Raw genomic sequence first — 450,246 nt, forward strand, 5'->3', positions numbered from 1 at the left:
GCGCCCGCCTGATCGGCCCCGTGACCGCCCCCATGATCACCCCTGGGGCCGGCATCATGCGCCCCTTCCTCCTTCGGCGCGGCCTCCGCATGGCCGCCACCGGAGGCGCCGCCGAGCAGGCCGGAGAACCACGCCCCCGCGCCGCCCGCCAGCAGCACCGCCGGCACGGCCAGGAGCAGGAGCTTCCTGCGGCCGCCCGCGCCCTTCGCTTCCACGGGTTTCTCGGTCTTCGCCATGCGCCGTCCTGGCTGCCTCCATCCGGGGGATGCGCGGCTCGCGCCGCCTGCTGCGCCGCGGAAGATGCGGCTCCAACCCTTAAGGAAGGCTTTCCCCCGGCAGGGATTCGCCGGCACCCGGCAAATTCTGCCGGGGCGGCGGCAGTTTCCGGCCCGCATCCGCCCTTCCGCGGCGCGCCGGTCCTGGCACGCGGGTTGCGGAACACCCTCCGTCGGCGCCAGGGCGCGCCGCATCCGCATGGAGGCCAGGATGGACAATGCCGGCTATATCGCGCTTTCCCGCCTGATGGCGCAGGCGCGCACCACGGCGATGCTGGCCAACAACATGGCCAATGCGGACACGCCCGGCTTCCGTGCCGCGCGGCCGGTCTTCGCGCAGTATCTCGACCGGCAGCACGAGGTGGACGAGCCCCGCGGGGGCGGCGAGCTGGCCTTCACCTGGGACCGCGCCTCCTGGCGCGACACCGCGCCCGGTCCGGTGCAGACCACCGGCAACCCGCTGGACGTCGCTATTTCCGGCGAGGGCATGTTCGTCCTCCGCACGGAAAAGGGCGAGCGCTACACGCGCGCCGGCCGCTTCACCCTGGGCGCCGATGGCACGGTGGTGGACCCGGACGGCAACGCCCTGCTCGGCACGGGCGGGGAGCCGATCCAGCTCGGCCTGAACGACACCCGCATCGCCATCTCCGGCGAGGGCGTGGTGTCGAGCGAGAATGGGGAACTGGGCCGCATCCGCATCGTGCGCTTCGCCGACGGACAGAAGCCGCAGGCGGAGGGCGACCGCCTCTTCGCCAGCGACACGCCGCCCGAGGCGGTGGACCGCCCGACGCTGGTCCAGGGCGCGGTGGAGGGCAGCAATGTCCGCCCCATCCTGGAGATGACCCGCATGACCGAGGAACTGCGCGAGTTCCAGTTCACCGCGCAGTTCGCAGAGCGCGAGGATGAACGGATCCGCAACGCTCTCGACCGCATCCTGAAAAAGCGTTGAGCGGGAGCGATTCCTTGAACCGATCCTGGAAACGACCGAACAGCAAGACCGTCCGCGCCCGTGCGGCGAAAGGGAACTGACCGATGCGTTCGCTCTGGACCGCCGGCACGGGCATGATGGCCCAGCAGACCAATGTCGAGGTCATCTCCAACAACATCGCGAACATGAGCACCACCGGCTACAAGCGCCGGCGGGCCGAGTTCCAGGACCTCATCTACCAGAATGTCCGCCGCGTCGGCTCGCAGAGCTCCGACACGGGCACCAGCCTGCCGCAGGGCGCGCAGGTTGGCCTCGGCGTGCGCACCGCCGCGATCTACCGCATCCACGAACAGGGCAACCTGAACCAGACGGACAACAAGTTCGACCTGGCGATCAAGGGCAACGGCTTCTTCCAGGTGCAGCTTCCCTCGGGGGAGACCGCCTATACCCGCGACGGCACCTTCGGCCTCGCCGCCGACGGCACCATGGTCACGGCGGAGGGCTTCACCGTCCTTCCCGGCATCCAGGTCCCGGCCAATGCCACCGACGTCACCATCAATGCGACCGGCGAGGTGCTGGCCAAGGTCGCGGGGCAGGAGCAGCCGCAGAATGTCGGCCAGGTCCAGCTTGCCGTCTTCGCCAACGAGGCGGGGCTGGAAGCGATGGGCGACAACCTGCTGATGGCCACCCCGGCCTCCGGCGCGGCGCAGGCCGCGGCCGCCGGGCAGCCCGGCTACGGCAACGTCATGCAGGGCTTCGTGGAAACCTCCAACGTCAACGTGGTGCAGGAGATCACCAGCCTGATCACCGCCCAGCGCGCCTATGAGATGAACTCCAAGGTCATCACGGCGAGCGACGACATGCTCTCCACCCTGACGCGGCTGAAGTGATGCGCGCCGCCCGCCCGCCCCTGCTCGCGCTGCTGCTGCTCGCGGGCCTGCCCGGCCTCGCATGGGCCGACCTCGCCAGCCTCCGCCCGCATGTGGTGGTGGAGGACGAGGTGGTGCGGCTGGGCGACGTCTTCGCCGATCTCGGCCCGGAGGGGACGCGCGTGCTCGGCCCGGCGCCCCCGCCGGGGCAGCGGATCATCGTGGAAACGCCGCAGCTCCTCGCCATCGCGCGCGGCGCCGGCATCTCCTGGCGCCCTTTCGCCAGCGACGAGCGCGTGGTGATCGAGCGGGCCGGCCGCGCCCTGGCACGGGAGGAGTGGCTGGAGCCGCTGCGGGAGGCACTGTCGGCTCAGGGCCTCGACCCGGCGATGGAGCTGGAGATCCCCGGCTTCACCACCCCCATGGTGCCGCTTTCCGGCCTGGTGCGGGTGGAGGTGGCGCAGCCCTGGCTCGACGGCCGGCGCTTCGGCGCCACGCTGGTCCTCGCGGCGGAAGGGATGCCGACCCAGCGCCTGCGCATCGCCGGGCGCGGCCATGCCACCGCGCCGGTCGCCATCGCCACGCGGCGCCTCGCGCTGGGCGAGGTGGTGCGCGCCGGCGATGTGCAGGTGCAGCGCCTGCGCACCGACCGGCTCCGCCCCGGCCTCGCCGAGGATGCCTCGCTCGTGGTCGGCCAGCAGCTCCGCCGCCCGGTCATGGAGGGCGCGCCCTTCGTCCTGCGCGATCTCGGCGCCCCGGTGATGATCGAGAAGAACACGACGGTGACGATGGTGGTGGAACGCGGCGGGCTGCTGCTGACCGCCCAGGGCCGCGCGCTGGAGGCCGCGCCGCGCGACGGGGCGGTGAACGTGATGAACCTGTCCTCGCGCCAGGTCGTGGAGGCGCAGGCCATCGGGCCCGGGCGCGTCCGCGTCGGACCGCCGGCCCGGTGAAGGAGAACAAACCCATGCGGCGCGTCCTGCTCCTCCTCCTGCCGCTGGCGCTCGCGGCCTGCGGCTCCACCGAGCGCCTGGCCCGGCTTGGCCGCGCGCCGGACCTGGCCGATATCGCCGACCCGACGCGCGATCCGGACTGGAAGCCCGTGACCATGCCGACACCCGCCCCCGCCGATCCCCGCCAGCTCGGCTCCAACAGCCTTTGGCGTCCGGGCAGCCGCACCTTCCTGCGGGATTCCAAGGCCGCCTCGGTGGGCGATCTCGTGACGGTGCTGGTTTCGATCTCCGACAAGGCCTCGCTGGCCAACGACACGGAGCGCAGCCGCGACAATTCGGAGGATATGGGCATCCCGCGCCTGCTGGGCCTGGATGCCTCCTACCTGCGTTTCTTCCCGAATGGCTTCGACCCGACCAAGATGATCTCGGCCAGCTCCGCCAATTCCAGCGAGGGCAAGGGGACGGTGAAGCGCAACGAGGAGATCACGCTTCGCGTCGCCGCGACGGTCACGCAGGTCCTGCCCAACGGCAACATGGTGCTCGCGGGGCGGCAGCAGGTGCGGGTGAACCACGAGTTACGCGACCTGACGCTCGCCGGAATCATCCGGCCGCAGGACATCGCCTCCGACAACACGGTGAAGCACGACCGGCTGGCGGAGGCCCGCATCTCCTACGGCGGGCGCGGCACGCTCAGCGACGTGCAGAAGCCGCGCTACGGGCAGGAGCTGCTGGACTCCGTCCTGCCCTTCTGAACATGGAAAAGGGCGGCGCAGCCCATGCCGCGCCGCCCTTTCCGGGAGTTTTATGCCCTCAGGACTTGTCGGTCACTTCACGGGCCTTGTCCTTGATGCCGCCGGCGGCATTCTGGACCTTGCCCTCGGCGCGGTCGGCCTTGCCCTCGGCTTCCATCTTCTTGTCGCCAACCAGGGAACCGACGTTCTCCTTGACGGCGCCCTTGGCCTGCTTCAGCGAACCTTCGATGCGGTCCTTGTCCATGTGACAGTCTCCTCTGTCGTGTACGGTCTGCCTGAAGAACGTGGCGGACCATGGGCTGGTTGCAGGGCCCGGGCGACACCAGATCCCCGGGCATGTGCGGACGCTATTACCTCGAAGCCAGCCCGGCGAAGCTGGAGAAGCAGTTCAACCCGACGAACCCGCTTCCCAACCATCCGGCCAACTACAACGTCGCCCCGACGCAGGAGAGCCTCGTGGTGCGCTTCAACCCCGCCACGGGTCAGCGCAGCCTCGACCCCTTGCGCTGGGGGCTGGTGCCGCGCTGGGCGAAGGATGCCAGCGGCGCGGCGAAGCTGATGAATGCGCGGTCGGAGGGGGTGGCGGAGAAACCGTCCTTCCGCGACGCCTTCGCGAAACGGCGCTGCCTCGTGCCGGCCGACGGCTTCTACGAATGGCGGCAGGAAGGGCCTGGGCCGAAGCAGCCCTATGCCATCGCGCTGCGTTCCGGCGAGACCATGGCCCTGGCGGGCCTCTGGGAAGGCTGGAAGCAGCCGGATGGAAGCTGGCTGCGCACCTATACGATCGTGACCACCGAGGCGGTGGGCAAGATCACCGCCCTGCACCACCGCACCCCCGTCATCCTGCCGCCGGAGCACTGGGACGCTTGGCTGGGGGAGCGGGAAAGCGGGACGGAGGAGCTTCTCGGCCTGATGCAGGCGCTGGACGCGGAGAAGCTGCGGGTCTGGCCGGTCGGCAAGCGGGTGAACAAGTTCAGCGAGAACGGCTCCTCGCTGCTCGCCCCCGTGGACGATGCCGACCCGCCAGAGGGGCTGAACGAGCCGCCACCCCAGGCCGTCGCGGCCGCTCAGGAGCCGCGATAGGTGCTGTAGCTCCAGGGCGAGCAGAGCAGCGGCACATGGTAGTGCCCGCCCTCCGCCGTCAGCCCGACGCGGATCGCCACCCAGTCGAGATAGTCCGGATCACTCCCCTGTTCGGCGAAATAGTCGCCCACGCCGAAGCGCAGCTCGTAGCGTCCCGGCAGGAAATCCTGCGGCGAGAGCAACGGCGCGTCGGTGCGGCCATCGGCATTGGTCACCGTTTCGACCAGCAGCGCCGGGGCCGGCGCATCCACGCGCCAGAGCTGCACCGCCATGCCGGCGGCGGGGCGGCCGGCGGTGGTATCGAGCACATGGGTGGTGAGGGCGGAGGGCTTCACTCCGCCGCCTCCAGCTCCTGCGGGATCTCGCTCACCAGCTCCTCCAGGTCGAAGGCGAGCAGGGCGTTCATGTGCATCTCCGCATCGTCCAGCCAGAGGCTCCGGCAGATCCCGTCCACCAGCCGCGGCACGCCGTATTTCATGCCACTGATCGAGGCGCCGGACAGGCCCATCGACGGCGTGGCGCCATAGCCCATGAAGTGGATATGGCGCAGGAAGGGTGCCTCGCCCGGCACCTTCTCGCGGAAGGCGAAGCCGGGGGTCAGATAGGGGCAGGCGGCAAGGTTGGGGAATTCCTGCCCCGCCGGCGGCGTGTAGACGTCGCTCCACAGCAGGATATGCGGCGCGATCGCCGCCAGTTCCGGCCGCAGGGCGAGGTTGAAGGCCGTGCCGGTGCCGACGATCACGTGGTCCGCGCGGTGTTCGCCGCGCGGCGTCTCCAGCACCACCTCCTCGCCCTCCATGCGCGCGCCCTGGACCGAGCTGCCCATGTGAAGCGTGAAGCGCGGGTCATGCGCCACGCGGTCCCAGCTTTCCTGCGGCGGCGGCTGGTTGAGATCGAAGATGTGCCGCATCATCCGCCACTTCAGCGGGTCCGGCATGGCGTGGAACTGGCCGAGGAAGCCCGCCTGCTCCATCCAGCGGAAGGGGTTGACGCGCGGCATCCGGCGCCGGCGCACCAGCATCGTGCCCTGCGCCGCCCCGGCTTCCAGCGCCGTGGCGAGGTTGTCGAAGGCGCTGGCGCCCGCCCCCACCACCAGGATGCGCTGGCCCTTCAGCGCCTCGAAATCGACATGGCCGGAGGTGTGCGACACGCGCTCCCCCGGCAGGCCGTCGAAGGGCGCCGGGATCGACCAGGCGCCGGTGCCGTCCATGCCGGTGGCCAGCACCATCTTGCGCGCCTTGACCACGCGCTCGCCCTCCGGCGTGCGGAAGCGCAGCAGCAGCAGGTCGGCCTCCGGATCGTGGCCGATGGAGAGGAGCTCGTGCTCGTGCCGGACCGGCAGGGCCAGCACCTGCGCGTACCAGTCGAGGTAGCGCTGCCAGTCCACGCGGCCGATCTTGTGCAGGTCCTCCCAGGCCTGGAGCCCGTCCCGCGCCTCGAAGAAGGCCCGCGGCGTCAGTGCCGCCATGCCCAGGTCGGGGCCGCTGACATGCTTGGGCGTGCGCAGCGTGCGCATCCGGGCGAAGACCGTCCAGCAGCCGGTGGCACCCGGCTCGGCCCGGTCGAAGATCGCGACGTTCCCGACCTTCTCCCGCCGCAGCCCGAAGGCGGCGGCGAGGCCGGTCTGCCCGGCGCCGATGATGGCCACGTCCAGCGCGCCATCCGTGCGTTCGGGAACCCAGGGGCGCTTCGGGTAGTCGAGGAGGTCGAGCTGCCGGCGGACCTCGGACTCCAGCGCGGTCAGGGTATTGGCCATCACGGACATCGCATCTCCTTGCGACGCAGCATGACGAGCGGCGGGGCCGGCAGCAAGGGGCAAGCGTAACGATGCCGCATCGTGGCTGCCACCGGCCGGGCCTCACCCGTACTCCTCACCCATACTGGGGCACGCGCTCCAGGCGTTGCAGCACCTCGGCGGCGGTCAGCGGACCGTCGAAATGGAAGCCCTGCCCTTCCGTATAGCCGGCTTCGAGGGCGAGCCTGACCAGTTCCTCGTTCTCCAGCCCCTCCACCATGGTCGCCATGCCCAGGCGCCGCGCCAGATCCGCCATGGTGCGCACGATGGCGAGGCATTCCGGCCGCGTGGCCATGCCGTGCACGAAGGATCGGTCGATCTTGATCTTCTCGAAGCGGAAGCGGCGCAGGTAGTCGAAGGAGGAGTAGGCTATCCCGAAATCGTCGAGCGCGATGCCGATCCCGAGTTCGCGCAGCTCCGCCAGCGTGGCCAGCACGCCGGCATCGTCGTCCAGCAGCAGGGATTCCGTGACCTCCAGCTCCAGCCGCCGTGCCGAGATGCCGGAGGCCGCCAGGGCCCGCGCCACGGCGATCAGCAGCCCGCCATCGGCGAACTGCCGCGGCGACAGGTTCACCGCCAACCGGATCTCCTCCGGCCATTGCACCGCATCGGTGCAGGCCTGCCGCAGCACCCAGTTGCCGATGGGCACGATCAGCCCGCTCTGCTCGGCGACGGGAATGAAGCTCTGCGGCCCGATCAGTCCCAGCCGTGGGTGCCGCCAGCGCAGTAGCGCCTCCAGCCCGGTGATCCGCCCGTCCGCCAGATGCACCTGCGGCTGGTAGTGCACCTCGAACTGCCCCTCGTGCAGCGCCACCGCGAGGTCGGATTGCAGCCGCTGCCGCTCCTCCGCCGCCTGCAGCAGCCGTTCCTCGAAGAAGCGGCAGGTGTTCCGCCCTTCCCCCTTGGCCTCATAGAGCGCGAGGTCGGCATGGCGCATCAGCGTGACCGCGTCGCCCTGCCCGGGCGCGAGGTCGGCGATGCCGATGCTCACCCCGGGCATGATCATGCGCCCTTCCAGCTCCAGCGGCCGGTTGACGACCCGGCCCAGCCGCATGGCCAGCTCCGACAGCGCCTCCCGCTTCAGCCCCGGCGGCGGCAGCACGGCGAACTCGTCGCCGCCCAGGCGCGCCACCATGTATTCCCCCATCCCCTTCCCCGGGCCTTCCCCCGGCACGCTGCCGCGCAGCCGCGCGGCGATCTCCCGCAGCATCCCGTCGCCCGCGACATGGCCCAGCGTGTCGTTGACGTCCTTGAAGGAGTCGAGGTCCAGCAGCAGCATCGGCACCCGGGGCGGCGGGCGGCCGGTGCCCCGCCGGGCCGGCGGCGCCAGCAGCTCCGCCAGCCGGTCCAGCAGCGCGCGCCGGTTCGGCAGGCCGGTCAGCGGGTCCTCCAGCGCGATGCGCCGGATCTGGCGGTTCTGTTGGACCAGCAGCAGCGACAGCCCCGCCCCGGCGGCGATCATGGCCAGCAGCACCGCGATGAAGGCGACGTAGAGGCCGCGCAGCTCGCCCTGGTCCTCGCCGACGAGGTTGCTGCCCTCCATATGCGTGGAGGCGGCGAGGCGGATCATCGGCACGTTCAGCTCGCCCAGCAGGAGGAGCATCTCCCGGCTGTTCTCCTCGGAGGCCGGCCGGTCGAGCAGGGCCTGCACCCGTTCGATCGTCTCGCCGAGCCGGTCCAGCAGCCCGGCATTCTCCGGGTTGCGGCGGATCAGCATCCGCACCTCGCCCTGCCGCAGCACGGAGAGCCTGTTGCGCAGGACATCGAGGCGAAGCTGCACATCCGCGTGCTCTACCGGCATGTTCGGCAGGGCATAGGCCGCGACCTCGGTCTGCAGCCGCATGAATTCCACCGCGCCGAGGGTGGTCTCGAACATGCTGTTGTAGCGGGTGAGTGCCTCGAAGAGGTTCTGTTGCCGGACGGTGAGCGCCGCGATGAAGCCCGCCGCCCCGGCCAGGCCGCCCATCAGCACGATCAGCGATACGCGCAGCCAGCGCTGGATGCCGCCCTCGGCCCCCGGCAGGCGCCTGCGTCGTCCCACGGGTATCACCTGCTCCGTCACACGAGGATGGCTTCCGGCGGGGGCCGGATGCCGAGCTATTCCCTCCCGCGATGCTTTCCGTCAAGGCAAGACACAGGGGCGGATGGACGCTTCGCGCGAAACTCCGCAGCGGAGGCGCGCCTTCTCCACCGTGAATGTCCGGTGCCCCGCGGACATGCCTCCGGCCCGGGCATCCGCCGCCAACAGTTCCACCGGAACGGCTCCGCTGCTCCGGGGCGGCCCCTTCCCCCGTCCCGCCCCGGCCCTTGATCCCGCGGGCGGTCGCTCCCAAAACGGCGGGGCAACAGCCCAAGCGGGAACAGGCGAGACGATGAGCGACACGGCGCCCCCCAACCTGATCGCGGCAGTGGACCAGAACCGGCACTGGGACCGGCTGATGCAAATGGCGAGGATCGGCGCCATTCCCGGCGACGGCGTGAATCGCCCCTGCCTCTCGCCGCTGGACCGCGAGGCGCGCCGCCTGCTGATCGGCTGGGCCACGGAGCTGGGCCTGACCGTCTCGGTCGATCCGATGGGCAACCTGTTCCTGCGGCACGAGGGCACGGACCCGGAGGCCGCGCCGGTGCTGACCGGCAGCCACATGGACAGCCAGCCCATGGGCGGCCGCTTCGACGGCATCTGGGGCGTGCTCGCCGGGCTGGAGGCGGTGCAGGCGATCCGCGACAGCGGCGCCGCCACGCGGCACCCGATCGAGGTCGTGGCCTGGACCAACGAGGAAGGCGGCCGCTTCGCTCCCGGCTGCATGGGCTCCATGGCCTGGGCCGGGCATTCGCCGGCCGACACCTGGGACGCGACCGTGGATTCCGAGGGCGTCACCTTCGCCCGGGCGCTGGCCGGGCAGCGCGAGGCCGAGGCCGACCTGCCGCAGCGCCCGCTCGGCCCCGGCACGCAGCCGGTCGCCTATCTGGAGGCGCATATCGAGCAGGGCCCGCGCCTGGAGGCCGAAGGCTATGACATCGGCGTCGTCACCGGCATCCAGGGCAGCCGCTGGTTCCTGGTGGAGCTGCGCGGCGAATCCGCCCATGCCGGCACCGCGCCGCTCGGCCTGCGCAAGGACGCGGTGCAGGACATGGTGCGCGCCATCAACGCGCTGAACGCGCTGATGACCGATCCCGAGGACATCCTGCGCTTCACCGTCGCCCGCATCGAGGTCACGCCGAACACCTCGAACTCGGTGGCCGAGCTGGTGCGCTTCACCATCGACTTCCGGCACCCCGACAAGGACGTGCTGCTGATGAACGGCGACGCGATCGACAACACGATCCGCTCCGCCGTGAAGAACTGCGAGGTCACAGTCACGGAACGCTTCCACGCCCTGCCGGTGGATTTCGACACCGGCGTGCTGGACACGGTGGAGGCCGCCGCCCAGGCCCAGGGGCTGCGCGCGCTGCGCATGCCCTCCGGCGCCTTCCACGACGCGCAGTTCATGGTGCCGGTCTGCCCCACAGGCATGATCTTCGTGCCCAGCCACAAGGGCATCAGCCACAACCCGGCGGAATATTCCTCGCCGGAACAGCTCGCCGCCGGGGTGCGCGTGCTGGCCGCCTCGCTGCTCCGGCTCGCTCAAGGACAAGCGTCAGGGGGTTAGGCGGAAAGGATATAGGAGAGGCAGCGCCTCTCCCACGGACAGCGCGGCGCCGGGGCGGCTCAGACGCTGGCGAGCAGCCCGGCCAGGAGCCTCGCCCGCGGCACCAGGCTGTCCACCAGCAGGTGCTCGCCCAGCGTATGGTGGCCCGCGCTCATCACGCCCAGCCCGTCCAGTGTCGGGATGCCCAGCGCCCCGGTGAAGTTGCCGTCCGAGCCGCCGCCGGCGCTGCCATGGCCGATCTCGCCGCCCAGGCGCTGGCCGATGGCATGGGCCTTCGCGTGCAGGCCCAGATCCGCCACGGAAGGCTCCCAGACCGGGCGGGTGACGCCGCGCCGCACCTCCAGCGCCACATCCGGGGCGGAGGCGCGCAGGCCCAGCATCCGCTCCACCGCCGCGTCGAGGTCCTGCTGCCGCTTGGCCATGGTCAGTGCCTCGGCATCGCAATGCGTGGCGACGCAGTTCACCCATTGCCCGCCCCGCACGACGCCGACCGAGAAGGTACAGGCCTCGGTGGTCATGGCCTCGATGGCCAGCACCTGCCGGCACATCTCGCGGATCGCGCTCCGTCCCTCCCCCAGCGAGGCGCCGGCATGGCTGGGCCGGCCGGTGGTCCGCAGGTTGAAGCGGGCGATGGCATAGCGGCCGGTCACCACATCGCCCAGGACGGCGCTGCTGCCCGGGCGCCCGGGCTCCGGCACCAGCACCACGGCATGGCGCCGCGCCTCCGCCTCGATCAGGTCGCGGGTGGAGAGGCTGCCGATCTCCTCGTCCGGCGTCAGCAGCACCGTCACGGGGCGGGAGGCCGGGATGCCGGCCCGGATCATCTGCCGGATCGCCTCCAGCGCCAGGAAGGTGCCGCCCTTCATGTCGCCGATCCCCGGCCCGTAGCAGCGCCCGCCGTCGCGGCGGAAGGGCAGCGCCGCCAGCGTGCCGACGGGATGCACCGTGTCGAGATGCGCCAGCACCAGGATGCCCGGCGCCTCCCCGTCCGGATGCGGAAAGCGCGCCCGCACGCAGCCGCCCAGCATCGCGCCGGTCGGCCCCGGGCGGCCGGGAATGCGCTCGATCCGCGCCCCGGCCAAAGCGAGGTCGCGGGCGGCGAGGTCCATCATCCGGTTGACGGCCCCGGCATCGAAGGTGGGGCTCTCGCACTCCACCCAGGGCCGCAGCCCCTCCAGGATGGCATCGGCCTCGAAGGGCAGGGTAAGGGCGGCGGCGAGGGGGGCGGAAAACGAGTCCATGCCCCGCATGCTTTCCCAGCCGACCCGCCCGGACAAGGCTGCAATCGGGCCGTCGTATCGCCTGATTGCTGCGCCGCACGGCTGGGATTCGCGCGATGCGGCGCGGCAGGCTAGATTCTTCCGCAATGAACGATACATCGCGACCCTTCCTCCGAAGGATCATGCCCCAGCTTGGCCCCATGGGCTGGGAAGGGGCGGAGCTGTCCGCCAGCGAATACATGCTGCCGCTGGGGGCGGAACAGCGGGCCGAGATCGAGGCCGGGCCCGAAGCCCCGGGCCCCTGCATCGAGGCCCTGGCCGGGGCGATGCGCCCCCGGCTGGACCATGGCCAGGGCTTCATGCTGCTGCGCGGGCTGCCGCAGGACCTGCCGGCCGCAGCGGTGCTCCGGGCGCTGGGCCGGCATCTCGGCACCGCCCTGCCGGTGGAGGCCGACCCGAATTTCTGCGACATCCTGCTGCTGCGGCCGGACGCGCCGGCGCGCGTCACCCTGCTGTCCGCCGCCTCCGTCCACAATGCCCTGCTGCTGCGGGACAAGCCGCTGCTGACCTCCCTTTACGCCGCCAACCCGGCCCTCGGCGACGGCATCGCCTTCCAGGTCTCCGGCGGCGTCTTCGCGGGCTATCGCGGGCCGTCCATGCCGGATGCGGCGGCGCCCGAGGCCCTGCGGGCGGCGCTGGAGGCGCCGGGCCTGTCGCTCTCGATGCAGAGCGGCGACGTGCTGGTGCTGAACCCCTTCCTGGTCTGGCTGCGCGACCGGCCCGAAGCCTCCCATCTGGCGCTCCGGGCGTCGCAGACGCGGATGGACTTCCCGGAATGGGCACCGCCGATGCAGAGCCTGGCCGCCGCGAGCTGATGCGCATCCTCCTGGCGAATGCCAACACCACGGAGGCGATCACCGCCCTCTGCGCCACGGCAGCGCGCGCCGCGGCCTCGCCGGGCACGGAGATCCTCCCCGCCACGCCGCGCTTCGGCCCGGCGGTGATTTCCACCCGCGCCGAGAACGCCATCGCCTCCCATGCCGTGCTGGACCTCCTGGCCGGCCACGCCACGGGCGAGGACCGGGTCGATGCGGTGGTGCTCGCCGTGTCCCACGACACAGCGCTGGAGGCGGCGCGGCAGCTCATGCCCTGCCCCGTGCTGGGCATGACCGAGGCCGCCTGCCTGACCGCCTGCATGCTCGGCGCCCGCTTCGGCCTCGTCACGCTGGGCGGGGTGGAGATGTACCGGGAACTGCTGGCCCGGCACGGCCTCGCCACCCGCTGCGCCGGGCTGGAAGGGGTGGACGCCACCCCGCCCCAGGCGCTGGAGGACCCGGAAGGCGTGGCCGCCAAGGTCGGTGCCGCGATCGCCCGCCTCGTGGCCCAGGGCGCCGATTCCGTGGTGCTCGGCGGGGCCGCCCTGGCGGGGATGGAGGAACGGCTGCGGCGCGACGCCCCCGTGCCGCTGCTGGAGGGCGTCGCCTGCGGCGTCCGGCTGGCGGAGATGCTGGTGCGCATGGCCCCGGGCAAGCCGGCGACGGGCGCCATGGCCGCCCCGCGCGGCCGGGGCAGCATCGGCCTCTCCCCCGCCCTGGCGGCGCTGCTGCAAGGCCCGGCCGCCTAGGACCTCCCTGCCGGCGATCCCGCCCGTGGGCGGGCGACCATGCTGCGGCCATGATCCGCCGCCATCATCCTGCGCCATCATCCTCCGGCCGGGCAACCGCCCGGTCCGGGTGACGTTGCCGGCTACGGAACGAGGAGGGACAGATGCGGCTCGATGGCCCCGAAAGCGAGAATGTCGAGGACCGGCGCGGCCAGGGTGGCGGCTTCGGGGGCGGCGGTCTCGGCGGGGGTGGCTTCCGCATCCCCGGCGGCCGCATCGGCGGTGGCATCGGCACCATCGCCATCCTGCTGATCGCCGCCTTTCTCGGCGTGGACCTCACCGGCATCGTCGGGGACGATCCCGGCCAGCCGGCCCCGCAGGAACGCCGCCTCGACCCGGGCCAGGCCGGGAACGGCCAGCAGGCCGGGCGCGAGGATGCCGGGCGGCGCTTCGTGGCGCAGGTGCTGGGCGAGACCGAGCGCGTCTGGACCGAGCAGTTCTCGCAGATGGGCCGCACCTATCACGACCCTACCCTGGTCCTGTTCTCCGGCGTCACCCGCTCAGGCTGCGGCACGGCGCAGTCGGAAACCGGCCCCTTCTACTGCCCGAACGACCAGAAGGTTTATATCGACCTCGACTTCATGCAGCAGTTGCAGAACCGCCTGGGCGCGCGTGGCGACTTCGCGGCCGCCTACATCATCGCGCATGAGGTCGGCCACCATGTGCAGAACGAGCTGGGCGTGCTGGAGCGCGCGCACCAGTTCCAGGCGCGCTACGGCGGCAACAGCCCGGAAGCCAACCAGATCCAGGTCCGGGTCGAGTTGCAGGCCGACTGCTTCGCGGGCGTCTGGGCCAATCTGGCGAACCGCGAGCGCCATATCCTGGAAGACGGCGACATCGAGCAGGGCCTGAACGCCGCCGCCGCCGTGGGCGACGACCGTCTGCAAAGGCAGATGCGCGGCACGGTCCAGCCCGAGACCTTCACCCATGGCTCCTCGGCGCAGCGCGTGCGCTGGTTCCGGCGCGGGCTGGAGAGCGGCAACATCCGGGCCTGCGACACCTTCGGCACGCAGCAGCTCTGACCGCGGCCCGGAGCGGTACGCCCGCTCCGGAGCCCTGCCAACGGGCAGGACGGCCATGCCCCCCGCCCTGCCCTTTTCCGGAACGTCCCCCGGCGCGTATTCCCCATCCCATTGCACAATCGTTGCGATCCGCCCGGCGCGGGGGCAGTCTTCTTCCGGGGGAACGCGGCGCGAGAAGCCGCGGCCCCGGGGAAAGGAAGCACCATGACGGGTTCCAGGAAGCGCGGGGCCGCCCTTCTGTTCGCGACTCTGCTGACGGCGGCCATGCCAACGCCGCGAACGGAGGTCCGGGCGCAGCCCGCACCGCCGCCCGGCGGGGACGCCGTGCAGAAGCTGCAGGAATTCCGCGGCACGGGCGCCAGCCGCGACATGGAGACGGTGCCGCAGACCGGCCGCCGCGCCGACCAGATCCGCCGCAACCTGGAACGCATCCGCCTGCCGGACGGCTTCCGCATCAGCCTCTATGCCCTGGTGCCCGATGCGCGGCACATGGCGGTGGGCCCCTCCTCCGGCGTGGTCTTCGTCGGTACGCGCAAGAACCGGATCTGGGCCGTCACCGACCGCGACCGCGACCGCGTGGCGGACGAGGTGAAGGTCTTCGCGCCCTCCGTCGCCTTCGCCATCCCCAATGGCCTCTGCTTCAGCCCGGACGGCATTCTCTATACGGTGGAGCAGAACCGCGTGCTGGCCTTCCCGGCGGCGGAGTTCTTCTACGAGGGACCGGACGTGGCCGCCGCGACGGTGGTGCCGCAGGGGCAGCTCATCCCGGCCGCCGAGGAGAGCTTCAACCACACCGCCCGCGTCTGCCGCATCGGGCCGGACAACAAGCTCTATATCGCCCTCGGCCAGCCCTTCAACGTACCGCCCCCGGCGAAGCGGGCGCTCTATGACCAGCAGGGCATCGGCGGCATCATCCGCATGGACCGCGACGGCCAGAACCGCGAGGTCTTCGCGCGCGGCATCCGCAACTCCGTCGGCATCGCCTTCCGCCCCGGCACCAGCGAACTCTGGTTCACCGACAACCAGGTGGACGGCATGGGCGACGACACCCCGCCCGGCGAGATCAACCGCGCCACGAAGGCGGGTCTGAACTTCGGCTTCCCCTGGTATGGCGGCGGCACGGTCCGCACCGCCGAATACGCCAAGGATACGGTGCCCGCCGACGTGGTCCCGCCCGCGGTCGAGATGGCGCCCCATGCGGCGGATCTGGGCATGACTTTCTACACCGGCCGCATGTTCCCCGAGAGCTATCGCGGCGCCATCTTCGACGCGCAGCACGGTTCCTGGAACCGCAGCCAGGCGGTCGGGGCACGGGTGATGGTCACCTTCCTGAACGCCGATGGCAGCGTGAAGGAAAGCAAGCCCTTCGCGGAGGGCTGGCTGGACGAGGAGACCAACGAGTATTCCGGCCGCCCGGTGGACGTGGCGCAACTGGCGGATGGCTCGCTGCTGGTCTCCGACGACGCGGCGGGGGCGATCTACCGCATCTCCTATGGGGACCGGAATTGACGGGAGGCGCCACGACCCGGCGCCTCCGCCTGCTGGCCGGCCTGCTTTCCCTCGGCGTCCTGGCGCCGGGGGGATGGACGGCGCCGGCATGGGGGGCCGAGGGCGATGCGCGGGCCGGGCGCCGGCTGGCCGGCGGGCAATGCGCCGGCTGCCACGGCAATGACGGGCTGGCGGTGGTGCCGGGCGCGCCCAACCTCGCCGGGCAGGTCGCGGATTATCTCGGCACCCAGTTGGCCGCCTTCCGTTCCGGTTCCCGGCAGCAGGAGCAGATGAACCTCGCGGCCCGGGAACTGACCGACGCGCAGATCGCGGACCTCGCCGCCTGGTACGCCTCGATCCGCGTCGAGGTGGAGATCCCGGGGCGCTGACGCCAGCGGCGCCGGCCCGGGAGGGATAACGGGGGGGGGGAACGCGGCGGGAAGCCGGCCTCAGGACGTCTGCGCCTGGGGACCCCGCCTGTCATGGCCCAGCCGTTCCAGGCTGGCCGGCGCGGCGGCCGCCATCTCCCTCCGGTCCCGCAGGTGGCGGCGCAGCAGCAGCAGCAGCGCGGCCGTGGTGAAGAGCACGCCCAGCATCGGCAGCTTCGGGATGTCGAAGAGGAACCGGGTGTAGCTCAGCACGGCCGCCGCCTGCATGCACAGCGCGGCCGGCCAGAGGCCCGGGCGGATCAGGGCGAGGACATAGGTGAAGACCCCTGCCGCGATGAAGTAGCGCTCGTGCATCCGCGGCGCGAAATAGGGAACCAGCAGCGCCGCCAGGGCCAGCATGGTCACCAGTTGCGCCGCCCCCGGCTGGCCACGGCAGGTCAGGAAGGACAGGAGCAGCGCGCCGCAGGCCAGCAGCGCGACGACCACGCCCGCGAGGATCATCCCGTCATGCTGCGGCAGGACGCCCTGCAGCCAGAGGAAGGCATCGGGGGCCAGGCGCGACAGCAGGGGCGGCTCGCGGAAATCCACCGGATAGGCGACGAGCTGCTGGACGATCAGCCAGGGATTGGGCGCCGCCATCGAGAGCAGCGGGTGCTCGCCATACTGATTGGCATAGAAGGTGAACAGCTCCCGCAAGGGCCGCCCCGCCAGCACCGCCGGCAGCATCATCGCCGCATAGGTCAGCGGCACCAGCATGGCGTCGCGCAGCGCCCGCGCGGCACGCCCCGGCACCGGCAGGTCGCGCAGCAGCAGATAGGCGACGAAGGGCGCGACCACCGCGGCCAGCGGCTTGAAGGCCAGGGCGATGCCGAACATCACCATGGCCCGGCCACGCCACCCCCGGAGCAGGGCGTGCAGGAAGGCCAGCAGGAAGGAGACGTAGACCACGTCCGACTGGCCCCAGACGATGCTGTTGAGGCTGAGCTCCGGCAGCGTGGCGAAGATCACCGCCGCCAGCAGGGAGAATTCCCGCGACCGGCCCACCGCGCGGCAGATGCCATGAACCTGCGTCGCCCCGAACAGCGTCCAGAGCAGGGAGCAGAGCTTCACCGCCACGACCGGTTTGAGCCACCCGTCGGCCAGTGTGCAAAGGACGAGGAGGTAGATGTAGGGCGGGGTGTAGTCGGAGAAGCCGCCATGCAGGGCCGCCAGCCGGCCCTCTGACAGGATGGCCCGGTACCAAGGGAGAAGGAACACCTCGAAATCGGTGTTGGAGCGGGTGATCCAGAACCCGGCCATCGTCAGGGCAGCCAGGGAAAGGGCCAGTGCCAGGCCACGCATCACCGCGAGGGTACGCGCCGATTCCGGCGAAACCGTCTCGATTTTCTGGAACGGTGCCATGCGCCTTGCTTTTTCTCTACCCGGGCACGGCAATAGCAAAAGAAAGCGAAGTTGACACATGAAAGATACGATTGCCATGCGGTTTTCGCTCTTTCGGGACTGCGGCGCCGCATGGCAGAGGCACTCGGAAGCGGTATGTCGTTACAATCCAGGGCGGCAGCCCGAAGGCGTCCGTGATGTCAGGGCCGGGCAGGTCCGCAGCGGCGTGGCCACCTCGCGTTCTCCGTGACGAAAGGGGTGCTGTCCCCAGGACCGGCAGCGCGCTGAACCTTCCGCCGCGGCGGAACATCATGGTGTTGCCCCGGATGCATTGACGCCCATCGCGGCCCGGTCGAGCCTATGCAGGTGCAGCATCGGATTTGCAACCATAAGTTGCCGATCTTTCGGCACCAACGGAATGCGGCACGGTCATCGCCCGGAGGGGAAAGCGGCATGCGGATTCGATTCGACGGCATCACCGTGGCGGTAACCGGCGCGGGGCATGGCTTCGGGCGCCGCATCGCCCGCGACTTCGAGGGGCTGGGCGCGCGGGTCTTCGCCTGCGACCTCTCGGCGGAGGAGCTGGCGGAAACCGCCGCGGGCACCGGCATCGCGACCGAGGCCTTCGACCTCACCGCCCCCGGCGCCGCGCGCGGCTGGATCGCCCGGGTCGAGGAAGCGAGCGGCGGGCCGGTCGGCGTGCTGGTCTGCAATGCCGGGGGCGTGCGAGGCCAGGTGATGCACCCGCTGGAAGAGGTGCCGGAGGCGGACTGGCACGCGCTGTTCGACATAAACCTGCACGCCGCCTTCAACCTTTGCGCCGCCGTGGCACCCGGCATGAAGCGCGCCGGCACGGGACGGATCGTCACCGTCAGCAGCAGCGCGGGGCTGCGCGCCTCGCTCACCGGCATCCAGGCCTATTGCGCCGCCAAGCACGGGCTGGTCGGGCTGACCCGGCAGCTCTGCCACGAACTCGGCCCGCATGGCATCACCGTGAACTCCGTGGCGCCCGGCTTCGCCCCCACCAATCCCGCCAGCATCGCGCAGTTCGAGAGCTATGGCCCCGAGGGCCAGAAGGCGCTGCTGGAGGGCATCGCCCTGCGTCGCCTCGGCACGGCGCAGGACATCGCCAACGCGGTGCTGTTCTTCGCAAGTCCCCTCGCCTCCTGGATCAGCGGCGAGGTGCTGAGCGTGAATGGCGGGCGCTGAACCCGCACCGCAATGGCGCGACCGTGACCGACCTCACCCCTGGCCCAACCCGTGCCCGCGCGGCAGTTTGACGCGGTGCGACCCATGACCCCGAGGGGAATCCGTCCCGTGACCCGCTTCACCATCCCGGCCCGCCTGCTGGCCCTGGCCGGCTTCCTCGCCCTGGCCGGACAGGCCCTTGCGCAGCCCGCCCCGCCGGCGCCCGCCGCGCCTCCCGCGCCGGAGGCCGGCCGGCACGAGACGAAGTTCGAGTATATCGACCAGTCGCTGGAGACCCTGCTGAAGGACGGCTTCGAGGTCCGCACCTCGATCGGGCCGATGCTCTTCCTGTCCAAGCCCGGAGCGCTCGGCGCCGCCCGCACGGCGGCCTGCACCATCGGCCTGACCAACAGCATGATGGCCCGGCCGACGGAGATGAAGCAGGCGCCCACGACCTGCTTCTCGCTGAACTAGACACGCATCGCCGAAGGGCGGCCCCGTCCGGAGGCGCGAACCCGCGCCTCCGGAACGCCCCTCGGAACGCCCCCGGGACCGGGCGGGATTGGCGGAACGGCGGCTTTGTGCCAGTTTTGTTCTCGTCCTCCCCGCCATCCCTGCCGATGGGCCGCCACAGCACATGAGCAATCGCGAAGCCCGCCGCCACCTGTCCCGCGACCCTGTCCTGGCCCCGGTGATCGCCCAGGTCGGCGCCTGCCGCCTGAAGCCCGTCGGCGGGCGCGAACCCTACGAGGCCCTGGTCCGGGCCATCGCGCACCAGCAGGTGCATGGCCGCGCCGCCGAGGCGATGCTGAACCGCCTGATCGCCCTGGCGCCCGACCATCCCTTCCCGCCCCCGGCCGGCATCCTGGCCCTGCCCGAGGGCGCGCTGCGGTCCTGCGGCTTTTCCGGCGCCAAGCAGGCCGCGATCCTGGACATCGCCCATAAATCCGCCGCCGGCTGGGTGCCCACCCGCCGCGCCGCCACCCGCATGACGGACGAGGCGCTGATCGAGCGCCTGGTGGCGCTGCGCGGCGTCGGCCGCTGGACGGTGGAGATGCTGCTGATCTTCACCCTGGGACGCGCCGACATCCTGCCGGTGGACGATTTCGGAGTGCGCGAGGGCTATCGCCTCGCCGCCGGGCTGGAAAGCCAGCCCCGGCCGCGCGACCTCGCCACGATCGGCGAGGCCTGGGCTCCCTTCCGCTCGGCCGCCTCCTGGTATCTCTGGCGCGCGGCGGACCTCCACAAGGCCGGGCAGTTCCGGATGCCTCAGGCAATCTGAAGCCGGCCATCCGAGGTCGGCGGGCGGCTTCCGGTCCGCGGCGTGACGCTTTCTCCATCCCGCCCCGCCCGCCATGGACGCCGCGGGAAGCCCCGTGCCAGAAGCGGGCATGCCTTTGCTGACCCGCCGGAACCTGCTGGCCGCTGGCGCCACGCTCCTGGCCACCGGCGCTTCCGGTTCCGCCTATGCGATGGTGGTGGAACCCGGCTTCCGCCTCATCGTGCAGGAATACCGGATTCCCATGGCCAACTGGGGAAACCGGCCGGAACTCCTGATCTGCGCCACCGCCGACCTGCACAGCGGCGATCCCTGGATGCCGCTCAGCCGCGTGGAGCGCATCGTGGACCTGGCGAACCGGCTGCAGCCCGACCTGCATGTGGTGCTGGGCGACCTGCCGGGCGCGCTGCGCGGGCGCTTCCGCCGCGCCTTCCCCGCCCCGCCGCCGGAGGAGACCGCCTGGCGCCTCGGCCGGCTGGAGGCGCCGCTGGGCGTCTTCGCGGTGACGGGCAACCACGACTGGTGGGACGACCGGGAGGCCGTGCTGAACCGGCAGGGCCCGCCCCGCTCCGCCCGCGCCATGGCCGAGGCGGGGCTGCGCCTCCTGTCCAACGAGGCGACGCGCCTGCCGCTCGGCCCCCCGGGGCGCGGCGGCGGCGTCTGGCTCAGCGGCATCGACAGCCAGCAGGCCTACTGGCCGTTGATGCACATGGAGGGGGCGGACGACCTGCCTGCCGCCCTGGCCCCTCTGGCGCTGGACGACGCCCCGGCCATCCTGCTGGCGCACGAGCCCGATATCTTCCCGCGCGCCCCCGCCCGGGTCGGCCTGACCCTGTCCGGCCATACCCATGGCGGGCAGATCCGCATCCTGGGCTATTCCCCGATCGTGCCCTCGCGCTACGGGCGCCGCTATGCCTATGGGCTGGTCGAGGAGGAAGGGCGGCGGCTGGTCGTCTCGGGCGGGCTGGGCTGCAGCCGCTACCCGATCCGCTTCGGCGTGCCGCCGGAGCTCACCCTGGTCAGGCTCGGTCCTCCAGGAAAGGCGTGAGCGCCTCCAGGAAGCCGGCCGGATTCTCGGCATGCAGCCAGTGCCCCGCCTTCGCCACCGTGGCGAAGCGCGCCCGGGGAAACAGCGCGCGGATGCCGTCCTCATCCCGCGGGCGGATATAGTCGCTGCTCTCGCCGCGCAGGATCAGCACCGGCCCGTCATAGCGCGAGCCCGCCGGCAGGTCCGGCCAGCCGACGATGCCGTCCATCGCCGCCGCGATCTCCTCCAGCCCGATCCGCCAGCGCGGCGGCTCGGCGGCAAGGTCCAGGTTCTGCAGCAGGAAGGCCCGCACCCCCGCCTCCGGCACCGCTTCCACCAGCGCGGCATCGGCCTCCTTGCGCGTCAGCCCCGGCCGCAAGGGGATGGCCCGCATGGCCGCCGCATAGGCGCCGAAGGTGGGGCGATAGCCGCGCGGCGCGATATCGGCCACCACCAGCCGCGACACGGCGCCCGGATCGGCGAGCGCCAGCATCATCGCCACCTTGCCCCCCATGGAATGGCCCAGCACCGCCGCCGGCCGTGCCTCCGCCGCCCGCAGCGTCTCCGCCACGTCCCCCGCCATGGCCGGGTAGTCCATGCGGGCCTCGTGCGGGCTGTCGCCATGGTTGCGGAGGTCGAGCGCCAGGACGCGATGCCGCTCCGAGAGGTTCCGCTGCACGAGGCCGAAATTCCGCCCCTGGCCGAACAGCCCGTGCAGCAGGGCGACGGGTTCCCCCGCCCCGGATTCGAGCATCTTCAGGCGCATCGGCTCTCCCCATCCAGGCAGTGGTGCTGGTTCGCAGGCCGTGGCACCGCCGTCAAACCCCGGGGGCACCGGAAGCGGAGGCACCGGAGGCGGGCGCGGCGGTCAGGCCGCCACCTCCAGCATGATCTTGCCGATATGGGCGCTGCTCTCCATCAGCGCATGCGCCTCGGCCGCCTTCTCCAGCGGGAAGCGGGCATGGATGCGCGGCGCGCAGCGCCCGGCGGCAAGCAGCGGCCAGACCTGCCCTTCCAGCGCCTGGGCGATGGCACCCTTCTCCGCCGCCGTGCGGGGCCGCAGCGTGGAGCCGGTGACGGTCAGCCGCCGGACCATGATCGGCCGCAGATCCACCTCGGCAGCCTTGGGGCCCTCCAGGAAGGCGATCATCACCAGCCGCCCGTCCTGCCCCAGGCAGCGCAGGTTCCGGGGGAAATAGGAGCCTCCGACCATGTCCAGGATCGCGTCGATCCCCTTGCCGCCGGTCAGGCGCTTCACCTCCTCGACGAAATCCTGCTCCCTGTAGTTCCAGGCCTCCGCCGCGCCGAATTCGCGGCAGGCCGCCACCTTCCCGGCGCTGCCGGCGGTGGCCAGCATCCGCGCGCCGAAGGCCTCGCCGAGCTGGATCGCGGTGATGCCGATGCCGGAGGTGCCGCCATGCACCAGCGCCGTCTCGCCCGCCTTCAGCCGCCCGAGGCCGAACAGGTTCGCCCAGACGGTGAAGAAGTTCTCCGGCAGCGCCGCCGCCCGCAGCGCGTCATAGTTGTCCGGCCAGGGCAGGCACTGGGTTTCCGGCGCCGTCACGTATTCCGCATAGGCGCCGCCATTGGTCAGGGCGCAGACCCGGTCACCCACGCGCCAGCGGCCGACATTGGCGCCGCAGGCCACCACCTCGCCGGCCGCCTCCAACCCCAGCACCGGGCTGGCGCCGGGCGGCGGCGGATAGCTGCCCTGGCGCTGCGCCACGTCGGGCCGGTTCACCCCCGCGACCAGCACGCGGATCAGGATCTCCTCCGGCTTCGGCTGCGGCAGAGGCCCCTGGGCGATCCGCATCACCTCGGGCGCACCGCCCTCGCCGTGCTCGATGAAGCGCATGCTGTCCGGCAGTGCCATGGCGGCCTCCTCCTCTGTGGGTCGGCGCCGGCCATGCCCCGCGGCGGGCGGCACGGCCCAGGGCACCGGCGAGCCTCCAGGGTCGGGACGGGAGGCCGAAGCGTCAAGGTCGGGGGAAAAGGGGCGCCGGAAGCGGGGTACCGGAAGCGGGGTGCCGGTGCGGGAGGCGGAGCCCCTCCCCCAGTGGGCGGCTACCGGGACGCACGCCCCCCCGGGGTTGCGCAGGCGGGGCGCTTCCGCTTGCATGACCGTTGGATTTCTCATCAGCCGAGCCAGATTCCCCCACCGATGCCTCCTGCCGCGCGCCGCCCCCTGCTGGCGGGCCTCGCCGCCCTCCTTTTGCCCGTTGCCCGGCCTGCCCTGGGGCAGGCCCCGGGCATGGGCGGCGGCGCAGGCGGGGCCCCGACCGGAACGGGCCAGGCCTTGCCGCCCGCCGCCACGCCGGGGGAATGGCGCCTTGGAGCCCTCTTCCCCTTCACCGGCCCCTTCGCCCTGATGGGCGACGAGGCCTATCGCGGGCTGGAAATGGCGGCGGACGAGCGCAACGAGGCCGGCGGCCTCGCCGGCCGCCAGATCCGCCTGCTGCGTGGGGATGCCTCGGACCAGACCCAGGCGGTGAGCGAGGTCCGACGCCTGACCTCCGGGGAGGGCCGGGTCGCCTGCGTCTTCGGCACCGCCGTCTCCGCCCTGGCCCTGACCGCCTCCCAGGTCACCGAGGCACTGGGCACGCCCTATTTCGAGCTCGGCGCCATCGCCGATGCGCTGACCGGGCGCGGCGCCCGCTATGTCTTCCGCAGCTGCCCGCGCGCCACGGATTTCGGCCGCCTCTCGGTGGATGCCGTGGCCGACCATCTCGCCCCCGCCTGGAAGGCCGATCCCAGGGCCCTGCGCATCACCATCCTGGCGGAGGACGGCCCCTATGGGCAGAGCGTCGCCGCCGCCCAGGAGGACCGGCTGCGCGCGCGGGGCATCCCGCTCGCCGCCCGCCTGGCCTTTCCGTCCCGCACCACGGATCTCGGCACGCTGCTCGGCCAGCTCCGCGCGGCGCGGGCCGAGGTGGTGCTGCACAGCGCCTATCCCGGCGATGTCGTCCCCTTCTTCCGGGCCATGCGGGAGGCGCGCTGGCAGCCGCGCATGGTGATCGGCGCCGGCGGGGCCTACAGCCTCAGCGATACCGCCCGCAGCCTGGGGAACGAGATCGAGGGGGTGATGAACGTCGATGTCACCCCCTTCGCCACGGAGGAGGCGGCCGCCCCCGGCGCCGGCCTCTTCGCCGAGGCCTACAAGCGCAAATACGGGGCCGAGCCGCGCTCCGGCCACAGCCTTGCCACCTATGCCGGCGCCGCGATCTTCCTGGAGGCGCTGGGCCGCGCCAGCAGCGCCGAGAAGGAGCGCCTCCGCGCCGCGGTGCTGGCCACCGACCTGCCGGAGGGCAAGGCCGTCACCGGCTGGGGCGCCCGCTTCGACGAGAGCGGCCAGAACACCCGCGCCCGCCCGCTGCTGGCGCAATGGCAGGATGGCCGGCTGGTGACGGTGGCCCCGGCCGTGGCGGCGGCAGGCAAGCTGCGGGGCGGTTTCGGCGCGGTGCGGACCGCGCCACCCTGACGGCAGGCGCCGTGAGGGCGGAGACCGCCCCCACGCACGAACGGGAAATCCCTTATCCGGCCGTGATCCCGGCTTCCTTGATGATCGGCTCCCACTTGGCGATCTCGGTCTTCAGGAAATCGCCGGTGGCCTCGGGCGTGAAGTTGGAACGGGTTTCCATGGTCAGGTCCGACAGGCGCTTCTGCACGGATTCCATGGCCATGACCTTGTTGGTCGCCTCGTTCATCGCCTGGACGATCGCGGGCGGCGTGCCGGCGGGGGCGAAGATCATGTGCCAGGTATAGGCCTCGTAGCCCGGCACCCCGGCCTCGGAGAAGGTCGGCAGGTCGGGGAGCTGGGGCAGCCGCTTGGAGGAGGAGACCGCCAGGCCGCGCACCTCGCCCCGCTGCACGAAGGGCAGCGCGTTGTTGGCCACGTCCAGCATCATCACCACGGTGCCGCTCAGCAGGTCCGGCATCGCGGCCGCGGAGCCACGATAAGGCACGTGGTTCACCTTCAGCCCGCCGGCCTGCTTCAGGAACAGCTCGCTCGCCAGGTGCAGCGCCGCCCCGGCGCCGGTGCTGGCATAGTCGAACTTGCCCGGATTGGCCTTCGCCAGGGCGATGAACTCCTGCAGCGTCTTCGCCGGCAGGTCCTTGTTCACCATCATCAGCATCGGGATCACGCCGGTCATGGTGACGGGCGTGAAATCCGCGATCGGGTCGAAGGGCAGCTTGGCGAAGATCGCCCGCAACGTGGCATGGGCGATGGTGGTGTAGAGGAAGACCGAGCCGTCCTTCGGCGCCTTGGCCACCACGTCGGAGCCCACGACCACACCGGCCCCGGTGCGGTTCTCCACCACCACCCGCTGCGGCAACTGCTTCGACAGCTCGTCCGCGATCAGCCGGGCCGGGATGTCGGTCGGCCCGCCGGCGGCGAAGGGCACCACGAGGCGGATCGGCTGGTTCGGCCAACTGCCCTGGGCGCGCAGCACGGCGGGCGCGGCAACGGTCGCGAGGGCAGCCCCGGTCAGGGTACGACGCCTCATTCGTTCCTCCAGAATATCGTCCGTCCCGGCTCCGGGCGCGGGACCCATGCCGGAGGATTACGCGTCAATCATGAAGAAGCGTCAATCTGGCCGGCAGAAGCAGTGCCGCGCCGGTCAGTCCTTTCACGGCTTGGCAAAGGGTTCGCCGGTGCCGAAGGCCAGGACGCGGCTTCCGGCATCGAGGCCCAGGGCTGCCCGCGCCGCCGGATCGCGCGCCGCCAGCAGCAGCCCCGCCATCACCGCCTCGCCACGCTCCCCGGCCCGGTCTGCCCCCGCACGCCCGGCAGGCGGGCTCCGCCCCGCCCCGGCCACCGCCTCCGATGGGACGGCGAGGCAGGCAAAGGCAGCCCGTTCCAGCTCCCCCCAGGCCAGCAGCGATACGTCCCCTTCCGCCTCGCCTTGCCCGGCCCCTGTCCAGGCGGCGGCGGCGGCCCGCATCAGCTCCCCACCCTCCGCCTCCACCACGACCAGCCGTGGCGCATCCCCGCCCAGGCGGCGCGACTGCACCGCGACCGCCGCGGCCAGGGCACCGCTGCCGCCGGGGACGAAGACATGGCTGGGCGGCGCGGGAAGAGCGGAGAAGGCTTCCTCCGCCGCGAGGCGGCATCCCTGCATCACGTCGCGCGCCACCTCGGTCTGGCCCGGCCAGGAATGGTCCGACAGGAAGATCCAGCCCTCCGCCTCCGCACGCCGGGCCGCGTCCCGCACCGTGCACCCCGATCCAGCCGGCCCGGCCGGGCATTCCAGGACCTCCGCCCCCTGGTGCACGAGCGCCTCGCGCCAGGCGGGCAGGCTATCCGGCGGCAGCAACGCCACGCAGCGGGCATGGAAGCGCCGTGCCCCCCAGGCCACGGCCAGGGCGAAGCCGGCATCCGGACCGCTCGCCAGGGTGATACCCCGCGTCGCCTCCGCCAGCCGCCCGGATTCGAGCTCCGGTGCCTCCGCCGCCCGCGCCACGCCGCGCCGCGCCAGCTCCGCCGACAGCAGGCGCTGCACCGCATAGGCGGCGCCCAGGACCTCGGCTCCCCGGACTTCGCCGCCCGGGCCGGCGTGCCGTCCCGCCTCCTTCCAGTGCAGGGCCGCGAGCCCCAGCGCAGCCGCCGGTTCGGGAAGGTCGATCGGCGGCGCCGGCGCATGGCCGGGCCAGGCCATGATGGCGGCCCGGGCCCGCCGCCAGCCCCCTTCGGGCAGGGTCACGAGGCCGGGTATGCCGGGACGGGGATTGACGAGGCAGCGAAGGGAAGCGGGCGCGCTCATGCCGCCAGCCTAGCCGGCGCCCGCCCGGGGCGCATCGCCCGCCCGAACGATGCCCTGCCGCCTCGCGCCCCGGGCCGGGCTTGGCACTCCACCCCAGGCTGTGGGCTCTCCGGGAGCACGGCCACGCGAGGGCTATCCCCCCGCGCCGCTTCCCGGCACCATCCTTTCCCGTGGCACCCTGTCTGGCGCAGATCTGCGCCAGATGGACGTCTGCCATGGCGGCGGAAGCCAGGGCACGGGTTGATGCGGCACCGTCGAGACAGCATTTGTTGCACTGTGCCAAGCTTCGTTCACAAGTGGGCGACTGTCTTGCGTTTCGTCGTCGGACACGCCGATGCTGCGTCGCACAAATACGATCCCCGAAGACAAGGGGCACGGAAGCCCTGGGTGAAGGGGCTGGAACGTCGGAGACAACGCGGACATGACGCAGATTTCCCATGCGGGCGGGGAGGCCCTGACCGACCACAGGCCCGCCGCCCCCGTGGCGGATGCCCCCGTGGTCCGGGCCCTGGCCCATCCGGTGGACCAGGACACCTTTCCGGGGGCGCGCTGGAGCCCGCGGCAGGGGCCGCCGGATACCCCGGCCGGGGCGCCCGCCCTTCCCTCCCTGCTGACGGCGATGGGGCGCGGGCTCCGGAACCGCTGCCCGGTCTGTGGCGAGGGCCGCGTCTTCCAGGGCTTCCTGGCCGTGGCGCCGGCCTGCGAGCATTGCGGCACGCCGCTGGGGCGCATCCACGCGGACGACGCTCCGCCCTATTTCACCATCTTCATCGTCGGCCATCTGCTGCTGCCGCCGGTCTTCTGGGTGGAGAAGGCCTACCAGCCGCCGATGTGGTTCCACATGGCGCTCTGGCTGCCGCTCTTCGCCCTGGTGACGACGCTGCTGTTGCGGCCGGTGAAGGGGGCCACGGTGGGGCTGATGCTCAAGCTCGGCTTCGGGGGAGCCGAAGACATTCCCCTGGAGAACCAGGACCATATCCGAGGTGGACGGCATGATGTCTGACGGCGGCGCCCCGATGGGCCATGTCACCGAGGCGTCGCAGGCCGAGAGCCAGCGCCTGGTCCGCATCGAGCTGCCGGAGGGCTTGACGCCGCACAGCCCCTATGCCGAGGCCGACCGTGCCCAGGCGGTGGCCGACCTGCTGGCCGGGAACCGCTTCGACCCGCCCGGACTGCCGCCCGGCCCCTATGGCCTGCACCTGGACCTGCGGGAAAACCGGCTCTGGCTGGACATCCGCGGCCCCAGCGGCGCGCCCCTGCACGGCTTCGCCCTGTCGCTCAGCCCCTTCCGGCGGCTGATCAAGGACTACCTGATGGTCGTCCAGGCGCATGAGGAGGCGGTGACCCAGGACAGCCACGATGCCCGCATCCAGGTCATCGACATGGGCCGGCGCGGGCTGCACGACGAGGGTGCCGGCCTGTTGCGGGAAAGGCTGGAGGGCAAGGTCGCGGTGGACCTCGTCACGGCGCGCCTGCTCTTCACCCTGGTCTGCGCCCTGCACAGCCGCGTGTAGCCGAAATTTCATGGGTCCCGGCGCGATCATGGGCCATATGCCGCCCTCATGAAGATCGCCGGTGTTCCCTATCGCAGCATCTGGGTGGATGAGGATGGCTGGTCCGTCCGCATCTTCGACCAGACCAAGCTCCCCTGGGCGGTGGAGACCCTCCGCCTGACCGATGAGGAGCAGGTGGCCCAGGCCATCCGCTCCATGCAGACGCGCGGCGCGCCGCTGATCGGCGCCACCGCCGCCTATGGGCTCGCCCTGGCGCTGCGCCGCGACCCCTCCACGGAGAACCTGGAGCGGGTGGCCGCCATGCTGGGCGAGACCCGCCCCACGGCGATCAACCTGCGCTGGGCGCTGGAGCGGATGCTGGAGGCGCTGCGCAACCAGCCGCCGGAGCGCCGCGCCGAGGCCGCCTATGCCGAAGCCAAGGCTATCTGCGACGACGATGTGGAGACCAACCGCCGCATCGGCGGGCATGGGCTGGAGCTGCTGCGCGACATCGCCGCCCGCAAGCAGGCCGAGGGCCGGGGCGGCGAGCCGGTGAACGTGCTCACCCACTGCAATGCCGGCTGGATCGCCACGGTGGATTACGGCACCGCCCTGTCGCCGATCTACCAGGCGCATGACGAGGGCATGAAGGTCCATGTCTGGGTGGACGAGACCCGCCCGCGCAACCAGGGCGCCGCGCTGACCGCCTGGGAGCTGGGCGCCCATGGCGTGCCGCACACGGTGGTTTCCGACAATGCCGGCGGACACCTGATGCAGCACGGGCAGGTCGATATCGTCATCGTCGGCACCGACCGCGTCACCCGCAACGGCGACGTGGCCAACAAGATCGGCACCTATCTCAAGGCGTTGGCCGCGAAGGACAACGGCGTGCCCTTCTGGGTCGCCCTGCCGCATTCGACCTATGACCCGCGCGTGGCCGATGGCGTGAAGGAGATCCCGATCGAGGAACGCTCCGCCGCCGAGGTCACCGACATCACCGGCCGCGCCCCGGACGGATCGCTGGTCACGGTGCGCGTCGCCGCCGAGGGCAGCGGTGCCGCCAACCCGGCCTTCGACGTGACGCCCGCGCGCCTCGTCACCGGCCTCATCACCGAGCGCGGCCGCTGCGACGCCAGCGCCGAGGGTCTGGCCGGGCTCTATCCCGAGCGCGGCTGATCCCGCCGGCCCCGGACCTGCCCCCAGGCTGGGGCGGGTCCGGGGCCAGTCGGAGGGGGGGGGCTAGTCGGGGGGCCAGTCGGGGGCCGGTATTCCCTTCCGCCGCCTCAGCGGGCCCGTCCGCCCTCCCCCGCCATCATCCCGTCCGGCACGGCCATCAGGCCCTGCATCGCGCGGGCGGCCAGCACGGCCAGGGCCTGGGACGGGAAGGCCATGCCGTCGAAGCCCGCCGCATCGACCGTCCGCACCGGCTCCTCCAGCACCGCCGCCAGGGCCCGCCGCAGGGCGGCATTGACCCTGCCGCGCCCGGCCAGCAGCCATTGCCGGGGCGGGGCGGGCAGGTGGCGCGCGGCCTCGGCGACGCAGAGTGCGGAACAGGCCACCACCACCGCCGCGCCATCGGCCGGCGGCAGCGCCATGGCCCCGGCACGCCGCAGGGCCCGTTCGAAGCCGATCCGGTCGAAGCGGGCGTGCCCGGGTCCGGCGTGCTTCCGTCCGGCATACCCAGGTCCGGCTTGCCCGGCCTCGTCCCGTCCAGGTCCATCCCACTCCGGCGAGCCGGCCGGCCCCTTCCACAGCCAGGGATGCGCGATCAGCCTCGCCAGCACCGCGCCATCGGCCCGCCCCGCCATGGCGAGCCGCCCGCTCATGTCCTCGCCCGAGGCTTCCAGCGACTAGCCCGCCCAGCCCTCGGCGGGGCCGCCCGCCGGCCCGGCCTCGAAATGCAGCGCCTTGGCGCCCCACCGGTCGCCCGCGCCGAGCCAGGTCACGCGCGCCACGCCATCCAGGTCCAGGATCGCCAGAGGCCGCGGCAGCCCCGCCGTCAGGGCAGGATAGGCCGATGGCAGGATCACCCGCCCATCCTCCCCCGCCGCCAGCCCGCCGCCGAAGCCGCTGGCCACCGGCAGGCCGAGGCGGCGGGCCAGGAAGCCGCCCTCCAGCAGCGGCACGGGCACTCCGTCCCGCCCGCATCCGGCCAGCCCCGGCCCGTCGAGGCCCACCGCCATCACGCCGCCGGCCGCCATGCCATCGGACCCCGCCAACGCCGCCACGGCCTCGGCACAGCGCTCCACCAGCCGCTCCACCGCCGGGCTGAGCCCGCCCCAGGCCTCCTCCGGCCCGGCCTCCAGCGCCGCGCGCAGCGCCCGTTGCAGGGCCGGCGGATGCGGCAGCAGGCGGAAGGGGCCGGCCCGGGTCACCGCCACCCCGTCGGTTTCGAGCAGGGCGGCCTCCACCCCTTCGAGCGAGGCAGGGCAGCGCAGCCCGATGGTTCGCAACCCCATTCTTCGCACCATGCCGTCACTGTGCTAACGCCCGGCCCACTGACAAGCACACTTCACTGCGGAACCCCGCCAGATGGACGATTTCCTGCATGCGGCGCGCGAGCGCGGCTTCATCCACCAGGTCACCGACGAGGACGCCCTCGCCGCGCGGCTGAAGGCTGGGCCGCTGCCGACCTATGCGGGCTTCGACCTGACGGCGGACAGCCTGCATGTCGGCCACCTGCTGCCGATCATGCTGATGCGCCTGTTGCAGCGTTGCGGCCACAAGCCCGTCGTGCTGATGGGCGGCGGCACCACGCGCATCGGCGATCCGTCCGGCAAGGACGAGGCACGGCAGCTCCTGTCCGACGAGGTCATCGCGCACAACAAGGCCGGCATCCGCCGTGTCTTCGAGAGCTTCCTCGCCTTCGGCGACGGCCCGGCCGACGCCATCGAGCTCGACAACAACGAGTGGCTCGGCAAGCTGGAATACATCCCCTTCCTGCGCGACGTGGGGCGGCACTTCTCGGTCAACCGCATGCTGACCATGGACAGCGTGAAGCTGCGCCTGGACCGCGACCAGCCGCTCACCTTCCTCGAATTCAACTACATGCTGCTCCAGAGCTACGACTTCCTGGAGCTGAACCGCCGCTACGGCGTCGGCCTGCAGCTCGGCGGGCGCGACCAGTGGGGCAACATCATCATGGGCACCGACCTCGTCCGCCGCGTGGCGGGCAAGGAAGCCTTCGGCCTGACCACGATCCTGCTCACCACCGCCTCCGGCGCGAAGATGGGCAAGACCGCCGCCGGCGCCGTCTGGCTGAATGCCGACCGGCTCTCGCCCTATGACTACTGGCAGTTCTGGCGCAACACCGAGGATGCCGACGTGGCGCGCTTCCTGGCCCTCTTCACCGACCTGCCGATGTCGGAGGTCCGCCGCCTCGGCGTGCTGGAAGGCGCGGAGGTGAACGAGGCCAAGAAGGTCCTCGCCACCGAGGCCACCGCGATCCTGCACGGCCGCGCGGCGGCCGAGGCGGCGGCCGAGACCGCGCGCGCCACCTTCGAGGCCGGCACCCTGGCCGAGGACCTGCCCACGGTCGCCGCCCCGCTGCCCGCCACGGTGCTGGACCTGCTGGTCGCCGCCGGCTTCGTCGCCAGCAAGGGCGAGGCCCGCCGCCTGGTGCGCGGCGGCGGCATCCGCCTGAACGACGAGCCGGTGGGCGACGAGACCCGCCAGGTCACCGAGGCCGACCTGCGCGACGGCACCGCCAAGCTCTCCGCCGGACGCAAGAAGCACGCGCTGGTGCGGGCGGGCTGACCGGGGCTGGTGCCGGGAAAGGCGATCGCCTCAGCGACCGCGAAGATACAGCCCGGTCAGGGAAACCGCGGCCAGTCCCAGCACCGGCAGGCTGATGAGCAGGATCTCGATCCAGTTCATTCCCTCAGATCCTTCATCTGGCGTCGTGCCTGGAAATGTAGGCCGATCCCCGAGAACAGAAAGAGGACGCCACCCAGGACGGCCAGGATGCCACCCTTCGGAGTGGCCGTACCGTAGAGCATGGCCACCGCTGGTGCCACGATCCCGACCAGCACGGTGCCGCTGGCGATGGAATTCATCCATGTGGCGGTGAGCCTGACCCGCTCGTTATGGGCCAGGTTGCTGGGTCCGGGTGGTGTATCCATGCCGTCGCCCCGTTTGGAGGCAACATACGCTTCCGCTCGTTTCGGGCGAACCCGCTCCTATCGGCCATGCAGGGCGGCGACTCAAGCAGGCCCCTGCCCGGATCAGCGCTCCCGCGACGGAGTCCGGGGAGGCGCGTCGCTGCCGAACAGGTTCCGCAGCACCCCCGGCGCCAGCATGGCGAGCGGGTTCACGGCGATCTGCGGGTCGCCCAGCGTGCCGGTGGCGGTGAAGGTCGCGGCCAGCAGGCCGCCGCCCGGCTCGGCGCTGAACAGCCGCCCGACCAGGGGCAGACGCCCCGGCAGGCTGTTCAGGAGGTAGGAGGGCACGATCGTCCCCTCCAGCTCCAGCCGCCCGTCCCGGCGCATCACCCGCCCCTTGGCGGTGGCGCCGAGCGAGGCGGAGCTGAGCCGCACGTCCTCCAGCCCCAGCGCCTCCCGCGTCAGGGCGAAGGGCGCGTGCAGGCTGCTCACGCGCAGCCCCGGCCCGGTCAGCGCCTCCGGGATGCCGTAGAGCGACAGCGCCTGCAGCAGCTTGCCCAGCCGCGCCCGGCCGCGCAGGCCGAAATTCTCCAGCTCCGCCTCCCCCAGCAGGGGCGAGGCCGGCGTATCGGCGGCCCAGTGCCCCTGGACCCGCAGCCGGCCGTCCTGCACGTCGCCCGTGGTGCCGGTGAGCCGCAGCAGCCGCCCCAGATCCGCCACCCGCACCGACAGATCCCGCCCGCCGCCGGCACGCGGCGTGATGGCGGCGGCGAAGGCCTCCTGTCCGCCGAAGCGGCCGGAGGCCTGCAACTGCCGCAGCACGCCCTGCGCGTCGTGCCGGATGCGGGCCTCGACCCGCTCGAAGGGGCCATCCGTGGTCAGCACCTGCCCCAGCGCGATATCCGCGTCGAAGCCCGGCAGGGCGCTGCGCTCCGCCGGCCCCTTCTCCTCCGGCGCGCTCAGGAAGTCCGGATCGGCGCCGCGCAGGTCCAGCACCGGGCCGCGCGCCACGATCCGCCAGAACCCGTCCGGCCCCTCGGGGAAACCCAGCTCGCCGCTCACGCGCGAGGCGCCGGCACGCCCTTCCGCCAGGGTCAGCCGGGTGATCCGGGAACCGGGAGCGAATTCGGCCGCGCCGCGCAGCAGCAGGTCCGGCGCCTCGATGCGCAGGCCGTCGATGCCGCGCAACGCCCCATCCCGCAGGCGCATCGACATCTCCGCCCGCGCCGCCGGGCCGGGGGCCTTGCGCCAGTTGAGCGGCGCCAGGGAAAGCCGCGCCTGGGCCAGGTCCGCCCCGGCCTCCACCCGGGTTTCGGCGCCGCGGTGCTGCTCGAAGCGGGCGCTGACGGCGGCCTGGCCGCCGATCCGGTCGCCCAGGATGTCGAGCCGCGTGCCGCGCAGCGCCGCCAGCTCCGCCGGTCCCTCGACCTGCCCCTTCACCACCAGCTGCCCCGGCGGGCCGTCGCGGAAATCCACCTGCATGCCCACCCGTGCCGCGCGCAGCGGCCCGAGATCGGCAGTGCCGTCGAGGCGCATCCCCGCCTCGGTCAGATCCAGCGAGGCCCGGCCCCGGCGCACCGACTGGTCCAGCACCAGGTCCGGCAGGGCCGCATCCGTTACCTGCGCCTTCACCGCCACGGCGATGCGCTCTGCCGGCAGGTCGGCCAGCAGCGGGAAGGCGAGATGCACCGTGGCATTCGCCTTGCCGCTCGCGCGCGACAGGTCCACCGGAACGGTCTGCAGCAGGTGCAGGCGCGGATGGTCCACCACCCGGAGCATGTCGTTCAGCGGGCCGGCGACACGCCCCGAGATCTCCGTCTTCTCCTGGCCGATATCGAGGTCGTAGAGCCGGACCCGCACTTCCTGGGCGGCGAGCGCCGTGCCCTGCTGCCGTCCGCCCTGCCCTTCGACCAGGATTTCCGCCGGGGACAGGAAGCGTATCGTGCCGCTCACATGCTCCACGGGCGGGACGGGGCGCAGCCAGTGCACCGTCGCATCCTCCACCGTCAGCAGGCCGGTCATCGTTTCCAGCTTCGGCGTGCCGCCATTCGCCGGTAGCAACCCGCCGAACTCCCAGTGCCCGTCGCGCGCCGTGCCGGCGGTCAGGTTCTCCACGATCCAGGAACGGCCGCCCGGCGCCACCGAGGCGGGCCAGTAGAGCGCCAGGTCCGGCAGGAAGGTCCGGTCCACCCCCAGGCCGAGGCGCCAGCGCCAGCCCTCGGCGCGGCGCAGCGCCTCGCCCTGCGCCGTGGCGACCGGCGCGGTGCCGCGCGCCCCGGCGCCTTCGGCCAGGGCCAGGCGGAGCCGTTGCAGCGTCGCGCGGTCCGGACCGGTCTCCACCGCCGCCTCGATGCCGCGGAAGCCGATGCGCGTGCCGTCCGGCTGCGCCACCTGCCCGCTGCCCAGGCGCAGGTCCAGCCCGGCGCGGGGCATGTTCCATTGCAGCAGGTCCAGGCCGGAAAAGCGCAGCGCGATCCGGCTTTCCGCACCGGCCGCCGAGGCCGGGGGAGCGGGCGAAGGAGATCCAGCGCCACCACTGGGCCTCGCGCCCTGGTCCGGAGCCCTGTTCCCCACCGCACCGGAACGCGCCGCACCCGGAGCGGCCCGGCCGGAGGGCGGGGATGTCGCCGTGCCGAAGGACACCCGCTCCCCGGTCGCGGCACTCACGGCCACGCGCCCCAGCGTCACCTCGGCCTCCCCCGCGGATCGCCCGCCTGCGTCCGGCTCCCCGAGGCTGGCCGAGAGCCGCAGCGCCGGCAGCGCAGCGGAGGCCCCTCCCGCTTCCGGGGCAGCGGAGGCCGGGGCCGCCGCCGCACTTCCGGCCGTCCCCGTCCCGGGCATGGCGCCGCCCACCCGCACGCTCCCCAGGCCCGGCATCTCCAGCTCGCCCTGCCGGAGCCCGATCTCCACATGGCCCCAGGGGCGGCGCTGCGCGTCCACGCCGTCGAGCCGCAGGGACAGGCTCGCCGCATCCGGCCCGCCGCCGATCACCGCCCTGCCGCCATCCGGCAGGGCGAGCACACCGGCCCCCGCCCGCATGTCGAGCTGCCCCTGGACCCCCTCGCGGCTGTAGCGGAGCCGTGCCTCCAGCGCGACCGGCGCGTCCAGCCCGGCCAGCGGCGCCAGCACCGGCAGTTCCGCCGCGATCTCGGCCGGGCGCATCGCGGGCAGCGAGACGCGCAGGTTCAGCGTCGCGGGTTCCGCCCCGATATGCCCCAGGAAACGCAGCGTGCCCTCGGCGGCGCCGACCCGCAGGCTCCCGCCGCCCTGGAATCCCATGTTCTCGCCCTGGCGGTCGCGGCGCAGCAGGAGGTCCCCTCCCTGCATCACCGCGCGCACCGCGCCGTCATGGTCGCGCACCTCCAGCCGCGCCGCGTTCACCCGCACCTCGTGCAGCGCCGCCAGCCGGTCGCGCGCGCCGCTCCGGCGCAGCAGGTATTGCAGCGGGTTCTCGTCCGGCAGGGGCCGCGCCGGCCCGCGTGAGCCATCCCCGGCCGCCGAGCCGCGGCCATCCCGCCCGCCGTTCGCCCGGGGCAGGTCCGGCAACCCGTCCGGTCCCACCTCCAGCACCAGCAGCGGCCCGTCCACGGTCAGCGTCTCGGGCACATAGGCGCCCCGGAGCAGCAGGTTCCGCGCCGGGAGTTGCGCCGCGATCTCCGGCAGCTCCAGCCGCGCCTTGCCCGAGGCATCCGGCAGTTGCAGCCCGTAGAGCCGCAGCGACAGGGCTGGCGACCCGGCCGAATCGGCCGGGGGCAGCCAGCTCAGGGCGGCGGCGCCGATCCGCAGGTTCATCCCGTCGCCCGAGGCCAGTTGCTCCAGCGCCGCGGCCAGCATCGGCACGGGCAGCGGCCCCGCCTGCAGCCGCCAGAGCAGCGCGCAGGCCACCAGCCCCGCCGCCGCCGCCAGCGTCATCGCCGCATGGGTCAGCGACACCAGCGCCGGCAGGAGACCGCGCCGGAACAGCCGTCCCAGGGCGCGGCGCATCCGGCGCCCCGGGCCGGGGCCGGGCATCTCCGCCCGCGCCGCGGGGTCGGCCGCATCGCCCGCTGGAACCGTCGTGACTTGACCGTCCCGCCGCGTCACGGGACGAAAGGCCGATGACAGCGCCCGGGATGAAACGCCCCCCCGCCCCCTTCGATCCGGCGGCGGCGGAACGGCTGATCGCCAGCTTCGCGGAACGCGGGGCGGCGGAACGCGCCTATGCCACCGGCGAGGGGCAGGCCCTGCTCGCCGCGCTCGGCGGCAACAGCCCCTTTCTCTCCGATCTCGCACTGCGGGAGGCGCAGACCCTGTTGCGCATGGCCGAGCGCGGACCGGAGGCGGCGCTGGCCACGGCGCTCGACCCGGTGGGCCGGGTGCTGCCCGATGCCGGGCGCGCCCAGCTCGGCGCCGCGCTGCGCCGGGCCAAGCGGCAGGGCGCGCTGATCGTGGCCGCCGCCGACCTCGCCGGGCTCTGGGGACTCGACCAGGTGACGGAGGCGCTCTCCCGCCTCGCCGATACGACGCTGGAGGCGGCGACCAACCAGCTTCTGCGCGAGGGCGCGGCGCGGGGCGAGCTGCGCCCCGCCCGCAACGGGCGCGGCGCCGGCATCACCGTGCTGGGCATGGGCAAGCTGGGCGCGCGGGAGCTGAACTACTCCTCCGACGTGGACCTGATGATCCTCTTCGACCCGGAGGCGATGCCCGACCCGGACCGCGCCCAGTCCACCGCCGTGCGCTTCGCCCGCGACCTGGTGAAGCTGATGGAGGAGCGCACCGAGGAGGGCTACGTCTTCCGCACCGACCTGCGGCTGCGCCCCGACGGCGCCGCGCAGCCGCTCGCGGTCAGCATCCCGGCCTCCGTCTCCTACTACGGCAGCATGGGGCAGAACTGGGAGCGTGCGGCGATGACCAAGGCCCGCCCGGTGGCCGGGGACAAGGTGCTGGGTCAGAGCTTCCTGGATGAGATCCGTCCCTTCGTGTGGCGGCGGCACCTGGATTTCGCGATGATCGCGGACATCCATTCCATCAAGCGGCAGATCCACGCGACGCATGGCCATCGTGGCGCGGGGACGGAGATAGCGGTCGCGGGCCATGACGTGAAGCTCGGCCGTGGCGGCATCCGCGAGATCGAGTTCACGGTGCAGGTGCTGGAGCTGATCTGGGGCGGCCGCGACCCCAGCCTGCGCGACCCGACCACCCTGGGCGCCCTGGCCGCGCTGGCCGGGGCCGGACGGCTCGAACGCCGCGCGGCGGCGGACCTGGCCGATGCCTATACCTTCCTGCGCACCATCGAGCACCGGCTGCAGATGGTGGCCGACCGCCAGACGCACCGGCTGCCGGAGGACGAGGACGGGCTGCGCCGCATCGCCGCCTTCAGCGGCTTCGACAGCCTGGATGCCTTCTCCGCCGCCCTGACGGCCTGCTTCAACCGCGTGGCGCATCACTACGGCCGCCTGTTCGAGAGCGCGCCCGACCTGAGCGGCGAGGGCGGCAACCTCGTCTTCACCGGCACGGAGGACGATCCGGAGACCACGCGCACGCTGCGCGAGATGGGCTTCACCAACCCGGCCGGCATCTCCGCCATGATCCGCGGCTGGCACCACGGCCACCGCCGCGCCACCCGCAGCGAGCGGGCGCGCGAGCTGCTGACGCTCCTCATGCCGAATCTCCTGGCCGCCTTCGCGCGGCAGCGCGAGCCCGATGCGGCGCTGGCCCGCTTCGATACGCTGCTGGAAAAGCTGCCGACGGGCGTGCAGTTGCTCAGCCTCTTCCTGCGAAACACGCATCTGCTGGAACGCGTGGCCGGAATCCTGGGCGCCGCCCCGGCACTGGCCGACCATCTCGCCCGCCATCCCTCGGCGCTGGAGGGATTGCTGGCCGGGGGCGCCGGATCGGCGGCCGCCGCCCTGCCCGCCCTGGTGGGCGCCGCGCGGCACTACGAGGAAGCGCTGGAGGGTGCCCGCCGCCTCGTGACCGAGGGGCGCTTCGAGATCGACGCCGATGCGCTGGAAGGGCTGATCGACGCCGATGCCGCGGGACAGGCGCGCTCCGACCTCGCCGATGCCGCCATCGGCGCGCTGCTGCCGGAGGTGATGCGCGAATTCTCGGCCCGCTTCGGCCGGGTCAGGGGCGGCTCCATGGCCGTGGTCGCCATGGGCAAGCTCGGCGGGCGGGAGATGCAGCCGGGCTCGGACCTGGACCTGATCCTGATCTACGACCACCCGCCCGAGGTGCAGGACAGCAGCGGCGGGACGCGCAGCCTGCCGGCGCCCACCTGGTTCGCCCGCCTCGCCGCGCAGTTCATCGCCGCGCTTACCGCCCCGGGGGCGGAGGGGCGGCTCTACGAGGTGGACATGCGGCTGCGCCCCTCCGGCAACAAGGGCCCCATGGCCACCGGCCTCGCAGGCTTCGAGCGCTATCACGCCGAGGGAGCCTGGAGCTGGGAACGCATGGCCCTCACCCGCGCCCGCCCGCTGGCCGGGCCGCCGGCACTGCGCCGGCGCATCGCCGCCGCCGTGCGCCAGGCCCTGGCCCTGCATGCCGGGCCGAAGGTCCTCTCGGACGCGCGCGACATGCGGGCCCGGATGCTGCGCGACCTGCCGCCCGAGGGGCCGTGGGACGTGAAGGCCATGCGCGGCGGGCTGGTGGAGGTGGAGTTCATCGCCCAGGCCCTGCAATGCGCCCATGCCGCCAGCCATCCGCGCATCCTGGCGACGACGACGCGCGAGGCCCTGGCCCGACTGGCCAAGGCGCGGCTGCTGCCGCCCGAGGATGCCGCCGCCCTGATCCGCGCCGACCGCTTCTGGCGCAGCATCCAGGCCATGCTGCGCCTCACCGTCGGGCGGCCGCGCACCGAGGCCCTGCCCGCCGCCGCCGGCACGGCGCTGCTGCGCGTCTGCGCGCCCTTCATGACGGATGGCACGGCCGACTCCGCCGCCCCGGTTGACCTGGGCGCCCTGCGCGGGGAGATGCAGGCAACCGCCGAGACGGTCCGGACTCTCTTCGAGCGCCATCTCGGCCCCCTCCCCCAGACGGGCGGAGGCGCATCCTATCGGGAAAGGATCACGCCGTGATCGAAGCGGGCATGAACGCGCCGCCCTTCACCATGCCGGCCAGCGGCGGCCGCACGGTCAGCAAGGCGGCGCTCGGCGGGAAGCCCTTCCTGCTCTACTTCTATCCCAAGGCCGACACCTCCGGCTGCACCCAGCAGGCCTGCGGCATCCAGGAGGCGCTGCCCGCCCTGGGCAAGCTCGGGCTGACGGTGATCGGCGTTTCCCCCGACCCGATGAAGGCGATCGAGAAGTTCGCCGCGAAGTACAGCCTCACCTTCCCGCTCGCCTCGGATGCCGAGCATGCGGTGGCCGAGAGCTATGGGGTCTGGGTCGAGAAATCGATGTACGGGCGCAAGTACATGGGCATGGAGCGCACGAGCTTCCTGGTCGGCCCGGACGGCAAGGTGCTCCAGGTCTGGCGCAAGGTGAAGCCGGCCGAGCATGCGGCGCTGGTGCGCCAGGCCGTCGAGGCGCTGTGAAGCGCTCGCCGGGGGGCGGCGCGGGCCGCCCCGCCCGGCCTCCGGCTCAGATGTAGCGCAGCGCCAGCACGCCACCGACGATCGCCAGCGCCGTCGCGCCCGCGATCAGGTTCAGCCGCTTCTCGATGAACTCCCGCGCCGGCGGGCCATAGGCGCGCAGCAGCCAGGCCAGCATGTAGAAGCGCGCGCCCCGTGTGATGACGCTGCACACGAAGAAGATCGGCAGCGAGAAATGCGCCGCGCCGGCGGCGATGGTGACGATCTTGTAGGGGATCGGCGTCAGCCCCTTGATCAGGATCACCGCCGCGCCCCAGCGCTCGAACCAGGAGCCGAAGGTCTGCAACGCGTCGGCATGGCCATAGGCGGCCAGCACCGGCAGCGCCACCGCCTCGAAGAGATAGGCGCCGATGGCATAGCCCAGCAGCCCGCCGATCACCGAGGTGACCGTGCAGATGAAGGCATAGTGATAGGCCCGGTCGGGCCGCGCCAGGCACATCGGGATGAGCATGGCGTCGGGCGGGATGGGAAAGAAGCTGCTTTCCGCGAAGGACACCGCCCCCAGGGCCGCCGGGGCCCGGGGATGCGCGGAAAGGGCGATGATCCAGTTGTAGAGGGCGCGGAGCATGATCCGCCGCATCCCATGCCGCGATGCAACAAGCAAGTTACAAATCGCAGATTCATCTTAAAAAATGGACGGCGCTCTCAGAAAGCATAACGGATGCGGCAATAGGGCATCACCTCGCCCAGGATGGCGGTGAAGCGCTGGAGGAGCTTCCCCTTCACCCCGTGCCGGTAGCGCAGGTTGCGCGCCCCGTTCTGGCTCATCTTCTCCTCCTGCCAGCGCGGCTGCCAGAGCAGTTCCTCGGCCCTGGGATGCCAGGCGAGGTTCACCTCGTGCAGCCCGGCGCTGTGGGTCAGCATGATCACCTCCGCCGCCAGTCCCTGCTTCGCCGCCTCCGGCAAGCGGCTGTCGATCTGCCGGAACAGCTCGCGCCACTCGGCCTCCCAGCCCTCGTGCACCACCACCGGGGAGAAGTTCAGGTGCAGCTCGTAGCCGGCGCGGAAGACCTCGCCCGCGAAGCCGATCCGCTCCGCCACGGGCGAGGTCCGCACGTCCAGCAGCCGCGCCCGGGCCTCTGGCATCAGCGAGACCCGCACCCGCGTCCGGCCGCGCGGGTCGTAGTCCAGGATCGCCGGATTCGCGAATTTCGTGGCGAAGGAGCCCTTGGCGTTCGGCAGGCCGCGGAACAGGGCCACGAGGTCGCGGACATTGCCGGAGATGGCGGCATCCACCGACAGGTCGCCATTCTCCCCGATGTCATAGACCCAGTCCCGCGCGTCCACCTGGTTGGGCTCCAGCTTCATGCCCTGGCGCGCCGCGTGGCGGGCGATGAAGCCGGTGATGGCGTCGATGTTGGTGAAGACGGTCACCGGGTTCGCATGGCCCTTGCGCCGCGCCACGTAGCAATAGGCGCAGGCCATGGCGCAGCCATTGGACACCGAGGGCGCGATGAAATCCGCGCTGCGCCCGTTCGGCCGACAGGCCAGCGTCTTCTTGACCCCCAGCACCAGGACGTCGCGCTTGGCCGCCAGCCAGTCCTCCGCCGCCCCTTCCCGCAGTTCCGGGATGGACCAATGCGAGGCCACCTCCACCTGCCGCGCCTCCGGGAAGCGCGCCAGGATCTCGCGCCCCCTTTCCCCGTCGCGCACGGCGGGTTCCAGGAAGATGGTCCGGGGATCGAGCAGGTGAGCGGGCAGCATGCCATTCCACGCCATGGGCCCCCGCAGGTGGCGACGCACCGCCGCCCTGCAAGCGGTGCTGGAACGTTACGCCGATGGCTAGCCCCGGGCGGAGGCTCCGCCTCCCCCGGTCCCCCTCCACTGGGGACATGGCATGTCCCCAGACCCCGCCCTTCGTTGGCACTGACTGATAGGGTCAGCCCGCGACCCGATTCCGGAGAGCAGGCGGATCAGCAGGCCCCCAGAAGAAGGAAATCGCCCTGTCCGCGCTGGTGGCACCGGCGGTCGCCGGAGAGCATGGCTCTCCGGCGCGATCCGGCATCAGCACGAGCCAACGAACCGGGTCCAGGGCCCGCAGGGTCCTGGCGGAGTGGGGGTCCCGGGGGCGAGGCGGAGCCTTGCCCCCGGAGAGCGACGCTCACCCACCTCAGACCGGCAGGGTCACCACCGCGCGCAGGCCGCCCTCGGGGAGGTTCTCCAGCGTCACGTCGCCGCCATGGGCGCGGAGGATGTTGCGCGCGATGGGCAGGCCGAGCCCGGTGCCGCCGGTCTCGCGGTTGCGGCTGGTTTCCAGCCGGCGGAAGGGCTGGAACACCGCCTCCTGCGATTCTTCCGGCACGCCCGGCCCGTCATCCTCGATGAAGAGCCGCACCACCGGGTTCTGCCGGCCGCTGGGCGGCTCCAGCCGGATGCGGGCCGCCTGACCGTATTTCAGCGCGTTGCCGACGAGGTTCATCAGCGCCCGCTTGAGCGCGATGGGCCGGCCCCGCACCGTCAGCCGCAGCGGCCCGGTATAGGTCAGCGCGTCCTCCGCTTCCGGCCTTGCATCCGCCTCCTCGTCCAGCACGGTGCGGCAGAGCGCTGCGAGGTCGAGGGGCACTGAAGGCTCGTCCGCCGCGTCGTCGCGGGCGAAGGCCAGGGTGGCGTTCACCATGGCCTCCATCTCGTCGAGGTCGGACAGCATCCGCCGCCGCTGCTCGTCATCCTCCAGGAACTCGGCGCGCAGGCGCAGCCGGGTGATCGGCGTGCGCAGGTCGTGGCCGATCGCCGCCAGCATCTGCGTGCGGTCGCCGACGAAGCGGCGGATGCGCTCGGCCATGGTGTTGAAGGCATGGGCGGCGGTGGCGACCTCCAGCGGCCCGGTCTCTGGCAGGGGCGGCGCGTTCACGTCGCGCCCCAGCGCTTCGGCGGCCCGCGCCAGGTCGCGCACCGGCCGGATCAGCCGCCGCGTCGCCGCCACGATCAGCAGCGCCGCCGCCACCGTCATCACCCCGAAGGCGATCAAAAAGGTGGGCGAGTGCCAGGGCCGCGGCGGCGGCACGCGCAGGCGCAGGTTCAGCCAGAGGTCGCCATTGGGCAGGCGCAGGGAGACCAGCAGCGCCTGGCCCTTGCCGGTCCCCACCACCATCTCCCGCGGCTGCAGGCGTGGTGGCAGGGCCAGGATGGCCTCGGGCGGCAGCAGGCTGAGCACGTCCTCGCCGGGCTTGGCGAGGCTGTTCCGGGCGGTGGGCGCGTCGTCCAGGCTGGCGGTGAGGCCTTCGGGCAGGTCCACCTCGTTCACGATCATGTCGCGCCGGTCGGGCGGTGCGATGATCAGCGTGCGCCACAGCCCCATGGCACGGCCGGAAATCTCCCGCCGCTCCACGAAGCGCTGCAGGTCCACCCGGTCCAGCGCATGGATCAGCAGGCCCGCCGCCTGCACCAGCATCAGCGCCAGCAGCAGGAAGATCGCCGTGCGCGCCGCGAGCGAGCGCGGCAGCCAGCCGATGCGCCAGACGCCCCGCCCCGGCGCCGGGGCGCTGGAAGGGGTGCCGGCGCCGGGCCTGCCGGGAGCCGGCAGCGCGGAAGGCGGTACGGGCGCGGGGACCGGCGGCGCGGCGGCCGGGCCGGGGCTCACCGCCGGGGCCTCATGCCGCGCGCTCGACGCTCGCCGCCAGCACGTAGCCGCCGCCGCGCACGGTCTTGATCAGCGTGGGGTTGCGCCCGTCATCCTCCAGCTTGCGCCGCAGGCGGGACACCGCCACGTCGATCGCGCGGTCGAAGGGCCCGGCCTGCCGCCCGCGCAGCAGGTCCATCAGCATATCCCGGGTCAGCACCCGGTTCGGCCGCTCCACCAGCACGGTCAGCAGCTCGTACTCGCCGCCGGTCAGCGAGACCTCGGTGCCGGAGGGATCGAGCAAGCGGCGCCGGGCGGGCTCCAGCGTCCAGCCGGCGAAGCGAACCGCCTTGGGCGGGGGGTCCTTGGGCGCCGCCCCCTCGCCCGAGGCGCGGCGCAGCACGGCGCGGATGCGGGCCAGCAGCTCGCGGGGGTTGAAGGGCTTGGCGACATAATCGTCCGCCCCCAGTTCCAGCCCCACGATGCGGTCCGTCTCCTCGCCCATGGCGGTGAGCATCACGATCGGGACATCGGACTGGCTGCGCAGCCAGCGCGCGAAATCCAGCCCGGATTCCCCCGGCAGCATCAGGTCCAGGATCACCAGATGATAGCGGCCGAGCGGCCAGACGCGCCGCGCCTCCCGCGCCTCCCGCGCAGCGGTGACGCGAAGTCCTTGTTTCTCCAGGAAACGGGACAAGAGATCGCGGATTTCTCGATCGTCGTCGACGATCAGGATGTGAGGGGCAGGCTCCATGGCTGTTACATAAGCCGGGTTACGGGGATTCGTCCGCATCTCTTGCAACGATCTGTTGCGATGCGCCGGCCCGTTGCCAGCCGTTGCACTTTCGCATGCATCATGACTTGGGTTCCGGGCCCGCAACGCCCATCTTCGGAACACGCCGCTGCCCTTCCCCCCCTCACGGGGCAGTGGCGATAGCAGGCGGCGGGAGAGCCGCACTATCCCCCTCAGGCTCCCCGCCGCCTCTTCTCTGTTCCCTGTTCTCCCCATCGGGCATATGCGTTCGCAGATCCGATACGGGTCCGTCCGTGGCGTGACCCTCCAAGGGCTCTCCATGGCGGATGTTCCGGAACAGGACAGACAGCCCTGACGCCTCCCTCTCCCATCGTTCCGCCACCGGTTTCGCCCCTGCCACCCTCCGAGCAGTTCGATGCCGACGCTCCGCCCGGGCTCGACGCGGCGCGCCGCCTGCTGCTGCTGGCCGATCCGGCCCTGTCGCGGGTCGAGGAGGTTGCCGGCCCGCTGCCCTGGCGCACCCGACCGCGCGGCTTTCCGGGCCTGCTCCGGGCGATCTGCGGTCAGATGATCAGCGACCGCGCGGCCACCGCCATCTGGCTGCGCCTCGCCGCGCTGCCCGGCGCGCTGACGCCGGAAGGGCTGCTGCGCCTCGACGATGCCGCGCTCTGCGGCACCGCCGGCCTGTCGCGCCCCAAGGCGGCCCATGCGCGCGCCCTGGCTCTGGCCGTGGTGGAAAGGCGGCTCCGCCCCGAAGAACTGCCCGGCATGAGCGATGCCGAGGCGCTGGCGCACCTGACCGCCATCCCCGGCCTGGGGCGCTGGACCGCCCAGGTGCATCTGCTCTTCGCTGAGGGGCGGGAGGACATCTTCCCGGAGGGCGACCTCGCCCTGGCCGCCGGCCTCGCCCATTTCCGCGGCCTGCCGGCCCGCCCGCCGCCACGGGAGCTCGTCCGGCTCGCCGAGGCCTGGGCCCCGCACCGCTCCCTGGCCGCCCGGCTCCTCTGGCACTGGTGGCGCCATGCCAGCTATCCGCCGGCCCTGCTCCGGCCGCCCGGCTGAACCCTTGCCGCGTGGGCCTGCCGGGCGGGCCGCGACGGGCCGATCCCCGCGCCAGGGGTGCAGCAGGGGCAGCCACCACACGAGCCGCCAACCATGCGTCACAGGCCACTCGCCATGAACCCCGGGCCATGAGAAGGGATGGAGCCATGTCCGCCGCCACCGCCCTGCCCCCGACCCTGCCTCTTTCGGCCCGCCTGCGCGCCACCGCCGCCCCACCCATCCCCGCCGCGCGGCGCTGGGCGGCCGCCTATGACGGCGGGGCCGGGCCGCTGCTGGACCTGACCCAGGCGGTGCCGGGCTATCCGCCCCCGCCCGCGCTGCTGGCGCGGCTGGCCGAGGCGGCGGGGGAGGCCTCCAGCGCCACTTATGGCCCGATCGAAGGGGACGAAGCGCTGCGGGAGGCCCTGGCCGCTGATGTCGCCGCGACCTATGCGGCGGCGGTGACGGCGGAGGATGTGGTGATCACCGCCGGCTGCAACCTCGCCTTCTCGCTGGCCATGCCGGTGATGGCGGGCAGCGGCGAGGCGGTGATGCTGCCCACCCCCTGGTACTTCAACCACCGCATGGCGCTGGAGATCGCCGGGATCGGCGCGGTGCCCCTGCCCTGCGCGGCCGCGGACGGCTTCGTGCCCGATCCGGACCGCGCCGCCGCGCTGCTGGAGGCCAACCCGCAGGTCCGCGCCCTGGTGCTGATCACGCCCAACAACCCCACCGGCGCGATCATCCCGCCGGAGACCCTGGCACGCTTCGCCGCCCTTTGCCGCGCGCGCGGCGTCTGGCTGGTGCTGGACGAGACCTATCGCGACTTCCTGCCGGGTCGGGAAGCGCCGCACGGGCTCTTCGCCGACCCATCCTGGCGGGACGGCATCGTGCAGCTCTACTCCTTCTCCAAGTCCTATTGCGTGCCGGGCCACCGGCTGGGCGCCATCCTGGCGGGGCCCGGCTTCCGGGCGGAGCTCGCCAAATCCGTGGACACGCTGCAGATCTGCCCGCCCCGCGCGGCGCAGAAGGCCGTCGCCTGGGCAGTGCCGGCGCTGCGCGAGTGGCGTGAGGGCAACCGCGACCTGATGGGCCGCCGCGCCAGCGCCTTCGCCCGGCTGATGACCCCGATCGGCCACCGCTGGCATGTGGATGCGCTGGGTGGCTACTTCGCCTATCTGCGCCTGCCGGACGGCGCGCCGGATGCGCTGGAGGCCGCGGAGATCCTGGCCTCCCGCCACGGGCTGCTCACCCTCCCCGGCCCCTTCTTCGGCCCAGGTCAGGAGCGCCATCTGCGGCTCGCCTTCGCCAATGCGCCCGAGGAAGCCCTGGCCGACCTGCCGGCCCGGCTTTCCGGCCTGGGCTGAGGCGGCACGGCCCCGGGCGGGGCGGTTCCGGGCTCTCCCGCCGCTCCCCGCCCCGGCGCCATCCCCGTGGCCGGAACCCGCGCCCCTATCGCGGCAGGGCGAAGGCCATCACCTCGTCGCCGTTGCGCGAGCGCAGGCCGCCATGCCCGCCCGCCGCGATCACCACATACTGCCGCCCGTCCTGGCCGGTATAGGTGAGCGGCGTGGCATTGCCGCCGGCGGGCAGGTGGGTTTCCCAGAGGGTGCGGCCGGTGCGGCCATCCAGGGCACGGAAGGCCTGGTCCGTGGTCGCGCCGATGAAGACCAGCCCGCTGCGCGTCGCCACGCTGCCGCCCATGCTGAAGATCCCGAAGGGCAGGCCGACGGGCGCGCGCAGCCCGGCCGGGCCCATGTCCCGCGTCGTGCCGATCGGACGCTGCCAGACCACCTTGCGGGTCAGCAGGTCGATCGCCTGCATCTGCCCCCAGGGCGGCCGGACGCAGGGGATGCCGGCCGGGTTCAGCCAGGGCTCCACCACGATGGACCAGGGCGTGCCGTGCTGCGGGTTGTTGGCGAAGGGCGGCTGCGGATAAGGATGCCCCCAGCCCGCCCAGGGCTTCACCAGGCCCTGCCGCACCGCCTCCTCATAAGGCAGCATCCGCAGCTTGAAGGGCATGAAGGTGGTGTTGATGTAGAGCAGCTTGCGCCCGGGATCGATGGTCGCGCCGTACCAGTCGGCCACGCCGTCGAAGGCCGGCCAGCCGATCGTCGGCCGCTGGCCCGGCGGGGTGAAGAGGCCGTCGTCGCGCATCCGGTGGAACTCGATGCGGCAAAGCAGCTGGTCGATCGGCGTGGCGCCCCAGATATCCGCCTCCCGCAGCTTCGGCGGGTTCAGCTGCGGCATGCCCACCGAGAAGGGCTGCGTCGGCGCGTAGCGCTCGCCCGGGATGGTGCCGCCCGGCACGGGCTGCTCCCGCACCTCCGCGAGCGGCTTGCCGTCCCGCCGGTCCAGCAGGAAGAGCTGCCCCTGCTTGGTGGTCTGCACCAAGGCAGGGATGGTCGCCCCGTCCGGTCCCGGCAGGTCCACCAGCGAGGGTCCGATCGGCAGGTCGAAATCCCACAGATCGTGATGGACGGTCTGGAAGTGCCAGCGCTCCTCGCCCGTGCTCATGTCGAGCGCGACGAGGGAGCTCGAATAGCGTTCGTCGAAGGGCCGCCGCTCCGCCCCGTAATAGTCGGGCGTGGCATTGCCCAGCGGCACATAGACGAGGTTCAGCGCCGGATCGGCGGTATAGACGCCCCAGCCGTTCGGCGTGCCGCGGGTATAGACCTCCCCCGGCGCCAGCGGCTTCGTCGCCGGCTCGCGCCCCATGTCCCAGGCCCAGGAAAGCTGCCCCGTCACCGCGTCGAAGGCGCGGATCACGCCCGAGGGCTCGCCGACGCTCTGGTTGTCGTAGACCCAGCCGCTCAGCATGATCCGCCCGTTCATCACCAGCGGCGGGGACGAGATGAAATGGAAGCCTGGCGGCACCGGGCCCATATCCTGCCGCAGGTCCACGAAGCCGCCCTCCCCGAAGCCCTGGCAGGGCTGGCCGGTCTCGGCATCGAGCGCGAAGAGGCGCGGCAGGTCGGAGGCGGTGGAGACGATCCGGTGCGGGCAGGCCGTGCCCGGCGGCGCATCGAAATAGGAGACGCCACGGCAGGCCTGGTACACGTTGTGGCTCATGTCGCCGCCGGGCGTGAAGCGCCAGCGCAGTGCGCCGGTGGTCGCATCCAACGCGATCACCTCGCGATGCGGCGTGCAGAAATAGAGGCCGTTCCCGACCTTGATCGGCGTCGCCTCGAAGGAGAATTCGTGCCCGTTGCTGTTCTCCCCCTGCCGCGGCATGTCGCCGGTGGAGAAGGACCAGGCCTGCTTCAGCCCCGCGACATTCTCCGGCGTGATCTGCGTCAGCGGCGAGAAGCGGTCACCGGCCGGGGTGCGGCCATAGAAGCGCCAGTCGTCACTGGCGGCCGCCGCTTCCGTTCCGGCGCCGGCCTGCTGCCAGCCCGTGGGATCACCGAAGGTCAGGTGGCGCTCCGCCGTGGTGCGGTAGCCCGCCGCGAAGACCAGCCCGATCAGCACGGAGCAGGCGGCCATGCCGCCCCAGGCATGGCGGCGGGCGGCGCGGGACTCCATCCCGGCGGCCCGGTGCAGGCGCCCCGCGACCCAGGGACTGCAGATCCATAGCCCCAGCACGGCGGGCGCGACGAGGCGAGGGATCAGCGCCCAGCCGTCGAGCCCGACCTCCCACAAGGCCCAGAGGGTGGTCCCCACGAGCAGCAGCACATAGAGCCAGAGACCGGCGACGCGGGCGGTGGCGATCAGCATGCCGCTCAGCAGCATCGCCAGCCCGGCCACGAGGTAATAAGGGGAGCCGCCCAGCACGAGCAGCCATCCGCCCAGGCCACCGATCCCCAGGCCCAGCAGGCCGAGGACAATGCCGGTGACGGTCAGCAGGGCCGTACCGCGCCGGGGCGTATCGGACCTCATCGGCCAGCCTTCCCACCGGCTTCCCCGGCGAGACAGCGGAGAGCGTTCCGCCACAATCCGGGCCGGAACGATGGGATGGGAGGCTGGTGCATGGGAAGGTCCTGGGGTGGAGCCGGAGCGCGGGCCGGCCGTCCGGGGGCGGTAACGGCGTAAGGACAGGTCGCGCCCATGGTTTCCGGATGGACCAAATGTATGGTTGCGGGTGCCGGGCCGGGCGAAACCGCTTCGCGGCCCCTCCCTCAGCGCAGCCGCACGCCCTCGCCGCCCGCCGCGTCGCGTTCCAGGATGACGATCCCCGCTTCCTCCAGCGCCCGGCGGATGGCCGTGCCGGTGGAACGCTGGAGTTCGTGCTGCCCGCCCTCGAAGCCGCGCACGGTGCTGCGGCTGACCTCCGCCCTTTCGGCGAGGTCATCCTGCGTCCAGTCCAGCAGGGCGCGCGCGGCACGGCATTGCCCGGAGGTCAGTGTCATCCCAACTTGTAGATGGGATGCGGATTTACCGCGTCAATATCACCCAAAAAGGTTGAAACGGCTTACAATCACTCCATCTTGTGACCGTCCATAGCATACAACCGGAAGGGGGAGAGCCGTGCCGCACCACACGCCGCTCATCGCGACGATCAGTGTCGGCCTCGTGCTGGCCTTCGCCTTCGGCCTCCTGGCCCACCGGCTGAAGATCTCTCCGCTGGTGGGCTATCTCCTGGCCGGTGTCGCCGTCGGCCCCTTCACCCCCGGCTTCGTCGCCGATGCCGAACTCGCCGCGGAACTCGCCGAGATCGGCGTTATCCTGCTGATGTTCGCGGTGGGACTGCATTTCTCGCTCAAGGACCTGATGTCGGTCCGCAAGATCGCCGTTCCCGGCGCGGTGGTGCAGATCGCCGTCGCCACGCTGATGGGCATGGCGCTGGCCTGGGCCCTGGGCTGGAACGTGCAGGCCGGCATGGTCTTCGGCCTCGCCCTGTCCGTCGCCAGCACCGTGGTGCTGACCCGTGCCCTGGGCGAGCGGCGGCTGCTGGAAACCGAACGCGGGCGGATCGCGGTCGGCTGGCTGGTGGTGGAAGACCTGGTGATGGTGGTGGCGCTGGTGCTGCTGCCGGTGGTCGGCCAGATCTCCGCCGGCGGCAGCGTCTCGGCCGGCGAGGTGGCCACGATCCTGGGCATCACCCTGGCGAAGGTCTCGGCCTTCGTCGCGGTGATGCTGCTGGTGGGCCGCCGGGTCATCCCGATGATCATGCACTACGTCGCCCATACCGGCTCGCGCGAGTTGTTCCGGCTCGCGGTCTATGCGCTGGCGCTCGGCGTGGCGGCGGGCGCGGCCTCGCTCTTCGAGGTCTCCTTCGCCCTCGGCGCCTTCTTCGCCGGCATGGTGATGGCGGAAAGCCAACTTTCCCAGCGCGCGACGGAGGAGGCGCTGCCGCTGCGCGACGCCTTCGCGGTGCTGTTCTTCGTTTCGGTCGGCATGCTGTTCGACCCGAGGGTGCTGGTGGAAGCGCCCTGGGCGGTGCTGGGCACCATCGCCATCATCGTACTGGGCAAGTCCGCCGCCGCTTGGCTGATCGTGCGTGCCTTCGGCCATCCCAACGGCACCGCCGTCACCATCTCCGCCAGCCTGGCGCAGATCGGTGAGTTCTCCTTCATCCTGGCCGGCCTCGGCGTCGGCATGAAGCTGCTGCCGGAGGAAGGGCGCGACCTGATCCTGGCCGGCGCCATCCTCTCGATCTTCCTGAACCCCTTCATCTTCGCCCTGGCCGAGCGCCGCCCCGCCCGCCGCTATCCCAAGGAGGAGGCGGCCGCTGCCGCCGCCGCCGACGCCGCGGCGATGGAGAAGGCGCAGGAGGAGATCCCCGGCCCCGGCGAGCAGACGGCGACCACGCTGGCCGACCACGACGTGCTGATCGGCTATGGCCGCGTCGGCCGGATCGTTGGCGACGGGCTGCTGGAGGCGGGCCGGCCGGTCCTGGTCTTCGACGACCGCGAGGATTCGCTGGAGCGCGCCCGCGCCGCCGGGGCGGAGGTGATCGAGGGCAATGCCGCCGACCCGCAGGTGCTGGCCCTGGGCAACCTCACCGGCGCCCGGCGCCTCTTCGTCACCGTGCCGGAAGCCTTCGAGGCCGGGCAGGTGGTGGAACAGGCCCGGGCGCTGAACCCGGATCTGGAGATCGTGGCCCGGGCGCATTCCGATGCCACGGTGGAGCACCTGTCCCGGCTGGGCGCGAACCTGACGGTGATGGGCGAGCGCGAGATCGCGCGGCGCATGCTGGAAGCCGCCCTGCCGGAGGATGCCGAACTCGCCGCCGCCGAGCGGGCGGCCGGGCTGCTGCCCGCACCGCGCCAGGAGGTGGCCCGGACACTGGATCAGGCGCTGGACCCAACCCCGGATAGGGCCCCGGACCGGACCGCGAGCCAGACGGCCGGATGACGCGGCGCGGGGCTTACATCCGCTCCTTGATGCCGCGCCGGATCAGCCACCAGTTCACCGGATAGGTGGTGGCGAAGCCCAGCACCATGGCGCCCTGCATCACCAGCCAATAGGCCCAGCTCGCGGGTTCCAGCCCCGGCAGGGCCCGGGCGGCCAGCGCCATCGCGGCGAACATCCCGGCCTGATAGGCCAGCAGGGAGAGCGTATCGATCTTCACCGCCGCCACCAGCCCGTCCCATAGCCCGAGCCCGCGCATCGGCGCGACGGCGAGGTACTGGAACAGGATGCCGAAGAGATAGGCGAGCAGGAAGGCGAGGCCGAGTCGGCCGAACAGGACAGAGCCGAACAGGACAGAGCCGAACAGGGTCAGCGCCATGGTGGCGGCCAGGCCTTCCGCGAGGATGTCGCCCAGGGCGCAGCCCGCGCCGCAATGCGTGGCTCCCTTGAACACCGCCTGCCACATCGGCCCCCGGGATTCTCCCTGGCCGCCATGCCCCATCCGGTGACCGCCCGCCCCATGCTGCATGGCGCCCGCCCCGTCCGCATGATGTCCGCCGCCATGGTGCTGATGCGCGGCGGCGTTCCGGCCCCGCGGCGCCGTCCGGCCGAACCAGCCGTAGAAGACCAGCCCGAGCGGTCCCCAGTAGAGCATGGTGAGCGGCCAGACCGCCTCCATCACCGCCATGGGCTGCCGCCGGCCGAGGAGCAGGATGTCCAGCAGCACCGCCAGCGCGGCCAGCAGCGACAGGCCGATATGGATCGCGGCAAGAGTGTTCAGCCAGTCCGGGACCACAATGCCTCCTCGGCGCGTCAGGATCTCGGCTCTTAGCTCCTCCCCCAGCGGGAGGGTTGCGGGGAAGAATCGCATGGGCTGGCCGGCCCGGAATGCGCCGGTCTGCCCATGAAATGACCGATCTGGCCATGCCGGCGGCGTGCAACCGGCTGGGGAGGCGTCCGGAGGGGCGTTCAGTAGCCCTGGACCAGCAGGGCCAGTTCCGCCAGTCCCCAGGAGGCCAGCAGGCCAAGCAGCCCGGCCATGGTGGCCTCCCGGAACACGATCGGCAGGGGACGGCGGCGCGTCGCCGAGACACAGGAAGGAAGGGGCTGGGTCATGCCCCGATCATGCACGAACAAAACGTGAACACAACGGAAAAATGCCGGACCTTCCGCCCCACCCCGCGCCGCCGGTGCGCCGGCCTGGCCGATGACGATGCGAAATATCGTCCGTCCCCCCAGGAACCCGCACCGTCCCACTTTTCCGGCACGTGCCTTGCTGTACGCTCATACCATGGTCGCCAAAGCCTTCGACGAAATGAACGCTGACGGGGAGATCAGGCCGCCCTATGCGGGCCTGGCTCGCTACCTCGACAAGCATGGGCTCGCAGCCCTGGACGCCAAGAGACGGGAAGCCGAGGTGCTGTTCCGCCGGATCGGCGTCACCTTCGCCGTCTATTCGGACGGCGGCGACCCCGAGCGGCTGATCCCCTTCGACGTCCTGCCGCGCATCCTCGCCCGTGCCGAATGGGACCGGCTCGCGGCCGGGCTGGAGCAGCGGGTGAAGGCGCTGAACGCCTTCCTGCAGGATGTCTACAACGGGCAGCGCATCCTGGAGGAAGGGGTGATCCCCTCCGCGCTGGTGCTGGAGAACGAGGGCTACCGGAAGGAGATGACGGGATTCACCCCGCCCGCCGGGGTCTGGACGGTGATCTCGGGCATCGACCTCGTGCGCACCGGGCCCGATGCCTTCTTCGTGCTGGAGGACAACTGCCGCATCCCCTCCGGCGTCTCCTACATGCTGGAGAACCGGGAGGCGATGATGCGCCTCCTGCCGCAGCTCTGCGCCGCGCACCGCATCGCGCCGGTGAGCCATTACCCCGAGGAACTGCTGGAAACGCTCAAGGCCATCGCCCCGGAGGGAGCCGGCGACAGCCCGACCGTGGTGGTGCTCACCCCCGGCCCCTACAACAGCGCCTATTACGAGCACTCCTTCCTGGCCGACGAGATGGGCGTGGAGCTGGTCGAGGGCCACGACCTCTTCGTGAAGGACGACACGGTCTTCATGCGCACCACCGCCGGGCCGCAGCGGGTGGACGTGATCTACCGCCGCGTGGACGACGAGTGGATCGACCCGGAGGTCTTCCGCCCCGACAGCGCGCTGGGCGTGCCGGGGCTGATGCGTGCCTACCGCGCCGGCACGGTGGCGCTGGCCAATGCCCCCGGCGCCGGGGTCGCCGATGACAAGGCCGTCTATCCCTATGTGCCGGAGATGATCCGCTTCTACCTGAACGAGGAGCCGATCCTGCAGAACGTGCAGACCTTCATGTGCTCCCGCGACGATGACCGCGCGCATGTGCTGACCAACCTGGACAAGCTGGTGGTCAAGCTCGCCCGCGGCTCCGGCGGCTATGGCATGCTGGTCGGCCCGCATGCGACCGAGGCGGAGCGCGAGGACTTCGCCGCGCGAATCCGCGCCCGGCCCGAGGACTACATCGCCCAGCCGACGCTCGCCCTTTCCACCGTTCCGACGGTGACGGAGGATGGCCAGCTCGCCCCCCGCCATGTCGATCTCCGCCCCTTCGTCCTGATGGGCAGGGAGGTCCGCATGGTGCCCGGCGGCCTGACCCGCGTGGCACTGCGCGAGGGCTCGCTGGTGGTCAATTCCTCCCAGGGCGGGGGCACCAAGGACACCTGGGTGGTCGAGGACCGCATGGTCCAGCAGATGGGGCCGCGCGGCATGACCCAGTCGATGGGTGGCCCGGGGGGCGGGATGACGCAGTCCATGGCGCCGATGCCGCCGCTTTCGCCACCGCCCGCGCCTCAGCCCCCTCCTCCGGGCGCGACGGAGGACCAGGCCTGATGCTCGCCCGCACCGCCGACAGCCTCTTCTGGCTCGCCCGCTACAACGAGCGCGCCGGCAACCTCGCCCGGGCGCTCGCCTCCAGCCTGCGCATGGCCTCGCTCACCACCATGGACGGGGAGGACGGCGAATGGCGGCACCTCCTCGTCGCCTCCGGCACCGACACCAGCTTCCGCGGCCGCTACGAGGAATGCTCCGGCCGCGCCGCGGTGGAGTGGCTCACCCTCGACACCGGCAACCCCTCCTCCATCGCCTCCTGCCTGGAAGCCGCGCGGCGCAACGCCCGCACCGTGCGCACGGCGCTGACCGTGGACATGTGGGAGGCGGTGAACGACACCTGGATCGCGCTGCACCGCCTGGGCTCCGACGCGGTGCAGGACGACCAGCTCCCGGGCTTCCTGGACTGGGTGAAGTCCCGCACCCTGGCCTTCAACGGCGCCGCGGCGGACACCATGCTGCGCGACGATGCCTGGCGCTTCACCCATCTCGGCACCATGCTGGAACGCGCCGACAACACCGCGCGGCTGCTGGACACGCGCCATATCCTCTTCGGCCCGCAGCATCCGGAGTACCACCTGCAATGCCAGGCGGTACTGCGCTCCCTTTCCGCGCTGCGCGCCTACCAGTACATGTACCGCTCGCGGATCGAGCCCTCCCGCGTCGCCGAGCTCCTGCTGCTGCGGCGGGAGATGCCGCGCTCGCTGCGCTTCTGCTACATGCGGCTCGACCGCACGCTGGCGGATATCGAGGCGGAGGAGACGCTGATCTGCGGCGATTGCCGCACCATCTCCTCGGGCCTGCTCGCGCGGGTCAGCGGCCGGCCGGTCGCCGACATCCTGACCCCCGGCCTGCACGGCTTCCTGACCGCGGCGATCAACGAGCACACCCGCCTCGGCGCCGAGATCAGCCGCTGCTTCCTCAACGGCTGATCCAGGGAGGGGTGGGAGCATGACCTATTGCGTCGGGCTTTTCCTCCGCCAGGGGCTGGTCATGCTCTCGGACACCCGCACCAATGCGGGCGTCGATAACATCGCCACCTTCTGCAAGAACTACGCGGTCAGCGTGCCGGGGGAGCGCGTGCTCTGCCTGCTGTCCTCCGGCAACCTCGCCATCACCCAGGCGGTCTGGAACCGGCTGCAGGAAGGCGTCTTCCTGGAGGGCCAGCGCCAGACCCTGCTCACCGTCTCCTCCATGTTCCAGGCGGTGCAGCTCGTCGGCGCCGCCGTCCGCGCCATCTATGCGACCGACGGGCCGAGCCTGTCGGCGCACCGGGTCGGCTTCTCCGTCTCCCTGATGCTGGGCGGTCAGATCGCGGGCGGGCCGATGCGGCTCTACCTCGTCTATGCCGCCGGCAACTTCGTCGAGGCCACGCCCGACACGCCCTTCCTTCAGATCGGCGAAACCAAGTACGGCAAGCCGATGCTGGACCGGGTGCTGACCCACGAGACGGGGCTGGTGGATGGCATCAAGCTGACCCTGATCAGCATGGACGACACGCTGCGCTCCAACCTCACCGTCGGCCTGCCGCTGGACCTCCTGGTCTATACGGAGGGCAGCCTGCGGATCGGGCTGCAACGCCGGATCACCGAGGACGACCCCTATTTCCGCGCCCTGCGCGAGAACTGGTCCAACCGGCTGCGCGACACCTATGCCAGCCTGCCGGTGCCGGACTGGCTTCCGACCGGCGAGCCGCCGCCCATCCCGGTCTGAGGCGCCGCCTGGACGGCGCCGGGCGGGTGGCATCTTTTCTTCTTTGTTTCGCAACCTCTGGCTGCTAGGGCGGAAGGTGATGACGCCCGCGAGCAGCCAGCCGACGCCTCCGCGCCGGCGACGAGACGCGGCGTTCCCGAGCGGTATGCCGCGGAGCGCCCATCACGCCAGGATCAAGGGACGATCCCTGGCCCCACGATGCAGCGGCCTGACAGCCCGCGGCGCGCTGATGCTCGCCAGCGGATTGCTGTTGGCCATGCCGGCTGCCCAGGCCAGGCCGGCGGAGACCAGGCACACGCGCCCGGCACGGGCGGAGGCCGAGGAGCGTTCGGAAGGCAGCCCGCGCGCCGCCTGCCTCTCGGCGGCGCGGGCGGCGGAGGCCCGGAACGGCCTCCCCGAAGGGCTGCTGGTGGCGGTGGCGCTGGCGGAATCCGGGCTGCACGCCTATGCGCTGAACATCGGCGGCCGTTCCTATTTTCCCGACACCTCGGAGGCTGCCCGGCGCCTCGTGGCCGGCGCCCGCCCCAGCCAGTCCATCATGGCCGGCTGCGTGCAGGTGAATGCCCGGGTCCATGCCGCGCGCTCCGACTGGCCGCTCGACCCGGCCCGCGCCACCGACTGGGCGGCCCGCCACCTGCGGGCCAAGTATGACGGAACCGGCGACTGGGGCGATGCGATCCGGGCCTGGAACGGCGGCAGCCCCCGCACCCGGGACGAGCTGGTCTGCCGCGTCCAGGCGAAGCTGCAGGTGGCCAACCCGGCCTCCCGCCTGCTGGAGCGGGAGCAGTGCGGCACGCGTTTCGCCCGGGACCGCCGCAGCGGCGCGGCGCTGCTGGAGGTGGCCGAGGCAGGGGATCGCTGAACCCCCCGGCCGCCTTGCGGGAAGATTACGAAAACCACCAAGGATTTTCCCGCATAAAGTGTTAATCATGCCCTTCCAGACAACCTGGAATGGGCAAGATACCCGAATGCATGATTCCAGTTGGATCCTGTCGCTCTTCGGCGCCTTCGTGCTCGGCTGGCTGGCGCTGCTGGGTTTGCGGATCCGCCGCCCGATCACGCTGAAAGCCGATGGCCAGGGCGGCATGGTCTCCGGTGGCCGCCTGCGCGCGACCGCGACGCCTTTCGACGATTCCGAGCCCCAGGGCACGCTTCTGGCCGACCATCTCGAACTGCCCGTGGTGCTGCACTATGCGCGCCCCTCCGGGGCCGTGGATGTGGTGGAAGCGCGGATAGGGCGGCTCTTCGGCCATCACGACAACAAGGGCCTCCGGATCGGCAGCCTGCAGACCCTGCCCGACCAGCCGAAGGGCTTCCGCCGCAACCTGCAGTTCTACCGGCTGCGAGGGCTGGAGGACCCGGCCACCGGGGTGGTGATGGTCGGCGATGCCGACAAGGCGCACTGGCTGGCGCAGAAGGCGGGGCTGCTGACCCCCGTCCGGGAGGCGGCGACGGTCCGGCCGGGATAGGGCCGCCTTCGCGCATCGCGGCCTCGTTCCGGCCTCCCGCCGGACGCGACCGCGCCCCGGCCCTCCCTTCCTCCTGGCATCGCCCGGCCCGCTGTGGCGTTGTCCCCTCTCTGCCAGGACGGGCCGCCGCGTGAATTCCCCACCCCACCCCGAAAGCTGGATGCGCGTCACCCCGCTGGGCCTCTATTGCGAGCCCGGCGATTTCCATATCGACCCGTCACGCCCCGTCCCCCGCGCGGTGGTCAGCCACGGCCATGCCGACCATGCGCGCCCCGGCCATGGTGCCGTGCTTGCCACGCCGGAAACCCTGGCGATCATGGAATCCCGCTTCGGCGAGGGGAATGCGGGACGCGAGCAGCAGGCGCTGGGCTATGGCGAGTCCCTGACCCATCGCGGCGTGCGCGTCACCCTGGTCCCGGCCGGTCATGTGCTGGGCTCGGCGCAGATCGTGCTGGAATGGCGGGGCAGCCGCATCGTCGTCTCCGGCGACTACAAGCGCCGCCACGATCCGACCTGCGCGGGCTTCGAGCCGGTGACCTGCGACGTCTTCGTCACCGAGGCCACCTTCGCCCTGCCGGTCTTCCGCCATCCGGACGCCTCGCACGAGATCGCCCGGCTGCTGAAGAGCCTCGCCCTTTTCCCGGAACGCGCCCATGTCGTCGGCGCCTATGCGCTGGGCAAGACGCAGCGGATCATCGCCCTGCTGCGGCAGGCGGGCTACGACCGGCCCATCCACCTGCATGGCGCGCTGTGGAACCTCTGCGCCCTCTACGAGCGCCTGGGCATCCCGCTCGGCCCGCTGGAGCCGGTGCCCAAGGGGCTCAAGCGCGGCCATCCGCCGATCCTGGCCGGCGAGATCGTGCTGGCACCCCCTTCGGCCGAGGCCACGCCCTGGTCGCGCCGCATGGCCGATCCGGTGACCTGCGCCGCCTCGGGCTGGATGACGGTGCGCCAGCGCGCCCGGCTGCGCGGCGTGGAGCTGCCGTTGATCGTCAGCGACCATGCCGACTGGGACGAGCTGCTGGCCACCTGCACGGAGGTCCAGGCCCCCGAGGTCTGGGTCACCCATGGGCGGGACGACGCGCTGATCCACGCCCTGTCGCTGCGCGGCGTGCGGGGCCGCGCCCTGCACCTGATCGGCCGCGAGGAGGATGACGACGCTCCGGAGGCCGCCCCGCCGGAGGACGGCACGCCGTTGGAAGGCACCCCGGAAGCGGTCCCGCCGGAGACAGCTCCACTGCCCGCGGGTGGCGGCTTCGGCGCGGATGCCTCGCCCGGGGATGTGGCCCGATGAGCCTGCCTGCCTTCGCGGAACTGCTGGAGCGCCTGGTCTTCACCCCCGGCCGCCTCGCCAAGCTCGCCCTGATCCGCCGCTGGTTCGACGAGCAGCCCGATCCCGAGCGCGGCGTCGGCCTCGCCGCCCTGACCGGGGAACTGGTCTTCAGCGCCGCCAAGCCCTCGGTGATCCGCGCCCTGGTGGCGGAGCGCACCGATCCCGTGCTCCTTGCCTTGTCGCAGGACTATGTCGGCGATTTCGCGGAGACGGTCGCGCTGATCTGGCCGGAGAAGGCCGGCACCAACGCGCCGCCGCCGATGCTGAGCGAGGTGGTGGAGGGGCTGGAACTCGCCACCCGCGCCGAGGTGCCGCGCCTCATCGAGACCTGGCTCGACAGCCTCGACAGCAACGGTCGCTTCGCCCTGATCAAGCTCGTCACGGGCGCCCTGCGGGTCGGCGTCAGCGCCCGCCTCGCCCGCGTGGCGCTGGCCGAATGGGCCGGCAGGGGCGTGGAGGAGATCGAAGAGGTCTGGCACGGCGTCGCCCCGCCCTACATCCCGATCTTCCGCTGGCTGGAAGGGCGCGAGCCGAGGCCGGACCCTCGGGACGCCCCGGTCTTCCGCCCGCTGATGCTCGCCCATCCGCTGGAGGAAGCCGATCTCGGCGCCATCGAGGCCGCGCCGGAGGACTGGCGCGCCGAATGGAAATGGGACGGCATCCGCGTGCAGCTCGCCGCCAGCCCGGGCGGCGTGCGGCTCTGGTCGCGCACCGGCGAGGATGTCTCGGGTGCCTTTCCGGAACTGCTGGAGAACCTCCCTTTCCACGCCACGCTGGATGGCGAGCTTCTGGTGGTGCGCGACGGCACCGTCGCCCCCTTCGCCGACCTGCAACAGCGGCTGAACCGCAAGGTGATCACGCCGAAGATGCAGCGCGACTTCCCGGTCGCCATACGGCTCTACGACCTGCTCGTGGATGGCGAGGAGGACCTGCGCCCCCTGCCCTTCGGCACCCGGCGCGACCGGCTGGAGCAATGGTTCACGCGGCACCGGCCGCCGGGCATGGATCTTTCGCCGCTGGTTGCCTTCTCCTCCCTGCGCCATCTGGCCGAACTGCGCGAGGGCGCGCGCGCCGCCTCGATCGAGGGGCTGATGCTCAAGCGTGCCGACAGCCCCTATGTCGCCGGCCGCGTGAAGGGGCTGTGGTGGAAGTGGAAGCGCGCGCCGCTCACCGTGGATGCCGTGCTGATGTATGCCCAGCGCGGGCATGGCAAGCGGTCGAGCTACTACTCGGATTACACGTTCGGCCTCTGGCGCGTCGCGGAGGACGGGACGGAGGAGCTGGTGCCCGTCGGCAAGGCCTATTCCGGCTACACGGACCAGGAGCTGGTCTGGCTCGACCGCTGGATCCGCGAGCACACCACCGGCCGCTTCGGCCCGGTGCGGGAGGTGGAGAAGGCGCTCGTCCTGGAGGTCATCTTCGACGCCGCACAGCTTTCGGGGCGGCACCGCTCCGGCGTCGCCATGCGCTTCCCCCGCATCGCCCGCATCCGGCGGGACAAGCCGGCCGTGGAGGCGGACCGGCTGGAAACGCTGCTGGCCATGGTGGAGAACCGGGCCGAGGCGGTGGACTGATCCACGCCCCGCCCGGGCGTATCCGGAGCGTGCCGGGGCCCCCGGCACGCGGCCCCGTGGATGCGTATCAGCGCAGCCCGCTCTTCTTTTCCACCACCAGCGGCACGCGCGTTCCGGTCAGCGGGTTCAGTGCCGCCGTTCCCTCGATATCCTCGTCCTCGCGGCCTTCGCGTCCCGTGGGTGCACCCAGGTCGGCCGGGTCCGGCGTTCCAGCGGTGGCGGCAGCCAGGGCCGCCATCTCTGCCGGCGAGAGCCCGCCCGTCTCGCCCTGCGGCACGTAGTCCTGCCAGCCCGCGCCACGCCATTCGCGGCGGCGGTCCTCCAGGTCCGCCGCGCCATGGTCGCGCAACACCGCCATGGCATGGTCGGCCTCCGCATCCTCCAGCTCGGCGGTGAGCACGATGCCGCCACGGCGGATTCCTTCCGAATAGGCGTGGCGTTCCTCGTCCGGCATGAAGAGATGGCGCAGCGAGGCCCAGAAGCCTTCCTCCTCCGCCGCATCCGCCCCGTCGGCGGCGTGCACGGCGATGCGGCGGCGGTCCACCCCGTCCTGCTGCACCAGATGCTCGATGACCAGTTCGACATCCTCACGCCGGTCGAACAATCCCGACACGATACGGGCCATGCTGGTGTCTCCCCTGGGTCATTTCCCGGCGGTCCGGGCGTTTCCGGCCGGGGCGGCGGATGGTGTCCCGCGCGGCCCCTGCCACATGCCGGGGGAAACGGCCGGCCCGCGCCGTCAGTTTCGGCCCATGGTCATGGCATGGCGGCCGGATGACGGGACCGCCTGCCATATCCGCGAACGGCGCCTGCCATATCCCATGGGGGCCTTGCCCCGGGGCGGACCCGATGCGAATGTCCGCGCCACCCTCCCGCCCCCCGGCAGGCCGCGGCCCCGTGCCGTGCCCCGCCCCAGGGCGGCCCGAACCCGCTGCCGGAGAGGATCCGCAATGGCCAAGATCAAGGTGAAGAACCCCGTCGTCGAGCTCGACGGGGATGAGATGACCCGCATCATCTGGGGGTTCATCAAGGACCGCCTGATCCTCCCCTATCTCGACATCGACCTGAAGTACTACGACCTCGGCATCGAGTACCGCGACCAGACCGATGACCAGGTGACGGTGGATGCCGCCAACGCCATCAAGCAGTACGGCGTGGGCGTGAAGTGCGCGACCATCACCCCGGACGAGGCGCGGGTGAAGGAGTTCGGCCTGAAGAAGATGTGGCGCTCCCCGAACGGGACCATCCGCAACATCCTCGACGGCACCATCTTCCGCGAGCCGATCATCTGCCAGAACGTGCCCCGCCTGGTGCCGCACTGGAGCAAGCCGATCGTGGTCGGCCGCCATGCCTATGGCGACATCTACCGCGCCGTCGAGATGAAGGTGCCCGGCCCCGGCAAGGTCACCATGACCTACACGCCCGAGGGCGGCGAGCCGCAGGAGATCGGCGACTTCCCGTTCAAGGGAACGGGCGTCGCGATGATGCAGCACAACCTCGGCTCCTCGATCGAGGGCTTCGCCCGCGCCTCCTTCAACTACGGCCTGGCGCGCAACTTCCCGGTCTATCTCTCGACCAAGAACACGATCCTGAAGGCCTATGACGGCACCTTCAAGGACACGTTCCAGTCGATCTTCGAGAACGAGTTCAAGGCCGAGTTCGACAAGCGCGGCCTGACCTACGAGCACCGCCTGATCGACGACATGGTCGCCGCCGCGCTGAAGTGGGAAGGCGGCTATGTCTGGGCCTGCAAGAACTACGACGGCGACGTGGAGTCCGACATCGTGGCGCAGGGCTTCGGCTCGCTCGGCCTGATGACCTCGGTGCTGCTGGCGCCGGACGGCAACACCGTGGAGTCCGAGGCCGCGCACGGCACGGTGACGCGCCATTTCCGCGAGCACCAGAAGGGCCGCGACACCTCCACCAACCCGATCGCCTCGATCTTCGCCTGGACGCGCGGCCTCGCCTATCGCGGCCGCTTCGACGGCACGCAGGACCTGGTGGACTTCGCCAACGCGCTGGAGCAGGTCTGCGTCGAGACGGTGGAATCCGGCTACATGACCAAGGACCTCGCCATCCTGATCGGCAAGGACCAGCCCTGGCTGAACACCCAGGCCTTCCTCGCCAAGCTGGACGAGAACCTGCAGAAGAAGATGGGCTGATCCGGCCCACTTCGCCGGAACAGGAAGGGCGGGCGCCTCCGGGCGTCCGCCCTTTTTCCGTTCCGGGGCAGGTTGCCGGACGGGATCGCGGCCCGCGCCTCACAATCGGGTCAGAATCGCTCCCCTTTCCCGCCTTCGCCCGATCCCGCGGCAACAGGGCGGGCCGCCGGCCGTTCATGCCCCGACGGCGCGGCCGCCCCATCGGGCCCGCAGCAGGCTCCCCCTGCCAGCCAGGGCCGGCCCGCGCCCCTTCCGGAAAAGGACGACCCGCTCATGAGCCAGGACGGCAACGATCCCTACGCGATGCGCGACCCGCGCCAGCAGTATCCCCGCCCGCCCTTCCCGCGGCAGCCGCAGGACGCGCCCGGCGAGGTCCGCCGCATGGAGCCGATGCCCGACCATGGCGAGAACAGCTATCGCGGCAGCGGCCGCCTGCCGGACCGCAAGGCGCTGATCACCGGCGCCGATTCCGGCATCGGCCGTGCCGCCGCCATCGCCTTCGCGCGGGAGGGCGCCGATGTCGCACTCGGCTACCTGCCCAGCGAGGAGGCGGATGCGCGCGAGGTGGCGAAGCAGATCGAGGCCGCCGGCCGCAAGGCCGTGCTCCTGCCGGGCGACGTATCGGATGAGGCGTTCTGCGGGAAGCTGGTTTCCGACGCGGTCGCGCAGCTCGGCGGGCTGGACATCCTCGTGAACAACGCGGGCAAGCAGACCGCGGTGAAGGCCATCGCCGACCTGACGACCGAGCAGTTCGACGCCACCTTCCGCACCAACGTCTATGCGATGTTCTGGATCACCAAGGCCGCGCTGCCGCACATGCCGCCCGGGGCCGCCATCATCAACACGACCTCGATCCAGGCGATGAACCCCTCTTCCTCGCTGCTGGACTATGCCCCCACCAAGGCCGCGATCATGAACTTCACCAAGGCCCTGGCGAAGCAGGTGGCGGAGAAGGGCATCCGCGTGAACGCCGTGGCCCCCGGCCCCTTCTGGACGCCGCTGCAGCCCTCCGGCGGCCAGCCGCAGGAGAAGATCGAGGAGTTCGGCGGCCAGACCGCCTTCGGCCGCCCCGGCCAGCCGGCCGAGCTCGCCGCCGCCTATGTGCTGCTGGCCTCGCAGGAAGGCAGCTACATGACCGGCGAGGTGATCGGCGCCACGGGCGGCAGCACGCCTTTCTGACCCGGGCCGCCCCAAAGGGCCACCCCGGAGGGCCGCCGCCGGTCGCGGCAGCCCTCCGGAGGCATCGCCGCCGCCGTCGCGCTCTCCCGGATGCAGCCGGCGCCGTCGCCACCGGGGAAGAACCGCCGCCCCGCCCCCTTTCCTCCCTGTCAAAGCGTGGCACTGTGCGCGTCCTGCGCCGCCCGGCCGGGCGGCCCTTCCGAGCCCAGGATGATTGCCCCATGAAGCGCCGCGACCTCGCTTCCGCCTCCCTTGCCCTTCTGGGTTCCCCGCTCCTCGCCCGCCACGCCCTGGCCCAAGGAGGCGCCTCGGGCGCCGCCCCCGGCGAGGGCAAGCCGCTGGTCATCGCCATCGGCGGCGCGATCAACTCGATCGACCCGCATTTCTTCTCCGCGACGCCGAACCACACCGTCGCGAACCACATCTTCAGCCGCCTGATGGAACGCGACCGCCAGGGCAACCCGATCCCCGGCCTGGCCCTGTCCTGGGCGCCGGTCTCGGAGACCGAGTGGGAGTTCAAGCTCCGCCCCGGTGTGAAGTGGCATGACGGGCGGGATTTCACGGCCGACGACGCGATCTTCACCTTCGCCCGCGCCCGGGACGTGCCCAACAGCCCCGGCGGCCTGGGGCCCTACCTCTCCTCCATCGCCGAGGCGAAGGCACCCGACCCGCTGACGCTGCGCGTCACCACCAAGGGCCCGGCGCCGCTGCTGCCGCGCCAGTTGCTGCAGGTCCATATCGTTTCCCGCCATGTCGGCGAGGGCGCGACCACGGACCAGTACAACAGCGGCAAGGCGGCCATCGGCACCGGCCCCTACAAGTTCGTCCGCTACGTGCCCGGAGACCGGCTGGAGATGGTCCGCAACGAGGAATACTGGGGCCAGAAGCCGGAATGGACCCAGGTGACCCTGCGGCAGATCACCAATCCCGGCGCCCGCGTCGCGGCGCTGCTGTCCGGCGATGTCGGCATCATCGACACGCCGCCGGCCGGCGACCTGCCGCGCCTGCGCAGCTCGCCCCAGGTGACGGTGGAGACGGCGCCCGGCCTGCGCCTGATCTACCTGGGCCCCGACTTCTCGCACGCCACCAACCCGCCCGAGGTGACGACCAAGGACGGCAAGCCCTTCGACAAGAGCCCGCTCCTCGACCTGCGGGTGCGCCGGGCGCTGAACATCGCCATCAACCGCCAGGCCCTGGCCGAGCGGGTGATGCAGGGCATGGCCACCCCCACCGGCCAGTGGATGCCGCAGGGCAGCTTCGGCTATGCCCCCGAGGTGAAGGTGCCGCCCTATGCGCCGGACGAGGCGCGGAAGCTCCTGACGGAGGCCGGCTTTCCCGAGGGTTTCCGCATCACCCTCCGCACGCCCAACGACCGCTATCCGAACGATTCCGAGACAGCGCAGGCGGTGGCGCAGATGTGGACGCGGATCGGGGTGCAGACCCGCGTCGAGGCCATGCCCTGGAGCGCCTATGTTCCCCGCGCCACGCGGCAGGAATACTCCATGTGCCTTTGGGGCTGGTCCAGCAGCACCGGCGAGGGCAGCAACGTCATGAACAGTGTGCTCAGCACCTACAACAGGGAGCAGGGCCGTGGTTCCTCCAATGATGGCCGCTATTCCAACCCGGAACTCGACGCCCTGACCGTCGCGGCGCTGTCCACCATCGACGACGCGAAGCGCGAGGCCCTGATCCAGAAGGGCGTGGCCATGGCGATGGGCGACGTGGCGCTGATCCCGCTCTTCATCCTCACCAACGCCTGGGCGACGCGGAAGGGCCTGACCTATGCGGCCGGGGCCAGCGAGATGACCCTGGCCATGGACGTGCGCTCCGCCTGACCGCCGGGGAGGGGCCGTTCCGGCTCCTCCCCTGGTGCCGGCTTTTCGATTGCAAATCATCGCAAGTATACAACTCTAGATTTATTTCATCGCAGTTTGTTGGCCGATCCCTCGTTCATTTCCTCTTTTTGATCCGGTCTTGTAAAATAAAGCCAGCATCGTAACATCGGCGGCGGGGGAAGGATCAAAAGCATGAATTCTTCGTTGTTGCTGGTCGCCGTCCATTTCCTGCCTGAGATTTCCCGCGCCGTGGCACATGGCCAGGGAAGCGAGACAGCCCGGCAGGTGTCACGCACGGTCCGCACCGTCGCCGGCACCGGCAACCCCTTCCTGGCACTGCGTCGGATCGAAGCCGATATGGGCCGCGCCGCCGCCCTCCGGATCCGCCTCGCCTCGATCGCCTGCGACTGCGAGATCACGCTCGCCGAGAGGCGTCATCGCGCCCGGACGGGACGGGAGGGTGCCACCCTCCCCTTCCCGGGCCGCGCCCATGCCGTCGGCCTGACCATGACCCTCTGCGCCGGCTTCCTGTCGCTCTTCGCCCTCGGCCTGCGGCGGAGCCAGGCGGGGCACGCATCGCCACGCCTGGCCAGCCCCTTCGCCAGCAGCGTGATCCTCGCCGCCATGCTGGTCGCCGCCCTGGGGATCACGACCCATCCCGACGAGGCGGAGGAAATCGCGGTGCTGGCCCCGGCCTCGCAGCCCGCCGAGATGCTGATCCTGCATTCCGAGCCGGTGCCGCAGGTCCCCGACATCACGCGCCCTGCCTGACCGGGCGCGGTCAGCCGCCCAACAGGAAATAGGCGTAGTTCGTGTTGCCGTTGAGCGGCTCGCTCGGTACGAGCCTGACCGCCAGCGGCACGAAGCCCCTCGCCTCCGCCTCCATCCAGAAGACATCGACCGGATAGGTGGTCATGTTCGCGACGTGGCGCCGATAGGCGAAGCGCTTCGCCCGCGACGTCCAGGAATGCCGGCTGTAGCGGATCTGGATCATGGCGATGCCGCCGGGCCGCAGGAGCTGCCGCGCGACCGCCAGGACCCGCAGCCCGTAATCGGCGGAGGGCAGCAACTCGAACACATAGGTGCACAGGAACAGGTCGCAGGGTTCGGGCACCTTCCCCGGAACGGATTCCGGGGCTGCCGGATCGGCGAGCACGGGGTGGAAGCCGCCATGGCCCATCGCCGCGAGCTGCCGGCCGCACTCGTCCAGGCTCTCGGGCACGATGTCCACGCCGATATAAGTGGCGCCGAGCGGCGCGAAATGCACCGCGTTGGCGCCGCCTCCGCAGCCCCATTCCAGGATCCGCCGCGGCGGTCCGGTCCCGGCCATCCGCGCGAACTGCTGGTACAGGGCCAGATTCTGCCGCCCGAGCGCCAGCCAGCGTTCGTCATCCGCGAAGACCCCGACGCCGCGCCAGTGCGAGTACTGTTCCCGGTTCACCGTGTCCGGCGAGTTCCAGAAGGCATTCGCCTCGCCCACCAGCGCCGCCTCGCTCGCGGCCGGGCGGAGGTGGAACTCCGCCCAGCGATAGAGTCGCCGCAGCTTGCGCAGCGGATGATCGCGCAGTTCCCGCCAGTGCCGGGCCAGGCTGTCCTGCCCAGGTCCATCCTGGCTTGGTCCATCCTGGCTTGGCCCATCCTGTCCTGGCGACGCATGAGACGCCATGATGGCCCGGTCCCTCCTGCCGGCGGGCCTGGGCATTCCGTCTCACGGGCGTTCACCGCGAATGTCCTGCCCCTGCGCAGGGGAAACGGCTCCACGCTCCCGGACGATGCCCTCCCACGGCGGCACACCCCAGGTTACCGTCATCGGCATCGCCGCTCACCAAGTTTGTTTCGCTCCGTATCAAGGGATGGACCGAGGCGGTATCCTCCGCGCAAGGGCGGCTTCCACCCATTTAGGGCCCCGCCGCCGGGCCATCCGGATCGTGGAGTACCGCTATGCGCGTGATCGTCGTCGGGGCTGGCATCCTGGGCTCCAGCCTGGCCTATCACGCGGCGCGGGAGGGTGCCGAAGTGGTCCTCCTCGACCCCATGGTGGAGGGCCGCGCCACCGCGGCGGGCGCCGGCATCATCTGCCCCTGGGCCTCCCGCGTCACCGATCCGGACTGGTACCGGCTCTCGGGCGGCGGGGCGCGCTACTATCCCACGCTGGTGGAGCGGCTGGCCGAGGACGGCGAGACCCAGCTCAGCTACCGCCGCGTCGGCGCACTCTGCGTGCCCGGCGACGAGGGCGACCTGGACGAGACCGAGGCCCGCACCCGCATCCGCGCCGAGGAGGCCCCCGAGGCCGGGGAGGTCACGCGCCTGATGCCGGAGGAAGCGCGCGCCCTCTTCCCGCCGCTGCGCCCCGGCCTCGCCGCCCTGCATGTCGGGGGCGCGGCCCGGGTGGATGGGCGGCTGCTCGCCACCGCCATGCTGCGCGCCGCGGAGCGGCATGGGGCGCAGGTCCACCGCTTTCCCGTGGCGGCGCTGCAGGCCCGGGACGGCGCCGTGCGCGGCGTGACGCTGGAGAACGGCATGGTGCTTGAGGCGGACGAGGTCGTGCTCGCCGCCGGGGCCTGGGCGCCGCCGCTGCTGGCTCCGCTGGGGCTGGAACTCGCGGTGCAGCCGCAGCGCGGCCAGATCCTGCACCTGCGCCTGCCGGGAGTGGACACGCGCCACTGGCCGGTGCTGCTGCCGATGAGCAGCCATTACCTGCTGGCCTTCGACGACAGCCGCGTCGTGGTCGGCGCGACGCGCGAGACCGGCTCGGGCTTCGACCACCGCTTCACCGCCGCCGGCATCCGGCAGGTGCTGGACAACGCGCTGGGCGTCGCCCCCGGCCTCGCCGACGCCACCTTGCATGAGATGCGGATCGGCTTCCGCCCCATGGGGCCGGATATCCGGCCCCTGCTCGGCCGGGTGCCGGGGCTGGAGGGCCTCGTCATCGCCAACGGGCTCGGCGCGGGCGGGCTGACCATGGGCCCCTATGCCGGCGCCCTGCTGGCACAGCTCATCCTGACCGGCCGGACCGAGATCCCGCTGGACCCCTACGATCCGCTGCGCCGCTGATCCTCCCTGCCGAGTCGCCGCGGGGAAACCCGTCTCGCCGCCCCTGCGTTTCCCGGGCTGGAAGGTTGGGAGAACCCGCAGATGATCGACGAGAAGTTCGCCAACCGTGAGGACCGCCCCTTCCCCACGGACGACCCGATCCAGCAGGACCCGACGATCCGCCGGCAGGCCCATGGCCGCAAGGCCAAGGACCGGGGCGACGATCCCGCCGCCGGAACCGCCGCGGAGCCGGTTTCGCCGGGCGAGTACCAGGCCGGGGATAGCAGCGAGTTGGCCCAGGCCCTCGGCGGTCCGGTAGATATCTCCCCCATCCGTGGCCGGCGGATGATCGAGCGCGAGGAGGAGTAGGCGCCTACAGCCCCTGCTCCGCCCGCCAGAGCAGCCAGGGCGTGAGTTCCGGCACCCGCTTCGGCGCGGCGTCCGGGCCGGCCAGCCTTAGCCGTACCTCCGGTCCGTCCGGGATGCGGAGGCTCAGGCCCAGGTCCAGCATCCGCCGCGTCAGGTCGATCTCGCCCCCCAGGCCGAGCAGCAGATCCGCGGCTGTGATCTCGCCCGAGGTGATCCGGGCGCGTCCGTCCTGTAGCTGCAAGGCCATGGTCAGGCGATCGAAAGGTGTCTCGCCCCCGGACAGCGCCTGACGCAGCCTCGCCTCCGCCTGGGTGCCCGGCATGCGTGCCGCCGCGAGTGCCGCCGCGCCGTCGATCCCCAGCAACACACCCTGGCGCCATTCCAGGCTGCCTTCGCCGCCCAGCGTGGCCAGCATCGCCGAGGGGCTGCGGCCCTGGGCGGACAGGCGTAAGACCGCGTCCCCCTCCCCGTCACGCAAGTCGAGTGGCCAACCCGTCAGCGCCCCCTCCAGCGCGCCGCCGGCGATGCGCCCCTGGAGTTCCAGCCGTGGAACGTCCTCCGCCGCCCGCAGCGTCAGGCGCCCCGAGGCGTCGCCGCCCCGCAGCCGGCCGCGCACGACATCCACTTCCAACAGGCCGTCCAGCAGCCGCACCGTGCTTTCGCTGTCCTCCAGCAGGGGGCCGCCCCAGGGGCCGATCCGGCCGGCGGCCACGGCCACATCCAGGTCCAGCAGCCGCAGCGGGTCCAGCGGCAGAGGGCGCGCATCGAGCACCGGCGCCGGCAGGGGCAGGTCCTCCGCCATGAGGCGGCCGGTCAGGCGCGGGCGCGCGGCCCCCGCCTCGCTGCCCGCGAAAGCCAGGGAAAGCTGACCGCCCGTGCGCAGCGTGCCCGCCACCAGGTCGAAGCGGTCGCTGGACACGCCGCGCGGCCCGGCGGTCACATTCGCGATCAGCGACATGGAGCCCTGGCCCAGCCAGCCCTCTGCGCCTTCCCAGCCGGTGAGGTCACGCACCAGCCGCGGCACCCCCGGATGCCGCAGGGTCACGTTCCCGGCCAGCTTCCGTTCCGGCAGGTCCAGCACCCCGCTGCTGTCGAGCCGCAGGTCGGACCAGTCGCCCTCCAGCCGCAGGCCCAGCGCATCCAGCGGGCCGCCGCCGGAAAGGCGCAGCGTCAGCGGCGCCCCGGCCAGCCGCGTCCCATCCGGCCAGTTGCCGGGCAGCGCCGCGAAGAGCGGGCGCGGGTCCGGTGCCGCCACCTCCAGCATCAGGTCCGACAGGCGCGGCTGCGCGCCCAGCATCGCCACGCCGGAAGCCGTGACATCCGCCCCCGCCACCCGGCCGGTGAACTGGCGCAGGGTCAGCCGCCCGGCCTCCAGCGCCGCGTCGAGCCCGGCGCGTTCCGCCGTCACCCCGCGCAGCCGCACCCGGTCGGCGGCCAGGCGCAGATTGGCGTCGAAGCCGCCCAGCTCGGCGGACAGCGCCTCCCAGCTCCGCCCCGGTGCCAGGAGCCCGTCCAGGTCGAGACGGTCCAGCGTCACCCCGAGACCGAAGGAAGGCCGCTGCGTGCCCACCGCCTGGACCACGCCGCCGGCGGGTGTCACCGCGGCCCCCGTCCCCGGAGTGGCGGTGGCCGTGGTGGGTGCGGCCTGTCCGGTCCCTGCCTGGACGCCGGCAGCCGGGGTCCCGGCCGGCTGGGGCGCGGTGGCCGTGGGCGCATTCGCCTGGGTCTGTGTTCCGCCACCCGGCCCCGCGCCCGCTCCCTGACCTACCCCCTGGCCCACACCGCTTCTGCCGCCCGCTCCCCCCTGGGGAGCACCTTGGGGAGCCCCCTGGGAGCCTCCGGCCGTGCCGCCCGCGGTCTGGCCTCCCCCACCCGGGCCGCTCCCGGGCTGGGCCGCCCCGTCCTGGCCGGCGGTGGCGCCCGGCCCCGGCGGCGATGCCAGCCCCTGGCGGAACACGCCCGCGCCGGAAAGGCGCGTGCCGTCCACCGTGGCGCTCAGCTCCGGAACCGCCACCTGCCCGTCCTCGATCACCAGCCGGGCACGGCCATCCGCATGTTGCAGCCGGTCCGGCGCCAGGCTCGGCAACGGCCAGCCCAGCGCCGCCAGCGTCGCCCGCAGTTCCTCACTGCGAAAATCCAGCAGCGCTTCCAGCCGCCTGCCGGCGGTGGCACCGTTCATCGTCACCTGCGTCTCGCCCGGCAGGACGGCGGAGGCATCGGTCAGACTCAGCCGGTCCCCCTCGCGGAAGACGGAGGCGCGCAGGCGCCGCAGCGGCACGCCGCGCAGGGTCGCCGCCTCCACCGAGAAATCCAGGCCGAAGGGCAGGCCGCCGCCGGCGCGCAGGCTGTTCTGCCAGGGATCGAGGTTCAGCCGCCCGGCCGCCAGCGACAGGTCCAGCCGGGGCTGCGGCCGCAGCCGCAGCGTCATCGCGCCGCGCGCCGGGTTGCCGTTGAAGTCGAGATCCAGCCCGTCCGCGATGATCAGGTCGGCTGAGGCGGAAAGCCGCCCCTGCGCCCGGAAGGGCCCCGGCGGCCCCGGCAGCATCAGCGAGAGATCCGGCCCGGAGGCCTCGATGCGCCCCTCCAGCCCGCCCTCGGGCGGCAGGGCGCCGCGCGTCGCGAGCGTGGTGCCGCCGGAGGACAGCGTCAGGTCCAGCGGCATGGTGCCGTCGAAGCCCGCCCGGCCCAGCGTGGCATCGAAGCGCACCTCCCGCCCGGCCCAGACCTCCATGGGCACGAAGCTGCCGGTGGCGCGCATCGCCTCGGCATAGGAGCCGGCGGAGAGCTTCGCCCGCACCCGCTCGAAGACCATGCTGCCGATGGTGAGGCGGCTGTCCACCACCTCCGCCTGGAAGGAGGCCAGCGAGGCGGAGAAGGCGAAGCTCGGCACCGGCGGCCAGGGCAGGCGGATATCCGCCCCGACCAGGGTGAGTTCGCGCGGCGCCATGCGCCCCGCCAGCAGGGACCAGCCATCCAGCTTCAGGTTCAGCGCCCGCGCGCCGAAGCCGAGCGAGGCTTCCGGCAGGCCGACCGTGACGCCCTCGGCCTCCAGCATCGGCTCCGGCAGCAGGGTCAGGTGCACCGGCCCGGACAGCGTCACCGCCATGCCCAGCCGCTGCGCCGCCAGGCTGGCGAGCTGGCCACGCCAGGCGGTCCAGTCCAGCAGGCGCGGCGCGAACCACAGGCCGGCCAGCACCAGGGCGAGCAGCACCGCCGCCGCCGCGCCGAGGCGGCGCGGGGCGGTCATCGCGGCAGGTCCTCCCGTCCCGTCAGGGCTCAGCCCCTCCCCTTCCCGTCACCCCAGCCACCACCGCCCGGCGTTTCAAGCCCGAGGATATCGCCGGCCTCCAGCGCCGCGCGGTCGCAGCCGCGCATCGGCTCGACCCGGCCGTCCCGGCGCTCCACCCATTGCCGGCCGGGCGCGCCCGGGGCGCCGCCCTCCATCCCGTGCGGCGCGACCTCGCGGCGGGAGGCGACGATCACCGCCTCCATCGGCTCCAGGAAACGGATGCGCCGGCGCGAACCGTCGCCGCCATGCCACCGCCCGGCGCCGCCCGAGCCGCGCCGGATGGAGAATTCCTCCAGCCGCACCGGGTAGCGCATCTCCAGGATCTCCGGATCCGTCATGCGCGTGTTGGTCATATGCGTCTGCACCGCGCTCGCCCCATCGAAGCCCGGACCCGCGCCGACTCCGCCGCAGACCGTCTCGTAGTACTGGTAGCGCGCATTGCCGAACAGAAGGTTGTTCATCGTCGCCTGAGCGCAGGCACAGGCCCGCAGCGCGCCAAGCAGCGCATTGGCCACGGCCTGCGACACCTCGGTGTTCCCGGCCACGACGGCGGCCCCCGGATAGGGCGAGAGGAAACTGCCCTCCGGCACCACGATCCCGATGGGCACGAGGCAACCGTCGTTGAGCGGAATCTCCTCCCCCACCAGGCAGCGGAAGCAATACAGCACCACCGCCCGCGTCACCGCCGGCGGCGCGTTGAAGTTGTCGCCGCGCTGCCGCCCCGTGCCGGTGAAGTCCACCACCGCGCGCCGCGCCGCCCGGTCCACCCGCACCGCGACGCGCAGCGGCGAGCCGTCATCCATCGTATAGGCGAACTCGCCGTCGCCCAACCGGTCGAGCACGCGGCGCACGCTCTCCTCGGCATTGTCCATCACGTGGCGCATATAGGCGCGCACCGTGTCCAGCCCGTGCTCGCGCACGGCGCGGCGCAGCTCCTGCACCCCGGTCTCGTTGGCCGCGACCTGCGCCTTGATGTCGGCGACGTTCACGTCCGGCGAGCGCGCGGGGTATTTCGCGCCCGACAGCAGCGCGCGGAACTCCGCCTCGCGGAAGCGCCCCTGCTCGACGAGGAGGAAGTCGTCGATCACCACCCCCTCCTCCTCCAGCGTCGCGGAGTCCGGCGGCGTGGAGCCCGGTGTCAGCCCGCCGATATCCGCGTGGTGCCCGCGCGAGCCGACGAAGAACAGGATCTCGCCGGCCGTTCCATCCGTGGCCTCACCGAAGACCGGCGTGATCACCGTGACGTCGGGCAGGTGCGTGCCGCCGTTGTACGGGTTGTTCAGCGCCACCACATCGCCGGGGCGCAGCGTGGCGCCGCGCGAGCGGATCACCGTCCGCACGCTCTCCCCCATCGCACCCAGATGCACCGGCACATGCGGCGCATTGGCCACCAGCCGCCCCTCGGCATCGAAGATGGCGCAGGAGAAGTCGAGCCGCTCCTTGATGTTCACCGAGAGCGAGGTGTTCTGCAGCACCGTGCCGGTCTGCTCGGCGATGCTCATGAACAGCGCGCCGAACAGCTCCAGCATCACCGGATCGGGCCGGCCCGTATCCGCCAGCACCGCATTCGCCCGCGGCTCGACGCGGCGGATGACCATGTGGTTCAGCGCCGTCACCTCGGCCTGCCAGCCGGGCTCCACCACCGTGGTCGCGTTCGCTTCGCGGATCAGCGCCGGCCCGCGCACCGTGTCGCCGGCCAGCAGCGCCTCGCGGTCCAGCACCGGGGCACGGTGCTCCCGCCCGCCCGTCCAGAGCGACACCTCGTCGATCACCGGCACCGCCTCCCCGGCGGCACGGGCGGCGAGCCTCGGCTCCTCGACCTGCTCGCCCGCCGCGATCGCCTCGGCGATGCAGGCCTCCACGATCACCTCCCGCTCGGGCGAGGCGAAGCCGAAGCGGCGGCGATGCGCCTCGGTGAAGCCGGCCAGCACCGCCCCGTATTCCCCGAACTCCACCGGCAGGAAGGCATCCGTCCCGGCATAGCGCAGGTGCAGGCGCCGCTGCACCGACAGGCGCCCCACCTCGTTGCCCTGGCGCAGCAGCTCCGCCCGCCCTTCCTCCGCCAGCGCGTCGAGCCGCTCCGCCAGCGCCGCCATGGTCTCCGGCGCCAGCGGCCTCTCCACCGCCGCCTCGCGGATCACGCTGGCATCCGCCAGCCCCATGCCATAGGCCGAGAGCACGCCGGCGAAGGGATGCACGAAGACCGTCTCCATCCCCAGTTCGTCCGCCACCAGGCAGGCATGCTGCCCGCCCGCGCCGCCGAAGCACTGCAGCGCATAGCGCGCGGCGTCGTGCCCCTTCTGGATGCTCACCTGCCGGATCGCATGCGCCATGTTGGCCACCGCGATGCGCAGGAAGCCCTCAGCCACGGCGCGCGGGTCCATCACGGGCTCACCCGTGGCCGCCGCGATCTCCGCCGCCAGCGCCGAGAACTTCTCCCGCACCACCGCATCGTCCAGCGGCTGGTCGCCCGCCGGCCCGAAGATCGCCGGGAAGTGCCGCGGCTGCACCTTGCCGGTCATGACATTCGCATCGGTCACGGTGAGCGGCCCGCCGCGCCGGTAGCAGGCCGGCCCCGGCACCGCCCCCGCGCTTTCCGGCCCGACGCGGAAGCGCGCGCCGTCGAAGCCCAGCCGCGAGCCGCCGCCCGCCGCCACGGTGTTGATCGCCATCATCGGCGCGCGCATCCGCACGCCCGCCACCTCGGTCTCGAAGGCGCGCTCGAACTGCCCCGCATAGAGCGCGACATCCGTGCTGGTGCCGCCCATGTCGAAGCCGATGATGCGGTCGAAGCCCGCCATGGCGGCGGTGCGCGCCGCGCCGACGATGCCGCCCGCCGGGCCGGACAGGATCGCGTCCTTGCCCTCGAAGGCCGCCGCGTCGGCCAGCCCGCCGGAGGAGCGCATGAAGGAGAGCCGGGTGCGGTCCCGCTCCGCCCGCCCGTCCGGGTTCAGCTCTCCCGCCACCTGGGCCACGTAGCGGCGCAGGATCGGCGAGAGATAGGCATCCACCACCGCCGTGTCGGCGCGCGGCACGAGGCGCGGCAGCGGCGAGGCCCGGTGCGACAGAGAGACCTGGGCGAAGCCCTCCTCGCGCGCCAGGGCGCCGATGCGCTCCTCGTGCTCCGGGCTGGCCCAGGCATGCAGCAGCGCCACCGCCACGGCGGGGATGCCGTCCGCCCTCGCCGCCCGCAGCGCCGCCCGCGCCGCATCCTCGTCCAGCGGCTCGATCTCCCGCCCCTCGGCGTCGAGCCTGCCGCCGATCTCGGCCACGCGCTCATGCAGCAGCGAGGGCAGGCGCACATCCAGGTCGAAGAGGCGCGGCCGCGCCTGGTTGCCGATGCGCGGCAGGTCGGCGAAGCCCCGGTTCAGGATCAGCAGCACACGCTCGCCCTTGCGCTCCAGCAGCGCGTTGGTGGCGACGGTGGTGCCCATCTTCACCGCCTCGACCGCGCCGGGCGGCAGCGCCTCGCCAGGTGCCAGCCCGAGGATCGCGCGGATGCCCGCCACCGCCGCGTCCCGGTAGGCCTCCGGGTTTTCCGAGAGCAGCTTGCGCGTGCTCAGCCGCCCTTCCGGGTCGCGCGCCACGATGTCGGTGAAGGTCCCGCCGCGATCCACCCAGAACTGCCAGCCCGCCATCGCCAGATCCCTATCCCGCCGGGGCCAGACCCCGGATCAACCCATGGCGCACGATGCGCAGCGCCCCGCCACGCGGCAACCCGGCCCGCCCGCCGGAAAGGGCCGGAAGCGGCAGCGCATGCCGTGCGTTTGCCTCCCATGCAAGCTCAGGAGCACCGCATGGCCCAGCAAACCGCCTACGAACTGTTCTACTGGCCCGGCCTGCCTGGGCGCGGCGAGTTCGTCCGCCTGGCGCTGGAGGCGGCCGGGGCACCCTATACCGACCATGCCCGGCACCCCAACGGCCTGGCGGCGATGCAGGCGCTGCTGGATGCCGCGAACCAGCCATGCCCACCCTTCGCACCGCCCTTCCTGCGCGACGGCCCGCTGCTGATCGGCCAGACCGCGGCCATCCTGCTGCATCTGGGCCGCCGGCACGGGCTGGCACCGGCGGCGGAGGCGGACCGTCTCTGGTGCCACCAGATCCAGCTCACCATCGCCGACCTGGTGACGGAGGCGCACGACACCCACCACCCGGTCTCCGCCTCCCTCTACTACGAGGAGCAGAAGCCCGAGGCCGCCCGGCGCGCGCAGGACTTCCGCGACAACCGGATGCCGAAATTCCTCGGCTGGTTCGAGCGCATCCTGGCCGCCAACCCCGCCGGCTCCAGCCATCTGGTGGACCAGGCGCCGAGCTACGCCGACCTGTCGCTGTTCCAGGCCGTGGAAGGGCTGCGCTACGCCTTCCCACACGCCAGCGCGCGTGCCCTGCGAAAGGCCCCGCATGTCGCGGCCCTGGCCGCCTCGGTGGCGGGATGGCCGCGCATCGCCGCCTACCTCGCCAGCCCGCGCCGCCAGCCCTTCAACCAGAACGGCATCTTCCGCCACTACCCGGAGCTGGACGCGTAGCGCGGGCATCCCGTTGCCCATCCGGATCGAGACGGCCGGCGGCGGATTGCCGTGCAAGGCACGTCGCCCAGGCCCTCGCCCCGTGCTATGTGTCATGTGAGAGCTGGGATCGCGCGGGTCGTCGGATTTGGGTTTCTGGGGCAAGATCATCGGCAGTGCGCTCGGCTTCGCGGTCGGCGGCCCCTTTGGCGCCATGCTCGGCGCCTCGCTGGGCCATGCCGCGGACGAGGGCGCGCTGCGCGGCGCCCTGCCGGGCGGCGCCAACCTCGCGGGGATGCTCGGGTCGCGCGAGACGGTCTTCGCCATTTCCGTCGTGGTGCTGTCCGCCAAGCTCGCCAAGTGCGACGGCCCGGTGCGGCGTGCCGAGATCGACGCCTTCAAGACGCAGTTCCGCATCCCGCCCGAGAACATGAAGGAAGTGGGCGAGCTCTTCGACCGTGCCCGCGACAGTGCCGAGGGCTACGAACCCTATGCCCAGAAGCTCGCCGAGGCCTTTGCCGGCGAGAAGGGCATGCTGGAGGACGTGCTGGCGGCCCTGTTCCGCATCGCCACGGCGGACGCGCCGCTGAACCAGGCGGAATACCGCTTCCTCGGCAATGTCCACCGCCTCCTCGCCCTCGACCTTCCGGCCTGGGAGCGCGCCAGCCAGGGCCGCCCGCGCCATTTCGGTCCGGAAGGCGCCCGCCAGGGCGGCGGCCATGCCCCGGCGGTGAGCGAGGGGCCCGACCCCTATGCCACGCTGGGCCTGGCGCCCGGGGCCAGCAACGAGGCGGTGCGCGCCGCCTGGCGCGGCCTGATCCGCGAGAACCACCCGGATGCCCTCACCGCCCGCGGCATGTCCGCGGAGCTGGTGCGGCGCGCCACCGGGCGCATGGCCGAGATCAACGCGGCCTGGGACCGGATCAAGCGGGAGCGCGGCCTATGAGCATCAGCCAGATCACCGTCGCGGACCTGCCGAGCCCCAACCAGGACGACCGGCCGGATGGCATGCCGGTGGACATGCTGATCCTCCATTACACGGACATGGAAAGCGGCGCGGCCGCCATCGCGCGGCTGCGCGACCCGGAGGCCAGGGTCTCCTCCCACTACGTGGTGGAGGAGGACGGGAGCATCTTCCGCCTGGTGCCGGAGCACCGCCGCGCCTTCCATGCCGGCATCTCCCACTGGCGCGGGCACGACACGCTGAACGGGCGCTCGATCGGCATCGAGGTGGTCAATCCCGGCCATTCCTGCGGCTACCGCCCCTTCCCCGCCCTGCAGATGGCCGCGCTCTGCGACCTCTGCCTGGAGATCCTGTCCCGCTGGCCCATCCCGGCGCGCAACGTGGTCGGCCATTCCGACGTGGCGCCGGACCGCAAGATCGACCCGGGCGAACTCTTCGACTGGCAGGGCCTCGCCGCCAACGGCGTCGGCCTCTGGCCGGCCGGCGTGTCCGGCCATTCCACCCGGCCGCTCCAGGACGGCACGGCCCGCGCCCTGCCGCTGCTCCAGGCCATCGGCTATCCGGTGGACCCGGCGCGTCCGGAGATCGTGCTCTCCGCCTTCCAGCGCCATTGGCGGCAGGAAACCGTTTCGGGAGAGGCCGACTCGGGCACGCTCGCCCGCATCGAGGCCGTCGCCGCACTCTGCGGCATCGCGCCGGAGGACTGACGGGCGGCCCGGGGCCTTCCGCCCCGCTTGCTTCGATTCGCCGGAAGCCCCATACCCCGCCCCGCCAGATGGTCGGACGGCCGCGCTTCGGGCTCAGCCCGAATCGAGGAAAGTCCGGGCTCCACGGAAAAGCGGTGCCGGCTAACGGCCGGCGGGGGTCAAACCCCAGGGAAAGTGCCACAGAAAACAGACCGCCCGGCCGGACCGGCGCCCTCGTGGTGCCGCAACCCTGCCGGGTAAGGGTGAAAAGGTGCGGCAAGAGCGCACCGCGCCCCCGGCAACGGGGGCGGCACGGTAAACCCCACCGGGAGCAAGACCGAATAGGGGCGGCCGGCGAGCGCGGCGGATTCGTCCGTTCCGCGCCGGCGCAGGGGTTTTTCCGCCTCGCCGCCCGGGTTGGTCGCGTGAGGCGCGCCGCGAGGCGCGTCCCAGAGGAATGGTCGTCCATCGTCCGAGAGGGCGGTGACAGAACCCGGCTTACAGACCATCTGGCGCCTCCCCTTTACGAAACACCCGCATAAGTTGTTGTTTCGCTGGGTCGCCGCTTGAAGCAAGCGCCGCAAACCCCTGTTTTTTCATGTGTCACACCGGCAACACTGATCCGTAACCACGCACCATCTCGTGCAGGGCTCGTCTTCGTCCTTGGCGGGGCTCCATCGCCCATGATATCCCGTGTCATCCCGTGAGGCTCAGATCCTGAGGGGGGCTGAGGGGCCTGCGGGTGGTCGGGCGAGCCGGTGGGATCGGGGGGTCCCGCCGGCCGCTGTCCCGACCGGATCAGGGGAATGGCCGGTCCGCGCCTGCGCCGTTCCTGGAACCCTTGGGGGAGGGGGATGATCGACGCGCATGTCCCTCTTCCTGGGCACCATCACCAACAAGCTGGACAAGAAGGGGCGCGTCTCCATTCCGGCCCCGTACCGCTCGCTGATGGCCCGTCTGGGCGTCGAGGAGCTGATCCTGCGTCCCTATCACCTGGACCCCTGTGTGGAGGGGTGGCCGCAGAGCGCCTTCGAGCAGTACTCCGCCGATGCGCAGCCGGCCGATCCCTTCGAGGACCCGCAGGACGACCTGTTGCTGACCCTCTTCTCCCAGGCCGAGAGCATCCGCCCCGATTCCGAGGGCCGCGTGGTGCTGAGCGAGGCGCTGATCGCCTATGCCAACCTCACCGAGAGCGTGGCCTTCGCCGGGCTGGGCAAGAAGTTCCAGATCTGGGAACCCAATACGCTGAAGGAACGCCAGGCCGCCGCCATGAAGGCGCGGCAGGAGAAGCAGCGCGCCCGCGAGGCCCTGCAGACCGCCCTGGGCATCGACGGCCGCCGCGGCGGCAGGGACGAGGCATGAGCGACGGCCTCGGCTTCACCCGCCGCCAGGGCCATGCCCCGGTGATGCTGCGGGAGGTGCTGGACAGCCTCGCCCCGCGCGATGGCGGCCACTATCTCGACGGCACCTTCGGCGGCGGCGGCTACACCGCCGCGATCCTGGAGGCCGCGGACTGCACCGTCTGGGCAGTGGACCGCGACCCGGACGCGATCGCCCGCGGCGCTGCCCTGGCGGAGCGCTTCGCCGGCCGCCTGCACCTCGTCCCCGGCCGCTTCGGCGACCTCGCCACGCTGGCCGCCGGGCACGGCATCCCGCCGCTGGACGGCGTCGTCTTCGACCTCGGCGTTTCCTCCTTCCAGCTCGACCAGGCCGAGCGCGGCTTCTCCTTCCGCGCCGAAGGGCCGCTCGACATGCGGATGGAACGCGATGGCCCCTCGGCGGCCGATCTCGTGAACACCCTGCCGGAGCGCGAGCTGGCCGACATCCTCTGGCAGCTCGGCGAGGAGCGGCATTCCCGCCGCGTCGCGCGCGCCATCCTCGCCGCCCGGGCCGAGGCGCCGATCACCACCACGCTGCGCCTGGCCGAGATCGTGCGCGGCGCCGTGCCACGCGATCCGTCCGGCATCGACGGCGCCACCCGCTCCTTCCAGGCGCTGCGCCTGAAGGTGAACGACGAGCTGGGCGAGGTGGAGCGCGGCCTCGCTGCCGGTGCCGAGGCCCTGGCCCCCGGCGGCCGCCTCGTCGTCGTGGCCTTCCACTCGCTGGAAGACCGGATCGTGAAGCGCTTCCTGCGCGATGCCAGCGGCCGCACGCCCGCCGCCTCCCGGCACGACCCGGCCGCCCTCCGCCCCCGGACGGAGGCCCAGCGCTTCCGGCTGCTGACCAATTCCGCCCTCCGCCCCGAGGCGGAGGAGACCCGTTCCAACCCGCGCGCGCGCTCCGCGAGGCTGCGCGCCATGGAGAGGCTTGCCCCATGATACGCCCGCTGACGCTGCTCACTCTTCTCGCCGCCAGCGGGGCGGGGCTGCATCTGTACAAGGTGAAGCACGAGGTCGCCCTGCTGGACCGCGAGCTGGCCCAGATCCAGGGGCAGACCGAGGCCGCCAAGGCGCGCACCGGCATCCTGAAGGCGGAGTGGCAGCTCCTGAACGAACCGGAGCGGCTGCGCCGGAACGTCGAGCAGTACCTGCCGCTCGACACCATGCAGCCGAACCAGTTCATCCGCGCCGCCGATATCGACAAGCGCCTGCCGCAGGCGGTGGCCTTCGCCGGGCCGCGCAACCTCTTCGCCGTGCCGGCGGACACCGCGGTGGCCGCCGCCGAGGCGCCCGCGCAGGACGAGGCGGCTCCGGCCTCCGCCGCGCCGGTCGCTCTGGCCTCCGCCGCGATCGCGGCCGCCCCGGCGGTGCGCGCCGCCGAGGCCGCGTCCGCCGTCCGGAACAGCGAGCCCGCCTCGCCGGTCAAGACGGCCGAGAGCCCGGCCCGCGCCAGCCCCCGCAAGACCGAGACGGCCGAACGCCCCGCGCGCCGCGAGCCGGAGCCCGTGCGCCGCGAGCTGGCGCGCCATGCCGAGCCCGCGCCGCGCGTGCTGGAGGCCGTGGAGCGGCGTGAGCAGACGCCGCGCGCCGTGCCGGTGGCCGCCCGGCCCGCCCCGGTCCCGCCGCCCCGCCCGGTGGCGCCGCAGATCGCCGAGGCCGCCCCGATCCCGAGCCAGGGCCGCCCGCTCTACCGCCCCGCCATGGCCACGCCGCCCTCGGCGCCCGTTCCCACGGCTTCCGCTTTGGGTGGCGTGCGCAGCATGCTCGCCCCGCCGGTGCCGCTGGCACCGCCCGTGCCCGTCGCCTCCGCCGCCACGCGATGACCCCGCCCCGCGCCCCGAAGGCCGACGACGCCCCGCCGCTGCTCCGCGCCCGCGCGCGGGTGGAGGGCCGGCAGCCTGGCACGGCCGGCCGCGGGCGCGGCTCGCAGCCCGACCTCGCCCGCCGCGCCGCGCTGGAACGCTCGCGCGGCCGGCTGGTGATCACCGCGCTGGGCTTCGGCCTGCTCTTCGCCGCGGTGGGCGCGAAGCTCACCCTGGCCACGCTGATCGACCCGCGCGAGCCGCGGCGGATCGCCATGCGTCCGAACACCGGCGCGCCCGTCGCCACCGCCGCCTCGCGCGCCCCGATCACCGACCGCAACGGGGAGATCCTGGCCGTCTCGCTGCCGGTGACGGAGCTGGTGGCCAATCCGAAGGTGATCGACAACCCGGCCGATGTCGCCGGCAAGCTGGTCAGGATCCTGCCGCAGATGGACCGCGACAAGCTGGTCGCGCGGCTGTCGGGCGACCGCCAGTTCGTCTACATCGCCCGCGCCCTGACGCCGCGGCAGACCCAGGCGGTGAACGATCTCGGCGTGGCCGGGCTGGAATTCCACACCTCCGAGCGCCGCTACTATCCGCAGGGACGCGCCGCCGTGCATGTGCTCGGCAACGTGGACGTGGACAACGAGGGCGTTTCCGGCGTCGAGCGCTTCTTCAACGAGCGGCTGCGCCTGAAGCCCGAGGAGGAGCTGCGCCTTTCCCTCGACGTGCGCGCCCAGGTGGCGATGCGCGATTCGCTACAGCAGGCGATCAACGACTTCAACGGCATCGGCGGCACCGCGATCCTGGAGGACGTCCGCACCGGCGAGATCATCACCATGATCTCGCTGCCGGACTACGATGCGGGCGACATCGGCGGCGCCACGCCGGAACAGCGCTTCAACCGCGCGACCGTCGGCACCTACGAGCCCGGCTCGACCTTCAAGCTGCTCACCGCCTCGATGGCGCTGGAAAGCGGCACGAGCAACATCTACAGCAGCTTCGACGCCAGGAACCCGCTGCGCATCGGCCGCTTCACGATCCGGGACTTCCAGGGCAAGAACCGCGTCCTCGCCTTCCCCGAGGTCCTCGCCTATTCCTCGAATCTCGGCGCCGCCCGCATGGCCTGGGCCGCCGGGCCGCAGCGGCAGCGCGACTTCCTGCTGCGCATGAACATGCTCTCGAAGCTGCATCTGGAGCTGCCCGAGCTGGCCACGCCGCTGGCGCCCCCGGCCTCGCTGTGGAAGGAGGCGAGCACCTACACCATCGCCTTCGGCCAGGGCATCAGCGTCACGCCGCTGCACGTGGTCAACGCCATTTCCACCATCGCCAATGGCGGCATCCTGCGGCAGCCGACCCTGGTGGCGCAGCCGCCGGGGGTGGAGCGCCCGGGCACGCGCGTGATCTCGGAAGCCACCACCGCCATCGTGCGCAAGCTCATGCGCCTCGTGGTCACGGACGGCTTCGGCAAGACCGCCGAGGTTCCCGGCTATTTCCCCGGCGGCAAGACCGGCACGGCGCAGAAGGCCGGCGCGCATGGCGGCTACGTCCAGGGCAAGCGCATCGCCGCCTTCGTCGCCGCCTTCCCGATGCAGGCGCCGCGCTACACGATCTACATGATGATCGACGAGCCGAAGCCGAACGCGAAGAGCTACGGCTACGCCACCGCCGGCTGGGTCGCCGCCCCCGCCGCCGGCCGCGCCATAGCCCGCGTCGCGCCGATCCTGGGCATGGTGCCGGACGATCCCAAGGACCCGGCGATCAACCAGGCGCTCTACATCCCGCTGCAGCCCGGCCGCGGCCCGGCACCCTCCGCGCCGCCGGCCAGCAAGCCCGCCCAGGCCTCGGTGCCCGCCACCACCCGCCCGGCCTCGACCCCGATGCGCGCCACGCCGCCGGCCACCACCACGCCGCCCGGCACGCCGGAACATCCCGCGCGCGGGCCGCTGCGCGTCACCGATGCCGGCGAATGGCGCAACGCGGAGGCCCTGCCGCCCCGATGACGACCGCGACCGCCCCAGGCCATGGGGATGCCGCGATCGCTCTCGACCAGCTCGCGCGGACCATCGGCCTTCCCCTGCCGCAAGGCCTCTCCGGGGCCACCGCCCGCATCGCCGGGATGACCGCCGACAGCCGCGCCGTCGCGCCGGGCTTTCTTTTCGCTGCCCTGCCCGGCTCGCGCACCGACGGGCGCGCCCATATCGGCGACGCGGTGGCGCGCGGCGCCGTTGCCGTGCTGGCGCCGGAGGGCACCGCATGGCCGGAGGGCGTGCCCGCCCGCCCGCTCCTCGCCGCGCCGGATGCCCGCCGCGCCCTGTCGCTGGCCGCCGCCGCCTTCCATGGCGCGCAGCCGGAGGTGCTGGTCGCCGTCACCGGCACCAACGGCAAGACCAGCACGGTCGATTTCCTCCGCCAGATCTGGGCCCTGGCCGGCCACCGCGCCGCGTCGCTCGGCACGCTGGGCCTGCGGGCCGAGGGCTTCGCGCCCGGCCCCTCGCTCACCACGCCGGACCCGGTGACGCTGCATGCCATGCTGGCGGAACTCGCCCGGGCCGGCGTCACCCATGCGGCGATGGAGGCCTCCTCGCACGGGCTGGACCAGCGGCGCCTCGACGGGGTCCGCCTCGCCGCCGCGGGCTTTTCCAACCTGACGCGCGACCATCTCGACTACCATGGCGGCATGGCGGACTACCGCGCCGCCAAGCTGCGCCTCTTCGGGACCGTCCTGCCGCCCGGCGCCCCGGCCGTGGCCAATGCGGACATGGAGCCGGAAACGCTGGCGGCCCTGCGCGGCATCGCCCGCGACCGGGGCCTGCGCTTCCTGACCGTGGGCGAGGCGGGCCAGGACATCCGCCTGCTGCGCCACAGCCCGCTGCCCGAGGGCCAGGCGCTGGAGCTCGACGCCTTCGGCCGCCGCGCCAGCCTCACCCTGCCGCTGCCGGGCCGCTATCAGGCGGACAACCTGCTGATGGCCCTCGCCCTCGCCGTGGCCACCGGCCTTGACGCCGAGCAGGCCCTGCCGCTGCTGGAACGCCTGCGCGGCGTGCCCGGCCGCATGGAGCTGGCCGCCCGCCTCGCCAACGGCGCCGCCGTCTATGTGGACTACGCCCATACCCCGGACGCGCTGGAGCGCCTGCTCGCCGCGCTGCGCCCGCATGTCGGGCCGGGCGGGCGGCTGCATGTGGTCTTCGGCGCCGGCGGCGACCGCGATCCGGGCAAGCGCCCGCTGATGGGCGCGGCCTGCGCCCGCTTCGCCGACCGCTGCTGGGTGACTGACGACAACCCCCGCTCCGAGGACCCGGCCGCCATCCGCGCCGCCGTGCTCGCCGCCTGTCCCGGCGGGACCGACGCGGGGGACCGCGCCGCGGCCATCGCCGCCGCCCTGGACGACCTGCGCCCCGGCGACGTGCTGGCCGTGGCCGGCAAGGGGCACGAGAGCGGCCAGACCATCGCGGGCGTGACCACCCCCTTCGACGATGCCGAGGTGGTGCGCCGCCTCCTTGGCCGGAACCGGGCGGGACAGATGCCATGACCGCCGCCCCGCTCTGGAGCAGCGATGAGCTGCGCGCGGCCACCGGCGGCACGATGCCAGGGGGCATCGCCGTCACCGGCCTGTCGATCGACACCCGCACCCTGCAGCCCGGCGACCTCTTCATCGCGCTCCGCGACCAGCGCGACGGGCATGACTTCGTGGCGCAGGCGCTGGATTCCGGCGCCGCCGCCGCGATGGTGGACCGCCTGCCGCCCGGGGTGCCGGAACAGGCGCCGCTGCTGCGCGTCGCGGACACGCTCGCCGGCCTCGCCGCCCTGGGCGCCGCCGCGCGGGCGCGCTCCGATGCCCGCTTCGCCGCCGTGACCGGCAGCGTCGGCAAGACCACCACCAAGGAGATGCTGCGCCAGGGCCTCGCCGCCCTGGCCCCGACCCATGCGGCGGTGGCCAGCTACAACAACCACTGGGGCGTGCCGCTCACCCTGGCCCGCCAGCCGCGCGACGCCGCCTATGCGGTGATCGAGATCGGCATGAACAACCGGGGCGAGATCGCCCCCCTCGCCCGCCTCGCCCGGCCGGACGTGGCGGTGATCACCATCGTCGCCGCCGCCCATGTCGGCCATCTGGGCTCCGAGGCCGAGATCACCGAGGAGAAGGCCGACATCCTCGCCGGCCTCGCCCCCGGCGGCACCGCCGTCTTCCCCGCCGACGGCCCGCATGCCGCGCGGCTGGCGGAGCGCGCGCGGGAGGCCGGCGCCCGGCTGGTCCGCTTCGGCGAGGCGGAGGGGGCCGATATCCGCCTGCTCGACTGGCAGGGCACGGCCACGGGCTCCCGCGCCCATCTGTCGCTGCACGGCATGCGGCTCGGCCTGACGCTGCCGGTCCCCGGGCGCCACATGGCGCTGAACGCCCTGGCCGCGCTGGGCGCCGCCGAGGCGCTGGGGGCCGATCCGGTGCGCTTCCTCGCCGCGCTGGAGGGCTTCTCCCCCACCGCCGGGCGGGGCCAGCGCCAGGCGATCCCGCTGGAGGACGGCGGCGAGTTCCTCCTCCTGGACGAGAGCTACAACGCCAACACCGCCTCGGTCGCCGCCGCCCTGGCCGTGCTGGCCGCCCAGCCCACCCACCCCCCGGGGCGCCGCATCGCCGTGCTCGGCGACATGCTGGAACTCGGAGAACACGGGCCAGACCTGCACAGATCCCTTGCCCCGGCGGCGGCGGCGGCGGCCGACCTCGTGTATTGCTGCGGCCCGCTGATGCGCGGGCTTTTCGAGGCCCTCCCCCCGGGGAAGCGCGGCGCGCATGCCCCGGATTCCGCGAGCCTGGCTCCGGTTCTGGCCAGCGCGGTGCGCGGCGGCGATGCGGTGATGGTGAAAGGTTCGCTCGGCAGCCGCATGGCGACAGTGGTCGCGGCGCTGAAGGGCAGACGGAAGGACTCTCCTGCGTGATCTACAATCTCGTCGCTCCCTTCGGCGAGCAGTTCATCCTGTTCAACCTCCTGCGTTACACGACCTTCCGCGCCGGCGCCGCCTGCCTGACGGCGCTGCTGGTCTCCATGGTCTTCGGCCCGGCGGTGATCCGCTGGCTGCGCACCTTCCAGCGCGGTGGCCAGCCGATCCGCGCCGATGGGCCGGAGCGCCATCTGGTGGAGAAGAAGGGCACGCCCACCATGGGCGGCGTGCTGATCCTGATGAGCCTGGGCATCGCCACCCTGCTCTGGGCCGACCTGCGCTCCGGCATCGTCTGGGCGGTGCTGCTGGTCACCATGGGCTACGGGCTGCTGGGCTTCTGGGACGACTGGCTGAAGGTCACCAAGCGCAACACCAAGGGCGTGTCCGGCCGCATGAAGCTCGTGGTGCAGGGCGGGCTCGGCCTCGTCGCCGCGGTCTGGATCACCTGGCTGATGCCCTACAACCTCCAGGGCGCGCTCGCCGTGCCGTTCCTGAAGGACGTGCTGCTCCAGCTCGGCCTGTTCTTTCCCATCGTGGGCATGCTGGTGATGATGGGCGCTTCCAACGCGGTGAACCTCACCGACGGGCTGGACGGTCTCGCCATCGTGCCGGTGATGATCGCGGCCGGCGTCTTCGCCCTGATCACCTACCTCGTCGGCAACCGCATCTTCGCCGACTACTTGCAGCTCAACTTCGTGCCCGGCACGGGGGAGCTGGCGATCTTCCTGGCCGGGCTGATCGGCGCCGGGCTCGGCTTCCTCTGGTTCAACGCTCCGCCCGCCGCGGTCTTCATGGGCGACACCGGCTCGCTCGCCCTGGGCGGCGCGCTGGGGGGCGTGGCGGTGGCCACCAAGCACGAGATCGTGCTGGCCATCGTCGGCGGCGTCTTCGTGGTGGAGACGGTGAGCGTCATCATCCAGGTCTTCTGGTACAAGCGCACCGGGCGCCGCGTCTTCCTCATGGCCCCCCTGCACCATCACTTCGAGAAGAAGGGCTGGGCCGAGCCTACGATCGTCATCCGCTTCTGGATCGCCGCCATGGTCCTCGCCCTGGTCGGCCTTTCCACCCTGAAGATCCGGTGACAGCCATGGCCCGCGACCTCACCTCGCCCGACATCTCCCGCGACCGGGAGCCGCCGCGCCGCGTCTCCGACACGCTGCCGGAAGGCTACGACTTCAAGCCCTTCGCCAATCGCCGCATCGCGGTGGTCGGGCTGGGCAAGGCCGGCCTGCCCGCCGCCTACCGGCTGCGGGACTGGGGGGCGGAAATCGTGGTCTGGGACGACAACCCCGCCCAGCGCGAGGCCGCCGAGGCCGCCGGCTTCACCGTGGCGGACGTGACCGCCGTGCCCTTCGCCCAGGACACGCTGCTGCTCTCCCCCGGCATCCCGCACCGCCTGCCGCGCACCCACCCGGCCGCGGCCCGGGCGCTGGCGGCGGGGGCACCGATCCTCTGCGACGCGGAGTTCCTCTTCCTCGCCGCCCGCGCCGCCGGCTCCAGGGCGCAGTTCGTCGGCATCACCGGCACCAACGGCAAATCCACCACCACCGCCCTGCTGCGCCACATCCTGAAGGGTGCCGGGATGCCGGTGGCCGCCGGGGCCAATCTCGGCCCCGCCGCCACCGCCCTGCCCCTGCTCGCGCGCGGCGCCTATGTGCTGGAGATGTCGTCCTACATGCTGGAGCGCCTGGACGCGCTCCACTTCGACATGGCGGCGGTGCTGAACCTCAGCCCGGACCACTTGGACCGCCATGGCGGCATGCCGGGCTACACCGAGGCCAAGGCGCGCATCCTCACCGGCAACCGGGTCTCGGTGCTGGGCATGGACGACGGCGACTCCCGCGCCCTGGCCTCGCGCATCCGGGGCCGGCTCGTGCCGGTCTCCGGCACCACGCCGCAGCCCGGCGGCGTCTGGGCCGAGGGGCGCCTGCTGCGCGACGCGGAAGGCCCGATCCTCGATCTCGACGAGGCCGCCGCCCTGCCGGGCACGCACAACGCCCAGAACGCCGCCGCCGCCGCCGCCCTGGCGCTCGCCCTCGGCATCACCCGGGCGCAACTGGCCGAGGGGCTGCGGAGCTATCCCGGCCTGCCGCACCGGCAGGAGCGCGTGGCGGAACAGGACGGCGTCCTCTACGTCAACGACAGCAAGGCGACCAACGCGGACAGCACCGCCTGGGCGCTCGGCACCTATCCGCGCGTGATCTGGATCGCCGGCGGCGTGCCTAAGGAGGGCGGGATCGAGCCCCTGGTCCCCTTCTTCCCGCGCGTCGCCCATGCCGTGCTGATCGGCCGCTGCGCCGAGGAATTCGCCGCCACCCTCGCCGCCCACGGCGTTGCGCACGAGATCGCCGGCACGCTGGAGGCCGCCCTGCCCGCCGCCCGCGACGCCGCGCGGCGCCTGGACGCACCGGTGGTCCTGCTGAGCCCCGCCGCCGCCTCCTTCGACCAGTACAGCGGCTTCGAGGCGCGCGGCGAGCATTTCCGCACCCTGGTGCAATCCCTGGAAAAGACGGCCTGACGCATGTCCTTCTCGCGCGCGGATTCCTCGGTCCTGGGACGCTGGTGGTGGACGGTGGACCGCTGGACCCTGGCGGCCATCTTCATCCTGGTGGGCTTCGGCTATGTGATGATGCTGGCCGCCTCCCCGGCGGTGGCGGAACGCATCGGGGCATCCTCGCGCGATTTCTTCATCTGGCGGCAGGTCGGCTACCTCGCCCTCTCCATCGCCCTGATGATCACGGTCTCCCTGCTCTCGCCCCGGCAGGTGCGGCGGCTGGCCATCCTGGGTTTCGGGGTGGGCCTCCTGCTCACCGCCGCGACCCTGGTGGTGGGCGTGGAGATCAAGGGCGGCCGCCGCTGGCTGCCGATCCCCGGCCTGTCGCTGCAGCCCTCGGAATTCCTCAAGCCCTGCTTCGCCATCGTCGCCGCCTGGCTGCTGGCGGAGGTGCGCGGCCCCGGCCCCATCTCCCGCTGGGCCGGCTGGCTGATCGCCGGCGGCTGCTGGGCGATGATCGCCTTCCTGCTCAAGAGCCAGCCGGATATCGGCATGCTCCTGGTGGTGACCTCGGTCTTCTTCACCCAGCTCTTCATCGCCGGCCTGCCGGTGCTGCTGGTCGGCGCGCTGGGCGGGCTCGGCGTGCTGGGCGGCGTCGGCGCCTACCTGACCCTGCCGCATGTGCGCTCGCGCGTGGAACGCTTCCTCGACCCCTCCACCGGCGACAACTACCAGGTGAACGTGGCGCTGGAGGCCTTCGGCAATGGCGGGCTGATGGGCACCGGCCCCGGCGAGGGCCGCATCAAGAACGTGCTGCCCGACGCCCATGCCGACTTCGTCTTCGCCGTGATGGGGGAGGAGTTCGGGATGATCGTCTGCGCCCTGCTGATCGCGGTCTTCATGTTCATCGTGGTGCGCGGGATGCTGCGCCTGCTGGCAGAGACCGACCTCTTCGTCATCCTGGCCGCGACCGGGCTGCTGACCCAGTTCGGGCTGCAGGCCTTCATCAACATGGGCTCCACCCTGCACCTGATCCCGACCAAGGGCATGACCCTGCCCTTCGTCTCCTATGGCGGCTCCTCCTCGCTCGCCATCGCGCTGGGGCTGGGCTTCCTGCTGGCGCTCACCCGCCGCCGCAGTGGGCGGGCCATGGAGGAGAACCTGTGAGAGGCCCGGCCGTCCGCAGCTTCGTCGTCGCCGCCGGGGGCACCGGCGGCCATGTCTTCCCAGCCGAGGCCCTGGCCGCGGAGCTCGCCGCGCGCGGCGAGCGCGTGGTGCTGATGACCGATGCCCGCTCCGGCGCGCTGATGGAGAAGGGCGGCACCCGCTTCGAGGGGATGGACCGCTTCATCCTGCCCGGCGCCGGGCTGGCCGGGCGCGGCCCCCGCCGCGCCGCCGCCGGGGCGCTGGCCCTGGCGCGCGGCACGATCCAGGCGCGGCAGCTCCTCGCCACGCTGAACCCGGCGGCGGTGGTCGGCTTCGGCGGCTACCCCTCCGTGCCACCCCTCCTGGCGGCCCGGCTGCTGCCCGCCGCCCGCCGTCCCGTGATGGTGCTGCACGAACAGAACGCCGTGCTGGGCCGGGCCAACCGCTTCCTGTCGCGCGGCGCGGACCTGCTGGCCCTGGTCTTCGAGGACACCGCCCGCATCCCGGCGGGCGTGGCCACCGAGGTGGTCGGCAACCCCGTCCGCCCGGCGATCCGTGCCCTGGCCGGGCAGGGCTTCCTGTCCCCCGCCGCCGAGGCGCCCTTCCACCTGCTGGTCCTGGGCGGCAGCCTGGGCGCCCGGGTCTTCGCCGATGTGGTGCCGGAGGCCATCGCCCGCCTGGCGCCGGAGCACCGTGCCCGGCTGCGCGTCACCCAGCAGTGCCGGGCCGAGGATCTGGAGCGCACCCGCGACGCCTATGCCGCGGCCGGGGTGGCGGCGGAACTCGCCCCCTTCTTCCCCGATGTCGCGGCCCTGTACCGGAACGCGCATCTGGTGATCTCCCGCGCCGGCGCCTCCTCGGTGGCGGAGCTGGCCTGCGCCGGCCGCCCCGCCATCCTGGTCCCGCTCCCCGGCGCCATCGACGACCACCAGAGCGCCAATGCCCGCGCCATGGCCGCCCCCGGCGCCGCCGAGGTGATGTTGCAGGCGGGAAACCAGGCCGGGAATCCGGACGGTTTCACGCCCGCGGCCCTCGCTTCGGCGTTGACCGCCCGGCTGGAAGACCCTACCCGCCTCATTCCGGCCGCCGCCGCCGCGGCCGGGCTCGCCCGCCCCGATGCCGCCGCCCTGCTCGCCGACCGCGTGCAGGCCCTGGCGCATTCGCACACGACCCGCTGAGAGGGAGCCCGCCCTATGCGCGCCCTGCCGCTCAATATCGGCCCTATCCATTTCGTCGGCATCGGCGGCATCGGCATGTCGGGCATCGCCCAGGTGCTGCACAACCTCGGCTACCAGGTGCAGGGCTCCGACGTGGCGGAGGGCTACAACATCGCCCGCCTGCGCGAGGCCGGGATGCAGGTCCATATCGGCCATGACGCCGCCAATCTGGGCGAGGCTGCCGTGGTCGTCGTCTCCTCCGCCATCAAGCGCGACAACCCGGAGCTCCAGGCGGCGCGGGAGCGCATGATCCCGGTCGTCCGCCGGGCCGAGATGCTGGCCGAGCTGATGCGCCTGAAATGGTCCATCGCCATCGGCGGCACCCATGGCAAGACCACCACCACCTCGCTGGTCGCCACGGTGCTGGAGGCCGCGCGCCTCGACCCGACCGTGATCAACGGCGGCATCATCAACGCCTATGGCAACAACACCCGCCTGGGCGAGGGCGACTGGATGGTGGTGGAGGCCGACGAGAGCGACGGCTCCTTCCTCAAGCTGCCCGCCGTGGTCGCCGTGGTCACCAACATGGACCCGGAGCACCTGGACCACTGGGGCACCGCCGAGGCGATGAAGGAAGGCTATGCCCAGTTCGTGGGCAACATCCCCTTCTACGGCTTCGCGGTCCTCTGCGCCGACCATCCGGGGGTGCAGGCGATGATCCCGCGCCTGTCCGACCGCCGCATCGTCACCTACGGCTTCTCCCCCCAGGCCGACGTGCGCGCCGAGCGCGTGATCACCGACCGCATGGGCGCCACCTTCGAGGTCGTGGTGCAGGACCGGCTGAACAAGCGGACCCGCCACCTCAAGCCCTTCCGCCTGCCGATGCTGGGCCAGCACAACGTCCAGAACGCGCTCGCCGCCATCGCCGTCGGCGTGGAGATGGAGGTGCCGGAGGAGACGATCCGCACCGCGCTGGTGGGCTTCAAGGGCGTCAAGCGCCGCTTCACCCGCGTCGGCGACGCCGGCGGCATCACCGTCATCGACGATTACGGCCATCACCCGGTGGAGATCGCGGCGGTGCTCAAGGCCGCCCGCCAGGCCGGCGCCCGCGACGTGGTCGCGGTGGTGCAGCCGCACCGCTATTCCCGCCTGCAGACCCTTTTCGAGGAATTCTGCAAGTGCATGAACGACGCCGGCACGGTGATCGTGGCCGATGTCTATCCGGCCGGCGAGGCGCCAATCGAGGGCGTGGACAAGGACGCGCTGGTGGAGGGGCTGCGCGCCCATGGCCACCGCAGCGTCGTCCCCCTGCCCGGCCCGGATTCCCTGGCCGAGATGGTGCATGCCATCGCCCGGCCGGGCGACTACGTGGTCTGCCTCGGGGCCGGCAACATCACCGGCTGGGCCCATGCCCTGCCGGAACAGCTCGGCGAGTTGCAGGCCCGCTCCGGCCCGCGCGACGCCTTCGGCGCCCCGTCCCGCCGCGCCATCGCCAGCGCGCCCTGAGCCGGACGGACCGATGAGCGCCGCCGCCCCGACCACGCCGGACCTTTCCATTTCCCTACCGGAATGGATGGCCGGGCTGCGCGGGCGGGTGCAGGCCGGCGCGGTGCTGGGGCCGCAGAGCTGGTTCCGCGTCGGCGGCCCGGCGGAATTCCTGGTCCGCCCGGCGGATGCGGAGGACCTGCTGGCCCTGCTGCGCGCCAGGCCCGCCGGCATGCCGCTCACCACGATCGGCGCCGCCTCCAACCTCATCCTCCGCGATGGCGGGCTGCGCGGCGTGGTGCTGCGCCTCGCCCGCGGCTTCTCCGAGGTGTCGGTGGAACCGGACGGCATCACCGCCGGGGCCGCCGTCCTCGATGTCACCCTGGCGGAGCACGCCGCCGCCGCCGGCCTTGCCGGGCTGGAATTCCTGTGCGGCATCCCGGGCAGCGTCGGCGGCGCCGTGGCGATGAACGCCGGCGCCTATGGGGCCGAGGTGAAGGACGTCCTCGACTGGGCCGAGATCGCCACGCCGGAGGGCATCCGGCGCCTTCCCGCCGTGGAACTCGGCTTCCGCTATCGACGCTCCGCCCTGCCGCCCGGCGGCATCGTCACGCGCGCGAGATTCCGCGCCACGCCGGGCGAGCGGTCTGCTATTGCCTCCCGCATGGGGGAGATCCGCGAGAGCCGGGAGGCCAGCCAGCCCGTGCGGGCCCGCACCGGGGGAAGCACCTTCAAGAACCCGCCGGGGCACAAGGCCTGGGCCCTGATCGACGCGGCCGGCTGCCGCGGCCTGCGCCATGGGGCGGCGCAGGTCAGCGAGAAGCACTGCAATTTCCTGCTGAACCTCGGCGGCGCCACCGCCGCCGAGATCGAGGCGCTGGGCGAGATGGTGCGCGCCCGGGTTTTGGCCCATTCCGGCGTGGGGCTGGAATGGGAGATCAAGCGAATGGGGGAGTTCGCTCTATGACGCGCGTCGCCGTCCTTCTGGGGGGAATCTCGGCGGAGCGGGAGGTCTCTCTGTCCTCCGGCACGCAATGCGCCGCCGCGCTGGAAAAGGCCGGGCATGAGGTCACCCGCATCGAGGTGGGCCAGGACCCCGCCGCGCTGATCCAGGCGCTGCGGGACGCCAAGCCCGATGTGGTGTTCAACGCCCTGCACGGCCGCTTCGGCGAGGATGGCTGCGTCCAGGGCATCCTGGACTGGCTCGGCATCCCCTACACGCATTCGGGGGTGCGCGCCTCGTCGCTGGCGATGAACAAGGCCGCCGCCAAGGCCGCCTTCACCGCCGCCGGCCTGCCCGTCGCGCCGCACCGGCTGATCGAGGCGGCGGAGCTGGAGGAGGCCGACCCCCTCCCCACGCCCTATGTCATCAAGCCGGTGGAGGAAGGCTCCTCGGTCGGCGTGCACATCATCAAGGGCGGCGACAACCGCCGCGCCGAGATCGCCCGCTCCTGGCGCTACGGCACCATCATGGCCGAGCCCTATATCCCGGGGCGCGAGCTGACCGTCGCGGTGATGGGCGACCGGGCGCTGGAAGTCACCGAGATCAACGCCGAGGCGGGCGAGTTCTACGACTACGATTCCAAATACGCCGATGGCGGCTCCCGCCACACCCTTCCCGCCCCGGTGCCGCCGGCGATCCGCGCCCGGGCGCTGGAGGTGGCGCTGGACGCCCACCGCGCCCTCGGCTGCCGCGGCGTCTCGCGCTCCGACTTCCGCTACGACGACACCGGCGAGGGCGAGGGCCGGCTCGTGCTGCTGGAGGTCAACACCCAGCCCGGCATGACGCCCACCTCGCTGGTGCCGGAACAGGCGGCGCATCTCGGCATCGCCTTCCCCGATCTCTGCGACTGGATCGTCTCCCAGGCCCGCCATGACGGGCTGCGCCCCGATGCGCTACGCCATGCCGCGTGAGCCACAGCGGCCCTCCGGGCTGCGCCTCTGGCTGCGGCGCCGGCGGGGCCTGGTCCGTCCGGCGCTCCGCATCGGCGTCGCCATGGCGCTGCTCGGCGTGGTGGTGACGGGCGTCTCCGCCTTTGCCCCGGCGGGCGGGCTGCTGCAGTTCGGCTCGGGCTTCACCTCCGCCGCGCGCGATGCGGGGCTGAAGATCACCGAGATCCGGATCGAGGGCGCCGAGAACATGCCGGAGCCGCGCATCCGCGCCGCGCTCGGCGTGAAGACCGGCGACCCGACCCTCGCCTTCTCCCCCGACGCCGCGCGCCAGGCGCTGGAGGCCCTGCCCTGGATCGCGCAGGCCGAGGTGGAGCGCCGCCTGCCCGGCACGGTGGTGGTGCGCGTGAGCGAGCGCCGCCCCTTCGCCATCTGGCAGAACCAGGGCCGCTTCTCGGTGGTGGACCGCTCCGGCAAGGTGGTGGCGACCGACCGGCTCGACGCCTTCGGCCCGCTGCCGCTGATCGTCGGCGCGGGCGCGGAGAAATACGCCGCCGCCCTCTATGACCAGCTTCGCGAGGCCCCCGACGTGCTGGCCCGCACCCAGGCGCTGGTGCGCGTCGGCGAGCGGCGCTGGAACCTGCACCTTTCCAACGGCATGGACGTGCTGCTGCCGGAGGGCGAGGAGAAGGCCGCGATCCGCCGCCTCGCGGAACTGCAGAAGCGCAACGCGCTGCTCGACCGCCCACTCGTTTCCGTGGACATGCGCCTGCCCGACCGGCTGGTGGTGCGCCAGGCGAATGCCCCCGCCCCGCCTGCCGAGGCCAAGCGCGGGAGCGGCAAAGGGTGAACGAACTGACGCGCATCCCGCCCCAGCTCGAACCCGTCGCCCGGCCGCGCCGCCGGCCCCGCGCGCGCTCGGGCATCTATGGCGTGCTCGACATCGGCAGCACCAAGACCGCCTGCATGATCGCGCGCGTCGATCCCGACGGCCAGCCGCGGGTGCTCGGCTACAGCTGGAAGCGCGCCGGTGGCATGAAGGGCGGCAATGTCGTCGATCTCGCCGAGGCCGAGCGCGCCGTGCGCGACGCGGTGGCCGAGGCGGAGACGAAGGCCGACCACAAGCTCTCGGGCGTGATCTGCAACCTGTCCTGCGGCCAGCCGGAAAGCCGCGTGCAGAACCTGCACTGGACCATCGGCGGCCGCGCCGTCACCGAGGCCGACCTGCGCGCCCTGCTCTATGACGGCCGCCGCCGCGCCGCCGAGGAAGGGCGCGAGAGCGTGCACGCCATCCCGCTCGGCTTCACCATCGACGCGACGCCCGGCGTGGACGATCCGCGCAAGATGATCTGCGACGTGCTGGGCGCGAAGCTGCACCTCGTCAGCGCCTCCTCCGCCTCGTTGCGCAACCTCGGCGCCACCCTCGCCGCGCTGGACCTGGAGATCGAGGAGCTGGTCTCCGCCCCCTTCGCCGCCGCGCTCGCCGTGCTGGTGGAGGACGAGAAGGAGCTCGGCGCCACGGTGGTGGACATGGGGGGCGGCTGCACCAGCCTCTCGGTGATCCAGGACCATCATCTCCTCTACACGGCGCAGGTCCCGGTCGGCGGCTGGCAGGTGACCAATGACCTCGCGCGCGGCCTCGCCACGCCGATCGCGCAGGCGGAGCGCATCAAGACGCTGTATGGCGGCGTCACCGCCACCGCCGAGGACGAGAAGGAGATGCTGGTCATTCCGCAGGTGGGCGAGGACGACGACCACATCGCCCGCGTGCCGCGCGCCATGGTGATGAACATCGTGCGCCCGCGCCTGGAGGAGACGCTGGAGCTGGTGCGCGACCGCATCGAGGCGGCGGGGCTCGGCCCCGAGATCGGCTCGCGCGTCGTGCTCACCGGCGGCGCCAGCCAGATCGTGGGCATACGCGAGCTCGCGGTGCGAATCCTCGACCGGCAGGTGCGTCTCGCGAAGCCGCATCCGGTGCGCGGGTTGCCAGAAAATATGCAAACCGCAGATTTCGCGACAACGCTGGGCCTTCTCTCATGGGGTGCGGGGGACGGGCGCCCGGCGCTCGACCTCGACATGGGCGGAATCGCGCCGCGCGGCAAATTTGCGCGCTTCGTGAACTGGCTAAGGGATCGTGTCTGAGGCAAACTGCCGGCGGGGACAGTTCTTTTCCGGATTCACGTCCGGATTCATGCGTTGCCAAGGGGGGCTACGCCGATGACTCTCAACCTGACGATGCCTCGTCAGCAGCATACCGATTTCTCGCCGCGGATCACCGTGGTCGGCGTCGGCGGTGCGGGCTGCAATGCCGTCAACAACATGATTGCCATGGGACTCGATGGGGTCGAGTTCCTGGTGACCAACACCGACGCGCAGGCGCTGCTGAACAGCCGCGCGGAGCGCCGCGTGCAGCTCGGCCCGCATCTGACGCAGGGCCTGGGCGCGGGTGCGAAGCCCGAGATCGGCCGCGCCGCGGCGGAAGAGGCGACCGAGGATCTCGCGCGCCATCTCGAAGGCGTGCACATGGTGTTCATCACCGCCGGCATGGGCGGCGGCACCGGCACGGGCGCGGCCCCGGTGATCGCGCGCATGGCGCGTGAGCGCGGCGTGCTGACCGTCGGCGTGGTGACCAAGCCCTTCGACTTCGAGGGCCCCAAGCGCCGCCGCGCGGCCGATATGGGCCTCGACGAGCTGCAGCAGTATGTCGATACGCTGATCGTCATCCCGAACCAGAACCTGTTCAGGAAGGCCAACGAGCGCACCACCTTCGCCGAGGCCTTCAAGATGGCCGACGACGTCCTCTACATGGGCGTGCGCGGCGTGACCGACCTGATGGTCAACCCGGGCCTGGTGAACCTCGACTTCGCCGACATCCGCACCGTGATGGCGGAGATGGGCAAGGCCATGATGGGCACCGGCGAGGCCGAGGGCGACGACCGCGCGGTGAAGGCGGCCGAGGCCGCGATCAGCAACCCGCTGCTGGAGGACACCTCCATGCGCGGCGCCCGCGGCGTGCTGATCAACATCACCGGCGGCTGGGACATGACCCTGTTCGAGGTGGACGAAGCCGCGAACCGCATCCGCAAGGAAGTGGACGAGGAAGCCAACATCATCTTCGGCTCCTCGGTGGACGAGGAGATGAACGGCCGCCTGCGCGTTTCCGTGGTGGCGACGGGCATCGACGCCGAGGTCGAGGAAGCCCTGGCCGAGGCGCCGAAGCTGGTCGCCATCGGCGGCGGCGCGGTGCATGCGGTGGCCGGCGCGAGCCTGCCCGGCGCCAACCCGTACGGCGCGCATCCGGCCCCGGGCGCGCCGATGGCGCGGGCCGGTGGCCCGGGTGCGCCCGCCCGTCCCGCGACGACCGCGGGTGCGCCCTCGGGGCACACCGTCGCCCCGGCGCCGGTCTCGATGACGCCGCCCTCGCTGCGCACCGCCGTGTCGCCCAGCACGGCGCCGGGTCCGCGCCTCGCCGTGAACCGGCAGGCGGAGCCGCAGGCGCCGGCCGCCGAGGCCCATCACGAGGCCGAGCCCGGCCCGCAGCCGACCGCCGAGCCCGTGCTGCGTGGCCCGATGGCCGCCCCGCTGGCTCCGCCGCGCCCGCCGGCCTCCGCCGTCCCGGCGCCCGGCGCCGCCCCGGGCGGGCTGAACCGGCTGTTCCGCCAGGCAACCGGGCTGATGAAGCGCAGCCTGCCGGAGGAGTCCCCGGCCCCTGCGCAGCAGCCGCAGCGCGCGGAGGAGGCCCATCGCGCCCCGCCGCAGGCCGAGACCGGGCTGGACATCCCCGCCTTCCTGCGCCGCCAGAAGAACAACTGACGGCCGGGCCGGCGACGGCCCGACCGCCGATTGGCCGCCCTCGCAGGACGGCCAGCGAATCCGGAAACCCGCCCGAAGATTTCGGGCGGGTTTTTTCATGCGCAATAACTCAGGAAAATCAGACACTTAACGAGAAATATTGAGAAACAAGGCTTGAATGGCGCTTCCCAGCGCCCGGTGCCAGTTTCCAGTCGTGGCGGCAGCAAGGCCGTCGGCAGAAACAGGTTCCAAAACTTCTATGGACGGTTCCCTCCTTTCCGTGACCGGCGCTCGCAAGACCCTCAAGGCCTCCATCGGCTGCGTCGGGACTGGCCTGCACTCCGGTGACCGCGTCAGCCTCACGCTGCGCCCGGCCGAGGCGGGGACGGGGATCCTGTTCCGCCGCACTGACCTGGGCGTGGACATCCCGGCCCGCTACGACCTCGTCACCGACACCCGCCTCTGCACCGCGCTGACCTGCTCCACCCCCGCCGGCGAGGCCCGGATCGGCACGGTGGAGCATGTGCTGGCCGCCCTGGCCGGCTGCGGCGTGGACGACTGCATCATCGAGGTCGATGCCCCCGAGATCCCGATCCTGGACGGTTCGGCCGCGCCCTTCGTCTTCCTGATCGACTGCGCGGGCATCACGGCCTCCGCCCCCTACGCCCCGCGCGACACGATCGAGGTCCTGAAGCCCATCCGCGTCGAGGAAGGCTCCGCCTGGGCCGAGTTGCACCCGAACAGCCGCCGTGGCCTGGAGATCTCTCTCGCCGTCATCTACGAGGGCACGGCTGTCGGCCGGCAGGATCTGTCCCTGCCCGTGACGCCGGACTCCTTCCGCGAGATCCTGGCCGATGCCCGCACCTTCACCATGGCGGAGGACGTGGCCCGGCTGCGCGCTGTGGGCCTCGCTCGTGGCGGCTCGCTCGCCAATGCGGTGGTGGTGGACGGCCCGCTGGTGCTGAACCCGGGCGGGCTGCGCCATCCGCAGGAATTCGTGCGGCACAAGATGATGGATGTGGTGGGCGACCTTTTCCTGGCCGGTGCGCCGCTGCGGGCCAGCTTCCGGGGCCACAAGTCGGGCCACAGCCTGAACAACCGCCTGCTGCGCGCCCTCTTCGCCGATCCGACCGCCTGGCGCATCGAGTCCCAGGTCGCCGAGAATGCCAGCGCCGCGGCCAACACTCGCCTCCCCATGGCTGCCGCTCCCGCCTGAGCCCCCGGCGGGACGGAACGGCCCCTCGCCCCCCTCCCCGGTTGCGCCGGGCGCGGCTCCCGCCTCTCGGCGCAAAGGCCCCGGCCTCCCCCATGGCCGTACCGGGCACCTTCACCGTCCCGGCCCCGCCGCGAGGGCCCCTGAAAGGCAGGTGCCGGAACACGGCCAGGATTGCTTCCTCGAAGCCGCTCCCCTTGGCCCCATCGAGGAAGCAGCGCAGCAGGGTCCGCCCGGTCCCCCGACGGGCGGCCCCTCTGCGCACCCGCAGTCCCCGCGGAACCGCCACCGCGTCTTCCGGGTTCCCACGGGCGCGCGCCCGGAGGCGTGCCGTCCGCATCCCTTCGTCATCCACGCTGCTTTCGGCCCCTGCCGGCGCCTCGCAGCCGTGTTATAGGGCGCCCACCATGCGCATGATCGCCACGCTCCGCCGCTCCCCCTCGTGCCGCGCCAGCCACGCGCCGCACAGGGCTCCCCGCCGGGCCCCCTTCTGGGCGCTGCTGCTGCTGCCCCTGCTCCTGCCGGGCTGTGGCCTGATCGACCAGTGGGACGGCAAGTCCTCCACCCTGACCACCAAGCCCGACGGCTCCGCCATGGGCACGCCCGAGGAGCTCTATGCCGCCGGCATGGACGCGCTGAAGCAGGAAAAGCCTGCCCAGGCGGTGGAGCTCTTCGAGACGGTGGAGCGCGAGCACCCCTATTCCACCTGGGCCACCAATGCCCGGCTGATGACCGGCTACGCGGAATATTCCCGCAACCGCTACACCGAGGCGCTGACGGCGCTGGACCGCTTCATCCAGCTCCACCCGGCGCATCGCGACATCGCCTATGCCTATTACCTGCGGGGCCTCTGCTACTACGAGCAGATCAACGACGCACAGCGTGACCAGACCTCCAGCAACACGGCCATCGCCGCGCTGCAGGATGTGGTGAACCGCTTCCCGAACACGCCCTATGCCCGCGACGCGCGGCTGAAGATCGACCTCGCCCGCGACCACATCGCCGGGCATGAGATGTCGATCGGCCGCTTCTACCAGCAGCGCGGCCTCTACGCCGCCGCGATCGGCCGCTTCCGCAACGTGGTGGACAACTACCAGACCACCAACCACGTGCCGGAGGCGCTGCACCGCCTGACCGAGATCTACCTGGCGATGGGCCTCACGGAAGAGGCCCGCAAGACCGCCTCCGTGCTCGGCCACAACTATCCGGGCAATCCCTGGTACCAGGACAGCTACGCCATGCTGGTGGAGGGGGCGCCCCCCGCGCCGGGCGACGAGCGCCCGGGCTTCTTCCGGCGGGCCCTCAACACCATCTTCTGACCTCCCACGAACCTCCCGGGGCGGGCGCCGCGCGCGCCCTCCCCGTGTCTCCCGCGGAGCCCGCTTGCTCGCCTCCCTCTCGATCCGCGACGTGGTGCTCATCGAGCGCCTGGACCTGCGCTTCGGCCCCGGCCTGACGGTGCTGACCGGCGAGACCGGCGCCGGCAAGTCGATCCTGCTGGACAGCCTGGGCCTCGCCCTGGGCCAGCGGGCCGAATCCGGCATGGTCCGCACCGGACAGGCCCAGGCCAGCGTCACCGCCGTCTTCGCCCCCGCCCCCGACCACCCCGCCTTCGCGATGCTCGCCGAGCAGGGCATGGAGGGGGAGGAGGAGATCGTGGTCCGCCGGGTGGTGAACACCGACGGCCGCTCCCGCGCCTTCGTGAACGGGGAGCCGGTGGGCGTCGGGCTGCTGCGCCGCCTGGGCACCCTGCTGGTCGAGGTCCAGGGCCAGCACGACCAGGTGGGCCTCGCCGATCCCGGCAGCCATGGCGGGCTGCTGGATGCCTTCGGCGGGCTGGAACCCCGCCGCCGCAAGGCGGGGGACGCCTTCCGCGCCTGGAAATCCGCCAGCCGCGCCCTGCGCGAGGCGCAGGAGGCCATCGCCGCCGCCCAGCGCGACGAGGAATGGCTGCGCCACGCCGTGGGCGAACTGTCCGACCTCGCCCCGGAGGAAGGCGAGGAGGAGGCCCTGGCCAGCGAGCGCCAGCACATGCAGCAGGGCGAGCGCCGCGCCGAGGCCATCGCCTCCGCCCTGGCCGAGCTGCAGCCGCGCGACCGGCGTGGCGGCAGCGGCCCCGCCGCCGCGCTGCGCAACGCCGCCCGCGCCCTGGAACGCCTGCCCGCGCCGAACGAGGAAGCCGCCCCTGCTCTGGCCGCCCTGGCCGCCGCGCAGGACGCGCTGGCCGAGGCGGAATCCCTGCTGGAGCGCCTGAGCGCCGATTTCGGCCCCGACCCGCGCCGGCTGGAACAGCTGGAGGAACGCCTCTTCGCCCTGCGCGCCGCTGCCCGCAAGCACGCCGTGCCGGTGGTGGAACTGCCCGGCCTGCTGCTGCGCCTGAAGGAGCGCCTGGGCGCCCTGGATGCCGGCACCGGCCGCGTGGCGAAGCTGGAGGCCGAGGCCCGGTCCGCCCGCGACGCCTTCATCGCCGCCGGCGCCGACCTGACCGCCGCCCGCACCAAGGCGGCCCGCGAGCTGGAGAAGGCCACGGCACGCGAGCTCGCCCCTCTCAAGCTCGACCGCGCGCGGCTGCATATCGAGATCGTGGCCCGGGAGGAACCCGCCTGGGCCGCCGATGGCGTGGACCGGATCACCTTCCTCGTCTCCACCAATCCCGGCCAGACGCCCGGCCAGCTCGCGAAGATCGCCTCGGGCGGCGAGTTGTCGCGGCTGATGCTGGCGCTCAAGGTCGTCCTCGCCCGTGGCTCGCCGGTGCCCACCCTGGTCTTCGACGAGGTGGACAGCGGCATCGGCGGCGCCACCGCCGCCGCGGTGGGGGAACGCCTGTCGCGCGTCGCGGACCGGCTCCAGGTCCTGGTGGTGACCCATTCGCCCCAGGTGGCCGCCCGTGGCACCTCCCATCTCCGCGTGGCCAAGGGCGTGCGCGGCGACCGGGCCGAGACCCGCGTCGAACCCCTCGACCTCGGCGCCCGGCGCGAGGAGATCGCCCGCATGCTGGCGGGCGAGACCATCACCGAGGCCGCACGCGCCGCGGCCGACGACCTGCTGGCGGGGGCCGCCTGATACGGATCCCCGCCTGACCACCCGGTCCCGGCCCCTTTCCCCGCCGAGGGGATAGGACCGGGGCCGATCTTCCCTGGGGCAGGGCGCCGGCTCCTCCGGTGCCTGCGGGCCCTTGCCGCCACCTCGCCGGGCCGGTCCATGCCGCGTCCCCACCCATCCCGAGGCTGCGCGGCGCCCGTCCCGCCCCCTTTCCGATCGAGGACGCGATGAACCGACGCAGCCTGCTCGCCGCCGGCATGACCCTTCCCTTCCTGGCCGCCTGCGCCATGCCCATCCAGAACGGGCTGACCCCGGTGCTGGAATCCGACACGCCGATCCAGGGCGTCACCACCAGCCGCGACGGGCGCGTCTTCGTGGTCTTCGCCCGGCTGGACGGCGCCGAGGGGCCGCGCGTGGCCGAATGGGTGAACGGCCAGTACCGCCCCTATCCCGACGCCGCCTGGAACGCCTGGCGTCCCGGCACGGCACCGAACAACGCCTTCGTCCGCGCCAACGCGTTGCGCATCGGGCCGGAGGGCGACCTCTGGGTGGTGGATACCGGCAGCCCGGGCATCGGCAAGCCGGCCCTGTCCGGCGGGCCGAAGCTGGTGCAGATCGACCTCGCCACCAACAAGGCGAAGCGCATCTACCGGCTGGACGAGCTGACCGGCGAGCGCAGCTTCATCGACGACGTGCGTTTCAACGCGCGCCTCGCCTATGTCACCGATGCCGGCCAGCCCGCGATCATCGTGATGGACCTGGACCGCGGCGCCGGATGGCGCGTGCTGGAGGGCGATCCCTCCCTCACCGCCCGCCGCCCCCTGACGGCCGAGGGGCAGGAGCTGCGCGGCCTCGACGGCCGCCCGGTCCTCATCCATGCCGACCAGATCGAGGTTTCCCGGGACGGGCAGTGGCTCTACTACCAGTCCTGCTCCGGCCCGATGTCGCGCATCGCCACCCGCTACGTGGACGACCGCAACCTCGCCGACAGCGAGCGCGCCCGCCATGTGGAGCCCTGGGCCCAGACGGGCTCCACGGGCGGCACGGCCATCGACGCCGCCGGCAACATCTACGCCAGCGACACGGACAAGCTCGCCATCCTCCGCATCGCCCCCGACCGCACCGTCACCACCCTGGTGCAGGACCCGCGCCTGCTCTGGGTGGATGCGATGTGGATCGACGATGCCGGCGACCTCTGGCTGCCGGCGGCCCAGCTCAACCGCCTCCCCGCCTTCCAGGGCGGCACGTCGCGCGTGGTGCAGCCGGTCCGGGTCTTCAAGTTCACCCTCGGCGCGCCGCCGGTCCGGCGATAGGCCGACGGGCCGGAGCGCTTCGGGGCGCTCCCCTGGCCGGCCCCGGGGAAGGCTCCGCCTCCCCCGGCACCCCTCCGCTGGGGGGATGGTATCCCCCCAGACCCCGCCTTGAGTTGGCATCGGTGGCAAAGTCAGCCCACGGCCCGATCCCCGGAAGCAGGTGGATCGGCGGGCCTCCGAGAAAAGCACCTTGCCCACGTTGGCGGCGCCCGCAGTCGCCGGAGAGCATGGCTCTCCGGCGCGATCCGGCACCAGCAGGAACCAGCGAACCGGGTCCAGGGCGCGCAGCGTCCTGGCGGATGGGGGGTACGGGGGGAAAGGCAGCGCCTTCCCCCCGGGCCACAGCCCCTTCACCCGAACACCTTCCTGCCGCGTTGCTCCGCCATCACCCGGCGTTTCCGCTCCTACCCGATCTGCCCTAGGCCAGCCGCCATGTCCGACCGCATCGAATTGCAGCCCGTCGAGTCGCTCACCGAGGAGGAGGCCCGGGCCGAGCTTGCCCGCCTGGCCGGGCAGATCGCCGAGGCCGACCTCGCCTATCACCAGCAGGACGCGCCGATCCTGACGGACGCGGCCTATGACGCACTGCGCCGCCGCAACACGGCCATCGAGGAACGCTTCCCCGCCCTGAAGCGGGAGGACAGCCCGAGCGAGGCTTCGCCCGGCGCGGCCCCGGCGGCGGGCTTCAGCAAGAGCCGGCACGGCACGCCGATGCTGAGCCTGGACAATGTCTTCGGCCCCGGGGAATTCGCCGAATTCGCCGCCCGCATCCGCCGCTTCCTGGGCCTCTCGGCCGAGGAGGTGCTGCGCTTCGTGGGCGAGCCCAAGATCGACGGCCTCTCGGTGAACCTGCTCTACGAGGACGGGCGCTTCGTGCGCGGCGCCACGCGGGGCGACGGCACGGTGGGCGAGGACATCACCCGCAACCTGGAAACGCTGGACGAACTTCCCCGCCAGCTCCCCGCCCCCTGCCCCGCCCGCATCGAGATCCGGGGCGAGGTCTTCATGACCAAGCCCGACTTCCTGGCCTTCCATGCCGAGCAGACCCGGCTGAACGAGGAGCGCGAGGCCCGCCGCGCCGCGGGGGAGCCGGTGGGCCCGGCCATCCGCATCCCCGTCAACCCGCGCAACGCCGCCGCCGGTTCGCTGCGCCAGCTCGACCCCATGGTGACGGCCAGCCGCCCCCTGCGTCTCTTCGCCTATGCCCAGGGCGAGTCCAGCGAGCCGGTGGCGGAGACCCATTCCGGGTACCTGAAGCGGCTGGAGCAATGGGGCTTCCAGGTGAACCCCCTGTCCCGGCTCCTGCCCGACGAACATGCCGCCGAGGCCTTCCAGGCGGAGCTGGCGGAGAAACGCGCCGGCCTCGCCTATGACATCGACGGCGTGGTCTACAAGCTGGACCGGCTGGACTGGCAGAGCCGCCTGGGCTTCGTCGGCCGCGCCCCGCGCTGGGCTATCGCCTGGAAATTCCCGGCGGAACAGGCCACCACCACGCTGCTCGACATCCAGATCCAGGTCGGCCGCACCGGGGCACTGACGCCGCGCGCGGTGATGCAGCCGGTGAATGTGGGCGGCGTCATGGTGCAGCACGCGACGCTGCACAACGAGGACGAGATCGCCCGCAAGGATGTGCGCATCGGCGACACGGTGATCCTGCAACGCGCCGGCGACGTGATCCCGCAGATCACCGGCATCGTGCCGGAGAAGCGGCCGAAGGACAGCCAGCCCTTCGTCTTCCCCGACACCTGCCCCGCCTGCGGCTCCCATGCCGTGCGGCCGCCGGGCGAGGTGATCAAGCGTTGCACCGGCGGGCTGATCTGCCCGGCGCAGCAGGTGGAGCGGCTGATCCACTTCGCCTCCCGCAACGCGCTCGATATCGAGGGGCTGGGCATCGAGAACATCGAGCTCCTGCACCGCGAGGGCCTGGTGAACACCCCCGCCGACATCTTCCGCCTCAAGGCCCATACGGAGCGGATGCGCGGCTGGGAGGGCTGGGGCGGCCGCGGGGGGAAGAACCCTTCCGGCAAGGATTCGAGGAAGATCGCCAACCTCCTCGCCGCCATCGAGGCGCGGCGGGAGCCCTCGCTGGAACGCTTCCTCTTCGCCCTGGGCATCCGCCGCATCGGCGCGCAGAACGCCCGCCTTCTCGCCCGCCACTACGGCACGGTGGAACACTGGCGCCAGGCCATGCTCGATGCCCGCGTCATCGGCTCCGAGGCACGGGAGGATCTGGGCGGCATCCAGGGCATCGGCCCCGCCATCGCGCAGGAGCTGGTGGAGTTCTTCTCCGAGCCCCGCAACCTGGAGGCCCTGGACGACCTGCTGCGGGAGGTCCGTCCGCAGCCCGCCGAGGCGGTGGCGGAAGGCGCCCTTTCCGGCAAGAGCATCGTCTTCACCGGCTCCCTGGAAACCATGACGCGGCAGGAGGCCGAGGCCCGCGCCGAATCCCTCGGCGCCAAGGTGGTCAAGAGTGTCTCGAAGAAGACCGACCTCGTGGTGATCGGCGCCGATGCCGGCTCCAAGGCCAAGAAGGCGGCGGAGCTGGAGCTCCGCACCCTCACCGAAGCGGAATGGCGCGAACTGGCCGGAATGGGGGCCGGAACGGGCTGAGCGCGGTCCGCCCGCCCCCTAGCGGGAGCCCAGCTCGTAGAACTCGTCGGTCAACTCCCCGGTGCCGTCGCGCAGCAGCAGGCGCGGCGGGATGCCCTCCGGGCGCTTCTTGCCCTCCGGCAGCGGCGAGACATAGGGCCCGTCGCCCCGGCGCTTGCGGAAATCGGCCTTCGCCTGGGCACGAAGCTCCGGGTCGGTCATCAGGTCATAGCCGACCCCGGCCATGACGATGGCCGTGTTGATCGACCCCTTGTCGCCGATCGAGGTGCCGCCGCAGGCCGTGACCGGCCAGGTGTGCAGCCCCACCCCCGCCGGCATGGTCGCCCAGGCGAAAAGGCCGGTCGGCGTGTTGTAGCTGACATCGCCGACATCCGTGGAACCACCCGTCTGCATCTCCGGCAGGAGGGGCAGGAGGCTGGTGGCAAGGCCGGCCTCCGGCAGCTTCGACTCGCGCTGGCAGGCGCGGGCGAAATCCTGCTCCGCCGCGGTCCATTCGACGGGCACGGCCGACATGTGCTGGTGGATGCGGCGGACCAGCACCTCGTTCGGCAGCAGGTCGTGCAGGCCGAAGGGCTGCTCGATCTCCACCGCGGTCTGCGTCGCCCTGGCCACCCCTTCGGCGACCTCGCGGACCCAGCCGGTCACCTCCCCGACCTGCTTCCGGTTGGTGTCGCGGATCACGATGGCGACCGCGGCCCGGTCCGGCACGACGTTCGCCGCCTCGCCCCCATCGGTATAGACGTAGTGCAGCCGGGTGGTGGGGCGCAGGTGCTCCCGCATGAACTGGACGCCGATCCCGAACATCTCGGCCCCCTTCAGCGCGCTGCGCCCTTCCCAGGGATCGACCCCGGCATGGGCGCTGCGGCCCCGGAAGCGAACGCGCAGCAGGTTCATCGCGGCGGTCCGCAGCATGCCCGTGCCGGTCATCGGCGCCGGATGCCAGGCGAGGCAGGCATCCAGGTCGTCGAACAGCCCGTCGCGCGCCATATAGACCTTGGCACCCTCGGTCTCCTCCGCCGCGCAGCCATAGACGCGGATCGTCCCCGGATGGCCGCCGTCCATCATCATCTTCCGCAGCGCCATGGCGGCGCCGGTGCAGCCCGCGCCGAGCATGTTGTGCCCGCAGCCATGGCCGACCCCGACGCCCTTCGGCCCGGGCACCTGCCGGGGCTCGGCCGCGTTGCCCAGGCCCGGCAGCGCGTCGTATTCCGGCAGGAAACCGATCTTCGCACCGCCCTGGCCCTGGCTCCATTCCGCGACGAAGGCCGTCGGGATCCCCGAAGTCCCCTGGCTGGCGATGGTGAAGCCGGCGGCGCGCAGCTCGCGCAGGTGGATCTCCGAGGAAACCTCCTCATGCAGCGACAGCTCGGGGTTCGCCCAGACCTCGCGCGAGATGCGGAGGATGGCGTCGCGGCAGGCCTCCACTGCCCCACGCGCTGCTTTGGTGGAAGCCGGAGGAGCTGCCTTCCCGGCCTCCTGCGCGAGGGCCGTGCCCATCCCGGCCAGCGACCAGGAAACGGCCGTCGCGAGCGATCCAAGAATGACGGAGCGGCGGGATGCGGGCATGAGGCCTGGATGCTGGCGCATATCGTGGTCCTCCCAGGAAATCCGGAACAGGACTGCTAGGTGAGCCCCCTCCCCGGCGCAACAACAGGGTGCCCTGGAAGGCCGTGCGGGGTTCTGCCACCGGGGGGGGGCACCAACCGGTCCCGCCCACCACGATCGAGCCGGGCAGCTATCCAGGCGGCGCATGGCTCGTGACAAATCTGCTGTCCGGCCACCCAGTTTCCTGTAATTGATCGTCATTCTCAATAAGAAGGCATTCCCTCCCTTGTCCGGCTTCACCGCGACGGGCCGCTGGCAACGGGCTGGCTCTCCCAACTCCCGCACGGCCAGCGAACTGGCGCCAGCCTCCGGCCGGAAGGCCCTGCCGCGCAGGCCGGACGCCCAGCCTTCCCCCGGCCCACGGACCGGCAGCCGGTTCCTTCCGGACCGCCTGGTGCGCCATCTGCCGGATCTCGTGCTGCTCGCCTTCGTCGCGATCCAGCTCCAGCCCTTCCTGTCCGCCTTCCATCAGGCCGCCGACGACAATTTCTGGCAGTACGTCACCCTGACCGAGATGGATTCGCCCTGGGATCTCGTCGCCCGCCTTACCCGCATCGCGGAGGACCAGGGGCGCATCGGCATGTATCCCGCCATGCCGCTGGTTCTGCTGGGAACCATGCTGCCGGAATACGCCTGGGGCCGGCTTCTGGTGGTCCTTTGTTTCGGCCTGACGCTGCTGGCCTTCTGCCACCTCTTCGCCCGGCGCTTCCGGTTGCCGCTGACGCGCGCCGCCCTGCTGCTCACGGCCTGCATCCTGCCGATGGTGGCGCATCACCTGCCGCCCAATGCCTATCCGGTGATGCTCACCCTGCCGCTGCTGGCATTGCTGGCGATCCATCTCCGGCTGGCCCGCGCCGGAGAGCTTTCCGTGCCGGCCGCCCTGGCCGCCGGGCTGGGCCTCTTCGCCGCGACCATGCTGCTGGAATACGCGCTGGTGGAGGGGCTCGGGCTGGCCGTGCTGGCGCTGATGGCGGCCCGGGCGCGCCGGGGCCGGGAGATCCAGGTGCACGGGGCGGCGCTGCTGGCCTCGGCGACCCTCCATTTCGGCTACCGCCTGGTCTTCCCGAGCCACTACCCGGGCACGATCGCGGAGGCCCTGCCGCTGGCCGACATCCTCCGCCTGCAACTCCTGCACACCGTCAACGGCACCGTCTTCCCCCATCTCTCCCTGGCCATCCCGTCGCCGGAGGATTTCGCCCCCGCCCTCCTTCTGCTCGCCACGGGCGCCTGGCTGGCCGCGCGTCTGCTGCCGGCACTGGCCGCGCGCCTGGACGCCCGGCTGGCCGTGCGGGTCCTGCTCGCCTGCCTCGCCTGGGCTTGGCTCAACACGCTCGCCCATGCCTTCACCCAGAAGTACCAGGCATGGTGCCGGAACGGGGACTGCACCTATGTCGACTCCCGCCTTTCCGCGCTGAGCCTGGGCATCGCCGCGGCCATAGGCCTCGCCTTGCTGCTCCAGGGCGCGGCGCGGCATGGCCCAGCCCGGGCCCGGCAGGCAACGCTCCTCTGCGCGGCGTGCCTGGGCCTGCTCGGCAGCGCCACCTTCCTGCACAACCGCGCCTCCGCCCGGGTCATGGCGGAAAAGGAAGGCGCCTTCGACCTCCTCCGCGAGAGCTCCTGCCGGATGCCGGACCGGATGGGGCACGATCCGCTGGTGCTGCAGGCGCTGTCGCGCGCTGTCCTCTGGCCGACGGACCCGGGCGGCGCCAGCAGGGCGACCTATCTCGCGACCTACCGGGACGCGCTGCCCCGGCTGGGCCTCGCCTGCCAGCCCATCGCCTTCCGGCCCATGCCGCAGCGGGCCGAGCTGCTCGGCTGGTCCTTCCGCGAACGCGGGGGCCGCTGGTCCCTGGGCGAATCCGCGGTGATGCGCGTCCCCGTCAGGCCGGACACGCTGGGCGCGATCCTGACGCTCTCGGCCTATGTTCCGCCCGGCGGCGCGCCGCAGCGCGTCACCATCCGCGACGCGGGGGGCCGGGCCTGCCAGCTTTCCCTGGAATTCACGAAGGTCCAGCGGGTCTTCCTGCCCTGGCGCGATGCGGCCCCGGGCTCGATGCTGACGCTGCTGCTGGAAACGCCGGATGCCGTCAGCCCCCGTCAGGCCGGGGCGAGCGAGGATGGCCGCGTCCTGGGCGTCTTCCTGTCCGGGGTGAAGCCTGTCCCCGCCGCGCCGGGACGTGGCAGGGGTGGGGATGGCACGGGCGGGGCCGGCACGGGCGCGGCCCTCGATCTCGGCCGCTGCATGGACGAAGGCTGACCGCCCTCGCGGCGGGAAAGGCGAACCCGCCGCGTCGGATCGCCAGGGCCGGTGCCCCCCATGGCCCCGGCCCCATGCTGCGGCGGCGGCCGGGTCAGCCCGCCGTCTTCAACCCCTCGCGCAGCCTGCTCTCCTGCTCCGCCGTCAGGTTGGTCCGCAGCACCGTCCCGCCGAACTCGGCCATGGCCGGCAGGACCTTGTCCGCCGTGACCTTGCGCACCAGCACGCAGAGCGCCGCGCCGCCCGGCGGCAGCGCCTGGGTGGCATCCTTCAGGAAGTTGTCGTCGATGCCGACATCGGTGAAGTAGCCGCTCAGCGCCCCCGCCCCGGCGCCGACCGCGGTGCCCAGCAGCGGGTTCAGGAAGAGCATGCCGATCAGCGTGCCCCAGAGCGCGCCGGAGGCCGTGCCCGCCAGGGTGGTGTTCACCAGCTGGTTCAGCTTCACGTTCCCGTCCGGCTGGCGGACGGCGACCACGGCATCCCCGATCTCGATCAGGTACTCCTTCTGCAGGCTCAGCAGCTTCTGCCGCGCGGCCTCGGCCGTCTGCTCGTCGGGATAGGCAACGATCACCAGATCCGCCATGTCCAGGCTCCTCCATCTTCGATGGGCGGTCCCATGCCGGAGGTTCCGGCGGGACTCCGGGCATAGAAGGCGTCAGGAATCCCTGCGTTGCAATCCCGGCCGGGCCAGCGCCGGGGCGCAGACATGCGAAGGGCGGAACCCGCGGGTCCCGCCCATTCCTCCGCTCACCTCACCGCGGGCAGCCCCGCGGCGTCCGGGATCACTCCGCCGCGACGGGCGGAGCGTAAGGCGTGGCGCGCCGCATGCCGTTGGCCACCACCGCGACCAGGCCGATCACCGCCGCCAGGGCGACATAATGCGCCGGCCCCATCGCATCGAAGCCCGCCAGCGTACCCACTGCCATCGGTGTCAGCCCCCCGAAGATCGCGTAGGCCACGTTGTAGGAGAAGGACACGCCGGTGAAGCGCACCGCCCCCGGGAAGGCCCGCACCATCACATAGGGCACCACGTTGATGATCCCCACCGTGGCCCCGGCCAGCGCATAGAGCGGCACCAGGTTGTCCGGGTTCGCGGCGGTGCCGACATAGAGCGCATAGGTCGAGGCGATCAGCAGCACCGTCCCCACCAGCGCCACCGCCACCGTGCTGAAGCGGTCCAGCAGCACGCCCACCAGCACGGCACAGATCGTCAGCGTCAGCGTCGCGAGGCTGCTGCCGATCAGCGTCGTGGTCGGCGGAATGTCGTGCAGGCGCTGCATCAGCGAGGGCGTCAGCAGGATCACCACCACGATGGCCGCGGTCAGCATCCAGGTCACCGCCATGGAGATCACCACCGAGGCGCCATGGCCGCGCAGCACCTGCTTCAGCGGCATCTCCTGCACCACGGCCTTGCGGGCGCGCATCGCCTCGAAGACCGGCGTCTCGTGCAGCCAGCGGCGCAGGTACATGGCGATCAGGCCGAAGACGCCGCCCACCAGGAAGGGGATGCGCCAGGCGCCGCCCAAGATCTCGTCCGGGGTATAGGCGAAGTTGATCGCCGTCGCCATCAGCGAACCCAGCAGGATGCCGCCGGTCAGCCCGCCGGTCAGCAGGCCGCAGGCCAGGCCCACGCGGTTGGCCGGCACATGCTCCGCCACGAAGACCCAGGCGCCCGGCGCCTCGCCACCGATCGCGGCGCCCTGGAAGACCCGCATGACCAGCAGCAGCAGCGGCGCGGCATAGCCGATGCTGGCATAGGTCGGCATCAGGCCGATCAGCAGCGTCGGCACCGCCATCATCAGGATGGAAAGGGAGAACATGCGCTTGCGGCCGGTCTTGTCGCCGAAATGCGCCATGATGATGCCGCCCAGGGGCCGCGCCAGATAGCCGGCGGCGAAGATGCCGTAGGTTTGCAGGTCTCCCAGCCATGCCGACGTGCCGGCGGGGAAGAACAGCTTGCTGATCGTGACTGCGAAGAAGACATAGATGATGAAGTCATAGAATTCGAGAGCGCCGCCGAGCGAGGCAAGGGCGAGGGTCTTGGCGTCCTGGCGTGTCAGGTTTCGGTCTGTTGCGTTCTCGGTCATCATCAGGTGTCCATGGGCCCGGCACCCGCCCTCCGGCGGCAGAGGAAGACGTTTCCTTTCGCGGGTGCGTAGCGGCACGCAATATTGCATCGCATCATGCCTGTCACCAATGCCACTCCCTCCACTCGGCCCTGCCCCCAGGGCGGGGCTGATACGGCAGGCCGGCGGCGCCGGGGCAGCAGCGGCGCTGATGCCGGGGATCAGGATTATGCGTTGGACCGGCGCCGCCGCCCGGCGCAGAAAGCCACCGCCATGCCGCTCGATCCCGCCCTGCTCGCCGCCTATCTCCTGGCCTGCCTCGTCCTGGTGCTGACACCGGGGCCGGACATGATGTTCGTGCTGGGCCAGACCCTGTCCGGCGGCCCGCAGCGGGGCTGGGCGGCGGTGCTGGGCATCGTCTGCGGCGCCTTCTGCCATATCGCCGCCGCCGCGCTGGGCGTGGCCGCCATCCTGGCGGCGGAGCCCATGCTCTTCGCCCTGCTGCGCCTCGCTGGCGCCGCCTATCTGGTCTGGCTCGGCCTCGGGGCGCTGCGGGCCGCCTGGCGCGGCGAGGCGGGCATCGCCCCCGCCGCGCCCTCCGCCGGAGCGGCGCCCCGGTTTCAGGGAGGGCACCTCCGGGGCCAGGGCCGCATCGTGCTCCAGGGCATGCTGACCAACCTGCTCAACCCCAAGGTCGCGCTGTTCTTCCTGGCCTTCCTGCCGCAGTTCGTGGCGCCGGGCCTCGCCCCGGCCTGGCTCCAGATGCTGCTGCTGGGCCCGCTCCTGCCGCTGCTGGCCCTGCCGCTCTTCGCCATTCTGATCGCCGGTGCCGGCCGGACGGTCGGCCGCCTGAACCGTTCCGCCCGCGCCACCCGCTGGCTGAACGGCCTCGCCGGCACGATCTTCCTGGGGCTGGGACTGCGCCTGCTGCTCGACCGGCGATAGGCGCCGTCGTTCCGGGAGGCGGCATGCCCTGGCCCATGGACGCGCAAGGGTCCGGCCCCGGGGGAGAGGCTCCGCCTCTCGCCCCGGTCCCCCTCACCGCCAGGACGCTCCGCGCCCTGGACCCGATGGGCTGGCGCGCGCGGTAACCGTCAGCCCGAAGGTGTTCGATCCCCCCGCGCCCAACGCCCCTTGCTTCCCAGACCCAGCCCGGGCTATAGGAATATAGTCAACTCCACCCTCATGTCACCGTCCCCTGGAAGCGAGAATCCGAGCGGCATGCGCTCGCCATGCATGGGAGAGCCCGCACTCATCCGGACGGATAAAGGTCTAAAATCCTAAAATCTTAAAGCCCTAAAATCCGGGAGGGCGCATAGGGGGAAAGACCCTGGCCCGTGCGGGCGGGGGGGGGGGAGGAACGGACAGCGCCAGCGCCGGACCGTAACGCCCCTGGGGGTCATGCATCCCGCCCTTCGCCCTACATCTCCGCCGGGCCGAACCGCCCGTGCCGTTCCACCATCCCGGCGCTGGCCTCGTTCAGCCCGATCACCTCCACGCGCAGCCCGTGGCGCCGCATCTTGTTGACCACGCCCTCCAGCGCGCCGACGGCGGTGATGTCCCATAGATGCGCCCCGGTCAGGTCGATCACCACCTGCCGCGCCACCGCATCGCGCAGGTCGAAGGCATCGGCGAACATCTCGGCGGAGGCGAAGAAGACCTGCCCCTTCACCGTATAGGTCCGGATGCGGCTGGCCTCGTCGTACCGTTCCTCCACCTGCATCAGCCGCATGACCTTGAAGGCGAAGAAGACGCCGCTCAGCAGCACGCCGACGAAGACGCCCATCGCCAGGTTGTGCGTCACCACCACCACCGCGACGGTGGCCAGCATCACCAGGCTGGACAGGCGCGGATGCGCCGCGAGGTCGCGCAGCGAGGACCAGGAGAAGGTGCTGACCGAGACCATGATCATGATGGCCACCAACGCCGCCACCGGCACCTGCGCCACCCAGGGCCGCAGCAGCACCATCAGCACCAGCAGGAAGGCCCCCGCCACGAAGGTGGACAGCCGCCCCCGCCCGCCATAGCGCAGGTTGCCCACGGTCTGCCCGATCATGCCGCAGCCGGCGATGCCGCCGAAGGCCCCGACGGCGATGTTGGCGATGCCGAGCCCGGTGCATTCGGCGCGCTTGGAGCTGTTGGTCTCGGTCCAGTCGTCCACCACCCCGGCGGTCATCATGGATTCCAGCAGCCCGACCATCGCCATGGCCAGCGCATAGGGGAAGATGATCCGCAGCGTCTCCAGGTTCAGCGGCACCTGCGGCCAGACCAGGGCGGGCAGCGAGTCCGGCAGGCGCCCCAGATCCGCCACGGTGCGCAGCGGCATGTCCACGCCCATGGCGATGACGGTGAGAACCACGATGCAGATCAGCGGCGAGGGGATCGCCTCGCTGATGCGCGGCACGAGATAGATGATGGCCAGCCCCAGCGCGATCATCGCATAGGTGTGCCAGGTCACGTCCATCATCTGCGGCAACTGCGCCGAGAAGATCAGGATGGCCAGCGCGTTCACGAAGCCCGTCCGCACCGAGCGCGAGACGAAGCGCATCAGCACGTCGAGCTTGAGCAGGCCGAAGACCACCTGGATCGCCCCGCAGAGCAGCGTGGCCGCCAGCAGGTATTGCAGCCCGTGCGAGGAGACCAGCGCGGCCGCCACCAGCGCGACGGAGCCGGCGGCCCCCGAGATCATGGCGGGCCGGCCGCCGGTGAAGGCGATGACGATGCCGATCACGAAGGAGGCGAAGAGCCCCACCTCCGGATCGACGCCCGCGACGAAGGAGAAGGCGATCACCTCCGGGATCAGGGCGAAGGTGCCCACCATCCCGGCCAGGATTTCACGGTGAAGGCTGCCGCCGGTCCATTCGGCCCGGTAGCGTGCGAGGTCGAAGCTCATGCGAGGCTCATGGGGGAAACTACGGTCCCGGTTCCTTGGGCCGTGTCACGCGCGGGATGCGGAGGACGGCCGGGAACCATCCGCGCCCCTGGCCCGGACTTCCCCGCCGATCCCCGGCCTTCGCTCGCAACAGGCGATCATGGGCCGCCGCACCATGTGCGACGGGTCGAAGCATGTCGTTGTTGCGAGCGCAGCCTACATCGGCCTGGTGATCCCTCTGGCCTCATGCGGCAAGGACAGGCACGAAACATGCCGGAACCGGCCGGAGCCCGATTTTGCGGTGCAGCAGGGTTAGACCCTGCCGCCGGAGGGTGCAAGCCGCCCGGCGGCGTATCGCCGGGCCGGACGGCACGCCCTCCCCCGCTCAGAGCGGCGCGCAGGCCTGTCGCAGCCAGGCCGCCACCTCGGGCTCCAGGCCCGGCGCCACCTCCGACGCCACGCGGGCATGATAGACATCCACCCACTCCCGCTCCGCCGGGGTCAGCAGCGTGGGCAGGATCAGCCGCCGCTCATAAGGTGCCAGCGTCAGCGTCTCGAAGCCCAGCCAGGGCCGCCCGGAGACCCCCTGCCCGGCCGAACGCACCAGCAGCAGGTTCTCGATGCGGATGCCATAGGCTCCGGGCAGGTAGAAGCCCGGCTCGTCGGACAGGATCATCCCCTCCTCGACCGGCACGGGCTTCGCCGCCCGCGAGAAGGCGACCGGCCCCTCATGCACCGAAAGGAAGGAGCCCACGCCGTGCCCCGTGCCATGGTCGTAGTCCATCCCGGCATCCCAGAGCGGCCGCCGCGCGATGGCGTCGAGATGCGGCCCCGCCACCCCCTTGGGGAAGGTCAGCGTGGCCAGGGCGATATGGCCGCGCAGCACCCGCGTATAGCGCTCCCGCAACTCCGCCGGGGCCTCGCCCGGCCCGGTCCAGAGGGTGCGCGTCACATCCGTGGTGCCGTCCGGGAACTGCGCCCCGCTGTCGATCAGGTAGCATTCGTCCCGCCCGATCGCCCGGTCCGTCTCCGGCGTCACCCGGTAATGCACGATCGCCCCGTTCGGCCCGGCACCGGAGATGGCGGGAAAGGATTCCGCCCGGAACAGCGGCAGCGCCCGGCGGAATTCCAGCAGCTTCCCGGCCGCCGTGATCTCGGTCTGCCCGCCCCGCGGCGCCTCCCCGGCGAACCAGTGGAGGAAACGCGCCAGCGCCAGAGCGTCCCGCGCATGTGCCGCCCGGGCACCCGCCTGCTCCACCGCGTTCTTGCGCGCCCGCGGCAGGCGCACCGGATCCTCCCCCGTCACCACGGTCGCCCCCGCCTCGCGCAGCCGCATGGCGAACCAGGCCGGGGTCAGGTCGGGATCGACCCGCACCCGCTTGCCCGCCAGCGCACGCAGCGCCTCCGGCCATTCCTCCGGCATCCGCAGCGCCACGGCATTGCCGAGATGCCCGCGTAGCACCTCGTCCACCTTCGCCGGGGCGATGAACAGGTCCACCGTCCCGTCCGCCCGCAACAGGCCCTGGGACAGCGCCAGCGGCGTGTTCTCCAGATCGCCGCCCCGGATGTTCAGCAGCCAGGCGGTGCTGTGCGCGTCGGCCAGCACCGCCGCATCCTCGCCCGCAGCCCGCAGCGCCGCGGCAGCCGCCTCGCGCTTCTCCTCCGCGCCCTGGCCGGCATGCTCCGCCGCCTGCGGCACGGCCCGGGCCATCGGCGGCGCAGGGCGGTCGGCGCCCCAGGCGGCATCCAGCGGGTTGCCGTCCAGCGGCACCAGCTCGGCACCCGAGGCCGCCAGCTTCTCCACCGCCGATTCCGGCATCAGCCGGGGGTCGTAGCCGACGCGCCGGCCCTTCGCATGCTCCCGCAGCCAGTCCGCCGCCGGTTCCTCAGTGATGTGGCGCCGCTCCCAGAGCGCGGGGTCGGTCTGCGCCGCCACCTGGGTGGTGTAGCGCCCGTCGGTGAAGACCGCTGCCCGTTCCGGCAGGACGATGGCCAGCCCGGCGCTACCCGTGAAGCCGGTGAGCCAAGCCAAGCGCTCCGCCGAGCCCGGCACGTATTCGCCCAGATACTCGTCCGAGCGCGGCACCACGAAGCCCTCCACGCCGAGAGCGGCCAGGTTCCGGCGCAGGGCCTCCAGCCGGGCCGCCGGGAACGCCCCGGTGCCGGTGCCTGCGCTCACGAGACCGCGACCTTCGTAAACGACATGTTTCACTCCTATTTCATGACCTGAACGCATATCTCAGCAGCCAGATCCGCACGAGCAAAAGCGGCGGGCGCGCTTATGTTGCTTTGCATCAAGCGCGGCACGGCGAAGCGAGTCGAAGTCACAACGACCCACAGCCACGAACCGCGCCGCGAAAGGAACGCTAGTCATGAATACCCGGATCAACCAGACCGAAGCCGCCCTGATGATGCCGATGCCCGCCAACGCCCAGGCCGAGCGCATCCAGGCCCTTCGCCAGCAGGCCCTGCAGCAGAGCGACAGCGGGATCGGCCGCTGGTTCCGCAGCCTGACCCTGCGCCTCTCCGAGGGTCTGCAGCGCCGTCGCGCCATGGCCGAGCTGCAGGAGCTGACGGATCGCGAGCTGGCCGATATCGGCCTGACCCGCGCCGACATCCCGCACCTGTTCGACCGCATGTCGCAGCAGGAGCAGGTGGCTGCCCGCGCGCCCGTGTCGCGCCCGGCCAACGACTTCGGCGGCAAGCGCGCCGCGGCCTGAAGGCACGGAGCCGGCGGGTCTCCCGCCGATCACAGGCTTGCGTTTTCCACATGGAACTTCGCCAGCCATGGTGAAAAGGGACGGCTTGCCGTCCCTTTTTTTGTGCCTGCCCGCCAGCGCCAGAAAAATTCTGCCCTGCCCGTTGCGGCACAGGACGGGCCGCCCTCAGCGCTTCCGCAGAACCAGGGTGGACCACGCCCCGAGGTCGATCCGCCGCTCCAGCACCAGCCCGCAGCGGCGATGCGCCGCCAGCACCATCCGCACCTGGGTGCCGAGCAGCCCGGCCAGGATCGCCGTGCCCCCCGGCGCCAGATGCGTGGCGAGGTCGCGCGCCATGGCGCAGAGCGGCCGCGCCAGGATATTGGCGAAGACGAGGTCGTAGCGGCCGTTCCGCACCACCGGATCGCGCCAGCCATCCGCCAGCTCCGCCCGGAACAGCCCGCGCAGCCCGTTCATCACCCCGTTCTCGGCGGCGACGCGGACCGACCAGGGCTCGATATCCGTGGCCAGCACCTTCCGGTGCAGCAGCTTCGCCGCCGCCATGCCAAGAATGCCCGAGCCCGTGCCCAGGTCCAGGATGCGACGCGGCTTCCGGTGGGCGACGGCCTCGAAGGCCAGCAGGCAGCCGCGGGTGGATTCGTGCTCGCCCGAGCCGAAGGCCAGCCCCGCATCGAGCCGCAGCACCAGCCGGTCCCACTCCCGCGGATTCGGCAGGTGCGTGGGGCGGATCGTGAATCGCCGGCCGAGATCCTGTTCCGGAAAGGCCTCCACGGTGCGGGCCAGCCAGCCCTCCGCCTCGGTCGGGTGGCGCTCCGGCACGCCGGCGTCGAAGCCCGAGACCGCCGCCGCCAGGGCCAGCGCCGCGCTCAGCGCCGCCTCGTCGCCGTTCTGCTCCCAGACGCCTTCCAACCGCCAGGTCTCCTCCAGCGGCGGCTCGCGGAAATAGCCGACGGTGCGGCAGAGGCTTTCCAGCGCCGCCTCGTAATAGGGCACCGCCTCGTCCGGGATGCCGGTCAGCACCAGCGTTTCCAGCGGAATGGCCCAGCGCGTGTTGCCCTGGGTCGGCCAATGGCCGGGCTTCTGCTGGATGGCGGTCTCGCTGCTCATCAGGCGCGCTCCACGAAACGGTCCAGCACGCGCTTGCTGCCGGTCTTCTCGAAATCCACGTCCAGGCGGTCATCCTCCACCCGGGTCACGCGTCCGTAGCCGAATTTCTGGTGGAAGACGCGGGTGCCGACGGTCATGGCATCCTTGCGCGCCGGTCGCGCCTGCACCTCCCAGGCCCCCTTCTCGGAGAGCTTGGCCTCCATGATCCGTGGCCGTCCGGCGCTGATGGGACCATGCGCGAAGACGCTGGGCGCCGTCGCCATGCGCTGCCGCTGCATCGCCGAGGAACCCTCGACCTCCACCGCCTCGCGCGGCAACTCGTCCAGGAAGCGCGACGGGATGGCGGCCGACCAGTTGGCATAGATCCGGCGGTTCGCGGCATGGCTGATCACCGCGAGCTTCCGCGCCCGGGTAATGCCGACATAGGCGAGGCGCCGCTCCTCCTCCAGACCCTTGGTGCCGCCCTCGTCCAGCGCGCGCTGGTGCGGGAAGAGCCCCTCCTCCCAGCCCGGCAGGAAGACGAGGTCGAATTCCAGCCCCTTCGCCGCGTGCAGCGTCATCAGGGAGACCTTGGCCTCCGAGGCGTTCTCGTCGTTCTCGGTCACCAGCGCGACATGGTCCAGGAAACCCGCGAGGCTCTCGAACTCCCCGATCGCGCGCAGCAGCTCCTTCAGGTTCTCCAGCCGGCCCGGCGCCTCGGCCGACTTGTCCTGCTTCCACATCTCCGTGTAGCCGCTCTCGTCGAGCATGGTGGCCACCGTCACCACATGCCCCTCGCGCGCCAGCATCTCCCGCCAGCGGCTGAAGCCGTCGAACAGCTCGCGCAGCGCCGCGCGCGGCTTGGGGCGGAAGGCATCGGTGCGCGCGAGCTGCTCCGCTGCCACGGCGAGCGGGATGCCCTGCTCGCGCGCCGCCACATGCATGTGCTGCAGCCCGCTGTCGCCCACGCCCCGGCGCGGCGTGTTGACGATGCGCTCGAAGGCCAGGTCGTCGCTCGGCTGGTGCAGGATGCGCATATAGGCCATGGCGTCGCGCACCTCGGCCCGTTCGTAGAACTTCAGCCCGCCCACGACGCGGTAGGGCACGCCGAGCACGATCAGACGCTCCTCGAAAGCCCGCGTCTGGAAGCCGGCGCGCACAAGGATCGCCATCTCGCCCGCGCTGATCCCGTCGCGCTGCGCCTGCTCGATGCGCTCGCCGACCATGCGGGCCTCTTCCTCGGAGTCCCAGAGCGAGACGACACGGACCTTCTCGCCCTCCGCGTCGTTGCGGCCGGGGCGGAGCGTCTTGCCGAGCCGGCCCTCGTTCTTCGCGATCAGCCCGGCGGCGGCGGCCAGGATCGGCTTCGTGGAGCGGTAGTTGCTCTCCAGCCGCACGATCTTCGCACCGGGGAAGTCCTTCTCGAAGCGCAGGATGTTCTCCACCTCCGCGCCTCTCCACGAGTAGATCGACTGGTCGTCGTCGCCCACGCAGCAGATGTTCCGGTGCCCCTGCGCCAGCAGCCGCAGCCAGAGATACTGCACCGTGTTGGTGTCCTGGTACTCGTCCACCAGGATGTAGCGGAAGCTGCGGTGGTACTGCGCCAGCACGTCGGGCTGGGTGCGCAGGATCTCCGTCATGTGCAGCAGCAGGTCGCCGAAATCGACCGTGTTCAGGTCCCGCAGCCGGGACTGGTAGGCCTCGTAGAGCTGCCGCGCGCGGCCATTGGCGAAGTCGCTGTCCTCCGCCGGCGTCACTCGCTCCGGCGTCAGGCCGCGGTCCTTCCAGCGCTGGATCACCGCCATCAGCCCCTGGGCCGGCCAGCGCTTCTGGTCGATGCCGCCCGCCGCCTCCATCACCTGTTTCAGCAGGCGGAGCTGGTCGTCCGTGTCCAGGATGGTGAAGGAGGAGGTCAGGCGGACATATTCCGCGTGCCGCCGCAGCATCCGGGCGCAGAGCGCATGGAAGGTGCCGAGCCAGAGCCCCTCGGCCGGGCGGCCCAGGATATGGGAGACACGCTCCCGCATCTCCTTGGCCGCCTTGTTGGTGAAGGTCACCGCCAGGACCTGGTTGGGGAAGGCCTTCCGCGTCATCAGGATATGGGCGAAACGCGTGGTCAGCACGCGCGTCTTGCCCGTCCCCGCCCCGGCCAGCACCAGCAGCGGCCCGTCCACCGTCTCCACCGCCGCCCGCTGCTCCGGGTTCAGCTTGCCGAGATAGTCGGGCTCCGGCAGGTCCCGCAGCCCGCCACCCGCCATGGGCATCACGTCGCGGCTGTCGCTCATTGGCAGCGTCCCATCGATCCGGCCCCACAGATTCGCGTGCCATCGGTCCAGCGCGCCCCGTCCAGGATGGCGGAGGACAAGTCCGCCCCGTCCAGCACCGCGCCCGTCAGGTCCGCGCCGCTCAGATCGGCCCGGAAGAGCCGGGCGCCCCGCAGGTCTGCCCCGTTCAGCTTCGCGCCGTCCAGCATCGCCCGCGTGAAGTCGGCACGGCGCAGGTTGGCTCCGCCCAGATCCGCCTGGCTCAGCAGGGCCGAGCCGAAGCGGGCCTGCTGGCCGTCGATCCCCCGCAGCACCGCCCCCACCATGTTGGCGCGGGAAAAGCTGGCATCGCGCAGCACCGCCCCCGTCAGGTCGGCCTCCGGCAGGTCCCGGCCGTCCAGCAGGCAGCGCCGCCAGTCCACCCCGGGGGCGGGCAGATCATTGCAGGCGGCGCGGGCGGGTGCCGCGACGGCCAGGAGGAACAGGGCGAGGAGGAGCGGAAGGGCGGGGCGCACGCCACAGGATATAGAACGCCAGGGGAACGCGGTCGAGGAAGCCCCGCCCCCCTCGCCGCCCGCCCGGCCTATTTCGGGAAATACCCCGCGAGGTTCCGCCGCACCCGCGCCAGCACGTCCTCGCCCTGGGGCGGGAGCTGGAAGCGTTGTCCGGTGATCATCTCGAAGGCCCGGACATAGACGGCGGCGGTCTCCAGGATCACCTCCTGCGGGATCTCCGGGATCTCGTCCTTGTAGGGGTCGCAGCGCGCCACCACCCAGTTGCGCACGAAATCCTTGTCGAAGCTCTCCGGCTTCTCCCCCTTGCCGAACAGCGTCCGGTAGGAGCCGAGCAGCCAGTAGCGGCTGCTGTCCGGCGTGTGGATCTCGTCGGCCAGCACGATGTTGCCATCCGTGTCCGTGCCGAACTCGTATTTCGTGTCCGCCAGGATCAGCCCGCGCTCCCGCGCCAGCTCCTGCCCGCGGGCGAAGAGCTTCAGCGCATACTCGGTCAGCGTCTCCCACTGGCTCTTCGACAGCAGTCCGCGACCGACGATGTCCTCCGCCGTCAGCGGCTCGTCATGCCCGCCGTCGAAGGCCTTGCTGGTGGGCGTGATGATTGGCTCGGACAGCTTCTGGTTGTCGCGCATCCCGTCGGGCAGGACATGCCCGTACATGCGCCGCTGGCCCTTCTTGTAGAGCGTCAGGATCGAGGTCCCGGTCGTGCCGGCGAGATAGCCGCGCACCACCACCTCCACCGGCAGGATGGACAGCTTCCGCCCCACCACCACGTTCGGGTCCGGGTACTCGACGACATGGTTCGGGCAGATGTCGCGCGTCGCCTCGAACCAGTAGCGCGCCGTCTGCGTCAGCACCTGCCCCTTGAGGGGGATGGCGGCCAGGATGCGGTCGAAGGCGCTGATCCGGTCGGTCGCGATGATGATGCGCTTGCCGTCCGGCAGGTCGTAATTGTCCCGCACCTTGCCGCGATAGTGGTTCGGCAGTTCCGGAATGGTCGCATCGCGAAGGGTCTGCTGCGCGTGCGCGGCGAGTTCTGAGAGATCCATGCCTGGTCTCGTCCCCGGAGAGAGGGCCCCCCGCCGGCGGCAGGGGAAGTGATGTGCGGCTATGCCCCGGCGCCGGGCAGGAGGGCAATGCCCGTCATGACGGGTGCCACCCGCCCCGCCCGGCCCATGAGAGGGACCAGGGGAAGACCGACCTGACGATCCCGGCAGGATCTTCTCCATCCGGCCCGCCGGGCAGGATGGTTTTCACCGCATACGGTACTGGCGGGGATGCTTCGCCCTGCCGGTGACGTGGCCACCCCCCGGGGGGGGAGCCTGCCACGCGCGTCCCGTTCAGGCGCCCGCCTAGCCCACCTGTCGGCTGGCCGCTTCGGCCTTGCCTTCCTCTGCCACACCGGATTCGCTTGCCGGCTCGGCCGGCCGGGTTGGCCGCACGCCCAGGATATGGGCGATGGCATAGGTCAGGTCAGGCCGGTTCAGCGTGTAGAAGTGGAACTCGTCCACGCCATTGGCCTGCAGCAGCCGGACCTGCTCCGCCGCCACCACGGCCGCCACCATGCGGCGGGTCTCGATGTCGTCGTCCAGCCCCTCGAACAGCGCCGCCATCCAGTCCGGCACCGAGGCACCGATCCGGGCGGAGAAGTTGCGCATCTGGTTGAAGTTCGAGACCGGCATGATGCCCGGCACGATCGGCACGGAGATGCCCGCCGCCAGCGCCCGGTCGATGAAGCGCAGGAAGGTCTCGGTATCGAAGAAGTACTGGGTGATCGCCCGGGTCGCGCCCGCGTCGATCTTGCGCTTCAGGTTGTCCAGGTCCGCCTCGGCGGAGGATGCCGAAGGATGCGTCTCCGGATAGGCCGCCACCGAGATCTCGAAGGGCGCGATCCGGCGCAGCCCCTCCACCAGATCCGCCGCATAGGCATAGCCCTGCGGATGCGGCGCATAGTCGGAGGCCCCGGCCGGCGGGTCGCCGCGCAGCGCCACGATGTGCCGCACCCCGGCATCCCAGTACTGCCGCGCCACCTCGTCCACCTCGCCGCACGAGGCGCCGACGCAGGTCAGGTGCGCCGCCGGGGTCAGCGCGGTCTCCCGCACGATCCGCGACACGGTGGCATGGGTCCGCGCCTGGGTGGTGCCGCCCGCGCCATAGGTCACGGAGACGAATCGGGGCGCCAGGGGCTCCAGCCGGCGGATGCAGGCCCAGAGCTGGTTCTCCAGCGCCTCGGTCCGCGGCGGGAAGAACTCGAAGGACAGGGCCGGGGCGGGCAGCGCCGCCGGGGCCGGCAGCGCGCCGAAACGCGGCCCGGTCAGCCAGCGGCCCAGCGGATTGGCGCCTGGTTCAAGGCCTGGGCCGGCACCGGAGGCGCCGGCACCGGGGGTCGCGACATGGTTCATGCGCCCCTCATAGCCTGTCCGTTCCCGGGTGGCACCGTCTCCTTTTTGGTTCCGGCGGTTTTTCGGCGGGACAATCCTGGCCGGAACCACCAACCGGAACCACCACGCTGTCGCGATATCTTGTCCGGGATGCGCTTCGTCCTTTCGCCGCCCCGGTGATATGGCGGATGATCCATGATGCCCTATCGGAGTCTGTCCGCGACAATGCGTTCCTTCCGCCTTCTGGCTATCACGCTGGTTCTGGGCATGAGCGCCTGCGCCACGCGCCCCGATCCGTCCGACCCGGAGGCGGTCGCGGAGTTCCGGCAGACCAACGATCCGATCGAGCCCTTCAACCGCACCATGTTCGACGTCCACCAGGGCATCGACAAGTATGCTCTGCGCCCCGCCGCCCTGGGCTACCGCGCCGTGCTGCCGCAACCGGTGCGCAACGGGCTGCACAACGCCTTCGGCAACCTGAAATCGCCCGTCATCTTCATCAACGACGTGATCCAGGGTGAGGTCGGCCGCGCCCGCGACACGCTGACCCGCTTCATGCTGAACAGCACGGTCGGCATCGGCGGCATCTTCGACGTCGCCGCCAGCATGGGGCTTCCCGCGCACGAGGCCGATTTCGGCCTCACCGCCGGCAAGGCCGGGGTCGGCGAGGGGCCCTATCTCTTCATCCCGCTGCTCGGCCCCACCAATCCGCGCGACCTGACAGGCTTTGGCGCGGGCATCGCCGCCAATCCCTTCACCTACCTGACCTTCGGCTCGGACGGGCTGAACTATGCCTATGACTATGGCATCCCGGTTCTGTCCGGCCTCGATACGCGCGAGCGGCTGATGGACACGATCGATTCCGTCAACCGCACCAGCCTCGACCCCTATGCGACCTACCGCTCCGGCTATCGCCAGCAGCGCAACGCGGCGATTGCGTCCACCGGCGCCGCCCCGGCGCCGGGCCCGGCCAATCCGGGCGCGGCGAGCACCGGCTTCGGCGTGGGAACCCGCATCCCCGGCGCCGCGCCCAGCCTGGACAAGAGCGAGCCGGCCCCGCCCTCCCGCCTGCCCGCGAACTGAGGAAGGCTGAGGCCCGGACGCCATCCCTGGCTATCCCCCCGCGGCCATCCCTTGGGTCATGTCCGCCAGGGGGCTCCGGTGGGGCCTCTGGAAGAACATGCCAAGGGATGGCAAACCCTCGGTCCGATCACCGCTTTACCCACAGATCCGGGCAGGCGGCCCGGACCGCGTGGCCCCGTCGGGCCACAGGTCCGGCCCGCGAGGCCGTCCGGGACACCGGCGCCGGAACCCCGGGAACCAGCCCCTGGCCTGGAACCCCTCACCGGCCGACATAGAACCGCGGAAGACGATATGACGAGCCCCATGACCCGACGCCCGCTCCTCCTGGCCGCTCTGGCCCTGCCCGCGGCACTGGCGCTCCGCCACCCGGCGCTGGCCCAGTCCGTGGACCCGGGCCGCGCCACCGCCTTCATCCAGAGCACCGGTCAGGAGTTGGTGGCGGCGATCAACGCCAATGCCGCGGTGGCCCAGCGCCGCCAGCAGGTGGCCGCCATCCTGCGCCGCTCTGTGGACATCCAGGGCGTCGGCCGCTTCATCCTGGGCCGCTGGTGGCGCCAGGCCAGCCCGGCGGAGCAGCAGGAATACATGCGCCTCTTCGAGGAGACGCTGATCCGCAACCTGTCCGCCCGCTTCGGCGAGTACCAGGGCGTCCGCTTCTCGCTGGGCCGCGCGCAGCAGCGCACCGAGGACGACGTGCTGGTGAACACCATCATCGAGCGTCCCAACACCGCACCCTTCACCCTCGACTGGCGGGTGAGCGAGGTCGGCGGCCAGCCGAAGATCGTGGACGTGATCGCGGAGGGCGCCTCCCTGCGCCTGACGCAGCGTTCCGAGTATTCCTCGGTGATCAGCCGCAACGGTGGCCGCGTCGCCGCCCTGCTGGACGCCATGAAGCAGCAGATCGCCCAGCTCCAGGCCCAGGAAGGACGCTGAGGCAGGCCGTTTTCCGGTCGGGGAAGGCCATGGCCCTTCCCGACCGGGTCGGATCTTGCCGGAAAGGCTCGGTCTTCCGGGTGGAAGCCCGGTTCAGCGGATCGCGCCTGTCCCCGGCCCGCCGCGCGCCTGGGAGCCGCTGCTGCTGTCGTCACGCGGCGTGGCACCCGGCATGGCTTGCGTGGTCGGGTTGAAGTTGTTGTTCAGGCTGTCCCGCGGGGAGCGGTCGGCCTGCGGCATCGGGCGGTCGGGGCCGCTACAGGCAGCGAGCGAAATCAGGCAACCCGCGATCACCAAGGGCTTGTACATCCTCGTCTCCTAGGGGAGCAGGGGAATGCCGACCCCTGGGGCCGGCGCGTCGCTCCGTTCGCTAAGCGATCCGAACGGCATCTTCGCCATGTCACAAGCGCGTGTTCACGCGGCGCTGGGTGCTGCCGTCGCAGGTTTAGCCGGGCTTCTGCTCGTCCCCCCGGCGGCTCTCATAGACCATCATCCGGTGGCCCTTGTTCATGAAGCTGTCCACCGGGACCATGCCGATATCCGTCAGCACGGCGCGCGAGCCCTGGTTGGTTTCCCGCGCCACGGCGATGATCCGCTCCAGCCCCGCCCGGTGCCCGAAGGCCAGGGCAGCGGCACCGGCCTCCCGCGCATAGCCATGGCCGCGGCATTCCGGCCAGAGCGCGAAGCGCAGCGCCACGCCGCGTCCGTCCGGCCGCTCCATCAGCCCGGCGATGCCCAGGAAGGCCTCGTCCTCCTGCCGGTGGACGCACCAGGTGCCGTAGCCGCGCACGGTCCAGAAGTCGATGTCGTCCTCCATCTCCTCCCGCGTGCGCTCCGGGCTTCGCACCCCGTGCAGCATGATGGCGAAGACCCGCTCATCCGCCTTCAGGGCGGTCAGCTCGGGCAGGTTCTCCCAGCCCACGGGCAGCAGCAGGAGGCGCGGGGTCCGGACCAGCCGGGACAGCCGCAGGGAATCGGAGGAATGGAACATCGTCGTCGTGACACCATGGGGCCGGCCCCACCGCCCCGGCCCGGATGGGCGACGGGGCGGGGGGCTCGCCGGAAGGGGGACGGGAACCCGCCCCCACGCGCTCAGCGCGTGAGGGGCCGGTACTTGATCCGGTGCGGCTCGTCGGCCGCGGCGCCCATACGTCGCTTCTTGTCGGCCTCGTAGGCCTGGTAGTTGCCTTCGAACCACTCGACGTGGCTGTCGCCCTCGAAGGCCAGGATGTGGGTGGCCAGCCGGTCCAGGAACCAGCGGTCGTGCGAGATGATGACCGCGCAGCCCGCGAAGTCCTGCAGCGCCTCCTCCAGCGCGCGGAGCGTGTCCACGTCCAGGTCGTTGGTCGGCTCATCCAGCAGCAGCACGTTGTGCGGGTTCTTCAGCATCTTCGCCAGATGCACCCGGTTCCGCTCACCACCCGACAGCACGCCCACCGGCTTCTGCTGGTCGCCGCCCTTGAAGTTGAAGGCGGCGCAATAGGCGCGCGAAGGCACGGACCGCTTGCCCATGGTGATCATGTCCTGGCCTTCGGAGATCTCCTGCCAGACGGTCTTCTTGTCATCCAGGCTGTCGCGGCTCTGGTCCACGTAGCCGAGCTGCACGGACTCGCCGACGATCATCTTGCCAGAATCCGGCTGGTCCACGCCGGTGATCATCTTGAACAGCGTGGTCTTGCCAGCGCCGTTCGGGCCGATCACGCCGACGATGCCGCCGGGCGGCAGCTTGAAGCTCAGGTCGTCGATCAGCAGCCGGTTGCCGAAGCCCTTGCGGATCTCCTCGGCCACGATGACCGTGTTGCCCAGGCGCGGCGCGGGCGGGATCTGGATCTCGGTCGGGTCGGGCGCCTTGTCCTGGCTCCTGAGCAGCAGCTCCTCATAGGCCTGGATGCGCGCCTTGCTCTTGGCCTGGCGGGCGGAGGGGCTGCGCCCGATCCACTCCTGCTCCTCGGCGAGCTGCCGCTGGCGGGAGCTCTCCTCCTTCTCCTCCTGCTTCAGCCGCTTGCGCTTTGCTTCCAGATAGGAGGAGTAGTTGCCCTGGTACGGGATGCCGCGGCCGCGATCGACCTCCAGGATCCAGTTGGTCACGTTGTCGAGGAAGTAGCGGTCGTGGGTCACCACCAGCACCGCGCCCGGATATTCCCGCAGCGTCTTCTCCAGCCAGCTCACGCTCTCGGCGTCGAGGTGGTTGGTCGGCTCGTCGAGCAGCAGCAGCTCCGGCTTCTCCAGCAGCAGCTTGCACAGCGCCACGCGCCGCCGCTCGCCGCCCGAGAGGTTGGTCACGGGGCTGTCGAAGGGCGGGCAGCGCAGCGCGTCGAGCGCGATCTCGACGGTGCGGTCGATCTCCCAGCCATTGGCGGCGTCGATGCGCTCCTGCAGCTCGGCCTGCTCGGCCAGCAGGGTGTTCATCTCGTCGTCCGTCATCTCCTCGGCGAACTTCATCGAGATCTCGTTGAAGCGCGCGAGGTCGGCCTGCACCGCGGCGAAGGCGCCCATGACGTTCTCGCCCACGGTCTTGTCCGGATCGAGATGCGGCTCCTGGCTCAGATAGCCGACGCGGACGCCTTCGGCCGCCCAGGCCTCGCCGCCATATTCCTTGTCCTGCCCCGACATGATGCGCATCAGCGTGGACTTGCCGGCGCCGTTCGGGCCCAGCACGCCGATCTTGGCATCGGGCAGGAAGCTCAGCGTGATGCCCTTGAAGACCTCGCGCCCGCCCGGATAGGACTTGGTGAGATCCTTCATCACATAGACATACTGGTAGGCGGCCATGGCGCGGTCTTTCAGGCAGAACGTGGAAGGATTTGCGGCCGGTTCTACCGGCTCGGCCCCGCATCGTCGAGCATCGGCATCATCGGCGGGGATCGCGGATCGTCAGGCTTCAGCGCCGCCGCCCGCTGCGGCAGGGATCGCCCCTCCGGCCGGCACCCCGCGGGATGCGGGTGGGCGCGTGGAAATCCGGCGGCCGCCCCGCGATCCAGCGCAGGAAATCCGCCAGCCGCGCCTCGCCCCGCAGTGCTTCCGGATCGGAGAAGTGCCGCGCCAGCTCCGCCTCGCTGAAGCGGGCATGGATGGCGCTGTGACAGATCTGGTGCAGCCGCACCGTCCCCTTGTGCGTCCCGCCCTTGAGGCGCGGGATCAGGTGATGGCGGCTGGACCGCGCCTGGGCGGGGATCGGCCGCAGGCACAGGGCGCAGACGGGCTCCTCTCCCAGCGCTGGGCCGGGTGGCGGGTGCTGTCGCTCCGAGGGGTTGGCGCGTCGCGAACGGCGTGGCACCGGCGTCATATGGGGCGCCTGCCGCGCGCTGGAAGACGGCGCGTCATGTCCGGTCCGCGTGGCACGGTCCCGGCGTGGAGACCGGCTGCCCCGGAGAGGAGGCCTGTGCGCGCCGGCCTCATCGGCAGCCGCCGGGTAGTCATGCTTCCCGACCCGATCAGGCGGCAACGGACGCTGACGATAGGGAGTCCAGGGCGCGCAGCGTCCTGGCGAAGCGGAAGTTTAGGGGCGCGGCGGAGCGGGACCACGAGGCCCCGGGGATCGGCCGGAAGTCCCGGGGAGCACGCCTCCATGCCGCGCACCCGTGAGAAGGGGGAAGAGGATCGATATCCCCTCCCCCTAACCGGTCTGGGCCGGGAGGGCGCCTCAGCGGCTGTTGGTGGTGCCCAGCGCGCGGCTCGCCGCCGTGCCTGGCGGGTTACCCGGCGTGCCGTCCGACTGGGAGGGATAGGCACCCGAGGTGTTGGTCCCGGCGGCCCGGTCCACTGCCCTGCTGGCGGCAGTGCCCGGCGGGTTGCTGGAATGCCGCTTGGTGCTGGTGCCGGTGGTGTGGTGGCTGCCCCGCCGCGTCGTCGTGCCATCCGTGGCGCGCTTGGTGGCCCGGCTGGCCGCCGTGCCCGGGGGATTGCCCGGCGTGCCGTCGGACTGGGACGGATAGGCGCCCGAGGTGTTGGTCCCGGCGGCACGGTCCACCGCCCGGCTGGCGGCGGTGCCCGGCGGGTTGCCGGGGGTGCCATCCGCCGTCTGCGCGAAGGCCGGCACGGCCGCCGAGACCAGCCCGGCCGCGGCCAGACCCAGGATTGCGTTGCGCATGAACATGGCTGAACTCCCTCATCTCGCCGGCTTGTCGGGGCCGGTATCGCGACAGGAAGCTCTCACGCGGTGAGACAGTTTCGTGACGTCTCGGAAAGGTCGCGGAAAGATTGCCGCCACCCCGCGCCACCACCGTTCCCCGCCCGCGTAGGACACCGGGCGGGGCCGGCGGGGGTTCAGCCCAGCCCGGCGAGCACCTTCGCCGTGGCGCCGCTGATCTCGCCGAGCTTCTCGCCCGCCGCGACCCGCGCCTGGGTCTTCATCCCGCGCTCCTGCCGGGTGATCGCCTCGCGCGCCTCGGCCTCGGCCTCGGCGGGCGGCAGCACCAGCACGCCGGATTCGTCGCAGAGCACCGCATCGCCCGGCATCACCACCACGCCGCCGATGGCGACCGGCACGTTCAGCCGCCCGCCCAGGTCGTAGATCCGTGTGGTGATCGGCGCCTGTCCCCGGCACCACAGGGGAAAGTCGCTGGCCTCCACCTCCTCCAGGTCGGTGCAGGGCCCGTCCACCACGCCGGCCTTGGCGCCTGCGGCCTTGGCCGCCACGGTCACGCCGCCGCCCCAGCAGGCGTGGCGCACATCGCCCAGCCGGTCCACCACCAGGATGTCGCCGGGGCGCAGCAGGCCCAGCGCATGGTGCAGCAGGGTGGAATCCGGCCCCGGGATCTGCACCGTCACCGCCGTGCCGGCCACGCGCTTGTGGCGCAGCAGCGGCTGCACACCCCGGTCCACGAAGCCCCAGTGGCGCCAGTGGCCCACGGTCGCGGTCTCCGTCTGCTCCAGCAGCGCGATGACTTCGGCGCTGATCTGGGGCGCGCTCTTCTCCACGACGTATTTCGGCATTCTCATCTCACTCCTTCGCAAGCGCGCGCTGGAAACCCACCAGCCGCTCCACCAACAGGACCACCACGAGGGCCACGGCGATCAGCGCCATGGCCAGGGCCGCGACCAGCGGATCGGACCGCGTCTCGGCATACTGGAACATCACCACCGGCAGGGTCGTCAGGCGCGGCCCCACCAGGAACAGGCTGATCACCGTCTCGTCGAAGGAGACCAGGAAGGCCAGCGCTCCCGCCGCCACGGCCCCGGGCGCGGCGATCGGCAGCGTGACCCGGAGCGCCGCGCGCAGCGGCGTGGCGCCCAGAGTCCAGGCGGCCTCCTCCACCTCGCGCGGGACGGCGGCGAAGGCCTGCACCATGATCCGCACCGCGAAGGGGATGGCGACGAGGCTGTGGCCGAGCATCAGCCCCGGCCAGGTCGCCACCAGCCGCAGCGGCTGGAAGGCCAGCAGCAGGCCCAGCCCCAGCACCAGTGTCGGCAGCAGCAGCGGCGCCGCCAGCAGCCCGGCGACCACGCCCTTGCCCGGGAAATCCAGCCGCGCGATCGCATAGGCCGCCGGCCCGCCCAGAAGCAGCGCCAGCGCCGAGACGGCCAGGCCGAGCACGAGGCTGGTGCCGAGCGCCTGCATCAGCGGCCCGTTGGCGAACAGCGTGGCATACCAGCGCAGCGAGAGGCCGGGTGGCGGGAAGGTCAGGTATTCCCCGGCGCTGAAGGATACCACCAGCACCACCACCGCCGGGGCGAGCAGCACGGCATAGCCGCAGAACGCGAAGAGCCGCAGCAGCGGCCCGGGTTCCGTGACGCCCCTCATGCCCCGAGCTCTCACGCCCTGTCCTCCTGCCGCCGCGCCACGCCGGTCAGCACGCCGCGCAGCAGCATCACCACCAGCAGGGCCAGCAGCAGCAGCATCGCCAGCACCGAGGCCACCGGCCAGTCCACGGTCTTGAGCGCCTGATCGAAGATCTCGGTCGCCACGGTGAAGACGCGCCCGCCGCCCATCAGGTGCGGCGTGATGAAGGCGGAGATGCCCAGCACCAGCGCCAGCAGGAAGGCCCCGCCCAGCGCCGGCGCCGCGAGCGGCAGCGTCACCCGCAGGAAGGTGCGGATGCGCCCCGCCCCGAGCGTCGCCGCCGCTTCCTCCAGCCGTGGGTCGAGCCGCCCCAGGCCGGCGATCAGCACCAGCACGGCATAGGGCATCAGGCTCTCCACCAGCCCGATCCAGACCCCGGTCCAGTTGTTGATCAGCGGCACCGGGCCGCCGGTCAGGCCCAGCGCCCGCAGCGCCGTGTTGATCAGGCCGAGATCGCCCAGGATCGCCTGCCAGCCCACCACCCGCGCCGTGCCGGAAACCAGCAGCGGCGAGATCGCCATCAGCGCCAGCGGCGCCTGCCAGCGCGGCGTGGCGCGGCGGATCAGCAGCACCACCGGCAGGGCGAGCGCGGCGGCGATGGCGGCGGCGCCGGCCGAGAGCACCAGCGTGTCCCAGGCAAGGCCCCAGTAGTAGGGGTCCCCGGTCACCTTGGCATAGGTCTCGGTGGTGACGACCGCCTCCATCGCCCCGGTCTCGGCGGTACGGTTCAGACTGATGCGGAACAGGCCCAGCATCGGCCAGAGGAAGGCCAGCGCCAGCACCAGCAGGGCCGGCGCGCTCAGCAGCCAGCCGATCACGCCGGGAACACCCGCAGATCCTCCGGCCGCAGCGCGAGGCGCACCGCGTCGCCCACCCGCAATGCGGCCCCCGGATCATAGGCCGGCAGTTCCGCCTGCACCGGCCCGGCGGAGGTCTCGGCCTCCAGCCAGACGATCTCGCCGCTATAGGTCCGCCGCAGCACCTGCCCGTCCAGCAGCACCGTGCCCGCCGGCGCCGGGCCGTCCGGCACCACCCGCACCCGGTGCGGCCGCAGAAAGGCCTCCGCCGCCCCGGTGGCATGCATCCCCGCCACCGGCAGGGCAGTACCCCCGGTGCGGAACACCCCGCCCGGCTCCACCGTGCCGGAAAGGCGCGAGGCCCGCCCGACGAAGCCCGCCACGAAGCGCGTCGCCGGGTTCTCGAAGATCTCCTCGGGGCTGGCCATCTGCTCGATCCGCCCGTTGTTCATGACCGCCACGAGGTCGGCCATGGCCAGCGCCTCCCCCTGGTCGTGGGTGACGAAGACCGCGGTGGTGCCGAGCCGCTGCTGCAGGGCGCGGATCTCGTCGCGCACCTCCTCCCGCCGCTTGGCGTCCAGCGCCGAGAGCGGCTCGTCCAGCAGCAGCAGGTCGGGGCGGATCGCCAGCGCCCGGGCCAGGGCCACGCGCTGCTGCTGCCCGCCGGACATGGCGCGCGGCTTGCGGCCGGCCAGCGCCTCCAGCCCCACCATCTCCAGCGCCTCGCGCGCCCGCGCCAGCCGCTCCGCACGCCCGGTGCCCCGCATCTCCAGCCCGAAAGCGGCATTGGCCAGTGCGCTCATATGCGGGAAGAGCGCATAGGACTGGAACACCACCCCCATGTTCCGCTTGTGCGGCGGCAGCGCGGTAACGTCGCGCCCCGCCACCACGACGCGGCCGGAATCCGGCTGCTCCAACCCCGCGATCATGCGCAGCGTCGTGGTCTTGCCGCAGCCGGAGGGGCCGAGCAGCGCCAGCAGCGCCCCCTTGGGCAGCTCCAGCGACACCTCATCCACCGCCAGCGGGCCGCCCGCGCCGAAGCGGCGGGTCAGCCGCTCCAAGACCAAATGAGCGGGCACCAGATGGGCTGCCATCAGCGCGTGGCCGCCGTCATCACCTCGCGCCGCCAGCGCTGGTTCCAGTTGTCGCGCAGCTTCACCGCCTCCAGCCAGTCCACCGGCACGATGCGGCTGCGGTATTCCGGCGCCAGGGCGGTGCGGCCGATCGCCTTGGCGTCCTTCTGCGCCTGCGCGTTGGTCGGGCCATAGAACATGCGGTCGGTGAAGGCCGCCTGCGGCGCGGCGGAGAGAGCGTGGCTGACGAAGGCCATGGCCTGCTCCCGGTGCTTCGCCCCCTTCACGATGTTGATCGTGTTGATCTGGAAGGCCGTGCCCTCCTCGGGGATCACCGCGCCCAGCCTGCCGTTGCTCTGGTCGTGATAGAGCTGCGAGCGCGCGTTCCAGCCGGTGCCGTATTCGATCTGTCCGCTCAGCACCATGGAATAGGCATCCGGGCTCGGCTGGAAGGTCTGCACGTTCGGCACGATCTGCTTCAGCAGCGGGATGGCGGCGCCGATGTTCTTCCAGTCGCCCGAGGCGCTCTGCGCGAGGATGGCGGTCAGCGCCATGCCCTGGATGTCCGGCGGCGCGCTGAGCGAGGACTTGCCCTTCGCCTCCGGCCGGGCGAGGTCCATCCATCGCGTCGGGGCGGGCTTCACCTTGCCGGCATCGTAGATCAGCGTGAGATGGTCGTAGGTCACCGCCGGGCCGCAGCCATTGCCCGCCTTGCGGGCCTGCTCGTCCAGCTCGTTCAGCACCGGCAAGGCCTCCGGCGTCAGCGGCTCCACCAGACCCTCGGCGCAGGCCGCGGCGGCGGTGCTCGCATCCATGATCACCACATCCACCTGCGGGTCTGCTTTCTGCGCCCGCAAAGTGCCCAGCATCTGGGCGGAACCGCCCAGGCCGGGATCGGTATACTGAACCGCCACCCCGCTCGCCTGGGAGAAGGGCTGGATCACCACCTGGGAATAATTGTCCTTGAAGACTCCGGAATAGGCGAGGAGCACCATCTCGCCACCCGGCTTCGCGGTGCCCTGCGCCCGGGCCGCGGGGGAGACCGCCAGAGCCGACAGGCAGAGCGCGAGGGTCAGTCTGGAACTCGAACCGGGCAGGCGCATGGGCTTCTCCAGGGAATCCGCGTCGTGGTCTGCGGGGGACGCCTGCAAGCATCGGACCACGGGCGGGATGCGCAACCCCATCGTCTCGCAACTGCGTCGGTGCCGGTATACAGGGCGGCTATATAGGGCGACCGTTCCGGAGCGGCGCCCGCTATCCCCAGAGCGGCAGGCCGATCGCCGCCGCCAGGGCGATCAGCGCGAAGCAGATCCGCCGGAACAGGGTCTCGCTCGCCCGGCCGAACAGGCGGCTGCCGCACCACAAGCCCAGCGCGTAGCCCGGCGCCATCAGCGCCGCCAGCACCAGCACCTGCCCCGTCAGCAGCCCGGCGAACAGATAGACCATCATGCTGATCACCCCACTGGTGGCGAAGAAAAGCACGATGTTCGCCCGCACCTTCGCGGCGGGGATCGCACCGCCGAGCCAGTAGGCCACCACCGGCGGCCCGCCCATCTGCGCCAGGCCGGAGAAGAGCCCCGAGCCGGCACCGACCGCGAGCGAGAGCGGCAGGGCCGGGCGCCCGTGATAGCGCCAGCCGGAGGCCAGCAGCCCCAGCATCGCCACCGCCAAGGCGCACATGCCCCAGCGCATCGCCACCGGGTCCATCCGCAGCAGCAGCCAGGCCCCCACGGGAGTCCCGAGCAGCGCCCCGGCGGTCAGGCAGGCGACCTCCCGCCGCGCCGCCGCGCGCCAGGCGGCGGGGACCAGGGGGAAGGCCGTGGCATTGTCCACCAGCACCAGCAGCGGCGCGGCCAGCCTCGGCTCCAGCACCGCACTGGCCAGCGGGACGAAGATCAGCGCCGAGCCGAAGCCGGAGAAGCCGCGCGCCAGCCCGGCCAGCGCGGCGGCGAGGAGCGTGGCCACCAGGGGCAGGGCGGCAGGCAGGTCAGGCGTGATCAAAGGGCCATTCCAGTCCGGCCGGCGGTGTGGACACGGCGCGTTGGCGGAGAGCGGATGGGCCGGGCAGGAATCGAACCCGCAACCAAGCCGTTATGAGCGGCCAGCTCTAACCGTTGAGCTACCGGCCCTCCGCGGGGCCGGTTTAAGGGCCCCGCGGCGGCTCGGCAAGGAAGGCCCGGATCGCATCCGCTGCCTCGGGGATGCCCGCCAGCCACTCGCCATGCCCCTGTGGGCCACCGAGCGCCACCAGCCGCACCGGCCGGCCCAGCCCTTTCAGCACGCCCTCCAGCTCCCGCGCATACTCGATCGGGAAGAGCCGGTCCCGTTCCGCCGGCACCAGCAGCCAGGACGCCTTGCCCTGCGACAGCGCCGCCCGCGTGTCGGGGTATTCGTTCAGGAAGAGCTGCATCGCCCGGGTCAGGTAGAGAAAGGAGTTGGCGTCCGCGAGCTTCGCCCGCCCCGCGGCGATCTCGGTCAGGTAGGGATCGACCGCCACCGTGTCGGTCATCCTGCGCGCCGGGTCCTGCCCCTCCGCCGCCCGCCCGTCGAAGCGCGACAGCGCCGCCCGGTCCTGGGTCTGCAGCGTGATGATCCGCAGCGCGTCGGTCAGCCCGCGCATCGGCGGCTCCCGCCCCTGGGCGTAGTAGTCGCCGTTGCGCCAGTTGGGGTCGGCCCGGATCGGCGCCTCCCAGACCTCCATCCAGGCCTGCAGCCAGGCATCCATCCGGCCGACCGGCATCACGGGCATCACGCGGTCCACCAGGGCAGGATAGGCCGCCGCCCATTCGATAGCCTGCATCGCTCCCATCGAGGGCCCGGCCACCAGCGCCAGCCGCTTCACCCCCAGGCTGTCCAGAAGCCCCTTCTGCACCTCCACGAAGTCGCGGATCGACAGCACCGGGAAGCTCATCCCATAGGGCCGGCCGGTGGAGGGATCGACGCTGGCGGGCCCGGTGCTGGTGGTGCGGCTTTCCCGCACATAGAGATTGGCCGGCGTGTCGCTCGCCACCACGAAGAAGCGGTTGGTGTCGATCGGCTTTCCCGGCCCGATGATCGCGTCCCACCAGCCCAGCGGGCCGTTCGCGTCGTTGCGGCCAAAGGCCTGGCCATTGGCGACGAAGGGATGGGTGATCAGCACGGCATTGCCGCCCGCCGCATTCAGCGTGCCCGCGGTCTGGTAGCCGATGCGCATCCGCCCGACCGTGGCGCCGCCGCGCGTGGAAAAGCCTGAGATCTCGAAGGTCTTCTTCTCCACCAGCGCGAGCTCGCCCGCCGGGTCGGAGGGATTCTGGCCCGAACTCTGGCCCGAACTCTGGCCCGGATTCTGGCCCGAATTCTGGGCAGGCCCCTGAGCCTGGGCGGGCAGGATGCCGCGGAGCGAGGCGGCGAGACCGAGGAGAAGAGGGGGCAACATGCGGCGCGGCGTCATGACGATTCCTGGATCGCGCGTTCTGGGCGGCGATGCTGCCGCCGCCCCCTTCCCCGCGCAAGCCGCCCGCCGCCGCAATGCGGGTGGCTCGCCAGCCTGTGCGGTGGCGAAACCGGCCCATTGCTGCTAGGGGGGCGGAGACGGCGGGCCGGGATCATCCCAGGCCGCCTCTTGGCTCCATTCCTCGGCAGGACCCGCATGAACGCCAGCAAGATCCCGACCGGCAAGGCACCGCCGCACGACATCAACGTGGTGGTGGAGATCCCGCCGGGCTCGCAGGTGAAGTACGAGCTGGACAAGGACAGCGGCGCCATCGTGGTGGACCGCTTCCTGTTCACGCCCATGGCCTATCCGGCTGCCTATGGCTTCATCCCCGGCACCGTCGCCGATGACGGCGACCCGACCGACGTGCTGGTGCTGACCCCCGCCCCGGTGGTGCCCGGCGCCACCATCCGCGTGCGCCCGATCGGCGTGCTGCTGATGGAGGACGAGGCAGGCCAGGACGAGAAGCTGGTCGCCGTGCCGCACGACAAGATCACCACGCTCTTCACCGAAGTCCAGACGGTGGACGACCTGCCCGCCCTGCTGCGCCAGCAGATCGAGCACTTCTTCACCCGCTACAAGGACCTGGAGCCCGGCAAGTGGGTGAAGGTCACCGGCTGGGGCACCAAGGAGCAGGCCCTGGCGCTGGTCGAGCGCGGCATCGCCGCCGCCGGCGAGGGCAAGTAGCCCAGGCCTTCCGGCCCAAAATGGGGGAGAGGTTCGCTTCTCCCCCACAGGGACCGTCCGCTGGGCGCGGCGGCGACCCTCAGACCTCGCCGCGCGACATCCGGTTCGCCAGATGCTCCGCTTGGCGTATCGCCAGCGCCACGATGGTCAGCGACGGGTTGCAGGCCGCACCGCTGGCGAACTGGCTGCCATCCGAGACATACAGGTTCGGCAGGTCGTGCGCCTTGCCGTTCCGGTCCACCACGCCGTCGCGCGGCTTCTCGCTCATCCGGTTGGTGCCCATGTTGTGGGTGGAGGGATAGGCGGTGGTGTGGAACACCCGCGTCGCCCCCACCGCGTCATAGATCGCGCTGCCCTGGCGGTAGCCATGCTCGCGCATCGCGATGTCGTTGGCATGGTCGTCGAAGTTCACCCGCGCCACCGGCAGCCCGTGCCTGTCCTTTGCCTTGGGGTCCAGCGTGATGCGGTTGGTCTCCTGCGGCATGTCCTCCCCCACGATCCACATTCCCGCCATCCGGTCATAGCCGTCCAGCGCCGAGGTGAAGCCACGCCCCCAGCCGCCGGGGTCGAGGAAGGCCGCCATGAAGGGCACGCCGAGGGAGAGCGTCTCCATCTCGTAGCCGCCGACGAAGCCGCGCTCCGGCTTGTGGTGCGCCTCGTCGCGCACGATGCCGGCCATGGTGGTGCCGCGGTACATGTGCACCGGTTTCTCGAACATGCCGTAGACGCTGGCGGTCAGGTGCCGCATGTAGTTGCGCCCGACCTGGCCGGAGGAGGAATTGGCCATCCCGTCCGGGAACAGCGCGGACGCGCTGTTGAGCAGCAGGCGCGGGCTTTCGATCGAATTCCCCGCGACGCAGACCACGCGCGCCTTCTGGCGGTGGTGGTTGCCTTGGGCATCGGCATAGATCACGCCGGTCGCCCTGCCCTTCGCATCGTGCTCGATCTTCAGCACCATGCAGTCCGGCCGCACCTCCAGATTGCCCGTCGCCTCGCCCGCCGGGATCTCGGTGTAGAGGGTGGACCACTTGGCGCCCGACTTGCACCCCTGGAAGCAGAAGCCGATCTGCTGGCAGCTTCCCCGCCCAGCGCGCGGCTGGCTGTTGATCGCCATGTTGCCGGTATGCACTTCCTGGTAGCCGAGCTTCTTCGCCCCGGCCGCCAGCACCTTGAAGTTGTTGTTGCCGGGCAGGCGCGGGATGCCGTTGGTGCCGGTCACGCCCATCTTGTCCTCGGCCCGGGCGTAGTAGGGCTCCATCTCCGCCAGCGTGATCGGCCAGTCGATCAGGTTGGCGCCGTCCACCTTGCCGTAGGTCGTGCGAGCCTTGAACTCGTAGTCCTGGAAGCGCAGCGAGGCGCCCGCCCAATGCGTGGTGGTGCCGCCCACCGCCTTCACGATCCAGGCCGGCAGGTTCGGGAAGTCCCGCGCCACGCGCCAGGAGCCGGTGGTGGTGCGCATGTCCGTCCAGGCGAGCTGGGCGAAGCTCTCCCATTCGTCGTTGACGAAGTCCTGGATTTCGTAGCGGCTGCCTGCCTCCAGGATCACCACCTTCACGCCCTTCTGCGCCAGCTCGTTGCCGAGCGTGCCGCCGCCGGCGCCGGAGCCCACGATCACGACGAGGCTGTCGTCGTTCAGGTCGAAATTCGCCATCTCGAATCCTCCCCGCCGCTCAGGCCGACGGCAGCCAGTCGATGTCGTTGAAGCCCCGGTTGATGTAGCCGCCGTGTTCCGCGCTGGACCCCTCGTAGCCAAGCTTGGTCCAGACATCCTGCTGGTTGTAGAAGGCGACCACGAGATCGGCGCGCACCTTCTGGAAGAAGGGCGTCCGCTCGATCCCGTAGAGCAGAGGCAGGCGGTCGCGCTCCCAGTTCAGGCTGAGATAGTCGTTGCCCCCGTAGCGGATCCTGGAATCCGCATCGAGCCGGTCCACGCCCTCTTCCAGCAGCGTCCGCAGCGCCGCGTCCTTGCCCGCCTTGTCGTCATAGGGGAGCACGGCGCTGACATAGAGCCGGTCCGGGATGCGGTCGTGCGGGTAGATGTCGCGCGCCAGCTTCGCCAGCGCCACCAGCGTGCGCGGCCGGAGGTTCCGGGCCTCTGCCGCCCAGCTCGCCTCCGCCGTGAAGAGCGTGGCGGCCACGGCGGCCGCGGGAACCGCCGTGGCCGCGCCGCGCAGGAAAACCCGGCGCGTCGAACGCAGCCGCTTGTCCACTTCTCTCATTCTTGTTCTCCTCCCATCGTCGGGGGCTGTTGCCGCCCCTGCTCCTCGGACACTCACATCAGCGGAAGCGGCCTCCCCGCTGCAGCACCTCGATCCGGTAGCCGTCCGGGTCCTGGACGAAGAAGAACCGCGCCAGCGGCCTGCCCTCGTGCTTCAGCTCCTTCAGCGGCAGGGGCGACAGGTCCTCGCGCTCGAAGCGGGCGTGCTCCGCCTCCAGATCCTCCACCGAGACGGCGAGATGGCCGTAGCCGTCGCCGAGCTGGTAGGGCTCGGCGCGGCCGTCGTTGACCGTCAGCTCCAGCTCGAACTCGCTTTCCGGATTGCTCAGATAGATCAGCGTGAAGCCGTCGAAGGCCAGCCGCTCCGCCACCTCCAGCCCGAAGGCCCGGCGATAGAAGTCGAGCGAGCGCGCCTCGTCGCGCACCCGGATCATGCTGTGGATGGGCTTGGCCATCAGTTCCCCTCTTTCAGCCAGTCGATGATCGCCCCGCGGATGGCGGGGTTGGCCTGCCGGTACGGCATCACGGAGCCGGGGACGAGCTTCGCGCTGTCCGCCAGCCAGGCATCCAGCGTGGCGGCGTCCCATTGCAGGTCCGACGCCGCCAGGGCGGGGGAGTAGCGGAACCCCTCCAGCTTGCCGGCGGTGCGGCCGACCACGCCATGCAGGTTCGGCCCCTGCCGGTTCGGCTCGCCGGCCGCCGCCGTGTGGCAGACGCCGCACTGGCGCTTGAACAGCGTCGCCCCGTCCGGCGGTGTCTGGGCTTGGCCCGGCACGAGTCCGATAGCCATGGCGGCAGCGATCGAAAGGGCGCCCAGCGCCCGGAAAACCTTGAATCTCATCCCACCGGCGAGACTAGGCGCCGGCACCGGGGAACGGGTGGTATCAGGCTATAGCGTAGTCACGCCGGGGATTTTCCCGCGCTCCGTCCCGCTCCAGCCGCCGCTGGCGCAGCCAGAGGGTGCAGGTCACGCGCAGCAGCGAGGCGAAATTCCCGACCTCCCCGCGCCGCTCCATCACCTCGTCATGCAAGCTGGAAACAAAGCGGCCCACCGTGCTGCCCTCGGAAAGCGCGATCTCTTCCAGGATCTCCCAGAAGGCGGCCTCCAGACGGATGCTGGTGCAATGCCCGCTCAGCCGGACCGCCCGCGTTTCGCAGGCATAGGTTTCCGGCTCCTGGGATGCGTAGAGGTTGCACATGGACGCGGCTCTCCTGCTGGCCCGGGCCCGTTTCCGGCCCTTGGCCCTTCATCCTGCCGTGCCGCGTGGAGGATGCAACAAACGACATGGTGCAGCCGGGCGGGCGGGAGATGAGAAATTCGTCACCCCGCTCTCCGGACTGGTGCCGCCGGGGGGGGCGGTGGAGCCTTCAGCCCCGCCCGCGCAGCCAGGACGGCACGGAAAGCCCGGCGGAATCCGGCACGGGCCATTCCTCCCGCACCCGGCGCAGCGGCACGAAGCCCGCCGCGATGTAGTTCGGCAGGGCGCGCGGATGGTCGGCGGTGCAGGTGTTCACGGTCAGCAACTCGCAGCCCTCGCCCCAGGCCGTGTCCACCGCGTGGCGCAGGAAGGCCTTGCCCAGCCCCTGCCCAACCGCCTGCGGCATCAGCCCGAAATAGGCCAGGTTGATGCTGTGGTTCGCCCGCCGCTCCAGCTCGTAGAACCCGGCCGGCTCCCCATCCCGGTAGAGCACATGGATGGAGATGGCCGGGCTGGCCAGGATCTCCCGCAGGTGGCTGTCCGGCACGGTGCGCCGGAACCACCACAGGTATTCCCCGCCGACATTGTCGTAGAGGTAGCGGTAGAAGGGCACCGTGCAGCGCCCCGCCACCTCCACCCGCACATCCCCGGGCAGGGGACGCGCGGGAGTGGCGGGGGGCCGGTCCATGCGCAGGAAGGTGACCTCCACCGTCACCGGCGTGATACCGTGCGGCCCCAGCGCGCGGACCGACATGATCAGCTGTCCAGGAAGGAGCGCAGCTTCCGGCTCCGGCTCGGGTGCTTGAGCTTGCGCAGCGCCTTCGCCTCGATCTGCCGGATGCGCTCGCGCGTCACGTTGAACTGCTGCCCGACCTCCTCCAGCGTGTGGTCCGTGTTCATGCCGATGCCGAAGCGCATGCGCAACACGCGCTCCTCGCGCGGCGTCAGGCTGGACAGGACGCGGGTGGTGGCCTCGCGCAGGTTGGTCTGGATCGCGGCATCCAGCGGGATGATGGCCGCCTTGTCCTCGATGAAGTCGCCCAGGTGGCTGTCCTCCTCGTCGCCGATCGGCGTTTCGAGGGAGATCGGCTCCTTGGCGATCTTGAGGACCTTGCGGACCTTCTCCAGCGGCATGCCGAGCTTCTCGGCCAGCTCCTCCGGCTGCGGCTCCCGCCCGATCTCGTGCAGCATCTGGCGGCTGGTGCGGACCAGCTTGTTGATCGTCTCGATCATGTGCACGGGGATGCGGATGGTCCGCGCCTGGTCGGCGATGGAGCGGGTGATCGCCTGCCGGATCCACCAGGTGGCATAGGTGCTGAACTTGTAGCCGCGCCGGTACTCGAACTTGTCCACCGCCTTCATCAGGCCGATGTTGCCCTCCTGGATCAGGTCCAGGAACTGCAGGCCGCGGTTCGTGTACTTCTTGGCGATGGAGATCACGAGGCGCAGGTTGGCCTCGATCATCTCCTTCTTCGCCTGGGTCATGTCGCGCTCGCCACGGCTCACCGTGGAATAGACGCGCTTGAACTCGGCAACCGGCAGGCCGGTCTGATTGGCGGTCTTGCCGATCTCGGCGCGCACCGCCTCGACATCGTCGCGGCTCTTGGCGACGAAGGCCTTCCAGTACTTGCCCGGCAGGCTGTTCACCCGGTCCATCCAGCCCGGGTCCAGCTCGTTGCCGCTCCAGTGCTGCAGGAAGTCCTCGCGCTTGACCTTGGAGGCGAGCGCCATGCGCATCACCTGGCCCTCGAAGGTGGTCAGGCGCCGGTTCAGGCCCTTGAGCTGGTCCACCAGCTCCTCGATGCGGTTGTTGTGCAGCCGCACCTTCTCGATCAGCGCCACCAGCTCGACGCGCTGCTTCTCATAGGTCTTCTCGGAACGGCCGTTCAGGTCGTCGCCGGCGGTATAGGCCTCCATGCGCTTGCTCGACAGCTTGTCGAGCTTGCCCAGGGTTTCCTCGATGGCCTCGAAATTGGCCAGGACCTCGGGGCGCAGCTTCTCCTCCAGCGCGGAAAGCGACAGGCCGATGCCCTCGCCCTCCTCGCCTTCCTCGACCTCCTCGACCTCGGCCGGCGGCGGCGCGTCGCTGTCGCCGGCGGCGGTCGCCTCCAGGTCGATCACGTCGCGCAGCAGCATGCGCCCGGCCTTGATGTCCTCGTACCAGCCGAGGATGGCCTTGAAGGTGAGCGGGCTCTCGCAGAGCCCGCCGATCATCATGTCGCGCCCGGCCTCGATGCGCTTGGCGATGGCGATCTCGCCCTCGCGCGACAGCAGCTCGACGCTGCCCATCTCGCGCAGGTACATCCGCACCGGATCGTCGGTGCGGCCCATCGTCTCCTCGTTGACGTTGCCGCCGGCTTCCTCTTCCTCGGCCTCGGCACCCTCCTCGTCCTCGGAGGCGGCCTTCTTCTCGGCCACCTCCTCCTCGGCGCCGTCCTCGGCCTCGACAACGTTGATGCCTGCCTCGTTCAGCATGGCCATCGTGTCCTCGATCAGCTCGGAGGACACCTGGGTGGAGGGCAGCGCCTGGTTGAAGTCGTCGATGGTGATGTAGCCGCGCTCCTTGCCCCGGGCGATCAGCTTCTTCACCATCGAGGTCACGGCATCGAGGAGCACGCCCTCGACCTGCTCGTCGCGGTTCTCGGTCGTTTCCGTCCCGTTCGCGGTCTTCGTCGCCATTCCGAGCCTCCGAAAGGCGCGGGGCCCCGGCCCTGACCGCCGGGGACACCCACGCGAATTGCCTCTACCCTATAGGGCCCGCCCGCACCCCGGCCGCCGCGCGGCTCACGGGGGGATAGGTCCAATCCTCACAGCCCGTCCAGGCCGGTCTCCCCGCGCTGGACGGCGTCCAACGCCTCCTTCAAACGATAGGCCCGCCGCTCGGCCGCCGGATCGTTGGTCGCGATCCAGTCTTCCAGAGCCAGGCGCCGGTCCTCGATCAAGGCGTCCTTACCCCGCAGCAGGGCATAGAAGTGCCACCACGCGGCCAAAACCTCCGCCGGCTGGGCCTCCGGCCGCGCCGCCGCCGGCAATCCGGTCGCGCGCGCCGCCCAGGCATGGGCTTCCCCCAGCTCAGCCGCGTGCAGGTGGGCGAGCAGAGTCGCGCTGTCAAGCGTTCGTGAGCTGCCCGGGGAGGAGCCATGCCAGCCGAGCAGCCCCTGTCGCAACGATTGGCAGGGGCCGGGGGGCAGTTCCAGCAGGGCGCAGGCCTCCTCCACCTCGTCCAGCACCCAGGGATGAGCGAGGATGATCGCCAGCAGGCAGCGGGCCTGTTCCTGCCGCGCGGCATCGGCATCCACCGGCCGCCGCTCGATCCGCACCGGCGGCGGGCGGCCGAAGCGGGCACCGTTCCGCCCGCCACGCCACTCCCCTTCCTCGCCCCGTGCCCTGGGAGGGACACCACCGGGGGCGAAGCCCGGCCGGTTGCGCGAGCGGGTGGCGAAGAAGCGGTCCAACAGCGCGGAGCGGTATTCCGAGGCCAGGGCCTTGTCCGGGATCTTCGCCGCCGCGGCCGCGAGGTCGTTGCGCAGCGCCGCCCGCTGCTCCGGCGTGCCCGAGGAACGGCCGGCATCCAGGATGTCGTAGAGCGACTCGTGCAGCGGCCGCGCCTTGTCCAGCACCGCCTGGAAGGCGGCCGGGCCCTGCTTCAGCACCAGCGTGTCGGGGTCCTCCCCCGCCGGCAGGGTGGCGAAGCGCAGGGAGCGTTCGGGCGAGAGCAGGGGCAGGGCGATCTCGGCCGTGCGGGCCGCCGCGCGCGCCCCGGCCGCATCGCCATCGAAGCAGAGCACCGGTTCGGGGGACGCTCTCCACATCTCCCCCAGTTGGTCTTCCGTCAGCGCGGTTCCCAGGGGGGCCACGGCGCCGTCGAAGCCCGCCTGATGCAGGGCGATCACATCCATGTAACCCTCCACCGCCACGAGCACCCGGCCCCGGAACGCCGCCTCCCGCGCCAGATCGAAGCCGTAGAGGTTGCGCCGCTTCGAGAAGAGCTCGGTCTCCGGCCCGTTCAGGTATTTCGGCTGCCCTTCGCCCAGGATGCGGCCGCCGAAGGAGACGATCCGCCCCCGCCGGTCGCGGATCGGGAACATGACCCGGTTGAAGAAGAAGCCGCTGTATCCGCCGTCACGTTCGTTGGCCCGCAGCAGCCCGGTCTCGGCCAACCGCGCCGCCTCGACCCCTAGCTCCTTCATGGCCGCCGCCAGCGCCCCGCGCGAGGAGCCGGACCAGCCCAGGCCGAAGCGGTCGATCGTGTCCTCGCCCAGCCCCCGGCGGCGGAGGTAGTCCAGCGCCTCCCGCCCCTCGGCCTCGCGCAGCCAGCGGCGCATCACGCCGCAGGCCGCCTCCATGACCTCGTGCAGGTCGCGCGCCCGGGCCTCGCGCTCCACCTGGCGGGGGCTCTCCTTGGGCACCTCCAGCCCGGCCTCGCCCGCCAGCCGCTCCACCGCGTCGCGGAAGCTCGCCCCCTCCGTACCCATGACGAAGGACAGGGCATCGCCATGCGCGCCGCAGCCGAAGCAGTGGTAGTGGTCGTCATAGACATAGAAGGACGGCGTCTTCTCGTTGTGGAAGGGGCAGCATCCCTTCCACTGGCGCCCGTTGCGCGTGAGCTTGACGCGCCGCCCCACCAGCGAGGGCAGCGGCGTCCGGGCGCGGAGTTCTTCCAGGAAGGCGGGCGGGAGGGCTATCGCCTCCTCCTTTGCGGGTCGTCGTTGTGGGTCATCGTCCGCCGGAGCGGCATGCTGTCGTGTGGGCCGGATCTACCTCTATAGTAGGTTCCAACCTACGGGGCGCGACAAGGTTCAGACCCGCATGGGTTGCGCCACGGCCGCGCCGATATCCCCCGCGTCCCGGAAAACCGTCGCCGCGCTCCACCTTTCGGCCCGCTGCCGCGTTGTGAGCGGACGGCCGGGGCGCCCGCCCCGGCCCACGCCGCAAGAACGGAGACGCGACATGGCCCTGGAAATCCCCCACAACGCCCTGATCCTGGTGGCCGACGGCGCGAAGGCCCTGCTGTTCCGCAACACCGGCCGCAATGGCGAGATCACGCTGCGCGAGGAAAGCCGCCTTTCCCCCGATTTCGGCGCGCAGGGCCCGTCCGGCTCCCGCCCCGACGACCAGTCGCCCAAGGAGACCGGCGAGGCCACCTTCGCCAAGCAGATCGCCCAGACCCTCCAGGCCATGAAGCAGCAGAACGGCTTCGAGGCCCTGGTCGTGGCGGCCGACCCGCAGACCCTGGGCCAGCTCCGCGAGGCGATGCACAAGACGGTCGAGTCGAGTGTCGTGAAGTCGCTGGACAAGGACCTGACCAACCACACGCCGGAAGATATCGCCGCGGCGCTGCGCTGAACCCTCGGCCTTCCCCTGGGAAAAGGCGGCCCGCGCCGCCTTTTCCGCGGCGGGACTATCAGCCGCCCAGCTTCGCCTTCACGATCGGGCCGACCTTGGCCATGTCCAGCGTGGCGGCGTGCTTCGCCTTCAGCGCCGCCATGACCTTGCCCATCTCCTTGATGGAGCTGGCGCCGGTCTCGGCGATCGCCGCCTCCACCGCCGCCGTGGTCGCGGCCTCGTCCATCTGCTGCGGCAGGAAACCCTCGATCACCGCGATCTCGGCTTCTTCCTTCGCCGCCAGCTCGGGGCGGTTGCCCTGGCGGTACATCTCCACGCTCTCGCGCCGGCTCTTGGCCATGCCACGCAGCATGGCGACGATCTGCTCGTCCGGCACCTTGTCCACGCCCGAGGGACGGGCGGCGATGTCGGTGTCCTTCAGCTTCGCCATGATCATGCGCAGCGTGGAGGTGCGAGGCGCGTCGCCCGCACGCATGGAGGATTTCAGTTCCTCGGTGAATCGGCTGCGAAGGTCCATCTGGCCCTCTCCTTGCTCGCTCTTGCGTCGATGCCCGCCCCCAGCCCGGTACCCATCCGCTCGATGGAACTCGCGCCGGTCCAGGCGGAAACTTCATCCCGGCTTGACCCGGACGAAGGTTGGGAAATTTCTTCCCAGGCTCACGCGGGATTTCTTTGACTTGGGAAACTGCTTCCCAGATAACCCCACCATGCGTTCCGTGGAAGAGATCATCCGCCTCGCGGGCGGGGCGGAGGCCGTGGCCCAGCGCTGCGGCGTGGGCGGCGAGGCCGTCCGCAAATGGCGACAGGCCCGCGCCGTCCCGGCCAAGCACTGGCCCGCCCTGATCGCCGCCACCGGCCTGTCCTTCGAGGACATGCCTGGTGCTTCCGTCGCGACCCCGGCCGATCCTGCCACGCCTTCCCCCTCCCCCACCGCCGTGGAGCCCTCCATGCCCGAAGCCGCCGACACCCCGCCCGCCGGCGCGACCGCCTGCATCGTCCTGATGGACGGCACGGTCTTCTGGGGCCGAGGCTTCGGCGCCGCCGGCACCAGGGTCGGCGAGATCTGCTTCAACACCGGGCTGACGGGCTATCAGGAGACCCTGACCGACCCCTCCTATGCCGGGCAGATCATCACCTTCACCTTCCCGCATATCGGCAATGTCGGCGCCAATGCCGAGGATGTGGAGACCGTCACCCCCGCCGCCCTTGGCCTGATCACCAAGGCCGATGTCACCGAGCCCTCCAACTACCGTGCCCAGCGCCACCTGGACGACTGGCTGAAGAGCTTCGGCATCCCCGGCATCGCCGGAGTGGACACGCGGGCGCTCACCATCCGCATCCGCGACAGCGGCGCTCCCAACGGCGCGATCTGCCACGCGCCGGACGGCGTTTTCGACCTCGCCGCGCTGCGCGCCCAGGCCGCCGGCTGGCCGGGGCTGGAGGGCATGGACCTCGCGAAGGAGGTCTCCTGCCAGCAGTCCTACCGCTGGGAGGAAGGGCTCTGGCACTGGAACCAGGGCTATGACGCCAGCCCCGCCAAGCGCCACAAGGTCGTGGCCGTGGACTATGGCGCCAAGCGCAACATCCTGCGCTGCCTGGCCGATGCCGGCTGCGACGTCACCGTGGTGCCCGCCACCGCCACGGCGGAGGAGATCCTGCGCCACGGCCCCGACGGCGTCTTCCTGTCCAACGGCCCCGGGGACCCGGCGGCGACCGGCGAATACGCCGTGCCCGCCATCCGCGGCGTGCTGGAGCGGCAGGTTCCCGTCTTCGGCATCTGCCTCGGCCACCAGCTTCTGGCCCTGGCGCTCGGCGCCCGCACCTACAAGCTCGACCGCGGCCATCGCGGCGCCAACCAGCCGGTGAAGGACCTCGCCACCGGCAAGGTCGAGATCACCTCGCAGAACCACGGCTTCGCGGTGGACGACAAGAGCCTCCCCGACGGGGTGAAGGTCACCCATGTCTCGCTCTTCGACGGCTCCAACGAGGGCATCGCCTGCGAGGGCAAGCGCGCCTTCTCGGTGCAGTACCATCCCGAGGCCTCGCCCGGCCCCTCCGACAGCCACTACCTCTTCCACCGCTTCACCGCGCTGATCGAGAGCGTGAAGGGAGCCGCCGCCCAGGGGGCAGCCCAGGAGGCCGCCCAGGGGAACGTGGCATGAGCGCCCTCTTCGACCTCGCCGGCCGCACCGCCATCGTCACCGGCGGCAATGGCGGCATCGGCCTCGGCATGGCGCGTGGCCTCGTCGCCTGCGGCGCCCGCGTCGCCGTGGTGGGCCGCAACGCGGAGAAGAACGCTTCCGCCGTGGCTGCCCTGGGCGGGGAGGCCTTCGCCCTCCAGGCCGACCTTGCGGAGCCCGGCAGCGCCGACCGCGTGGTGGCCGAGGTGATGGCCCGCGCCGGCGGCCTCGCCATCCTGGTCAACAATGCCGGCACCAACATCCGCCGCCTGCCGCAGGACGTGTCGGACGAGGACTGGTACGCCGTCATGGACGCCAACCTCACCAGCGCCATGCGGATGAGCCGCGCCGCCTATCCGCATCTCAAGGCCTCCGGCCATGGGCGGGTGATCTCGATCGGCTCGATGATGTCGATCTTCGGCCTGCCGCTCTCCCCCGCCTATGGCGCCAGCAAGGGCGGCATCGTGCAGTACACCCGCTCCCTCGCCGTTGCCTGGGGCCCGGACGGCATCACCGCCAACGCCATCCTGCCCGGCTGGATCGAGACCGAGCTGACCGCCGGCGCCAAGCGCGACATCCCCGACCTGAACGACCGCGTCCTCGCCCGCACGCCGCAGAAGCGCTGGGGCCTGCCGGGCGACTTCGCCGGCATCGCCGCCTTCCTGGCCAGCGACGCCGCCGCCTTCGTCACCGGCACGGCCATCCCGGTGGATGGCGGGCTGTCGGTGCACGGCTGAGGCCGCGGGGGCAGACCGTCCGCCATGACGCTGCTCGCCATCCTCCTGCTGGCCTGCCTCGGCTGCATGGCGCTGAGCTACGGCCTCTGGCGCGCCTTCCTGCGCGCCGGGCGGCCGGGCCACCCGATGGCCATGGCGCTGATCGCCTCGCTGCTGGTCTCGGGCCTGCTGCTCTGGCTGTTCCGCGACCGCGCGCCGCCGAACCTGCCGGTGAACGGGCTGACCGAGGCGCTCTACATCGCCTGCCTGCTCAACATCCCCGCCGCCATCCTGCTGACCTGGCGCCGCTGACCGCGCGCCCCTCCCCCGAAACGCCAGACCTTCCGGACCAAGCCCCGCCCATGCCGAAGCGCACCGACCTCCACTCCATCATGATCATCGGCGCCGGTCCCATCGTGATCGGCCAGGCCTGCGAGTTCGACTATTCCGGCGCCCAGGCCTGCAAGGCGCTGCGCGCCGAGGGCTACCGGGTGATCCTGGTGAACTCCAACCCCGCCACGATCATGACCGACCCCGGGCTGGCGGACGCCACCTATATCGAGCCGATCACCGTCGAGGTGGTGGAGAAGATCATCGCCAAGGAGCGGCCGGACGCGATCCTGCCCACCATGGGCGGGCAGACCGCGCTGAACACGGCGCTGAAGCTGGCCGAGGCCGGGGTGCTGGAGAAGTACGGCTGCGAGCTGATCGGCGCCAAGGCGGAGGTGATCGACAAGGCCGAGGACCGGCTGAAGTTCCGCGACGCCATGACCAAGATCGGCATCGAGAGCCCGCGCTCCCACATCGCCCATACGATGGAGGAGGCGCGCGCCGGGCTGGAGATGGTCAAGCTGCCCTGCGTCATCCGCCCCTCCTTCACGCTCGGCGGCACGGGCGGCGGCATCGCCTACAACAAGGAGGAGTTCGAGCAGATCGTTTCCGCCGGCCTCGCCGCTTCCATGACCACCGAGGTGCTGATCGAGGAAAGCGTGCTCGGCTGGAAGGAATACGAGATGGAGGTGGTCCGCGACTCTGCGGATAACTGCATCATCGTCTGCTCCATCGAGAACCTCGACCCGATGGGCGTGCATACGGGCGATTCCGTGACCGTCGCCCCGGCGCTGACGCTGACCGACAAGGAATACCAGCGCATGCGCGATGCCTCCATCGCCTGCCTGCGCGAGATCGGCGTCGATACCGGCGGCTCCAACGTGCAGTTCGGCGTGAACCCCGCCGATGGGCGCATGGTGGTGATCGAGATGAACCCGCGCGTCTCGCGCTCCTCGGCGCTGGCGTCCAAGGCCACTGGCTTCCCGATCGCCAAGATCGCCGCCAAGCTCGCCGTCGGCTACACGCTGGACGAGCTGAAGAACGACATCACCATGGTGACGCCGGCCGCCTTCGAGCCGACCATCGACTATGTGGTGGTGAAGATCCCGCGCTTCACCTTCGAGAAGTTTCCCGGCACGCCGCCCACGCTCACCACCTCGATGAAGTCGGTGGGCGAGGCCATGGCCATCGGCCGCTCCTTCGGCGAGGCGTTGCAAAAGGGCCTGCGCTCGCTGGAGACCGGCATTTCCGGCCTGGACGAGATCGCCGCCCCGGGCGACGGCTCGAAGGAGGCCTATATCGCCGCCCTCTCCACCCCGACGCCGGACCGCTCGCTGACCGTCGCCCAGGCTTTCCGCGCCGGGCTGACCGTCGAGGAGATCCACCGCGCCTGCCGCTTCGACCCCTGGTTCCTGCGCGAGATCGAGCGCATCGTCCGCGCCGAGGAGGAGGTCCGCGCCAAGGGCCTGCCGCGCGAGGCCATGGCGCTCCGCCGCCTCAAGGCCATGGGCTTCTCCGACCGCCGCCTTGCCGACCTCACCGCCTCCAGCGAGGCCGCGGTGGCGCAGCAGCGCCTGGCACTCGGCGTCACCCCGGTCTTCAAGCGCATCGACACCTGCGCGGCAGAGTTCGCTTCCAACACCGCCTACATGTACTCGACCTATGAGGGCGGCTTCGGCACGCCGCATTGCGAGTCCGATCCCTCCGCCCGCCAGAAGATCGTGATCCTCGGCGGCGGCCCCAACCGCATCGGCCAGGGCATCGAGTTCGACTACTGCTGCGTCCACGCCGCCTATGCGCTGAAGGAAGCCGGGTTCGAGACCATCATGGTCAACTGCAACCCGGAAACCGTGTCCACCGACTACGACACCTCCGACCGCCTCTATTTCGAGCCGCTGACCGCCGAGGACGTCATCTCCCTGATCCGCAAGGAGCAGGAGAAGGGCGAGGTGCTGGGCTGCATCGTGCAGTATGGCGGCCAGACCCCGCTCAAGCTCTCCCAGGCGCTGAGCAAGGCCGGCATCCCCATCCTCGGCACCTCGGCCGAGGCCATCGACATCGCCGAGGACCGCGAGCGCTTCCAGCACCTGCTCCAGGGCCTGGGCCTCAAGCAGCCCTCCAACGGCACCGCCCGCACGCTGGAGGAAGCCGCCGCCGAGGCCGAGCGCATCGGCTACCCCGTCGTGGTCCGCCCCTCCTATGTGCTCGGCGGCCGCGCCATGGAGATCGCGCATGACCGCACGCAGCTGATGCGCTTCGGCGCGGAGGCGGTGAAGGTCTCGGGCGAGAACCCGATCCTGATCGACCAGTACCTCTCGGACGCCATCGAGGTGGACGTGGACTGCATCGCCGACGCCGAGGGCAATGTCTATGTCGCCGGCGTGATGGAGCATATCGAGGAGGCGGGCATCCATTCCGGCGACAGCGCCTGCTCGCTGCCGCCCTATTCCCTTTCCCCCGCCACCATCACCGAGCTCAAGGCCGAGACCGAGGCCATGGCCAAGGCACTCAAGGTGCGCGGGCTGATGAACGTGCAGTACGCGGTGAAGGGCAACGAGATCTACGTGCTGGAGGTCAACCCGCGCGCCTCCCGCACCGTGCCCTTCGTCGCCAAGGCCACGGGCGTGCCGGTCGCCAAGATCGGCGCCCGCGTCATGGCCGGGGCGAAGCTGTCGGAGTTCCGCCTCGACGACGACGCCATCTCCCGCCACGTCGCGGTCAAGGAAGCCGTCTTCCCCTTCTCGCGCTTCCCCAATGTGGACGTGATCCTGGGGCCGGAGATGAAGTCCACCGGCGAGGTGATGGGCCTCGACCATTCCTTCGAGCGCGCCTTCCTCAAGTCCCAGATGGGCGCCGGGGTGAAGCTGCCGGAAAGCGGCACCGCCTTCCTCTCGGTCCGAGACGGCGACAAGGCCGCCATGGTCTCGCTGGGCCGCCGCCTGGTGGAGATGGGCTTCGGCCTCGCCGCCACGAGCGGCACCGCCGCCCGGCTGCGCGAGGCCGGCCTGCCGGTCACCGAGGTCAAGAAGGTGCTGGAAGGCCGCCCGAACTGCGTGGACGCCATGAAGTCCGGCGAGATCCAGCTGGTGATCAACACCTCCGGCTCCGGCCAGGCGGTCTCGGACAGCTTCGACATCCGCCGCTCCGCCCTGACCCATGGCATCCCCCACTACACCACCGTGGCGGGTGCCCGGGCTGCCGTGCACGCCATCGCGGCGCTGCGTGCGGGAGTGCTTGATGTGGCTCCGTTGCAGTCCTATTTTGCAACTTCGTTCTGAGACATCGGGGCGGGTCTGGCTCACCGGCCAGGACCCGCCCCGCCTGTTTCGACCCGGCGCCGCTCCGGTCCCCCCGACTTCCTGGCGGGGACTGGCGCGGTCGCGTCGCGTTCTAGGGAAGGCTAAACGCCGTGCAGAAGTTCCCCATCACGGCCGAGGGACTGTCTCGGCTTGAGGAAGAGTTGAAGGTCCTGAAGTCCGAGGAGCGCCCGGCCGTGATCCGTGCGATCGCGGAAGCGCGCGCCCATGGCGACCTCTCCGAGAATGCCGAATACCACGCCGCGCGCGAGAAGCAGTCCTTCATCGAGGGCCGCATCGCGGAGCTGGAATCCGTCGTCCCCTCCTCCGAGGTGATCGACGTCTCCAAGATGGTCGGCGAGCAGGTGCGCTTCGGCGCCTATGTCACCATCGTCGATGAGGAATCCGAGGACGAGAAGACCTACCGCATCGTCGGCCAGTACGAGGCCGACATGAAGAAGGGCTCGATCTCCATCTCCTCCCCCCTCGCCCGGGCCCTGCTCGGCAAGAGCGCCGGCGACAGCGTCGAGGTGCCCGCCCCCGGCGGCGCCCGCTCCGTCGAGATCACTGCCGTCCGGTTCCGGTAGGGGGCCGCCCCATGCCGGAAGGGTCCGCCCTGCCCAGGCGGCACGTGGCGCTGTCCGATGTGCGCGCGGCCGCCGCGCGCATCGCCGGCACCGTGCTGCGCACGCCCTTGGTCGAGCCGCATGCCGTTTCCCGCGCCGCGGGCGCCCGGGTGCTGCTGAAGCTCGACAACCTCCATCCCACCGGCGCTTTCAAGGAGCGCGGCGCGGCCAACCGGCTCGCCCTGCTTTCGGCGCGGGAGCGCGAGGCCGGTGTGATCGCGATGAGCGCGGGTAACCACGCCCAGGCGGTCGCCCGCCACGCCCATCTGCTGGGTATCCGCGCCACCATCGTGATGCCCCGCTTCACCCCCTCCACCAAGGTGGTGCGGACGGAAAGCTGGGGCGCCCGGGTGGTGCTGCACGGCGAGACCCTGGCCGAGGCTGCTTCCCACGCCCATGCCCTGGCGCTGAGCGAGGGGCTGGTCTTCGTCCATCCCTATGACGACCCCGAGATCGTGGCCGGCCAGGGCACCATGGCGCTGGAGATTTTGGAGGACGCCCCCTCCGGCCTGCAATCCATGGTGATCCCCGTGGGCGGCGGCGGCCTCGTCGCCGGCTCCGCCGCGGTGGTGAAGGAGCTGCGCCCCGACATCGTCCTCTATGGCGTCGAGGTCGAGGGCTACCCCGCCATGGCCCAGCGCCTGGCGGGCGAGCCGGTGAAGGTCGGCGGCCCCACCATCGCCGAGGGCATCGCCGTGCGCGACGTGGGCGAGCTGCCCGCCGCCATGCTGGCCCGCCTCGGCATCGAGGTGCTGGTCGTTCCCGAACGCGCCGTGGAACGCGCCATCGCCCTGCTGGCCGAGGGCGCCAAGGTCGTGGCCGAGGGGGCTGGCGCCGCCGGCCTCGCCGCCATCCTGGCCTTCCCTGAGCGCTTCGCCGGCCACACCGTCGCCACCACCGTCTGCGGCGGCAACATCGACCCGCGCATCCTGGCCAATGTGCTGCTGCGCGAGATGCTGCGCGACGGCCGCATCCTGCGCCTGCACCTCGACATCCCGGACCGTCCGGGCGTCCTGGCCGACATCTCGACCCGCGTCGCGGCCGCCGGCGGCAATGTCATCGAGGTCAGCCACCAGCGCCTCTTCGCCGCCCCCTCGGTCCAGACTGCCGAGCTGGAGCTGATGATCGAGGTTCGCGACGCCAACCAGGGCGCCGCCATCGTCGCCGCGCTGGAAGCGGCGGACTACACCGTGCGGGTCGGCTGAAGCACCGCTCCCCGGGCCGTGGGCGGTGCTGCCGCCCACGGCCGGCAGAATGGCCTCAGCGCCGCTCCACCGGCACTCCTACCTCTTCCTTAGCGGTGCGGATCACCTGGAGGGTCTGCACCCGCATCACGTGGTCCGCCCCGGTGAGGCGGGAGGTCAGCGCGTTCTCGTGCGCCGTGTCGCGCGCCACCAGCCTCAGCAGGAAGTCCCCGCCGCCGCGGATCATGTGGCACTCCCGCACCTCCGGCCAGGCCGTGACCATCCGCTCGAAGGCCTCCAGTACCGAGAGCTTCTGCGTCTCCAGCCCGACCAGGGCGTAGAAGCCGACCTCCCAGCCCAGCGAACCGGGCTCCAGGTCGGCATGGTAGCCCCGGACCACGCCGAGTTCCTCCAGCCGCCGCACCCGGCGCAGGCAGGGTGGGGCCGAGAGGCCGACGCGGCGGGCGAGTTCCACATTCGTGATCCGCCCGTCCTGCTGGATCTCGTCGAGGATGGCCAGGTCGGTCGCGTCCAGTTCGGGCGCGTCATTCGGCATACTGTTCATTGCCCGTCTTGGCGATGCGGCGAAATATCCTTGCACGCTCCGCACGTCCAGACCATCCTTTCCGGAATGCCGGGTTGCGGTGGACGCAGGGCTGACCGATATGCTGCGCGTAACCCGCGACTCGCAGGAATCAGAAGTGCCCGAGACTCACCGAACCCGCCTCCTCGTTCTGGGTGCCGGACCGGCCGGATACACGGCGGCCATCTACGCGGCCCGCGCCGGATTGCAGCCGATCGTCGTCGCGGGCCTGCAACCGGGCGGACAGCTCACCATCACCACCGAGGTCGAGAACTATCCGGGCTTCGCCGAGGCCATCCAGGGCCCATGGCTCATGGAGCAGATGGCGAAGCAGGCGGAGCATGTCGGCGCCCGCCTGCAGATGGACACCATCACCGCCGTGGACCTGTCCCGCCGCCCCTTCCGCTGCGAGGGCGATTCCGGCGACGTCTACTTCGCCGACAGCCTGGTGATCGCCACCGGCGCCCAGGCCCGCTGGCTCGGTATCCCAGGCGAGAAGGAACTCTCGGGCTTCGGGGTCTCCGCCTGTGCCACCTGCGACGGATTCTTCTTCCGTGGGCGGGAGGTCGCGGTCATCGGCGGCGGCAACACCGCCATCGAGGAAGCCCTTTATCTTTCCGGCCTCGCCGCCCGGGTCACGCTGATCCACCGGCGCGACGCCTTCCGGGCCGAGCGCATCCTGCTCGACCGCCTTTTCGCCCGCCCCAACATCGTGGTGCTGCGCGATACGGTGGCCGAGGCCATCCTGGCGGACGAGAGCGGCCGCGCCCCGGTCGCCCGGGCCCTCGCGCTCCGCAACCTGAAGACCGGCGAGGCGTCCGAACTGTCCGTCCATGGCGTCTTCGTCGCCATCGGCCACGCGCCCGCCACCGCCCTCTTCCGGGGCCAGCTCGACATGGACGAGTCCGGCTACATCCGCACCGAACCCGGCCGCACCCAGACCTCCGTGGAGGGGGTCTTCGCGGCCGGGGACGTGCAGGACCACATCTACCGCCAGGCGATCACCGCGGCCGGCACCGGCTGCATGGCCGCGCTCGATGCCGAGAAGTGGCTCGCCGGCCTTCCCGAATCTGCCCCGGCCCCAGCGGCCTATCTCTGAGGCGAGGAAACACCGACCATGCCGCTCGATTGGGACAAGCTGCGGGTTTTCCACGCGGTTGCCGAGGCGGGGTCCTTCACCCATGCCGGCGAATCGCTGAACCTGAGCCAGTCCGCCGTCTCCCGCCAGATCCAGGCGCTGGAGGAGGCCCTGGCCGTGCCCCTCTTCCACCGCCACGCCCGTGGCCTGATCCTCACGGAGCAGGGCGAGACGCTGAACAAGACGGTGCGCGAGGTCTTCGCCAAGCTGGCGATGACCGAGGCCCTGCTGACCGAAAGCCGGGAGCGCGCCGCCGGCCGCCTCAAGGTGACGACGACCACCGGCTTCGGCTCGCTCTGGCTGGCGCCGCGCCTGCAGCGCTTCATCGAGAAGCACCCCGACGTCACCGTCACCCTGTTGCTGGACGACACGGAGCTGGACCTGGCGATGCGCGAGGCGGACGTGGCCATCCGCATGCACGCGCCGCGGCAGCCCGACCTGATCCAGCGCCATGTCGCCACCTTCGGCTGGAAGGTCGTGGCCTCGCCCGAATACGTGAAGCAGTACGGCGCCCCACAGCGGCCGGAGGATCTCGATAACCACCGGCTGATCACCTATGGCGACCACCGCCAGCCGATCGAGGACATCAACTGGATCGCCGAGGCCGGACGCCGCGCCGGCAGCCCGCGCCGCGCCGTGATGGAGGTGAACAGCCTCCCTGCCATGCTGCGCGCCGTGCGCAGCGGCCTCGGCATCACCGCCCTGCCCGACTATCTGGGCGACGATATCGCGGATCTCACGCCGATCCTGAGCGAGATGAAGACCCCGCGCTTCGAGTCCTACTTCGTCTATCCGGAGGAGATGCGGCACTCCAAGCGCGTCGCCGTCTTCCGCGACTTCCTGGTGTCGGAACTGTCCAAGAACCAGGGCTGACCGAACCGCCCGGGGCAGGCCGCGCCGACCTGCCCCGGGGATTCCGCTTCCGCACTAGGCGGGGTCAGCCCCCACGCGCCATCCGGGCCGCCAGCTCGGCGCTCACGCTGGCCACACCCTTCACCAGCGGCGCGGGCCAGGGGGAGCCGCGGGGCGGCACCTGACGGTCGAGCTCGCCATCCCGGATCAACAGCATCCAGAGCAGCCCGTTCTTCGGCTCGTGCCCGAGAAAGAGCCCATTCCGCGCGCAATCCCCGCCGTGGCAGCCCCAGGCCCAGGCGAAGCCGTCCTCGGCGCGGACATGGCTGCCGGGGGCACGCAGATGCTCGAAGATGACCTGTTGCCGGCCGCGCGCGACGTTGCGCAGCATCGGTGCCATGTCCTGCAGCGCGCCAAGCTGCTGGATGGTCTGGCCTTCCAGTTCCGAAGCATCGGCCACCACGCCATTATCCGCCCGTACCGGAGCAGGCAGGCAAAGCAGGCCCAGCAGAAACAGCAACGGGGCGAGTGGTTGCCCACCCGCCCCGTGCCGAAACGATCCGATCCGTCGCATCGATCGATGGATCAAGCCTGCGGCTGCTCGCCCTCGGCCTCGACGATCTCAGGCTGCTGGCCGCTGTCCAGGCCCTTGGCCGAGACATCGCGGTCCACCAACTCGATCACCGCCATGTCGGCGGCATCGCCGTAGCGCACGCCGGCCTTCAGCACGCGGCAATAGCCGCCCTGACGGGAGGCGTAGCGCTCCGCGATGGTGGTGAACAGCTTGGTCACCACCGCCTCGTCGCGGATCTGGGCCAGCGCCTGACGGCGGGCCGAAAGGTCGCCGCGCTTGCCGAGCGTGATGATCCGCTCGACATAGGGCCGCAGCTCCTTGGCCTTGGGCAGGGTGGTCGTGATCTGCTCGTGCTTCAGCAGCGAGGTCGCCATGTTCCGGAACATGGCGATCCGGTGGGAGGACGTAACATTGAGTTTCCGCCCGGACATCCCGTGACGCATTTCAGTCTCCTAGGCCCCGGGTTCAGAAGGGCTCTTCGACCCGGCGAGCCAGGTCCTCGATGTTCTCAGGCGGCCAGCCCGGCACGTTCATCCCGAGGCTGAGACCCATGGAGGCCAGAACCTCCTTGATCTCGTTCAGGGATTTGCGCCCGAAGTTCGGGGTGCGCAGCATCTCCTGCTCGGACTTCTGCACGAGGTCGCCGATATAGACGATGTTGTCGTTCTTCAGGCAGTTCGCGCTGCGGACCGACAGCTCCAGCTCATCGACCTTGCGAAGCAGGTTGCGGTTGAAGGGCAGGTCGTCCTGCACCTCCTGCACCTTGGCCTCGCGCGGCTCGTCGAAGTTGATGAAGAGCTGCAGCTGGTCCTGCAGGATGCGGGCGGCGAGCGCCACCGCGTCATCCGGCGCGACCGTGCCGTCTGTCTCCACCGTGAGCACGAGCTTGTCGTAATCCGTGCGCTGGCCGACACGGGTCGGCTGCACCTGGAAGGCGACGCGGCGGACGGGCGAGTAGATCGCGTCCACCGGGATCACGCCGATCTCCTGGTCCTCGGTCCGGTTCTCGGAGGCGGGGACATAGCCCTTGCCCGTCGAAACGGTGAGTTCCATGGAGAAGCGCGCCCCATCGTCGAGCGTGCAGATCACCAGCTCCGGGTTGGCGACCTCGATGTCGCCGGTCACCTGGATCTGGCCCGCCGTCACCTCGCCGGGGCCGGTGGCCTCCAGCGTCAGGCGCTTCGTGCCCTCGGAGGGCATGCGGATGGCCAGCTGCTTGATGTTCAGGATGATGTCGGTGACATCCTCCTGCACACCCTGCAGGCTGCTGAACTCATGCAGCGCGCCCTCGATCTTCACGGCCGTGACGGCCGCGCCCTGGAGCGAGGACAGCAGAACCCGCCGCAGCGCGTTGCCCAGAGTCTGACCGAAACCGCGCTCCAGCGGCTCGGCGACCACGGTGGCCACGCGCGCGGGGTCAGCACCCGGATCGACGTCCAGGCGCTCGGGCTTGATCAGGGAACGCCAATTGCGATCCAGCACTTGGGTATCTCCTGCGACGTTTCCCCGATCAGACGCGACGACGCTTGCGCGGACGGCAACCGTTGTGCGGGATCGGGGTCACGTCCTTGATGGCGGTGACATAGAAGCCGACGGCCTGGAGGGCACGCAGCGCGCTCTCGCGGCCCGAACCGGGACCGGAGACCATGATCTCCAGCGTCTCCATGCCGTGCTCGCGGGCCTTGCGGCCGGCATCCTCGGCCGCGACCTGCGCGGCGTACGGGGTGGACTTCCGGCTGCCCTTGAAGCCCTGCGACCCGGAGGACGACCAGGCGATGGCATTGCCCTGGCTGTCGGTGATCGTCACGATCGTGTTGTTGAAGGTCGCGAGCACATGCGCCACACCCGTGGCGATGTTCTTGCGCTCCTTCTTGCGGGGGCGGGAGCCCGCCTGCGGCTGACGCGCCATCTTACTTCGTCACCTTCTTCTTGCCGGCGATCGCCACGGCCTTGCCCTTGCGGGTGCGGGCGTTGGTGTGGGTGCGCTGGCCGCGCACCGGCAGGCCACGGCGGTGACGCAGGCCACGGTAGCAGGCCATGTCCATCAGCCGCTTGATGTTCATCGCCACTTCACGGCGGAGGTCACCCTCCACGCGATAGTCGCGGTCCAGCATCTCGCGGATCTTCAGGATCTCGTCGTCGGAGAGCTGGTTGACCCGGCGCTCCTCGGGGATGCCGAGCTTCTCGCAGATCTCAGCCGCGTTCTTCGGACCGATGCCATAGATGTAGCGCAGAGAAATCTGCACCCGCTTGTTGTCGGGGATGTTCACGCCGGCGATACGCGCCACGTTCGCTCTCCTGGAGCAACTGCTCCGATAGGGCCGGCGACGGCGGGCAGCCTGGGCCGGCGAGGTGATCATTGCCCGACTCCGGCGGCGGAACCGCCGAAGCACCGGCAAATGGCATGGGAAAACGCAGCGGGAGGGAGCCCGCCGCGAGGAAGGGGCGGGATAAACCTCCCCGCCCCTCAGGTCAAGCCCGACTCAACAGGGCTTCCAATTCGCGGGTCACGTCGTCGATATCGGCCATGCCGTCCACCGACTTCAGCTTCCCCTGCGCCTGGTAATAGGGCAGCAGCGGCTCCGTCTGCAGCCGGTAGGCCTCCAGCCGCGCCGCCACCGTCTCCGCCTTGTCGTCGGCCCGGCGGACGAACTCCGTGCCGCCACAGACGTCGCAGACCCCGGCCTGGATCGTCGGCTTGAAGGTGTCGTGATAGCCCGTGCCGCAGGCGGCGCAGGTGAATCGGCCAGCGATGCGCTCGACCAGCGCCGCCGGATCCACCTTCAGCTCGATCACGTGGTCGAGCGCCAAGCCCTTCTCCTTCAGCATCACATCCAGCGCCTCGGCCTGGGGCACGGTGCGCGGGAAGCCGTCCAGGATGAAGCCCTTGGCGCAGTCCGGCCGGGCAACCCGCAGGGCCAGCATGGCGGTGATGATCGCGTCGGGCACCAGCCCGCCGCTCTCCATGATCGCCTTGGCCTCGCGCCCGATCTCCGAGCCCGACTTGACCTCGGCCCGGAGCATGTCGCCGGTCGAGATCTGAGCGACCCCGAACTTCTCCTCCAGGCGCTTGGCCTGGGTTCCCTTTCCGGCCCCGGGAGGCCCCAGCAGGATCAGGTTCAACGACGTCTCCCAACAGTCGGACGGTTACCGTTCGGCAGGGACCGGCTTCCCCCCGCCCCCGGCGCCCCCAACCGGGCCTTTCGGATCAGGCCCTGGTACTGGTGCGCGAAGAGATGAGACTGCACCTGGGCCACCGTGTCCATCGTTACGGACACGATGATCAGCAGGGAGGTGCCTCCGAAGTAGAAGGGCACGCCGTACTGGCTGATCAGGAATTCCGGGATGAGGCAGACGATGCAGAGATAGATCGCGCCCACCAGCGTCAGCCGCGTCAGGACCCGGTCGAAATAATCCGCCGTCGCCTGCCCCGGACGGATGCCGGGCACGAAGCCGCCGTTCTTCTTCAGGTTCTCCGCCGTCTCCTGCGGGTTGAAGACCACCGCGGTGTAGAAGAAGGCGAAGAAGATGATCAGCGCGACGTAGAGAGCCATGTAGAGCGGCTGGCCATGCGCGAGCCACTGTGCCGCCCGGCTCAGCCAGGTGTCCTCCCCCTGCCCCGCGCCCGCGAAGCCAGCGAAGGTCGCCGGCAACAGCAGCAGCGAGGAGGCGAAGATCGGCGGGATCACGCCGGCCGTGTTCAGCTTCAGCGGCAGATGGGTCGAGTCGCCCCCGAACATCCGGTTGCCGACCTGCCGCTTGGGGTACTGCACCGGAATCCGGCGCTGCGCCCGCTCCATGAACACCACGAAGGCGATCACGGCGAGCGCGATCAACAGGAAGAAGATGATGAAGGGCGTGGACAGCGCCCCGGTCCGGCCCAGTTCCAGAGTCGAGACGAAGGCATGGGGCAGGTTCGCCACGATGCCCGCGAAGATGATCAGGCTGATGCCGTTGCCGATGCCCCGGGCAGTGATCTGCTCACCCAGCCACATCAGGAACATCGTGCCGCCCACCAGGGTGATCACCGCGGAAAGCCGGAAGAAGGCGCCCCCGGCATAGACCGGCGAGGCCCCCATGGCGCCCTGCATGCCCTCCAGCCCCACGGCGATGCCATAGGCCTGGAAGACGGCGATCAGCACCGTCAGGTAGCGCGTGTACTGGTTGAGCTTCTTCCGCCCGCTCTCGCCCTCCTTCTTGAGGGCCTCCCAGGCCGGGATCGCCGCCGTCATCAGCTGCACGATGATGGAGGCGGAAATGTAGGGCATGATGTTCAGCGCGAAGACCGTCATGCGCCCCAGCGCGCCGCCGGTGAACATGTCGAACATGCCCAGGACGCCGCCGCCATGCTGGCGCAGGATATCCGCCATCACCGACGCATCCACGCCGGGGACGGGGATATAGGTGCCGAGGCGATAGACGATCAGTGCCCCTAGTGTGAACCAGAGCCGCTTCTTCAGCTCGGTGGCGCGCGACAGCACCCCGAGGTTGAGATTGGCCGCGAGCTGCTCGGCGGCGGACGCCATGCGTACCCTCCATACGACTGCGGCGCCCGGGGGAGGTCCCCCGCGCGCCGCAGCGAAGACATCAGCTGTCAGGTAGCCCCCCAGGGAGGCCGAGATCAAGCGGCCGGAGCTTCTTCCGAAGCCTTCGGCGCCGTGACCGTCACCTTGCCGCCAGCCGCCTCGACCGCCGCGATCGCGGCCTGCGAGGCACCGGTGACGGTGATGTTCACCGCACGCTTGATCTCACCCTTGGCGAGCAGGCGGACACCGGCGCGCTTGCCGCTGACCCGCACCACGCCGGCCGCCTTCAGCATCGTCTCGTCCAGCGCCTGGTCGGCCGGCAGGCGGCCTTCCTCGATCGCCTTGTCGAGCAGGCCGATGTTCAGCGGCGCGTACTCGACGCGGAAGAGGTTCACGAAGCCCCGCTTCGGCAGACGCCGGTAGATCGGGAGCTGGCCGCCCTCGAACCCGTTCAGCGACACGCCGGTGCGGGCCTTCTGGCCCTTCACACCGCGGCCACCCGTCTTGCCCTTGCCGGAGCCGATGCCGCGGCCGATGCGCTTGAACTTCGGGCGGGCGCCCTCGTTGTCGCGCAGCTCGTTCAGCTTCACCATGCGATCAGTCCTCCACCTTGATGAGATGGGCGACCTTCCGGATCATGCCGCGCACGGAAGGGGTGTCCTCCAGCTCGCGGCTCCGGTGCATCTTGTTCAGCCCGAGCCCGATCAGCGTCTCGCGCTGGCCGGGCTTGCGGCCGATCGGCGACCCGGTCTGGGTCACCTTCACGGTCTTCTTGGCAGTCTCAGACACCGCCAGCCTCCTGAGCCGCCGGAGCGGCCTCATCCTTGCGCGGGCCGATCAGGTCGGAGACCTTCTTGCCGCGCCGCGCCGCCACGGCACGCGGGGAGGTCACCTTCCCCAGCGCCGCGAAGGTCGCCTTGACCATGTTGTGCGGGTTCGTCGTGCCGGTGCACTTGGCGACCACGTCGCCCATGCCCAGCGTCTCGAACACGGCGCGCATCGGACCGCCGGCGATGATGCCGGTGCCCGCCGGCGCCGCGCGCAGGATCACGCGACCTGCGCCGAACTCGCCGATCATGTCGTGATGCAGGGTGCGGCCCTCGCGCATCGGCACGCGGATCATCGTCCGCTTGGCGCGCTCAGTCGCCTTGCGGATCGCCTCCGGAACCTCGCGCGCCTTGCCGGCGCCCCAGCCCACGCGGCCCTTCTGGTCACCCACCACCACGAGCGCGGCGAAGGAGAAGCGACGGCCACCCTTCACCACCTTCGCGACGCGGTTGATGGTCACCAGCTTGTCGCGGAGCTCATCACCCTCGCTGTGGGCCTGCTGCTGATTGCGGTCGTTGTCGCGACGGCGGCCGCGGCCACGGCGCTCGCCGTCACCACCTTCGCCACCGCCACCGGACCTCGGTGCATATGCCATGCGTCAGACGCTCCTCAGAACGACAGCCCGCCCTCGCGGGCGCCGTCCGCCAGGGCCTTGACCCTGCCATGGTAGAGATAGGGGCCGCGGTCGAAGACCACCGCCGAGACACCGGCCGCGATGGCGCGCTCGGCCACCAGCTTGCCGATGGCGGTCGCCGCATCGACATCCGCCCCCGTACGGGCGCGCAGGTCCTTCTCGAGCGTCGAGGCGGCCGCCAGGGTGCGGCCCGCCTTGTCGTCGATCACCTGCGCATAGATGTGCCGGCCGGAGCGGTAGATCGACAGGCGCGGACGCCCACCGGCCTTCTGCCGCAGCTGGAAGCGGAGCCGGGACCGGCGCCGCGTCTGGAGTGCGAGCTTGCGCATCACTTCTTCTTACCCTCCTTCCGGAGGATGACCTCGTTGTCGTAGCGGACGCCCTTGCCCTTGTAGGGCTCGGGACCACGATAGGCGCGGATCTCGGCGGCCACCTGGCCGACCCGCTGCTTGTCCGCACCCTCGACCTTGATCGCCGTGGGGCGCTCGGTCGTGATCTTGATCCCTTCCGGGATCGCGTAGCGGATCTCGTGGCTGTAGCCGAGGTTCAGCACCAGATCCTTGCCCTGGACCGCCGCACGGTAACCCGTGCCGGTGATCTCCATGGACTTGGAGAAGCCGGTGGAGACGCCCGTCACCATCCCGTTGATCAGCGAACGCGTGGTGCCCCACAGCGTGCGCGACCGCCGGTCCTCGCCCTTGGGCGAGACAGTGACGGAACCATCCTCGATCTTCACTTCCACCGCATCCGTGACGACCGGCAGACGCAGCTCGCCGAGCTTGCCCTTGGCCACCACGACGCCGTCCTGCAGGGCGACGGTGACGCCGCTCGGGACGGTGACGGGATACTTGCCGACGCGTGACATGGGGTCGGCCTCCTCAGAACACGCGGCAGAGGACTTCGCCGCCAACATTGGCAGCGCGGGCCTCATTGTCGCTCATCACGCCGCGAGGCGTGGACAGGATGGAAACGCCGAAGCCGTTATAGACCTTCGGCAGCTCCTTGATCTTCGCGTAGACGCGGCGGCCCGGCTTGGACACCCGGTTGATCTCCTTGATCACCGGCTCGCCCTCCGAATACTTCAGCTCGATGTTGAGGATCTTCACGCCGGGGCGCACGTCCTCGGAGCTGTAGCCACGGATATAGCCTTCGCGCTTCAGGACATCCAGCACGTCGGCGCGCAGGCGCGACGCGGGAGACACGATGCGGCTCTGCCGCGCGCGCTGACCATTGCGGATGCGGGTGAGCATATCACCCAGCGGATCGGACAGGGACATCGATCCTCCGCCTTACCAGGAGGCCTTCACGAGCCCGGGAATCTGGCCAACGGAGGCCAGGTCACGGAGCGCGTTACGGCTCAGCTTGAACTTGCGGTAGTTCCCGCGGGGACGGCCAGTCAGCTCGCAGCGCAGGCGGACGCGCACCTTGGCGCCATTCCGCGGCAGCTGCGCGAGCTTCAGGGTGGCCTCGAAACGCTCCTCGACGGGCGCCTCGCGGTCCATCACCAGAGCCTTCAACGCCGCACGCTTCTCCGCGTGCAGCGCCGAAAGCTTGGCGCGCCGGTTGTTCTTCTCGACAGCCGAAGTCTTGGCCATGCGATCTTATCCTCCAGAACCTGGCCCCACCCGTCCCCCGCCAACCGGGAAGGGAACGGGCCGGGCCGGTTTTCCGAGATTAATTGGCGAAAGGCAGCTCGAAGGCCTTGAGAAGGGCCTTGGCCTCCTTGTCCGTCTTGGCCGTGGTCACGAACTGGATGTCCATGCCACGCACCGCCTCGACCTTGTCGTAGGCGATTTCCGGGAAGATGATCTGCTCCTTCAGGCCCATGGCGAAGTTGCCACGGCCGTCGAAGCCACGGTTGCCGGGCAGGCCGCGAAAATCGCGGACGCGCGGCAGCGCGATCGTCACCAGACGGTCCAGGAACTCGTACATCCGGGCACGGCGCAGCGTGACCTTGCAGCCGATTGCCTGCCCCTCACGGATCTTGAAGCCCGCGATCGCCTTCTTGGCACGGGTCTTGACCGGCTTCTGGCCAGCGATGGCCATCAGGTCGGCCACGGCAGCGTCCAGCTTCTTGCTGTCGCCGGCCGCTTCGCCAACACCCATGTTGATGACGATCTTGGAGAGCTTCGGCATCTCCATGACGTTCTGGTAGGCGAACTGCTCCTGCAGGGCCTTGCGCACCACTTCGTTGTAGTGGCGCTGCAGGCGCGGCAGCTCCTTCTGAGTGTCGCTCATGCGTCGAGCACCTCGCCGGAGGCCTTGGCCACCCGGACCTTCTTGCCGTCCACGTCCTTGAAGCCGACGCGGGTCGGCTTGTCGGACTTCGGATCGATCAGCGCCAGGTTGGAGAGGTGGATCGTCGCCTCCTTCTCCTGGATGCCACCCGGCTGGTTCATGCCCTGCGGCTTGAGGTGCCGCTTGACCATGTTCACGCCCTGGACGATCGCGCGGTTGTCCTCGGGGATCACGCGCAGCACTTCGCCGCGCTTGCCCTTGTCGGAACCGGTGATCACCTGGACGCGGTCACCCTTGCGGATCTTCGCGGCCATTACAGCACCTCCGGAGCCAGGGAGATGATCTTCATGTACCGGCGGGCGCGCAGCTCGCGCACCACCGGACCGAAGATACGCGTGCCGATCGGCTCGCCCTGCTTGTTGATCAGGACGGCCGCGTTGTTGTCGAAGCGGATGGCCGAGCCATCGCCACGCCGCACGGGATAGGCCGTGCGGACGATGACGGCGCGATGCACCTCGCCCTTCTTCACCTTGGCACGGGGAATGGCGTCCTTCACGGACACCACGATGATATCACCGACAGAAGCCGTCTTGCGCTTGGAACCGCCCAGCACCTTGATGCACTGGACCTTCCGCGCGCCGGAGTTGTCGGCGACGTCGAGGTTGGATTCAACCTGGATCATGCCGCAGCCGTCTCCGCCGTCGGGGCAGCCTCGAAGCCGGCGGGACGGGCGACGTCCTCACCGTTGCGCGCGACCACCAGCCAGCTCTTGCGCTTGCTGATGGGGCGGCACTCCTCGATCCGCACGGTATCGCCTTCCTTGCACAGGTTGGCGTCGTCGTGCGCCGCATAGCGGCCCGAGCGCTTGATGAACTTCTTGTAGAGCGGATGCATGACACGACGTTCGACGAGGACGGTAACCGTCTTATCGCCCTTGTCGCTCACGACCCGCCCGGTGAGGACTCGCTTCGGCATCGCCGGGGTCTCCTCGTCAGGCCTTCTTGTCCGCCTGGGCCGACTGGCCCAGCACGGTCTTCACGCGGGCGATGTCTCGCCGCACCGCGCGAATACGCGAAACCGCCTCCAGTTGTCCAGTGGCACGTTGGAAGCGGAGGTTAAACTGCTCTTTCCGGAGATCGAGCAGCATCGCCTTCAGCTCGTCCGGGCTCTTCGCCCGGACATCTGCGATCTTGGTCATGTCTTTACGCCTCGGCGCCCAGACGCGCCACGAACTTCGTCTTGATCGGCAGCTTCGCCGCGCCAAGGGTCAGCGCCTCGCGGGCCGTCTCCTGGCTGACGCCATCGATCTCGAACATGATGCGACCCGGCTTGATGCGGGCCACCCAGTACTCGGGCGCGCCCTTGCCGGAGCCCATGCGGACCTCGGCAGGCTTGGTCGAGACCGGAACATCCGGGAAGATCCGGATCCAGACGCGACCCTGGCGCTTCATGGCGCGGGTAATGGCGCGACGGGCCGCCTCGATCTGGCGGGCCGTCACTCGCTCCGGCTCCAGGGCCTTCAGGCCAAAGCCGCCAAAGGACAGGGTGAACCCGCCCTTCGCCAGACCATGGATGCGACCCTTATGGGCCTTGCGGAACTTCGTGCGCTTCGGTTGCAGCATGATTCATCCCGCCTCAGCGCTGAGGCGCCTGCTCCGCGGCGCGCTTGTCCTGCGCCATCGGATCATGAGCCAGAATTTCACCCTTGAAGATCCAGACCTTGACACCGCAGGTGCCGTAGTTGGTCTTCGCCGTCGCCGTGCCGAAGTCGATGTCGGCGCGGAGGGTATGCAGGGGCACGCGGCCCTCGCGGTACCATTCCATGCGCGCGATCTCGGCCCCGCCCAGGCGGCCGCCGCAGTTGATGCGGATGCCGCCGGCACCCAGGCGCATCGCGGACTGCACGGCGCGCTTCATGGCGCGCCGGAAGGCCACGCGGCGCTCCAGCTGCTGGGCGATGCTTTCGGCGACCAGGGTCGCGTCGATCTCGGGCTTGCGGATCTCCATGATGTTCAGGGAGACCTCGGCCCCAGCGAGCTTCGCCAGGTCCTTGCGCAGCACCTCGATGTCGGCGCCCTTCTTGCCGATCACCACGCCCGGACGGGCGGCATGGATCGTGACGCGCGGCTTCTTGGCCGGACGCTCGATCACGATGCGCGACACGCCGGCGCCCTTCAGGCGCTCCTTCAGCTTCGTGCGAAGCTTCAGGTCATCGTGCAGCATCTTGGAATAGCCCGCATCGGCGTACCAGCGGCTGTCCCAGGTGCGGTTGATGCCCAGCCGCAGCCCGATCGGGTTGACTTTGTGACCCATGTTACGCGGCCTCCTGCTGCGGCGCGGTATCGGCCACCTGCTGCTCCGCCACCACGATGGTGATGTGGCTGAACCACTTCTCGACGCGCGACGACCGGCCACGGCCACGCGCATGGAAGCGCTTCATGACAACAGCGCGGCCGACCTCGGCGCGGGACACCACCAGACGGTCAACGTCCAGCTGGTGGTTGTTCTCCGCGTTCGCGATCGCGCTCTCCAGCGTCTTCTTGACCGTGTCGGTGATCCGGAACTTGGAGAAGGTCAGGATCGCCACCGCGTCCTGCGCCTTCTTGCCACGGATCAGGCCGGCGGCCAGATTCAGCTTGCGCGGCGAGACCCGGATGTTCCGGGTGGTCGCCATGGCCTCGGTCTCACCGAGGCTCCGCTCATGCTTCGGCTTGCTCATCTCAGCCCCGCTTCGCCTTCTTGTCGGCCGAGTGGCCGGTGAAGGTCCGCGTCGGCGAGAATTCGCCGAACTTGTGGCCGACCATGTTCTCGTTGACCTGCACCGGGATGAACTTCTTCCCGTTGTAGACCCCGAAGGTCAGGCCGACGAACTGCGGAAGGATCGTGCTGCGGCGGCTCCAGATCTTGATGATCTCGTTCCGTCCCGACGCACGCGCCGCATCCGCCTTGTTGAGCAGGTAGCCGTCGACGAACGGCCCCTTCCAAACACTGCGAGCCATCTAATCAGCCCTTCGTCGCGTTGCGCCGGCGAACAATCAGATTGTTCGTCCGCTTGTTGGTGCGGGTCTTGTAACCCTTCGTCGGCTTGCCCCACGGGGTAACCGGGTGACGGCCGCCCGAGGTCCGGCCTTCGCCACCGCCGTGCGGATGGTCGACCGGGTTCATGACCACGCCGCGGTTGTGCGGGCGACGGCCAAGCCAGCGGGAGCGACCGGCCTTGCCGATCTGCTGGTTGCTGTTGTCGGGGTTGGACACGGCGCCGATCGAGGCCATGCACTCCGCCCGCACCAGCCGTAGCTCACCCGACATCAGCTTGATCTGGGCATAGCCCGAATCCTTGCCGACCAGCTGCGCGTAGGAACCCGCGGAGCGGGCCATCTTCGCGCCGGCGCCCGGCTTCAGCTCGATGCAGTGGATGATCGTGCCGACCGGAATGGCCGACAGCGGCATCGCATTGCCTGGCTTGATGTCGGCGCGCTGGTCGGAGACCACCGTGTCGCCGGCCTTCAGCCGCTGCGGCGCGATGATGTAGGCCAGCTCGCCGTCCTGGTACTTCAGCAGCGCGATCCAGGCGGTGCGGTTGGGATCGTATTCCAGCCGCTCGACCGTCGCGGGAACACCGAACTTGGTGTTTCGCTTGAAGTCCACATAGCGATAGGTCTGCTTGTGTCCGCCACCACGGAACCGAACAGTCGTACGGCCGTGATTGTTGCGGCCGCCCGACTTGCTCTTGCCCTCGGTGAGCTGCTTGACGGGCGCGCCCTTCCACAGCTCGGACCGGTCCACCAGCACCGTCCCGCGCAGGGACGGGGTGACCGGATTGAAGTTCTTCAATGCCATGGCTTACGCGAGCCCCGTCGTGAGGTCGATGGACTGGCCCTCGCCGAGCTTGACCATCGCCTTCTTCCAGTCCGAACGCACCCCGGGACGACCCTTGAAGCGCTTCGTCTTGCCCTTGACCACCACGGTGTTCACGGCCTTCACCGTCACACCGAACAGGCCCTCAACGGCGGCCTTGATCTCGGGCTTCGTCGCCTCGAGCGCCACCTTGAAGGTCACCTGGCCCTGCTCGTTCAGGGCGGTCGCCTTCTCCGTCACCAGCGGCGCCAGCACGACCTGGTACATCCGCTCGCGCCCGATCACCGGGCGCTTGGCCTTTTCCTGCGTCTCGCTCACGCCAGCCGCTCCTTCAGCGCCTCGACCCCAGCCCGCGTCACCGCGAGGATGTCGTGGTTGAGGATGTCGTACACGTTGGCGCCGACCGTCGGCATGACCTGGACCTTGGGCAGGTTGCGCGCGGCGCGCACGAAGCCCTCGGCCGGGGTCGCATCGACCACCAGCGCGCTCGCCCAGCCCAGCGCCTTGACCTGCTTGGCCAGCTGCGCGGTCTTGGCCGCTTCGGCCGGCACGTCGATCACGACGAGCTTGCCGTCACGGGCCTTCTGGCTCAGCGCCGAGATCAGGCCCAGGCGGCGGACCTTCTTGTTCAGGCTGTAGCCGTGGTCGCGGACGACCGGACCATGCACGACGCCACCGGTGCGGAACTGCGGCGCACGGAGCGAGCCCTGACGGGCATTGCCGGTCCCCTTCTGGCGATAGGGCTTCTTGGTGGTCCCGGAGACCTCCCCCATGCCCTTCACCTTGTGGGTACCCGCACGTCGCTTCGCGAGCTGCCAGTGCACCACGCGCGCCATGATGTCGGACCGCGGAGTGGCTCCGAAGAGCTCCTCCGGCAGCTCGATCTCGCCGGCTTGGCCGTTATCGAGAGTGATAACCTTCACTTGCATCGCTTCTATCTACCTTTACGCCGGATAGGGCGCGTCGGCGTGGCGCGCGCGCTTCACGGCGTCACGAACCATCACCCAGGCCCCCGCGGCGCCGGGCACGGAGCCCTTCACCAGCAGCAGCCCCTTCTCCGCATCGACACCCGCCACCACTAGGTTCTGGGTGGTGATGCGCTCGACACCGAGATGGCCGGCCATCTTCTTGTTCTTGAAGGTCTTGCCCGGATCCTGGCGGTTACCCGTGGAACCGTGCGAGCGGTGGCTGATCGATACGCCGTGCGACGCCTCGAGACCACGGAAGTTCCAGCGCTTCATCGCACCGGCGAAGCCCTTGCCCTTCGAGGTCGCGGTCACGTCGATGCGCTGACCGGCAACGAAGTGCGACGGCGTCAGCGAAGCGCCCGCCTCCAGCACCGCGTCGGCAGCGACGCGGAACTCCACCAGCTTGGCCGGCGCTTCCACGCCGGTCTTCGCGAAGTGGCCCTTGTTGGGCTTGGAGACGTTCTTCACCTTCGCCTTCCCGGCGCCGATCTGAAGGGCGACATAGCCGTCCTTCTCCTCGGTGCGGGTCGACACCACGCGCACATCGTCGACATGCAGCACGGTCACGGGGACGGTCGAGCCGTCCTCGTTGAACAGCCGGGTCATGCCCAGCTTCTTGGCGATCAGGCCGGTGCGGCCGTTAGTGGCGGCCATGGCAGCTCTCCTCCCGGCCTTAGATCTTGATCTCGACGTCCACGCCCGAGGCGAGGTCGAGCTTCATCAGCGCGTCCACGGTCTGCGGGGTGGGGTCGACGATGTCCAGAAGGCGGCGATGAGTCCGGATCTCGAACTGCTCGCGCGACTTCTTGTCCACGTGCGGGGAACGGTTCACGGTGAACCGCTCGATATGCGTGGGCAGGGGGATCGGGCCCCGCACCCGCGCGCCGGTCCGCTTCGCGGTGTTCACGATCTCCCGCGTGCTGCCATCCAGCACGCGGTGATCGAACGCCTTGAGGCGGATGCGGATGTTTTGCGCGTCAGCCACGATGCATCACTTCTCGATGGAGGCGACGACGCCGGCGCCGACGGTGCGGCCGCCCTCGCGGATGGCGAAGCGCAGGCCCTGGTCCATGGCGATCGGCGCGATCAGCTCGACGTCCATCGCCACGTTGTCGCCCGGCATCACCATCTCCACGCCTTCCGGCAGCTTCACCACGCCCGTCACGTCGGTCGTGCGGAAGTAGAACTGCGGACGGTAGTTCGTGAAGAACGGCGTGTGCCGGCCACCCTCTTCCTTGGTCAGGATATAGGCCTCGGCCTTGAAGCGCGTGTGCGGCGTGATCGAGCCGGGCTTGGCCAGCACCTGCCCGCGCTCCACGTCCTCACGCTTCGTGCCACGCAGCAGCGCCCCGATGTTGTCCCCCGCTTCGCCGCTGTCCAGCAGCTTGCGGAACATCTCCACACCCGTGACCGTCGTCTTGACCGTGTCCTTCAGGCCCACGATCTCGACTTCCTCGCCCACCTTCACGATGCCCCGCTCCACGCGGCCCGTCACCACCGTGCCGCGCCCCGAGATCGAGAACACGTCCTCGATCGGCATCAGGAACGGCAGGTCCTTCGGACGCTCCGGCTGCGGGATGTAGCGGTCCACTTCCGCCATCAGCTCCAGGATCGCCTGCTCGCCGATCTCGGGCGTCTTGTCTTCCAGCGCCGCCACCGCCGAGCCCTTGACGATCGGAATGTCGTCGCCCGGGAACTGGTAGGAGGACAGCAGCTCGCGCACCTCCATCTCCACCAGCTCCACCAGGTCAGGATCCGCCAGGTCCATCTTGTTCAGGAACACCACCAGCGCCGGCACGCCCACCTGCCGCGCCAGCAGGATGTGCTCGCGCGTCTGCGGCATCGGGCCATCGGCCGCCGACACCACCAGGATTGCGCCGTCCATCTGCGCCGCACCCGTGATCATGTTCTTCACGTAGTCGGCGTGGCCAGGGCAGTCCACGTGCGCGTAGTGACGGTTCGCCGTCTCGTACTCCACATGCGCCGTCGAGATCGTGATCCCGCGCGCACGCTCCTCCGGCGCCTTGTCGATCTGGTCGTACGCCGTGAACGACGCTCCACCAGACTTCGCCAGCACCTTCGTGATCGCCGCCGTCAGCGACGTCTTGCCGTGGTCAACGTGCCCGATCGTGCCGATGTTGCAGTGCGGCTTGTTCCGCTCGAACTTCGCCTTCGCCATGGTCGTGTCTCTCTAAAGATCGGGTGTGTGTTACCAGCGGTAGTGGCTGAAAGCCTTGTTGGCTTCGGCCATCCGGTGGGTGTCCTCACGCTTCTTCACGGCGGCGCCGCGGTTGTTGGCCGCGTCCATCAACTCGCCGGAGAGGCGCTCCTCCATCGTGCTCTCACCGCGCTTGCGCGCGGACTCGATCAGCCAGCGGATCGCCAGGGCCTGACGGCGCTCCGGACGAACCTCCACCGGCACCTGGTACGTGGCACCACCGACGCGGCGCGAACGCACCTCGACGGCCGGCTTCACGTTATCCATCGCCTCATGGAACACGCGCAGGGGGTCCGCATTGGCGCCAGCGCGGCGCTTCAGCGTGTCCATCGCCGCATAGACGATGCCCTCGGCGGTGCTCTTCTTACCATCATACATCAGCACGTTCATGAAACGGCTGAGGACGATGTCGCCGAACTTCGGGTCCGGCAGGACTTCGCGCTTTTCTGCGCTGTGACGACGAGACATCTCTCAGCCCCTTACTTCGGACGCTTCGCGCCGTAGAGCGAACGCCGCTGACGACGCTTCGCGATGCCCTGCGTGTCGAGCACGCCGCGCAGGATGTGGTAGCGCACGCCCGGAAGATCCTTCACGCGGCCGCCACGGATCAGGACCACGGAGTGCTCCTGCAGGTTGTGCCCCTCGCCGGGGATGTAGCTCACCACCTCGTAGCCGTTGGTCAGGCGAACCTTCGCCACCTTACGGAGCGCGGAGTTCGGCTTCTTCGGCGTGGTGGTGTAGACGCGAGTGCAAACACCCCGCTTCTGCGGGCAGCCCTGCAGCGCAGGAACCTTGTTGCGGCTCGGCTTCGGCTCGCGCCCCTGGGCGATGAGCTGGTTGATCGTCGGCATGACGCCCCTTCGTGAACCCGTCCCAGTGGCCGCCAGCCCCGCCATGCGAGCGGGCCCGACAGAGCGCGATCCTTCGCACCCCTCGGGCCACCATCCCACCCCCGAACTTCGCCCCCAGCACAGGGCAGCCTCGGCGGCGCAGAGCTGTCGTCCAAGAACAAAACCTTCGAGGCCCGTAAGCCCCGTCGAGGGGCGGAGACCTACCCCTCCCCCCCTCCAGAGTCAAGCAAGAACGCCCCGAAACGCACAGGGCCGGGACCCGAAGGTCCCGGCCCTGCCATGCATGGAACGCGGTTGCCCGGCTTTTACTCGGCCGCTTCCTGGCTCCCGCCCGTCAGGGCCGGAGTCGAGACCGGCAGGCGGCCCTTGTCCCGCTGCGCGGCGAGCGCCCGCAGCCGGTTCATCACCGAGCCCGTGCCCGCCGGGATCAGGCGGCCCACGATCACGTTCTCCTTCAGGCCCGCCAGGGTATCGACCTTGCCGGCCACCGCCGCCTCGGTCAGCACCCTCGTAGTCTCCTGGAAGGAGGCCGCGGAGATGAAGGAGTTGGTCTGCAGGCTCGCCTTGGTGATGCCCTGCAGCACCGGCTCGGCCCGGGCGGGCCGCTCCTTCGCCCGCAGGCGATGCTCGTTCTCGATGTCGAACTCGATCCGGTCCACCTGCTCCCCGATCAGGTAGGTGGTGTCGCCCGGCTCCAGGATCTCGACCTTCTGCAGCATCTGGCGAACGATCACCTCGATGTGCTTGTCGTTGATCTTCACGCCCTGGAGCCGATAGACGTCCTGGATCTCGTTCACGAGGTAGTTGGCCAGCGCCTCGACACCCAGCACCCGCAGGATGTCGTGGGGCACGCGGGGACCGTCCACCAGCGGATCGCCGGCCTTGACGTAGTCGCCCTCCTGCACCGAGACGTGCTTGCCCTTCGGCACCAGATACTCGCGCTCGATCGGAGCCTCCCCGTCGGGCACGTCCTGCTTCACGATGATCCGGCGCTTCGCCTTGTAATCCTTGCCGAATTCCACCCGGCCGTCGATGTCGCTGATGATTGCGGCATCCTTCGGCCGGCGGGCCTCGAACAGCTCTGCCACACGCGGCAGACCGCCGGTGATGTCGCGGGTCTTGGAGGATTCACGCGGCAGGCGGGCAATCACGTCGCCGGCATGCACCGTCGCGCCATTGTCCACCGACAGGATCGTATCGGGCGAAAGGAAGTACCGCGCCTCGGCCCCGTTCGGCAGCTTCACCACCCCGCCCTTCTCGTCCTTCAGGATGAGACGGGGGCGCAGATCGGCCTTGGAGGAGGCCTTGTAGTCCACCACCACCTTGGAGGAGAGGCCAGTCACCTCGTCCTGCCGCTCGACCAGGGTGATGCCCTCGATCAGGTCGGCATATTCGACGAAACCCGCCCGCTCGGTGATGATCGGCAGGGTGAACGGGTCCCACTCGGCCAGCTTCTGGCCGCGCTGGACCTGCGCCCCCTCCGCCACCAGGATGCGCGAGCCGTAGGGCACGCGGAACCGCGCGCGCTCCCGGTTCTGGCCGTCCACGAGCACGATTTCGCAGTTGCGGCTCATCACCACCGGCGCGCCCTGGCTGTTCTCCACCACCGCGAGGTTGGTGATCCGCACCGTGGCATCGGTCGTGGCCTCCACCGCCGACTGCTCCGCCCCACGCTGGGCGGCGCCGCCGATGTGGAAGGTGCGCATGGTCAGCTGCGTGCCCGGCTCGCCGATCGACTGGGCCGCGATCACGCCGACCGCCTCTCCCACGTTCACCGGCGTGCCGCGCGCCAAGTCACGGCCATAGCAGTGGCCGCAGACGCCGGAACGGCTGTCGCAGGTCAGGACGGAGCGGATATAGACCTCCTCCACCCCGGCCTTCTCGATCCGGTCGGCGAGCGCCTCCTCGACCAGCATGTTCCGCTCGGCCAGAACCTCGCCCGTGTCCGGGTGCACGATCTCGCGCTGCACCGTCCGACCCAGGATCCGCTCGGACAGGGAGGACACCACCTCGCCACCATCCATCACGGCCCGCACGGTGATGCCGCGCTCGGTGCCGCAATCGATGTCCACGATGATGCAGTCCTGCGCCACGTCCACCAGGCGGCGCGTCAGGTAGCCCGAGTTCGCGGTCTTCAGGGCGGTGTCGGCCAGGCCCTTGCGGGCGCCGTGGGTGGAGTTGAAGTACTCCAGCACCGACAGGCCTTCCTTGAAGTTCGCGATGATCGGCTGCTCGATGATCTCGCCCGAGGGCTTGGCCATCAGGCCCCGCATGCCGGCGAGCTGGCGCATCTGGGCCGGCGAACCGCGGGCACCGGAATGCGACATCATCCAGACCGAATTGGTCGGCGTGCCGGCCTCCTGCTTGGAGATCTCCTTCATCATGGCGCCCGCCACCTCCTCGGTGGCCCGCGACCAGGCGTCGACGACCTTGTTGTAGCGCTCACCCGCGGTGATCAGGCCGTCGAGGTACTGTTGCTCGAACTCCTTCACCTCGGCCTTGGTGCGGTCGATCATCTCCCCCTTGCTGTCGGGGATGACCATGTCGTCCTTGCCGAAGGAGATGCCCGCCTTGGCCGCGTTGCGGAAGCCCAGGCCCATCAGCCGGTCGGCGAAGATCACGCTCTCCTTCTGGCCACAGTGACGGTACACCGCGTCGATCACGTCGGAGACGTTCTTCTTCGTCAGCTGCCGGTTCACCAGCGAGTAGGGCAGGTTCGGATGCAGCGGCAGCAGCGCGCCGATCATCATCCGGCCCGGGGTGGTCACCACCCGCTCCTTCACCACCGACCCGTCCGGGCGCATCGTCTTGCGCCGCGCCAGGATCTTGGTGTGCAGCGTGATGCTGCCGGCCGCCAGGGCCTGCTCCAGCTCGCCCAGATCGGCGAAGACCGGCGGGCCGGCCTTCACCAGCCGCCCCTGCGCGTCATACTCGGCCTTGTCGGCCGAGGCGCGGAACTCCGGCGTCTCCAGGCTCAGATAGTAGATGCCGAGCACGATGTCCTGCGACGGCACGATGATCGGCTTGCCGTTCGCGGGGCTGAGGATGTTGTTGGTGGACATCATCAGCACGCGCGCTTCCAGCTGGGCCTCCAGGCTCAGCGGTACGTGCACGGCCATCTGGTCGCCGTCGAAGTCGGCGTTGAAGGCGGTGCAGACCAGCGGGTGCAGCTGGATCGCCTTGCCCTCGACCAGCGTCGGCTCGAAGGCCTGGATGCCCAGGCGATGCAGCGTCGGCGCCCGGTTCAGCATCACCGGGTGCTCGCGGATCACCTCCTCCAGGATGTCCCAAACCTCGGGACGCTCCTTCTCCACCATCCGCTTGGCGGCCTTGATGGTGGTGGCGTGGCCATACTTCTCCAGCTTCGAGTAGATGAAGGGCTTGAACAGCTCCAGCGCCATCTTCTTCGGCAGGCCGCACTGATGCAGCTTCAGCTCGGGACCGACCACGATCACCGAACGGCCGGAGTAGTCGACGCGCTTGCCCAGCAGGTTTTGCCGGAAGCGGCCCTGCTTGCCCTTCAGCATGTCAGAGAGCGACTTCAGCGGGCGCTTGTTGGCGCCCGTGATGGCACGGCCGCGGCGGCCGTTGTCGAACAGCGCATCCACCGCCTCCTGCAGCATGCGCTTCTCGTTGCGCACGATGATATCGGGCGCGCGCAGCTCGATCAGCCGCTTCAACCGGTTGTTGCGGTTGATGACGCGGCGGTACAGGTCATTCAGGTCGGAGGTCGCGAAGCGGCCACCATCCAGCGGCACCAGCGGGCGCAGCTCGGGCGGGATCACCGGGACGACGTCCAGGATCATCCATTCCGGACGCGCGCCGCCCTCGGCGAAGCTCTCGATCAGCTTCAGCCGCTTGACGTACTTCTTGCGCTTGGCCTCGGAGGTCGTCTCCTTCAGCTCGGCGCGCAGCGTCGCGCTTTCCTTGCCCAGGTCGATGCCGGTCAGCATCTGCTTGACCGCCTCAGCCCCGATGCCGACCGAGAAGGCGTCCTCGCCGAACTCGTCCATCTTGTTCTGGTACTGGTCCTCGGTGAGGAGCTGGTGCAGCTTGAGGTCGGTCAGACCCGGCTCCAGCACCACATAGGACTCGAAGTAGAGGACCTTCTCCAGCTCCTTCAGCGACATGTCGACCATCAGGCCGACGCGGCTGGGCAGCGACTTCATGAACCAGATATGCGCGACCGGGCTGGCCAGCTCGATATGGCCCATGCGCTCGCGGCGCACCTTGGCCAGCGTCACCTCGACGCCGCACTTCTCGCAGATGATGCCGCGGAACTTCATCCGCTTGTACTTGCCGCACAGGCACTCGTAGTCCTTGATCGGACCGAAAATGCGCGCGCAGAACAGCCCGTCCCGCTCGGGCTTGAAGGTGCGGTAGTTGATCGTCTCGGGCTTCTTGATCTCGCCATAGGACCAGGAGCGGATCTGCTCCGGCGACGCGATGGTGATCTTGATCTGGTCGAAGCTCACAGCCTGGCCGGTCTGGCCAAGGATCTTCATCAGCTCGTTCATGGGCCTTCCTTCTCGTCCAGCCTGCGGTGACGGGGGCACACCACCGCGAAATCAGCGACCGGCCCCGCTGGCGGGGGCCGGCGCGATCTTCTCAATGGCTCAGTTGCCGCGGTTCTCGAGATCCACGTTCAGGCCCAGGCTCTTCAGCTCCTTGGTCAGAACGTTGAAGCTCTCGGGGATACCGGCCTCGAAGCTGTCCTGGTCGCGGACGATCGCCTCATAGACCTTGGTGCGGCCGGACACGTCGTCCGACTTCACCGTCAGCATCTCCTGCAGGGTATAGGCGGCGCCATAGGCTTCCAGCGCCCAGACCTCCATCTCGCCGAAGCGCTGGCCGCCGAACTGCGCCTTGCCGCCCAGCGGCTGCTGGGTGACGAGCGAGTAGGGACCGATGGAACGGGCGTGGATCTTGTCGTCCACCAGGTGGTGCAGCTTCAGCATGTAGATGTAGCCGACCGTGGTCTTGCGCTCGAACGGCTCGCCCGAACGCCCGTCGATCAGCTGCATCTGCCCGGAGGTCGGCATCCCCGCCTTCACCAGCATCGTCTCGATGTCGGAGATGCGGGCGCCGTCGAAGACCGGCGTCGCGATCGGAATGCCCTTCGACAGGTTGTCGCCGAGCTCGATGAGCTGGTCCTCGGTCATCTCCGCGACCTGCTCGTCGACGATCTCGTCGCCATAGACCTCGCGTAGCTTGGCAACCAGCGCGTCACGCGCCGCACCCGCCCGACGGTAATCCTCCACCAGCTCGCCCACCTGCCGGCCGAGATTGGCGCAGGCCCAGCCCAGATGCGTCTCCAGGATCTGGCCGATGTTCATGCGCGACGGCACGCCCAGCGGGTTCAGCACCAGATCCACCGCGCGCCCATCCTCGAGGAACGGCATGTCCTCGATCGGCACGACGCGGGAGACCACGCCCTTGTTTCCGTGGCGGCCGGCCATCTTGTCGCCCGGCTGCAGCTTCCGCTTCACCGCGACGAAGACCTTGACCATCTTCATCACGCCGGGCGGCAGCTCGTCGCCGCGCTGCAGCTTCTCGACCTTGCTCTCGAAGCGCTTCTGCAGCCGCTCCACGGCGGCATCGAACTCGCGCTTCAGCGCCTCGATCTCCGCCATCACCGCGTCGTCGGCCACGCCGATCTGGCGCCAGGTCACCTTGGCAAACTCGTTCAGCACCTCGTCGGTGATGACCGTGCCCGCCTTGACACCCCGGAAACCGCCGGAGGCCTTGCGGTTCAGCAGCTTCTCGCGCAGTCGCGAATGGAACGAACGTTCCTGGATGGCCCGCTCGTCGTCGCGATCCTTCGCCAGACGCTCGATCTCGGCGCGCTCGATCGCCATGGCGCGCTCGTCCTTGTCCACGCCGCGGCGGGAAAAGACTCGCACGTCCACGATCGTGCCCGAGACCCCCGGCGGCAGGCGCAGCGAGGTGTCGCGGACGTCCGAGGCCTTCTCGCCGAAGATGGCGCGGAGGAGCTTCTCCTCCGGCGTCATCGGGCTCTCGCCCTTCGGCGTCACCTTGCCGACCAGGATGTCGCCCGGGTTCACCTCGGCGCCGACATAGACGATGCCCGCCTCGTCGAGGTTCCGGAGGGCTTCCTCGCCGACATTCGGGATGTCGCGGGTGATCTCCTCCTGGCCCAGCTTCGTGTCGCGGGCCATCACCTCGAACTCATCGATGTGGATCGACGTGAACACGTCGTCCCGCGCGATGCGCTCGGAGATCAGGATCGAGTCCTCGAAGTTGTAGCCGTTCCAGGGCATGAAGGCGCACATCACGTTGCGGCCCAGCGCCAGCTCGCCCAGCTCCGTGGACGGGCCGTCGGCGATGATGTCGCCCGCCTGCACCCGGTCGCCCACCTTCACCAGCGGACGCTGGTTGATGCAGGTGCTCTGGTTGGAACGCTGGAACTTCCGCAGGCGGTAGATATCCACGCCCTTGGTCGTGCCGTCCTCGGCCGTCGCCCGCACCACGATGCGCGCACCGTCGATGCTGTCGATGACGCCGTCACGCCGGGCCACGATGGTCGCGCCGGAATCCCGCGCCACCGCGGCCTCCATGCCCGTGCCTACCAGCGGCGCGTCGGACTTCACCAGCGGCACCGCCTGCCGCATCATGTTCGAGCCCATGAGCGCGCGGTTGGCGTCGTCGTTCTCCAGGAACGGGATCAGCGCCGCGGCCACCGAGACGAGCTGCTTCGGCGACACGTCGATCGCCGTCACCTCCTCGGGCTTCACCAGCCGGAAGTCGCCGCCCTGGCGCACGCTCACCAGCTCGGAGCGGAACTCGCCGCTCTCGCGGTCCACCTCGGCATCCGCCTGGGCGACGACGAGCTTCTCCTCTTCCATGGCGGAGAGGTAGCGCGGCTCGCCGACGATCTTGCCGTCCTGCACCATCTGATACGGCGTCTCGATGAAGCCGTACTTGTTCACCTTGGCGAAGGTGGCGAGGCTGTTGATCAAGCCGATGTTCGGGCCTTCCGGCGTCTCGATCGGGCAGATGCGGCCGTAATGCGTCGGGTGCACGTCGCGCACCTCGAAGCCCGCGCGCTCGCGCGTCAGGCCACCCGGGCCAAGCGCGCTCAGGCGGCGCTTGTGCGTCACCTCGGAGAGCGGGTTGGTCTGGTCCATGAACTGCGAGAGCTGCGAGGAGCCGAAGAACTCCCGCACCGCCGCCGCCGCCGGCTTCGCGTTGATCAGATCGTGCGGCATGACGGTGTCGATATCAACCGACCCCATGCGCTCCTTGATCGCGCGCTCCATGCGCAGCAGGCCGACGCGGTACTGGTTCTCCATCAGCTCGCCGACCGAACGCACCCGGCGGTTACCGAGGTTGTCGATGTCGTCGATCTGGCCCTTGCCGTCCTTCAGCTCCAGCAGGGTCTTCAGCGTGGCCAGGATGTCCTGCTTACGCAGCGTGCGCTGCGTATCGGGCACGTCCTGCAGGCTGAAGCCCAGGCGCATGTTCATCTTCACCCGGCCCACGGCCGAGAGATCGTAGCGCTCCGGATCGAAGAACAGGCCGCGGAACAGCGCCTCGGCCGTTTCCGGCGTCGGCGGCTCGCCCGGGCGCATGACGCGATAGATGTCCATCAGCGCCTCGTCGCGGTTGGTGGCCTTGTCCACCGCGAGCGTGTTGCGCATCCAGGGGCCGACCTGCTGGTCGATGGCAAGGGTGGGCAGGCTGTCATAGCCCGCGTCCTCGATGGCGGTCAGCTTCGCCTCGGTCAGCTCCTCGCCGGCCTCGCCATAGATCTCACCGGTGTTGAGGTCCACGAGGTCGTCGGACAGGAAACGGCCGATCAGGTCCACACGGCCGACCAGGACCTCCTTGGTCCCCTCCTCGGCGATCTTGCGGGCCAGGCGCGGCGTCATCTTGGTGTCGCGCGTCGCGACGGTCTTGCCGCTGTCGGCGTCGACCAGGTCCTCCAGCAGCTTCACGCCGCGGAAGCTCTCCGGCACGAAGGGACGCGACCAGCCCTTGGGGCCGCGCGTGAACATCACCTTGCCGTAGAAGGTGCTGAGGATCTCCTCGGCATCCATGCCACGGACCTCGGAGAGCTCGATCTCTCCGCCGCGCTCGGCGCGCAGCGCCGCGGTGGCGGCCGAATCCAACGCATAGAGCAGTGTCGAGGCCGGCAGCTTGCGCTTCCGGTCGATGCGGACATAGCAGATGTCCTTGGCGTCGAACTCGAAGTCGAGCCAGGAGCCGCGATAGGGAATCACACGCGCGGCGAAGAGGTACTTGCCGCTGGAATGCGTCTTGCCCTTGTCGTGGTCGAAGAAGACGCCCGGCGAGCGGTGCATCTGCGAGACGATGACGCGCTCGGTGCCATTGATGATGAAGGTGCCGTTGTCCGTCATGAGCGGCATGTCGCCCATGTAGACATCCTGCTCCTTGATGTCGCGGACGGAGCGGGAACCGGTGTCCTCGTCGATGTCCCAGACGATCAGGCGCAGGCGGACCTTCAGCGGCGCGGCGAAGGTCAGGCCACGCTGCATGCACTCCTCGACGTCGTATTTCGGCTCCTCGAGCTCGTACTGCACGAACTCCAGCCGGCCGCGCCCCGCGAAATCATCGATCGGGAACACGGACTTGAACACTTCCTGCAGCCCGGCCTGGCTCCGGACATCCGGATCCACGCCCATCTGGAGGAAGGCCTCATAGGAGGCCCGCTGCACGTCGATCAGGTTCGGCATCGGCGCCACCTCGGGCAGCCGCCCGAAGGATTTGCGGATGCGCTTCCGGCCAGTCAGCCCCTTGCCCCCGAACGACTTTGCGATAGCGTTCATGCGCGCCCTGCTTCCTTCTGTCTCCGGCCGGGGCCAAAGCGGCGTCCTCGGACGCCCCTTCCCCCCGGCCGGGGTGCACCTGTGTCGTGCCCCGCGTTTGCCAGGACCAGCCCGCCACGGGGACTAGTCCAGGGAAACGCAGGCAAGGGCGGGACTCCGAGTGTCTTCGGAATTCCGCCCCTACCGCTCAAATACTCAGTCCGCTGCCGGCAGCGTAGCCCCGGCAGCGTGCCGGTTGAAAGGTCTTACTTGACCTCAACCTTGGCACCGTTCTCCTCGAGCACCTTCTTGATCTTCTCGGCCTCGTCCTTGGACGCGGCCTCCTTGATCACCTTCGGCGCGCCCTCGACCAGGTCCTTGGCCTCCTTCAGGCCCAGACCGGTGATCGTACGGATCTCCTTGATCACGTTGATCTTCTTGTCGCCGGCGGAGGCCAGGGTCACGGTGAACTCGGTCTGCTCCTCGGCGGGGGCGGCAGCGGCGCCACCGGCGGCCGGGGCAGCAGCCACGGCAACCGGAGCGGCGGCGGAAACGCCCCACTTCTCTTCGAGCAGCTTGGAGAGCTCAGCGGCCTCGAGAACCGTGAGGGTCGACAGCTCGTCAACCAGCTTGGCGAGATCAGCCATATTCGTATATCCTTCGATCTAGTGGCTTGGCTTGGTCTTTGCAAGACCCGCCCGGCGCCCTTGCGGCAACCGGACAGGCCGGTACGCGTTAGGCGGCTTCCGCCTCGTCCTTCTTGGCATACGCCCCGAACACCCGCGCCAGCTGCCCGGCCGGAGCCTGCAGCACGCCCGCGATGCGCGTCGCCGGGGTCTGGATGAGACCCACGAGCTGCGCACGCAGCGTTTCCAGGGAGGGCAGCTCAGCCAGCGCCTTGACCCCGTCCAGGGCCAGGGTCTGCGTGCCGAGGGCACCACCCAGGATCACGAACTTATCGTTCGTCTTGGCGAATTCCACGGCGGTCTTCGCCACGGCCACCGGGTCCTTCGACCACGCGAGCGCGGTCGGACCCTTCAGCAGCGGCTGGATGCCCTGGAAGCGGGTTCCGTCGAGGGCGAGGCCGGCCAGGCGGTTCTTCGCGACCTTGTAGGTCGCGCCCGCACCGCGCATGCGACGCCGCAGCTCGCTCACCTCGGCCACGGTCATGCCCTTGTTCTGGGCGACCAGGACGAAGGAGGTCTCGGCGAACACGTCGGCGAGGGTCGCGACGAACTCGCGCTTCTCCGTACGGTCCAACTCCGTCTCCAAACGAAAGCCGGAAAGCCTTGTGGAGGGGCCCCGGCGGTTCACGCGAGGGAACGGCACCCGCCGCACCCTCTTCGCCTGCCAGTAAGCCGGAAAGCCAAGCCGAGCCTTGCCCGCTGCCCTCGGGCACCGGGAAACAGATCGATTTGACGCCCCGTCTACCGTTGGCGCGGCTAAGCCACATCAAGGCCCGGATGGGCCACCCACGGTTTCCGACAGGTTCCGGGCGGGTCCCGAGGGCCCCGCCCTGTCCACCCTCCGTTCGACGGGAAGGCGTATCCCGGAGCGGGGCCCGGAGGCCACCGCTCCAAACTTTCCTCAGGCGGAGGCCAGCGAGGCCACGTCCACCTTCAGGCCCGGGCCCATGGAGGAGCTCAGGGCGACCTTCTTCACATAGGTCCCCTTGGCACCCGTCGGGCGGGCCTTCTGGATCGCGTCGATGAAGGCGCGCGCGTTCTCCAGCAGCTTGCCCTCCTCGAAGGAAGCCTTGCCGATGCCGGCATGCACGATGCCGGCCTTCTCAGCGCGGAACTCCACCTGACCCGCCTTGGCCGCCGTCACGGCGCCCTTGACGTCCATGGTCACGGTGCCGAGCTTCGGGTTCGGCATCAGGCCGCGCGGGCCCAGGATCTTACCCAGGCGACCCACCAGGGCCATCATGTCCGGGGTCGCGATGCAGCGGTCGAAGTTGATGTTGCCCGCCTGCACCTGCTCGGCCAGGTCCTCGGCGCCCACCACGTCCGCACCGGCCGCCTGGGCCTCCTCGGCCTTGGGGCCGCGGGCGAAGACGCCCACGCGCACCGTCTTGCCGGTGCCGTTCGGCAGGCCGACCACGCCGCGGACCATCTGGTCGGCATGGCGCGGGTCGATGCCCAGGTTCATCGAGATCTCGACGGTCTCGTCGAACTTGGCGGTCGCATTCGCCTTGGCGAGGCGGATCGCCTCCTCCAGCGCGTAGGACTTCTCGAGGTCCAGACCCTCGACGAGCTTCTTCAGACGCTTGCCGGCCATCGGATCAGCCCTCCGCCACGATCATGCCCATGGAACGGGCGGAGCCGGCGAGCATGCTCACGGCGGCCTCCACGTCCTGGCAATTCATGTCCTTCATCTTCACCGCCGCGATCTCGCGCAGCTGCGACTTGGTCACGCGGCCCACCGCGCCACCCTTGCCGGGGGTCTGCGAGCCCTTGTCCAGCTTCGCCGCCTTCAGCAGGAAGTAGGTGTTGGGCGGGGTCTTCGTGATGAAGGAGAAGGTGCGGTCGGAATACGCGGTGATGACGACCGGCGTCGGGGTGCCGGGCTCCATCTGCTGCGTCGCCGCGTTGAACTCCTTGACGAACTGCATGATGTTCAGGCCGCGCTGACCCAGCGCGGGGCCGACCGGCGGCGACGGGTTCGCCTTGCCGGCCGGGATCTGCAGCTTGATGTAGCCGACGATCTTCTTAGCCATGATACTCCATCCCCAGGAACCGGGGGCGCGCGGTTCGGCGGCCCATGGCTGGGCCTCCCGCGTCCATCGGTGCGAGTGAGTGGCGGGCTCTACACCCCCCCGTGCTGCCTGTCCATCGGTGAATCGCCCACCGGACGCGCATCAGCCCCGCGCCGCGACGGGCACCCCGACCAGGAGCCTTCAGGCGGCATCTCCCCGGGCAGCAGCCTCGGCCGCCGCCCGGCGCAGCAGGATCCGCCTTGCCAGCAGCCAGGCCACGATCCCCACCGGGATGCCGATCACCAGCCCACCCATCAGCAGCTCTTCCAAGGCTGGCACGCCCAGGCTCAGCCAGTGGCTGAAACTCGCCCCGGGGGAGGCGTGATGGTGCATCTCATGCCCGAGGATCACGCGGCCGATCTCGTATTCCGTCGGGATCAGCAGCGCGTGGGTCAGCGGATTGCCGAGCAGGAGGCAGGTCGCCCCCGCTGCCGCGATGCTGCCCCGCAGCAGGAAAGCCAGGCCCGCTGCCAGGGCGATATGGAGCCCGAAGGCCGGCAGCATGGCCGAGAAGGCACCTGCCCCGATCCCCCGGGCCACCCGTTCCGGGCCCCCGGGCGAGGAAAGAATTCTCTCCCACCCCTCCCAGAGCCGCCGCCTCAGCTCCTCCAGGCGGCCTTCCGGCATCTCAGGCCGCTTCGCTGACCGGCGCGCCGGCCGCGAGCATCCCCTGGGTGCTCAGAAGATCACGATAGATGCCCGGCTGCCGTGCCAGGACGTCCGGCGCCCCCTGCTCGACCACCTTGCCCGCATCCACCACCACGATCCGGTCGAAGCCCTGCAGCGTGGCCAGCCGGTGCGCCACCGCGATCACCGTCCGTCCTTGCATCAGCCGCTCCAGCGCCGCCTGCACCGCCACCTCGGATTCGCTGTCCAGCGCCGAGGTCGCCTCGTCCAGCAGCAGGATCGGCGCGTCCTTCAACAGCGCCCGGGCGATCGCCAGCCGCTGCCGCTGCCCGCCGGAGAGCCGCACACCCCGCTGGCCGACCTCGGTGTCGAAGCCTTCCGGCAGCGCCTCGATGAAGTCCCGGCAATTGGCCGCCTCCGCAGCCGCCAGCACCTCCTCGTCCGTCGCCTCCGGCCGGCCGTAGCGGATGTTCTCCAGGATCGAGCGCTGGAACAGCGACACGTCCTGCGGCACCACGGCGATGGCGTCGGACAGGCTCTTCTGCGTCACCGCGCCGATCTCCTGCCCGTCGATCAGCACCTGTCCGCTCTGCGCCTTGGTGAAGCGTTGCAGCAGGGTCAGCACCGTGGACTTGCCGGCGCCCGAACGCCCAACCAGCCCGATCCGCTCGCCCGGCTGGATGGCGAGGTCGAAGCCCCGCAGCACCGGGCCGCGCCCCGGATAGGAGAAGCGGACGTCGTGGAAGTCGATCCGCCCGCCGCGCACCCGCAGCGGCCGCGCATCCTTGGCATCCGGCAGGGCATGCGGCACCAGCAGGGCGGACACCGCCTCGGCCAGCCGCGCCACATGCTGGGTCATCTCCACCAGCGCCACGGCGAGGTCGCGGGTCCCGTGCAGGATGGTGAAGCCTAGCGAGCAGATCATCACCACGTCGCCCGTGCTGGCCCGCCCGGTCTGCCAGAGGGTGATCGCCCAGAACAGCAGCCCGATGGTCAGCGCCGCGGTCATCACCGCATGGGCCAGCCGCAGCTTCTCGATATAGCGCAGGCTGCGCTTGCGGGCGTTCACCTCGCTCTGCACCTGCCGGGCGAAGCGCGCCCGCTCCCGCAGGACCGAGCCGAAGGCGCGCACGATGTTCATGTTCTGCACGACATCGACCAGCTCGCCATCCACGGCGGCAGCCTTCTCGGCATAGTCCATGTGCAGCGGCTTGCCCTTCGCGGCCAGCCGCGTCAGCAGATAGGCCATGCCGCCGGCGATGCTCACGATCACCAGCGCCATGAACACGTCCACACTGGCCAGCAGGGCGATCGAGAAGATCACCGCGATGGTCGGCGGCAGCGTGTTCCACGTGAAGGTGGAGATCACCGTCCAGGCAGCGTTCGAGGTCGCGCTGATCCGGCTGGCCAGCACGCCTGGCGACCGGTCCACGAAATAGTCCGGCGCATGGCCCGACAGGTGCCGGAACAGGTCGCTCCGCAGGTCCCCCGTCACCCCCGTGAAGGCGGTGGTGGAGATCCACCCCCCCACCCGCCACAGCAGGTTGTCGGCGGCGATCACCGCGCCCAGCACCGCCAGCGCCACCCAGACCGCGGCCATGGCGGAGGGGCCGCCCGACATCGCGTCCACCAGCCCCTTCATGGCGTATTGCGTGCCCACGGAACAGGCGACCGCCAGCACCACCGAGAGCAGCACGACGGCATGCGCCATCCCCCGCCGACGGATGTAGCGCAACAAGAAGCCCATGGGCCGGGACTGGTAGCGCAGCAGCGCCTCGGTCCCCTCGGCCTCGCCCTCCGGAAAGGAGCCCTGGGGCGCCTGCATGTTCTCGATGACTCGGAGATCGGCCATGACGCCTCCCTTCCCGAAACGGGTCACGACACCTTGCCTCGGACCCCGTCCTCCCTGCCCGCAGTTCGGAGCGCCCGGAGCAACGGGAATCCCGCCAGCGGATCGTGGTGTGAAACTATCAACGCTGAGTTCAGCCCTGGTTTCTGGCGGAGTTTTGGTACGGCTGCCCCATTCCGGTCACAGTTAAATCGTTGGTGGGGTCAGGTTCCTGTCAGGACGGATAGAGGGCTGGGACCGCCCGGGCGGTGGCCACCATGAAAGCCCCTCGAAAAACCCCCGAAATGGACACAAAGGGGGGCCAGTCCGGGATCGGGAAGGGAGGATGTCCCTGAAGCCACGAGAAGGAGAGCCCACCGGAATGCGTATCGCGCAGATCGCCCCGTTGTACGAAGCCGTTCCGCCGAAGCGCTATGGTGGCACGGAGCGTGTCGTCTCGTTCCTGACGGAGGAGCTGGTGGCCCTGGGCCATGACGTGACGCTCTTCGCCAGCGGCGATTCCCAGACCAGCGCCACGCTCGTCCCCGTGCGCCCCCAGGCGCTGCGGCTCGATCCCTCGGTCCGCGACCCCATGGCCCCCCATGCCCTGATGCTGGAACGGGTCCTGCGCCGCGCCCACGAGTTCGACCTGCTGCACTTCCACCTGGACTACCTGCCCTTCTCCCTGTTCAGCCGGCAGGAGGTGCCCTGGGTGACCACCCTGCATGGCCGCCTCGACCTGCCGGAGCTGGGACCGATCTTCGATGCCTTCCCGGATGCGCCAGTGGTCTCGATCTCCGATTCCCAGCGTGCCCCGCTGCCCCAGGCCGGCTGGGCCGCCACCATCCATCATGGCCTGCCGAAGGACCTGCTGACGCCGCGCGACGCGGAACCCGGCTACCTCGCCTTCCTCGGCCGCATCGCGCCGGAGAAGCGTCCTGACCGTGCCATCCGGATCGCCGCCGAGGCCGGCCTGCCGCTGAAGATCGCCGCCAAGGTCGATAAGGCCGACGCGGAATACTACGCCCGGCACATCGAGCCGCTGGTCGCCCAGGCGCATGTCGAGTTCATCGGTGAGATCTGCGACCGCGAGAAGCCGGACTTCCTGTCCGGCGCCCGCGCCCTCCTCGTTCCGATCGACTGGCCCGAGCCCTTCGGCCTGGTGATGATCGAGGCCATGGCCTGCGGCACCCCCGTGATCGCCTACAACCACGGCTCCGTGCCGGAGGTGATCGAGGACGGGCTGACCGGCTTCATCGTCCAGAACGAGGAAGAGGCCGTCGCCGCTGTCCGGCGCCTGCCGGAACTCTCCCGTGAGCGAATCCGCCGCCGCTTCGAGGAGCGCTTCACCGCCCGCCGCATGGCGGAGGATTATGTCAGCCTCTACCAGAGCCTGGCCCGCACCGCGCGCCCCCTGTTGCGCGTGGTCTGACCCGCTCCGGAACACCTTCCCTGTCGGGGAAGGTGTTCCCCGGAAGCATCACTCCTTCGTGACGGACGCCTGCCAAGCCATTTCCTTACCGCTTTCTATCAAAGCGTGTATTTCAAAGACACATCCCTTCATGGTTGTAATTCCAACATCACAACCAACCAGTGGCTTTGCCGCTGAAGGGAGCCTTCATGGCCTTCTGGCGACGTCTTCTATGCTCAACGCTCTTCCTGGCGCCCGCCGCCGCCCTGGCGCAGCCCGTTACCGGTCTTTATCTGGGCGGCGCCGCTGGCCTGAACTTCCGTGACCCCAACAGCGGCAAGGTCGGCGGCGCGGTCGGCCGCACCCTGGCGGAAAGCGGCCTGTCGCGCGAGATCCGCACGGATTTCAACCTGGGCTGGGCCGGGCTTGGCAGCGTCGGCTGGGGCTTCGGCAACGGGTTGCGGCTTGAGATCGAGGGCAACTACCGCTCCAACGACCTCGACCGCTACACCATCGCCGGATACCGCCTGCCCCGCGCCAAGGGCAGCGCCGAAACCTATGGCGTCATGGCGAATGCCTATTACGACTTCGACCTGAGCAGCTACGGCATCTCGTCCAGTGCCCTGATGCCCTATATCGGCGTCGGCGTCGGCTATGCGTGGAGCAGCCATCGCGGCCTCAGCGGCTCCATCAACGCCACGGCGCCCGCCGGGCTGGCGGACCGTGTCGTCAGCCGCGTCAACAGCGAGCTGGAGAGCCGTTTCCTCGCCAATCTGACGGCGGAACAGCGGGCGGAGTTGCCGGCCAACGCGATCCCGCAGATCAACCTCAACACCAGCAACCTGAACGCCAACGCCCAGGTCCGCAGCGACGATACGGATGGCGACTTCGCCTACCAGGCCATGGCGGGCGTGGCCTTCCCGATCCGCGCCGTCCCCGGCCTCGCCGTGACAGCCGAGTACCGCTTCTTCGGCACGCTCTCGAACAAGCTCTCCACCAGCGTCACCGCCAGCGCCGCCGGTTACTCGATCGATCGCACCTACGATATCAAGTACGACAACTTCAACCACTCGGCGATGCTGGGCCTGCGCTACGCGCTCTGGACCCCGCCGGCGCCCGTGGCCGCCGTAGCCCCCACGCCGGCACCAGCCCAGACGGCCGCCCGCACCTACCTCGTGTTCTTCGACTGGGACCGTTACAACCTGACGGACCGCGCCCGGCAGATCATCGCCGAGGCGGCGCAGAACGCGCGCAGCACGGGCTCGACCCGCATCGAGGTGGCCGGCCACGCCGACCGCTCCGGTACGCCGCAGTACAACATGGGCCTGTCGCGCCGCCGCGCCGACGCCGTGGCCGCCGAGCTGGTGCGCAATGGCGTGCAGCGTTCGGAGATCACGGTCGAGGCCTTCGGCGAGAGCCGTCCGCTGGTGCCGACCGCCGATGGCGTGCGCGAGCCGCAGAACCGCCGCGTGGAGATCGTCCTGCGCTGATCGCGCAGACGTTCCATACGTCGCTTCAGGAAAGGGGGCCGGTCCGCGAGGACCGGCCCCCCTTTTTCCTGTCCGCCACCCCCGGAAGGCCCGGAAAGCGGGCACGAAAAAGGGCGCCCGGAGGCGCCCTCGTGAAAGTCAGGAAAGGAGCCGGTCCTCAGACCTTCTCCACCTGTCCGTATTCCAGCTCCACCGGGGTGGCACGGCCGAAGATCGAGACCGAGACCTTCACCCGGCCACGCTCCTCGTCCACCTCCTCCACCACGCCGTTGAAGCTGGTGAAGGGACCATCCGCCACGCGCACCTGCTCGCCCACCTCGTAGACCACGGAGGGGCGGCGCGGCTTCTCCACATTCTCCTGCACCTGCTGCAGCATCCGCTGCGCCTCGGATTCGGGGATGGGGGCGGGCTTGTTGCGGGCGCCGAGGAAGCCGGTGACCTTGGGCGTGTCCTTGACCAGGTGCCACGCGTCGTCGGTCATCTCCATCTTCACCAGCACATAGCCGGGGAAGAACTTGCGCTCGGCATTCACCTTCTGGCCGCGGCGCACCTCGACCACTTCCTCGGACGGCACGAGCACCTCGCCGAAGAGGTGCTCCAGCCCCTTCTGCAAGGCCTGTTCCTTGATCGCCTGGGCGATCTTCTTCTCGAAGCCCGAATAGACGTGAACGACGTACCACTTCATGCCGGCCATGACCGAATCTCCCAATCCGCCTCAGCCGAACCCGAACAGCGCACTCATCCCCAACTGGATGACCTGATCCACCACCAGGAAGAACACGGCCGCCAGGGCCGACAGGGCCAGCACCAGCCCTGTGGTGATCAGGGTCTCCTTGCGGGTGGGCCAGGTGACGCGCGACACTTCCTGCCGCACGTCGCGCAGATACTGCACAGGGTTCACCTTGGCCAAGGGCCGGCCTCTCCAACACTTCGAGGGCGGTGCCGACGCCGGCATCGCCCGCCTCATCATGCATGGCGACGGTGGCAGGGGCGGAGGGTCTCGAACCCCCAACCTCCGGTTTTGGAGACCGGCGCTCTAGCCAATTGAGCTACGCCCCTGCACGCGGCATCGCCGTGAGGCCGGGTCTATAGGATAGACAAACTGTCCTGTCGAGATGGCCCTGCCAGGAAAACGGGGGGCGGGAAAACGAACCTGTCCCTGGCCCTGCCCGGAGGATGAACCGGAACAACCCCGGCGAAAATCCCGCCACCGCGACGAACTCCTGGCGCGCCCGCCAGGACGATTCATGGTGGGCGCGCCAAATGAAAAGGCGGCCCGCATCGCTGCGGACCGCCTTTCCGTACCGGTTCCTAGCCCCTGCCCCTGGCGCAGAGCCGGGGCGCCGGCCCCTTACTTCTCGATGGAGGCGACGACGCCGGCGCCGACGGTGCGGCCGCCCTCGCGGATGGCGAAGCGCAGGCCCTGGTCCATGGCGATCGGCGCGATCAGCTCGACGTCCATCGCCACGTTGTCGCCCGGCATCACCATCTCCACGCCTTCCGGCAGCTTCACCACGCCCGTCACGTCGGTCGTGCGGAAGTAGAACTGCGGACGGTAGTTCGTGAAGAACGGCGTGTGCCGGCCACCCTCTTCCTTGGTCAGGATATAGGCCTCGGCCTTGAAGCGCGTGTGCGGCGTGATCGAGCCGGGCTTGGCCAGCACCTGCCCGCGCTCCACGTCCTCACGCTTCGTGCCACGCAGCAGCGCCCCGATGTTGTCCCCCGCTTCGCCGCTGTCCAGCAGCTTGCGGAACATCTCCACACCCGTGACCGTCGTCTTGACCGTGTCCTTCAGGCCCACGATCTCGACTTCCTCGCCCACCTTCACGATGCCCCGCTCCACGCGGCCCGTCACCACCGTGCCGCGCCCCGAGATCGAGAACACGTCCTCGATCGGCATCAGGAACGGCAGGTCCTTCGGACGCTCCGGCTGCGGGATGTAGCGGTCCACTTCCGCCATCAGCTCCAGGATCGCCTGCTCGCCGATCTCGGGCGTCTTGTCTTCCAGCGCCGCCACCGCCGAGCCCTTGACGATCGGAATGTCGTCGCCCGGGAACTGGTAGGAGGACAGCAGCTCGCGCACCTCCATCTCCACCAGCTCCACCAGGTCAGGATCCGCCAGGTCCATCTTGTTCAGGAACACCACCAGCGCCGGCACGCCCACCTGCCGCGCCAGCAGGATGTGCTCGCGCGTCTGCGGCATCGGGCCATCGGCCGCCGACACCACCAGGATTGCGCCGTCCATCTGCGCCGCACCCGTGATCATGTTCTTCACGTAGTCGGCGTGGCCAGGGCAGTCCACGTGCGCGTAGTGACGGTTCGCCGTCTCGTACTCCACATGCGCCGTCGAGATCGTGATCCCGCGCGCACGCTCCTCCGGCGCCTTGTCGATCTGGTCGTACGCCGTGAACGACGCTCCACCAGACTTCGCCAGCACCTTCGTGATCGCCGCCGTCAGCGACGTCTTGCCGTGGTCAACGTGCCCGATCGTGCCGATGTTGCAGTGCGGCTTGTTCCGCTCGAACTTCGCCTTCGCCATGTCTGTCCTCGTGCCTGTCGTCCCGGGCCCCGTGTCGTGTGAGAACCGGTCCCGGAAAAGCCGACAGCAGTTGCATGATTGAAAGGTGACGGGAAGATGGAGCGGGTGACGGGAATCGAACCCGCACAACCAGCTTGGAAGGCTGGGGCTCTACCATTGAGCTACACCCGCGCCCCGCATGTACCGGGGTGAATATGGAGGGGGTTGGATTCGAACCAACGTAGGCGCTAGCCAACGGATTTACAGTCCGTCCCCTTTAGCCACTCGGGCACCCCTCCGCATGGCCGACCCAGCGGGAGCGGCGCCGAGGTATCGCGTTCCCGGGCAGGCTGTCAATTGCCCCCTCCGGAAGAATCCGATGCTTGGCCACGCTTGACCCCGGACACGGCTCCCGCTGCCCCACCGCCGGCTGGCCCGCGCGCAAAGCCCTTGTGGAGCGGGGCGCGATTTGCTGGATGCCGGAACATGCCCAAGCCCCGCCGTCCCGGCTCGCCCGCCAGCCCGTCCCGCCCCCGCAACCCCGGGCAGCCTTCCGGGGCATCCCATGGGGCATCCTCCGGGAAGCCCCCCGCGAAATTCACCGGCGCCCCCGGAAGGGCTGCCGGGAAAGCACCGGCCAAGGCCGCCGGCAACCTCCCCGGGAAGCCGTTCGGCAAGCCCCCCGGGAAGGCGGCGGCGCGCGGCCCGGCGCATCCGGACGCCCGCGGCCAGCGCGGCTTCCCGGCCGAGGCCGGTGGCGAGGCGCGCCCGGCCCTGGCCAAGGAGTTCCGCAAGGACCCTCGCCGCAACCCGCGCCAGCCCCGCCCGGATCAGGCGCCGGAAGCCCGTGCCGAGGCCCGCTTCCCCATGGAAGGAGGCACCCGCCCCCCGCGTGGCCGCGCCCCGGCCGATGCCCCGGCAGGCGCCCCCCGCACCGCCGAGCGTGACGACCCCGCCCGCGGCGGGCGCGGCGGCTTCCCCGAGCGCGTGTCGCACCACCACATCGAGGCGCCGCGCCCGGCCCAGCCCACCGAGCGCCCGGAGAACGGCACACTCTGGATCTACGGCCTGCATGCCGTCTCGGCGGCGCTGGCGAATCCGCGCCGCCAGCTCCGCCGCCTGCTGCTGACCCAGGAGGCCGAGGCCGCCCTGGCGGAGCGCCTGCCCAAACCCTGGCGCCTGCCCCTGGAGCGGGTCGAGGACCGCGCCCGCTTCAACACCTTCCTGCCCGAGGACGCGGTGCACCAGGGCGCCGCCCTGCTCGTCCACAACCTTCCCACCGCCCGGTTGGACGCCGCCCTCGCCGCCTCGGATGGCCCGGTCCTCCTGCTCGACCAGGTGACGGACCCGCGCAACGTGGGCGCCATCCTGCGCTCCGCCGCCGCCTTCGGCGCCGCTGCCGTGGTGATGCAGGACCGTCACGCCCCGCCGGAAACCGCTGCCCTCGCCCGCGCCGCCTCCGGCGCGCTGGAGACCGTGCCCGTGGTGCGCGAGGTGAACCTGTCGCGCGTCATCCAGACGCTCCAGGCCAAAGGCTTCTGGGTCATGGGCCTCGCAGGGGATGCCACGCGTACGCTGGCCGAGGCCGCGCCGCGCGACCGCCGCGTGGCCCTCGTGCTCGGTGCCGAGGACAGCGGCCTGCGCCGCCTGCAGCGCGAGAACTGCGACGAGCTGGTGCGCCTGCCGATCTCCTCCGCGATGGAAAGCCTGAACGTCTCCGCCGCCGCCACGGTCGCCCTCTACGAGATCGCGCGGGCGAAGCCGCCGGTCACGGAACCTTAACCGCCCCAGCGCCAGAATGCCGGCGCGGTCGTATCAAGAGGACACGCCGGCACTTCGAACGAAAGGGGGGCAAACCCCGTGGGACACCCTATTCCGGGCATGCCGGGCCTGAACGACGAACTGCATCTCGCCCTGTCGCGCGAGGCCCTGCGCCAGGCCTCCGAAACCCTCGCGCGGCAAGCCGAACTGCTGGCCGACGAGATGGCGCTGGGCAATCTCCTCGATCGCGGCGGGCCGGCGGCGCTGCGGCTCTTCGCCGCCGCGATCCGTTCCACCCGCCTGCCCGTCTCGCACCTGGTCGGCCATGCCTGACCGCGCGCCCGCCCGGCTTGAGACGGATCGCGCCACGGTCTAGTGTCCCGCCCGCCCAATCGCGCCCCACGCGGCGGATGGGGGCCGTGGGCGCGGCCCCGGGGCCACCGCCCAGGACCGCCGGGTTAGCACAGTGGTAGTGCAGCTGATTTGTAATCAGAAGGTCGGGGGTTCAAATCCCTCACCCGGCACCACACGCTCCTCCGTTCAGGGATCGTCCCCGAACAGGAAGGATAGCGCCGCCAGGACGAAGATCAGCACCACCAGGCTCCAGACCAGCAGTTCCACGGGCGGGCTATCCATTGGCCCCCCGCCACGCGCGATGGCGGTCCAGGGAGACGCGTTCCGGATCGGCGGCAGACCCCGTCGCTGACGGGGCCGGAGCCTCCGCGCGGTCACATATCGCGATACCGGAACGAAATCCAGCACGGAAGCCTTCCGCGTGTCGCCGTGCCCGCCCGGTTCCGACCGCGTCGCTGGACAGGCGGAACGGGCATCCCGCCTGCTCCGGCCATCGCCTTACCTCACGCGGCCGGTCTTGCTCTGACGCGGGGCTGGCATCGCCGCCGGCACACCACCATCCGGGCGATCCCCCGTGGCGGTCCCCATGCCCTCGCCCCCATCCAGGCTGGAACCGGGCAGCCATCGCTCGCGGTACGAATCCCATTCGGCCTTGCTGTCGCAGATCAGGCGCAGCAAATCCTGCGGCACCGACTTCGCGATGCCATCGCCGAAAACCCCGTCGCCGAACTGCTTTCTGAGGCTCTGCCGCAACCACAGATCGAAAGGGTCCGTGGGCCTCGGAGGCGGTGGCGGGCGGGAAGAATCTGCCGTCATGCCGGACCTCGCCGTGGAAAGGAACACCGCTTGAACGCCCGACGAGGCTCCGGGCTTCCCGCGATGCGGCGGGATCAGGGTTACCCTGCGCGCCGCCATGGCTGGGCGCGGCATCAAGGCACCCAGCATGGAAAGGCAGGCCGGGCGCTACTCCGGCAACCACGACCCGTGGGCGGCAGGGGACAGGCTCATGGTCCGGGGCGCCGCCGTCATCAGGGGGAACGGCGTCCCGCGGGGGCTGCTCCCCCGATCTGCGCGGGCAGGATGCGGAACCCTCCTCCTCCGCCACAAGCGACGCGCCTACGCGGCAGATCCCATGGCGCCTCATGTCCTGTAACATGACGCCCGGCGGCATACGGAACCCGCGCATCCGCCCCCTCATGGCCAGGCGCCACCCTCCGGCAGCGGCTTCCAGCCGATGGGCGCGATGCGCACCCCGCCCGGCGCGAACCAGGCGAATTCCCCCCGCCGCGCCTCCGTCGTCCCCGTGCTGCGCGGCAGCCAGCGGAACACCGCCGGCACCTCGCCCAGGATCACATCCAGCACCAGCACCGGCACGTTCTGGAGGCCGGGGAAATTGCCCATGCGCCGCCAGCCCCCCTGACGGATCGGCTCCCGCACCGTCCAGGGCAGATCGCCTGCCCCCCACCCGGCATCATTCGCCGGGATCCCGCCCCCGGGCCGGTTCATCGGCACACCCTGCGCCAGCACGCCCCGAATCGGTGCCTCCCGATCGTCGCCCCCGCCCTGCATCTGGCCGATCACGCGCACACCGCCTCGGCTGCCCGATCGGCAGCCATGTCCAGCGCGTCCTGCAGCACCGCCGCGTGAAAGGCAGCCGTCCCCCCATCGGGCAGGATCGGCCGCCCGGCCACCGCCACACCCCGCGCGAAGGGCAAGGGGATCAGCATCCGGTCCCAGGTGCCGATCCGGTGCATCGGCAGGGCATGCGCCGCGCAGGGGACCACCGGCACACCGGCCATGGCGGCCAGCCGCACCGCGCCCTCCGACACCCGCCGCCGCGGCCCGCGCGGCCCGTCCGGCACCACCACGGCGATCGAACCCTGGCGAAGCCCGTCCAGCAGCCGACGGGCCGCCACCGTGCCGCCACGCGAGGAACTGCCCGCCACGGCGCACAGGCCGAAGCGCTGCAGCATGCGCCCGATCATGCCACCGTCGCGGCTGCGCGAAACCAGCACCAGCCCCTGCTTGCGCGGCACCCCGGCCTGCGCCGACTGCCAGAAGGCACTCCAGGCCAGCGGCATCAGCGGCAGGCATTCATGCCAGAAGGCCAGCACGAAGCCCTGCTCCCGGTCCGTCAGTTCACGCAGATGCTCCGTGCCGCGCAGCTCCCAGCGGATCGTCCGCTGGCAGAGGGTCAGATAGCAGGAAGGAAGCCAGGTCACCGCCCGACTGCGCAGCAGGGCCTTCCCCAGCCGCCGCCATGGGCGCTTCCATCGCCGCCCCAATGCGCCTCCGGACGGCCGCTTCCGGAAGGCCTGCCACCGATTCGGCATACCGTCATGGTCAGACACGCCGCGTTTACTCCGTGGGAAAATTTCCCACAAACCATAGGTCCCGCGCTTCGTAACGGCCTCTCCGGACTCCGCGCGCCTGCCATGCGCCCCCGCTCGACCCCGCCACCCCTGCGGGCACACCATCCCGCCCCGTACCTGACCCTGGAAACCGCCGCGCCCCTGGGCCGCGAACCAGCTCTTCCTTCCTGACCCCCTTCACCCCTAACCTCGCCCCGTGCCGGTCCCGCGCGAGCGGGCGAAAAGGGAACGCCGTGCGCCCGCTCCATACGGGCAAGTCGGCGGCTGCCCCCGCAACTGTCAGCGGCGAGCTGGCGGCCTTTCCACCTCCGCCGAGGGGTGGGCCACTGGAAGCCCACGGGCTTCCGGGAAGGCAGGCCGCCCGCCAACGCGCCGCGAGCCAGGAGACCTGCCGGCACAGCGACACACCTTCATGGCCCCCGCGGGGCGCGGCGGCCGGAGACATCACGATGCACAACAGCCTGTCCCACCCCGCCGGCCTCGCCGCCCGACCCGCTTCCCGCCTCCTCGCCGTCCTGCTCAGCGCCGCACTGGGGGCCGTGCTGCTCTGGGGCGTCGGCTTCGCCCATGCCAATGCCCTGCACAATGCCGCGCATGACACGCGCCATTCGAATGGCTTCCCCTGCCACTGAGGCATGGTCATGCAGTTCTTCCCGAGAATCCTCCTCACCGCCCTGCTGGCCGGGCTGTTGTCCGGCGCGGTGGCCACGGTGCTGCACAATCTCGGCACCGTGCCGATCATCCTGCAGGCCGAAACCTACGAGCAGGCCGCCGAGGCTCCTGCCCACCACGCCACGACAGCCCCGTCTCAAGACCACGCCTCCGCGCCGCTCTCCCAGGAGGCCCATGCGCATGACGACGAGGGCTGGTCACCTGCCGATGGCGCGGAACGCATCGCCTACACCCTGCTGGCAGACCTGCTGACCGGGATCGGCTTCGCTCTCCTCCTGGTCTCGGGCTTCGCCCTACGCGCACCACCTGGTGGCGACCGTTCCATCGGCTGGCGCCAGGGCCTGTTCTGGGGCTTGGCCGGCTTCGCGGTCTTCACCCTGGCCCCGGGCCTCGGCCTACCGCCGGAACTTCCCGGCACCGAGGCCGCACCCCTGGCCGAGCGGCAGCTCTGGTGGCTGGCCACCGCCGCCCTGACCGCCATGGCACTGGCGCTGATCGCTTTCACCCGGAAGCCGGGCTGGGCCGCGCTGGCGATCCTCCTCCTGCTCCTGCCGCACCTCGTCGGTGCGCCGCAGCCGGCGGAACACGCCGCCCTCGCCCCACCGGACCTGGCGCGGCGCTTCCTGGTGACCGCCACGGCGACGAGCCTGCTCTTCTGGGCCGTCCTGGGCACCACCGCCGGCTGGCTCTATGGCCGGCCCGCCCGGCAGACGGCCTGACGCGGCCCGTGACAGCGGAAAGGCCGCCCCGCGCGGCCTTTCCCGCACCGCCCGCCTCCCGGCGGCACAGCATGGAACCCTCCCCCGGCTGCGGTGTTGTCCGGGAGACGGCGCCCGGCACGGCGCGAGCACCACCTCCGGACAAGGGGATCCAGACCATGGACCAGCCAGCCACCCAGCCCATGCCCTATGGCAACCAGCCCTATGACAGTCAGCTTCCTGCCCGCACCAACGGGGATGGCGATGCCACGCTCAGCCTGGGCCAGCGCGCCATCTATGTCGTGGCCGGCCTCGCGCTCGCCGCCGCCGGCGCGAAGCCCCGGCCCAACCCGCTGCTGAACATCCTGGCCCTGGGCGCCGGCTCCTATCTCGCCTGGCGCGGAGCCGAAGGCACCGATCCGGTCAAGGCCGCCTATCTGCGGCATTTCGGCTGACGCCACCGGGGGTCCTGGCCTTGCCCACGGCCCCCTTCCCCTCTCGAACGAGCCGGCGCATCCTTGGCAAGGGGAAGCGGACTTGGCTCCGACCGAAAGGGTCCGCGTCGTCAGAAGACTCGCTGCCAGGAGAGCGAAAGCCAAAGCGGTCGCAGGTGGCAGCCCCCATACCGGCCCCGACCGCAACAGGATAGGCTGGGAGCCATGACCGAAGACGCTGTCGCCAAGACCGAGACCCTGGCCCGCCACCTGCGGGAGCAGGATCACCATGCCGAGGCCGACCGCCTGCAGGCCGCGATACAGGAGCGAAAGGGCGGCAACGCCTTCCTGGAAGGGCTGCGCGAGGTCTGCCAGACCGTTCTCACCGCTCTGGAGGCGATCGACCCCAAGACCGAGCTCCTGGCTGAAGAACTGCGTCTGGAGATCGACCGGCGCCTCGGCCACAGCCCCACCCCGCCCCCGGTGGAGAAGGCCTGACCACAGCCCCCGCGAACGGGGCGGGCCGGTGGATGAACACCCTTCCATGAATGCCGGGCCAGACGGACTGCCCAAGGCCGTGACGTACGCCCGGTCCGTTGCGGCCCGTCTCACGCCAATCCACGGAAAACCCTGATTTTCCAGCGCAGGCCGTAACCTTCCGGCCTCCGGTTGCTCTTCGTTACTCTTCTTGAGGCACGATCCGGCTGCGGCCGCGAGCAGCATCCGCTCCATGGAAACGCTTCCGCTCGCAGCGGCGATCCGCTTCGGCCTCGGGCCACGGCCGGACCAGCCGCTTCCCGCCGATGCCCGTGCATGGCTCGACAGCCAGCTCGATGGCCCCGACACGCCGCCCCCGCCGCCGCCCGGCCAGGACCGCTACCGCACCGTGGCCGACGGCTTCCAGATCTGGCGTGACCTCGATGCCATGGGCCAGCCCGCCCCCGGCCAGAAGAACCCCATCGAGGAGAACTTCGTCGCCGAGGCCACCGCCCAGCTCGCCTGGCGCATCGACACGCCGCAGCCCTACCGCGAGCGCCTCGTCGATTTCTGGGCCAACCACTTCACCGTCAGCAAGCGCGCCGGCTACCCCGTCTCCACCACCATCGGCCCCTATCTGCGCGAAGCCATTCGCCCGCATGTCACCGGCCGCTTCACCGACATGCTGCTGGCCGTCTTCCGGCACCCGGCCATGCTGTACTACCTGGACCAGACCGCCTCGGTCGGTCCCAACAGCCCCTATGGCAAACGCAGCGGACGCGGACTGAACGAGAACCTCGCCCGTGAGATCATGGAGCTCCACACGGTCTCCCCCGCCAGCGGGTATGCCCAGGCCGATGTGACGGAATTCGCCCGCCTCCTCACCGGATGGGGCGTGGAGCGCAACAAGGACCCCTTCGGCACCCTCTTCCGCCCTTCGAACCATGAGCCCGGCTCCAAGACCGTGATGGGCGAGCGCTTCGAGGAAGGCTCGGATTCCGCCGAGCAGGCGCTGCGCTTCCTCGCTTCCCACCCCGCCACCCGGCGCCATGTCGCGCTCAAGCTCGCGCGCCATTTCGTGGCCGACGATCCGCCGCCCGACGTGGTGGCCCGCATCGCCGGCCGCTGGCGCGACACGGATGGCGATCTCGGCGCCGTCGCCCGCCTGCTGCCACGCCTGCCGGAAGCCTGGTCGCAGCCCTTCGGCAAGCTCCGCGCGCCGCAGGACTTCATCGCCGCCGCCTTCCGCGCCTGCGGCGCCAAGGGGCAGGACGTTGCCCGCATCGCCTATGGCGCCGGCTATACGCTCAACCAGCCGATCTGGACCGCGCTGCAGCCCAATGGATGGCCCGACCGCGCGCCCGACTGGCTCGGTCCCGAGCCGGTGATGCAGCGCCTCGACTGGTGCTTCGAGACCGCCGGCCGTTTCGGGCGCCTTGAACCGATGGCCGTGCTCGAAACCGCCCTCGGCCCCCTGGCCAGCGACGAGACCCGACAGGCCGTCGCCCGCGCGGGCTCCCCGCGCGAGGCCATCGCCCTCCTCCTCGCCAGCGCGGAGTTCCAGCGCCGATGAGCCGCCCCCACATCCCCGACACCCTCCATGGCGGGGAGCACCTCCCCCGCCTCGGCCGCCGTGGCCTGCTGCTGGGCCTTGCAGCCCTGGCGGTCACCGCCAATGCCCGCCTGGCCTTCGCCGACACGTCGGCGGTGGGACATGCCTCCGGCACCGCCCGCCCGCCGCAGCGCCTCGTCGTGGTGATCCTGCGCGGCGCCATGGACGGCATGGCCGCCCTCGCCCCTTATGGCGACGCAAGCTACCGGGAGCTGCGCGGCCCCATCGCCCTGCCCGAGCCCGGCCAGGAGAACGGCCTGCTCGACTGCGGCGGCTTCTTCGGCCTGAACCCGCGCCTTGCCAGCCTGCATGGCTTCTTCACCCAGGGCGAGTTGCTGCCCATCCACGCCGTCGCCGGCCCCTACCGCAACCGCAGCCATTTCGAGGCGCAGGACATGATGGAGAGCGGCGCCCCGGAGCGCCTGACCTCCGGCTGGCTGAACCGTGCCCTTTCCGGCATGCCCGAGCCCGGCCCCAGCGCGCCGGAACAGGGCATCGCCATCGGTCTCGACCTGCCGCTGCTGATGCGCGGGCCGCAGCATGTCGGCATGTGGGCCCCATCCCGCCCGGTGCGGCCGCCGCCGGACCTCTATGCCCGCATGGCGGAGCTCCTGCACGCCGACCCGGAGCTCGGCCCCGCCGTGGCGGACGGGCTGCGGGGCCGGGGCTATGCCGCCGGCGTCCTTGGCGGCGACGGCATGGGCGGGAACAATGGCGGCAGCGGCTTCACCCGTCTCGCCGCCACCGCCGGACGCCTGCTGGCGCGCGAAGACGGACCTCGCGTCGCCGCCATGGAGATCGGCGGCTGGGACACGCATGCCGACCAGACCCGCCGCCTGACCCCCGTGCTGGGCCAGCTCGACGACGGCATGGCGGCGCTGCGCGGCCAGCTCGGCGAGGCCTGGAGGCACACCGCCGTACTGGTGATGACGGAGTTCGGCCGTACCGCCCACGCCAACGGCAACAACGGCACCGACCACGGCACAGGCGGGGTCGCCTTCCTGATGGGCGGAGCCGTTTCCGGCGGCCGGGTCCTGGCCGACTGGCCCGGGCTCGCCGAGGCGCAACTCTTCGAGAAGCGCGACCTTGCCCCCACCCGCGACCTGCGTGCCATCGCCAAGGGCCTGTTGCGCGACCACCTGCGCCTGCCGCCCGAGGCCATCGCCCGCGCCTTTCCCGGCAGCGACACGCTGGCCGCCGAGAACGGGCTGCTCAGAACCTGACGGCACGGGGCGGGCACAAGCGTACCCACCCCCACTCCATCAGGCCGCGCGCACCTTCTCCACGAAGTCCAGCACCTGCTGCCGCAGCCGTTCCGACTGCTGCGACAGATCGCCCGCGGCGGTCAGGACATCCCCGGCGGACTGCCCGGTCTCCTGCGCGCTCTGGCTGACCGAGCCGATGCTCACCGTCACCACCTCGGTCGAATGCGCCGTCTGCTGCACCGTGCGGGCGATCTCCGCCGTCGCCGCGGTCTGCTCCTCCACCGCCGCCGCGATCGTCACCGTCGCCTCGCTGACCTCGCCGATGGTGCGGGTGATCTCCTCGATGGCGCCCACCGCGCCCTGGGCCGCCGCCTGCACCTGTGCGATCTGCTGGCCGATCTCCTCGGTCGCCCGCGCCGTCTGCGACGCCAGGTTCTTCACCTCCGACGCCACCACCGCGAAGCCCTTGCCGGCATCGCCCGCCCGCGCCGCCTCGATCGTGGCGTTCAGTGCCAGCAGGTTGGTCTGCCCGGCGATATCGGCGATCAGCCGCACCACGTCGCCGATCCGCCCGCTGCTCTCGGCCAGGGCGCGCATCGTCTCGTCCGTGCGGCGTGCCCCTTCCACGGCGCGCGAGGTCACCGCGCTCGCCTGCATCACCTGGCGGCTGATCTCCTGGATCGAGGCGCTCAGCTCCTCTGCTGCCGCCGCCACGGTCTGCACGCCCTGGCTGGCATCCCCGGCCGCGAGTGAGACGCGCGCCGCCTGGTCGTCCGTGCCCCGCGCCGTGGCGGACATGCCCTGGGCCGTCGCCTCCAGCTCGGTCGAGGCCGCCGAGAGCATCCCGACCATCTCGCTCACCTGCCCCTCGAAGCTGCGCACGACCTGCCCCAGCATCTCGGCCCGCCGCTGCTCCGCCTGGTGCGCCGCCTCCCGCTCCTCCTGAAGCCGCCGCGCCGTCACCATGCTTTCGCGGAACACCTCCAAGGCCCCGGCCATGCGGCCGATCTCGTCCTGCCGGCCCAAGCCGGGGATCTCCACCTCCAGCTCCCCGGCGGAAAGCCGCTGCATCGTCCCGGTCATCGCGCCGATCGGCGTGATCACCCGGCGCAGCACCAGGAACAGCCCGCCCAGCGTCACGGCGAGCGTCAGAAGCAGCAGCGCGATGCTGACGGCCAGCGTCACGCCGGCCTCGCCGGCCCGCGCCTCCGCCCGTGCCACCAGTTCCCGCAGCGCCACCAGCGCCACGCCGGACACGGCCGTCACGTCGTCGCCGCTGCGCTGCTGAAAGGTCGCCAGCGGCATGGCCGGGCGCCCCGCCGCGAGATTGCCATCGACCTCGCGCTGCCGGGCCAGGAAGCCGTCCGGGAAAGCCTCGCGCAGCGGCTGCAGGGCCTGCCGCACCGCCTCGGGCGTGCCGGGCTGGGCGGCGATGTCCAGCACCTGATCCCAGGCGCCGCGCACGCGGCCATGCCATTCAGCGATGTCGCCCGCTTCCTGCGGCGTGGGCGCCCGGCCCGCTGCAAGCAGCGTCTCGTTCAGCCCGCCGATCTGCCCGGCCGCGAGGCGCGCGCTCCAGATCGCCTGCTTCAGCGTCATCACCTGACCAAGTTCCGGCGATGCATCACGGATCATCGCCGCGATCTGGGAATCGGCGCGGCCGAGCGCCTCGGTATAGGCCAGGGTCGCCCGTGTCGCCTCCTGGATCGCGGCGGTGTCGCGCACCTCCTGGTTCAGGCTTGCATCGAACCGCGCCCGCAACGTGGCCATCGAATCACGGTTCTGCCGAAGCGCCTCGATCAGGCCCGCCGTGCCTTCCGCCCGCGCCAGACTGGCCAGCGCGGCCCCCAGGGCCTCCTCGCCGCTGGCCCGGCGTTCGGCGATCCGCCGCCGCGCCTCCGCATCCGCCTGCCCCGGCCGGATCATGGCCGCCAGAATGGTGGAGCGTTCCACCCGGGCCTCGTTCAGCGCACGGAACACCGCCGCATCCGCCCGCGACAGTTCGGCGACCTGGATGGCCCCATCGCGCCGGGTCCAGCCTCCCCAGACATTCTGGATGGATGTCCCGATCATCAGCACACCCAGGACACAGATCGTCCCGCCCAGGACGGATTTCACCGATAGACGCTGCAGCATGCCTTTCGCCCCTGTCAGTCTGGCGGCGGCATGTTGCGACAGGAAGACTACCGTCCCATGAATACGGAGGCTGAAACCCCACCTTCCGGCGGCGCTGCCACCCGGCCGGGTTCTGCTCTACGCCCCGCCCAGCCCGGCCCGGATCGCGGTCGTGAAGCTGCGGTCCAGCAGGTCCTTCGCCTCCACCGGCTTCCGCACCAGCCCGGCGCGGCGGTAGAGGTCGATGTTCCCCTGCTCGTCCCGCTCCACGGCATCGTCCACCGGCACGACCCGGGTCTTCGCCCGCGCGAACCAGTGCTCTGCCACCGGCGCCGGCACGTTCATCAGCCCCGACCAGGTCTGCGCATAGCCCGCGACATTCGCATTGGCCCATGCCCGCGCCTGGGCCAGCCGCCGCACGAATTCCGACAGGTCCTCCCGCCGCCGCGCGATGGCATCGTCGCGCGCCGCCTGGAAGCCGAGCCCCGGCGTGATGCCGCGACCGTCCGCTACGATCCGCGCACCGTTCAGGAGCTCCTCCTGCGACACATAGGGCTCCCAGGTCGCCCAGGCCTCCACCGCGCCGCGCGACCAGGCCGCCTTGGCATCCGCTGGCAGCAGGAAGACGAACTGCACCGCATCCAGCGGCAGCTTCGCGTTCTCCAGCGCCGCCAGCACCACCTGATGCCCGATCGAGCCCCGCCCGGTGGCGATGCGCTTGCCCACGAGGTCCTGGATGGACTTCACCGGGCTGTCCTTCGGCACGATGATGGCGAGGCCGCCCCGGTCCTCGCGCGTCGCGGCGATGGCCTTCGCGGGCACCCCCGCCGCCGCGCCGAAGGTGAAAGGCGCATCCCCCACCAGCCCGGTGTCGATGGCATCGGCGTTCAGCGCCTCTACCAGCGGCGCCGCGGCCGGGAACTCGCTCCAGGCGATCCGGTCCTCGAAGCCCTTCAGCGCGCCCGAGGCCTCCAGCACCGCCCGCGCATTGCCGCGCTGGTCGCCGACGCGCAGCGGCGTCCCCTGCGCGCGCAGGATGCGCGGCATCGCCAGCGGAAGGGCGATCCCCGCCCCCGCCAGCAGCAACCCTCGCCGGTTCGGACTCATTCCGCCGCCACCCGGTGTGCCGCCCGCTCGGCGATCCGCTGGGCCACCAGCCGCTTGGTCAGCGGCAGCAGCGTCCGCCCATACTCCGCCGCATCCTCCAGCGGGTCGAAGCCGCGGATCAGGAAGGTCGTCACGCCCAGGTCGTAGTATTCCAGGAAGGCCTCCGCCACCTGCTGCGGCGTGCCCACCAGGGCCGTGGTGTTCCCCCGCGCCCCGGTCTCGCGCGCGATCGCGGTATAGAGCCGCCCCTCCGGCCGGTCGCCCCGCTCCGCCGCCGCCAGCAGGCGCTGCGAGCCCGCATTGGCCGGCGCCTTGTTTGCCGGGCCCAGCGCCGCCTGCCCGCGCACCTCGCGCACCCGGCCCAGGATGCGCTCCGCCTTGGCCCAGGCCGCCTCCTCGGTCTCCGCCAGGATCGGGCGGAAGCTCAGCGAGAAGCGCACCTCGTGCTCGCGCCCGTACCGTGCCGCCTCCTCGCGCACCCGCCCCACGATCTCGCGCACCTGCGCCTGGGTCTCGCCCCACAGCGCATAGACATCCGCATGCTTGCCCGCGACCCGCAGCGCGGCCTCGGAGGCGCCGCCGAAATAGACCGGGATGCGCGGCTTCTGCACCGTCCGCACCTCGGGCGAGGCGCCCTTGATGCGATAGTAGGCGCCCTCATGGTCCACCGGCTTCGTGCCGGTCCAGATCGCCTTCAGGATATCGACATACTCGTCCGTCCGCGCATAGCGGTCGTCCTTGCCGAGCCAGTCGCCGTCCCGCGCCTGGTCCACGTCGTCGCCGCCGGAGATCACATGGATCGCGGCCCGCCCGTTCGAGAGCTGATCCAGCGTCGCATAGCTCCGCGCCGCTAGGCTAGGCGCCAGGAAGCCCGGCCGGTGCGCGACCAGGAAGCCCACGTGCTTCGTATGCGCCGCCGCGTCCGTGGCCAGCAGGAATCCGTCCGGCCCGTTGCTGTACCAGCCGATCAGCACACGATCGAAGCCGCCCTCGTCATGCACCCGCATGGACTCGCGAAAGTATCCGAGGTCGATCGCCTCACCGTGTGGCGGATGGATCTCCGACTGCTCGCGTGGCTGCACCATGCCGATGAACTCGACATCGTTCAGATGGGAACCCGGAACCGTCATCGGCTTTCTCCCTTCACTCGTCTCAATTCGCACCCAGCGCCCGGCACCCTGCGGCACCGTAGGCGCTGTCGGGCTGCGGCGTGTGGATGCGCGCGCAAAGCACGTCGCGCAGATGCCGCTCCAGCGGGTTGGACCGCGCCAGCGCATGGTTGCCGCAGAGCGCCACCGCCTCCTGCACCACGGCGATGGCGTTCTCCGCCGCCACGGTCTTGATCAGCCCGGCCTCGGCCGCCTCCAGCCCCGCGTCGCGCGCGCCGGAGGCGACGAGCCGGTCATTGGTCAGCAGCAGCGCCTCGATCCGCCCCACCGCCTCCTGCATGCGCGGCAGCGTGGCCAGCGGCCTGCCGAGATTGGCCGGCACGCGTGCCTTCAGGAAGCCGACCAGCCAGTCCCGGGCCGCCCGCGCCACGCCCGTGTAGAGCGCCGCGATCAGCAGCGTGTTCCAGGCCCCGTGCTGAGCGTTCGGACCGCCCCGCTCCTCGGGCAGCCGCAGGTCCACCGCCTGCTCCAGCGGCACCAGCGCATCCTCGAAGACCACGTCATGGCTGCAGGAGGCCCGTAGCCCGGCCTGGTCCCAGCTTTCCTCGATCCGCACGCCCGGCGTGCCCGCCCGCACCAGCAGGAACCCTGTGCGCGGCCGCTCCTCGTCGGTCCGCAGCCAGACCAGCATCCAGCGCAGCCCCGGCGCCCCGGTGGAGTAGATCTTGCGCCCGCTGACGCGCCATCCCTCCGGCGTGCGCCGCGCCACCGTGCCCGGCAGCCCGCCGCGCGCCGGCGTGCCCAGCTCCGGCTCCACGCGCAGCGCGTTCACCAGTGCCCCGCGCTCCACCGCCTCGCGTCCCACCAGCGCCTTGATGTGCTCCGGCACCTGCGCGTCAGCGACCAAGCCGCGGATCTGGATCAGCTGCATCGCCAGCACCAGCGCCGTGGCCGGGCAGCCTTCGGCCACCCGCCCCACCAGCGCGCAGGCCCGCTCCAGCCCGATCTCCTCGCCACCGTCCTCGCGCCGTGCCGTCAGGCCCAGCATCCCGGCCTCGTGCAGCGCCGCGAAATTCTCGTGCGGAAAGGAACCGTCCCGGTCATGCGCCGCGGCCCGCGACGCGAAATCCCGAACCAGATCGCCCAGGGGATCGGCTCGCACCAGCAACCCGTCCATCATGCCGCCAGCTCCAGTCCATGCCCGAAGTCACGATCCCAGAGCGGCGCCACGTCCACGCCCTTCGGCAGCAGGCCGAGCACGGCGAAATCCTCCGCCACCGCCTGATGCGAGGCGATGGCCGCCGCATCAGGCGCCACCAGCCGCCGTTTCTGGCTGACATTCTCCAGCAGGGAGCGGATCACCCCCTCCGGCACGTTCAGCAGCTTCGACTGCGCCGCGGCCAGTTCCGCGGTGTGGTCGTCGATCCAGCGATAGGCCCGCGACAGCCGCGCCAGATGATCGGCGATCGCCGCGCGCCGCGCCGGATCGGCCAGCGCATCGGGGCTGGCGAAGAACAGGTAGTTCCCCGACAGGATGCCGCGCGCGTTGCGCAGTTCCCGCGCCCCGGCCTCGCGCGCAATCGGCACGGAATAGCCGTAGATCGCCCAGGCATCGAGCGCCCCGTTCTGGAAGGCCGCGCGCCCATCGCTGGGCGTGAGGTTCACCGCCTGGATGTCGCGGAAGCTCAGCCCCGCCTCGGCCAGCATCCGGTTCAGATAGTAGTGCGTGGTGGTCGCCCGAACATAGCCGACGCGCTTGCCCTTGAGGTCGGCAATGCTTTGCACCGTGGAGCCTTTCGGCACCAGCACCACCTGCTCGTTCACATCGCCGCGGATTACCGCGATCACCTTGATCCGCGCGCCCGAGGCGGCGGCGAAGGCAGGCGGGATCTCGCTGCCATAGGCGAGGTCGATCGCCCCGGCATTCACCGCCTCGACCATCAGGTTGCCGCTGCCGAACTCGGACCACGCCACCTCGTAGGGCCGGTCGCGATCCTCACCGGAAAGGTTCAGCACCAGCGCGTCGCCCGCCTTGTACTGCGCCAGCCGCAGCGTCACGCCGGACGGTATGGCAGCCGCCCGCGCGCGTCCCGGCAGCAGCAGCGCCGGCGCCGCCAGCATCGCGCCTCCCACCAGGGCGCGCCGCCGTGTCAGCAGGCCGCTCATGCCGCGCGCCTCAGGTTTTCCTCGACGCCCAGCTCCGCCAGCAGCCGCTGCCGCAGCGCCACGAAGCCGGCCTCGCCATGGGCGCGCGGCCGCTCCATCGCCACGGGAATGTCCGCCGCGATCCGCCCCGCATCAAGCACCAGCACCCGGTCCGCCAGCAGGATCGCCTCGTCCACATCATGCGTGACGATCAGCGTGGTCGGCCCGTGCGCGCGCCACAGGTCCAGCACCAGCGCATGCATCCGGATGCGCGTCAGCGCGTCCAGCGCCGCGAAGGGCTCGTCCAGCAGCAGCAGCCTCGGCTCCCGCACCAGCGCCCGCGCCAGGGCGGAACGCTGCGCCTCGCCGCCCGACAGGGTCAGCGGCCAGGCATTCAGCCGGTGCGACAGGCCCACCTCGCCCAGCGCCCGCTCCGCCCGCTCGCGCGCCCCACTCCCGGGCAGGCCGAGGGTCACATTCTGCCAGACCTTTTTCCAGGGCAGCAGCCGCGGCTCCTGGAACACCGCCGCCACGCTCTCCGGAAGCCGCACCTCCGCATCCTCCGGCACCGGGTCGAGCCCGGCCAGGGTCCGCAGCAGCGTCGTCTTGCCCGAGCCCGACCGGCCCAGCAGCGCGGTGAAGGAGCCTGGCTCCAGCTCGATATCCAGGCCGTGCAGCACGGTGTTCTGGCCGAAGCGCCGGGTCAGGCCGCGCACCGAGACGGCGCGCGCGTTGTTCTGCTCGCTCATGGTTCCCGCTCCCCCGCTCACGCCTTGATCAGGCTCGGCCGCCAGGCCAGCGTCCGCCGCTCGACCAGGCGCATCAGCGCATCCGCCCCCAGCCCCAGCAGCGCATAGACGACGAGGCCCACGACGATGACGTCGGTGCGCAGGAAGTCCCGCGCGTCGTTGATCAGGTAGCCGATGCCCGAGGTCGCGTTGATCTGCTCGGCGATCACCAGGCTCAGCCAGGCCGTCCCGATCGCGTAGCGCAGCCCCACGATGCCCGAGGGCAGCGCGCCGGGCAGGATCACGTGCCGGATCATCCCCCGCTGGTCGAGGCCGAAGACCTTGCCCGCCTCCATCAGCTTGGGATCGACGCCCCGGATGCCGGCGAAGAGCGTCAGATAGACCGGAAAGCTCGTCCCCAGCGCCACCAGCGCAATCTTCGGCGTCTCGCCGATGCCGAACCACAGGATGAAGAGCGGCACCAGCGCCAGGAAGGGCAGTGTCCGCAGCATCTGCAGGGGCGCGTCCACGATCTCCTCGCCCAGCTTCGACAGGCCGGCGATGAGCGCGAAGGCGGTGCCCGCCGTCACGCCGATGGCCAGCCCCAGCGCCACCCGGCCCAACGAGACCAGCAGGTGGTGCGGCAGCTCGCCCGAAAGCGTCAGCTCCCAGGCCGAGGCGATCACCGTGCTCGGCGCCGCGAGGGTGCGTGGCGAGATCAGCCCGGCCATGGACGCCGCCTGCCACAACAGCACGATCACCAGTGGCGAGACGAAGCGCCGCGCCTTGCCGAGATTGAGACGGCCGGGCAGCAGCGCCCGTGCCGCCCGGGCAAGGCTGCGGTCGGAAAGGGAGGAAGAGGAGCGCCGGGTGGCGCCGATCACCTGGGTGTCGGACATGCTGGCTCCGTCTCGGCCACCGGCCCTGGGGCCGCGCGATCCGCGAAAAGGGGAGAGGTGGTGGAACCCGGCGGAAGGCCGGGCAGGGATGGCGCGGGCCTCAGCCCGGCAAGCCGGGAGCGGCCCGACCGGTGCGGACCCGGCAGCGACAACAGGCGCGGCACATCGGAACCGGACCCATCCGGTCCCCGATGCGCCCGCCGGACGCAGCCTCATGCCCAGGATTCCACGACATCTCGTTCATGGAGCAAAGGATAGGCAGTGGGTTATTCGCGATAAATAGTCGGGTTTATCGAAATTCAACGCGCCGGGAGGATGGCATTTCCTGGCCGGCCGATCAGGGGGGAGTTATTCCTCCGCCCCCTCCGTCGGCTGGCCCCGGTCGCGGAAGGCCGCCCGGTTCAGTGGGAAGGCGGTGGTGTGCTTGATCCGCTCCATGGCGAAGCGAGAGGTCACGTTGCGCATCGGCACCGTCCCGATCAGCCGCTTGTAGAACTGGTCGAACTCCGCCATGTCCGCTACCGAGACGTGGAGCATGTAGTCCACCTCTCCCGCCATGCGATAGGCCCCCATCACCTCCGGCATCGCCTCCACCGCCTGGGCGAAGCGTTCCAGCCAGTCCGGCGTATGGTCTCCCGCCTCCACCGCCACGAAGACGCTCAGCCCCACCCCCACCTTCTCCGGTGCCACCAGCGCCACCCGGCGGGTGATCACCCCGGCGGCCTCCAGCTTCTGCACCCGCTTCCAACAGGGCGTGGCGGAAAGCCCCACCCGGTCCGCCATCTGGGCGATGGAGAGCGTGGCATCCTGTTGCAGGATCGCGAGGAGCTTGCGGTCGATCTCGTCCATGAACACTCCGTCCGGTCGCCGTCCCGGTGCCTCGGGGGACATCCCCCAAGGGGGGACCTCAGGAGGCACCCCGGGCTTCCCCTCGGGAGCGGCTGACCCAGCCACCCGGCGTTTCCCCGGCCCCATAAGGGATCACGCGCCAGCCGCCGGGGGTCAAGGCCATCCCGGTCGCCCCGTCCCGCTGGCCTCCTCCGCTCATCCCCTTCCCCGCCCATGTCCGGGCCGCGCCCCAGCCTCGCCCCCCGATCCAGGCCACGTGACTGAACCTTTCCCGTGTTGCGGCGCTTATCCGTGAACAGGATGCAACGATGGGGGCAGGAGGACGGCATGTGCGATATACTCGTGGTGGATGACGACGAACTGGTGCGATCCACCCTCTCCTCGATCCTGGAGATGGAGGGCTGGTGCATCCGCGAGGCGGGCTCCCCCGACGAGGCCACGGTCGTCACGGAGAACGAGAACTGCCGCATGCTCGTCACCGACATCAATCTCGGCACCCCGCAGGACGGCTTCGATGTCACCGCGCAGCTCCGCAGCCGCAGCCCCGGCCTGCCCGTGGTCTATGTCAGCGGCCGTCCCTGGGTCTTCAATGGGCGTCATCTGAACGCCGAGGAGCGCACCCTGGCCAAGCCGTTCCGCGCCGAGGACCTCACCCGTATCGTGCGCGAACTTCTCGGCCTCGCCCACATGGATCACCCGGCACGCCAGGGCGCCTTCCTGAAGGGGCCGTGACCGGGGCTGCGGCGAGCATGGCGCCATCATCCTCCGACTGCCCTCTTGCCTGCGGCGAAGCGGTCACGGATGATGTCCCATGAAGCACCAAAGCCACGCGAACTTCTCGCGAGATCATCATCTGAACAGGGATTTGTGCCATCGGGCGGATCGGCCTGCCTCCGGATGGAGCCGGCGCCGATGAACGACTCAAGCTCCTCCACCGGCCTCCGGCTCGGCAGCCTTCCCGAAGTCCACCGCAGCGTCGGCATTCCCCGCACCGGCAGCACCTTCCGCCGCTTCCTCGCCTTTGCCGGCCCCGGCTATCTCGTCGCCACCGGCTACATGGACCCGGGCAACTGGGCCACGGCGATCGCCGGTGGCTCGGCCTTCGGCTACACGCTGCTTTCCGTCGCGCTGCTGTCCTCGCTGATGGCCATGCTGCTCCAGGCGATCTGCGCGCGCGTCGGCATCGCCACCGGCCGCGACCTCGCCCAGCTCTGCCGCGAGCGCCTGCCCCGCCCCCTCGCCGTACCGCTCTGGCTCCTGGCGGAAATGGCCATCTGCGCCACCGACCTCGCGGAGCTGATCGGCACCGCGGTCGCCCTGCAGCTCCTTTTCGGCATCCCGCTGCTGCTCGGCACCGTGCTCACCGCGCTCGACGCCCTGTTGATCCTCTGGCTGCAGCACAAGGGCATGCGCTGGCTGGAGGCGATGGTCGCCGGCTTCCTCGCGCTGATCTGCGCCTGCTTCGCCGTGCAGGTCGCACTCTCCGACCCGAACTGGGGCGAACTGCTGCGCGGCTACCTGCCCTCCGCCTCGATCGTCACCAACCAGACGCAGCTCTACATCGCCATCGGCATCATCGGCGCCACGGTGATGCCGCATAACCTCTACCTGCACACCGCCGCCGTGCAGTCTCGCGCCGTCGCACCGGACGATGCCAGCCGCAAGGAGGCCGTGCGCTTCGCCACCTGGGACAGCTGCACGGCGCTGACCATCGCCCTGCTGGTCAATTCCGCCATCCTGATCGTCGCCGCCGCCGCCTTCCACACCAGCGGCCATCACGAGGTCGCGGAACTTCAGGACGCGCACAGCCTCCTCGCCCCGCTGCTCGGCGCCGCCGCGCCCATCCTCTTCGCGGTGGCGCTGCTGCTCTCGGGCCTCAACTCCACCGTCACTGCCACGCTGGCCGGGCAGGTGGTGATGGAGGGCTTCATCCACTTCCGCCTGTCCCCGGTGGTCCGCCGTCTCGTCACCCGTGGCATCGCCATCGTCCCGGCGCTGGTCGTCACCTGGCTCTATGGCGAGAGTGGCACGGGAGAGCTCCTGATTCTCAGCCAGGTGGTCCTGTCGCTGCAGCTTCCCTTCGCGGTGATCCCGCTGATGCTCTTCGCCTCGGACCAGAAGCTGATGGGCAACCTCGTCACCCCCCGCTGGCAGCGCGTGGCCGGCTGGACCATCACCATCCTGATCGTGGTGCTGAACGTGAAGCTCATCGCGGACACGGTCATGGGCTGATGAAGACAGGGCGTGGGGCCCAGCCCCCCCGCCCCGTTCCGGTGTCAGTGGTTCAGCGTCCCCGCATTGATCACAGGCACCGGGTCCTTGTCCCCCACCAGCACCAGCAACAGGTTCGACACCATCGCCGCCCGCCGCTCGTTGTCGAGCGCAAGGCCCTTGCGCTCCAGCGCGGACAGCGCGTCCTCCACCATGTCCACCGCCCCGGCGACGATCTTGCGCCGCGCTGCCAGCACCGCCTCCGCCTGCTGCCGCCGCAGCATCGCCCCGGCGATCTCGGGCGCATAGGCGAGATGCGTGATCCGCGCCTCGCCGATGCGGATCCCCGCACGTCCGACCCGCTCCTGCAACTCCCGCACCAGCCCCTGCACCACCTCGTCGCCGCCATCCAGCAGCGTGACAGGGGCGCGCGCCGCCACCGCCGCCTCGGCCTCCGTGCCGCCCACGCCGCTGACGATGGCCACCTCCGTCGCATCATAGGCATGCGCCCCGGCGATCCGCCGCAGCGCCGTGTCGCTCTGCACCCGCACGAAAGCCTCGTAGTCGTCGATTTCCAGCAGGGCCGCCGCCGAATCCGACACCCACCACACCACCGCCGCGCCGATCTCGATCGGGTTGCCCACGGCATCGTTGACCTTCAGCGCCGCGATCTCGTGCGTCCGCAGCCGCCGCGATACCTTGTTGCGCGTGTAGAGTGGATTGGTGAAGCGCAGCCCCGCCACGCCATCCGTGGCGCGATAGGCACCGAAGAGCAGCAGCACCGCGCTCTCGTTCGGCGCCAGCACATAGAGCCCGCGCAGCAGGAACAGCCCCAGCGCCACCAGCAGCCCGGCCGGCACCACCCGCCCCGGATGCCCCGTCGCGGCGGAGACCAGGAACAGCAGCACCCCCGCCGCCACCAGCAGCAGGATCGCCCCCAGCGCCACATAGCCGCTCACCGCGAAGCCGCGCCGATCCCGCACCGCGCCGCCGCCATCCGCTTCCGTCATCGCCATCCTCCCTGCCCACGGGAACAACGCCACGGCTCGGATCCGTTTCGCCGCCCCCGGCTTGACTCCCGGCCCGCCCGCCGGACCAATGCCGCCCCGCGCCGTGCCGCCCATCCCGGGCACCGGCCCCGAAACCCTCCCCGGAGCCCCGCCGCATGACCGCGCGGAAAGTCATCTTCGACACCGATCCCGGCATCGACGATGCCTGCGCCCTGGCGTTGATCGCCGCCAGCCCGGCGCTGGAACTGGTCGGCATCACCAGCGTCTTCGGCAATGCCCCGGTCGAGACCACCACCCGCAACGCGCTCTATCTCCGCCGTCGCTACGGCCTCGCCGTCCCGGTCGCGCGTGGCGCCGCCCGGCCGCTCGCCTGTCCGCCGCGCGACTTCCCCGCCTTCATCCATGGCAGGAACGGCCTCGGCGACACCCATCTCCCCGGCCTGGAGGAAACCGGTCAGGACCCCGCCGACCGGCCACACGCGCTCGATGCCGCGCATTTCATCGTGGAACAGCTCCGCGCCGCGCCCGGCGAGATCACGCTGATCGCCGTCGGCCCGCTCACCAACCTCGCCATGGCGCTGGATCTCGACCCGGACATCACCGCCCTGGCCGCCGAGGTGGTGGTGATGGGCGGCGCCTTCGGCACGGCCGGCCGAGCGGGCAACGTCTCCCCGGTCGCCGAGGCCAATATCTACAACGACCCGCATGCTGCCGACCGCGTCCTCACCGCGCCCTGGCCGGTGCGCCTGGTCGGCCTCGACGTCACTACCCTCTGCGTGATGAGTGGCGCCTACATGGCCGCGCTGCGCGACCGCGCCCCCGGCATCGGCGGCTTCCTCTACGACATCACCCGCTTCTACGAGGGACTCTACCGCAGCCGTGACGGCATCGACGGCATCAACGCGCATGATGCCCTGGCCGTGGCCCGCGCCATCGACCCCACGCTCTTCACCGAGCGCCGCGGCCCCGTCCGCGCCGTCACCGAGGGCATCGCCATCGGCCAGACCATCCAGCAGGTGGAAGGCGTCCTCTACCCCCCCGGCCCCTGGGACAACCTGCCCTCCCAGTCCATCTGCCTTACCGCCGACAACGAGCGCTTCCTGCGCCTTTATGCCGACACGCTGGCGGCCTGGGAGGCCAAACGGGGCTGACACCGGCGCTGGCCCACTCCGCCCCCGGAAGGTCAGTCGGCCCGGATGCCGGCATCGCGGATCACCTCGCCCCAGCGCTGCCGGTCGGCGGCGATCGTCGCCCGGAAGGCCGCCGGCTCCTGGAAGAGCGGCTCCATCCCGTTCTCGGCCAGTTGGCGCCGGAAATCCTCCGCCGCCTCGACCTTTTGCAGCGCGGCGGTCCAGGTGGCGACCACCGGCTCGGGCAGGTGCGCGGGACCGGCGAGGCCGAGCCAGCTCGTCACAGTGAAGCCGGGCACCGTGTCCCGCACCAGCGGCGTGTCCGGAAACAACGGTGAGGGCCGCGCACTGCTGAAGGCCATCAGGCGCAGCCCGCCATCGCGGATCTGCCCGATGAGTTCGGGGAAGTTGCCGAACATCATGTCCACCCGCCCGGCGGTGATGTCCACGATGGCGTTCGACCCACCGCGATAGGGCACGTGCGTCAGCTGTGTCCCGGTCAGGCGCGCGAAGAGCTCCGCGGCCAGGTGCTGGCTGGTGCCGTTGCCCGTGGAGGCATAGGTCAGCCGCCCCGGATTGGCCTTGGCATGGGCAATCAGCTCCGCCACGGTGCGGAAGGGCGCGCGCGGCGTCACCACGAGCGAATTGAGGATGCCGGCGACGCTGGCCACCGGCGTCAAGTCCCGGTCCATGTCGATCGGCATGCGATAGCCCGGCAGTTGCGGCAGCACCGCATAGGCGCTCATCGCCACGAGGTTGATCATATGTCCGTCCGGCGGCGCCTGCGACACGGCCTGGGCGGCGATCAGCCCGGAGGCGCCGGAGCGGTTCTCCACCACCACGGTCTGGCCCAGGACCGGCCGCAGCGGCTCGGCGAGCAGCCGCGCCAGCAGATCCACCGTCCCGCCCGGCGAGAAGCCGACGAGCAGCCGCACATCCCGCTCCGGAAAAGCCGCCATGGCCCGACCCGCGGCGAGCGCCGCCAGTCCGGCAGCGAGCGCGCCGCGCCGTCCCATCACCATCGTCATTGCTGGTATTTTCCTCCCTGCATCCGCCACGCGGCGCGGCCGGCCCTCCCGGGCCGGTTCTTGGGGGATCATAAGCCCGACTTCGTGGCCCCGGCGACCCGAAGACGCCGCCCTGGACGCACCCCGCCGCCCGCCTCGCCTAGCGGAAGGCCCAGCGCAGCGTCCGTGCCACCCCACGCACCCCGCCCCGCACCAGCGGCGCGGCCAGCAGCGGCATTTCCAGCCCATGCATCCGCCGCGCCCAGAGCGGCAGCAGGTCCACCGCCGCCCGCCCCGCCAGCGCCCGCAGCGGCTCCGCCTTCCCCGTTCCGGGCGAGAGCACCAGCCCCGCCACCTCCCGCGTCCGCGCGTCGCAGCGCAGCCCGGGCCGCATCGCCTCGATCAGCCGCCGCGCCTCGCCCCGGCTGCGCGGCACCGGCGCCGCCCCCAGCGCCTCTCCGACCCAGGCCATCTCGGCGACATAGCGGTCCTGTTCCGCCGCGCTCAGCGCCAGGCCACCATAGCGCAGCCCCGCCTCCAGGAAGCTCACAACCTCGGTCACGTGCACCCAGGCCAGCAGCGCCGGATCATCCGCCGCATAGGGCGTCCCGTCCGGCAACCTCCCCCGGACCCGCGCATGGATGCTCCGCACCCGCGCCACCGCCGCCGCGGCCTCCTCCGGCCCGCCATAGGTGGTGAGCGCGATGAAGCGCGCGGTCCGCCGCAGCCGCCCGCCCATGTCGGCCCGGAAATCCGAATGGTCCCAGACCCCGGCCAGCACCGCCGGGTGCAGCATCTGCAACAGCAGGCCAGCGATGCCGCCCACCATCATCGCCGCCACGTCGCCATGCAGCCGCCACGCCACGGAATCCGGCCCGAACCAGCCATCCTCCCGCCGTGCCACCGGCCGCTCGCCACGGGAGGCATCGTTGAACATCCCGCGCACCTCCGCGACGATGGCACGCTTCAGCGGCCGCGCCAGCGGCGCCGGCAGCAGCGCGGCAAGGGGCGGTCCCGGACGGGGTGGCGAGGCATCGGACATGCCGTGCCATGTCGGCACGCCCGCCGGAAGCGGAAGGGGCACGCCCGCCGCCGGCCCGGTTCCCGTGCCCCCTACTGCCCCGGCGCCGGCACCGCTCCCTCCGCCGCCCCGTGGTGCGGGTCGCCGCAATGCCCGTGCCCGAAATCCGCCAGCGTCTCCAGCACCCGGCAATCCTCCGTCACCCCGCAATCCCCCGGCGCCGCCAGCCGCGACAGTTCGGCCCGCAGCGCCAGCAGCCGCGCGACCCGCCGGTCGATCTCCGCCATCTGCGCCCGGGCGATGCCGTGCGCCGCCGTGCAGTCCAGTCCCGGATGTTCCGCCAGGTGCAGCAGCTCGCGGATCGCCGGCATGGCGAAGCCCAGCTCCCGCGCATGGCGGATGAAGCCCAGCCGCCGCAGATGCGCCGCGCCGAAGACCCGGTGCCCGCCCTCGCTCCGCAAGGCCGGCGGCAACAGCCCCTCTGCCTCGTAGAAGCGGATCGTGGTGGCCTTCACCCCGGTCCGGCGCGACAGCTCGCCGATGGCCAGCATCCCGTCCTTCTCCGCCGTCCGCCGTTCCGCCATGCCAGCCTCCCGCACCAAAATTCCCCAGATCGCCTCTTGAACCTCCAGCCGCTGGAAGTCCCACCTTTCCGGTCGAACGAGCGGAAGATGGTGCGATGACCGGAGCCGATACAAGCGAGGAGCGCCTGTCCTGGCGGGTCGAGGGCATGGACTGCCCCTCCTGCGCCGCCAAGGTGGAGAAGGCCGTCGCCCGTCTGCCGGGCGTCCATTCCCCCCGGCTGAACTTCACCGCCGAGCGCCTCAGCCTCGCCCTCGCCGAAGGCACCCGGGCCGAGATCCTGGCCGGGCAGGTGGAAAGCAGCCTCGCCGCCCTGGGCTACCAGGCCCACCGCCTCCCGGCGCCCCGCCCCCGGCCCGGCCCGCAGGCCCACGATCCGGCTCCGGACCACCAGCACGGCCACGACCACGTCGGCGAGGCCACCTGCCGCGCACACGCCCCTGGTCACAGCCACACCGGCTGCGAGCACGCCGGCCATGATCACACCGGTCATAACCACACCGGCCATGATCACGTCGGCCATGACAAGGCAGGCACCGCACATCCGCCACACGGCCACGCGCACGATGATGCCCAGGCAGCAGGTGCCCACAACCATGGCGGCCTCGCCCACGCGCATTCGCACGACGATCCCGCCGAGGCCGGCCTGCCCCTCTGGCGCACCGCCAAGGCACGCCTGCTCGCCGGCATCGGCCTCGTCGCCCTGCTCGGCTGGCTCCTCGCCAACCTTTTCCCCGGCGCGGCGGAATGGATCTACGCCGCCGCCACGCTGATCGCGGTCTTTCCCTTCGCCCGCCGTGCCTTCGCCCTGGCGCTGGCTGGCAGCCCCTTCTCGATCGAGACGCTGATGGTCGTGGCCGCCCTCGGTGCCGCCGCCATCGGCGCGGCGGGCGAGGCCATGACGGTCGTCTTCCTCTTCGCCCTGGGCGAGCTGCTGGAAGGCGTCGCCGCCGGCCGTGCCCGCGCCGGCATCCAGTCCCTGGTCGCGCTGATGCCGCGCAGCGCCCTGCGCCTCGACGCCGCCGGCAATACCACCGAGATCCCGGCCGCCGATCTCGCAGAAGGCGACCGCGTGCTGGTCCGCCCCGGCGAGCGCGTGCCTGCCGACGGCATCATCGAGGAAGGCCGCTCCGCCCTCGACGAAAGCCCCGTCACCGGCGAGAGCATCCCCGTCCCGCGCGGCCCCGGCGAGCCGGTGGTGGCCGGCAGCATCGCCACCGACGGCGCGCTCCGCCTGCGCGTGACCCGCGCGGGGGAGGACAGCACCCTCGCCCGCATCGCCGCCCTGGTGGCCGAGGCCTCGGCCTCGCGCGGCCGCGCCCAGCGCTTCGTGGAACGCTTCGCCAACTGGTGGACGCCCGGCGCCATGGCGGTGGCCGCGCTGACCATCCTCGTCCCGCCCCTCTTGCTCGGCGGTGACTGGTCGGTCTGGCTCTACCGTGGCCTCGCCCTGCTGCTGGTCGCCTGCCCCTGCGCCCTGGTGATCTCGGTCCCTGCCGCCATGGCCTCCGGCCTGTCCGCCGGCGCCCGGCACGGCCTGCTGGTCAAGGGCGGCGCTGCCCTGGAGGCGATCGGCGGTGCCCGCACCATCGCCTTCGACAAGACCGGCACTCTCACCGAAGGCCGTCCGCGTCTCACCGACCTCGTCCCCGCCGGTACGGAGGCGGAGGACGATCTCCTGGCCCTGGCCGCCGCCGTGGAATCCGGCTCCGCCCACCCCCTGGCCCGCGCCATCACCGAGGCCGCCGCCACTCGCGGCCTCGCCATTCCCGAGGCCCGCGCCGCCGGCGCCATCCCCGGCAAGGCCGTCACCGCCCGGATCGGCACCCGGCAGGCCGGGATCGGCAGCATCGCCTGGGCCGAGGCCGAGACAGCTACCCTCCCCACCCCCCTGGCCACCCGCCGCGATGCCCTCCAGGCGGAAGGCAAGACCGTTTCCGCCCTGGTCGCCGACGGCCGCCTCCTGGCCCTGCTCGCCCTGCGCGACGAGCCCCGCGCCGATGCCGCCGAGGCCATCGCAACGCTGAAGCGCCAGGGCGTCGCCACGGTGATGCTGACCGGCGACAACCCTCGCACCGCCACCGCCATCGCCGCTCAGCTCGGCCTGGAAGCCCGCGCCGGACTGCTGCCGGAGGACAAGCTGCGCGAGATCGCCGCGCTGAAATCCGCCGGCCCCGTCGCCATGGTCGGAGACGGCATCAACGACGCCCCCGCCCTCGCCGCCGCCAGCACGGGCATCGCCATGGGTGGCGGCACGGAAGCCGCGCTGGAGGCTGCCGACGCCGCCCTGCTGCACGGCCGCGTCACGGGCGTCGCCGAGCTCGTCGCCCTGTCGCGCGACACGCTACGCAACATCCGCCAGAATGTCGGGATCGCGGTGGGGCTGAAGGCGCTCTTCCTGGTCACCACCCTGGCCGGCATCACCGGCCTCTGGCCCGCCATCCTGGCCGATACCGGCGCCACCGTGCTGGTCACGCTGAACGCCCTGCGCCTGCTGGCCTGGAAACCCGCCCGGGCCTGACCGCCCCCGCGCCATCCGGGGCGGGAGGCGGAGCCTCCCTCCCCAGGGCCGGCCAAGGGCGCGGTTGCCGCGGCCTCAGCGCATCGGCAGCGCGTAGAGCAGCCCGCCCCGCGTCCAGATCTCGTTCGGCCCGCGCGCCAGCCCGACCGGCGTCTTCGGCCCCATGTGGCGATCATACATCTCGCCGTAATTGCCGACCGCCTTCACCACCCGAACCACCCAGTCCGGGTCCAGCTTCAGCGACTGCCCCAGTTCCGGCGTCACCCCCAGCAGGCGGCGCGTGTCCGGGTTGGTCGTGCTCCGCTTCGTCTCCTCCGCATTGGCGGCGGTGACGCCGCTCTCCTCCGCCTGGATCACCGCGTTCACGTACCAGCGCACCACGTCGTACCACTCGTCATCGCCGCGGCGGACATAGGGGCCGTAGGGCTCCTTGGAGAAACGCTCTCCCAGGATCGTCCATTCAGCCGGATTGGGCATGGAGGACCGCACGGCGGCGAGCTGCGAGGCATCCGTGCCGAAGGCATCGCAGCGATTGGCCTGCAGTGCATCGGAGGCCTGGTCGTTGCGCTGGAACAGCACCGGGCTGAAGGTCAGGCCCTCACTGCGGAAATAATCCGCCGTCACCTGCTCGTTGGTGGTGCCCTGGATCAGGCAGATCGTGGCGCCGTTCAGCTCGGATGCCTTCGAGAGACCGGCATTGGCTCGGACCATGAAGCCGTGCCCGTCGTAGAAATACGGCGTGATCGCCCGCAGCCCGAGCGTCACGTCGCGCAGCATCGTTTCCGTGCTGGTGCGGAACAGAACGTCGATCTCGCCCGAGGCCAGCGCCGTGAAGCGGCTGGAGGATGGCAGCGGCGTGAAGCGCACCTTGCCGGCATCGTTGAACAGCGCCACGGCGAGGCCCCGGCACAGGTCCACGTCCAGCCCCTGCCACACGCCCCTGGAATCCGGCAGAGCGAAGCCCGCCACGCCGGTATGGATGCCGCAGACGAGCTGTCCCCGCGCGCGGATCGCGTCCAGCGTGGCCCCGGCCCGCGCGGCGCCGGGACCGGCCAGCAGCGCGGCCGCGGAAACAGCCAGGGCAAGAAAAAGGCGCTTCATCGTCACGACATCCCGGTTGTGATTCCGGAAAGAGTGCGAAGCCCGCCTCCGCCCCGTCAACACGCCCGCCCCGCCTTCGCGGCGACGGAATGCGCCGGCCCCTCCGGCTGCTGCCCGCGCCCCAGGCAATGCGGCACGGACACGCCCATCTCCGCGCCGCTTCCATCTCACGGGCCCGGATGCCGCCGGCCGGTGGTGCCCGTGCGGATCAGGCGCCCTTCGCATCCTGCCCGGCGGGCGCGGCAAGCCTGGCCCTCAATGCCCCCGGATGTAGTGCACGATGTCCACGAAGCCCTGGGCCGAGACCGGCAGGACCAGCAGCAGCACGGCAGTGATCAGAACGACCGTCACCCAGAAGCGTTCCTGCCCCGTGGAGCGCTCCGGCGGCGCCCCCCGCATCTGGAAACCCGAGCCATCGAAGGGCATGCGCAGCGCTCCAGCCTGGATGTGTCCCCCAGCCGGGGAAAGTCTATCGGCGCGCCGGCGGCGATCTCAAGCACGATCCGCCCCGCGCCGCCTGGAATCCGCCGCACCGCACACCGCCACCATCCGACGGCCGGAACGGCTTCACCCCACCCCGGTCGGCCCTTCCAGCGCCTGCCGCACCCGGCGCAGCAGTTCCGCCCGGCGATAGGGCTTGTTGATCAGCTCGAAGCCGCTGCTGCCGACATCCTGGCGCTCCATTCCCGCCTCGGCATAGCCGGTGGTCAGCAGCACCTTCAGATGCGGCCGTCGCCGCCGTGCCTCTCGCGCCAGGGCGACGCCGTTCATGCCGCCGGGCATGATCAGGTCGGTGAAGAGCAGGTCCACCCGGCCAGCCTGCTCCAGATGCGCCAACCCCTCCCGGGCATTGCCGGCCACCAGCACGCCATAGCCGGCATCCTCCAGCAGCAGCCGCGCCAGCTCCGCCACCTCGGCCCGGTCCTCGACCACCAGGATCGTCTCGCCATGTGCCCGATCCTCCCGCCGCGCCTGACGGGGGGCCGCGCCCGCCACCGCCTCCTGCTCCGCCACGGGAAACACCAGGCTCACCGTGGTGCCCTGGCCGGGCAGGCTGCGGATGCGGATCGCGCCGCCGGACTGCTTCATGAAGCCATAGACCATGGACAGGCCCAGCCCGCTGCCCTTGCCCTCCTCCTTCGTGGTGAAGAAGGGTTCCATCACCCGGCTCAGCACCTCCGGTGACATGCCCTCGCCGGTATCCGTCACGCTCAGCACCGCATAGCGCCCCGGCGAGAGCTCGCCGAACTCGCCCGTCCCTCCGGGGCGGCCTGCCTCCAGGTTCGCGGTGCGGATGGTCACCGTGCCGCTGCCGCGCATCGCGTCCCGCGCGTTGATCAGCACGTTCAGCAGCGCCATCTCCGCTTGCACCGGGTCCAGCCGCCCGGTCCAGAGCCCTGACAGCAGATCGTGGCGGATCTCCACCGCCTCCCCCAGCACCCGCTCCGCCATGCCGCTCAGCGTCTCGACGAGCTGGTTCAGGTTCACCGGCCGCCCATCGAGTTGCTGCTTGCGGGCGAAGGCCAGGAGCTGCTGTGTCAGCACCGCCCCGCGGCGGCTGGCTTCCTCGATCCGCGACACCGCGCGCAGGGACCGGGCGTCGCCACTCTCCCCGGCCACCCCACGCAGCACGTCCACGTAACCCAGCACGACCTGCAGCAGGTTGTTGAAATCATGCGCGATGCCGCCGGTAAGCTGGCCCAGGGCCTCCATCTTCTGCGCCTGCCGCAGTCCCTCCTCCGCATCCCGGCGGCGCGAGACGTCGAGCTGGCTGCCGAAGAAATAGACCAGCGATCCATCGGAATCGAAGACGGGGCTGACGAAGAGCGCGTTCCAGAAGGAGGAGCCGTCCTTACGGTAGTTCAGGATCTCCACCGCCACTTCCTCCCGCGCCGCGATCGCCTCCCGCAGCTCCGTCACGGTGTCGCGATCGGTCTCCGGCCCCTGCAGGAAGCGGCAGTTCCGCCCGACCAGCTCCTCTCGCGGATAGCCCGTCATCTGCACGAAGGCGTTATTGGCGAAGACGATCGGATTGTCCTGCTGGTGCGGATCGGTCACGATCATCGGCATCCGGGTGGTCTGGATGGCCGCGAAGAAGATGTCCCGCCCATCCGGCATCTGCCCCACCTCCCCGGTGGCCACCATCCCATGCTCCGCCTTGCTTTCCGGTGCGATAGGCTGCCGCCAGCCGATGGTCAGGGGCGGATCGTGGCGCGCGTCGTGGCCGTCCCTACGGGGCGGCTTCTCGGGGGAACTGGTCAGCTTGTTCATCAACACCCGGGCTTGCGGTTCGGGACCCCCCCTTTAACGTTCCGCATGGCAGGAGAAACGCCCCCGCCGTACTCTGCCCGATGAAAACCCCGTGTCCCCGCCCCAGATCAGGCCCCGCATGAACCTGATGTCCGCCCCCCCGCCGATGCTCTTCCAGCCGCCGCGGCGCCCAGCCACCGAGCCGCAGAAGCCGCTGCGGGTGGAGTCTCCCTACCAGCCCGCCGGCGACCAGCCCACCGCCATCGCCGACCTCGTGGCCGGCCTGCGACAGGGGGAGCGCGACCAGGTCCTGCTCGGCGTCACCGGCTCGGGCAAGACCTTCACCATGGCCAAGGTCATCGAGAGCGTGCAGCGCCCGACCCTGATCCTGGCGCCCAACAAGACGCTGGCGGCCCAGCTCTACGGCGAGATGAAGTCCTTCTTCCCCGACAACGCGGTGGAATACTTCGTCTCCTACTACGACTACTACCAGCCGGAAGCCTATGTCCCGCGCACGGACACCTATATCGAGAAGGATTCGGCGATCAACGAACAGATCGACCGCATGCGCCACAGCGCCACCCAGGCGCTGCTGGAACGCGGCGATGTCGTGATCGTCTCCTCCGTCTCCTGCATCTACGGCATCGGCTCGGTCGAGACCTACGGCAACATGACCGTGCGTCTCGAACAGGGTGGCCGCATCGCCCGCGACACGCTGCTCAAGGCCCTGGTGGAGCTGCAGTACCGCCGCAACGACGCCGCCTTCGCCCGCGGCACCTTCCGCGTGCGCGGGGAGACGGTGGATGTCTGGCCCTCCCACATGGAGGATCAGGCCTGGCGCATCTCCCTCTTCGGCGACGAGGTGGACGGGCTGCGCGAGTTCGACCCGCTGACCGGCGAGGTTTCCGGCGAGATGGAGCGCATCGCCATCTACGCCAACTCGCACTACGTCACCCCGCGCCCCACGCTCATCCAGGCGATCAAGCAGATCAAGCTGGAGCTCAAGCAGCGCCTCGCCGAGCTCAACGAGGCCGGTCGCCTGCTGGAGGCCCAGCGCCTGGAGCAGCGCACCACCTTCGACATCGAGATGCTGGAGACCACCGGCGTCTGCAAGGGCATCGAGAACTACAGCCGCTACCTCTCCGGCCGCGGCCCCGGCGAGCCGCCGCCCACCCTCTTCGAGTACCTGCCCGCCAACGCGCTCCTCGTCGTGGATGAGAGCCACGTCACCGTGCCGCAGATCGGCGGCATGTACCGGGGCGACTTCGCGCGGAAATCCATCCTGGCCGAGCATGGCTTCCGCCTGCCCTCCTGCATGGACAACCGCCCCCTGAAGTTCGAGGAATGGGACAACTACCGCCCCCCCAGCCTCTTCGTCTCCGCCACCCCCGGCCCCTGGGAGATGGAGCGCACCGCCGGCACCTTCGCCGAGCAGGTGATCCGCCCCACCGGCCTGATCGACCCGGTCTGCGAGATCCGCCCCGTGGAAGGCCAGGTGGACGACCTCCTCGCCGAATGCCGCATCATTCGCGACAAGGGCGGCCGCGTCCTCGTCACCACGCTCACCAAGCGCATGGCCGAGGATCTCACCGAGTACATGACCGAGACCGGCATCAAGTGCCGCTACCTGCACTCGGACGTGGACACGCTGGAGCGCATCGAGATCATCCGCGACCTGCGCAAGGGTGTCTTCGACGTGCTGATCGGCATCAACCTGCTGCGCGAGGGCCTGGACATCCCCGAATGTGCCCTCGTCGCGATCCTCGATGCCGACAAGGAAGGCTTTCTCCGCTCCACCACCTCGCTGATCCAGACCATCGGCCGTGCCGCCCGGAACGCGGATGGCCGCGTCATCCTCTACGCCGACCGGATGACCAACAGCCTGAACAACGCGCTGGGCGAGACCGAGCGGCGCCGCGCCAAGCAGATGGCCTACAACGAGGAACACGGCATCACGCCGCAGACCATCCGCCGTGACATCTCCGACGTGCTGCAATCGGTGTACGAGCAGGACTACGTCACGGTGGAAGCGGTCGAGGGTTCCGAGACCGCGGAATTCGTCGGCAAGGACCTCCGCGCCTCGATCGCCGAACTCGAACGCCGCATGCGCGCCGCCGCCGCCGACCTGGAATTCGAGACCGCCGCCCGCCTGCGCGACGAGATCAAGCGCCTCGAAGCCATGGAACTCGGCCTCGACGCCGGCCCCGTCACCCATGCGAAGGACATCCGCGCCAAGGGCGACTGGCGCCCCAAGCCCCTCGGCCCCGGTGGCGGTGGCTACGACCCCAAGAAGACCACCCGCGGCGGCCGTTCCCGCGGCCAGCGCGCCGCCGCCCGCAAGGGCTGACGCCCAGGTCCGACGTCGCGCCGTGGCCAGGGGAAAGGCTCTGCCTTTCCCCCGGCCCCCCTATCCGCCAGGACGCTGCGCGCCCTGGACCCCATTCGTTGGCTTCTGCCGACACCGGATCACGCCGGAGAGCCAGGCTCTCCGGCGACCACGGGCATCACAAGCACGGACAGGGTGTTTGTCTTTCTTCGGGAGCCCCACCGGGCCACCTGAGCCCAGGAATCGGTCGTCGGGCTGACGACCACCACGGGAACCAGCGAAAGCCCGGAGTCCGGGGACCGGCTTCGGTCCCCCATCATGGCCATGGGCGAAATGGGGGTCCCGGGGGCTGGCCGCGAGGCGCGACGCCTACCCCTTCACCGCCCCCTCCGGCCGCAGCAGCCTGTTGCGCAACAGCCCGAAGCCCAGAACACACAGCACCGAGACGCCCAGCAGCAGCGCGGCGAAGCCGAGCGGTGCGAAGGCATCGCCGGATAGGTCGCGGGCGCGCCCCGCCAGGGCCGGCAGCCCCGCCATGCCCAGTCCGTAGAGAGTGTAGAACACGCCGAGTCCCAGGGGGCGGCGCTCCGGCGGCAGGATCGTCGCGGGCAGCGATGCCATCGGTCCGCCCGCCAGCCCGCCCAGCAGCCCATAGAGCAGCAGCAGCGGCAGGGGCGCCTCCGGCAGGAACGCGACACTCGCCGCCATCAGCGCCGTCACCCCGGCCGAGAAGCGGAGCACCGAGCCCGCCCGCGCCGCCGCCCGGCCGCCGAAGGGCAGCAGCGGCACCGCTCCCCAGCCCGCCAGGCTCGCCACCCATCCCGCCCCGGCCATGCCATAGCCGCGCTCCGCCAGCCAGGCGGGGGCGAAGCCGAGCACGATCACCAGCGCGGCGTTGAACCCCGCCCAGCCCACCGACAGCACCAGCAGAGGCGCCCAGGCCCTGCGCTCCGGCCACAGCCCCGGCCGGGCCTGCCGCGCCGCCACCACACGCCCATAGCCCGTGCGCCAGATCGCCAGCAGCCCCGCCAGGGCCGGCAGCGTCGCCGCCAGCAGCGCGGCGCTCCACCCCGCTCCCATGGCCAGGGGCGGCAGCAGCACCAGTGACAGCGCGATCCCGACCGGCCAGGCGGCCAGCAGCCACCCCATCGCCACGGTCAGCTCCGCGCCGGAGAAACGGTCCATCACCCCCTTGGTCAGCACGAGGTTCACCAGCGACGCCCCCACCCCGGCCAACAGCCGCCCCGCCAGCGCCATCTCGAAACCGGGCGCCCGGGCCAGCACCGCCCCGCCCAGCACCATCAGCCCCAGCCCGCCCAGCAGCGCCCGCCGGTCGCCCAGCCATGCGGTCAGCCAGCCGCCCGGCAGCGCCACCGCCGCGCCGGGCAGTTGCGACAGACCGATCAGTATTCCCAGCGCGGCGAAATCCGCGACCACCGGCCCCACCAGCATCGCCCCAACGGAACCGACCGACTGGAACTGCACCCCCAGTGAAACGCGGACCCCGACCAGCATCGCCAGCACCGCCCAACGCCTGTCCACGCGCACCCCTCCAGCACCCGGAGGGTCACGCTAGCATCGCCTGGCCGGACGGCACGGATTCGCCCGCGCACCGCGCCGCTCGCGCACCTGGCGGGCGGCGGCAACCCTGCGCGGCGGGCTCGCGTTGCCCCTCCGCACGATCTTACAAGAACGAGAGCTCACAGGACGCCATCCATGGACCAGAAGATTTCCATCCAGCGCCCCGTCGAGGAGGTCTTCGCCTATGTCGCGGACACCGCGCATATCCCGCACTGGGTGCCGCAGCTACGGCGCGACGATGGCAACCTGCCGGGCTCCGGCCTGACGGTGGACGAGGGCGCCCGCACCATCCGCTGGGACTTCGACCCGCCGGGCGAATGGCGGGTCGCGGGCAAGGGCGAGAGCGCCGTGCTGCACCTGCATGTCGATGCCGCCGCCGCCCTGCCCTCCGACCCCACGGAGGAGGAAACCCCGCAGGAAGCGCTGGCCCATGGCATGGAGGCGGCCCTGCAAAGCCTGAAATCGCATCTCGAGGGCGCCGATGGCGGCGATCCGGAGGAACCCAGCAACGACGCCCCGAGCCGCCTCTACGGCCATAGCGCCACGCAGGACCCGAACCTCTGATGCCCTGAACCTCTGACGCCCTGGGCCCTCCCGCCTGGCACGGTGCTTGAACCATCCCCGGCGTGGCCCAAGGGGCCGCCGCCGGGGGTCGCTCCCCGGTGCCTCCCCAGCATGAGGGGTTCCCGGAGATGGTATCCGGTGTCAGCAGCGGCGCTTCCCGCGCCGATCTCGCGCAGCAGATGCAGGCAATGCGCGAGGCCATGTTCCAGAAGGCCGATACGGACGGCAGCGGGGGCCTCAGCCTCTCGGAGTTCGCGCTCGCCGGCCCTTCCGCCGGCACGGCAGGTTCTGCCGCTTCGGCGGCGGATACTGCCGGGACCCAGGCATCCACCGCCCCGCCGCCCCCGCCTCCGGGCCCTCCTCCAGGCGTCTCCTCCTCGGGCGGCAGCGGCTCCTCCACGGGCGCCGCGATGTCCAGTGACACGCTCGCAACCCTGCTTTCGGCCCAGGAAGATGACGGCACGGGCGCCACGGCGGCTGGCACGACCGGCAACACGACCGGTAGCACCGCGGCGGATCTCTTCGGCAGCCTCGACACGGATGGCGATGGCAGCCTGAGCGAGACGGAGCTGGAAGCCGGCCTCGCCAGTGCACCTCCGCCGCCACCGCCGGGCGCGGAGGGCGGCCTCGGCCCCATGCTCTCCGCGCAGGAGGACGCTTCCTCCTCCGATGCCAGCCAGCAGAACATCCAGGATCTCGCCCGGCAGTTCATCGCCGCCATCCAGAACGCCCTCGGCCAGCAATCCGCCACCAGCGCCGCCACGGCCTGATCCGTCCGGCACCGCATCCGGCAAAACGCCGGTGCGCCCGCCCCCAGCCCGGTCCGCGAGCCTCCCGAAGCGACGCACCAACGCCGTCTTCCCCGATACCGCGCGCGCCGATCCTGTTCTAAACCCGCTGCATGCTCGACATCCCCTCCGCCATCCCTGCCGCCATTCCCCGGGTGGCCCTGGTGACCGGCGGCGCGAAGCGGCTGGGCCGCGCCATGGCCCTCGCCCTGGCCGGCGCCGGCTTCGATATCGCCCTGCATCACGGGCACAGCCGGGCCGAGGCGGAAGCGACCGCGGAGGAGATCCGCGCCATGAGCCCGTCTGGAAGCCTCCCTGGAGGCCGCCGCGCCGTGACCCTCGCCGCCGACCTGTCACGGGAGGCCGAAGCCGCCCGCCTCCTGCCCGCCGCCACCGAGGCGCTGGGCCCCATCGGCCTGCTGGTGAACAACGCCTCCACCTTCGAGCGCGACGAATGGCACGACGCCACGCGGGAAAGCTGGGACCACCACCTGGAGCCCAATCTCCGCGCCCCCTTCGTTCTGGCCCAGGCCTTCGCCAGGGCGCTGCCTGAGGGCGCCGAGGGCGTGGTGGTGAACATGCTGGACGAGCGCGTCTGGTCCCTTACCCCGCATTTCACCAGCTATACCGTTTCCAAGGCCGGCCTCTGGGCCCTGACGCAGAGCCTGGCCCTGGCCCTGGCGCCCCGCATCCGCGTCGCCGGGATCGGCCCCGGCCCCGCTCTGCCCAGCCCACGCCAGAGCGAGGAGCAGTTCCGCGCCCAGTGCGAATCCACCCCCCTCCACCGCGGCACCTCGCCGGAGGAGGTCGCCCGCGCCCTGCTCGCCATCCTCTCCCTCCCCTCCTTCACCGGCCAGATGCTCGCCCTGGATGGCGGCCAGCACCTGCAATGGTCGCCCGCCCGCGGCGCGGCTCAGCCGGAGTGAGCCGCCCATGACCCAGAACCGCCCTGGCCCGATCGGGAGCATCCCGGGCAGTGCCTATCGCTCCGATGCCGTGCAGCGTCTGCGCCGTGTCTTCGTCCGGGGCCTGGAGGTCCGCGCCAGCCTCGGCGTCCTCCCCTATGAGCTGCACACCCGCCAACGCGTGATCATCGGCATCGAGCTGCTGGTGGAGGACGAATCCGCCCCCGCCTCGGTGGGCGAGGAGAAGCTGACCCGCGTTGTGGACTATGGCGCCGTCGCCGCCCGGGCGCGGGAGATCGCCACCACCGGCCATATCCGCCTCGCCGAAACCCTGGCGGAGCGAATTGCCGTCGCCGCGCTGGAAGACCGCCGCATCGTTTCCGCCATGGTGACGGTGGAGAAGCCCGACGTCCTGCCTGATGCCGCCGCCGTGGGCGTCACCGTGGAACGCCAGCGCCCCGCCGCGCCTCTCCCCCGGCAGGAAGGTCCGGGCGATTCGGCCGGGGCGCGATCGGCGGAAGCCTGAAGGATGTGGGGCCGGGACCCCGGCCGGCGCGCCGAGGTGGATGAGCCTGCATGGGCATGGGCGGCACGGGAACCCGGCCGGCCGTGCCGCCCATGCCCATCCGGCAGGCACCGAACGGGGGCCGGGAACGCCAGCCGGCGCCGTCCCATCCCGCCCCGCTCTCCCAATGGGCCAAGCGCGGCAAGCTAGGGCCTGCAGCCCCTGGCTAATGTAATGATTTGGTTACACAAGCATCCGGGGCTTCGCGGTCGCCGCAACGGGGTGGGATTTTCCCCAACCTGCAAACCACGCCCGCCGTCAACTGCCTCTTTCGTGCTTTTGTGCGCCGCAACCCGACCGTTTTCCTATTTAACGTGCAAAAACAAAGACCTGGATTCATGCCCAGAGATGAGGCAAAGGGCTGCAACCCAGGAATGACGTGGCTTTTCGGGCCATAGCCACCATTTCATCCACGGGGTTATCCACAGCTTCCGGGGATAACCCGAAACCACCGGACCAGTCGCGCGCCATGGCCTTTGCCCACGAAGAATCCGCCCCCCTCGCCCCCATGGAAGGCCGCGAGGTCATCGAGAAGGCCCTGGCTACCCTGCCGCTCTCGCCGGGCGTGTACCGCATGCTCGATGCCAAGGGCGATGCCCTCTATGTCGGCAAGGCCCGCCAGCTCCGCAAGCGCGTGTACAACTACACCCAGGTCGCCCGCCTCCCGGACCGGCTGAAGCGCATGGTCTTCGAGACCCGTTCCCTGGAGGTGATCACCACCGCCTCCGAGGCCGAGGCGCTGCTGCTCGAAGCCAACCTGATCAAGAGGCTCCGCCCGCGCTTCAATATCGTCCTGCGCGACGACAAGTCCTATCCCTGGCTCGTCATCACCGAGGATCACGCCTACCCGCAGATCGGCAAGCACCGGGGGGAGCGGCGCAAGGGCGCCTCCTACTGGGGACCCTTCGCCTCCGCCTGGGCGGTGAACCAGACACTGACCGCGCTGCAGCGCGTCTTCCTGCTCCGCTCCTGCCGCGACAGCGTCTTCGAGAACCGCGACCGCCCCTGCCTGCTCTACCAGATCCGCCGCTGCTCCGCCCCCTGCGTCGGGCGGATCAGCGAGGCCGACTACGCCGACCTCACCCGCCAGGCGAAGCAGTTCCTTTCTGGCGAAACCCCCTCTATCCAGAAGAAGCTGGCGCACGAGATGGAGGAGGCCGCCGAGGCCCTGGAATTCGAGCGCGCCGCCGCCATCCGCGACCGCATCCGCGGCCTGACGCATGTCCAGGGCCGCGACCGCATCAACATGGAGGGCGTGGGCGACGCCGACATCGTCGCCGTCCACCAGGCCGCCGGCCAGTGCTGCGTGCAGGTCTTCTTCTTCCGCGGCGGGCGCAACAACGGCAACCGAGCTTTCTTCCCCTCCCATGCCCGGCAGGACATCCCGCCCGGCGAGGTGCTGGAGGCCTTCCTGGCCCAGCTCTACGACGACCTGCCGCCCCCGCCGCTGGTGCTGCTGAGCCACGACATCCCCGAGCCCGCCCTGCTGGCCGAGGCCCTCACCCTCAAGGCCGGCCGCAAGGTCGAGATCCACCGCCCCCAGCGCGGCGACAAGCGTGCCGCCGTGGAACACGCCGCCACCAACGCGCGGGAGGCGCTGGAGCGCAAGCTGGCCGAGGGCACCGCCCAGACCGCCCTGCTGGAAGGCGTGGCGAAGATCTTCGACCTGTCTTCCATCCCGGAGCGCATCGAGATCTACGACAACAGCCATATCCAGGGCGCCAACGCCTATGGCGTGATGGTGGTCGCCGGCCCCGGCGGCTTCATCAAGCCCGCCTACCGCAAGTTCTCCATCAAGGGCCCCGTCACCCCGGGCGACGACTTCGCCATGATGCGGGAGGTCTTCGAGCGCCGTTTCGCCCGCGCCCTGAAGGAGGACCCGGAGCGCGAGCAGGGCTCCTGGCCCGACCTCGTGCTCATCGATGGCGGACTCGGCCAGCTCAATGCCGCCCGCGACATCCTGGCAGAGATGGGCGTGGACGACGTCCCCCTGGTCGCCGTGGCCAAGGGGCCCGACCGTGACGCCGGCCGCGAATGGTTCCACCGCACCGGGCATGCCCCCTTCCAGCTCCCGCCCCGTGACCCGGTGCTCTACTATCTCCAGCGCCTGCGCGACGAAGCGCACCGCTTCGCCATCACCACCCACCGCGCCGGCCGCTCCAAGGCCCTGGTGAAATCGGAGCTGGACGAGGTGCCCGGCGTCGGCACCGCGCTGAAGCGCCGCCTGCTCAACCATTTCGGCTCCGTCCGCGGCGTCCGCAACGCGGGACTCGAGGATCTGGAGAACGCCCCCGGCATCGGCCCCTCCATGGCGCGCCGCATCTACGAGCACTTCCATCCCGGCGCAGTGGCGTCCCGCGAGGCAGCCGGGTAGAAGATCCCCGACGCCATGCCGACGGACCTGCCCAACCTCCTGACGCTGTCGCGGATCGCGGCGGTGCCCCTGCTCGTCCTGCTCGCCTATGGCGGCGGCGGCTGGGGCGACGTGGCCGCCTGCGCGGTCTTCTCCATCGCTGCCATCACCGACTATTTCGACGGCAAGATCGCCCGCGACCGGCAGATGACCTCCGCCTTCGGCCGGATGCTGGACCCGATCGCCGACAAGCTGCTGGTCGGCGCCGCCCTGATGCTGCTGGCCGGACTCGGGCGCCTCAGCCTCCTCGGCCTGCTGCCCGCCATCGTCATCCTGCTGCGGGAGATCCTGGTCTCCGGCCTGCGCGAATACCTGGCCAGCCTGCGTGTCGGCATGCCCGTCACCCGACTCGCCAAGTGGAAGACCGGCTTCCAGATGGGCGCCCTCGGCGTCCTCCTGGCCGGCGACACCGGCGCCCGCGCCCTCGGCCTCGGCTTCCTCCCGCTGTCCCTGCTGGGGGAGCTCGGCCTCTGGGCGGCCGCCGTCCTGACCATGATCACCGGCTGGGACTACATGATCTCCGGCCTCCGCCATGCCGGGGCACAGGACGCCCAGGCCGCCGCCACCCTGCGGGGCCGCTCCTGATCACCTGCCCTTGAGCGCTTACCGACACCGGTGCATGTTGCGCCCGCTTCGTCCTGGGGGAGTCTTATGCGGCATTCCATGATCGCGCGGCCGGGTTCGTGCCTCCTGCTGGCGCTGGCGCTGGCGCTGGCCGGCTGCTCGGATGGCCTCGTCGCGCCCTTCGGCCGCCGCCCGGCCCTGGTGGCCCCGGAAAGCGCCACCGCCGAGCGTATCCGGGGGCAGGACCCCACGCTTGCGCCCCTGACGCCGGAGGCCGGCAATGTCTGGCCGGATGCCGAGCCCGAGCGCGCCACGCTGATGAACCCGGACCGCGACACCTTCCGCGAGGACGTCACCTCCCCGGCCCTGGAACGCGCCGCCCGCGAGCGCGGCCGCGCCCCGCAGCCCCGCCTGCCGGACCTGAGCGAGCCCGGCCCGGGCCTGCCGCCCTCCGCCGCGCCGAATCCGCGCAACCCGCCGCCGGGCACCACCCTGCCCTCGCGCCGCCCGAGCACCACCCCGCCCGACAATCTGAGCACCCCGCCGCTGCCCTATCAGCCCGGCCGGCTCAGCGTTCCCGCCCAACCCGGCGACCCCGCCACCCCGCCGGCGCCGCGCCAGGACGGGCGCACCATCTTCACCCCGGACGGCGTGCCCAACACCACCACCGGCGGCACCAGCGCCGTGCAGGGCATCACGCGCCCCGGCGGCGCCAGCGGCACCGCCACGCCGCTGGGCAATTCCACCGTGATCACCGTGCCGGGGCAGAGCCCGCAGATCGTCCCCGACCGGCAATGACGCAAGCCATGGCCTCCCGCCCGTGATCCGGGTCCTCTACTTCGCCTGGGTGCGCCAGCGCACCGGCCTGGCCACCGAGGAGGTCGAACCGCCGCCGGAGGTCGCCACCATCGGCGCCCTGATGCGCTGGCTTGCCGCCCGCTCGCCCGGCCATGCCGCCGCCTTTGCCCAGCCGAAGCAGGTCCGCGCCGCGGTGAACCAGGAATTCCGCGGCCCGGAGGACCCCGTCGCCCCCGGGGACGAGGTCGCCTTCTTCCCGCCCGTGACCGGCGGCTGACCGCGCCATGGCCAGCCCTTCCCCGCTCCCGGGCCGCGTCGTGGTCGGCGAGGCCTCCTTCGACATCGCCGCCGAGACTGCCCTGCTGACGGAAGGCCGCGCCGATATCGGCGGCCTCGCCTCCTTCGCCGGCCTCTGCCGCGCCGATTCCGGCCTCGCCGCCATGACGCTGGAGCATTATCCGGGCATGACCGAGGCCGCGATCGCCGCGATCCGCGAGGAAGCCGCCCGGCGCTGGCCCCTGCTCGGCGCCACGGTGATCCACCGCGTGGGCCGCCTCCTGCCCGGCGAGCCCATCGTCCTGGTCCTCACCGCCAGCGCCCATCGCCTGGCCGCGCTGGAATCCTGCGCCTTCCTGATCGACTGGCTGAAGACCCGCGCGCCCTTCTGGAAGAGCGAGGAATTCCCCGACGGCCGCACCCGCTGGGTCGAGGCCAAGGCCGAGGACGACGCCATGGCCGAACGCTGGAGCCGGCCGGACCCCCGCCCCTGAGCCCATCCCCGGCCCCGCCCGCCGCATCCCGGTCCGGTGGCCGGCCCAGTGGCTGGCTTCCGGCCCTCGCCGCCATCCTGGCCGGTGCCCTGCTTCTGGTCTGGCCCGCCTTCCTCAACGGCTACCCGATCCTCTTCAGCGATACCGGCGCCTTTCTCCACCAGACGCTCGGCCCGCTGATGATCTGGGACAAGCCCTGGATCTACGGCCCCCTCCTCCATCTCTTCCACCAGCGCCAGACCCTCTGGCTTCCCCTGCTTGCCCAGGGGCTGATGCTGTCCCACCTCCTCTGGCTCGCCGCCCGAGTCCTCGGCGCTGCCACCCCCGCCCGGCACCTCTTCCTCGCCGCCGCCCTGGCGCTGCTCACCAGTGCCCCCTGGGCCGCCGCCCTGCTGATGCCGGACATCCTCACCCCGGCCGCCCTGCTCGCCCTCTTCCTGCTAGGCTTCGCCCGCCCCGCCTTGTCCCGGGGAGAAGCCCTCTACCTCCTGCTCCTCGCCACCCTGGCCATCGCCGCGCACCTGTCGAACCTGCCCCTCGCCGCGGCCCTGGCCGTCCTCACCCTCCTCCTGCGGCGCCGCTTCCGCCCCGCCCTCCGCGTTGCCGCGCCCCTGCTCGCCGCCTGCGGCCTGTTGCTGCTCACCAACGCCATTGGCCATGGACGGTGGTCGCTTTCCCCCTATGGCAGCACCTTCCTGCTCGCCCGCCTCGTGGCCAACGGCCCCGCCGCCCGCACCATCGCGGCGGAATGCCCGGCACGTGGCTGGTATCTCTGCGCCTGGGCCGGCCGCCTCCCCACCGACAGCGACGTCTTCCTCTGGGAACCCGACAGCCCGGTGAACCGCGACGCGGAGGGCCATCCGCGCTTCCTGGGCGGCGTCCTGCTGGCCCCGGAGGCTCGGGAGATCATCGCCGAGACCCTGCGCCGGGAGCCCCTGGCCGTCCTGCGCGACGCCCTCCGTGACACGGCCCGGCAGCTCGTCACCGAGGGCATCGGCGATACCCTGCCGCGCGGCACCGTGGGGGATGGCCTCGCCCTGCGCATCGCCAGCGGCTTCCCCCCCGCCGAATTGCGCCGCTTCGAGGATTCCGCCCAGATGCGCGGCCTCCTGCCGGAGCGCGCCGCTCCCTTCCTCATCCTCCAGGCCCCCGCGCTCATCCTCGCCGCCCTGGCACTGCCCATCCTGCTTTGGCGCCAGCGCCATGATCCCCGGCGCCGCGCCCTGGCCCTTTGTGTGCTCCTGGGCCTCGCCGCCAATGCCTTTGCCACCGGCGCCCTCAGCAAGCCGCACCAGCGTTACGGCGCCCGCATTGCCTGGCTTCTTCCTGCCGCCGCACTGATCCTGGCACAGCCCCGGCGGGAGACGGCACCGCGCCCCTAACAGTCCGTTCCGTTGTGGAATCCGATTGCCGTTCCTGCTAAACTGCTATACGCAGTTAAGCATGACGGACACGCCGCTCACCGCCATTGCCTCCAGCAACGACCCGCCTTTGGCGGAACGCGCCTATCTGCGGCTGCGGGAAGCGATCGCCGACGGCACACTGGCCGCCGGCAGCAAGATCTCGGAGCGCGGCCTGGCCGCCGCGCTCGGCATCTCGCCGCAGCCGGTGCGCGAGGCCCTGCGCCGCCTGGAAGGCGAGGGCATGGTGGAAAGCCGCCCGCGCAGCGGCACCTTCGTCGCGGAGCTCACCCCCGCCCGCCTCGCCGAGATCGGCCATATCCGCGCTGCGCTGGAAGGCGCCGCCACCGGCATCGCCGCGCGCCGCGCCACCCCGGCCGACATCGCGGCGCTTCGCACCCGGCTCGCCGCCATCCGCGGCGCCACGGCACTGGGCGACGCCGCCGCCCTGGCGGAGGCCAATGACAGCTTCCACCGCACCCTGCACGCCATCACCGGCAACGCCTTCCTGATCCGCAGCCTGCAGGCCCTGCGCGCCTATTTCCATGTCGGCAGCCGCCGCGTCCTGGGCGGCGAGGAGCAGTTCCGGCAGGCGGAAGCCGAGCATGCCGCCATCGTCGAGGCCATCGCCGCCGGCGAGGCCGAGCACGCCGAGGCCCTCATGCAGGCCCATGCCATGCGCTCGCTCCGCGTCGCCTTCCCGGAGGAAGCGGCCTGACCCCTTCTTCCTGAACGCCTACCAGGCGTCTCGTGGCGCCGCAGGGATGGCCTCTTCGTGGCCAGGCCGGCGTCTACATCGCGGTTCCACCGCCCATCCACCAGATCCGCGATCCAGCGGGCATTCATCCAACAAGCCGGACCACCACCGGCCCATGACCCTGGGAGGTCGATCCGCATGTCCGAGACGATCGCAACAGCCCCCGCCGTGATGGCCGCGCGCAAGAGCCGCGTCCGCCACTGGCTGCTTGCCCTGATCCTTTTCCTGTCCACCGTCGCCTATGCCGACCGCTCCATCCTCTCGATGGCGGGCTCCGGCATCCGGCAGGAATTCGGCCTGTCCGCCGTCCAGCTCGGCTTCATCCTTTCCGCCTTCAGCTGGGCCTATGTGGTCGGCCAGATCCCCGGCGGGCTGCTGCTCGACCGCTTCGGTACCAAGACCGTCTACGGCGTCGCCCTGCTGCTCTGGTCGGCGGCCACCTTCGTGATCGGCTTCATCGGCGAGCTCGGCGTCAGCACCGCCACCGCCGTCGTGCTCTTCTTCACCCTGCGCTTCGCCCTGGGCTTCATCGAATCCCCCGCCTTCCCGGCCAATGGCCGCATCGCGGTGATGTGGTTCCCCAAGGACGAGCGCGGCCTTGCCACCTCGATCTTCGCCTCCGCCTCCTACTTCGCCGTCGCCATCTTCTCGCCCCTCGCCGGCTGGCTGGTCTCGCGCTACGGCTGGCCCTGGCCCTTCTTCGTGCTGGGCGCCATCGGCTTCCTCGCCTTCTTCGTGTGGCAGCACTTCATGCACGAGCCGCGCAAGCACCCGAAGGTGACGCAGGCCGAGCTCGACCACATCATCGCGGGCGGCGCCCTGGTCGATATCGACAGCCCGCAGCAGCGCCAGACCGCCGCCGGCAAGCCCGTCGCGGCCCGCCCCAGCGGCACCTTCCGCGCCCTGCTGACCAACCGCATGCTCTGGTGCGCCTATATCGGCCAGTACTGCACCATCGCGCTCAGCTACTTCTTCATCACCTGGTTCCCGATCTACCTGGTCCAGGCGCGTGGCATGGACATCCTGAACGCCGGCTTCGCCACCGTCGCGCCCTCCATCTTCGGCTTCCTCGGCGGCGTCTGCGGCGGCCTCATCTCCGACGCGCTGATCCGCGCCGGCTGGTCCGTCACCTGGGCCCGCAAGACACCCTACATCCTCGGCATGCTCGCCGCCGCCACCCTGGCGCTGGCCGCCACCTCCGACAGCAACGCCATGGTCATCGCCCTGATGTCCTTCGCCTTCTTCGGCAAGGGCGTGGCCGCCGGCGCCGGCACCTGGGCCGTGGTCAGCGACACCGCGCCGAAGGAGGCCGTCGGCCTCGCCGGCGCCGTCTTCAACTGCGTCGGCAACATCGCCGGCATCGTGACGCCGATCGTCTTCGGCTACATCGTCGCCACCACCGGCAGCTACGGCATCGGCCTCTACTTCGTCGCCGCCCACTGCATCGTCGCCGCCCTCGTCTTCCTGCTGCTCATGGGCCGCATCGAGCGCGTCGGCGGCGAAGGCAAGGCCACCGCCTGATGCTCCGTCCCCGGGAAAGGCGCCGCCTCTCCCGGACCCTCCCCGCCGGGGACCATGATGGGGGACCGAAGCCGGTCGCAGGGTCCTGGTGGAGTGGGGGTTTGGGGGCGAGGCGACGCCTTGCCCCCAGGGCGCCACGCCACCGGATTGACGCCCCGCCACGAAACCCGTCCCCTTCGGACCCAGACCGAAGGAGTCCCGCCGCATGACCTCCCCCCGCGAAGCCCTGGCCGCGCTGCAGCCCGAGATGACCGAATGGCGCCGGGACTTCCACGCGCACCCGGAAATCGGCTTCGAGGAGCACCGCACCAGCGAGATCGTGGCGCGGAAGCTGGAGGAATGGGGCATCGAGGTGCATCGCGGCATCGGCAAGACCGGCGTCGTCGGCGTGCTGCGCGGCCGCAATGCCGGCGCGGGCGGCAACCGCGCCATTGGCCTGCGCGCCGACATGGATGCCCTGCCGATGGAGGAAGCCAACGGCTTCGACCACCGCTCGCGGAATCCTGGCCGCATGCATGCCTGCGGCCATGACGGCCACACCACCATGCTGCTCGGCGCCGCGAAATACCTGGCCGAGACGGGCAACTTCTCCGGCACCGTCCACCTGATCTTCCAGCCCGCGGAGGAAGGGCTGGCCGGTGCCAAGGCCATGCTCGACGACGGCTTGCTGGAACGCTTCCCCTGCGACGCCGTCTACGGAATCCATAACAGCCCCGATCGGCCGCTCGGCACCGCCCAGGCCCTCACCGGCACGGCACTCGCCGCCATCGACTATTTCAGCGTCATGCTGCGTGGCCGCTCCGCCCATGGCGGGCACCCGCAGCAGGGCATCGACACCGTCGCTATGGCGGCACAGGTGATCAACGCGCTCAACGCCATCCCCTCACGGCAGGTGGACGCGCTGGAATCCGCCATCATCAGCATCGGCCAGATCCATGGCGGCACCTCCGATATCGTGCTGCCGGAAAGCATCGAGCTGCGCGGCTCCGTCCGCACGCTGAAGCCGGAGATCCGCGACCGCGTCGAGGCCCTCTTCCGCCGCGCCGTCAGCCTTACCGCCGAGGCACAAGGCGGCAAGGCGGAGATCAGCTACCGCCGCGCCTATCCGCCCACCATCAACACGCCCGGCGAGACCGACCGCGCCGCCCTGGCCGCTGCCGCCATCCTCGGCGAGGGCAAGGTCCATCGCGACGGCCATCCGCTCCTGGCCGGGGAGGATTTCGCCTTCCTGCTGGAACGCGTCCCCGGCGCCTACCTGATGTTCGGCCAGCGGGACGGCGAGCGCGGCGGCACGCCCGTCCACAACCCGCTCTACGACTTCAACGACGACCTGCTGCCCATCGGCGCCGGCTACCTCGCCGCACTGGTGGAACAGGAACTCGGCTGAACCCGGCGGGGCGGGGCGGCGCCATCCCTCGCGGCGCCCCGTCCTCTCGATCTCCTGGCCACCGGTTCAGCTCCCCGGCCGCAGCACATAGCCCCGGTGCCGCACCGTCTGCAGGAAGCGCGGCTCGCGCGGGTCCGGCTCGATCTTCCGCCGCAGCCGCGTCACCTGCACGTCCACCGCCCGCTCCCCGGCATCCGGCGTGCCCAGTGCCTCGGCGATCTCCTCGCGCGACAGCACCTCTCCGGCCCGCCCCGCCAGCGCGGTCAGCAGCGCCGCCTCCCCGCCGGTCAGCCGCATCACGCCGTCGGCCCCGCGCAACTCGCCCCGCTCCGGATCGAACCAGCGCGACCCGAGCTGCACCGGCGTCAGCGAATGCGCCACCGGCGCCGGGACGGCGACGCGCCGCAGGATGGCCTTCGCCCGCTGCACCAGTTCGCGCGGGTCGAAGGGCTTGGCGAGGTAGTCGTCCGCCCCGTGCTCAAACCCCGCCACGCGGTCATCCGGTGACCCGGCGGCGGTGAGCATCAGCACTGGCACCTCCTGGCCCTCACGGCGCAGCGATTCCACCAGTTCCAGCCCGGTCTCGCCCGGCATCATCACGTCCAGCACCAGCATATCGAAGGCCATGGCGCCCAGCGCCTGCCGCGCCGCCGCCGCATCCCCCGCCACCGAGACGCGGAAGCCCTGCTCGGCCAGGAAGCGCTGCAACAGGGAACGCAGGCGCGGATCGTCGTCCACCACCAGCAGGTGCGGCTGCTCGCTCATCGCCGCGTCCCCGGATGCTCCCCGGGCGCTATGCCAGGCGGCGCACCGGACAGCCCCCCGCCTGCCCCGCCGTGCAGAGCTCCGGACGGCCGGGCCGGGCCACCGGGCAGCGCCCCGCCATCGCCTGCAGGCCGCCCCGGGCTCCCCCCACGTGGCCCGGCCTGCCCCGATGCCTCGGCCGAGCCCGTGGCGACCCGCTCGACCAGACTGCGCGTGGCCGGAGCCATCAGCCCCTGCATGACACGGCGAAACCCGTCCACCGCGGCGGGCCCGGCCTCGCGATAGGCCCGGATCACCGTCTCCCGCTGCCGCTCGAAGAGTCGCCGTTCCAGTGCCCGTCCCGCTTCCGTCAGGCTCAGCAGCCGCTGCCGCCGGTCGGCCCGGCCCATCGCCTGCTCGACATAGCCGCCCTCTACCAGCGGGGTGAGGACGCGGCCCAGCGACTGCTTGGTGATGTCCAGGATGGTGAGCAGCTCGCCCACCGTCAGCCCGGGTCGTCGGCCGACGAAGTGCAGCACGCGGTGATGCGCGCGGCCCAGCCCGATCTCGGCCAGCATGGCATCGGCCCCCGCGGTGAAGTCGCGGTAGCCGAAGAACAGCAGGTCCTGCGCCGCGCGAAGCTCCTCCTCGCGCAGGAAGAGATGCTCACGGCCGGCGGAGACGGGTGTTTTCTCCTTCACGGCGGAATGTCCTCCCGGAAGCCCGTCAGGCATGGCGGGCATGACTCCCTGTTGGGTCAGGTTTGTTGACACAAAACGAAGCAAAGGTCTAGTTTTCGCCCTGTGAAGCAATTTTATTTCTTAAAACACGTCTAAGAGGTTCCAAACATGTCTCTTCTGCCTTTCGACGACCGCGACGGCTGGATCTGGATGGATGGTGAGTTCCTCCCCTGGCGCGAGGCGAAGCTGCATGTCCTGACCCACGGCCTGCATTATGCCTCCGGCATCTTCGAGGGCGAACGCTGCTATGCCGGAAACATCTTCAAGCTGCGCGAGCATACCGAACGCCTGATCCGGTCCGGACGCCTCCTCGGCTTCGAGATCCCCTTCACCGCCGACGAGATCGACGCCGCCTCGATCGAGACCGTGCGCCGCAACGGACATACCGAGGCCTATGTCCGCCCGGTCGCCTGGCGCGGTTCGGAGATGCTGGCCGTCTCCGCCCAGAAGACGAAGATCCATCTCGCCATCGCCTGCTGGGGCTGGCCGAACCTGTTCGGCGAGAACCGCATGAAAGGCGTCCGACTCGGCATGGCCAAATGGCGCCGCCCGGCCCCCGACACGGCCCCCACCGCCTCCAAGGCGTCCGGCCTCTACATGATCGGCACCCTGTCCAAGCATGCGGCGGAGGCCGAGGGCTTCGACGACGCCATGATGCTCGACTTCAAGGGCGACGTGGCCGAGGCGACCGGCGCCAACGCCTTCTTCGTCTTCGACGGAGAGCTGCACACCCCGACCCCTGTCTGCTTCCTGGATGGCATCACCCGCCGCACGGTGATGCGCCTCGCCCGGAACCGCCAGATCAAGGTGGTGGAGCGCACCATCCGGGCCGAGGAACTGCCCAGGGCCACCGAGGTCTTCCTGGCCGGCACCGCCGCCGAGGTGACACCGGTCCGCGCCATCGGCGAACACGCCTATACCCCGGGCCGGATCACCGAGACCCTGCTCGCCGACTACGAGAAGCTGGTGCGGATGTCGCCCGAGGAAGTGCACCGCGTCGCGGCCTGACGTGCCCACGGCGGGGCGGGCCATCCGCCCCAACGACACTTCGCCCCCCCAGGAGCACGATGATGCAGGCCACGACGAACGGATACAGGATTGCATGGGCGTTGCTCCTCCTGCTCGCGGTCGCGAACATCGCGGGCTATGCCTTCGATCTGTACCAGGCGTTCTGGTGGTTCGACCGCGTCCTGCATGCCTGCACCATCCTCGCCATCACCTTCTGGCTCGCCGTCATCGTCTTCGCCCCGGCTCTCAGGGCAGGGCCGCCGCATCCGCTCCTGGCCTTCCTCCTGATCGTCGGCATCGGGGTCGCGGTCGGCGCGCTTTGGGAAGTCGCGGAATGGAGCTTCGACCAGATCGCCCCCGGCAATGTCATCAAGGGCAAGCACGACACGATCCTGGACATCGTCATGGACACTCTCGGCGCCATGGTCGCGGGCCTCGCGGCCATGCGGTGCCTGCGGTCCCCCGCCCCCGCCGACCCGGCGCGCGGCACGAGGCTGGCACGCCAGGCACCGGAAAGCTGATCACCATGCACCCGCCACTAGCCCAGCAGGAAAACCCCTGATGTTCTTCGACAATTGGTTCGGCCTGCTCCGGGTCGTGGTGGTCGGGACCATCGCCTATCTTTCCTTGGTGATCCTGCTGCGCAGCTTCGGCAAGCGCACCCTGGCCAAGCTCAACGCCTTCGACCTGGTCGTCACCGTGGCGCTGGGCTCCATCCTGGCCACCGTCCTGCTGAGCAAGTCGGTCGCCCTGCTGGAAGGCCTGACCGCCTTCGTTCTTCTGGCGACGCTGCAATACGCCATCGCCTGGCTGTCGCTCAGGTCCGAATGGTTCCGTGACCTGGTGAAGTCCGAGCCGACCCTGCTGCTGCACCAGGGGCGTTACCTTCACGGCGCGATGCGCGAGCAACGCATCACGGAGCCGGAGATCCTGGCCGCCCTGCGCAATGCCGGTGCCGCCGATCCCCGGCAGGTCGCCGCCGTGGTGCTGGAAAGCGACGGCAGCCTCAGTGTCATCCAGGACGCCGCTCCGGACGGCGGCGGCAGCCTGGCGAACCTCCGCGGCAGCGGGCAGGAGACAGGCTGACCCCCTGGCCGTGACACCGGTCCGCGACACCGCTCCGGGCCGGCGCGGACGCGGCCCCAGGATGCGCACCGCCCCGCGCGCGCGCCCCTCGCCCGTGCTATCCTCCCCGCCTCGACCCATGGGCACCGCCTGCCCCTGAGCAGCGCCACCGACCCGCTTCGCGGAGGGACAGCAGACATGGCCGAGGCCTCCAAGCCAGGCTCCGCCCTTCCCGCCCACAGCGTCGGCCTGGCCGAGCTCCGCCGTGGGGAGCCCGACCCCGCCAGCCTCCCAGCCGCGCCGCCTGCCCCTCGCCGCGGCCGCGCCACCGCTGCCGGGAGGTTCCGCCGCTGGATGAACGTCCTGGTCCCGCGTGGCCTGCTCGGCCGCGCCCTGCTGATCGTGCTGGTGCCGATGCTGGTGCTCCAGGGAATCGCCCTGCAACTCTTCTACGGCAACCACCTCGACGTCATCTCCCGCCGCCTCGCCGCCGGCATGGCGGGCGAGATCGGCATGGTGGTCGAGATGATCCAGCACGCCCCGTCCGGCTCGGACACGAGCTGGATCTTCCGCGAGGCCGCCTGGCGCCTCGACCTCTCCATGGCCTTCGAGCCCGGCGCCATCCTGTCCAGCCGCGACCAGCCGCGCTCCGCCTCCCTGCCCCTGCTGCCGCTGGAGGAGGATCTGCAGAACGCCCTGCGCGAGCGCCTGCTGCTCCGCTTCGACGCCGACTGGCAGAGCGACCCGCGCAGCGTCATCGTGCGCGTCCAACTCCCCGACGGCGTGCTTCACGTGGAAGCGCCCCGCAAGCGCCTCTTCACCGGCACGCTCTACCTCTTCGTCATCTGGCTGGTCGGCGCCTCCGCCCTGCTCTTCCTGATCGCCGCCCTGTTCATGAAGAACCAGGTCCGCGCCCTGCGCCGCCTCGCCGCGGCGGCGGAGGCCTTCGGCATGGGCCGCGACCAGGGTCCGGTGAAGCCCGAGGGCGCCACCGAGGTCCGTCAGGCCGCCACCGCCTTCAACCGCATGCATGCCCGAATCCGACGCTTCGTCGCCCAGCGCACCGACATGCTGGCCGGCATCAGCCACGACCTGCGCACCCCCCTCACCCGCATGCGCCTCGCGCTCGCCATGCTGCCCGTTCCGCCGGACGATCCGGGCTTCGAGCAGGACATCGCCGACCTCACCCATGACGTGGAGGAGATGGAGCGCATGGTCGCCGGCTACCTCGCCTTCGCGCGCGGCGAGGTGGAGGGCAAGCCTGGCCCGGTGGACCTTGTTGATCTGGCGCAGCACGTCGCCGCCCGGGCCCGCCGCGACGGCGCCGCCGTTGCCCTGCACGCCCCGGAAACCCTGGTCCTGCCGGCGCGTGGCGACGCGCTGCGCCGCTGCCTCGCCAACCTCACCGACAATGCCCGCAAGCATGCCGGCCGCATCACGCTGACGGTGGAACGGGTGGACGAGCACTGGGCGCAGGTGATCGTGGACGACGATGGCCCCGGCATCCCCCCCGAACAGCGCGAGGAAGCCTTCAAGCCCTTCGCCACGCTCTCCGGCAACAGCACCGGCCTGGGCCTCGCCATCGCCCGCGACATCGCCCGCGCCCATGGCGGCGACGTGATCCTGGAGGACAGCCCCCTGGGCGGCCTCCGCGCCCGCATCCGCCTGCCGGCCTGACAAGACAGGACTGCTGAGCCGAGAGGATTCCACCCCGGCTCATAACCTTGTCCGGCTCGCCTTCCAGAGCGGCCCAGCCGATTAAGTGTTGCTAAATCGCATCGAAATCATTCAAGTTCCATCATTGAGGGATGGAGCCAAAAAAGAGATGCGGGCGTGGGGTTGGTGACGCACCTGTACGGTGTCGCGCAGCGACTGCTCCGGCGCCTGTTCCCCAGCCGCCTCGGAAAGATAGCACTCGCCATCGTTCCGGTCTGGTTCGCCTTCGGGCCTGATTACTTCGGCTCCGCTGACAACACCGAGCGCATGTCACGCCAGATGGTGGACCGCCTGCGGGCTTTCGATCCTCCGGCGACGCCATCGGATCGCATCTCGGTGGTGCTGGTGCGTCATGACACATTCCATGCGCCGGCTCTTGGCGACCGCCAGGAAAGCTGGCCGCCGAGCTTCGCCTTCTGGAGCGAATTGCTCGATTCCCTCTTTCAACGCAGCCCGCACGCAGTCTTTCTGGATGTGGTGCTCGGCGTCGACCGCCCGCCCTACCAGTACGAGGACTCCCCCGCGCTGAGTCTCAGGGAACTCGCGCAGACGCATGACGGTAACCTGGGCTCCCGCTTGGTGCTGGCGGAAGATGGCACGACCGCCATCGCGCGCTGGCAGGCTCATCTCCGCACCAGGAAGGCCGCAAGCCTGGATGCTCGGACCGCGGTGCAATCTTGCCAGGAAGCCGCCTCCACGCCCGGATGCCTCCGCACTTCGCTGTCCCCATCGCTGGCTGATGTCGTCCCGGTCGACCGCCGGGCCTTCATCAACTGGGACACCCGCCTGGAAGACCCGCGCCAATACCCGCTCTTCGAAACCTATGGAGAGAGCGGGCCGGACGGCCGAAAGCTCCCTCCACTTCTTGGTCGGATGCCCGCCACGGTGCTCGCATCCATGGCCTGTTCGTCCGGCGGCCCTTTATCCTCCGCACCGCCAAGCTGGTGCACTTCAGGAGAAGCCCCGTCGCAGTCCGGAGCAGGACCACTCGACTGGTTGCAGATCCCGAAGACAGCACAGGACCCGGAACAGCCGCCCCACCCCGCCCTTCTGCCACGCTGGTCCGTCTATGGCGAAGCGACGATCCCGGACACGGCACAGGATACGGACCTCACCACGGCCGCCTGCACACACTACCCAGCGGAGCAAGCAAATTCCTTCTTCCGCCGCACCTTCCGCAAGGTTGGCATCGCCTTGCTGTCCGCCCTCCCCGCGTTTGATGACCTGGGCACGAGACGCTTCTTCGATCTGCCCGCCTTTTCCCTGGATGGCCGACAGCGCGCCCGTCCCACGGACCTGCCCTGCTGGCCATTCCCGGTGATCTTCGCCACCGACCTGCTCCGGCCTGTCTCGGCAGCCGACGAGGAGGCTCTCGGGAATGCCCTGCGGAACCGGCTCGTCCTGGTGGGAACCGCGCTGGAAAACAGCGGCGACACCATCGTTTCCCCCCTGCACGGCACCGTGCCCGGCGTCTTCCTGCATGCCGTGGCACTGGACACGATGCTGGCCACAGGACGCCAGTTCCCCGCCCGGCCCGATGACAGGGCGAAGGGTTGGGCAGCCAACACGGAAAAGGTGGTGAAGAGCGGGATCGTCATTGCCTCCACCTTTGCCATCCTCTTCCCGGTCCTCTGGCCGTCCATGGTGGCTGCCCTGCTGCTGGCCCTCGGGGCCTTGCTCCTCCCCGCTCTGCTCAGCCCTGAGATCCTCGCCCCGCTGAATGTGGCCGACCTCATGCAGACCGCTCTGGTCGCCGCCGGCACCGTGATCATTGACGCGGCGAAGGATCGCCTCGTTGCCGCGAAGCGTGACGACACTGAACAAGGATTGTGAAAGGCATGACGACCCTGCGCCCTGTGCTCCTCGTGCTTCTGCTGCTGGCGATGCCTGGTTGGGTCCTCGCCGAGCAGGTCATGAGCGTCGTGGGGGATTCCCTCCGCGTCCAGTATGATGACACCTCCGGATGGGTTTCCGTTCCCAGATCCAGCCTCCGGTTGCCTCTTCCGGTCCTGTCGGGCACCGAGACCCGGCTCAAGGTTCGCATCGACGGCCGTGACGCCACCATCCTTCGCCGGGACGTCCATCTATCCGATTCGTCCACCGCTGCCGGCACCTGCGAGCAGCTCACCTCCCGCCCCCAGACGCGACCCGGCATCGCCGGCTCCAACACCGGCAGTTGCGTCTACCGCAGCCGCTGACCCCCCCCCGTCCGCGGAACGGGGCCACCTGACCGCGGCACCTCTCCCCCCGGACATGTCGAGAACTGCGATGCCTGTGCTTCTGTCCTCGATCCCGAAGGCACTCCCTTTGCTGCTTCTGTCAGCCGTGCTGCTGGCCGGCTGCGCCGCTCGGATCCCCGACCGCAGGGTGAGTGAGGACCCGGAGGTCCACGCCACCGCGCGCCAAGCGATGGCGAGCGCCGCACCTGCCGTCCAGGGGCGCTCCCTATCGGGGGCCCCCGTCGCACTGGCCGACCGCCCGGTGATCAACAGCCCCGCCCTGCAGCGCGCCCTGCACGACATCCTCGGCCGTGTCGTGGCAGGCTGGACCGAGACGTCGCCCAGCCCTCCCATCGAGATCTTCGTGCTGGCCGACCGCAGCTATGGCGCCAGCGCGATCCCCGGCAACCAGATCTTCGTGAATCTGGGCGTCCTCATCGCCGCGGAGTACGAGGACGAGATCGCCTTCGTGCTGGGCCATGAATCCGGCCATGTCCTCCTCGGCCACCTGATGGAACGACGCAGGTGGCAGGGAGGCGCCCAGCGGGCCATCGGTCTGGCCGCCGACGGCGTCTCCTACGGCACCATGCTGTCGAAAACGCGCGTCACCGCCAGCGCAGGCAGCGGCGTAAGGACCAGCACCAACCTGGATCAGGCCGACCGCGACGTCATCACCGCCGCGGCCAGCGGCATGCGTCTCGCCTCCACGCTGACCCAGGAGCTGGGCGATGCGCTGTTCAGCCGGGGGCAGGAAACCCAGGCTGATCAGTTCGGCCTCGATCGCGCCATCAAGGCAGGCTATTCGGCGGAAGGAGCTGCCTCCTTCTTCAAGGTCCTGGCCGCCTCCGAGAAGCAGCGGGAGCAGGAGGCCGCTGTGCTGCGCGGCAGCATGAACCAGAGCGTCCAGCTTGCCACGACGATCGCCACCCGCGGCGTGCGCGACCCGACAGGCGGACTCCTCGGCAAGGCTGTCCCGATCGTCTCCCTTGGTTTCGAGAAAGCCTTCTCGCAGGCCGTCAGTCCCCTGACGGAGCGCTACTTCTCTCTCGAAACCCGCCGCACGGCCTTGCATGACTACGAGGTCAAGCACTGGCCGCAGGCTGTGGAGACGGAGCCCCGCCCCTCACCCTTCCGTACGGGCAGCCTGGGACGGGAGGTGGCGGAACTCGCCAGGGGCGTGGCCGCCTACGACGAAGTGGATCTGTCCCTTTCCCGGCAGGATCTGCCCACCGCCGCACGCGCCGCCGAAACGCCCTCCCTCAACCGGCTGCCCGTGCTCCGCGCCATGGCCCGTGCCCATGTGGCCCAGGCGCGCGGCCAAACGGCCGAAGCCCTACGCGAGGCTGCGCGCGCCCGCACCGCGCCGGAAGCCACGCCGGGTGCCTACACGCTGGAGGCCGAGCTGCTCAACCAGATGGGACAGCACGGTCAGGCCATCCGGATCCTGGAGGAAGGCGAGACACGCTTCGGCACGCGGGAACCTTTCCTCGTCGCCCGTGCCGGTACCTTCGCGCTGGCCGGCAACACCACGGCGATGCAGCAGGCACAGCAGGAATGCGACGCCACGGGCGATGCCACGATCGGACGCGCCTGCTACGTCGCCTCGCGACATGGCAGCGAGGACAAGCCCCAACGCTTCGTGCCCCCATCGACATCCCCACCGAATCTGCTTTCCGACCCGATGAAGTCCCTGCGTCAGCTCTGGCGGTGAATCTGGCCTCCTGAACGTCACCATGCCTGCAACAAGGACGGCAGCGGGATGTTCAGGCGGAAGCCCGGGGCAGACACCGTGGCGCGTTTCCGGTCCACGAGCCGAAGATATGACCGGAGCCAGGGAGGAAGCAGAACACCATGAGCACGACCCATCCGTCATACCCCGGTGCCGCCAGATCCACCGTCACAGTCCCCCCACCTTCCGCCACCCCACCCCTGCCCGCCACCAGCGCCGAGTTCGTCAACACCCTGGCGCATTTCCACCGCGCCGAGATGGGCCGCATGGCCGGCTGGCGCGACCGCATCGACCGCACCACCAACTGGGCCATCACCGTGGTGGCCGGCATGCTCTCCGTCTCGCTCTCCACGCCGAGCGCGCATCACGGCGTGCTGCTCTTCGCCATGCTGCTGGTGCTGCTCCTTCTCGTCATCGAGGCCCGCCGCTACCGCTTCTTCGACGTCTACCGCGCCCGCGTCCGCCAGATGGAGCGGCACTACTTCGCCCAGGCCCTGTCCCCGGTGCCGGAACGCGATCCCGGCTGGGCCGCCCTCCTGGCCGAGGACCTGCGCCACCCGAACTTCCTGATCGGCCTGCCCGCCGCCTTCTCGCGCCGCCTCCGGCGCAACTACATCTGGATGTTCCTGGTCCTGCTGCTGGCCTGGATCATCAAGATCTCCACCGCCTCGCTGCAGCATGACGAGCTTGCCGCCGCGTCGCGCACCTCCCTGCCCGCCTGGCTCGGCAGCCTATCCCTCGGCCCCATCCCCGGCTGGGCCGTGCTGCTCGGCATCGCCACCTTCTATGCCTGGCTGATCTATGCCGCGCTCCGTCCACAACATCGTACCGGCGAGCTCGCCCATGGCGAGGTCCATGTCTGATGCCGTCCTGCGGGAGAAGCGATCCTCTCCCGCAGGACGGCACAAGCCTTTCCCGTGCGCCGAACCGCCCTCAGCGGAGCGGCGGCGAGAACTGCAGCCCGCCCTGGTCCCAGAGCCGGTTCAGCCCGCGCTCCAGACCCATCGGCCGGATGTCCCGCTCCCAGGCCTCGCCGTAATTGCCCACGGCCCGGATCGCCTTCGCCGCCCAGTCCTTGCCCAGCCCCATGGAAGGCCCGACCTCGCCCTCCACCCCCAGCAGCCGCCGCACATCCGGCGAGGCCGACTTCATCGCCTCGTCGATGTTGCGGCTCGACACGCCGAGCTGCTCCGCCGCCACCAGCGCGAACTGCGTCCAGCGCACGATGTCGAACCAACCCACATCGCCCTTGCGCACGAAGGCGCCCAGCGGCTCCATCGAGATCACCTCGGGCAGCACCACGAACTCACCGGGATTGCCCTGCCGCGCGCGGAAGCCGGAGAGACCCGTCATGTCGCGCGTATAGGCATCGCAGCGCCCGCTCAGGAAGGTCGCCTGGATCTGGTTCGGATCGTCGATGATCACCGGCCGGAAGGTGAGCCGGTTCTGCCGGAACCAGTCCTGCAGGATCAGCTCCGTGGTGGAACCCGGCGGCACGCAGATCGAGGCGCCGTCCAGTTCCTTCACATGCGACACGCTGAGCGACTTGCGCACCAGGAAGCCCTGCCCGCTGTAGTAGTTCGTCGCCGCGAAGCTCAGCCCCAGCGAGGTCTCGCGCGTCGTCACCCAGGTCGTGCTGCCGAACAGCACATCGACCTCGCCGCTCTGCAGGGCCGGGAAGCGCGTCATCCCCGTCACCACCCGGATCTGCGCCCTGTCCGGATCGCCCAGCACCGCCGCCGCCAGGGCACGGCAGGAGGTCACGTCCATCCCGTGCCACTCCCCCTTCCCGTCCGGCGCCGAGAAGGGCGGGTTATCGCCTTGCATGCCGCAGACCAGCACGCCGCGCGCCTTCACCGCCGCCAGCGTCGCCGAGGGTTCCGCCGCCCGTGCCGCCGACAGGCCGAGCGCGAGCCCCAGCACCGCCGCCCCGATCCGGCCCGTCAGCCGCGCGAGGAAAGGGACAAGATCGGCCATGAGAGAGCTCCGGATGCAGGAACCCGCGCCAGCCCCTCGCCGGCCGGGTCACGCAGCATCGTGAGCAAGCCGCGTACCAGAGGGCAGTCCCCCGGAAGAACCGCACCACGGCCCCCACCCGCCCCCACGCAAAGGGTGCAGGGCCCGCAGGGTCCTGCCGGATGGGGTCCGGGGAAGGTGGCGCCTTCCCCGGGAAACGGCCTCAGACGTTGAAGCGGAACAGCAGCACGTCGCCATCCTTGACGACGTATTCCTTGCCCTCGACCCGCATCTTGCCGGCCTCCTTCGCCCCCTGCTCGCCACCCAGCGCCACATAGTCCTCATAGGCGATGGTCTCGCAGGCGATGAAGCCGCGCTCGAAGTCGTTGTGGATCACCGCCGCCGCCTGCGGCGCCTTGGTGCCGCGCGTGATGGTCCAGGCGCGCGCTTCCTTGGGCCCGCAGGTGAAATAGGTGATCAGCCCCAGCAGCTCGTAGCCGGCGCGGATGATGCGGTCCAAGCCACTATCCTCCAGCCCCAGGCTCTCCAGGAACTCCGCCCGGTCGGCGGACGCCATCTGGCTGATCTCCGCCTCGATCGCGGCCGAGACCACCACTGCCTTGGCCCCCTCGGCGGCGGCCCGCTCGAAGACCCGCGCCGAATGCGCGTTGCCGGTGGCCGCCGAGCCTTCCTCGACATTGCAGACATAGAGCACCGGCTTGGTGGTCATCAGCTGCAGCCGCGCCGCCGCCTCTTCCTGCCCCTTCGGCACCGCCGTGCGCGCCGGCTGGCCTTCCGTCAGCGCCGCGACGATCGGCTCGGCCAGCGCCACGAAGGCCGCGCTCTCCTTGTCGCCGTTCTTCGCCTTCTTCTGCGCCGTCCCCAGCCGCTTCTCCAGGCTGTCGAGATCGGCCAGCATCAGCTCCGTCTCCACCGTCTCCGCGTCGCGGATCGGATCGACGCTGCCCTCGACATGGGTGATGTCCCCATCCTCGAAGCAGCGCAGCACATGCACGATGGCATCCACCTCGCGGATATTCGCCAGGAACTGGTTGCCCAGCCCCTCCCCGCGCGAGGCGCCGCGCACCAGCCCGGCGATGTCCACGAATTCCAGGCTGGTCGGCACCGTCTTCTGCGACTTGCCGACCCGCGTCAGCTCGTCCAGCCGCCGGTCCGGCACCGCCACGCGCCCGACATTCGGCTCGATGGTGCAGAAGGGATAGTTCGCCGCCTGCGCCGCCGCCGTCTGCGTCAGCGCGTTGAAGAGCGTGGACTTGCCCACATTCGGCAGCCCGACGATGCCGCAGTTGAAACCCATGATCCGTCTTTCTCAATCATCGCCCATGCGGGAGAGCTGCCGCAGCCCGCCCAGGGCCTGTCCCGTTCGGCCCCAGCCATTACGCCGCCCGCGCCCGCAGGGCCAGCCGTAAGGCCAGGGCGGGCCGCCGGCACGTCTCCGCGCCGGGGATATGTGGCAGCTCCTGGCAATGGAACCCCGGACGGGCCGAGCCGCCCCCGGGGGCATCCCGGGATGTGTCCCCGGCCGCCACGCCACACCTGCGCCGGAATGGAACCCGCGCCTCAGGCCCCTTCGCGCCGCCAGGCCAGGACGGCCACGCCCAGCACCATGGCCAGGGCCAGCCAGGGCGGCAGCAGGGCGGTCGCGGAGAGCCCCGTCACGGTGTGGTCCTCGTTGCGGCGCAGGCCGATCCAGCCCGGCCCGGCGGTGTCCCGCCCGGCGGCGACGCGACGGATATCCGGCAGTTGCGGCTCCGCCCCCGTGCCCAGCCAGCGCACCGCACCGCCCGTGGCGCGGGCCAGCGGCTCCACCGGCCCGGGATCGGCGCGCAGGTCGGCGATCTCCAGGGGGTTGGGCGCGGCGGCGGCGGCATAGGCGGTGCGCTGCCCGTCGCTCGCCTGCCAGACGCCCGGCTGCTCCGCCGGCATCTCCACCGTGGAACGGCCACCGCCCGCCGCGCGGGCCGGATGCCGCGTCACTGTGCCGTCCGGCGCGGTGACGGCGATCTCGGGCGGCGGCGCGTCCGCCACGCTGCGGCGGGTCACGGTCAGCCGCCCCTCGGACACGCTGGCGGTGAGGTCCTCCTCCTCCAGTTCCGGCTCGCGCATCGACCAGTGGGCGACACGGCGCAGCAGCTCCGCCTGCGGCCCGCCGCCGTCATGGCCACGCGCCCAGAGCCAGATATGGTCGGAGAGCAGCAGCGCCACCCGGCCCTCGCCCACCCGGTCCAGGATCATCAGCGGGCTGCCGCCCGGCGCGTCCATCACCGTGGTGCCGGAACGCGGCTCCGCCCGCAGGTAGCGATACCAGCGCCCCCAGCTCTGCGCCTGCGCGCCGGCATTGGCGCCGGGCAGGCCCTCGGTCACCGGATGGCGCTGGCCGGCATCGGTGACATGGGCGCGGAAGGGTCCGTCCACCTCGGCATCGTCGCCCCCGCGCGGGGCCGGGGCGAAGCCGAAACCCAGCCCGTTGCCGAAGCCCGCCCCGCCCCCGAGGGGAGGGCGCACCGGCAGGACCTGCCCCAGCGGCGTCAGCGCCAGGCTGGTCGGCCCGCTGAATTCCGGCCCCACCGCGAGCAGCAGCGCGCCGCCGCCGCGCACATAGTCGGCAATGTTGCGCAGGTACTGCGGCGGCAGGAAGCCGCGGTTGCTGAAGCGGTCGAAGACGATCAGGTCGAAGTCACGCAGCCGTTGTTGGAACAGCTCGCGCACCGGGAAGGCGATCAGCGCCAGCTCGTTCAGCGGCGTGTTGTCGTCCTTCTCCGGCGGGCGGAGGATGGTGAAGTGGACGAGGTCCACATTCGGGTCGGCCTTCAGCAGCCGCCGCCAGGTGCGCTCCCCGGCATGCGGCTCGCCCGAGACGAGGAGGACGCGCAGCCTTTCCCGCACCCCGTTGACCGTCACCACCGCGCGGTTGTTCAGGGTGGAAACCTCGCCCGGCCGCTCCTCGGCCGCGACCTCGACCACGGTCGGGCCGCCGCGCTCGATCGGCACGGTGATGCGGTGCTCGCGGCCCAGCGGCACGCTTTCCACGCGCGGCGCGGCGCCGTCGCGGCGGATGGTCAGGCGCACGGCGCCGCCATCGGCCGCCCCCCCGGGCGCGCCCAGATCCTCCGCGACCACGCGCAGCTCCACCGACCGGCCGACGATGCCGAAGCCCGGGGCCTCGATCACCCGCAGCCGCCGGTCCACCTCGCCGGGCCGCCCGGCCAGCAGGGCATGGAAGGGTGCGTCCAGGGCAGGGCCGCCGGCGGCGCCGGGCAGCGGGATGTCGTGCACCTGCCCATCGGTCAGGGCGACGATGCCGGCGAGGCGGGCGCGCGGGATCTCGGCCAGGGCGGTCTCGATGGCGCCGTAGAGCCGCGTGCCCCGGTTGCCGCCCTCCTCCACGGTGATGCCGCGGACCTCCAGGTCCGGGATGCGGCCGAGGCGCTGCTCCAGCACCTCCCGCGCCCGGGCGAGCTGCGCCTCGCGCCCGCCGATCCGCGTGCTGGCGCTGTGGTCCAGCACCACCAGGGCGATGTCGGGCCGGGTCTCGCGCGTCTCGGTGACGAGGCGGGGATTGGCCAGCGCACCCAGGATCAGGGCGAAGGCGGCGGCACGCCACCAGGCGCCGCGCGCCCGCCGCCAGAGCGCCAGCGCCGTGGCGAGGACGGCCAGCACCGCCAGCGTAGCCAGCAGCCAGACCGGCAGGATCGGGGCGAGGTCGATGCCCGAAAGGGTCTGCTGCATGCGCTACTGCCCCAGCCGTTCGAGGATGGCCGGGACATGCACCTGGTCGCCCTTGTAGTTGCCGGTGAGGGCGTAGATCACGAGGTTCACCCCGAAGCGGTAGGCGAGCGTGCGCTGCCGCGCCCCGCCGGGCACCACGGCATAGGGGTTGTTGCCGCGCGCATCGACCGCCCAGGCCGAGGCCCAGTCGGCGCCGCCGATGATGGCGGGGCTGACGCTGTCATTGGCACGGTCCACGTCGCGCGCCACCCAGACCGTGCCGCCGGCCCAGCGCCCCGGCACCTCGGCCAGCAGATAGAAGGCGCGGCGCAGCACATGGTCCTCCGGCAGCGGCGCGAGCGGCGGGATGTCCAGGTTCCGGGTCACCCGGCGCAGCGCCTCCTTGGCGCCGGGCGCCATGCCCTCGCCGGAGCCCTCGTCGCGCGTGTCGAAGAGCACGATGCCACCGTTGCGCATGAAGCCGTTCACCGCCTCCGCGGCCCGGTCGTCGAGGTCGCCCGCATCGGGCGAGACCGGCCAGTAGAGCAGCGGATAGAAGGAAAGGTCGTCCACACCCGGGCGCACCGCGGCGGGCTCGGCCAGCGTGGCGGCGGTCCGGCGGTTCACATAGTCCGACAGCCCCGCCAGTCCGGCGCGCGAGACCTCGTCCAGCGCCGCGTCGCCGGTGGCCACATAGGCGAGGCGGGTGGCCAGGGCCGGGGCATCCTCGGCGGGCATGGCCCTGTCGTTCCGCGACGGGGCCTGCGCCTGGGCGGGTCCGGCGAAGCCCAGCGGCAGGAGCAGGACCAGCATGGCGGCACGGCGGGGAAGCCCGGCGGCTCCTGCCCCGCCCTCGCGCCCGAGCAGCCCGCGCTGCACCAGCGACAGCACCAGATCCGCCAGCAGCAGCAGCATCGCCGCCGCCAGCAGCCAGGGGCCCAGGTCACGCTCCACCGGCACGCCGCCCAGCACCACGGCACGCGCACCGGCCGGTGGAGGAGGCGCCAGCACAGGGGCCGGGACATGCGCAGACAGGTTCAGCGCCCGGCGCTCGCCGCCCTCGCCCGGCGTTCCGTACCAGCCCGGCGGATGGGCGGGGCCGGGCACGGTGCCCCCGAGGTCCCGCGCCACGATGGCGGTGGCGGTGGCCGGTGCGGGGCCGAGATGACCGAAGCCGTCCATCGTCTCGATCGGGGCGAGGCGCGCCGTGCCCTCGGCCTCCGCCACGCCGGAGGACAGCGCCACCAGCCGCCGCAGCATGTCCACGAAGAGGCCGGAAAGCGGCAGGTCGGACCAGTCGGCATTGGCGGTCACATGCACCAGCACGATCCGCCCCGCGCCGCGCCCCAGGCCGGTGACCAGCGGCGTGCCGTCGGCCAGCGTCGCCCAGGTCCGCTCGCTCAGCCGGGGCGCCGGCTCGGCCAGGACCTGGGTGCGGATGGCGACCTCGGGCGGCACGGGGAGGCCGGCGAAGGGGGAATTGTCGGGGAAGGCGGCCAGGGGCTGCGGCTTCTCCCAGGACAGCGAGCCGCCGAGCTGCCTCTCCCCGGCGCGCAGCGTGACCGGCAGCAGGGGATCGGGATGTTCCGCCATGCGCGGCCCGGCGAAGCGCAGCAGCAGCCCGCCCTCCTCCACGAAGCGGGTGACGGCCTGCACCTCGCGCGCCTCGGTCAGCGGATAGTCGGCCAGGACCAGCACGGCGAGCTTGCGGGACAGCAGCGTCTCCAGCGGGCCGCGCCGCACCTCCACGAAAGGCTGCAGGGCGCGGTCGAGATAGAAGAGCGTGCCGGTCAGCGGCGTGTCGGCGGCACCGTCCCCGGCCAGCAGGCCGACGGGGCGGCGGCGGAAGCGTTCGTCCAGCAGCACCGAGCCGGCGGCGCCGGTCTCGCCCTCCAGTTCCAGCCGCACCACCTGCTCGCGAATCTCCAGCGGCAGCTCCAGCGTGCCCTCGGCACTGCCCGCTCCGGCGGGAATGGCGACGGCCGCGCGGGCCAGGGTGCGGCCATCGGCGGTGCGCGCCAGCACCGCCGCCTCGCCCGGCGTGGCCGAGGGGGTCTGGCGGATGGTCAGGCGCAGCCGGTCGGCCTCCGCCACCGGCGGCGGCAGGATGCGCAGGGGCAGGGCCGGGTCGCGCCCCGCCACGGTGAGCGGCCCCATCTCCGCCAGCGCGGTGGCCAGCACCGAATCCCCGCCGGCATGGGTCAGCCCGTCGGTGATGAAGAGCGAGGCAGCCTGCCCGCCATTCGCCTGCCGCCAGGAGGCCAGGGCCGTGGCGGCGGCGGCACGGTCCGGCGCCCAGGGCTGCGGCCGTAGCGCGGCGAGGCGGGTCGTGGCCTCCCGCGCCGGCAGGGGCGGCGTGGGCGCCGGGGGCTGTCCATCCGGCGCGGGCGCCGTGGCCAGCAGGGAGACCGGCCGGTCGTCGCGCCCCGCCGCCTCCAGCGCGGCGCGGGCGGTGGCCATGCGCTGCGGCCAGTCGGGGGCCGAGGCCCAGCCATTGTCGATGGCAAGCAGCAGCGGCCCCTGCCCGCCCGCCCCCGCCGCCGCGTCCCAGATCGGCCGCGCCAGCCCCAGCACGATCAGCGCCGCCGCGGCGAGGCGCAGCAGCAGCAGCCACCAGGGGGTGCGGGCCGGCGTCTCCTCCGCCACCGGCAGGTCGCGCAGCAGGCGCGTGGGCGGGAAGGACTGCCGCTTCGGGGAGGGCGGCGTGACCCGCAGCAGCCACCAGAGCAGCGGCAGGGCCGGCAGGGCGAGCAGAAGCCAGGGCGCGGCGAAGAGCAGGGGACCGAGATTCATGCGCCGCCCCGCCCTCCGCCCCGGGCTGGGGCCAGGGCCTGCCAGAGGGCGAGGAGCGCGGCCTCCGGCGGCTGGTCGGTGCGGTGGACGAGCAGGTTCCAGCCGGCGGCGCGGGCGATGGCGGCCAGGCCGTCGCGATGCGCCGCCAGGCGCTCGGCATAGAGTTCGCGGATGCCTTCGACGCGCGGGACCAGCGTGGTGTCACCTCCGGACAGGGCCTCGAACCGCACCCGTCCGGCGAAGGGCAGGCTTTCCTCCGCCGGATCGAGCACCTGTACCAGATGGCCATGCACGCCCTGTGCCGCCAGGGCCGAGACGGCGCTTCGCGTTTCCTCCAGCGGCGCCAGGAAATCGCCCAGCAGCACGGCGCGGGCGTGGCGTGGCAGGCGCTGGTCGCGGGGCGGGTCGGTGTGGCGCGCGAGTGCCTCGGCCAGGACCGGCAGGGCGCCGCGCCCAGCCAGGGCACGCCCGTCGCCGAAAAGGCGCAGCCGTTCCCCGCCGCGCAGCAGCAACGCCCCCAGGGCCAGCAACAGGAGCTCCGCCCGCTCCCGCTTGGTGGGGCGGCCGGGGCTGCCGGACCAGTCCATGCCCGGTCCCGCATCGCGCCAGAGGCCCACGGTCTGGGCCGCCTCCCACTCCGTCTCCCGCACGAAGAGCCGGTCGGTCTTGGCGCTCTGCCGCCAGTCCATCCGCGCCAGGCTGTCGCCGGACACGAAGGGACGGAACTGCCAGAAGGCATCGCCCTGCCCCGGGCGGCGGCGACCGTGCACGCCCTGCATCACCGTGGCGGCGACACGCTCGGCGGCCACCAGCAGCGGCGGCAGCGCCCCGGCGGCGGCCTCGGCACGGGCGGCGCGGTCGATGGCGGAGCCGCTGTCCGGGCCGGGCTTCCCGCCTCCTCCGGAGCTGCCGGCGGCGCTTCCGGATCGGAACAGGCCGAGCGCCACCCGGTCAGCCGATCCCGGCGCGCAGGGCGGCGATCACCTCCGGCAACCGCACCCCGTCCGCCCGCGCGGCGAAGCTGAGCGCGAGGCGGTGCCGCAGCACCGGCTCGCAGAGCGCCGCCACATCGTCCAGCGATGGGGACAGCCGCCCGTCCAGCAGCGCCCGGGCGCGGGTGGCCAGCATCAGCGCCTGGGCGGCGCGCGGCCCGGGGCCATAGGCGAGGTGGCGGCTGATCTCGGCGCCGCCCTCCCCGGGCCGGGCGCCGCGCACCAGGTCCAGGATCGCGTCCAGCACCTTCTCCCCCACCGGGATACGCCGCACCAGCGCCTGCGCGGCCAGCAGCTCGCCCGGCGAGAGCACGGCGACCGCCTTCTCCTCCACCGCGCCGGTGGTGGCGAGCAGCATGGCGCGTTCGGCGGCGGCATCGGGGTAGCCGACCTCGACCTCCATCAGGAAGCGGTCGAGCTGGGCCTCCGGCAGCGGGTAGGTGCCCTCCTGCTCGATCGGGTTCTGCGTTGCCAGCACGTGGAAGGGCGAGGGAAGGTCCATCACCTCGCCGGCCACGGCCACCTTGCGCTCCTGCATCGCCTGCAACAGGGCGGACTGGGTGCGGGGCGAGGCGCGGTTGATCTCGTCGGCCATCAGCAACTGGCAGAAGACCGGCCCCTTGATGAAGCGGAAGGCGCGGCGGCCGCGGTTCTCCCCCTCATGGGCCTCCTCCAGCACCTCGGAGCCCAGAATGTCGGCCGGCATGAGATCCGGGGTGAACTGCACCCGGCGCGCATCCATGCCCAGGACGGTGGCCAGGGTTTCCACCAGCTTGGTCTTGCCAAGGCCCGGCACGCCCACCAGCAGCACGTGGCCGCCGGAGATCAGGCTGGTGAGAACCTGCTCCACCACCTGTTCCTGGCCCAGGATCACCCGCCCCACGGCCTCGCGTGCCCGGCCCAGCCGGTCGGCCAATATTTCCGCCTGCGCCATCAGCGCGGCACCGTCCTCGCCATTTTGCGAGCGGGGATCGCCGAGCACCACTTCCACCATGCCTTCCCCTCTCCCTATATGCACCCCCGCCGGGCAAGGTTGGACGGACCTTCCCCGGCTGTGGATGTTCAGTCGTCACGGCATGGATCAGCCTATGACCCTAGCGGCGCGCGAGGAAACAACGAAACCGCTACCCCCGGTGACATTCCGTAAGCGGGACTGCGGCGACTTCGACATGCGGATCGCCCGGGACGGCACCTGGCACTACCGCGGATCGCCCATCGGACGAAAGGAGCTGGTCTGCCTTTTCGCCAGCGTTCTCAAGCGGCTGCCGGATGGCGGCTATATCCTGGAGACGCCCGCCGAGCGTGGCCGGATCGCGGTGGACGACGCCCCCTTCGTGGCGGTCGAGATGTGCTGGCGGGACTGCGACTGCGAGGGCCACGGCGTGAAGCTGCAATGCGTCAGCTTCCGCACCAACCTGGACGAGGTCGTGACCGCCGGGCCGGAGCACCCGATCCGCGTGGAGACCGACCCGGAGACGGGCGAGCCCAGCCCCTATGTGCTGATCCGCCCCGGACTGGAGGCCCGGATCAGCCGCCCCGTCTTCTACGAGATGGTCGCCCTGGCCGAGACCGAGGTGATCGACGGCCGCCGCGTGCTCGGCGTCTGGAGCAAGGGCATGTTCTTCCCGGTAGGCGACCACCCGGAGGAGGCGGACGCGCTGGAGGATGGCTGGGACGAGGACAGCCCCGCCGGGTGACGCATGATGGCTTGCCGGCCCCCCTTCCGCCCTCCCTTTCCGCCCGGGAGATCGCCCAGCGCCTGACGACGGCCCTGGCGCCGGGACGGATGCCGTCCCTCTATCCCAGCACCACGCCCGACAGCACCGGCCTGCCCGAGGAACTGGACGCGCCGCCTCCACCGGAGGAGACGGAGCCGGGGACCGGCCTGCGCCGCGCCGCCGTGCTGGTGCCCGTGGTGCTCGGCGAGGCCCCCTCGGTGATGCTGACCCTGCGCGCGGCCACGCTGTCCGCCCATGCCGGGCAGGTGGCACTGCCGGGCGGGCGGATCGAGGCGGGCGAGACACCCGAGGCCGCCGCCCTGCGCGAGGCCGCCGAGGAGGTCGGGCTCGACCCCCGCCTGCCGCAGATCCTGGGCCGCCTGCCGCAGCACGTGACCGGAACGGGCTATCATGTCGTGCCCGTGGTGGCCCTGCTGCACCCGCCCTTCACCGTGACGCCGGCCCCCGACGAGGTGGCCGAGGTCTTCGAGTACCCGCTGGCCCGCCTGCTCGACCCGGCGCAGCCGGAACGGCGGAATCGCCTCGTCGAGGGGCGGGAGCGCGCCTTCTGGGTCTGGCCGCATGAGCGGCACCTCGTCTGGGGCGCCACGGCGGCGATCCTGCGCAACCTCGCCCTGCTCCTGCGCGGCTGATGCTGCTCCGCCTCCTTCCCATGCTGCTCTTCCTGGCACCCTTCGCCGGCTTCCTGGTCTGGCGCCGCTGGCGGCCGGGCGAGGCGGACCCGCCCTGGCCCTTCCTCGCCCTGGCGGGGGCCGGGCTGGCCCTGGCGGTGGCGGGGCTGGTGGCCTATGGGCTGTCCCGCCGGATGGAGCAGGGCAGCACCTACGTACCCGCCCGGCTGGAGCCGGATGGCCGGATCGAGCGCAGCCATGCCATGCCGCCGCGATAGCGCCCTTCCATGCGGGCCGGGGCGACGGCCCCGTGGCAGGGGCGCGGAGAGACCGGAAACCACCGATGCGCCCCGATGACGCGATCCCCACCGAAGACCTCCCCGGAGCGCCCGGCGATGCCCCCCATGCGCGGGTGCTGCCCCCGGAACGGCTGACCCGGGGCGCCCCCCTGGCCGTGTTGCGGGCACTGCCGGGCTCGCGCGCCGTGGGCGGCTGCGTGCGCGACGCGCTGGCGGGGCGGCCGATCGCCGATGTGGATGTCGGCGTGCCCCTGCCGCCCGAGGTCGCCGTGCCCCTGCTGCGCTCCGCCGGGCTGAAGGTGGTGGAGACCGGCCTCGCCCATGGTACCGTCACCGCGATCGGCGGCGGCGAGCCGGTGGAGGTGACCAGCCTGCGCCGTGACGTCAGCACCGACGGCCGCCATGCCGAGGTGGAATGGACCGCCGACTGGCGCGAGGATGCCGCTCGCCGCGACTTCACCATCAATGCCATGTCGATGGATGCGGAGGGCAACCTCTGGGACTGGTTCGGCGGACGGACGGATCTCGCGGCCGGGGTGGTGCGCTTCGTGGGCGATCCTGCGACGCGGCTGCGGGAGGACTACCTGCGCGCCCTGCGCTTCTTCCGCTTCCAGGCCCGCTACGGCACCGGCGCGCCGGACGCGGCGGCACTGGCGGCGATCCGCGAGGCGGTGCCGGGGCTGGCACGCCTGTCCGCCGAGCGGGTCTGGAGCGAGACGAAGCGCCTGCTAGCCGCGCCCGCCCCCTCCGGCGCGCTGCTGCTGATGCTGGATTCCGGCGTGCTGGCTGCGATCCTGCCCGAAGCGGTGCCCTCCCCGTCCGAGATGGCCGCCGTGACCGACCGCATCACCGCCCTCGGGCGCGGCATCGCCGCCGGCCTGCCGCCCGACCCGGTGCTGCGCCTCGCCGCGCTGCTCCCCCCCGGGGCACGCGGCGCCGGCGGACGGATCGCGCGGCGCCTGCGTTTTTCCAACGAGGAACGGGACGTGCTGGAGGGTCTCACGGACCGCGAGCCCCTGCCGGACCCGGCTCCGGACGACGATTTCCTGCGCCGCTGGCTTTCCCTGCGCGACGACACCGGGGCGCCGATCCGCGAAGCCTGGCTGGCCGAACTGCGCGACGGGCGGGACCGCGCGGCCCTGCGGGCGCGGATGGCGGCGATGCCGGTGCCCCGATTCCCGCTCCAGGGTCGCGACGCCCTGGCCATGGGTGTGCCGCCAGGGCCACAGCTGGGGCGGATGCTGCGGATGGTGGAGGAGTGGTGGCGAGAGGGGGGCTGCCGGGCGGATGCCGGGGCCTGCCGCGCGCGATTGACGGAACTGATGAAGGATATCACGGAAGGTCACTGGCCGACCGGCCAGGGGCGCGCATAACGCGGCCCTTCACCATCAGAGAGCCTTCCATGCCCCAGGACGACGTCTTCGCCCCGAGCTGGGCGCCTCGCATGCTTTCCATATTGCGGATCATGACCGCGCTGCTGTTCCTGGCGCATGGCACGCAGAAGCTCTTCGGCTTCCCGGCCCCGCAGTACATGCCTGCGGCCTTCACCATGGGCTGGTTCGCGGCGGTGATCGAACTGGTCGGCGGCGTGCTGCTGACGCTGGGCCTCTTCACCCGCGCCGCGGCCTTCATCTGCGCCGGCGAGATGGCCTTCGCCTATTTCATCGCGCATTTCCCGAAGAGCTTCTTCCCCGCCGTGAACGGGGGCGATGCGGCCGTGCTGTTCTGCTTCGTCTTCCTCTACCTCTTCGTGGCCGGCGGCGGCACCTGGTCGGTGGACGCCGCCCGCAACCGGGTCTAGCCGCGCCCCTCTTGGCCAGCCTCCGGGGGCAAGGCTCCGCCTCGCCCCCGAGACCCCCACTCCGCCGGGGGCCGAAGCCGGTCCCCGGACCCCGGGCTTGAGTTGGCGCCCGTGGTGACCGTCAGCCTGACGCCCGATTCCTGGGAACAGGTGGATCGGCGGGGCTCCCGAAAAAGACAAACACCCTACCCGCGCTGGCGGCACGGACAGTCCGCCGGAGAGCATGGCTCTCCGGCGCGATCCGGCGTCAGCGAAGGCCAGCGAATGGAAGGTCCAGGAAACTCAGTTTCCTGGCGGATAAGGGGGCACGGGGGAAAAGGCGGAGCCTTGTCCCCCGGGGCAGAGCAGCGCCAGACCGGGGTTCCGGCACGGCCCCGGCATTCCGCCTGCGCGAAGAAGGGCGATACCACCCGGCGCCGATCCGCTCTAATCCCCCTGCCGACATGGCCCGTCCCAAGCACCCCCCGATTTCCGCCGAGACCACCCGCGCCCTGACCCGGCGGCTGTGGCGCGACTATGTGCGCCAGCATCCGCGCGGCATCCTGGTGGCGATCCTCTGCACCGGGGCAGTGGCCGGGCTGACGGCGCTCTACCCGGTGGTGATCCAGCAGGCCTTCGACCTCTTCACCAGCGGCGACCCCCGGATCACCTGGCTGGCGCCGCCGGCCATCATCCTGCTGACCTGCTTCAAGGCGCTGGCGCAGTACGGGCAGGCGGTCTCGGTGCAAGCCGTGGTGCTGCGGGTGATCGAGTCGGTGCAGAACGACCTATTCCGCGCGCTCACCCGCGCCGACCTCGCCATCGTGGCGCGGGAGGCGCCGGCCCGGCACGCCGCCCGCTTCACCGCCGATGCCCAGGCGATCCGGGAGGCGCTGACCAAGGCGATCAACGGCGTGGCGGACCTGCTGACCGTGGTCGGGCTGGTCGGCTCGATGATCTGGCTGGACTGGCAGATGACGCTGGTGGCGGCGCTGCTCTACCCGATCGCGGTGGTGCCGGTGCTGCGCCTCGGCAAGCGCATCCGCCGCGCCTCCGGCGGCATGCAGGACCGGGTGGGGGAGCTGGCGGCGACGCTGACCGAATCCTTCTCCGCCGCCCGCATGGTCCGCACCTACCGGTTGGAGGAGAGCGAGGAGGCCCGGGCGCGCGGCGCCTTCGCCCAACTCCGCGCCGCGCTGATGGGCATCAACCGGATCCGCTCCAGCCTCGACCCGATGCTGGAGGCCATCGGCGGCGTGGCCGTGGCCGCCATCCTGGCCGTGGTCGGCTGGCGCGTCTCGCAGGGCATCGGCACGGTCGGGCAGTTCACCGGCTTCGTCGCGGCGCTGCTCATCGCCTCCCGCCCCGTGCGGGCGCTGGGTTCGCTGAACGCCGCCCTGCAGGAGGGGCTGGCCGGCCTGTCGCGGGTCTTCGCCGTGATGGACACGAAGCCCCGCATCACCTCCCCGGCCGGGGCGCCCACCCTGCCGCCGGGGCATGGCCGGGTGGAATTCGCCGATGTCGCCTTCGCCTATGAGGGCGGCGGCGATGCGGCGCTGCGCGGGGTGAGCTTCGTGGCCGAGCCGGGGCGGACCCTGGCGCTGGTCGGCCCCTCGGGCGCCGGCAAGTCCACCGCCCTGGCCCTGCTGCCGCGCCTCTACGACGTGACCGGCGGCCAGGTCTCGCTGGATGGCGCCGATGTCCGGACGGTCTCGCTCGACAGCCTGCGCGACGCCATCGCCTATGTCGGGCAGGATGCGGTGATCTTCGACGACACCGCCTTCAGCAACATCGCCAGCGGCCGGCCGGGCGCGACCCGCGCGGAGGTGGAGGACGCCGCCCGCGCCGCCGCCGCGCACGGCTTCCTGTCGGCGCTGCCCCAGGGCTACGACACGGTGCTGGGCCCCGGCGGCTCGCGCCTTTCGGGCGGGCAGAAGCAGCGCGTTTCCCTGGCCCGCGCCCTGCTCCGCAACCCGCGCGTGCTGCTGCTGGACGAGGCGACCAGCGCCCTCGATGCCGAGAACGAGGCGGCGGTGCAGGAGGCCATCGCGCGGCTGCGGGCCGGGCGCACCACGCTGGTGGTGGCGCATCGCCTCTCCACCGTGCGGGATGCCGACCTGATCGTGGCCATGGAGGGGGGCCGTGTCGCGGAACAGGGCACCCATGCCGAGCTGATGCGGCATGACGGGCTCTATGCCCGGCTGGTGCGGACGCAGAGCTTCGTGGTGGCCTGACCCGCTGGAGCCCGATGCGAAAACCGGCATGGAAAATCGGTCCGGCGCGGGGCGGGATGCCTCTTTTCCTCTCACCGGGCTGTTCTATCTTGAAAGCACCATGAAACGCCTCCTCCTCGCGCTGCCCCTGCTCGTCACGGCCTGTGCCGCGCCGGGACCGACCCTGTCGCAGCGGCTGTCGCCCCTGGTGGGGCAATCGGAGGGCCAGCTCGTTTCCACCCTGGGCGTGCCGGTGCGAACCTACGAGGCGGATGGGCGGAAGTTCCTCGAATTCCAGAGCCAGCGCCTGACCGCCCTGCCGGGCGATCCCTTCTGGGGCGGCGGCTTCGGCTATGGCGGGCGCCCCTTCGGCTGGGGCGGAGTCTGGGGGCCACCCACCACGGTCTGGGCGCCGGTGACCTGCAACGTCACCTTCGCCCTGCGGGCTGACCGGGTGGAGGACTTCACCTATCGCGGTGAGGGCTGCGCCTGAAGGCAACGGGGCCGGATGGCGGGCCCGCCCGCACTCCCGCCATTTCCCCGCTGGCAGAAAGCCGCTCTGCCCGCTAGACAGGCACGCATTATGCGCCGCCTGCTCCTCGCCAGCCTCGCCACCCTGCTGCTGCCTGCCGTGGCCGCACAGGCGCAATATGACCCGACCCGCCCGCGCGGCCCGCTGCAGCCCAACACTCCGGGCGCGGCACCGGCGGTCGCGCCACCGCCCCTGCCCGGCGCCGGCGGTGGCTCCGGTGGCGCGATTCCGTCGGACAAGCCCGTGGCCAGCATGTCGCCGAACGACGAGCTCTTCGACGCCATCACCCGGGGCGACATGGCCGCCGCCCGCGACGCCGTCTCGCGCGGCGCCGACCTGGAGGCCCGCAACGTCCTCGGGCTGACGCCGATCGATGCGGCGGTGGACCGGGGCCGCAACGACATCGCCTTCTACCTGCTCTCGGCCCGCGCCTCCTTCCGCCCCAGCGCCCCCTCCTCCGCCCCTCCGCGCGAGGCCGCTGCCCCGCGTTCCGGCGCCTCCCGCCCTGCGGCACCGCGTGAGGCCGCGCGCGGGCACGCCCCGGCCAGCCCGCGCGAGGCGGCCAGCCCCCGCCCGACGCGCACGGCCGACCAGGCACCCACCGGGCGGGCGCCCGGGGGCAATGGCGGCACGCCCCGGCCGGAAGCCGGCTTCCTGGGCTTCGACGGCCGCGGCGGCTGATCCCGCCCGGCCGGCGAAACCCGAAGGCCGGTGTGGGCTTTTCCCCGCACCGGGCTTCGGCCCGTCTCCGGATGCAGGGAAGCGGGCCGCATGAAGGGCACTCCGATGAGTCTGTGGCTGAGCGCCGCCAACCGCACGATCGGCTGGTGGCAGGGCCATTTCGCCAATGCCTGGCGTCAGCAGAGCGGCAAGGCGATGCGTGCCGCCATGTCCCCCACTTTGACGTCTCCCAGCTCGGCTTCCCCGGCGAAGCCCCCCCGGACCAGACGGCGGCGCGCAAAGAAGTCCTGATCCCGTCCATCTGCGCAGCGGGCCGGAATCCGCCGGAGCGATCGCCGCGCCGGCTGCCACCGGACATGCGGTACGGGCGCATCACATCCCGGGCATCCGCAGGATCGCCCGGTCGCGGGATGGATTGGCGACCGGGGCCATTTGACGTACATCCATGTATGTAATGCATCTTCCGAGCCAATCCGATGTGCTGATCCTCGGTGCCGGCGCGGCCGGCCTCGCGGCGGCACGTGCCTGCCTCGCCCGTGGGCTGAGCTGTGCCGTGCTGGAGGCGCGGGACCGCGCCGGTGGCCGGGCGCTGACCGATCACAGCCTTGGCTGGCCGGTGGATCTCGGCGCCACCTGGGTGCACGCGGCCTCACGGAACCCGCTGACGGCGCTGGCCCGGGCGCTGGGCTTCCCGCTGCTGAACCACGACGACCATCGTCTCCACCGCCTCTACCTGGACCACCCCGGCGACGCCCCCGGCGCGGGGCGCTGGGCGACGGAGTCGGAACAGGCCGAATTCGACGAAGCCTATGACCGCTGGATGGAGGCCGTGCGGGCCGCCCCTTGGGAGCCGGACCCCGCCCTGGCCACCGTGGCGCCACGTGGCGGCCCCTGGGATGCCAGCATCGCCGCCTGGGAGGGACAGACCATCGCAGCGGCCGAGCCACGCGACATGGGGGTGGCGGACTTCCTGCAGAACCAGCTGGAGCCGCCCAACCTCCTGCCGGAACCCGGCTTCGGCACGCTGCTGACCCGGCTGGCGGAAGGTCTGCCGATTCTCACCGGCTGGCCCGTCGAGCGCGTCCGCTGGTCCGGCACCGGCGTCCAGGCCGAGGGGCCGCGCGGCGTGCTGGAGGGCCGGGCAGCCATCGTGACGCTGCCCGCCAGCCTCCTGGCCGCCGGGGCGCTGCGCTTCGATCCGCCCCTGCCGCCGGAATACCAGGAGTCGCTGCACGGCCTGCCGCTCGGGCTGCTGACCAAGTTCATCCTGCCGGCCCGTGGCGAGGACCGGCTGGACCTGCCGCCCTTCGGTGGGGCCGAGCGGCGCGTCGGAGAGGGCGAGACCCGCATGACCTTCGTGGCCTGGCCCTTCGGGCGGCCGCATCTGGAGGGCTTCCTCGGCGGCGACCAGGCCTGGGCGCTGGAGCGCGAGGGGCCCGCGGCGCAGCTCGCCCATGCCGAGGAGGAACTGGCGCGGCTCTATGGCGCAAGGGCGCGGCAGGCCATCGACTGGGACCGCGCCCTGGTCAGCCGCTGGGGGGCCGATCCCTTCTCGCGCGGGGCCTACAGCTATGCCCGGCCCGGCGCGGCGGGTGCGCGCGCGGCCCTGTCCGTCCCTCTGGCGGACGGGCGCCTGCTCCTGGCCGGCGAGCACTGCCACCCCCATCTGGCCGGCACCGTCGGCGGCGCCTGGGAAACCGGAGAAGCCGCGGCCGCGACGATCGCCACGGCCCTGTCCCCGAGGCTCGGCTGATGGCAGGCGGGACGGATGACGCTACGCCCTCCTTCGAGACAGAGGGCGAAACGCTGCGGGTCTCGGGGGATCTGACCACGGCCACGGTGGCCCCGTTCTGGAACCGCCTGCCCGGCGAGGCCCAGGGGGTGCGGCATGTGGACCTGTCCGGCGTGGGCACGATCGACACGGGCGGCGCCACGCTGCTGCTGCGCGCGGCCGGGGAATGCGAGAGCTTCGAGGGCGCGAGCCGCCCGGTCGCCGCCGTGCTGGAACGGGTGCGGGCGGCGCGGGAGCAGCCGGAGCCCCGGCCGGACGCGCCGCCCCTGCCGCTGATCCCGGCTCTGGGTTCCTGGGGCGTGGGCGTGTGGCGGGCGATGCTGATCCGCATCGCCTTCCTGGGCGAGGCCGCCACCACGCTGGTGAACGCCTTCCGCCGACGCCGCCAGCTCCGCCTGTCCGAGCTGCTGCGCCATCTCGACGAGGCGGGGACGCTCTCCTTTCCCCTGGTGGCGCTGCTGGGCGTGCTGATCGGCCTGATCCTGGCCTTCCAGTCCGCGGCCCCGCTGCGCCAGTTCGGGGCAGAGACCTTCATCCCCCGCATGGTCGGGATCTCCCTGCTGCGTGAGCTCGGCCCGCTCCTGGCCGGGGTGATCCTGGCCGGCCGCACCGGCTCGGCCTATGCCGCAGAGCTCGGCACCATGACGGTGAACGAGGAGGTGGACGCGCTCCGCATCATGGGCATCGACCCGATGGTGATGCTGGTGCTCCCGCGTCTGCTCGCCGGCCTGATGGTGATGCCGGTGATGACCCTGCTGATGAACCTGTCCGGGCTGATCGGCATGACGGGCGTGATGCTCAGCCTGGGCTATCCGCTGGTCTTCACCGTCAACCAGGTGGCCCAGGGCGTGGTGATGAGCGACCTGCTGCAGGGCCTGTTCAAGGCGGCGGTCTTCGGCCTGGTGATCGCCGGCATCGGCTGCCGCGCCGGGCTGACGGCCGGGCGGGGGCCGCGCGCGGTGGGCGATGCCGCCACGGCGGCGGTGGTCGGCGGCATCGTGGCCATCGTGGTGCTCGACGGCCTCTTCGCCATCCTCTTCTACCGGCTGGGCTTCTGAACGATGGCGCGACAGCCGGTGCCGCAGGAAACGGCCGCCAGGAGCGGCCAGGACGCGACGCCGCCCGGCGCCATGGGCCGCGGGGGCGAGGAGACGGTGATCCGGGCGCGGGACATCGCCATGCGCTTCGGCTCCAACCTGCTGTTCCAGGATGTGGGCTTCGACGTCCGGCGCGGCGAGGTCTTCGTGATCCTGGGCGGTTCCGGCTGCGGCAAGTCCACCCTGCTCAAGCTGCTGATCGGGCTGATGCCGCCCAGCGAGGGACAGATCGAGATCCTGGGCACGGACATGCTGGCGGCGGAGGGCGCCGCGCGCCGGGCGCTGCTGAGCCGGCTCGGCGTGATGTGGCAGTCTGGCGCCCTCTTCGGCTCCATGACCTTGCTGGAGAATGTGATGCTGCCTCTGGAGGCCCATACCGACCTGCCGCCGGAGGGCCGGGCGGAGATCGCCCGCACCAAGCTCGGCCTGGTGGGGCTGAGCGAGGCGGCGAACCGCCTGCCGGCGGAGATCTCGGGCGGCATGGCCAAGCGCGCCGGCATCGCCCGGGCCATGGCGCTCGACCCGCCCCTGCTGTTCCTGGACGAGCCCTCCGCGGGGCTCGACCCGATCACCTCCGCGGGGCTCGACCAGCTCATCAAGGACTTCGCCCGCGATCTCGGCACGACCTTCGTGGTCGTAACGCACGAGCTGCAATCCATCCTGAACATCGGTGACCGCTGCATCATGCTGGACAAGGCCGCCAAGGGCATGATCGCGGAGGGCCGCCCCGGCGACCTGCGCGACGACCCGCCCAACGACACCGTCCGCCACTTCTTCCGCCGGGAGGCCGAGTAGATGGCCGCGTCCGGACGGGGCTCCGGCCTCTATCTGCGGGTCGGACTGCTGATCCTGGCGGGGATCGCGCTGACGGTCGGCTTCGTGATGTTCTTCACCGCCGGACGTCTCAGCCGCCATTCCGAGATCTTCGAGACCTATTTCCGCGAGAGCGTGCAGGGCCTCGATGTCGGCGCCCCGGTGCGCTACCGCGGCGTGCAGCTCGGCCGCGTCACCGAGATCACCCTGGTCAACTCCGTCTACCGCAACCCGGAGGGGCGGCCCTTCCAGGCGGCCTTCCAGCTCGTCGTCGTACGCTTCGCCATCGACCAGGACCGGCTGGGACCTGAGGGTGCCGACCCCGAGCGCGCGGTCGGCTTCGGCCTGCGCACCCGCCTGTCGAGCGCGGGCCTGACCGGCGGCTCCTATATCGAGATGGATTTCGAGAACCCCGAGCGTTTCCCGGTGGAAAAGCTGCCCTGGACGCCGGAGCATCCGGTGATCCCCTCCATTCCCTCCACCGTGGCGCAGGTGCAGGACGCCGCGCAGAACCTGCTGAGCCGCCTTCAGGGCCTGCCGCTGGAGGACATCATGAACAACCTCGACGGCGCGCTGGCGGATGTCCACCGGCAGACCAGCAACGGCGACCTGGCGAAGACCCTGGCCGATGTCTCGGCCATGGCCGGCACACTGCGCCAGACCCTGGACGGCACGGACATCCAGGGGATGGTGAAGGACATCCGGGGCGCCGTGGCGGACCTGCGCCGCACCGTGGCGGGGCCGGAAATGCAGGCGACGCTGCGCTCCACCCGCGACGCCGCCGCGCAGCTCAATGCCTCCATGCAACGGCTGCCGGCGGTGATCAGCGCACTGGAGCGCACGGCGCGCACGGCGGGCCATACGACCAGCGACGTGAACGCCGACCTGCAGCCGATCCTGCGCGACCTGGGGGCCGTGGCCGCCAACCTGCGCGACACGACCGAGACCCTGCGCCGCGCGCCCTCCCAGGCGATCCTGGGCGCGCCGCCCCCGCCACCCGCCTGGGCCACGGAGCGCAGCCGATGAACGGTCCCACCCGACGCCACACCTTGGCGCGCCGGCCGTTGCTGGCTGCGCTGCTGGCCCTGCCCGGCTGCTCGGCGCTGCAGAGCCGCCCTTATGTGGAGCCGCTGCGCTTCCGGCTGGACCCCGTGCGCTCCGGCCCACCGCTGCGCGGCTTCGGCCGGCAGACGGTTCTCCTTCGCCTGGCGCGCGCGGCGCCGGGGACGGAGGGGCGCATGCTGCGTGCCATCAACCCGGACGGCACGGTGCATGTGGAGTATTACGCCGAATGGGTCGCCCCACCCGCCGAGGCGATGGACGAGGCCCTGCGCCGCTGGCTCGTGGCTTCCGGCCTCTTCGCCGCGGTGCTGGCCCCCGGCACGCGGGCGAACAGCGATCTGGTGCTGGAAACGGAGCTGACCGCTCTGCATGCCGATCTCGGCCAGGGCCTGGCCCGGGCCGGCCTTTCGGCGGTATTGCTGCGGGAAGGCGCACTCGATCGCCGGGCCGTGCGCCAGTTCACCGTGTCCGGGACCGCGCCCCTGCCGCCGGAACGTCCGCTGCGACCGGAACCCCAGGCCCAGGCGATGGTGGCCGCCCTGGCGGGGGCCTTCGCGCAGCTCGAACAACAGATTTTGATCGCGTTAAGATAGTAATCTTCTATTAATACAACTTGTGGTTAATTAGGTAGGACGGTGTTCACGAATACCTAGACAACCGTCAAACTTCAGCCAGGATGGCACGTTGAGGCGGGTGTTTCAGGGGTCACCCAATGCCGTTCGATGGCCCGGACAGAGACGACGACTGGAACGAGGTCTGGTCGGAATACGATCATCGCCTGGATTCGGGCCGCGCGCTGTCCGCGAGGCCTGTCCCGGCCAAAGGCCACGCGCCATCCCGGCGGGGCCGGGGCCGCCTACTGCTTCTGCTGATGATTCCCCTGTTGCTGGCCTTCGTCATCGGGCTCGTCGCGCCATCCTGGGTGATGGCCCAGGACTTTGCAGCGAAGCTGCGGCGCATGGACGGCGTCACCCTGTTGCAGATGGCCGACCTGCCCAGCCTCCGGCGTAACCTGCGGCAGGAATTCCTGCCCCGGGCCAGCGCGCAGGGACTCTCGCCCGCGGCCCGGACCTGGCTCGCGGACATGGCGGGGGAGATGGTGGAGGGCTGGAACGACCCGCAATCCGTCGGCGCCTGGCTGCAGTTGCGCCGCTCGCCCCCCCTCCTGTCCCAGCATGTACTGCGCTCCCTCGGCGACCCCATCGGCACCAGCCATCTCCGCTACGCCGCCGCGCGCCTGAACTATGCGGGCGGGGTCGGCTTCGACCTTTCCTGGCAGGACGGACAGATACGGGTCCGGGGCCTGCGCTTCCCGGGTGGCTGAAACCTATCCGGCCATGTCTTTCCCATTGGTGAAGACGCTCGGGCCGGCCCGCCTGTCATCGAACCTTCACAAAAGTGAAACATGAGCGTCGCCTTGGGGGACTAGGGAGCAGCCGACGGCGGGACCACCTGTCCCGCCGGCAAGAACAGATCGCTCCGGAGACCACGCACGGTGTACAGACGCTCTCTCGCTCTCCTCACCGGCCTCGCGCTGCTGACCGCCGCCGTGCCGCACGGCGCCCTGGCCCAGACGGCCGAGATCACCGGTGCCGGCGCGTCCTTTCCCAACCCCGTCTATCAGCGCTGGGGCGAAGGCGCGAAGGCGATCGGCATCCAGCTGAACTACCAGTCCGTGGGCTCGGGCGCCGGCATCAACCAGATCCGCAACCGCACGGTGGATTTCGGTGCCTCCGACGCCCCGTTGAAGCCCGAGCAGCTGACCGAGGCCAAGCTGGTGCAGTTCCCGGCCGTGATGGGCTCGGTCGTGCCCATCGTGAACCTGCCGGGCGTCGAGATCGACCAGTTGAAGCTGACGGGTGAGATCCTCGCCGACATCTATGCCGGCAAGATCACCAAGTGGAACGACCCGAAGCTGGTCGAGCTGAACCAGGGCGTGACCCTGCCGAACGTCGCCATCGCGCCCGTCTATCGCGCCGATGCCTCCGGCACCTCCTTCGTCTTCACCTCCTACCTCTCCGCCGTCTCCTCCGACTGGCAGGGCAAGGTCGGCGCCGCCACCTCCGTGAAGTGGCCGGCCGGCGCCGGCGCGCGCGGCAACGAGGGCGTGGCCGGCACGGTGCGCAACACCCGCGGCGCCATCGGCTATGTCGAGAACGCCTATGCCACCCAGAACAAGCTGACGACCGTGCAGCTGCGCAACAAGGCCGGCAAGTTCGTGAAGCCGACCATGGAGAGCTTCATCGCCGCCGCCGGGAACGCCGACTGGTCCGCGCCGGGCATGGCCGCCAGCATCATCGACCAGCAGGGCGACGCCTCCTGGCCGATCGTCTCGCCGACCTTCATCCTGCTGCCGGCCAATCCGGAGAACGCCGACCGCTCCCGCGCGGTGATGCGCTTCTTCGACTGGGCCTTCACCCATGGCGGGGACGCGGCGCGCCAGCTCGAATACATCCCCCTGCCCGAGAACGTGCAGGCCAAGGTGCGCGATGCCTGGAAGCAGGTGAACGTGGACGGTAAGCCCGTCTGGAACCGGTAAGGTCCCCGACGACCGGAGCATGACCGGAGGGGCCGCGAGGCCCCTCCGGCACGTCTGACCCCAGGAAGGCCCGACCTTGTCCCAGACCGCATCCCGGCTCGCGGGCGCCGCCATCGGCGCCGATCCGGTTCCCCCCCGGCCCAGCCATGCCACGAAGCGCACCAGCGGCTTCGGCGACGCCGTCTTCGCGGCCCTCTGCCAGGGGGCCGGAATCCTGGTGCTGCTGCTGCTGGGCGCCATCATCGTGGAGCTGTTCCTGGGCGGGCTGCCGGCCTTCCGGGCCTTCGGCGCCGCCTTCGTCACCTCGACGGAATGGGACCCGGTCCAGGAGGTCTTCGGCGGCGGCGTGCCCATCTACGGCACACTGCTGACCGCGCTGCTGGCCATCCTCATGGCCGTGCCCGCCGCCTTCGGCATCGCCTTCTTCCTCACCGAGCTGGCGCCCAACTGGATGCGCCGCCCGGTCGGCGTGGCGGTGGAGCTGCTGGCCGCCGTGCCCTCGATCATCTACGGCATGTGGGGCTTCTTCGTGATCGTGCCCTTCATGGCGACCACCATCCAGCCGCCGATCATCGACACGCTGGGCGAGGTGCCGATCATCGGCGCGCTCTTCTCCGGCGCGCCCTTCGGCACCGGCCTGTTCACCGCGGCGCTGATCCTGGCGATCATGATCCTGCCCTTCGTCGCCGCCACGATGCGCGACGTGTTCGAGCAGGTGCCCCCGGTCTTCAAGGAAAGCGCCTATGGCCTCGGCGCCACGACCTGGGAAGTGATGCGGGGCGTGGTCCTGCCCTATACCCGCACCTCCGTGGTGGGCGGCATCATGCTGGGCCTGGGCCGCGCCCTGGGCGAGACCATGGCCGTCACCTTCGTGATCGGCAACGCCAACCGCATCTCCGCCTCGCTCTTCGGCCCGGGCAACACCATCGCCTCCCTGGTCGCGCTGGAATTCGGCGAGGCCGGGATGGGCAGCCTGAAGCTCTCCGCGCTGCTGGCGCTGGGCTTCGTCCTCTTCGTCATCTCCTTCGCGGTGCTGGCCGTCTCGCGCTGGCTGCTGCGGCCCCGGCTGAAGGGCTGAACCGATGAGCGCCACCACCTCCCATCCAGGGCAGATCGGCCCGCGCAAGGACCTCGCCGTGGCTCGCGCACTGGGCCGCAGCCGGCGCCGCAAGGACCTGCTGATCCGCGCCTTCTGCGTCGCGGCCACGTTGCTCGGCCTGTTCTTCCTGGCCTCGATCCTGCTGACGCTGCTGCTGCGCGGCCTGGGCGGGCTGTCGCTGCAGACGCTGGTCAACGTGACCCGCCCTCCCGGCAGCGGCGGCGGGCTGCTGAACCCGATCGTCGGCAGCCTGATCCAGGTGATCCTCGCCACGATGGTGGGCACGCCGATCGGCATGCTCGTCGGCACCTACCTCGCGGAATATGCCCGCGGATCGAAGCTCGGCGGCGCCGTGCGCTTCGTCTCGGACGTGCTGCTTTCCGCTCCCTCGATCCTGATCGGCCTCTTTGTCTACCAGCTGCTGGTGCTGCCCTTCGGCGGCTTCTCCGGCTGGGCGGGCGTGGCGGCGCTGGCCATCATCATCATCCCCGTCGTGGTCCGCACCACGGAGGACATGCTGAGCCTGCTGCCCGACACGCTGCGCGAGGCGGTGATCGGCCTGGGCTCGCCCAAGTGGAAGATGGTGGTGCTGGTGGGCTGGCGCGCCGCCGCCTCGGGCATCATCACCGGCGTGCTGCTGGGCGTGGCCCGCATCGCCGGCGAGACCGCACCGCTGCTCTTCACCTCGCTCGGCAACCTGAACTGGTCGGTCAGCCTGAACCAGCCGATGTCGAGCCTGCCGATCACCATCTATGCCTATGCCGGCTCCCCCTATGAGGACTGGGTCACCCTGGCCTGGGCCGGAGCCCTGATCATCACCCTGGGGGTTCTCGGCCTGAACCTCGTCGCCCGCACCGTGCTGCGCGCCAAGCGCTGAGAGGCTTCGCCATGAACGGAAACGCCACCCACTTCAGCATGCCGACCTCCTCCTCCAGCAGCATGGTGGACACCTCCCGCCCCTCCGCGCCGCTGAACGAGGCGGGGATGAGCGTGCGCGACCTGAACTTCTGGTATGGCGACAAGCATGCGCTGAAGGGCATCAACCTCGACCTGCCGCACCGCCAGGTGACCGGCATGATCGGCCCCTCCGGCTGCGGCAAGTCCACCCTGCTGCGCATCCTGAACCGCATGTACAGTCTCTATCCCGGCCAGCGCGCCGAGGGGCAGGTGCTGCTGGACGGGGAGAACATCCTCGACCCGGGCGTGGACATGAACGCGCTGCGCGCCAAGGTCGGCATGGTGTTCCAGAAGCCCACCCCCTTTCCCATGACGATCCGCGAGAACATCGCCTTCGGTATCCGCCTGCACGAGCGGCTGGGCCGGACGGAGATGGCCGAGCGCATCGAATGGGCCCTGGCCCGCGCCGCGCTGTGGGACGAGGTGAAGGACCGGCTGGACACCAACGCCGCCGGCCTCTCGGGCGGGCAGCAGCAGCGCCTCTGCATCGCCCGCACCATCGCGGTGCGGCCGGACGTGATCCTGCTCGACGAGCCGACCTCGGCGCTCGACCCGATCAGCACCGCGCGCATCGAGGAGCTGATCGACGAGCTGAAGCAGGACTTCACGATCGCCATCGTGACGCACAACATGCAGCAGGCGGCCCGCTGCGCCGACCAGGTGGCCTTCTTCTACCTGGGCGAGCTGGTGGAGGTCGCGCCTGCGGCGCAGCTCTTCACCACCCCGCGCGAGCGGCGGACCCAGGACTACATCACCGGCCGCTTCGGCTGAGCGAGAGGGAAGCGGCCATGGCCAACCAGCCCGAACACATCGTCAAGTCCTACAGCGACGACCTCCGTCGCCTGCGCGAGCTGGTCGCCCGCATGGGGGGCCTCGCCGAGCGGCAGGTGGCCGATGCCGCCTATGTGCTCACCCGGCGCGACGCCACGGCCGCCGCCGAGGTCGCCGCCCGCGACGCCCCGATCGACGGGCTGGAGCGCGAGGTGGAGAGCTTCTGCGTCCGCCTCCTCGCGTTGCGGGCGCCGATGGCGGCGGACCTGCGCTTCATCGTCGCGGCGATGAAGATCAGCCAGGAGCTGGAGCGCATCGGCGACTATGCCCGCAACGTCGCCAAGCGGGTCATGGTGATCGCGCAGCAGCCCAACCTCGTCGGGCTCGGCACCTTCGAGGCGCTGTCGCAACTGGTGCAGCGCAACCTCAAGGACGTGATCGACGCGCTGCTGAACGAGGATGCCGAGGCCTGCCGCCGCGTCTGGGCCAGCGACGTGGCGGTGGACGACATCTACAACGGGCTCTTCCGCCAGTTGCTGACCCACATGATGGAAGACCCGCGCAACATCACCGCGGCCACCCACATGCACTTCATCGCCAAGAACTTCGAGCGCATCGGCGACCACGCCACCAACATCGCCGAGACGGTTTACTTCTCGATCACCGGCCAGAACCTTCCCGACGAGCGGCCGAAGGTCGAGGCCCCCGGCGACCTGTCGCCATCCGACGCATGAGCGCCGCGATCGAGACCAGCACCCGCCCCACCATCCTGGTGGTGGAGGACGAGGCGCCGCTGCTGACCCTGTTGCGCTACAACCTGGAGCGCCAGGGCTTCCGCGTCGAGGAGGCAGCCGACGGGCAGGAAGCGCTGCTGCGCGTCTCCGAGGGCCGGCCCGACCTGGTGCTGCTGGACTGGATGCTGCCCAGCCTGTCGGGGCTGGAGGTCTGCCGCCAGCTCCGCCGCCGCCCGGCGACGCGCGACCTGCCCATCATCATGGTAACGGCCCGCACCGAGGACCAGGACGCCGTGCGCGCCCTGGATACCGGGGCGGACGACTACATCGCCAAGCCCTTCACCGTGGAGGCGCTACTGGCCCGGATCCGCGCCCTGCTGCGCCGCTCCGGCCCCGGCTCGATGCGTGAGGCCCTGGTCTGGCGCGACATGGTGCTGGACCCGGAGGCGCATCGCGTGACCCGCAACGGCCGGCCGCTGCATCTGGGTCCCACCGAGTACCGCATCCTGGAATTCATGATGCAGCACCCGGGCCGCGTCTTCTCGCGCGAGCAGTTGCTGGACGCCATCTGGGGCCGTGACATCCATGTCGAGCTGCGCACCGTGGACGTGCATATCCGCCGGCTGCGCAAGGCGGTGAACGGGCCGGAGGAGGAGGACGTCATCCGCACCGTCCGCTCCGCCGGCTATGCGCTGGACGTGGAGGGCTGAGGGGTCCCTCCCCTCAGCCGTTGTCGCGGAAGCCTGGGTAGAGGCACATGCCGCCATCCACGGTGATGGTGGTGCCCACCACGTAGTCCGACATGTCCGAGGCCAGCCAGACGGCGGCGTTGGCGATGTCCTCCACATCGCCGACGCGGCCATAGGGGATCAGCTCCAGCAGCCGCTTCCCGGCCTCTCCCGCTACGTTCTCCGCGTTGATCCGCGTGGCGATGGCGCCGGGCGCGATGGCGTTGATGCGGATGCGCTGCCCCGCCATCTCCTGCGCCAGCGTTCGCATCATCAGCGCGATGCCCCCCTTCGAGGCGGCGTAGTTCACATGCCCTGCCCAGGGGATGACCTCGTGCACCGAGCTCATATGGATGATCTTGCCCAGGGCGCGGGACAGCTTGCGGTCTCTCTGCTTCAGGAACTGCCGGATGCCCGCCTGGGCACAAAGGAACTGGCCGGTCAGGTTGGTGTCGATCACCTTGCGCCAGTCCTCGACCGTCAGCTCCGTGGCGGGGGCATCCTTCTGGATGCCGGAATTCGCCACCACGATGTCGATCGCGCCCATCGCCTCCGCGCCCCGTGCGAAGAGCGCCGCAACGGCGTCCGGGTCGGAGACGTCGGCCTGCACCGCCACCGCCCGGCCGCCCTGGCCCTCGATCTCCGCCACCAGCGCCTCGGCGGGCTCGCGGCCGGAGTGGTAGTTCACGATCACCGCCGCCCCGGCCGCCGCCAGCCCGCGCGCGACGCCCGTGCCGATGCCGGAACTGGCACCGGTGACCAGCGCGACCTGTCCATCGAGGCGGCAATCCATCGCTGTCCTCCTGCCCGTGCCGCAACGCGGCAGCCCTGTCCCCGGGGCGAACAGATGGCGGCAGCGAGAGTTGCGGGCCGGGCTGTTGACGGGATGGCCCGGCTTTCGCCAGCCTCGCGCCCCCGGGCCGTCGCAGCCCCCCCGAATCCCGCGCCCGCCCCCAACCGGACCCCAACCGGCACCATAGCCGGAACCAGCCAGGATGCCCGCCATGCCGCCGAGCCAGCCCCTCACCCGACGGACCCTCCTGGCCGGCAGTGCCGCGCTGGGTTCGGCGGCCACCCTTTCCGGCCCGGCCCTGGCACAGGGCGATGCGGCGCGGGTGCTGCGCTTCATCCCGCAGGCCGACGTCACCATCCTCGACCCGCTGGCCACCACCGCCTATCCGACGCGCAACCACGGCCACATGTGCTGGGACACGCTCTACGGCATTGATGCCAGCTTCCGGCCGCAGCCGCAGCTCGCCGAGGGCCATACCGTGGAGGATGACGGCAGGCGTTGGGTCTTCACCCTGCGCGACGGCCCGCTCTTCCACGATGGGGAGAAGGTGCGCGCCCAGGATGCCGTGGCTTCCATCAAGCGCTGGATGCCGCGCGACACGCATGGCCAGACCCTGGCGCAGCGGCTGGACGAGATCCGCGTGCTGGACGACCGGCGCTTCGAGATCCGCCTCAAGCGCCCCTTCGGCCTGATGCTGGACGCGCTGGGCAAGGCCTCATCGTATCCCTGCTTCATCTATCCGGAACGCTTCGCCAACCAGGACCCGACCAGGCCCTTTACCGAGGTGGTGGGCTCCGGCCCCTATCGCTTCCTGGCCAATGAGCGCGTCTCCGGCGCCCAGGTCGTCTATGGCCGCTTCGACCGGTACGTGCCGACGCCGGTGGGCACGCCCAGCATGATCGCCGGCCCGAAGCTCGCCCGCTTCGAGCGGGTGGAGTGGAAGGTGATCCCCGACCCCGCCACCTCCGCCGCCGCGCTGCAATCGGGCGAGGTGGATTGGTGGGAGGTCGTGCCCTCCGACCTCAATCCCGTGCTCAAGCGCGCCCGCGACGTGGTGCTGGAGCGCATCGACGAGTCCGGCACCTATGCCAGCTTCCGCTTCAACCACCTGCAACCGCCCTTCGATAAGCCCGAGGCCCGGCGCGCCCTGCTCGGTGCCGTGCTGCAATCCGACTTCATGGCGGCGGCGAATGGCGACGACCCACGGCTGTGGCGCGACAAGGTCGGCTGCTTCCCGGTCGGCAGCCCGCTGGCCAACGATGCGGGGATCGAGGCGCTCACCAGCCCGCGCGACTACGGCAAGGTAAAGGCCGACCTCGCCGCGGCCGGCGTGGCGGGGGCCAGCGTGACCGCCCTGCACGCCACCGACGTGTCCAACCAGAATGCGCTGATGACGGTCGGCGTGGACATGCTGCGCAAATCCGGCTTCCAGGTGCAGGACGCGACCTCGGACTGGGGCACGCTGCTGCAGCGGCGTCAGAATCGCGGCCCGGCGAACCAGGGCGGCTGGAACGCGCTGATCGCCCTGTTCAGCGGCATGGAGTTCAGCACCCCGGCGGGGCACCTGCTGTTGCGCGCCAATGGCGAGAATGCCTGGTTCGGCTGGCCGACCTCGCCGAAGCTGGAGGTGCTGCGCGACGAATGGTTCGACGCCCCGGACCTGGAGGCGCAGAAGCGCCTGGGGCGGGAGATCCAGACGCAGTTCTTCCAGGACGTGCCCTATATCCCGCTCGGCCAGTATTTCGTGGACAGCGCCTATCGCCGTGGACTGACCGATATCCGCCCCGGGCTGCCAATCCCGTTGAACGTGCGGCGGGGCTGAGGCGCCACCATCCGGCGGAAAGCCCATGGCATCCGCCGGCACGGTGGCAACGGCCGTGCTTGTTGCATTGCGACAAGGTTGCTATCGCAGCCCCCGTGCCCCTGGAGCGACCCGGCCTCCTGTGCTGGCCGCGATCGGTGCCCGGGTCCTGACAAGGAAACCCCCGCATTGGCGCTCCGGCACAAAGGGCTGGCCTTCACCGTCTTCCTGGGCGCGCTTTCGGCCCTGCCGCCTTTGTCCATCGACATGGGCCTGCCGGGCTTTCCGGCGCTGGAGGCTGATCTGGGCGCCACGCCCAGCCAGGCCACGCAGACGCTGAGCATCTTCCTGCTCGGCTTCGCCTGCGGCCCGCTCCTGCTCGGCCCGCTCTCCGACCGCTTCGGCCGGCGGCCGGTGCTGCTGGCGGGGCTGGTGGTCTTCGCCCTGGCGGGGCTCGGCTGCGCCCTGTCCGGCTCCCCCGGCACGTTGCTGTTCTGGCGGCTCGTGCAGGGCATCGGCGCCGGGGCGGGCGCGACGCTGCCCTTCGCCATCGTCCGTGACCTGTTCGACGGCACGGAGGCGCGGGTCCGCATGTCCTATGTCACGCTGGTCCTGGGCGTCGGGCCGATCGTCGCGCCGATGCTGGGCACGCTGGTGCTGGCGCTGGGGGGCTGGCGGGCGATCTACGGCGCGCTGGGCCTGGGCGGTCTGGTCCTGCTGCTGGTTACCGCCTGGGGCTTCGCGGAATCGGCGCCGGACGGGCGGCACCACAGCCTGCATCCCCGCCAGATCCTGGCGCGCTATGGGGAGGTGCTGCGGCGTCGGGTCTTCCTCGGCAATGCCCTGTCCAATGCCGCCTGCTTCGGCACGCTCTTCGCCTATATCTCCGGATCGCCGGCGGTGCTGATGGGCCAGTTCGGCGTGGCGCCGGGCCGCTACAGCCTGCTTTTCGCCTGCTCCGCGGTGACGCTGATGCTGGGTTCGGCGCTCAGCGGCCGTCTGGCCAAAGCCCATGCCCCCGGGCGCCTGGTGTCCCGCGCCGCCCTGTCGCTGACGCTGTGCAGTTCCCTGCTGGCCCTGGCCCTGACCCTGTCCGGCAGCCTCGGGCCCGCCAGCCTCGTGGCCTTCGCCGCCATCGGCAGCTTCGGCTTCGGCCTCCTGGCGCCGAACGCCACCCATGGTGCGCTGCAGCCGATGGGGCGGATGGCCGGGGCCGCCGCGGCGGCACTGCGCAGCCTGCAGATGCTGTTCGGTGCCTTGGCGGGCGCGCTGGTCGGACTGCTCTACGACGACCACAGTGCCCTGTCGCTCACAGCGACGATGGCGGGTTTCGCGCTGCTGGGCCTGGTGCTGCAACTCGCCCTGCTGCCGGGCCGGGACCCCCTGCCGGAACACGCGCCCTCGCGCGGCTGACCAGCCCGCGAGGGGGGCAACCCCTGCCTGGCCCGCGGCTCAGCGCGCGGGCGTCGCCGTGGCCTTGGGCGCGCTTTCCGCGGCGGCGGCGATCGCGCGCGCGACGACCAGAAGGCCCTGGCGCTGGTGCTCGTTCATGGTGGTGACCAGGCGTTGCAGCTCTGCCTGGAAGCTAGGGTTCGAAGACTGCACGTCCTGATGCCCCTCCATCGAATTCGAACCGAAACCAATTTTACCGGCATTAATCGCATTTTTTGGATGGTGGCAAGCGCTCTTTACCATCCTGTCACGTTCTGGGCACCGTCGGTGGCCATATTGGCCACGGCTGCTACCGGACCGGAATGCCTCTTCTTGCAACTGCGAGATGGAGAATGCACCGGATGCCGGATCGAGCCGAGAATTTTCATTCCCCGCTAACAATAAATTCGCTGTGACCACGATGTCCGTGAAGCACGCAGCCGTTGCCGAATCGGGCGCGGCGCGATCCGGATGTGCCATCTACTGAATCGGCATGCCGGCGCCACAACGGCCCGGCGCGCCGTCGCCCTCCGCTCCCTATCCGGCGCCGGTGGTATCCTTCTCCGCCTCCACCGTGGGATGCAGGGGCGCTGCGGCCGGGGTGGTGCCGGGCAGGCCCTGATAGGGCTGCTGCCGCTCGGCGGGCAGGGTCGCACGGGCCGTCAGTCGCCACAGGCCGAAGCCGAGGCAGGCCAGCGACACCAGACCGGCGTAAAGGAACAGGCCGCTGCGACCCACAAGGCTCATGCCCATGGAGGCCAGGACCGGCCCCGCCGCCGCGCCGAAGGAATAGGCCAGCACGAGGCCGCCGCTGGCCGCCACCCGGTCGCCCGCCCCCAACCAGTCGTTGGTGTGCGAGACGCAGAGCGGATAAAGCGCGAAGACCAGCCCGCCGAAGAGCGCGCCGGCCGCCAGCAGCCAGGGTGTGCCGAGCGGCACGACCAGAAGCACCAGGACGCAGGAGGCCACCAGCGCCGCCAGCGTGCCCAGGATCACCAGCCGCCGGTCGAAGCGGTCGGACAGGCGCCCGAGCGGCCATTGCAGCGCCATGCCCCCCAGGATCAGCGCGGTCATGAACAGCGTGGTCCCGGCGAGGTCGAGCCCGCTGCCACGGGCGAAGAGCGGCGCCAGCGCATAGACGGCGCCCAGGAGCAGGCCGCTCGTCACCGTGCCGACCATGCCGAGCGGCGAGATCCGGTAGAGCTGGCGCAGGCCCAGCGAGGCCACATCGGGCAGCGCGGTGGGGCTCTTGCTGGTCATCGAGACGGGCAGCACGGACAGGCCCATCAGGATGGACAGAAGCAGGAAGGGCCGCAGGTCCCCCGCCCCGCCGATGTTCAGCAGCCCCTGCCCCGCCGCCTGCGCGCCATAGACGCAGACCATGTAGGCGGCGAGCAGCGCGCCACGCCGCGCCGGCTCCGCCCGGTCGTTCAGCCAGCTCTCGATGCAGATGAAGAGCCCCGCCATGCAGAACCCGTCCACCAGCCGCACCAGCGCCCAGAGCGCGGCATTCTGCCACAAGGCATAGACCAGCCCGGTGGCCGAGACCGTGGAAGCGAAGACGGCGAAGGCCCGGATGTGCCCGACGCGCAGGATGACGCGGAAGGCCTGCAGTGCGCCGATGGTCAGGCCGAGGAAATAGGCCGTGGCGACGAGGCCCGTCAGGGACGGCGAGGCGCCGGCCGCGTTCAGGCGCAGGCTGACCAGGGTGGTGAGCGGCCCGTTGCCGAGCATCAGCAGCACCACCGAAAGCAGCAGCGCGCGGACCGGCCGCAGCAGCGGGGGGGCGGTGGTCACCAAGAGCGTCTGTCTCCCTGGCTCCGGCCTTCCGCGGGGCGGCGGGCATGGACCGGGCGGCGCGGACGTGACGTGGCGCGGGGGTGAAGCGCAAGCCCCTGCCGCTTCGCGTCCTCGCGAGGCCCGCGTCGCGGACGGAATCATTTTCCGCCAGGGGCATTTTTTTTGATCCCGGCAGTGCCCCTTCGGGGTTCCCGGCGTTCACCGCAGACCCCGTTGCCTCCCGATCAACCGCGCGCCTCCGTATTTCGATACGGATGCCGATTTTTGAATGCTAGGGTCGTGCATGATCTTTCCGTCCCTGCATGCCCCGACGCTGCTCGTGGCGACGGCGCTGGTGATCGCCTTTTCCGGTCTGGTCCTCCTGCTGTCACGGGGCCGGGGCCGGGATGCCGGATCGCTCGCCCTTTGGGGAAGCGCCATGATCCTGGGCGCGGTCGGGCTCGCCCTGACGGCGGTGGCGCAGGATCGCGGCGATGCCTGGGGCAGCGCGGCGATCCTGCTGGCGACGGCCCTGTCCTGGACGGCCGCGCGGCGCTTCGCCGGCCGGGGCGCGCGCCCCGGCCTGGTGCTGCTCGGCCCCGTCGTCTGGCTGTTCTGGGCGGGGCCGGTCGGGGATGGGCTGGAAAGGGCCGGGATAGCGGGGCCCTGGCAGGCCGCGCCGGTGTTTGCGATCGGCGCCGCCTATACCATCGCCACCGCCCTGGAACTCCGCCGCCGGCGCGACGAGGCGGGGGATGCCGGGCGCGTCGCCATCCTGCTCCTCGTCCTGCATGCGGTGCTCCACCTCGCCCGCGCCGCCACGCTGGTGCCGGCCGCGGAGGCAGGCTGGCTGCTTTCGCCGGCCATCGGCCTGGCGCTGGTGGTCGAGGCCCTGCTGCACACGATCGGCCTCACCTTCCTGTTCCTGGCAATGACCAAGGAGCGCGCGGAGCGACAGGCCCTGGCGCAGTTGCGGCACCTCGCCCTGTCCGACGGGCTGACCGGCCTCGCCAACCGCCGACACCTCGACACGATCCTGGCGCAGGCGGTGCGGGAGAACGACAGGCTGGCGCTGCTGATGGTGGATGTCGATCACTTCAAGGCCTTCAACGACACCTATGGCCACCAGCCGGGCGACGACTGCCTGCGCGCCATCGGCGGGGCGCTGGGCCTGTCCGCCCGGCCGCCCGGCGAGATGGCCGCGCGCTATGGCGGAGAGGAATTCGTCCTGCTGCTGCCCGGGGCCGACGAGGCCGCCGCCCTCGCCCGGGCGGAGGACATCCATGCCCGGATCGCCGCCCTGGCCATCCCGCATGGCGGCAGCCCGCTCAGCCGGGTGACGGTCAGCATCGGCATCGCCGCCAGCCGGAACCCCGGCGTTGCCGGAGAAGCGGGTGCGCCGGACCGGCTGCTACGCGCCGCCGACGCGGCGCTCTATGCCGCCAAGGCCGAGGGGCGGAACCGGACCAGGGTCGCCGGATCGTTCCGGGGAGCGGTGCTGCGCCCCACCATGCCGGCGCATCTCCGCCTCGCCATGGAGCGTGCGCGCTCCGCCTGATGGCGGCGCCCCTTCCGGAGAGGGGGCGCGGATGGCAAGCGAGGCGGCATGGCCTCCATCCTCCTCTACCTCCTGGCCGCCCTGGCGGAGATCGCCGGCTGCTTCAGCTTCTGGTCCTGGCGCCGCCTGGGGCAGAGTCCGCTCTGGCTGCTTCCGGGCATGGCCTCCCTCGCGGCTTTCGCCTTCCTGCTGACGCTGGTGGACAGCAGCGCGGCGGGCCGCGCCTATGCGGCCTATGGCGGGATCTACATCGCCGCCTCGCTGTTCTGGCTCTGGGGCGTGGAAGGGGTGGCGCCCGATCGCTGGGACCTCGCCGGCAGCGCCCTCTGCTTCCTCGGCAGCGCCGTGATCCTTTTCGCACCCCGCACCGGCTGACCGATGCCTTGCTCCACCGTCGGAGCCGGGCGGATCAGTCCAGCGTCGCGCCCGAGGCCTCCACCAGCCGGCGCCAGTATTCCGCCTGCGTTTGCAGATAGGCCGCGAAGGCGCTGGGGCTGTCGTCCCAGACGGGGGTCAGGCCCTCCGGCACCAGGCGGTCCCGGAAAGCCTCTGAGCGCACGAGGCCGGTGAAGGCCGCGAAAAGGCGGTCGATCCGGTCCTGCGGGGTGCCGGCGGTGGTCAGCACCGCGTACCAGGCCTGGGCATCGATGCCGGAGCCCGGCAGCAGCTCCTCCATGGACGGCACGTCGCGCAGCTCCGGCACGCCCACGACACGTTTCGCCGAACCGACAGCCAGGGCGCGGAACTCGCCGCTCCGCAGATGCGGCAGGATCGCCGGCGCCACGTCGAACATCATGTCCACATTGCCGACCAGCAGGTCGCGGATCGCCAGGGCGCCGCCGCGATAGGGCACATGGGTGATGTCCACCCCGGTCGCCTTGGCCAGCGCCGCCAGCGTCAGGTGGCTCACCGTGCCGGTGCCGGAAGAGCCCATGGTGATCTTCCCGGGCGCCGCCTTCGCCGCGGCGAGGAGGTCGGCGAAGCTCTTCCAGCTCCGGTCGGCCCGCACCACCAGCACCACCGTTCCGGTCGCGACACGGGTGACCGGCGCGAGATCCTTCAACGGGTCGAAACCCATGGAACGGCGGTACAGGAAGCGGTTCGCCGCCAGGATCGTGGCCGAGCCGAGCAACAGGCGGTAGCCGTCCTTCGGCGCGCGGACCACGGCCTCGGCACCAAGGTTGCCGCCCAGCCCGCCACGGTTCTCGACCTGGACCGGCTGTCCCAGGGCAGGCTGCACCTGCTCCGCCAGGAGACGCCCCAGCATGTCCACCGCGCCGCCGGCCACATAGGGCACGATCATCTGGAGCGGGCGGTCCGGGAAGCCTTCCACGGGCGGGGCGGCCGCATCCTGGTCCCCGCCCTGGTCCCCGCCCTGGCCACCTCCCCGGGCACCCCCTTGGGCCATGGCGCCGCCGGGGCTGGGCAGCAGGGCCGCCAGGGACATCAGCATGGCGCGACGGCGCGGGGTCATCGCTCGGCTCCCGGGGTTCATGCGGCTTCCTCCTCGCAGCAGCCCGGCCCGCCTGCAAGACCCGTACCGGCCGCAACCTCCGCGGGGACGGATCAGCGCGCCGAGAGGCTGTGGATCAGCACCGCCGCGGCAACGGAAACGTTGAGGCTCTCCACCTGGCCGGAGCCCGGCAGCGTCACCCGCGCGGCGCAGGCCTCGGCGGTGGCCGGGGCGACACCCTGCTCCTCGTTGCCCAGCACCAGGGCGATGGGCCGCCCGCGCGGCAGTTCCCCGGGCGGGACGCCGCCGGTGGCCACCGCCGCGACGGTCAGCACCTGCGTGGAGATGGCGCGCAACGTCCCAGGCAGGTCCGGCGCGGCGTGGAGGGACAGCGCCTCCAGCCCGCCCTCGGCGGTGCGGAAGGCGGCCTCGCCCAGCCAGGCCTGGCGCGGATCACCGGAGAGCACCATGCCGGCGCAGCCAAAGAAGGCCGCCGAGCGGGCGATGGCGCCGAGATTGTGCGGGTTGCCCACCCCGTCCAGCACCGGCAGGACCGGCACGGCGAGGAGCGGCGCCGGCAGGGGCACGGGCAGCAGCGGCAGGCGGCGCGGCACGGCGATGGCCACGATGCCGCCGTGATGCGTCGTGCCGGCGACGCGCGCCAGTTCCTCCGGCCGGACCTCGCGATAGGGTCGGCGCGCCCGCGCCAGGGCGGCGCAGACCGGCCCGGCCTCCGCGCGCATCGCGGGCAGGTAGAAGAGGCGCAGGATATCGTCCGGGCGGTGCCGGAAGACGGCCTGCACGGCGGCGCGGCCGCAGATGCGGTCGGGATCGGGGGGACGCGGCATGGCGGGCGGGGCTAGAGCTTGCGCCCCGCCAGCCCCTCCAGCATCTCCAGCGTGGTCGTGGAGATCTCCATCCCCTCGGCCTCGCTGCGCGCCTCGGCGGCGAAGCGGCGGTCGCCCGGCAGGCGCACCCCTTCATCCTCCAGCATCGCGGCGACCAGCGTCTCCACCCGGTCGAGGAAACGGTCCTGCCCTGCCAGCGCGCCGGGGTCGATGACGATGAAGGCCTGGCCCAGCGTCGGCCTGTTGCCCTGCTCCTCGAACAGGCTGTCCGCCTCCACGCTCAGCGCCGCACCGGTCAGCGCCGCGCAGAGCAGTTCCACCACCATGGCCAGCAGCGCGCCCTTGGTGCCGCCCGCCGCCAGCATGGTGCCCGACAGCGCCGCCTTGGCATCGGTCGTCGGGCGCCCTTCGGCATCCAGTGCCCAGCCTTCGGGGATCGGCTCGCCGTGCTGGGCGGCCTTCATGATGCGCCCGCGCGCCACGCTGCTCAACGCCAGGTCGATTACCAGCGGCGGGGCGTCGCGGCGCGGGAAGGCGGCGGCGATCGGGTTGGTGCCGAAGAGCGGCCGCTTGCCGCCGGGCGCCGGGATCGAGGCCGGGGCATTGGCGAAGGCCAGCGCCACCAGCCCCTTCTCCGCCATGCGCGCCACCGGGATGCCCATCGCGCCGGCATGGTTGCTGTTGGTCACGCCGGCGAAGCTGATGCCGTGCTCGCGCGTGCGGACCATCGCCTCGGCCTCGGCGATCTCCAGCGCCGGATAGGCGAGGCCGTGGCGCGCATCGACCAGGACGGTGCCTCCGCGCTCGGCGCGGATCTCCGGCACCGCCTTGCCGTCGGCCCGGCCGGTGCGCAGGAAGCCCGTGTACATCGGCACGCGGGACAGGCCATGGCCGGACCAGCCGGCGGCCTCCGCCCCGACCAGGGCACGGGCCGTGGCACCGGCCATGATGCCGGAGGACCCGGCATTGACGAGGGACTTGCGGACCAGGAGATGCGCCTGGGCGGTGTTGATGCGCGGCATTTCTCCCTAGGGCCGCGTGCGCCGCAACACGTCAAGGGGCTTTGCTCGTGGGCCTGCCTTCGCGGGCCCCAGGAACCTTCCCCGGGGCATGCCCGGCAGCCCCCGCCACCCGTCCGGAGGCCCGTGCGAGGGACGGAACCTGTCGCGAAAACCCACGGAAAAGAAAGAACATCCCCCGAAAGCCCCTCGTCTGGGGAATGGCTCTCCCGCAACTGCCGGGCAGGCCTTCACCCCTCGCCTCCGGCATGGCAGGCTCGATGCCATCCTCACAACATGACGCGGGAGTTCGGCGCATGGCGGGCGTGTTCTGGTACGACGGGCAGTGGAGCACCGAGGAGCCGAAGGTCCTCGGCCCGATGGACCATGCCTTCTGGCTGGGCTCGATCGTCTTCGACGGCGCCCGCGCCATCCGCGGCCTGGTGCCGGACCTCGACCTGCACTGCCAGCGCGTGATCCGTTCCGCCCGCAACATGGGCATGGACCCAAAGATTGCCGCCGGGGAGATCGAGGAGCTCTGCCGCGAGGGCGTGCGCCGCATGGGCCCGGATGCCGAGCTCTATATCCGCCCGATGTTCTTCATCCGCACCGGCATCGGCGCGGCCTTCCCGGACCCGGCCTCCACCACCTTCATCCTCTCGATCTACGACGCGCCGATGCCGCCGCCGAACGGCTTCTCCGCCTGCATGGTGCCCTATCGCCGCCCCGCCGCCGACATGGCGCCGACCGACGCCAAGGCCTCGGCCCTCTATCCCAACTCCTCCCGCGCCGTGCGCTGGGCCAAGGAGAAGGGCTTCGAGAACGCGGTGATGAGCGACCCGGACGGCAATGTCGCGGAATTCGCCACCTCCAACATCATGATGGTGAAGGACGGGGTGGTGATGACGCCCACGGCCAACGGCACCTTCCTGGCCGGCATCACCCGCTCCCGCATCATCTCCCTGCTGCGCGAGGCGGGGCGCGAGGTGCGCGAATGCACGGTGACGCCGCAGATGCTGGCCGAGGCGGACGAGATCTTCGCCACCGGCAATTTCGGCAAGGTGCAGCCCTGCACGCGCTTCGAGAACAACCAGATGCAGCCCGGCCCGGTCGCCGCCCAGGCGCGCAAGCTGTATTTCGACTGGGCCGAGGGCTCGCGCATCCTGCCGAGGAAGGCCGCCTGAAGGAAAGTCGCGCCAGCGGAGGCCAGATGGGGCCGCCGGTTCCGGAGCGGGTATCCCCGCGACCGGCGCCCCTGCGACTGGCATCCGGATGCCGGAACCGTGGCATCCGCGCCTCCGGTGGCGGGGCGCCACGCTTCGGCCAGGGGAGGATCGGGTCCTGAGCCGCCGCCAGCAGGGCAGTGGCGTCACCCATCCGCGCCCCGGCCCGGCAAGGGGAGGCCCACGCGCCGGCACGAGGCCGACCGGGGGGCAGGATGTCCGCGCCCGTGCGGGCAAGGACCGGGACACGGCGCGGCCCCGGCCCACCGGTGATGCGCCACCACCCTGGCTGGCGCAGCGCATCCTGCATCAGGATGCCGAGGTCCTGATCCTCGACAAACCTGCCGGGTTGCCGGTCCATGCCGGGCCGCGCGGCAAGCCAAGCCTGGAGGACTGGCTACCGCTGTTGCAACAGGGCAAGCGCCACCTGCCGCAGCCGGCCCACCGGCTGGATGCCGACACCGCCGGCTGCCTTGCCCTGGGCCGCACCAAGCCGGCCCTGGCGGCGCTCGGCGCGCTCTTCGCCGCCGGGCGGGCGGAGAAGACCTACTGGGCCGTGGCACTCGGCAGCCCCGCGGACGAAAGCGGCACGGTGGATGCGCCGCTGCGCAAGGTCAGCACCGCCCGGACCGGCTGGCGCATGGAACCGCATCCGGAGGGCCAGCCCGCCCGCACCGCCTGGCGCGTGCTGGGGCGTGGCCCCGGCCTGACCTGGCTGGAACTCCGCCCCGCCACCGGCCGCACGCACCAGCTCCGCCTGCATTGCGGGATGATCTGTGGCCCCATCCTGGGGGACCCGCTCTACGGCCAGGCGGCCCCCGGTGGCCTGCACCTGCTCGCTCGCGCCCTGGGCCTGCCGCTGGAACCGCCGCGCGCGGCCGAGGCGCCGCTGCCCGAGGCCATGCGGGCTGGCTTCGCCGCCTGCGGCTGGATGCCGGACGAGGGCTGAAGCGGGAAACGGGGCCTCCTGCCACTCAGAAGGTCGAAACGGGCTGCGGACAGGGTGGGATTCGAACCCACGATACGTCTCCATGCCGGGAAGCCGCTTTCCGGAGCCTGCGCCCTCCCTCCGGCCCGATGCCCCTGTCCATTGCTCGCGAGGGTTTGCGGTCAGCCGGATCGCGAAGCCCTCGACGGCATGCAGGGCCGCTGTCATCCCATGCTCGCATGAGCACGGAGAGCTGAGGTTGGACGGGCAGGCGAGATCGCAGCGGCTCGGCCATGGCTGGACCAGCGGGCAGCGCCTCGCGGCGCTCTATGGCGGCTATGCGCTGCTGGTCGTGCTGGTCGTGCTGGCGCAGCTTCGCTGGATGGAGGCGGCGGATGCACGGCCGGTGCTGCTGTCCGGCCTGCTGTTGCTGCTGGGCCTGGGCGGGGTGGCCTGGGCCTCCCGCACGCTGGTCGTCCAGCCGGTGGCTGCCGTGGCGCGCCGGCTGGAGGAGGGCTGCCCCATCCCGCCCGGCCCTGCCCACGGCGACTATGACGAAACCCAGGCCCCGGCGGAGATCGCTGAGCTGGTGCATCGCCTGGGCGCCGCCCGCGCGACGCAGGAGGAAGCGGTGCGGCTGCGCGACCTGCTGCTGCGGGAATCGCATCACCGGCTGAAAAACCACCTGACCCTGCTCGGTTCCTTTCTGCGGATGCAGGAACGGCAGATCGACGACCCGGCCGCCCTGGCGGCGCTGCGCGCGGCCCAGGGGCGGATGATGGCCATCGCCGCCACCTATGACCTGATGCACGAGGCCGGGGCGGCGGAGGTCTCGCTGGACGGCATGCTGGAACGCCTCGCCCGGGCGCTGCCGGAGCGCGAGGGCTCGGCGGCCTCCATGGATACCGATCTGGCGCCCGTTTCCGTGCCGGCCGACGTGGCGGTCAAGCTCGGGCTGGTGGTGAACGAGCTGGCCACCCACGCCCTGCGCCACGGCCCGCCGGGGGGCCGGGTGCGGATCGTCCTGCGTGCCGAGGGGGATGGCCTCGTCCTCCTGGTCAGCGACGAGGGGCCGGGCCAGCCGGAGGGTGCCAAGGGGCTCGGCATGACCATTGCCGAGGGCCTCGCCCGGGCGCTGAGCGCGCGCCTCGGCCGCCTGCCACCGCCGCAGAACGGCTGGGAGGTCGCGTGGTCGCCGCGGCGGGATGCGGCCAGGGGCCGTAAGGGAGACGCGGCTTCCTGAAGGACCCGCCCCTTCATGATCGCTGGCCAGCATCGGCCAGCGATGTTAACAATCGTTCATGATGGAAGAATGGACCGCCGCTTTCGAGGGCTGGATGCGTGCCAACGCCGCCTGGGTCGGCCCAGCCACTTTTCTTGTCGCCTTCCTGGAATCCTTTCCGGTGGTCAGCATCGTGGTGCCCTCCACGGCGCTGCTCCTCGCCTTCGGCGCCCTGATCGGCGGCGGGATGGTGGACCCCTGGCCGGTGCTGGCCGCCTGCGCCCTGGGCGGCGTGCTGGGCGATGCCGCCGGGTACTGGCTGGCGCGGGCGATCGGCCCTTATGCGGTCCGGCGGCGCCTGCCCGCCTCCTGCCGGCGGGTCTATGCCTGGTCGGTCACCGTGTTCCGGCGCTGGGGCTGGTGGGCGGTCTTTGTCGGACGCTTCCTCGGCCCCATGCGGGCGGTGACACCACTGGCGGCCGGCGTGACCGGAATGCGGAACCGTGCCTTCCAGAGCGCCAACATCCTGTCCGCCATCCTCTGGGCGCCGCTGGTGCTGATGCCAGGCTCCATCGGCGGCTGGCTGGCACGGGAACTCGGACAGGAGCCCGATCCGCTGCTGCTGGCCGCCACCGCCGGTGGCGCCCTGCTGCTCTGGCTGAGCTACCTGCGCCTGAAGCCGGTGCTGAGCGACGCGCTGAAGGCAAGGCGCTGAGCCGTCGTCCGTCCGGCCTCTGGTAAAGGCGCCGGCTACGCGACCACGCCGGCGGCTCCCCCGCCTATCCGACCAGTCCGGCCATCCAGCCCAGCCCGCGCGGAAGCGCCGGGGGCGGCATGACGGATGGCACCGCCCCGCCCGCGGATAGCCCGGCGGGGGCGATGGCGTAGCGAAGGTCGTGGCCGTCGGCGATCATCTGCCGGAACACGGCGGCCATCGAGAGGTCCTGGCTGCCGCGCCGCTCCAGGCGGTGCAGCGCCTGCCGGAACAGGGCCACGGAGCGCAGGCGGTACAGGCCGGTGCCACAGAGCCGGGACAGGCCACGCTGCTCGGACAGTCCTTCCAGCCGCCCCATCGCATCCCCCTGGACGAAGCCGCGGAAGGGGCGGCCATCCTCGCCGCATTCCAGCCAGCCATCCGCCCGGGGGTCCGGCGGCAGATGGCACAGATCCGCCAGCGCCTCCGCACCCAGGACGGTCAGCGGTGCCTCGACGGGGGCGCCGGTAGCGCCCAGGCCGAGGCGCACGGTCTCCGCTTCCCCGCGCGTCGGGCGCGACAGGGCGACGAGTTCCGCGGCGATACCGGAGGCCGCCAACCTGTCGCGCAGGAACTCCGCCACGCCCGGCCGGTCGAGATGGACGATCATCAGGCCGGCGGCATGGCCGCTGTCCGGCAGAGCCGCGAGGAAGCGGTCCAGCAGGGACGGGCCACCCTCCGCGCCGCGCATCCATTCGGGCGGAATCTCCTCGTTCCGTCCCGGACGGCCGAAGGCGGGGAGCACGATCATGCCGCCAGCCCCCGGTCCGCGAAGTGATGGGGAAAGGCGGCGAGAGGCAGGGGTGTGGGGATCATGATCGACTGGGACCGGTTCCGGGCAAGGCTGGGACTAGAGGGAGGTTAATACACCTTTAAAGTGTATCACTTCCAAAACAATCAACCTTAAGTCAATACCCCGAATGGATGATGGGCAGCTCAGTGTTCCCATATTGTTCTTGACCCAGAGCTCGCGCGTACCCCATATTCTGCAGGAACGAAGAAAGAACGCGGCCGTGTTTCCCCCGTGATCCCCCACGGGACCCGGCATGGCCGCCCCGGACGGAGCTTCGTGTCATGCCCGATGGCAGCCTGGGCCGCCCTCTTGCCCTGACCGGGTCCCCCCTTCCCGGTGTCCGTAGAGGCCGTGGTGCCTCCACGAACCCTGCCATCCGCTACGAAAGCTCCGTCCGGGACCCCTTCGACGACGGCTGGAACACGTTGCCCGAAGCGCTGGCGGAACTGCCGCCGCTCGCGACCACGCTGACGCGGGATGCCACGCGCAAGGCCCTGGCCTGGAACGACAGTCCGGATCTGGGCTTCGACCGCAGCATCAACCCCTACCGGGGCTGCGAGCATGGCTGCATCTACTGCTATGCTCGTCCGACCCATGCCTGGCTGGGGCTCTCGCCCGGCCTGGATTTCGAGACGCGGCTGGTCTTCAAGCCGGAGATCGCCACGCTGCTGGAGAAGGAGCTGCGCCGGCCCGGCTATGTGCCGAAGCCCATCGCGCTCGGCTCCAACACCGATCCCTACCAGCCCGTGGAACGACGCCTGCAACTGACCAGGGCGGTGCTGGAGGTGCTGGACCGCTTCAACCACCCGGTCTCCATCGTCACGAAATCCGCCGGCGTGCTGCGGGACATCGACATTCTGCAGCGGATGGCGTCCCGCAACCTCGTCCATGTCTGCCTGTCCGTCACCACGCTGGACCACAGGCTGGCGCGGCTGATGGAGCCCCGCGCCGCCGCCCCGGTGCGGCGCCTCGCCGCGCTGCGCGCGCTGACGGAGGCAGGGATCCCCACCGCCGTCCTGGCGGCGCCGATGATCCCCGGGCTGAACGATGCCGAGCTGGAGCGCATCCTGGGCGCCTGTCGCGAGGCCGGGGCGAGCCGGGCGGGCTATGTGCTGCTCCGCCTGCCGTTGGAGGTCGCGGAAATGTTCGAGACCTGGCTGCGGGACCACTATCCGGACCGTGCCGGCCGCATCCTGGCGCTGATCCGCGAGACGCGCGGCGGGCAGAGCTACGATTCCCGCTTCGGCGTCCGTCAGGTCGGCACCGGGCCTTACGCAGATACGCTCCGCCAGCGCTTCCATCTGGCCCTGAAGCGCTTCGGCTATGGCCTGACCTTTCGCGGCGCTGGAGGCCGGGGCGACGATCCCCTGGACTGCTCGCGCTTCGCCGTACCGCCCTCGGAGGCTGCGCCACAGCAGCTCAGCCTGTTCTGATCCCTTCCCCCTGAACGGAAAGGGCCCGCCGGATCGCTCCGGCGGGCCCTTTTCATGTGCTGTCCGGAACTGGCTTTTCAGGCAGCCCGCAGCGCCTTGGGCAGTTCGGCCACGGAGCGGTCCACCAGCGCGGCATCGGCCCGGGCGTCGAACTTCTCCGCGATGACGTCGCGCGCCGCCTGGGTGGCGACCTCGGCGGCGGTGCGGCGCACCTCCGCCACGGCGCTTGCCTCGGCGGCGGCGATACGGTCCAGGGCCATGCGCTCGCTGCGCTTGGCGCTGGCCTCGGCCTCCGCCATGGCGGCCTTGGCGAGGCGCTCAGCCTCGGCCTTGGCGCGGGCGATCATCTGCTCGGCCTCGGCGGCGGCGGCGGTACGCTCGGCCTCGGCCTGCTGGCGCAGCGCCTCCGCCTCGGCACGCAGGCGCCCGGCTTCATCCAGCTCGGCCCGCACGGCCCTGGCACGGGCGTCGAGCATCCCGGCAAGGCGCTGCCACAGCATCCGCCCGGTCAGCACGACGAAGAGGACGAAGGCGACGCCGACCCAGAACTTCGGGTCGAGCCAGAAGTGCTCGTAGTGGTGTGCCATCAGGCCTGTCCTCGCGCCGCGATCTGACGGTCAACGGCCTGCGCCACGGCCGTCTGGTCCTTGATGCCGGAAAGGGTCTCGACCAGCGCCGTGGCGGCATCGGTCGCGACCTCCTGCAGCGCCCCCATGGCGGAGTCGCGGGCCTGGTTGATGCGCGCCTCGGCGGCGGCGATCTGCTCCTGCAGCCGGGCGTTCAGCGCCTCGGACCGTGAGGCGGCCTCGGCATTGGCGGCGGCCACGGCGGCGCTGATGCTGTCCTGCGCCTGGGCGCGGGCCTGCTTCGTCGCGGCCAGATGCGCGGCATTGGCCTCGTCGGCCTCGGCCTTGGCCGCGCGCGCGGCCTCCAGGTCGGCACCGATGCGCTGGCGCCGGTTGGCCAGGACCTCGCCCACCGGCGGCAGCAGCCACTGGTAGCAGACCAGCACGAAGAGACCGAAGATGACGAAAAGCCAGACGACCTGGGCCGTGGTCAGCGGATTGCCGAAGTCGAGCTGCGGCATGCCGCCCTTGCCTTCCGCCTGGGCCTGGGCGTCGTGGTAGTCGGCGCGGTCCTGGGCGGAGCCGATGGCGTGCGCGCGGTCGGAATCGGAAAGCGGGGCCCCCGTCGTCTGCGGCAACTGGCTGGGCAGAGCCACGGTGCCGGAGGGGGTGGAATGGGGCGCGGCGGGCGCGGAGGGAACCTGTGCGACGGCGAGCACCGGCAGGAGAACCAGCGCCGCGGCCAGCGCGGTCGTCTTGCGGCGGATCATCACGGCTCCTGAAGGAACCGGCGCCGCGGGGACGGGCCCCGCGGCACCAGGGGGTGTCAGGTGAACAGGATCAGGAAGGCGATCAGCAGGGCGAAGAGCGCCACGGCTTCCGTCAGGGCGAAGCCCAGGATGCCGATCGGGAAGACGGTGTCGCGGGCGCCGGGGTTGCGGGCCACGCTGCTGATCAGCGAGGAGAAGATGTTGCCGATGCCGAGGCCGACGCCGAAGAGGGCGATGACCGCGAGGCCGGCGCCAAGGGCCTTGAAGGCGCCGAGGTAGGCGACAGGATCGTTCATCGAGAAGTTCTCTTTCCTTGTCTCAAGGGGAAGGGGACGCGCTGTCTTTAGTGCAGGTGCACCGCGTCGTGGAGATAGATGCTGGTCAGGATCGCGAAGACATAGGCCTGCAGGAAAGCGACCAGCACCTCGAAGCCGATCAGCGCGACGTTGACCGCCATCGGCAGCAGCGCACCGAGGAAGCCCAGCGCACCAAAGGAGCCGATCAGCACGACGAAGGTGGCGAAGACCTTCAGCATCACGTGTCCCGCGACCATGTTCGCGAAGAGACGGATGGAGAGGCTGATCGGGCGGGACAGGTAGGAGACGATCTCGACCGGGATGATGATCGGCGCCAGCCAGAGCGGCGCGCCCTCGGGGAAGAAGTAGCCGAAGAACTTCTTGCCGTGCAGGACCAGGGCGACGATCGTCGTCGTCAGGAACACCAGCACCGCGAGACCGAAGGTCACCGCGATATGGCTGGTATAGGTGAAGGCGTAGGGGAACAGGCCCAGCATGTTCCCGAACAGGATGAACATGAACAGGGCGAAGACGAAGGGGAAGTAGCGCCGCCCCTCCTGTCCGACCTGCCCGATCACCAGCCCTTCCACGAATTCGTAGAAGATCTCCGCCAGCGCCTGCAGCCGCCCCGGCACGACGGCGCGGCGCCGCATGCCGAACAGCATCAGGGCGGAAATCAGCCCGACCGCGAGCAGCATGTGAGCGGTGGACTGGGTGAAACCAACGGCGCGGCCAACAGGCCCCAGCACGGGAATGAGCTCGAACTGGCTCAGAGCGTCGATCGTCTTGCCTTCAGTCGCCAAGGCCCTGCCCTCATTCAGCGGTCGCGCCCACGCCCCGGGGAAAGAACGCGGTACAGATTCAACACCCCGGCGGCGCCGCCCACGAGGAAGAAGACCAGCAGAAGCCAGGGAGAGGTGCCGAACCACCGGTCCAGCGCCATGCCGATCACGGTGCCGACGATCAGGGCCGAGACCAGCTCGGCACCGATCCGCAGCCCCAGACCCCACACGCCTGCCGGCAGCCCTCCCTTTCCCTTTCCGGGGTCCGGTTCCAGGCCCTGCTGGGCCCGGGCTTTCCGCAAGCGGTCGTCGAAGTCGCCGTGCTTTACCACCCTCGCTCCCTGCGGGCCTAACCCTCGGAAGGCAATGGGCTCGTAAGGAACCGTTCACACGGTGTCAAGCTGAGACGAAACCGCCGGACTGCCGTTCCCACAAGCGCGCATAGGCCCCACCACGTGACAATAATTGCGCATGCGTGCCCATCTCCGCAATGCGCCCGTGTTCCAGCACCACCAGCCGATCCAGCCGCGCGATGGTGGACAACCGGTGCGCGATGGCGATCACGGTCTTGCCCTGCATCAGCCGCTCCAGCTGCTCCTGGATCGCCGCCTCCACCTCCGAATCGAGCGCGCTCGTCGCCTCGTCCAGCACCAGGACCGGCGCGTCCTTCAGCAGCACGCGCGCGATGGCGATGCGCTGCCGCTGGCCGCCGGACAGCTTCACGCCCCGCTCGCCGACATGGGCCTCGTAGCCGGTGCGCCCACGCCAGTCCTCCAGCCCCATGATGAAGCCGTCCGCCTGGGCCTGCCGCGCCGCCGCCTCGACCGCCGCGTCGTCCGCATCGGGGCGGCCATAGCGGATGTTGTCGCCGACCGAACGGTGCAGCAGCGCGGTGTCCTGCGTCACCACGCCGATGGCCGCGCGCAGCGACTCGGATGTCACTGCAGTAATGTCCTGTCCATCGATCAGGATTCGGCCCGAATCCGGCTCGAAGAAACGCAGCAGCAGGTTGATGGCGGTGGTCTTGCCGGCACCGGAATGGCCGATCAGCCCGATCCGCTCGCCGGGCGCGATGGTCAGGTCGAAGCCGTCCAGCACGGCCTGCCCTTCCCGCCCATAGCCGAAGCGGACCTTGTCGAAGCGCACCTCGCCGCGCGTGACCACCAGATCCCGCGCCCCCGGCGGATCGGGCGCGGTGGGCGGCACGGCGATGGAGCCCATCCCCTCCTGCACCACACCGATATTCTCGAAGATCGAGGAGACGTTGAAGGCGACCCAGCCGGAGATGTTCACGATCTGCCAGGCCATGGGCAGCGCCGTGGCCACCACGCCGAGCCCGATCTCCCCGCGCGTCCAGAGCCAGATCGACAGCGCCGCCATCCCCGTCATCAGCAGCGCGTTGAGCGAGGAGAGCAGCAGGCCGTTCAGCGTGACGATGCGGGTCTGGCGCTGGAAGCGCTCGGTGAGCTGGTTCAGCCCCTCCCCCACGAAATCATCCTCGTCCCGCGCCCGGGCGAAGAGCTTCACGGTCAGGATGTTGGTGTAGCTGTCCACCACCCGCCCGGTGAGCAGCGAGCGTGCCTCCGAGGCCCGCCGCGCGCGCTCCCTCAGCCGGGGCACGACGAGGCGGAGCTGGACCACGTAGAGGCAGAACCAGAGCAGCACCGGCAGCGCCAGCCGCCAGTCCGCCGCGACCAGCCAGAGCATCGCCCCGCTGGCATAGACCAGGATGTACCAGACGGCATTCACGCCGGAGACGATGCTCTCGCGCAGCGCCGGCCCCGACTGCATCACCCGCGTGGCGATCCGGCCCGAGAAATCCTCCTGGAAGAAGGCCCAGCCCTGCCGCACCACATGCCAGTGCGCCTGCCAGCGGATCATCCCGGTGAAGCCCGGCACCACCGCCTGCTGCACCACGAGGTTCTGCATCAGGATGGAGGCCGGCCGCACCAGCAGCATCACCAGCGCCATGCCGGCAAGCGGCCCCCAGGCCTCGGCGAAAAGCCGCTCCGGCGCGTGCGACTGCAGCAGCGAGACCACCCGGCCGATGAAGATCGGGATCAGCGCATCCAGCAGCGCCACCCACATCCCCATCACGAAGAGCAGCAGGAAGACCAGCTTCGCCTGCCGCGCATAGTGCCAGTAGAAGCCCAGCAGCGAGCGCGGCGGCGCCCCCTCCGGCACCGGCACGCCAAGAAAGCGCGCGGCCTTCTCCCCCGGATTCGCGGCCGGGTTCACCAGGCTTTCGAAGAAGCGGAACATCGCGGGAACAGACGCCCGGGCGGGGAGTCGGGTCAACGCACAACGTGTTCATGTTCGGTCCGGCCGCAGCGGGAACCAGCTCCCGGCAGGTCCAGGAGCTCCTCGGCTCCTGGCGGATGGGGGTGACGGGGGAAGGCAGGGCCTTCCCCCGGGCCACAAGCGCAACGCCCGTTCAGGGCGTCGCCTGGGCCACCATCTCCACCGCCCGCGACAGGTCCACGCTGAGCAGGCGGGACACGCCGCGCTCCTGCATGGTGACGCCGTAGAGCCGGTGCATGCGCGCCATGGTCAGCGGGTGGTGCGTGACCACCAGGAAGCGGGTTCCCCCTTCCGCCATCGCGTCCAGCAGCCCGCAGAGGCGCTCGACATTGGCGTCGTCGAGGGGGGCATCCACCTCGTCCAGCACGCAAACCGGGGCGGGCTGGCACCTGAACACGGCGAAGATCAGGGACAGCGCCGTCAGCGCCTGCTCCCCGCCCGAGAGCAGCGAGAGGGCGGCCAGCTTCTTGCCCGGCGGCTCGGCGAAGAGCTCCAGCCCGGCCTCCAGGATGTCCTCCGATCCGACCAGCGCCAGATGCGCCCGTCCGCCGCCGAAGAGCCGGGTGAAGAGCGCCTGGAACTCCGCGTTCACTCTGTCGAAGACGGCGCGCAGCCGTTCCCGCGCCTCGCGGTTCAGGTGGCCGACCGAGCCGCGCAGCTTGTTGATCGCGGTGGCGATGCTGTCGCGCTCGGCATCCAGCCCGGAGAGGCGCGCCTCGATCTCCGCCACCTCGCCCTCGGCCCGCAGGTTCACCGGCCCCATCTCCTCGCGCTCCCGCGCCAGGCGCTCGGCCTTGCGGCGGGCGCGCTCCTCGGCCGCCTCGGACAGATCCTCCGGCGCCTCGGGCAGCGCCGCCTCCGGCCCCAGCCGCTCGGCGATGCGGGCCATCAGGGCGCGGGCGGCATCCTCGGCCCGCTGCACGGCGGCATCGGCGGAGAGACGGGCCTCGCGCGCGGCGGCATGGGCGGATTCGGCACGGTGCCGGGCCTCCGTCGTGTCGCGCACCGCCTGCTCCGCCCCGGCCAGGATGCGCGCGGCCTCGGCATGGGCGGATTCGGCTTCCGCCAGGATGCGGGCGGAGGCCTCGCGGCGGCTTCCGGCGGCCTCCGGCGCCTCGGCGGCCTCGCGGCAAAGGCGCCGGGCCTCCTCGGCGCGCCGTTCCAGCTCGGCCAAGTGCCGGCCGGCCTCGGCACCACGATCGGCCCAGCCGGCGCGTTCGGCACCCAGCGCCTCGCGCCGGGCGGCGATGCGCGCGGCCTCGGCCCGCAGCGTGGCGGCTGCCTCGCGCAGCCGGGCCTCCGTGTCGCGCGCCCCGGCCAGCGCGGCGCGGGCGGCCTCCAGCGCGGCGCGGGCGGTCTCCACCGGCACCTCACCGGCACGTCCCGCGATCTCCAGCGCCGCCTGCGCCTCCGCCTGTTCGGCCAGGGCGCGCTCGATCTCCGGCAGCAGGGCAGCGAGACGGCTTTCCGCGCGCGCCGCATCGGCGGCCAGCCGGTCGCGCGCCGTCCGGGCGGCGTCAAGGCTCAGCCCGGCTTCGCGCCGGGCGGCACGGGCACTGGCCTCGGCAGCCCCGGCCTCGGCCTCCGCGATGCGGGCGGCATCGCGGGCGCGGGCGGCCTCGGCGGCATCCGGCAGGGCGGCGAGCGCCTCCCCCGCCAGCGACAGCGCGGCCTGAGCGGCCTCCAGCTCGGCAGCGGCCTGTTCCAGCCTCGGCGCCAGCGCGGCCTCGCGTCCGGCCACGGCGGCAGCCTCGGCGGCCAGACGGGATTCCTCCGTGCGTGCCCTGGCCAGGCGGGCCTCGGCGGCGCGGCGCGCCTCGCGGCTGGCATTCTCGCGGGCGATGGCCTCGCGCTCCGCCGCCTCGGCCCCGCTCCGCGCCTCCCTTGCCCCGGCGGCCCGTTCCCGGGCGGCGTCGAGGTCGGATTTCAGCGCGCGCAGGCGGTTGCGGCGCTGGAGGCGGATCGCGGCGGCGCTCGGCGCCCCGGCGCGGACCGTGTAGCCATCCCAGCGCCAGAGCCCGCCCTCGGCGGACACCAGGATCTGCCCGGGGGCCAGCGCGGGTTGCAGCGCCGCGCCGTCCATCCCCTCCGGCAGCAGCCCGACCTGGGACAGCGCGCGGCGCAGCGGGGCCGGCGCCTCCATCAGCCCGTCGAAGCCGCGCACGCCGTCGGGAAGCGGCCCGGAGCCCGGGAGTGGCGGCAGTTCGCGCCAGTGGCGCGGCGCCTCGGCGGCGGCGGCTGCCTCCAGCGCCTCGCCCAGCGCGGCGCCCAGCGCCACCTCCAGCCCCGGCGGCACGGCGGTCGCGTCCAGCAGCGGCGCGTCGCCCTTGCCCGCATCGGTGCGCAGCAGCGCTTCCAACCCCTGCGCCTCGGCGGCGAGCAGCGCCTGCCCGGCCTCCGCTTCGCTGGCGGCCTCGCGGGCACGGGCCAGGGCGGCACGGGCCGCCTCGCGGGCCGTCTCCGCCTCGCGCGCCGCCTCGGTGGTGTCGGCATGGGCGGCCTCGGCCCCGGCGAGCTCCTCCCGCGCGGCTTCCAGCACCCCTTCGGGCAGGCGGGCGGCGGCGATCCTCGCCTGCTCGGCGGCGAGTTGCTCCGAATCCCGGCGCGCCCGGTTCAGCCGCGCCAGGGCGGCGTCGCGGTCGCCCGTCGCGCGCTGCAGGGCGGCGGCGGCGGAATCGGCGCGCAGCCGGGCAGCGGCATGGGCCTCCTGCGCTGCGACGCGGGCGGCTTCGGCCTGCTCCAATGCGGCATCGGCGGCGGCACGCGCGGCCTCGGCCTCGGCGAGCCTCGTCTCGGCAGCCGGCAGCGCCTCGGGCGGCGGGATCACGGCCTCGGCCTCGCCGCGTTCGGATTCCAGCCGCGCCAGGGCCCCGGCGGCCCGGTTGGCGCGCGCCTCGGCGGCCTCGCGGGCGGCGCGGCGATGCGCCTCGTCCGCCGCCGCCGCCGAAGCCTCCTCGGCAGCACGCTCGGCGGCGCGGCCAGCCTCGTCCAGCGCGGCACGGGCCGCCTGGGCCTCCGCCTCGGCCGCCGCCAGCCGGGCAGGCATCGCCCCGGCCTCGGCCGCGAGCCCGGCCTCCTCGCCGCCCAGCCGGGCCAGCGCCTCGTCGGCGGCGCGGGCGGCGATGGCGGCGCGTTCCAGATCCTCCTGCACCTGCCGCAGCCGCGCCTCGGCGGCCTCCAGCGCGACGCGGGCGCGCGATTCCTCGGCGGAAAGCCCCTCGGCCTCCACCCGGCGACGCTCCAGCAGCGTGCGGGCCAGGGCCTCGGCCTCGCGCGGCGCCGGCAGGGCGTTCGTGGCGGTATGGGCGGCCACGGCGGCGCGCGCTGCCTCGGCCTCGGCCGCCTGCAACGCCGCCTGGGCCTGCGCCCGCTGGCCACGCGCCAGAAGCAGCTCGGCCTCGCCGCGCCCGGCCAGGATGGCAAGCCATTCGGCCTCGGCCTCGCGCGTCAGGCCGGAGAGATTGCGGTAGCGGGCGGCCTGCTTGGCCTGCCGGCGCAGCCCCTCGCGCTGGCGCTCCAACTGGGCGCGCAGGTCCTCGGCGCGGGACAGGTTGCCCTCCGCCTGGCGCAGCTTCAGCTCCGCCTCGTGGCGCCGGGCGCGCAGGCCGGCGATGCCGGCGGCCTCCTCCAGCACCTGCCGGCGGTCCTCGGGCTTGGCGCCGATCAGCGCCGCGACCTTACCCTGGCTGACCATGCCGGAGGCGCGGGAGCCGGTGCCGAGATCGGCGAACATCGTCGCCACGTCGCGCCCGCGCACCTCGCGCCCGTTGATGCGGTAGCCGGTGCCCTCGCCACGCTCGATGCGGCGGACGATCTCCAGCTCCGGCACCTCGGAATTGGGGGGCGGGGCGAGGCCGGCGGCATCTTCCAGCCAGAGCGCGACCTCGGCATGGGAGCGCGCGGAGCGGGTGCTGGTGCCGGCGAAGACCACGTCGTCCATCCCGGCGCCGCGCATGGCGCGGGCGTTGGATTCGCCCATGGCCCAGCGCAGCGCCTCCACGACATTGGACTTGCCGCAGCCGTTCGGGCCGACGATGCCGGTCAGCCCCGGCAGGACCTCGACCGTCTGCGCCTCGGCGAAGGATTTGAAGCCGGCGATGCGCAGGCGGGTGAGCGTGGCGGAGCGCAGGGCGCGCTCCGTCGCCTCGCTGTCCCGGGAAGAGGTGCGGGTGGTGCCGCCCTCCTCCCCGTCACCCCCTTCATCGCCGGGCAGGTCGCGCGGCGGAATGGAGTCCATCTACGAAACGATCCTCAACTTGATCCCGTCAGCCGGGCGTGGCCTGCTTCACCAGCTCGGCGAAGCGCTCGAAGGGGATCTCGCCCGGCACGGACTTGCCGTTGAACACGAAGGTCGGCGTGCTGTTCACGCTGAACTCGTTCTCGCCCTGCTGCCGCATCTCCATGATGGCGCGCTGCAGGTTGCGGTCGTTCACGGCGGCGTCGAAATCGGCGCGCGACATGCCGGCCAGCGCGGCGATCTTCGCCACCTCGCCCAGATTGTCGATGCCGCGCGCGAAGGCCCAGCGGTCCTGGTTGGCGAAGAGGGCGCTGACGAAGCCCTCGTAGCGGTCCGCCGGCAGGGCACGGGCGGCGCAGGCCGCCGCGAGGGCGAGCTGGTCCAGCGGGAAGTCGCGCCACACCATGCGGGCCTTGCCGGGCTCCACCAGATCCGACTTCACCTTCGGCCAGACCTCGTTGTGGAAGCGGGCGCAATGCGGGCAGGTGAGGGAGAAATACTCGATCACCGTCACCGGGGCATCGGGCTTGCCTGCGCCGCGCTCCGCCATGCGCGGGTCCGGAGCCGCCGGGGTGGACGCCGGGGCGGCGGGCTGGGCAGGAGTCTGGGCCTGGGCCGGGCGGAGCGCCAGCAAAGCCTGGGACCCCAGGGGGACACCGATGGCCGTGGCCGCGAGCATGCCGCGTCGGGAAATCGTCATGATGGATCGCTCCGCTTGCCGTCAGCGCTTCCGATAAACGCCCTGGGCCATTCTTTCCAGCGCTGCCCGGAGATCCGGATCCTGCACCCCCGCCAGCCGCTCGGCCAGTTTCCCCGGCAGGATGGCCGGGTCGCGTGGGGCGGCTGGCCGTGCCGCCCTGCCCGCCGGGGCCTGCTGCACGAAGCGCAGCGCCTCCACGGCGATGCTGCCCAGGCTGGCATTGATGCGGGCCATGAGCTGCGGGCCGAGATGCTGCAGCTCCATGGCCATGGGGCCGGAACAGGCGATGGTCAGCGTGCCGCGGGCGAGGCGCAAGGGCTGTGTCACGGCGGCCAGTTGCGGGCCGACGATGGCGGCCCAGTCCGAGATCAGGCTGGCCCCGGCGGGGCTGCGGCGGCGGAAGGCCGGGCGGGTGATGGGCGGCAGGACGATTCCCAGGGGGCGCAGCCCGGCCTCCGGCCGGCGCGGCGCGAAGGGACGGGCCGCCGGCCCGGCACCGCCCTGAACCGGCCCTGTCCGGGGCGTGGCCCCCGCCGGGGTGGCGCCCGGTGCCGCTTGCCGCCCGGTCCCGGGCGCGGCCATCCGGCCCGCCCCGGCTTCCGTGGCCTGGCCCCTCCCATGCGGGCCGCGCTCCGCGTCCGGCTTCGTCGCCGGCTTCGCCCCATCGGGGCTTGATCGGCGGCCTGTCCCACCCTCCTTTGCCACCCGATGCATCCCCCTGCCCCTGAACTTCTCGACTGGTACGACCGCCACCGGCGCAGCCTGCCCTGGCGTGGCGAAGGCGATCCATACCGCATCTGGCTCTCGGAGGTGATGCTGCAGCAGACCACCGTGGCCGCGGTGGGCCCGCGCTACGCCCGTTTCCTCGCCCGCTTCCCCGATGTCGAGGCCCTGGCGGCGGCGCCCTGGGAGGCGGTGGCGGCGGAATGGGCCGGGCTCGGCTATTACGCCCGGGCGCGCAACCTGCATGCCGCCGCCCAGGCGGTGGCGGCGCGCGGCGGCTTTCCGGAAACCGAGGCCGGCCTGCGCGCCCTGCCCGGCATCGGCGCCTATACCTCGGCTGCCGTGGCCGCCATCGCCTTCGGCTGCCCCACCGTGCCGGTGGACGGCAATGTGGAGCGCGTGACAGCCCGGCTCTTCGACATCCGCGACCCGCTGCCCGCCGCGCGGCCCCGCCTCGCCCAGCTCGCCCGCGGCTTCATGGAGCAGCCCGTGGCCCGCGCCCGGCCGGGGGATTTCGCCCAGGCGCTGTTCGACCTGGGTGCCACGATCTGCACCCCGCGCCGCCCGGCCTGCGCCCTGTGCCCCTGGCGCGGCCATTGCGCCGCCCAGGCCGCCGGGGTGCAGGACAGCCTGCCGGTCAAGGCGCCGAAACCGGTGCGGGGGCTGCGGCACGGCATGCATTTCCTGCTGCGCGACGGCAGCGGCCGGTTGCTGCTGCGGCACCGGCCGCCGCAGGGGCTGCTGGGCGGCATGCCCGAGATCCCCGGCACACCCTGGCGCGAGGGTGCGGCCTGGAGCGAGGCGGAGGCCCTGGCCCATGCGCCGCTTGCCGCTGAATGGCGGCTGCTGCCCGGCGTGGCGCGGCATGGCTTCACCCATCTGGAGCTGGAGATGCGGCTGCTGACCGCCCTGCTGCCGGAAGGCGCGTCGGTCCCGGAGGGCTTCTTCTGGCTCGGCGAGGCCGAGGCGAGGGGCGCCCTGCCCACCGCCATGGGCCGGCTGCTGGCCCTGGCCGCACCTGGCGGGGAAGGCCCCGTGCCACAGGTCCCTACAACACCGGCCGGCACCGGCCTGCTTGCGGGCGAGGCCCCGGCCATGGCACCCAGGGCCACCCCGGCCCGGGGGCGCCCGCGTGGCGCCCCAGGCTCCGGGCCACCGAAACGCCGGACGAAACCATGAACGCTCTCCTGACACAGGCCCGGTCGCGCGGCGGCCTCCTCTCCTTCGCCCGCTTCCTGGGCCTCGCCCTGATCGGCTCGGGCATCCTCGCCGCATCGGCGCAGATCACCGTGCCGATGTGGCCGGTGCCGGCGACGCTGCAGACGCTCGCGGTGCTGCTGCTCGGCGCCCTCGGCGGCTCCCGCCTCGGCGCCGCCAGCGTGGCGCTCTACCTTGCCGAGGGCGCGATGGGCCTGCCGGTCTTCGCGGGCGCCACCACCGGGCTCACCGCCTTCGCCGGCCCGACCGCCGGCTACCTGCTGGGCTTCCTGCCCGCCGCCTGGATCGCCGGCCAGGCCTCCGGCTCCTGGCTGCGCGGCGCCCTGGTGCTGACCGTGGCGCATCTCGTGCCCTTCGTGCCGGGCGTCGCCTGGCTGGCTGGCTTCACCGGCTGGGAAAAGGCGCTGATGGCCGGCTTCATGCTGTTCATCCCCGGCACGCTGGTGAAGACCGGCCTCGCCTTCGCGGCGCTGCGGCTCGCCCGCCGCTGAGCCTCCCGCGCCCGCAGGGGCGCCGGGCAGGGAGCCCGCAGGGGCGCCGGGCAGGGAGATAGTTGCCCGGCGCCCCATACGGACCGGATGTGGGCCCGTCCACATCCGGCCGGGCCGCGTTCCCGGGGAGGGGCGCGCGGCCTGCCGCCCCGGGGGTGGAGTTCCCCCCCGGGGCGATCCTGATTTGCCGGCATGGCCGCATCGGCGGCCATCCGGCGCGTCGCCTCCGGGCACCTATCCCGGGCAGGTCACCCGGGCAGGCGCTCCCGCACCAGCGCCATCAGCCCGCCCACATCCGGCACCTGCGCCGCCGCTTCCGGCGGGATCTCGACGCCGAAGGCGTCCTCCAGGTCCATCAGCAGGTTCACATGCGCGACCGAATCCCAACCGGCCACGTCGGCGGCGGTCAGCCCTTCGTGGAAGGCGCCGCGGAAGCCTGGGAAGGCCCGGCGCAGCACCGTCTCGAAACGCGCGGCCAGCCCGGCCTCCACGGTTCCAGCCATCATCGCGTTCCTCTCATGCTGCGCCCTCGCCGCCGTCCCGCAGGAAGGCCGCGCGGTTGAGCGCACGGCTGATCTTGCCGCTGGTGGTCTTGTGCAGTGCGCCGGGGGGCAGGCGGGCGACATGCACCGGGTTGACGGCGAAATGCTCGCCCAGCACGGCGCGCACCGCGCGTTCGCTGGCCTGGATGGCGGCCTCGTCCTCCGGCTCGCCCTCCGCCGCCTCGTAGAGCACCACGATCTGGTCGCTGCCGATGCGTTCGTCGGGGATGGAGAAGACCACCGCGCGCCCTGGCTTGACGGCCGGCACGGCGGCCAGCGCGGCCTCCAGGTCCGGCGCCACCAGGTTGCGGCCGCGATAGATCAGCACGTCGTCCAGCCGGCCCAGCACGTAGAGTTCGCCGTCATGGAGGAAGCCGAGATCGCGCGTGCGCAGCCAGCCATCGACGAAACGTTCCTCGCTCAGTGCCGGCTCGCCGAGATAGCCGTCGAAGAGGCAGTCGGAGACAATCAGGACCTCGCCCAGGTCGGTATCCAGATCGGCATCGGGCCCGGTGTCCGGATCGGCCCCCGGCGCCCCGACAGGGAGGAAGCGCAGCGCGCAGCCCTCGATCGGCCTGCCGCTGGACACCAGCTCCACCGCGCCCGGCATGCCGGGCAGCACGGGCACGACATACCCCGCATCGAGCGCCTCGCGGTCCAGCAGCAGGCGCGCCGGGCCGGCGGGACGCGATCTCCCGTGCTCCCGGTGCGCACGCAGCGGGCTCTGCGTCACGGCGAAGACATTCTCGGCCAGGGCGTAGCAGGTGTGCAGCGCCTCAGGCGCCAGGCCATGCGGGGCAAAGGCGTCGAGGAAACGGTCCATCGAGGCCGCGCGGCAGACTTCCGAGCAGTTGATCACCGCGCGCAGGCCGGACAGATCCAGCGCCGCGCCGCGCAGCCGCCGCGCCGCGCCTGCCAGATGGTCGAAGGCGAAGTTCGGCAGCCAGAGCAGCGTGGCGCGCTCCGCCTCCGCGAGACGCAGCACCGAGAGCGGATCGGCCAGCCATTCGAAGGGATCGAGCGCCAGAACCGGCATGGCCGCGACGAAGGGCAGCACGGTGCAAGCGATCAGCCCCATGTCGTGATAGAGCGGCAGCCAGCTCGCCACCTTGTCACCCTGCTGCAAATCCAGCGCCGCACCATAGGCCTCGGCCTGCCGCACCAGCGCGTCATAGCCGAGCATCACGCTCTTCTTCAGGCCCGTCGTGCCGGAGGAATGCTGCAGCAGCGCCAGGTCGCCCGCCACCGGCTCCGGCACCGGGCGCCGCGCCGTGTGGTCGTCCAGCGCCGCGAGCGCGCCGAAATCCAACGCCGGCACGCCGGTCTCGCCCAGCGCCTCGATCGCCGCGCCGAGACCGCAGACCAGCCCGGGGCGGATGCGCTCCACCAGCGCGCGATGCACCTCGCGCCAATGGGCGGCGTCCTGCTTCGCGGTGGGCGGCGGCATCACCGAAGGCACCGCACCCAGGAACTGCGCCGCGAAGAAGCTGGCATAGAGGTCGGCGCGCGTGTCGGAGAAGATCAGCAACACCTGCCCCGGCCGCAACCCGGCACGGCGCAGCGCCACCATCCGCGCGGCGATGCGCCGGCCCAACTCGGCGAAGCCCAGCGCTTCCGTCCCGGCGGCGCTGTGGAGCAGCAGCGCCGTTTCCTCCGGGCTTTCCTCCAGCGCCAGCAGGAAGCCGGCGAAGTAGCGGGTCCGCGGCGAGTCCGGCGCCGCGTGCTGCTCGAAGGACATGGCCGGTTGCGCGCCCTTCATGTGAAATACGGCCGCCAGCGGATGTAATCCACGATGTAGTCGCGGAAGCTCAGCGCGCTGGCATTCACCAGCACCCGTTCCGCCGGATCGTGCCAGCGCAGGCCGAAATGCCGCGCCACCAGCGGATTGACCGGGATCTGCGCGAAATGCTGGCCGCGATAGGCCTCCGTCAGCGTGCAGACCTCGGCATGGGCCTGCGCGGCGTCGATCTCCAGCGGCCCGGCCGAGGCCTCCAGCATCTGCCGCAGGATCTCGCGCAGGAGGGGCGCGGTGATGTGCATGTAGTCGTGGAACAGCCGCTCCTCGCGGAAGCGCCCGGCGACGAAGGGCGCCAGCGCGATGTCGCTGTCCCTGTCCCGCGCTTCCGCGCGCGCAATGTCGAAGCCGAGGCGGCGGTCGAGGCGCGGCAGCTCCGCGGCGCAACGCTCCAGGTACAGGTCGAAGAGCGCGTCGTCCGGCAGCGCGATCGCCTCCGCCTCCACCGACAGCATCATGGCGATGCGGTCGCCCAGGCGGTAGCGCTCGCCCTCCGGATAATCTTCATCGCCAGTCCCGCCCTTGCGCGGGTCCAGCGCCTCGAAGGGCCAGAGCGCGGTGATGTTCTGCGGCGGGAAGCGCAGCACCGGCGTGCCCTCCGGCATGCGGTCCCGCAGCGCCGCGCGCTCCTCGACGAAGGCGTTGTCGAAGACCTGCTCCCACAGCATCGCGGGTGCGTCACGGAAATCGGGATAACTGTCCCATCCCGCCTCCGCGCGGTCGAGCGTGTGGTAGCCGACATGAATCACGTCGAAGCGCTCGGCGAAGCTGGGGATGCGCCCCAGCACCTCCGCCATCTCCTGCCCCTGGCAGTTCGCGCCGATCACCAGGCGCGCGCGGGCTTCGCTCATCGCCCCCTCCCCTTCGCCCGCCTCAGCGCGCCCATGGCTGCCACCGGATGTAGCGGAGCATGTATTCGCGGAAGGTCCAGCGGTTGCCGAACCAGGCGAAGCACGTATCGCCGTCGCACCAGTCGAGGCCCAGGCGCCGCGCCACCTCGGGGTGCAGCGGGGTCTGCCGCGTGCAGGACAGGCCGAGCCAGCCACGGCTCGCCTGCCGGTATTCCTCCAGCGCCGCCTCGCGCACCGAGGCGTCCAGCAGCGAGGTCCGGCGCAGCAGCGCCTCGGTCACCAGATGGAAAGGCACACCGGCCGGATCGTTCGGCGCGTTGAACAGCGGCGCGCGGCGCATCATCGCCCGCATCTCCGCCGCGACGCGGATCTCGCAGCCTGCCTCGGCCTGCTCCCAGGCAGCGAAGTCAGAGGCCGCCCAGTCGCCGGCGATGTCCAGCGCCTCGCAAGAGGCGGCGAGGTAGCGGCGGTACAACTCGCCATCCTTCAGCCTCTCCGCCTCCACCGCGAGGCCGGCGGCGATCCGGTCGGTATAGAGCGCGCCGCCGTAGCGGCCGCCGGGCCAGAGCCGCTCCGGCCGGTTGCGCGGATCGGACGCCAGCAGCGGCCAGTGCAGGTGCCCCTGCAAGGCGGGGAAGCGCAGGCCTTCCGCCAGAGCGCCCTGCGGGGCCGCCACCCCGGAGGAGGGCTGGGACCAGAGCGCCACCGGCCCCTCCTCCCCGGCCGCGGCCAGGGCGGAAGCGAGGTCCTCGCCCTCCCCGACATGGCGCGGCACCAGGCGCCCCGACAGGCTCCGCAGGCGGGCGAGGTTGCGGGCGAGCTGCCGCGCCTGGTGGTTGCCCGCGATCAGCAGGGTGATGGCGGCGTGCGTGCCCTCCGTCGGGGCGGTGGTCGCAGCCACGCCCGGCACCGGAAAGAGGCGCAGCGTCTGCCAGGCGAAGGCCAGCCGGCGCGTGTCGCCCGAGGGCGGCTGCCCGGGCCGCGAAGGCGGGCGGGAGGCGTCGGGCTGCTCGAAAACGAGGTCGTTGGCGGCATCCGTCCGCAGCAGTTCCGGCGGCAGGTCCAGCGTGAAGCTGCCGGTGGCCTGCGCCACGATTTCCGGCAGGACCGTTCCGTTCAGGACCGGCCGCAGCCGCTGCACGCGGTGTCCGCTCTCATGGTTCAGCGCAGGAAAGCCCCTTGCCTCAAGCCGCAGCGGCACGCCCGGGCGCAGGGGGAGGAGTTCCGGGGAGAGTTCCAGGCGGCAGCGATCGTCCATGCTCCAGACGATCTCTGGCTCCTGGTGCGACCAGCCTTCCCGGCGGAACAGATGGCTGTTCCCGTCCGCTCCGAAATAGATCAGCAGCACCTGCGCCGCCATGCACCAGCCCCCGGTGAACCATTAACAATATCTACCAGGGGTTGCGTTACCGCAAGAAATTGCACTGCAACAGAGTGCCGTGACGGCTGGCACTCGTTTTTGTTAGGAGGGTGGCGTGAATCCCCCGCCCGCAGGCCCATAGGTGACCGGCCCGGCAGCGAAACCAAGAAAGCGGATCGGGACAGGAGGAAGGCCGGGGTGGCCCTCAGACCTGTCCGGCGAGTTCGGTGCGGAACTCGTCCAGCAGGCGCAGCGAGCCGTCGCGGCGCTCCACATGCCAGAAGAGCCAGCCGTTGCAGGTCGGTGCCTCCTGTACCTCCGCGCCGACCTTGTGGATCGAGCCGAGCGCCTTGCCGCAGCGGAGCGTGCCATCCGCCCCGACCTCCGCCCGCCAGCGGCGGTGCCGGTCCACGAGGCGCGAGCCCGGCGGCACGAGGCCACGCTCCACCAGCGTGCCGAAGGGGATGCGCGGCTGCTCCCGCCGGGCCGGCAGGCTGAGCGCCAGGCTTTCCGGCAGCGGCTCCACCGCCTCGATGCGCGCGCGTGCCGCCTCGGCATAGGCCTCGTCACGCTCGATGCCGATGAAGCGGCGGCCGAGGCGCCGTGCCACCGCCGCCGTGGTGCCGCTGCCCATGAAGGGGTCGAGCACCACCTCGCCCGGCGCGGTGCAGCTCAGGATCACCCGGTGCAGCAGCGCCTCCGGCTTCTGCGTCGGGTGCAGCTTCTTGCCCTTCTCGTCGCGCAGGCGCTCATTGCCCGTGCAGAGCGGGATCAGCCAGTCCGACCGCATCTGCACGTCGTCGTTCAGAGACTTCATGGCGGCGTAGTTGAACTTGTAGCGGCTTTCCGGCCCGCGCGAGGCCCAGATCAGTGTCTCATGCGCGTTGGTGAAGCGCCGGCCACGGAAGTTCGGCATCGGGTTCGACTTGCGCCACACCACGTCGTTCAGAATCCAGTAGCCGAGATCCTGCAAGGCCGTGCCGAGGCGGAAGACATTGTGATAGGCGCCGATCACCCAGATCGTGCCGTCCTTGCGCAGCACGCGGCGGCATTCGGTCAGCCAGGCACGGGTGAAGGAGTCATAGGCCGGGAAGCCGTCGAAACGGTCCCAGGCATCGTCCACTCCGTCCACCAGCCCGCCCTCCGGGCGCACGAGATCGCCCTTGAGCTGCAGGTTGTACGGAGGGTCCGCGAAGATCGCATGCACCGAGGCCGGCGGCAGTTGACGCAGCATGTCGAGGCAGTCGCCGACCATGACCTGGTCGAGCGGAAGGTCCAGCCCGGTGCCCACAGCAATCCCCCTCTGTCGAGTCGGCAAAGTGATCAAGCCGAGTCGCCCCGTCAAGCGAGGGGGACTCACACGGCAACTCGCGTCAGTCGCGAAGTCCGTGCGACGCCGCTGTCAACGGGATCAAAGGCCGAACAAGACCCTGGCGATATCATGCCCTTCCGAATCGGTCGCGGCACCGCGCGGCGGCATCTCCCGATTCGCGCGGCGGTACCAGTAGCCGGCATTGCCGAGATCGCCCTCGACCCGGTGCAGCCAGGCATGGACCCAGGCGGCCTCGCGCCCCGGCTCGTCCTGCACGAGCACATGCGCGGCCTCCCACTCCCCGCGCAGCCCATGCCACACCGCCCGCAGCTCCGGCGACACCCCCTCGGGCACCGCATCCGCCGCCAGCATCTCCTCCGCCGTCATTGCCCCTGCTCCTGCTGCCGCTGCTTGATCAGGCGTGGCGCTCCGGGAGGCTCTGCCTCCCGGACCCTCCGCTCAGGGGGATGGTATCCCCCCGAGACCCCGCCATGAGCGCTCCGCGAGGAGGGGCTTCGACCACCGTTGCGCCAAGTGGCGACCGGTTGGCCATCACCCCTCCTCGCGGAGCGTTCACAGGGTTCCCAGGGACCAACGTCCCTGGGCGGGGTGACCAGAGGGGCAGAGCCCCTCTGGCCCAGGTCCGATCACGCAGCAGGCTCCAGCAGCAGGCGAGCCTGATCGACGGGGGCGAAGCCGCGGCGGTGCTGTGGGCAGGGGCCGAGGCGGGCCAGGGCGGCGCGGTGCGAGGGGGTGGGGTAGCCCGCATGGCCGGCAAAGCCGTAGCCGGGGTGTCGCGCGTCGAGGCGCACCATGGCACGGTCGCGCAGCACCTTCGCGACGATCGAGGCGGCGGCGATGGAAAGGGAGAGGCCGTCCCCGCCGATCACGCAGCGCGTGGCGCAGGGCAGGCTGTGCGGCGCGCGGGGCGCCATGTTGCCGTCGATCAGCGCGAGGTCGGGCACGGGGCCGAGGCGGCGCACGGCGCGCAGCATGGCGAGATGGGTGGCGCGCAGGATGTTCAGCGTGCCGATCTCCACGGCGGTGGCGGCACCCCAGCCAACCCTGGCATGGCCGGCGCGCGCGGCCTCGCGCAGCGCGGCGAAGGCGGCCTCGCGCCGGGCGGCATTGAGCTTCTTGCTGTCGTCGAGGAGGCGCGCGAGGGCCGCGGGCGGCTCCGCCACGAAGATCACGGCGCCGGCCAGGACAGGCCCCGCCAGCGGGCCGCGCCCCGCCTCGTCCACGCCGGCGACACGTCCACCGGCGGCCAGTTCCAGGCTGTAGTCAGGCATCAGATCGAACGCGTCTCCCAGATATCGTGCGGATGCAGCAGGTCCGGCGCGCCCTCGCGCAGGAAACGCGCCGCGGTCGCATCGCCCAAAAGGGTGGCACGCAGGAAGGCCATGGCAAGCCCCGCCGTGCGGGTGTGATAGGTCGGGTCGCTCCAACGTGCCCCGGCACCCGGCTCGTCGGCGAAGGAGGCATGCACCGCGCCGTTCAGCACCGCCAGCACGCCGGGATTGCGCGCCGCCTCGAAGGGCTCGCGTCGCTGCGCCGCGCGCACGCCCTCGATCCAGCCATCGTCGTTGCTGCCGGTGACATGCAGCATCGGCGCCGCGAAGCCGGCATAGGCCAGGCGCGGCGGCAGGCCCTGCGCCGGGATGGGCGACAGCGCGATGCCCGCCTTCAGCCGCGGATCGGGCAGGTCCAGCCCCCGGTCGCCGCCCGGCAGGCGCTGCCCCAGCATGGCCTGCACCGTCCAGGCGCCGAAGGAATGCCCAGCGATGGCGAGGCGCCTCGGGTCCGCCTGGGGCGGCAGGTTGTCGAGCGCGAAGCGGACATCGCGCAGGCGGTCCAGCGCCACGTTCACGTCGAAGGCCGCCGCCGCCATGGCCATGCGGTCGCCGCCATGGCGCCAGAGGCTGTCGTCGCTGCCCGGATGCTGCAGGTGGATGGCCAGGAAGCCCGCCCGCGCCAGGGCGCCGCCCAGATAGGCGAGGCCGTGCCGGGAACCGCCCAGCCCGTGGCTGACCAGCACCGTGGGGAAGGGCCCCTGCCCCGCCGGGACACGCAGCAGCACCGGGATCTCGCGGTCGCGCGCCGGGTCCCGCCAGCGCGCCTCGCTCTCGGCCGGCTGGGGCGGGGCAGCCTCGCCGCCGACCGGTCGCAGCAACGGTGCGGCCGCCAGTGCCCCAAGCAGCGCGCGTCGCCCCCTTGTCGTGAGACCCTCCCCCGTCATGGGAGCCGGGGAAGAGTGTCGTCGCTGCGCCATGCCGTGAGCACCGCCACGCGGACCGTGCCGCGCTCCTGAGGATGAGGGATGGGTCGGGTGGGGCGCCGCGAACCGGCCGATCCGCCCCTGCCGCTGTATCTGGGGACGGGTGGCGGGATCGTCCAGGAATCCCGGCAGATGTCGTGGCGGGTACATCCGCACAATCTTAACATCAAAACAGCTATTCATATGTTGACGTTGTAACGGCTCCCCGCTATCGCCCCTCTCCTCCCAGGGAGAAGCCCATGTCCCCCATCATCCGCCTCGCCCTGGGCAGCATCCTGGTCGGCCTCGTGGTGCTGGGCCTGAAATTCACCGCCTGGTGGGTCACCGGCAGCGTCGCCCTCTATTCCGACGCGCTGGAAAGCATCATCAATGTCGTGGCCGCCGGAGCGGCGGCGCTGGCGCTCCATGTCAGCGGGCAGCCCGCCGATGCGGGGCATCCCTATGGCCATGGCAAGGCCGAGTACTTCTCCGCCGTGCTGGAAGGCGTGCTCATCGTCCTCGCGGCGCTTTCCATCCTGCGGGAGGCCTGGCTCGGATTCCTGTCGCCCGCGCCGGTCGGGGCACCGCTGCTCGGCATGCTGATCAACGCCGCTGCCACGGTGCTGAACGGCCTCTGGGCGGCGATCCTGCTCCGCGCCGGCAGGAGATGGCATTCCCCCGCCCTGCTGGCGGATGCGCGGCACCTCCTCACGGATGTCTTCACCTCCGGCGGCGTGCTGTTGGGCTTCGCCCTGGTGCCATTGACCGGCTGGCCCTGGCTCGACCCCACCCTGGCAGCACTGGTGGCGCTGAACATCCTCTGGAGCGGCGCCAGCGTGGTGCGGAGTTCCATCGGCGGGCTGATGGATGCGGCACCGGAGGACGCGGTGATGCGGCGGCTGCGCGAGACCATCTCGCGGAATGCCGATGGGGCGCTGGAGGCGCATGATCTGCGCGCGCATCGTGTCGGCGGCCGGCTTTTCCTCGAATGCCACCTCGTCCTGCCGGGCGACATGCCACTGCGCGAGGCGCACGCGGTCTGCAACCACGTCGAGGAGGCCCTGCGGCGGGAGATGGGGGATATCGTGGTGACCATCCATCCGGAGCCGGAGGAGGAGGCGCAGCGGCAGGGCGTGCTGGTGCTCTGACGCCGTCTCCGGCGCGCGGATTCAGAAGCGCAGGCGCCCCGCCGCGCGCAGGCAGAGCAGCAGCGCCGAGACGTGCATCGACTGCTGGATGATACCGTCATCGAGCCGCGCCAGCACCTCCCGCCAGGGATGCAGCTCCACGGTGATGTCCTCGCCTGGCTCCAGCCGGGGCTCCGCGACCTTGCGCGCGTCCAGGGCCAGCAGGTGGTGGTTGCGGTTGCGGTGGGAGGCGGGGTTCGGCGAGAGGCTGGAAACGAGGCGCAGCGAGGAGGACGCGTAGCCCGTTTCCTCCAGCAGCTCGCGCGCCCCGGCGGGCAAGGGGTCGGTCTCGCCCGGGTCCATGCCGCCGGCCGGGAGTTCCAGGCTGAAATCGCGCGATCCGTGCCGGTACTGGCGGACCAGCACCAGTTCATCGGCGGGCGTCAGCGCGGTGACATGCACCCAGTCGGAATATTCGAAGGTGTAGTAGGGATCGAGGAGGTTGCCGCGCGCATCCTCCACCGCATCCGCATTCACATGGATCCAGCGATCCTTGAGGACGGTGCGGGATCGCCGCACCGTCCAGGGTTTCTGCGTCACTCGGCGGCGATGCGCATGTCCTGCGCATAGGCTTCGAGCGGCGCGCAGGTGCAGGCGAGGTTGCGGTCGCCATAGACGTTGTCCACGCGCTTGACCGGCGGCCAGTACTTGTGCGCGCCGACCCAGGGCGCCGGATAGGCGGCCTGCTGGCGGGAATAGCCATGCGTCCATTCCGCCGCGGTCACTTCCTCGGCAGTGTGGGGCGCGTTCTTCAACGGGTTGTCGGCCCGGTCGAGGCGCCCTTCCGCCACATCCGCGATCTCCGCGCGGATGGCGATCATCGCCTCCACGAAGCGGTCGAGCTCCGCCTTCGGCTCGCTCTCGGTGGGCTCCACCATCAGCGTGCCGGTGACGGGCCAGGACATGGTCGGCGCGTGGAAGCCGAAATCCTGGAGACGCTTGGCGATGTCCTCCACCGCGATCCCCGCCTCGGCCTGGAAGCCTCGGCAGTCGAGGATGCACTCATGCGCCACCATGCCCTGGCGGCCGCGATAGAGCACCGGATAGTGCTCCTCCAGCCGCTTCGCGACATAGTTGGCCGAGAGGATCGCCACCTGCGTCGCCTTGCGCAGCCCGGCCGCCCCCATCATGCGGATATAGGCATAGGGGATCGGCAGGATCGAGGCGGAGCCGAAGGGCGCGGCCGAGACCGGGCCGAAGCCCGTCTCCGGCCCCGCCTCGGCCAGCAGCGGGTGGTTCGGCAGGTGCGGCGCCAGATGCGCCGCCACGCCGATCGGGCCGACGCCCGGCCCGCCGCCGCCATGCGGGATGCAGAAGGTCTTGTGCAGGTTCAGGTGGCAGACATCCGCGCCGATGCTGGCGGGTGAGGTCAGCCCGACCTGCGCGTTCATGTTGGCGCCGTCCATGTAGACCTGGCCACCATGCCGGTGGATCAGCGCGCAGATCTCGCGGATGCCTTCCTCGAACACGCCATGCGTCGAGGGATAGGTGATCATCAGCGCGGCGAGATGCGCGGCGTGCTCCTCCGCCTTGGCACGCAGGTCGTCGAGATCGACGTTGCCGTCATTGTCGCAGCGCACGACCACGACGCGCATGCCCGCCATCGCCGCCGAGGCCGGGTTGGTGCCGTGGGCCGAGGACGGGATCAGGCAGACATTGCGCTGCTGGTCGCCGCGCGCATGGTGCCAGGCGCGGATGGCGAGGAGCCCGGCATACTCGCCCTGGCTGCCCGCGTTCGGCTGCAGCGACACGGCGGCGAAGCCGGTGACGGTGCAGAGCCAGCTCTCCAGCCGCCGCACCAGCGTCAGGTAGCCCGGGACCTGCTCCGCCGGGGCGAAGGGATGCACGTTGCTGAAGCCCGGCAGCGTGATCGCCATCATCTCCGCCGTGGCGTTCAGCTTCATCGTGCAGGAACCGAGCGGGATCATGCTGCGGTTCAGCGCGACGTCGCGGTCCTCCAGCGACTTCAGGTAGCGCAGCATGCCGTGCTCGCTGCGATGCGCGGAGAAGACCTCGGCGGTGAGGATCGCGCTCTCGCGCTCCAGCGCGGCGGGGATGCCGCCAGCGGCCTCGATCTGTCCGAGTTCGGGCGCCGCCACGCCACCGGCCTCGGACAGAGCCCCGGCCAGATTTGCGAGGTCGTCGCGCGAGACGGTCTCGTCGAGGCTGATGGCGACGCAGCCCGCATCGACGCGGCGCAGGTTGAAGCCGCGCGAGAGCGCTGCCTGCATCAGCGCATCCGCCTTCGCGCCGGCCTCGACCGCGACCGTGTCGAAGAAGCCCTCGTGACGCAGCGTGAAGCCCGCCTTCCGCGCCGCGCCGGCCAGCAGCCGCGCCTGCAGATGCACACGGTCGGCGATGCGGCGCAGCCCGTCCGCGCCATGCCAGCAGGCATAGAGCCCGGCCATCACCGCCAGCAGCACCTGCGCGGTGCAGATGTTCGAGGTCGCCTTCTCGCGCCGGATATGCTGCTCGCGCGTCTGGAGCGCGAGGCGCATGGCCGGGCGCCCGGCGGCATCCACCGAGACGCCGACGATGCGGCCCGGCATCAGGCGCTTCAGCCCGTCCTTCACCGCCATGAAGGCGGCATGCGGGCCGCCCCAGCCCATCGGCACGCCGAAGCGCTGCGAGGAGCCGATGACGATGTCGGCGCCCATCTCGCCCGGCGGCTTCAGCCGCACCAGGGCCAGCGGGTCCGCCGCCACGATGGCGGTGACGCCGGTGTCGTTGGCGAGCCGGATCTCCGCCTCCAGCTCCGCGCGCAGCTCGCCGGTCGTGCCGGGATAGGAGAAGATCGCGGCGAAGGGCCCCTCACTGCGGATCGCCTCGGCCATCTCGCCGGGGGCGTGCGGGCGGATCTCGATGCCCAGCGGCGCGCCGCGGGTGCGCAGCACGGCCAACGTCTGCGGGTGCAGGTCGCGCGAGACCAGCATCACGCGCCGGTTGGTGGCGCGCGGCCCCTTCACGGCGGCCAGCGCCATGGCCATCGCCTCCGCCGCCGCCGTGGCCTCGTCGAGCAGCGAGGCATTGGCCACCGGCAGGCCGGTGAGGTCGGCGATCATGGTCTGGAAGTTGACCAGCGCCTCCAGCCGGCCCTGCGCGATCTCCGCCTGGTACGGCGTATAGGCCGTGTACCAGCCGGGATTCTCCAGCACGTTGCGCAGGATCACCGGCGGCACATGCGTGCCGTGATAGCCCATGCCGATCAGCGACTTCACCGCGCTGTTCCGCGCGGCCAGCGCGGCCAGTTCGGCCACCACCTCGGACTCGCCGATGGCGGGCGGCAGCGCGTCGAGCGTGTCCCCCAGGATGGCGGCGGGCACGGTGCGCGCGGTCATGGCATCGAGGCTCTCCGCCCCGATCGCCGCGAGCATCGCCGCGATCTCCCCCTCCGAGGGGCCGAGATGGCGGCGGACGAAGCCGCCCTGGTCCTCCAGGGCGGCAAGCTGTTCCAGGGTGCTCATCGCGACATCAACCGGCAGCGGCCACGGCCTCGTAGGCCGCTTCGTCCAGCAGCCCGTCCACCTCGGCGGCATCCTTCGGCTTGATGCGGAAGAACCAGCCCTCGCCCATCGGGTCGCGGTTCACCAGGCCGGGATCGTCACCCAGCGCCTCATTGGCGCCGGTGATGGTGCCCGCCACCGGGGCATAGATGTCGGACGCGGCCTTCACGCTCTCCACCACCGCGATGGACTCGCCCGCCTCGACCTCGCGCCCCACCTCGGGGAGATCGACGAAGACGATGTCGCCCAGGGCTTCCTGGGCATGGCTGGTGATGCCGACCACGGCATCCTCGCCCTCGGGACGGACCCATTCATGGCTGGCGGTGTAGCGGATCTGGGACATTCGGCGGGTTCCTGCAAATCGGTCTGGAGAGATCGGTCCGGGCAGATCGGTCCGGGCGTGCCCGCCCCTTCCCGGGCGGGCACGGGGGGAAAAAACGATCAGGCGCGGCTGGCGCGCTTGTAGCGGTGCGGCACGAAGGGCATGGGCGCGACCTTCGCGGCGACGGGCTTGCCGCGCACCATCAGGTCCAGCGCCGTGCCATCCGTGGCGAGGTCGGGGCGGACATAGCCCATGGCGACGGGCGCCCCGAGCGTCGGGCCGAAGCCGCCGCTGGTCACCTCGCCCACCACCTCCGCGCCGGACTGGATCGGGGTATGGGCGCGGGCGGGCTGGCGCCCCTCGACGGCGAAGCCGACGCGCAGGCGCTTCGGGCCGTGGTCCAACTCTTCCCGCACCCGGTCAGCGCCGCGGAAGTTCCATTCGGTGCGGCGGCGCTTGCCGATGGTCCAGTTCAGCGCCGCCTCGATGGGGCTCGTGGTCTCGTCCAGGTCGTTGCCGTAGAGGCAGAGCCCGGCCTCCAGCCGCAGGCTGTCGCGCGCGCCCAGCCCCGCCGGGGCGGTTCCCGCCGCGACCAGCGCCTCGGCCAGCTTCGTGGCATTCTCCGCCGGCACGCTGATCTCGTAGCCATCCTCGCCCGTGTAGCCGGAGCGGCTGACCAAGGCGGGACCGCCCGCCAGCGTCACCTCGGCCACGCCCATGAAGGGCAGCGCCGCCACCTCGGGCGCCAGCCCAGCGAGGATGCGTTCGGCCGCCGGCCCCTGCAGCGCCAGCAGCGCGCGGTCCGGCATCGGCGCCAGGGTGATGGAAGGCGGCAGGATGGCCCCGATCGCCGCCTCGTCCACCGCCTTGCGGGAGGCGTTCAGCACCAGGAACATCCGGTCGCCGAGATTGGTGAACATGAAGTCGTCGAGGATGCCGCCCGCCTCGGTCATCAGCACGCCGTAACGCTGCCGGGCTGGCTTCAGCCCCTGCACGTCGGCGGGGGTCAGGGCCTCCAGCGCCGCCGCCGCGCCCTCGCCCCGCAGCTCCGCCTGCCCCATATGGGAGACGTCGAACAGGGCCGCGCCTTCGCGGCAGGCCTTGTGCTCGGCGATGATGCCGGCGGGGTACTGCACCGGCATCATATAGCCGGCGAAGGGCACCATGCGCGCGCCCTGGGCGCGGTGCCAGTTGGCCAGCGGGGTCTCAAGCATCGTCTCGGCGGCGTCGGCCACGCATCCTCCTTCGCCGCTCAGGGCGGCGGAACGGAACGTGGCCCCCCTCTGTCCATGGACCTGAGAGATTCGGCCGGGCATGGCGCCCGCGCCTTACTCCGTCGGTGCCGGCACGCCCGTTTCGGGGCGGGCCGGGCTTTCCAGAGGCCCCTTCCCCACGCGGTCCATCGGGCCTGAGCGTTTCCGGGGGCCGGTTGCGCCTTCGGCGGAGGCCGGCCGGTTCGGCACCGGACGGCCTCGCTCTCCCGCGCGGGATCAGCGGGTACGAGCCGTTATGGCATTGCGGCATGGGCGCTGGCAACGGCGGTGAGCGGGTGGAAGGCGCTGGCCACCTCCCCGCTGCGCACGGCGGCGGGGCAGAGCATGGTCTCCGCGCGTGCCTATGAACGGCAGCGCAACGGCAGGCCGGAGCATGTCTCCGCCTATACACGCGGCGGGCGGGCCGGACAGGGGAACACCGCTGCCACGCCTCGCCCCGGCATCGTCCCGGTCCAGCTCGGGCCCTTCCTGCTGGCGCCCAAGCCGCCTGTTCCTCTGCCACGAGCGCGCATCACGCCCCGGGGGGCCACGGAAACACCCGAAACAGGCGGCCTTCCGAAAGATCCGGACCGCCAAGACAGAAGAAACCGAGGTTGAGCGGCAAGGAGGCGGCTAGCGATGTTCCGAGCTGGGCAAGGGGTATCCCACGCGGGCAAAACCAGACAGCCGAGGAATACGCCACGAAGTTGATGAACGACCAGTATGGCAAAGGGAACTGGGAAAGAAGTTTGCCAAATGGCAAAGGCGGGAAGGGCCCAGGCAGTGATTATAGCAAGATCAAAAAATACGGTGGACGTGCCTTCATGGAATGGCTGCTTGGCACACAAGCAGAGGACGAGGACAACATCATATGAGTGATGAAGGCACGATCTTCTGGCACGTCTATCATTGCCAGATGGGTGCGGAGGATGACGAAACGGATACCGATGAGATCGAGCTGACCCTGAAGCTCGTCGGCTTCTATTCTTCCCTGCAGAAAGCGGAAGAAGCCGTCGAACGGATGCGAAAGCTCCCTGGCTTCCGCGACTGGCCGGATGGTTTCCGAATCTATCAGGGCGGTCTGGATGGCACGAACTGGACAGAAGGTTTCGGCATCGACTTCTGACAGTGGTTCTTTAGGCACCAGCACTGGCCATCTCCCAGTTTGCTATCTCTGTCCCACAGGGCGAAGGATCGTGACCGCGCAGATCTGGATATTGCGGCACTATAGGGCCCAAGCCCACGAGGACGAGCGGGATCATCCACAAAGCCTCCTTTCCATGAAGGCCGTTGGGACATATTCCAGCCTGGCGAAAGCAGAGGCGGCCATTCGCGAACTCCTCCCCCTGCCCGGCTTCCGCGACTGGCCCGGCGGCTTCCGCATCTATGAGGTGACGTTGGACCGGGACCTCTGGCCGGAGGGCTTCGCCGGCACGAAGACGGGAGAGCGGCCCGGGCCATAGCGCAGATGTCCCGCGCAAAGCCGTGATGGTCTTGCGCAGAACCGTCATCACCGAGGACAGTTTGCGCCGCGCCCCCTGAATTACGCCATGCGCGACGACCGTTACTGGCAGGTCCAGCACCCGGAACGAGGTGCCTATGCCTGCTGGATCATGGAGGGGTGGAAGGCGCTGACCGCCTCCCCGCTGCGGATCGGCGAGGCCACCGGGACACAGGCTCGCGCCCATGCACCGGCGCCCCGTCCCTCGCGCTGCCTCGTCAGGCCTGCCCCTGCCCTTCCGCCGGCTTCGGGGCGCTTCCGGTCCTCACCTTGTCCTCGATGCGGGCGCCGGTCTCCGGGTCGATGCTCTTCCAATAGGCCAGGGCCCGGCCCAGCACCGGCTCGCGCACGCCGCCCAGCAGGCTGCCCGCCACCGTCTCCACCAGCGCCGCGCGCTCGGCATCGCCCAGGACCTCACGGACGAGGGTGCCCGGCTGTCCGAAGTCGTCATCCTGCGGATGCAGCGTATAGGCGCTGCGCACCATGGCGCCGTCGGCCTCCCAGCCATTGTCGACCGGGCCTTCCTGGTCCGACCAGGGGCGGCCGCCGCTGTTCGGGACATAGACGGGCGCCGCGCCGGTGTGGTGATAGGTCATCGGCCCGTCCATCATGTAGGTGTTGACCGGCACCTTCGCCTGGTTGACCGGGATCTGGTGGAAGTTCGCGCCGATCCGGTTGCGCTGCGCGTCGTTGTAGGCGAAGGCCCGGCCCAGCAGCATCTTGTCCGGCGAAAGGCCGATGCCCGGCACGGTGTTGCCGGGCGAAAAGGCCGCCTGCTCGATCTGCGCGAAGAAATTCTCCGGATTCCGGTTCAGCGTCATCGTGCCGACCCGGATCAGCGGATAGTCCTTGTGCGACCAGATCTTGGTCAGGTCGAAGGGGTTGAAGCGATAGGTCTTGGCCTCGTCATAGGGCATGACCTGCACCGACATCTCCCAGACCGGGAAATCGCCGCGGGCGATGGCTTCGAACAGGTCGCGGCGGTGGTAGTCGGCATCGCTCCCCGCCTTCTCGGATGCTTCCGCATTGCTGAAGAACTGCATGCCCTGGCGGGTGTGGAAATGGTACTTGACCCAGAACCTCTCGCCTTGCGCATTCACCCACATATAGGTGTGGGAGCCATAGCCGTTCATGTTGCGCCATGTCTTCGGCAGGCCCCGCACCCCCATCAGATAGGTGACCTGGTGCGCGCTCTCCGGGTTCAGCGTCCAGAAGTCCCACTGCATGTGGTTGTCGCGCAGGCCGCTGTCCGGCAGGCGCTTCTGGCTGCGGATGAAATGCGGAAACTTCATCGGGTCGCGCACGAAGAAGACCGGCGTGTTGTTGCCGACGAGGTCGTAATTGCCCTCGCTGGTATAGAACTTCAGCGAGAAGCCGCGCACGTCGCGCCAGGTGTCGGGGCTGCCCTGCTCGCCCGCCACGGTGGAGAAGCGCGCCAGCATCTCGGTCTTAGCACCCGGCTGGAACAGCGCGGCCTTGGTATAGCGCGACACGTCCTCGGTGGTCTCGAAGACACCGAAGGCACCCGAGCCCTTCGCATGCGGCTGGCGCTCGATCACCTTCTCACGGTTGAAATGCGCCATCTGCTCCAGGAAATGCACGTCGTGCAGGACGACGGGGCCATCGGCGCCGATGGAGAGCGAGTTGCGGTCGCTGACGGCGGGCGCGCCGGTCGTCGTGGTCGAGGGCGCCTTGATATCGAAGATCTCGTCGGACATGTCGTTCTTCCTTTCTTGGCCTCTCGCCCGGCCGGACGACCCCGCCGCACCGGAAGCCATGCCCGCCCCCAGGGGGGCCGGATGGATTCCCGACATTGGATCGACCGTGTTCCATCCCGGGCAAGACGTGTTCGTTCATAGTGGCCCGCCGGCTTCCAGGGGCCGGTTCAATCCTGCGGGAGACTGACCCCCCGCCGGTCCCGACGGATGGGGCGGACGGCGGGAAGCATCGGCCGGGCCCCGTGATCCTGTCCAGCCATAGATCGCGGCGCTTCACGAGAGGGGATGGGCGCGGCCCCCGCGCACCGGACCGGTGCTCGCGATAGCCGCCCGCCCTTGCCCCGAGCCACCCAGGCGGCGGGCCTGTGTCAGCCGGGCGAGGCGGTCCGGCGCTGCGCGACTGCTTCCAGGAGCGTCGCCAAGTCGGCATCGCCGCTGCCCTGCGCCAGCGTCAGGGCGGAATTCCCCTCCGGGTCCTGGCGCAGCGGATCGGCCCCGGCATCGAGCAGGATCTTCGCGATCTCCCGCTGGCCGAACATGGCGGCGAACATCAGCGGCGTGCGCCCCGCCCCGTTCGGCGCATCGGGATCGGCCCCGGCGGCGAGGAGGAGGCGGGCGATCTCCGCCTCTCCCTTGAAGGCCACGCCGGCCAGGGCGGTGCTGCCCTTGGCATCCGGCGCATCCACCGCCGCGCCCCGGGCGAGCAGCAGCTCCGTGGCCTCCTTCTGCCCGTTGTAGGAAGCCAGCACCACCGGCGGGAAACCACGCGCATCCGGACGGTTCGGGTCCGTCCCGCTGTCCAGGAAGGCGGCCAGAAGGTCCAGGCGCCCGTCACGGACGGCGCCGTAGAACAGGGCCTCCAGCGCCTCGGGGTCGAGGGGCGGCGTGGGGATGGGGCGGTCGCTCATGCCCGCCCATCCTCCGGCAGGAAGCACCCCCTCCGCAAGCACCCCCGCCCTACCCCCAGGCCCAGGCCCTGGCCTCAGCGGCGCGGGCCGCGCTGCCGGTTCAGCGCCAACTCCTCGGGCGAGAGCTGGAAGCCCAGAACCACCTGCCGCTGCGCCGCCTCCCCCGGTGTCGCGGCGGGGATGCGGATGGAGATCTGCTCGCCGCTGGTCTGCAGCCGGTTCACATTGGCCGGGAACTCCACCTCGGCGCTGTAGTTCGCCTTGGCCAGGATGCGCCCTTCGCCGGCCGTGGTGACGGCCACGAAATAGGGCAGCGAGGCCGTCCGGGCGGTGGCGGCGGGCCCGCGCTCGGCCGCCAGGCCCAGGCGCAGCGTCACGTCCAGCCCCTTGTGCCCCGGCGCATAGTCGCACTTGGCCTGATAGCCGGTCAGCCGCGCGTCCAGCACCATGGAGGGGATGTCCTGCCCCGGCCCGCGATAGCGGGTGAGGTCCGCCGCATCGCCCAGCAGCGAGATCGCCGGGCAGGGCGCCGTGGCATTGGCCAGGGGATTCTTCGAGTCCGTGCTGCCGCAGCCGGCGAGGCCGGCCAGCGCCAGGGCCGCGAGAAAGGCGGGCGCCCTCCGGAAACCCATCTCCCCGAAAGACGGGCCCGGGCGCCCCGCGTGAAAAGCCATGCTATACTCCCCCTGTCCCAGGCGCCCGGGGATCGCTAGGTTGCGCCTGCCCCCGGCCGGGTGACCATCTCCCGGTGCCTGCCGCCACGAACTGGCACGAGAGACGCCCGACGCCAACATGCCCCACGACATGCCCGCCCACGACCCCCTCTCCCCGCCGGTCACCGACCGCCCCGCCACCGCCGCCGCCAGGCCGCCCCTGACCGTGCTCCTCGCCGGTCCACGCGGCTTCTGCGCCGGGGTGGACCGGGCCATCAAGATCGTGGAGGAGGCGCTGATCCGCCGCGGCGCCCCCGTCTACGTGCGCCATGAGATCGTGCACAACCGTTTCGTCGTCGAACGGCTGGAGGCCCTGGGCGCCGTCTTCGTGGAGGAGCTCTCCGAGATCCCTGACGACGGCCAGCCGGTGGTCTTCTCCGCCCATGGCGTGCCGAAATCCGTGCCCGCCGAGGCGCAGCGGCGCGAGATGTTCTTCCTCGACGCCACCTGCCCGCTGGTGAGCAAGGTCCATCGCGAGGTGGAGCGCCACTCCGCCACGGGACGCCACATCCTGCTGATCGGCCATGCCGGGCATCCGGAGGTGGTCGGCACCATGGGCCAGCTCCCCGCGGGCTCGGTGACCCTGGTGGAGGATGCCGCCCAGGCCCGCACCGTGCAGCCGCCCGCCGGCGTGCCGCTCGCCTTCACCACCCAGACCACCCTCTCGGTGGACGACACGGTGGAGATCGTGGCGATCCTGCAGGACCGCTTCCCGGACATCTCCAGCCCGACCAAGGAAGACATCTGCTACGCCACCACCAACCGGCAGGCGGCGGTGAAGGCCATCGCCCCGCGCGTCGAGCTGATGATCGTGGTGGGCGCCCCGAACTCCTCCAACTCCGTGCGGCTGCGGGAGGTGGCGGAGCGTGCCGGCTGCGCCCGCGCCATCATGGTGCAGCGTGGCCGCGACCTCGATCCGGCGCTGGCCGAGGGCGTCGCCTCGGTGGGGGTGACCGCCGGCGCCTCGGCACCGGAGGTACTGGTGGACGAGGTGCTCGACCGCCTGCGCATGCGCTTCGACCTGAAGATCGAGGAAGTCGTGGTGGCGCGCGAGAACATCACCTTCAAACTTCCGGCCGCGCTGAAGGACTGATGGCCGTCTATACCGAAGTCACGGAGGCGGCGCTGGCCGCCTTCCTCGCCGATTACGCGATCGGCGCGCCCCTTTCCCTGCGCGGCATCGCGGAGGGCGTGGAAAACAGCAACTTCCTGCTCGACACCACCGATGGTCGCTATGTCCTGACGCTCTACGAGAAGCGGGTGGACCCGGCGGAGCTGCCCTGGTTCCTCGGGCTGATGCGCCATCTTGCCGACCAGGGCGTCGCCTGCCCGCAGCCCGTGCCCGGGCGCGACGGCGAGGCGCTGCGCGAGCTCGCGGGCCGTCCGGCCGCGATCTGCACCTTTCTGGAGGGCGCCTGGCCGCGCCACGTCACCCCCACCCATTGCGCCGAACTCGGCCGCGCCATGGCCGGCCTGCACGCGGCGGGCCGCTCCTATGCGGCGGAACGGCCGAACGCCCTGGGCCCCGCCGCCTGGGCGCCGCTGCTGGATCGCTGCCGCGATGGCGGCGACGCGGTGCAGCCCGGTCTCTGCGGCGAGCTGGCGGAGCACCTGGGCCATATCCTGCACGACTGGCCCAACCTGGCCGAGCGCGACGCCCTGCCGCGCGGGCAGATCCATGCGGACCTCTTCCCCGACAATGCCTTCTTCCAGGGCGAGCACCTGACGGGGCTGATCGACTTCTACTTCGCCTGCACCGACCTGCTCGCCTATGACCTGGCGATCAGCCTGAACGCCTGGTGCTTCGACGCGGATCTCCGCTTCGTGCCGGATCGCGCGGCGGCGATGCTGACCGCCTATGAATCCCTCCGCCCTCTCACTCCGGCGGAGCGCGCCGCCCTGCCCGTGCTCTGCGCCGGGGGGGCGATGCGCTTCCTGCTGACGCGGCTCTACGACTGGACCCACACGCCGCCGGGTGCCCTGGTGACGCGCAAGGACCCGCTCGAATACCTCGCGCGGCTGCGCCATTTCATGGGGCACAAGGCCCTGCCGGGAGTCTTCGCCCATGCCGGCTGACAGCACGACGATGGAAGAAGTCCAGGAGGCATCCCAGGACACCGAGGTCGAGATCTGGACGGATGGCGGCTGCAAGCCCAATCCCGGCCCGGGCGGCTGGGCGGCGATCCTGCGCTACAACGGCCATGAGCGGGAGCTGAGCGGCGGCGATCCGGCCACCACCAACAACCGTATGGAACTGACCGCCGCGGCGCAGGCGCTGGAGGTGCTCCGGCGCCCCTGCAAGATCGTGCTGCACACGGACAGCGAATACGTGCGCAACGGCATCTCCCGCTGGGTGCACGGCTGGGTGCGCAACGGCTGGAAGAACGCCGCCAAGGAGCCGGTGGCGAATTACGAGCTCTGGCAGCGTCTCCTCGCCGCCGCCAAGCCGCACGCCATCGAATGGCGCTGGGTGCGCGGCCATTCCGGCGATCCGATGAACGAGCGCGCGGACGTGCTCGCCACCGAGGCGCGGAAGGCCATTTCCGGCAAGGGCTGATACCGGCCCGCGAAGGTTCCGGCCTTCGCGGGCCGGCCTGGCGCACGGGGTCAGCGGAATAGCCGCACTCCGGGAAAACCCGGGCAGCGCACCAGACGAAACCCCTCAGCCGTAGCCCTTTTCCTCGCCCCGGCGGCGTTCCGCCTCGGCCTCCGGGGCGGGTTTGTCGGTGACGGAAGCAGTGGCCGCCCTGCCCTGCCCTTCCTCCGCCGGGTGGAAGTCGAACTTTCCCCGCCCGCTCTGCCATTGCTGCACCGTCAGCACCCGGGCGCCGCCCTCGCTGCCATGCGGGCCATGCACCACCCCGGCCGCGAAGGTCAGGAAGCCGCCGGGACCGAAGCTCTCGCCATCCTCGGTCAGGTCGCCCTCCAGCACGTAATGCATCTCGGACCCGGCTTCGTGGAAATGCGCCGGGATGCTGCCGCCGGGTGGCAGGTGGACGATGGTGGTGACGACGCCCTTCTCCTGGTCTTCGTTCAGGATCTGCACGCGGAACGCGCCCTCGGCGCCGGGGATCTCGAAGACGACCGGCTCGGCGGCCCCGGCCGCCAGCTTCAGGGGAATCTGTGTCATGCGGCTTCCTCCGTGGGTCGCCGGGAACTGGTCACGGATCGCCATCGCGCCAGACGGGGCGCGGCTTCACGGTTGCAGGAGAACGGGGCCGTTCAGGCCCCCGCCAGATGCTCCCGCAGACGCGGCATCAACTCCACCAGGTTGCAGGGCTTGTGCCGGGCATCGAGCTGGAAGCGCAGGATGTCGTCCCAGCCATCCTTCACTGCCCCGGTGCTGCCCGGCAGGGCGAAGAGATAGGTACCATCCGCCACGCCGCCGATGGCGCGGGACTGCATCGTGGAGGTGCCGATCTTGGCGTAGCTCAGCATCCGGAACAGCTCGCCGAAGCCGGCGATCTCCTTCTCCAGCACGCGGGCGAAGGCCTCCGGCGTCACGTCGCGGCCGGTGATGCCCGTGCCGCCCATGCTGATCACCACATCCACCTCGGGATCGGCGATCCAGCGGCGGAGCTGCGCCTCGATGGCATCGGCCTCGTCGCGCAGGATCTCCCGCGCCGCCAGCCGGTGCCCCGCCGCCTCGATCCGCGCCGCCAGCGTGTCGCCGGACCGGTCGCTGGCGAGGTCGCGCGTGTCGCTCACCGTCAGCACGGCGATGTTCACGGGCAGGAAGGTCAGGCTCTCGTCGATCGGCATGGCGGCCTCCTCGTCACGTCAGTCTTAGCCCCCTGCTTACAGGCTTCCCGAGGCCGTTCCCATGCATGCCTCCCGAACCGCCACCACAGCACCAGCGAGGCCAGGAAGGCGGCGAAGGCGAGAAGGGTGCCGAGGCCCATGGCCCAGCCCGCGCCCAGCCCCTCGATGACCGGCACATAGGCCAGCGGCGCGACGGCGGACAGCAGCAGCCCGGGCGTGATCAGCGCCCCGGCGATCCGCCCATAGGCGCGATGGTCGAACAGCACCAGCGGCAGGGCACCGCGCGTGATGGTGGTCAGCCCGTTCGCCGCCCCGTAGAGGAGCGAGAAGATCACCGCCACCGTGACCGAGGTGCCGCTCCACAAGGCCAGCACGAAGCCGAGGGCGAGCCCGCCCGTGGCGAGCAGGTTCAGGCCCAGCGCGCCCATGCGGCTGCCCGACAGGATCTCCGCTAGCCGCGCGGCGGACTGGCCGATGCCGCGCAGCGTGGCCACCCAGACTGCCGCCGCCACCCCCAGGCCCAGCCCGGAGAGCAGCGTGATCATATGCGCCGACATGGCCGCGTTCAGCACGCCGAGGAGCAGGATGATCGCGGCATAGAGTGCCCCGGCGAGACGGCGCTCGCCGCCGTCCCGCGCCAGGGCCGGCGCGGCGGGGGCACCCGGCCCAGCCTGGAAGGCGCCGGCGCGGCCGCTGGGGATCAGCAGGTGCAGCGGCAGGGTCAGCAGCGCCGCCCCGGCATAGGCGAGGCAGGCGCCACGCCAGCCGAGATGCTCCGCCAGCAGGTGGCCCAGCGGCCAGAAGACCGTGGAGGCCAGGCCGCCCAGCAGGGTGATCTGCGACATCGCCCGGCGCGCCCCCGGCCCGCCGATCCGCGCCAGGGCGGCGAAGGCGGCGTCGTAGAGGGTCAGGCGCATGGCCAGCCCCAGCACCGCCCAGGCCGCGTAATAGCCCACCACCTCCCGCGCCAGAGCCAGGCCGAGGCAGCCCAGGGCCAGCAGCACGGAGCCGAGCCCCATCACCCGGCGCCCACCCTGCCGGTCCATCATCCGCCCCGCCAGGGGGGAGACGGCCCCCATCACCAGCAGGGACAAGGCAAAGCCGCCCTGCACCCGCGCCATGCCCCAGCCGAGATCGGCGGCGATGCGCTCGCCCAGCACGCCGATCAGATAGTAGCTGACGCCCCAGGCGATGAGCTGCGACAGGCCGAGTGCCCAAACGGTACGCCTGGGGATAGCGGGAGAGACGGCGGGCACCGTGGTCACGGGCACGGCGCCGCATCGGGCAGGTGGCTGGCCCCCGGCCCCAGGGCGCGCTGCATCAGCACGGAATCCAGCCAGCGCCCATGCTTGAAGCCGACATCGGCCAGGATGCCGATGGTGCGGAAGCCCAGCCGCTCGTGCAGGACGCGGGAGGCCCGGTTCCCGCTGTCGCCGATCGCCGCGACCATCTGGCGCCAGGGTCCCGCCTCGCAGGCGGCGATCAGCCGCGACAGCAGGGCCCGGCCGATCCCCTGCCCTTCCTGGCCGGCGGCGACATAGACGGAATCCTCCAGCGTGTGCCGGTAGGCCGGCCGGGCCCGGTAGAGCGAGGCATAGGCGTAGCCGGCCACCTCCCCATCCCGCTCCGCCACCAGATAGGGCAGGCCCAGCGCCAGCACGGCCTGCCGCCGCGCAGCCATCTCCTCCAACCCGGGCGGCACTTCCTCGAAGGAGGCGCAGCCATGCAGCACATGCTGCGCGTAGATCGCCTGGATCGCGGCGAGATCGCCATCGCGGGCAGGCCGGACGAGGAAAGGGGAAGGCGTCATGCGGCGGTGGTCCGAAGGAATGCCCCCGGACTCTTCCACCCCCGGGCATCATGAGGGAAGCTTAGCCACCTCATGCAAAGCATCAGGAAAACTTTGGGATGCGCGACCTCAGCCTCGACCAGCTCCGCAGCTTCACCGATGTGGTGGAGCTGGGCAGCTTCTCGGCCGCGGCGGAACGGCGCGGCCTGACCCAGCCGGCGATCAGCCTGCAGATCCGGCAGCTCGAACGCCGCCTCGGCGTCCGGTTGATCGAGCGCGTGGGGCGGCGCGCCGGGCCGACCGCCGCCGGGCTGGCGCTCCTCACCCATGCCCGGCGCATCGGGCAGGCGGTGGGCGAGGCGCTGGAGGAGCTGGCGCCGCATGCCGAAGGCGTGGCCGGGCGGGTCCGCATCGGCACCGGCGCCACCGCCTGCATCTACCTGCTGCCGGATGTGCTGCGCGGGCTGCGGCAGCGCTTCCCGGCGCTGGAGATCACCGTCCGCACGGGCAACACGGCCGAGGTGCTGAAGGCGATCGAGGAGAACGCGCTGGATCTCGGCCTCGTCACCTTGCCCGCCCCCGGCCGCGCCTTTGCCGTCACCCCGGCCCTGGCGGACGGGTTCCTGCTCTTCTCGCCCGCCTCATCGCCGCCGCCCCCCGCCTCGCTGACGCCGGAGGCTGTCGCCGCCCTGCCGCTGGTGCTCTACGAGCCCGGCGGCCACACGCGGCGGGTGGTGGACGAATGGTTCGCCGCCGCCGGGCTGCACCCCGTGCCCAGCATGTCCCTGGGCAGCGTCGAGGCCATCAAGGAACTGGTCGGCGCCGGGCTGGGCCACGCCATCCTGCCGGGCATGGCGTGGCGGGACAGCGACCGCGCCCGGCTTTCCGCACGCCCCCTCTCGCCGGGGCTGGAACGCCAGCTCGCCCTGGTAATGCGGCGGGACAAGCCGCGGCATCCCGGGCTGCGGGAGATGCTGCGGGCGCTGGAGGCGTGTTTCGCCAGCCAGGGAGCCCGATAGCAGCCTTCACGAATTCCTGGGATGCGTCGTGCCCGTGCGGCGGCCTCGGGGGCGAGGCAGCGTCTTGCCCCCGGGGGCGGCCAACTCAGCGCGCCGAGACCTTCCGGACGGCGGCGCTCCCGGCCGGTGCCGCACCTGCCCCGGGGAAGCGCGGGAAGGCGCCCGCGGCCAGGGCGTCCAGGCTTTCCGCCGGCAGGCCGAGGCGGCTGGCATAGATCCAGGAATAGGCCAGGACGCGCTGCACGTAGAGCCGCGTCTCGGGGATCGGGATGGCCTCGATAAAGAGGAAGGGATCGTCCCGGTATTGGGTGTTGGGCTGCCAGCTCTGCAGCCGCCCCGGCCCGGCATTGTAGGCCGCCAGCACCCGGATCAGCCCGCCCTGCGTCGCGTCGTGTGAGGCCAGGTGCAGCAGGTAGCGCTGGCCGAGCTCCAGCCCGAAGGACGGGTCGTGCAGCCGCTGCGCCCCGGCGGCGGTGCCGAGCGAGGAATCGCCGGTGATGAAGGAGGCCGTGGCCGGCATCACCTGCATCAGCCCACGCGCCCCGACCGGGGAAACAGCGCCGGCGTCGAAATTCGATTCCTGCCGGGCCATGGCATAGACCAGGGCCGGATCGACCCGGAACCCGCCGAGCGGCTTCAGGTTCGGCACGGGGAAGCGGGCAAGGTCGCGCGGCCGTCCATCCGCCGTCTGCGCCAGCCCGGCGAGCTGGGCGGCGAACTCGGTCATCCCCGCCTGCGTCGCCACGGCGAGCGAGGCACGCGCCAGGGTCGGGTTGCCCTGCACCGCCGGCCAGAGGCGGCGCAACTCCTGCTCGGCCCGCTCCCTCTGCCCGATCTGCAACAGCGCCAGCGCGCGCCAGCCGCCGGCGGTCTCGGCCAGGGCGGCGGACTCGGCCTCGCCGTTCACGTCCTTCTCCCAGGCGAAGTCGGTCTTGAGGCCCAGGGCGCGCCGGGCCACGAGGCCGTAGAAGGTGCGCGGCTCCTGCGCCGCCTGGAGCATCCAGGACACGTAGAGCTGCGGCTGCCGCGCCCGGACGGCGGCCCGCGCCGTCCAGAAGGCAGCGGCGGAGCGCAGCACGGCGGGCGCGTCGTCGGCCCGCGCCGCCGCCTCGAAATAGGGCAGCGCCACGTCGAAGACATTGTGGCCCCAGGCGGCCAGCCCGGCCACGAAGGCGGCCTGGGCGTGGCTGGGGCTGCCGCGTACCGCCTGGGCGGCGATGCGGAAGGCTTCCTCGTCCTGCCCCGCCTGGAACAGCGCCAGCGCCACATCGGCCTGGAGCAGCGCGGCATAGGCCGGCGTCATGCCCCGCGTGCCGTTGATCAATCGCAGCGCCCCGTTGGCATCCCCGGCCGCCGCGCGGTCGCGCACGCTGCGGTCCAGCGCCGGGTTGCGCGCCACGTTGCGGGCGGCGGGCACGCTTTCCTCCGGCACGATATCGGTGGCCGAGGAGAGCGTGGCGTCGGGCGGAGGCGGCGGCAGGCTGGCGCCGCGCGGGCTGCGCTCCACCAGCAGGGCATAGACCTGCGGCGCCTCCGGATGGTCCGCATGGGCGGCCAGCCAGGCCTGGAGTTCGGCCGGCTCGGGGGCCGGGCCGATCCGGCGCAGCCAGCGGTCGGCCAGGACATGGCCGACCAGCCGCCGGTCCTGCAGGAACTCGATCTCCACCCCCGCGCTGGCGGCATCGCCTCGCGCCTGGAAGTCGAAGATCCGCCGCAGCCGGGCGGCGTCGGAGGCAGCCAGGGGCTCCGGCAGCCCGGCGGTGGTGCCGGGGCGGAGGGCGGGCGCCAGGGCCACCTCGCGGTTGCCGGGCAGCGGCGACGAGGCGCCCGTGCGGGCCGCCCTGTCCTGGCCGGCGCGGGGCTTGCGCTGGCCGCCGGCCTCTTCCCGCGCCGAGGCGGCATGGGCAGGCCTGGGATGGAGGGCCATCGGCGTGCCGAGGGTGGCGGTGGCGAGGAACAGCAGGCCCAGATGAGCCATGCGCCGGGCCATATGGCGGACGCTGTGGCGGGGGCGGCGATGAGTGACGCCGTGAGCACGGCGAGGCAGGTCGGAAAGGTCCCTTTGGTCCCAGGTCCGTCGGCGATGAACTCCCATGCCGGAGCGGTTAACGGAGGCGTGAGGTCGGTGACAACCCTCTTTCGCTGAGAAACGTCTCACGTATTGGGACGCTCGGCCGAGGATCCTTTCCTCGACTGGCCTTTTCAGCTTCACAAAATCGTTATACGAGCTTCGCCCCACACTGCGCGAATCGATTCGTTCCGGTTTTGCCCCCGTGTTCAGAACCCCTTGGGCACCTCGCCATCCAGGGCCCGGCGCAACATCAGCAGGTCCTGCCAGCTTTCCCGCTTGGCCGAAGGCTGCCGCAACAGATAGGCCGGGTGCAGCGTCGCCAGGGCCGGAACCGTGCCCAGCCCCTCGATCTCCAGCCGATGCCAGCGGCCGCGCAGGCGGGTGATGCCCTCCCGCGCGCCCAGCAGGGCCTTGGCCGCCGTGCCGCCCAGCAGGACGACATGCCGCGGGCGCGCCAGGGCGATATGCCGCCGGGCGAAGGGCAGGAAGAGCGAGACCTCCGCGTCCGTGGGCGTGCGGTTCCCCGGTGGCCGCCAGCAGAGGATGTTGGTGAGGTAGAAGTTGCGGGCGCGGTCGAGGCCGATGCTCGCCACCATGCGGTCCAGCAGCCGCCCCGAGACGCCGACGAAAGGCTTGCCCAGCCGGTCCTCGTCGGCGCCGGGGGCCTCGCCGATCAGCATCAGCCCGCTTTCCGCCACGCCGTCGGAAAAGACGATGTTGGTCGCCGTATCGCGCAGGCTGGCGTCGAAACGCTCCATCGCCGCCTTCAGCGCCTCCAGGCTGTCCGCGCCGGCCGCCAGATCGGCGGCGCGCAGGGCGGCGGGGACCAGCACCTCCGCTGGGCGGGGCGCCGGGCGGCGCGGCACAGGGGGGGGCGGCACGGCCTCGCCAGGAAACAGGCTGCCACCGGCCTCCTCTCCGGCCCCCGCGCCGCTCCCCGCGTCGCGTCCCGGCAACGCCGCCCGTCCGGGCGCGGGCCAGGCCGTGGCGCTGGCTGCCACGCCGGGCATGGCCGCCTCGGGGCGAGGCGCCGTCCGGTCGAGCGGCGCCGCTTGCAGCGCCTCGTCCACCCCCCAGCCGAGTTGCAGCGACAGCGCCGCCAGCAACGCCTCGCGTAAGGCGTTCCCGTCCTGCTGGGCATCCGCGGCGTCATCCATGGCGCTGATATCGGCCCGGGACGGGGTTCCGCGCAACCGGGGGCGAGGCTACACCCTTGCCCCTGGGACAAAGAGCGGAGGGCGCGGGACCTTGGCCGAACGCGAAGCGATGGAATTCGACGTGCTGATCGTGGGTGCCGGCCCTACGGGGCTGGCGGCAGCGATCCGGCTGAAGCAGGTGGCGCCCGACGCGACGGTCTGCGTGGTGGAGAAAGGCTCCGAGGTCGGCGCCCATATCCTCTCCGGCGCGGTGATCGAGCCGCGCGCGCTCGACGAGCTGATCCCCGACTGGCGGGACGACCCGCCGGCCCTGGCGACGCCTGCGGCCGACGACCGCTTCATGCTCCTGACCGGGACGCGCGCCTTCAAGCTGCCCACCCCGCCGCAGATGAACAATCACGGCAACTACATCGTCAGCCTGGGCAATGTCTGCCGCTGGCTGGGGGCGAAGGCCGAGGCGCTGGGGATCGAGATCTATCCGGGCTTCGCCGCCTCCGAAACGATCATCGAGGACGGGCAGGTGAAGGGCGTGGTGGCCGGCGTGATGGGCATCACGCGCGAGGGCGAGGAAGGCCCGAACTACCAGCCGGGCATGGAGCTGCGCGCCACCTACACGCTGTTCGGCGAGGGCTGCCGCGGCTCGCTGACCCGGAAGCTGGAAGAGGTCTTCGACCTGCGCGCCGAGGCCATGCCGCAGACCTATGCGCTGGGCATCAAGGAGCTGTGGGAGATCCCGAAGGAGAAGCACAGGCCGGGTCTGATCTGGCATTCGGTCGGCTGGCCGCTGCCCAAGGACACCTATGGCGGCTCCTGGCTCTACATGCTGGGCGAGAACCTGGTCTCGATCGGCTTCGTGGTCGGGCTGGACTATCCCAACCCCTGGCTGGCCCCCTTCGAGGAGTTCCAGCGCTTCAAGACCCATCCGGAGGTGCGGAAGTTCCTGGAGGGCGGCAAGCGCATCGCCTATGGCGCCCGTGCGCTGAACGAGGGCGGCTGGCAGGCCATCCCCCGGCTGGCCTTCCCCGGCGGGCTGCTGATCGGCGACGGCGCGGGCTTCCTGAACGTACCCAAGATCAAGGGCACCCACCTCGCCATGAAGAGCGGCATGGTGGCGGCGGAGGCCGTGGCTGAGGCACTGGCCGGCGACCGGCGCGCCGTGCTCGACGCCTATCCGCGCGGCATCCAGGAAAGCTGGATCGCCGAGGAGCTGAAGGGCGTGCGCAACATCCGCCCGGGCTTCGCCAAGCTGGGCTTCTGGGGCGGCATGGCCAATGCGGCGCTCGACACCTATGTGTTCAAGGGCCGCGCGCCCTGGACCATGAAGCACCACGCGGACCACGAGACGCTGCGCGATGCCAGCAAGTCGGAGCGCATCCGCTACCCGAAGCCGGACGGGGTGCTGAGCTTCGACCGGCTGTCCAGCGTCTTCCTGAGCAACACCAACCACGAAGAGGACCAGCCGGTCCACCTGAAGCTCAAGGATCCGTCGCGCTGGAAGGCGGTGAACTGGGACCGTTTCCGCTCCCCCGAGAGCCGCTACTGCCCCGCCGCCGTCTATGAGGCGGTCGGGCCGGAGGCGGAGCGCGAGCTGAAGGGCGAACCTGACCCTCAGGCCACCGAGGGCCCGGATGGCGGGAATGCCGAGGTCGAGGCCGGGGATGCCGCCGCCCGGCTGGTGATCAACAGCCAGAACTGCGTCCACTGCAAGACCTGCGATATCAAGGACCCCACCCAGAACATCGTCTGGACCACTCCGGAAGGCGGCGGCGGACCCAACTACATCGGCGGGATGTAGAAACACCGGCTTCCGGCGCACGACAGGGCCGGAAGCCGGATCGGGCGGGCGGCCGCCCTCCCCCCGGGATCAGTCCTCCAACGGCAGGGGCAGGTCGCGGAAGGCCTTCCAGTCGGCAGGCAGCCGGGCGACGGCTGCCGCGCGGCGCGCCTCGGCCCATTGCGCCAGCCCGGCCATGGCGGGCGCCAGTTCCGTGCCACGGCGCGCCACCAGCTTCTCCGCCATGGCCGTGGCGGTCACGGCATCGTTCAGCCCGCCCAGATCCTCCTGCAACTCCTTGCAGCCCTGGAGGTAGCGCCGCAGCGCCTTGTCGGGACAGAGGCCGGACAGGAACTCCAGGCCATAGCGCAGCCGCTTCAGCGCCTTGCGCAGCCCATGCAGCTCCTCCATCGAGCGCTGCCGGATCTTCCTGCCGCGCCGGCGGACCTTGCGGGCGGCACCTTCCAGCAGTTCGGGCGCGACCTCGGCCAGGGGCTTGCCCACCGCCGCCCCGCCCAGCACGGCCGGATCCTCCGCCCAACCGGCGAGGCCCAGCACCAGCGCACCCAGCGCCGGCCGGCGAAGCTCCTCCAGCATGTCGGCATGGGCCTCCGCGCGGCACTCCTCGGCAGCGGGGCGCAGCAGGGCGATCCACTCCGCCGTGCCCGCCTCCTTGCCGGCCTCGGGCAGGGTCTCCTCACAGAAGACGTCCCAATCCCGTACCGCGCCCAGGACCTGCCCCAGCCGCCGCAGCTCACCCTCGAACCGGGCCGTGGCATGCGGCTCCAGCAGCGGGCCGAAGAGGCGCAGCCCCGCCCGCAGCCGGCGGATGGCGACCCGCATCTGGTGCACACCCTCCATCCGGCTGCCATCCGCCGCGCCGGTCCGGGCCAGCGGCTCGTTGGCCATGAGCTGGCGGAGGCACGAACCGATGACGGCCCTCACCGCCTCGGCCACCGTCATCTCCGGCCGCAGCGTCACCTCCCCGGCCTTCTCGGCCCGGCGCGGCGCCTTGGCGGCGAGCTGCCAGCCGCGTGCGGCCTTGCTTTCGGTGGACAGCAGCGCGCCCGGCACGGCGAGCAGCACCTCCGAGGCCAGCCGGTAGAGCGCGATGGCGGAACCCTGCTGGAGCTCCAGCTCCATCTCGCGGATCGGCTCGCGGCGCTTGCCGGCCCGGATCTCGCCCAGGTCCAGCACGGCCTCGATCCGCACATCCTCCCCGGGGGCGAGGTCGCAGCGCAGCCGCCGCACCCGCGTCTCGAAGACCGGCCTCAGGGCCGTGCCCTCGGGCAGCAGGGGCTCGGCGGGCGTGCCACGCAGCAGGGCAGGGTCCGGAACCTTCCCCTCGACCGGCGCCTCCCATTCGCCGCGCCCGAAGGTGCTGCCGTCGCTGGCGGTCTTCAGGGTCTGCAGGGTGCGCGCGCCGCCTCGGCGCAGGCGCAGGGCCATGCCTTCCTTCAGCAGGCGGCGGTCGGTGGTGTCGAAATAGGTGGTGACCTGGTGACGCTCGGCCGGGATCAGGCCGCGGAACGCATCGAGATCCGGAAAGGTGTCGCCGTAGCCATCCGGCAGGAGGAGCTTGATCTCCAGTTCCCGCGGAGCTTCTTCATCATGATCTGCCATCGTCCAGGCAGAATGTCATGGCGCCCCCGGACGACCGAGACAGTCTTTAAAATTTCAATAATCTGTCATCAAAGAGACGCACGGTTGTGCCCGTGCGTCTCTTCTCGCGGCTGTCAGGCCGCCACCGCCTCCGCCGGGCTGTTGCGCTTCAGCACCGCGACGGCGAGGCCGGTGATCACCGTGCCGACCACGATCGCCACGAGATAGCCCAGCGGATTGCCCACCGCGCCGGGGATGCCCACCACGAAGATGCCGCCATGCGGCGCCCGCAGCGTGCAGCCGAACAGCATGGACAGCGCCCCCGTCACCGCCGAACCAGCGATCAGCGCCGGGATCACGCGCAGCGGGTCCTTGGCCGCGAAGGGGATCGCCCCCTCGCTGATGAAGGCGAGGCCAAGCACGAAGGCCGCCTTGCCCGCATCGCGCTCCTCCTGCCCGAAGCGGTTGCGGGCGATGAAGGTCGCCAGCGCGATGCCCAGCGGCGGCGTCATGCCGGCGGCCATGATCGCCGCCATCGGGCCGAAGGTGTCGCTGCCCAGCAGCCCGACGCCGAAGGCATAGGCCGCCTTGTTCACCGGCCCGCCCATGTCCACCGCCATCATGGCGCCGAGGATCAGCCCCAGCAGCACGGCGTTGGTGGTGCCCATGGAGCGCAGCGTCTCGGTCAGCCAGGCGAGCAGCGCCGCGATCGGCGTGCCGATCACATAGATCATCAGCATGCCGACGACGATCGACGCGATCAGCGGGATCACCAGCACGGGTTTCAGCCCTTCCAGGCTGTCCGGGAAGGGCAGGCTGTCGCGCAGCCATTTCGCGACATAGCCGGCCAGGAAGCCGGCCGCGATACCGCCCAGGAAGCCGGCGCCGACGAGATTGGCCAGCATGCCGCCGACGAAGCCCGGCGCCAGTCCGGGCCGGTCGGCGATGGAAAAGGCGATGAAGGCCGCCAGCACCGGCACCATCAGCGCCAGGGCCGATTTGGCGCCGATGTTGAAGAAGGCCTCGGCCAGAGAGCCCGGCTCCTTGAACGCCTCGATGCCGAAGGCGAAGGAGATGGCGATGCAAAGGCCGCCCGCCGTGACCAGCGGGATCATGTAGGACACGCCGGTCATCAGGTGCTTGTAGGCGCCGCGCCCGGTGCCCTTGCCCGCCGGCTTGGCCGGGGTCGGCGCCGCGCCCGAAGCCGCCGCCCCACCCTGGGGTTCGGCGACCAGCGCGCGCCTGATCAGGTCCTGACCGCCGCGCAGCGCCTCGTTGGTGCCGGTGATGACGATGCGCTTGCCGTCGAAGCGGCCGGTGTCCACGCCGGTATCGGCGGCGATCACCACCGCGTCGGCGGCGGCGATCTCCTCCGGGGTGAGTTGATTCTTGGCGCCGACCGAACCCTGGGTCTCGACCTTGATCTCATGGCCCAGCGCCTTCGCCGCCTTCTCCAACGCGGCGGCGGCCATGAAGGTGTGCGCGATGCCCGTCGGACAGGCGGTGATGCCCACCAGCTTCTTCGGGCCGGAGGCAGCAGCCACCGCCGCGCCGGCGATGGCACCGGCAGGCGCCGTGGCGACGGGTGCCACGACCGGTGGCCGGGGCAGGTTCGCCAGCGCCGCCGCCGAGCGCAGCGCGGTTTCCGGATGGCGGATCGCCTCCACCACCGTGGTGGCGATCAGCGGCCGGCCGGCGAAGCGCGCCGCCTCCGCCGTGGCATCGCCCACCAGGAGGACGGCATCCGCCTCCCCATGCCCGTCGCGGACGGGGCTTCCCTCGCCCGTATCGAGCGACAGCTCGACATGGCTTCTCTCGGCAGCCTCGCGCAGCGCCTCGGCCGCCATGGCGGCATGGGGCGGGCTGGCGGCATGCCGGATCACGGCGGTCAGCCGGGTCATGCAGTTGTCCCCCTCAGGACTGAATGGCGCCGGAAAGGCCGCCTCCGGCCGGTATCGCCCGGTGGAGGCAGCCTGTCCGTGGCGCCTGGATTACAGCTTCTCGATCCGCACGGCTTCGGCAAGCCGTTCGATCGTGGAACGGTCCGGCATCCCGCCCGTGGAGCGGGAGACGGCGGCGGCGGCGCAGGCCGTGGCGAGGCGCGCCATGGGTTCCGGCTCCAGCCCCCGGGCCAGCGCGGCGGAAAGCCCCGCCACCATGGAATCGCCCGCGCCCACTGTGGTGGTCAGCGGCACCTTCGGCGGCGTGGCCCAGAGCATCCCCTCCGGCAGCGCGAAGAGCGCCCCATCGCCGCCCGCGGAGACGATGACGCGGGCGATGCCCCGCCCCCGCATCTCCGCCGCCGCGGCCAGGACCGCCTCGCGCCCTTCCAGCCGGCGGCCCAGCAGCGCGCCCAGCTCGTCGCGGTTGGGCTTGATCAGGTCCACCCCGGCCTCCAGCGCCGGGCCGAGGGCCGCGCCGCTGGTGTCCAGCAGCACCAGCCGCCCGGCGGCACGCTGCGCCTTCGCCAGCACCGCCCAGGCATCCGGGGCGAGACCGGGCGGCAGGCTGCCGGACAGCACCACGATGGCCGGGGCGACGGCATCGAGCCGGGCCAGCACCCCATCCAGCGCATCCGCCGGCGCCTCGGGCCCCGGCGTGTTCACATCGGTGACGCGCCCGTCGCCACCTTCCACCAGCTTGACGTTGATGCGCGCCCGGCCCGGCACGCGGTGGAAGGCGTCCTCCACCCCCATGCCGGCGAGGTAGCGGGCATAGGCATCCGCATCGAGGCGCGGCATCAGCCCCGTCGCGGCGCTGCGCTGCCCCAGCACGGCATGCATGGCGGAAACGTTCACGCCCTTGCCCGCCGGGCGCATCTCCGCCCCCCGGGCGCGGTTGACCTCGCCCGGCTCCAGCCGGTCCAGCATCACGGTGAAGTCCATGGCCGGGTTCAGCGTGACCGTGGCGATGACCCCGCCCTTGCTGGCCCCGACCTGACTGGCTTCAGGCGGCATGGGCCATCTCCCGCGCCACGGGCAGGGCCCGGACCTCGGCGGCGGTGGCGCAGTTCAGCGCGGTGCGCGCCAGACGCTCGGCCTCGGTGCGGCTGAGGCCGCGGATCTGCGCCTTCAGCGCCGCCACGTTGGGGATGGAGACCGACAGCTCGTCCACTCCGAGGCCCACCAGGATCGGCGCAGCCACCGGGTCCGCCGCCATGTTGCCGCAGACGCCGACCCAGCGGCCGCGCGCATGGGCGGCCTTCACCGTCATGTCGATCAGCCGCAGCACCGCCGGGTCCAGCGCGTCCGAGCGCGCGCCCAGCGTCGGGTGCAGCCGGTCCACCGCCAGCGTGTACTGCGTCAGGTCGTTGGTGCCGATGGAGAAGAAATCCGCCTCGGCGGCGAGCTGGTCGGCCATCACCGCGGCGGCGGGGACCTCGACCATGATGCCCACCTCGACCGGCGGGGCGATCAGGGCGCGGCGCTCCTCCTCGATCAGCGCCTTGGCGGCGCGCAGGTCGGCGAGCCCGTCCACCATCGGCAGCATGATGCGGATGTCGCCATGCTTCGCCGCGCGCAGGGCGGCACGGATCTGCGGCCGGAACAGCGCCGGATTGGCGAGGCAGAGGCGCAGGCCACGCAGGCCCAGGAAGGGATTGGCCTCGGCCGGGTGGCGCACGAAGCGCAGCGGCTTGTCGCCACCCGCATCCAGCGTCCGCAGCACCACCGGCAGCCCGCCGAAGCCCTCGGCCAGCTTGCGGTAGATCTCGAACTGCTCGTCCTCGGTCGGCGGCTCGGCGCGGTCGTCGAACAAGAACTCGGAGCGCACCAGCCCGGTGCCCTCGGCGCCGGCGGCCACGGCCTCCACCGCCTCCTCCGGCTTGCGGCAATTGGCCGCGACCTCCACCCGGTGCCCGTCCCGCGTCACGGCGGGACGGAAGGCGGCGGCCTTGGCGGCGGCGGCGCGGTCGCGCCCGCTGGCGATGGCCTTCTCCGCCGCGGCGATCTGCGCCGCGTCCGGATCGGGGCGCAGCAGGCCGCGGTCGCCATCCACGATCACCGGCGTGCCGTCCGGCAGCTCCATCACGGCGGGGCCCGCGGCGACGATGGCGGGGATGCCCAGGGCGCGCGCCAGGATGGCGGTATGCGCCGTGGGCCCGCCCGCCGCCGTCACCAGCCCCACCACCCGCATCGGGTCGAGCCCGGCGGTCTCGGAGGGGGTCAGGTCCTCGGCCACCACCACCGCGCGCTCGGGCAGCGGGACGGAGATGTCGGGATCGCCGCTGGCGCCGGTGAGGCGCCGCAGCACGCGGCGGGAGACGTCCTTCAGGTCGTTGGCGCGCTCCGCCAGCAACGGGTCGCCCAGCGCCACCAGCGCCTCGGCGCGGGAGGCGGTGGCGCCGTCCCAGGCGGCCGGGGCGGAGGCGCCCTTCTCGATCCGCATCCGGGCATCGGCCAGCAGCTCCGGGTCCTCCAGGAACTCCTCATGCGCGCCGAAGATCGCGGCGTGCTTGGCGCCGATGCGCGTGGTCATGTCCGCCGCCACCTGGCGCAGCTCGGCCTTGGCCTCGGCCAGCGCGCCGTCCAGCGCCGCGCGCTCGGCGGCCGGGTCGGCGGCCGTCTCGGCATAGCCCGCGCTCTCGGAGCGGTGGCGGAAGATCACGCCGATCGCGACGCCGGGGCTGGCGGGCAGGCCGGCGATGGCCCCCTCCTCGGCCACCGGGGCCACGGCCTCCGGGGCGCGGTCGGCGGGAGCGTGGTCGTCATCCCCCTCCCCCAGCCCGGCGACGAAGCCCGCGCGCACCGCCTCCAGCGCCTCGGCGGCCTGCGGGCCATGGGCGGTGACGGTGAGCTGGGCATTCGCCCCGGCGCCGAGCTGCAGCAGCGAGATCATGCTCTTCGCATCGGCCCGGCGCTCGCCGTGGCGGATCTCGACGGCGGCATCGTAGCGCTTGGCGATGCCGGCCAGCGCGCGGGCCGGGCGGGCGTGCAGCCCGGCGGCGCCCGGCGCCTGCACGCCGATGGAGAAGCCCTCGCCCGAGGCTTCCAGGGAAGCCGCCGGCGGCATGGCGGGGGCGGGGGCCCCGGCCGGTGCCGCGTCGGGGTCCAGCGTGCGCAGGATCAGCCCGGGATCGCGCGTGGTGGCGAGCCGCTCAGCGAGCGCGCTGTCGCCCAGGACTTCGGTCAGGCGGCGCAGCACCTCGATATGCTCGTCGCCCTGGGCGGCGATGGCCACCACCAGCCGGGCCTTGTCCTCGCCCCAGTCCACGCCCTGCGGCACCTGGAGCACGGAGATGGCGGTGCTGTGGATCAGGTTCCGGTCGTTGCGCTGGCCATGCGGAATGGCGATGCCGTCGCCGAGATAGGTCTCGGCCTCGCCCTCCCGGCGCAGCATGCTCTCCACATAGGCGGGCGCGATGGCGCCCGTGTCCACGAGGAGCTGGGCCGCCTGCCGGATGGCCTCGTCCTTGGACTCCGGCTTCGCGTCGAGGCGGATGCGTTCGGCGGAAAGGATCACGTGTGCTGGCGTCCCTTGGTCACGGTGTGGCGCCCGGAACCGGCGGGGCCTCCAGGGGCCCCCGTCCATCGGGTCCGCCCATCCGCCGCCAGCCGCCCCGTAGCCCGAACCTTGTCGTAAATGGCGGAACAGCACCAGGCAATTGGGACATTTCCGGCTGGCCTGGCGACGGACCGGATCATGGGCGCAAAAGCCCGTGGGAAGCACCTTCGGCCATCGTGGCCGCCCTTTCCTCCGCTTGCTCCGGAGGGAGCGGCACCTATGGACGCCCCTCCTCCCGGCTGCCACCCTGCCGCACCGCCGCGCACCTCCCGCGCGGCCGGTCACGATGGGTGGAAGAGGATACGGCATGCGTCGCCGCGGGCTCCTGGCAACCTCCCTGGCGGCGGGCCTGGCCGTCCCTCCCCTGGCCCTGCCGGGCCTCGTCCGCGCCCGGGCCGCGTCGTCCGGCGGCTCCGTGCTGCGCTTCGTGCCACAATCCGACCTCGCCGTGCTCGATCCCATCTGGAGCACGGCCTATGTCACGCGCAACCACGCGCTGATGGTCTTCGATACGCTCTACGGCATGGACAGCGCCTTCCGCGCCCGGCCGCAGATGGTGGCAGGGCACGAGGTCTCGCCGGACGGGCTGGACTGGCGCCTGACGCTGCGCGAAGGCCTGCGCTTCCATGACGGGGAGCCGGTGCTGGCGCGGGACTGCGTCGCCTCCATCCGCCGCTGGGGCGCGCGCGACGGGTTCGGCCAGACGCTGATGGCGGCGACGGAGGAACTTTCCGCCGAGGGCGACCGGGTGATCCGCTTCCGCCTGAAGCGCCCCTTCCCGCTCCTGCCGGATGCGCTGGGCAAGGCGGGTTCCGCGATCTGTGCCATCATGCCGGAGCGCCTGGCGAAGACCGATCCCTTCACCCAGGTGACGGAGATGGTGGGCAGCGGCCCCTTCCGCTTCCTGGCCCAGGAGCGCGTGGCGGGTTCGCGCGTCGTCTATGCGCGCCACGAGCAGTACGTGCCGCGGCCGGAGGACGAGGCGGGCGGCCCCGCCGACTTCACCGCCGGGCCGAAGCGGGTGCATTTCGACCGCGTGGAATGGCATGTCCTGCCCGACGCCGCGACCGCCGCCAATGCCATGCGCGCGGGCGAGATGGACTGGTGGGAGAACCCGACCGCCGACCTGCTGCCCATGCTGCGCCAGGACGCGAAGCTCACCGTCGCGCAGCGCGATGTCGCCGGCTATGTCGGCTGCCTGCGCTTCAACCACCTGAACCCGCCCTTCGACAACCCGGCCATCCGCCGCGCCCTGCTCGGCGCCGTGTCGCAGGCCGACTACATGACCGCCGTGGCCGGCACCGACCGGAGCAACTGGAGCGACGGCGTCGGCTATTTCCCGCCGGTCTCGCCGCTGGCCAGCGATGCCGGGATGGCGTCGCTCACCGGCCCGCGCGACCTCGCGGCGGCCCGCCGGGCCCTGGCCGAGGCGGGCTATGACGGCCAGAAGGTGGTTCTGCTCTCGCCCTCGGACTTCCCGACGCTGAAGGCCCTGGCGGATGTCACCGCCGACCTGCTGCGCCGGCTCGGGATGAACCTCGACGAACAGGCGATGGACTGGGGCTCGATGGTGCAGCGCCTGCCCAAGCGCGACCCGGTCGGGGCGGGCGGCTGGAGCGTCTTCGGCACCTTCTGGTCCGGCATCGACCAGATCAATCCCGCCGTGCACAGCTATCTGCGCGGCAACGGCATGGCCACCGGCTGGCCGCGCAGCGAGGCGCTGGAATCCCTGCGCGACGAATGGCTCGCCGCGCCCGACGCGGCGGCGCAGAAGGCCATCGCGGCGCGCATCCAGGAACAGGCCTTCCGCGACGTGCCCTATATCCCGCTCGGCCAGATGCTCGCCTCCACCGTCTTCCGGCGGGAGATCGTGGACATCCCCAAGGGCTTCGTCCTGTTCTGGAGCACCCGCCGTGCCTGATGCACCACCACTGAACCTGATCACCGACATCCCCGGCATCACCGTCGGCCATGCCACGGACCTCGCCCTCGGCTCGGGCGTCACTGCGATCCTTTTCGCCGGTGGCGCTACCGCCGCCGTCAGCATGCGTGGCGGCGCCCCAGGCTCGCGCGACACGGAGCTGCTGGCGCTCGACAAGACGGTGGAGAAGGTGGACGGGATCGTTCTGTCTGGCGGCTCCACCTTCGGCCTCGATGCCGGGACCGGGGTGCAGGCGGCGCTGCGCGAGCTGGGGCGCGGGCAGAACTTCGCCGGCATCACCATCCCGCTGGCGCCGCAGGCCATCCTGTTCGACCTGCGCAATGGCGGCGACAAGGACTGGGGCCGCTTCCCGCCCTATCGCGAGCTCGGCTACGCCGCCGCGATGGAGGCCGCCGGCCAGGACTCCGGCCATGGCTTCGCACTCGGCAGCGTCGGGGCCGGGACGGGCGCCACCACGCCGCTGGTCAAGGGCGGGATCGGCTCCGCCAGCCTGCTGAGCGAGAGCGGCCATGTCGTCGCGGCCATCGTGGCGGTGAACGCGGTCGGTTCCCCCCTGGTCGGGGAAGGCCCATGGTTCTGGTCCGCCCCCTTCGAGCGGGACGGGGAATTCGGCGGCCGCGGCCTGCCCGCCCGCTTCGCGCCGGAACACCTGCGGCCGCGCTTCAAGGGCGGCCCCGGCACCGCCACCACGATCGGGCTGATCGCCACCAATGCCGCGCTGACCAAGGCCCAGGCCGCGCGCCTCGCCAGCATGGCGGATGACGGGCTGGCCCGCGCCATCCTGCCCGCCCATGCGCCGAACGACGGCGATACAATCTTCGCCGCCGCCACGGGGGAGGTGCCGTTGGCGAACCCGCTGCGCGACCTGACCCTGCTCGGCCATGCGGCGACCATCGCCATGGCCCGGGCGGTGGCACGCGGGGTCTTCGAGGCGACGGCGCTACCCTATCCGGGCGCGCAGCCTTCCTGGCGCGAGCGTTTCGGGGGGTGACGACCCGGCGGGACCTCCCGCCTCAGGAGCCTGTCACCGGGTGTCAGTCATGGGCCGCGTCGGCCATGTTCCTGGCCGGCAGCAGCGCGGAAAGCTGCGCGGCACGCTCCTCCAGCCCGCCGATCCGGGCGAGCGTGACGGCGATCTCGGCCAGCTTGCCGCACTGGGCCGGGCAGGCCGCGAAATGGCCCTCGGCGACGGCGGGGATCAGCGCATCGGTCAGGAGCGCGATCACGTTGCGGTAGCGGGCCGCCGTGTCGGCGCCAGGGCCGGCCCAGGCCGGGGCGGTGCCCCACCAGAGTACGTTCAGCAGGCGGTCGGGCGGCGTCGTGGCGAAGACGGCACCGGTCGTCGCAGTGACCGCGGCCAGCAGCGCCTGCTTCACCGTGCCGGGCGCACCCTCGGCACCATCCACCACCTGGCGCAGATGCTGCAGCTCCTGCGTCAGCACCGCATCCGGCACCACGCCGACGCGAGCACCCACCATGGTGCCGCTGCTGTCGGCGAAGCCCTGCGGCGCCTCCAGCGCATTGATCAGCGGGTGGTACTCGTAGAGGCCGCTCCAGTCGAACTGGCCGCGGTAGAAGGATTCGTCATAGCCCTTCGGCACGCCCAGGAACCGTACGCCGACATCGCGGCCGCTGCGCCGGATCTTGAACAGGGCGAGGTCCAGCGTGTTCACCGGCCAGCCGAGATCCACCGCGCTCCAGAAGGCATCCACCGGCCCGTTGCCGGCGAGCGCCGCGGCATTGACCAGGAGATGCGTCGCCTGCCGCAGGTTCTGCACGTTGAAATGCCGGTCCGGCCCATGCAGGCCGATCATCCCAGCCTCGATCCCCGCCTGGATGTCGGCGGCGATGATGCCGTTCTCCAGCACATGGGTGAAGCGCGTGACGGCGAAATGCGTCGCCTCCGCCCCGTCTGCCCGCTTGGCTGCCCGCTCAGCCGCCGCGCGGCGCGCGGCGCGCATCCACTGCGCCTCGGCCAGCTTCTTGGTGGCGGTATAGACGTGGTCGGTCACATAGGCGAAGCATTTGCCGGTCGAGGAATAGACCGCCACCCGCACGCCATGGCGCCGGCAGGCCTCGATGACGTTGCCGCTGCCGAAGACATTGGTTTCCACCGCCTCGCGCACCACGGCCTCGGCCCGGCCCGGCTCGCGGATCGCGGCCAGGTGGAAGACCACCTCGGGCCGCGTCTCGCGGAAGGCGGCATCGAGCGCCGCCATGTCGCGGATATCGGCGGTGATGCCGACACCCTCCCCGTGATGCGGGGCGATGTCCAGGCTGAACAGCGCGGCCGGCCCGAAGCCCTGCAGCAACTGGCGCAGCCGCGTGCCGACGGAGCCGGCGCCGCCAGTGACCAGGATCCGGCGCCCGGCCAGCCGCGCCAACGCCGCGTCGCGGTGCAGCTCCACATTGCGGGTCATGGCGAGTTCCAGCGGGTCCTCGTCCAGCCCGCCCTCGGCCTCCCGGGCGGCCAGGAGGCGCCGCGTCAGAACCTTCAGGGTCTCGGTCGCTGCCCCATCCAGGCCAGCGCTGCCATCAGGCGCCAGGGCGATGATCTGCTGAATCAGGTCGGCGCTGCTTTGCGGCATCGAATCAATCGCCCTGTTGGAGCAACGTGTCCTGCACAAGGACAGTGCGGCACGAAAGCTTTGTAACTCTCAGTTTCCGCAATGCAGCATACATGGGCTCATCAAGTAAAGTCGCATTAATTGGATTTAGGAATTCACACGAAACCCGGCGACTTCATGCCCCGCCAAACGGGATCATTCCAAAATGGCAACCGGCTTTCCGATTTTAGGGATGTGAAGAGCCCCGGTCTTTCCGGTCGTGTTTCCACGACCGGACGCGGAAGGCAGGGCGTCAGGCCTTCGGCCCGGTCCAGGCCGAGAAGCCTTTCTCCAGGTTGAACAGCCGTCCGGGATCATAGCCAGCCGTGACCAGGGCACGGATGACGGCCGCGCTCCGCATGCCGGACTGGCAATAGACCAGCACGTCGCGGTCCCGTGGGATACCATCCAGCACGCCGGCGGTGCCCTGCTCCCGCAGCGCCCCGACCGCCTCGTCGATCAGCGGCTTGGGGATGCGCAGGGCATCCGGCAGGGTCCCACCCATCCATTCCGGCGGATTGCGGACGTCGAGCAACACCATCTCCGGCCCCGCCTCCAGGCGGGCGAGGGCCTCGGTGGCGGAAAGCCCCTGTCCGACCACGGGCGCGGAGCAGACCATCTGGACCTCCCGCAGCACGATCTCGGAACGCGGCTTGCTGCAACAGGGACAGTCCGGCGCCTTGGCCACGGTGACGGTGCCGAAGCTCATGTCCAGCCCGTCATAGACCAGCATCCGCCCGATCATCGGCGTGCCGATGCCGGTGAGCAGCTTGATCGCCTCGGTCGCCTGCAGCGCGCCGATCACGCCCGGCAGCACGCCCAGCACCCCCGCCTCGGCGCAGTTGGGCGCGAGCTCGGTCGGCGGCGGCTCGGGGAAGAGGCAGCGGTAGCAGGGGCCGACGCGCGCGTCGAAGACGCTGAGCTGCCCGTCGAAGCGCAGCACGCCGCCATAGACGTTGGGGATGCCGAGCTTGGTGCAGGCATCGTTGACGAGGTAGCGTGTCGGGAAGTTGTCGGTCCCGTCGATCACCACGTCATAGCCGGCGATCAGGTCCAGCGCGTTGTCCACGGTCAGGAAGACGTCGTGGCGCTCGATCACCAGGTCCGGGTTCAGGTCGGTCATGCGCGCCGCGGCGCTTTCCGTCTTCTGCCGGCCCAGGGTGGAATAGCCATGGGCGACCTGGCGCTGGAGGTTGGTTTCCTCCACCACGTCAGGGTCCACCAGCCCGATGCGGCCGACGCCCGCGGCGGCGAGATAGAGGGCGGTGGGGCAGCCCAGCCCGCCGGCGCCAATCAGCAGCACGCTGCCGGCCTTCAGCCGGCGCTGCCCCTCGATGCCGAACTCCGGCAGGATCAGGTGGCGACCGAAGCGACGCAACTCGGCGGCGCTGAGGTCCGGCAACGGGGCATCCGCCAGGCGTGCGCTCATCCGCCGGCGATGCTCGCCAGGATGCGGATCTCGTCCCGGCTTTCGACCGGCGTCTCCAGCCCGTCCAGCAGGCGGATGTCCTGGCCGTTCTTGAACACCATCACGAAGGGCCGGAGCCGGTTGGCCGTGAAAAGGTGGCCCCGCATCTCCGGCAAGTCGTCCACCAGGCTGTCCAGCACCGACTGGACGGTATCGCCCTCGACCGTGACCTGCGCCTGCTGGGCTGTGTATCGGCGGAGCGAACTCGGCACCAGGATGACCGGCATGGAACCCCTTTCGGAACGTGCCAGGGAGCCTGTCCAGCCCGGAGACGAATTCCGGCGGCAACGCCTCGCAGGGAGGCGCCAGGGCCGCCGGCCTTCATGCCGGGCAGGCAGGGATCCCATGATCAGGAGCACCTATAGAGCGACGACGTGTCGAAATCTGCAACCAAAATCTCGATTAAATTGACATATAAGCGCTTGATACGAATTACGAATGGTTAACCGCGCCATCGCTCCGGGCCATGGCGCGGCCCGGTTCAGGAGCGGCCCAGGGTCTTGGCATTCGCCGCGACGCGGCGGCGGGCGGGCGCCATCGCGGCATTGGCGATCTGCCGCGCATCGGCGCCCTGCAGCGCCTTGCGGCCGGCATCCATCCATCCCTGGGTGAAGGCGCGCTGCTTCTCCAGCGCCATCTCCGTCAGGGCCGGGGCGGCCGTGGCGGGTTCGGCCCAGAGGCTGGCCGAGCGGAGGGTGAAGACCCACCCGGCCTGCCAGGCGAACAGGCTCCAGCGTGTCATCTCAGCGAAGGCCCCGACGGGGTCAGCCAGGTTGGGTGCGGTTTTGGGCATGGGGGCCTTCGTACAGGTTCGGCTACAACACCGCCAGAATCGTTTCGGCCTTGCTGGCTTCGAAGGCGCCCGGGGCCTCGATCCCGACATGCGCCACCTTGCCGTCGCGGGCGATCAGGGCGAAGCGCTGGCAGCGCACCCCCATGCCGCGGGCGCCCAGGTCCATCTCCAGGCCCAGCGCGCGGGTGAAGGCGGCGGAGCCGTCGGCGAGCATCGTGATCTCCTCACCCAGGCCCTGGTCGCGGGCCCAGGCGGCCATGACGAAGGCGTCGTTCACCGCCATGCAGGCGATCGCATCGACGCCCTTGGCCCGCAGGGCCTCCGCCTGCTCCTTGAAGCCGGGCAAGTGCCTGGCGGAACAGGTGGGGGTGAAGGCGCCAGGGACGCCGAACAGCACCACCGTCCGGCCGGCGAAGAAGTCCGCGGTGTCCTGCTCCTGCGGTCCGTCCGGAGTGGCACGCATGAGCTTGACCGAGGGGATCGTGTCACCGGGCTGAATGGGCATGGGCTTCCTTTCCTGCTGGGCACGCCCCGGGGGCATCCCCCCGATGGGGATGGGATGGGGTTGGCGGCGCGCCCGCGCGGATGCGGCGCGAGCGGAGCCGGGCTGTCAAGCGCCAGCGGCCCGGCAGGTACATTGTCCGGCCGGAACCGCCCCGCGGCGACCCGTCCGGGACCCGCTCCCGGAAGCCGCCCCGGCCCCCTTCATGGGACAGTCCCGGGAGAGCCCGCTCGCAGGCGCCGGGCCGTCACGAAAACACAGCGGCAAGGGCGGCTTGTCGCCACAGGCCGCTTGCGGGCGGCGGGGGAGCCCGCCACATTCAGAGGTGATGGCGAGGCACGCACGAGACGACGACACCCCCGATCTTCCCGAGGACGCCCCAGAGGGCCGGCCCGAGGGAGCCAAGGATTCGCCCGCCCGCCGCCCGGCCCGGCGGCGGAGCCGGAAGGGCCGCGACCGGGACATCAGCCTGCCCGACAGCACCTCCATGGCGGGGCAGGTTCTGATCGCCATGCCCAGCATGCAGGACCCGCGCTTCGCCCGCAGTGTGATCTGCCTCTGCGCCCATTCCTCGGACGGGGCGATGGGGATCGTGCTGAACAAGGCGATCGAGAACCTGTCCTTCGACGACCTGCTGAAGCAGCTCGACGTCGCGCCGGTGCCGCCGCAGCGCCGGATCGCGCTGCATGCCGGCGGGCCGGTGGAGGGCGGGCGAGGCTTCGTGCTGCACACGGCAGACTGGTCCAGCGAGGGCAGCCTGCAGGTCGATCCCGAACTGGCCCTGACGGCGAGCGTCGATATCCTGAAGGCCATCGCCGGCGGCGGCGGGCCGCGCCGGGGCCTGCTGGCCCTGGGCTATGCCGGCTGGGGTCCGGGGCAGCTGGAGGAGGAGCTCCAGCAGAATGCCTGGCTCAACGTGTCCCCGGACGAGGCCCTGATCTTCGAGGAGGAAGAGAACGACGCCAAGTGGCGCCGGGCGCTGGCCAAGCTCCGGGTGGACCCGCTCCTGCTGGTGAGCGTCGCCGGGCGAGCCTGATCGCGCCGGGCCGGGGCGCAGAAACCGGCCCTCCTTCCCCAGCGCAACCGGTGCCGCCGCAGGCCGATAACGCCCGGTTCCGGTTGTACGGCCGCGCCGGGCATGGGAAGCGCCCGCTACCCGCCCCTGACATGAAGGAGCCGCGCCCCATGGCACACGCCCCACGCCGCCCCGTCCTTTCGCTGCTGCGCGACTTCCTGGACCACAGCGCCTCGGGTGGGCTGGTCCTCATGGCCGCCGCCGCCCTGGCGCTGGTGGTGGCCAATACCGGCCTGGCGCCGGCCTATTTCCATGCGCTGCACACCTATGTCGGCGGCCTCAGCCTGCTGCACTGGATCAATGACGGGTTGATGGCGGTCTTCTTCCTGCTCGTCGGGCTGGAGATCAAGCGCGAGATGCTGGACGGCCAGCTCGCGAGCTGGGGGCGCCGCGCCCTGCCCGGCATCGCCGCCCTCGGCGGCATGGCGGTGCCGGCGCTGATCTATGTCGGCTTCGCCCATGGCGATCCGGAGGCGCTGCGCGGCTGGGCCGTGCCCGCCGCCACCGACATCGCCTTCGCCCTCGGCGTGATCTCCCTGCTGGGACAGCGCGTGCCCGCCTCGCTGAAGATCTTCCTCGCCGCGCTCGCCATCCTCGACGACCTCGGCGCCGTGGTGATCATCGCCGTGTTCTACACGGACAGCCTCTCGCTGCTGGCGCTCGGCGCCGACGGCGTGATCCTGGTGCTGCTCTTCCTGCTCAACCGCGCCGGCACGCGGCAGCTCTGGCCCTATCTGCTGCTTGGCGCGCTGCTCTGGTTCTTCATGCTGCAATCGGGCGTGCATGCCACGCTGGCGGGCGTGCTGCTGGCCCTCTGCATCCCCCTGCGCCATCGCCCGGGCGGGGCCGACGACACGGTGGAATCGCCACTGCACCGGCTGGAGCACGGGCTGACGCGCTGGGTGAACTTCCTGATCCTGCCCATCTTCGGCTTCGCCAATGCCGGCGTCTCCTTCACCGGGATGAGCCCGGAGGCCCTGCTCGGCCCCGTCTCGCTGGGCGTCGGGCTGGGCCTCTTCCTCGGCAAGCAGATCGGCGTCTTCGGAGGCGCCTGGCTGGCCGTGAAGCTCGGCGTGGCGGAACGCCCGGCCGGGGCGAGCTGGCCGCAGATCTACGGCACCGCCCTGCTCTGCGGCATCGGCTTCACCATGAGCCTGTTCATCGGCCTCCTCGCCTTCCCCACCCATCCGGAGATGCAGGACGCGGTGAAGATCGGCGTGCTCGGCGGCTCGGTGGTTTCGGCCCTCTGCGGCGCGGCCCTGCTCCGCGTCACCGGACGGGCGCTGGATGCGCGGGGGGAGGCGATCCGGGCCTCCTGAGGCGCGGCTCCCGTGACCCGGGGGCAAGGCGCCCCCTCACCTCCGCGCAGCACCCACTCCCGGCGGGGTCTCGGGGAGGCCCTCGCCTCCCTGAGCGGAGAGGGTGTGGGAGAGGCAGGGCCTCTCCCACGGACAGGCAGCCCTCGGATCAACCGCGGCGCAGGTTCCACAGATACGGGTTCGGCCCCTGCAACACGCCGGAAAGATCGGCGCGGAAGCCGGTCTGCAGCACGAAGATGCCGGTGGGCGCGAAGGGCACGCTGTTCCAGCTTGTCTCCTGCACGCGGCGGAGCGCCAGGGACTGTGCCTCGGCATCCGGCGCGTAGAGCCAGCGGTCGATCGCCTCCTCCGTCGCCGGGTCTTCGGGCCAGCCGAACCAGGCCTTCTCCCCATTGCCGCGGATGGCAAAGTTCACCGCCGGGTTGGCGATGGAGCCCGAGGGCGCGTTGGTGGGCAGGATGCTCCAGCCGCCCTCGCCCGGCTTCGCCTTGCTGGTCCGGCGGGTGAGCACGCTGGCCCAGTCCGTCTCCACCAGATCGACGTCGAAGCCGAGCTGGCGCATCAGTTGCGCGGCCAGCCGCCCCTGTGGCGCGATGGCGGCGAAGTCGGAGGCGTTGATGATCACCACCTTCGCCCCCTCCACCCCGGCGGCGCGGATGATCTTCCGGGCCGATTCCAGGTCCGGCGCCACCGGCGTGTGGCTTTCCACCCCCGGCAGGGTGCAGGGGAGCATGGCATGGCATTCCGCCCAGTCGCCCGGGGCGGCGACGGAGGCCATGAAATCCGGTTGCGCCACGAGGTCGCGCACGGCGCGGCGCACCTCCACCTTGTTGAAGGGCGGGTGCAGCTGGTTGAAGCGCATGATCCCGAGGAAGCCCATCGGGTCATAGACCTGGAAGGCCAGCTTCGGGTCCTGCTTCAGGGACGGGATCAGGTCCGGCAGCGGGTATTCCACCCAGTCCACCTCGCCCGTCCGCAGCGCCGCCGCCGCGGTCGCGCCATCGGGGATGATATGCCATTCGAGCCGGTCGAAATGCACCAGCTTGCCGCCCGAGGCGCCGTCGGCGGGCTCGGCGCGGGGCACGTACCGCTCGTTGCGGGCATAGGCGACGCGGCTGCCGCTGTTGAACTCGTCCGGCAGGAAGCGCCAGGGGCCGGAGCCGACGATCTCGCTGATGGGCTTGTCGCCCGGCGTCTTCGCGATGCGCTCCGGCATGATGAAAGGCACCACCGAGGCCGGCTTGGCCAGGGCATAGAGCAGCGCCGGGAAGGGACGGTGCAGGCGGATCGACAGGGTGCGGTCGTCCGGCGCCGTCCATTCCGCCACGCTCTGGCGCAGGATCTGCCCGAACTGGTCGCGCGAGGCCCAGCGCTCCAGCGAGGCCAGGCAGTCGCGCGCCCGCACCGGCTCCCCGTCGTGGAAGCGCAGCCCCTCGCGCAGCCGGATGGTCCAGCGCTTCCCGTCCTCGCTGGTCTCGTGGCCTTCCGCCATCTGCGGATGCGGCCGCAGCTTGGTGTCGGTGGCATAGAGCGTGTCGAAGACGCAGAAGCCGTGCGTGGTGCTGATCGTGGCGCTGAGGAAGATGGGGTCCAGCACCGTCAGCGCCGCCTGCGGCACGAAGCGCAGGGTGCGGGCGCGCGTGGCAGCGGGCGCCACGCCTGGGTTGCTTCCCGGGTTCCCCCCCTGGGCCAGGGCTGGGCGGGCCAGCATGGCAGAAGCCAGGGCAGCAGGAGCCAGGGCGGGCACGGCCAGCCCGGCCTTCAGCAGGTCACGTCTTTGCATGGGGTGTTTCCTCTCTCGCGGGTCCCAGGATGGGAGGAGAGGTGCAGGGCCACGCCGCCCACCGGGATACCCGGCGGGGCAGGACTCTCCGGAACGGGTTGCCCTTCCGTGGCATGAGGTGCACCGATCCCTTCGCCGGTCCTAACCGGGGCAGGTTCCAGGGGTCGCGGGCCAGATGCCCGCCTCTCAGCCCGGTATGGGCTCCCCCCGATGTCCGCCCCAGCTATGGGCCAGGGGCCGGATGGCGGCAAGACGCCCGCGTGGTGACGGCAGGGCAATCCTGCGTGCCACCCCCTGGAACTGCCATGGCAGTGGCGCCTATGCTGTCGGCAAAGCCTGACTTCCAACGAGGAAACCCGACGCCATGGATGCCGTGACCCAGCCGCCCGTAATCCGCCTGCATCCCGAGGACGGGGTGGTGATCGCGCGCATGGTCCTGCCCCCCGGCACCACCGTCGCCCCCGGGGTGCGGACGGAGAAGCGCGTCCCCGCCGGCCACAAGATCGCCATCCGCGCGCATGCGAAGGGCGAGGCGGTGCGGCGCTACGGCCAGGTGATCGGCTTCGCCACGCGCGACATCGCCCCCGGCGAATGGGTGCATGTGGAGGAGATCGCGATGGGCGACTTCTCGCGCGACTATGCCTTCGGCGCCGACCTCAAGCCGACCGCCTATGTGCCGGAGCCCGCGACCTTCCTCGGCATCCGGCGGAAGGACGGGCGGGTGGCCACGCGCAACTATGTCGGCATCGTCACCAGCGTGAACTGCTCCGCCCATGTCGCGGAGCTGATCGCCCTGGCCTTCCGCCGCAACCCGATCACCGGGGAGGACCCGCTGGCCGCCTGGCCGAACGTGGACGGGGTGGTGGCGCTGACCCACAAGACCGGCTGCGGCATGGCGCAGGGCGAGCCGCTGTCGCTGCTGCGGCGGACCATCGGCGGCTATGCGCGGCACCCGAACTTCTCGCATGTCGTGGCCATTGGCCTGGGCTGCGAGGTGAACCAGATCGGCGGGATGATGCAGGAACAGCGCCTCGCCGACCGGCTGCGCAGCATGGACATCCAGGAGATGGGCGGCGCCCGCAAGACGGTGGAGGCCGGCATCGCCTTCGTGCGCGGCGTGCTGGACGAGGCCAATGCCGTGACGCGCGAACCGGTGCCGGCGAGCGAGCTCTGCGTCGCCCTGCAATGCGGCGGCTCCGACGGCTATTCCGGCATCTCCGCCAACCCGGCCCTGGGCGTGGCGAGCGACCTGATCGTGCGCCATGGCGGCACGGTGATCCTGAGCGAGACCACCGAGACCTATGGCGCCGAGCACCTGCTGACCCGTCGCGCGGTGAGCCCGGAGGTCGGGCAGAAACTGGTGGACCTGATGCACTGGTGGGAGGACTACACCGCCAAGGAGGGGGCGGAGATCAACGCCAACCCCTCCCCCGGCAACAAGGCCGGGGGGCTCACCACCATCCTGGAGAAGAGCCTGGGCGCCATGGCCAAGGCGGGGCACACGAACCTCGTGGAGGTGTACCGCTATGCCGAGCCGGTGACCGCCAAGGGCTTCGTCTTCATGGACACGCCGGGCTACGACCCGGTGGCGGCGACGGGACAGGTGGCGGGCGGCGCCAACCTCGTCTGCTTCACCACCGGCCGCGGCAGCGTCTTCGGCGCGAAGCCCGCGCCCAGCATGAAGCTCGCCACCAACTCCGCCATGTACGAGCGGATGCAGGACGACATGGACATCAACTGCGGCACCATCCTGACCGGCGAGGAGACGGTGGAGCAGTGCGGCGAGCGGATCTTCCGCCAGATCCTGCGCGTGGCCAGCGGCAAGCCGACCAAGAGCGAGGCCTTCGACTTCGGCGCGGCGGAATTCGCGCCCTGGCAGATCGGCGCGACGGTCTGAGGCCGACCGCTGACCGGCTCCGGGAGGCGCGGCGCCCGGGCCGGTTGGATCGCAGGCTCCCCCGTCATGTCTGGGCCGGAGCCAGGAGGATCTTGCCCCGGCGTCCCGCACGGCCATTGTGGGCCAGGGCGGCGCGTAGCTCGGTCAGGGCGTATCGGGCCTCGATGTCCGTCGTCGCCGTGCCGGCCCGTATGTCGTCGAACACCCTGGCCATCACCTCTCCCAGCTCTTCGCGGGAGGCGGAATGCACCCATTGCCGTAGCCAGAAGGGGCGCAGCACGGCGGGAATCCGCTGCCCGAGCTGAGCCGGAAGCGGCGTGCCCGACAAAAGGCCGTAGTGGACGAGGATGCCACCGGGCTTGATGGCGAGGGCCATTTCCGTGCCCGGTACGCCCCCGACGGCATCGAAGCCTCCGTCCAGCGGCGGCAGGGGCGCACCCTGGATGAGGATTGCCGCGGCAGGCTCGCCCTCCAGCGACTGCCTGGCCCTGGCGGAGCGGACGACCGCGATGGCGCACGCACCCGCCGCGTGGATCATCCGCAGCAACATGCGGCCGATGGCCGAACCCGCGGCATTGACCCCGACCAGGGCTCCCGCCGCCGGAGTCACGGCCCGCAGCATCAGCCGCGCCGTGAGCGGGTTGATGTAGGCTGCGGCGGCCTGATCGTCGGTCAGATCGTCTGGCACCGGCACGCACCAGCCGGCCGGCGTGGCCTTGAAGGCCTGCCATCCGCCGGCGGCGCCCAGGGGCAGAACACGCTGCCCGACCCGCAGGCCGGTGACGGTTTCATCCCGCTGATCGACGACCCCCACCCCCTCGAAACCGGGAACGAAAGGGAGGGTCGTCCGATGCCGATAGGCGCCCGAAACCGTAATGAGGTCCGAGGGGTTGATCGGGCTCGCAAGCATCCGCACGACGACGCCGCCCGCCTCCGGTTCGGGACGCGGCAAGGGTTCGCAGGACAGGACCTGGGCGGGATCACCGAAGCGGTGGGCGACGACTCGAAACATGGGTCAGCCTGCTTACCCAGTCCGGCGGGTGCGATACAGCCGGCGCGCTCGCATCTCGTCTGGTGGCTTCGAGGCCAGGGCAGGCAACCGGAACGAGGCCGCGCCGCGAGATCGGCAGGGACGATGGCGGCCCCCATAGGCCCGACAGTCAGCCCCCTGGCCCGGGCCGAAGGCCCATCGGGCGGCCGAATGGGGAGCCTGGCAGTGGACAACGCGAAAGGGCGGACGCGTTCCCGCGCCCGCCCCTACGATGTGCCGGTCCCCGACCGCGTTCAGCGCGCCGGATTGGCCGCGTTGAACTTGTCGATCAGGGTCGAGGCCGCGGCCACGCAGGCCTGGGTCGACTCGTTCTCGGCGCAGCGGATGCGCATCTCCGTGCCGTTGCGCTCGATCGCGAAGGAAGCGGCGCGCGAGGGCGGCGGGCCCATCGGCCGCATCATCGGCGGGCCGCCACGCCAGCCATGATGGCGGCCGGGACCGCCATCGGGGCCACCCGGGCCACCGGGCCCACCCGGGCCGCCGGGACCGCCAGGACCCTGGGGCCGCTCGGCCTGCGGGCCACCGGGAGGAGGCGGCGGGGTCTGGGCGATGGCCATGCCAGCGGCACCGAAAAGGGCCAAGCCGGCACCGAGAAGCAGAATCTTCTTCATGGGAACTCCTTACCGTGTTCCTGCGGCAGGCCAGCGATTCCCGGCCCGTCCGTGAAAACGGAAATAAACATTCCCATCTCTTCTGTCTCTGCCAAAGTTACTACAGATTGTTTCTGTACCGTACTACGTAAACACCCTCAATTTCCCACGCGACTTTTTAGAGAAATCTTCGCCTTGTTTTCGCCATGCCGGAGGGGTTGCTTCACGCCGACATGAAAGCATGGTCATGCCCAGGACTGAAGCGAAAGCATGCCCATCCACGTTCATGCCATCACCTCAAGGGAGCAGCATGCGGTGAAACACCGGATCACGGCCCGGACAATGGTGCTGGGTCTCGGATTGGGACTGGGGCTGGCGTTGGGCGCTGCAGCCCCCGCCCTGGCCGCACCCGGCTATGCCACCGGCAATGTCAACCTGCGCGCGGGTCCCGGCACCGCCTATCCGCGTGTCGCCACGATCGGCGCCGGGGCGCCGGTGGAAATCTTCGGCTGCCTCGACGGCTACAACTGGTGCGATGTCGGCATAGGCGGCAGCCGGGGCTGGGTCTCCGGCAGCTACCTGCAATACGCCTATCAGGGGCAGCGGGTGCTGATCCCGGAATACGGGCCGCGCATCGGCGTGCCGATCGTCACCTTCGACTTCGGCGACTACTGGGGCCGCTATTACCGTGGCCGCCCCTGGTACAGCCCGCGTGACCGCTGGGGCGGCCCGCCCCCGCCGTCGTACCGCCCCGGGCCGCCGGGCCCGCCGCCGGGTTGGCACGGGCGCCCGGGTGGCGGGCCCGGCGGCGCGGGTTGGGAGCGTCCAGGCCATCCGCCCGGCCCCGGTCCCGGTCCTGGCTTCGGTCCTGGCCCCGGGGCCGGTCTTGGTCCGCGCCCTGGTCCCGGCCCTGGCCGTCCGCCGGGGCCGGATGGGGAACGCCGTGGCCCCGGTGGCCCGGATGGAGAGCGCCGCGGCCCCGGCGGGCCGCCGCCCTTCTGACGCCGCCGCGCAGGGTAGGCCCCCGCGCAACCGGCCGCCTTCCCTTTCCGCATCTCTTTGCGGAAGGGAAGCCCGGCCCCGTCCGGCCGGTCGCCCGACGCTTCCGGCGGCCGGCTCTCCGGGGCCCGGCCCGCCGCACCGGAAGTCGCAGCGGGCTAGGCGGACGGCCTCGCACCACCGTTCCACGTGGCAGTCCCGCTTCCGGCTCGCCCCTGCCCCGACTCTCCCTCCGCACCACCCCTCCGGCCCTGGGCGCCCTTCCCGGGCGCGGCTATAAGCGCCCCTCGCCAGCACCCCGGCCTCCCCTGCCTGCTGGCGGTCCGTCCCCAACCCGGATCGAGGAACCCAGCCCGGCATGACCATCGCGATCGACCTCGGCACCACCACCGCCGGCTCGCCCGCGACTCTCGACCTGGAGGAGCTTCTCGCCACACGCCTGCTGGTCCAGGGCAATTCCGGCTCCGGCAAGTCGCATCTGCTGCGGCGGCTGATGGAACAGTCCGCCGCCTGGGTGCAGCAGGCGGTGATCGACCCGGAAGGCGATTTCGTCAGCCTCGCCGAGAAGTTCGGCCATCTGGTGATCGACGCCGCCGCGCAGACCGAGCGCGGCCTCCAGGCCGCCGCCGAGCGGATGCGGGAGCACCGCGTCTCCGTCGTGCTGAACCTGGAGGGGCTGGATGCCGAGGGGCAGATGCGCCAGGCGGCCGTCTTCCTGAACGGCATGTTCGAGGTGGAGCGCGACCTCTGGTCCCCCGTGCTGGTCGTGGTGGACGAGGCCCAGATCTTCGCCCCCGCCGCCGCGACCGAGGTTTCCGACGAGGCCCGCCGCGCCTCGCTCGGCGCCATGGCCAACCTGATGTCGCGCGGCCGCAAGCGCGGGCTCGCGGGGATCATCGCCACGCAGCGCCTCGCCAAGCTGGCCAAGAACGTCGCCGCCGAGGCCTCGAACTTCCTGATGGGCCGCACCTTCCTCGACATCGACATGCAGCGCGCCGCCGACCTTCTGGGCATGGAGCGGCGGCAGGCGGAGCAGTTCCGCGACCTGCCGCGCGGCAGCTTCGTGGCGCTCGGCCCGGCCCTCTCCCGCCGCCCGCTGCCCATCCGCATCGGCGTGGTCGAAACGCAGACCCGCTCCGCCGGGCCGAAGCTGACGCCGCTGCCCAATGCCCCGGAGGAGGTGCGGGAGCTGATCCTCACCCCGCCGCCGGAACCCGTCCGCCCCGCACGCCGCGCCCCGCCGCCGCCTGCGCCGGACATCCTGGCGCAGCTCGCCGCCGCCCGCCCGCCCGCCGTGCACAGCCGCGCCGCCGAGGCCGCGCCGCCCAGCCCGGAGGAACTGGCCGAGCGCGAGCGCAAGCTGGAGGAGGTGTTGCACGCCCTGCTGGAAGACCCCGAGGCCGCCTTCCGGCCCGTCAGCGTGCTGTATGGCGACTTCCTGGTGCGCTGCCGGATCAAGGCGGTGGCCGGCAAGCCCATGGAGCTGCCGGAATTCCGCGCCCGCCTCGCCGTGGCGCGGGCCGGGGTGGATGCGGGTACCGCCGGGAACCCGGAATGGTCCGCGGTGCGGGACCGCGCCGCGACGCTGCCGGAGGATGTGCAGGGCGTCTATCTGATGCTGGCGCGCGCCGCGCTGGACCGGCGCCCCTGCCCCTCCGACGCCGCCATCGCCCAGGCCTATGGCACCCGCTCCCTGGGCCGCGCCCGCCGCGTGCTCGCCTATCTGGAGGAGCAGGGCATGGTGGTGCAGCAGCAGGACCGCCAGGGCCGCCGCGTCGCCCTGGTGGAGCTGGGCTGGGAAACCGCGCCGGGCGATGCCAATGCCGAGGCGGCCTAAGCGCGCCTCATGAGCCTGCCGTCCGGCAGGCCAGAAATTTCCTCCAAGTCTGAAGATCCCGGGAAAGGCGCCGGCCCGATCCGCACAATTCCGGGAGCGATCCTTCGCCGGCCGGTTTCAGGTTGCGGAAATACTCTCCATAAATAGAATTGTCTTTTTAATGAGGCAATTCTGATGGAGGTCGTGCTTATTGCCTTGGGTGCCCTGGCCGCGAACGCCGTGTGGTGGGTCGCCGTCCATCAATCCACCCTGGCCGGTCATGTGCCGGAAGAACGCACCGAAAGGCGGCCTCTGGCGAAACCGGACGCCTGATCCGCCGAAATACCTGCCGGATGCCGTGTGGCCCCGGCGGCCCCCCTTTCTTGGCCGTATCCCCGGGCAGAGGCGGACGGCCGTCAGTCCTGGCCGCGTCCGCGCCGGCAACGCGGCAGGCCGTCCTCCGCCAGCGCCCAGGGCAGCGCCTGGGACGTCCAGAGATGCAGCTCCGGCGCGACTGCTGCCGGATCGTCCAGCGTCGCCGTGGCGATGTCGATCTCGTCCGGCGTGGTCTCGCCGCGGAACGTCAGGCCGGTGCCGCAATCCGCGCAGAAGCCGCGCCGCACGGGCGCGCTGGAGCGGAATTCGCGCATCCGGCCGCGCAGCAGCCGGAACTCCTCAGGCCGCAGGCTGAACCAGGCGACCGGCGAGGCCCCCATGGCGCGGCGGCAGTCGATGCAGTGGCAAAGGCTGGCATGGAAAGGCCGCCCCGCCACCGCATAGCGGAGCGCGCCACAGGCACAGCCCCCTTCCAGGGACAGGATCGTCATCGGTGGCCTCGCAAGCTCATCCTCGTGGCAACATAGCGCGCCTCAGGCGAGATAGCCGCCGCCATTCACGTGGAACACCTGCCCGGTGATCCATTCCCCGTGCGGGGAGGCCAGGAACAGCGCCATGCCGGCGATGTCCTCCGGCGTGCCCATGCGGCCCAGCGGCACGGCGCGGCCCATCTCGGCCAGTTCCTCCTCGGTGTTGCCGAAACGCGGCTGTGCCGTGTCGGTCAGGCCCGGCGCGATGGCGTTCACCCGGATGCGGTGCGGCGCCAGGGCGATCGCCATGGAACGCGTCAGGCCGACCAAGCCCGACTTGCTGGCCGCGTAGTGCGCCCCCACCGGCGTGCCGCGCATGGCGGTGGAGCTCAGGTTGATGATCGCCCCCGGCCGCCCGGCCGCGACCATGCGCCGCGCCGCCGCCTGGGCGCAGAAGGCGCTGCCCTTGAGGTTGATGTCCAGCACGCTGTCCCAGACCGCCTCGGTCATCTCCAGGAAGGGCGCACGCGGGAAGATGCCGGCATTGTTGACCAGCACGTCCAGGGGCCCGAGCGCCGCTTCCGCCTCCGCCACCAGGGCGGCGGATCGTGCCGGCGAGGCGATGTCGGCCTGCAGCGCCACGGCGCGGCGCCCCAGTGCCCGAACGGACTCGCAGACCGCCTCCGCCGCCGCGGCATCGTCGAGGTAGTTCACCGCCACATCGGCCCCCGCCCCGGCACAGGCCAGCGCGATGGCGCGCCCGATCCCCTGTTGCGCGCCCGTCACCAGCACCACCTGCCCCGTCATCCTCATGGCCAAACCTCTCTCCCCGGGGGCAGCGGCCCCGCCATCTCCGTCGCGACGGGAGCATGGCTCCTGCTTCCCCGCCATCCCGTCAGGCCCATTCCCTGCGCCCGGATTGCGCGGCCTGTCCAATTCCGAGGCATTCCAGCGGCTCCGGGGGCCATAAAAGCCGGAATGGATGCAGCGGTACGCATTCAAAGCCCAAGGGGGATGGGTCTAGCGTCCCTGCCTCGCCTCGCAGTGCGGAAGGAGCGTGCCATGGACCTCGGAGTCTTCATCCCCATCGGCAACAATGGCTGGCTGATCTCCACCACCTCGCCGCAATACATGCCGAGCTTCGACCTGAACCGCGAGGTGGTGCAGAAGGCCGAGCGCTTCGGCTTCGACTTCGCGCTCTCGATGATCAAGCTGCGCGGCTTCGGCGGCCCCAGCGAGTACTGGGACCACAACCTCGAATCCTTCACGCTGATGGCGGGCCTGGCGGCGGTGACGACGCGGATCAAGCTCTTCGCCTCGGTCGCCGTGCTCACCATCCCGCCCGCGATCATCGCGCGCATGGCCGTCACCATCGACAGCATCTCGCATGGCCGCTTCGGGGTGAACATCGTCTCGGGCTGGCAGAAGGCGGAATACGAGCAGATGGGCATGTGGCCCGGCGCCGAGCATTTCGAGCGGCGCTACGACTACTGCTCCGAATATGTGCAGGTGATGAAGGACCTCTGGAGCACCGGCCGCTCCGACTTCAAGGGCCGTTTCTTCCAGATGTCGGACTGCCGCCTCGGCCCCATCCCGCCGAAGCCGATCGAGATCGTCTGCGCCGGCCAGAGCGGGCGGGGCATGAAGTTCGCCGCCGAATACGGCGACTACAACTTCATCAGCGGCGGCGGCATCAACACGCCCCAGACCGTGGCGCCCTTCGCCGCGAAGCTGCGGGAACAGAATGCCGAAACCGGCCGCGAGGTCGGCGCCCTCGCACTCACCATGATCATCGCCGACGAGACCGACGAGGCCGCTATGGCCAAGTGGGAGCACTACCGGGCCGGCGTGGACCTGGAGGCGCTGGACTGGCGCGACACCCAGGCTGCCGCCGACGTGAAGGCGGAGAAGACCTCCACCGTCGGCCGCATGGTGCATGCGCCGGAGAAGCTGCCGACCAACATGCTGCGCCTGATCGGCTCCTACGCCACCGTGGCGAGGCTGCTGGACGAGATGGCGGAGATCGAGGGGCTGCGCGGCGTCATGCTGACCTTCGACGACTTCCTGGTCGGCATGGAGCAGTTCGGCACGCGCATCCTGCCGCTGATGAAGTGCCGCGCGGAACGCCCCGCCATCGCCGCCTGAAGCGGCACCCGATCAGCCCGCTCCCCGGCGCGCCCCGCGCCAGGGATCAGCGCCAAGGATCAGTCCCGGGCCTCCAGCCAGGCGAGCACCTCCGCCACCGGCAGCACATCGGCGTATTTCACCGCCATGTCGTAGAGGTTGGCGAAATGCGGGCTCTCGTGCTTGTCGGCCACGCATTCCTCGGGAACGACCATGCGGAGGGAACGGGAAAGCCCATCCACCACGGTCGCGCGCACGCAGCCGGAGGTGGAGCCGCCGGTGACGACCACGGTGTCCACGCCATGGAAGGTCAGCAGCGATCCCAGGCTGGTCTCGAAGAAGGCCGAGGCCATGCGCTTGTGGATCACCACGTCGCGTGGGGCGATGTGCAGGCGCGGATCGAACTCGGCACGCGGCGAGCCGTGCCGGATGTTCTGCAGCGAGTCCGGCGTGTCCGTTCGCGTGCCCCACACGCCGCAATCCTCGCCGCTGTCGAGATAGGCGACATAGGTCCAGACCACCGGCCAGCCGAGGCGGCGGAAGCGGTCCGCGAGCGCATTGGTGTATTCCATCTGGCGCGGATCGGTCTCGTAGGCGGTGCGGAAGCTGGCGGGCTCGGTATAGGCGCGCTGCGGGTCCACGTTCACCAGCGCGGCCTTGCGCCCGAAGCCGAAGCGCGTCCGGGGCGGCGCGGCCTTGAGCGCGAGGTACATCTCGCGCGCCGTCATCTCCGATCGCTCCATCCCGCAAGGCTCCTGTCCGGCTCCGGTCCTGGCCGGAGGCGGGCAATCGCCATGCCATCCCCGCCCCAGGAAAACGTGGCCGCCCCGCGCCGTTAGACGGGCCAGAGCGATTGCCAGAGAGCGACCGGGAACCGGCAAGAGGATACGGATCATGCGCGATTTGAAAGGGGCGGTGGTGGTGATCACCGGCGCATCCAGCGGCATCGGCCGAGCGGCGGCCCAGGCCTTCGCCGCGGAGGGGGCCAATCTCGTCCTCGCCGCCCGGCGGGAAAGCGTGCTGGACGAGGCGGTGGCGGAATGCGGCCGGCTGTCCCGCCCGCATGGCGCCCGCGCCATCGCCGTGCCGGCCGACGTGACCGATGCCGGCGCGGTGAGGCGGCTGGCGGAGGCGGCGGTGCGCGAGTTCGGCCATGTCGATGTCTGGATCAACAATGCCGGGGTCGGCGCGGTGGGCGGCTTCGCCGAGGTCCCGGCGGATGCGCATGACCAGGTGGTGCGGACCAACCTGCTCGGCCACATGCACGGCGCCCATGCCATCCTGCCGCATTTCCAGGCGCGGCGGCGTGGCGTGCTGATCAACACCAACTCCCTCGGCGCCTGGGTGCCGACGCCCTATGCGGCCTCCTACAGCGCCAGCAAGTTCGGGCTTCGCGGCTTCTCCGAGGCTCTGCGGGGCGAGTTGTCGCGCTGGCCCGGCATTCATGTCTGCGACGTCTTCCCCTCCTTCGTCGATACGCCCGGCCTGCGCCACGGCGGCAACTATGTGGGGCGGGAGCTGAGCGCGCCGCCGCCGGTCCACAGCCCCTTCGACGTGGCGGAAGTCATGGTCTCCCTGGCCCGCAACCCACGCCCCTCGGCCACGGTGGGCAAGGAGGTGCACCTGCTGCGCCTCGCCCATGCCCTGGTCCCGGGGCTGCTGCGCCGGAGCATGGCGCGGCTCATGGAGCGGCAGTTCCGCCGCGCCCGCCCGGTGCCGGTCTCGGACGGCAATCTCTTCGCCGCGCCGACCCGCAGCGACGGGATCCATGGCAGCGCGATCTATGGCGGGCTGCGCCAGCCCTCGGGTGGCCACGCGCTCCGGACTGGCCTCGTGCTGGGCGGGGCGCTGCTGCTGGGGGGATGGTTGTTGCACCGCGCCCGGAGATGAAAGGCGGCTGCCGCCGAAAGCGGCACGGGAAACACCATTTCCTGGGCGTTTGACGATCCCGCGGGCAACCGCTGCCCTGTCGCCGGACGACTGCGGCGGTTCCGGAATGTGGCACTCCCGTTGCTACACCGTTGCGTGACCGCCGCCATCCGGCGGCGCGCCAGGCTGACCGTGGGAAGCGGCCGGCCGGCGCCACAGCGACCGCCTCTGGGGGAGTTTCCACATGACGTCCAACCGACAGGCCCCGGGCGAGCCCCGGCCGGAACAGGCCACGCCGGGCGGGTCGCTGAGTCACCCGCTGGGCCGCCGCCAGTTCGGCCGCCTTGGCGCGCTGCTGGCCGGCGGCGCCGTGCTGGGCGCGCCCGCCCTCCTCCGGGCGCAGCCCGCCGGGCCGATCAAGCTCGGCATCCTGCATTCCCTCTCCGGCACCATGGCCATCAGCGAGACGACGCTGAAGGACGTGATGCTCATGCTCATCGAGGAGCAGAACAAGAAGGGCGGCGTGCTCGGCCGCAAGCTGGAGGCGGTGGTCGTGGACCCGGCCTCCAACTGGCCGCTCTTTGCCGAGAAGGCGCGGCAGCTCATCGCGCAGGACAAGGTCGCCGCCTGCTTCGGCTGCTGGACCTCGGTGTCGCGCAAGTCCGTGCTGCCGGTCTTCGAGGAGCTGAACGGCATCCTCTTCTACCCCGTGCAATACGAGGGCGAGGAATCGAGCAAGAACGTCTTCTACACCGGCGCCGCGCCGAACCAGCAGGCCATCCCGGCGGTGGACTACCTGATGAAGGAAGAGGGCGTGAAGCGCTGGGTGCTCGCGGGCACCGACTATGTCTATCCGCGCACCACGAACAAGATCCTGGAGGCCTATCTCAAGTCCAAGGGCGTCGCGCAGGGCGACATCCTGATCAACTACACGCCCTTCGGCCATAGCGACTGGCAGAACATCGTCAGCGAGATCAAGAAGTTCGGCTCTGCCGGCCAGAAGACCGCGGTGGTTTCCACCATCAACGGCGATGCCAACGTCCCCTTCTACAAGGAGCTCGGCAACCAGGGCGTGAAGGCCACCGACATCCCCGTCGTCGCCTTCTCGGTGGGCGAGGAGGAGCTGGCGGGCCTCGACACGGCCCCCCTGCTCGGCCACCTGGCCGCCTGGAACTACTTCATGTCCATCGACAACCCGGACAACAAGGCCTTCATCCAGAAGTGGCAGGCCTTCACCAAGAACCCGAAGCGCGTCACCAACGACCCGATGGAGGCGCACTACATCGGCTTCAACATGTGGGTGAAGGCGGTCGAGGCGGCGGGCACCACCGACAGCAACCCGGTGATCGACGCCATGATCGGCGTGGCCGTGCCGAACCTCTCGGGCGGCACCTCCACCATGATGCCGAACCACCACATCACCAAGCCGGTGCTGATCGGCGAGATCCAGGGCAACGGCCAGTTCAACGTCGTCTCGCAGACGCCGGGCACGATCGTGGCGCAGGAATGGTCGCCCTACCTGGAGGGCTCGCGCGACCTGATCGCCGACTGGCGCAAGCCGCTCTCCTGCGGCAACTTCAACGTCAAGACCGGCAAGTGCGGCGGTGCGGGCGGCTGATCCCGTCCGGCTGAACGGGCGGGGCACCCCAGCCCCGCCCATCCCTTCCCGTTCCCGTTTTTCCGAGGAGGGCAAGATGACCCGGCTCGCCGGCCTCATCCTCCTGCTTCTGGCCCTCACGGTCTCGCCCCTGCGGGCGCAGCCTGCGGGGGCGGAACTGCTCGCTTCCAACTCCTTCGACGACATCCGCCGTGGCGTGGAAACGCTCGCCGCCTCCGGCGCGCCCGAGGCAGCGACCATCCTGGGCGCTCTGGGCGAGGGTCGGCTGTTCGTGCTGCCCGACCGCAGCCTGGCGATCCGTGGCACCGATGGCGGCTACCGCGATGCCACCGGCGGGCAGCCGGTGACGCCCGCCGGAACCCCGCGCGCGGTCCGCGTGAACAACAGCATCCGCCGCGCCGTCGAGGCGGCGATGGGCGGGCTGCAACTCATGGCCGTGGACAACGAGATCCGCGCCAATGCCGCCGCCGCCGTCTTCCGCGCCCGCGACGCCGCCATCCTGCCGGTGCTGGAGAAGGCCCTGGCCGCCGAGCGCGATCCCGGCGTGCGGCAGGTCATGGAACAGGCCCGCGCCGCCATCCTGCTGAACGAGGCCGCGACGCCAGAGCCCGACCGCCTCGCCGCCATCGCCACGCTGCGCGCCCGCGGCGACATCGACGCGCGCGCCCTGCTCGCCGGCCTGTCCAGCCAGCCGCCCGCCGTGGCCGAGGCCGCCGCGAGCGCGGTGAAGGCCATCGACTGGAACCTGCAGCTCTGGGGCTGGGCGCAGAACGCCTGGTACGGGCTGAGCCTGGGCTCCGTCCTGCTGCTCGCCGCCGCCGGCCTCGCCATCACCTTCGGCGTGATGGGGGTGATCAATATGGCCCATGGCGAGCTGGTGATGCTCGGCGCCTACACCACCTTCCTGGTGCAGGACGCGATCCGCGCCCATGCGCCCGGCCTGTTCGGCGCCTCGCTCTTCATCGCCGTGCCGCTCGCCTTCCTGGTCACCGGCGCGGTCGGCGTGGCCATCGAGCGCGGGCTGATCCGCTTCCTCTACGGCCGCCCGCTGGAAACGCTGCTCGCCACCTTCGGCCTGTCCCTGGTGCTGCAGCAGGCGGTGCGCTCCATCTTCGGCCCCACCAACCGGGAGGTCGGCACCCCCGCCTGGATGAGCGGCGCCTTCCAGCTCGGCGGCCTCACCATCACCATGAACCGCCTCGTCATCATCCTTTTCGCCTTCCTGGTGATCGCGGCACTGATGGCGGCGCTGCGCTATACCTCGCTGGGCCTCCGGATGCGGGCGGTGACGCAGAACCGGCGCATGGCGGCGGCGATGGGCATCCGCACGCCCTGGATCGACGCGCTGACCTTCGGCCTGGGCTCCGGCGTCGCCGGCATGGCGGGCGTGGCGCTGAGCCAGATCGACAACGTCTCGCCCAATCTCGGCCAGGGCTACATCATCGACAGCTTCATGGTCGTGGTCTTCGGCGGCGTCGGCAATCTCTGGGGCACGGTCATCAGCGCCCTCACCCTCGGCGTCGCCAACAAGTTCCTGGAGCCCGTGGCGGGCGCCGTGCTGGGCAAGATCGTGGTGCTGCTCGCCCTGATCCTGTTCATCCAGCGCAAGCCACGCGGCCTCTTCCCGGTGAAGGGGAGGTTCGTCGAATCATGAGCCGCATCGCGAGCATCCTCACCCTGGTGATCCTGCTGGGCGGCGCCGCGCTGATGGCGGCGCTGAACCTGCTGACCGATCCCGGCAGCGCCTGGCACGTCCCGACCTATGTCGTCTCCCTCACCGGCAAGTATCTCTGCTACGCGATCCTCGCCCTCTCGGTGGATCTCGTCTGGGGCTTCGCCGGCATCCTGAGCCTGGGCCACGCCGCCTTCTTCGCCCTGGGCGGCTATGCCATGGGCATGTACCTGATGCGGCAGATCGGATCGCGCGGCGTCTATGCCAATCCGGACCTGCCGGACTTCATGGTCTTTCTGAACTGGGACCACCTGCCCTGGTACTGGTGGGGCTTCGGCTCCTTCCCCTTCGCGCTGCTGATGGCGCTCCTCGTGCCCGGCGTGCTCGCCCTGGTCTTCGGCTGGCTCGCCTTCCGCTCGCGCGTCACCGGCGTCTATCTCTCGATCATCACCCAGGCGCTGACCTACGCCCTGCTGCTCGCCTTCTTCCGCAACGACATGGGCTTCGGCGGCAACAACGGCCTCACCGACTTCAAGGACATCCTCGGCGTCCCGCTGCAGCTCGACGGCACCCGCTGCGCCCTGTTCCTGGCCTCTGCCATCGTGCTCGCCGGCTGCTTCCTGCTGTCGCGCTGGCTGGTGCGCTCGCGCTACGGCAAGGTGCTGATCGCCGTGCGCGACACGGAAAGCCGCACGCGCTTCCTGGGCTACCGGCCCGAGGCCTACAAGCTCGTCGCCTGGACGCTTTCCGCCGTCATGGCCGGGCTGGGCGGGGCGCTCTACGTGCCGCAGGTCGGCATCATCAACCCGGGCGAATTCGCCCCCGCCAACTCGATCGAGGCCGTGGTCTGGGTCGCGGTCGGCGGCCGCGGCACGCTGGTCGGGCCGATCCTGGGCGCCATCCTGGTCAATCTCGGCAAGACCGTCTTCACCGGCGCCCTGCCGGAATTCTGGCTCTTCGCCCTGGGCGGCCTCTTCATCCTTGTCACCCTATTCCTGCCGCGCGGCATCGTCGGCCTCTTCGCCCGGCGCCGCTCCGGCGGCGTTCCCCTGCCGGCGGAACCGCCCTCGCCCGCCGCGGCGGCGGCGCGGGAGGCGGCCTCGTGATGGCTCCGGTGATCCAGCCCCGGGCGGGAGGCTCCGCCTCCCCCAGCCTATCGCCCCACTCTTCCACCTTCCCACCGCTGGAACACAGCGCCCGCGCCCTTCCACCCGCCCCCATTCCTGGCAGGGTCTGGGGAGACACTGTCTCCCCAGCGGGAGAGGGTCCGGGAGAGGGCGGCGCCCTCTCCTGGCCACGGCACCACGCCGGAACCGCACCATGATCATGGCCAGCACAGCCCTCGCCGAGCGCCCCGCCACGAGAACCGGCGCTTTGCTCTATCTCGACGGCGTCAATGTCAGCTTCGACGGCTTCCACGCGCTGCGCGACCTCTCGCTGGTGCTGGAACCGGGCGAGATGCGCGCGGTGATCGGCCCGAACGGCGCGGGCAAGACGACAATGATGGACGTCATCACCGGCAAGACGCGCCCGGATACGGGCGACGTCCTGTTCAACGGCACAACCGACCTGACGCGGCTGGACGAACCCGCCATCGCCCGGCTGGGCATCGGGCGGAAGTTCCAGAAGCCCACGGTCTTCGAGCCGCATACGGTGCGCGACAACCTGCTGCTCTCGCTGGCCGGGCCGCGCGGCCCGCGCTTCGCCCTGTTCGCGCGCGAAACGGCGGAGGAGCGGCGGCGGATCGAGGAGATCCTCACCACCATCCGCCTGACCGACCATGCCGACCGCATCTCGGGCAATCTCAGCCACGGGCAGAAGCAGTGGCTGGAGATCGGCATGCTGTTGGCGCAGGAGCCGCAGCTCCTCCTCGTGGACGAGCCCGTGGCGGGCATGACGGATGCCGAGACGGCGCAGACGGCGGAGCTGCTGCGCGAGATCAACCGCACCCGCTCCGTCGTGGTGGTGGAGCACGACATGGATTTCGTCCGCGCCCTGGGCGTGAAGGTCACGGTGCTGCACGAGGGCCATGTGCTCTCGGACGGCTCCATCGACCATGTCAGCAGCGACCCGCGCGTGATCGAGGTGTATCTTGGCCGCTGAGCTTCGCGTCGAGGATGTCTCGCTGCATTACGGCGCGGCGGTGGCGCTGCGCGGCGTCTCGCTGGAGGCGAGGCGCGGCGAGGTCACCTGCCTGCTCGGCCGCAACGGCGTGGGCAAGACCTCGCTGCTGCGCGCCGTCACCGGGGCGCATCCGGTCTCGCGCGGCAAGATCCTCTGGGAAGGGCAGGACATCACCCGCCTGCCGCCCTATGAGCGCGCGCGGCGCGGCATCGCCTGGGTGCCGCAGGGGCGCGACATCTTCCCGCTGCTGACGGTACGGGAAAACCTGGAGACCGGCTTCGCCGCCGCGCCGCGCGGGCAGAAGACGATCCCCGAGGATGTCTTCGCCATGTTCCCCGTGCTGAAGACCATGCTGCACCGTCGCGGCGGCGACCTGTCCGGCGGGCAGCAGCAACAGCTCGCCATCGGCCGCGCCCTGGTGATGCGGCCGCGCCTGCTGGTGCTGGACGAGCCGACCGAGGGCATCCAGCCTTCCATCATCAAGGATATCGGCCGCGCCATCGCCCTGCTGCGCCAGCGCGGCGACATGGCGATCCTGCTGGTGGAGCAGTATTTCGACTTCGCCCACGAGCTCGGCCAGCATCTCGCGGTGATGGACCGCGGCAGCATCGTCCTGGCCGGGGCACGCGACGCGCTGGACCGCGACGAGGTGCTGCGGCGCGTCTCGGTCTGACGGCTCCCGGCGGCGCGCCCGTTCGGGCAGCGCGGGGGAGAGGGCGCCGCCCTCTCCCCCGGAGGCCTGCCCCCTATTCCGCCACCACCACCTGCTGCACCTGCTCGCCGAGGCCCTCGATGCCGAGGCGCATGCTCTGCCCCGCCCGCAGGAAGACCGGCGGCTTGCGGCCCATGCCGACGCCCGGCGGCGTGCCGGTGGTGATGATGTCGCCCGGATGCAGCGTGATGAACTGCGAGGCGTAGGAGACGATCTTGCGCACGTCGAAGATCATGGTGCGCGTGGAACCGTCCTGCATCCGCTGCCCGTCAACCTCCAGCCAGAGGGCGAGGTTCTGCGGATCGGCGATCTCGTCCTTCGTCACCAGCCAGGGACCGACCGGGCCGAAGGTGTCGGCGCCCTTGCCCTTGTCCCAGGTGCCGCCGCGCTCGATCTGCCACTCGCGCTCGCTGACATCGTTGCAGATGGTATAGCCGGCCACATGGTCCAGCGCCGCATCCAGCGCAACGTTCTTCGCGCGGCTGCCGATGACGATGGCCAGCTCGACCTCCCAGTCCGTCTTCACGCTGCCACGCGGGATCACCACCTCGTCGTTCGGCCCTTGCAGGGAGCCGAGCGACTTCAGGAACATGATCGGCTCCTTGGGGATCGGCGCCCCGGTCTCCGCCGCGTGGTCGGCATAGTTCAGGCCGATCGCCAGGAAGTTCCGCGTCCCGGCCACCGGCGGGCCCAGGCGCGGGCTGCCCGGCACGGCGGGGAGGCTGGCGGCATCCAGCGCGGCAATCCGTGTCAGCCCCTCGGCCGAAAGGGCTTCCCCGGCGAGGTCGGGCACCACGCCCGAAAGGTCGCGCAGCGTGCCGGTGCCGTCGAGCAGCCCGGGCTTCTCGGCCCCGGCCGGGCCATAGCGGAGCAGCTTCATTGCCTGTATCCCCCTGTTCGTGCCGCGCAACTTCCCCTGCCGGCCCGGCGAGGGCAAGACATCCCGGCCGGAACTCCTGCACCCGTGCCATTGTCCGGCCCGCACCGGAGGGGTTATGTTGCGCGGCGAAAACAAAGACGGAGCGGGTTTTTGCGGTTCGGCTGGGCAGCTTCCCGGTGGCCTGCGGCGGAACGCTGGCTGCGTCCGGGCCTCGCCCTCTTCTTCGTGGCGGCCGGCGGCGCGAAGCTTCTGGAGGCACAGGGCGACAGCGAACTGTTCCGCCAGCTTGGCTACACACCCTGGTTCATGCGGCTGACCGGGGCTGTACAACTCCTGTCAGGGCTGGGCCTGCTCCTTCCGGCCAGCACCGCAGCCGCCGCCTTCATCCTGGCGGCGGGCATGGCGGGCGCGGCGGGCAGCCTGCTGTCCAGCGGCAATCCGTGGATGCTGCCGGCACCCCTGAGCCTGTTCCTGCTGCTTCTGGCCGTCGCCTGGCACCACGCGCCCTCCTGGCTGCGGTGGCATTTCACTCACCCCTCCGGCCCGCAAGAACAGGGCCGCTCCGCGGCGGGAGGCGGGTTCCCGCCCGCCGCGCCGGGGCCCTCCGGCGAGCTCGCCCGTCCAGGCCCATCCGCCGTCCCTCCGGCGGATCAGTAGTTCTTCCAGAGTCCGGGCGTGGCCGGCTCCACCAGATTCCCGTCCGGGTCGCGGAAGTAGACGCTCTGCCCGCCCTTCGGCCAGGACACGCCACCTTCCGTGGCGATGCCGTGCCGGGCCAGCCGCGCCACCCAGGCATCCAGGTCCGCCGGCGCGATGGAGAAGGCGAAATGGATCCGGCCCATGGCATCATGCGGCGGGATCATGCCGCCCGGCAGAATGGCCGGCTCCGTGGCGGCGCCGCGCCGGAACAGCAGCAACACGCTGCCGGGCCCGGCCGGATAGGCGACCAGCCGCTCGTCGAGGTACATCGGCTCCAGCCCGAGCACCGTCTCGTAGAAATGCCGGGCCCGGCCCAGGTCCTCGACATAGAGGCCCGTTTCCAGAACGCCGCCGAGCGGCGGCACCTCGTCCCGCTCCGTCATCGACTTCCCTTCCCCGCCATCGGGCCATGGCCGCCCGCCGGGAGGAACGGCTCCTCCCGTCAGCGGCGTCTCAGGCCGCCATGCGGCCGCATTCCTCCGCGCAGTTGCGGCAGGTCTCGGCGCAATGGCGCATATGCTCGTCCGCCTCGGGATGATGGCCACAGGATTCGGCGCATTCCCGGCAGATCTCCGCGCATTCGCGGCAGAGATGCGCCATGTGGCGAGAACCGCGGATCATGAAATCCGCCGCCGTGAGGCAGATCTGCGCGCAGTCCATCATGATCCGCACATGGTCCAGCGCGGCATGACTGCCGCCCTTGCCCAGGCAATGGGTGATGCAGCTGAGGCAGGTCCGGTGGCAGTCGAGGCAGGCCTGGATGCAGGCTTCGAGCTTGGGGTCGGTCTTCATCGCACATTCCCGTCGTTACCGCCGGTAAGCGCCCTTCCCCCGGGGGAAAGTTTCCGCTGCCTTCCCCCCGGCACGGGCCGGACCGGCGGCGGACCCCCGCCTCAGTCCGCCCGCCGCACCGCGCGGCTGCGCCAGGCGATCGCCAGGCAGGTCAGCACCAGCAGGCACAGCGCCAGCCGCAGCCCGGAAAGCTGCGCCAGGAAGCCCAGCAGCGGCGGCCCGCCAAGCAGCCCGCCATAGCCCATGGTCGCCACCATCGCGACGCCCATGCCCGGCGACACGCCCGGGATGCGCCCGGCCGCGCTGAACAGCACCGGAAAGACGTTGGACAGGCCCAGCCCGACCAGCACCAGCCCGGCGATGGCGACCTCCGGGCGCGGCACCGCCAGCATCAGCACGAAGCCCGCCGCCGAGAGCAGCGCCCCCAGCCGCAGCACCGACGCGCCGCCCAGGCGCCGCACCACCGCGTCGCCGCCCAGCCGCCCCGCCGTCATGGCCAGGGAGAAGCCGGCGAATCCCAGCGCCGCCACGCCGGCCGGGGCCGCCGCCTCCACCGCCAGGTACAGCGCCGACCAGTCCCCCACCGCCCCCTCCGTCACCAGGGCGAGCAGCGCGATCAGCCCGAGGCCGAAGGTGGCCCGGTTCGGCAGGGCGAGTCCGTGCCCGCCTTCCTCCGAAGCCACCGGGGCATGGCCTTGCCGCACCCGCAGCCAGGGCATCGCCAGCAGCACGCAGGCCGCCACCAGCGCCCCGGACACGGCGAGGTTCAGCGGTGCCGCATGGCCGGACGCGAGCAGCAGCCCCGCTATCCCCGCCCCGGCCAGCCCGCCCAGGCTGAAGGCCGCGTGGAAGGAGGACATGATGGCCGCGCCCCAGCCGCTCTCCACCACCGTGGCATGGGTGTTCATGGAGACGTCCATCACCCCGTTGCCCGCCCCCAGCAGCACCAGGCCGAGCACCAGCGTGGCGAGCCCGCCCGCCTGCGGCACCAGCGCCAGCACCAGGGCGAAGAGAAGGCCGGAGGCCACGGTCAGCCGGTCGCTGCCCCAGCGCGCCGAGACCTGGCCGGTCAGCGGCATGGCCAGGATGGCGCCGATGGCCATGCCCAGCAGCGCGAGGCCCAGCGCCGCGTCGGACAGGCCGAGGCCCAGCTTGATCGAGGGGATGTTGCCCGCCCAGGCGCCATAGCCGAAGCCGTTGGCAAAGAAGACCAGGGTGGTGGCGAGGCGGGGGCGCGCATCGCGCGTCCGGGCCGCGGCGAAAGGGGCCTCGGGCATCAGGGCTTCTCCCGGCCGCGCCGTCGCGAGGGGGGCGGAGGCACCGCCCGTCCTCTCGCTACCGGCGCAGCTCCATCTTGATCGGACCCTCGCGCTCGCCCCGGGCGAACTGGTCCACCATCGCGTTGCCGGTCTCGCCCAACGTCGCCGCCGGACCGGTCCAGACCATCCGGCCGTGATAGATCATCGAGGCCTGGTCGCCGATCCGCCGGGCGCTGTGCATGTCATGGGTGATGGTGATGGCGGTGGCGCCGAGGCGCTTCACGCAATCCACGATCAGCCCGTCGATCACCGCGCCCATGATCGGGTCGAGGCCGGTGGTCGGCTCGTCGAAGAACAGGATCGCCGGCTGCGAGGCGATGGTGCGGGCCAGCGCCACGCGCTTCTGCATGCCGCCCGAAAGCTCGGAGGGGGAAAGATCCCCCACGCTGCCGGCCAGCCCGACCTGGGCCAGCACCTCGGCCGCCTTGTCGCGCGCCTTCGTCCGGGTGATGCGCTTCTGCTGCAGCAGCTTGAAGCAGACATTCTCCCAGACCGGGATGCTGTCGAAGAGCGCACCGTTCTGGAACAGCATCCCCATGCCGTCCAGCACCGCCCGCCGCTCCGACCGGTCCATGGCCAGCAGGTCGCGTCCGTCCAGCTCGATGCTGCCGGCATCCGGCTGGATCAGTCCGAGGATGCACTTGATCGTGACCGACTTGCCGGAGCCCGAGCCGCCCAGGATCACCATGGACTCGCCCGGCATCACGTCCAGGTCCACGCCGTCCAGCACCTTCTTGGCGCCGAAGGCCTTGTGCAGCCCGCGCAGCCGCAGCTTGGGGGTGACACCGCTCATCGGGTGAAGAAGGCCTGGGTCAGGATGTAGTCCAGGAACAGGATCAGGATCGAGGAGGACACCACCGCCGAGGTCGTGGCCCCGCCCACCCCCTCCGCGCCGCCGCGTGAGGAATAGCCGCACCAGGTGCCCATCAGCGCCACCACGAAGCCGAAGACCGCCGCCTTGATCAGGCCGGAAGCCACGTCGAAGGCCTGCAGGGCGTTCAGCGTGTCGCGGATATAGGACTGGGACACGAAGCCGAGATTGTAGGTGGCCACGATCCAGCCGCCCATCACGCCCAGCGTGTCGGCCACCGCCACCAGCAGCGGCATGGCCAGCGTCGCGGCCAGCAGGCGCGGCGCCACGAGGTACTTCATCGGATCGGTGGACAGAGTGGTCAGCGCATCCACCTGGTCCGTCACGCGCATCGTGCCGATCTCGGCAGCGAAGGAGGCACCGATTCGCCCCGCCACCATCAGCCCGGCCAGCACTGGCCCCAGCTCGCGCGTCAGCGAGATCACGACCACCGAGGCCATGGCGCTCTGCGCGTTGAAGCGGGAGAAGCCCGTGTAGGACTGCAGGGCCAGCACCATGCCGGTGAAGACCGCCGTCAGCGCCACCACCGGCAGGGAGAAATAGGCCACCTCCACGAAGGCGCGGCCGAACTGCCGCAGGTGGTAGGGGGGCCGGAAGAGGTGCGACAGGCCCTCCAGCGCGAAGAGCGCGACCGCCCCCGTCGTCCGGCACAGCCCAAGCACCATCGCGCCGAGCCGCGCCACCGCATCGAGAAGGAAATTCAAGCCGACCGCCGATCCTGCAAACAAGCCGCCATCCGCGAGAGCGTTGTGGAAGCCCGTCCCAGGGGGCGGGCCGGTGGGGGCAAGGTCGTCCGGTGCCGCCCAGGGAGTCGTCCAGATAGCCGCCCCCTCGCCGCACCGCAATGGCGATCGGCTTCCGGTGGCGGACCCGGCGGATCACAAGGTCCTGGCTGCCTCCCCGGCGCGCGGCCCTTCGCAACACCGCCGGAACGGCACGCCTGCCCGCCCCGCGGCGGCGGCATGGCCGGGGCGGCCCCGCGCTCAGGGCGGCGGGGCGGCGCAGGCCACCGGGCGGAACTCCACCCGCCGATCCAGCAGGTCGCTGGCATCGTCCGCGCCGCTGCCGATGATCGGCTCGCTGGCCCCGGCGCCCCGGCCGGCCAGCCGGCCGTCCAGGCCCGGCTGCAGGGCGATCAGGCGGTCCCGCACCCGCTCCGCCCGCTGCCGCGACAGGCGCAGATTGGCCTCGGCCGACCCGCTGGGGCTGGCATGGCCGATCACCTCCAGGCAGCCCGGCCCGACCACGGCCTGACGGGCGATCTCGCGCAGCCACATCTCATAGGCGCCACTCACCGCCGGATCGCGCCAGAACTCCACCGAGCCCGGCCGGAAGACGAAGCGCACCGACAGCCGCCCGCTGGCCAGGCCCAGCTTGACCAGGCCCCGGAAGGCGGCCTCCGCCCCCAGCGGCTGCCGCAGCGCCCGGTTGGCCAGATAGAGGCCGTTATAGACCCGGGTCTGCTCGCCCCCCGGCAGGCGGCTCGCCTCCTCATAAGCCGCCAGCGCCGCCCGGTAGCGCCCGGCCTCATAGGCGCGGATGCCGTCGTTCACCAACGCGGCCACCCGGAGCTGGCGCAGGTATTCCAGGTCGATCGGGTCGCCGATGCGGCTGGCGACGGTGCGGGCATAGCCTTCCGCCCCTTGTTCCGGCACCCAGGCGGGGCTGTTGCGGAAGAAGGGCGTGGGGCGGAGGTTCACCCCGTCCGTCCAGGTCCAGACCTCGGCCTGCGACACGATGCGGCCACTGCGCAGGTCGCCGATCACTGCCCGGATGCGGTAGCTGCCGGCCCTGCCGCCCTCCGCTTCCGGAACCGGCGCCAAGGTGCCGAGCAGCACCAGGGGCTCGCGAGCCAGGCCCGCCGCCCCGAAGGGCAGGAGCTCGATCTGCGGGTAGGAACGCCGGAGTTGCGCGGCGATCTGCGCCTCGATCGGGCGCGTGGCCTCCACCGGCATGCCGCTGCCCTGGTCGATCCAGGGGTCCACCACCATCGGATAGCGCCCACCCGCATCCGGCGTCCCGAGCTGGGCATTGGCCAACAGGGAGACGGTGAGGGCTGAAACCGCCCGGCCGAAGGGCAGGGCGATCCGCGCCGGCCCGGCGGGTGGCGCGGCGGGGGGCGCAGTGGCGCAGCCCGACAGCCAGGGAAGCGCCATCACCAGCATCAGCGCCAGAAGGGCGGCGCGGCGCCCCTCAGCCCGGGCAGCGGTCACGCAGGAAGCTCCGATCGGCAAAACTCAGCCCCTCCCCCAATTGCCCGCGCAGGATGATCGAACGGCAACGCGCCGGGTTCGCCGCGGCGGAGCGCAGGCTGGCCGGCTCGGCGCGCAGGGATCGCGGCACGAGCTTCGCCACCCGTCCGGCCCCTTTCTCCACGGATGGGGCTACAAATGGGGCCACTGGCGGCGGCAGGGGCAGCGCCGCCGGATCATCCGGGCCCGGCGCCGCCCGTGGCGGTTCCCCGGAGGGTTCCGCGGATGCCCGGCTCTCCGGAGAAGAATCCGCGAGGGTTGGTGACGCCGGGGCGGCCAAGGCCGCGGGGGCGGCCTCCCCGGTGCCGGCTCCCGGTTCCCCGCCCGGCGTCCCCGCCGTATCCCCGGTCGCGGAGAAGCCGGAAAGCGCCGGCGTCACCATCGCCGTCCGGAAGGGCTGCGCGCCGTCCGGAAGCCCCGTCACCGGTTCCGCCGGCGTCGCGGCGGCCAGCGGGGGCGCATCGGCGCCCGCCTCGATCCCGGCACGGCGCCGCTCGATCCGGGCCAGCCGGTCCAGGGACTGACCCCGCAGCGCGCTCAGCATCTCCAGCCGCCGCGCCGCGGCGCCATCCGCCGTCCGGGCCTCCCCATAGGGACGCAGCACCGACAGCACCCCGTCCAGCATCCGGTCCATGGCCTGGTCGATCTGCGCGAGCCCTTCGCGAAGCTGCACGGCCTCCCGCTCCAGGCCCGGCAGGGAATCGGGCAGAGGCGCGTCGGCGGGCGGCAGGGCGGGAAGCGGCACGGCCCGGTCCATGGCAGGATCCCGGGCCGGCGCGGACCCATGCGATGGGGGCCCGGGTGGCGTGGCCGGTTCCAGGAAATCCGTGAAGCCCGCCAGGACCAGGGCAAGCAGCATCGTGGCCAGCAGGCCGCCCGTCAGGATTCGCCGCATTCCTCCCGCCTCCCATGCCTCGGCCTGGGCAATCGACTGCCGGGTCGTTGCGGACCCGGCAGCAGCACCATCAGGGGAGCGGGGAATTCATGCAAATCGCCATCGGGCGATGGCGGGGACGAATGAAGCCAGGGGGCAAGCCTGGAGGCCAGCCGGGACTCAGCCCGGCCGCTCACCCGCCATGCGGGTCGTCATGCACCATGTCGAGGTCGCCGAAGCGGGTGAACTCGCCCTCGAAGAAGAGTGGGATGGTGCCGGTGGGGCCGTGACGCTGCTTGGAGATGATGAGCTCCGCCTTGTTGTGCGCGCGCTCCATGTCCTGCTGCCACTTGTCCATCGCCTCGGCGTATTTCTCCGAGTTGTCGAAGTTCAACTGCTTCGGCGCGCGCTGCGCCAGGTAGTATTCGTCACGATAGACGAACATCACGACGTCGGCATCCTGCTCGATCGAGCCGGATTCGCGCAGGTCCGAGAGCTGCGGCCGCTTGTCCTCACGCGACTCGACCTGCCGGGAAAGCTGGGACAGGGCGATCACCGGCACCGACAGCTCCTTGGCGATGGCCTTCAGCCCCTGGGTGATCTGCGAGATCTCCAGCACGCGGCTTTCCGGCCGGGAACCGGCGGCGGGCCGCATCAGCTGCAGGTAGTCCACCACGATCATGTCCAGCCCGCGCGTGCGCTTGAGCCGGCGGCAGCGGGTCCGCAGTGCGGAGATGGTGATGGCCGGCGTGTCGTCGATGAAGATCGGCAGCGCCGCCAGCTCGCGCGAGGTCTCCACGAACCGGTCGAAGTCGCGCTGCGAGATTTCGCCGCGCCGGATGCGGTCGCCCGAGATCCGCGAATTTTCCGACAGGAGGCGGGTGGCGAGCTGGTCCGCGCTCATTTCCAGCGAGAAGATCGCGACCCCGCCCTTGGGCACGGCGTTCGGGTTCTCCGCCTGAGCCTCGCGCAGGATGGCGCGGGCGGCGCCGAAGGCGATCTTGGTGGCCAGTGCCGTCTTGCCCATGGCGGGACGCCCGGCGAGGATCAGCAGGTCCGAGGGGTGCAGGCCGCCCATCTTGGCATCCACGTCGCGCAGCCCGGTGGACAGGCCGGAGACGCCGGAGCCGTTGGTGAAGGCCTTCTCCGCCATCTCCACGGCGCGGACCATGGCGCGCTCGAAGGTGACCAGCGCGCCCTCGTTGCCGCCTTCCTTGGCGAGATCGAAGAGCGCCTGCTCGGCCGCCTCAAGCTGCTCCTTGCCGTCCAGCTCAGCCTCGACCCCGAAGGCGCGGTTCACCACCACCTCGCCCAGGTCGATCAACTGCCGCCGCAGCCAGGCGTCGTGGATGACCTTGGCATATTCGCCGGCATTGATGATGCCGACCATGGCGGAAAGGAGCTGCGCCAGATAGGCCGGGCCGCCCACCTCGTCGAGCTGGCCGGAATGCTCGAACTCGGCCCGCAGCGTCACCGCGTCGGCGAGCTGCCCCGCCTCGATTCGCCGCTGGATGGAAGCATAGATCCGGCCATTCACCGGATCGGCGAAATGCTCCGGCGCGAGGAATTCCGAGACCCGCTCATAGGCCTTGTTGTTGGCCAGAAGGGCCCCCAGCAAGGCCATTTCCGCCTCCAGATTCTGCGGAGGCAGACGCTGGGACAGGCCCAGCAGGCCGCTGTTCTGGTCGAGCGCGTTCATCCCCCCAGTCTAGCCTCTTTCCACCCCCGCCGTCCTCTCCCGCTCCGCTGTGGACAAGTGTGGATTCCGGGGATGATCCACGAAACATGTTGAAATGTCTATATTTTATCCCAAAGCAAGGAGAATGGCGGGCAGCCTGGGCGAAGCCTTCCCAGCCGGCCCGGCCTCACCGGGGCGTGAACGGAAAGCGGGCCGCCCCCGACCCTCAAGGGGTCCACGCACCCGCCCCCGGATGCTAGCCCCTCCCCCATGGCTGACTTCTACCCGCTGCCGCCCCTCTTCCTCGGGATGGGGCTGCTCCTGGCACTGGCCGCCACCCCGCTCTGCCGCCCGGCGGATGCCCCGCCGGGGCAGTCCGCCAGCCGTATGCCGGCGCTGGACGGGCTGCGGGGGTTCCTCGCCCTGGCGGTCTTCTTCCACCACGCCGCCATCTATCCCCGCCTCCTGGCCGGACAGGGCTGGGGCCTGCCGCCCGCCCATGTCTATGCGGTGATGGGCAAGGGAGCGGTCGGGATGTTCTTCATCATCACCGGCTATCTCTTCTGGTCGAAGCTGCTGCGGGAGGAAGGGCGCCCCTCCTGGCTGGCCCTCTATGCCGGGCGCCTGTTCCGCATCGGGCCGCTCTACCTCGTCGCCGTCCTCGCCATGCTGGCCCTGCTCTTCGGGCGGGATGGCGGGGAGCTGCGCGAGCCCGCCTCCCAGGTCGCCGGGCAGGTGGGCGAGTGGCTGCTGCTCGGCGCCGGTAACCGGCCCGACGTGAACGCCCATGCGGGCACCAACCTGCTCACCGCCGGCGTCACCTGGACCCTGCAATACGAGTGGCTCTTCTATGCCAGCCTGCCGCTGACCGCCCTCCTGGCCCGCGCCGGGCGGCGGGAAACCTGGTTCACCCTGGCGCTGGCGCTGCTGTGCCTCGCCTGGGCCGGCGGGCATCTGGGGCCCTGGGCCGGGGCGGACGAGCCCGGCTTCGTGGCCCTCTTCCTGATCGGCATGGCCTGCGCCTCGCTGGAGGCTCGCGGCCTCGGCCGCCCGCTCTCCGGCCCCGGCACCTCTCCCTGGACCGACCGCGCCGCCTCCGTGCTGGTGGCGGGTCTGGTCGCCATCTGGTTCGGCGCTGTGCCGCTGCCGAACGATGCCATTGCCCTGGCGGTCATGGGGCTGGTCTTCTGGCTGGTCCGTTCGGGCTGCACCGTCTTCGGCCTGCTCACCCTGCGCGCCACGCGGCGCCTCGGCGATGCCAGCTACGGCATCTACCTGCTCCACGGGCTGGTGCTGGCCGTGGCCTTCGCCTTTCCCTGGGTGAAGCAGGTGGCCGCCACGCCGCTCGGCTTCTGGTCGGTGGTGATCGCCTGCGGCATCCCGCTCATCGCCCTGGCCACCCTGCTCCACGCCCTGGTGGAACAGCCCGGCATCCGCGCCGGCCGCCGGGTCGCCCGCTGGATCGGCGGCCGGCGCCTCCGGGCCGCAATGGCAGAAGGCTAAGCCAGCGCGGCTTTCAACGGCGGCGTCCCGCCCTTTGGCCGCCCGCCGGGAGAGAGGCTCCGCCTCTCCACCCGGACCCCCTGTCCGCCGGGGACCGAAGCCGGTCCCCGGACCCCGGGCTTGAGTGGGCTCCCGTGGCAGCCGTCAGCCTGCCATCCGATCCCCGGGAAGCAGGTGGAGAGGTGGGGCACCCGGAAAAGGAAAGACACCCTGTCCGCACTCGCGGCACCGGCAGTCCGCCGGAGAGCCATGCTCTCCGGCGCGATCAGGCCAACAACAGGGGCCAGCAAACGGGGTCCAGGGCGCGCAGCGTCCTGGCGGATAGGGGGTCCGGGGCGAAAGGCAGCGCCTTTCCCCCGGGACGCGGAACCACGGCGGCCAGGGAAAGCCGCCTGCGGCATCAGGCCAGTTGCGCCCTGGTGTCCGCGGGCATCGGCTGGTGCTCCGCCTCGTACATGTAGTCCCGCGACAGCGGCAGGGCATCGACGCTGCGGGTGAGCTGGAGCTGCCAGTTCATGTGCCCCATCCGCCGGAAGGCGAGTTCGGAGCCGACGAGGTAGAACTCGAACATGCGGCAGAAGCGTTCGTCATAGAGGGACTGGATCGTGTCCCGGTTCGCGGCGAAGCGGCGGCGCCAGTGGGCCAGCGTCTTGGCATAGTGCAGGCGCAGGATCTCGATATCCGTGGCCCAGAGCTTCTCCTTCTCCACCGCCGCCATCACTTCGCTCAGGGCAGGCGAGTAGCCGCCGGGGAAGATGTACTTGGCGATCCAGGGATTGGTGGAACCCGGCCCGTCGGCCCGGCCGATCGCGTGGATCAGCGCGGCGCCATCCTCCTTCAGGATCTCGCGCACCTTGCGGAAGAAGGTGCGGTAGTGGCCGACGCCCACATGCTCGAACATTCCCACCGAGACGATCCTGTCCATCGGCCGGTTCCAGGCGCGATAGTCCATCAGCTCGAAGCGGACGCGGTCGGAAAGACCGGCCTCCTCGGCCCGCTTGCGCGCCTCCGCCAGCTGCTCGGTGGACAGGGTCAGCCCGGTCACCTGGGCACCGTATTCCTTCGCCAGGGTCAGGGCCATGCCGCCCCAGCCGCAGCCGATGTCCAGCACCTCCAGATCCGGCCGGTCCAGCTTCAGCTTGGAGGCGATATGGCGCTTCTTGAGGAGCTGCGCCTCTTCCAGCGTCTCGTCCCCGTTCGGGAAATAGGCGCAGGAGTACTGCCGGTCGCGGTCCAGGAAGAGGCTGTAGAGCCGCCCGTCGAGATCGTAGTGGTGGGCGACGTTGCGGCGGGAGCGTCCGACGGGGTTGAGCTGGTCGAAACGGCGGCGCAGCCACCGGACCCGTTCCAGCACCATCTCGGCCCCCGGCGGGGTCTCGATGTAGTTCATGGCCAGCACGTCCATCAGCTCGAAGAGGCTGCAGTCCGCGGGCTCGATCTGCCCGTCCATGAAGGACTCGCCGACACCCAGGCCCGGGTTCAGCACGATGCGGCGGATCGCCGCCATGTCATTGATCCGCATCCCGGCCTCGGGGCCGGGCTCGTGCCCCTGGAAGACCGTGGTCCGGCTTCCCGGCTCGTGCAGTACCAGACGTCCCCGCCTGATCATCCGCGACAGCATTGCATGCAGCATCGCCGCATATCCTCCGCTGGCATGTGTACCGATGGCGGAAGCTGGAGGCGCCGAGGCGTGGCTGTCCAGCACCCGGTTGCATAGGGCCACGGCACCACTGTCGCATGAAAGGCACGATGAGATAAATTTAATGCAACATGCAGGCTAACTATTTCTGCATCGTAAGTTTAACGCTCTGTTTCATGACGTATTTTCGTCAGGAAACATGAAAAACCCCGCCGCCGGAGGGTCCGGGACGGGGCTTCCTGCACACGCAAACATGAAAATGGCGGCGTTGCCGCCGCCATTCCCGCCCAAAGGGACTCCAGTGCCCGCCCATGGGCGGTTCCCTGGGCAGTTGCGCTTGGGGCCGTTACTCGCGCGCGGCGCCCAGCTCGGACAGCTCGGCGGCCAGCTCGGCCTCCAGGCTCTCCTCTTCGGCCTGCTGCTCGGCATGCAGGTCCTCGCCGCGGGCCTGCTTGTCGGCCTCTTCCACGGTGCGGGCGACATTCACCGTCACCGGGAAATCGACCTCCGGGTGCAGGGCGACATGCACGATATGCAGGCCGGTGTCCTTGATCGGGTGCTGCAGCAGCACCTGATCACGGCCCAGCGTCAGGCCGGCATCCTTGCAGGCATCGGCGATGTCGCGGGAGGTGACGGAACCGTAGAGGTTGCCGCCCTCGCCCGCCTGGCGGATCAGGGTGACGGAGAGCCCGTCCATGCGCTCGGCGACGCGCTCCGCCTCCTCGCGCCGCTTGAGGTTCTGGGCCTCAAGCTGCGAGCGCTCCTCGTCGAAGCGCTTCAGGTTGGCGGCATTGGCGCGGATCGCCTTGCCCTGGGGGAGCAGGTAGTTGCGGGCATAGCCCGGGCGGACGGTCACGCGCTCGCCCATCTGGCCGAGATGCGGGACCCGCTGCATCAGGATGACTTCGATCATCGGGTTTGTTCTTTCAGGATTGAGGGGGCTTGCGCCCGAACTGTTCGAACAGGCCGAGGCCGACCACGAGGGCCGCGGCCGGAACGGAGAAGAGGACAAGAACGAGGTAGAAGAGCACCAGCACCGGCCCGCGCGCCCGCGTGTGCACGGCCGCCAGCCCCTGCAGGAACAGGGGCGTCAGCAGCGTCACCGCGACCACGCTGGCCATCAGCCCCGGCGAGAACCAGGCGGCGGCCAGTGCCGCCACCGGCAGCACCGGGTACCAGGCCGGCAGCCGGGCCGAGGACCAGGCGGGGGCCGGGCGCAGCGCCAGACGCCGACGGGACAGCCAGGCCTGGGCGCCGATGCCGCAGAGCATCAGCGGCAGGGCCAACGCCGCGCTCGCGCCGGCGATGCCCAGCCGCACCAGCGCCGCGATGGTGGCGTCGTCCGCCGTCAGCGCGGCCTCCTGCAGCACCGGCTTGATCTGGTCCGCGATCGCCTGCTCCAGCACCTCTCCGGTGACGAGGAGGGAGGCGACGCCGGTGATCGCCGGCCAGATGCCCAGCAGCGCCAGGGGCAGCGACAGGTCCAGCCGGTCCGGCCGGCGCAGCGCGGCGGCGAGGATGGTCAGCGCCGGCAGCGCCGCCACCAGCAGGAAGACCACCGCACCGTGGAAACCCACCACCAGGAACAGCGCCAGCGCGCCCAGGGTCGCCCCCAGGCCCGCGGCGAACTGCCCCAGCGAGAGCCCCACCAGGAAGAGCGGCAGCGAGGACGCCCAGAGCAGCAGCGAGCCGAGCGGCAGGCCGCGGAAAGCCCACAGGCAGGCGGCCGCGCAGGCAAAGCCCGCCGCGCCGCCCGCCAGGATCCGCGGGTCGTTCAGGACGCCAGCCGTGGGGCGCATCGCCGCCACCTTCTCCTATCCCGTTCCGTTCTCTGTTCCGCGCCGTCCGTCAGTCGTTGATGACGTAGGGCAGCAGCGCCAGGAAGCGGGCGCGCTTGATGGCGTTCGCCAGCTCGCGCTGCTTCTTGGCGGAAACCGCCGTGATGCGGGAGGGCACGATCTTGCCGCGCTCGCTCAGGAAGCGGCTCAGCAGGCGCACGTCCTTGTAGTCGATCTTCGGCGCGTTCGGGCCGGAGAAGGGGCAGGACTTGCGGCGCCGATAGAACGGACGGCGGGCGCCGACGGCCGGACGGCGGGCGGCGGGCGTCATGTCGGTGTTCGTGTCGGACATCGTGTCTTACTCCTCGCCCTGCGGCTGCTCGATCTCGTCGCGCGGACGCGCGCGGAATTCCTCACGGTCGTCGCGGTCGCGACGGCCCGAGGAGAAGCGGCCGGCCGGGCGCGGGCCACGGAAGCCACGGTCACGCTCGCGGTCCTCGCCACGGCGGGCCAGGATGGCGGAGGGCTCGTCCGTGATCTCTTCCACGCGCAGCGTCATGTGGCGCAGCACGTCCTCGTTCAGGCCGAGCTGGCGCGCGACCTCCTGCTCGACGGCGGGGGCGCAGTCGAGGCCGAGGAGCATGTAGTGCCCCTTGCGGTTCTTCTTGATGCGGTAGGCGAGGCCACGCAGGCCCCAGTACTCGCGCTTCTTCACCTCGCCGCCAGCTTCGGTCAGGATCGCGGTGACCTGGTCGGCCACGGCCTCGACCTGCTGCTGCGTGAGCTCGTTACGTGCGATCAGCACGGTTTCATAAAGCGGCATGAACTCTCCCTGCGGATGTCTCAGCCTGGGGCCGTCATGGCGGGATGCCATGGGCGCGAACAGGCATAGCCGGGCGCGATGCCTCACGCCCGGCAGGGTGCGGCGCGTTTAGACGGGATTGCCGGGGAAGGGAAGCACTATCGACGGAGGGGCCGGTGCGGCGGTCCTGGCATGCTCCCTTCCTTCCACCATCGGGAGGAGGCTCCGGAGGAAGGGGCCGCCTGGCGGAACCCGCGCTGCCGGAAGCCCCGCGGCGTGCGGTACGTCACATCACGACGCGAGGAAGCGACACATCATGCCCAAACCGAAACAAACGAACAGGAGGAAATTTTCCCATGGCCAAGAAATGTGGATGCTCGACGCCCTCGCGGGACGTGAATGCCAAGACGCTGGCGGCCCGGGCGATGAAGCTCGCCCTGTCGCTTCCGGACGACGTCACCTGCCAGAAGAGCTTCACGCCGCCGGAGGCGGAGTTCCTGTCCGCCCTCCGGGACCTCGCCGCGGATTACAGTCTCGCGGCGCAATGGACGGAGAGCGAAGCCCGCTCGCACTACGAGGCCATGCGCTTCGCCGATGCCGCGATGGGATATGCCTTCGCGGCGCGCGTCAATAATGGCAGCGGCGGTGACTCTCCCTCCTGCACGTCAAGATGCGTGACGGAGAAGGACAATTGCCGCACCGGCTGCGACAACGACGCGGATGCGGGCTATTTCTGCTACTTCGACTGCCGGCTGGCCTATATGGCCTGCCTCGCGGGCTGCGTCCGGGGCGGCACCTCGGGTGGCAACGGACCGGTGATCGCCTGAGGCGACGGCCGGCATGCCGTGATGGTCCCGCCCCTCTCCCCAATGGACTGGAAGGGGCGGACTTCGCCTCGCCGGCGGCCCTTCGGCCGCCGGCACGGCACCGTCAGCCGTGTGGCTTGAACACGACCTTGACGCAGTTGTCCTTCTTCTCGCGGAAGGTGTCGTAGAGGCCTGGCCCATCTTCCAGGCTCGTGGAGCGATGGGTGATGATGAAGGAGGGGTCGATCTCGCCCTTCCGGATCCGCTCCAGCAGGGGCTTCATGTAGCGGTGCATGTGGGTCTGGCCCGTCCTCATGGTCAGCCCCTTGTTCATGAAGGCCCCCATGGCCACCGGGTCGAAGCCGACATAGACCCCGGGCACGGACACGATGCCCCCCGGCCGGCAGGCCAGGATCGCCTGGTTCAGCGCGAAGGCACGCTCCATGCTGAAGGTCTTGCTCATCACCGCCGAGGTGACCTTCTGCACCAGCGTGTCGGCCCCGTGGCTCTCCATGCCGACCGCCTCGATCACCGCGTCCGGCCCGAGCCCCTTGGTGAGCTCCAGGATGCTCTCCTGCACCTTGCCCTCGGCGTAGTCGATCACCTCGGCCCCGGCCTCCCGCGCCATGGCCAAGCGTTCCGGCACCGTGTCGATGGCGATCACCCGCGCCGCGCCCAGCAGGAAGCACGACTTGATGGTGAGGATGCCGACCGGGCCGCAGCCCCAGACGGCGATGGTCTCGCCACCTTTGATGTCGCAGTGGTCGGCGGCCATGTAGGCGGTGGGGAAGATGTCGGACAGGAAGAGCACCTGCTCATCCGACAGCTCCTCCGGCACCTTCAGATGGGTCACGTCGGCATAGGGGATGCGGAGATACTCCGCCTGCCCGCCCGGGAAACCTCCGGTGATATGCGAGTAGCCGAAAAGCCCGGCGGTGGCGTAGCCGAACTGCTCCGCCTGCATCTTGCCGTTGGGGTTGGTGCGCTCGCAGAGGCTCCAGTTGCCCCATTGGCACTGCCGGCAGGCGCCGCAGCAGATGGTGAAGGGCACCACGATCCGGTCGCCGACCTTCAGCGCCGTGTTGTCCCGGCCGACCTCGACCACCTCGCCCATGCATTCATGGCCGAGCACGTCGCCCTTCTCCATGGTCGGGACATAGCCGCCCATGAGATGGAGGTCGGAGCCGCAGATGGCGCAGGCCGTCACCTTGATGATGGCGTCACGTCCGTCCTGGATCTGCGGATCGGGCACCGTCTCGCAGCGGATGGTGCCGCGACCCTGCCAGGTGAGCGCTTTCATGGTTGACCCTTCCCGACGGACATGGATCAGCCAGAAACGCGACGGGCGACACGCTGTTGCGTGCCGCCCGATCAAGCTACCCGTGAAAACAAGGCCCTGGACGTTATAACATCGCCCCCGGCCCGGCCGGGGGTCAGGCCGCGACGGCCTGCCGCACCGCCGCCAGCGCCTCGTTGGCCTTGCCGGCCTCCGGCCCGCCCGCCTGCGCCATGTCGGGCCGCCCGCCGCCGCCCTTGCCGCCCACGGCGGCGGAGGCGGCGCGCACCAGCGCCACGGCATCGGCCCGGCCCTTCGCGGCCTCGCCGACGCCGACCACGATGCTGGCCTTGCCCTCAGCGGTGGAGACCAGCGCCACCACATCCGCCGTGCCGCCCTTCAGGATCGCGTCGGCGATGCCCTTGAGGTCCTTGGCCGGGGTGTCGCCCAGCTCCCGCAACGCAAGGCGGAGACCGTTCACCTCCTCCACCTCGGCGGCGGCCCCGCCGGTGGCCAGCTTCTTGCGCAGCTCGGCCACGTCGCGCTCCAGCTTGCGGCGCTCCTCCAGCAGGGCGGCGACGCGGACCGGAACCTCGGCGGTGGTGGACTTCAGGGCGGCGGCTGCCTCGCGCAGCGTGCGCTCGGCGCCCTCCACCAGGGTCAGGGCGGACTGGCCGGTCACCGCCTCGATGCGGCGGACGCCAGCGGAAACGGCGCCCTCGGAAACGATCTTGAACAGGCCGATATCGCCGGTGCGGGCGACATGCGTGCCGCCGCAGAGCTCCAGCGAATAGACGCCGTGCTTCTCGGTGGCGGCGGGGTCCTCGCCCATGCCGACCACGCGGACCTCGTCGCCGTATTTCTCGCCGAACAGCGCTATGGCGCCGGCCTCGACCGCCGCCTCGGGGGTCATCAGCCGGGTGGTGACGGCGGTGTTCTGGCGGATGCGGGCATTCACCTCGCCCTCGACCCAGGCGAGGTCCTCGGGCGTCATCGGCGTGGGCTGGGAGACGTCGAAGCGCAGCCGGTCCGGCGCGTTCAGCGAGCCCTTCTGCGCCACATGCGTGCCCAGGCGGCGGCGCAGCGCCTCGTGCAGCAGATGCGTCGCGGAATGGTGGGCGCGGATCTCGCCGCGGCGGGCGTGGTCCACCTCGGCCTGCACCGCCTGGCCGGGCTTCGCCTCGCCATGGGCGACGGTGCCGAGATGCACGAAGAGGCCCAGCTTCTTTTGCGTGTCGCGCACCACGATGCGCGCGCCGTCGGCGGCGGTGATCAGGCCGGTGTCGCCGACCTGGCCGCCGCTCTCGGCATAGAAGGGGGTCTGGTTCAGGATCACCGCGACCTCGGTGCCGGCGGGGGCGGCATCCACCACCTTGCCGTCCGCGACCACGGCCAGGATCTCCGCCTCGGCACTCTCGGTGGAATAGCCAAGGAACTCGCTGGCGCCGATCTGCTCCTTCAGATCGAACCAGAGCGTCTCGGTGGCGGCCTCGCCGGAGCCGGCCCAGGCGGCGCGGGCGCGGCGCTTCTGCTCGGCCATGGCGGCCTCGAAGCCCGCGACATCCACCGGGCGGCCCTCGGCGCGCAGGGCGTCCTGCGTCAGGTCCAGCGGGAAGCCAAAGGTGTCGTAGAGGCGGAAGGCGACCTCGCCCGGCAGGGGCTGGCCCTCGCCCAGCCGGCCCGTCTCCTCGGCCAGCAGGCCCAGGCCGCGGTCCAGCAGGGTGCGGAAGCGCGTCTCCTCCAGCCGGAAGGTCTCCTCGATCAGCGGCTGGGCGCGCACCAGCTCCGGATAGGCGGCGCCCATCTGGCGCACCAGCACCGGCACCAGCTTGGCCAGCAGCGGCTCGCGCGAGCCCATCATCTGGGCATGGCGCATGGCGCGGCGGAGGATGCGGCGGAGGACGTAGCCGCGCCCCTCGTTGGAGGGCAGCACGCCGTCGGCGATCAGGAAGGAGCCGGAGCGGAGATGGTCCGCCACCACGCGGTGGCTGGCCTTGAAGGGGCCGTCCGCCGCCTGCCCCACCAGCTCGGCGCTGGCGGCGATCAGGGCGCGGAAGGTGTCCGTGTCGTAGTTGTCATGGACGCCCTGCAGGATCGCGGCGAAGCGCTCCAGCCCCATGCCCGTGTCGATCGAAGGGCGCGGCAGCGGCGCGCGCACGCCCGGCGGCCCTTCCTCGTACTGCATGAAGACGAGGTTCCAGATCTCGATGAACCGGTCGCCATCCTCGTCCGGCGAACCCGGCGGGCCGCCGGGGATCTTGTCGCCGTGGTCGTAGAAGATCTCGGAACAGGGGCCGCAGGGGCCGGTGTCGCCCATGCGCCAGAAATTGTCGCTGGTCGGGATGCGGATGATCCGCTGGTCCGGCAGGCCCGCGATCTTCCGCCACAGCGCCGCCGCGTCCTCGTCCTCGGAATAGACGGTGACGAGCAGCTTCTCCTTCGGAAGAGCGAAGTCCTTCGTCAGCAGGGTCCAGGCATGGGTGATCGCCTGTTCCTTGAAATAGTCGCCGAAGGAGAAGTTCCCCAGCATTTCGAAGAAGGTATGATGCCGGGCGGTATAGCCGACATTGTCCAGGTCGTTGTGCTTGCCGCCGGCGCGCACGCATTTCTGCGCCGTGGTCGCCGTGGAATAGGGCCGGCGCTCCTGCCCCGTGAAGACGTTCTTGAACTGGACCATGCCGCTGTTGGTGAACATCAGCGTCGGGTCGTTGCGCGGCACGAGCGGCGAGCTCTCGACCACCTGGTGCCCGTTGCGGGCGAAGTAGTCCAGGAAGGTGGCGCGGATGTCGTTGCTGCTGGTCATCGGCCGGCGCTGGTCTTCTCGGGCAGGGAATGGAACCCCTGCGGCATAGCGCGGCACGGCGCCCGGCGCAAAGGGGCGGCCGCTTTTCCCCGCCACGGCCCCGCCCGCGCACCGCGCCTCCCCGTCCGGAGGCGCGCCGGAAACCCCCTCCCGGATCGGGCCGTGCAGCCCCTCGCGCATGGGGGCACCCTCCGCCAGCGGGGGGGGGAACGGGCCGGAAGCGGGGGTGACAGTGCCGCCCGGCTGTCGGATGATCGCCGCAGCAACGCCCCCGGCCCGGCCTCTCCCAGGCCCGGAAGCAAGAGGGCGGCGGGAGAAGACATCCATGCCCCATCCGACCCGGCGCCTCCTGGGTGCCGCCGCCCTGGCCGCCCTTCCGGCCCTCGCCCTGCCCGGCCGGCCCGCGCTGGCGCAGGCAAAGCCGGCCACGCCCTGGCCCGAGCGGACGACCCGCATCGTCGTGCCCTTCCCCCCGGCCGGCACCACCGACATCCTGGCGCGCATCCTGGCCGACCGGCTCGGCCCCAGGCTCGGCGTGGCGGTGGTGGTCGAGAACCGGGCGGGCGCCGCCGGGGTGATCGGCAGCGAGGCCGTGGTGCGCGCCGAGCCGGACGGCACCACCCTGCTGATGACCACGATCGGCACGGGCGCCATCAACTACGCCCTCTACGGCAAGACGCTGACCTTCAAGCCGCAGGACCTCGTCGCCGTCTCCAACATGGCGAAGCTGCCGAACGTCATCATGGTGCCCGCCACCTCGCCCATCAGGACGCTGGCCGACTTCGTGGCGGCGGCGAAGAAGAGCCCGGGCATGACCTTCGCCAGTTCCGGCAACGGCACCAGCCTGCACCTGACCGGGGAGCTGCTGAAGCTGGAGGCCGGGATCGACCTGACCCATGTGCCCTATCGCGGCGCCGGGCCGATGATCACCGACGCCATCGCCGGTCGGGTGGACATGGCGGTGGACAACCTCCCCTCCTCGCTGGGCCATATCAAGGATGGCCGGCTGCGCGCGCTGGCCGTCACCAGCGCCGAGCGCAGCCCGGCCCTGCCGGACGTGCCCACAACCACCGAGGCGGGACAGCCGGGCGTGCAGGCCCTGGCCTGGTTCGGCATCCAGGCCCCGGCCCGGATGGCGCGCCCGCTGGTGGACCGTCTGGCCACGGAGATCCGTGCCGTGCTGGCCGAGCCGGCCACCATCGCCAAGGTGCGGGAACAGGGCGCCGAGCCGGTGGGCGACACGCCGGCGGAGTTCGAGGCCTTCATCGCCTCCGAGATCACGCGCTGGGGCGAGGTCGTGCGGAGGGCCAAGGTGACGGTGGACTGAGCCCGATGCCCATGCCGAGGGAACGTGTCCTGGTCACCGGCGGCGCCTCCGGGATCGGGCGTGCGGTGGCGGAACGCTGCCGCGAGGACGGCTACGAGCCGGTGGTGATCGACATCGAGGGCGCGGAAGGGGACGGCATCCTGCGCGCCGACCTGTCCGACCCGGCGCAGACCGCCCGGGCGCTGGAACAGGCGCTGCGGGCCGGGCCGATCACCCGGCTGGTGAACAATGTCGGCGTGGTCCTGCCCGGGCCGGTGGAGGAGCAGGACCTCACCACCCTGGACCGCGCCGTGGCGCTGAACCTGCGCTGCGCCCTGCAATGCCTGCAGGCGCTGCTGCCGGGGATGAAGGAGGCCGGCTTCGGCCGGGTGGTGAACGTCTCCTCCCGCGCCGCGCTCGGCAAGGAATGGCGCAGCGCCTATGCCGCGACCAAGGCCGGGCTGATCGGCATGACGCGGGTCTGGGCGCTGGAGCTCGGCCCGCGGGGGATCACCGCCAACGCGGTCGGCCCCGGCCCGATCCGCACCGCGCTGTTCGACCGCGCCAACCCGCCCGGCAGCGAGCGGACCCGCGCCATCACCGAGAACATCCCCGTCCGCCGCATGGGCCGGCCGGAGGACGTGGCGCAGGCCGTGTCCTTTCTGCTCGACGCGCGCAGCGGCTTCGTGACCGGGCAGGTGCTCTATGTCTGCGGCGGCATGACGGCGGGCGCGGCGGGGGTCTGACCCCGCCCGCCCCGGGCGCAGATCTCCCGCAGCACCACGGCGTTGTTGTGGGCCACGTCCCGCGCCCCGAAGAGCAGCGTGACCTGCCGGTGCCGCGCCACCTCGGCCAGCAGGCTTTCCAGGGCGGAGCTGCCGCGGAGCTCCGCCCGGTAGCGGGTGCGGAACTCCGTCCAGCGGTCCGGGTCGTGCCCGAACCACTGGCGCAGCCCATTGCTGGGCGCGACTTCCTTCAGCCACAGGTCGATCCAGGCTCCGTCGCGCCGCAGCCCGCGCGGCCAGAGACGGTCCACCAGGATGCGGAACCCGTCCGCCTCCTCCGGCGGATCATAGGCCCGCCGGATCCGGACCTCCGGCGCGGCCCGGCGCCCCGTCATGCCGGAACCTCCGCCAGCGCTTCCGGGGAACCATCCCCCGGCGTGCCCTCCATCCCCAGCCTCTGCCGCAGCACGGGGGCGGTCGGGCCCAGCAGGTCGCGCAGCGTCCGCCCGTCCAGCACCGCCATGAAGGCGCCCAGGGCCTCGGCCAGCGCGCCCTGGAGGCGGCAGGCCCCCGAGATGGCGCAACCCACGCCCGGCAGCGGCGTGCCGTCCGGGGCGAAGCAGGTGACCAGGGCCAGGTCCTCCTCCGTCGCCCGCACCACGTCGCCGATGCGGATCTCTTCCGGCGGACGGGCCAGGCGCAGCCCGCCGCCCCGCCCACGCAGCGTCTCCACGAAGCCCGCCTGGCCCATCCGGTGCACCACCTTGGTCAGGTGGTTCTCGGAGATCCTGTAGGCCTTCGCGATCTCGGCGATGGAGGCCAGCCGCTGCGGCCGCAGACCCAGGAAGATCAGCGTGCGCAGCGCGTAGTCGGAATGGAGGGTCAGGCGCATGGATAAGATGTATTCTCTTTACATCTTTTTGCCAGGGAATTATAAGGTGCATATCGAATGCATCTTATGGAGCTGGCGATGCCCAGGCCCCTCGGCGAGAACACCATCCGCATCGTGAAGGCGACTGTGCCTGCGCTGGAAGCGCACGGCCTAGCCATCACCCGGCGCATGTACGAGCGGATGTTCCAGAACCCGGAGATCCGCGACCTGTTCAACCAGTCGCACCATGGCGAGACGGGCTCCCAGCCCCGCGCCCTGGCGGCGGCGGTGCTGGCCTATGCGCAGAACATCGACAATCTGGGCGTGCTCGGCCATGCGGTGGAACGCATCGCGCAGAAGCATGTCGGGCTGAACATCCTGCCTGAGCACTACCCGCATGTGGCGACCTCGCTGCTCGGCGCCATCCAGGACGTGCTGGGCGAGGCGGCGACGCCGGAGATCCTGGCCGCCTGGGGCGAGGCCTATTGGTTCCTGGCGGAGCTGCTGATCGGGCGCGAGGCCGAGATCTACCGCGACCAGGCCATGGCGCCCGGCGGCTGGAGCGGCTGGCGCGACTTCCGCGTCGCCGAGAAGCGGGAGGAGAGCGGGATCGTCACCTCCTTCGTGCTGGAGCCGGTGGATGGTGCCCCGGTGGTGCGGCACCGTCCCGGCCAGTACCTGACCTTCTGGCTCGACCTGCCGGGCCAGCATCCGCTGAAGCGGAACTACAGCATCTCCTCCGCCCCCGACGACCGGCGCTACCGGATCAGCGTCAAGCGCGAGCCGATGGGCGTGGTGTCCAACTGGCTGCACGACGTGGTCCAGGCGGGCACGGTGCTGAAGGTGGGTGTGCCGGCCGGCGAGTTCTTCCTGGAAACCCGCCGGCAGGAGCGCCCGGTGGTGCTGCTGAGCGGCGGCGTCGGGCTGACGCCGATGCTGAGCATGCTGGAAAGCATCGCGGCGGAACGGCCGGATCTGGAGGCGCACTACGTCCACGGCACGCGCAACGGCGGCACCCACGCCATGGGCGCCCGCACGCGGGAGCTGGCGGCCGGAAACCCGCGCATCCATGTCACCAACTTCTACGAAGCGCCGCGTTCCCATGACGTCGCCGGCCGTGACTACGATGTGGCCGGCTGCATCAGCCCGGAATGGCTCCTCGCCAACACTCCGGCGCGGGAGGCGGACATCTTCCTTTGCGGCCCACGTCCCTTCCTGCGCCTCTTCGTGAACGGGCTGGCCCAGGCCGGCGTGCCGGCGGACCGCATCCACTACGAGTTCTTCGGCCCGGCCGACGAGCTCCTGGCCGCCTGAGGTCCGGCCCCTTCCCCACGGACGGCCGTTCCCGCGTTCCGCTCCGTGGCATCCCACCGGGGGAGAGGCCCTGCCTCTCACCCCGGACCCCCACTCCGCCGGGGACCGAAGCCGGTCCCCGGACCCCAGGCTTCGGTTGTCGCTGATGGTAATCGTCAGCCTGACGCCCGATCCCTGGGAACAGGCGGAACCGTGGGGCTCCCGAGCAGAGAAAAACACCCTGTCCGCGCTCGTGGCACCGGCAGTTCGCCGGAGAGCGATGCTCTCCGGCGCGATCAGGCGCCGACGGGGGCCAACTCATCGGGTCCAGGGCGCGCAGCGTCCTGGCGGATGGGGGGACCGGGGGTGAAGGCAGAGCTTTCCCCCCGGGACAGAGCAACGCCGAGGGTTCAGGACCAGGCGTCCTTCAGCCGGTAGTACGCACCGACGAGGGGCATGAACCAAGGCGGGCCGAAATGCCCGGGGACTGGCTTCCAGTCCAGGCCACGCAGGGGGTTGGCCTGTGGCTCCCCGGACATGACGCGGGCCATCTGCTGGCCCATATGCACCGACATCTGGGTGCCATGGCCGCTGTAGCCCATGGCGTAGAACAGCCCGTCCTGCTCGCCCGCGCGGGGCAGGCGGTCGGCAGTGAGATCGACGACGCCGCCCCAGCAGTAATCGATGCGAGGCCGGCCGAGTTGCGGGAAGGTGCGGTGCAGCCCCGCCTGCAGCACCCGGCCGCTCTTCGTGTCGGAACTGGGCGAGGACAGCGCGAAGCGCGCCCGCCCGCCCCAGATCAACCGGTTGTCGGGCGAGATGCGGAAGTAGTTTCCGACATTCCGGGTGGTCGTGGCGGTGCGGCGCGTCGGCATGATGGAAGCGATCTGCACCGTCTCCAACGGTTCGGTGGCGATGATGAAACTGCCGATCGGGATCACGCGCCGGCGGAAGAAGAAGGGCATCCGCGGGCTGTAGCCGGTGGCGAGCAGCACCTGCGCGGCCTCCAGCGTGCCGCGCGGCGTCGCGATGCGGTGCGCCGTGCCGTTCAGCCGCTTCAACGCGGTCATCGGCGCGTCCTCGAAGATCACGGCGCCATGGCGCTTCGCCGCATCCGCCAGCCCCGCGCCGAAACGGCCCATGTGCATCTGCGCGCTCTTCCGGTAGAGCAGGCCGCCGAAGAAGGCGTCGGAGCCGACCTCCTCGCGGATGCGATCGCGCGGCACCAGCGCCGTCTCGGCATCCACCTCGCGGTTCAGCAGGTCGAAGCCGCGGGCGATGGAGTCGTAGTGCGCCGGCCTGGCCGCCAGCTTGATCTTGCCACCACGGCGGAAGTCGCAGGCGATCTGTTCCTCCCGCACGATGCGCTCCACCGTGTCCACCGCATCGTCATAGGCGCGGTACAGCGCCCGCGCCGCTTCCAGCCCCAGCCGCGCGGCCAGGCCACCGATGTCGTGCGCGGTACCGTTGTTCACATGGCCGCCGTTGCGGCCCGAGGCCTGCCCGGCGACCTTCCCGGCCTCCAGCACCACCACGCGTGCGCCGCGTTGCGCCAGAGCCAGCGCGGCGGAGAGCCCGGTGAAGCCGCCGCCGATCACGGCCACATCCGCCCGGCCCTCCACCGGCCCCCCGGCCGCTCCGGCGAAGGGGGTGGCGGTGTCCTGCCAATAGGACAGGAGCTTCATCGCCCGGCCCCCGCGCCGCCACGGGCACGGCCCGCTTCGCCGGCCCGCCATCGCCTGGACCGGTTCCCTGCCTGTTCCACCGGGCTCGCACTCCTGCCATCCGGATCCGCGCCGTGACACCCGCGGGCGGCGAATCGCCCTGACCGCCATGCCAGAAATGTGCCGGAATTCCTCGCCCACGCCATGCGGCATGGGAAGGGCCACCGGGCTTTGCTTTCCCAGGGCACGCTCCCAGATGCCGTTGCGGGACACGATCGCGAGCCACGCCCCCGTGCCCAGGCAGGAGGACACGCGCCATGACGCTCCATGATTCCCGCAAGCCCCCCGGACCGGACCATCCCATCGCCATCGAGCCCAACCCGAAGAGGGTGCAGGTCCGCTTCGCCGGGCGGGTGATCGCCGACAGCCGCCAGGCCCTGGTGCTGCGCGAGGCCAGCTATCCGCCGGTGCAGTATGTGCCGCGCGGCGACGTGGACATGGCGGCGCTGGAACGCAGCCGCCACGCGACCACCTGTCCCTACAAGGGCGAGGCCAGCTACTTCACCCTGAATCACGCCGGACAGCGGGCCGAGAACGCCGTCTGGAGCTACGAACACCCTCATCCGGCCGTGGCCGCCATCGCGGGGCACCTCGCCTTCTACCCCGATCGCGTGGAGAGCATCGAGGAAAGCTGAGGCCGCGCCGCCTATCCCGCCGCGCCGGCCGTGTTCCCCTGGCCCCGCCCCGGTGCCCAGACATCGTCCGGCGCGGACCAGAGATCCTTCTGCCGCGCCGCCTCCGCCACCTCGGCGGCCAGGATGTCGAGGATCGCCTCGCCCTTCTCCGCCGTGCCGGCGCGCGGGTCGCCGATCGTCCCGGTGACGGGCGCGCGTTCGGAGAAGCTCCAGAAGCGGCTGTAGCCCGGGCGGCCCGCCACGGCGGGCGGGGCCTGCCGCACCGCCTCCTCCAGCCGGTCGCGGCGCACCAGATCTGGCGTCATGGCCAGCATCAGCGAGGTCTCGGCCTCGCAGGCATGGTGCACCCCGTCCTGGCGTTCCAGCAGCGGGCGGATCGCCGCCTGCGCCGCGGCCCAGGGCGTGCTGGCCACCACGGCGAGGCCGAACTCATGCGCCAGTTCCCGTGCTGCCACCGCCAGCGGGTCGATGTTGCCGCCATGGCCATTGACGATCAGCAGGCGGCGGAAGCCCAGCGCCCGCAGGCTGCGCGTGACGCCGCGCAGCACGCCGTGGAACTCCGCGAAATTCAGGCTGATCGTGCCGCCGAAGGGCAGGTGGTGCTCGCTCATCCCCGTCCACATGCCCGGCAGGACCAGGGCGGGCGGTGCGCCGTCGAGCAGCCGGGCGGCGCGGATGGAGACTTCGCTGGCGCTGCGGGTGTCGGTGATCACCGGCAGATGCGGCCCATGCTGTTCCAGCGATCCCACGGGCAGGATCGCCAGGGCCTCCGCCTGTGCGGCCACCGCCCGGATCTCCGGCCCCGTGAGCCGCGCCCATTCCACTTCGCGCATCGTCATCCCCCCTCGGTCCTGGAAAGGGCGGATCGTGTCCCGCCAAGGCGGCCGGGACAAGCGGGCCGTGGCCTGGGCCTTCCGCCGGCAGTCGGCGATGGCTAGCCTGCCGGGATGAAGCGGAGCGTGCCGGCCCGGCGCGTCGGCCTGCCGGTGTCGTTCGTGTGGTTGATGCCATCCATGACCGGCACCTCGGGGAAATCGAACGGGCTCACCCCGTCCAGGCAGGCCACGTTCACGGCATACAGGTTCTGGTCGGACCGCCGTTGGTGATGCGTGTAGATTCCGCAGCGCGAACAGAAGAAATGCTGCGCCGATCCGGTGTGGAAGCGGTAGCTGGTCAGGGCATCCTCGCCCCGCAGCATCCTGATCCCACCCATTTCCGCCATGACGACGACGGCACCCCGCATCCGGCAGTAGGAGCAGGTGCAGCGGCGGATCGAATGGAAGCCGTCGCTGAGCGTCGCCTCGAAGCGCACCGCGCCGCAATGGCACTGGCCGGCCCGGATGTTCGCATCGTCCACCATGCCGCCTGTCTCTCCTGTCCAGATCGCTTCCATGCCCCGCCCCCGGCGGGAAACCGGGGACGCCTTCGGGGGGCCCGGACCCTAGCGCGGCGAGATGTCCATCGCCCGCGTCATCTCGTCGGCGCGCGGCGTGTGCTTCAGGGTGTCGCGCATGGCCCAGACATTGACCTGCGTGTGCAGCGGGATCCAGGCGATGTCCTTCGCCGCGACGCGCGTGGCCTCCTGCCACAGCGATTCACGCTTCTCGTCATCCACCGTGACCAGCGCCTGTTCCACCAGCCCGTCGAACTGCGGGTTGGAATAGAGCGCCTGGTTCACCGTGCCCCAGCCGCGGCTGAGGTCGCGCGTGCCGAGCAGGCCGCGCATGCCGGCGGAGGGTTCTCCGGTGCTGTTGCTCCAGCCGCCGAGCGTCACCGAGAAGTCCCGACGCGCGCTGCGCTGGGCGTTCACGGCGAAGGGCACCGTGTCCACCTGGGTCTTCACGCCGATGCGCGACCACATCTGCCCGACGGTCTGCGCGATCTGCGCGTCGTTCACGTAGCGGTCGTTGGAGGAGTTGAGCGTGATGCCGAGGCCGTTGGGGAAGCCGGCTTCCGCCAGCAGGGCCTTCGCCCGTGCCGGGTCATAGGGCGGCGCCTTGATATCCTGCGCGTAGCCATAGGCGCCGGGGGGCATGAACTGCCCGGTGGGCAGCGCCGCGCCGGACATGATGCGCTCCGCGATGCCCTGGCGGTTGATGGCGATGCTCAGCGCCTCCCGCACCCGGTGGTCGAGCAGCGGGTTCTTGTCCAGCTTCTCACCGTTCGGGCCGGTCACATAGGGGCTGGGGCCATCGGTGCGGAAATCCGTCCGCAGGTAGATCGAGCGCAGGCTCGTGGTCTCGGAGATGGCGATATGCGGCTCCTTGCGGACCCGCGTGATGTCGGAGGTCGGCACCGCGTCGATGAACTGCACGTCGCCCGCCTGCAGCGCGGCCACGCGGGCGCCGTCGTTCGGGATGAAGCGGTAGTTCACCTTGGCCCAGTGCGGCTTCCGGCCCCAGTAATCCTCGTTGCGGACGAAGACCGCCCGGTTGCCGCTCTGGTAGCTCTCCAGCCGGAAGGGGCCGGTGCCGATGGCGTTCCGGCCGTTGTTGAAGTCGCCGGTGGAGGGATTCGGCCCCAGCCCGTGCCAGATGATGGCGACCTGCGACATGTCGGTGACCATCAGCGGGTTCACCGCATGGGTGTGGAAGCGGACCGTGTGCGGATCGACGATCTCCACCCGCGCGATGGGCTTGGTATAGATCGCGTAGGAGCCGGGGCTGTTCACCACGTTCGGCACGCGCTCGATGGTATAGGCCACGTCCTCGGCGGTGAAGTCCTGCCCGTTGTGCCACTTCACCCCGCGCCGCAGCCGGAACTCCCAGGTCTTGTCGTCGATCGCCTTCCAGGATTCCGCCAGCGCGGGCACCGGCTTGCCCTCCGGCGTGCGGTCCACCAGCTGCTCGAAGATGTGCGAGCCGAGCGCGAAATTCGGCGTCAGCGTGTGGTAGTGCGGGTCCACCGAGGTCGGGGGCGCCGAGACGGCCATGTCGAGCATGGTCCCCCCACCCTGCCTGCCGGCCTGGCCGCCCGTCTGGGCGAGGGCACGCCGCGCCGGCAGCAGGGCGCCACCGGCCAGCATGGTCAGGAGCAGCTTGGCTGCGTCCCGTCGCGGAGTCGGAAACATCGGCGGATCTCCCGGTCGCGGAAGGCGTGCCGGGCCCCTGCCCGTCCGCCCTTCCGCCTTTGCCATGCCGCGTGCTGTCGTCCTGCCTGCCGGTCCCCTGCTCTCGTGGCGGAAATCCGGCGCGGGGGGAGTGCAGCAACCCAGCGCCGGATCGTCAACCATCCACCGCAGACGAAAAAGGGCCGCATCCTGCGCGGATGCGGCCCCTTTCCGGTGCTGCGGCGCGGGACGCGCCGCCCAACTTCACTCCGCGGCGGCGGCTGCTTCCTCGCCCTCGCTTTCCGGCGCGGTCAGCATGGTCTCGGCCACCTGGCCGGCCTGGGCGCGGATGCGCTGTTCGATGGAGGCGGCCATCTCCGGATTGTCGCGCAGGAACTGCTTGGCGTTCTCGCGGCCCTGGCCGATGCGCTGGCTGTCGCAGGAGAACCAGGCGCCCGACTTCTCGACCACGCCGGCCTTCACGCCCAGGTCGATCAACTCGCCGACCTTGGAGATACCCTCGCCATAGAGGATGTCGAACTCGACCTGCCGGAAGGGCGGGGCCATCTTGTTCTTCACCACCTTCACGCGGGTTTGGTTGCCGATGACCTCGTCCCGGTCCTTGATCTGGCCGATACGGCGGATCTCCATGCGCACCGAGGCATAGAACTTCAGCGCGTTGCCGCCCGTGGTCGTTTCCGGGTTGCCGAACATCACGCCGATCTTCAGCCGGATCTGGTTGAGGAAGATCATCATGCAGTTCGAACGGCTGATCGAGCCGGTCAGCTTGCGCAGCGCCTGGGACATCAGGCGGGCGTGCAGGCCGACATGGCTGTCGCCCATCTCGCCCTCCAGCTCCGCGCGCGGCACCAGGGCGGCGACGCTGTCGATCACCAGCACGTCGATGGCGCCGGAGCGGACCAGCGTGTCAGCGATCTCCAGCGCCTGCTCGCCCGCATCGGGCTGCGAGATCAGCAGGTTGTCGATATCCACGCCGAGCTTCTTGGCATAGCCCGGGTCGAGCGCGTGTTCGGCGTCGATGAAGGCGCAGGTGCCGCCCTTCCGCTGTGCCTCGGCGATGGCATGCAGCGCCAGCGTCGTCTTGCCCGAGGATTCGGGGCCATAGATCTCGATGATCCGCCCCTTCGGCAGCCCGCCGATGCCCAGCGCCACGTCGAGGCCCAGGGAGCCGGTGGACACGGTCTCGATGTCGGCCATGTCCTGCTTGGCGCCCAGCCGCATGACCGAGCCCTTGCCGAAGGCACGCTCGATCTGGCTCAGCGCCGCGTCCAGTGCCTTGTTCTTATCCATAGAGCCCCCGATCGCCCCGTACTGGGGCGGATGATCTGCCACCAAGGGTCGAGGACCGGGGGCCTGCCACCCGGATCGCGCCGACCAATTCCGTCCGCGGGAGCCTAGATCGGCTCCCCTTCGCGCGCCACAACCCCAGTAGGGGTACGGGCTTTTCTGTTCCCTATATGTTCATGTTGGGCGGAAATTTCAACCGCTTTCCTCCACCACCCACGCCAAACGTTGCCGTAACGTTTCGACCAGCGCCGCCGGGCGATAGGGCTTGGCCAGGAAGCCCGTGATATCGGCATTCCGGCCACCTTCTTCCAGCGCTTCCCGCTCCATCAGCCGCTCGGAATAGCCGCTCACCAGCACGGCCGGCAGCGACGGCAGACGGCGGCGCATCTCCCGCAGCAGCGTCATCCCGTCCATGCCGGGCATGGCGATGTCGGAGACCAGGATATCCGGCGCGAATCCCTCGGCCAGCAGCTCCAGCGCCTCCTCCCCGTCCCCGGCGGCGCGCACCTCCATCCCCTCCCGCCGCAGCACCTGTTCCGCCAGGCGGCGCAGCGGTGCCTCGTCCTCCACCAGCAGCACGCGCTGCCCGGCCAGCCCCTCGCGCCGCGCCACCGCCGGAACCACGGGAACGGCCGCGCCACCCCCATCCCCCGCCCGCGGTGGGAGCGGCGCCGTCTCCTGATGGCGGGGCAGGTAGATCCGGAAGCTGGCCCCTTCCCCCGGCCGCGACACCACCTGAAGCACGCCGCCGAACTGGCGCACGATGCCATGCACCGTGGCGAGGCCCAGCCCCGTGCCACCTTCCGCCGAGCGCGTGGTGAAGAAAGGCTCGAAGATCCGCCCCAGCACGCCGGGTGGGATGCCAGGGCCGTTGTCGGAGACCGACAGCATCACCCAGCGCCCGGGCGGCAGCAGGTCCGGGATGCCGGGCTCCGCCTGCAAGGCGAGGCGCGTGCCCGTGGCAATGGTCAGCGTCGCTTCCGCCGACATCCGCTTCGCCATGGCCTGCACCGCATTGCCGGCGAGGTTCAGCACCATCTGGTCGAGCTGCACCGGATCGGCCAGGACCGCCCGCCCCGGTGCATCCAACTGCCAGCGCAGGCCGACATGCCGGCCCGCCATGGAGCGCAGCAGAGGCTCCAGCCCCGTCACCGCCTCGTCCAGCAGGACCACGCGCGGCAGCAGGGGTTGCCGCCCGGCCAGGGCCAGCAGGCGGTGGACCAGCGCGGCACCACGATCGGCGGCCGCGAGCAGGGCCTCCAGCGCCGCGTCGCGCTCCGTCCCTCCGGCCCGCGCATCGGCGCGCAGGGCCTCCGCCGAGGCAAGGATGATGGCGAGGATGTTGTTGAAGTCATGCGCCACCCCGCCCGCGAGCTGGCCGAGCGCACGCAGGCGCTCCCCCTCCTCGGCCTGCTTCCGGAAGCGGTGGTGCTCCGCCAGATCCTGCAGCAACAGCAACCTTTGCCCGCCCGGAAGAAAGCGCAGGCGACAGGAGACCGGCCTCGGCTCCCGCCCCTCCCCGCCTTCGATCACACCCTCCAGCGGAACCAGCCCACCGCCGGCCAGCCAGGCGGCGAAGCGGGCGGGCGAGGAGAAGAGCCGCGCCGCGGGCAGATCGCGGCCCAGCGGCAAGGCGGCCAGGACGCGGAAGGCCGGGTTGGCCACGCGGATCGTCCCCTGCTCGTCGAGCAGGGCCACTGCCTCCTGGAGCGCGCCGCACAGGGTCTCGAAGGCGCTGTCCCAGTCCTGGTCATCCTCGGCCACCCGGCCCGTCTTCCAGGGGATCACATCCGGCTCTGTCCTGATTGCAGGACGGAGATGATCAAATCGACGTTATAATCGCAATGGTTACATTGGATGAATCAAACATTATCCAGGGTTGTGTTTCCGAAGACGCATCGAAAGTACCTTCAGCGCCCGCCGCGCCGGCGCCACACGAAGGCGATGATCTCCGCCACGGCAGCGTAGTGGTCGGGCGGGATCTCCCGTCCCAGTTCCAGCTTGTAGAGCGCGCGCGCCAGGGGCGGGTTGGGCACCAGGGGCACGCCCGCCTCCCGCGCCGCCTCGCGGATTCGCGCCGCCATGGAATCCACCCCCTTGGCCACCACGCGCGGGGCGCCGGAATCCTTCTCGTAGGCCAGGGCCACGGCATAATGCGTGGGATTGGTCACCACCACCGTCGCCTTGGGCACCGCCGCCATCATCCGGCGCCGCGAAGCCTGCTGCCGCAACTGCCGCTGCCGTGCCTTCAGGTGCGGGTCGCCCTCGCTCTCCTTGTGCTCCTCCTTGAGGTCCTCACGGCTCATCCGCAGACGGCGGAAGTGCCGGAAACGCTCCCAGCCGAAATCTCCCAGCGCCACGAGGCCGAAAGCCAGTACCGCCGCCGTGGCGAGGCCCCGCATCTCCCCGCCCGCCACCGCGAGAAGCTGCGAGGGCGGGACCTGCAGCATCGACCGCAGCCGCGCGGGATCGTCCAGGCTCCACCACAGGGCCAGCCCCACCAGCCCCAGCTTCAGCAGCGCGCGCAGCAGTTGCCCCGCTCCCTCCACCCCCAGGACGCGCTTCGCCCCGGCCAGAGGCGAAAGCCGCGACATCTGCGGCACCAGCCCCTTGGCGCTGAACAGCCCGCCGGTCTGCAACAGCGTGGCCGCCACCGCCCCCAGCGCCGCCGCCCCCGCAACCGGCAGCACCGCCAGCAGCGCATCCCGCGCCAGGCCGGACAGCGCCTCCGCCGGCAGCACCGCATGGCTGCGGGACAGCAGAACCTGCAGGCTGTGCAGCAGCGACATCCCCGCCACCGGCAGGGCCAGGCTAGCCGCCAGCACGGCACAGGCCAGGGACGCGAAGCCCGCCATCTCCCGCGATACGGCGACCTGCCCTTCCTCGCGCGCCTTCTGCAGGCGCCGCGGCGTCGGGGCCTCCGTCCTGTCCTCGGCCTCCTCGCTCATTCCATGCCCATCCAGGCCATGCCCATCCAGGCCATGCCCATCCAGGCCATGCCCGCCCTGGCCATATCGGCCCTGGCCGTCGCATCCCTGTTCGTCACAGCCCCGGCAGCCCGGCCCAGGACGCGGCCAGCGCCGCCAGGAAACCGTCCAGCAGCGGCCGCGCCACCAGCCCCAGCAGCACCATCCCACCCAGGATCTGCGCCGGGCTGACCAGGATGTTCACCTGAAGCTGCGGCGCCACGCGGGCCAGCAGCCCGCTGGCGAGGTTCACCAGGAAAAGGCCGAGCAGAAAGGGCGAGGCCAGCCGCAGCGCCAGGGCGAGCATCGCGGCTCCAGCCCCGGCCATGTCCGCCGCCGCCGCGCCGGCCGGCCAGGGCGCGCCGGGCGGCAGCACCTCGTAGCTGCCGGCCAGGGCGCGCAGGGGCTGGGCGTAGAGGCCGGTGGACAGCACCAGAACCGCCGTCGCCAGGCTGCCCAGCCGCCCCAGGATCGCCGTCTGCGACCCCATCTGCGCATCCGGCACCAGCACCGAGGCGAGGCCCATGGCGAGGGCCACGATCTGGAAAGCAGCGGACAGCGCCATCGCCACCACCCGAGCCAGGCCACCGATCCAGAGCCCGACCAACAGCTCCGTCGCGACCAGCCGCAGCGTGCCGGGAATGTCCTCCGGCTGCGGCGGAAGCTGCCCCGCCAGGAGCGGCAGCAGCAGCGGCACCAGTGCCAGCGCCACGGCGAGACGGATGCGCACGGGCACATCCGCCTCCCCCAGCCCCGGCGCGATCATCGCCGCCGCGCCCAGCCGCGACAGCAGCAGCACCGACTGGAAGGCCAGCACCGGCAGGGAACGCAGCAGTTCGGCCTCGGTCACGGCGGGCCTCCACCGCCCCTCGCCCGCCTCAGTGCGCGCCGCCCAGCGCCACCATCTGGTCGAACAGTGTCGCGGCATAGTTCTGCAACGCATCGACCATGAAGGGGCCCAGGATCAGCAGCGCGCCACCACAGACGGCCAGCTTGGGCAGGAAGGCCAGCGAGGCCTCCTGCACCTGCGTCATGGCCTGGAACAGCGCCACGGCCAGCCCGACCAGCAGGATGCCGCCCAGCAGGGGCGCGGCCAGTTGCACCGCGACCCACATGGATTCCCGCAGCGCGGCGGACAGGATCTCGCTTTCCACGATGCTCTCTTCCCTTCTGGAAGGGGGGGGGGAAGCGGATGCGTCAGATCGGCATCCGCATGATGTCCTGATAGGCGCTCACCATCTTGTCGCGCAGCGCCACGGTGGTCTGCAGCGACAGCTCCGCCTTGGAGACGGCGAGGACCACGTCGGTGACGTTGCCCTGCCCGCTGAGTGCCTGGGCCGAGGCCGCATCGGCGCGATGGCTGAGTTCCACCGCCCCGTCCATCGCCTGCCGCAGGGCCGCGCCGAAGCCGGACAGCGGGTCGCCCCCGGCCTCCGCCGCTCCCGGGCCGCCGGCGCTGCGATAGGCGGTGATGGCGAAATTCGCGGAAACCGGATCGCTCATCCGCGCAGTGCCTCGATCGTGCGGGACAGCATGCCGCGCGAGGTTTCCATGACGCTGAGATTGGCGCTGTAGGAGCGCTGAGCCTCGCGCATGTCCATCATCTCCACGAAGCTGTCCACGTTCGGCACGGAGACGTAGCCATTGGCATCCGCCGCGGGGTGCGAGGGCTCGTAGCGCTTCGGCAGTTCGCCATTGTCGCGGCCGACGCGCGAGACGCTGACGAGGTCCGTGCCGCTGGCACGGTCGAGATGGTTGGCGAAGCTCACCGTCTTGCGGCGATAGGGTTCGGCGCCCGGCGTCAGGCCGGTGCTGTCACGGTTCGCGAGGTTCTCTGCCACCACCCGCAGGCGCGTGGCCTGGGCATTCATGCCGGCGGCGGAAATCCGCAGCGCGCTGTCGAGATCCAAAGCCTTCTGCTCCTCTCAGCGGTCCAGGGCTCAGCGCCCCAGGGCCGTCTTGAACATGCCGAGCCAGGACCGGCGCAGCCCGGTCGCGAGCTGGTGCGCCGTTTCCGTGTCGGCGACTTTCATCGCCTGCTCTTCCAGCGACACGGCATTGCCGTCCGGCGTTTCCTCCACCGCGCGGCGCTCCGCATGCACCCGCGCCGGGCCGCTGCCGGCACCCGGGGGCTGCAGATGCCGGGCATTGGTGCGCGCGAGCGCCGGGCCGCCCTTGCTGGCCAGCAGATCGGCGAAGGGCGTGATGTCGCGGGCGCGGTAATGCGGCGTGTCGGCATTGGCGACGTTCTGCGACAGCACGGCCTGCCGCTGGTCGAGCCACTTCAGCCGCTGTTCGGACAGGGCGATGGGGTCCCGCCCGAGGGGGCCCGTGGCGGCGGTGTCGCGTCGCGTCGGTTCCATGGCGTGCAGCCTAGGCGGGAGGAGATGAAGACTCCGTCAACGCCGCCCGGAGGGCGCGCAACCCGCCGTTAAGGCATCGCCGCCAGAATGCGCCTCCAGAACTCCCCCGCAGGCAAAAGGCCGCGCAAGACATGCCCTCCTCCCTTTCCCCCTGGCTGCCCGCCCTGGCCGCGCTCGGCGCGGTGGTCCTGCTGCTCTGGCTGCTGGCCCGCGGCGCGCGGCTGACCGGACTCGCCGCGCCCTCCGGCAAGCGCCTCGGCGTGCAGGAAGTGCTGGCGCTCGACACGCGCCGCCGCCTCGTCCTGCTGCGCGTGGATGGGCGGGAGGTCCTGCTGCTGACCGGCGGCCCGCAGGACAGCGTGCTGGGCTGGCTGCCATGAGCCGCGCCCCGCTCTTCGCGGCGGCCCTCGGCACCGCGCTGCTGCTGGCCGGGCCCGCTTTGGCGCAATCGGTCTCGCTGGATCTCGGCCAGGCTGGCCAGCCCGGCGCCACCGCGCGCCTCGTGCAGCTCACCGCGCTGATCGGCCTGTTGTCGCTGGCGCCGTCGCTGCTGGTGATGGTCACCGCCTTCGCGCGCATCACCATCGTGCTGAGCCTGCTGCGCAGCGCCATCGGCGCGGCCAACGTGCCGCCGAATCCGGTGCTGATCGGGTTGTCGCTCTTCCTCACCTTCTTCGTCATGCAGCCGGTGGTGGAACGCGCCTGGGAGGACGGCATCCAGCCGATGGTGGAGGGGCGGATCGGCGAGATGGAGGGGCTGGAACGTTCCGCCGAGCCCTTCCGCACCTTCATGGCCGCCAATGTGCGCGATGGCGACCTGGCACTCTTCCTCGACCTCGCCGGCCTGGCGCCACCTGGGGACACATCGGGAGACACATCGGGGGAAGCGCCCGGCAAGACGCCCGCGCGGGCCGCCGAGGCGCCCTGGCGCGCGCTGGTGCCCGCCTTCATGGTCAGCGAGTTGCGGCGGGGGTTCGAGATCGGCTTCCTGGTCTTCCTGCCCTTCCTGGTGATCGATCTCGTGGTGGCCTCGCTGCTGATGTCGCTGGGCATGATGATGCTGCCGCCCAGCGCGGTGTCCCTGCCCTTCAAGATCATCTTCTTCGTGATGGTGGATGGCTGGCGGTTGATCTCCGAGAGCCTGGTGCAGGGCTTCGCGAATTGAGAGTGATTCATTTGCTTCCGGAATGAGAACCGGTCTTAACATCGGGGCCCGTACCACCCTTGCCTCCCGGGAGGGCAAGGTTATACATAATGTTATAACATAACCAGGAAACCCGATGCGTTCCAGCCTTCCTGTCCCTCGCCGGAGAGCGCGCCTGTCGCGTCTCCCCCTGCCGCCGCTCCTGGCCGCGTTGCTCGCCGCCGGCACCGTCGCCGGTCCCGCCAGGGCGGATGACGTGCCCGGACAGCAGGGGGCGCCGGAGCCAGCCTGCGAGGACGGGGTGAGCCTCACCCCGGGTGCCTGCCTGGAAGGTCAGGTGCTGCTGGACAGCTTCGCCAATACCCGGGGCGGCGTGCATCGCGGCGTCGCGGCGCTGGGCCAGCTTTCGCTGGGGGTGGACCTCGATCTCGGCACGCTGGCGGGCTGGGAGGGCTGGACCGCCCGCGCCTCGGCCTATGGCATCCTCGGGCGGCAGCCATCGCCGAGCCTGATCGGCAGCCTCGCCTCGCTCAGCAATGCGGAGGCCGTGCCGACCTTCCGCCTGTCCGAACTCTGGGTGCAGCGGGAGGTGGAGGGGATCGGCTCCCTGCGCATCGGCCAGATCGCGGCGGATACCGAGTTCTTCACCGCCTCCGCGGCGGGCAACCTCACCAACGGCACCTTCGGCTGGCCGATGGGCATCTCCTATGCCCTGCCCTCGGGCGGTCCGGGCTATCCCTTCGCCGCGCCGGGCATCCGTCTCGCCCTCTGGGACCCGGAGAAGGGCAGTGGCTTCCGGGCGGCGATCATGACGGGCGACCCGGGCGGCAAGTACGGCGCCGGCACCGACCCCCAGCGGCACAATCGCTACGGCACGAACTTCTCCTTCGCCGGCGGCACCTTCTACATCGCCGAGGGCGTCGTGGGCGCGGCAGCACCGGAAGACAGCAAGCAGCGCCCCTGGGTGGCGAAGCTGGGCGCCTGGTACCACAATGGCGGCTTCGACGATCAGCGCGGCGATCCCGGCATCTATTTCGCCGAGCCCACCAGCACCAACACCTCGGTCGATCCCCTGGCCAATGGCAGCGTGCCGCGCAAGCCGAACAACTACGGCCTCTACACGGTGGGAGAGGTGACGTTGTGGCGGGGCGAGACGTCGAACCTCGCCAGCTTCGCCCGCCTGTCCTTCACGCCCGGCGGGCGCAACCTGTTCGACTTCTACGGCGATGCCGGCCTCGCCTGGCACGGCCCCTTCGGGCGGAAGGACGACACGGCCTCGATCGGCCTCGCCTATGCCCAGACCGGCGCCGCCGGCCGCGACCTGGACCGCGCGGTCCGGGCCCTGACCGGCCTGCCGCCGACCCGGGACCGGGAGATGGTGCTGGAAGCGAACTACGAGGCCGCGGTCACCGACCACCTCGCCATCCGGCCCGGCGTGCAGTGGATCTCCCACCCCAATGCCGGCATCCCGGACGAACGCTACCGCGACGATGCGCGCCTGCGCGACGCGGTGGTGCTGGAACTGCGCCTCGCCGCCAAGCTCTGACCGTGACGGGCCGCCGGCTGGGCTGCCGGATGGGCGGCCCGCTCCGGGATCAGCAGCGGCTCGGAACGGGGTCCAGCTTCTCCAGGGCCCCGTTCAGGGTGAACTCGCCGAAATCCATCTTCATGTCGTCGGCCACGCCATTGGCGTAGTAGCGCAGCCCCACCTCGTAGTCGGGCGAGGCGGCGCCGCCGGCATCCTTGCCGTCGGGCTTGCCGAAGAAGGCGATGCGCATCCGCCCGCTGCCCTGGTTGGCCAACAGCGGGAAGCGCGGCTTCTCCGGCGCCTTGCCGTCCCAGTTCAGGATGAAGGTGGTGCTGTCCTGCACCCCGTCCTCGCTGGTGCCGTCCATCAGCGGGGCGAGCATCATGCGGCGGCCTTCCACCGCCGTGTCGATCGCCTTGATGGTGTGCATCATCGGAAAGAGCGTGCCGGGCGGCATGCGGGCCTCGCTGGCCTGTGGCTGCTCGTAGCGGATGGTGCCCGAGCCGTCCGCCTCCCGCGTCGCCTCGCCCACCACGCGCTGGCTGACCGCCCCGCCGCTGCTCTGGGTCATGGAGAAGCGGAGGGTGCGGCCGTTCTTGCTCTCATAGGTCGAGTAGTCGGAGGCTGTGTCGATCTGCTGCCCATCCCGATTCAGGATGCGCAGCGTCAGGCGCTGGCGGGTGGTCCAGCCGTCGCAGGCGTCCAGCACCTCGAACAGCATGGCCCCCTGCACCCCGGCGACGTCGCTGTTCTCGCGTGTCTTCTCCAGGGTCAGGCGATAGGCCGCCCGGTGCGCCGCCATGTCCTGCACCCCCGGCAGATGGTCCGCGGCCGCGGCCGGGGGCTTCGGGGCCTGCGCCCCGGCCGGGAAGGCGACCAGGAGGCAGGGAGCCGCCAGCAGGGCCAGGGCCCCGAGGGGGGCGAGGCGCAGAACGGGGCGCAGACGCATCGGGCGGTTCCTTCGTACAGCAGTTGCCAATCTAGGCTTTCGCCGCGCCGCCGGAAGCCTCCGCCGCGTCCTTAGGTGTATCCTTCTGTGTCTCCCCCTGGGCAGCCCCGGGGACCGCGGGCTTCACGGAGGGCTTGGCCGGAGGAAGGTCGAGCCTGATCGACAGCTCCTTCAGCCGCGCCGGCTCCACCGGGGCCGGGGCATGCATCATCAGATCCTCACCCTGCTGGTTCAGCGGGAAGAGGATGACCTCGCGGATGTTCGGCTCGTCGGCCAGCAGCATCACGATGCGGTCGATGCCCGGCGCCGAGCCACCATGCGGCGGGGCGCCGTAGCGGAAGGCGTTCAGCATGCCGCCGAAGCGGTCCTCGACCTGCTCGGCGGTATAGCCGGCGATCTCGAAGGCCCGGATCATGATGTCCGGCCGGTGGTTGCGGATGGCGCCCGAGGACAGCTCGATGCCGTTGCAGACGATGTCGTACTGGAAGGCCTTGATCTCCAGCGGGTCCTTCGAGTTCAGCGCGTCGAGCCCGCCCTGGGGCATGGAGAAGGGGTTGTGGGAGAAGTCCACCAGCCCCGTCTCCTCGTTCAGCTCGTACATCGGGAAATCGACGATCCAGCAGAAGCGGAACTCGTCCTTGGCGATCAGGCCCAGCTCCTCACCCAGCTTCGTGCGGACCTTGCCGGCGAACTTGGGCGTCTCGTCCTTCTTGCCGGCGGCGAAGAAGACCGCGTCGCCCGGCTGCAGCCCGCAGGCCTCGCGGATCGCCTCGACGCGCCCGGCCTCCAGGTTCTTGGCGATCGGCCCCTTGGCGCCATCCGCCGCGAACTGGATGTAGCCGAGGCCACCCGCGCCCTCGGCGCGCGCCCATTCGTTCAGCTTGTCGAAGAAGCCGCGCGGGTTGCCGGCCGCGCCCGGCGCCGGCACGGCGCGCACGATGCCACCGGAGGCCGCGATCTTCGCGAAGAGGCCGAAGCCGGACTCCGCGAAATGCGCGGTGACGTCGGTGATCCTGATCGGGTTGCGCAGGTCGGGCTTGTCGGAGCCGTATTCCAGCATCGCGGTGTCGTAGGCGATGCGCGGGAAGGGCGCGGGCGTGACCTTGCGGCCGCCGCCGAACTCCTCGAACACACCGTGCATCACCGGCTCGATGGCGGCGAAGACGTCCTCCTGCGTGACGAAGCTCATCTCGAAGTCGAGCTGGTAGAACTCGCCCGGCGAGCGGTCGGCGCGCGCCGCTTCGTCGCGGAAGCAGGGCGCGATCTGGAAGTAGCGGTCGAAGCCCGCCACCATGGCGAGCTGCTTGAACTGCTGCGGCGCCTGCGGCAGGGCGTAGAACTTGCCCGGATGGTTGCGGGCGGGAACGAGGAAGTCACGCGCGCCCTCGGGGCTGCTGGCGGTCAGGATCGGCGTCTGGAACTCGGTGAAGCCCTGGTCGATCATGCGGCGGCGGATGGAGGCGATGACGCCCGCGCGCAGCATGATGTTGCGGTGCTGCTTCTCCCGCCGGAGATCGAGGAAGCGGTAGCGCAGGCGCAGGTCCTCGGGGAACTCCTGGTCGCCCGCCACCTGGATCGGCAGCACCTCGGCGGCGGACTGGACCTCCAGCTCGCGCACGCGCAGCTCCACCTCGCCGGTCGGCAGCTTCGGGTTCACCGTGGACCCCTCGCGCATCACCACCTCGCCGGTCAGCGTCACCACGCTCTCGGGGCGCAGCGCGTCGGCGGCCTCGAAGACCGGCGAACCCTGGGCCACCACGCACTGGGTGATGCCGAAATGGTCGCGCAGGTCGATGAAGAGCAGCCCGCCATGGTCGCGCTTGCGATGCACCCAGCCCGAGAGCCGGGCGGTCTTGCCGGCATCGGCGGCGCGAAGGGCGCCGCAGTTGTGGGTGCGGTAGGCGTGCATGGGAGGAAAACCCTGGATCATTCGAGAAGGGGAGGCAGGAAGGGCGGCGGGGCACGCCCTGTCAAGCCTTCCCACCCCCGCCACCGCCGGGAAATTCGGGCGGCGGGCCGGTGACGGGAGGGGTGCCGCCCCAGGCGAGCCCCGTCCGCAGGGGCCGGAGCCTGCCCCCGGGGCCCCGCCCACCAGCTTCCGGGAACCACCCCCGGCAGGACGGGCCCGGGGCCGCCGCCCGCCCCACATGCCGGAACCGCAACGCTTCCTGCCGATGCCCGGTGGACCTTGCCCGGCACCCCTCCTAGAAGGAGCCGATGAGCCGCCGTTCCACGCCGCCGGACCCCGCGCCCGTCCTGGTCACCGACACCGACGCCCTCGCCGCCCTCTGCGCCCGCCTGCGCGAGGAAGACTTCGTGACCGTGGACACGGAGTTCATGCGCGAGAAGACCTACTGGCCCGAGCTTTGCGTGGTGCAGCTGGCCGGCGAGCGCGACGTCGCGGTGGTGGACGTCCTGGCCCCGGGGCTGGACCTCGCCCCGCTGGGGGAGCTCCTGGCCGACGAGCATGTGGTCAAGGTCTTCCACGCCGCCCGGCAGGATGTGGAGATCTTCCTGCTCCGCTTCGGCGCCACGCCGCGGCCGATGTTCGACACCCAGATCGCCGCCATGGTGGCCGGCTTCGGCGACCAGGCCTCCTATGACAGCCTGGTCCGGGCCCTGGCCCATGCGCAGATCGACAAGGCCCACCGCTTCAGCGACTGGGCGGCCCGCCCCCTGTCCGCGGCCCAGATCGCCTATGCCGCCGCCGATGTGACGCATCTGCGCCGGGTCTACCGCGCTCTGCGCGACCGCCTGCAGCGCGAGGACCGGCTGGACTGGGTGGGGGAGGAGATGGCCGCCCTGACCGACCCGGCGAACTACCGCACCGATCCGGAGACGGTCTGGGAGAAGCTGCGCCCCCGCACCAGCAACCGCCGCTTCCTGGCCGCCCTGCGCGCCGCCGCCGCCTGGCGGGAGCGCGAGGCGCAGCGGGTGAACGTGCCGCGCCAGCGGCTGGTACGCGACGAGAGCCTGCTGGAGATCGCCGCCACCATGCCGCAGGACGCCGCCGCCCTGGCCCGGGCGCGCGGCGTGTCCGAGGGCTTCGCGCGCGGCAAGTCCGGCGCCGGGCTGCTCGCCGCCCTGGCCGAGGCCCGCGACCTGCCGGACGAGGCGCTGCCCGAGCTGGCGCGGGAGAAACAGGGGCCGCCGGCCTCCCCGGCGCTGGTCGCGCTGCTCAAGGTCCTCCTCGCCGCCAAGGCGGAGGAGCACAGCGTGGCACCCAAGCTGATCGCCAATGGCGAGGATATCGACCACATCGCCTGCCGGGACGGGGAGCAGGTCCAGGCCCTGTCCGGCTGGCGGCGCAAGGTTTTCGGCGAGGATGCCCTGGCCCTCTGCTCCGGCCGTCTCGCCCTGGGCGTGGACGGCAAGCGGATCCGCCTGATCCCGGCGCGCTGAAGCCCGCTCGCGAGGGCCGCCGGGCTCCATCCGCCCCCTGCGGCACCCTCCCGGCCAAACCTTCTTCCATCCGGCGCGTTGCTCGCCCGAGAGTCCGGGGAAGGTCCCCGGCCCAGGAAAGCGAGGTTCATGCCATGGATGAGGACCGGATCATCGGCGCCGCGAAGCAGGGCGCCGGCCGCCTCCAGAGCGCCACGGGCGAGCTGCTCGGCGACAGCCGGATGCAGGCCCGGGGCGACTACTACGAGGCCGAGGGCCGCGCCGAGAACGCCCTGGGCGGCCTGGCCGACACGATCCGCGAGCAGCCCCTGACCGCGGCCCTGATCGCGGTCGGCATCGGCTGGCTGATCGGGCGGCTTCGCATCATCTGACACGGACCGCCCGCGCCCATCCCTTCGAGGTGGGCGGGAGGGCGATGTCCCTCGCGGGGGAAGCCGGGTCGCGGGACGTGGGGTCCCACTCCGGCTTCCTGGCCCGGATGGCGGTGCGGGAACCGCGCATCCGGGCCATGCCGCGCATATCTTTTCCCGCGCATCCAGGACATTCCGGAGACATGCCCCGCGGAAAAGCGGGGTTGTTGCAGTTGTGAGAACGGTCCCATGCGCCGTTCCGCCGCATCGCGCGTTGCAGGCCATACCTTACCATGATGCGGCCCGATGCCTGACCCATCCCCAGCGACCTCCGCGCCTTCCCTGGCCCCCGGCTCCGTGCCCGGCATCCCGGTTCCCTCCCCTACGGGCCAGGGTGCCCGGCAGATCCCTCCCCCGGCCCAGGTTCCCCCGCCCTACAGCCCCGACCTGAAGCACCTGCTGACCATCGTGGTCGCCGTCGTGGTGATCAGCGCGCTCTATCTGGCGCGCGAGGTGCTGATCCCCATCACCCTGGCCATCCTGCTGTCCTTCGTGGTGGCGCCGATCGTGGGCCTCCTGCGCCGCCTCGGCCTGTGGCGCACGCCCGCCGTGCTGGTGGCGGTGCTGCTGGCCATGGGCGTGATCCTGGTGCTGGGCAGCATCATCGGGTTGCAGATCGCCGGGCTGGCGCAGGACCTGCCGCGCTATCAGGCCACCATCCAGCAGAAGGTGGACACGGTGCAGGGCACCGCGCTGGGCTGGGTGAACGACTTCGTGCGGCAGATCGACCACGCCCAGCCCACCACCCCGCCCGCCGCCACGCCCGGCGAGGGCCCCCGGCCGATGCCGGTGGAGATCCAGCAGGGCCCGCCCTCGCCCATGGAGCTGGCGCAGCGGCTGCTCTCCCCGGTGCTGGGGCCGCTGGAGACGGTGTTCATCGTCTTCATCGTCGCCATCTTCATGCTGATGCAGCAGGCCGACCTGCGGGACCGGCTGATCCGCCTCTTCGGCTCGGACGACCTGCACCGCACCACCGTGGCCCTGGACGACGCGGCCAAGCGCCTGTCGAAGTACTTCCTCGCCCAGCTCGCCATCAACGGCTGCTTCGGCGCGGTGGTGGCGGCCGGACTGTTCTTCATCGGCGTGCCCAGCCCGCTGCTCTGGGGCATCCTGGCCGCGCTGTTCCGCTTCATCCCCTATGTCGGCGCGCTGCTGGCCGCCGCCCTGCCCATCGCGCTGGCCGCCGGCGTCGATCCCGGCTGGAACATGGTGATCTGGACCGCCGCCCTGTTCCTGGTGACCGAGCCCATCATGGGGCAGGTGGTGGAGCCGATGGTCTATGGCCACAGCACCGGCCTTTCGCCCGTCTCGGTGATCGTGGCGGCGATCTTCTGGACCTGGCTCTGGGGCCCGATCGGGCTGATCCTGGCCACCCCGCTCACCCTTTGCCTCGTGGTGCTGGGGCGGCATGTGGAGCGGCTGGAATTCCTCGACGTCATGCTGGGCGACCGGCCTGCCCTGACGCCGGCGGAGAACTTCTACCAGCGGATGCTGGCCGGTGACGCGGACGAGGCCCAGGCACAGGCCGAGAGCCTGCTGGAGGACCGGCCCCTCTCCTCCTACTATGACGAGGTGGCGCTCAAGGGCCTGCGGCTGGCCGCCAACGACGCGCAGCGCGGCGTGCTGTCCGAGGCCAAGCTGCAGCAGATCCGCGACACCACCGGCCTGCTGGTGCAGTCCCTGGCCGACCAGGAGGACCGTGACCCGCCCCCCACCGAGGAGCGCAGCGCGGTGGAGGAACAGAGCGTGGCGGAAAAGGCCCTCCCGCGCCGCGCCGCGCCCGCCGTACCGCTGCCGCCCAGGGACTCCTGGCCCGAAGCCTGGCGTGGCGAGGGTGCGGTGCTCTGCCTGCCCGGCCGCGGGCCGCTCGACGAGGCGGCCTCCGCCATGCTGGTCCAGATCCTGGGCCGGCACGGGCTGGGCGCGCGCCTGCTGCCACACGAGGCCGTCTCCCGCACCACGATCGGACGCCAGGATTTCTCCGGCGTGGCGATGATCTGCCTGTCCTACCTGGATATCTCCGGCAGCCCGGCACATCTCCGCTACCTGCTCCGCCGGCTGCGGCAGAAGGCCCCCGGCGCACCCGTCGTGGTGGGCCTCTGGGATGCACAGGACGAGGTGCTGCGCGACGCCGCCCTGCGCGGCGCCATCGGCGCGGAACACTACACCACCTCCCTCGCCGAAACCGTCACCGCCTGTCTGGAAACCGTCCGCGCCGCGAGCCACGCGCCGGACATGGCCCCGGCGGCGGAGTGAGGCGCGAACGGTCCGGGCGCCGCACTTTGCGGTGACCCGCCCGGGGGCAAGGCCCTGCCTCGCCCCCGGGCGGGTCACCGCCAGGGACCGAAGCCGGTCCCCGGACCCCTGGCCTGAGTTGGCTCTGCGTGGCGGCCGTCAGCCTGCGGCCTGATCCTTGGGAGCGGGCGGAAATGTGGGGCTCCCAGAAAAAGGAAAACACCCTGTCCGCGCTGGCGGCATCGGCAATCCGCCGGAGAGCATGGCTCTCCGGCGCGATCCGGCGTCAGCAGGCGCCAGCGAATGGGGTCCAGGGCGCGCAGCGTCCTGGCGGATAGGGGGCCCGGGGCGAAAGGCAGCGCCTTTCCCCCCGGGACAGCGAAACGCCCAAACCGGAAACGTATTTCTAGCCGCCCAGGCGGCTCTCCCGGATCAGCACATCCTCGCGCCGTTTCACGGAAGGATGCAGCGCCGTGCCCAGACCAGGGGCCGACGGGGCCTGCACCATGCCGCTCCGGATCACCGGCAGATCCGTCACCAGTTCCTGGTACCAGGTGGCCAGCGTGGCCCGCACCACCTCCTGGAAGATCGCGGTCGGCGCATGGAGGGCGAGGTGCAACCCCGCCCAGAGCGCCACCGGCCCGGTGCAGTCATGCGGAGCCAGGGGCTTCGCATGGGCCTCGGCCAGGGCGGCGATCTTGCGCGCCTCGGTGAGCCCGCCGCACCAGCCGAGGTCGAGCATCACCACATCCACCGCATCGGCCGCCAGCAGTCGGCGGAAGCTGACGGCGCCCGACAGCGTCTCGCTGCCGCAGAGGGGGGTACGGGTCTGGCGCCGCAGATCGGCCAGGGCCTCCACGTCGTCCATCTTGTTCAACGGGTCCTCGGCCCAGAAGACGCCGACATCCTCCAGCGCCCGGCAGATGCGGATCGCGGCCTGACTGCTCCAGAGGCTGTGCAGTTCCGCCATCACCTCGATCCGCTCGCCCACTGCGGCGCGGATCTTGCGGAAGGGCTCCAGCCCGGCCTTCAGCTCGGACAGGGTGATGGCATGGCCGCCCGTGGCCTCGGCATAAGGGTCGAAGGGCCAGATCTTCATCGCCGTGTAGCCCTCGGCGAGCAGGCTTTCCGCCAGCGCCCCGGCATCGCGGGTGAAGGCGATCTGGTCGTCATAGGGACCGCGCATCTCCTCGCCCGCCGAGACGCTACGCCGCCACCCGGCACCGGAACCCGTCTTCCCGCTGTTGTAGGCATAGCCGGCGCAGGTGTTGTAGGCGCGGATCTCCGTCCGCACCGCGCCGCCCAGCGCTTCGTGCACGGGGATGCCGTGGCGCTTCCCGGCCAGGTCCCAGAGCGCGATGTCCACCGCGCTCGCCGCCCGCCCCTCGGCGCCCGCGCTGTGGAAGCCGACATAGGGCGTGGCGAGGTGCCGCGACACCGCCTCGATCCGCCGGGAATCCTGGCCTAGCAGCCAGGGGGCCACCTGCTCGTGCAGCGCGGCCTCGGTGGCCTGCGCCCCCCGGAAGGATTCGCCGAGGCCGGTCAGCCCCTCCCCGGTCTCGATCTCCACCCAGATGAGGTTCGGGCGCTCGGCGATGCGGATCGTCCGCAGCAGGGTGACCTGGGACATGGGACAGCTTCCTCCGTTCGGCTCTTTCCGGGGAGCTTCCGGGAGTTCGCGCCGCGCGTCGAGATGGCGATGCCGGCGGCTGCTCCCGCAGGAGAAGCGCCGCCAGGAACCCGCAGCGTGCCCAGGACCCTTGCCGCACGGATTAAATGTATCTACATTTAATCCGTGCGGATCACCTTCGACCAGCAGAAGCGCGAGAGGACGCTGCGAGAGCGCGGCCTCGATTTCGCCGACGCCAGGAGGGTGTTCGCGGGCCGGCATGCCACGTTGCCGGACGACCGGAAGGACTACGGCGAGGATCGCTTCATCAGCGCCGGCATGCTCGACGGTCGATTGGTCGTGCTCGTCTGGACGCCGCGCGGCGTGGCCCGCCGGATCATCTCAATGAGGCACGCACATGCCAAAGAAGAACACCGCTGGCGCATCCACCTGGACCGACCCGGATGACGCACCCGAACTGACCGACGAATTCTTCGCCCGGGCGGAGATCCGGGAGGGAGAGACGCTTGTCCGCCGGGGCCGACCGAAGGCCGAGGCGCCCAAGAAGCTCGTTTCCGTCCGACTCGATCAGGATGTGCTCGCGGTGCTCCGAGCGGCCGGACCGGGCTGGCAGACCAAGCTGAACGACATGCTGAGACGGGCGCTCCATCTCAAGAAAGCCGGATGAAAAGCGGCGCCGGCCTTGTCTGGCGACGCCGCCGGCCGGCTCAGAGAATGAACCGGCTCAGATCGGTGCTCGCCGCCAGGGCGCCGACCTTCTCCCGCACATAGGCCGCATCGATGGCGATTTCCTGCCCGGCACGGTCGGCGGCGGTGAAGCTCAGCTCCTCCAGCAGCCGCTCCAGCACGGTGGCGAGGCGGCGGGCGCCGATATTCTCCACCCGCGCGTTGATGTCGGCGGCGAGATCGGCGATCGCGTCCATCGCATCCTCGCCGAAGCTCAGGCGCACGCCCTCGGTGCCGAGCAGCGCGACATACTGCTTGGCCAGCGAGTGCTCCGGTTCGGTCAGGATGCGGCGGAAGTCGTCGCGCGTCAGGGCACTCAGCTCGACGCGGATCGGCAGCCGCCCCTGCAGCTCCGGCAACAGGTCCGACGGCTTGGCGAGGTGGAAGGCGCCCGAGGCGATGAAGAGGATGTGGTCCGTCTTCACCGGCCCGTGCTTGGTGTTCACGGTGGTGCCCTCGATCAGCGGCAGCAGGTCGCGCTGCACGCCCTCGCGGCTGACATCGCCGCCGCGGAAGCCTTCCGTGGTGCGGGCGCAGACCTTGTCGATCTCGTCGATGAAGACGATGCCGTGGTTCTCGGCATGCGCCACCGCGTCGCGGGTCAGCTTCTCCTGGTCGAGCAGCTTGTCCGCCTCCTCCCGCACCAGCAGGGGGCGCGCGTCGGCGACGTGCATCTTGCGCGGGCGCTGGCGGCCGCCGAACATCTTGCCGAGCATGTCCTGCATGTTTGCCATCTGCGCGCCGGGCGGCATGCCGGGGATCTCCATCATGCCGATGGGCGTGCCGCCATCGGCGACCTGGATCTCCACCTCCTTGTCCTCCAGCGAGCCCTCGCGGAGCATGCGGCGGAACTTCATGCGCGTCTCGCCCGAGGCGCCCTCGCCCACCAGGGCGGTGACGATGCGCTCCTCGGCATTGGCCTCGGCCTTGGCTTGCACATCGCGGCGGGCATTGTCGCGCATCTGCACGATGGCGGCGTCCACCAGGTCGCGCACGATCTGCTCCACGTCGCGGCCGACATAGCCGACCTCGGTGAACTTCGTGGCCTCGACCTTGAGGAAGGGGGCATTGGCGAGCTTGGCCAGGCGGCGGGCGATCTCCGTCTTGCCCACGCCGGTCGGGCCGATCATCAGGATGTTCTTCGGCACCACCTCCTCGCGCAGCCCCTCGGGGAGCTGCTGGCGGCGCCAGCGGTTGCGCAGCGCGATGGCCACGGCGCGCTTGGCGTCGCCCTGGCCGATGATGAAGCGGTCGAGCTCCGAGACGATCTCGCGCGGAGACAGGTTCACGGGCTCGGCCGCGGCGGGGGAATTGTCCAGCGGCATGGTCACAGGGTCTCCAGCACGAAGCGGCCGTTGGTATAGACGCAGATATCGGCAGCGATGGTCATGGCGCGGCGGGCGATCTCCTCCGCGTCCAGCCCCTCCACCGGCATCAGCGCGCGGGCGGCGGCCAGCGCGTAGTTGCCGCCGGAACCGATGCCGATGATCTGGTCCTCGGGCTCCAGCACGTCGCCCTGGCCGGTGATCAGCAAGGAGCGGTTGCTGTCCGCCACGGCGAGCAGCGCCTCCAGCCGCCGGAGGTAGCGGTCGGTGCGCCAGTCCTTGGCGAGTTCCACCGCCGCGCGTTCGAGCTGGTCGGGGAAACGCTCCAGCTTGGCCTCAAGGCGTTCGAGCAGAGTGAAGGCGTCCGCGGTGGCGCCGGCGAAGCCGGTGATCACCCGGCCGCCGGCGATGCGGCGGACCTTGCGGGCATTGTTCTTGACGACGGTCTGACCCATGGACACCTGTCCATCCCCGGCCATGGCCACCTTCCCGTCCTTGCGGACGCAGAGAATGGTCGTGCCATGCCAGCCCAGGGGGTCGCGATGCGGGTCTTGGTGGGAATGCTCTTGCATGGATCGCGATGTGGCGATCCGTGCGGCGCAGCGCAATCCGGGGGGTGCGCGCGAACGCAGGGCAGGGTCGCGGCCCGGGAAGGGCTCGACCCCTACGGCTCCCCCGCGCGGCCGGGACCACCGCCGGGTTCCGCCGGAATTGTCCCGGGAACGGCCCTGGCGGGGCACAGAAGGCGGATGCGGAAGCGGCGCCGCTGTGCTTTTCTGCGCCGCTCCGGCCTTGCGCGCCCCTGCCGACCGCGCGATCCCGGGTGCCTTCGGGGCTGAAACCCCGGCTAATCCCTTGGGGCCAATCCTCCGGGGCGGCCCTGCCGGCTGGCCTCCGGATGGATACGGCGGGGGCGCCTGGACGAGAAGGCCCGGGCGGCGGAGCCTTGGATGAGATGACCGGGGCATGGATGTCCCCGGACGATATGGAATGGGGCACGATGCCGGGCAGGGTGAGCCGGAATCTCTTGGGCAGGACAGGCTGCGGAACTTGAATCGCATACGCGTGCAACAGCTCGCCCCGGTCCTGCCGGCCATGGCCCTGCGCCAGCCTCCCGGCCTGCTGCCCGTCCCACCCCTGCCGGCGCCCGGTGGCGGCCCCGGCGCACCGGCGCAACCGCCCGCCCCCGGCCGCCCCCCTTCCGGCGGCCAGCGCCCGGCGGACGGGGGTTGGCGTCGTTGGCTCAGGCCAGCCTTCCTCGTCTCGGGCCTGCTCCATGCCGCACTGCTGGTGGCCCTGCTGCTGACCTGGCAGGGGCGGGAACAACCCTCCGGCCTCCCCGAGGCCGGCGTGCCGGTGATCTTCGAGGATGCCGGCGACGCGCAGCGGACCGCGCGGCCGCAGGAACCCCCCTCGCCCCCCATGCCGCCGCCCAGCCCGGAGAGCGCCGCCCCGCCGCCCCCCGCCCTGGCCGAGGCGCCGCAGCCGGAGGCCGCCCCGCTGGCACCGCCGGCCCCGCCGGTCATGACCCCGCCCGTGGAGGCACCGCAGCCCGAACCCGCCCCCCAGGCGCAGGAAGCCCCGCCGCCGCCCGCCCCGCCGCCGCAGCCGTCCCGGGTCGCGGAGGAGGAACTGCCGCCACCGCCGCCTCCGGCCCCCCGGCCCCGCCCCGCCCGGCGGCTCCCGCGCCCGCCCGTCCGCCCGCACCGCACCGCGCGCCCTCCCCCTTCGCCGGAGCGCTCGACCTCAGCCGTGGCCCGGCGGTGAACCTGTCCCAGGCCGTGCCACGCCCGAACATCCGGCCGAACGCCACCGGCCAGGGCCGTGGGCTCGACCTGTCCTTCAACGCGCCCTCCCCCCGCGCGCCGCGCGCCGCCTCGCCGTCGGATCTGGGAACCTCGGTGCGCATCCAGGGTGCCAATCCGGGCGCCGACTGGATGGCGGCCTTCCGCGCCTGGCTGGACCGGAACGGCTACTATCCGCAGATGGCCGCCATGGCGGGGGAGGACGGCACCGCCACCGTGCGCTTCACCGTGCAGAAGGACGGACGGGTGCAGGACCTGCGGCTGGTCAGCCGCTCCGGCTCCAAATGGCTGGACATGGGCGCGCAGGCCATGCTGCGGGACAAGACCCTGCCGCCCTTCCCGGAGGGCACCAAGGCCGACAGCACGGAGATCACCCTGACCATCGACTACATCCTGATCCGCCGCTGAATCCGGGAAGGCGCCGGAAGCCGCTGCCGGAATCGGTGGGGCCGGCTCCCGCCGCGCCCAGGCCGGAACGGGAGTCGGGTGGAAACGGGGCGTGGAGGCGGGCGGAACCCTTGGGCGCGCGCGGGAATCCACGCATCGCCAAAGGCTTCCGCCGGGCCAGCCACCCCTGCCACGCCTCCCTCTTCCCCCCGCCACCCCCCCGGGACTAAACGGACGCCATGAATGCCGTCCCCGCCCCCCTCGCCCCCCGCATCGCCGAGATCGCCCGCGAGACGGGCGAGACCGCCATCACGCTCCGCCTCGACCTCGACGGCACGGGCAAGGCGGAGATCGCGACGGGCATCGGCTTCCTCGACCACATGCTGACGGCGCTGGCCCGCCACGCCATGTTCGACCTGACGGTCGAGGCGCGGGGCGACCTGCATGTGGACTTCCACCACACCACCGAGGATGTCGGCATCGTGCTCGGCCAGGCGCTGCGCCGCACGCTGGGCGAGAAACGGGGCATCCGCCGCTACGGCCATGCCGTGGTGCCGATGGACGAGGCGCTGGCCGAGGCGGCGATCGACCTGTCCGGCCGCCCCTTCCTGGTGTGGCAAGTGCCCTTCGAGCGCCCCAAGATCGGCGAGATGGATACGGAGCTGTTCGAGGAATTCTTCCGTGCCCTCTCCTCCAACGGGCTCTTCGCGCTGCATGTGATGCTGCGCCACGGGCACAACGCGCATCATGTGGCGGAGGGCTGCTTCAAGGCCGTCGCCCGCGCGCTGCGTCAGGCGGTGGAGCCCGATCCCCGCGCGGCGGGGGCGATCCCCTCCACCAAGGGCATGCTGGAGGCGTGATGCGGGTCTTCACCATCCACACGCCGCCCCGCACCTCCGTTCCCGTCACGGGCACGGGCGCGGCGGCCCGCCCGGCGGAACCCGTGCTGGTGCCGGAGGGCTTCTCCTTCGCCGCCTTCCTGTTCGGCCCGCTCTGGTTCCTGTTCAAGGGCCTCTGGTGGGGCCTGCTCGGCTGGATCGTGCTGGCCGTGGCCATCGCCTTCCTGCCCGGTGCCTCATCCTCCTGGGCCGGCCTCGCCCTCGCGCTGCTGACAGGTTTCCACGCCCGCGACGTACAGCGCTGGACGCTGGCGCGGCGCGGCCTGCCGGAATCCGGCGTGGTGGCCGGGGCGGACGAGGAGATGGCCCTGCTGCGCCTGGGTGGACGATCCCCGGCCGGGAGGCCCGCATGAAGCTTGCCGTCATCGACACCGGGGCGGGCAACCTCGCCTCCGTGCTCCGCGCCTTCCGCCGGGCCGCCGCCGAGGCCGGCCTCGCCGCCGCGATCGACGTCACCACCCGGCCGGAGGATGTCGCGGCGGCGGACCGCGTCGTGCTGCCGGGCCAGGGCGCCTTCGCCGCCACGCGCCAGGGGCTCGACGCTCTGCCGGGCATGGAGGAGGCGCTGCGCGAGGCGGTGGAGCGGCACGGCCGCCCCTTCCTGGGCATCTGCGTCGGCATGCAGTTGATGGCCGAGCGCGGGCTGGAACACGGCCGCCATCCCGGCCTGGGCTGGATCAGGGGCGAGATCGCGCCGATGGACCCGGCCGGGCCGGATGCCACGCCGCTGCCGCTGCCGCAGATGGGCTGGAACGGGCTGGACCTCGCGGCCCCGGCGCACCCGCTGCTGGCCGAGGTGGCGCCCGGCGAGCACGCCTATTTCGTGCATTCCTACGCGCTCAGCGGCGGCATGGCCGGGGAGCTACTGGCCAGCGCCGATTATGGCGGGCCGGTCTGCGCCATGGTGGGGCGCGACAACCTCGCCGGCACGCAGTTCCATGTGGAGAAGAGCGGCGGACTCGGCCTGCGCATGCTCGGCAACTTCCTGCGCTGGTCCCCGTGAGCGGCAGCCTGCCCAATCCCCTCCCCAGCCCCATGCACGAGCTTTCGGTGGAGAGGGTCGATTCGCTGGACGAGGCCGACCTCGCCGAGCTCTGCGAGGCGACCGACGCCGCCATCGCCGAGGGCGGCGGCTTCGGCTGGATCATGCCGCAGGGGCGCGAGATCCTGGAGCGCCACTTCCGCGGCGTGATGCTGGTGCCGGAGCGCGAGCTCTTCGTCGCCCGGCTCGACGGCCATCCGGTCGGCAGCGCCCAGCTCATGCGCCCGCCCCGCAACAACGAGGCCCAGGCCTGGGCCGCCCAGCTCAGCCACGCCTATATCGCCCCCTATGCCCGCGGCCATGGCCTCGCCCGGCTGCTGATGCGGCGGGTGGAGGAACGGGCGGCGGCGCTGGGTCACCGCGTCCTGAACCTCGATGTGCGTGCGACGCAGCATACCGCCATCGCGCTCTTCGAGGCCTGCGGCTATATCCGCTGGGGAACCCACCCCGCCTATGCCCGGGTCGAAGGCGCCACCGTGCCCGGCCACTACTACTACAAGCTGCTGGCACCCGGGCGGGGCCGACGCGGAAAGGACCGGATGTGAGCCTGACCATCTATCCCGCCATCGACCTCAAGGGCGGCCGCGTCGTCCGCCTCCGCCGCGGCGAGATGGACCAGGCCACCGTCTACAGCGAGGACCCCGCCGCCCAGGCGGCCAGCTTCGCCGGCGCGGGCTTCCGCTGGCTGCATGTGGTGGACCTGGACGGCGCTTTCGCCGGCCGCCCGGCCAACGCGGCGGCGGTGCGCGACATCCTGGGCGCCACCTCGCTGCCCGTGCAGCTCGGCGGCGGCGTGCGCGACATGGCCACCCTGGAATCCTGGCTGGAGGCCGGGGTGGCGCGGGTGATCCTGGGCTCCGCCGCCGCCAAGGACCCGGACTTCGCCCGTTCCGCCTGCCGCGCCTATCCCGGCTGCGTCGCCATCGGCATCGATGCCAAGGGCGGCCGCGTGGCCACCGAGGGCTGGGCCGAGGTCGGCGAGATGACAGCGCGCGAGCTGGCGCTGCGCTTCGAGGATGCCGGGGCGGCCGCCATCATCCACACGGATATCGACCGCGACGGCATGCTGGGCGGCGTGAATGTCGAGGCCACGGCAGCCCTGGGCGCGCGGCTCACCACCCCGGTCATCGCCAGCGGCGGCGTCGCGGGGGTGGAGGACGTCACCGCCGTGCGCGAGGCCGGGACGATCGAGGGCGTCATCGTCGGCCGCGCCCTCTATGACGGACGCCTGACCGCGGCCCAGGCGCTCAACGCAGCCGGCTGACCGCCCCTGCCATGGCGGAGGCGCCGCCCGCCGCGCCCTACGCGCTGGCGGTCTTCGATTTCGACGGCACGCTGGCCGACAGCTTCCCCTGGTTCGCCGGCGTCCTGAACGGCGTGGCGGACCGCTACGGCTTCCGCCGCGTCCGGGCGGGCGAGGAAGCGATGCTGCGCGGCCTGGATGCGCGGGCGCTGCTCGGCCATCTCGGCGTGGCACGCTGGAAGCTCCCCTTCATCGTGCGGCACATGCGGCGCCTCGCTGCCCGTGACGCGGCGTGCCTGCCCCTGTTTCCCGGCATGGGGGACTGCCTGCGCCAGCTTGCCGGAGGGGGCGTCGCGCTGGCCATCGTCAGCTCGAACCGCGAGGCCACGATCCGCCGCGTGCTGGGCCCGGAACTCTCCGCGCTGATCACGCACTGGCAGTGCGGCGCCGCACTCTTCGGCAAGCCGCGCAAGCTCCGCGCCGTGCTGCGACGCGCCGGGGTCCCGGCCGGGCGTGCCGTGCTGATCGGCGACGAGATGCGCGATATCGAGGCCGCGCGCGGAGTGGGAATGGCCAGCGCCACCGTGGCCTGGGGCTACAACACCGAAGAGGCGCTCCGGGCGGCAGGGCCGGACCTGTTCTTCGGGCAGGCCGCGGAGATCGCGCCATGGATGCTCGGCAAGGGTCCGGCGCCGGGAGGGCAGGCCGGGGCGTGATCCGGAGTGCTGACCGGCAGGAGGCAACCGGGACGCCGGCGGTTCTCCAGCGGCGCGCCTGGGCCCGGATCGCACCGGTCACATCTGCGCGGATGACACCGAATCCATCCATTACCACCGCTGAGCGGCGGACTTCGACGTTGCGAAATTGCAATATGGACCCGGCCGCAACGACGGCCCAACGATGGACAGGATCGGGGAAACGCTTTCATGGCCTTCATCCACGGCTCCCTGCGCGGCGGGGACAATATCCAGGGTACGGCGGGCGACGACGTCATCCTCGCCTTCGGCGGCCACAACACCATCACCGACACGGGCGGCAGCAACCGCGTGGTGAGCGGGCTGCTGGGCCATGACGAGATCCATCTCGGCACCGTGCTGGATGGGCATTCCGAATGGATGGAGCAGGTGCTGCTCACCGGTGCCGGCAACACGCTGCTGGGCGGCGACGAGCGCTTCGAGGTGATCGGCCTGCGGGGAGGCAACACCATCACACTCGGCAACGGCACCAACCACCTGCGTCTGGGCGGCGAGAACAATGCCGTGCAGGTCGGCAGCGGGGAGAACGACATCACCTTCTCCGGCGGCCATGGCAGCGTGGTGCAAGGCTCGCCGCTCTATGCCAACTACGGCGACGTCACCGTCCATTTCAGCGGCACCGGCAACAGCTACGATGTCCTGAACGCGGGCAGCCTGCTCCCCCGGACGAACATCACCGTCACCGGCGGGGAAGGCGACGGCCGCTTCAACTTCTTCGCCAGCGGCACGGCCACGCTGCGGACCGACGGGCTGCACAACGACGTGACCGTGGGCATCGGGCATTTCGACATCGACCCGGGCGATGGCTACGACACCGTGCACCTGGGCGCCACGGGGCGCAGCGGCGGCGGCACGGGCACGGTCTGGCTGCACGGCCTCCACAACACGATCACCGGCGCGGGCGGCGACCTGACGGTCAGCGGCGGCGACGGCTATACCTCGATCTCGCTGATCGGCGTCTTCCAGGCGCGGATCGATGCGACGCTCGGCGGCACGCACAACACGGTCAGCATCGCCAGCATCCCGTCCACGGGCAGCATCGACACGGGCTTTGGCGACGCCTCCGTCAGCCTCTACGGCAGCGACGCGACGCTGACCTTCCGCGGCTCGGGCAATGTCGCGACGCTGGACAATGCCGGCGGCGGCACCATCCTCGACCAGTCGGACGGGCTGCGGATCAACGTGGACGGGCAGCCCTCCTACTTCTTCTTCCAGGAGACGGTGCAGGGCTTCGGCGCGGACCGTGGCGCCGTGGTGGCGCTGGAGGATTCCGTGACCGGCTACACCACGACGCAGCAGGCCGTCGCCGCCCTGCGCGCGGAGGGCGGCGACACCGTGCTCGACCTGCCGAATGGCGGGCACCTCGTCTTCGCGGGGCTCGATCCCTCAGCCCTGCACGACAGCAACTTCCTGGTGGTGTGACGGCCGGGCGGCGCTCCGCGATCCCCCGGCGGTAACGGGTGCCGCAGCCTGCACGTCCTGACAGGGCCAGGTGCGGACGGCTCTTCGATTTGTCATCGAAACATTAACCTATCTTAAGCCGTCCGCCGCCCCTCCCTCCTATGATGCGCCCGGCCGCACTCCGGAGGTCCGGCCCCACCATCATAACAGGCAACGTCCCATGGCTTTCATCCGCGGCCCGTTCGCGGGCCATGCCGATCTCGACGGCACGATCGGCAACGACATCATCATCGCCTTCGGCAGCCACAACGACATCACCGATCCCGGCGGTAGCAACTGGATCGCGACCAGTGTCGGCGGGTACGACACGCTCAGCCTTGGCACGGTGGGCGACGGCCATTCCGCCTGGACCGACGACATCCTGCTCGCCGGGGCCGGCAACACGCTGACCGGCGGCGACGAGCGGTTCACCATCACGAGCCTGCGCGGCAGCAACACCATCACGATCGGCAACGGCGACAACCACCTGTACCTCCTCGGCACGGAGAACACGGTGCGGATCGGCCGTGGCGAGAACGAGGTGAGCTTCGGCAGCGGCCATGCCAGCCTCGTGCAGGTGGGCAACTTCGCCACGGCCACCAACACCACCACGGTGCATTTCAACGGGACAGGAAACAGCTTCTCGGTCGGCAGCGACCTGCCCATCACCAACAACCTGCCCACCGCCAACACCGTCATCACCGGCGGCGAGGGCGACGGCACCTTCAGCTTCGGATACGGCACCAAGTCGCTGCACACCGACGGGCTGCACAACACCGTCTATACGGGCATCGGCGATTTCGACATCGCGCCGGGCGACGGCTACGACACGGTCCATCTCAGCGCCAGCGCGCGCAGCGGGGGCAGCACCGGCACGGTCACGCTGGAAGGCACGCACAACATCATCGACGGCACCGCCTATGGGCTGACGGTCAAGGGCGGCGACGGCTACACCACCATCAGCACCGGCGGTGCCTTCTCCAGCGGCATCTTCGACATCGTGCTGGGCGGCAGCCACAACAGCATCACCCATGCCTACACCGCTGCCACCGGCACGATCGACACCGGCTCCGGCGATGCCAGCGTCAACCTCTATGGCAACTCCGCCACCCTCACCTTCCGGGGGGCCGACAATGTCGCGACGCTGCGCAGCGCCGATGGCGGCACCATCCTCGACCAGTCCGACCACCTGCTGGTCAACGTCACCGGCTCACCCGGCTTTTTCTTCTTCCACGAGACGATCCAGAACTTCGGCGCCAGCCGTGGCGGCGTCATCGCGCTGGACGATGCGGTGACGGGCTATACCTCGGCGGCTCAGGCCGTGGAGGCGCTGCATGCCAGCGGCAGCGACACGGTGCTGGACCTGCCGAATGCCGGGGAGCTGATCTTCGCCGGCCTCAGCCCCACGGCGCTGCACGACTACAACTTCGCGATCGTCTGAGCCGGAGAAGCGGCTTGCCGTCGTGCCGGCGGCCCCGGGGAAAGGCGCCGTCTCCTCCCCGGGGCCGGCCACGACGCGCAAGACGACCCGTTAGGACCGCCCTCTGCCTCAGTCGAGGATGCGGATCACCGCCTCGATCTCCACCGGCACGTCGGAGGGCAGCGAGCCCATGCCGACCGCCGAGCGCGCGTGGCGCCCGCGCTCGCCCAGCACATCGACGAACAGATTGGAACAGGCGTCGATCACCTTGGGCTGGTCGCCATAGCCCGGCACGGCGTTGACCATGCCGAAGACCTTCAGCATCTCCACCTTCTCCAGGCTGCCCGCCGCCGCCCTGGCAACCGCCAGGATATGCAGCCCGCAGAGCAGCGCGGCCTTGCGCGCCGCCTCCAGGTCCAGGGCGGAACCCACCTGCCCGGTGATCAGCGAGCCATCCGCCAGGCGCGGCACCTGGCCGGAGATATAGGCCACCTCCCCCACGCGCCGGAACGGCACGTAGGAGAAGAGCGGCTTGCCCACCACCGGCAGTTCATGGCCCAGCTCGCGGAGCTTCGCTTCGGCGTCCATCGCGTCTCTCTCCTTGCTCAGCGCGTCATGCCGCGGGCGGGGATCGGCCAGGAGCCGACGACCTCGCCGTCGCGGGCGAAGACCACCTCGTCATGCAGGTTGGTCACGACGCAGGTGTGGTTGGGGATGATCCGCACGCGCTCGCCGAGCTCCGGCTTCTTCGCGCAGCGGCTGACATCCACCGTGCCGTGCTCCTCGTTCACGCGGGTGATCACCGCATCCGGATAGTCGGGCATCAGCCCGTAGCCAGGCCCGACCTCGGGCGCGACCATGTCGCTGGAAAGCGTCTTGGAGCCGCAGTCGAGGATCGCGCGCCCCTCGGCCGGGCGGCTGATCACCGTGGCCCAGACGGTCATGGCACAGTCGTCCAGCGTCGCGGCCCCCGCGCCGACCATGGCGCGGTCGTTGTAGATGTAGGTGCCGACGCGCATCTCGTCGATCGGCGCGACCTCGTGCACCGTCCAGGCACCGGGCGAGCCGCCGCCGGACAGCATCGGGATCTCCAGCCCCGCCTCGCGGAAGGCTGGCCGCGCCTCCTCCAGGAAGGTCTTCGTCCGCGCCGAGGTCGGATAGGTCATCAGCCCGTCGAAGCGCAGCCCCGGCGTCGCCGCGATCTCCTTCGCCAGCGCCAGCGCCTCGCCCACCGTCTCGACGCCGGTGCGCTTGTTGCCGCTGTCGAACTCCACCACCACGCCGATCTCGGCGCCGCTCTCGCGCGCCGCCTGCGCCGCCGTGGCCAGCGCCAGCGGATTGTCCACCGCCACCCGCATCCGCACCCGCTTCGCCAGCGCCGCGAGCCGGTGCGCCTTGGCCTCGCCGATCAGCGGATAGGAGATGAAGATATCGTCCAGCCCGGCATCGGCCATCACCTCGGCCTCGCCCAGCTTCTGGCAGGTGATGCCCTTCGCCCCCAGCTCCACCTGCCGCTGCGCCAGGCGCGGCAGCTTGTGCGTCTTGATGTGCGGCCGCAACGCGATGCCATGCGCGTCGCAGTAGTCCTGCATCCGCTTCAGGTTGCGCTCCATCACGTCGAGATCCACCACCGGCACCGGGGTTTCCAGCTCTTCGACCCGCATCCGCCCATCCTTTCCGCAGCCCGCACCCCATTCCGGATCGGGCCGGGAAGCGGCCGCCGGGATGCGTCCCCCCGGGGATAGAGGGCGATCGCCCCGGCCTCAACCCCGCATCGCCCGTGGTTTCCGCGCCGGGGGCTCAACCGAGCCCCCCCCGGCCCCGCCGCCTGTCGCGCGGATGCGATGGCTGGCATGGTGGACGCCGCCGCGCCGCCGGGCAGAGTCCGGAGCCGCGCCACCGGCCGCCCGGCGGCCACGCAACCACGGAGAAGGCCCGCATGGAGATCGTCACGGCCGATATCGGCGGCACCAACGCCCGCTTCGCCATCGCGGAGGTCGAGGGCGGCCGCGTCCTCTCCCTCGGCGAGCCGGTGGTGCTGAAGACCGCCGAGCATGCCAGCCTGCAGACCGCCTGGGAGGGCTTCGCCCGCCATCTCGGCCGCCCCACGCCGCCGGAGGCCGCCATCGCCGTCGCCTGCCCGGTGGACACGGAGGTGCTGAAGCTCACCAACAACCCCTGGGTGATCCGCCCGGCGCAGCTCCCCGCCCAGCTCGGCGTGGAACACATCACCCTGATCAACGATTTCGGCGCGGTGGGCCATGCCGTGGCCGCCGTCGGCCCCGAAGACCTGGCGCATCTCTGCGGGCCGGACCTTCCGTTGCCGGAAAGCGGCACGATCAGCGTGATCGGCCCCGGCACCGGCCTCGGCGTCGCGCTGGTGCTGCGGCGGGATGGGCATGTCCATGTGATCGAATGCGAAGGCGGCCACATGGACTTCTCCCCGGTGGACCGGCTGGAGGACGGCATCCTGCAACGGCTGCGCGACCGCTTCCGCCGCGTCTCCTCGGAACGCGTGGTTTCCGGCCCCGGCCTGCTCAACATTTACGAGGCCCTGGCCGCCATCGAGGGCCGCGCGCCCACCCACAGCACCGACACCGCGCTGTGGCAGGCCGCCGCCTCCGGCGACGACGCCCTGGCGGCCGCGGCGCTGGAGCGCTTCTGCCTGGCCTTCGGCACCTTCTGCGGCGATGTCGCCCTGGTGCACGGCGCCAAGGCGGTGGTGCTGGCCGGCGGCATCGTGCCGCGCATCGCCGACCGCCTCGCCGTCTCGGGCTTCGCCGACCGCTTCACCGCCAAGGGCCGCTTCGAGACCAACATGGCCGCGATTCCCGTGAAACGGATCACCCATCCGCAGCCCGGCCTCTACGGCGCCGCCGCAGCCTTCGCCCTGCACCACGCGCGGTAGCGGGGCCACGCTGCCCTCCAGGCTGCCGCCTGGAGATGCCTCCAGCAACGGACCCGGCATATATCACGATCTAGAAAAGTATTTTCAAATAAAACACTATCTTGCTTGCTGGTAACAGGCTATCCAGGCCACGCCATGATGCCCTCCCGACAGAACCGCGCCCCGGCACGCCACGCTGCCTTCGCCCTGCTGGCCCTCGCCCCAACGCTTCTCACCCCGGCCCTCCTCGCCCTGCCCGCCTCCCCCGCCCAGGCGCAGAGCGTCACCATCGCCGGCGCCAGCCCGGTCGCCTCGGCCGATCCGCACATCTCCAACACCGCCTCGAACAACGCGCTCGGCCTGCATGTCTTCGACCGGCTGGTGCTGCAGAACGCCGCGGGCAACCTGCGGCCCGGCCTGGCGACGGAATGGCGCGCCGTGTCGGAACGGGTCTGGGAATTCCGCCTGCGCCCCGGCGTGAAGTGGCATGACGGGCGCGATTTCACCGCCGACGACGTGGCCTTCACCTTCGAGCGCCTGCCGAATGCCCAGGGCGGCTTCGTCAGCGCGGTGCGCCCCATCGCGCGGGTGGAGATGCCGGACCCGCTGACCCTGCGCGTCGAGACGAAGCAGCCCTGGCCGCTGCTGCCCAGCGACCTCGCCAACATCGCCATCATCGCCCGCCACGCCGTGCGGGATGCGAAGCCCGAGGATTTCAACAACGGCAAGGCGGCGATCGGCACCGGCCCCTACCGCTACGCCTCCTTCATCGCCGGCGACCGCGCGGAACTGGTGCGCAACGAGGACTACTGGGGCGGCCGGGAGCCCTGGGCACAGGTGCACTACCGCTTCATCGCCAATGACGGCTCGCGCGTCGCGGCCCTCCTGGCCGGCGACGTGGACCTGATCGACCAGGTGCCCAGCAACGACCTCCCCCGCCTGTCGCGCGACCCGCGCCTCGCCGTCACCACGGTGCAGGGCACGCGCCTGATCTATCTGCAGACGGATTTCTCGCGCGAAGGCGACGTGCCCGGCGTCAGCGCCATCGACGGCCAGCCGCTCGGCCGCAACCCCTTCCTCGACCGGCGGGTGCGGCAGGCGCTGAACATCGCCATCGACCGGGAGGCGCTGACCACGCGCATCATGGAAAACACCGCCACGCCGACGGGGCAGTGGCTGCCAGCGGGCACCTGGTCCTACGCGCCGGAGGTTCCGGTGCCGCCGCACGATCCCGCCTCCGCGCGCCGCCTGCTGGCGGAGGCGGGCTTCCCGAAGGGGCTGCGCGTCACCCTGACCACGCCAAACGACCGCTATCCCAACGACGCCAAGGTGGCCCAGGCCGTGGCACAGATGTGGAGCCGCATCGGCGTCGCCACCACGGTCGAGGCCCTGCCCTGGTCGGTCTATCTGGCGCGCGGCACGAAGGCGGACCTGCCGATCCGCCTCGGCGGCTGGGGCAGCAGCAGCAACGAGGCCTCCTCCCTCCTCCGCAACGTGGTGGCCACCTTCAGCCGGGAGGCCGGGCGCGGCCAGCCGAACTTCAGCCGCTACAGCAACCCGGCGCTGGACGGGCTGATCGACCAAGCCCTGGTCACGCTGGACGACGGCCGGCGGGAGGCGCTGCTGCAACAGGCGACGAAGCTGGCCACCGGGGATGTCGGGCTGATGCCGCTTTTCCTGCTGAACAACAGCTGGGCCAGCCGGAAGGGCCTGCGCTACGAGGCGCGGCGCGACGAATACACCCTGGCCCAGGGGCTGCGGCCCGCGCCCTGACGGGCGCCCCTCCCCGCGGCCGGGATCACATGAGCAGGATGCACGGGTCCCAGCTTGACCCGGAACAACTTCCGGCGCATCGCGGCCTTGTCACAGTCGCTCCCTTCCCGCCCCGGAGGAACCGCCGCCCTGCTCGCCCTGCGTGTCATTCCCTGCCTCGACGTCAAGGACGGGCGTGTCGTGAAGGGGGTCAACTTCGTGTCGCTGCGCGATGCGGGGGACCCCGTGGAACAGGCCCGCCTCTACGATGCCGAGGGCGCCGACGAGATCACCTTTCTCGACATCGGCGCGACGCATGAGAACCGCGGCACCATGCTCGACGTCGTGTCGCGCACCGCGGAGAAGGTCTTCATCCCCCTCACCGTCGGCGGCGGCGTCCGCTCGGTGGAGGATGTGCGCGCCCTGCTCCTCGCCGGCGCCGACAAGGCCTCGATCAACTCCGCCGCCGTGGCCGATCCCGAACTCGTGCGCCGCGCGGCGGAGGCCTTCGGCTCCCAGGCCATCGTGGTGGCGGTGGATGCGCGCAACGTCGCGCCCGGGAAGTGGGAGGTCTTCACCCATGGCGGCCGCCGCGGCACCGGCATCGACGCGGTGGACTGGTGCCGCCGCGTCGCCGCGCTCGGCGCGGGGGAGCTGCTGCTGACCTCGATGGACCGGGACGGCACGAAATCCGGCTTCGACCTCGACCTGCTGCGCGCGGTGCGGGCATCGGTGCGGCTGCCGCTGGTCGCCTCCGGCGGCGTCGGCAACGTGTCGCATTTCGTGGAGGGCGCGCGGGCCGGGGCCACCGGCCTGCTCGCCGCCAGCGTGTTCCATTATGGCGAGATGCGCATCGGGGAAGCCAAGGCGGCGCTCGCCGCCGCCGGCCTGCCGGTGCGCCCGACCAGCGAGGCGGAGGCCGCCTGACATGGCCAAGGACAGCAAGAGCACCCGCGAGGATCTCGCCAAGGGCAAGAAGAAGCGCGCCGCCGCCATCCCGGCCGCGAAGGGCAAGCCCAAGCCGGCCGTCAAGGGCAAGAAGAAGGCCGTCGCCGCCCTGCCCCTGCCGGAAACCCTGCCTTCCGTGCCGCTGCCGCCCGCCAAGCGCGTCCGCGTGGCGGAAAAGAAGCATCTCCTGCCGCTCGACATCCCGGCGCGGGGCGATGTCACGATCCTCGACCGGCTCTGGCAGACGGTGGAGCAGCGCCGCCTGTCGGGGGATGTGACCGCCTCCCATTCCGCGCGGCTCATGGCGCGCGGCACCGCCAAGGTCGCCCAGAAGCTGGGCGAGGAGGCGGTGGAATGCGTGATCGAGGCGACGCTCGGCAACCGCAAGGCCACCGTGCTGGAAAGCGCCGACGTGCTCTATCACCTGATCGTGGTCTGGGTGGATGCGGGTATCCGCCCCGAGGAGGTCTGGGGCGAGCTGGCCCGGCGCGAGGGCATCAGCGGCATCGCCGAGAAGGCGGCGCGGCCCAAGGGCATCCTGCGCGCGGCCCGCACCACCAAGCTGCCCTGAGGGGGTTGCCCGGAAGGGGGCCTCCCGGAACACTTCCGCGGCCGCTTCCCCCGGGACAGGTCCGCCCTCCACGCGCCGGTACGGCGGGCCGTTTCCGGCGGCACGCCCCGGATGCGTCCCGCTCCCCCGCCGCATCGCCCCCCTTGCGTCCCGCCACGGCGCGTCCCAGGAAAGAGGGGCAAGTCCGGAGGAACACACCATGCCCGTCAGCGGCCTTCCGCCCTATGAAGACGGCAACATCTTCGCCCGCATCCTGCGTGGCGAGTTGCCGGCCAAGACGATCCACGAGGATGAGTGGGCGGTCGCCTTCCACGACATCGCCCCCCAGGCGCCCATCCACGTCCTGGTGATCCCGCGCGGCCGCTACGTCTCGCTGGCGGATTTCGCCGGCAAGGCCAGCGAGGCCGAACTCGCCGGCTTCTGGCGCGCCGTGGCCAAGGTCGCCCGGGATCTGGGCCTGGAGCAGCCGGGCTATCGCATCCTGTCCAACATGGGGGAGAATGCCGGGCAGGAGGTGCCGCATTTCCATGTCCATCTCTTCGGTGGCAGGCCGCTGGGGCGGATGCTCTCCCCGGCCGAAGGCTGAGCGGAGGCCGTGACCCCGCCGGCGCCCCTTCCGACCGCCCCTCCGGCATGAGCGCCGCCGAGGCCCGGGCCGCGCTCGACGCGGCGGGGGGCCTGCCCGACCCGGAGCTGGACCTCGTCGCCGTCGCCCTCCAGTTCGCGCGCATCGACGCGCCGGAGGCCGACTGGCAGACGGCGCAGGCGCGGCTCTCCGCCCTGGCGCGGGAAACGGTCCAGGCCGCCATGGCCGACCCCGAGGCGGATGGCGGCGACCCGGAGGCGCGGCGCGCCCTGCTGGCAGGGGTGATCCACGGCGCCGGCGGCTACCATGGCGATTCCGAGAGCTACGACGATCCCGCCAACGCCAACCTGATCCGCGTCACCGAACGGCGGTGCGGCCTGCCGGTGGCGCTGGGCATCCTCTGGCTGCACGCGGCGGAGGCCGCCGGCTGGGGCGCGCACGGCATCGACTTCCCCGGCCATTTCCTGCTGGGCATCGAGGGCGCGCGCGGCCAGGTGGTGACCGACCCCTTCTCCGGCGGCCAGCCCCTGGGCCCGCGCGAGCTGCGGAACCTGCTCAAGGCCGTGGAGGGCGAGCGCGCCGAGCTGCGCCCCGGCCTGCTGGCGCCGATGGGCAAGCGCGCCGTGCTGCTGCGGCTGCAGAACAACATCAAGCTGCGCCGCCTGCGCGCCGGCGACGTGCCGGGCGCCCTGTCCTGCACCGAGGACATGCTGCGCCTCGCCCCCGATGCCGCGATGCTGTGGCGCGAGGCCGGGTTGATGAACCAGCGCCTGGACCGCATCGGCGCCGCCATCGCCAGCCTGGAGCGTTTCCTGGAACTGGCCGGAGCCGGCGAATCCGCCGAGCGCATCCGCCAGCTCATCGAGGAACTGCGGCAAAGGCTGAACTGAGCAGGTTTCCCCTTTTGGCCCGTGCCGGGGCGCGCTTAGATGATGGGGATGAGTGAAGTCGTCAGCCTGCGGCCCGCCCAGGGCCCCTCCCTTCGTGGTTCCCCGGAGGACAGGATCTGGGCGGTGATCGCCTCGGTCGGCAAGACCAACCGCGTGGCCAATATCTACGCCAGCCGGGATGCCGCCCTGGCGGACCGGAACTGGCGCGAGCAGCAGGTCCGCGCCTACGCCACCTTCCTGCGCAGCAGCGAACAGCCCGTACCGCATTACAGCGTGGCGCCGATCCGCCGCGCCGACCTGCCGCGCAAATGGACGCCCCTGCCGGCGCTGGGCTTCCTGCGGGGACAGTTCGCCTAGGCAGTGCGGACAGGGACGACGCGCGCCATGATGCCCCGCCGGGGCACCGGTCACGCTGCCTGCCGCAGCCGGCGGAGAACCCGCCCGTCCAGCGCCACCAGCCCCATCCCCACGAGCACCATCCCCCCGACCTGGGCCAGCGAGAGCCGCTCGTGCAGAATGCCCACGCCCAGCAGGATCGCGCTGACCGGCACCAGCATGGTGACCAGGGAGGTGTTCGTGGCCCCGACCGTGCCGATCAGGCGGAAGTAGAGGATATAGGCCAGGGCCGTGGAGAGCAGCGCCAGGCCGGCCAGGGCGGCCCAGGTCGCCGCGCCCGGCGCGGCGACCTGCCAGGGCCGGTCGACCAGCAGCGCGAGCGGGAGCGCCATGACCGTGGTCGTCGCGATCTGCCCGAAGGCGCCCTGGGCAGGCTCGATGCCCATCCTGCGGAAGCGCCGGCCATAGGTATTGGCGAGGCTGTAACAGAGCGCCGCCCCCAGGCAGGCCAGCACGCCGGGAAGCGCGCCGCCCGATCCGGGCGCGACCGCGCCGCCCAGCAGCACGACGACGCCCGCCAGCCCGAGCGCGACCCCGGCCAGCTTGTCCCAGGACAGCTTCTCGTCATCGGTCAGGGCATGGGCGACCAGGATGGCGAAGACCGGCGTCGTGGCGTTGATGATGGAGGCCAGCCCGCTGCCGATGAAGGTCTGCCCCCAGAAGATCAGCGTGAAGGGGACGAGGCTGTTCAGCAGCCCCATGCCGAAGAAGGCCCGCCACAGACCCATCCCGGCCGGGACCGGGATGCCGCGCAGCCGCAGGTAGAGCCACAGGGCGCAGGTGGCGATGCCGACGCGCACCAGCACCACGGTCAGGGGCGGCAGCTCGGCCAGCGCGACCTTCGAGAAGAAGAAGGAGCCGCCCCAGAGGAGCGAGAGGAGACCGAGCAGCCCCCAGTCCGACAAACGCATGCCATGGGGCTTGGGCAAAGGGTGGGACCTCGTGGTGGTGCGGGGCGGATTCGGCCGCCCTCGGCGTTCCGCCCCTTTTGCCGGGATCCGCCCCCGCCCCCAAGCGGCCTCCCTGCGGGCGCGGCCCTTCCCCGTCCACTACGGCTGGCTGCCCGCCGGGCGCTGGGATGTGGAATGCCTGACGAACCTCGACGCGGTGCCGGAGAAGGGCGCGCATCTGGCCCTGGGCAGGCCGGGCCGGGTGATCGCCCTGGCCTGAGGCGGATGCGCCGCCCGCGCACGAAAAAGGGCGGCGCACCCTTCGGCACGCCGCCCCGTTTCGGTCCCGGGGGCACTTGGCCCCGGGGGTGTGGCTCACGCCGCCGCGCTCTCCGAACGGCGGGCGTGCTTCTTGCGCTCATGCGGGTCGAGGTAGCGCTTGCGCAGGCGGATCGCCGAAGGCGTCACCTCCACCAGCTCGTCCTCCTCGATATAGGCGATGGCCTGCTCCAGGCTCATCCGGCGGGGCGGGGTCAGGAGAAGCGCCTCGTCCTTGCCGGCGGCACGGATGTTGGTGAGCTTCTTCTCCTTGATCGGGTTCACTTCCAGGTCGTTGTCCCGGGAGTGCTCGCCGAGGATCAGGCCCACATAGACCTTCACGCCCGGATCGACGAAGAGCGTGCCGCGTTCCTGCAGGTAGAACAGGGCGTACTGGATCGCCTCGCCATCGGAGTTGCTGATCAGCGAGCCGTTGCGGCGGCCCTCGATCGGCCCGGCCCAGGGCTGATAGCCCAGGAAGAGCCGGTTCATCATGCCGGTGCCGCGCGTGTCCGTCAGGAACTCGCCGTGATAGCCGATCAGGCCGCGCGAAGGCATGTGGAAGGTGAGGCGCACCTTGCCGCCGCCCGAGGGGCGCATGTCCTGCATCTGCCCCTTGCGCATGGAGAGCTTCTCCACGACGACGCCGGAGAACTCCTCGTCCACATCGACGAGCACCTCCTCGAAGGGCTCCTCGCGCTCGCCCGTCTCCGGGTTCTCGCGGGTCAGCACGCGCGGGCGGCCGATGGTGAGCTCGAAGCCCTCGCGGCGCATGGTCTCGATCAGCACGCCGAGCTGCAGCTCGCCGCGGCCGGAGACCTCGAAGCTGTCGGCCTCCTCGCTGTCCTTCACGCGGATCGCGACATTGCCCTCGATCTCCTTGAAGAGACGGTCGCGGATCTGGCGGGAGGTGACCTTCTTGCCCTCGCGGCCGCCGAGCGGGCCGTCATTGATGCGGAAGGTCATGCTCAGGGTCGGCGGATCGACCGGGATGGCCGGCAGCGGCTCCGTCACCTCGGGGGAGGCGATGGTGTCCGGGATGGTGGCGTCGGACAGGCCGGCGATGGCGATGATGTCGCCCGCCTGCACCTCGTCCACCGGCACGCGGTCCAGGCCGGAGAAGGTCATCAGCTTGGTCAGGCGGCCGGTCTCGACCACCGTGCCGTCCTGGCGCAGCACGCGGACGGGCATGTTCACCTTGGCGGTGCCCTGCTCGATGCGCCCGGTCAGGATGCGGCCGAGGAAGTTGTCCGCCTCCAGGATCGAGGCGTTCATGGCGAAGGGCTTGTCGAGATCGACCTTCGGCGCCGGCACATGGCTCAGGATCAGGTCGAACATCGGCGACAGGTCCTTGCGCGGCCCGTCCATCGTCAGATCGGCCCAGCCCTGGCGGCCCGAGGCGAACATGGTGTGGAAGTCGAGCTGCTCATCCGTCGCGCCCAGCGCGGCGAAGAGGTCGAACACCTCGTTGTGGACCTCGTCCGGACGGGCGTCCTGGCGGTCCACCTTGTTGATGACCACGATCGGCTTCAGCCCACGGGCCAGCGCCTTGGTCAGCACGAACTTGGTCTGCGGCAGCGGCCCCTCGGCGGCATCGCAGAGCACGATGGCGCCGTCCACCATGGACAGGATGCGCTCGACCTCGCCGCCGAAATCGGCGTGGCCCGGCGTGTCCACGATGTTGATCTTGACGCCCTTCCACTCGACCGCGGTGGACTTGGCGAGGATGGTGATGCCGCGCTCGCGCTCCAGGTCGTTGCGGTCCAGGGCGCGTTCGGCAACCGCCTGGTTGGCGCGGAAGGCGCCCGCCTGCTTCAGCAGGTTATCGACGAGCGTGGTCTTGCCGTGGTCGACGTGCGCGATGATCGCGACGTTGCGAAGTTCCATGAGCAGGGATGTCCCGGTAGCGTTGCGCAAGCCGGAAATGCCCCGACAGCGCCATGTTGCGGCACACAAATAGGCGACCGGGCGGCAAAAAGCGAGTGTTGAAGCCTTGCGCCGGGCTCGCCGCAGACGCGCGCGCCTGTTCCCAGGATGGGAAAGGCGGGTTCCGGCTCCATCAGAACCCAGAATCCGCCTCCTGGGAAGCCGCTCCGTAGCCTGTCACCCGTGAAGGTCACAAAAACTTCCGGAACGACCGCCCGGGGGGAAAGGCCGGCCCGGGAACCTCCGGCCCGGCCTTCCCTTCGCGTCAGCGCATCGGCGGCGGCGGCATGCTGCCCGGAGGGGGAGGCGGCATGCTGCCGGGAGGCGGGGGCGGCATCGGGCGCATGCCGGGCGGCGGCGGGGCCGGGCGGCTCAGCGCCGCATCCGCCTCGTTCAGCGCGGCCAGCGAGGCCCGGGCATCGCGGCGCATCAGCGCGGCGCGGGCCTGGGACAGCGCCCGCACCACCGGGCCCTCATAGGGTCGGCCCGCCTGGGCCAGAACCTCGGCATTGGCGGCGGAGGCGCTGGGCGCCGTCGCCGAGAGGCTGCGGGTCAGGATGCGGCTTTCCGCCCGCTCCACGAACTCGTTGGCCTGGCCGAACTGGCGCCGCGCCACGGCGGCACGGGCCGAGGTCAGGAAGCCGTGGATATCGTTGATGTCGCTCTGGTCGGCCTGACGGGCGATCTGGTTCTGGCCCGGCACCGTGGGCACGGCGGCGGGGTTCCCATGGGCGCGTTGCATCTCGCTGATGGCGCTCTGGGCCCGGGCGGGCGCGGGTGCCGTCAGCGCCAGGGCGGAGAGCGCCACCGCGCTCAGGGAAAGGGATAGGAAGCGCGTGGACATGATTTCTCCTCGTTTCTTCCGGTCTTCGTTCCGGGTTCGGAAGGGGGCGAGAGCCCGGCCTGGGCCGGGCCCCGCGAAATCCGGTCCGGCGGCAGGCAGCCTGTGCCAACAGCGGACCGGAAGGAAGGGGGCCGGACGCGGCGGCGCTGGGTCAGTCCGTGATCCGGGCCGGCGAGTTGGCGTCCACCGTCGGCTCCATGCCGTCGCGGCTCGGACGCAGGGAGGTCAGCGGGCGGTCCATGTCCCGCCCCGGCACGAGCTGGGTCGGGGCGAGGCCCGCCGAATAGGGCGCCGTCGCCGCGGCGGCCCCGGTGCCAGGGGGGCGGTCGCCGGCACAGGCCGCCAGGCCGGCCAGCATGGCCGTGGCCGCGGCAAGGCGGATCAGGGCTCTGGGCATGGTTCTCTCCTCATCGGAGCGCGGTTTCGTCCGGGGGGACATGGGCGATCAACCTCCCCCGCGCGGGAAGGTTGCCAGCCTGTCCCCGGCCCATGGCGGCATGGAGGCGGAAGCATGGCCTCCCCGCGCCGGGCGACAGGGGCGGCGCGCCCCGCCCCTCCCCGGAAAGCAGGGACTGGAAAAGGCCGGGCACGGCGGATCAGGCGCCCGGCACGCGGCCGCCGACCTCGCGCAGGCAGGCTTCCTCGGTCACGCGGCCGGTTCCGGCGGCGCGTGCCGCGGCCCAGGCGACCAGCATCTCCCGCCCGGCCGGATAGAGGATCAGGTCGAGCTGGCAGCGCTGGCCGCTGTAGAGCCAGATCTCCGCCGGCCCCTCGGCCCGCCGGAAGACCGGCTCGCCCAGGGCGGCGCGGACGGCGGGGCCCGTCTGGCCCCGCAGGCTCGCCACGCTGGCGGGCGGCGTGCCGGGGCGCAGCGCCACAGCGGGCTGCACCGCCGCCGGTCCGGCCGTCCCGCCCGGTGCCCCATCCGGCACCCCATCCGGCGCCCCGGCGGGCAGCGGGTTCTCGCCGGATACGGCGATCAGGCTGGCGCGGTAGTTCCGCATCACCTCGTCCAGGACCGCGCCGCGATCCGGCAGCCCGTCCGCCGGCCCCGCGCAGGCGGCCAGCAGGGGCACAAGAAGAAGGGGGCAGGCCCTGAAGAGCCCGCCCCCTCGCATCCGGTGTGCGGCGGCACGGTGCCGCCCCATGGATCAGACCTCGGCAGGCTCGGCGCTGGGGAAGGCCGGCACGCCCATGCGCGGCGGGTTGTTGTCCGTCAGCATCTCCATGCGGCCGGACAGCTGCCCGCCATCCTCGACCTGCAGGCGGCGGCAGCGGGCCACGCCCAGCACCCGGCCGGTGGCGCGGATGACGAGGTTGCCGCGGGCGGTGATGGTGCCGTCGAACACGCCGGCGACCTCGGCATTCTCGACCTCGACCTCGCCCTTGAACACGCCGGTGCCGCTGATGTTCAGCTCATGGGCGTGGATCATCTGGCTCTCGACCGTGCCCTCGACCACCAGGCGCTCGGCGTCGGAGACCGTGCCCTGCAGGCTGATGCCCTTGCCGACCACGAGGGTGCGGCGCTCGGCCTCCTGCGGCGCCTGCGGGCGCTGCGGCGCCGCCGAGGCGGGCAGCGGGCCACCCATGGGGCCGGACGGCGCGCCGGGGCGCGGCTGCGCGCCGGGGAAGGGGCTGGGCTGGGCGTTGGGCGCGGTGTTCATTCCGGGATTCATCCCTCCGGGGTTCATGCCTTGGGGCAGGCCCGGCATGGCGTTCGGCTTCGGCGGCAGGCTCATGGCGGGGTCCTTCGCGGCGCCCGCCGGCGGCGCCGGGCGGAAGGGCGGCACGGTCAGTTCTGGATCACGGGCAACAGGCACTGCGGCCGACGAAGCCTCGGGCGCGGGCGGAACAGCATCCTCCCGCTTGCGTCGGAAGACGGACATGAAGCTGCTCCCCCTTTTTTGCGTTGAGCACCCACCGGAACGGTCTCCCCTCGGCCCGGCGGTCCCGGCTGGCGCGGCCCCCGCCGCGCACTTCCGGGACCCACCGGCTAGCACGCTGGCGTGACGATCATCAATTGTGGCTGATCGGCACGGAGGGTGTTGCAGAATCGCCATCCCCGCGCCCACGCAGACGGAATCACCCCTGGATTCCCCCGGCAGGCTGACGTCCGGCGCCATGCCTGCTACGCCCGCACTCCCTTTCCGGAGTCCGCGCATGACCGCCCCGTCCCTCGACATCCTCGGCATCGGCAATGCCATCGTGGATGTGATCGCCCGTGCGGAGCCGGACCTGCTGCGCGCCCGTGGCCTGACGCCCGGCGAGATGCGCCTGATCGACACCGCCGAGGCCGACGCCCTCTATGCCGTGATGGGGCCGGGGACGGAAAGCAGCGGCGGTTCCGCCGGCAACACCTGCGCCGTCGCGGCGGGGCTGGGGGCGAAGGTGGGCTATCTCGGCAAGGTCGCCGACGACCAGCTCGGCCGGGTCTTCGCGCATGACATGCGGGCCATCGGCGTACATTTTCCGACCGCGCCCTCGACCGGCGGCACGCCCACCGCGCGCTGCCTGATCCTGGTGACACCGGACGGACAGCGGACCATGAGCACCTATCTCGGCGCCTGCGTCGAGTTCGGCCCGGCGGATGTGGACGAGGCCGCCGTGCGCGGGGCGAAGGTGACCTACATGGAGGGCTATCTCTTCGACCCGCCGGCGGCGCAGCAGGCCTTCCGCACCGCCGCCGACATCGCCCGCGCCGCGGGGCGGGAGGTCTCCATCACCCTCTCCGACCCCTTCTGCGTCGGCCGCCACCGCGACGCCTTCCGGGCCTTCGTGAAGGAGCGCACGGACATCCTCTTCGCCAACGAGACCGAGATCCTGAGCCTCTACGAGACGGAGAGCTTCGAGGACGCCCTGGCGGCGGCGCAGCGCGAGGTCCGGGTGGCCGTCCTGACGCGCAGCGAGAAGGGCAGCGTCGTGGCCGTGGACGGCCAGGTGCACGAGGTCGCCGCCGTGCCGACGCAGGTGGTGGACACGACCGGCGCGGGCGATGCCTATGCGGCGGGCTTCCTGGCCGCCCATACGCGCGGCCTGCCGCCGGGCGAATGCGGCCGCTGGGGCAGCGTCGCGGCCGCGGAGGTCATCGCGCATTTCGGTGCCCGGCCGCAGACGGACCTGAAGGCGCTGATCGGCCAGGGCTGACCGGCCAGGGCTGACCGGGGACACACGCCCCCTCGTCTCCACCCCGCCACCATCCCCCGAGGGAACCCCCTCGGGGGCAAGGCTCCGCCGCGCCGGCCCCCCGCCCTAGTAGCGCGCGATCAGCACGACCCCGCCGATCATCAGCGCGCAGCCCAGCACCCGCGGCAGGCTCAGCGACCGCACCTCGAAGCCGACCAGGCCGAAATGGTCGAGCAGCACGGAGGTCACCACCGCCGCGGTCAGGGTAAGGGCGGTGTAGGGTCCGGCGCCGAGCTTCTGCGCCGAGGTCAGCGTCACCAGCACATAGACCGCCCCGAGCAGGCCGCCGATCCAGCCCCACCACGGCACCTGCGCCGCCCGCCCGCCCAGCCCGTGCCAGGACAGCCCGAGAAAGGGCGAGGCCAGCAGCGCCCCGGCGACGCCGCCCGCATAGACCGCCAGCGCCGCCAGGACCGGCTGGCCCAGCGCCTTGTTCAGCGTCGCATTGGTGCCGGACTGGACCGTGTTCAGCGCGCCGGCCAGCAGGGCCAGCCCCCAGAGAACCCAAGGCATGGCGGCTCCTTCTCCTGCGCCCGCTCTGGCGCCGGACGGTGCGGCGGCCGGCGCAGGCCCGATCCCGGCGCGGGTGGCGATATGCAGGTCAACCGATCCACTCACCTCGCGTTGCACTCCCATCGGGGCATCCGGGGGCATCACGACCAGTTGCGAGTCCGCTCGCTTGGCCGCTCTCCCGGGGACTGCGATGACCGTTTCCTCCCGCCAGAACCGGCCACCGGGCTCGACGCCCGGGGACCGG

At 71.2% G+C, this 450,246-nt stretch carries 425 protein-coding genes, 5 tRNA genes, 1 other RNA gene, 2 pseudogenes and 4 riboswitches (1 of these 437 cut by a window edge); of the genes and pseudogenes, 204 read left to right on the plus strand and 229 right to left on the minus strand.

What is annotated here, in order from left to right; translation table 11 throughout:
• Window positions 1-236: the beginning of a flagellar basal body-associated FliL family protein gene (locus tag RGI145_RS13075; protein WP_075798699.1), read on the minus strand. Its footprint begins 316 nt before the window's first position; only the first 236 of its 552 coding nucleotides appear in the window; the start codon lies at window positions 234-236; the stop codon falls past the left edge of the window.
• A 250-nt stretch (window positions 237-486) separates the two neighbouring features.
• On the opposite strand from RGI145_RS13075, the gene flgF reads away from it, so the two are divergent.
• The 4 genes from flgF to flgH all read left to right on the plus strand — a co-directional run bounded on the left by flgF (window position 487) and on the right by flgH (window position 3,777).
• Window positions 487-1,224 carry a flagellar basal-body rod protein FlgF gene (gene flgF, locus RGI145_RS13080; protein WP_075798700.1) on the plus strand — a complete coding sequence of 246 codons (738 nt, stop codon included), beginning with the start codon at window positions 487-489 and terminating at the stop codon, window positions 1,222-1,224.
• A gap of 83 nt (window positions 1,225-1,307) precedes the next feature.
• Complete coding sequence (flgG, locus tag RGI145_RS13085; RefSeq protein WP_075798701.1) at window positions 1,308-2,093, plus strand: flagellar basal-body rod protein FlgG; 786 nt, start codon at window positions 1,308-1,310, stop codon at window positions 2,091-2,093.
• Window positions 2,093-3,025, plus strand: a complete 933-nt coding sequence (gene flgA, locus RGI145_RS13090; protein WP_075798702.1) for a flagellar basal body P-ring formation chaperone FlgA — start codon at window positions 2,093-2,095, stop codon at window positions 3,023-3,025. The genes flgG and flgA overlap by 1 nt, the downstream gene beginning before the upstream one ends.
• A gap of 14 nt (window positions 3,026-3,039) precedes the next feature.
• Window positions 3,040-3,777, plus strand: a complete 738-nt coding sequence (flgH, locus tag RGI145_RS13095) for a flagellar basal body L-ring protein FlgH (protein WP_075798703.1) — start codon at window positions 3,040-3,042, stop codon at window positions 3,775-3,777.
• Between the two features lie 58 nt (window positions 3,778-3,835).
• Here flgH and RGI145_RS13100 read toward each other — a convergent pair whose 3' ends face one another.
• Entirely contained in the window at window positions 3,836-4,021 is a 186-nt protein-coding gene (locus tag RGI145_RS13100) for a CsbD family protein (protein ID WP_075798704.1), read from the minus strand.
• A gap of 92 nt (window positions 4,022-4,113) precedes the next feature.
• Here RGI145_RS13100 and RGI145_RS13105 point away from each other — a divergent pair, with 92 nt between their 5' ends.
• Window positions 4,114-4,860, plus strand: a complete 747-nt coding sequence (locus tag RGI145_RS13105; RefSeq protein WP_075798705.1) for an SOS response-associated peptidase — start codon at window positions 4,114-4,116, stop codon at window positions 4,858-4,860.
• Here the strand turns inward: RGI145_RS13105 and uraH are convergent.
• From uraH to RGI145_RS13120, 3 genes are all read right to left on the minus strand, one after another.
• Entirely contained in the window at window positions 4,845-5,195 is a 351-nt protein-coding gene (gene uraH / locus RGI145_RS13110) for a hydroxyisourate hydrolase (protein ID WP_075798706.1), read from the minus strand. The genes RGI145_RS13105 and uraH overlap by 16 nt on opposite strands.
• The gene (locus RGI145_RS13115) at window positions 5,192-6,625 is read right to left on the minus strand and encodes a SidA/IucD/PvdA family monooxygenase (RefSeq protein ID WP_075798707.1); all 1,434 of its coding nucleotides are present in this window, start codon (window positions 6,623-6,625) and stop codon (window positions 5,192-5,194) included. The genes uraH and RGI145_RS13115 overlap by 4 nt, the downstream gene beginning before the upstream one ends.
• Window positions 6,626-6,731: 106 nt before the next feature.
• Entirely contained in the window at window positions 6,732-8,696 is a 1,965-nt protein-coding gene (locus RGI145_RS13120) for a putative bifunctional diguanylate cyclase/phosphodiesterase (RefSeq protein ID WP_156878527.1), read from the minus strand.
• Window positions 8,697-9,027: 331 nt separating this feature from the next.
• Between RGI145_RS13120 and RGI145_RS13125 the strand changes: the two genes are divergently transcribed.
• Window positions 9,028-10,305, plus strand: a complete 1,278-nt coding sequence (locus RGI145_RS13125) for a M20 family metallo-hydrolase (protein WP_075798709.1) — start codon at window positions 9,028-9,030, stop codon at window positions 10,303-10,305.
• A gap of 59 nt (window positions 10,306-10,364) precedes the next feature.
• Here RGI145_RS13125 and RGI145_RS13130 read toward each other — a convergent pair whose 3' ends face one another.
• Window positions 10,365-11,546 (minus strand): M20/M25/M40 family metallo-hydrolase, encoded by a 1,182-nt coding sequence (locus tag RGI145_RS13130; RefSeq protein WP_075800041.1) that lies wholly within the window; start codon window positions 11,544-11,546, stop codon window positions 10,365-10,367.
• Window positions 11,547-11,707: 161 nt separating this feature from the next.
• Here RGI145_RS13130 and RGI145_RS13135 point away from each other — a divergent pair, with 161 nt between their 5' ends.
• From RGI145_RS13135 to RGI145_RS13155, 5 genes are all read left to right on the plus strand, one after another.
• Window positions 11,708-12,400 carry a hypothetical protein gene (locus RGI145_RS13135; RefSeq protein ID WP_156878528.1) on the plus strand — a complete coding sequence of 231 codons (693 nt, stop codon included), beginning with the start codon at window positions 11,708-11,710 and terminating at the stop codon, window positions 12,398-12,400.
• A complete protein-coding gene (locus RGI145_RS13140) occupies window positions 12,361-13,149 on the plus strand; it encodes an aspartate/glutamate racemase family protein (RefSeq protein WP_083670689.1) in 789 nt (262 codons plus the stop codon). The genes RGI145_RS13135 and RGI145_RS13140 overlap by 40 nt, the downstream gene beginning before the upstream one ends.
• 143 nt (window positions 13,150-13,292) lie before the next feature.
• Window positions 13,293-14,210 carry a KPN_02809 family neutral zinc metallopeptidase gene (ypfJ, locus tag RGI145_RS13145; protein ID WP_075798711.1) on the plus strand — a complete coding sequence of 306 codons (918 nt, stop codon included), beginning with the start codon at window positions 13,293-13,295 and terminating at the stop codon, window positions 14,208-14,210.
• Window positions 14,211-14,414: 204 nt separating this feature from the next.
• Window positions 14,415-15,719 (plus strand): PQQ-dependent sugar dehydrogenase, encoded by a 1,305-nt coding sequence (locus RGI145_RS13150; RefSeq protein ID WP_156878529.1) that lies wholly within the window; start codon window positions 14,415-14,417, stop codon window positions 15,717-15,719.
• Window positions 15,716-16,087, plus strand: a complete 372-nt coding sequence (locus RGI145_RS13155; protein WP_075798712.1) for a c-type cytochrome — start codon at window positions 15,716-15,718, stop codon at window positions 16,085-16,087. Before RGI145_RS13150 ends, RGI145_RS13155 begins: the two co-directional genes overlap by 4 nt.
• A gap of 60 nt (window positions 16,088-16,147) precedes the next feature.
• On the opposite strand, the gene RGI145_RS13160 is transcribed toward RGI145_RS13155, so the two are convergent.
• Window positions 16,148-17,488: a hypothetical protein gene (locus tag RGI145_RS13160; RefSeq protein WP_075798713.1), complete on the minus strand. Its 1,341-nt coding sequence runs from the start codon at window positions 17,486-17,488 to the stop codon at window positions 16,148-16,150.
• 432 nt (window positions 17,489-17,920) lie between these two features.
• Between RGI145_RS13160 and RGI145_RS13165 the strand changes: the two genes are divergently transcribed.
• The 4 genes from RGI145_RS13165 to RGI145_RS13180 all read left to right on the plus strand — a co-directional run bounded on the left by RGI145_RS13165 (window position 17,921) and on the right by RGI145_RS13180 (window position 20,982).
• On the plus strand, window positions 17,921-18,676 hold the full coding sequence (locus RGI145_RS13165; RefSeq protein ID WP_075798714.1) for an SDR family NAD(P)-dependent oxidoreductase: 756 nt from the start codon (window positions 17,921-17,923) through the stop codon (window positions 18,674-18,676).
• A 108-nt stretch (window positions 18,677-18,784) separates the two neighbouring features.
• Window positions 18,785-19,129 carry a hypothetical protein gene (locus RGI145_RS13170; protein WP_075798715.1) on the plus strand — a complete coding sequence of 115 codons (345 nt, stop codon included), beginning with the start codon at window positions 18,785-18,787 and terminating at the stop codon, window positions 19,127-19,129.
• A gap of 163 nt (window positions 19,130-19,292) precedes the next feature.
• Window positions 19,293-19,937 carry a DNA-3-methyladenine glycosylase family protein gene (locus RGI145_RS13175; protein ID WP_075798716.1) on the plus strand — a complete coding sequence of 215 codons (645 nt, stop codon included), beginning with the start codon at window positions 19,293-19,295 and terminating at the stop codon, window positions 19,935-19,937.
• A gap of 109 nt (window positions 19,938-20,046) precedes the next feature.
• Entirely contained in the window at window positions 20,047-20,982 is a 936-nt protein-coding gene (locus RGI145_RS13180) for a metallophosphoesterase (RefSeq protein WP_075798717.1), read from the plus strand.
• Here RGI145_RS13180 and RGI145_RS13185 read toward each other — a convergent pair.
• Window positions 20,954-21,727 (minus strand): alpha/beta fold hydrolase, encoded by a 774-nt coding sequence (locus RGI145_RS13185; RefSeq protein ID WP_075798718.1) that lies wholly within the window; start codon window positions 21,725-21,727, stop codon window positions 20,954-20,956. The two genes, RGI145_RS13180 and RGI145_RS13185, sit on opposite strands and share 29 nt — an antisense overlap.
• Before the next feature lie 102 nt (window positions 21,728-21,829).
• Entirely contained in the window at window positions 21,830-22,834 is a 1,005-nt protein-coding gene (locus tag RGI145_RS13190; protein WP_075798719.1) for an NAD(P)H-quinone oxidoreductase, read from the minus strand.
• 288 nt (window positions 22,835-23,122) lie between these two features.
• On the opposite strand from RGI145_RS13190, the gene RGI145_RS13195 reads away from it, so the two are divergent.
• Entirely contained in the window at window positions 23,123-24,439 is a 1,317-nt protein-coding gene (locus tag RGI145_RS13195) for an ABC transporter substrate-binding protein (protein WP_237183065.1), read from the plus strand.
• A 52-nt stretch (window positions 24,440-24,491) separates the two neighbouring features.
• On the opposite strand, the gene RGI145_RS13200 is transcribed toward RGI145_RS13195, so the two are convergent.
• Window positions 24,492-25,466: a Bug family tripartite tricarboxylate transporter substrate binding protein gene (locus RGI145_RS13200; RefSeq protein ID WP_075798721.1), complete on the minus strand. Its 975-nt coding sequence runs from the start codon at window positions 25,464-25,466 to the stop codon at window positions 24,492-24,494.
• A 123-nt stretch (window positions 25,467-25,589) separates the two neighbouring features.
• Window positions 25,590-26,723, minus strand: coding sequence for a pyridoxal-phosphate dependent enzyme (locus tag RGI145_RS13205; RefSeq protein WP_075798722.1), 1,134 nt, complete (start codon window positions 26,721-26,723; stop codon window positions 25,590-25,592).
• Window positions 26,724-27,144: 421 nt separating this feature from the next.
• Between RGI145_RS13205 and RGI145_RS13210 the strand changes: the two genes are divergently transcribed.
• The 3 genes from RGI145_RS13210 to mtnA are packed head-to-tail and all read left to right on the plus strand — an operon-like array spanning window position 27,145 to window position 29,392.
• The gene (locus tag RGI145_RS13210; RefSeq protein WP_237183066.1) at window positions 27,145-27,726 is read left to right on the plus strand and encodes a DUF983 domain-containing protein; all 582 of its coding nucleotides are present in this window, start codon (window positions 27,145-27,147) and stop codon (window positions 27,724-27,726) included.
• Window positions 27,716-28,237 (plus strand): UPF0262 family protein, encoded by a 522-nt coding sequence (locus tag RGI145_RS13215; RefSeq protein WP_237183067.1) that lies wholly within the window; start codon window positions 27,716-27,718, stop codon window positions 28,235-28,237. The genes RGI145_RS13210 and RGI145_RS13215 overlap by 11 nt, the downstream gene beginning before the upstream one ends.
• A gap of 48 nt (window positions 28,238-28,285) precedes the next feature.
• Window positions 28,286-29,392: an S-methyl-5-thioribose-1-phosphate isomerase gene (gene mtnA / locus RGI145_RS13220; RefSeq protein ID WP_075798724.1), complete on the plus strand. Its 1,107-nt coding sequence runs from the start codon at window positions 28,286-28,288 to the stop codon at window positions 29,390-29,392.
• Window positions 29,393-29,499: 107 nt separating this feature from the next.
• Here the strand turns inward: mtnA and RGI145_RS13225 are convergent, their stop codons facing one another.
• Both RGI145_RS13225 and RGI145_RS13230 read right to left on the minus strand, forming a co-directional pair.
• Window positions 29,500-30,042, minus strand: coding sequence for an anhydro-N-acetylmuramic acid kinase (locus RGI145_RS13225; protein WP_075798725.1), 543 nt, complete (start codon window positions 30,040-30,042; stop codon window positions 29,500-29,502).
• Between the two features lie 24 nt (window positions 30,043-30,066).
• Window positions 30,067-30,687 carry an anhydro-N-acetylmuramic acid kinase gene (locus tag RGI145_RS13230; RefSeq protein ID WP_156878530.1) on the minus strand — a complete coding sequence of 207 codons (621 nt, stop codon included), beginning with the start codon at window positions 30,685-30,687 and terminating at the stop codon, window positions 30,067-30,069.
• Window positions 30,688-30,748: 61 nt separating this feature from the next.
• Between RGI145_RS13230 and tyrS the strand changes: the two genes are divergently transcribed.
• A complete protein-coding gene (gene tyrS / locus RGI145_RS13235) occupies window positions 30,749-31,972 on the plus strand; it encodes a tyrosine--tRNA ligase (protein WP_075798727.1) in 1,224 nt (407 codons plus the stop codon).
• A 116-nt stretch (window positions 31,973-32,088) separates the two neighbouring features.
• Here tyrS and RGI145_RS13240 read toward each other — a convergent pair whose 3' ends face one another.
• On the minus strand, window positions 32,089-32,337 hold the full coding sequence (locus RGI145_RS13240) for a hypothetical protein (protein ID WP_156878531.1): 249 nt from the start codon (window positions 32,335-32,337) through the stop codon (window positions 32,089-32,091).
• A gap of 102 nt (window positions 32,338-32,439) precedes the next feature.
• Window positions 32,440-36,327, minus strand: a complete 3,888-nt coding sequence (locus RGI145_RS13245; RefSeq protein WP_083670695.1) for a YhdP family protein — start codon at window positions 36,325-36,327, stop codon at window positions 32,440-32,442.
• A 101-nt stretch (window positions 36,328-36,428) separates the two neighbouring features.
• Between RGI145_RS13245 and RGI145_RS13250 the strand changes: the two genes are divergently transcribed.
• Window positions 36,429-39,371 carry a bifunctional [glutamine synthetase] adenylyltransferase/[glutamine synthetase]-adenylyl-L-tyrosine phosphorylase gene (locus RGI145_RS13250; protein ID WP_075798730.1) on the plus strand — a complete coding sequence of 981 codons (2,943 nt, stop codon included), beginning with the start codon at window positions 36,429-36,431 and terminating at the stop codon, window positions 39,369-39,371.
• An 11-nt stretch (window positions 39,372-39,382) separates the two neighbouring features.
• Window positions 39,383-39,829 (plus strand): thioredoxin-dependent thiol peroxidase, encoded by a 447-nt coding sequence (bcp, locus tag RGI145_RS13255; protein WP_075800045.1) that lies wholly within the window; start codon window positions 39,383-39,385, stop codon window positions 39,827-39,829.
• A gap of 46 nt (window positions 39,830-39,875) precedes the next feature.
• Here the strand turns inward: bcp and RGI145_RS13260 are convergent, their stop codons facing one another.
• The 4 genes from RGI145_RS13260 to RGI145_RS13275 form a co-directional block, all read right to left on the minus strand.
• Window positions 39,876-40,454, minus strand: coding sequence for a YqaA family protein (locus RGI145_RS13260; RefSeq protein ID WP_075800046.1), 579 nt, complete (start codon window positions 40,452-40,454; stop codon window positions 39,876-39,878).
• A gap of 77 nt (window positions 40,455-40,531) precedes the next feature.
• Window positions 40,532-41,590 carry a spore photoproduct lyase family protein gene (locus RGI145_RS13265; RefSeq protein WP_075798731.1) on the minus strand — a complete coding sequence of 353 codons (1,059 nt, stop codon included), beginning with the start codon at window positions 41,588-41,590 and terminating at the stop codon, window positions 40,532-40,534.
• A 406-nt stretch (window positions 41,591-41,996) separates the two neighbouring features.
• The gene (locus RGI145_RS13270; RefSeq protein ID WP_237183068.1) at window positions 41,997-43,466 is read right to left on the minus strand and encodes an ATP-binding protein; all 1,470 of its coding nucleotides are present in this window, start codon (window positions 43,464-43,466) and stop codon (window positions 41,997-41,999) included.
• 10 nt (window positions 43,467-43,476) lie between these two features.
• Complete coding sequence (locus tag RGI145_RS13275) at window positions 43,477-44,199, minus strand: response regulator (RefSeq protein ID WP_019459378.1); 723 nt, start codon at window positions 44,197-44,199, stop codon at window positions 43,477-43,479.
• A 567-nt stretch (window positions 44,200-44,766) separates the two neighbouring features.
• Here RGI145_RS13275 and RGI145_RS13280 point away from each other — a divergent pair.
• Both RGI145_RS13280 and RGI145_RS13285 read left to right on the plus strand, forming a co-directional pair.
• Window positions 44,767-45,261 (plus strand): DNA-3-methyladenine glycosylase family protein, encoded by a 495-nt coding sequence (locus tag RGI145_RS13280; RefSeq protein ID WP_083670698.1) that lies wholly within the window; start codon window positions 44,767-44,769, stop codon window positions 45,259-45,261.
• Between the two features lie 146 nt (window positions 45,262-45,407).
• A complete protein-coding gene (locus RGI145_RS13285; protein ID WP_075798733.1) occupies window positions 45,408-46,607 on the plus strand; it encodes an aminotransferase in 1,200 nt (399 codons plus the stop codon).
• A gap of 85 nt (window positions 46,608-46,692) precedes the next feature.
• On the opposite strand, the gene RGI145_RS13290 is transcribed toward RGI145_RS13285, so the two are convergent.
• Both RGI145_RS13290 and RGI145_RS13295 read right to left on the minus strand, forming a co-directional pair.
• Entirely contained in the window at window positions 46,693-49,119 is a 2,427-nt protein-coding gene (locus RGI145_RS13290; protein ID WP_075798734.1) for a membrane-bound PQQ-dependent dehydrogenase, glucose/quinate/shikimate family, read from the minus strand.
• A 239-nt stretch (window positions 49,120-49,358) separates the two neighbouring features.
• A complete protein-coding gene (locus tag RGI145_RS13295; RefSeq protein ID WP_019459382.1) occupies window positions 49,359-49,589 on the minus strand; it encodes a helix-turn-helix transcriptional regulator in 231 nt (76 codons plus the stop codon).
• Window positions 49,590-49,707: 118 nt separating this feature from the next.
• On the opposite strand from RGI145_RS13295, the gene ybaL reads away from it, so the two are divergent.
• Window positions 49,708-51,537: a YbaL family putative K(+) efflux transporter gene (gene ybaL, locus RGI145_RS13300; protein ID WP_075798735.1), complete on the plus strand. Its 1,830-nt coding sequence runs from the start codon at window positions 49,708-49,710 to the stop codon at window positions 51,535-51,537.
• Window positions 51,538-51,550: 13 nt separating this feature from the next.
• Here ybaL and RGI145_RS13305 read toward each other — a convergent pair whose 3' ends face one another.
• Both RGI145_RS13305 and RGI145_RS25110 read right to left on the minus strand, forming a co-directional pair.
• Complete coding sequence (locus RGI145_RS13305; protein ID WP_075798736.1) at window positions 51,551-52,330, minus strand: DUF4396 domain-containing protein; 780 nt, start codon at window positions 52,328-52,330, stop codon at window positions 51,551-51,553.
• Between the two features lie 173 nt (window positions 52,331-52,503).
• A complete protein-coding gene (locus RGI145_RS25110) occupies window positions 52,504-52,650 on the minus strand; it encodes a hypothetical protein (RefSeq protein WP_156878532.1) in 147 nt (48 codons plus the stop codon).
• A gap of 157 nt (window positions 52,651-52,807) precedes the next feature.
• On the opposite strand from RGI145_RS25110, the gene RGI145_RS13310 reads away from it, so the two are divergent.
• The 7 genes from RGI145_RS13310 to RGI145_RS13340 all read left to right on the plus strand — a co-directional run bounded on the left by RGI145_RS13310 (window position 52,808) and on the right by RGI145_RS13340 (window position 60,480).
• Window positions 52,808-54,394: a circularly permuted type 2 ATP-grasp protein gene (locus RGI145_RS13310; RefSeq protein ID WP_472508897.1), complete on the plus strand. Its 1,587-nt coding sequence runs from the start codon at window positions 52,808-52,810 to the stop codon at window positions 54,392-54,394.
• On the plus strand, window positions 54,394-55,323 hold the full coding sequence (locus RGI145_RS13315) for an alpha-E domain-containing protein (RefSeq protein WP_075798738.1): 930 nt from the start codon (window positions 54,394-54,396) through the stop codon (window positions 55,321-55,323). Before RGI145_RS13310 ends, RGI145_RS13315 begins: the two co-directional genes overlap by 1 nt.
• 19 nt (window positions 55,324-55,342) lie before the next feature.
• Complete coding sequence (locus RGI145_RS13320; protein ID WP_075798739.1) at window positions 55,343-56,104, plus strand: proteasome-type protease; 762 nt, start codon at window positions 55,343-55,345, stop codon at window positions 56,102-56,104.
• Between the two features lie 256 nt (window positions 56,105-56,360).
• On the plus strand, window positions 56,361-56,966 hold the full coding sequence (locus RGI145_RS13325; RefSeq protein WP_237183069.1) for a transglycosylase SLT domain-containing protein: 606 nt from the start codon (window positions 56,361-56,363) through the stop codon (window positions 56,964-56,966).
• 106 nt (window positions 56,967-57,072) lie between these two features.
• Window positions 57,073-57,573 (plus strand): hypothetical protein, encoded by a 501-nt coding sequence (locus RGI145_RS13330; protein WP_075798740.1) that lies wholly within the window; start codon window positions 57,073-57,075, stop codon window positions 57,571-57,573.
• Window positions 57,574-57,733: 160 nt separating this feature from the next.
• Window positions 57,734-58,867 carry a ligase-associated DNA damage response exonuclease gene (locus tag RGI145_RS13335; RefSeq protein ID WP_075798741.1) on the plus strand — a complete coding sequence of 378 codons (1,134 nt, stop codon included), beginning with the start codon at window positions 57,734-57,736 and terminating at the stop codon, window positions 58,865-58,867.
• Entirely contained in the window at window positions 58,864-60,480 is a 1,617-nt protein-coding gene (locus tag RGI145_RS13340) for a cisplatin damage response ATP-dependent DNA ligase (protein ID WP_075798742.1), read from the plus strand. Before RGI145_RS13335 ends, RGI145_RS13340 begins: the two co-directional genes overlap by 4 nt.
• A 67-nt stretch (window positions 60,481-60,547) precedes the next feature.
• On the opposite strand, the gene RGI145_RS13345 is transcribed toward RGI145_RS13340, so the two are convergent.
• Complete coding sequence (locus RGI145_RS13345; protein ID WP_075798743.1) at window positions 60,548-61,105, minus strand: hypothetical protein; 558 nt, start codon at window positions 61,103-61,105, stop codon at window positions 60,548-60,550.
• 325 nt (window positions 61,106-61,430) lie between these two features.
• Here RGI145_RS13345 and RGI145_RS13350 point away from each other — a divergent pair, with 325 nt between their 5' ends.
• The 4 genes from RGI145_RS13350 (at window position 61,431) to RGI145_RS13365 (ending at window position 66,427) form a co-directional block, all read left to right on the plus strand.
• Entirely contained in the window at window positions 61,431-62,642 is a 1,212-nt protein-coding gene (locus RGI145_RS13350; RefSeq protein WP_075798744.1) for an NADP-dependent isocitrate dehydrogenase, read from the plus strand.
• Window positions 62,643-62,915: 273 nt separating this feature from the next.
• Complete coding sequence (locus RGI145_RS13355; RefSeq protein ID WP_075798745.1) at window positions 62,916-63,821, plus strand: SDR family oxidoreductase; 906 nt, start codon at window positions 62,916-62,918, stop codon at window positions 63,819-63,821.
• A 221-nt stretch (window positions 63,822-64,042) separates the two neighbouring features.
• Entirely contained in the window at window positions 64,043-65,656 is a 1,614-nt protein-coding gene (locus RGI145_RS13360) for an ABC transporter substrate-binding protein (protein WP_075798746.1), read from the plus strand.
• A 192-nt stretch (window positions 65,657-65,848) separates the two neighbouring features.
• Window positions 65,849-66,427, plus strand: coding sequence for a hypothetical protein (locus RGI145_RS13365; RefSeq protein ID WP_156878533.1), 579 nt, complete (start codon window positions 65,849-65,851; stop codon window positions 66,425-66,427).
• A 10-nt stretch (window positions 66,428-66,437) separates the two neighbouring features.
• On the opposite strand, the gene RGI145_RS13370 is transcribed toward RGI145_RS13365, so the two are convergent.
• Complete coding sequence (locus RGI145_RS13370; protein WP_075798748.1) at window positions 66,438-67,322, minus strand: class I SAM-dependent methyltransferase; 885 nt, start codon at window positions 67,320-67,322, stop codon at window positions 66,438-66,440.
• Between the two features lie 275 nt (window positions 67,323-67,597).
• Here RGI145_RS13370 and RGI145_RS13375 point away from each other — a divergent pair, with 275 nt between their 5' ends.
• Window positions 67,598-68,710, plus strand: coding sequence for an NAD(P)/FAD-dependent oxidoreductase (locus tag RGI145_RS13375; RefSeq protein ID WP_075798749.1), 1,113 nt, complete (start codon window positions 67,598-67,600; stop codon window positions 68,708-68,710).
• An 81-nt stretch (window positions 68,711-68,791) separates the two neighbouring features.
• Window positions 68,792-69,058: a hypothetical protein gene (locus RGI145_RS13380; protein ID WP_037225244.1), complete on the plus strand. Its 267-nt coding sequence runs from the start codon at window positions 68,792-68,794 to the stop codon at window positions 69,056-69,058.
• A gap of 4 nt (window positions 69,059-69,062) precedes the next feature.
• On the opposite strand, the gene RGI145_RS13385 is transcribed toward RGI145_RS13380, so the two are convergent.
• Window positions 69,063-72,305 (minus strand): AsmA family protein, encoded by a 3,243-nt coding sequence (locus tag RGI145_RS13385; protein WP_075798750.1) that lies wholly within the window; start codon window positions 72,303-72,305, stop codon window positions 69,063-69,065.
• A 29-nt stretch (window positions 72,306-72,334) separates the two neighbouring features.
• Window positions 72,335-75,985, minus strand: a complete 3,651-nt coding sequence (locus RGI145_RS13390) for a hydantoinase B/oxoprolinase family protein (protein ID WP_075798751.1) — start codon at window positions 75,983-75,985, stop codon at window positions 72,335-72,337.
• A 159-nt stretch (window positions 75,986-76,144) separates the two neighbouring features.
• Between RGI145_RS13390 and RGI145_RS13395 the strand changes: the two genes are divergently transcribed.
• From RGI145_RS13395 to ligA, 25 genes are all read left to right on the plus strand, one after another.
• The gene (locus tag RGI145_RS13395) at window positions 76,145-76,873 is read left to right on the plus strand and encodes a glutathione S-transferase (RefSeq protein ID WP_075798752.1); all 729 of its coding nucleotides are present in this window, start codon (window positions 76,145-76,147) and stop codon (window positions 76,871-76,873) included.
• 127 nt (window positions 76,874-77,000) lie between these two features.
• Window positions 77,001-77,798: a TerB family tellurite resistance protein gene (locus RGI145_RS13400; protein ID WP_075798753.1), complete on the plus strand. Its 798-nt coding sequence runs from the start codon at window positions 77,001-77,003 to the stop codon at window positions 77,796-77,798.
• Complete coding sequence (locus tag RGI145_RS13405; protein WP_156878534.1) at window positions 77,795-78,523, plus strand: N-acetylmuramoyl-L-alanine amidase; 729 nt, start codon at window positions 77,795-77,797, stop codon at window positions 78,521-78,523. The genes RGI145_RS13400 and RGI145_RS13405 overlap by 4 nt, the downstream gene beginning before the upstream one ends.
• A gap of 64 nt (window positions 78,524-78,587) precedes the next feature.
• An RNA gene (gene rnpB / locus RGI145_RS13410) (RNase P RNA component class A) lies at window positions 78,588-79,019 on the plus strand.
• Window positions 79,020-79,369: 350 nt separating this feature from the next.
• Complete coding sequence (locus RGI145_RS13415; protein ID WP_075798754.1) at window positions 79,370-79,864, plus strand: division/cell wall cluster transcriptional repressor MraZ; 495 nt, start codon at window positions 79,370-79,372, stop codon at window positions 79,862-79,864.
• Complete coding sequence (gene rsmH, locus RGI145_RS13420; protein ID WP_075798755.1) at window positions 79,861-80,820, plus strand: 16S rRNA (cytosine(1402)-N(4))-methyltransferase RsmH; 960 nt, start codon at window positions 79,861-79,863, stop codon at window positions 80,818-80,820. Before RGI145_RS13415 ends, rsmH begins: the two co-directional genes overlap by 4 nt.
• Complete coding sequence (ftsL, locus tag RGI145_RS13425) at window positions 80,817-81,704, plus strand: cell division protein FtsL (RefSeq protein WP_075798756.1); 888 nt, start codon at window positions 80,817-80,819, stop codon at window positions 81,702-81,704. The genes rsmH and ftsL overlap by 4 nt, the downstream gene beginning before the upstream one ends.
• The gene (locus RGI145_RS13430) at window positions 81,701-83,686 is read left to right on the plus strand and encodes a peptidoglycan D,D-transpeptidase FtsI family protein (protein ID WP_075798757.1); all 1,986 of its coding nucleotides are present in this window, start codon (window positions 81,701-81,703) and stop codon (window positions 83,684-83,686) included. The genes ftsL and RGI145_RS13430 overlap by 4 nt, the downstream gene beginning before the upstream one ends.
• Window positions 83,683-85,215, plus strand: a complete 1,533-nt coding sequence (locus RGI145_RS13435; protein ID WP_156878535.1) for a UDP-N-acetylmuramoyl-L-alanyl-D-glutamate--2,6-diaminopimelate ligase — start codon at window positions 83,683-83,685, stop codon at window positions 85,213-85,215. The genes RGI145_RS13430 and RGI145_RS13435 overlap by 4 nt, the downstream gene beginning before the upstream one ends.
• A complete protein-coding gene (locus tag RGI145_RS13440) occupies window positions 85,212-86,618 on the plus strand; it encodes a UDP-N-acetylmuramoyl-tripeptide--D-alanyl-D-alanine ligase (protein ID WP_075798758.1) in 1,407 nt (468 codons plus the stop codon). Before RGI145_RS13435 ends, RGI145_RS13440 begins: the two co-directional genes overlap by 4 nt.
• Window positions 86,615-87,703 (plus strand): phospho-N-acetylmuramoyl-pentapeptide-transferase, encoded by a 1,089-nt coding sequence (gene mraY / locus RGI145_RS13445; RefSeq protein WP_075798759.1) that lies wholly within the window; start codon window positions 86,615-86,617, stop codon window positions 87,701-87,703. Before RGI145_RS13440 ends, mraY begins: the two co-directional genes overlap by 4 nt.
• Window positions 87,704-87,708: 5 nt before the next feature.
• A complete protein-coding gene (gene murD / locus RGI145_RS13450; protein WP_237183294.1) occupies window positions 87,709-89,139 on the plus strand; it encodes a UDP-N-acetylmuramoyl-L-alanine--D-glutamate ligase in 1,431 nt (476 codons plus the stop codon).
• A 3-nt stretch (window positions 89,140-89,142) separates the two neighbouring features.
• Window positions 89,143-90,282, plus strand: a complete 1,140-nt coding sequence (locus RGI145_RS13455; RefSeq protein ID WP_075798760.1) for an FtsW/RodA/SpoVE family cell cycle protein — start codon at window positions 89,143-89,145, stop codon at window positions 90,280-90,282.
• The gene (murG, locus tag RGI145_RS13460) at window positions 90,279-91,439 is read left to right on the plus strand and encodes an undecaprenyldiphospho-muramoylpentapeptide beta-N-acetylglucosaminyltransferase (protein ID WP_075798761.1); all 1,161 of its coding nucleotides are present in this window, start codon (window positions 90,279-90,281) and stop codon (window positions 91,437-91,439) included. The genes RGI145_RS13455 and murG overlap by 4 nt, the downstream gene beginning before the upstream one ends.
• A 15-nt stretch (window positions 91,440-91,454) precedes the next feature.
• Window positions 91,455-92,924: a UDP-N-acetylmuramate--L-alanine ligase gene (murC, locus tag RGI145_RS13465; RefSeq protein WP_075798762.1), complete on the plus strand. Its 1,470-nt coding sequence runs from the start codon at window positions 91,455-91,457 to the stop codon at window positions 92,922-92,924.
• A gap of 13 nt (window positions 92,925-92,937) precedes the next feature.
• Entirely contained in the window at window positions 92,938-93,870 is a 933-nt protein-coding gene (gene murB, locus RGI145_RS13470) for a UDP-N-acetylmuramate dehydrogenase (protein ID WP_075798763.1), read from the plus strand.
• Window positions 93,867-94,817, plus strand: coding sequence for a D-alanine--D-alanine ligase (locus RGI145_RS13475; RefSeq protein WP_075798764.1), 951 nt, complete (start codon window positions 93,867-93,869; stop codon window positions 94,815-94,817). The genes murB and RGI145_RS13475 overlap by 4 nt, the downstream gene beginning before the upstream one ends.
• Window positions 94,807-95,643 (plus strand): cell division protein FtsQ/DivIB, encoded by an 837-nt coding sequence (locus RGI145_RS13480; RefSeq protein WP_075800052.1) that lies wholly within the window; start codon window positions 94,807-94,809, stop codon window positions 95,641-95,643. The genes RGI145_RS13475 and RGI145_RS13480 overlap by 11 nt, the downstream gene beginning before the upstream one ends.
• Window positions 95,640-96,935, plus strand: a complete 1,296-nt coding sequence (gene ftsA, locus RGI145_RS13485) for a cell division protein FtsA (protein ID WP_075798765.1) — start codon at window positions 95,640-95,642, stop codon at window positions 96,933-96,935. The genes RGI145_RS13480 and ftsA overlap by 4 nt, the downstream gene beginning before the upstream one ends.
• A 75-nt stretch (window positions 96,936-97,010) precedes the next feature.
• Window positions 97,011-98,606, plus strand: a complete 1,596-nt coding sequence (ftsZ, locus tag RGI145_RS13490; protein ID WP_075798766.1) for a cell division protein FtsZ — start codon at window positions 97,011-97,013, stop codon at window positions 98,604-98,606.
• A gap of 238 nt (window positions 98,607-98,844) precedes the next feature.
• Window positions 98,845-99,801: a UDP-3-O-acyl-N-acetylglucosamine deacetylase gene (gene lpxC / locus RGI145_RS13495; RefSeq protein WP_156878536.1), complete on the plus strand. Its 957-nt coding sequence runs from the start codon at window positions 98,845-98,847 to the stop codon at window positions 99,799-99,801.
• 404 nt (window positions 99,802-100,205) lie between these two features.
• Window positions 100,206-101,117, plus strand: coding sequence for an outer membrane protein assembly factor BamD (locus RGI145_RS13500; RefSeq protein WP_083670704.1), 912 nt, complete (start codon window positions 100,206-100,208; stop codon window positions 101,115-101,117).
• 64 nt (window positions 101,118-101,181) lie between these two features.
• Window positions 101,182-102,861 (plus strand): DNA repair protein RecN, encoded by a 1,680-nt coding sequence (gene recN / locus RGI145_RS13505; RefSeq protein ID WP_075798768.1) that lies wholly within the window; start codon window positions 101,182-101,184, stop codon window positions 102,859-102,861.
• A 206-nt stretch (window positions 102,862-103,067) separates the two neighbouring features.
• Window positions 103,068-104,153, plus strand: coding sequence for an L-dopachrome tautomerase-related protein (locus RGI145_RS13510; protein WP_075798769.1), 1,086 nt, complete (start codon window positions 103,068-103,070; stop codon window positions 104,151-104,153).
• A 432-nt stretch (window positions 104,154-104,585) separates the two neighbouring features.
• Window positions 104,586-106,763 (plus strand): NAD-dependent DNA ligase LigA, encoded by a 2,178-nt coding sequence (gene ligA / locus RGI145_RS13515; protein WP_075798770.1) that lies wholly within the window; start codon window positions 104,586-104,588, stop codon window positions 106,761-106,763.
• Window positions 106,764-106,781: 18 nt separating this feature from the next.
• Here the strand turns inward: ligA and RGI145_RS13520 are convergent, their stop codons facing one another.
• Window positions 106,782-108,329 (minus strand): amidohydrolase, encoded by a 1,548-nt coding sequence (locus tag RGI145_RS13520; RefSeq protein ID WP_237183070.1) that lies wholly within the window; start codon window positions 108,327-108,329, stop codon window positions 106,782-106,784.
• 433 nt (window positions 108,330-108,762) lie between these two features.
• Here RGI145_RS13520 and RGI145_RS13525 point away from each other — a divergent pair, with 433 nt between their 5' ends.
• Window positions 108,763-110,625: a hypothetical protein gene (locus RGI145_RS13525; protein WP_156878537.1), complete on the plus strand. Its 1,863-nt coding sequence runs from the start codon at window positions 108,763-108,765 to the stop codon at window positions 110,623-110,625.
• A gap of 94 nt (window positions 110,626-110,719) precedes the next feature.
• Here RGI145_RS13525 and RGI145_RS13530 read toward each other — a convergent pair whose 3' ends face one another.
• A complete protein-coding gene (locus tag RGI145_RS13530) occupies window positions 110,720-111,208 on the minus strand; it encodes a DUF1269 domain-containing protein (RefSeq protein WP_075798773.1) in 489 nt (162 codons plus the stop codon).
• Window positions 111,209-111,407: 199 nt separating this feature from the next.
• A complete protein-coding gene (locus RGI145_RS13535; RefSeq protein ID WP_237183071.1) occupies window positions 111,408-112,715 on the minus strand; it encodes an MFS transporter in 1,308 nt (435 codons plus the stop codon).
• A 210-nt stretch (window positions 112,716-112,925) separates the two neighbouring features.
• On the opposite strand from RGI145_RS13535, the gene RGI145_RS13540 reads away from it, so the two are divergent.
• Window positions 112,926-113,636: a LysE family translocator gene (locus tag RGI145_RS13540; RefSeq protein WP_083670707.1), complete on the plus strand. Its 711-nt coding sequence runs from the start codon at window positions 112,926-112,928 to the stop codon at window positions 113,634-113,636.
• A 475-nt stretch (window positions 113,637-114,111) separates the two neighbouring features.
• Here RGI145_RS13540 and RGI145_RS13545 read toward each other — a convergent pair whose 3' ends face one another.
• On the minus strand, window positions 114,112-115,584 hold the full coding sequence (locus RGI145_RS13545; RefSeq protein ID WP_075798774.1) for a SulP family inorganic anion transporter: 1,473 nt from the start codon (window positions 115,582-115,584) through the stop codon (window positions 114,112-114,114).
• Window positions 115,585-115,948: 364 nt separating this feature from the next.
• Window positions 115,949-117,742, minus strand: a complete 1,794-nt coding sequence (locus tag RGI145_RS13550) for an aminopeptidase P family protein (RefSeq protein ID WP_075798775.1) — start codon at window positions 117,740-117,742, stop codon at window positions 115,949-115,951.
• 193 nt (window positions 117,743-117,935) lie between these two features.
• On the opposite strand from RGI145_RS13550, the gene RGI145_RS13555 reads away from it, so the two are divergent.
• A complete protein-coding gene (locus RGI145_RS13555; RefSeq protein ID WP_037225240.1) occupies window positions 117,936-118,283 on the plus strand; it encodes a DUF1127 domain-containing protein in 348 nt (115 codons plus the stop codon).
• A 165-nt stretch (window positions 118,284-118,448) separates the two neighbouring features.
• Here RGI145_RS13555 and RGI145_RS13560 read toward each other — a convergent pair whose 3' ends face one another.
• From RGI145_RS13560 to metF, 5 genes are all read right to left on the minus strand, one after another.
• The gene (locus RGI145_RS13560) at window positions 118,449-119,390 is read right to left on the minus strand and encodes a 50S ribosomal protein L11 methyltransferase (protein WP_075798776.1); all 942 of its coding nucleotides are present in this window, start codon (window positions 119,388-119,390) and stop codon (window positions 118,449-118,451) included.
• Window positions 119,390-121,654, minus strand: coding sequence for an ATP-dependent helicase (locus RGI145_RS13565; protein WP_237183072.1), 2,265 nt, complete (start codon window positions 121,652-121,654; stop codon window positions 119,390-119,392). The genes RGI145_RS13560 and RGI145_RS13565 overlap by 1 nt, the downstream gene beginning before the upstream one ends.
• Complete coding sequence (locus RGI145_RS13570) at window positions 121,651-122,148, minus strand: pentapeptide repeat-containing protein (RefSeq protein WP_075798777.1); 498 nt, start codon at window positions 122,146-122,148, stop codon at window positions 121,651-121,653. The genes RGI145_RS13565 and RGI145_RS13570 overlap by 4 nt, the downstream gene beginning before the upstream one ends.
• Before the next feature lie 68 nt (window positions 122,149-122,216).
• Window positions 122,217-123,194, minus strand: a complete 978-nt coding sequence (locus RGI145_RS13575; protein WP_075798778.1) for a phosphoribosylaminoimidazolesuccinocarboxamide synthase — start codon at window positions 123,192-123,194, stop codon at window positions 122,217-122,219.
• Window positions 123,195-123,497: 303 nt separating this feature from the next.
• Window positions 123,498-124,547, minus strand: coding sequence for a methylenetetrahydrofolate reductase [NAD(P)H] (gene metF / locus RGI145_RS13580; RefSeq protein WP_075798779.1), 1,050 nt, complete (start codon window positions 124,545-124,547; stop codon window positions 123,498-123,500).
• A 204-nt stretch (window positions 124,548-124,751) separates the two neighbouring features.
• Between metF and RGI145_RS13585 the strand changes: the two genes are divergently transcribed.
• Window positions 124,752-125,609 carry an MlaA family lipoprotein gene (locus RGI145_RS13585; protein WP_083670709.1) on the plus strand — a complete coding sequence of 286 codons (858 nt, stop codon included), beginning with the start codon at window positions 124,752-124,754 and terminating at the stop codon, window positions 125,607-125,609.
• Between the two features lie 303 nt (window positions 125,610-125,912).
• Window positions 125,913-126,542 (plus strand): MlaC/ttg2D family ABC transporter substrate-binding protein, encoded by a 630-nt coding sequence (locus tag RGI145_RS13590; RefSeq protein ID WP_083671123.1) that lies wholly within the window; start codon window positions 125,913-125,915, stop codon window positions 126,540-126,542.
• Between the two features lie 93 nt (window positions 126,543-126,635).
• On the opposite strand, the gene RGI145_RS13595 is transcribed toward RGI145_RS13590, so the two are convergent.
• The 13 genes from RGI145_RS13595 to RGI145_RS13655 all read right to left on the minus strand — a co-directional run bounded on the left by RGI145_RS13595 (window position 126,636) and on the right by RGI145_RS13655 (window position 137,624).
• On the minus strand, window positions 126,636-126,851 hold the full coding sequence (locus tag RGI145_RS13595) for a hypothetical protein (protein WP_058389708.1): 216 nt from the start codon (window positions 126,849-126,851) through the stop codon (window positions 126,636-126,638).
• A 136-nt stretch (window positions 126,852-126,987) separates the two neighbouring features.
• Window positions 126,988-127,533, minus strand: a complete 546-nt coding sequence (locus tag RGI145_RS13600; RefSeq protein ID WP_075798781.1) for a GNAT family N-acetyltransferase — start codon at window positions 127,531-127,533, stop codon at window positions 126,988-126,990.
• Window positions 127,534-127,634: 101 nt separating this feature from the next.
• Window positions 127,635-129,314, minus strand: a complete 1,680-nt coding sequence (ettA, locus tag RGI145_RS13605; protein WP_075798782.1) for an energy-dependent translational throttle protein EttA — start codon at window positions 129,312-129,314, stop codon at window positions 127,635-127,637.
• Window positions 129,315-129,423: 109 nt separating this feature from the next.
• Window positions 129,424-129,828, minus strand: a complete 405-nt coding sequence (locus RGI145_RS13610) for an HNH endonuclease family protein (RefSeq protein WP_075798783.1) — start codon at window positions 129,826-129,828, stop codon at window positions 129,424-129,426.
• A gap of 357 nt (window positions 129,829-130,185) precedes the next feature.
• Window positions 130,186-130,638, minus strand: coding sequence for a hypothetical protein (locus tag RGI145_RS13615; RefSeq protein WP_075798784.1), 453 nt, complete (start codon window positions 130,636-130,638; stop codon window positions 130,186-130,188).
• 170 nt (window positions 130,639-130,808) lie between these two features.
• Window positions 130,809-131,477: an RraA family protein gene (locus RGI145_RS13620; RefSeq protein ID WP_075798785.1), complete on the minus strand. Its 669-nt coding sequence runs from the start codon at window positions 131,475-131,477 to the stop codon at window positions 130,809-130,811.
• A 7-nt stretch (window positions 131,478-131,484) separates the two neighbouring features.
• Window positions 131,485-132,285 carry an ABC transporter permease gene (locus tag RGI145_RS13625; RefSeq protein ID WP_075798786.1) on the minus strand — a complete coding sequence of 267 codons (801 nt, stop codon included), beginning with the start codon at window positions 132,283-132,285 and terminating at the stop codon, window positions 131,485-131,487.
• A gap of 11 nt (window positions 132,286-132,296) precedes the next feature.
• Entirely contained in the window at window positions 132,297-133,142 is an 846-nt protein-coding gene (locus RGI145_RS13630; RefSeq protein WP_075798787.1) for an ABC transporter permease, read from the minus strand.
• Window positions 133,139-134,200: an ABC transporter ATP-binding protein gene (locus RGI145_RS13635; protein WP_156878538.1), complete on the minus strand. Its 1,062-nt coding sequence runs from the start codon at window positions 134,198-134,200 to the stop codon at window positions 133,139-133,141. Before RGI145_RS13635 ends, RGI145_RS13630 begins: the two co-directional genes overlap by 4 nt.
• A gap of 14 nt (window positions 134,201-134,214) precedes the next feature.
• On the minus strand, window positions 134,215-135,297 hold the full coding sequence (locus tag RGI145_RS13640; protein ID WP_075798789.1) for an extracellular solute-binding protein: 1,083 nt from the start codon (window positions 135,295-135,297) through the stop codon (window positions 134,215-134,217).
• Window positions 135,298-135,448: 151 nt separating this feature from the next.
• Window positions 135,449-136,195, minus strand: a complete 747-nt coding sequence (locus tag RGI145_RS13645) for a sulfite exporter TauE/SafE family protein (RefSeq protein WP_075798790.1) — start codon at window positions 136,193-136,195, stop codon at window positions 135,449-135,451.
• Window positions 136,196-136,250: 55 nt separating this feature from the next.
• A tRNA-Ile gene (locus RGI145_RS13650) sits at window positions 136,251-136,323 on the minus strand.
• Window positions 136,324-136,337: 14 nt separating this feature from the next.
• A complete protein-coding gene (locus tag RGI145_RS13655; protein ID WP_075798791.1) occupies window positions 136,338-137,624 on the minus strand; it encodes an E22 family MetX-like putative esterase in 1,287 nt (428 codons plus the stop codon).
• A gap of 198 nt (window positions 137,625-137,822) precedes the next feature.
• Here RGI145_RS13655 and ppa point away from each other — a divergent pair, with 198 nt between their 5' ends.
• Window positions 137,823-138,353 (plus strand): inorganic diphosphatase, encoded by a 531-nt coding sequence (ppa, locus tag RGI145_RS13660; RefSeq protein ID WP_075798792.1) that lies wholly within the window; start codon window positions 137,823-137,825, stop codon window positions 138,351-138,353.
• Window positions 138,354-138,432: 79 nt separating this feature from the next.
• Here ppa and RGI145_RS13665 read toward each other — a convergent pair whose 3' ends face one another.
• The 8 genes from RGI145_RS13665 to dnaG all read right to left on the minus strand — a co-directional run bounded on the left by RGI145_RS13665 (window position 138,433) and on the right by dnaG (window position 146,455).
• Complete coding sequence (locus tag RGI145_RS13665) at window positions 138,433-140,004, minus strand: GMC family oxidoreductase (protein ID WP_075798793.1); 1,572 nt, start codon at window positions 140,002-140,004, stop codon at window positions 138,433-138,435.
• A gap of 19 nt (window positions 140,005-140,023) precedes the next feature.
• Window positions 140,024-140,572, minus strand: coding sequence for a Twin-arginine translocation pathway signal (locus RGI145_RS13670; RefSeq protein ID WP_075798794.1), 549 nt, complete (start codon window positions 140,570-140,572; stop codon window positions 140,024-140,026).
• A gap of 58 nt (window positions 140,573-140,630) precedes the next feature.
• Window positions 140,631-141,026: a VOC family protein gene (locus tag RGI145_RS13675; RefSeq protein ID WP_075798795.1), complete on the minus strand. Its 396-nt coding sequence runs from the start codon at window positions 141,024-141,026 to the stop codon at window positions 140,631-140,633.
• A complete protein-coding gene (locus tag RGI145_RS13680; RefSeq protein WP_075800058.1) occupies window positions 141,026-141,361 on the minus strand; it encodes a c-type cytochrome in 336 nt (111 codons plus the stop codon). Before RGI145_RS13680 ends, RGI145_RS13675 begins: the two co-directional genes overlap by 1 nt.
• A gap of 94 nt (window positions 141,362-141,455) precedes the next feature.
• Entirely contained in the window at window positions 141,456-141,770 is a 315-nt protein-coding gene (locus RGI145_RS13685) for a ribbon-helix-helix domain-containing protein (RefSeq protein ID WP_075798796.1), read from the minus strand.
• A 169-nt stretch (window positions 141,771-141,939) separates the two neighbouring features.
• Complete coding sequence (locus RGI145_RS13690; RefSeq protein ID WP_083670714.1) at window positions 141,940-142,524, minus strand: GNAT family N-acetyltransferase; 585 nt, start codon at window positions 142,522-142,524, stop codon at window positions 141,940-141,942.
• A gap of 2 nt (window positions 142,525-142,526) precedes the next feature.
• Window positions 142,527-144,449 carry an RNA polymerase sigma factor RpoD gene (gene rpoD / locus RGI145_RS13695; RefSeq protein ID WP_075798797.1) on the minus strand — a complete coding sequence of 641 codons (1,923 nt, stop codon included), beginning with the start codon at window positions 144,447-144,449 and terminating at the stop codon, window positions 142,527-142,529.
• A 128-nt stretch (window positions 144,450-144,577) separates the two neighbouring features.
• On the minus strand, window positions 144,578-146,455 hold the full coding sequence (gene dnaG / locus RGI145_RS13700; RefSeq protein ID WP_075798798.1) for a DNA primase: 1,878 nt from the start codon (window positions 146,453-146,455) through the stop codon (window positions 144,578-144,580).
• A gap of 265 nt (window positions 146,456-146,720) precedes the next feature.
• Between dnaG and RGI145_RS13705 the strand changes: the two genes are divergently transcribed.
• Window positions 146,721-147,116 carry a host attachment family protein gene (locus tag RGI145_RS13705; protein ID WP_075798799.1) on the plus strand — a complete coding sequence of 132 codons (396 nt, stop codon included), beginning with the start codon at window positions 146,721-146,723 and terminating at the stop codon, window positions 147,114-147,116.
• Between the two features lie 58 nt (window positions 147,117-147,174).
• On the opposite strand, the gene RGI145_RS13710 is transcribed toward RGI145_RS13705, so the two are convergent.
• Window positions 147,175-147,633: a GatB/YqeY domain-containing protein gene (locus RGI145_RS13710; protein ID WP_075798800.1), complete on the minus strand. Its 459-nt coding sequence runs from the start codon at window positions 147,631-147,633 to the stop codon at window positions 147,175-147,177.
• A 190-nt stretch (window positions 147,634-147,823) separates the two neighbouring features.
• On the opposite strand from RGI145_RS13710, the gene carA reads away from it, so the two are divergent.
• The 6 genes from carA to RGI145_RS13740 all read left to right on the plus strand — a co-directional run bounded on the left by carA (window position 147,824) and on the right by RGI145_RS13740 (window position 155,469).
• Window positions 147,824-149,278: a glutamine-hydrolyzing carbamoyl-phosphate synthase small subunit gene (gene carA, locus RGI145_RS13715; RefSeq protein ID WP_075798801.1), complete on the plus strand. Its 1,455-nt coding sequence runs from the start codon at window positions 147,824-147,826 to the stop codon at window positions 149,276-149,278.
• Window positions 149,275-150,033 (plus strand): SDR family NAD(P)-dependent oxidoreductase, encoded by a 759-nt coding sequence (locus RGI145_RS13720; protein ID WP_075798802.1) that lies wholly within the window; start codon window positions 149,275-149,277, stop codon window positions 150,031-150,033. The genes carA and RGI145_RS13720 overlap by 4 nt, the downstream gene beginning before the upstream one ends.
• Before the next feature lie 24 nt (window positions 150,034-150,057).
• A complete protein-coding gene (locus RGI145_RS13725; RefSeq protein ID WP_027281275.1) occupies window positions 150,058-150,324 on the plus strand; it encodes a hypothetical protein in 267 nt (88 codons plus the stop codon).
• A 50-nt stretch (window positions 150,325-150,374) separates the two neighbouring features.
• Window positions 150,375-153,620 (plus strand): carbamoyl-phosphate synthase large subunit, encoded by a 3,246-nt coding sequence (carB, locus tag RGI145_RS13730; RefSeq protein WP_075798803.1) that lies wholly within the window; start codon window positions 150,375-150,377, stop codon window positions 153,618-153,620.
• A 131-nt stretch (window positions 153,621-153,751) separates the two neighbouring features.
• Window positions 153,752-154,225: a transcription elongation factor GreA gene (greA, locus tag RGI145_RS13735; protein ID WP_075798804.1), complete on the plus strand. Its 474-nt coding sequence runs from the start codon at window positions 153,752-153,754 to the stop codon at window positions 154,223-154,225.
• 11 nt (window positions 154,226-154,236) lie between these two features.
• Window positions 154,237-155,469 (plus strand): threonine ammonia-lyase, encoded by a 1,233-nt coding sequence (locus tag RGI145_RS13740; RefSeq protein ID WP_075798805.1) that lies wholly within the window; start codon window positions 154,237-154,239, stop codon window positions 155,467-155,469.
• Window positions 155,470-155,524: 55 nt separating this feature from the next.
• Here the strand turns inward: RGI145_RS13740 and RGI145_RS13745 are convergent, their stop codons facing one another.
• Entirely contained in the window at window positions 155,525-156,004 is a 480-nt protein-coding gene (locus tag RGI145_RS13745; protein ID WP_237183073.1) for an Lrp/AsnC family transcriptional regulator, read from the minus strand.
• A gap of 145 nt (window positions 156,005-156,149) precedes the next feature.
• Here RGI145_RS13745 and trxB point away from each other — a divergent pair, with 145 nt between their 5' ends.
• Together trxB and RGI145_RS13755 are read left to right on the plus strand one after the other, a co-directional pair.
• Window positions 156,150-157,130 (plus strand): thioredoxin-disulfide reductase, encoded by a 981-nt coding sequence (gene trxB / locus RGI145_RS13750; RefSeq protein ID WP_167668278.1) that lies wholly within the window; start codon window positions 156,150-156,152, stop codon window positions 157,128-157,130.
• A gap of 18 nt (window positions 157,131-157,148) precedes the next feature.
• The gene (locus RGI145_RS13755) at window positions 157,149-158,042 is read left to right on the plus strand and encodes a LysR family transcriptional regulator (protein ID WP_075798807.1); all 894 of its coding nucleotides are present in this window, start codon (window positions 157,149-157,151) and stop codon (window positions 158,040-158,042) included.
• A gap of 64 nt (window positions 158,043-158,106) precedes the next feature.
• Here RGI145_RS13755 and RGI145_RS13760 read toward each other — a convergent pair whose 3' ends face one another.
• The 40 genes and pseudogenes from RGI145_RS13760 to RGI145_RS26210 all read right to left on the minus strand — a co-directional run.
• Window positions 158,107-158,481: a hypothetical protein gene (locus RGI145_RS13760; protein WP_156878539.1), complete on the minus strand. Its 375-nt coding sequence runs from the start codon at window positions 158,479-158,481 to the stop codon at window positions 158,107-158,109.
• A 125-nt stretch (window positions 158,482-158,606) separates the two neighbouring features.
• Window positions 158,607-159,038 (minus strand): 50S ribosomal protein L17, encoded by a 432-nt coding sequence (gene rplQ, locus RGI145_RS13765; RefSeq protein WP_075798809.1) that lies wholly within the window; start codon window positions 159,036-159,038, stop codon window positions 158,607-158,609.
• Between the two features lie 22 nt (window positions 159,039-159,060).
• A complete protein-coding gene (locus RGI145_RS13770; protein ID WP_027281267.1) occupies window positions 159,061-160,077 on the minus strand; it encodes a DNA-directed RNA polymerase subunit alpha in 1,017 nt (338 codons plus the stop codon).
• 28 nt (window positions 160,078-160,105) lie between these two features.
• On the minus strand, window positions 160,106-160,504 hold the full coding sequence (gene rpsK / locus RGI145_RS13775) for a 30S ribosomal protein S11 (RefSeq protein ID WP_019459479.1): 399 nt from the start codon (window positions 160,502-160,504) through the stop codon (window positions 160,106-160,108).
• 1 nt (window position 160,505) lies between these two features.
• Window positions 160,506-160,883 (minus strand): 30S ribosomal protein S13, encoded by a 378-nt coding sequence (gene rpsM, locus RGI145_RS13780; protein WP_075798810.1) that lies wholly within the window; start codon window positions 160,881-160,883, stop codon window positions 160,506-160,508.
• Window positions 160,884-161,067: 184 nt separating this feature from the next.
• Entirely contained in the window at window positions 161,068-161,718 is a 651-nt protein-coding gene (locus RGI145_RS13785; protein ID WP_075798811.1) for an adenylate kinase, read from the minus strand.
• Window positions 161,715-163,121 (minus strand): preprotein translocase subunit SecY, encoded by a 1,407-nt coding sequence (secY, locus tag RGI145_RS13790; protein ID WP_075798812.1) that lies wholly within the window; start codon window positions 163,119-163,121, stop codon window positions 161,715-161,717. The genes RGI145_RS13785 and secY overlap by 4 nt, the downstream gene beginning before the upstream one ends.
• A 95-nt stretch (window positions 163,122-163,216) precedes the next feature.
• Window positions 163,217-163,711 carry a 50S ribosomal protein L15 gene (gene rplO, locus RGI145_RS13795; protein WP_027281264.1) on the minus strand — a complete coding sequence of 165 codons (495 nt, stop codon included), beginning with the start codon at window positions 163,709-163,711 and terminating at the stop codon, window positions 163,217-163,219.
• A 7-nt stretch (window positions 163,712-163,718) separates the two neighbouring features.
• Window positions 163,719-163,910: a 50S ribosomal protein L30 gene (rpmD, locus tag RGI145_RS13800; protein WP_027281263.1), complete on the minus strand. Its 192-nt coding sequence runs from the start codon at window positions 163,908-163,910 to the stop codon at window positions 163,719-163,721.
• Complete coding sequence (rpsE, locus tag RGI145_RS13805) at window positions 163,903-164,544, minus strand: 30S ribosomal protein S5 (RefSeq protein ID WP_019459485.1); 642 nt, start codon at window positions 164,542-164,544, stop codon at window positions 163,903-163,905. Before rpsE ends, rpmD begins: the two co-directional genes overlap by 8 nt.
• Window positions 164,545-164,558: 14 nt before the next feature.
• Window positions 164,559-164,912, minus strand: coding sequence for a 50S ribosomal protein L18 (rplR, locus tag RGI145_RS13810; RefSeq protein WP_027281262.1), 354 nt, complete (start codon window positions 164,910-164,912; stop codon window positions 164,559-164,561).
• A complete protein-coding gene (rplF, locus tag RGI145_RS13815; protein ID WP_027281261.1) occupies window positions 164,912-165,448 on the minus strand; it encodes a 50S ribosomal protein L6 in 537 nt (178 codons plus the stop codon). The genes rplR and rplF overlap by 1 nt, the downstream gene beginning before the upstream one ends.
• A gap of 13 nt (window positions 165,449-165,461) precedes the next feature.
• Window positions 165,462-165,860 carry a 30S ribosomal protein S8 gene (gene rpsH / locus RGI145_RS13820; protein ID WP_027281260.1) on the minus strand — a complete coding sequence of 133 codons (399 nt, stop codon included), beginning with the start codon at window positions 165,858-165,860 and terminating at the stop codon, window positions 165,462-165,464.
• Between the two features lie 12 nt (window positions 165,861-165,872).
• Window positions 165,873-166,178 (minus strand): 30S ribosomal protein S14, encoded by a 306-nt coding sequence (rpsN, locus tag RGI145_RS13825; protein ID WP_027281259.1) that lies wholly within the window; start codon window positions 166,176-166,178, stop codon window positions 165,873-165,875.
• A 79-nt stretch (window positions 166,179-166,257) separates the two neighbouring features.
• A complete protein-coding gene (rplE, locus tag RGI145_RS13830) occupies window positions 166,258-166,821 on the minus strand; it encodes a 50S ribosomal protein L5 (RefSeq protein ID WP_037225233.1) in 564 nt (187 codons plus the stop codon).
• Entirely contained in the window at window positions 166,818-167,135 is a 318-nt protein-coding gene (rplX, locus tag RGI145_RS13835; RefSeq protein ID WP_027281257.1) for a 50S ribosomal protein L24, read from the minus strand. Before rplX ends, rplE begins: the two co-directional genes overlap by 4 nt.
• Complete coding sequence (gene rplN, locus RGI145_RS13840; RefSeq protein ID WP_019459492.1) at window positions 167,135-167,503, minus strand: 50S ribosomal protein L14; 369 nt, start codon at window positions 167,501-167,503, stop codon at window positions 167,135-167,137. Before rplN ends, rplX begins: the two co-directional genes overlap by 1 nt.
• Window positions 167,500-167,796 carry a 30S ribosomal protein S17 gene (rpsQ, locus tag RGI145_RS13845; protein ID WP_027281256.1) on the minus strand — a complete coding sequence of 99 codons (297 nt, stop codon included), beginning with the start codon at window positions 167,794-167,796 and terminating at the stop codon, window positions 167,500-167,502. The genes rplN and rpsQ overlap by 4 nt, the downstream gene beginning before the upstream one ends.
• A 16-nt stretch (window positions 167,797-167,812) precedes the next feature.
• Window positions 167,813-168,019 carry a 50S ribosomal protein L29 gene (gene rpmC / locus RGI145_RS13850; protein WP_019459494.1) on the minus strand — a complete coding sequence of 69 codons (207 nt, stop codon included), beginning with the start codon at window positions 168,017-168,019 and terminating at the stop codon, window positions 167,813-167,815.
• A 4-nt stretch (window positions 168,020-168,023) separates the two neighbouring features.
• Entirely contained in the window at window positions 168,024-168,443 is a 420-nt protein-coding gene (rplP, locus tag RGI145_RS13855) for a 50S ribosomal protein L16 (protein WP_019459495.1), read from the minus strand.
• Window positions 168,444-168,456: 13 nt separating this feature from the next.
• Window positions 168,457-169,134, minus strand: coding sequence for a 30S ribosomal protein S3 (gene rpsC, locus RGI145_RS13860; RefSeq protein WP_019459496.1), 678 nt, complete (start codon window positions 169,132-169,134; stop codon window positions 168,457-168,459).
• Between the two features lies 1 nt (window position 169,135).
• A complete protein-coding gene (gene rplV / locus RGI145_RS13865) occupies window positions 169,136-169,540 on the minus strand; it encodes a 50S ribosomal protein L22 (protein WP_075798814.1) in 405 nt (134 codons plus the stop codon).
• 1 nt (window position 169,541) lies between these two features.
• Entirely contained in the window at window positions 169,542-169,820 is a 279-nt protein-coding gene (gene rpsS, locus RGI145_RS13870; protein ID WP_019459498.1) for a 30S ribosomal protein S19, read from the minus strand.
• A gap of 4 nt (window positions 169,821-169,824) precedes the next feature.
• A complete protein-coding gene (gene rplB / locus RGI145_RS13875; RefSeq protein WP_026032926.1) occupies window positions 169,825-170,661 on the minus strand; it encodes a 50S ribosomal protein L2 in 837 nt (278 codons plus the stop codon).
• 3 nt (window positions 170,662-170,664) lie between these two features.
• Complete coding sequence (locus RGI145_RS13880; protein WP_410528000.1) at window positions 170,665-170,961, minus strand: 50S ribosomal protein L23; 297 nt, start codon at window positions 170,959-170,961, stop codon at window positions 170,665-170,667.
• A 32-nt stretch (window positions 170,962-170,993) separates the two neighbouring features.
• Entirely contained in the window at window positions 170,994-171,608 is a 615-nt protein-coding gene (gene rplD / locus RGI145_RS13885; RefSeq protein WP_075798815.1) for a 50S ribosomal protein L4, read from the minus strand.
• A 15-nt stretch (window positions 171,609-171,623) separates the two neighbouring features.
• Window positions 171,624-172,301 (minus strand): 50S ribosomal protein L3, encoded by a 678-nt coding sequence (rplC, locus tag RGI145_RS13890; protein ID WP_027281252.1) that lies wholly within the window; start codon window positions 172,299-172,301, stop codon window positions 171,624-171,626.
• Window positions 172,302-172,320: 19 nt separating this feature from the next.
• Window positions 172,321-172,632: a 30S ribosomal protein S10 gene (gene rpsJ, locus RGI145_RS13895; protein WP_019459503.1), complete on the minus strand. Its 312-nt coding sequence runs from the start codon at window positions 172,630-172,632 to the stop codon at window positions 172,321-172,323.
• A gap of 6 nt (window positions 172,633-172,638) precedes the next feature.
• A complete protein-coding gene (gene tuf, locus RGI145_RS13900) occupies window positions 172,639-173,826 on the minus strand; it encodes an elongation factor Tu (protein ID WP_075798816.1) in 1,188 nt (395 codons plus the stop codon).
• 30 nt (window positions 173,827-173,856) lie between these two features.
• The gene (gene rpsG / locus RGI145_RS13905; protein ID WP_019462399.1) at window positions 173,857-174,333 is read right to left on the minus strand and encodes a 30S ribosomal protein S7; all 477 of its coding nucleotides are present in this window, start codon (window positions 174,331-174,333) and stop codon (window positions 173,857-173,859) included.
• 11 nt (window positions 174,334-174,344) lie between these two features.
• The gene (rpsL, locus tag RGI145_RS13910; RefSeq protein WP_019462398.1) at window positions 174,345-174,716 is read right to left on the minus strand and encodes a 30S ribosomal protein S12; all 372 of its coding nucleotides are present in this window, start codon (window positions 174,714-174,716) and stop codon (window positions 174,345-174,347) included.
• 305 nt (window positions 174,717-175,021) lie between these two features.
• A complete protein-coding gene (gene rpoC / locus RGI145_RS13915) occupies window positions 175,022-179,233 on the minus strand; it encodes a DNA-directed RNA polymerase subunit beta' (RefSeq protein WP_075798817.1) in 4,212 nt (1,403 codons plus the stop codon).
• A gap of 99 nt (window positions 179,234-179,332) precedes the next feature.
• On the minus strand, window positions 179,333-183,526 hold the full coding sequence (gene rpoB / locus RGI145_RS13920) for a DNA-directed RNA polymerase subunit beta (RefSeq protein WP_075798818.1): 4,194 nt from the start codon (window positions 183,524-183,526) through the stop codon (window positions 179,333-179,335).
• Window positions 183,527-183,771: 245 nt separating this feature from the next.
• The gene (gene rplL / locus RGI145_RS13925) at window positions 183,772-184,152 is read right to left on the minus strand and encodes a 50S ribosomal protein L7/L12 (protein ID WP_075798819.1); all 381 of its coding nucleotides are present in this window, start codon (window positions 184,150-184,152) and stop codon (window positions 183,772-183,774) included.
• A gap of 88 nt (window positions 184,153-184,240) precedes the next feature.
• Window positions 184,241-184,765 carry a 50S ribosomal protein L10 gene (rplJ, locus tag RGI145_RS13930; protein WP_027282492.1) on the minus strand — a complete coding sequence of 175 codons (525 nt, stop codon included), beginning with the start codon at window positions 184,763-184,765 and terminating at the stop codon, window positions 184,241-184,243.
• A 327-nt stretch (window positions 184,766-185,092) separates the two neighbouring features.
• Entirely contained in the window at window positions 185,093-185,785 is a 693-nt protein-coding gene (rplA, locus tag RGI145_RS13935) for a 50S ribosomal protein L1 (RefSeq protein WP_027282493.1), read from the minus strand.
• 4 nt (window positions 185,786-185,789) lie between these two features.
• Complete coding sequence (rplK, locus tag RGI145_RS13940) at window positions 185,790-186,224, minus strand: 50S ribosomal protein L11 (protein ID WP_019462392.1); 435 nt, start codon at window positions 186,222-186,224, stop codon at window positions 185,790-185,792.
• 180 nt (window positions 186,225-186,404) lie between these two features.
• The gene (locus RGI145_RS13945) at window positions 186,405-186,890 is read right to left on the minus strand and encodes a DUF2062 domain-containing protein (RefSeq protein ID WP_075798820.1); all 486 of its coding nucleotides are present in this window, start codon (window positions 186,888-186,890) and stop codon (window positions 186,405-186,407) included.
• Between the two features lies 1 nt (window position 186,891).
• Window positions 186,892-187,620 (minus strand): annotated as a pseudogene (locus RGI145_RS26205) (ABC transporter ATP-binding protein); the annotation flags it as partial.
• Window positions 187,621-187,860: 240 nt separating this feature from the next.
• Window positions 187,861-188,742: pseudogene (locus RGI145_RS26210) on the minus strand (ABC transporter transmembrane domain-containing protein); the annotation flags it as partial.
• 358 nt (window positions 188,743-189,100) lie between these two features.
• Between RGI145_RS26210 and RGI145_RS13955 the strand changes: the two are divergent.
• Complete coding sequence (locus RGI145_RS13955; protein ID WP_075798821.1) at window positions 189,101-190,150, plus strand: glycosyltransferase family 4 protein; 1,050 nt, start codon at window positions 189,101-189,103, stop codon at window positions 190,148-190,150.
• Between the two features lie 188 nt (window positions 190,151-190,338).
• Window positions 190,339-191,619 (plus strand): OmpA family protein, encoded by a 1,281-nt coding sequence (locus RGI145_RS13960; RefSeq protein WP_237183074.1) that lies wholly within the window; start codon window positions 190,339-190,341, stop codon window positions 191,617-191,619.
• A 157-nt stretch (window positions 191,620-191,776) separates the two neighbouring features.
• Here RGI145_RS13960 and nusG read toward each other — a convergent pair whose 3' ends face one another.
• From nusG to RGI145_RS13990, 6 genes are all read right to left on the minus strand, one after another.
• Window positions 191,777-192,313, minus strand: a complete 537-nt coding sequence (gene nusG / locus RGI145_RS13965) for a transcription termination/antitermination protein NusG (RefSeq protein ID WP_075798822.1) — start codon at window positions 192,311-192,313, stop codon at window positions 191,777-191,779.
• 21 nt (window positions 192,314-192,334) lie between these two features.
• Window positions 192,335-192,529: a preprotein translocase subunit SecE gene (secE, locus tag RGI145_RS13970; protein ID WP_208863874.1), complete on the minus strand. Its 195-nt coding sequence runs from the start codon at window positions 192,527-192,529 to the stop codon at window positions 192,335-192,337.
• Window positions 192,530-192,601: 72 nt separating this feature from the next.
• Window positions 192,602-192,678, minus strand: a tRNA-Trp gene (locus RGI145_RS13975).
• 292 nt (window positions 192,679-192,970) lie between these two features.
• Entirely contained in the window at window positions 192,971-194,158 is a 1,188-nt protein-coding gene (gene tuf / locus RGI145_RS13980) for an elongation factor Tu (protein ID WP_075798816.1), read from the minus strand.
• A gap of 97 nt (window positions 194,159-194,255) precedes the next feature.
• A tRNA-Gly gene (locus tag RGI145_RS13985) sits at window positions 194,256-194,329 on the minus strand.
• Window positions 194,330-194,353: 24 nt separating this feature from the next.
• A tRNA-Tyr gene (locus RGI145_RS13990) sits at window positions 194,354-194,436 on the minus strand.
• A gap of 187 nt (window positions 194,437-194,623) precedes the next feature.
• On the opposite strand from RGI145_RS13990, the gene rlmB reads away from it, so the two are divergent.
• From rlmB to RGI145_RS14005, 3 genes are all read left to right on the plus strand, one after another.
• A complete protein-coding gene (gene rlmB / locus RGI145_RS13995) occupies window positions 194,624-195,919 on the plus strand; it encodes a 23S rRNA (guanosine(2251)-2'-O)-methyltransferase RlmB (RefSeq protein WP_418314480.1) in 1,296 nt (431 codons plus the stop codon).
• Between the two features lie 99 nt (window positions 195,920-196,018).
• Window positions 196,019-196,231, plus strand: coding sequence for a hypothetical protein (locus RGI145_RS14000; RefSeq protein WP_037225344.1), 213 nt, complete (start codon window positions 196,019-196,021; stop codon window positions 196,229-196,231).
• Between the two features lie 119 nt (window positions 196,232-196,350).
• Window positions 196,351-196,425 (plus strand) — tRNA-Thr (locus RGI145_RS14005).
• Window positions 196,426-196,750: 325 nt separating this feature from the next.
• On the opposite strand, the gene RGI145_RS14010 is transcribed toward RGI145_RS14005, so the two are convergent.
• From RGI145_RS14010 to RGI145_RS14020, 3 genes are all read right to left on the minus strand, one after another.
• Window positions 196,751-197,005 carry a hypothetical protein gene (locus tag RGI145_RS14010; protein WP_075798824.1) on the minus strand — a complete coding sequence of 85 codons (255 nt, stop codon included), beginning with the start codon at window positions 197,003-197,005 and terminating at the stop codon, window positions 196,751-196,753.
• Between the two features lie 441 nt (window positions 197,006-197,446).
• On the minus strand, window positions 197,447-197,833 hold the full coding sequence (locus RGI145_RS14015) for a hypothetical protein (RefSeq protein ID WP_156878541.1): 387 nt from the start codon (window positions 197,831-197,833) through the stop codon (window positions 197,447-197,449).
• Complete coding sequence (locus RGI145_RS14020) at window positions 197,830-198,474, minus strand: lysophospholipid acyltransferase family protein (protein WP_167668280.1); 645 nt, start codon at window positions 198,472-198,474, stop codon at window positions 197,830-197,832. The genes RGI145_RS14015 and RGI145_RS14020 overlap by 4 nt, the downstream gene beginning before the upstream one ends.
• Window positions 198,475-198,807: 333 nt before the next feature.
• Window positions 198,808-199,034, plus strand: a riboswitch (cobalamin riboswitch).
• 39 nt (window positions 199,035-199,073) lie between these two features.
• On the opposite strand from RGI145_RS14020, the gene RGI145_RS14025 reads away from it, so the two are divergent.
• The 6 genes from RGI145_RS14025 (at window position 199,074) to RGI145_RS14050 (ending at window position 203,740) form a co-directional block, all read left to right on the plus strand.
• Window positions 199,074-199,256 carry a CbtB domain-containing protein gene (locus tag RGI145_RS14025; protein ID WP_075798827.1) on the plus strand — a complete coding sequence of 61 codons (183 nt, stop codon included), beginning with the start codon at window positions 199,074-199,076 and terminating at the stop codon, window positions 199,254-199,256.
• A gap of 9 nt (window positions 199,257-199,265) precedes the next feature.
• A complete protein-coding gene (locus RGI145_RS14030; RefSeq protein WP_075800063.1) occupies window positions 199,266-200,015 on the plus strand; it encodes a CbtA family protein in 750 nt (249 codons plus the stop codon).
• 158 nt (window positions 200,016-200,173) lie between these two features.
• A complete protein-coding gene (locus RGI145_RS14035) occupies window positions 200,174-200,449 on the plus strand; it encodes a hypothetical protein (RefSeq protein ID WP_208863875.1) in 276 nt (91 codons plus the stop codon).
• Between the two features lie 204 nt (window positions 200,450-200,653).
• The gene (locus RGI145_RS14040) at window positions 200,654-200,926 is read left to right on the plus strand and encodes a hypothetical protein (RefSeq protein ID WP_075798828.1); all 273 of its coding nucleotides are present in this window, start codon (window positions 200,654-200,656) and stop codon (window positions 200,924-200,926) included.
• Between the two features lie 232 nt (window positions 200,927-201,158).
• Window positions 201,159-202,478 carry a DUF1800 domain-containing protein gene (locus RGI145_RS14045; protein WP_075798829.1) on the plus strand — a complete coding sequence of 440 codons (1,320 nt, stop codon included), beginning with the start codon at window positions 201,159-201,161 and terminating at the stop codon, window positions 202,476-202,478.
• Entirely contained in the window at window positions 202,475-203,740 is a 1,266-nt protein-coding gene (locus RGI145_RS14050) for a DUF1501 domain-containing protein (RefSeq protein ID WP_075798830.1), read from the plus strand. The genes RGI145_RS14045 and RGI145_RS14050 overlap by 4 nt, the downstream gene beginning before the upstream one ends.
• A 39-nt stretch (window positions 203,741-203,779) precedes the next feature.
• Here the strand turns inward: RGI145_RS14050 and RGI145_RS14055 are convergent, their stop codons facing one another.
• The 8 genes from RGI145_RS14055 to RGI145_RS14090 all read right to left on the minus strand — a co-directional run bounded on the left by RGI145_RS14055 (window position 203,780) and on the right by RGI145_RS14090 (window position 212,674).
• Entirely contained in the window at window positions 203,780-205,858 is a 2,079-nt protein-coding gene (locus RGI145_RS14055; RefSeq protein WP_075798831.1) for a methyl-accepting chemotaxis protein, read from the minus strand.
• A gap of 117 nt (window positions 205,859-205,975) precedes the next feature.
• Window positions 205,976-206,944, minus strand: coding sequence for an ABC transporter substrate-binding protein (locus RGI145_RS14060; RefSeq protein ID WP_075798832.1), 969 nt, complete (start codon window positions 206,942-206,944; stop codon window positions 205,976-205,978).
• On the minus strand, window positions 206,941-208,074 hold the full coding sequence (locus RGI145_RS14065; RefSeq protein WP_075798833.1) for an LLM class flavin-dependent oxidoreductase: 1,134 nt from the start codon (window positions 208,072-208,074) through the stop codon (window positions 206,941-206,943). The genes RGI145_RS14060 and RGI145_RS14065 overlap by 4 nt, the downstream gene beginning before the upstream one ends.
• A gap of 22 nt (window positions 208,075-208,096) precedes the next feature.
• Window positions 208,097-209,233: an acyl-CoA dehydrogenase family protein gene (locus tag RGI145_RS14070; RefSeq protein WP_075798834.1), complete on the minus strand. Its 1,137-nt coding sequence runs from the start codon at window positions 209,231-209,233 to the stop codon at window positions 208,097-208,099.
• Entirely contained in the window at window positions 209,230-210,219 is a 990-nt protein-coding gene (locus RGI145_RS14075; RefSeq protein ID WP_075798835.1) for an ABC transporter substrate-binding protein, read from the minus strand. Before RGI145_RS14075 ends, RGI145_RS14070 begins: the two co-directional genes overlap by 4 nt.
• Complete coding sequence (locus tag RGI145_RS14080) at window positions 210,216-210,947, minus strand: ABC transporter ATP-binding protein (protein WP_075798836.1); 732 nt, start codon at window positions 210,945-210,947, stop codon at window positions 210,216-210,218. Before RGI145_RS14080 ends, RGI145_RS14075 begins: the two co-directional genes overlap by 4 nt.
• 17 nt (window positions 210,948-210,964) lie before the next feature.
• Entirely contained in the window at window positions 210,965-211,825 is an 861-nt protein-coding gene (locus RGI145_RS14085; protein ID WP_075798837.1) for an ABC transporter permease subunit, read from the minus strand.
• Window positions 211,826-212,173: 348 nt separating this feature from the next.
• Window positions 212,174-212,674, minus strand: a complete 501-nt coding sequence (locus tag RGI145_RS14090; protein WP_075798838.1) for an Lrp/AsnC family transcriptional regulator — start codon at window positions 212,672-212,674, stop codon at window positions 212,174-212,176.
• A 327-nt stretch (window positions 212,675-213,001) separates the two neighbouring features.
• On the opposite strand from RGI145_RS14090, the gene RGI145_RS14095 reads away from it, so the two are divergent.
• Window positions 213,002-213,406: a response regulator gene (locus tag RGI145_RS14095; RefSeq protein WP_075798839.1), complete on the plus strand. Its 405-nt coding sequence runs from the start codon at window positions 213,002-213,004 to the stop codon at window positions 213,404-213,406.
• Window positions 213,407-213,586: 180 nt separating this feature from the next.
• Window positions 213,587-214,906, plus strand: coding sequence for an Nramp family divalent metal transporter (locus tag RGI145_RS14100; protein ID WP_075800065.1), 1,320 nt, complete (start codon window positions 213,587-213,589; stop codon window positions 214,904-214,906).
• A gap of 44 nt (window positions 214,907-214,950) precedes the next feature.
• Here RGI145_RS14100 and RGI145_RS14105 read toward each other — a convergent pair whose 3' ends face one another.
• Window positions 214,951-215,895, minus strand: coding sequence for an SPFH domain-containing protein (locus RGI145_RS14105; RefSeq protein WP_083671132.1), 945 nt, complete (start codon window positions 215,893-215,895; stop codon window positions 214,951-214,953).
• Between the two features lie 155 nt (window positions 215,896-216,050).
• On the opposite strand from RGI145_RS14105, the gene RGI145_RS14110 reads away from it, so the two are divergent.
• Window positions 216,051-217,046: a nucleoside hydrolase gene (locus RGI145_RS14110; protein ID WP_075798840.1), complete on the plus strand. Its 996-nt coding sequence runs from the start codon at window positions 216,051-216,053 to the stop codon at window positions 217,044-217,046.
• A gap of 32 nt (window positions 217,047-217,078) precedes the next feature.
• Here the strand turns inward: RGI145_RS14110 and RGI145_RS14115 are convergent, their stop codons facing one another.
• From RGI145_RS14115 to RGI145_RS14125, 3 genes are all read right to left on the minus strand, one after another.
• Window positions 217,079-218,053, minus strand: a complete 975-nt coding sequence (locus tag RGI145_RS14115) for a Bug family tripartite tricarboxylate transporter substrate binding protein (protein WP_075798841.1) — start codon at window positions 218,051-218,053, stop codon at window positions 217,079-217,081.
• 139 nt (window positions 218,054-218,192) lie between these two features.
• A complete protein-coding gene (locus RGI145_RS14120; protein ID WP_083670720.1) occupies window positions 218,193-219,116 on the minus strand; it encodes an oxygenase MpaB family protein in 924 nt (307 codons plus the stop codon).
• Between the two features lie 29 nt (window positions 219,117-219,145).
• Window positions 219,146-219,637: a MerR family transcriptional regulator gene (locus RGI145_RS14125; RefSeq protein ID WP_237183075.1), complete on the minus strand. Its 492-nt coding sequence runs from the start codon at window positions 219,635-219,637 to the stop codon at window positions 219,146-219,148.
• Between the two features lie 95 nt (window positions 219,638-219,732).
• Between RGI145_RS14125 and RGI145_RS14130 the strand changes: the two genes are divergently transcribed.
• Entirely contained in the window at window positions 219,733-222,156 is a 2,424-nt protein-coding gene (locus RGI145_RS14130) for a heavy metal translocating P-type ATPase (protein ID WP_075798842.1), read from the plus strand.
• Window positions 222,157-222,231: 75 nt separating this feature from the next.
• On the opposite strand, the gene RGI145_RS14135 is transcribed toward RGI145_RS14130, so the two are convergent.
• The 3 genes from RGI145_RS14135 to RGI145_RS14140 all read right to left on the minus strand — a co-directional run bounded on the left by RGI145_RS14135 (window position 222,232) and on the right by RGI145_RS14140 (window position 225,528).
• Window positions 222,232-223,257, minus strand: a complete 1,026-nt coding sequence (locus tag RGI145_RS14135) for an amino acid ABC transporter substrate-binding protein (RefSeq protein ID WP_075798843.1) — start codon at window positions 223,255-223,257, stop codon at window positions 222,232-222,234.
• A gap of 255 nt (window positions 223,258-223,512) precedes the next feature.
• Window positions 223,513-223,683, minus strand: a complete 171-nt coding sequence (locus tag RGI145_RS25115) for a hypothetical protein (protein WP_156878544.1) — start codon at window positions 223,681-223,683, stop codon at window positions 223,513-223,515.
• Between the two features lie 141 nt (window positions 223,684-223,824).
• The gene (locus RGI145_RS14140; RefSeq protein ID WP_269466551.1) at window positions 223,825-225,528 is read right to left on the minus strand and encodes a histidine kinase famiy protein; all 1,704 of its coding nucleotides are present in this window, start codon (window positions 225,526-225,528) and stop codon (window positions 223,825-223,827) included.
• Window positions 225,529-225,646: 118 nt separating this feature from the next.
• On the opposite strand from RGI145_RS14140, the gene uvrB reads away from it, so the two are divergent.
• Window positions 225,647-227,854: an excinuclease ABC subunit UvrB gene (uvrB, locus tag RGI145_RS14145; RefSeq protein WP_075798844.1), complete on the plus strand. Its 2,208-nt coding sequence runs from the start codon at window positions 225,647-225,649 to the stop codon at window positions 227,852-227,854.
• Window positions 227,855-228,202: 348 nt separating this feature from the next.
• Here the strand turns inward: uvrB and RGI145_RS14150 are convergent, their stop codons facing one another.
• Window positions 228,203-229,375, minus strand: coding sequence for an MFS transporter (locus tag RGI145_RS14150; protein ID WP_075798845.1), 1,173 nt, complete (start codon window positions 229,373-229,375; stop codon window positions 228,203-228,205).
• Window positions 229,376-229,549: 174 nt separating this feature from the next.
• Here RGI145_RS14150 and RGI145_RS14155 point away from each other — a divergent pair, with 174 nt between their 5' ends.
• The 13 genes from RGI145_RS14155 (at window position 229,550) to RGI145_RS14215 (ending at window position 241,846) form a co-directional block, all read left to right on the plus strand.
• The gene (locus tag RGI145_RS14155; RefSeq protein WP_075798846.1) at window positions 229,550-229,978 is read left to right on the plus strand and encodes an SRPBCC family protein; all 429 of its coding nucleotides are present in this window, start codon (window positions 229,550-229,552) and stop codon (window positions 229,976-229,978) included.
• Window positions 229,979-230,106: 128 nt separating this feature from the next.
• Complete coding sequence (locus RGI145_RS14160) at window positions 230,107-230,748, plus strand: EF-hand domain-containing protein (protein WP_075798847.1); 642 nt, start codon at window positions 230,107-230,109, stop codon at window positions 230,746-230,748.
• A gap of 131 nt (window positions 230,749-230,879) precedes the next feature.
• Window positions 230,880-231,692, plus strand: a complete 813-nt coding sequence (locus RGI145_RS14165; RefSeq protein ID WP_075798848.1) for an SDR family oxidoreductase — start codon at window positions 230,880-230,882, stop codon at window positions 231,690-231,692.
• A 7-nt stretch (window positions 231,693-231,699) separates the two neighbouring features.
• Entirely contained in the window at window positions 231,700-232,197 is a 498-nt protein-coding gene (locus tag RGI145_RS14170) for a dihydroneopterin aldolase (RefSeq protein WP_083670723.1), read from the plus strand.
• Between the two features lie 508 nt (window positions 232,198-232,705).
• Window positions 232,706-234,610: an excinuclease ABC subunit UvrC gene (gene uvrC / locus RGI145_RS14175; protein WP_075798849.1), complete on the plus strand. Its 1,905-nt coding sequence runs from the start codon at window positions 232,706-232,708 to the stop codon at window positions 234,608-234,610.
• A 15-nt stretch (window positions 234,611-234,625) separates the two neighbouring features.
• A complete protein-coding gene (pgsA, locus tag RGI145_RS14180) occupies window positions 234,626-235,234 on the plus strand; it encodes a CDP-diacylglycerol--glycerol-3-phosphate 3-phosphatidyltransferase (protein WP_027281627.1) in 609 nt (202 codons plus the stop codon).
• Window positions 235,235-235,312: 78 nt separating this feature from the next.
• Entirely contained in the window at window positions 235,313-236,011 is a 699-nt protein-coding gene (locus RGI145_RS14185; RefSeq protein WP_156878545.1) for a hypothetical protein, read from the plus strand.
• 22 nt (window positions 236,012-236,033) lie between these two features.
• Window positions 236,034-236,288 carry a molybdopterin converting factor subunit 1 gene (gene moaD, locus RGI145_RS14190; RefSeq protein ID WP_083670726.1) on the plus strand — a complete coding sequence of 85 codons (255 nt, stop codon included), beginning with the start codon at window positions 236,034-236,036 and terminating at the stop codon, window positions 236,286-236,288.
• A gap of 7 nt (window positions 236,289-236,295) precedes the next feature.
• Window positions 236,296-236,781 (plus strand): molybdenum cofactor biosynthesis protein MoaE, encoded by a 486-nt coding sequence (locus RGI145_RS14195; protein ID WP_075798851.1) that lies wholly within the window; start codon window positions 236,296-236,298, stop codon window positions 236,779-236,781.
• Between the two features lie 179 nt (window positions 236,782-236,960).
• Entirely contained in the window at window positions 236,961-238,163 is a 1,203-nt protein-coding gene (locus tag RGI145_RS14200) for a hypothetical protein (protein ID WP_075798852.1), read from the plus strand.
• A 61-nt stretch (window positions 238,164-238,224) separates the two neighbouring features.
• A complete protein-coding gene (locus RGI145_RS14205; protein WP_075798853.1) occupies window positions 238,225-238,899 on the plus strand; it encodes a GntR family transcriptional regulator in 675 nt (224 codons plus the stop codon).
• A gap of 177 nt (window positions 238,900-239,076) precedes the next feature.
• The gene (locus tag RGI145_RS14210) at window positions 239,077-240,459 is read left to right on the plus strand and encodes an MFS transporter (RefSeq protein ID WP_075798854.1); all 1,383 of its coding nucleotides are present in this window, start codon (window positions 239,077-239,079) and stop codon (window positions 240,457-240,459) included.
• 205 nt (window positions 240,460-240,664) lie between these two features.
• Window positions 240,665-241,846 (plus strand): M20 aminoacylase family protein, encoded by a 1,182-nt coding sequence (locus tag RGI145_RS14215; protein ID WP_075798855.1) that lies wholly within the window; start codon window positions 240,665-240,667, stop codon window positions 241,844-241,846.
• Between the two features lie 66 nt (window positions 241,847-241,912).
• Here RGI145_RS14215 and RGI145_RS14220 read toward each other — a convergent pair whose 3' ends face one another.
• Complete coding sequence (locus RGI145_RS14220; RefSeq protein ID WP_075798856.1) at window positions 241,913-242,611, minus strand: response regulator; 699 nt, start codon at window positions 242,609-242,611, stop codon at window positions 241,913-241,915.
• Window positions 242,608-243,291: a MarR family winged helix-turn-helix transcriptional regulator gene (locus RGI145_RS14225; protein WP_418314481.1), complete on the minus strand. Its 684-nt coding sequence runs from the start codon at window positions 243,289-243,291 to the stop codon at window positions 242,608-242,610. Before RGI145_RS14225 ends, RGI145_RS14220 begins: the two co-directional genes overlap by 4 nt.
• A 147-nt stretch (window positions 243,292-243,438) precedes the next feature.
• On the opposite strand from RGI145_RS14225, the gene RGI145_RS14230 reads away from it, so the two are divergent.
• From RGI145_RS14230 to RGI145_RS14265, 8 genes are all read left to right on the plus strand, one after another.
• On the plus strand, window positions 243,439-244,338 hold the full coding sequence (locus tag RGI145_RS14230) for a branched-chain amino acid aminotransferase (RefSeq protein WP_075798857.1): 900 nt from the start codon (window positions 243,439-243,441) through the stop codon (window positions 244,336-244,338).
• Window positions 244,339-244,439: 101 nt separating this feature from the next.
• Window positions 244,440-244,859, plus strand: coding sequence for a DUF2238 domain-containing protein (locus RGI145_RS14235; protein WP_075798858.1), 420 nt, complete (start codon window positions 244,440-244,442; stop codon window positions 244,857-244,859).
• 40 nt (window positions 244,860-244,899) lie between these two features.
• Complete coding sequence (locus RGI145_RS14240; RefSeq protein ID WP_075798859.1) at window positions 244,900-245,424, plus strand: DUF421 domain-containing protein; 525 nt, start codon at window positions 244,900-244,902, stop codon at window positions 245,422-245,424.
• 333 nt (window positions 245,425-245,757) lie between these two features.
• Window positions 245,758-247,080, plus strand: a complete 1,323-nt coding sequence (locus RGI145_RS14245; RefSeq protein ID WP_075800072.1) for an ATP-binding protein — start codon at window positions 245,758-245,760, stop codon at window positions 247,078-247,080.
• Window positions 247,081-247,245: 165 nt separating this feature from the next.
• The gene (locus RGI145_RS14250) at window positions 247,246-248,952 is read left to right on the plus strand and encodes a CHASE2 domain-containing protein (protein WP_167668282.1); all 1,707 of its coding nucleotides are present in this window, start codon (window positions 247,246-247,248) and stop codon (window positions 248,950-248,952) included.
• Window positions 248,953-248,957: 5 nt separating this feature from the next.
• Entirely contained in the window at window positions 248,958-249,317 is a 360-nt protein-coding gene (locus tag RGI145_RS25120; RefSeq protein WP_075798861.1) for a hypothetical protein, read from the plus strand.
• Window positions 249,318-249,486: 169 nt separating this feature from the next.
• On the plus strand, window positions 249,487-251,049 hold the full coding sequence (locus RGI145_RS14260; protein ID WP_156878546.1) for a M48 family metallopeptidase: 1,563 nt from the start codon (window positions 249,487-249,489) through the stop codon (window positions 251,047-251,049).
• A 140-nt stretch (window positions 251,050-251,189) separates the two neighbouring features.
• A complete protein-coding gene (locus tag RGI145_RS14265) occupies window positions 251,190-251,930 on the plus strand; it encodes a DUF2270 domain-containing protein (protein ID WP_083670734.1) in 741 nt (246 codons plus the stop codon).
• Between the two features lie 70 nt (window positions 251,931-252,000).
• Here RGI145_RS14265 and RGI145_RS14270 read toward each other — a convergent pair whose 3' ends face one another.
• The 6 genes from RGI145_RS14270 to RGI145_RS14295 all read right to left on the minus strand — a co-directional run bounded on the left by RGI145_RS14270 (window position 252,001) and on the right by RGI145_RS14295 (window position 261,471).
• Window positions 252,001-253,044, minus strand: a complete 1,044-nt coding sequence (locus RGI145_RS14270) for an amino acid ABC transporter substrate-binding protein (protein WP_075798863.1) — start codon at window positions 253,042-253,044, stop codon at window positions 252,001-252,003.
• A 202-nt stretch (window positions 253,045-253,246) separates the two neighbouring features.
• Complete coding sequence (ychF, locus tag RGI145_RS14275; protein WP_075798864.1) at window positions 253,247-254,341, minus strand: redox-regulated ATPase YchF; 1,095 nt, start codon at window positions 254,339-254,341, stop codon at window positions 253,247-253,249.
• Between the two features lie 263 nt (window positions 254,342-254,604).
• The gene (locus tag RGI145_RS14280; protein ID WP_075798865.1) at window positions 254,605-256,773 is read right to left on the minus strand and encodes a hypothetical protein; all 2,169 of its coding nucleotides are present in this window, start codon (window positions 256,771-256,773) and stop codon (window positions 254,605-254,607) included.
• Window positions 256,774-256,776: 3 nt separating this feature from the next.
• A complete protein-coding gene (locus RGI145_RS14285; protein WP_083670736.1) occupies window positions 256,777-259,545 on the minus strand; it encodes a DUF4159 domain-containing protein in 2,769 nt (922 codons plus the stop codon).
• Entirely contained in the window at window positions 259,542-260,492 is a 951-nt protein-coding gene (locus RGI145_RS14290; RefSeq protein WP_156878547.1) for a DUF58 domain-containing protein, read from the minus strand. The genes RGI145_RS14285 and RGI145_RS14290 overlap by 4 nt, the downstream gene beginning before the upstream one ends.
• A 4-nt stretch (window positions 260,493-260,496) precedes the next feature.
• Window positions 260,497-261,471, minus strand: coding sequence for an AAA family ATPase (locus RGI145_RS14295; RefSeq protein ID WP_418314511.1), 975 nt, complete (start codon window positions 261,469-261,471; stop codon window positions 260,497-260,499).
• A 199-nt stretch (window positions 261,472-261,670) separates the two neighbouring features.
• Here RGI145_RS14295 and RGI145_RS14300 point away from each other — a divergent pair, with 199 nt between their 5' ends.
• The 20 genes from RGI145_RS14300 to phoB all read left to right on the plus strand — a co-directional run bounded on the left by RGI145_RS14300 (window position 261,671) and on the right by phoB (window position 279,966).
• Window positions 261,671-262,234 (plus strand): DUF1285 domain-containing protein, encoded by a 564-nt coding sequence (locus tag RGI145_RS14300; RefSeq protein WP_237183076.1) that lies wholly within the window; start codon window positions 261,671-261,673, stop codon window positions 262,232-262,234.
• 11 nt (window positions 262,235-262,245) lie between these two features.
• Entirely contained in the window at window positions 262,246-262,908 is a 663-nt protein-coding gene (locus RGI145_RS14305; protein WP_237183077.1) for a CoA pyrophosphatase, read from the plus strand.
• The gene (locus tag RGI145_RS14310; RefSeq protein ID WP_075798868.1) at window positions 262,908-263,165 is read left to right on the plus strand and encodes a hypothetical protein; all 258 of its coding nucleotides are present in this window, start codon (window positions 262,908-262,910) and stop codon (window positions 263,163-263,165) included. Before RGI145_RS14305 ends, RGI145_RS14310 begins: the two co-directional genes overlap by 1 nt.
• A gap of 65 nt (window positions 263,166-263,230) precedes the next feature.
• The gene (locus RGI145_RS14315; RefSeq protein ID WP_156878548.1) at window positions 263,231-264,559 is read left to right on the plus strand and encodes a CCA tRNA nucleotidyltransferase; all 1,329 of its coding nucleotides are present in this window, start codon (window positions 263,231-263,233) and stop codon (window positions 264,557-264,559) included.
• Window positions 264,560-264,588: 29 nt separating this feature from the next.
• Window positions 264,589-264,987, plus strand: a complete 399-nt coding sequence (locus RGI145_RS14320; RefSeq protein ID WP_075798869.1) for a DoxX family protein — start codon at window positions 264,589-264,591, stop codon at window positions 264,985-264,987.
• Between the two features lie 443 nt (window positions 264,988-265,430).
• A complete protein-coding gene (locus RGI145_RS14325; protein WP_075798870.1) occupies window positions 265,431-267,200 on the plus strand; it encodes an ABC transporter ATP-binding protein in 1,770 nt (589 codons plus the stop codon).
• 100 nt (window positions 267,201-267,300) lie between these two features.
• The gene (locus tag RGI145_RS14330) at window positions 267,301-267,672 is read left to right on the plus strand and encodes a hypothetical protein (protein WP_075800078.1); all 372 of its coding nucleotides are present in this window, start codon (window positions 267,301-267,303) and stop codon (window positions 267,670-267,672) included.
• A 90-nt stretch (window positions 267,673-267,762) separates the two neighbouring features.
• The gene (locus RGI145_RS14335) at window positions 267,763-268,392 is read left to right on the plus strand and encodes an ankyrin repeat domain-containing protein (RefSeq protein ID WP_075798871.1); all 630 of its coding nucleotides are present in this window, start codon (window positions 267,763-267,765) and stop codon (window positions 268,390-268,392) included.
• A 454-nt stretch (window positions 268,393-268,846) separates the two neighbouring features.
• Window positions 268,847-270,145: a flavin monoamine oxidase family protein gene (locus RGI145_RS14340; protein ID WP_167668285.1), complete on the plus strand. Its 1,299-nt coding sequence runs from the start codon at window positions 268,847-268,849 to the stop codon at window positions 270,143-270,145.
• Window positions 270,145-271,242, plus strand: coding sequence for an ABC transporter permease (locus RGI145_RS14345; protein ID WP_075798873.1), 1,098 nt, complete (start codon window positions 270,145-270,147; stop codon window positions 271,240-271,242). Before RGI145_RS14340 ends, RGI145_RS14345 begins: the two co-directional genes overlap by 1 nt.
• Before the next feature lie 72 nt (window positions 271,243-271,314).
• Window positions 271,315-272,076, plus strand: a complete 762-nt coding sequence (locus tag RGI145_RS14350) for an ABC transporter ATP-binding protein (RefSeq protein WP_075798874.1) — start codon at window positions 271,315-271,317, stop codon at window positions 272,074-272,076.
• Window positions 272,077-273,120: an MlaD family protein gene (locus tag RGI145_RS14355; RefSeq protein WP_075798875.1), complete on the plus strand. Its 1,044-nt coding sequence runs from the start codon at window positions 272,077-272,079 to the stop codon at window positions 273,118-273,120. It begins immediately after the preceding gene.
• On the plus strand, window positions 273,117-273,749 hold the full coding sequence (locus tag RGI145_RS14360) for an ABC-type transport auxiliary lipoprotein family protein (RefSeq protein ID WP_075798876.1): 633 nt from the start codon (window positions 273,117-273,119) through the stop codon (window positions 273,747-273,749). The genes RGI145_RS14355 and RGI145_RS14360 overlap by 4 nt, the downstream gene beginning before the upstream one ends.
• Before the next feature lie 290 nt (window positions 273,750-274,039).
• Window positions 274,040-274,480, plus strand: a complete 441-nt coding sequence (locus RGI145_RS14365) for a hypothetical protein (RefSeq protein WP_156878549.1) — start codon at window positions 274,040-274,042, stop codon at window positions 274,478-274,480.
• Window positions 274,481-274,651: 171 nt separating this feature from the next.
• Complete coding sequence (pstS, locus tag RGI145_RS14370) at window positions 274,652-275,695, plus strand: phosphate ABC transporter substrate-binding protein PstS (RefSeq protein WP_075798878.1); 1,044 nt, start codon at window positions 274,652-274,654, stop codon at window positions 275,693-275,695.
• A gap of 76 nt (window positions 275,696-275,771) precedes the next feature.
• The gene (pstC, locus tag RGI145_RS14375; protein ID WP_083670743.1) at window positions 275,772-276,773 is read left to right on the plus strand and encodes a phosphate ABC transporter permease subunit PstC; all 1,002 of its coding nucleotides are present in this window, start codon (window positions 275,772-275,774) and stop codon (window positions 276,771-276,773) included.
• Window positions 276,774-276,777: 4 nt separating this feature from the next.
• On the plus strand, window positions 276,778-277,671 hold the full coding sequence (gene pstA, locus RGI145_RS14380; protein ID WP_075798879.1) for a phosphate ABC transporter permease PstA: 894 nt from the start codon (window positions 276,778-276,780) through the stop codon (window positions 277,669-277,671).
• A gap of 62 nt (window positions 277,672-277,733) precedes the next feature.
• Window positions 277,734-278,522, plus strand: a complete 789-nt coding sequence (pstB, locus tag RGI145_RS14385) for a phosphate ABC transporter ATP-binding protein PstB (RefSeq protein WP_075800080.1) — start codon at window positions 277,734-277,736, stop codon at window positions 278,520-278,522.
• Window positions 278,523-278,539: 17 nt separating this feature from the next.
• Complete coding sequence (gene phoU / locus RGI145_RS14390) at window positions 278,540-279,256, plus strand: phosphate signaling complex protein PhoU (protein ID WP_027281596.1); 717 nt, start codon at window positions 278,540-278,542, stop codon at window positions 279,254-279,256.
• Entirely contained in the window at window positions 279,253-279,966 is a 714-nt protein-coding gene (phoB, locus tag RGI145_RS14395; RefSeq protein WP_027281595.1) for a phosphate regulon transcriptional regulator PhoB, read from the plus strand. Before phoU ends, phoB begins: the two co-directional genes overlap by 4 nt.
• A gap of 13 nt (window positions 279,967-279,979) precedes the next feature.
• Here the strand turns inward: phoB and RGI145_RS14400 are convergent, their stop codons facing one another.
• The gene (locus RGI145_RS14400; protein ID WP_075798880.1) at window positions 279,980-280,777 is read right to left on the minus strand and encodes a glucose 1-dehydrogenase; all 798 of its coding nucleotides are present in this window, start codon (window positions 280,775-280,777) and stop codon (window positions 279,980-279,982) included.
• Between the two features lie 202 nt (window positions 280,778-280,979).
• On the opposite strand from RGI145_RS14400, the gene RGI145_RS14405 reads away from it, so the two are divergent.
• Window positions 280,980-282,599, plus strand: coding sequence for an ABC transporter substrate-binding protein (locus RGI145_RS14405; protein WP_075798881.1), 1,620 nt, complete (start codon window positions 280,980-280,982; stop codon window positions 282,597-282,599).
• Between the two features lie 168 nt (window positions 282,600-282,767).
• On the plus strand, window positions 282,768-283,991 hold the full coding sequence (locus tag RGI145_RS14410) for a multidrug effflux MFS transporter (RefSeq protein ID WP_075798882.1): 1,224 nt from the start codon (window positions 282,768-282,770) through the stop codon (window positions 283,989-283,991).
• A 39-nt stretch (window positions 283,992-284,030) separates the two neighbouring features.
• Here the strand turns inward: RGI145_RS14410 and RGI145_RS25125 are convergent, their stop codons facing one another.
• Both RGI145_RS25125 and RGI145_RS26125 read right to left on the minus strand, forming a co-directional pair.
• Window positions 284,031-284,489: a hypothetical protein gene (locus RGI145_RS25125; RefSeq protein ID WP_156878550.1), complete on the minus strand. Its 459-nt coding sequence runs from the start codon at window positions 284,487-284,489 to the stop codon at window positions 284,031-284,033.
• 57 nt (window positions 284,490-284,546) lie between these two features.
• Window positions 284,547-285,806 (minus strand): MFS transporter, encoded by a 1,260-nt coding sequence (locus RGI145_RS26125; RefSeq protein WP_075800081.1) that lies wholly within the window; start codon window positions 285,804-285,806, stop codon window positions 284,547-284,549.
• Between the two features lie 286 nt (window positions 285,807-286,092).
• Between RGI145_RS26125 and RGI145_RS14420 the strand changes: the two genes are divergently transcribed.
• Together RGI145_RS14420 and RGI145_RS14425 are read left to right on the plus strand one after the other, a co-directional pair.
• On the plus strand, window positions 286,093-287,346 hold the full coding sequence (locus RGI145_RS14420; RefSeq protein ID WP_075798883.1) for a GGDEF domain-containing protein: 1,254 nt from the start codon (window positions 286,093-286,095) through the stop codon (window positions 287,344-287,346).
• A gap of 48 nt (window positions 287,347-287,394) precedes the next feature.
• Complete coding sequence (locus RGI145_RS14425) at window positions 287,395-287,721, plus strand: YnfA family protein (RefSeq protein ID WP_075798884.1); 327 nt, start codon at window positions 287,395-287,397, stop codon at window positions 287,719-287,721.
• Between the two features lie 34 nt (window positions 287,722-287,755).
• Here RGI145_RS14425 and RGI145_RS14430 read toward each other — a convergent pair whose 3' ends face one another.
• From RGI145_RS14430 to RGI145_RS14440, 3 genes are all read right to left on the minus strand, one after another.
• Window positions 287,756-288,820 carry a Bug family tripartite tricarboxylate transporter substrate binding protein gene (locus RGI145_RS14430; RefSeq protein ID WP_075798885.1) on the minus strand — a complete coding sequence of 355 codons (1,065 nt, stop codon included), beginning with the start codon at window positions 288,818-288,820 and terminating at the stop codon, window positions 287,756-287,758.
• A 92-nt stretch (window positions 288,821-288,912) separates the two neighbouring features.
• Window positions 288,913-289,647: a TrmH family RNA methyltransferase gene (locus RGI145_RS14435; protein ID WP_075798886.1), complete on the minus strand. Its 735-nt coding sequence runs from the start codon at window positions 289,645-289,647 to the stop codon at window positions 288,913-288,915.
• An 11-nt stretch (window positions 289,648-289,658) separates the two neighbouring features.
• A complete protein-coding gene (locus RGI145_RS14440; RefSeq protein ID WP_075798887.1) occupies window positions 289,659-290,669 on the minus strand; it encodes an Ldh family oxidoreductase in 1,011 nt (336 codons plus the stop codon).
• 293 nt (window positions 290,670-290,962) lie between these two features.
• Here RGI145_RS14440 and RGI145_RS14445 point away from each other — a divergent pair, with 293 nt between their 5' ends.
• The 4 genes from RGI145_RS14445 (at window position 290,963) to RGI145_RS14460 (ending at window position 294,733) form a co-directional block, all read left to right on the plus strand.
• Window positions 290,963-291,829, plus strand: coding sequence for a branched-chain amino acid aminotransferase (locus RGI145_RS14445; RefSeq protein WP_075798888.1), 867 nt, complete (start codon window positions 290,963-290,965; stop codon window positions 291,827-291,829).
• 88 nt (window positions 291,830-291,917) lie between these two features.
• Window positions 291,918-292,817, plus strand: a complete 900-nt coding sequence (locus RGI145_RS14450; RefSeq protein WP_335740084.1) for an RluA family pseudouridine synthase — start codon at window positions 291,918-291,920, stop codon at window positions 292,815-292,817.
• A 238-nt stretch (window positions 292,818-293,055) separates the two neighbouring features.
• A complete protein-coding gene (locus RGI145_RS14455; protein ID WP_075798889.1) occupies window positions 293,056-294,039 on the plus strand; it encodes a sensor histidine kinase in 984 nt (327 codons plus the stop codon).
• Between the two features lie 58 nt (window positions 294,040-294,097).
• On the plus strand, window positions 294,098-294,733 hold the full coding sequence (locus RGI145_RS14460) for a DedA family protein (RefSeq protein ID WP_083670749.1): 636 nt from the start codon (window positions 294,098-294,100) through the stop codon (window positions 294,731-294,733).
• A 64-nt stretch (window positions 294,734-294,797) separates the two neighbouring features.
• Here RGI145_RS14460 and RGI145_RS14465 read toward each other — a convergent pair whose 3' ends face one another.
• Window positions 294,798-295,523 (minus strand): glycosyltransferase family protein, encoded by a 726-nt coding sequence (locus RGI145_RS14465; protein WP_075798890.1) that lies wholly within the window; start codon window positions 295,521-295,523, stop codon window positions 294,798-294,800.
• A 323-nt stretch (window positions 295,524-295,846) separates the two neighbouring features.
• On the opposite strand from RGI145_RS14465, the gene RGI145_RS14470 reads away from it, so the two are divergent.
• Window positions 295,847-296,998: a PA0069 family radical SAM protein gene (locus RGI145_RS14470; protein ID WP_075798891.1), complete on the plus strand. Its 1,152-nt coding sequence runs from the start codon at window positions 295,847-295,849 to the stop codon at window positions 296,996-296,998.
• Between the two features lie 77 nt (window positions 296,999-297,075).
• Here RGI145_RS14470 and RGI145_RS14475 read toward each other — a convergent pair whose 3' ends face one another.
• The 9 genes from RGI145_RS14475 to RGI145_RS14515 form a co-directional block, all read right to left on the minus strand.
• On the minus strand, window positions 297,076-297,585 hold the full coding sequence (locus tag RGI145_RS14475) for a F0F1 ATP synthase subunit B family protein (protein WP_075798892.1): 510 nt from the start codon (window positions 297,583-297,585) through the stop codon (window positions 297,076-297,078).
• Entirely contained in the window at window positions 297,585-298,334 is a 750-nt protein-coding gene (locus RGI145_RS14480; protein WP_237183078.1) for a F0F1 ATP synthase subunit B family protein, read from the minus strand. Before RGI145_RS14480 ends, RGI145_RS14475 begins: the two co-directional genes overlap by 1 nt.
• Before the next feature lie 56 nt (window positions 298,335-298,390).
• On the minus strand, window positions 298,391-298,630 hold the full coding sequence (locus RGI145_RS14485; protein ID WP_019459606.1) for an ATP synthase subunit C family protein: 240 nt from the start codon (window positions 298,628-298,630) through the stop codon (window positions 298,391-298,393).
• Between the two features lie 47 nt (window positions 298,631-298,677).
• Window positions 298,678-299,433: a F0F1 ATP synthase subunit A gene (locus tag RGI145_RS14490; protein ID WP_075798893.1), complete on the minus strand. Its 756-nt coding sequence runs from the start codon at window positions 299,431-299,433 to the stop codon at window positions 298,678-298,680.
• A 14-nt stretch (window positions 299,434-299,447) separates the two neighbouring features.
• Complete coding sequence (locus RGI145_RS14495) at window positions 299,448-299,642, minus strand: AtpZ/AtpI family protein (protein WP_019459604.1); 195 nt, start codon at window positions 299,640-299,642, stop codon at window positions 299,448-299,450.
• Between the two features lie 166 nt (window positions 299,643-299,808).
• On the minus strand, window positions 299,809-301,674 hold the full coding sequence (locus RGI145_RS14500) for an ABC transporter ATP-binding protein (RefSeq protein ID WP_075798895.1): 1,866 nt from the start codon (window positions 301,672-301,674) through the stop codon (window positions 299,809-299,811).
• A gap of 172 nt (window positions 301,675-301,846) precedes the next feature.
• The gene (locus tag RGI145_RS14505) at window positions 301,847-305,950 is read right to left on the minus strand and encodes a chromosome segregation SMC family protein (RefSeq protein ID WP_083670752.1); all 4,104 of its coding nucleotides are present in this window, start codon (window positions 305,948-305,950) and stop codon (window positions 301,847-301,849) included.
• A gap of 28 nt (window positions 305,951-305,978) precedes the next feature.
• On the minus strand, window positions 305,979-306,650 hold the full coding sequence (locus RGI145_RS14510) for a DsbA family protein (protein ID WP_075798896.1): 672 nt from the start codon (window positions 306,648-306,650) through the stop codon (window positions 305,979-305,981).
• Window positions 306,651-306,671: 21 nt separating this feature from the next.
• Complete coding sequence (locus tag RGI145_RS14515) at window positions 306,672-307,232, minus strand: DUF721 domain-containing protein (protein WP_075798897.1); 561 nt, start codon at window positions 307,230-307,232, stop codon at window positions 306,672-306,674.
• Window positions 307,233-307,358: 126 nt separating this feature from the next.
• On the opposite strand from RGI145_RS14515, the gene RGI145_RS14520 reads away from it, so the two are divergent.
• Together RGI145_RS14520 and RGI145_RS14525 are read left to right on the plus strand one after the other, a co-directional pair.
• Window positions 307,359-308,552, plus strand: coding sequence for an A/G-specific adenine glycosylase (locus tag RGI145_RS14520; RefSeq protein WP_075798898.1), 1,194 nt, complete (start codon window positions 307,359-307,361; stop codon window positions 308,550-308,552).
• The gene (locus tag RGI145_RS14525) at window positions 308,549-309,082 is read left to right on the plus strand and encodes a biotin transporter BioY (RefSeq protein WP_075798899.1); all 534 of its coding nucleotides are present in this window, start codon (window positions 308,549-308,551) and stop codon (window positions 309,080-309,082) included. Before RGI145_RS14520 ends, RGI145_RS14525 begins: the two co-directional genes overlap by 4 nt.
• A 248-nt stretch (window positions 309,083-309,330) precedes the next feature.
• Here RGI145_RS14525 and RGI145_RS14530 read toward each other — a convergent pair whose 3' ends face one another.
• From RGI145_RS14530 to RGI145_RS14565, 8 genes are all read right to left on the minus strand, one after another.
• The gene (locus RGI145_RS14530; protein WP_167668287.1) at window positions 309,331-309,585 is read right to left on the minus strand and encodes an acyl carrier protein; all 255 of its coding nucleotides are present in this window, start codon (window positions 309,583-309,585) and stop codon (window positions 309,331-309,333) included.
• A gap of 13 nt (window positions 309,586-309,598) precedes the next feature.
• Window positions 309,599-311,362, minus strand: coding sequence for an AMP-binding protein (locus RGI145_RS14535; RefSeq protein WP_167668288.1), 1,764 nt, complete (start codon window positions 311,360-311,362; stop codon window positions 309,599-309,601).
• 17 nt (window positions 311,363-311,379) lie between these two features.
• Window positions 311,380-312,270, minus strand: coding sequence for a WcbI family polysaccharide biosynthesis putative acetyltransferase (locus tag RGI145_RS14540; protein ID WP_075798902.1), 891 nt, complete (start codon window positions 312,268-312,270; stop codon window positions 311,380-311,382).
• Window positions 312,271-312,292: 22 nt separating this feature from the next.
• The gene (locus RGI145_RS14545; RefSeq protein ID WP_075798903.1) at window positions 312,293-313,630 is read right to left on the minus strand and encodes a hypothetical protein; all 1,338 of its coding nucleotides are present in this window, start codon (window positions 313,628-313,630) and stop codon (window positions 312,293-312,295) included.
• A gap of 205 nt (window positions 313,631-313,835) precedes the next feature.
• Window positions 313,836-314,921, minus strand: coding sequence for a site-specific DNA-methyltransferase (locus tag RGI145_RS14550; protein WP_208863877.1), 1,086 nt, complete (start codon window positions 314,919-314,921; stop codon window positions 313,836-313,838).
• Between the two features lie 120 nt (window positions 314,922-315,041).
• Window positions 315,042-315,329 (minus strand): hypothetical protein, encoded by a 288-nt coding sequence (locus RGI145_RS14555; protein ID WP_075798904.1) that lies wholly within the window; start codon window positions 315,327-315,329, stop codon window positions 315,042-315,044.
• Window positions 315,330-315,589: 260 nt separating this feature from the next.
• Window positions 315,590-316,234 carry a ribonuclease HII gene (locus RGI145_RS14560; protein WP_075798905.1) on the minus strand — a complete coding sequence of 215 codons (645 nt, stop codon included), beginning with the start codon at window positions 316,232-316,234 and terminating at the stop codon, window positions 315,590-315,592.
• The gene (locus tag RGI145_RS14565; RefSeq protein WP_237183079.1) at window positions 316,234-317,115 is read right to left on the minus strand and encodes an alpha/beta hydrolase family protein; all 882 of its coding nucleotides are present in this window, start codon (window positions 317,113-317,115) and stop codon (window positions 316,234-316,236) included. The genes RGI145_RS14560 and RGI145_RS14565 overlap by 1 nt, the downstream gene beginning before the upstream one ends.
• A gap of 344 nt (window positions 317,116-317,459) precedes the next feature.
• Between RGI145_RS14565 and RGI145_RS14570 the strand changes: the two genes are divergently transcribed.
• Window positions 317,460-318,347 carry a cation diffusion facilitator family transporter gene (locus RGI145_RS14570; RefSeq protein WP_075798907.1) on the plus strand — a complete coding sequence of 296 codons (888 nt, stop codon included), beginning with the start codon at window positions 317,460-317,462 and terminating at the stop codon, window positions 318,345-318,347.
• 21 nt (window positions 318,348-318,368) lie between these two features.
• Here the strand turns inward: RGI145_RS14570 and RGI145_RS14575 are convergent, their stop codons facing one another.
• The 4 genes from RGI145_RS14575 to gcvT all read right to left on the minus strand — a co-directional run bounded on the left by RGI145_RS14575 (window position 318,369) and on the right by gcvT (window position 323,425).
• Window positions 318,369-318,905 (minus strand): NUDIX hydrolase, encoded by a 537-nt coding sequence (locus tag RGI145_RS14575; protein WP_237183080.1) that lies wholly within the window; start codon window positions 318,903-318,905, stop codon window positions 318,369-318,371.
• Window positions 318,906-318,922: 17 nt separating this feature from the next.
• Window positions 318,923-321,850 (minus strand): aminomethyl-transferring glycine dehydrogenase, encoded by a 2,928-nt coding sequence (gene gcvP / locus RGI145_RS14580; RefSeq protein WP_075798909.1) that lies wholly within the window; start codon window positions 321,848-321,850, stop codon window positions 318,923-318,925.
• A 7-nt stretch (window positions 321,851-321,857) separates the two neighbouring features.
• Entirely contained in the window at window positions 321,858-322,232 is a 375-nt protein-coding gene (gene gcvH, locus RGI145_RS14585) for a glycine cleavage system protein GcvH (RefSeq protein ID WP_027282650.1), read from the minus strand.
• A 98-nt stretch (window positions 322,233-322,330) separates the two neighbouring features.
• Window positions 322,331-323,425 (minus strand): glycine cleavage system aminomethyltransferase GcvT, encoded by a 1,095-nt coding sequence (gene gcvT, locus RGI145_RS14590; protein WP_075800087.1) that lies wholly within the window; start codon window positions 323,423-323,425, stop codon window positions 322,331-322,333.
• A 66-nt stretch (window positions 323,426-323,491) separates the two neighbouring features.
• Window positions 323,492-323,593, minus strand: a riboswitch (glycine riboswitch).
• Window positions 323,594-323,596: 3 nt separating this feature from the next.
• Window positions 323,597-323,704, minus strand: a riboswitch (glycine riboswitch).
• 374 nt (window positions 323,705-324,078) lie between these two features.
• On the opposite strand from gcvT, the gene RGI145_RS25130 reads away from it, so the two are divergent.
• From RGI145_RS25130 to RGI145_RS14600, 3 genes are all read left to right on the plus strand, one after another.
• The gene (locus RGI145_RS25130; protein ID WP_156878553.1) at window positions 324,079-324,339 is read left to right on the plus strand and encodes a hypothetical protein; all 261 of its coding nucleotides are present in this window, start codon (window positions 324,079-324,081) and stop codon (window positions 324,337-324,339) included.
• Window positions 324,336-324,590, plus strand: coding sequence for a hypothetical protein (locus RGI145_RS14595; RefSeq protein WP_083670758.1), 255 nt, complete (start codon window positions 324,336-324,338; stop codon window positions 324,588-324,590). Before RGI145_RS25130 ends, RGI145_RS14595 begins: the two co-directional genes overlap by 4 nt.
• A 70-nt stretch (window positions 324,591-324,660) precedes the next feature.
• Window positions 324,661-324,927, plus strand: a complete 267-nt coding sequence (locus RGI145_RS14600) for a hypothetical protein (protein ID WP_075798911.1) — start codon at window positions 324,661-324,663, stop codon at window positions 324,925-324,927.
• A 256-nt stretch (window positions 324,928-325,183) separates the two neighbouring features.
• On the opposite strand, the gene RGI145_RS14605 is transcribed toward RGI145_RS14600, so the two are convergent.
• From RGI145_RS14605 to RGI145_RS14615, 3 genes are all read right to left on the minus strand, one after another.
• Window positions 325,184-326,683, minus strand: coding sequence for a catalase (locus RGI145_RS14605; RefSeq protein ID WP_075798912.1), 1,500 nt, complete (start codon window positions 326,681-326,683; stop codon window positions 325,184-325,186).
• A 368-nt stretch (window positions 326,684-327,051) separates the two neighbouring features.
• Window positions 327,052-327,591, minus strand: coding sequence for an ankyrin repeat domain-containing protein (locus tag RGI145_RS14610; RefSeq protein ID WP_075798913.1), 540 nt, complete (start codon window positions 327,589-327,591; stop codon window positions 327,052-327,054).
• Between the two features lie 74 nt (window positions 327,592-327,665).
• Entirely contained in the window at window positions 327,666-328,265 is a 600-nt protein-coding gene (locus RGI145_RS14615) for a hypothetical protein (RefSeq protein ID WP_167668290.1), read from the minus strand.
• Window positions 328,266-328,383: 118 nt separating this feature from the next.
• On the opposite strand from RGI145_RS14615, the gene ispH reads away from it, so the two are divergent.
• Genes ispH through rnhA form a run of 3 tightly spaced genes read left to right on the plus strand, consistent with a single transcriptional unit; the run spans window position 328,384 to window position 330,861 of the window.
• Window positions 328,384-329,397 carry a 4-hydroxy-3-methylbut-2-enyl diphosphate reductase gene (ispH, locus tag RGI145_RS14620; protein WP_237183081.1) on the plus strand — a complete coding sequence of 338 codons (1,014 nt, stop codon included), beginning with the start codon at window positions 328,384-328,386 and terminating at the stop codon, window positions 329,395-329,397.
• On the plus strand, window positions 329,397-330,380 hold the full coding sequence (locus RGI145_RS14625; protein WP_075798915.1) for a homoserine kinase: 984 nt from the start codon (window positions 329,397-329,399) through the stop codon (window positions 330,378-330,380). Before ispH ends, RGI145_RS14625 begins: the two co-directional genes overlap by 1 nt.
• Window positions 330,381-330,390: 10 nt before the next feature.
• Complete coding sequence (gene rnhA / locus RGI145_RS14630) at window positions 330,391-330,861, plus strand: ribonuclease HI (protein WP_075800089.1); 471 nt, start codon at window positions 330,391-330,393, stop codon at window positions 330,859-330,861.
• 105 nt (window positions 330,862-330,966) lie between these two features.
• On the opposite strand, the gene RGI145_RS14635 is transcribed toward rnhA, so the two are convergent.
• From RGI145_RS14635 to RGI145_RS14650, 4 genes are all read right to left on the minus strand, one after another.
• Window positions 330,967-331,434 carry a cupin domain-containing protein gene (locus RGI145_RS14635; protein WP_075798916.1) on the minus strand — a complete coding sequence of 156 codons (468 nt, stop codon included), beginning with the start codon at window positions 331,432-331,434 and terminating at the stop codon, window positions 330,967-330,969.
• Window positions 331,435-331,526: 92 nt separating this feature from the next.
• A complete protein-coding gene (gene moaB, locus RGI145_RS14640) occupies window positions 331,527-332,066 on the minus strand; it encodes a molybdenum cofactor biosynthesis protein B (protein WP_075798917.1) in 540 nt (179 codons plus the stop codon).
• Complete coding sequence (locus RGI145_RS14645) at window positions 332,045-333,337, minus strand: MFS transporter (protein ID WP_237183083.1); 1,293 nt, start codon at window positions 333,335-333,337, stop codon at window positions 332,045-332,047. The genes moaB and RGI145_RS14645 overlap by 22 nt, the downstream gene beginning before the upstream one ends.
• A complete protein-coding gene (locus RGI145_RS14650) occupies window positions 333,328-333,876 on the minus strand; it encodes a GNAT family N-acetyltransferase (RefSeq protein WP_075798918.1) in 549 nt (182 codons plus the stop codon). The genes RGI145_RS14645 and RGI145_RS14650 overlap by 10 nt, the downstream gene beginning before the upstream one ends.
• Before the next feature lie 98 nt (window positions 333,877-333,974).
• On the opposite strand from RGI145_RS14650, the gene RGI145_RS14655 reads away from it, so the two are divergent.
• Complete coding sequence (locus RGI145_RS14655; RefSeq protein WP_075798919.1) at window positions 333,975-334,874, plus strand: LysR family transcriptional regulator; 900 nt, start codon at window positions 333,975-333,977, stop codon at window positions 334,872-334,874.
• Window positions 334,875-334,959: 85 nt separating this feature from the next.
• Here RGI145_RS14655 and RGI145_RS14660 read toward each other — a convergent pair whose 3' ends face one another.
• Window positions 334,960-336,852: a lytic transglycosylase domain-containing protein gene (locus RGI145_RS14660; RefSeq protein WP_237183084.1), complete on the minus strand. Its 1,893-nt coding sequence runs from the start codon at window positions 336,850-336,852 to the stop codon at window positions 334,960-334,962.
• A gap of 299 nt (window positions 336,853-337,151) precedes the next feature.
• Window positions 337,152-338,102 (minus strand): uracil-DNA glycosylase, encoded by a 951-nt coding sequence (locus tag RGI145_RS14665; protein WP_075798921.1) that lies wholly within the window; start codon window positions 338,100-338,102, stop codon window positions 337,152-337,154.
• 109 nt (window positions 338,103-338,211) lie between these two features.
• Between RGI145_RS14665 and RGI145_RS14670 the strand changes: the two genes are divergently transcribed.
• On the plus strand, window positions 338,212-339,897 hold the full coding sequence (locus tag RGI145_RS14670) for an electron transfer flavoprotein-ubiquinone oxidoreductase (protein ID WP_075800090.1): 1,686 nt from the start codon (window positions 338,212-338,214) through the stop codon (window positions 339,895-339,897).
• Window positions 339,898-339,966: 69 nt separating this feature from the next.
• Here the strand turns inward: RGI145_RS14670 and RGI145_RS14675 are convergent, their stop codons facing one another.
• The 4 genes from RGI145_RS14675 to ptsP form a co-directional block, all read right to left on the minus strand.
• Window positions 339,967-341,499 carry a CYTH and CHAD domain-containing protein gene (locus tag RGI145_RS14675; protein WP_075798922.1) on the minus strand — a complete coding sequence of 511 codons (1,533 nt, stop codon included), beginning with the start codon at window positions 341,497-341,499 and terminating at the stop codon, window positions 339,967-339,969.
• A 113-nt stretch (window positions 341,500-341,612) separates the two neighbouring features.
• Window positions 341,613-343,379 carry a fructose-specific PTS transporter subunit EIIC gene (locus RGI145_RS14680; RefSeq protein WP_075798923.1) on the minus strand — a complete coding sequence of 589 codons (1,767 nt, stop codon included), beginning with the start codon at window positions 343,377-343,379 and terminating at the stop codon, window positions 341,613-341,615.
• A 90-nt stretch (window positions 343,380-343,469) separates the two neighbouring features.
• Entirely contained in the window at window positions 343,470-344,435 is a 966-nt protein-coding gene (pfkB, locus tag RGI145_RS14685) for a 1-phosphofructokinase (protein WP_075798924.1), read from the minus strand.
• Window positions 344,425-346,938 carry a phosphoenolpyruvate--protein phosphotransferase gene (ptsP, locus tag RGI145_RS14690; RefSeq protein ID WP_075798925.1) on the minus strand — a complete coding sequence of 838 codons (2,514 nt, stop codon included), beginning with the start codon at window positions 346,936-346,938 and terminating at the stop codon, window positions 344,425-344,427. The genes pfkB and ptsP overlap by 11 nt, the downstream gene beginning before the upstream one ends.
• Window positions 346,939-347,287: 349 nt before the next feature.
• On the opposite strand from ptsP, the gene RGI145_RS14695 reads away from it, so the two are divergent.
• Together RGI145_RS14695 and RGI145_RS14700 are read left to right on the plus strand one after the other, a co-directional pair.
• Entirely contained in the window at window positions 347,288-348,901 is a 1,614-nt protein-coding gene (locus tag RGI145_RS14695) for an ABC transporter substrate-binding protein (protein ID WP_075798926.1), read from the plus strand.
• The gene (locus RGI145_RS14700) at window positions 348,894-349,913 is read left to right on the plus strand and encodes a P1 family peptidase (RefSeq protein ID WP_083670769.1); all 1,020 of its coding nucleotides are present in this window, start codon (window positions 348,894-348,896) and stop codon (window positions 349,911-349,913) included. Before RGI145_RS14695 ends, RGI145_RS14700 begins: the two co-directional genes overlap by 8 nt.
• A gap of 43 nt (window positions 349,914-349,956) precedes the next feature.
• Here RGI145_RS14700 and RGI145_RS14705 read toward each other — a convergent pair whose 3' ends face one another.
• From RGI145_RS14705 to RGI145_RS14725, 5 genes are all read right to left on the minus strand, one after another.
• Complete coding sequence (locus RGI145_RS14705; protein ID WP_075798927.1) at window positions 349,957-351,510, minus strand: polysaccharide biosynthesis protein; 1,554 nt, start codon at window positions 351,508-351,510, stop codon at window positions 349,957-349,959.
• Between the two features lie 271 nt (window positions 351,511-351,781).
• Window positions 351,782-352,957 carry a molybdopterin-synthase adenylyltransferase MoeB gene (gene moeB / locus RGI145_RS14710; RefSeq protein WP_075798928.1) on the minus strand — a complete coding sequence of 392 codons (1,176 nt, stop codon included), beginning with the start codon at window positions 352,955-352,957 and terminating at the stop codon, window positions 351,782-351,784.
• Window positions 352,954-353,223 carry a MoaD/ThiS family protein gene (locus RGI145_RS14715; protein WP_075798929.1) on the minus strand — a complete coding sequence of 90 codons (270 nt, stop codon included), beginning with the start codon at window positions 353,221-353,223 and terminating at the stop codon, window positions 352,954-352,956. Before RGI145_RS14715 ends, moeB begins: the two co-directional genes overlap by 4 nt.
• A gap of 254 nt (window positions 353,224-353,477) precedes the next feature.
• On the minus strand, window positions 353,478-353,789 hold the full coding sequence (locus RGI145_RS14720; RefSeq protein WP_075798930.1) for a hypothetical protein: 312 nt from the start codon (window positions 353,787-353,789) through the stop codon (window positions 353,478-353,480).
• Between the two features lie 22 nt (window positions 353,790-353,811).
• Window positions 353,812-354,294, minus strand: a complete 483-nt coding sequence (locus RGI145_RS14725) for a peroxiredoxin (RefSeq protein ID WP_075798931.1) — start codon at window positions 354,292-354,294, stop codon at window positions 353,812-353,814.
• Window positions 354,295-354,619: 325 nt separating this feature from the next.
• Between RGI145_RS14725 and RGI145_RS14730 the strand changes: the two genes are divergently transcribed.
• Window positions 354,620-355,327: a YqgE/AlgH family protein gene (locus RGI145_RS14730; RefSeq protein WP_075798932.1), complete on the plus strand. Its 708-nt coding sequence runs from the start codon at window positions 354,620-354,622 to the stop codon at window positions 355,325-355,327.
• 149 nt (window positions 355,328-355,476) lie between these two features.
• On the plus strand, window positions 355,477-356,685 hold the full coding sequence (gene nhaA, locus RGI145_RS14735) for a Na+/H+ antiporter NhaA (protein WP_075798933.1): 1,209 nt from the start codon (window positions 355,477-355,479) through the stop codon (window positions 356,683-356,685).
• 148 nt (window positions 356,686-356,833) lie between these two features.
• On the opposite strand, the gene RGI145_RS14740 is transcribed toward nhaA, so the two are convergent.
• Complete coding sequence (locus RGI145_RS14740; protein ID WP_075798934.1) at window positions 356,834-358,468, minus strand: ABC transporter substrate-binding protein; 1,635 nt, start codon at window positions 358,466-358,468, stop codon at window positions 356,834-356,836.
• Window positions 358,469-358,577: 109 nt separating this feature from the next.
• A riboswitch (TPP riboswitch) is annotated at window positions 358,578-358,686 on the minus strand.
• A 146-nt stretch (window positions 358,687-358,832) separates the two neighbouring features.
• Between RGI145_RS14740 and RGI145_RS14745 the strand changes: the two genes are divergently transcribed.
• Window positions 358,833-360,365 (plus strand): UxaA family hydrolase, encoded by a 1,533-nt coding sequence (locus tag RGI145_RS14745; RefSeq protein ID WP_208863878.1) that lies wholly within the window; start codon window positions 358,833-358,835, stop codon window positions 360,363-360,365.
• Between the two features lie 64 nt (window positions 360,366-360,429).
• Here the strand turns inward: RGI145_RS14745 and RGI145_RS14750 are convergent, their stop codons facing one another.
• Window positions 360,430-361,377 (minus strand): zinc-dependent alcohol dehydrogenase family protein, encoded by a 948-nt coding sequence (locus RGI145_RS14750; RefSeq protein WP_075798935.1) that lies wholly within the window; start codon window positions 361,375-361,377, stop codon window positions 360,430-360,432.
• Window positions 361,378-361,649: 272 nt separating this feature from the next.
• Window positions 361,650-362,027: a hypothetical protein gene (locus tag RGI145_RS14755; RefSeq protein ID WP_075798936.1), complete on the minus strand. Its 378-nt coding sequence runs from the start codon at window positions 362,025-362,027 to the stop codon at window positions 361,650-361,652.
• A gap of 321 nt (window positions 362,028-362,348) precedes the next feature.
• On the opposite strand from RGI145_RS14755, the gene RGI145_RS14760 reads away from it, so the two are divergent.
• The 3 genes from RGI145_RS14760 to RGI145_RS25135 all read left to right on the plus strand — a co-directional run bounded on the left by RGI145_RS14760 (window position 362,349) and on the right by RGI145_RS25135 (window position 365,154).
• Window positions 362,349-363,008 (plus strand): SH3 domain-containing protein, encoded by a 660-nt coding sequence (locus RGI145_RS14760; protein ID WP_156878555.1) that lies wholly within the window; start codon window positions 362,349-362,351, stop codon window positions 363,006-363,008.
• Window positions 363,009-363,363: 355 nt separating this feature from the next.
• Window positions 363,364-364,842, plus strand: coding sequence for an AAA family ATPase (locus tag RGI145_RS14765; protein ID WP_075798937.1), 1,479 nt, complete (start codon window positions 363,364-363,366; stop codon window positions 364,840-364,842).
• A gap of 174 nt (window positions 364,843-365,016) precedes the next feature.
• Entirely contained in the window at window positions 365,017-365,154 is a 138-nt protein-coding gene (locus RGI145_RS25135; protein WP_156878556.1) for a hypothetical protein, read from the plus strand.
• Between the two features lie 83 nt (window positions 365,155-365,237).
• Here RGI145_RS25135 and RGI145_RS14770 read toward each other — a convergent pair whose 3' ends face one another.
• Both RGI145_RS14770 and RGI145_RS14775 read right to left on the minus strand, forming a co-directional pair.
• Window positions 365,238-365,648 carry a GFA family protein gene (locus tag RGI145_RS14770; RefSeq protein ID WP_075798938.1) on the minus strand — a complete coding sequence of 137 codons (411 nt, stop codon included), beginning with the start codon at window positions 365,646-365,648 and terminating at the stop codon, window positions 365,238-365,240.
• A gap of 42 nt (window positions 365,649-365,690) precedes the next feature.
• Window positions 365,691-366,440 (minus strand): SDR family NAD(P)-dependent oxidoreductase, encoded by a 750-nt coding sequence (locus tag RGI145_RS14775; protein ID WP_075798939.1) that lies wholly within the window; start codon window positions 366,438-366,440, stop codon window positions 365,691-365,693.
• A 249-nt stretch (window positions 366,441-366,689) separates the two neighbouring features.
• Between RGI145_RS14775 and rutA the strand changes: the two genes are divergently transcribed.
• Window positions 366,690-367,772 carry a pyrimidine utilization protein A gene (gene rutA / locus RGI145_RS14780; protein WP_075798940.1) on the plus strand — a complete coding sequence of 361 codons (1,083 nt, stop codon included), beginning with the start codon at window positions 366,690-366,692 and terminating at the stop codon, window positions 367,770-367,772.
• 59 nt (window positions 367,773-367,831) lie between these two features.
• Here the strand turns inward: rutA and RGI145_RS14785 are convergent, their stop codons facing one another.
• On the minus strand, window positions 367,832-368,494 hold the full coding sequence (locus RGI145_RS14785; protein ID WP_075798941.1) for an isochorismatase family protein: 663 nt from the start codon (window positions 368,492-368,494) through the stop codon (window positions 367,832-367,834).
• 151 nt (window positions 368,495-368,645) lie between these two features.
• Here RGI145_RS14785 and RGI145_RS14790 point away from each other — a divergent pair, with 151 nt between their 5' ends.
• From RGI145_RS14790 to urtE, 6 genes are all read left to right on the plus strand, one after another.
• Window positions 368,646-369,641: an SDR family oxidoreductase gene (locus RGI145_RS14790; RefSeq protein ID WP_075798942.1), complete on the plus strand. Its 996-nt coding sequence runs from the start codon at window positions 368,646-368,648 to the stop codon at window positions 369,639-369,641.
• A 223-nt stretch (window positions 369,642-369,864) separates the two neighbouring features.
• Entirely contained in the window at window positions 369,865-371,238 is a 1,374-nt protein-coding gene (gene urtA, locus RGI145_RS14795; protein WP_390889859.1) for an urea ABC transporter substrate-binding protein, read from the plus strand.
• 76 nt (window positions 371,239-371,314) lie between these two features.
• Window positions 371,315-372,892, plus strand: a complete 1,578-nt coding sequence (urtB, locus tag RGI145_RS14800; protein WP_075798943.1) for an urea ABC transporter permease subunit UrtB — start codon at window positions 371,315-371,317, stop codon at window positions 372,890-372,892.
• Entirely contained in the window at window positions 372,889-374,016 is a 1,128-nt protein-coding gene (urtC, locus tag RGI145_RS14805) for an urea ABC transporter permease subunit UrtC (RefSeq protein WP_075798944.1), read from the plus strand. The genes urtB and urtC overlap by 4 nt, the downstream gene beginning before the upstream one ends.
• A gap of 214 nt (window positions 374,017-374,230) precedes the next feature.
• Window positions 374,231-375,013: an urea ABC transporter ATP-binding protein UrtD gene (gene urtD, locus RGI145_RS14810; RefSeq protein ID WP_083670778.1), complete on the plus strand. Its 783-nt coding sequence runs from the start codon at window positions 374,231-374,233 to the stop codon at window positions 375,011-375,013.
• Window positions 375,003-375,707 carry an urea ABC transporter ATP-binding subunit UrtE gene (gene urtE, locus RGI145_RS14815; protein ID WP_027282768.1) on the plus strand — a complete coding sequence of 235 codons (705 nt, stop codon included), beginning with the start codon at window positions 375,003-375,005 and terminating at the stop codon, window positions 375,705-375,707. Before urtD ends, urtE begins: the two co-directional genes overlap by 11 nt.
• A 73-nt stretch (window positions 375,708-375,780) precedes the next feature.
• On the opposite strand, the gene RGI145_RS14820 is transcribed toward urtE, so the two are convergent.
• Entirely contained in the window at window positions 375,781-376,626 is an 846-nt protein-coding gene (locus RGI145_RS14820) for a fumarylacetoacetate hydrolase family protein (RefSeq protein ID WP_075798945.1), read from the minus strand.
• 150 nt (window positions 376,627-376,776) lie between these two features.
• Between RGI145_RS14820 and RGI145_RS14825 the strand changes: the two genes are divergently transcribed.
• Window positions 376,777-377,283, plus strand: coding sequence for a DoxX family protein (locus RGI145_RS14825; protein ID WP_075798946.1), 507 nt, complete (start codon window positions 376,777-376,779; stop codon window positions 377,281-377,283).
• Here the strand turns inward: RGI145_RS14825 and RGI145_RS14830 are convergent.
• From RGI145_RS14830 to RGI145_RS14865, 8 genes are all read right to left on the minus strand, one after another.
• Window positions 377,277-377,708: a VOC family protein gene (locus RGI145_RS14830; protein ID WP_075798947.1), complete on the minus strand. Its 432-nt coding sequence runs from the start codon at window positions 377,706-377,708 to the stop codon at window positions 377,277-377,279. The two genes, RGI145_RS14825 and RGI145_RS14830, sit on opposite strands and share 7 nt — an antisense overlap.
• 70 nt (window positions 377,709-377,778) lie before the next feature.
• A complete protein-coding gene (locus RGI145_RS14835; protein ID WP_075798948.1) occupies window positions 377,779-378,117 on the minus strand; it encodes a four-helix bundle copper-binding protein in 339 nt (112 codons plus the stop codon).
• 101 nt (window positions 378,118-378,218) lie between these two features.
• Complete coding sequence (locus tag RGI145_RS14840; RefSeq protein WP_075798949.1) at window positions 378,219-379,394, minus strand: MFS transporter; 1,176 nt, start codon at window positions 379,392-379,394, stop codon at window positions 378,219-378,221.
• Window positions 379,395-379,452: 58 nt separating this feature from the next.
• Window positions 379,453-380,229, minus strand: a complete 777-nt coding sequence (locus tag RGI145_RS14845) for an ABC transporter ATP-binding protein (protein WP_075798950.1) — start codon at window positions 380,227-380,229, stop codon at window positions 379,453-379,455.
• Window positions 380,226-381,011, minus strand: coding sequence for an MlaE family ABC transporter permease (locus tag RGI145_RS14850; protein WP_075798951.1), 786 nt, complete (start codon window positions 381,009-381,011; stop codon window positions 380,226-380,228). Before RGI145_RS14850 ends, RGI145_RS14845 begins: the two co-directional genes overlap by 4 nt.
• A 279-nt stretch (window positions 381,012-381,290) precedes the next feature.
• Entirely contained in the window at window positions 381,291-382,520 is a 1,230-nt protein-coding gene (locus RGI145_RS14855) for an OmpA family protein (RefSeq protein ID WP_083670781.1), read from the minus strand.
• Window positions 382,501-383,454, minus strand: coding sequence for a hypothetical protein (locus RGI145_RS14860; protein WP_075798952.1), 954 nt, complete (start codon window positions 383,452-383,454; stop codon window positions 382,501-382,503). The genes RGI145_RS14855 and RGI145_RS14860 overlap by 20 nt, the downstream gene beginning before the upstream one ends.
• Window positions 383,455-383,626: 172 nt before the next feature.
• Window positions 383,627-385,132, minus strand: coding sequence for a replicative DNA helicase (locus RGI145_RS14865; protein ID WP_075798953.1), 1,506 nt, complete (start codon window positions 385,130-385,132; stop codon window positions 383,627-383,629).
• 249 nt (window positions 385,133-385,381) lie between these two features.
• Here RGI145_RS14865 and RGI145_RS14870 point away from each other — a divergent pair, with 249 nt between their 5' ends.
• Window positions 385,382-386,614 (plus strand): acyltransferase family protein, encoded by a 1,233-nt coding sequence (locus RGI145_RS14870; protein ID WP_075798954.1) that lies wholly within the window; start codon window positions 385,382-385,384, stop codon window positions 386,612-386,614.
• A 400-nt stretch (window positions 386,615-387,014) separates the two neighbouring features.
• On the opposite strand, the gene RGI145_RS14875 is transcribed toward RGI145_RS14870, so the two are convergent.
• The 5 genes from RGI145_RS14875 to rpsF all read right to left on the minus strand — a co-directional run bounded on the left by RGI145_RS14875 (window position 387,015) and on the right by rpsF (window position 390,854).
• Window positions 387,015-388,247 (minus strand): SAM-dependent methyltransferase, encoded by a 1,233-nt coding sequence (locus tag RGI145_RS14875; RefSeq protein WP_075798955.1) that lies wholly within the window; start codon window positions 388,245-388,247, stop codon window positions 387,015-387,017.
• Between the two features lie 352 nt (window positions 388,248-388,599).
• Window positions 388,600-389,166, minus strand: a complete 567-nt coding sequence (rplI, locus tag RGI145_RS14880) for a 50S ribosomal protein L9 (RefSeq protein WP_075798956.1) — start codon at window positions 389,164-389,166, stop codon at window positions 388,600-388,602.
• A 13-nt stretch (window positions 389,167-389,179) separates the two neighbouring features.
• Window positions 389,180-390,052 (minus strand): hypothetical protein, encoded by an 873-nt coding sequence (locus RGI145_RS14885; RefSeq protein WP_075798957.1) that lies wholly within the window; start codon window positions 390,050-390,052, stop codon window positions 389,180-389,182.
• 49 nt (window positions 390,053-390,101) lie between these two features.
• Window positions 390,102-390,383, minus strand: a complete 282-nt coding sequence (gene rpsR / locus RGI145_RS14890; protein WP_019461272.1) for a 30S ribosomal protein S18 — start codon at window positions 390,381-390,383, stop codon at window positions 390,102-390,104.
• A 6-nt stretch (window positions 390,384-390,389) separates the two neighbouring features.
• Entirely contained in the window at window positions 390,390-390,854 is a 465-nt protein-coding gene (rpsF, locus tag RGI145_RS14895) for a 30S ribosomal protein S6 (protein ID WP_027297127.1), read from the minus strand.
• 335 nt (window positions 390,855-391,189) lie between these two features.
• Here rpsF and RGI145_RS14900 point away from each other — a divergent pair, with 335 nt between their 5' ends.
• Window positions 391,190-391,660, plus strand: coding sequence for a hypothetical protein (locus RGI145_RS14900; RefSeq protein ID WP_075798958.1), 471 nt, complete (start codon window positions 391,190-391,192; stop codon window positions 391,658-391,660).
• Between the two features lie 103 nt (window positions 391,661-391,763).
• Here the strand turns inward: RGI145_RS14900 and RGI145_RS14905 are convergent, their stop codons facing one another.
• Together RGI145_RS14905 and alaS are read right to left on the minus strand one after the other, a co-directional pair.
• A complete protein-coding gene (locus RGI145_RS14905; RefSeq protein ID WP_075798959.1) occupies window positions 391,764-392,939 on the minus strand; it encodes a zinc-dependent alcohol dehydrogenase in 1,176 nt (391 codons plus the stop codon).
• Between the two features lie 133 nt (window positions 392,940-393,072).
• Window positions 393,073-395,718 carry an alanine--tRNA ligase gene (gene alaS, locus RGI145_RS14910; RefSeq protein WP_075798960.1) on the minus strand — a complete coding sequence of 882 codons (2,646 nt, stop codon included), beginning with the start codon at window positions 395,716-395,718 and terminating at the stop codon, window positions 393,073-393,075.
• 325 nt (window positions 395,719-396,043) lie between these two features.
• On the opposite strand from alaS, the gene RGI145_RS14915 reads away from it, so the two are divergent.
• On the plus strand, window positions 396,044-397,045 hold the full coding sequence (locus RGI145_RS14915; protein ID WP_075798961.1) for a Bug family tripartite tricarboxylate transporter substrate binding protein: 1,002 nt from the start codon (window positions 396,044-396,046) through the stop codon (window positions 397,043-397,045).
• A gap of 11 nt (window positions 397,046-397,056) precedes the next feature.
• Window positions 397,057-397,770 carry an SDR family oxidoreductase gene (locus tag RGI145_RS14920; protein ID WP_075800097.1) on the plus strand — a complete coding sequence of 238 codons (714 nt, stop codon included), beginning with the start codon at window positions 397,057-397,059 and terminating at the stop codon, window positions 397,768-397,770.
• Here RGI145_RS14920 and RGI145_RS14925 read toward each other — a convergent pair.
• Together RGI145_RS14925 and RGI145_RS14930 are read right to left on the minus strand one after the other, a co-directional pair.
• A complete protein-coding gene (locus RGI145_RS14925; protein WP_075798962.1) occupies window positions 397,728-398,144 on the minus strand; it encodes a DUF488 domain-containing protein in 417 nt (138 codons plus the stop codon). The genes RGI145_RS14920 and RGI145_RS14925 overlap by 43 nt on opposite strands.
• Window positions 398,141-398,641, minus strand: coding sequence for an Rrf2 family transcriptional regulator (locus RGI145_RS14930; RefSeq protein WP_075798963.1), 501 nt, complete (start codon window positions 398,639-398,641; stop codon window positions 398,141-398,143). Before RGI145_RS14930 ends, RGI145_RS14925 begins: the two co-directional genes overlap by 4 nt.
• 78 nt (window positions 398,642-398,719) lie before the next feature.
• On the opposite strand from RGI145_RS14930, the gene hmpA reads away from it, so the two are divergent.
• Window positions 398,720-399,934: an NO-inducible flavohemoprotein gene (gene hmpA / locus RGI145_RS14935; RefSeq protein ID WP_075800098.1), complete on the plus strand. Its 1,215-nt coding sequence runs from the start codon at window positions 398,720-398,722 to the stop codon at window positions 399,932-399,934.
• A gap of 389 nt (window positions 399,935-400,323) precedes the next feature.
• Here hmpA and RGI145_RS14940 read toward each other — a convergent pair whose 3' ends face one another.
• Window positions 400,324-401,598: an NAD(P)/FAD-dependent oxidoreductase gene (locus RGI145_RS14940; protein ID WP_075798964.1), complete on the minus strand. Its 1,275-nt coding sequence runs from the start codon at window positions 401,596-401,598 to the stop codon at window positions 400,324-400,326.
• Between the two features lie 296 nt (window positions 401,599-401,894).
• On the opposite strand from RGI145_RS14940, the gene RGI145_RS14945 reads away from it, so the two are divergent.
• Window positions 401,895-402,272 (plus strand): DUF427 domain-containing protein, encoded by a 378-nt coding sequence (locus RGI145_RS14945; RefSeq protein WP_075798965.1) that lies wholly within the window; start codon window positions 401,895-401,897, stop codon window positions 402,270-402,272.
• Between the two features lie 11 nt (window positions 402,273-402,283).
• On the opposite strand, the gene RGI145_RS14950 is transcribed toward RGI145_RS14945, so the two are convergent.
• From RGI145_RS14950 to RGI145_RS15000, 11 genes are all read right to left on the minus strand, one after another.
• Window positions 402,284-403,111, minus strand: coding sequence for a creatininase family protein (locus tag RGI145_RS14950; protein WP_237183085.1), 828 nt, complete (start codon window positions 403,109-403,111; stop codon window positions 402,284-402,286).
• A gap of 95 nt (window positions 403,112-403,206) precedes the next feature.
• Window positions 403,207-403,632: a GFA family protein gene (locus RGI145_RS14955; protein WP_075798966.1), complete on the minus strand. Its 426-nt coding sequence runs from the start codon at window positions 403,630-403,632 to the stop codon at window positions 403,207-403,209.
• An 81-nt stretch (window positions 403,633-403,713) separates the two neighbouring features.
• On the minus strand, window positions 403,714-405,342 hold the full coding sequence (locus tag RGI145_RS14960; protein ID WP_075798967.1) for an ABC transporter substrate-binding protein: 1,629 nt from the start codon (window positions 405,340-405,342) through the stop codon (window positions 403,714-403,716).
• A 243-nt stretch (window positions 405,343-405,585) separates the two neighbouring features.
• Entirely contained in the window at window positions 405,586-406,632 is a 1,047-nt protein-coding gene (gene recA / locus RGI145_RS14965; RefSeq protein WP_075798968.1) for a recombinase RecA, read from the minus strand.
• A 189-nt stretch (window positions 406,633-406,821) separates the two neighbouring features.
• Entirely contained in the window at window positions 406,822-408,417 is a 1,596-nt protein-coding gene (locus tag RGI145_RS14970) for an ATP-binding protein (RefSeq protein WP_075798969.1), read from the minus strand.
• 122 nt (window positions 408,418-408,539) lie between these two features.
• The gene (locus RGI145_RS14975) at window positions 408,540-409,577 is read right to left on the minus strand and encodes an EscU/YscU/HrcU family type III secretion system export apparatus switch protein (RefSeq protein WP_075798970.1); all 1,038 of its coding nucleotides are present in this window, start codon (window positions 409,575-409,577) and stop codon (window positions 408,540-408,542) included.
• A gap of 94 nt (window positions 409,578-409,671) precedes the next feature.
• Window positions 409,672-410,445 carry a flagellar biosynthetic protein FliR gene (locus RGI145_RS14980; protein ID WP_075798971.1) on the minus strand — a complete coding sequence of 258 codons (774 nt, stop codon included), beginning with the start codon at window positions 410,443-410,445 and terminating at the stop codon, window positions 409,672-409,674.
• Between the two features lie 28 nt (window positions 410,446-410,473).
• Window positions 410,474-410,749, minus strand: a complete 276-nt coding sequence (locus RGI145_RS14985; protein WP_083670784.1) for a flagellar biosynthetic protein FliQ — start codon at window positions 410,747-410,749, stop codon at window positions 410,474-410,476.
• Window positions 410,750-410,792: 43 nt separating this feature from the next.
• On the minus strand, window positions 410,793-411,098 hold the full coding sequence (gene fliE, locus RGI145_RS14990; protein ID WP_075798973.1) for a flagellar hook-basal body complex protein FliE: 306 nt from the start codon (window positions 411,096-411,098) through the stop codon (window positions 410,793-410,795).
• On the minus strand, window positions 411,095-411,505 hold the full coding sequence (gene flgC / locus RGI145_RS14995; RefSeq protein ID WP_075798974.1) for a flagellar basal body rod protein FlgC: 411 nt from the start codon (window positions 411,503-411,505) through the stop codon (window positions 411,095-411,097). The genes fliE and flgC overlap by 4 nt, the downstream gene beginning before the upstream one ends.
• A gap of 30 nt (window positions 411,506-411,535) precedes the next feature.
• The gene (locus RGI145_RS15000) at window positions 411,536-411,958 is read right to left on the minus strand and encodes a flagellar basal body rod protein FlgB (RefSeq protein ID WP_075798975.1); all 423 of its coding nucleotides are present in this window, start codon (window positions 411,956-411,958) and stop codon (window positions 411,536-411,538) included.
• Between the two features lie 131 nt (window positions 411,959-412,089).
• On the opposite strand from RGI145_RS15000, the gene RGI145_RS15005 reads away from it, so the two are divergent.
• From RGI145_RS15005 to RGI145_RS15015, 3 genes are all read left to right on the plus strand, one after another.
• Window positions 412,090-412,338, plus strand: a complete 249-nt coding sequence (locus RGI145_RS15005; RefSeq protein WP_051418275.1) for a flagellar biosynthetic protein FliO — start codon at window positions 412,090-412,092, stop codon at window positions 412,336-412,338.
• On the plus strand, window positions 412,335-413,123 hold the full coding sequence (gene fliP / locus RGI145_RS15010; protein ID WP_075798976.1) for a flagellar type III secretion system pore protein FliP: 789 nt from the start codon (window positions 412,335-412,337) through the stop codon (window positions 413,121-413,123). Before RGI145_RS15005 ends, fliP begins: the two co-directional genes overlap by 4 nt.
• A gap of 115 nt (window positions 413,124-413,238) precedes the next feature.
• On the plus strand, window positions 413,239-414,648 hold the full coding sequence (locus tag RGI145_RS15015; RefSeq protein ID WP_083670787.1) for a carbohydrate porin: 1,410 nt from the start codon (window positions 413,239-413,241) through the stop codon (window positions 414,646-414,648).
• Window positions 414,649-414,697: 49 nt separating this feature from the next.
• Here RGI145_RS15015 and RGI145_RS15020 read toward each other — a convergent pair whose 3' ends face one another.
• Both RGI145_RS15020 and aspS read right to left on the minus strand, forming a co-directional pair.
• Window positions 414,698-415,579, minus strand: a complete 882-nt coding sequence (locus tag RGI145_RS15020; RefSeq protein WP_075798978.1) for a cell envelope integrity EipB family protein — start codon at window positions 415,577-415,579, stop codon at window positions 414,698-414,700.
• Between the two features lie 31 nt (window positions 415,580-415,610).
• Window positions 415,611-417,488, minus strand: a complete 1,878-nt coding sequence (gene aspS / locus RGI145_RS15025) for an aspartate--tRNA ligase (RefSeq protein WP_075798979.1) — start codon at window positions 417,486-417,488, stop codon at window positions 415,611-415,613.
• A gap of 308 nt (window positions 417,489-417,796) precedes the next feature.
• Between aspS and rnd the strand changes: the two genes are divergently transcribed.
• The 3 genes from rnd (at window position 417,797) to RGI145_RS15040 (ending at window position 421,647) form a co-directional block, all read left to right on the plus strand.
• Complete coding sequence (gene rnd / locus RGI145_RS15030) at window positions 417,797-418,981, plus strand: ribonuclease D (protein ID WP_075798980.1); 1,185 nt, start codon at window positions 417,797-417,799, stop codon at window positions 418,979-418,981.
• A gap of 134 nt (window positions 418,982-419,115) precedes the next feature.
• Window positions 419,116-419,352, plus strand: coding sequence for a CsbD family protein (locus RGI145_RS15035; protein ID WP_037226181.1), 237 nt, complete (start codon window positions 419,116-419,118; stop codon window positions 419,350-419,352).
• Window positions 419,353-419,637: 285 nt separating this feature from the next.
• Entirely contained in the window at window positions 419,638-421,647 is a 2,010-nt protein-coding gene (locus RGI145_RS15040) for an AI-2E family transporter (protein ID WP_237183086.1), read from the plus strand.
• A 385-nt stretch (window positions 421,648-422,032) separates the two neighbouring features.
• Here the strand turns inward: RGI145_RS15040 and RGI145_RS15045 are convergent, their stop codons facing one another.
• Window positions 422,033-423,256 (minus strand): mandelate racemase/muconate lactonizing enzyme family protein, encoded by a 1,224-nt coding sequence (locus RGI145_RS15045; protein ID WP_075798981.1) that lies wholly within the window; start codon window positions 423,254-423,256, stop codon window positions 422,033-422,035.
• Window positions 423,257-423,421: 165 nt separating this feature from the next.
• On the opposite strand from RGI145_RS15045, the gene RGI145_RS15050 reads away from it, so the two are divergent.
• Together RGI145_RS15050 and RGI145_RS15055 are read left to right on the plus strand one after the other, a co-directional pair.
• The gene (locus tag RGI145_RS15050) at window positions 423,422-423,703 is read left to right on the plus strand and encodes a BrnT family toxin (RefSeq protein WP_075798982.1); all 282 of its coding nucleotides are present in this window, start codon (window positions 423,422-423,424) and stop codon (window positions 423,701-423,703) included.
• Window positions 423,654-423,923, plus strand: a complete 270-nt coding sequence (locus RGI145_RS15055) for a BrnA antitoxin family protein (RefSeq protein WP_075798983.1) — start codon at window positions 423,654-423,656, stop codon at window positions 423,921-423,923. The genes RGI145_RS15050 and RGI145_RS15055 overlap by 50 nt, the downstream gene beginning before the upstream one ends.
• A gap of 40 nt (window positions 423,924-423,963) precedes the next feature.
• Here the strand turns inward: RGI145_RS15055 and hslU are convergent, their stop codons facing one another.
• Window positions 423,964-425,307, minus strand: a complete 1,344-nt coding sequence (gene hslU, locus RGI145_RS15060; RefSeq protein ID WP_075798984.1) for an ATP-dependent protease ATPase subunit HslU — start codon at window positions 425,305-425,307, stop codon at window positions 423,964-423,966.
• Between the two features lie 2 nt (window positions 425,308-425,309).
• Complete coding sequence (hslV, locus tag RGI145_RS15065; RefSeq protein WP_075798985.1) at window positions 425,310-425,879, minus strand: ATP-dependent protease subunit HslV; 570 nt, start codon at window positions 425,877-425,879, stop codon at window positions 425,310-425,312.
• 478 nt (window positions 425,880-426,357) lie between these two features.
• On the opposite strand from hslV, the gene RGI145_RS15070 reads away from it, so the two are divergent.
• The 10 genes from RGI145_RS15070 (at window position 426,358) to RGI145_RS15115 (ending at window position 434,319) form a co-directional block, all read left to right on the plus strand.
• Window positions 426,358-427,074 carry a hypothetical protein gene (locus RGI145_RS15070; RefSeq protein WP_156878557.1) on the plus strand — a complete coding sequence of 239 codons (717 nt, stop codon included), beginning with the start codon at window positions 426,358-426,360 and terminating at the stop codon, window positions 427,072-427,074.
• Window positions 427,071-427,520 (plus strand): energy transducer TonB, encoded by a 450-nt coding sequence (locus RGI145_RS15075; protein WP_075798987.1) that lies wholly within the window; start codon window positions 427,071-427,073, stop codon window positions 427,518-427,520. The genes RGI145_RS15070 and RGI145_RS15075 overlap by 4 nt, the downstream gene beginning before the upstream one ends.
• 218 nt (window positions 427,521-427,738) lie before the next feature.
• Complete coding sequence (gene hisB / locus RGI145_RS15080; RefSeq protein ID WP_075798988.1) at window positions 427,739-428,359, plus strand: imidazoleglycerol-phosphate dehydratase HisB; 621 nt, start codon at window positions 427,739-427,741, stop codon at window positions 428,357-428,359.
• Entirely contained in the window at window positions 428,359-428,751 is a 393-nt protein-coding gene (locus RGI145_RS15085; protein ID WP_075798989.1) for a DUF2628 domain-containing protein, read from the plus strand. The genes hisB and RGI145_RS15085 overlap by 1 nt, the downstream gene beginning before the upstream one ends.
• Entirely contained in the window at window positions 428,748-429,401 is a 654-nt protein-coding gene (hisH, locus tag RGI145_RS15090; RefSeq protein WP_075798990.1) for an imidazole glycerol phosphate synthase subunit HisH, read from the plus strand. Before RGI145_RS15085 ends, hisH begins: the two co-directional genes overlap by 4 nt.
• A 32-nt stretch (window positions 429,402-429,433) precedes the next feature.
• Window positions 429,434-429,985, plus strand: coding sequence for a GNAT family N-acetyltransferase (locus RGI145_RS15095; RefSeq protein ID WP_027282805.1), 552 nt, complete (start codon window positions 429,434-429,436; stop codon window positions 429,983-429,985).
• On the plus strand, window positions 429,982-430,704 hold the full coding sequence (gene hisA, locus RGI145_RS15100) for a 1-(5-phosphoribosyl)-5-[(5-phosphoribosylamino)methylideneamino]imidazole-4-carboxamide isomerase (protein ID WP_156878558.1): 723 nt from the start codon (window positions 429,982-429,984) through the stop codon (window positions 430,702-430,704). The genes RGI145_RS15095 and hisA overlap by 4 nt, the downstream gene beginning before the upstream one ends.
• An 11-nt stretch (window positions 430,705-430,715) precedes the next feature.
• Window positions 430,716-431,399, plus strand: a complete 684-nt coding sequence (locus RGI145_RS15105) for an HAD hydrolase-like protein (protein WP_075798991.1) — start codon at window positions 430,716-430,718, stop codon at window positions 431,397-431,399.
• A 210-nt stretch (window positions 431,400-431,609) separates the two neighbouring features.
• Window positions 431,610-432,860 carry a hypothetical protein gene (locus RGI145_RS15110; protein ID WP_075798992.1) on the plus strand — a complete coding sequence of 417 codons (1,251 nt, stop codon included), beginning with the start codon at window positions 431,610-431,612 and terminating at the stop codon, window positions 432,858-432,860.
• 199 nt (window positions 432,861-433,059) lie between these two features.
• The gene (locus RGI145_RS15115) at window positions 433,060-434,319 is read left to right on the plus strand and encodes an autotransporter outer membrane beta-barrel domain-containing protein (RefSeq protein ID WP_075798993.1); all 1,260 of its coding nucleotides are present in this window, start codon (window positions 433,060-433,062) and stop codon (window positions 434,317-434,319) included.
• Window positions 434,320-434,427: 108 nt separating this feature from the next.
• Here RGI145_RS15115 and RGI145_RS15120 read toward each other — a convergent pair whose 3' ends face one another.
• Together RGI145_RS15120 and RGI145_RS15125 are read right to left on the minus strand one after the other, a co-directional pair.
• A complete protein-coding gene (locus tag RGI145_RS15120) occupies window positions 434,428-434,886 on the minus strand; it encodes a RidA family protein (protein ID WP_075798994.1) in 459 nt (152 codons plus the stop codon).
• Window positions 434,887-434,903: 17 nt separating this feature from the next.
• Window positions 434,904-435,962 carry a D-TA family PLP-dependent enzyme gene (locus tag RGI145_RS15125; protein ID WP_075798995.1) on the minus strand — a complete coding sequence of 353 codons (1,059 nt, stop codon included), beginning with the start codon at window positions 435,960-435,962 and terminating at the stop codon, window positions 434,904-434,906.
• A 275-nt stretch (window positions 435,963-436,237) separates the two neighbouring features.
• Between RGI145_RS15125 and glk the strand changes: the two genes are divergently transcribed.
• The 7 genes from glk (at window position 436,238) to RGI145_RS15160 (ending at window position 442,289) form a co-directional block, all read left to right on the plus strand.
• On the plus strand, window positions 436,238-437,206 hold the full coding sequence (glk, locus tag RGI145_RS15130) for a glucokinase (RefSeq protein ID WP_075798996.1): 969 nt from the start codon (window positions 436,238-436,240) through the stop codon (window positions 437,204-437,206).
• A gap of 135 nt (window positions 437,207-437,341) precedes the next feature.
• Window positions 437,342-438,958: an ABC transporter substrate-binding protein gene (locus RGI145_RS15135; protein ID WP_075798997.1), complete on the plus strand. Its 1,617-nt coding sequence runs from the start codon at window positions 437,342-437,344 to the stop codon at window positions 438,956-438,958.
• Window positions 438,959-439,087: 129 nt separating this feature from the next.
• Window positions 439,088-439,864, plus strand: a complete 777-nt coding sequence (hisF, locus tag RGI145_RS15140; RefSeq protein ID WP_075800102.1) for an imidazole glycerol phosphate synthase subunit HisF — start codon at window positions 439,088-439,090, stop codon at window positions 439,862-439,864.
• Window position 439,865: 1 nt separating this feature from the next.
• On the plus strand, window positions 439,866-440,456 hold the full coding sequence (locus RGI145_RS15145) for a phosphoribosyl-ATP diphosphatase (RefSeq protein WP_075798998.1): 591 nt from the start codon (window positions 439,866-439,868) through the stop codon (window positions 440,454-440,456).
• Window positions 440,457-440,655: 199 nt separating this feature from the next.
• Window positions 440,656-441,042, plus strand: coding sequence for a histidine triad nucleotide-binding protein (locus RGI145_RS15150; RefSeq protein ID WP_075798999.1), 387 nt, complete (start codon window positions 440,656-440,658; stop codon window positions 441,040-441,042).
• 47 nt (window positions 441,043-441,089) lie between these two features.
• Complete coding sequence (locus tag RGI145_RS15155; RefSeq protein WP_075799000.1) at window positions 441,090-441,932, plus strand: SirB1 family protein; 843 nt, start codon at window positions 441,090-441,092, stop codon at window positions 441,930-441,932.
• A 48-nt stretch (window positions 441,933-441,980) separates the two neighbouring features.
• Window positions 441,981-442,289: a hypothetical protein gene (locus RGI145_RS15160; protein WP_075799001.1), complete on the plus strand. Its 309-nt coding sequence runs from the start codon at window positions 441,981-441,983 to the stop codon at window positions 442,287-442,289.
• 50 nt (window positions 442,290-442,339) lie between these two features.
• Here the strand turns inward: RGI145_RS15160 and RGI145_RS15165 are convergent, their stop codons facing one another.
• On the minus strand, window positions 442,340-443,239 hold the full coding sequence (locus tag RGI145_RS15165; RefSeq protein WP_075799002.1) for a DMT family transporter: 900 nt from the start codon (window positions 443,237-443,239) through the stop codon (window positions 442,340-442,342).
• On the opposite strand from RGI145_RS15165, the gene RGI145_RS15170 reads away from it, so the two are divergent.
• Complete coding sequence (locus tag RGI145_RS15170) at window positions 443,238-443,498, plus strand: hypothetical protein (RefSeq protein ID WP_075799003.1); 261 nt, start codon at window positions 443,238-443,240, stop codon at window positions 443,496-443,498. The genes RGI145_RS15165 and RGI145_RS15170 overlap by 2 nt on opposite strands.
• 95 nt (window positions 443,499-443,593) lie before the next feature.
• On the opposite strand, the gene typA is transcribed toward RGI145_RS15170, so the two are convergent.
• The 5 genes from typA to RGI145_RS15195 form a co-directional block, all read right to left on the minus strand.
• Window positions 443,594-445,423 carry a translational GTPase TypA gene (typA, locus tag RGI145_RS15175; protein ID WP_075799004.1) on the minus strand — a complete coding sequence of 610 codons (1,830 nt, stop codon included), beginning with the start codon at window positions 445,421-445,423 and terminating at the stop codon, window positions 443,594-443,596.
• 304 nt (window positions 445,424-445,727) lie between these two features.
• The gene (locus tag RGI145_RS15180) at window positions 445,728-446,306 is read right to left on the minus strand and encodes a hypothetical protein (protein ID WP_075799005.1); all 579 of its coding nucleotides are present in this window, start codon (window positions 446,304-446,306) and stop codon (window positions 445,728-445,730) included.
• Window positions 446,307-446,457: 151 nt separating this feature from the next.
• Window positions 446,458-446,703 carry a hypothetical protein gene (locus tag RGI145_RS15185; protein WP_075799006.1) on the minus strand — a complete coding sequence of 82 codons (246 nt, stop codon included), beginning with the start codon at window positions 446,701-446,703 and terminating at the stop codon, window positions 446,458-446,460.
• Between the two features lie 199 nt (window positions 446,704-446,902).
• Window positions 446,903-447,382 (minus strand): hypothetical protein, encoded by a 480-nt coding sequence (locus RGI145_RS15190; protein ID WP_237183087.1) that lies wholly within the window; start codon window positions 447,380-447,382, stop codon window positions 446,903-446,905.
• 75 nt (window positions 447,383-447,457) lie between these two features.
• The gene (locus RGI145_RS15195) at window positions 447,458-448,192 is read right to left on the minus strand and encodes a bactofilin family protein (protein ID WP_167668291.1); all 735 of its coding nucleotides are present in this window, start codon (window positions 448,190-448,192) and stop codon (window positions 447,458-447,460) included.
• A 274-nt stretch (window positions 448,193-448,466) separates the two neighbouring features.
• Between RGI145_RS15195 and RGI145_RS15200 the strand changes: the two genes are divergently transcribed.
• Window positions 448,467-449,450, plus strand: coding sequence for an adenosine kinase (locus RGI145_RS15200; protein ID WP_075799008.1), 984 nt, complete (start codon window positions 448,467-448,469; stop codon window positions 449,448-449,450).
• Between the two features lie 105 nt (window positions 449,451-449,555).
• On the opposite strand, the gene RGI145_RS15205 is transcribed toward RGI145_RS15200, so the two are convergent.
• Window positions 449,556-450,002, minus strand: a complete 447-nt coding sequence (locus tag RGI145_RS15205; protein ID WP_075799009.1) for a DMT family transporter — start codon at window positions 450,000-450,002, stop codon at window positions 449,556-449,558.
• Between the last annotated feature and the right edge of the window lie 244 nt (window positions 450,003-450,246).

It is taken from the genome of Roseomonas gilardii (assembly GCF_001941945.1).
GTDB lineage: Bacteria > Pseudomonadota > Alphaproteobacteria > Acetobacterales > Acetobacteraceae > Roseomonas.

Coding starts and splice junctions, on each gene's coding strand:
- flgF (WP_075798700.1), top strand. CDS start 487: ATGGACAATGCCGGCTATATCGCGCTTTCCCGCCTGATGGCGCAGGCG.
- flgG (WP_075798701.1), top strand. CDS start 1,308: ATGCGTTCGCTCTGGACCGCCGGCACGGGCATGATGGCCCAGCAGACC.
- flgA (WP_075798702.1), top strand. CDS start 2,093: ATGCGCGCCGCCCGCCCGCCCCTGCTCGCGCTGCTGCTGCTCGCGGGC.
- flgH (WP_075798703.1), top strand. CDS start 3,040: ATGCGGCGCGTCCTGCTCCTCCTCCTGCCGCTGGCGCTCGCGGCCTGC.
- RGI145_RS13100 (WP_075798704.1), bottom strand. CDS start 4,021: ATGGACAAGGACCGCATCGAAGGTTCGCTGAAGCAGGCCAAGGGCGCC.
- RGI145_RS13105 (WP_075798705.1), top strand. CDS start 4,114: ATGTGCGGACGCTATTACCTCGAAGCCAGCCCGGCGAAGCTGGAGAAG.
- RGI145_RS13115 (WP_075798707.1), bottom strand. CDS start 6,625: ATGTCCGTGATGGCCAATACCCTGACCGCGCTGGAGTCCGAGGTCCGC.
- RGI145_RS13125 (WP_075798709.1), top strand. CDS start 9,028: ATGAGCGACACGGCGCCCCCCAACCTGATCGCGGCAGTGGACCAGAAC.
- RGI145_RS13130 (WP_075800041.1), bottom strand. CDS start 11,546: ATGGACTCGTTTTCCGCCCCCCTCGCCGCCGCCCTTACCCTGCCCTTC.
- RGI145_RS13135 (WP_156878528.1), top strand. CDS start 11,708: ATGCCCCAGCTTGGCCCCATGGGCTGGGAAGGGGCGGAGCTGTCCGCC.
- RGI145_RS13140 (WP_083670689.1), top strand. CDS start 12,361: ATGGGCACCGCCGATGCAGAGCCTGGCCGCCGCGAGCTGATGCGCATC.
- ypfJ (WP_075798711.1), top strand. CDS start 13,293: ATGCGGCTCGATGGCCCCGAAAGCGAGAATGTCGAGGACCGGCGCGGC.
- RGI145_RS13150 (WP_156878529.1), top strand. CDS start 14,415: ATGACGGGTTCCAGGAAGCGCGGGGCCGCCCTTCTGTTCGCGACTCTG.
- RGI145_RS13160 (WP_075798713.1), bottom strand. CDS start 17,488: ATGGCACCGTTCCAGAAAATCGAGACGGTTTCGCCGGAATCGGCGCGT.
- RGI145_RS13165 (WP_075798714.1), top strand. CDS start 17,921: ATGCGGATTCGATTCGACGGCATCACCGTGGCGGTAACCGGCGCGGGG.
- RGI145_RS13175 (WP_075798716.1), top strand. CDS start 19,293: ATGAGCAATCGCGAAGCCCGCCGCCACCTGTCCCGCGACCCTGTCCTG.
- RGI145_RS13180 (WP_075798717.1), top strand. CDS start 20,047: ATGCCTTTGCTGACCCGCCGGAACCTGCTGGCCGCTGGCGCCACGCTC.
- RGI145_RS13185 (WP_075798718.1), bottom strand. CDS start 21,727: ATGCGCCTGAAGATGCTCGAATCCGGGGCGGGGGAACCCGTCGCCCTG.
- RGI145_RS13190 (WP_075798719.1), bottom strand. CDS start 22,834: ATGGCACTGCCGGACAGCATGCGCTTCATCGAGCACGGCGAGGGCGGT.
- RGI145_RS13195 (WP_237183065.1), top strand. CDS start 23,123: ATGCCTCCTGCCGCGCGCCGCCCCCTGCTGGCGGGCCTCGCCGCCCTC.
- RGI145_RS13200 (WP_075798721.1), bottom strand. CDS start 25,466: ATGAGGCGTCGTACCCTGACCGGGGCTGCCCTCGCGACCGTTGCCGCG.
- RGI145_RS13205 (WP_075798722.1), bottom strand. CDS start 26,723: ATGAGCGCGCCCGCTTCCCTTCGCTGCCTCGTCAATCCCCGTCCCGGC.
- RGI145_RS13210 (WP_237183066.1), top strand. CDS start 27,145: ATGACGCAGATTTCCCATGCGGGCGGGGAGGCCCTGACCGACCACAGG.
- RGI145_RS13215 (WP_237183067.1), top strand. CDS start 27,716: ATGATGTCTGACGGCGGCGCCCCGATGGGCCATGTCACCGAGGCGTCG.
- mtnA (WP_075798724.1), top strand. CDS start 28,286: ATGAAGATCGCCGGTGTTCCCTATCGCAGCATCTGGGTGGATGAGGAT.
- RGI145_RS13225 (WP_075798725.1), bottom strand. CDS start 30,042: ATGAGCGGGCGGCTCGCCATGGCGGGGCGGGCCGATGGCGCGGTGCTG.
- RGI145_RS13230 (WP_156878530.1), bottom strand. CDS start 30,687: ATGGTGCGAAGAATGGGGTTGCGAACCATCGGGCTGCGCTGCCCTGCC.
- tyrS (WP_075798727.1), top strand. CDS start 30,749: ATGGACGATTTCCTGCATGCGGCGCGCGAGCGCGGCTTCATCCACCAG.
- RGI145_RS13240 (WP_156878531.1), bottom strand. CDS start 32,337: ATGGATACACCACCCGGACCCAGCAACCTGGCCCATAACGAGCGGGTC.
- RGI145_RS13245 (WP_083670695.1), bottom strand. CDS start 36,327: ATGCCCGGCCCCGGCCCGGGGCGCCGGATGCGCCGCGCCCTGGGACGG.
- RGI145_RS13250 (WP_075798730.1), top strand. CDS start 36,429: ATGAAACGCCCCCCCGCCCCCTTCGATCCGGCGGCGGCGGAACGGCTG.
- bcp (WP_075800045.1), top strand. CDS start 39,383: ATGAACGCGCCGCCCTTCACCATGCCGGCCAGCGGCGGCCGCACGGTC.
- RGI145_RS13260 (WP_075800046.1), bottom strand. CDS start 40,454: ATGCTCCGCGCCCTCTACAACTGGATCATCGCCCTTTCCGCGCATCCC.
- RGI145_RS13265 (WP_075798731.1), bottom strand. CDS start 41,590: ATGCTGCCCGCTCACCTGCTCGATCCCCGGACCATCTTCCTGGAACCC.
- RGI145_RS13275 (WP_019459378.1), bottom strand. CDS start 44,199: ATGGAGCCTGCCCCTCACATCCTGATCGTCGACGACGATCGAGAAATC.
- RGI145_RS13280 (WP_083670698.1), top strand. CDS start 44,767: ATGATCAGCGACCGCGCGGCCACCGCCATCTGGCTGCGCCTCGCCGCG.
- RGI145_RS13285 (WP_075798733.1), top strand. CDS start 45,408: ATGTCCGCCGCCACCGCCCTGCCCCCGACCCTGCCTCTTTCGGCCCGC.
- RGI145_RS13290 (WP_075798734.1), bottom strand. CDS start 49,119: ATGAGGTCCGATACGCCCCGGCGCGGTACGGCCCTGCTGACCGTCACC.
- RGI145_RS13295 (WP_019459382.1), bottom strand. CDS start 49,589: ATGACACTGACCTCCGGGCAATGCCGTGCCGCGCGCGCCCTGCTGGAC.
- RGI145_RS25110 (WP_156878532.1), bottom strand. CDS start 52,650: ATGACCCAGCCCCTTCCTTCCTGTGTCTCGGCGACGCGCCGCCGTCCC.
- RGI145_RS13315 (WP_075798738.1), top strand. CDS start 54,394: ATGCTCGCCCGCACCGCCGACAGCCTCTTCTGGCTCGCCCGCTACAAC.
- RGI145_RS13320 (WP_075798739.1), top strand. CDS start 55,343: ATGACCTATTGCGTCGGGCTTTTCCTCCGCCAGGGGCTGGTCATGCTC.
- RGI145_RS13325 (WP_237183069.1), top strand. CDS start 56,361: ATGCCGGCTGCCCAGGCCAGGCCGGCGGAGACCAGGCACACGCGCCCG.
- RGI145_RS13330 (WP_075798740.1), top strand. CDS start 57,073: ATGCATGATTCCAGTTGGATCCTGTCGCTCTTCGGCGCCTTCGTGCTC.
- RGI145_RS13335 (WP_075798741.1), top strand. CDS start 57,734: ATGCGCGTCACCCCGCTGGGCCTCTATTGCGAGCCCGGCGATTTCCAT.
- RGI145_RS13340 (WP_075798742.1), top strand. CDS start 58,864: ATGAGCCTGCCTGCCTTCGCGGAACTGCTGGAGCGCCTGGTCTTCACC.
- RGI145_RS13345 (WP_075798743.1), bottom strand. CDS start 61,105: ATGGCCCGTATCGTGTCGGGATTGTTCGACCGGCGTGAGGATGTCGAA.
- RGI145_RS13350 (WP_075798744.1), top strand. CDS start 61,431: ATGGCCAAGATCAAGGTGAAGAACCCCGTCGTCGAGCTCGACGGGGAT.
- RGI145_RS13355 (WP_075798745.1), top strand. CDS start 62,916: ATGAGCCAGGACGGCAACGATCCCTACGCGATGCGCGACCCGCGCCAG.
- RGI145_RS13360 (WP_075798746.1), top strand. CDS start 64,043: ATGAAGCGCCGCGACCTCGCTTCCGCCTCCCTTGCCCTTCTGGGTTCC.
- RGI145_RS13365 (WP_156878533.1), top strand. CDS start 65,849: ATGAATTCTTCGTTGTTGCTGGTCGCCGTCCATTTCCTGCCTGAGATT.
- RGI145_RS13370 (WP_075798748.1), bottom strand. CDS start 67,322: ATGGCGTCTCATGCGTCGCCAGGACAGGATGGGCCAAGCCAGGATGGA.
- RGI145_RS13375 (WP_075798749.1), top strand. CDS start 67,598: ATGCGCGTGATCGTCGTCGGGGCTGGCATCCTGGGCTCCAGCCTGGCC.
- RGI145_RS13380 (WP_037225244.1), top strand. CDS start 68,792: ATGATCGACGAGAAGTTCGCCAACCGTGAGGACCGCCCCTTCCCCACG.
- RGI145_RS13385 (WP_075798750.1), bottom strand. CDS start 72,305: ATGACCGCCCCGCGCCGCCTCGGCGCGGCGGCGGCGGTGCTGCTCGCC.
- RGI145_RS13390 (WP_075798751.1), bottom strand. CDS start 75,985: ATGGCGGGCTGGCAGTTCTGGGTGGATCGCGGCGGGACCTTCACCGAC.
- RGI145_RS13395 (WP_075798752.1), top strand. CDS start 76,145: ATGGCCCAGCAAACCGCCTACGAACTGTTCTACTGGCCCGGCCTGCCT.
- RGI145_RS13405 (WP_156878534.1), top strand. CDS start 77,795: ATGAGCATCAGCCAGATCACCGTCGCGGACCTGCCGAGCCCCAACCAG.
- RGI145_RS13415 (WP_075798754.1), top strand. CDS start 79,370: ATGTCCCTCTTCCTGGGCACCATCACCAACAAGCTGGACAAGAAGGGG.
- rsmH (WP_075798755.1), top strand. CDS start 79,861: ATGAGCGACGGCCTCGGCTTCACCCGCCGCCAGGGCCATGCCCCGGTG.
- ftsL (WP_075798756.1), top strand. CDS start 80,817: ATGATACGCCCGCTGACGCTGCTCACTCTTCTCGCCGCCAGCGGGGCG.
- RGI145_RS13430 (WP_075798757.1), top strand. CDS start 81,701: ATGACCCCGCCCCGCGCCCCGAAGGCCGACGACGCCCCGCCGCTGCTC.
- RGI145_RS13435 (WP_156878535.1), top strand. CDS start 83,683: ATGACGACCGCGACCGCCCCAGGCCATGGGGATGCCGCGATCGCTCTC.
- RGI145_RS13440 (WP_075798758.1), top strand. CDS start 85,212: ATGACCGCCGCCCCGCTCTGGAGCAGCGATGAGCTGCGCGCGGCCACC.
- murD (WP_237183294.1), top strand. CDS start 87,709: ATGGCCCGCGACCTCACCTCGCCCGACATCTCCCGCGACCGGGAGCCG.
- RGI145_RS13455 (WP_075798760.1), top strand. CDS start 89,143: ATGTCCTTCTCGCGCGCGGATTCCTCGGTCCTGGGACGCTGGTGGTGG.
- murC (WP_075798762.1), top strand. CDS start 91,455: ATGCGCGCCCTGCCGCTCAATATCGGCCCTATCCATTTCGTCGGCATC.
- murB (WP_075798763.1), top strand. CDS start 92,938: ATGAGCGCCGCCGCCCCGACCACGCCGGACCTTTCCATTTCCCTACCG.
- RGI145_RS13475 (WP_075798764.1), top strand. CDS start 93,867: ATGACGCGCGTCGCCGTCCTTCTGGGGGGAATCTCGGCGGAGCGGGAG.
- RGI145_RS13480 (WP_075800052.1), top strand. CDS start 94,807: ATGCCGCGTGAGCCACAGCGGCCCTCCGGGCTGCGCCTCTGGCTGCGG.
- ftsZ (WP_075798766.1), top strand. CDS start 97,011: ATGACTCTCAACCTGACGATGCCTCGTCAGCAGCATACCGATTTCTCG.
- lpxC (WP_156878536.1), top strand. CDS start 98,845: ATGGACGGTTCCCTCCTTTCCGTGACCGGCGCTCGCAAGACCCTCAAG.
- RGI145_RS13500 (WP_083670704.1), top strand. CDS start 100,206: ATGCGCATGATCGCCACGCTCCGCCGCTCCCCCTCGTGCCGCGCCAGC.
- RGI145_RS13510 (WP_075798769.1), top strand. CDS start 103,068: ATGAACCGACGCAGCCTGCTCGCCGCCGGCATGACCCTTCCCTTCCTG.
- ligA (WP_075798770.1), top strand. CDS start 104,586: ATGTCCGACCGCATCGAATTGCAGCCCGTCGAGTCGCTCACCGAGGAG.
- RGI145_RS13520 (WP_237183070.1), bottom strand. CDS start 108,329: ATGCCCGCATCCCGCCGCTCCGTCATTCTTGGATCGCTCGCGACGGCC.
- RGI145_RS13530 (WP_075798773.1), bottom strand. CDS start 111,208: ATGGCGGATCTGGTGATCGTTGCCTATCCCGACGAGCAGACGGCCGAG.
- RGI145_RS13535 (WP_237183071.1), bottom strand. CDS start 112,715: ATGATGACCGAGAACGCAACAGACCGAAACCTGACACGCCAGGACGCC.
- RGI145_RS13545 (WP_075798774.1), bottom strand. CDS start 115,584: ATGAGCTTCGACCTCGCACGCTACCGGGCCGAATGGACCGGCGGCAGC.
- RGI145_RS13555 (WP_037225240.1), top strand. CDS start 117,936: ATGAATACCCGGATCAACCAGACCGAAGCCGCCCTGATGATGCCGATG.
- RGI145_RS13560 (WP_075798776.1), bottom strand. CDS start 119,390: ATGAGCAGCGAGACCGCCATCCAGCAGAAGCCCGGCCATTGGCCGACC.
- RGI145_RS13565 (WP_237183072.1), bottom strand. CDS start 121,654: ATGAGCGACAGCCGCGACGTGATGCCCATGGCGGGTGGCGGGCTGCGG.
- RGI145_RS13575 (WP_075798778.1), bottom strand. CDS start 123,194: ATGGATCTCTCAGAACTCGCCGCGCACGCGCAGCAGACCCTTCGCGAT.
- metF (WP_075798779.1), bottom strand. CDS start 124,547: ATGAACCATGTCGCGACCCCCGGTGCCGGCGCCTCCGGTGCCGGCCCA.
- RGI145_RS13585 (WP_083670709.1), top strand. CDS start 124,752: ATGCGTTCCTTCCGCCTTCTGGCTATCACGCTGGTTCTGGGCATGAGC.
- RGI145_RS13590 (WP_083671123.1), top strand. CDS start 125,913: ATGACCCGACGCCCGCTCCTCCTGGCCGCTCTGGCCCTGCCCGCGGCA.
- RGI145_RS13595 (WP_058389708.1), bottom strand. CDS start 126,851: ATGTACAAGCCCTTGGTGATCGCGGGTTGCCTGATTTCGCTCGCTGCC.
- RGI145_RS13600 (WP_075798781.1), bottom strand. CDS start 127,533: ATGTTCCATTCCTCCGATTCCCTGCGGCTGTCCCGGCTGGTCCGGACC.
- ettA (WP_075798782.1), bottom strand. CDS start 129,314: ATGGCCGCCTACCAGTATGTCTATGTGATGAAGGATCTCACCAAGTCC.
- RGI145_RS13610 (WP_075798783.1), bottom strand. CDS start 129,828: ATGACGCCGGTGCCACGCCGTTCGCGACGCGCCAACCCCTCGGAGCGA.
- RGI145_RS13615 (WP_075798784.1), bottom strand. CDS start 130,638: ATGTTCATGCGCAACGCAATCCTGGGTCTGGCCGCGGCCGGGCTGGTC.
- RGI145_RS13620 (WP_075798785.1), bottom strand. CDS start 131,477: ATGCCGAAATACGTCGTGGAGAAGAGCGCGCCCCAGATCAGCGCCGAA.
- RGI145_RS13625 (WP_075798786.1), bottom strand. CDS start 132,285: ATGAGGGGCGTCACGGAACCCGGGCCGCTGCTGCGGCTCTTCGCGTTC.
- RGI145_RS13640 (WP_075798789.1), bottom strand. CDS start 135,297: ATGCGCCTGCCCGGTTCGAGTTCCAGACTGACCCTCGCGCTCTGCCTG.
- RGI145_RS13655 (WP_075798791.1), bottom strand. CDS start 137,624: ATGACGCCGCGCCGCATGTTGCCCCCTCTTCTCCTCGGTCTCGCCGCC.
- ppa (WP_075798792.1), top strand. CDS start 137,823: ATGAACGCCAGCAAGATCCCGACCGGCAAGGCACCGCCGCACGACATC.
- RGI145_RS13665 (WP_075798793.1), bottom strand. CDS start 140,004: ATGGCGAATTTCGACCTGAACGACGACAGCCTCGTCGTGATCGTGGGC.
- RGI145_RS13670 (WP_075798794.1), bottom strand. CDS start 140,572: ATGAGAGAAGTGGACAAGCGGCTGCGTTCGACGCGCCGGGTTTTCCTG.
- RGI145_RS13675 (WP_075798795.1), bottom strand. CDS start 141,026: ATGGCCAAGCCCATCCACAGCATGATCCGGGTGCGCGACGAGGCGCGC.
- RGI145_RS13680 (WP_075800058.1), bottom strand. CDS start 141,361: ATGGCTATCGGACTCGTGCCGGGCCAAGCCCAGACACCGCCGGACGGG.
- RGI145_RS13685 (WP_075798796.1), bottom strand. CDS start 141,770: ATGTGCAACCTCTACGCATCCCAGGAGCCGGAAACCTATGCCTGCGAA.
- RGI145_RS13690 (WP_083670714.1), bottom strand. CDS start 142,524: ATGTCGGTCCGCGCGCTGGGGCCGCACGGTATCACGCCGGTGACGGTG.
- rpoD (WP_075798797.1), bottom strand. CDS start 144,449: ATGGCGACGAAGACCGCGAACGGGACGGAAACGACCGAGAACCGCGAC.
- RGI145_RS13705 (WP_075798799.1), top strand. CDS start 146,721: ATGGCCCTGGAAATCCCCCACAACGCCCTGATCCTGGTGGCCGACGGC.
- RGI145_RS13710 (WP_075798800.1), bottom strand. CDS start 147,633: ATGGACCTTCGCAGCCGATTCACCGAGGAACTGAAATCCTCCATGCGT.
- carA (WP_075798801.1), top strand. CDS start 147,824: ATGCGTTCCGTGGAAGAGATCATCCGCCTCGCGGGCGGGGCGGAGGCC.
- RGI145_RS13720 (WP_075798802.1), top strand. CDS start 149,275: ATGAGCGCCCTCTTCGACCTCGCCGGCCGCACCGCCATCGTCACCGGC.
- RGI145_RS13725 (WP_027281275.1), top strand. CDS start 150,058: ATGACGCTGCTCGCCATCCTCCTGCTGGCCTGCCTCGGCTGCATGGCG.
- carB (WP_075798803.1), top strand. CDS start 150,375: ATGCCGAAGCGCACCGACCTCCACTCCATCATGATCATCGGCGCCGGT.
- RGI145_RS13740 (WP_075798805.1), top strand. CDS start 154,237: ATGCCGGAAGGGTCCGCCCTGCCCAGGCGGCACGTGGCGCTGTCCGAT.
- RGI145_RS13745 (WP_237183073.1), bottom strand. CDS start 156,004: ATGCCGAATGACGCGCCCGAACTGGACGCGACCGACCTGGCCATCCTC.
- RGI145_RS13755 (WP_075798807.1), top strand. CDS start 157,149: ATGCCGCTCGATTGGGACAAGCTGCGGGTTTTCCACGCGGTTGCCGAG.
- rplQ (WP_075798809.1), bottom strand. CDS start 159,038: ATGCGTCACGGGATGTCCGGGCGGAAACTCAATGTTACGTCCTCCCAC.
- rpsK (WP_019459479.1), bottom strand. CDS start 160,504: ATGGCGCGTCAGCCGCAGGCGGGCTCCCGCCCCCGCAAGAAGGAGCGC.
- secY (WP_075798812.1), bottom strand. CDS start 163,121: ATGGCGTCCGCCGCCGAGCAGCTCGCGGCCAATCTCAACCTCGGGGTG.
- rpsE (WP_019459485.1), bottom strand. CDS start 164,544: ATGGCATATGCACCGAGGTCCGGTGGCGGTGGCGAAGGTGGTGACGGC.
- rplR (WP_027281262.1), bottom strand. CDS start 164,912: ATGCGCAAGCTCGCACTCCAGACGCGGCGCCGGTCCCGGCTCCGCTTC.
- rplF (WP_027281261.1), bottom strand. CDS start 165,448: ATGTCACGCGTCGGCAAGTATCCCGTCACCGTCCCGAGCGGCGTCACC.
- rpsH (WP_027281260.1), bottom strand. CDS start 165,860: ATGTCCCTGTCCGATCCGCTGGGTGATATGCTCACCCGCATCCGCAAT.
- rpsN (WP_027281259.1), bottom strand. CDS start 166,178: ATGGCCAAGACTTCGGCTGTCGAGAAGAACAACCGGCGCGCCAAGCTT.
- rplE (WP_037225233.1), bottom strand. CDS start 166,821: ATGAGCGACACTCAGAAGGAGCTGCCGCGCCTGCAGCGCCACTACAAC.
- rplX (WP_027281257.1), bottom strand. CDS start 167,135: ATGGCCGCGAAGATCCGCAAGGGTGACCGCGTCCAGGTGATCACCGGT.
- rplN (WP_019459492.1), bottom strand. CDS start 167,503: ATGATCCAGGTTGAATCCAACCTCGACGTCGCCGACAACTCCGGCGCG.
- rpsQ (WP_027281256.1), bottom strand. CDS start 167,796: ATGCCGAAGCGAGTCCTCACCGGGCGGGTCGTGAGCGACAAGGGCGAT.
- rpmC (WP_019459494.1), bottom strand. CDS start 168,019: ATGACCAAGATCGCAGATGTCCGGGCGAAGAGCCCGGACGAGCTGAAG.
- rplP (WP_019459495.1), bottom strand. CDS start 168,443: ATGCTGCAACCGAAGCGCACGAAGTTCCGCAAGGCCCATAAGGGTCGC.
- rpsC (WP_019459496.1), bottom strand. CDS start 169,134: ATGGGTCACAAAGTCAACCCGATCGGGCTGCGGCTGGGCATCAACCGC.
- rplV (WP_075798814.1), bottom strand. CDS start 169,540: ATGAGCAAGCCGAAGCATGAGCGGAGCCTCGGTGAGACCGAGGCCATG.
- rpsS (WP_019459498.1), bottom strand. CDS start 169,820: ATGGCTCGCAGTGTTTGGAAGGGGCCGTTCGTCGACGGCTACCTGCTC.
- rplB (WP_026032926.1), bottom strand. CDS start 170,661: ATGGCATTGAAGAACTTCAATCCGGTCACCCCGTCCCTGCGCGGGACG.
- rplD (WP_075798815.1), bottom strand. CDS start 171,608: ATGCAAGTGAAGGTTATCACTCTCGATAACGGCCAAGCCGGCGAGATC.
- rplC (WP_027281252.1), bottom strand. CDS start 172,301: ATGGCCGCCACTAACGGCCGCACCGGCCTGATCGCCAAGAAGCTGGGC.
- tuf (WP_075798816.1), bottom strand. CDS start 173,826: ATGGCGAAGGCGAAGTTCGAGCGGAACAAGCCGCACTGCAACATCGGC.
- rpsG (WP_019462399.1), bottom strand. CDS start 174,333: ATGTCTCGTCGTCACAGCGCAGAAAAGCGCGAAGTCCTGCCGGACCCG.
- rpsL (WP_019462398.1), bottom strand. CDS start 174,716: ATGCCGACGATCAACCAGCTCATCGCCCAGGGGCGCGAGCCGAAGCCG.
- rpoC (WP_075798817.1), bottom strand. CDS start 179,233: ATGAACGAGCTGATGAAGATCCTTGGCCAGACCGGCCAGGCTGTGAGC.
- rpoB (WP_075798818.1), bottom strand. CDS start 183,526: ATGAACGCTATCGCAAAGTCGTTCGGGGGCAAGGGGCTGACTGGCCGG.
- rplL (WP_075798819.1), bottom strand. CDS start 184,152: ATGGCTGATCTCGCCAAGCTGGTTGACGAGCTGTCGACCCTCACGGTT.
- rplA (WP_027282493.1), bottom strand. CDS start 185,785: ATGGCCGGCAAGCGTCTGAAGAAGCTCGTCGAGGGTCTGGACCTCGAG.
- rplK (WP_019462392.1), bottom strand. CDS start 186,224: ATGGCTAAGAAGATCGTCGGCTACATCAAGCTGCAGATCCCGGCCGGC.
- RGI145_RS13945 (WP_075798820.1), bottom strand. CDS start 186,890: ATGCCGGAAGGCCGCCTGGAGGAGCTGAGGCGGCGGCTCTGGGAGGGG.
- RGI145_RS13955 (WP_075798821.1), top strand. CDS start 189,101: ATGCGTATCGCGCAGATCGCCCCGTTGTACGAAGCCGTTCCGCCGAAG.
- RGI145_RS13960 (WP_237183074.1), top strand. CDS start 190,339: ATGGCCTTCTGGCGACGTCTTCTATGCTCAACGCTCTTCCTGGCGCCC.
- nusG (WP_075798822.1), bottom strand. CDS start 192,313: ATGGCCGGCATGAAGTGGTACGTCGTTCACGTCTATTCGGGCTTCGAG.
- tuf (WP_075798816.1), bottom strand. CDS start 194,158: ATGGCGAAGGCGAAGTTCGAGCGGAACAAGCCGCACTGCAACATCGGC.
- rlmB (WP_418314480.1), top strand. CDS start 194,624: ATGCCCAAGCCCCGCCGTCCCGGCTCGCCCGCCAGCCCGTCCCGCCCC.
- RGI145_RS14000 (WP_037225344.1), top strand. CDS start 196,019: ATGCCGGGCCTGAACGACGAACTGCATCTCGCCCTGTCGCGCGAGGCC.
- RGI145_RS14025 (WP_075798827.1), top strand. CDS start 199,074: ATGCACAACAGCCTGTCCCACCCCGCCGGCCTCGCCGCCCGACCCGCT.
- RGI145_RS14030 (WP_075800063.1), top strand. CDS start 199,266: ATGCAGTTCTTCCCGAGAATCCTCCTCACCGCCCTGCTGGCCGGGCTG.
- RGI145_RS14035 (WP_208863875.1), top strand. CDS start 200,174: ATGGACCAGCCAGCCACCCAGCCCATGCCCTATGGCAACCAGCCCTAT.
- RGI145_RS14040 (WP_075798828.1), top strand. CDS start 200,654: ATGACCGAAGACGCTGTCGCCAAGACCGAGACCCTGGCCCGCCACCTG.
- RGI145_RS14045 (WP_075798829.1), top strand. CDS start 201,159: ATGGAAACGCTTCCGCTCGCAGCGGCGATCCGCTTCGGCCTCGGGCCA.
- RGI145_RS14050 (WP_075798830.1), top strand. CDS start 202,475: ATGAGCCGCCCCCACATCCCCGACACCCTCCATGGCGGGGAGCACCTC.
- RGI145_RS14055 (WP_075798831.1), bottom strand. CDS start 205,858: ATGCTGCAGCGTCTATCGGTGAAATCCGTCCTGGGCGGGACGATCTGT.
- RGI145_RS14060 (WP_075798832.1), bottom strand. CDS start 206,944: ATGAGTCCGAACCGGCGAGGGTTGCTGCTGGCGGGGGCGGGGATCGCC.
- RGI145_RS14065 (WP_075798833.1), bottom strand. CDS start 208,074: ATGACGGTTCCGGGTTCCCATCTGAACGATGTCGAGTTCATCGGCATG.
- RGI145_RS14070 (WP_075798834.1), bottom strand. CDS start 209,233: ATGATGGACGGGTTGCTGGTGCGAGCCGATCCCCTGGGCGATCTGGTT.
- RGI145_RS14075 (WP_075798835.1), bottom strand. CDS start 210,219: ATGAGCGGCCTGCTGACACGGCGGCGCGCCCTGGTGGGAGGCGCGATG.
- RGI145_RS14080 (WP_075798836.1), bottom strand. CDS start 210,947: ATGAGCGAGCAGAACAACGCGCGCGCCGTCTCGGTGCGCGGCCTGACC.
- RGI145_RS14085 (WP_075798837.1), bottom strand. CDS start 211,825: ATGTCCGACACCCAGGTGATCGGCGCCACCCGGCGCTCCTCTTCCTCC.
- RGI145_RS14090 (WP_075798838.1), bottom strand. CDS start 212,674: ATGGACGAGATCGACCGCAAGCTCCTCGCGATCCTGCAACAGGATGCC.
- RGI145_RS14095 (WP_075798839.1), top strand. CDS start 213,002: ATGTGCGATATACTCGTGGTGGATGACGACGAACTGGTGCGATCCACC.
- RGI145_RS14100 (WP_075800065.1), top strand. CDS start 213,587: ATGAACGACTCAAGCTCCTCCACCGGCCTCCGGCTCGGCAGCCTTCCC.
- RGI145_RS14105 (WP_083671132.1), bottom strand. CDS start 215,895: ATGACGGAAGCGGATGGCGGCGGCGCGGTGCGGGATCGGCGCGGCTTC.
- RGI145_RS14110 (WP_075798840.1), top strand. CDS start 216,051: ATGACCGCGCGGAAAGTCATCTTCGACACCGATCCCGGCATCGACGAT.
- RGI145_RS14115 (WP_075798841.1), bottom strand. CDS start 218,053: ATGACGATGGTGATGGGACGGCGCGGCGCGCTCGCTGCCGGACTGGCG.
- RGI145_RS14125 (WP_237183075.1), bottom strand. CDS start 219,637: ATGGCGGAACGGCGGACGGCGGAGAAGGACGGGATGCTGGCCATCGGC.
- RGI145_RS14130 (WP_075798842.1), top strand. CDS start 219,733: ATGACCGGAGCCGATACAAGCGAGGAGCGCCTGTCCTGGCGGGTCGAG.
- RGI145_RS14135 (WP_075798843.1), bottom strand. CDS start 223,257: ATGAAGCGCCTTTTTCTTGCCCTGGCTGTTTCCGCGGCCGCGCTGCTG.
- RGI145_RS25115 (WP_156878544.1), bottom strand. CDS start 223,683: ATGCCCTTCGATGGCTCGGGTTTCCAGATGCGGGGGGCGCCGCCGGAG.
- RGI145_RS14140 (WP_269466551.1), bottom strand. CDS start 225,528: ATGAACAAGCTGACCAGTTCCCCCGAGAAGCCGCCCCGTAGGGACGGC.
- uvrB (WP_075798844.1), top strand. CDS start 225,647: ATGAACCTGATGTCCGCCCCCCCGCCGATGCTCTTCCAGCCGCCGCGG.
- RGI145_RS14155 (WP_075798846.1), top strand. CDS start 229,550: ATGGACCAGAAGATTTCCATCCAGCGCCCCGTCGAGGAGGTCTTCGCC.
- RGI145_RS14160 (WP_075798847.1), top strand. CDS start 230,107: ATGGTATCCGGTGTCAGCAGCGGCGCTTCCCGCGCCGATCTCGCGCAG.
- RGI145_RS14165 (WP_075798848.1), top strand. CDS start 230,880: ATGCTCGACATCCCCTCCGCCATCCCTGCCGCCATTCCCCGGGTGGCC.
- RGI145_RS14170 (WP_083670723.1), top strand. CDS start 231,700: ATGACCCAGAACCGCCCTGGCCCGATCGGGAGCATCCCGGGCAGTGCC.
- uvrC (WP_075798849.1), top strand. CDS start 232,706: ATGGCCTTTGCCCACGAAGAATCCGCCCCCCTCGCCCCCATGGAAGGC.
- pgsA (WP_027281627.1), top strand. CDS start 234,626: ATGCCGACGGACCTGCCCAACCTCCTGACGCTGTCGCGGATCGCGGCG.
- RGI145_RS14185 (WP_156878545.1), top strand. CDS start 235,313: ATGATCGCGCGGCCGGGTTCGTGCCTCCTGCTGGCGCTGGCGCTGGCG.
- RGI145_RS14195 (WP_075798851.1), top strand. CDS start 236,296: ATGGCCAGCCCTTCCCCGCTCCCGGGCCGCGTCGTGGTCGGCGAGGCC.
- RGI145_RS14200 (WP_075798852.1), top strand. CDS start 236,961: ATGATCTGGGACAAGCCCTGGATCTACGGCCCCCTCCTCCATCTCTTC.
- RGI145_RS14205 (WP_075798853.1), top strand. CDS start 238,225: ATGACGGACACGCCGCTCACCGCCATTGCCTCCAGCAACGACCCGCCT.
- RGI145_RS14210 (WP_075798854.1), top strand. CDS start 239,077: ATGTCCGAGACGATCGCAACAGCCCCCGCCGTGATGGCCGCGCGCAAG.
- RGI145_RS14215 (WP_075798855.1), top strand. CDS start 240,665: ATGACCTCCCCCCGCGAAGCCCTGGCCGCGCTGCAGCCCGAGATGACC.
- RGI145_RS14220 (WP_075798856.1), bottom strand. CDS start 242,611: ATGAGCGAGCAGCCGCACCTGCTGGTGGTGGACGACGATCCGCGCCTG.
- RGI145_RS14230 (WP_075798857.1), top strand. CDS start 243,439: ATGTCTCTTCTGCCTTTCGACGACCGCGACGGCTGGATCTGGATGGAT.
- RGI145_RS14240 (WP_075798859.1), top strand. CDS start 244,900: ATGTTCTTCGACAATTGGTTCGGCCTGCTCCGGGTCGTGGTGGTCGGG.
- RGI145_RS14245 (WP_075800072.1), top strand. CDS start 245,758: ATGAACGTCCTGGTCCCGCGTGGCCTGCTCGGCCGCGCCCTGCTGATC.
- RGI145_RS25120 (WP_075798861.1), top strand. CDS start 248,958: ATGACGACCCTGCGCCCTGTGCTCCTCGTGCTTCTGCTGCTGGCGATG.
- RGI145_RS14265 (WP_083670734.1), top strand. CDS start 251,190: ATGAGCACGACCCATCCGTCATACCCCGGTGCCGCCAGATCCACCGTC.
- RGI145_RS14270 (WP_075798863.1), bottom strand. CDS start 253,044: ATGGCCGATCTTGTCCCTTTCCTCGCGCGGCTGACGGGCCGGATCGGG.
- ychF (WP_075798864.1), bottom strand. CDS start 254,341: ATGGGTTTCAACTGCGGCATCGTCGGGCTGCCGAATGTGGGCAAGTCC.
- RGI145_RS14280 (WP_075798865.1), bottom strand. CDS start 256,773: ATGCAGCAGACCCTTTCGGGCATCGACCTCGCCCCGATCCTGCCGGTC.
- RGI145_RS14285 (WP_083670736.1), bottom strand. CDS start 259,545: ATGAATCTCGGTCCCCTGCTCTTCGCCGCGCCCTGGCTTCTGCTCGCC.
- RGI145_RS14295 (WP_418314511.1), bottom strand. CDS start 261,471: ATGGCGCAGGCGGAAATATTGGCCGACCGGCTGGGCCGGGCACGCGAG.
- RGI145_RS14310 (WP_075798868.1), top strand. CDS start 262,908: ATGCTGCTCCGCCTCCTTCCCATGCTGCTCTTCCTGGCACCCTTCGCC.
- RGI145_RS14315 (WP_156878548.1), top strand. CDS start 263,231: ATGCGCCCCGATGACGCGATCCCCACCGAAGACCTCCCCGGAGCGCCC.
- RGI145_RS14320 (WP_075798869.1), top strand. CDS start 264,589: ATGCCCCAGGACGACGTCTTCGCCCCGAGCTGGGCGCCTCGCATGCTT.
- RGI145_RS14325 (WP_075798870.1), top strand. CDS start 265,431: ATGGCCCGTCCCAAGCACCCCCCGATTTCCGCCGAGACCACCCGCGCC.
- RGI145_RS14330 (WP_075800078.1), top strand. CDS start 267,301: ATGAAACGCCTCCTCCTCGCGCTGCCCCTGCTCGTCACGGCCTGTGCC.
- RGI145_RS14335 (WP_075798871.1), top strand. CDS start 267,763: ATGCGCCGCCTGCTCCTCGCCAGCCTCGCCACCCTGCTGCTGCCTGCC.
- RGI145_RS14340 (WP_167668285.1), top strand. CDS start 268,847: ATGCATCTTCCGAGCCAATCCGATGTGCTGATCCTCGGTGCCGGCGCG.
- RGI145_RS14345 (WP_075798873.1), top strand. CDS start 270,145: ATGGCAGGCGGGACGGATGACGCTACGCCCTCCTTCGAGACAGAGGGC.
- RGI145_RS14350 (WP_075798874.1), top strand. CDS start 271,315: ATGGGCCGCGGGGGCGAGGAGACGGTGATCCGGGCGCGGGACATCGCC.
- RGI145_RS14355 (WP_075798875.1), top strand. CDS start 272,077: ATGGCCGCGTCCGGACGGGGCTCCGGCCTCTATCTGCGGGTCGGACTG.
- RGI145_RS14360 (WP_075798876.1), top strand. CDS start 273,117: ATGAACGGTCCCACCCGACGCCACACCTTGGCGCGCCGGCCGTTGCTG.
- pstA (WP_075798879.1), top strand. CDS start 276,778: ATGAGCGCCACCACCTCCCATCCAGGGCAGATCGGCCCGCGCAAGGAC.
- pstB (WP_075800080.1), top strand. CDS start 277,734: ATGGTGGACACCTCCCGCCCCTCCGCGCCGCTGAACGAGGCGGGGATG.
- phoU (WP_027281596.1), top strand. CDS start 278,540: ATGGCCAACCAGCCCGAACACATCGTCAAGTCCTACAGCGACGACCTC.
- phoB (WP_027281595.1), top strand. CDS start 279,253: ATGAGCGCCGCGATCGAGACCAGCACCCGCCCCACCATCCTGGTGGTG.
- RGI145_RS14400 (WP_075798880.1), bottom strand. CDS start 280,777: ATGGATTGCCGCCTCGATGGACAGGTCGCGCTGGTCACCGGTGCCAGT.
- RGI145_RS14405 (WP_075798881.1), top strand. CDS start 280,980: ATGCCCGCCATGCCGCCGAGCCAGCCCCTCACCCGACGGACCCTCCTG.
- RGI145_RS25125 (WP_156878550.1), bottom strand. CDS start 284,489: ATGGCACATCCGGATCGCGCCGCGCCCGATTCGGCAACGGCTGCGTGC.
- RGI145_RS14420 (WP_075798883.1), top strand. CDS start 286,093: ATGATCTTTCCGTCCCTGCATGCCCCGACGCTGCTCGTGGCGACGGCG.
- RGI145_RS14425 (WP_075798884.1), top strand. CDS start 287,395: ATGGCCTCCATCCTCCTCTACCTCCTGGCCGCCCTGGCGGAGATCGCC.
- RGI145_RS14430 (WP_075798885.1), bottom strand. CDS start 288,820: ATGACCCCGCGCCGTCGCGCCATGCTGATGTCCCTGGCGGCCCTGCTG.
- RGI145_RS14435 (WP_075798886.1), bottom strand. CDS start 289,647: ATGCCGCGTCCCCCCGATCCCGACCGCATCTGCGGCCGCGCCGCCGTG.
- RGI145_RS14440 (WP_075798887.1), bottom strand. CDS start 290,669: ATGCCGCGCATCAACACCGCCCAGGCGCATCTCCTGGTCCGCAAGTCC.
- RGI145_RS14445 (WP_075798888.1), top strand. CDS start 290,963: ATGGCGGGCGTGTTCTGGTACGACGGGCAGTGGAGCACCGAGGAGCCG.
- RGI145_RS14450 (WP_335740084.1), top strand. CDS start 291,918: ATGCCGGAACCGTGGCATCCGCGCCTCCGGTGGCGGGGCGCCACGCTT.
- RGI145_RS14460 (WP_083670749.1), top strand. CDS start 294,098: ATGATGGAAGAATGGACCGCCGCTTTCGAGGGCTGGATGCGTGCCAAC.
- RGI145_RS14465 (WP_075798890.1), bottom strand. CDS start 295,523: ATGATCGTGCTCCCCGCCTTCGGCCGTCCGGGACGGAACGAGGAGATT.
- RGI145_RS14470 (WP_075798891.1), top strand. CDS start 295,847: ATGCCCGATGGCAGCCTGGGCCGCCCTCTTGCCCTGACCGGGTCCCCC.
- RGI145_RS14475 (WP_075798892.1), bottom strand. CDS start 297,585: ATGGCACACCACTACGAGCACTTCTGGCTCGACCCGAAGTTCTGGGTC.
- RGI145_RS14480 (WP_237183078.1), bottom strand. CDS start 298,334: ATGATCCGCCGCAAGACGACCGCGCTGGCCGCGGCGCTGGTTCTCCTG.
- RGI145_RS14485 (WP_019459606.1), bottom strand. CDS start 298,630: ATGAACGATCCTGTCGCCTACCTCGGCGCCTTCAAGGCCCTTGGCGCC.
- RGI145_RS14500 (WP_075798895.1), bottom strand. CDS start 301,674: ATGTTCCGCTTCTTCGAAAGCCTGGTGAACCCGGCCGCGAATCCGGGG.
- RGI145_RS14505 (WP_083670752.1), bottom strand. CDS start 305,950: ATGGACTCCATTCCGCCGCGCGACCTGCCCGGCGATGAAGGGGGTGAC.
- RGI145_RS14510 (WP_075798896.1), bottom strand. CDS start 306,650: ATGACGATTTCCCGACGCGGCATGCTCGCGGCCACGGCCATCGGTGTC.
- RGI145_RS14515 (WP_075798897.1), bottom strand. CDS start 307,232: ATGGCCGCGCCCGGGACCGGGCGGCAAGCGGCACCGGGCGCCACCCCG.
- RGI145_RS14520 (WP_075798898.1), top strand. CDS start 307,359: ATGCATCCCCCTGCCCCTGAACTTCTCGACTGGTACGACCGCCACCGG.
- RGI145_RS14525 (WP_075798899.1), top strand. CDS start 308,549: ATGAACGCTCTCCTGACACAGGCCCGGTCGCGCGGCGGCCTCCTCTCC.
- RGI145_RS14530 (WP_167668287.1), bottom strand. CDS start 309,585: ATGGCTGGAACCGTGGAGGCCGGGCTGGCCGCGCGTTTCGAGACGGTG.
- RGI145_RS14535 (WP_167668288.1), bottom strand. CDS start 311,362: ATGTCCTTCGAGCAGCACGCGGCGCCGGACTCGCCGCGGACCCGCTAC.
- RGI145_RS14540 (WP_075798902.1), bottom strand. CDS start 312,270: ATGAGCGAAGCCCGCGCGCGCCTGGTGATCGGCGCGAACTGCCAGGGG.
- RGI145_RS14545 (WP_075798903.1), bottom strand. CDS start 313,630: ATGGCGGCGCAGGTGCTGCTGATCTATTTCGGAGCGGACGGGAACAGC.
- RGI145_RS14555 (WP_075798904.1), bottom strand. CDS start 315,329: ATGACGGCGGAGGAGATGCTGGCGGCGGATGCGGTGCCCGAGGGGGTG.
- RGI145_RS14560 (WP_075798905.1), bottom strand. CDS start 316,234: ATGCCTGACTACAGCCTGGAACTGGCCGCCGGTGGACGTGTCGCCGGC.
- RGI145_RS14570 (WP_075798907.1), top strand. CDS start 317,460: ATGTCCCCCATCATCCGCCTCGCCCTGGGCAGCATCCTGGTCGGCCTC.
- gcvP (WP_075798909.1), bottom strand. CDS start 321,850: ATGAGCACCCTGGAACAGCTTGCCGCCCTGGAGGACCAGGGCGGCTTC.
- gcvH (WP_027282650.1), bottom strand. CDS start 322,232: ATGTCCCAGATCCGCTACACCGCCAGCCATGAATGGGTCCGTCCCGAG.
- gcvT (WP_075800087.1), bottom strand. CDS start 323,425: ATGCTTGAGACCCCGCTGGCCAACTGGCACCGCGCCCAGGGCGCGCGC.
- RGI145_RS14595 (WP_083670758.1), top strand. CDS start 324,336: ATGAGTGATGAAGGCACGATCTTCTGGCACGTCTATCATTGCCAGATG.
- RGI145_RS14605 (WP_075798912.1), bottom strand. CDS start 326,683: ATGTCCGACGAGATCTTCGATATCAAGGCGCCCTCGACCACGACGACC.
- RGI145_RS14610 (WP_075798913.1), bottom strand. CDS start 327,591: ATGAGCGACCGCCCCATCCCCACGCCGCCCCTCGACCCCGAGGCGCTG.
- RGI145_RS14615 (WP_167668290.1), bottom strand. CDS start 328,265: ATGGCTTTTCACGCGGGGCGCCCGGGCCCGTCTTTCGGGGAGATGGGT.
- ispH (WP_237183081.1), top strand. CDS start 328,384: ATGCCCCACGACATGCCCGCCCACGACCCCCTCTCCCCGCCGGTCACC.
- RGI145_RS14625 (WP_075798915.1), top strand. CDS start 329,397: ATGGCCGTCTATACCGAAGTCACGGAGGCGGCGCTGGCCGCCTTCCTC.
- rnhA (WP_075800089.1), top strand. CDS start 330,391: ATGGAAGAAGTCCAGGAGGCATCCCAGGACACCGAGGTCGAGATCTGG.
- RGI145_RS14635 (WP_075798916.1), bottom strand. CDS start 331,434: ATGACACAGATTCCCCTGAAGCTGGCGGCCGGGGCCGCCGAGCCGGTC.
- moaB (WP_075798917.1), bottom strand. CDS start 332,066: ATGCCGATCGACGAGAGCCTGACCTTCCTGCCCGTGAACATCGCCGTG.
- RGI145_RS14650 (WP_075798918.1), bottom strand. CDS start 333,876: ATGACGCCTTCCCCTTTCCTCGTCCGGCCTGCCCGCGATGGCGATCTC.
- RGI145_RS14655 (WP_075798919.1), top strand. CDS start 333,975: ATGCGCGACCTCAGCCTCGACCAGCTCCGCAGCTTCACCGATGTGGTG.
- RGI145_RS14660 (WP_237183084.1), bottom strand. CDS start 336,852: ATGGCTCATCTGGGCCTGCTGTTCCTCGCCACCGCCACCCTCGGCACG.
- RGI145_RS14665 (WP_075798921.1), bottom strand. CDS start 338,102: ATGGATGACGCCGCGGATGCCCAGCAGGACGGGAACGCCTTACGCGAG.
- RGI145_RS14670 (WP_075800090.1), top strand. CDS start 338,212: ATGGAATTCGACGTGCTGATCGTGGGTGCCGGCCCTACGGGGCTGGCG.
- RGI145_RS14675 (WP_075798922.1), bottom strand. CDS start 341,499: ATGGCAGATCATGATGAAGAAGCTCCGCGGGAACTGGAGATCAAGCTC.
- RGI145_RS14680 (WP_075798923.1), bottom strand. CDS start 343,379: ATGACCCGGCTGACCGCCGTGATCCGGCATGCCGCCAGCCCGCCCCAT.
- pfkB (WP_075798924.1), bottom strand. CDS start 344,435: ATGCCGCCTGAAGCCAGTCAGGTCGGGGCCAGCAAGGGCGGGGTCATC.
- RGI145_RS14695 (WP_075798926.1), top strand. CDS start 347,288: ATGCGTCGCCGCGGGCTCCTGGCAACCTCCCTGGCGGCGGGCCTGGCC.
- RGI145_RS14705 (WP_075798927.1), bottom strand. CDS start 351,510: ATGCCGCAAAGCAGCGCCGACCTGATTCAGCAGATCATCGCCCTGGCG.
- moeB (WP_075798928.1), bottom strand. CDS start 352,957: ATGAGCGCACGCCTGGCGGATGCCCCGTTGCCGGACCTCAGCGCCGCC.
- RGI145_RS14715 (WP_075798929.1), bottom strand. CDS start 353,223: ATGCCGGTCATCCTGGTGCCGAGTTCGCTCCGCCGATACACAGCCCAG.
- RGI145_RS14720 (WP_075798930.1), bottom strand. CDS start 353,789: ATGCCCAAAACCGCACCCAACCTGGCTGACCCCGTCGGGGCCTTCGCT.
- RGI145_RS14725 (WP_075798931.1), bottom strand. CDS start 354,294: ATGCCCATTCAGCCCGGTGACACGATCCCCTCGGTCAAGCTCATGCGT.
- RGI145_RS14730 (WP_075798932.1), top strand. CDS start 354,620: ATGGCGAGGCACGCACGAGACGACGACACCCCCGATCTTCCCGAGGAC.
- nhaA (WP_075798933.1), top strand. CDS start 355,477: ATGGCACACGCCCCACGCCGCCCCGTCCTTTCGCTGCTGCGCGACTTC.
- RGI145_RS14740 (WP_075798934.1), bottom strand. CDS start 358,468: ATGCAAAGACGTGACCTGCTGAAGGCCGGGCTGGCCGTGCCCGCCCTG.
- RGI145_RS14745 (WP_208863878.1), top strand. CDS start 358,833: ATGGATGCCGTGACCCAGCCGCCCGTAATCCGCCTGCATCCCGAGGAC.
- RGI145_RS14750 (WP_075798935.1), bottom strand. CDS start 361,377: ATGTTTCGAGTCGTCGCCCACCGCTTCGGTGATCCCGCCCAGGTCCTG.
- RGI145_RS14755 (WP_075798936.1), bottom strand. CDS start 362,027: ATGAAGAAGATTCTGCTTCTCGGTGCCGGCTTGGCCCTTTTCGGTGCC.
- RGI145_RS14760 (WP_156878555.1), top strand. CDS start 362,349: ATGGTGCTGGGTCTCGGATTGGGACTGGGGCTGGCGTTGGGCGCTGCA.
- RGI145_RS14765 (WP_075798937.1), top strand. CDS start 363,364: ATGACCATCGCGATCGACCTCGGCACCACCACCGCCGGCTCGCCCGCG.
- RGI145_RS25135 (WP_156878556.1), top strand. CDS start 365,017: ATGGAGGTCGTGCTTATTGCCTTGGGTGCCCTGGCCGCGAACGCCGTG.
- RGI145_RS14770 (WP_075798938.1), bottom strand. CDS start 365,648: ATGACGATCCTGTCCCTGGAAGGGGGCTGTGCCTGTGGCGCGCTCCGC.
- RGI145_RS14775 (WP_075798939.1), bottom strand. CDS start 366,440: ATGAGGATGACGGGGCAGGTGGTGCTGGTGACGGGCGCGCAACAGGGG.
- rutA (WP_075798940.1), top strand. CDS start 366,690: ATGGACCTCGGAGTCTTCATCCCCATCGGCAACAATGGCTGGCTGATC.
- RGI145_RS14785 (WP_075798941.1), bottom strand. CDS start 368,494: ATGGAGCGATCGGAGATGACGGCGCGCGAGATGTACCTCGCGCTCAAG.
- RGI145_RS14790 (WP_075798942.1), top strand. CDS start 368,646: ATGCGCGATTTGAAAGGGGCGGTGGTGGTGATCACCGGCGCATCCAGC.
- urtA (WP_390889859.1), top strand. CDS start 369,865: ATGACGTCCAACCGACAGGCCCCGGGCGAGCCCCGGCCGGAACAGGCC.
- urtB (WP_075798943.1), top strand. CDS start 371,315: ATGACCCGGCTCGCCGGCCTCATCCTCCTGCTTCTGGCCCTCACGGTC.
- urtC (WP_075798944.1), top strand. CDS start 372,889: ATGAGCCGCATCGCGAGCATCCTCACCCTGGTGATCCTGCTGGGCGGC.
- urtD (WP_083670778.1), top strand. CDS start 374,231: ATGATCATGGCCAGCACAGCCCTCGCCGAGCGCCCCGCCACGAGAACC.
- RGI145_RS14820 (WP_075798945.1), bottom strand. CDS start 376,626: ATGAAGCTGCTCCGCTATGGCCCGGCCGGGGCCGAGAAGCCCGGGCTG.
- RGI145_RS14830 (WP_075798947.1), bottom strand. CDS start 377,708: ATGACGGAGCGGGACGAGGTGCCGCCGCTCGGCGGCGTTCTGGAAACG.
- RGI145_RS14835 (WP_075798948.1), bottom strand. CDS start 378,117: ATGAAGACCGACCCCAAGCTCGAAGCCTGCATCCAGGCCTGCCTCGAC.
- RGI145_RS14840 (WP_075798949.1), bottom strand. CDS start 379,394: ATGCCCGAGGCCCCTTTCGCCGCGGCCCGGACGCGCGATGCGCGCCCC.
- RGI145_RS14845 (WP_075798950.1), bottom strand. CDS start 380,229: ATGAGCGGTGTCACCCCCAAGCTGCGGCTGCGCGGGCTGCACAAGGCC.
- RGI145_RS14860 (WP_075798952.1), bottom strand. CDS start 383,454: ATGCGGCGAATCCTGACGGGCGGCCTGCTGGCCACGATGCTGCTTGCC.
- RGI145_RS14865 (WP_075798953.1), bottom strand. CDS start 385,132: ATGAACGCGCTCGACCAGAACAGCGGCCTGCTGGGCCTGTCCCAGCGT.
- RGI145_RS14870 (WP_075798954.1), top strand. CDS start 385,382: ATGGCTGACTTCTACCCGCTGCCGCCCCTCTTCCTCGGGATGGGGCTG.
- RGI145_RS14875 (WP_075798955.1), bottom strand. CDS start 388,247: ATGCTGCATGCAATGCTGTCGCGGATGATCAGGCGGGGACGTCTGGTA.
- rplI (WP_075798956.1), bottom strand. CDS start 389,166: ATGATCGAAGTCATCCTGATGCAGCGGGTCCCGCATCTCGGCCAGATG.
- RGI145_RS14885 (WP_075798957.1), bottom strand. CDS start 390,052: ATGCGCCCCACGGCTGGCGTCCTGAACGACCCGCGGATCCTGGCGGGC.
- rpsR (WP_019461272.1), bottom strand. CDS start 390,383: ATGTCCGACACGAACACCGACATGACGCCCGCCGCCCGCCGTCCGGCC.
- rpsF (WP_027297127.1), bottom strand. CDS start 390,854: ATGCCGCTTTATGAAACCGTGCTGATCGCACGTAACGAGCTCACGCAG.
- RGI145_RS14900 (WP_075798958.1), top strand. CDS start 391,190: ATGGCCAAGAAATGTGGATGCTCGACGCCCTCGCGGGACGTGAATGCC.
- RGI145_RS14905 (WP_075798959.1), bottom strand. CDS start 392,939: ATGAAAGCGCTCACCTGGCAGGGTCGCGGCACCATCCGCTGCGAGACG.
- alaS (WP_075798960.1), bottom strand. CDS start 395,718: ATGACCAGCAGCAACGACATCCGCGCCACCTTCCTGGACTACTTCGCC.
- RGI145_RS14915 (WP_075798961.1), top strand. CDS start 396,044: ATGCCCCATCCGACCCGGCGCCTCCTGGGTGCCGCCGCCCTGGCCGCC.
- RGI145_RS14920 (WP_075800097.1), top strand. CDS start 397,057: ATGCCGAGGGAACGTGTCCTGGTCACCGGCGGCGCCTCCGGGATCGGG.
- RGI145_RS14925 (WP_075798962.1), bottom strand. CDS start 398,144: ATGACGGGGCGCCGGGCCGCGCCGGAGGTCCGGATCCGGCGGGCCTAT.
- RGI145_RS14930 (WP_075798963.1), bottom strand. CDS start 398,641: ATGCGCCTGACCCTCCATTCCGACTACGCGCTGCGCACGCTGATCTTC.
- hmpA (WP_075800098.1), top strand. CDS start 398,720: ATGCCCAGGCCCCTCGGCGAGAACACCATCCGCATCGTGAAGGCGACT.
- RGI145_RS14940 (WP_075798964.1), bottom strand. CDS start 401,598: ATGAAGCTCCTGTCCTATTGGCAGGACACCGCCACCCCCTTCGCCGGA.
- RGI145_RS14945 (WP_075798965.1), top strand. CDS start 401,895: ATGACGCTCCATGATTCCCGCAAGCCCCCCGGACCGGACCATCCCATC.
- RGI145_RS14950 (WP_237183085.1), bottom strand. CDS start 403,111: ATGACGATGCGCGAAGTGGAATGGGCGCGGCTCACGGGGCCGGAGATC.
- RGI145_RS14955 (WP_075798966.1), bottom strand. CDS start 403,632: ATGGTGGACGATGCGAACATCCGGGCCGGCCAGTGCCATTGCGGCGCG.
- RGI145_RS14960 (WP_075798967.1), bottom strand. CDS start 405,342: ATGTTTCCGACTCCGCGACGGGACGCAGCCAAGCTGCTCCTGACCATG.
- recA (WP_075798968.1), bottom strand. CDS start 406,632: ATGGATAAGAACAAGGCACTGGACGCGGCGCTGAGCCAGATCGAGCGT.
- RGI145_RS14975 (WP_075798970.1), bottom strand. CDS start 409,577: ATGAGCGAGGAGGCCGAGGACAGGACGGAGGCCCCGACGCCGCGGCGC.
- fliE (WP_075798973.1), bottom strand. CDS start 411,098: ATGAGCGATCCGGTTTCCGCGAATTTCGCCATCACCGCCTATCGCAGC.
- RGI145_RS15000 (WP_075798975.1), bottom strand. CDS start 411,958: ATGGAACCGACGCGACGCGACACCGCCGCCACGGGCCCCCTCGGGCGG.
- RGI145_RS15005 (WP_051418275.1), top strand. CDS start 412,090: ATGCCCTCCTCCCTTTCCCCCTGGCTGCCCGCCCTGGCCGCGCTCGGC.
- fliP (WP_075798976.1), top strand. CDS start 412,335: ATGAGCCGCGCCCCGCTCTTCGCGGCGGCCCTCGGCACCGCGCTGCTG.
- RGI145_RS15015 (WP_083670787.1), top strand. CDS start 413,239: ATGCGTTCCAGCCTTCCTGTCCCTCGCCGGAGAGCGCGCCTGTCGCGT.
- RGI145_RS15020 (WP_075798978.1), bottom strand. CDS start 415,579: ATGCGTCTGCGCCCCGTTCTGCGCCTCGCCCCCCTCGGGGCCCTGGCC.
- aspS (WP_075798979.1), bottom strand. CDS start 417,488: ATGCACGCCTACCGCACCCACAACTGCGGCGCCCTTCGCGCCGCCGAT.
- rnd (WP_075798980.1), top strand. CDS start 417,797: ATGAGCCGCCGTTCCACGCCGCCGGACCCCGCGCCCGTCCTGGTCACC.
- RGI145_RS15035 (WP_037226181.1), top strand. CDS start 419,116: ATGGATGAGGACCGGATCATCGGCGCCGCGAAGCAGGGCGCCGGCCGC.
- RGI145_RS15040 (WP_237183086.1), top strand. CDS start 419,638: ATGCCTGACCCATCCCCAGCGACCTCCGCGCCTTCCCTGGCCCCCGGC.
- RGI145_RS15045 (WP_075798981.1), bottom strand. CDS start 423,256: ATGTCCCAGGTCACCCTGCTGCGGACGATCCGCATCGCCGAGCGCCCG.
- RGI145_RS15055 (WP_075798983.1), top strand. CDS start 423,654: ATGCCAAAGAAGAACACCGCTGGCGCATCCACCTGGACCGACCCGGAT.
- hslU (WP_075798984.1), bottom strand. CDS start 425,307: ATGCCGCTGGACAATTCCCCCGCCGCGGCCGAGCCCGTGAACCTGTCT.
- hslV (WP_075798985.1), bottom strand. CDS start 425,879: ATGCAAGAGCATTCCCACCAAGACCCGCATCGCGACCCCCTGGGCTGG.
- hisB (WP_075798988.1), top strand. CDS start 427,739: ATGAATGCCGTCCCCGCCCCCCTCGCCCCCCGCATCGCCGAGATCGCC.
- RGI145_RS15085 (WP_075798989.1), top strand. CDS start 428,359: ATGCGGGTCTTCACCATCCACACGCCGCCCCGCACCTCCGTTCCCGTC.
- hisH (WP_075798990.1), top strand. CDS start 428,748: ATGAAGCTTGCCGTCATCGACACCGGGGCGGGCAACCTCGCCTCCGTG.
- RGI145_RS15095 (WP_027282805.1), top strand. CDS start 429,434: ATGCACGAGCTTTCGGTGGAGAGGGTCGATTCGCTGGACGAGGCCGAC.
- RGI145_RS15105 (WP_075798991.1), top strand. CDS start 430,716: ATGGCGGAGGCGCCGCCCGCCGCGCCCTACGCGCTGGCGGTCTTCGAT.
- RGI145_RS15110 (WP_075798992.1), top strand. CDS start 431,610: ATGGCCTTCATCCACGGCTCCCTGCGCGGCGGGGACAATATCCAGGGT.
- RGI145_RS15115 (WP_075798993.1), top strand. CDS start 433,060: ATGGCTTTCATCCGCGGCCCGTTCGCGGGCCATGCCGATCTCGACGGC.
- RGI145_RS15120 (WP_075798994.1), bottom strand. CDS start 434,886: ATGGACGCCGAAGCGAAGCTCCGCGAGCTGGGCCATGAACTGCCGGTG.
- RGI145_RS15125 (WP_075798995.1), bottom strand. CDS start 435,962: ATGCGGGTCGAAGAGCTGGAAACCCCGGTGCCGGTGGTGGATCTCGAC.
- glk (WP_075798996.1), top strand. CDS start 436,238: ATGGAGATCGTCACGGCCGATATCGGCGGCACCAACGCCCGCTTCGCC.
- RGI145_RS15135 (WP_075798997.1), top strand. CDS start 437,342: ATGATGCCCTCCCGACAGAACCGCGCCCCGGCACGCCACGCTGCCTTC.
- RGI145_RS15145 (WP_075798998.1), top strand. CDS start 439,866: ATGGCCAAGGACAGCAAGAGCACCCGCGAGGATCTCGCCAAGGGCAAG.
- RGI145_RS15150 (WP_075798999.1), top strand. CDS start 440,656: ATGCCCGTCAGCGGCCTTCCGCCCTATGAAGACGGCAACATCTTCGCC.
- RGI145_RS15155 (WP_075799000.1), top strand. CDS start 441,090: ATGAGCGCCGCCGAGGCCCGGGCCGCGCTCGACGCGGCGGGGGGCCTG.
- RGI145_RS15160 (WP_075799001.1), top strand. CDS start 441,981: ATGAGTGAAGTCGTCAGCCTGCGGCCCGCCCAGGGCCCCTCCCTTCGT.
- RGI145_RS15170 (WP_075799003.1), top strand. CDS start 443,238: ATGCCATGGGGCTTGGGCAAAGGGTGGGACCTCGTGGTGGTGCGGGGC.
- RGI145_RS15165 (WP_075799002.1), bottom strand. CDS start 443,239: ATGCGTTTGTCGGACTGGGGGCTGCTCGGTCTCCTCTCGCTCCTCTGG.
- typA (WP_075799004.1), bottom strand. CDS start 445,423: ATGGAACTTCGCAACGTCGCGATCATCGCGCACGTCGACCACGGCAAG.
- RGI145_RS15180 (WP_075799005.1), bottom strand. CDS start 446,306: ATGTCCACGCGCTTCCTATCCCTTTCCCTGAGCGCGGTGGCGCTCTCC.
- RGI145_RS15185 (WP_075799006.1), bottom strand. CDS start 446,703: ATGCCCAGAGCCCTGATCCGCCTTGCCGCGGCCACGGCCATGCTGGCC.
- RGI145_RS15195 (WP_167668291.1), bottom strand. CDS start 448,192: ATGTCCGTCTTCCGACGCAAGCGGGAGGATGCTGTTCCGCCCGCGCCC.
- RGI145_RS15200 (WP_075799008.1), top strand. CDS start 448,467: ATGACCGCCCCGTCCCTCGACATCCTCGGCATCGGCAATGCCATCGTG.
- RGI145_RS15205 (WP_075799009.1), bottom strand. CDS start 450,002: ATGCCTTGGGTTCTCTGGGGGCTGGCCCTGCTGGCCGGCGCGCTGAAC.